This is a genomic window from Bradyrhizobium sp. JR3.5, assembly GCF_054057015.1.
Genome location: NZ_JBSRYV010000002.1, coordinates 3647043 through 4020000 on the forward strand (window position 1 = coordinate 3647043; position 372958 = coordinate 4020000).

The 372958-nt window shown below is 64.0% G+C and carries 303 protein-coding genes, 4 tRNA genes, 2 rRNA genes, 41 pseudogenes and 2 riboswitches (2 of these 352 only partly in view); of the genes and pseudogenes, 208 read left to right on the top strand and 142 right to left on the bottom strand.

Translation table 11 applies throughout. The features are described from left to right. A protein-coding gene (locus tag ACVWW1_RS34300) for a hypothetical protein (RefSeq protein ID WP_456658935.1) crosses the window boundary here: on the top strand, positions 1 to 308 show its 3' portion. 262 nt of this gene lie to the left of the window's left edge; 308 of the gene's 570 nt are visible here — the last part of the coding sequence; its start codon lies beyond the left edge, outside the window; it ends in the stop codon at positions 306 to 308. A gap of 180 nt (positions 309 to 488) precedes the next feature. Beyond that, a complete protein-coding gene (locus ACVWW1_RS34305) occupies positions 489 to 2105 on the top strand; it encodes a phosphoenolpyruvate carboxykinase (protein WP_456658936.1) in 1617 nt (538 codons plus the stop codon). A 207-nt stretch (positions 2106 to 2312) separates the two neighbouring features. Here the strand turns inward: ACVWW1_RS34305 and rocF are convergent, their stop codons facing one another. From rocF to ACVWW1_RS34320, 3 genes are all read right to left on the bottom strand, one after another. Continuing rightward, positions 2313 to 3290, bottom strand: coding sequence for an arginase (gene rocF, locus ACVWW1_RS34310; RefSeq protein WP_456658937.1), 978 nt, complete (start codon positions 3288 to 3290; stop codon positions 2313 to 2315). A gap of 190 nt (positions 3291 to 3480) precedes the next feature. Next, positions 3481 to 4299: an acyl-CoA thioesterase gene (locus ACVWW1_RS34315; RefSeq protein ID WP_176534012.1), complete on the bottom strand. Its 819-nt coding sequence runs from the start codon at positions 4297 to 4299 to the stop codon at positions 3481 to 3483. Between the two features lie 176 nt (positions 4300 to 4475). Then, entirely contained in the window at positions 4476 to 7022 is a 2547-nt protein-coding gene (locus ACVWW1_RS34320) for a glycogen/starch/alpha-glucan phosphorylase (RefSeq protein WP_456658938.1), read from the bottom strand. A 209-nt stretch (positions 7023 to 7231) separates the two neighbouring features. On the opposite strand from ACVWW1_RS34320, the gene ACVWW1_RS34325 reads away from it, so the two are divergent. After that, positions 7232 to 7465 carry a hypothetical protein gene (locus ACVWW1_RS34325; RefSeq protein WP_176534010.1) on the top strand — a complete coding sequence of 78 codons (234 nt, stop codon included), beginning with the start codon at positions 7232 to 7234 and terminating at the stop codon, positions 7463 to 7465. A gap of 300 nt (positions 7466 to 7765) precedes the next feature. On the opposite strand, the gene ACVWW1_RS34330 is transcribed toward ACVWW1_RS34325, so the two are convergent. After that, complete coding sequence (locus ACVWW1_RS34330) at positions 7766 to 7945, bottom strand: RNA polymerase sigma factor region1.1 domain-containing protein (protein WP_456658939.1); 180 nt, start codon at positions 7943 to 7945, stop codon at positions 7766 to 7768. Positions 7946 to 8114: 169 nt separating this feature from the next. On the opposite strand from ACVWW1_RS34330, the gene ACVWW1_RS34335 reads away from it, so the two are divergent. Continuing rightward, positions 8115 to 8546, top strand: a complete 432-nt coding sequence (locus ACVWW1_RS34335; protein WP_176533988.1) for a hypothetical protein — start codon at positions 8115 to 8117, stop codon at positions 8544 to 8546. Between the two features lie 19 nt (positions 8547 to 8565). On the opposite strand, the gene ACVWW1_RS34340 is transcribed toward ACVWW1_RS34335, so the two are convergent. After that, entirely contained in the window at positions 8566 to 9363 is a 798-nt protein-coding gene (locus ACVWW1_RS34340) for a DUF2865 domain-containing protein (protein ID WP_456660743.1), read from the bottom strand. A gap of 372 nt (positions 9364 to 9735) precedes the next feature. Then, positions 9736 to 10299 (bottom strand): orotate phosphoribosyltransferase, encoded by a 564-nt coding sequence (gene pyrE / locus ACVWW1_RS34345; protein WP_456658940.1) that lies wholly within the window; start codon positions 10297 to 10299, stop codon positions 9736 to 9738. Between the two features lie 213 nt (positions 10300 to 10512). On the opposite strand from pyrE, the gene ACVWW1_RS34350 reads away from it, so the two are divergent. After that, positions 10513 to 11139 carry a glutathione S-transferase family protein gene (locus tag ACVWW1_RS34350; protein ID WP_456658941.1) on the top strand — a complete coding sequence of 209 codons (627 nt, stop codon included), beginning with the start codon at positions 10513 to 10515 and terminating at the stop codon, positions 11137 to 11139. Positions 11140 to 11300: 161 nt separating this feature from the next. On the opposite strand, the gene ACVWW1_RS34355 is transcribed toward ACVWW1_RS34350, so the two are convergent. The 6 genes and pseudogenes from ACVWW1_RS34355 to ACVWW1_RS34380 form a co-directional block, all read right to left on the bottom strand. Next, on the bottom strand, positions 11301 to 11936 hold the full coding sequence (locus tag ACVWW1_RS34355; protein WP_456658942.1) for a LysE family translocator: 636 nt from the start codon (positions 11934 to 11936) through the stop codon (positions 11301 to 11303). Positions 11937 to 12174: 238 nt separating this feature from the next. After that, positions 12175 to 15241: pseudogene (polA, locus tag ACVWW1_RS34360) on the bottom strand (DNA polymerase I). A 222-nt stretch (positions 15242 to 15463) separates the two neighbouring features. Beyond that, a complete protein-coding gene (locus tag ACVWW1_RS34365; RefSeq protein WP_420967220.1) occupies positions 15464 to 16201 on the bottom strand; it encodes a response regulator in 738 nt (245 codons plus the stop codon). Continuing rightward, positions 16198 to 17946, bottom strand: a complete 1749-nt coding sequence (locus tag ACVWW1_RS34370) for an ATP-binding response regulator (RefSeq protein ID WP_456658943.1) — start codon at positions 17944 to 17946, stop codon at positions 16198 to 16200. The genes ACVWW1_RS34365 and ACVWW1_RS34370 overlap by 4 nt, the downstream gene beginning before the upstream one ends. Further along, complete coding sequence (locus ACVWW1_RS34375; RefSeq protein ID WP_456658944.1) at positions 17916 to 19982, bottom strand: ATP-binding protein; 2067 nt, start codon at positions 19980 to 19982, stop codon at positions 17916 to 17918. The genes ACVWW1_RS34370 and ACVWW1_RS34375 overlap by 31 nt, the downstream gene beginning before the upstream one ends. 34 nt (positions 19983 to 20016) lie before the next feature. After that, positions 20017 to 21006 (bottom strand): TRAP transporter substrate-binding protein, encoded by a 990-nt coding sequence (locus ACVWW1_RS34380; protein ID WP_456658945.1) that lies wholly within the window; start codon positions 21004 to 21006, stop codon positions 20017 to 20019. A 196-nt stretch (positions 21007 to 21202) separates the two neighbouring features. Here ACVWW1_RS34380 and ugpB point away from each other — a divergent pair, with 196 nt between their 5' ends. The 12 genes and pseudogenes from ugpB (at position 21203) to ACVWW1_RS34440 (ending at position 34051) form a co-directional block, all read left to right on the top strand. Then, on the top strand, positions 21203 to 22522 hold the full coding sequence (gene ugpB / locus ACVWW1_RS34385) for a sn-glycerol-3-phosphate ABC transporter substrate-binding protein UgpB (protein WP_456660744.1): 1320 nt from the start codon (positions 21203 to 21205) through the stop codon (positions 22520 to 22522). A 112-nt stretch (positions 22523 to 22634) separates the two neighbouring features. Then, entirely contained in the window at positions 22635 to 23582 is a 948-nt protein-coding gene (locus ACVWW1_RS34390; RefSeq protein WP_456658946.1) for an aminoglycoside phosphotransferase family protein, read from the top strand. Between the two features lie 119 nt (positions 23583 to 23701). Further along, positions 23702 to 25045 (top strand): IS1380 family transposase, encoded by a 1344-nt coding sequence (locus ACVWW1_RS34395; protein ID WP_456654756.1) that lies wholly within the window; start codon positions 23702 to 23704, stop codon positions 25043 to 25045. A gap of 598 nt (positions 25046 to 25643) precedes the next feature. Continuing rightward, positions 25644 to 27267 (top strand): annotated as a pseudogene (locus tag ACVWW1_RS34400) (ABC transporter substrate-binding protein). Positions 27268 to 27274: 7 nt separating this feature from the next. Then, the gene (locus ACVWW1_RS34405) at positions 27275 to 28288 is read left to right on the top strand and encodes an ABC transporter permease (RefSeq protein WP_092122920.1); all 1014 of its coding nucleotides are present in this window, start codon (positions 27275 to 27277) and stop codon (positions 28286 to 28288) included. Positions 28289 to 28298: 10 nt separating this feature from the next. Further along, entirely contained in the window at positions 28299 to 29198 is a 900-nt protein-coding gene (locus tag ACVWW1_RS34410; protein WP_176533971.1) for an ABC transporter permease, read from the top strand. A gap of 301 nt (positions 29199 to 29499) precedes the next feature. Beyond that, positions 29500 to 31284: a dipeptide ABC transporter ATP-binding protein gene (locus tag ACVWW1_RS34415; protein ID WP_456658947.1), complete on the top strand. Its 1785-nt coding sequence runs from the start codon at positions 29500 to 29502 to the stop codon at positions 31282 to 31284. A 19-nt stretch (positions 31285 to 31303) separates the two neighbouring features. Continuing rightward, a complete protein-coding gene (locus ACVWW1_RS34420; RefSeq protein ID WP_173639233.1) occupies positions 31304 to 31483 on the top strand; it encodes a DUF4089 domain-containing protein in 180 nt (59 codons plus the stop codon). A gap of 28 nt (positions 31484 to 31511) precedes the next feature. Then, positions 31512 to 31802: pseudogene (locus tag ACVWW1_RS34425) on the top strand (amidase family protein); the annotation flags it as partial. Between the two features lie 32 nt (positions 31803 to 31834). Further along, positions 31835 to 32890, top strand: a pseudogene (locus tag ACVWW1_RS34430) (AtzE family amidohydrolase); the annotation flags it as partial. A 1-nt stretch (position 32891) separates the two neighbouring features. Next, positions 32892 to 33284 (top strand): oxalurate catabolism protein HpxZ, encoded by a 393-nt coding sequence (gene hpxZ / locus ACVWW1_RS34435; protein WP_456658948.1) that lies wholly within the window; start codon positions 32892 to 32894, stop codon positions 33282 to 33284. Between the two features lie 29 nt (positions 33285 to 33313). Beyond that, entirely contained in the window at positions 33314 to 34051 is a 738-nt protein-coding gene (locus ACVWW1_RS34440) for a GntR family transcriptional regulator (RefSeq protein ID WP_456658949.1), read from the top strand. A 35-nt stretch (positions 34052 to 34086) separates the two neighbouring features. Here the strand turns inward: ACVWW1_RS34440 and ACVWW1_RS34445 are convergent, their stop codons facing one another. The 3 genes from ACVWW1_RS34445 to ACVWW1_RS34455 all read right to left on the bottom strand — a co-directional run bounded on the left by ACVWW1_RS34445 (position 34087) and on the right by ACVWW1_RS34455 (position 38247). Beyond that, the gene (locus ACVWW1_RS34445) at positions 34087 to 35319 is read right to left on the bottom strand and encodes an IS4 family transposase (RefSeq protein ID WP_456658950.1); all 1233 of its coding nucleotides are present in this window, start codon (positions 35317 to 35319) and stop codon (positions 34087 to 34089) included. Between the two features lie 370 nt (positions 35320 to 35689). Beyond that, positions 35690 to 37510, bottom strand: a complete 1821-nt coding sequence (gene atzF / locus ACVWW1_RS34450; protein ID WP_456658951.1) for an allophanate hydrolase — start codon at positions 37508 to 37510, stop codon at positions 35690 to 35692. Positions 37511 to 37713: 203 nt separating this feature from the next. Then, positions 37714 to 38247: a MarR family winged helix-turn-helix transcriptional regulator gene (locus ACVWW1_RS34455; protein WP_456658952.1), complete on the bottom strand. Its 534-nt coding sequence runs from the start codon at positions 38245 to 38247 to the stop codon at positions 37714 to 37716. Between the two features lie 162 nt (positions 38248 to 38409). On the opposite strand from ACVWW1_RS34455, the gene ACVWW1_RS34460 reads away from it, so the two are divergent. After that, positions 38410 to 40269 carry a feruloyl-CoA synthase gene (locus ACVWW1_RS34460; protein WP_456660745.1) on the top strand — a complete coding sequence of 620 codons (1860 nt, stop codon included), beginning with the start codon at positions 38410 to 38412 and terminating at the stop codon, positions 40267 to 40269. A gap of 421 nt (positions 40270 to 40690) precedes the next feature. Here the strand turns inward: ACVWW1_RS34460 and ACVWW1_RS34465 are convergent, their stop codons facing one another. After that, the gene (locus ACVWW1_RS34465; protein ID WP_456658953.1) at positions 40691 to 41215 is read right to left on the bottom strand and encodes a MarR family winged helix-turn-helix transcriptional regulator; all 525 of its coding nucleotides are present in this window, start codon (positions 41213 to 41215) and stop codon (positions 40691 to 40693) included. 82 nt (positions 41216 to 41297) lie between these two features. Here ACVWW1_RS34465 and ACVWW1_RS34470 point away from each other — a divergent pair, with 82 nt between their 5' ends. Continuing rightward, a complete protein-coding gene (locus ACVWW1_RS34470) occupies positions 41298 to 42500 on the top strand; it encodes a cytochrome P450 (protein WP_456658954.1) in 1203 nt (400 codons plus the stop codon). A gap of 54 nt (positions 42501 to 42554) precedes the next feature. Beyond that, positions 42555 to 43781: an ABC transporter substrate-binding protein gene (locus ACVWW1_RS34475; RefSeq protein WP_456658955.1), complete on the top strand. Its 1227-nt coding sequence runs from the start codon at positions 42555 to 42557 to the stop codon at positions 43779 to 43781. A gap of 166 nt (positions 43782 to 43947) precedes the next feature. Here the strand turns inward: ACVWW1_RS34475 and ACVWW1_RS34480 are convergent, their stop codons facing one another. Then, on the bottom strand, positions 43948 to 44601 hold the full coding sequence (locus ACVWW1_RS34480) for an isochorismatase family protein (protein ID WP_456658956.1): 654 nt from the start codon (positions 44599 to 44601) through the stop codon (positions 43948 to 43950). A gap of 149 nt (positions 44602 to 44750) precedes the next feature. On the opposite strand from ACVWW1_RS34480, the gene ACVWW1_RS34485 reads away from it, so the two are divergent. Further along, positions 44751 to 45701 carry an AraC-like ligand-binding domain-containing protein gene (locus ACVWW1_RS34485; protein ID WP_456658957.1) on the top strand — a complete coding sequence of 317 codons (951 nt, stop codon included), beginning with the start codon at positions 44751 to 44753 and terminating at the stop codon, positions 45699 to 45701. Between the two features lie 19 nt (positions 45702 to 45720). On the opposite strand, the pseudogene ACVWW1_RS34490 reads toward ACVWW1_RS34485, so the two are convergent. From ACVWW1_RS34490 to ACVWW1_RS34500, 3 genes and pseudogenes are all read right to left on the bottom strand, one after another. Further along, positions 45721 to 47335 (bottom strand): annotated as a pseudogene (locus ACVWW1_RS34490) (tannase/feruloyl esterase family alpha/beta hydrolase). Positions 47336 to 47633: 298 nt separating this feature from the next. Next, a complete protein-coding gene (locus ACVWW1_RS34495; protein ID WP_173639224.1) occupies positions 47634 to 48908 on the bottom strand; it encodes an NAD(P)/FAD-dependent oxidoreductase in 1275 nt (424 codons plus the stop codon). Positions 48909 to 49023: 115 nt separating this feature from the next. After that, positions 49024 to 50430: an MFS transporter gene (locus tag ACVWW1_RS34500; RefSeq protein ID WP_456658958.1), complete on the bottom strand. Its 1407-nt coding sequence runs from the start codon at positions 50428 to 50430 to the stop codon at positions 49024 to 49026. A gap of 179 nt (positions 50431 to 50609) precedes the next feature. Between ACVWW1_RS34500 and ACVWW1_RS34505 the strand changes: the two genes are divergently transcribed. After that, a complete protein-coding gene (locus ACVWW1_RS34505) occupies positions 50610 to 50918 on the top strand; it encodes a hypothetical protein (protein WP_456658959.1) in 309 nt (102 codons plus the stop codon). Between the two features lie 50 nt (positions 50919 to 50968). Then, positions 50969 to 51883, top strand: coding sequence for a sigma-70 family RNA polymerase sigma factor (locus ACVWW1_RS34510; protein ID WP_456658960.1), 915 nt, complete (start codon positions 50969 to 50971; stop codon positions 51881 to 51883). Between the two features lie 312 nt (positions 51884 to 52195). On the opposite strand, the pseudogene ACVWW1_RS34515 reads toward ACVWW1_RS34510, so the two are convergent. The 3 genes and pseudogenes from ACVWW1_RS34515 to ACVWW1_RS34525 all read right to left on the bottom strand — a co-directional run. Then, positions 52196 to 52438 (bottom strand): annotated as a pseudogene (locus ACVWW1_RS34515) (IS110 family transposase); the annotation flags it as partial. Then, positions 52431 to 52538 (bottom strand): annotated as a pseudogene (locus ACVWW1_RS34520) (IS110 family transposase); the annotation flags it as partial. The pseudogenes ACVWW1_RS34515 and ACVWW1_RS34520, both read right to left, overlap by 8 nt. Positions 52539 to 52719: 181 nt before the next feature. Continuing rightward, a complete protein-coding gene (locus ACVWW1_RS34525; protein WP_456658961.1) occupies positions 52720 to 53268 on the bottom strand; it encodes a DUF805 domain-containing protein in 549 nt (182 codons plus the stop codon). A 384-nt stretch (positions 53269 to 53652) separates the two neighbouring features. On the opposite strand from ACVWW1_RS34525, the pseudogene ACVWW1_RS34530 reads away from it, so the two are divergent. The 5 genes and pseudogenes from ACVWW1_RS34530 to ACVWW1_RS34550 all read left to right on the top strand — a co-directional run bounded on the left by ACVWW1_RS34530 (position 53653) and on the right by ACVWW1_RS34550 (position 58322). Further along, a pseudogene (locus ACVWW1_RS34530) lies at positions 53653 to 54826 on the top strand (ABC transporter substrate-binding protein). 125 nt (positions 54827 to 54951) lie between these two features. Further along, positions 54952 to 55869, top strand: coding sequence for a branched-chain amino acid ABC transporter permease (locus ACVWW1_RS34535; protein WP_176533954.1), 918 nt, complete (start codon positions 54952 to 54954; stop codon positions 55867 to 55869). Continuing rightward, positions 55866 to 56813, top strand: a complete 948-nt coding sequence (locus ACVWW1_RS34540) for a branched-chain amino acid ABC transporter permease (RefSeq protein ID WP_456658962.1) — start codon at positions 55866 to 55868, stop codon at positions 56811 to 56813. Before ACVWW1_RS34535 ends, ACVWW1_RS34540 begins: the two co-directional genes overlap by 4 nt. Positions 56814 to 56817: 4 nt before the next feature. Then, a pseudogene (locus tag ACVWW1_RS34545) lies at positions 56818 to 57586 on the top strand (ABC transporter ATP-binding protein). Then, entirely contained in the window at positions 57579 to 58322 is a 744-nt protein-coding gene (locus ACVWW1_RS34550) for an ABC transporter ATP-binding protein (protein WP_456658963.1), read from the top strand. The pseudogene ACVWW1_RS34545 and the gene ACVWW1_RS34550 overlap by 8 nt, the downstream one beginning before the upstream one ends. Before the next feature lie 133 nt (positions 58323 to 58455). Here the strand turns inward: ACVWW1_RS34550 and ACVWW1_RS34555 are convergent, their stop codons facing one another. Together ACVWW1_RS34555 and ACVWW1_RS34560 are read right to left on the bottom strand one after the other, a co-directional pair. Next, positions 58456 to 59892, bottom strand: coding sequence for a glutamine synthetase family protein (locus tag ACVWW1_RS34555; RefSeq protein ID WP_456658964.1), 1437 nt, complete (start codon positions 59890 to 59892; stop codon positions 58456 to 58458). A gap of 193 nt (positions 59893 to 60085) precedes the next feature. Next, positions 60086 to 61444, bottom strand: coding sequence for an aromatic ring-hydroxylating dioxygenase subunit alpha (locus tag ACVWW1_RS34560; RefSeq protein WP_456658965.1), 1359 nt, complete (start codon positions 61442 to 61444; stop codon positions 60086 to 60088). Between the two features lie 105 nt (positions 61445 to 61549). Here ACVWW1_RS34560 and ACVWW1_RS34565 point away from each other — a divergent pair, with 105 nt between their 5' ends. After that, complete coding sequence (locus ACVWW1_RS34565; RefSeq protein ID WP_456658966.1) at positions 61550 to 62335, top strand: IclR family transcriptional regulator domain-containing protein; 786 nt, start codon at positions 61550 to 61552, stop codon at positions 62333 to 62335. A 209-nt stretch (positions 62336 to 62544) separates the two neighbouring features. Here ACVWW1_RS34565 and ACVWW1_RS34570 read toward each other — a convergent pair. Continuing rightward, a pseudogene (locus ACVWW1_RS34570) lies at positions 62545 to 63454 on the bottom strand (helix-turn-helix transcriptional regulator). A 168-nt stretch (positions 63455 to 63622) separates the two neighbouring features. On the opposite strand from ACVWW1_RS34570, the gene ACVWW1_RS34575 reads away from it, so the two are divergent. From ACVWW1_RS34575 to ACVWW1_RS34595, 5 genes are all read left to right on the top strand, one after another. Next, positions 63623 to 65170, top strand: a complete 1548-nt coding sequence (locus ACVWW1_RS34575; RefSeq protein WP_456658967.1) for a benzoate-CoA ligase family protein — start codon at positions 63623 to 63625, stop codon at positions 65168 to 65170. A 165-nt stretch (positions 65171 to 65335) separates the two neighbouring features. Next, positions 65336 to 66145, top strand: a complete 810-nt coding sequence (locus tag ACVWW1_RS34580; protein WP_456658968.1) for an alpha/beta fold hydrolase — start codon at positions 65336 to 65338, stop codon at positions 66143 to 66145. Between the two features lie 164 nt (positions 66146 to 66309). Continuing rightward, positions 66310 to 67998: a 2,3-epoxybenzoyl-CoA dihydrolase gene (gene boxC, locus ACVWW1_RS34585; RefSeq protein ID WP_456658969.1), complete on the top strand. Its 1689-nt coding sequence runs from the start codon at positions 66310 to 66312 to the stop codon at positions 67996 to 67998. A 168-nt stretch (positions 67999 to 68166) separates the two neighbouring features. Then, on the top strand, positions 68167 to 69603 hold the full coding sequence (boxB, locus tag ACVWW1_RS34590; RefSeq protein ID WP_456660746.1) for a benzoyl-CoA 2,3-epoxidase subunit BoxB: 1437 nt from the start codon (positions 68167 to 68169) through the stop codon (positions 69601 to 69603). Positions 69604 to 69937: 334 nt separating this feature from the next. Next, positions 69938 to 70777, top strand: coding sequence for an alpha/beta fold hydrolase (locus tag ACVWW1_RS34595; RefSeq protein WP_456658970.1), 840 nt, complete (start codon positions 69938 to 69940; stop codon positions 70775 to 70777). Positions 70778 to 70904: 127 nt separating this feature from the next. Here the strand turns inward: ACVWW1_RS34595 and ACVWW1_RS34600 are convergent, their stop codons facing one another. Further along, positions 70905 to 71264 carry a DoxX family protein gene (locus tag ACVWW1_RS34600; RefSeq protein ID WP_456658971.1) on the bottom strand — a complete coding sequence of 120 codons (360 nt, stop codon included), beginning with the start codon at positions 71262 to 71264 and terminating at the stop codon, positions 70905 to 70907. A 122-nt stretch (positions 71265 to 71386) separates the two neighbouring features. Next, the gene (locus tag ACVWW1_RS34605) at positions 71387 to 72259 is read right to left on the bottom strand and encodes an NmrA family NAD(P)-binding protein (protein ID WP_456658972.1); all 873 of its coding nucleotides are present in this window, start codon (positions 72257 to 72259) and stop codon (positions 71387 to 71389) included. A 116-nt stretch (positions 72260 to 72375) separates the two neighbouring features. On the opposite strand from ACVWW1_RS34605, the gene ACVWW1_RS34610 reads away from it, so the two are divergent. After that, positions 72376 to 72801 carry a winged helix-turn-helix transcriptional regulator gene (locus ACVWW1_RS34610; protein ID WP_456658973.1) on the top strand — a complete coding sequence of 142 codons (426 nt, stop codon included), beginning with the start codon at positions 72376 to 72378 and terminating at the stop codon, positions 72799 to 72801. Between the two features lie 152 nt (positions 72802 to 72953). Here the strand turns inward: ACVWW1_RS34610 and ACVWW1_RS34615 are convergent, their stop codons facing one another. Further along, entirely contained in the window at positions 72954 to 73754 is an 801-nt protein-coding gene (locus ACVWW1_RS34615) for an SDR family NAD(P)-dependent oxidoreductase (RefSeq protein ID WP_456658974.1), read from the bottom strand. Positions 73755 to 73958: 204 nt separating this feature from the next. Continuing rightward, positions 73959 to 75017, bottom strand: coding sequence for a polysaccharide deacetylase family protein (locus ACVWW1_RS34620; RefSeq protein ID WP_456658975.1), 1059 nt, complete (start codon positions 75015 to 75017; stop codon positions 73959 to 73961). A 169-nt stretch (positions 75018 to 75186) separates the two neighbouring features. Between ACVWW1_RS34620 and ACVWW1_RS34625 the strand changes: the two genes are divergently transcribed. The 13 genes and pseudogenes from ACVWW1_RS34625 (at position 75187) to phoB (ending at position 87145) form a co-directional block, all read left to right on the top strand. Continuing rightward, a complete protein-coding gene (locus ACVWW1_RS34625) occupies positions 75187 to 76581 on the top strand; it encodes an OmpA family protein (protein ID WP_207833553.1) in 1395 nt (464 codons plus the stop codon). Positions 76582 to 76583: 2 nt separating this feature from the next. Next, positions 76584 to 76880, top strand: a complete 297-nt coding sequence (locus ACVWW1_RS34630; protein ID WP_456658976.1) for a hypothetical protein — start codon at positions 76584 to 76586, stop codon at positions 76878 to 76880. A gap of 108 nt (positions 76881 to 76988) precedes the next feature. After that, on the top strand, positions 76989 to 77579 hold the full coding sequence (locus ACVWW1_RS34635; protein WP_456658977.1) for a TetR family transcriptional regulator C-terminal domain-containing protein: 591 nt from the start codon (positions 76989 to 76991) through the stop codon (positions 77577 to 77579). Further along, on the top strand, positions 77576 to 78484 hold the full coding sequence (locus ACVWW1_RS34640) for a haloalkane dehalogenase (protein ID WP_456658978.1): 909 nt from the start codon (positions 77576 to 77578) through the stop codon (positions 78482 to 78484). The genes ACVWW1_RS34635 and ACVWW1_RS34640 overlap by 4 nt, the downstream gene beginning before the upstream one ends. An 18-nt stretch (positions 78485 to 78502) precedes the next feature. After that, on the top strand, positions 78503 to 78730 hold the full coding sequence (locus tag ACVWW1_RS34645; protein WP_456658979.1) for a SelT/SelW/SelH family protein: 228 nt from the start codon (positions 78503 to 78505) through the stop codon (positions 78728 to 78730). A gap of 354 nt (positions 78731 to 79084) precedes the next feature. Further along, positions 79085 to 80140, top strand: coding sequence for a UPF0104 family protein (locus ACVWW1_RS34650; RefSeq protein WP_456658980.1), 1056 nt, complete (start codon positions 79085 to 79087; stop codon positions 80138 to 80140). An 84-nt stretch (positions 80141 to 80224) separates the two neighbouring features. Continuing rightward, positions 80225 to 81538 (top strand): ATP-binding protein, encoded by a 1314-nt coding sequence (locus tag ACVWW1_RS34655; RefSeq protein WP_456658981.1) that lies wholly within the window; start codon positions 80225 to 80227, stop codon positions 81536 to 81538. A gap of 136 nt (positions 81539 to 81674) precedes the next feature. Next, positions 81675 to 82687, top strand: a pseudogene (pstS, locus tag ACVWW1_RS34660) (phosphate ABC transporter substrate-binding protein PstS). 231 nt (positions 82688 to 82918) lie between these two features. Then, positions 82919 to 83908 (top strand): phosphate ABC transporter permease subunit PstC, encoded by a 990-nt coding sequence (pstC, locus tag ACVWW1_RS34665; RefSeq protein WP_456660747.1) that lies wholly within the window; start codon positions 82919 to 82921, stop codon positions 83906 to 83908. A gap of 4 nt (positions 83909 to 83912) precedes the next feature. After that, positions 83913 to 84758, top strand: coding sequence for a phosphate ABC transporter permease PstA (gene pstA, locus ACVWW1_RS34670; protein ID WP_456658982.1), 846 nt, complete (start codon positions 83913 to 83915; stop codon positions 84756 to 84758). Further along, positions 84755 to 85576 carry a phosphate ABC transporter ATP-binding protein PstB gene (gene pstB / locus ACVWW1_RS34675; RefSeq protein ID WP_173639192.1) on the top strand — a complete coding sequence of 274 codons (822 nt, stop codon included), beginning with the start codon at positions 84755 to 84757 and terminating at the stop codon, positions 85574 to 85576. The genes pstA and pstB overlap by 4 nt, the downstream gene beginning before the upstream one ends. Positions 85577 to 85587: 11 nt before the next feature. Continuing rightward, entirely contained in the window at positions 85588 to 86304 is a 717-nt protein-coding gene (gene phoU / locus ACVWW1_RS34680) for a phosphate signaling complex protein PhoU (RefSeq protein ID WP_050403109.1), read from the top strand. A 130-nt stretch (positions 86305 to 86434) separates the two neighbouring features. Then, positions 86435 to 87145 carry a phosphate regulon transcriptional regulator PhoB gene (gene phoB / locus ACVWW1_RS34685; RefSeq protein ID WP_016844067.1) on the top strand — a complete coding sequence of 237 codons (711 nt, stop codon included), beginning with the start codon at positions 86435 to 86437 and terminating at the stop codon, positions 87143 to 87145. A 148-nt stretch (positions 87146 to 87293) separates the two neighbouring features. Here phoB and ACVWW1_RS34690 read toward each other — a convergent pair whose 3' ends face one another. After that, the gene (locus ACVWW1_RS34690; RefSeq protein ID WP_456658983.1) at positions 87294 to 87806 is read right to left on the bottom strand and encodes a GcrA family cell cycle regulator; all 513 of its coding nucleotides are present in this window, start codon (positions 87804 to 87806) and stop codon (positions 87294 to 87296) included. A 486-nt stretch (positions 87807 to 88292) separates the two neighbouring features. Between ACVWW1_RS34690 and ACVWW1_RS34695 the strand changes: the two are divergent. The 3 genes and pseudogenes from ACVWW1_RS34695 to ACVWW1_RS34705 all read left to right on the top strand — a co-directional run bounded on the left by ACVWW1_RS34695 (position 88293) and on the right by ACVWW1_RS34705 (position 91641). Next, positions 88293 to 89499: pseudogene (locus ACVWW1_RS34695) on the top strand (acetylornithine transaminase). Continuing rightward, positions 89499 to 90425, top strand: a complete 927-nt coding sequence (argF, locus tag ACVWW1_RS34700) for an ornithine carbamoyltransferase (protein WP_092123050.1) — start codon at positions 89499 to 89501, stop codon at positions 90423 to 90425. Before ACVWW1_RS34695 ends, argF begins: the two are co-directional and overlap by 1 nt. A 214-nt stretch (positions 90426 to 90639) precedes the next feature. Further along, complete coding sequence (locus ACVWW1_RS34705; RefSeq protein ID WP_176533928.1) at positions 90640 to 91641, top strand: Hsp33 family molecular chaperone; 1002 nt, start codon at positions 90640 to 90642, stop codon at positions 91639 to 91641. A gap of 37 nt (positions 91642 to 91678) precedes the next feature. On the opposite strand, the gene ACVWW1_RS34710 is transcribed toward ACVWW1_RS34705, so the two are convergent. The 5 genes from ACVWW1_RS34710 to ACVWW1_RS34730 all read right to left on the bottom strand — a co-directional run bounded on the left by ACVWW1_RS34710 (position 91679) and on the right by ACVWW1_RS34730 (position 94296). Continuing rightward, entirely contained in the window at positions 91679 to 91909 is a 231-nt protein-coding gene (locus ACVWW1_RS34710; protein ID WP_176533927.1) for a hypothetical protein, read from the bottom strand. A gap of 21 nt (positions 91910 to 91930) precedes the next feature. Further along, positions 91931 to 92302 (bottom strand): signal transduction histidine kinase, encoded by a 372-nt coding sequence (locus tag ACVWW1_RS34715; protein ID WP_456658984.1) that lies wholly within the window; start codon positions 92300 to 92302, stop codon positions 91931 to 91933. A 27-nt stretch (positions 92303 to 92329) separates the two neighbouring features. After that, the gene (locus ACVWW1_RS34720) at positions 92330 to 92824 is read right to left on the bottom strand and encodes a hypothetical protein (RefSeq protein ID WP_456658985.1); all 495 of its coding nucleotides are present in this window, start codon (positions 92822 to 92824) and stop codon (positions 92330 to 92332) included. Positions 92825 to 93148: 324 nt separating this feature from the next. Next, the gene (locus ACVWW1_RS34725; RefSeq protein WP_224924907.1) at positions 93149 to 93349 is read right to left on the bottom strand and encodes a hypothetical protein; all 201 of its coding nucleotides are present in this window, start codon (positions 93347 to 93349) and stop codon (positions 93149 to 93151) included. Between the two features lie 167 nt (positions 93350 to 93516). Continuing rightward, entirely contained in the window at positions 93517 to 94296 is a 780-nt protein-coding gene (locus ACVWW1_RS34730; RefSeq protein ID WP_456658986.1) for a sensor histidine kinase, read from the bottom strand. Positions 94297 to 94601: 305 nt separating this feature from the next. Between ACVWW1_RS34730 and ACVWW1_RS34735 the strand changes: the two are divergent. After that, positions 94602 to 94832, top strand: a pseudogene (locus ACVWW1_RS34735) (DUF1488 domain-containing protein); the annotation flags it as partial. Between the two features lie 195 nt (positions 94833 to 95027). Here the strand turns inward: ACVWW1_RS34735 and apaG are convergent. Beyond that, positions 95028 to 95426, bottom strand: a complete 399-nt coding sequence (gene apaG / locus ACVWW1_RS34740) for a Co2+/Mg2+ efflux protein ApaG (RefSeq protein WP_092123063.1) — start codon at positions 95424 to 95426, stop codon at positions 95028 to 95030. Positions 95427 to 95698: 272 nt separating this feature from the next. Here apaG and ACVWW1_RS34745 point away from each other — a divergent pair, with 272 nt between their 5' ends. From ACVWW1_RS34745 to ACVWW1_RS34765, 5 genes and pseudogenes are all read left to right on the top strand, one after another. Further along, a complete protein-coding gene (locus ACVWW1_RS34745) occupies positions 95699 to 96961 on the top strand; it encodes an OpgC domain-containing protein (RefSeq protein WP_456658987.1) in 1263 nt (420 codons plus the stop codon). Between the two features lie 14 nt (positions 96962 to 96975). Then, positions 96976 to 97729 (top strand): annotated as a pseudogene (locus ACVWW1_RS34750) (SGNH/GDSL hydrolase family protein). A gap of 14 nt (positions 97730 to 97743) precedes the next feature. Next, positions 97744 to 98751 carry an SGNH/GDSL hydrolase family protein gene (locus ACVWW1_RS34755; protein ID WP_224924672.1) on the top strand — a complete coding sequence of 336 codons (1008 nt, stop codon included), beginning with the start codon at positions 97744 to 97746 and terminating at the stop codon, positions 98749 to 98751. 261 nt (positions 98752 to 99012) lie between these two features. Then, complete coding sequence (gene glpK, locus ACVWW1_RS34760; RefSeq protein ID WP_456658988.1) at positions 99013 to 100515, top strand: glycerol kinase GlpK; 1503 nt, start codon at positions 99013 to 99015, stop codon at positions 100513 to 100515. Positions 100516 to 100732: 217 nt separating this feature from the next. Next, positions 100733 to 103177: a penicillin acylase family protein gene (locus ACVWW1_RS34765; protein WP_456658989.1), complete on the top strand. Its 2445-nt coding sequence runs from the start codon at positions 100733 to 100735 to the stop codon at positions 103175 to 103177. A 181-nt stretch (positions 103178 to 103358) separates the two neighbouring features. On the opposite strand, the gene ACVWW1_RS34770 is transcribed toward ACVWW1_RS34765, so the two are convergent. Continuing rightward, positions 103359 to 103640 (bottom strand): hypothetical protein, encoded by a 282-nt coding sequence (locus tag ACVWW1_RS34770; RefSeq protein ID WP_456658990.1) that lies wholly within the window; start codon positions 103638 to 103640, stop codon positions 103359 to 103361. 273 nt (positions 103641 to 103913) lie between these two features. Between ACVWW1_RS34770 and ACVWW1_RS34775 the strand changes: the two genes are divergently transcribed. From ACVWW1_RS34775 to ACVWW1_RS34800, 6 genes and pseudogenes are all read left to right on the top strand, one after another. Next, entirely contained in the window at positions 103914 to 104384 is a 471-nt protein-coding gene (locus tag ACVWW1_RS34775) for a GNAT family N-acetyltransferase (RefSeq protein ID WP_456658991.1), read from the top strand. Positions 104385 to 104527: 143 nt separating this feature from the next. Beyond that, complete coding sequence (locus tag ACVWW1_RS34780) at positions 104528 to 105154, top strand: glutathione S-transferase family protein (protein WP_456658992.1); 627 nt, start codon at positions 104528 to 104530, stop codon at positions 105152 to 105154. 914 nt (positions 105155 to 106068) lie between these two features. After that, positions 106069 to 107485 (top strand): annotated as a pseudogene (thrC, locus tag ACVWW1_RS34785) (threonine synthase). Continuing rightward, positions 107485 to 108774 carry a M16 family metallopeptidase gene (locus ACVWW1_RS34790; RefSeq protein ID WP_456658993.1) on the top strand — a complete coding sequence of 430 codons (1290 nt, stop codon included), beginning with the start codon at positions 107485 to 107487 and terminating at the stop codon, positions 108772 to 108774. Before thrC ends, ACVWW1_RS34790 begins: the two are co-directional and overlap by 1 nt. A gap of 212 nt (positions 108775 to 108986) precedes the next feature. Next, entirely contained in the window at positions 108987 to 109574 is a 588-nt protein-coding gene (locus ACVWW1_RS34795; protein WP_092123083.1) for a GNAT family N-acetyltransferase, read from the top strand. 165 nt (positions 109575 to 109739) lie between these two features. Next, on the top strand, positions 109740 to 110387 hold the full coding sequence (locus ACVWW1_RS34800; protein WP_456658994.1) for a hypothetical protein: 648 nt from the start codon (positions 109740 to 109742) through the stop codon (positions 110385 to 110387). Positions 110388 to 110494: 107 nt separating this feature from the next. Here the strand turns inward: ACVWW1_RS34800 and ACVWW1_RS34805 are convergent, their stop codons facing one another. The 5 genes from ACVWW1_RS34805 to ACVWW1_RS34825 form a co-directional block, all read right to left on the bottom strand. Then, complete coding sequence (locus ACVWW1_RS34805; RefSeq protein WP_456658995.1) at positions 110495 to 110980, bottom strand: F0F1 ATP synthase subunit B family protein; 486 nt, start codon at positions 110978 to 110980, stop codon at positions 110495 to 110497. Positions 110981 to 110983: 3 nt separating this feature from the next. Then, positions 110984 to 111550: a F0F1 ATP synthase subunit B gene (locus ACVWW1_RS34810; RefSeq protein ID WP_456658996.1), complete on the bottom strand. Its 567-nt coding sequence runs from the start codon at positions 111548 to 111550 to the stop codon at positions 110984 to 110986. 113 nt (positions 111551 to 111663) lie between these two features. Further along, positions 111664 to 111894, bottom strand: coding sequence for a F0F1 ATP synthase subunit C (locus ACVWW1_RS34815; RefSeq protein ID WP_016847054.1), 231 nt, complete (start codon positions 111892 to 111894; stop codon positions 111664 to 111666). Between the two features lie 55 nt (positions 111895 to 111949). Next, entirely contained in the window at positions 111950 to 112699 is a 750-nt protein-coding gene (locus ACVWW1_RS34820) for a F0F1 ATP synthase subunit A (RefSeq protein WP_456658997.1), read from the bottom strand. Positions 112700 to 112771: 72 nt separating this feature from the next. After that, on the bottom strand, positions 112772 to 113143 hold the full coding sequence (locus ACVWW1_RS34825; protein WP_092123093.1) for an AtpZ/AtpI family protein: 372 nt from the start codon (positions 113141 to 113143) through the stop codon (positions 112772 to 112774). Positions 113144 to 113419: 276 nt separating this feature from the next. Between ACVWW1_RS34825 and ACVWW1_RS34830 the strand changes: the two genes are divergently transcribed. From ACVWW1_RS34830 to ACVWW1_RS34840, 3 genes are all read left to right on the top strand, one after another. Continuing rightward, positions 113420 to 114061 (top strand): 2-hydroxychromene-2-carboxylate isomerase, encoded by a 642-nt coding sequence (locus ACVWW1_RS34830; RefSeq protein WP_176533911.1) that lies wholly within the window; start codon positions 113420 to 113422, stop codon positions 114059 to 114061. A gap of 13 nt (positions 114062 to 114074) precedes the next feature. Then, positions 114075 to 114584, top strand: coding sequence for a hypothetical protein (locus ACVWW1_RS34835; RefSeq protein WP_176533910.1), 510 nt, complete (start codon positions 114075 to 114077; stop codon positions 114582 to 114584). A 172-nt stretch (positions 114585 to 114756) separates the two neighbouring features. Then, positions 114757 to 115233, top strand: a complete 477-nt coding sequence (locus ACVWW1_RS34840; protein ID WP_176533909.1) for a secondary thiamine-phosphate synthase enzyme YjbQ — start codon at positions 114757 to 114759, stop codon at positions 115231 to 115233. A gap of 78 nt (positions 115234 to 115311) precedes the next feature. On the opposite strand, the pseudogene ACVWW1_RS34845 reads toward ACVWW1_RS34840, so the two are convergent. Continuing rightward, positions 115312 to 116941 (bottom strand): annotated as a pseudogene (locus ACVWW1_RS34845) (MFS transporter). A 356-nt stretch (positions 116942 to 117297) separates the two neighbouring features. On the opposite strand from ACVWW1_RS34845, the pseudogene ACVWW1_RS34850 reads away from it, so the two are divergent. Beyond that, a pseudogene (locus ACVWW1_RS34850) lies at positions 117298 to 117973 on the top strand (response regulator). Between the two features lie 183 nt (positions 117974 to 118156). Beyond that, positions 118157 to 119335: a beta-propeller fold lactonase family protein gene (locus ACVWW1_RS34855; protein WP_456658998.1), complete on the top strand. Its 1179-nt coding sequence runs from the start codon at positions 118157 to 118159 to the stop codon at positions 119333 to 119335. 37 nt (positions 119336 to 119372) lie between these two features. Here the strand turns inward: ACVWW1_RS34855 and ACVWW1_RS34860 are convergent. The 6 genes and pseudogenes from ACVWW1_RS34860 to ACVWW1_RS34885 form a co-directional block, all read right to left on the bottom strand. Next, a pseudogene (locus ACVWW1_RS34860) lies at positions 119373 to 122883 on the bottom strand (PAS domain-containing hybrid sensor histidine kinase/response regulator). A gap of 114 nt (positions 122884 to 122997) precedes the next feature. Then, complete coding sequence (hemA, locus tag ACVWW1_RS34865; RefSeq protein ID WP_456658999.1) at positions 122998 to 124227, bottom strand: 5-aminolevulinate synthase; 1230 nt, start codon at positions 124225 to 124227, stop codon at positions 122998 to 123000. 183 nt (positions 124228 to 124410) lie between these two features. Beyond that, positions 124411 to 125475 carry an MBL fold metallo-hydrolase gene (locus ACVWW1_RS34870; RefSeq protein ID WP_456659000.1) on the bottom strand — a complete coding sequence of 355 codons (1065 nt, stop codon included), beginning with the start codon at positions 125473 to 125475 and terminating at the stop codon, positions 124411 to 124413. Between the two features lie 131 nt (positions 125476 to 125606). Continuing rightward, positions 125607 to 127751, bottom strand: coding sequence for a methyl-accepting chemotaxis protein (locus ACVWW1_RS34875; protein ID WP_456659001.1), 2145 nt, complete (start codon positions 127749 to 127751; stop codon positions 125607 to 125609). A gap of 222 nt (positions 127752 to 127973) precedes the next feature. Then, positions 127974 to 128720, bottom strand: a complete 747-nt coding sequence (locus tag ACVWW1_RS34880; protein WP_456659002.1) for an outer membrane protein — start codon at positions 128718 to 128720, stop codon at positions 127974 to 127976. A 247-nt stretch (positions 128721 to 128967) separates the two neighbouring features. Next, a complete protein-coding gene (locus ACVWW1_RS34885) occupies positions 128968 to 129288 on the bottom strand; it encodes a hypothetical protein (protein ID WP_456659003.1) in 321 nt (106 codons plus the stop codon). A gap of 202 nt (positions 129289 to 129490) precedes the next feature. Between ACVWW1_RS34885 and ACVWW1_RS34890 the strand changes: the two genes are divergently transcribed. Beyond that, positions 129491 to 129616 (top strand): hypothetical protein, encoded by a 126-nt coding sequence (locus ACVWW1_RS34890; protein WP_456659004.1) that lies wholly within the window; start codon positions 129491 to 129493, stop codon positions 129614 to 129616. A 175-nt stretch (positions 129617 to 129791) separates the two neighbouring features. Here the strand turns inward: ACVWW1_RS34890 and ACVWW1_RS34895 are convergent, their stop codons facing one another. Both ACVWW1_RS34895 and ACVWW1_RS34900 read right to left on the bottom strand, forming a co-directional pair. Beyond that, positions 129792 to 130985, bottom strand: coding sequence for a hypothetical protein (locus ACVWW1_RS34895; RefSeq protein ID WP_456659005.1), 1194 nt, complete (start codon positions 130983 to 130985; stop codon positions 129792 to 129794). Between the two features lie 324 nt (positions 130986 to 131309). Then, positions 131310 to 131384: transfer RNA gene (locus ACVWW1_RS34900), tRNA-Thr, on the bottom strand. Between the two features lie 273 nt (positions 131385 to 131657). On the opposite strand from ACVWW1_RS34900, the gene ACVWW1_RS34905 reads away from it, so the two are divergent. From ACVWW1_RS34905 to ACVWW1_RS34960, 12 genes are all read left to right on the top strand, one after another. Then, positions 131658 to 131915 (top strand): hypothetical protein, encoded by a 258-nt coding sequence (locus ACVWW1_RS34905; RefSeq protein ID WP_456660748.1) that lies wholly within the window; start codon positions 131658 to 131660, stop codon positions 131913 to 131915. A 42-nt stretch (positions 131916 to 131957) separates the two neighbouring features. Beyond that, positions 131958 to 133655, top strand: coding sequence for an FAD-dependent oxidoreductase (locus ACVWW1_RS34910; RefSeq protein WP_456659006.1), 1698 nt, complete (start codon positions 131958 to 131960; stop codon positions 133653 to 133655). 201 nt (positions 133656 to 133856) lie between these two features. Then, positions 133857 to 134165: a UBP-type zinc finger domain-containing protein gene (locus ACVWW1_RS34915; protein ID WP_050630083.1), complete on the top strand. Its 309-nt coding sequence runs from the start codon at positions 133857 to 133859 to the stop codon at positions 134163 to 134165. 171 nt (positions 134166 to 134336) lie between these two features. After that, positions 134337 to 134837 (top strand): hypothetical protein, encoded by a 501-nt coding sequence (locus ACVWW1_RS34920; RefSeq protein WP_456659007.1) that lies wholly within the window; start codon positions 134337 to 134339, stop codon positions 134835 to 134837. Between the two features lie 147 nt (positions 134838 to 134984). After that, positions 134985 to 135809, top strand: coding sequence for an alpha/beta fold hydrolase (locus ACVWW1_RS34925; protein WP_456659008.1), 825 nt, complete (start codon positions 134985 to 134987; stop codon positions 135807 to 135809). A 417-nt stretch (positions 135810 to 136226) separates the two neighbouring features. After that, positions 136227 to 136655 (top strand): DUF2948 family protein, encoded by a 429-nt coding sequence (locus tag ACVWW1_RS34930; RefSeq protein WP_456659009.1) that lies wholly within the window; start codon positions 136227 to 136229, stop codon positions 136653 to 136655. 138 nt (positions 136656 to 136793) lie between these two features. Then, positions 136794 to 138089, top strand: coding sequence for a histidinol dehydrogenase (hisD, locus tag ACVWW1_RS34935; protein WP_456659010.1), 1296 nt, complete (start codon positions 136794 to 136796; stop codon positions 138087 to 138089). Then, positions 138086 to 138592 (top strand): UPF0262 family protein, encoded by a 507-nt coding sequence (locus ACVWW1_RS34940; RefSeq protein ID WP_092123128.1) that lies wholly within the window; start codon positions 138086 to 138088, stop codon positions 138590 to 138592. Before hisD ends, ACVWW1_RS34940 begins: the two co-directional genes overlap by 4 nt. A gap of 66 nt (positions 138593 to 138658) precedes the next feature. Then, positions 138659 to 139123, top strand: a complete 465-nt coding sequence (locus ACVWW1_RS34945) for an arsenate-mycothiol transferase ArsC (RefSeq protein ID WP_456659011.1) — start codon at positions 138659 to 138661, stop codon at positions 139121 to 139123. 194 nt (positions 139124 to 139317) lie between these two features. Beyond that, a complete protein-coding gene (locus ACVWW1_RS34950) occupies positions 139318 to 139947 on the top strand; it encodes a Maf-like protein (protein WP_092123132.1) in 630 nt (209 codons plus the stop codon). Positions 139948 to 140207: 260 nt separating this feature from the next. Continuing rightward, positions 140208 to 140390: a DNA gyrase inhibitor YacG gene (gene yacG / locus ACVWW1_RS34955; RefSeq protein WP_456659012.1), complete on the top strand. Its 183-nt coding sequence runs from the start codon at positions 140208 to 140210 to the stop codon at positions 140388 to 140390. A 140-nt stretch (positions 140391 to 140530) separates the two neighbouring features. After that, positions 140531 to 140606 (top strand) — tRNA-Phe (locus ACVWW1_RS34960). Between the two features lie 254 nt (positions 140607 to 140860). Here ACVWW1_RS34960 and ACVWW1_RS34965 read toward each other — a convergent pair. The 3 genes from ACVWW1_RS34965 to ACVWW1_RS34975 all read right to left on the bottom strand — a co-directional run bounded on the left by ACVWW1_RS34965 (position 140861) and on the right by ACVWW1_RS34975 (position 144484). Continuing rightward, complete coding sequence (locus ACVWW1_RS34965) at positions 140861 to 142489, bottom strand: MFS transporter (RefSeq protein ID WP_456660749.1); 1629 nt, start codon at positions 142487 to 142489, stop codon at positions 140861 to 140863. Positions 142490 to 142562: 73 nt separating this feature from the next. Next, complete coding sequence (locus ACVWW1_RS34970) at positions 142563 to 143579, bottom strand: MBL fold metallo-hydrolase (protein ID WP_456659013.1); 1017 nt, start codon at positions 143577 to 143579, stop codon at positions 142563 to 142565. Between the two features lie 41 nt (positions 143580 to 143620). Continuing rightward, positions 143621 to 144484, bottom strand: a complete 864-nt coding sequence (locus ACVWW1_RS34975) for an alpha/beta fold hydrolase (RefSeq protein ID WP_456659014.1) — start codon at positions 144482 to 144484, stop codon at positions 143621 to 143623. Between the two features lie 300 nt (positions 144485 to 144784). On the opposite strand from ACVWW1_RS34975, the gene ACVWW1_RS34980 reads away from it, so the two are divergent. Continuing rightward, positions 144785 to 145708, top strand: a complete 924-nt coding sequence (locus ACVWW1_RS34980; protein ID WP_456659015.1) for a ring-cleaving dioxygenase — start codon at positions 144785 to 144787, stop codon at positions 145706 to 145708. On the opposite strand, the pseudogene ACVWW1_RS34985 reads toward ACVWW1_RS34980, so the two are convergent. Next, positions 145642 to 146633, bottom strand: a pseudogene (locus ACVWW1_RS34985) (LysR family transcriptional regulator). The gene ACVWW1_RS34980 and the pseudogene ACVWW1_RS34985 overlap by 67 nt on opposite strands. A gap of 356 nt (positions 146634 to 146989) precedes the next feature. Between ACVWW1_RS34985 and ACVWW1_RS34990 the strand changes: the two are divergent. Beyond that, complete coding sequence (locus ACVWW1_RS34990; protein ID WP_456659016.1) at positions 146990 to 147796, top strand: helix-turn-helix domain-containing protein; 807 nt, start codon at positions 146990 to 146992, stop codon at positions 147794 to 147796. Positions 147797 to 147814: 18 nt separating this feature from the next. Here ACVWW1_RS34990 and ACVWW1_RS34995 read toward each other — a convergent pair whose 3' ends face one another. Then, positions 147815 to 148447 (bottom strand): hydrolase, encoded by a 633-nt coding sequence (locus ACVWW1_RS34995; protein ID WP_456659017.1) that lies wholly within the window; start codon positions 148445 to 148447, stop codon positions 147815 to 147817. A gap of 13 nt (positions 148448 to 148460) precedes the next feature. After that, positions 148461 to 149276 (bottom strand): alpha/beta fold hydrolase, encoded by an 816-nt coding sequence (locus ACVWW1_RS35000; protein ID WP_456660750.1) that lies wholly within the window; start codon positions 149274 to 149276, stop codon positions 148461 to 148463. A gap of 325 nt (positions 149277 to 149601) precedes the next feature. Between ACVWW1_RS35000 and ACVWW1_RS35005 the strand changes: the two are divergent. From ACVWW1_RS35005 to ACVWW1_RS35040, 8 genes and pseudogenes are all read left to right on the top strand, one after another. After that, positions 149602 to 150253: pseudogene (locus ACVWW1_RS35005) on the top strand (hydrolase). Positions 150254 to 150279: 26 nt separating this feature from the next. Further along, positions 150280 to 150573, top strand: coding sequence for a XapX domain-containing protein (locus ACVWW1_RS35010; protein ID WP_456659018.1), 294 nt, complete (start codon positions 150280 to 150282; stop codon positions 150571 to 150573). After that, entirely contained in the window at positions 150570 to 152450 is a 1881-nt protein-coding gene (locus ACVWW1_RS35015) for an amidohydrolase (protein ID WP_456659019.1), read from the top strand. The genes ACVWW1_RS35010 and ACVWW1_RS35015 overlap by 4 nt, the downstream gene beginning before the upstream one ends. 1 nt (position 152451) lies before the next feature. After that, a pseudogene (locus tag ACVWW1_RS35020) lies at positions 152452 to 152908 on the top strand (DoxX family protein). Then, positions 152905 to 153838, top strand: a pseudogene (locus ACVWW1_RS35025) (glyoxalase). The pseudogenes ACVWW1_RS35020 and ACVWW1_RS35025 overlap by 4 nt, the downstream one beginning before the upstream one ends. A 15-nt stretch (positions 153839 to 153853) precedes the next feature. After that, a complete protein-coding gene (locus ACVWW1_RS35030; RefSeq protein WP_456659020.1) occupies positions 153854 to 155275 on the top strand; it encodes an alginate export family protein in 1422 nt (473 codons plus the stop codon). A gap of 1 nt (position 155276) precedes the next feature. Beyond that, positions 155277 to 155958 (top strand): annotated as a pseudogene (locus ACVWW1_RS35035) (YoaK family protein). A gap of 67 nt (positions 155959 to 156025) precedes the next feature. Further along, positions 156026 to 156527: pseudogene (locus tag ACVWW1_RS35040) on the top strand (Dps family protein). Between the two features lie 83 nt (positions 156528 to 156610). Here the strand turns inward: ACVWW1_RS35040 and ACVWW1_RS35045 are convergent. Together ACVWW1_RS35045 and ACVWW1_RS35050 are read right to left on the bottom strand one after the other, a co-directional pair. After that, positions 156611 to 157246, bottom strand: coding sequence for an alpha/beta hydrolase (locus ACVWW1_RS35045; RefSeq protein WP_456659021.1), 636 nt, complete (start codon positions 157244 to 157246; stop codon positions 156611 to 156613). Next, on the bottom strand, positions 157243 to 158181 hold the full coding sequence (locus ACVWW1_RS35050; protein ID WP_456659022.1) for a ring-cleaving dioxygenase: 939 nt from the start codon (positions 158179 to 158181) through the stop codon (positions 157243 to 157245). The genes ACVWW1_RS35045 and ACVWW1_RS35050 overlap by 4 nt, the downstream gene beginning before the upstream one ends. Before the next feature lie 124 nt (positions 158182 to 158305). On the opposite strand from ACVWW1_RS35050, the pseudogene ACVWW1_RS35055 reads away from it, so the two are divergent. From ACVWW1_RS35055 to ACVWW1_RS35065, 3 genes and pseudogenes are all read left to right on the top strand, one after another. Beyond that, positions 158306 to 159212, top strand: a pseudogene (locus tag ACVWW1_RS35055) (LysR family transcriptional regulator). A 159-nt stretch (positions 159213 to 159371) separates the two neighbouring features. Continuing rightward, positions 159372 to 159884, top strand: a complete 513-nt coding sequence (locus ACVWW1_RS35060) for a hypothetical protein (protein WP_456659023.1) — start codon at positions 159372 to 159374, stop codon at positions 159882 to 159884. A gap of 1 nt (position 159885) precedes the next feature. Next, positions 159886 to 160485, top strand: coding sequence for an adenylate/guanylate cyclase domain-containing protein (locus ACVWW1_RS35065; protein ID WP_456659024.1), 600 nt, complete (start codon positions 159886 to 159888; stop codon positions 160483 to 160485). 39 nt (positions 160486 to 160524) lie between these two features. On the opposite strand, the gene ACVWW1_RS35070 is transcribed toward ACVWW1_RS35065, so the two are convergent. The 3 genes and pseudogenes from ACVWW1_RS35070 to ACVWW1_RS35080 all read right to left on the bottom strand — a co-directional run bounded on the left by ACVWW1_RS35070 (position 160525) and on the right by ACVWW1_RS35080 (position 162906). Beyond that, complete coding sequence (locus tag ACVWW1_RS35070; RefSeq protein ID WP_456659025.1) at positions 160525 to 160896, bottom strand: oxidoreductase; 372 nt, start codon at positions 160894 to 160896, stop codon at positions 160525 to 160527. An 88-nt stretch (positions 160897 to 160984) separates the two neighbouring features. Continuing rightward, a pseudogene (locus ACVWW1_RS35075) lies at positions 160985 to 161800 on the bottom strand (oxidoreductase); the annotation flags it as partial. Beyond that, complete coding sequence (locus ACVWW1_RS35080; RefSeq protein ID WP_456659026.1) at positions 161701 to 162906, bottom strand: MFS transporter; 1206 nt, start codon at positions 162904 to 162906, stop codon at positions 161701 to 161703. The gene ACVWW1_RS35080 and the pseudogene ACVWW1_RS35075, both read right to left, overlap by 100 nt. Positions 162907 to 163296: 390 nt before the next feature. On the opposite strand from ACVWW1_RS35080, the gene ACVWW1_RS35085 reads away from it, so the two are divergent. From ACVWW1_RS35085 to ACVWW1_RS35100, 4 genes and pseudogenes are all read left to right on the top strand, one after another. Next, the gene (locus ACVWW1_RS35085) at positions 163297 to 163953 is read left to right on the top strand and encodes a hypothetical protein (protein WP_456659027.1); all 657 of its coding nucleotides are present in this window, start codon (positions 163297 to 163299) and stop codon (positions 163951 to 163953) included. Further along, positions 163950 to 164603 (top strand): c-type cytochrome, encoded by a 654-nt coding sequence (locus ACVWW1_RS35090; RefSeq protein WP_456659028.1) that lies wholly within the window; start codon positions 163950 to 163952, stop codon positions 164601 to 164603. The genes ACVWW1_RS35085 and ACVWW1_RS35090 overlap by 4 nt, the downstream gene beginning before the upstream one ends. Positions 164604 to 164643: 40 nt before the next feature. Next, complete coding sequence (locus tag ACVWW1_RS35095; RefSeq protein ID WP_456659029.1) at positions 164644 to 165132, top strand: (2Fe-2S)-binding protein; 489 nt, start codon at positions 164644 to 164646, stop codon at positions 165130 to 165132. Further along, positions 165129 to 167358: pseudogene (locus ACVWW1_RS35100) on the top strand (molybdopterin cofactor-binding domain-containing protein). The gene ACVWW1_RS35095 and the pseudogene ACVWW1_RS35100 overlap by 4 nt, the downstream one beginning before the upstream one ends. Positions 167359 to 167466: 108 nt before the next feature. On the opposite strand, the gene ACVWW1_RS35105 reads toward ACVWW1_RS35100, so the two are convergent. After that, entirely contained in the window at positions 167467 to 168138 is a 672-nt protein-coding gene (locus ACVWW1_RS35105; RefSeq protein ID WP_456660751.1) for a TetR/AcrR family transcriptional regulator, read from the bottom strand. Between the two features lie 183 nt (positions 168139 to 168321). Here ACVWW1_RS35105 and ACVWW1_RS35110 point away from each other — a divergent pair, with 183 nt between their 5' ends. From ACVWW1_RS35110 to ACVWW1_RS35135, 6 genes are all read left to right on the top strand, one after another. Next, on the top strand, positions 168322 to 169572 hold the full coding sequence (locus tag ACVWW1_RS35110; RefSeq protein ID WP_456659030.1) for an FAD binding domain-containing protein: 1251 nt from the start codon (positions 168322 to 168324) through the stop codon (positions 169570 to 169572). A gap of 28 nt (positions 169573 to 169600) precedes the next feature. Then, positions 169601 to 169900 (top strand): DUF485 domain-containing protein, encoded by a 300-nt coding sequence (locus ACVWW1_RS35115; RefSeq protein ID WP_456659031.1) that lies wholly within the window; start codon positions 169601 to 169603, stop codon positions 169898 to 169900. Further along, positions 169897 to 171555, top strand: coding sequence for a cation/acetate symporter ActP (actP, locus tag ACVWW1_RS35120; RefSeq protein WP_456659032.1), 1659 nt, complete (start codon positions 169897 to 169899; stop codon positions 171553 to 171555). The genes ACVWW1_RS35115 and actP overlap by 4 nt, the downstream gene beginning before the upstream one ends. Before the next feature lie 36 nt (positions 171556 to 171591). Continuing rightward, complete coding sequence (locus ACVWW1_RS35125) at positions 171592 to 172047, top strand: hypothetical protein (RefSeq protein ID WP_456659033.1); 456 nt, start codon at positions 171592 to 171594, stop codon at positions 172045 to 172047. A 786-nt stretch (positions 172048 to 172833) separates the two neighbouring features. Then, the gene (locus ACVWW1_RS35130) at positions 172834 to 173043 is read left to right on the top strand and encodes a DUF2945 domain-containing protein (protein WP_456659034.1); all 210 of its coding nucleotides are present in this window, start codon (positions 172834 to 172836) and stop codon (positions 173041 to 173043) included. Beyond that, a complete protein-coding gene (locus ACVWW1_RS35135) occupies positions 173036 to 173599 on the top strand; it encodes a DUF488 domain-containing protein (RefSeq protein WP_456659035.1) in 564 nt (187 codons plus the stop codon). The genes ACVWW1_RS35130 and ACVWW1_RS35135 overlap by 8 nt, the downstream gene beginning before the upstream one ends. A gap of 41 nt (positions 173600 to 173640) precedes the next feature. On the opposite strand, the gene ACVWW1_RS35140 is transcribed toward ACVWW1_RS35135, so the two are convergent. The 3 genes from ACVWW1_RS35140 to ACVWW1_RS35150 form a co-directional block, all read right to left on the bottom strand. After that, positions 173641 to 173853 carry a hypothetical protein gene (locus ACVWW1_RS35140; RefSeq protein ID WP_456659036.1) on the bottom strand — a complete coding sequence of 71 codons (213 nt, stop codon included), beginning with the start codon at positions 173851 to 173853 and terminating at the stop codon, positions 173641 to 173643. Further along, complete coding sequence (locus ACVWW1_RS35145; RefSeq protein ID WP_456659037.1) at positions 173795 to 174802, bottom strand: caspase family protein; 1008 nt, start codon at positions 174800 to 174802, stop codon at positions 173795 to 173797. Before ACVWW1_RS35145 ends, ACVWW1_RS35140 begins: the two co-directional genes overlap by 59 nt. Before the next feature lie 74 nt (positions 174803 to 174876). After that, positions 174877 to 175026 (bottom strand): hypothetical protein, encoded by a 150-nt coding sequence (locus tag ACVWW1_RS35150; RefSeq protein ID WP_456659038.1) that lies wholly within the window; start codon positions 175024 to 175026, stop codon positions 174877 to 174879. Between the two features lie 15 nt (positions 175027 to 175041). Between ACVWW1_RS35150 and ACVWW1_RS35155 the strand changes: the two genes are divergently transcribed. Together ACVWW1_RS35155 and ACVWW1_RS35160 are read left to right on the top strand one after the other, a co-directional pair. After that, positions 175042 to 175377, top strand: a complete 336-nt coding sequence (locus ACVWW1_RS35155; protein ID WP_456659039.1) for a UDP-galactopyranose mutase — start codon at positions 175042 to 175044, stop codon at positions 175375 to 175377. 59 nt (positions 175378 to 175436) lie between these two features. After that, positions 175437 to 176708 (top strand): serine hydrolase domain-containing protein, encoded by a 1272-nt coding sequence (locus tag ACVWW1_RS35160; RefSeq protein WP_456659040.1) that lies wholly within the window; start codon positions 175437 to 175439, stop codon positions 176706 to 176708. 103 nt (positions 176709 to 176811) lie between these two features. Here ACVWW1_RS35160 and ACVWW1_RS35165 read toward each other — a convergent pair whose 3' ends face one another. Continuing rightward, positions 176812 to 177093 (bottom strand): hypothetical protein, encoded by a 282-nt coding sequence (locus ACVWW1_RS35165; protein ID WP_456659041.1) that lies wholly within the window; start codon positions 177091 to 177093, stop codon positions 176812 to 176814. Positions 177094 to 177537: 444 nt separating this feature from the next. Here ACVWW1_RS35165 and ACVWW1_RS35170 point away from each other — a divergent pair, with 444 nt between their 5' ends. Next, the gene (locus ACVWW1_RS35170; protein WP_456659042.1) at positions 177538 to 178839 is read left to right on the top strand and encodes a PQQ-dependent sugar dehydrogenase; all 1302 of its coding nucleotides are present in this window, start codon (positions 177538 to 177540) and stop codon (positions 178837 to 178839) included. Between the two features lie 11 nt (positions 178840 to 178850). Here ACVWW1_RS35170 and ACVWW1_RS35175 read toward each other — a convergent pair whose 3' ends face one another. From ACVWW1_RS35175 to ACVWW1_RS35200, 6 genes are all read right to left on the bottom strand, one after another. Beyond that, positions 178851 to 180323 (bottom strand): cytochrome-c peroxidase, encoded by a 1473-nt coding sequence (locus ACVWW1_RS35175; RefSeq protein ID WP_456659043.1) that lies wholly within the window; start codon positions 180321 to 180323, stop codon positions 178851 to 178853. 102 nt (positions 180324 to 180425) lie between these two features. Further along, entirely contained in the window at positions 180426 to 180767 is a 342-nt protein-coding gene (locus tag ACVWW1_RS35180) for a hypothetical protein (RefSeq protein ID WP_456659044.1), read from the bottom strand. Positions 180768 to 180982: 215 nt separating this feature from the next. Beyond that, positions 180983 to 181432 (bottom strand): tautomerase family protein, encoded by a 450-nt coding sequence (locus tag ACVWW1_RS35185; protein ID WP_456659045.1) that lies wholly within the window; start codon positions 181430 to 181432, stop codon positions 180983 to 180985. An 80-nt stretch (positions 181433 to 181512) separates the two neighbouring features. Then, positions 181513 to 182367 (bottom strand): alpha/beta fold hydrolase, encoded by an 855-nt coding sequence (locus ACVWW1_RS35190; protein WP_456659046.1) that lies wholly within the window; start codon positions 182365 to 182367, stop codon positions 181513 to 181515. Positions 182368 to 182410: 43 nt separating this feature from the next. Then, entirely contained in the window at positions 182411 to 183010 is a 600-nt protein-coding gene (locus tag ACVWW1_RS35195; protein ID WP_456659047.1) for a TMEM175 family protein, read from the bottom strand. Positions 183011 to 183040: 30 nt separating this feature from the next. After that, positions 183041 to 183736 (bottom strand): alpha/beta fold hydrolase, encoded by a 696-nt coding sequence (locus tag ACVWW1_RS35200; RefSeq protein ID WP_456659048.1) that lies wholly within the window; start codon positions 183734 to 183736, stop codon positions 183041 to 183043. 158 nt (positions 183737 to 183894) lie between these two features. Between ACVWW1_RS35200 and ACVWW1_RS35205 the strand changes: the two genes are divergently transcribed. The 8 genes from ACVWW1_RS35205 (at position 183895) to ACVWW1_RS35240 (ending at position 192253) form a co-directional block, all read left to right on the top strand. Beyond that, entirely contained in the window at positions 183895 to 184497 is a 603-nt protein-coding gene (locus ACVWW1_RS35205; RefSeq protein ID WP_456660752.1) for a CGNR zinc finger domain-containing protein, read from the top strand. 27 nt (positions 184498 to 184524) lie between these two features. Then, positions 184525 to 185208, top strand: coding sequence for a haloacid dehalogenase type II (locus ACVWW1_RS35210; RefSeq protein WP_456659049.1), 684 nt, complete (start codon positions 184525 to 184527; stop codon positions 185206 to 185208). A gap of 185 nt (positions 185209 to 185393) precedes the next feature. Beyond that, positions 185394 to 185741, top strand: coding sequence for a hypothetical protein (locus ACVWW1_RS35215; RefSeq protein ID WP_456659050.1), 348 nt, complete (start codon positions 185394 to 185396; stop codon positions 185739 to 185741). Between the two features lie 568 nt (positions 185742 to 186309). Next, entirely contained in the window at positions 186310 to 187773 is a 1464-nt protein-coding gene (locus ACVWW1_RS35220) for a phenylacetate--CoA ligase family protein (protein WP_456659051.1), read from the top strand. Positions 187774 to 187796: 23 nt separating this feature from the next. Further along, entirely contained in the window at positions 187797 to 188594 is a 798-nt protein-coding gene (locus ACVWW1_RS35225; protein WP_456659052.1) for an ABC transporter permease, read from the top strand. A 12-nt stretch (positions 188595 to 188606) separates the two neighbouring features. After that, the gene (locus tag ACVWW1_RS35230) at positions 188607 to 189434 is read left to right on the top strand and encodes an ABC transporter ATP-binding protein (protein WP_456659053.1); all 828 of its coding nucleotides are present in this window, start codon (positions 188607 to 188609) and stop codon (positions 189432 to 189434) included. Then, the gene (locus ACVWW1_RS35235) at positions 189434 to 190027 is read left to right on the top strand and encodes a GNAT family N-acetyltransferase (RefSeq protein ID WP_456659054.1); all 594 of its coding nucleotides are present in this window, start codon (positions 189434 to 189436) and stop codon (positions 190025 to 190027) included. Before ACVWW1_RS35230 ends, ACVWW1_RS35235 begins: the two co-directional genes overlap by 1 nt. A 165-nt stretch (positions 190028 to 190192) precedes the next feature. Then, entirely contained in the window at positions 190193 to 192253 is a 2061-nt protein-coding gene (locus ACVWW1_RS35240) for a DEAD/DEAH box helicase (protein ID WP_456659055.1), read from the top strand. Positions 192254 to 192531: 278 nt separating this feature from the next. Here the strand turns inward: ACVWW1_RS35240 and ACVWW1_RS35245 are convergent, their stop codons facing one another. Next, positions 192532 to 194025 carry a sensor domain-containing diguanylate cyclase gene (locus ACVWW1_RS35245; protein WP_456659056.1) on the bottom strand — a complete coding sequence of 498 codons (1494 nt, stop codon included), beginning with the start codon at positions 194023 to 194025 and terminating at the stop codon, positions 192532 to 192534. A gap of 123 nt (positions 194026 to 194148) precedes the next feature. Between ACVWW1_RS35245 and ACVWW1_RS35250 the strand changes: the two genes are divergently transcribed. Next, the gene (locus ACVWW1_RS35250; RefSeq protein WP_092123173.1) at positions 194149 to 194406 is read left to right on the top strand and encodes a DUF7662 domain-containing protein; all 258 of its coding nucleotides are present in this window, start codon (positions 194149 to 194151) and stop codon (positions 194404 to 194406) included. A 116-nt stretch (positions 194407 to 194522) separates the two neighbouring features. On the opposite strand, the pseudogene ACVWW1_RS35255 reads toward ACVWW1_RS35250, so the two are convergent. The 3 genes and pseudogenes from ACVWW1_RS35255 to ACVWW1_RS35265 form a co-directional block, all read right to left on the bottom strand. Then, positions 194523 to 197400 (bottom strand): annotated as a pseudogene (locus tag ACVWW1_RS35255) (EAL domain-containing protein). 120 nt (positions 197401 to 197520) lie between these two features. Next, positions 197521 to 198519 (bottom strand): NAD(P)H-quinone oxidoreductase, encoded by a 999-nt coding sequence (locus tag ACVWW1_RS35260; protein ID WP_456659057.1) that lies wholly within the window; start codon positions 198517 to 198519, stop codon positions 197521 to 197523. An 87-nt stretch (positions 198520 to 198606) separates the two neighbouring features. Then, positions 198607 to 199437, bottom strand: a complete 831-nt coding sequence (locus ACVWW1_RS35265) for a methionine--tRNA ligase (protein WP_456659058.1) — start codon at positions 199435 to 199437, stop codon at positions 198607 to 198609. Between the two features lie 278 nt (positions 199438 to 199715). Between ACVWW1_RS35265 and ACVWW1_RS35270 the strand changes: the two genes are divergently transcribed. Together ACVWW1_RS35270 and rcdA are read left to right on the top strand one after the other, a co-directional pair. Then, a complete protein-coding gene (locus tag ACVWW1_RS35270) occupies positions 199716 to 199907 on the top strand; it encodes a DUF1192 domain-containing protein (RefSeq protein ID WP_207833476.1) in 192 nt (63 codons plus the stop codon). A 499-nt stretch (positions 199908 to 200406) separates the two neighbouring features. Then, positions 200407 to 200919 carry a protease adaptor protein RcdA gene (gene rcdA, locus ACVWW1_RS35275; protein WP_092123179.1) on the top strand — a complete coding sequence of 171 codons (513 nt, stop codon included), beginning with the start codon at positions 200407 to 200409 and terminating at the stop codon, positions 200917 to 200919. Between the two features lie 16 nt (positions 200920 to 200935). Here rcdA and pdxR read toward each other — a convergent pair whose 3' ends face one another. Next, positions 200936 to 202450, bottom strand: coding sequence for a MocR-like pyridoxine biosynthesis transcription factor PdxR (gene pdxR, locus ACVWW1_RS35280; RefSeq protein ID WP_456659059.1), 1515 nt, complete (start codon positions 202448 to 202450; stop codon positions 200936 to 200938). A gap of 99 nt (positions 202451 to 202549) precedes the next feature. Here pdxR and ACVWW1_RS35285 point away from each other — a divergent pair, with 99 nt between their 5' ends. Both ACVWW1_RS35285 and ACVWW1_RS35290 read left to right on the top strand, forming a co-directional pair. Next, positions 202550 to 203176, top strand: coding sequence for an FMN-binding negative transcriptional regulator (locus tag ACVWW1_RS35285; RefSeq protein ID WP_456659060.1), 627 nt, complete (start codon positions 202550 to 202552; stop codon positions 203174 to 203176). Positions 203177 to 203188: 12 nt separating this feature from the next. After that, the gene (locus ACVWW1_RS35290) at positions 203189 to 203806 is read left to right on the top strand and encodes a LysE family translocator (protein WP_456659061.1); all 618 of its coding nucleotides are present in this window, start codon (positions 203189 to 203191) and stop codon (positions 203804 to 203806) included. A gap of 400 nt (positions 203807 to 204206) precedes the next feature. Here ACVWW1_RS35290 and rpmE read toward each other — a convergent pair whose 3' ends face one another. Then, a complete protein-coding gene (gene rpmE / locus ACVWW1_RS35295) occupies positions 204207 to 204434 on the bottom strand; it encodes a 50S ribosomal protein L31 (protein WP_016845230.1) in 228 nt (75 codons plus the stop codon). A 195-nt stretch (positions 204435 to 204629) separates the two neighbouring features. Here rpmE and ACVWW1_RS35300 point away from each other — a divergent pair. The 5 genes and pseudogenes from ACVWW1_RS35300 (at position 204630) to ACVWW1_RS35320 (ending at position 212423) form a co-directional block, all read left to right on the top strand. Beyond that, a pseudogene (locus ACVWW1_RS35300) lies at positions 204630 to 206487 on the top strand (ABC transporter ATP-binding protein/permease). 152 nt (positions 206488 to 206639) lie between these two features. Next, positions 206640 to 207032 carry a hypothetical protein gene (locus tag ACVWW1_RS35305; RefSeq protein ID WP_456659062.1) on the top strand — a complete coding sequence of 131 codons (393 nt, stop codon included), beginning with the start codon at positions 206640 to 206642 and terminating at the stop codon, positions 207030 to 207032. Positions 207033 to 207186: 154 nt separating this feature from the next. Beyond that, a complete protein-coding gene (locus ACVWW1_RS35310) occupies positions 207187 to 208677 on the top strand; it encodes an amidohydrolase family protein (protein WP_456659063.1) in 1491 nt (496 codons plus the stop codon). A gap of 1 nt (position 208678) precedes the next feature. Then, positions 208679 to 209609: pseudogene (locus ACVWW1_RS35315) on the top strand (CobW family GTP-binding protein). Between the two features lie 229 nt (positions 209610 to 209838). Beyond that, a riboswitch (cobalamin riboswitch) is annotated at positions 209839 to 210034 on the top strand. Positions 210035 to 210140: 106 nt separating this feature from the next. Then, positions 210141 to 212423 carry a TonB-dependent receptor gene (locus tag ACVWW1_RS35320; RefSeq protein WP_456659064.1) on the top strand — a complete coding sequence of 761 codons (2283 nt, stop codon included), beginning with the start codon at positions 210141 to 210143 and terminating at the stop codon, positions 212421 to 212423. A 1501-nt stretch (positions 212424 to 213924) separates the two neighbouring features. On the opposite strand, the gene ACVWW1_RS35325 is transcribed toward ACVWW1_RS35320, so the two are convergent. Continuing rightward, positions 213925 to 214452 (bottom strand): tetratricopeptide repeat protein, encoded by a 528-nt coding sequence (locus tag ACVWW1_RS35325; protein WP_456659065.1) that lies wholly within the window; start codon positions 214450 to 214452, stop codon positions 213925 to 213927. Positions 214453 to 214474: 22 nt separating this feature from the next. Then, the gene (gene gspD / locus ACVWW1_RS35330) at positions 214475 to 216853 is read right to left on the bottom strand and encodes a type II secretion system secretin GspD (RefSeq protein ID WP_456659066.1); all 2379 of its coding nucleotides are present in this window, start codon (positions 216851 to 216853) and stop codon (positions 214475 to 214477) included. Between the two features lie 324 nt (positions 216854 to 217177). Between gspD and ACVWW1_RS35335 the strand changes: the two are divergent. The 10 genes and pseudogenes from ACVWW1_RS35335 (at position 217178) to ACVWW1_RS35380 (ending at position 225368) form a co-directional block, all read left to right on the top strand. Beyond that, positions 217178 to 218856 (top strand): annotated as a pseudogene (locus ACVWW1_RS35335) (GspE/PulE family protein). Positions 218857 to 218860: 4 nt separating this feature from the next. Continuing rightward, the gene (locus ACVWW1_RS35340; protein ID WP_456659067.1) at positions 218861 to 220072 is read left to right on the top strand and encodes a type II secretion system F family protein; all 1212 of its coding nucleotides are present in this window, start codon (positions 218861 to 218863) and stop codon (positions 220070 to 220072) included. A gap of 53 nt (positions 220073 to 220125) precedes the next feature. Then, on the top strand, positions 220126 to 220605 hold the full coding sequence (gspG, locus tag ACVWW1_RS35345; RefSeq protein WP_207833458.1) for a type II secretion system major pseudopilin GspG: 480 nt from the start codon (positions 220126 to 220128) through the stop codon (positions 220603 to 220605). Positions 220606 to 220619: 14 nt separating this feature from the next. Continuing rightward, the gene (locus tag ACVWW1_RS35350) at positions 220620 to 221084 is read left to right on the top strand and encodes a type II secretion system protein (RefSeq protein WP_106323207.1); all 465 of its coding nucleotides are present in this window, start codon (positions 220620 to 220622) and stop codon (positions 221082 to 221084) included. Continuing rightward, positions 221059 to 221385: a prepilin-type N-terminal cleavage/methylation domain-containing protein gene (locus ACVWW1_RS35355; RefSeq protein WP_456659068.1), complete on the top strand. Its 327-nt coding sequence runs from the start codon at positions 221059 to 221061 to the stop codon at positions 221383 to 221385. Before ACVWW1_RS35350 ends, ACVWW1_RS35355 begins: the two co-directional genes overlap by 26 nt. An 81-nt stretch (positions 221386 to 221466) precedes the next feature. Continuing rightward, a complete protein-coding gene (locus ACVWW1_RS35360; RefSeq protein ID WP_456659069.1) occupies positions 221467 to 222174 on the top strand; it encodes a PulJ/GspJ family protein in 708 nt (235 codons plus the stop codon). Next, complete coding sequence (locus tag ACVWW1_RS35365; protein ID WP_456659070.1) at positions 222174 to 223091, top strand: general secretion pathway protein GspK; 918 nt, start codon at positions 222174 to 222176, stop codon at positions 223089 to 223091. The genes ACVWW1_RS35360 and ACVWW1_RS35365 overlap by 1 nt, the downstream gene beginning before the upstream one ends. Next, on the top strand, positions 223091 to 224164 hold the full coding sequence (locus ACVWW1_RS35370; RefSeq protein ID WP_456659071.1) for a PilN domain-containing protein: 1074 nt from the start codon (positions 223091 to 223093) through the stop codon (positions 224162 to 224164). Before ACVWW1_RS35365 ends, ACVWW1_RS35370 begins: the two co-directional genes overlap by 1 nt. Beyond that, positions 224161 to 224724, top strand: coding sequence for a type II secretion system protein GspM (gene gspM, locus ACVWW1_RS35375; RefSeq protein ID WP_224924663.1), 564 nt, complete (start codon positions 224161 to 224163; stop codon positions 224722 to 224724). Before ACVWW1_RS35370 ends, gspM begins: the two co-directional genes overlap by 4 nt. Next, entirely contained in the window at positions 224724 to 225368 is a 645-nt protein-coding gene (locus tag ACVWW1_RS35380) for a hypothetical protein (RefSeq protein ID WP_456659072.1), read from the top strand. The genes gspM and ACVWW1_RS35380 overlap by 1 nt, the downstream gene beginning before the upstream one ends. Positions 225369 to 225387: 19 nt before the next feature. Here ACVWW1_RS35380 and ACVWW1_RS35385 read toward each other — a convergent pair whose 3' ends face one another. Continuing rightward, entirely contained in the window at positions 225388 to 225879 is a 492-nt protein-coding gene (locus ACVWW1_RS35385) for a prepilin peptidase (protein WP_456659073.1), read from the bottom strand. Between the two features lie 242 nt (positions 225880 to 226121). Between ACVWW1_RS35385 and ACVWW1_RS35390 the strand changes: the two genes are divergently transcribed. The 5 genes from ACVWW1_RS35390 to ACVWW1_RS35410 all read left to right on the top strand — a co-directional run bounded on the left by ACVWW1_RS35390 (position 226122) and on the right by ACVWW1_RS35410 (position 231403). Next, entirely contained in the window at positions 226122 to 226457 is a 336-nt protein-coding gene (locus ACVWW1_RS35390; protein WP_456660753.1) for an imelysin family protein, read from the top strand. After that, entirely contained in the window at positions 226441 to 226899 is a 459-nt protein-coding gene (locus tag ACVWW1_RS35395) for an imelysin family protein (protein ID WP_456660754.1), read from the top strand. The genes ACVWW1_RS35390 and ACVWW1_RS35395 overlap by 17 nt, the downstream gene beginning before the upstream one ends. Next, positions 226896 to 228272, top strand: coding sequence for a cytochrome c peroxidase (locus ACVWW1_RS35400; protein ID WP_456659074.1), 1377 nt, complete (start codon positions 226896 to 226898; stop codon positions 228270 to 228272). Before ACVWW1_RS35395 ends, ACVWW1_RS35400 begins: the two co-directional genes overlap by 4 nt. Positions 228273 to 228510: 238 nt before the next feature. Beyond that, positions 228511 to 230568 carry a phospholipase C gene (locus ACVWW1_RS35405; protein ID WP_456659075.1) on the top strand — a complete coding sequence of 686 codons (2058 nt, stop codon included), beginning with the start codon at positions 228511 to 228513 and terminating at the stop codon, positions 230566 to 230568. Positions 230569 to 230593: 25 nt separating this feature from the next. Then, entirely contained in the window at positions 230594 to 231403 is an 810-nt protein-coding gene (locus tag ACVWW1_RS35410; RefSeq protein ID WP_456659076.1) for a hypothetical protein, read from the top strand. Between the two features lie 9 nt (positions 231404 to 231412). Here the strand turns inward: ACVWW1_RS35410 and ACVWW1_RS35415 are convergent, their stop codons facing one another. Together ACVWW1_RS35415 and ACVWW1_RS35420 are read right to left on the bottom strand one after the other, a co-directional pair. Next, a complete protein-coding gene (locus tag ACVWW1_RS35415; protein ID WP_456659077.1) occupies positions 231413 to 232720 on the bottom strand; it encodes a cytochrome c peroxidase in 1308 nt (435 codons plus the stop codon). 177 nt (positions 232721 to 232897) lie between these two features. Then, positions 232898 to 233101, bottom strand: a complete 204-nt coding sequence (locus ACVWW1_RS35420) for a hypothetical protein (protein WP_456659078.1) — start codon at positions 233099 to 233101, stop codon at positions 232898 to 232900. A 45-nt stretch (positions 233102 to 233146) separates the two neighbouring features. Between ACVWW1_RS35420 and ACVWW1_RS35425 the strand changes: the two genes are divergently transcribed. Beyond that, entirely contained in the window at positions 233147 to 234916 is a 1770-nt protein-coding gene (locus ACVWW1_RS35425) for an alkaline phosphatase family protein (RefSeq protein ID WP_456659079.1), read from the top strand. A gap of 70 nt (positions 234917 to 234986) precedes the next feature. Here the strand turns inward: ACVWW1_RS35425 and ACVWW1_RS35430 are convergent, their stop codons facing one another. Beyond that, complete coding sequence (locus ACVWW1_RS35430) at positions 234987 to 240863, bottom strand: beta strand repeat-containing protein (RefSeq protein ID WP_456659080.1); 5877 nt, start codon at positions 240861 to 240863, stop codon at positions 234987 to 234989. Positions 240864 to 240995: 132 nt separating this feature from the next. Here ACVWW1_RS35430 and ACVWW1_RS35435 point away from each other — a divergent pair, with 132 nt between their 5' ends. From ACVWW1_RS35435 to ACVWW1_RS35445, 3 genes are all read left to right on the top strand, one after another. Beyond that, positions 240996 to 241232: a hypothetical protein gene (locus ACVWW1_RS35435; protein ID WP_456659081.1), complete on the top strand. Its 237-nt coding sequence runs from the start codon at positions 240996 to 240998 to the stop codon at positions 241230 to 241232. A 177-nt stretch (positions 241233 to 241409) separates the two neighbouring features. Next, positions 241410 to 242348: a FecR family protein gene (locus tag ACVWW1_RS35440; RefSeq protein ID WP_456659082.1), complete on the top strand. Its 939-nt coding sequence runs from the start codon at positions 241410 to 241412 to the stop codon at positions 242346 to 242348. Between the two features lie 73 nt (positions 242349 to 242421). After that, on the top strand, positions 242422 to 243288 hold the full coding sequence (locus tag ACVWW1_RS35445; RefSeq protein WP_456659083.1) for a tetratricopeptide repeat protein: 867 nt from the start codon (positions 242422 to 242424) through the stop codon (positions 243286 to 243288). A gap of 157 nt (positions 243289 to 243445) precedes the next feature. Here ACVWW1_RS35445 and ACVWW1_RS35450 read toward each other — a convergent pair whose 3' ends face one another. From ACVWW1_RS35450 to ACVWW1_RS35465, 4 genes and pseudogenes are all read right to left on the bottom strand, one after another. After that, positions 243446 to 244312: an efflux RND transporter periplasmic adaptor subunit gene (locus ACVWW1_RS35450; protein WP_456659084.1), complete on the bottom strand. Its 867-nt coding sequence runs from the start codon at positions 244310 to 244312 to the stop codon at positions 243446 to 243448. Further along, entirely contained in the window at positions 244309 to 244515 is a 207-nt protein-coding gene (locus ACVWW1_RS35455; protein WP_456659085.1) for a DUF1656 domain-containing protein, read from the bottom strand. Before ACVWW1_RS35455 ends, ACVWW1_RS35450 begins: the two co-directional genes overlap by 4 nt. Further along, a pseudogene (locus tag ACVWW1_RS35460) lies at positions 244512 to 246564 on the bottom strand (FUSC family protein). The gene ACVWW1_RS35455 and the pseudogene ACVWW1_RS35460 overlap by 4 nt, the downstream one beginning before the upstream one ends. Positions 246565 to 246674: 110 nt before the next feature. Further along, positions 246675 to 247130: pseudogene (locus tag ACVWW1_RS35465) on the bottom strand (MarR family winged helix-turn-helix transcriptional regulator); the annotation flags it as partial. Positions 247131 to 247381: 251 nt separating this feature from the next. On the opposite strand from ACVWW1_RS35465, the gene ACVWW1_RS35470 reads away from it, so the two are divergent. Then, positions 247382 to 247597: a hypothetical protein gene (locus ACVWW1_RS35470; protein ID WP_456659086.1), complete on the top strand. Its 216-nt coding sequence runs from the start codon at positions 247382 to 247384 to the stop codon at positions 247595 to 247597. Between the two features lie 45 nt (positions 247598 to 247642). On the opposite strand, the gene ACVWW1_RS35475 is transcribed toward ACVWW1_RS35470, so the two are convergent. Then, the gene (locus tag ACVWW1_RS35475) at positions 247643 to 247807 is read right to left on the bottom strand and encodes a hypothetical protein (protein ID WP_456659087.1); all 165 of its coding nucleotides are present in this window, start codon (positions 247805 to 247807) and stop codon (positions 247643 to 247645) included. 344 nt (positions 247808 to 248151) lie between these two features. On the opposite strand from ACVWW1_RS35475, the gene ACVWW1_RS35480 reads away from it, so the two are divergent. The 8 genes from ACVWW1_RS35480 to ACVWW1_RS35515 all read left to right on the top strand — a co-directional run bounded on the left by ACVWW1_RS35480 (position 248152) and on the right by ACVWW1_RS35515 (position 255166). Next, positions 248152 to 249336: a sigma-54-dependent Fis family transcriptional regulator gene (locus tag ACVWW1_RS35480; RefSeq protein ID WP_456659088.1), complete on the top strand. Its 1185-nt coding sequence runs from the start codon at positions 248152 to 248154 to the stop codon at positions 249334 to 249336. Between the two features lie 26 nt (positions 249337 to 249362). Beyond that, a complete protein-coding gene (locus tag ACVWW1_RS35485) occupies positions 249363 to 249806 on the top strand; it encodes an AAA-type ATPase lid domain-containing protein (RefSeq protein WP_456659089.1) in 444 nt (147 codons plus the stop codon). A gap of 110 nt (positions 249807 to 249916) precedes the next feature. Then, positions 249917 to 250261 carry a putative quinol monooxygenase gene (locus ACVWW1_RS35490; protein ID WP_456659090.1) on the top strand — a complete coding sequence of 115 codons (345 nt, stop codon included), beginning with the start codon at positions 249917 to 249919 and terminating at the stop codon, positions 250259 to 250261. A 134-nt stretch (positions 250262 to 250395) separates the two neighbouring features. Beyond that, positions 250396 to 250743 carry a hypothetical protein gene (locus ACVWW1_RS35495; RefSeq protein WP_456659091.1) on the top strand — a complete coding sequence of 116 codons (348 nt, stop codon included), beginning with the start codon at positions 250396 to 250398 and terminating at the stop codon, positions 250741 to 250743. Positions 250744 to 250807: 64 nt separating this feature from the next. After that, complete coding sequence (locus ACVWW1_RS35500; protein ID WP_456659092.1) at positions 250808 to 252127, top strand: TAXI family TRAP transporter solute-binding subunit; 1320 nt, start codon at positions 250808 to 250810, stop codon at positions 252125 to 252127. A 74-nt stretch (positions 252128 to 252201) separates the two neighbouring features. After that, positions 252202 to 252414 (top strand): hypothetical protein, encoded by a 213-nt coding sequence (locus ACVWW1_RS35505; protein ID WP_456659093.1) that lies wholly within the window; start codon positions 252202 to 252204, stop codon positions 252412 to 252414. 150 nt (positions 252415 to 252564) lie between these two features. Next, entirely contained in the window at positions 252565 to 253347 is a 783-nt protein-coding gene (locus ACVWW1_RS35510) for a bestrophin-like domain (protein WP_456659094.1), read from the top strand. Between the two features lie 214 nt (positions 253348 to 253561). Beyond that, positions 253562 to 255166, top strand: a complete 1605-nt coding sequence (locus ACVWW1_RS35515; RefSeq protein ID WP_456660755.1) for an arylsulfatase — start codon at positions 253562 to 253564, stop codon at positions 255164 to 255166. Between the two features lie 228 nt (positions 255167 to 255394). Here the strand turns inward: ACVWW1_RS35515 and ACVWW1_RS35520 are convergent, their stop codons facing one another. From ACVWW1_RS35520 to ACVWW1_RS35530, 3 genes are all read right to left on the bottom strand, one after another. Then, the gene (locus ACVWW1_RS35520) at positions 255395 to 255928 is read right to left on the bottom strand and encodes a hypothetical protein (protein ID WP_456659095.1); all 534 of its coding nucleotides are present in this window, start codon (positions 255926 to 255928) and stop codon (positions 255395 to 255397) included. Between the two features lie 274 nt (positions 255929 to 256202). Continuing rightward, positions 256203 to 257393: an OpgC domain-containing protein gene (locus tag ACVWW1_RS35525; RefSeq protein WP_456659096.1), complete on the bottom strand. Its 1191-nt coding sequence runs from the start codon at positions 257391 to 257393 to the stop codon at positions 256203 to 256205. Further along, entirely contained in the window at positions 257390 to 258646 is a 1257-nt protein-coding gene (locus ACVWW1_RS35530) for a hypothetical protein (protein WP_456659097.1), read from the bottom strand. The genes ACVWW1_RS35525 and ACVWW1_RS35530 overlap by 4 nt, the downstream gene beginning before the upstream one ends. A gap of 81 nt (positions 258647 to 258727) precedes the next feature. On the opposite strand from ACVWW1_RS35530, the gene ACVWW1_RS35535 reads away from it, so the two are divergent. Beyond that, the gene (locus ACVWW1_RS35535) at positions 258728 to 259111 is read left to right on the top strand and encodes a hypothetical protein (RefSeq protein WP_456659098.1); all 384 of its coding nucleotides are present in this window, start codon (positions 258728 to 258730) and stop codon (positions 259109 to 259111) included. Between the two features lie 21 nt (positions 259112 to 259132). On the opposite strand, the gene ACVWW1_RS35540 is transcribed toward ACVWW1_RS35535, so the two are convergent. Next, positions 259133 to 260332 carry an OpgC domain-containing protein gene (locus ACVWW1_RS35540; RefSeq protein WP_176533826.1) on the bottom strand — a complete coding sequence of 400 codons (1200 nt, stop codon included), beginning with the start codon at positions 260330 to 260332 and terminating at the stop codon, positions 259133 to 259135. A gap of 521 nt (positions 260333 to 260853) precedes the next feature. Continuing rightward, entirely contained in the window at positions 260854 to 263499 is a 2646-nt protein-coding gene (locus tag ACVWW1_RS35545) for an arylsulfatase (RefSeq protein ID WP_456660756.1), read from the bottom strand. A gap of 248 nt (positions 263500 to 263747) precedes the next feature. Here ACVWW1_RS35545 and ACVWW1_RS35550 point away from each other — a divergent pair, with 248 nt between their 5' ends. Then, the gene (locus ACVWW1_RS35550) at positions 263748 to 264116 is read left to right on the top strand and encodes a hypothetical protein (RefSeq protein ID WP_456659099.1); all 369 of its coding nucleotides are present in this window, start codon (positions 263748 to 263750) and stop codon (positions 264114 to 264116) included. Positions 264117 to 264187: 71 nt separating this feature from the next. On the opposite strand, the gene ACVWW1_RS35555 is transcribed toward ACVWW1_RS35550, so the two are convergent. The 4 genes from ACVWW1_RS35555 to ACVWW1_RS35570 all read right to left on the bottom strand — a co-directional run bounded on the left by ACVWW1_RS35555 (position 264188) and on the right by ACVWW1_RS35570 (position 270084). Then, on the bottom strand, positions 264188 to 265351 hold the full coding sequence (locus ACVWW1_RS35555) for a tetratricopeptide repeat protein (protein WP_456659100.1): 1164 nt from the start codon (positions 265349 to 265351) through the stop codon (positions 264188 to 264190). Next, positions 265311 to 266531: a cytochrome c3 family protein gene (locus ACVWW1_RS35560; protein ID WP_456659101.1), complete on the bottom strand. Its 1221-nt coding sequence runs from the start codon at positions 266529 to 266531 to the stop codon at positions 265311 to 265313. Before ACVWW1_RS35560 ends, ACVWW1_RS35555 begins: the two co-directional genes overlap by 41 nt. 312 nt (positions 266532 to 266843) lie before the next feature. Next, complete coding sequence (locus ACVWW1_RS35565) at positions 266844 to 268280, bottom strand: arylsulfatase B (RefSeq protein WP_456659102.1); 1437 nt, start codon at positions 268278 to 268280, stop codon at positions 266844 to 266846. Between the two features lie 70 nt (positions 268281 to 268350). Continuing rightward, positions 268351 to 270084, bottom strand: coding sequence for an adenylate/guanylate cyclase domain-containing protein (locus ACVWW1_RS35570; protein WP_456659103.1), 1734 nt, complete (start codon positions 270082 to 270084; stop codon positions 268351 to 268353). A gap of 280 nt (positions 270085 to 270364) precedes the next feature. Between ACVWW1_RS35570 and ACVWW1_RS35575 the strand changes: the two genes are divergently transcribed. From ACVWW1_RS35575 to ACVWW1_RS35605, 7 genes are all read left to right on the top strand, one after another. Continuing rightward, positions 270365 to 270847 carry an antibiotic biosynthesis monooxygenase gene (locus ACVWW1_RS35575; protein ID WP_456659104.1) on the top strand — a complete coding sequence of 161 codons (483 nt, stop codon included), beginning with the start codon at positions 270365 to 270367 and terminating at the stop codon, positions 270845 to 270847. After that, positions 270783 to 271694, top strand: coding sequence for a DUF2092 domain-containing protein (locus tag ACVWW1_RS35580; RefSeq protein ID WP_456659105.1), 912 nt, complete (start codon positions 270783 to 270785; stop codon positions 271692 to 271694). The genes ACVWW1_RS35575 and ACVWW1_RS35580 overlap by 65 nt, the downstream gene beginning before the upstream one ends. 14 nt (positions 271695 to 271708) lie before the next feature. Further along, positions 271709 to 271996: a hypothetical protein gene (locus ACVWW1_RS35585; protein WP_456659106.1), complete on the top strand. Its 288-nt coding sequence runs from the start codon at positions 271709 to 271711 to the stop codon at positions 271994 to 271996. 83 nt (positions 271997 to 272079) lie between these two features. Then, positions 272080 to 272382 carry an HdeA/HdeB family chaperone gene (locus ACVWW1_RS35590; RefSeq protein ID WP_456659107.1) on the top strand — a complete coding sequence of 101 codons (303 nt, stop codon included), beginning with the start codon at positions 272080 to 272082 and terminating at the stop codon, positions 272380 to 272382. Between the two features lie 170 nt (positions 272383 to 272552). Beyond that, entirely contained in the window at positions 272553 to 273035 is a 483-nt protein-coding gene (locus ACVWW1_RS35595; RefSeq protein WP_456659108.1) for a DUF992 domain-containing protein, read from the top strand. 88 nt (positions 273036 to 273123) lie between these two features. Next, a complete protein-coding gene (locus ACVWW1_RS35600) occupies positions 273124 to 273588 on the top strand; it encodes a cysteine rich repeat-containing protein (RefSeq protein WP_456659109.1) in 465 nt (154 codons plus the stop codon). Positions 273589 to 273775: 187 nt separating this feature from the next. Next, positions 273776 to 274852, top strand: coding sequence for an alpha/beta hydrolase (locus ACVWW1_RS35605; protein ID WP_456659110.1), 1077 nt, complete (start codon positions 273776 to 273778; stop codon positions 274850 to 274852). Positions 274853 to 275168: 316 nt separating this feature from the next. On the opposite strand, the gene ACVWW1_RS35610 is transcribed toward ACVWW1_RS35605, so the two are convergent. Continuing rightward, the gene (locus ACVWW1_RS35610) at positions 275169 to 275327 is read right to left on the bottom strand and encodes a hypothetical protein (RefSeq protein WP_456659111.1); all 159 of its coding nucleotides are present in this window, start codon (positions 275325 to 275327) and stop codon (positions 275169 to 275171) included. Between the two features lie 295 nt (positions 275328 to 275622). Between ACVWW1_RS35610 and ACVWW1_RS35615 the strand changes: the two genes are divergently transcribed. From ACVWW1_RS35615 to ACVWW1_RS35635, 5 genes are all read left to right on the top strand, one after another. Next, the gene (locus ACVWW1_RS35615) at positions 275623 to 277233 is read left to right on the top strand and encodes a sigma-54-dependent Fis family transcriptional regulator (protein ID WP_456659112.1); all 1611 of its coding nucleotides are present in this window, start codon (positions 275623 to 275625) and stop codon (positions 277231 to 277233) included. Positions 277234 to 277439: 206 nt separating this feature from the next. Further along, complete coding sequence (locus ACVWW1_RS35620; protein ID WP_456659113.1) at positions 277440 to 277625, top strand: hypothetical protein; 186 nt, start codon at positions 277440 to 277442, stop codon at positions 277623 to 277625. Between the two features lie 377 nt (positions 277626 to 278002). Then, on the top strand, positions 278003 to 278278 hold the full coding sequence (locus tag ACVWW1_RS35625) for a hypothetical protein (RefSeq protein ID WP_456659114.1): 276 nt from the start codon (positions 278003 to 278005) through the stop codon (positions 278276 to 278278). A 127-nt stretch (positions 278279 to 278405) separates the two neighbouring features. After that, on the top strand, positions 278406 to 279851 hold the full coding sequence (locus tag ACVWW1_RS35630) for an outer membrane protein (RefSeq protein ID WP_456659115.1): 1446 nt from the start codon (positions 278406 to 278408) through the stop codon (positions 279849 to 279851). Between the two features lie 99 nt (positions 279852 to 279950). Then, complete coding sequence (locus ACVWW1_RS35635; RefSeq protein ID WP_456659116.1) at positions 279951 to 281264, top strand: TAXI family TRAP transporter solute-binding subunit; 1314 nt, start codon at positions 279951 to 279953, stop codon at positions 281262 to 281264. Positions 281265 to 281304: 40 nt separating this feature from the next. Here ACVWW1_RS35635 and ACVWW1_RS35640 read toward each other — a convergent pair whose 3' ends face one another. Continuing rightward, the gene (locus ACVWW1_RS35640) at positions 281305 to 281541 is read right to left on the bottom strand and encodes a hypothetical protein (RefSeq protein WP_456659117.1); all 237 of its coding nucleotides are present in this window, start codon (positions 281539 to 281541) and stop codon (positions 281305 to 281307) included. Positions 281542 to 282017: 476 nt separating this feature from the next. Between ACVWW1_RS35640 and ACVWW1_RS35645 the strand changes: the two are divergent. From ACVWW1_RS35645 to ACVWW1_RS35670, 6 genes and pseudogenes are all read left to right on the top strand, one after another. Further along, positions 282018 to 283635 (top strand): annotated as a pseudogene (locus ACVWW1_RS35645) (arylsulfatase). Between the two features lie 131 nt (positions 283636 to 283766). Beyond that, positions 283767 to 284783, top strand: a pseudogene (locus ACVWW1_RS35650) (HAD family hydrolase); the annotation flags it as partial. Between the two features lie 1060 nt (positions 284784 to 285843). Then, positions 285844 to 286008 (top strand): annotated as a pseudogene (locus ACVWW1_RS35655) (sigma 54-interacting transcriptional regulator); the annotation flags it as partial. A gap of 82 nt (positions 286009 to 286090) precedes the next feature. Continuing rightward, the gene (locus ACVWW1_RS35660) at positions 286091 to 286438 is read left to right on the top strand and encodes an AAA-type ATPase lid domain-containing protein (protein WP_456659118.1); all 348 of its coding nucleotides are present in this window, start codon (positions 286091 to 286093) and stop codon (positions 286436 to 286438) included. Between the two features lie 452 nt (positions 286439 to 286890). Beyond that, positions 286891 to 287968: pseudogene (locus ACVWW1_RS35665) on the top strand (SphA family protein). A gap of 790 nt (positions 287969 to 288758) precedes the next feature. Then, positions 288759 to 289274 (top strand): hypothetical protein, encoded by a 516-nt coding sequence (locus tag ACVWW1_RS35670; protein WP_456659119.1) that lies wholly within the window; start codon positions 288759 to 288761, stop codon positions 289272 to 289274. On the opposite strand, the gene ACVWW1_RS35675 is transcribed toward ACVWW1_RS35670, so the two are convergent. Beyond that, on the bottom strand, positions 289247 to 289804 hold the full coding sequence (locus ACVWW1_RS35675; protein WP_016845270.1) for an HNH endonuclease: 558 nt from the start codon (positions 289802 to 289804) through the stop codon (positions 289247 to 289249). The genes ACVWW1_RS35670 and ACVWW1_RS35675 overlap by 28 nt on opposite strands. A gap of 192 nt (positions 289805 to 289996) precedes the next feature. Between ACVWW1_RS35675 and ACVWW1_RS35680 the strand changes: the two are divergent. Next, positions 289997 to 291758: pseudogene (locus ACVWW1_RS35680) on the top strand (chloride channel protein). 152 nt (positions 291759 to 291910) lie between these two features. Here ACVWW1_RS35680 and ACVWW1_RS35685 read toward each other — a convergent pair. The 5 genes and pseudogenes from ACVWW1_RS35685 to ACVWW1_RS35705 form a co-directional block, all read right to left on the bottom strand. Next, the gene (locus ACVWW1_RS35685) at positions 291911 to 292885 is read right to left on the bottom strand and encodes a peptidyl-alpha-hydroxyglycine alpha-amidating lyase family protein (protein WP_456659120.1); all 975 of its coding nucleotides are present in this window, start codon (positions 292883 to 292885) and stop codon (positions 291911 to 291913) included. A gap of 108 nt (positions 292886 to 292993) precedes the next feature. Next, a complete protein-coding gene (locus tag ACVWW1_RS35690; RefSeq protein ID WP_456659121.1) occupies positions 292994 to 294781 on the bottom strand; it encodes a flavin-containing monooxygenase in 1788 nt (595 codons plus the stop codon). A gap of 112 nt (positions 294782 to 294893) precedes the next feature. Beyond that, a pseudogene (locus ACVWW1_RS35695) lies at positions 294894 to 295980 on the bottom strand (DUF2855 family protein). A gap of 103 nt (positions 295981 to 296083) precedes the next feature. Next, complete coding sequence (locus ACVWW1_RS35700; RefSeq protein ID WP_456659122.1) at positions 296084 to 297601, bottom strand: acyl-CoA synthetase; 1518 nt, start codon at positions 297599 to 297601, stop codon at positions 296084 to 296086. A gap of 29 nt (positions 297602 to 297630) precedes the next feature. Beyond that, complete coding sequence (locus ACVWW1_RS35705; RefSeq protein WP_456659123.1) at positions 297631 to 298602, bottom strand: NAD(P)H-dependent flavin oxidoreductase; 972 nt, start codon at positions 298600 to 298602, stop codon at positions 297631 to 297633. Between the two features lie 175 nt (positions 298603 to 298777). Between ACVWW1_RS35705 and ACVWW1_RS35710 the strand changes: the two genes are divergently transcribed. Continuing rightward, complete coding sequence (locus ACVWW1_RS35710) at positions 298778 to 299665, top strand: LysR family transcriptional regulator (RefSeq protein WP_456660757.1); 888 nt, start codon at positions 298778 to 298780, stop codon at positions 299663 to 299665. A 9-nt stretch (positions 299666 to 299674) separates the two neighbouring features. Here the strand turns inward: ACVWW1_RS35710 and ACVWW1_RS35715 are convergent, their stop codons facing one another. Then, positions 299675 to 301237 (bottom strand): glycoside hydrolase family 17 protein, encoded by a 1563-nt coding sequence (locus ACVWW1_RS35715; protein ID WP_456660758.1) that lies wholly within the window; start codon positions 301235 to 301237, stop codon positions 299675 to 299677. Positions 301238 to 301404: 167 nt separating this feature from the next. Further along, positions 301405 to 302058 (bottom strand): DNA-3-methyladenine glycosylase family protein, encoded by a 654-nt coding sequence (locus ACVWW1_RS35720; protein WP_176533807.1) that lies wholly within the window; start codon positions 302056 to 302058, stop codon positions 301405 to 301407. 202 nt (positions 302059 to 302260) lie between these two features. Between ACVWW1_RS35720 and gluQRS the strand changes: the two genes are divergently transcribed. Both gluQRS and ACVWW1_RS35730 read left to right on the top strand, forming a co-directional pair. Beyond that, positions 302261 to 303130, top strand: coding sequence for a tRNA glutamyl-Q(34) synthetase GluQRS (gene gluQRS, locus ACVWW1_RS35725; protein ID WP_456659124.1), 870 nt, complete (start codon positions 302261 to 302263; stop codon positions 303128 to 303130). 136 nt (positions 303131 to 303266) lie between these two features. Continuing rightward, positions 303267 to 304592, top strand: coding sequence for an ATP-binding protein (locus tag ACVWW1_RS35730; protein WP_456659125.1), 1326 nt, complete (start codon positions 303267 to 303269; stop codon positions 304590 to 304592). Here ACVWW1_RS35730 and ACVWW1_RS35735 read toward each other — a convergent pair. Beyond that, complete coding sequence (locus ACVWW1_RS35735) at positions 304519 to 305379, bottom strand: YihY/virulence factor BrkB family protein (protein WP_456660759.1); 861 nt, start codon at positions 305377 to 305379, stop codon at positions 304519 to 304521. The genes ACVWW1_RS35730 and ACVWW1_RS35735 overlap by 74 nt on opposite strands. Before the next feature lie 166 nt (positions 305380 to 305545). Here ACVWW1_RS35735 and ACVWW1_RS35740 point away from each other — a divergent pair, with 166 nt between their 5' ends. The 5 genes from ACVWW1_RS35740 (at position 305546) to ACVWW1_RS35760 (ending at position 309292) form a co-directional block, all read left to right on the top strand. Continuing rightward, positions 305546 to 305740 carry a twin transmembrane helix small protein gene (locus ACVWW1_RS35740; protein WP_456659126.1) on the top strand — a complete coding sequence of 65 codons (195 nt, stop codon included), beginning with the start codon at positions 305546 to 305548 and terminating at the stop codon, positions 305738 to 305740. Between the two features lie 32 nt (positions 305741 to 305772). Then, entirely contained in the window at positions 305773 to 306345 is a 573-nt protein-coding gene (locus tag ACVWW1_RS35745; RefSeq protein WP_456659127.1) for a cob(I)yrinic acid a,c-diamide adenosyltransferase, read from the top strand. Between the two features lie 117 nt (positions 306346 to 306462). Next, positions 306463 to 307212: an electron transfer flavoprotein subunit beta/FixA family protein gene (locus ACVWW1_RS35750; protein WP_456659128.1), complete on the top strand. Its 750-nt coding sequence runs from the start codon at positions 306463 to 306465 to the stop codon at positions 307210 to 307212. Beyond that, positions 307212 to 308162 carry an electron transfer flavoprotein subunit alpha/FixB family protein gene (locus tag ACVWW1_RS35755; protein WP_021079450.1) on the top strand — a complete coding sequence of 317 codons (951 nt, stop codon included), beginning with the start codon at positions 307212 to 307214 and terminating at the stop codon, positions 308160 to 308162. The genes ACVWW1_RS35750 and ACVWW1_RS35755 overlap by 1 nt, the downstream gene beginning before the upstream one ends. A 248-nt stretch (positions 308163 to 308410) precedes the next feature. Then, complete coding sequence (locus tag ACVWW1_RS35760; RefSeq protein ID WP_176533800.1) at positions 308411 to 309292, top strand: 3-hydroxybutyryl-CoA dehydrogenase; 882 nt, start codon at positions 308411 to 308413, stop codon at positions 309290 to 309292. Positions 309293 to 309429: 137 nt separating this feature from the next. On the opposite strand, the gene ACVWW1_RS35765 is transcribed toward ACVWW1_RS35760, so the two are convergent. The 3 genes from ACVWW1_RS35765 to ACVWW1_RS35775 are packed head-to-tail and all read right to left on the bottom strand — an operon-like array spanning position 309430 to position 310907. Next, complete coding sequence (locus tag ACVWW1_RS35765; protein WP_456660760.1) at positions 309430 to 310353, bottom strand: aminotransferase class I/II-fold pyridoxal phosphate-dependent enzyme; 924 nt, start codon at positions 310351 to 310353, stop codon at positions 309430 to 309432. Between the two features lie 12 nt (positions 310354 to 310365). Beyond that, the gene (locus tag ACVWW1_RS35770) at positions 310366 to 310641 is read right to left on the bottom strand and encodes a hypothetical protein (RefSeq protein WP_456659129.1); all 276 of its coding nucleotides are present in this window, start codon (positions 310639 to 310641) and stop codon (positions 310366 to 310368) included. Then, a complete protein-coding gene (locus ACVWW1_RS35775; protein ID WP_456659130.1) occupies positions 310638 to 310907 on the bottom strand; it encodes a tautomerase family protein in 270 nt (89 codons plus the stop codon). Before ACVWW1_RS35775 ends, ACVWW1_RS35770 begins: the two co-directional genes overlap by 4 nt. A gap of 108 nt (positions 310908 to 311015) precedes the next feature. Between ACVWW1_RS35775 and ACVWW1_RS35780 the strand changes: the two genes are divergently transcribed. Further along, positions 311016 to 311873 (top strand): LysR substrate-binding domain-containing protein, encoded by an 858-nt coding sequence (locus ACVWW1_RS35780; RefSeq protein ID WP_456659131.1) that lies wholly within the window; start codon positions 311016 to 311018, stop codon positions 311871 to 311873. A gap of 22 nt (positions 311874 to 311895) precedes the next feature. On the opposite strand, the gene ACVWW1_RS35785 is transcribed toward ACVWW1_RS35780, so the two are convergent. Beyond that, positions 311896 to 312264 carry a chlorophyllide reductase gene (locus ACVWW1_RS35785; protein WP_456659132.1) on the bottom strand — a complete coding sequence of 123 codons (369 nt, stop codon included), beginning with the start codon at positions 312262 to 312264 and terminating at the stop codon, positions 311896 to 311898. Between the two features lie 85 nt (positions 312265 to 312349). Between ACVWW1_RS35785 and ACVWW1_RS35790 the strand changes: the two genes are divergently transcribed. From ACVWW1_RS35790 to ACVWW1_RS35800, 3 genes are all read left to right on the top strand, one after another. Next, a complete protein-coding gene (locus ACVWW1_RS35790; RefSeq protein WP_456659133.1) occupies positions 312350 to 312925 on the top strand; it encodes a DUF2975 domain-containing protein in 576 nt (191 codons plus the stop codon). 10 nt (positions 312926 to 312935) lie between these two features. Beyond that, positions 312936 to 313151, top strand: coding sequence for a helix-turn-helix domain-containing protein (locus ACVWW1_RS35795; protein ID WP_456659134.1), 216 nt, complete (start codon positions 312936 to 312938; stop codon positions 313149 to 313151). Between the two features lie 68 nt (positions 313152 to 313219). Beyond that, entirely contained in the window at positions 313220 to 313408 is a 189-nt protein-coding gene (locus tag ACVWW1_RS35800) for a putative motility protein (protein WP_092123268.1), read from the top strand. Here the strand turns inward: ACVWW1_RS35800 and tlpA are convergent, their stop codons facing one another. Continuing rightward, on the bottom strand, positions 313409 to 314089 hold the full coding sequence (tlpA, locus tag ACVWW1_RS35805) for a thiol:disulfide interchange protein TlpA (RefSeq protein ID WP_456659135.1): 681 nt from the start codon (positions 314087 to 314089) through the stop codon (positions 313409 to 313411). A 128-nt stretch (positions 314090 to 314217) separates the two neighbouring features. Here tlpA and argH point away from each other — a divergent pair. The 3 genes and pseudogenes from argH (at position 314218) to lysA (ending at position 317260) form a co-directional block, all read left to right on the top strand. Continuing rightward, positions 314218 to 315616: pseudogene (argH, locus tag ACVWW1_RS35810) on the top strand (argininosuccinate lyase). A gap of 92 nt (positions 315617 to 315708) precedes the next feature. Next, positions 315709 to 315978 carry an LPS translocon maturation chaperone LptM gene (gene lptM, locus ACVWW1_RS35815; protein ID WP_176533793.1) on the top strand — a complete coding sequence of 90 codons (270 nt, stop codon included), beginning with the start codon at positions 315709 to 315711 and terminating at the stop codon, positions 315976 to 315978. A gap of 16 nt (positions 315979 to 315994) precedes the next feature. Further along, positions 315995 to 317260 (top strand): diaminopimelate decarboxylase, encoded by a 1266-nt coding sequence (gene lysA / locus ACVWW1_RS35820; RefSeq protein ID WP_456659136.1) that lies wholly within the window; start codon positions 315995 to 315997, stop codon positions 317258 to 317260. A 181-nt stretch (positions 317261 to 317441) separates the two neighbouring features. Here the strand turns inward: lysA and ACVWW1_RS35825 are convergent, their stop codons facing one another. Both ACVWW1_RS35825 and ACVWW1_RS35830 read right to left on the bottom strand, forming a co-directional pair. Further along, complete coding sequence (locus tag ACVWW1_RS35825; RefSeq protein ID WP_456659137.1) at positions 317442 to 318353, bottom strand: NAD(P)-dependent oxidoreductase; 912 nt, start codon at positions 318351 to 318353, stop codon at positions 317442 to 317444. 195 nt (positions 318354 to 318548) lie between these two features. Continuing rightward, positions 318549 to 318932 carry a carboxymuconolactone decarboxylase family protein gene (locus ACVWW1_RS35830; protein ID WP_456659138.1) on the bottom strand — a complete coding sequence of 128 codons (384 nt, stop codon included), beginning with the start codon at positions 318930 to 318932 and terminating at the stop codon, positions 318549 to 318551. A gap of 171 nt (positions 318933 to 319103) precedes the next feature. Between ACVWW1_RS35830 and ACVWW1_RS35835 the strand changes: the two genes are divergently transcribed. Beyond that, positions 319104 to 321740, top strand: a complete 2637-nt coding sequence (locus ACVWW1_RS35835) for a TIGR02302 family protein (RefSeq protein WP_456659139.1) — start codon at positions 319104 to 319106, stop codon at positions 321738 to 321740. A 232-nt stretch (positions 321741 to 321972) separates the two neighbouring features. On the opposite strand, the gene ACVWW1_RS35840 is transcribed toward ACVWW1_RS35835, so the two are convergent. From ACVWW1_RS35840 to ACVWW1_RS35850, 3 genes are all read right to left on the bottom strand, one after another. Then, positions 321973 to 323283 (bottom strand): HlyD family type I secretion periplasmic adaptor subunit, encoded by a 1311-nt coding sequence (locus tag ACVWW1_RS35840; RefSeq protein ID WP_456659140.1) that lies wholly within the window; start codon positions 323281 to 323283, stop codon positions 321973 to 321975. Then, positions 323280 to 325181: a type I secretion system permease/ATPase gene (locus ACVWW1_RS35845; RefSeq protein ID WP_456660761.1), complete on the bottom strand. Its 1902-nt coding sequence runs from the start codon at positions 325179 to 325181 to the stop codon at positions 323280 to 323282. Before ACVWW1_RS35845 ends, ACVWW1_RS35840 begins: the two co-directional genes overlap by 4 nt. Before the next feature lie 158 nt (positions 325182 to 325339). Further along, positions 325340 to 328672, bottom strand: coding sequence for a DUF5801 repeats-in-toxin domain-containing protein (locus ACVWW1_RS35850; protein ID WP_456659141.1), 3333 nt, complete (start codon positions 328670 to 328672; stop codon positions 325340 to 325342). 586 nt (positions 328673 to 329258) lie between these two features. On the opposite strand from ACVWW1_RS35850, the gene ACVWW1_RS35855 reads away from it, so the two are divergent. Next, the gene (locus tag ACVWW1_RS35855; protein WP_456659142.1) at positions 329259 to 329432 is read left to right on the top strand and encodes a hypothetical protein; all 174 of its coding nucleotides are present in this window, start codon (positions 329259 to 329261) and stop codon (positions 329430 to 329432) included. 97 nt (positions 329433 to 329529) lie between these two features. On the opposite strand, the gene ACVWW1_RS35860 is transcribed toward ACVWW1_RS35855, so the two are convergent. Both ACVWW1_RS35860 and ACVWW1_RS35865 read right to left on the bottom strand, forming a co-directional pair. Continuing rightward, complete coding sequence (locus tag ACVWW1_RS35860; protein ID WP_176533789.1) at positions 329530 to 329907, bottom strand: response regulator; 378 nt, start codon at positions 329905 to 329907, stop codon at positions 329530 to 329532. A 38-nt stretch (positions 329908 to 329945) separates the two neighbouring features. Further along, positions 329946 to 330806, bottom strand: a complete 861-nt coding sequence (locus tag ACVWW1_RS35865) for an MJ0042-type zinc finger domain-containing protein (protein WP_456659143.1) — start codon at positions 330804 to 330806, stop codon at positions 329946 to 329948. A 172-nt stretch (positions 330807 to 330978) separates the two neighbouring features. Here ACVWW1_RS35865 and ftsE point away from each other — a divergent pair, with 172 nt between their 5' ends. From ftsE to ACVWW1_RS35885, 4 genes are all read left to right on the top strand, one after another. Then, positions 330979 to 331638: a cell division ATP-binding protein FtsE gene (gene ftsE, locus ACVWW1_RS35870; protein ID WP_021079468.1), complete on the top strand. Its 660-nt coding sequence runs from the start codon at positions 330979 to 330981 to the stop codon at positions 331636 to 331638. Next, positions 331631 to 332602 (top strand): cell division protein FtsX, encoded by a 972-nt coding sequence (locus tag ACVWW1_RS35875; RefSeq protein ID WP_176533787.1) that lies wholly within the window; start codon positions 331631 to 331633, stop codon positions 332600 to 332602. The genes ftsE and ACVWW1_RS35875 overlap by 8 nt, the downstream gene beginning before the upstream one ends. Positions 332603 to 332761: 159 nt before the next feature. Then, a complete protein-coding gene (locus ACVWW1_RS35880; protein WP_456659144.1) occupies positions 332762 to 333478 on the top strand; it encodes a YdcF family protein in 717 nt (238 codons plus the stop codon). Between the two features lie 88 nt (positions 333479 to 333566). Further along, positions 333567 to 334328 (top strand): lysophospholipid acyltransferase family protein, encoded by a 762-nt coding sequence (locus ACVWW1_RS35885; protein ID WP_456659145.1) that lies wholly within the window; start codon positions 333567 to 333569, stop codon positions 334326 to 334328. Positions 334329 to 334336: 8 nt separating this feature from the next. Here ACVWW1_RS35885 and ACVWW1_RS35890 read toward each other — a convergent pair whose 3' ends face one another. The 5 genes from ACVWW1_RS35890 to ACVWW1_RS35910 all read right to left on the bottom strand — a co-directional run bounded on the left by ACVWW1_RS35890 (position 334337) and on the right by ACVWW1_RS35910 (position 342464). Continuing rightward, positions 334337 to 335818, bottom strand: coding sequence for an aldehyde dehydrogenase (locus ACVWW1_RS35890; protein WP_456659146.1), 1482 nt, complete (start codon positions 335816 to 335818; stop codon positions 334337 to 334339). Positions 335819 to 335927: 109 nt separating this feature from the next. Then, positions 335928 to 336395: a peroxiredoxin family protein gene (locus ACVWW1_RS35895; protein WP_456659147.1), complete on the bottom strand. Its 468-nt coding sequence runs from the start codon at positions 336393 to 336395 to the stop codon at positions 335928 to 335930. Positions 336396 to 336466: 71 nt separating this feature from the next. Continuing rightward, positions 336467 to 339760 (bottom strand): efflux RND transporter permease subunit, encoded by a 3294-nt coding sequence (locus tag ACVWW1_RS35900; protein WP_456659148.1) that lies wholly within the window; start codon positions 339758 to 339760, stop codon positions 336467 to 336469. A gap of 169 nt (positions 339761 to 339929) precedes the next feature. Then, positions 339930 to 341741 carry a caspase family protein gene (locus ACVWW1_RS35905; protein WP_456659149.1) on the bottom strand — a complete coding sequence of 604 codons (1812 nt, stop codon included), beginning with the start codon at positions 341739 to 341741 and terminating at the stop codon, positions 339930 to 339932. A 117-nt stretch (positions 341742 to 341858) separates the two neighbouring features. After that, positions 341859 to 342464 carry a gamma-glutamylcyclotransferase gene (locus ACVWW1_RS35910; RefSeq protein ID WP_456659150.1) on the bottom strand — a complete coding sequence of 202 codons (606 nt, stop codon included), beginning with the start codon at positions 342462 to 342464 and terminating at the stop codon, positions 341859 to 341861. Between the two features lie 176 nt (positions 342465 to 342640). On the opposite strand from ACVWW1_RS35910, the gene ACVWW1_RS35915 reads away from it, so the two are divergent. Further along, positions 342641 to 343828: a DUF2125 domain-containing protein gene (locus ACVWW1_RS35915; protein WP_456659151.1), complete on the top strand. Its 1188-nt coding sequence runs from the start codon at positions 342641 to 342643 to the stop codon at positions 343826 to 343828. A gap of 215 nt (positions 343829 to 344043) precedes the next feature. On the opposite strand, the gene ACVWW1_RS35920 is transcribed toward ACVWW1_RS35915, so the two are convergent. After that, positions 344044 to 344361, bottom strand: coding sequence for an antibiotic biosynthesis monooxygenase family protein (locus ACVWW1_RS35920; RefSeq protein ID WP_456659152.1), 318 nt, complete (start codon positions 344359 to 344361; stop codon positions 344044 to 344046). A 318-nt stretch (positions 344362 to 344679) separates the two neighbouring features. On the opposite strand from ACVWW1_RS35920, the gene ACVWW1_RS35925 reads away from it, so the two are divergent. Continuing rightward, a complete protein-coding gene (locus tag ACVWW1_RS35925; protein ID WP_456659153.1) occupies positions 344680 to 346248 on the top strand; it encodes a hypothetical protein in 1569 nt (522 codons plus the stop codon). Positions 346249 to 346399: 151 nt separating this feature from the next. Here the strand turns inward: ACVWW1_RS35925 and ACVWW1_RS35930 are convergent, their stop codons facing one another. Continuing rightward, positions 346400 to 347632 (bottom strand): IS4 family transposase, encoded by a 1233-nt coding sequence (locus tag ACVWW1_RS35930; RefSeq protein ID WP_456658950.1) that lies wholly within the window; start codon positions 347630 to 347632, stop codon positions 346400 to 346402. A gap of 290 nt (positions 347633 to 347922) precedes the next feature. Here ACVWW1_RS35930 and ACVWW1_RS35935 point away from each other — a divergent pair, with 290 nt between their 5' ends. Continuing rightward, a complete protein-coding gene (locus tag ACVWW1_RS35935; RefSeq protein WP_224924647.1) occupies positions 347923 to 348402 on the top strand; it encodes a hypothetical protein in 480 nt (159 codons plus the stop codon). Between the two features lie 169 nt (positions 348403 to 348571). Here the strand turns inward: ACVWW1_RS35935 and ACVWW1_RS35940 are convergent, their stop codons facing one another. After that, the gene (locus tag ACVWW1_RS35940; protein WP_456660762.1) at positions 348572 to 349261 is read right to left on the bottom strand and encodes an outer membrane protein; all 690 of its coding nucleotides are present in this window, start codon (positions 349259 to 349261) and stop codon (positions 348572 to 348574) included. A gap of 258 nt (positions 349262 to 349519) precedes the next feature. Between ACVWW1_RS35940 and ACVWW1_RS35945 the strand changes: the two genes are divergently transcribed. After that, the gene (locus ACVWW1_RS35945) at positions 349520 to 350491 is read left to right on the top strand and encodes a MerR family transcriptional regulator (RefSeq protein ID WP_456659154.1); all 972 of its coding nucleotides are present in this window, start codon (positions 349520 to 349522) and stop codon (positions 350489 to 350491) included. 386 nt (positions 350492 to 350877) lie between these two features. Here the strand turns inward: ACVWW1_RS35945 and ACVWW1_RS35950 are convergent, their stop codons facing one another. The 3 genes and pseudogenes from ACVWW1_RS35950 to ACVWW1_RS35960 all read right to left on the bottom strand — a co-directional run bounded on the left by ACVWW1_RS35950 (position 350878) and on the right by ACVWW1_RS35960 (position 353819). Beyond that, the gene (locus ACVWW1_RS35950; protein WP_456659155.1) at positions 350878 to 351810 is read right to left on the bottom strand and encodes a prephenate/arogenate dehydrogenase family protein; all 933 of its coding nucleotides are present in this window, start codon (positions 351808 to 351810) and stop codon (positions 350878 to 350880) included. Positions 351811 to 351818: 8 nt separating this feature from the next. After that, positions 351819 to 352917 (bottom strand): annotated as a pseudogene (gene hisC, locus ACVWW1_RS35955) (histidinol-phosphate transaminase). A 38-nt stretch (positions 352918 to 352955) separates the two neighbouring features. Beyond that, positions 352956 to 353819: a chorismate mutase gene (locus ACVWW1_RS35960; RefSeq protein WP_456659156.1), complete on the bottom strand. Its 864-nt coding sequence runs from the start codon at positions 353817 to 353819 to the stop codon at positions 352956 to 352958. A gap of 186 nt (positions 353820 to 354005) precedes the next feature. Continuing rightward, positions 354006 to 354085: riboswitch (SAM riboswitch) on the top strand. Between the two features lie 84 nt (positions 354086 to 354169). Between ACVWW1_RS35960 and metX the strand changes: the two genes are divergently transcribed. Both metX and metW read left to right on the top strand, forming a co-directional pair. Further along, the gene (metX, locus tag ACVWW1_RS35965; protein ID WP_456659157.1) at positions 354170 to 355375 is read left to right on the top strand and encodes a homoserine O-acetyltransferase MetX; all 1206 of its coding nucleotides are present in this window, start codon (positions 354170 to 354172) and stop codon (positions 355373 to 355375) included. Next, positions 355372 to 356037, top strand: coding sequence for a methionine biosynthesis protein MetW (gene metW, locus ACVWW1_RS35970; protein ID WP_176533773.1), 666 nt, complete (start codon positions 355372 to 355374; stop codon positions 356035 to 356037). Before metX ends, metW begins: the two co-directional genes overlap by 4 nt. A 93-nt stretch (positions 356038 to 356130) precedes the next feature. Here the strand turns inward: metW and ACVWW1_RS35975 are convergent, their stop codons facing one another. Further along, a complete protein-coding gene (locus ACVWW1_RS35975; protein WP_456659158.1) occupies positions 356131 to 357003 on the bottom strand; it encodes an alpha/beta fold hydrolase in 873 nt (290 codons plus the stop codon). 230 nt (positions 357004 to 357233) lie between these two features. Here ACVWW1_RS35975 and ACVWW1_RS35980 point away from each other — a divergent pair, with 230 nt between their 5' ends. Further along, complete coding sequence (locus tag ACVWW1_RS35980) at positions 357234 to 357878, top strand: TIGR02594 family protein (RefSeq protein WP_456659159.1); 645 nt, start codon at positions 357234 to 357236, stop codon at positions 357876 to 357878. 81 nt (positions 357879 to 357959) lie between these two features. Here the strand turns inward: ACVWW1_RS35980 and ACVWW1_RS35985 are convergent, their stop codons facing one another. The 4 genes from ACVWW1_RS35985 to ACVWW1_RS36000 form a co-directional block, all read right to left on the bottom strand. Continuing rightward, positions 357960 to 358889, bottom strand: a complete 930-nt coding sequence (locus ACVWW1_RS35985; RefSeq protein ID WP_456659160.1) for a TIR domain-containing protein — start codon at positions 358887 to 358889, stop codon at positions 357960 to 357962. 298 nt (positions 358890 to 359187) lie between these two features. Then, on the bottom strand, positions 359188 to 360531 hold the full coding sequence (locus tag ACVWW1_RS35990; protein WP_176528776.1) for an IS1380 family transposase: 1344 nt from the start codon (positions 360529 to 360531) through the stop codon (positions 359188 to 359190). A gap of 119 nt (positions 360532 to 360650) precedes the next feature. Continuing rightward, complete coding sequence (locus tag ACVWW1_RS35995) at positions 360651 to 361433, bottom strand: MOSC domain-containing protein (protein ID WP_207833364.1); 783 nt, start codon at positions 361431 to 361433, stop codon at positions 360651 to 360653. A 56-nt stretch (positions 361434 to 361489) separates the two neighbouring features. Beyond that, complete coding sequence (locus ACVWW1_RS36000; RefSeq protein ID WP_207833362.1) at positions 361490 to 362005, bottom strand: GNAT family N-acetyltransferase; 516 nt, start codon at positions 362003 to 362005, stop codon at positions 361490 to 361492. Between the two features lie 56 nt (positions 362006 to 362061). Between ACVWW1_RS36000 and ACVWW1_RS36005 the strand changes: the two genes are divergently transcribed. Next, positions 362062 to 362625 (top strand): helix-turn-helix domain-containing protein, encoded by a 564-nt coding sequence (locus ACVWW1_RS36005; RefSeq protein ID WP_176533767.1) that lies wholly within the window; start codon positions 362062 to 362064, stop codon positions 362623 to 362625. Positions 362626 to 362816: 191 nt separating this feature from the next. Next, complete coding sequence (gene clpB / locus ACVWW1_RS36010) at positions 362817 to 365468, top strand: ATP-dependent chaperone ClpB (protein WP_456659161.1); 2652 nt, start codon at positions 362817 to 362819, stop codon at positions 365466 to 365468. 54 nt (positions 365469 to 365522) lie between these two features. Here the strand turns inward: clpB and ACVWW1_RS36015 are convergent, their stop codons facing one another. The 3 genes from ACVWW1_RS36015 to ACVWW1_RS36025 form a co-directional block, all read right to left on the bottom strand. After that, complete coding sequence (locus ACVWW1_RS36015; protein WP_456659162.1) at positions 365523 to 365789, bottom strand: hypothetical protein; 267 nt, start codon at positions 365787 to 365789, stop codon at positions 365523 to 365525. Positions 365790 to 365884: 95 nt separating this feature from the next. Further along, positions 365885 to 366247 (bottom strand): SPW repeat protein, encoded by a 363-nt coding sequence (locus ACVWW1_RS36020; RefSeq protein WP_207840399.1) that lies wholly within the window; start codon positions 366245 to 366247, stop codon positions 365885 to 365887. A 183-nt stretch (positions 366248 to 366430) separates the two neighbouring features. Then, positions 366431 to 368494 carry a M23 family metallopeptidase gene (locus ACVWW1_RS36025; RefSeq protein ID WP_456659163.1) on the bottom strand — a complete coding sequence of 688 codons (2064 nt, stop codon included), beginning with the start codon at positions 368492 to 368494 and terminating at the stop codon, positions 366431 to 366433. Between the two features lie 1005 nt (positions 368495 to 369499). Here ACVWW1_RS36025 and ACVWW1_RS36030 point away from each other — a divergent pair. The 4 genes from ACVWW1_RS36030 to ACVWW1_RS36045 form a co-directional block, all read left to right on the top strand. Continuing rightward, positions 369500 to 370991: ribosomal RNA gene (locus ACVWW1_RS36030) — 16S ribosomal RNA — on the top strand. A 209-nt stretch (positions 370992 to 371200) separates the two neighbouring features. Beyond that, a tRNA-Ile gene (locus ACVWW1_RS36035) sits at positions 371201 to 371277 on the top strand. A 35-nt stretch (positions 371278 to 371312) separates the two neighbouring features. Then, a tRNA-Ala gene (locus ACVWW1_RS36040) sits at positions 371313 to 371388 on the top strand. Positions 371389 to 371808: 420 nt separating this feature from the next. After that, positions 371809 to 372958 (top strand): 23S ribosomal RNA (locus ACVWW1_RS36045); it runs 1696 nt beyond the window's last position. Together the 16S and 23S rRNA genes with 2 tRNA genes alongside form the textbook arrangement of a ribosomal RNA operon.

Here is a 372958-nt window from a genome sequence, read left to right on the forward strand (position 1 = left end):
ATGCCGACCCAGTGGTGCAATCCGCGTGCAACACGATCGTGGACGACATGCCTGGCACTGCAGCGCAGCGTCAACTCGCGGCGGTCCATCGTAACGATACATCCTCAGCGCGAAACGCATACCCGGCATTCTCCTTGCCTGCCGCGTTGCTCGGCGCGGATACACGCCAGTCGCTGGCACTCTTTGTGCATCGCAACGCCTTGCTCGCAGCGGGAAAGGCGACGAAACGTCGCCCGATCGCCGCGAAAACAACGAGAAAGCGAAAGCAAAGCGAAAGCGTTTCGCGCTGCGGTATTTGCGCCCGATGATGTGCCCGCCTTGGAATAAACCAAAAGCCATTCGACTGGCTTGGCAAGCCCGGCGATCCCCACTATTAGGTCGCCGGACCGGGGCCGAGAGGCTATATTATTCTGATGACGGTCACCGCGGCGGAGCGCGACTAGCGATGTTCGCGCGAACAAGGATACGCGGGTTCGAGGAGGTTCTTCGTGCAAGAGACGGGCGTGCATAACGGTGCCTTCGGCGCCGACAAATTCGGCTTAAAAAATCTCAAAGGCGTGCATTGGAACTATGGCGCGCCGCAGCTCTACGAGCACGCGTTGCGATCAGGCGAAGCGGTGCTCTCGGCCGATGGCGCGCTTTGCGCGGATACCGGCGTGTTCACCGGCCGCAGCCCGAAGGACAAGTTCACGGTCCGCGATGATCTCACCGACAAGAGCATGTGGTGGGCTGGCAACCAGTCGATCACCTCGGAGCAGTTCGCGACGCTGCATGCCGACTTCCTCAAGCATGCCGAAGGCATGACGCTGTTCGCGCAGGATCTCTACGGCGGCGCCGATCCGAAGCATCGCATCAAGACACGCGTCTTCACCGAGCTTGCCTGGCACTCGCTGTTCATCCGCACGCTGCTCATTCGTCCCGAGACGTCGGAGCTCGCGAGCTTCGTGCCCGAACTCACGATCATCGATCTGCCGAGCTTCCGCGCCGATCCGAAGCGCCACGGCTGCAAGTCGGAAAACGTCGTCGCCATCGATTTCGCCCGCAAGATCGTCCTGATCGGCGGCTCGCAATATGCCGGCGAGATGAAGAAGAGCGTATTCACCACGCTGAACTATTACCTGCCCGAGAAGGGCGTGATGCCGATGCACTGCTCGGCCAATGTCGGCCCGGACGGCGACACCGCGATCTTCTTCGGCCTGTCCGGCACCGGCAAGACCACGCTGTCGGCCGATCCCAAGCGCACGCTGATCGGCGATGACGAGCATGGCTGGAGCGAGGACGGCGTCTTCAATTTCGAAGGCGGCTGCTACGCCAAGTGCATCAAGCTGTCAGGCGAAGCCGAGCCGGAAATCTATGCCGCCAGCAAGCGCTTCGGTGCGGTGCTGGAGAACGTCGTGCTCGGTGCCAACGATCGCGTGCCCGATTTCGACGACGGCTCGAAGACCGAGAACACCCGCTCGGCCTATCCGCTCGATTTCATTCCGAACGCCTCGCGCACCGGCTGCGCGCCGCATCCGAAGAACGTGGTGATGCTCGCCGCCGACGCCTTCGGCGTGATGCCGCCGATCGCCAGGCTGACGCCGGCGCAGGCGATGTATCACTTCCTGTCCGGCTACACCGCGAAGGTTGCCGGCACCGAGCGCGGCCTCGGCAACGAGCCGCAGCCGGAGTTCTCCACCTGCTTCGGTTCGCCGTTCCTGCCGCGCGATCCGTCGGTCTACGGCAACATGCTGCGCGAGCTGATCGCCAAGCACAATGTCGATTGCTGGCTGGTCAACACCGGCTGGACCGGCGGCAAGTACGGCATCGGCCGCCGCATGCCGATCAAGGTGACCCGCGCGCTGCTCACCGCGGCGCTGAACGGTTCGCTCCGCAATGCCGACTTCCGCACCGACAAGTATTTCGGCTTCGCGGTGCCGACCTCGCTGCCGGGCGTCGAGCCGCACATCCTCGATCCGATCAAGACCTGGGCCGACAAGGCCGAGTTCGACAAGACCGCGCGTGCGCTGGTCGGCATGTTCCAGAAGAACTTCGCCAAGTTCGAAGCGCAGGTCGACGCCGAAGTCCGCGCCGCCGCGCCGGAAGTGAAGCTCGCAGCCGAGTAATTCGCGCAAGCGTATGCGATTTGAAAAGGCGGCCCTCGTGGCCGCCTTTTTGTTGCAGTCTCGCTTCCTCTATCCGCGCGACACTCCCTCAATCCGTCACCCTGAGGAGGCCGCGGAGGGGCCGTCTCGAAGGGTCGACGGCCACCAGCCGGGCCGTGCATCCTTCGAGGCTCGCTCCGCTCGCACCTCAGGATGACGGGATTGGGACTACTCGCCCATCTCGGGCAGCACCGCATTGCTTGGCGTCTGTCTGTCGGTGATCTGCAGGCCGAACAGGCTGCCGATCAGTTCGACCGCGACGCGCGCGGTGCGGCCGCGCTCGTCGAGGAACGGATTGAGCTCGACGATATCGAGCGAGCGCACCAGTCCGGAATCGTGCAGCAGCTCCATGATGAGATGGGCTTCCCGATAGGTCGCGCCGCCCGGCACCGTGGTGCCGACGCCGGGTGCGACTTCCGGATCAAGGAAGTCGACGTCGAACGAGACATGCAGCACGCCGTTCTTGGCCCTGACGCGCTCGATGACACGGCGGGTGAGCACCGCGACGCCGAACTCGTCGATCTGGCGCATGTCCGCGATCAAGACGTTGCGCTGCCGCAGCAGCTTGCGCTCCAGCGGATCGACCGAGCGGGTGCCGATCAGATCGAGCTGATCGGGCGGGATCGACGCCCGCGGCAGCCCGCCGAGCAGGTCGTCGAGCCCCGGCTCGCCGCACAGGAAGGCGGCCGACATACCGTGCATGTTGCCGGTGATGGTGGTAGCCGGCGTGTTGTAGTCGGCATGGGCGTCGACCCACAGCGCGAACAGCGGCCGACCCTTCTCCTGCCAGTAGCGCGCGACGCCGTTGATCGATCCCATCGACAGTGAGTGATCGCCGCCCATGAAGATCGGGATCGCGCCGGAATGCGCCAGCCAGTAGGCGCGCTCGGAGAGGGCGCGGGTCCAGGTCTTCACCTCGTCGTAGAACTTGGTATTCGCCGGCGCTGGGCCGTCGGCGACCACGGCCGGGATCGCAAGGTTGCCGTGGTCGTCGACCCGGAAGTCGAGCTGCTCGAGCAGGCGCGCGATGCCCGCGGTGCGCAGCGCGTCCGGGCCCATCAGCGGGCCGGGCTGCGACGCCCCGATCTCGATGGGAACGCCGAGCAGGGCGATGCGCGAGGGTCTGGAATTGTCGGCTTCGGACATGCGGCAGGGCTCCCAAAGGCGTGGAACAGAAGCGACGCGCCACTGTTCCCTCAACCCTTGAAATAGGCAACCCGGTCCAATCCGGCCATGTGGATAGTTGAGTTGTGCGTCCAGATTTGACGCGTTTTCTTCACCGCGAACCGGTGCCCATCCCGCATCACGTGCGGGACAGGCTTCGCTCGAAAACGCGCTAGGCCTTGAAATAGGCGATCTGCGTCGTGGTGGCGAGCAGGCGGCCGGAGGGCGACCACAATTCGCCGTGCTGGTCGCCATAGCTCTTGTGGAAGATCTTGGCATCGGCGGTGGCGAGCACGCGGGTGGTATCCTCCGCATCCATGTCGGCTGCATCGACATGGAAATAGGTCGTCAACGACACCGTGCCGAACGGCACCAGTTCGTGCCGCGCGTGGAACACGCGACCGAAGAACGCGTCCGACATCGACATCAGCGACAGCGCATCGAGCTTGCGCGGCACGCGGTCGGCGATCCAGAGTTTTGAATAGGGGCTCGACGGCTGCTTCGCGGCGCCGCCGCCGAGTTTCGGTTCGCCTTCGGCGAAGCGGAAATCATACTGGTTGGCCCAGGTCATCGCGAGCTTCGGATAGGGCCGCAGCTCCTCGAACGGCACCGCGCCGGGAAACTCGGCGGGCTGATGCGACCAGGACGGGCGGCGCTCGGCAAACACCGCAGTCGCCAAGGTCGTGACCTCGCCGCCGCCTTGCGTCATCTCGACCGACCAGTGCTGGCTCGAGCGATTGCTCCGCACCAGGCGGACGTCGAGATCGAACATGCCCTCGGCGACGGGTGCGCAGTAATTGACGGTCAGCGCCAGCGGATCGCCCGCGCGCTGCGGGTGCTGCATCAGGGCGCGCAGGATCGTCGCGGCGGTGCAGCCGCCGAACGGGCCGACGAACGCCCAGTAATCCGGGCTGGTTCGTCCCTGCCAGCGGCTGTCGCCGGCGGTGACGGCGGTAGCTTCGTCGAACAAATGCGGGGTCTTGGTGAGCATATTCTTCGGTTCCGTCATTGCGAGCGAAGCGAAGCAATCCAAAGCCGCAAAGCAAGTCTGGATTGCTTCGTCGCTTTGCTCCTCGCAATGACGCCCTTATCCGGACAAGCAATATCCCGGCAAGGAGGCGGAATTCAATGACGTCGGACGTCATCGATTTCCACGTCCCGGGACTGTCAGCCCTTCGCCTCGCGCTGGTTGCCGAGCTGCGGCGAGGCGCTCGGGTGCACCGGCACATGCCAGATGTCCTCGGCATATTCGCGGATGGTGCGGTCGGAGGAGAACCACGCCATGCGCGCCACATTGAGGATCGAAGCGCGGGTCCAGGCCGGCACCACCTGCCAGCGCGCGTCGATGCCGCGCTGCGCGTCGTAGTAGGAATCGAAATCGGCCGAGACCATGTAGTGGTCGAGATAACGCAGCGCGTGCCCGATCGAAGCGAAGCGCGCGGCATCGCCCGGCGAGAACTCGCCGCTCTCGATGGCGCGGATCGCGCGCTCGAGCCGCGGCGATTTGCCGATCACGTCGCTGGCATCGAGCCCCTGCTTGCGGCGGACCATGACGTCGCCGGCCTCGAGGCCGAAGATCGCGATGTTCTCCTCGCCGACATTGTCGCGGATTTCGATGTTGGCGCCGTCGAGCGTGCCGATGGTCAGCGCGCCGTTCAGCGCCAGCTTCATGTTGCCGGTGCCCGAGGCCTCCATGCCGGCGGTCGAGATCTGCTCGGAGAGATCGGCGGCGGGGATGATCACCTCGGCGAGGCTCACATTGTAGTCGGCGAGGAAGACGACCTTCAGTCTGCCGCCGAGCGAAGCGTCGTTGTTGATGACCTCGCCGACGTCGCTGATCAGCTTGATGATCAGCTTGGCGTAGCGGTAGCTCGCCGCCGCCTTGCCCGCGAAGATCTTCACGCGCGGCACCCAGTCGCGTTGCGGCTCGTCCTTCATCGCGTGGTACAGCGCGATCGTCTCCAGGATGTTGAGCAGCTGCCGCTTGTATTCGTGGATGCGCTTGATCTGCACGTCGAACAGCGCCGACGGGTCGACCTTGATGTGGTTGCGCTCGCCGATCAGCCGCGCCAGCGCCAGCTTGTTGTGATGCTTGACGTCGCGGAAGCGCTTCTGGAATTCCAGATCGCTCGAGTGGGGATCGAGCCGTTCGAGCAGCGAGAAGTCGTCGAGCACGGCCTCGCCGCAGGTCTCGCGGAGCAGCGCGGTCAGCCGCGGGTTGGCCAGCATCAGCCAGCGGCGGAAGGTGATGCCGTTGGTCTTGTTGGTGATGCGCTGGGGATAGAGATGATGAAGATCGTGGAACACGGTCTCCTTCATCAGGTCGGAATGCATCGCGGAGACGCCGTTGATGCGGTGCGAGCCGACGAAGGCGAGCTGGCCCATTCGCACACGGCGGCCGCTGCGCTCGTCGATCAGCGACACCGAGGCGCGGTATTCGATGTCGCCGGGGAAGCGCTCCTCGGCGAGCGCGAGATGGGCCACGTTGATGCGGTAGATGATCTCGAGATGCCGTGGCAGCAGCCGCTCGAACAATTCGACCGGCCAGGTCTCGAGCGCTTCCGGCAGCAGCGTGTGATTGGTGTAGGACAGGGTCGCGACCGTGATCTTCCAGGCCTCGTCCCAGCGGAAACTGTGCAGGTCGACGAGGATGCGCATCAGCTCGGTGACCGCAAGGCTCGGATGGGTGTCGTTGAGCTGCACGGCCGCCTTTTGCGCGAGGTTGCGCAGGCCGCCGTCGGAGGCGAGATGCCGCTTCACGAGATCCTGCAACGAGGCCGAGACGAAGAAATATTCCTGGCGCAGGCGGAGCTCGCGGCCCGCCGCGCTCTCGTCGTTCGGATAGAGGAATTTGCAGATCGCTTCCGCGCGTGCCTGCTCGGCGCTGGCCGAGACGTAATCGCCGGTGTTGAAGACGTCGAGCTTGAGCGGATCGGGCGCGTGCGCCGACCACAGCCGAAGCGCGTTGACGTGCTGGCCGCGCCAGCCGACGATCGGCGTGTCGTAGGCCATTGCCTCGACGGTTTCCGCCGGGTGCCAGGTGGCGAGGTCGCGGCCGCGGTCGTCGACATGCTCGACATGGCCGCCGAAATGGACGTTGTAGACCACCTCCGGCCGCTGAAATTCCCAGGGGTTGCCGAAGGCGAGCCATTCGTCGGGGTATTCCTGCTGCCAGCCATGGTTCATGATCTGGCGGAACAGACCGAAATCGTAGCGAATGCCGTAGCCGGTCGCGGGGATCGCCAGCGTCGCCATGCTCTCCATGAAGCAGGCCGCGAGCCGCCCGAGACCGCCATTGCCGAGCGCCGCATCCGGCTCGCATTTGCGTAGGTCCGACAGATCGACGCCCAGGTCGCCGAGCGCGGCCTCGAACAGCGGCAACAGTCCCATATTGTTCAGCGCGTCGGTGAACAGGCGGCCGATCAGGAATTCGAGCGAGAGATAATAGACGCGCTTGGAGCCGGCGTCGTAGGTCTGCTTCTCGGCCGTCAGCCAGTGGTGCACGATGCGGTCGCGCAGCGCCAGCGCCGCCGCCTTGTACCAGTCGCGCCTGGTCGCAACGGTGGCGTCCTTGCCGATCGCCAGCCGGAGCTTGGCGAGGATCGCGCCCTTGATCTCGGTCAGCGCCAGCTCGTCGATCGGCTGGTTCAATGCCGGGTAGTTTGTTTGTTCGTGCAAAGCGCTCAATCCCTGCCGTTCAGACTTCCGGATCATGATGCGATCATATTGTCCGGATCATGCCCCAAGTCGATGATACGCGCGTTGCATGGCAATCGAAACCGCCCGAAGCGTTGCCGTGCCTGGCGCTGCCGACATTTTATGCAAGGACCGGGCCGATTCAGATGCCTTCGGAACCGTCGTAGCCGGTGCTACGATCGGCCGTGAAGGCCGGGATTTTGCGGCAATTTGGCGGAGGATGCGTGATGAGACTCTTGATCGAGATCGCGGCCACGGCGTTGCTCATGGTGTGCATCACGGCGACCAGCGCAGCCTATGCGGCGGGCAAGCCGGGCCGCAGCGCCGATGGCCTGAGCTGCAGCTTCAGCGTGGCGCAGAACGCCTCGCCGGCCGCGCGCTGCGCCGCCATCAAGCGGCAATGCGGCGGCAAGTTTGACGCGAATGCTTGCGGTGACAAGCTGCTGTCCGCAGCAAATTAGGTCGCCGCACAACGCGCCTTCACGCGCAATCGGAAACACCGTGGTGATACGGATTTCCAAGGCTTAACGAGTTCTTTACAACCACAGCTGTCGCTCGTGGGGCGGGCACATTTTTCCAGCTCCGACGCATTTCATTCCGAAGCAATTTTTCAACGGGCCGCTGACTTAGTCAGCGGCCCGAATTGCTTTGTGGGCAGGGATACGCGTGACAGAGCGATGATGCTCGGTCCCGCCACGGCGTCGTCCTGGCGAAGGCCAGGGCTGGCAACGCTCGTAGAGCTTCTTACCGCTCCAAGTGGGTCACGATTGGTCGTTCTCGACGACGTTTATTCCCTCCTCGCTCAGTGCCTGCATGACCGCCTCGATGTCATCGGGCGTTGTCGTCGTTGACGGCAGCAGGTCGTTGAGTTGGTCGAATGTGATGGCTCCCGTCAAGCGGCCAAGCTCTACGGCCATCCGGATCGCATCTTGCAGTCTCATTCCTCGGCTCTCCAAAATCGCTGCCCTTACCAAATGGCGAGAGTCTCGGTGTATTCGGATCGGCGAGGGAACGAATTAAGAACACTTTAGCAAGTCTTTGATATATCATTGTGATTCGGCGCCTGCGCCGACACAATATCTATGGTCTCTCAGTCTCCGCGAGGGCTACATGTCCACCATCGCCTTTGACCAATTCGCTCTGACCCGGATTGCCGATTTCGCGCGGTCGCTGTCGCGGCTGCACCAGGCCTCGCGGCGCCAGCCGATCGACGATGACCAGCTCGACCGCGAGTTCAATGCGGTCTGCATGTCGATCTGGGGCTACACCACGGATGATTTCAGCGACGAGCTGTTCTCGGACGAGGATCACGCCTGGCTCGATACGCTCGATGAGGCGCATGCGCGCATCTTCGCCGGCGAGCAGGGTTACGACCTCGTCGACGATCACGGCATGCTGACGGACTGGTGGGGCTATTGCTGGATGATCCTTGCCGAGAAGCGCGGCCTCCTCAATCCGGAGAACCGCGCGGCCGCGCGGGCCGCGATCGAGGAGAAGTACATGGCCGCGCCGAACGTAATCGGCGTGATCGTGGCGCGCTGAGTGGCGCGGCTCGAAGCCGTCAGTTCGCCTCGGCCCGCTTGCCGGGCTTGGCGGCGTTGCCCTTCGGCACCACGGACGATGGTGCCGAAGGCGCCACATCGCGGCTGGTTTCCGGTAGCGGCGCGTCACCGGCGATCTCGGCGCTGACGGGAGCGACCTTCATTTCGCCGAGCCGCGCGCGCACCGCCGCGGTCAATCCGGGATAGGAGGCGATCGGCGTGAAGTCGAAGGACTGCTCGTTGCCGACGCGGACGCCGGTGTAAGCGACGAGGCCGTCGGTGGTCGCGATCACGTCGCCGGCCTTCAGCGAGGCATCGAGCGCGAGGTCGACCGGCGCGAGCCCGGCCGGGTCGCGGCCGTTGCAGGTGCAGTCAGCGCGCAGCGCCTTGCGATAGGCGAAGGCGTTCTCGCTGTCGGCATAACGCTCGCCGGTGCTCGATGCGGAGCTGTCGATATGGCTGCCGTAATAGACCTTGGTCGCGCTCGCGGGACAGAACGCCTGGCAGAGCTGCGCCGGTGTCGCGTTGCCGCGCATCGTCAGCGGAAAATACTTGCCGTCGCAGCTGCGCACGCAATACGCCGGCCCGGAACCGGCCACGCGCGGCGCCGAGACCGGTGCAGATGTTTGCCGTTCCGGCTGCTGGTTGAGACCGAACGGATCGGCGAAGAAATTGGCTTGCGGCGGGGCCTGCCGGCCCTGCTGCTTCTGGGAACCGCCGAAGAAGAAGTCGAACAGCCCTTCGGCCGAGACGGGAGCGGGCACGACCAGGACGGAACCCGCAAACGCAGCGGCGGCAAGCATCACGCGGCGCCGCATGCGCCGATCACTCAACTCTGTACGCAACGCCAACTCCACCCGACGCGCCTCGCCGCGGCGACAAGGTGCCCCGGCGGCTTCACCTTAAGGCGGGATGGTAAACGAGCGATTGATTGGGGGTGACGGCGTCACAGGAAGGCGAGATGGCGCGAGCCTCTCTTCACCTCGCCCCGCTTGCGGGGAGAGCATAGGCCGCCTCCGGCGGCCGTCCTCAAGAACGCCGAAGCAAGGCTTCGGCTATGTCGCATGAAGTATTAGCGGAATGCGATGCGGGTGAGGGGGTACAGGTCTTACCGCGTTCACGGCTCGTGGAAGCAGCCCCTCACCCCGACCCTCTCCCCGCAAGAGCGGGGCGAGGGGGAAGAAAAGACCTCAGTCCTTCAGGAACTCGCCGGCCTTGTACAGCGCGCGGAACGGCAGCCCGGCTTCGGCGAACGTCTCGGTGGCGCCTTCCTCGCGGTCGACCATGGTGAACACCAGTGCGATCTCGCCACCGGCCTCACGCACGGCTTCCACCGCCTTCAGCGCGGAGCCGCCGGTCGTGGTGACGTCCTCGACGATCACGATGCGCTTGCCCGCCAGTGTCTCGCCCTTGGCGAGCCCTTCGACGGCGAGCCGCGCGCCGTGCTCCTTCGGCTTCTTCCGCACGAAGAAGGCGGCGATCGGATGACCCTTCAGCCATGAGAGCTGTGCAATCGCGCCGGCGAGCGGCACCGCGCCCATCTCGAGCCCGCCGACGAAATCGAGCCGGTCGTCCTTCAGCGCATCATAGGTGAGCTCGGCGAGCAGCGCTGCGCCTTCGGGATCGAGCATCGTCGGCTTCAGGTTGAAATAGAAATCGCTCTTGCGGCCCGACGCCAAGGTGATCTCGCCGCGGCCGAACGAGCGCTTGCGGATGATCTCGGCGAGGCGGGCACGGGAGGCTGATTTGGACAAAGGCTTTTCCCTTGGGGGTTCTTTGGGGCTTCTGAAGCGGCCGGCAATCTATCGGCGGTCTCCCGCACATTCCAGCGGGTAAATCCCGCCGTCAACAGTGCCCGCGCCGCCATTTTCAGCGCAGCCGTGTGCGGAAAGCGCGGTTGTGCGGCCGTAGCAATCCCCGTAAGCAGGCGCCAAACACTCGGCCAAACACTTGCACGGGAAGCGGAAATGACCATCGAGCTGCACACCTGGAACACGCCGAACGGCCGCAAGATCTCGGTGGCGCTGGAGGAAATGGGGCTGCCCTACAAGGTGACCCCGGTGAATATCGGCAAGGGCGAGCAGATGGCGCCCGCGTTCCTCGCGATCAGCCCGAACAACAAGATCCCGGCGATCGTCGATCCGGATGGTCCCGGCGGCAAGCCGGTCAGCATCTTCGAGTCCGGCGCGATCCTGCTCTATCTCGGCGAGAAGACCGGCAAGTTCCTGCCGAAACCGCTGGCCGAGCGGATCCCGGTCTATGAGTGGCTGATGTGGCAGATGGGCGGTTTCGGCCCGATGCCGGGCCAGGTGCACCATTTCATCGCGCTGGAGAACGAGCAGGACCGCGCCTATGGCCTGAAGCGCTACATGGCCGAGACGCGGCGGCTCTACAGCGTGCTGGATCGCCGGCTGGACGGCCGTGAATTCGTCGCCGGCGATCTCTCGGTGGCCGATTTCGCCATCCTCGGCTGGGCCTGGCGCCATCCGCGCCACAAGGTCGACCTGGCCGACTTCCCCAACGTCAAGCGCTGGTACGAGACGCTGATGGCCCGCCCGGCGACGAAGCGGGGGATGGAGGCTAAGCTGGATTGATCTTCTCCCTCGCCCCGCTCTTGCGGGGAGAGGGTCGGGGTGAGGGGCTCTCTCGGCAAAGAAGTTGGAAGTTGTATTCGCGGTGGCTCCCCCCCACCCGGATCGCATCTGACGATGCGATCCGACCTCTCCCCGCAAGCGGGGCGAGGTAAGAGAGCAAGTCACGCCCGCCGCGCCTCGAGCGCCATCTTCATCGCAAGCCCCGCGAGCACCGTGCCCATCAGCCAGCGCTGCACCAGGAGCCAGGTCGGGCGGGTGCCGAGGAACACCGCGATCGAGCCGGCGGCGAGCGCGATCAGCGCATTGACGCTGACGCTGATCATGATCTGGATCGAGCCGAGCGCGAGCGACTGCGTCAGCACGCTGCCGCCGGCGGGATCGATGAACTGCGGTAGCAGCGCCAGATAGAGCATCGCGATCTTCGGGTTGAGCAGGTTGGTGATGAAGCCCATCGCGAACAGTTTGCGCGGGCCGTCGACCTTCAGCGCCTTGACCTGGAACGGCGAGCGGCCGCCCGGCTTCAGTGCCTGCCACGCCAGCCAGAGCAGATAGGCGGCGCCGGCGAAACGCAGCGCGTCATAGGCGTAGGGGATTGCAAACAGCAGCGCGGTGATGCCGAACGCTGCGCACAGCATGTAGAACACGAAGCCGAGCGCGACGCCGCCGAGCGAGACGATGCCGGCCGCCGGCCCCTGCGTGATCGAGCGCGAGATCAGATACATCATGTTCGGCCCGGGCGTCAGCACCATGCCGAGGCAGACGAGCGCAAAGCCGAGCAGGGCGGATGTATGGGGCATGATGGGCCTCGCGAGGGGATACGCACACTTCTAGCGTGTCGTCCGCCGCGCGGCCATGTTGGAATTGCTCTCGGAGCAATGCGGTTCGGCAAGCGAGATGCGAGGGCTCCCTCTCCCGCTTGCGGGGGAGGGCGGGGTGGGGGTGTCTCCGCGCAGAATCTTTGAGCGGAGAGAGCCCCCACCCGCCGCGCTCTTTGAGCGCGTCGGCCTCCCCCGCAAGCGGGAGAGGCGAAGAAAGCTAATGCGCCTCGTCCCAGTTGTTCGCGGCGCGGGCATCGACTTGCAGCGGCAGCGACAGGATCACGGCCGGGAACGGCGCGTCCTGCATCACCCTCTGCACCACGGGCAGCGTCGCCGCGACCTCGTTGTCGGGCACCTCGAAGATCAGCTCGTCATGCACCTGCAGCAGCATCTGCGCCGAGAGCTTCTTCTCGGCGAGTGCGTCCTCGACCCGGATCATCGCGCGGCGGATGATGTCGGCCGCGGTGCCCTGCAAGCGCGCGTTGATCGCGGCGCGTTCGTTGAAGGCGCGCACCGAGGCATTGGACGCCTTGATGTCGGGGTAGTAGCACTTGCGGCCGAACAGCGTCGTCACATAGCCGTTGCGGCGGCAGAAGTCCTTGGTTTCGTCCATATAGGCGCGGATGCCCGGGAAGCGCTCGAAATACTTCTTGATGTAGGCGGAAGCTTCCTCGCGGGCGATGCCGAGCTGGTTGGCGAGGCCGAACGCCGAGATGCCGTAGATGATGCCGAAATTGATGGCCTTGGCGCGGCGGCGCACCTCGCTCGGCATGTCCTTGATCGGCACGCCGAACATTTCGGAAGCGGTCATGGCGTGAATGTCGAGCCCGTCGCGGAACGCCTGGCGCAGCACCGGCACGTCGGCGATCTCCGCGAGCAGCCGCAGTTCGATCTGCGAATAGGTCGGCCGACACCAGCTTGTGGCCCGGTGTCGCGATGAAGGCGCGGCGAATCTTGCGGCCGTCCTCGGTGCGCACCGGGATGTTCTGCAAATTCGGCTCGTTCGACGACAGCCGGCCCGTGGTGGTCGCAGCCAGCGCGTAGGTCGTGTGCACGCGATGGGTCTGCGGGTTGACGTAGGTCGGCAGCGCGTCGGTGTAGGTCGATTTCAGCTTCGAGACCTGGCGCCACTCCAGAATCTTCTTCGGGAATTCGTGGCCCTGCTCGGCGAGATCGTCGAGCACCTGCGCGGTGGTCGACCAGGCGCCGGTCTTGGTCTTGGTGCCGCCGGGCAATCCCATCTTGCCGAAGATGATGTCGCCGATCTGCTTCGGACTGCCGACATTGACCGGCTCGCTGGCGATCTCCTGGATCTCGGCCTCGACCCGCGCCGCGGTCTGGGCGAAATCGCCCGACAGCCGCGACAGCACCTGGCGGTCGATCGAGATGCCGCGCCGCTCCATCCGCGCCAGCACCGACACCAGCGGCCGCTCCAGCGTCTCGTAGACCGTCGTCATCCGCTCGGCGACAAGGCGCGGCTTCAGCACGCGCCATAGCCGCAGGATCAGGTCGGCGCTTTCGGCCGCATATTCGGTGGCCTTGTCGATCGTGACCTGATCGAAGGTCAGCTTGCCCTTGCCGCTGCCGACGAGGCCGCCATAGCTGACGACCGCATGCCCGAACCAGCGCTCGGCGAGCGCCTCCAGCGCATGCGAGCCGCGGCCGGCATCCAGCGCGTATGACATCAGCTGCGCGTCATCGATGTTGCGCAGCGTGACGCCGTGCTGCGCCAAGGTCACCGAGGTGAACTTGACGTCGAAGCCGACCTTCTGGATGCCTGCGGACTCCAGCAGCGGCTTCAGCGCCTTCAGTGCCTCGGCGGTCTTGATCTGGCCGGGCGCGAGGCCCGCATCGAACAGCCCGGCGCCGCCACCGGCCTGCCGGTGGCTGAGCGGGATGTAGCAGGCGTCGTTGGGCGCCACGGCGAGCGCCAGTCCCGACAGTTCGGCCTGCATCGGGTCGATCGATTCCGACATCGCCTCGATCGCGATGTAGCCGGTGTCGTGCGCGCGCGCGACAAAGGCGTTGAGCTGATCGAGACTGCCGATCGCCTGGTAGGCCTTGCGATCGAAGCCGGTCTTGCGGATCGCTTCGCCGCGGGCCTCGGCCAGCGTTGCCGGCGTGCCCTTCAGGCTGGAGTTCTTGTCGTCGCGTGCGCCGGTCGGCTTGGCGCGCTCCCTCGTTGGCGAACCCGCCGGCGCGGCGGCTGACGGTGCGTTGCCCGGCGCCGGCGTCACATCCGATGGCGGCAGCGGCGAGAACACGCTGGCGCCGCTCTTGTTGCCGGGATCGGCATCGACATTGGCGGGGTCGATCTGCGCATAGTCGGCGACGCGGCGGGTGAGGGTGGAGAACTCCATCGCCTTCAGGAAGGCGACCAGCCGGCGCGAGTCGGGCTCGTGCACCGCGAGGTCGTCGAGCGGCACCTCGAGATCGACCTTGTCGTCGAGCAGCACGAGCTGGCGCGAGACGCGCGCCTTCTCGGCGTTCTCGAGCAGCGCCTCGCGCCGCTTCGGCTGCTTGATCTCGCCGGCGCGGAACAGCAGCTGATCGAGATCGCCATACTCGATGATCAATTGCGCCGCGGTCTTGATGCCGATGCCGGGCACGCCCGGCACGTTGTCGGTGGAATCGCCGGCCAGCGCCTGCACCTCGACGACCTTCTCGGGCGGCACGCCGAATTTCTCGATCACCTCGTCGCGGCCGATGCGGCGATCCTTCATCGTGTCGTACATCACGACCTTGTCGTTGACGAGCTGCATCAGATCCTTGTCCGATGACACGATCGTCGTGGTCGCGCCGCGCTCGGTGGCGAGCCGCGCATAGGTCGCGATCAGATCGTCGGCCTCGAAGCCGGCCTGCTCGAGGCAGGGCAGCTCGAAGGCGCGCACCGCCTCGCGGATCAGGGCGAATTGCGGGATCAGATCGTCGGGCGCCGGCGGCCGGTGCGCCTTGTAGTCGGGATAGAGCTTGTTGCGGAACGTGATCTCCGACTTGTCGAATACGATCGCCAAATGGGTCGGCCGGTTGTCCTCCGGCATGTCGCGCAACAGCTTCCACAGCATGTTGCAGAAGCCGAGCACGGCATTGACCTGCAGCCCGTCGGACTTGCGGTTCAGCGGCGGCAGCGCGTGATAGGCGCGGAAGATGTAGCCCGAACCATCGACCAGGAAGACGTGGTCGCCCTTCGCCGTGGGCTTGCTCGCAACCGGCTTGGCGGCGACGGGCTTGGCTGCGGTGTTTGGGGCGGGCTTTGCGGGGTCTTGGGAGGCTGTTTTCGGCATGGCCGAAACTTAGGGATTTTTGCGCGGATTGACAGCCTTAGTGTCGCTGAATCCGCCCGTGCCACACAACGAATTCGATGAATTCGAGACCCGTCATCCTGAGGAGCCTGCGAAGCAGGCGTCTCGAAGGATCGACAGCCACCAGCCGGGCCGTGCATCCTTCGAGACGCGGCTTCGCGGCTCCTCAGGATGACGGGAACAGCGCCAGGACGATGCCGGAAGCTACGCCTTGTCCCCCGTCGGCGAGAACAGATAGCCGCCGCCGCGGATGGTCCGGATCACCGACGGCTTGGTCGGGTCGAATTCGATCTTGCGGCGGATGCGCATGATGCGCAGGTCGACCGCGCGGTCGAAGGCTTCCGCGTCGCGCGCATTGGCGAGTTCCAGCAGCCGCTCGCGCGACAGCACGCGCTTCGGATTGGCCGCGAACACCTTCAGCAGGCCGAATTCGGAGGCCGTCAGCGGGTGCTCATTGCCCTCGTCGTCGCGCAGCGCCTGGGCCTCGAGATCGAGCCATTTGGTGCCGAATCGCACCAGCTGCTCCTTTTCGGCCTTGGCGCTCGCCGATTCCGGCGCGGCTGATTTCGCGGGCCCGCTCCGCCGCAGCACCGAGCGAATGCGCGCCATCAGCTCGCGCAGTTCGCAGGGCTTGGCCACGTAATCGTCGGCGCCGAGCTCCAGCCCGACGACGCGGTCGATCGGGCTGGCAGTAGCTGTCAGCATGATGACGGGGACGTTGATCTTGCTCTTGAGGTCGCGAATGATCGACAGACCATCCTCCTCGGGCATGTTGAGGTCCAGCACCACGAGATCGGGCGTGCTGCTCTCGATCTCCTTGCGCAGGCTCTTGCCGCCATCGCACAGCGTCACGCCGAAGCCGTGCATCTTGAGGTAATCGCCGACCATCTCGCGGGCCGGCGCCTCATCGTCGACGATGAAGATATGCGGGTTCTGGTTCATGATGTCTCTGTCGCCGGCAGTGTAACCGTAAAGGTCGACCCCTGTCCGGGGCCCGGGCTCTGTGCGGTCACATGGCCGCCATGCATGTCGATGATGCGCTTGACGATGGAAAGGCCGAGGCCGGTCGAGCTTTCGCCGGCGGTCGGCTTGGCCGACAGCCGCTGGAACCGGCCGAACAGCCGGCCGAGGTCCTCGGGGCTGAGGCCGGGACCCTGATCGGCGATCCGGATCACCGTGTCGTCACCCTCGTGGCTGACCGCGACCGTGATCTTGCCGCCGATCGGCGAGTACTTGATGGCGTTGCTGACCAAATTGTCGATCGCCTCGCGGATCCGGTCGCCATCGCACATCGTGACGAAGTGCTGCGGCCCCGAGACCGAGATGCTCTGCTGCTTGTTGACGGCCGAGGGCAGGTTGGCCTCGGTGACCTCGTTGACGAGGGCCGCGACGTCGACCGGCTCGCGGCGGATGGTGATGTCGAAGGCGTCGGCCATCGCATCCGAGATCAGGTGGTCGACCATCGAGGTTAGCCGCTTGGTGGCGTCCCTGATGTGCTCGACCTGGGCGGTGACGTTCTCCTTCGGCGAGCTGGCACCGATCAATTCGGTCAGCATCTCGGTGCGGCCGAGGATCACGCCGAGCGGATTCTTCAGATCGTGGGCGACGGTGCCGAGGATTTCGTTCTTGAAGCCGTTGGCGCGCTGCAGCCGCAGCCATTGTGCCGACAGCCGCCGGTTGGCCTGCATCAGCGCGCGGGTGCGCTGCGCGACGCGGTCCTCGAGCTGGGTGTTGGCCTCTTGAAGCTGCTGGTAGAGGATCACGTTGTCGAACGCGATCGACAGCCGGCTCGAGAAGATCTCGACCAGCGCGCGGTCGGTGTCGGAGAGCTGGCGCTCGGCCTGCAGCAGCACCACAACCTCGCGGCCGCTGCCGGTGCGTGAATAGAGCACGCTGCGGTGGTCGGCGAATTCGTTCTTGCGGCGCTGGAACGCTTCCTCCACCATGTGCCGCAGGTCGGGATCGAGCGCCTTCGATGACGTCGTGCCGATGAAGCGGCTGTAGCAGCCCGAGCATGCCAGCACAGAGAAATCGGCGGCAGCGGCGTTGCCGTCGTCGCGCAGCACCAGAATGCCGGCGCAGTCGACATTGAGCAGCGAGGCAAGCTGCGTCAGCACGCCCTCGGCCAGCCGCTGCATCGACTTGAAGTCGTACAGCGTCGAGGCCGCGTCGATGATGATCTCGAGGCCGCGCCTTGTCTGCACCATGCGCTCGAGCTGCTGGTAGCTGCGCAGCGCGGCGGTCAGCGAGGTGAACAGCTTGTCGGCGGTGAGCTCGGTCTTCGCCTTGTAGTCGTTGATGTCGTATTGCACGATGACACGCCGCTCCGGCGCCTGGCCGGGCTGGCCGGTGCGCAGGATGATGCGGACGGTCTCGTTCTTGATCTCGTTGCGGATGTATTCGACGAGCTCGAGGCCGGCGACGTCGGTCTCCATGATGACGTCGAGCAGCACGGCTGCGATGTCGGGGTTGTCCCGCATCAGCGTGCGGCCTTCGGTCGCGGAGTAGGCCGACAGGATCTCCAGCGTCGCGCCGTTCAGGTTGTAATCGCTGAGCGCAAATCGGGTGCCTTCATGGACGGCGTGATCGTCGTCGATCACGGCGATCTTCCATTTCCGTACCGGCGAGTCCTCCGGGGGGCTCTCGGTGTCGTCGATCAGTTGGAGGACATCGTCCTGTTCGGCCATTGACTGGTTCCGTCGGCTGCTGCGTCAGTGATCGTGGGCTCGCCCATGGCAGCCCCCTTGGCGATCCTGGGCATGATAATGCGAAAAGTGGTGCCTTGTCCTACCCTTGACTCCAGCATCATGCGTCCGCCGAGCTGCTGGGTGACGAGGTTATAGACGATATGGAGGCCGAGGCCCGTACCACCTTCGTTGCGTCGGGTCGTGAAGAACGGGTCAAACGCCTGTCGCTGCACGTCCGGCGTCATGCCAGCCCCGTCGTCTGCGAAGATGATCTCGACATCATCGGTGCCGCGACCGCGCGCCGAGATCGTGATGTTGCCGGAGCGGCCGTTGGCGAAGGCATGATTGACGGCGTTGAGGAAAAGATTGGTTAAGATCTGGCCATAGGCGCCGGGATAGCCGTCGATCAGGAGCCCATCGGGCACGTCGACGGACAGCGCGATCGCGGCCTTCTTCAGCACCGGCCGCAGGCTCGCCACGATCTGGTCGGTCGATTCGCTCAAGGCGAACTGGCGGCGTTCGGCGTGCGAGCGATCGACGGCGACCTGCTTGAACGACTGGATCAGTTCGCCGGCGCGCTGCAGGTTCGCAACCAGTTGCTGCGATGCGTCACGCGAGGCGCGCACGAATTCGTCGAGCCTGGAGCGGCGCAGCGGCTCGGTCTTCAGGTCGTTCTCGAACATCTCGCTGCGGCGGGCAAAGCTCGAGGCGACCGTCAGGCTGATGCCGATCGGATTGTTGACCTCGTGGGCGACGCCCGCAACGAGCCCGCCGAGCGCGGCGAGGCGCTCGGCATCGATCAGGTTCTGCTGGGCGGTGTTGAGCTCGAGCAGCGCGCTTTCGGCCTTCTCCTTGGCGCTGCGCAGCTCGTCCTCGGTCTTGCGCTTGGCGATCGCGTTTTCGCGGAATACCTCGACCGCACGCGCCATGGCGCCGACCTCGTCCTTGGCCGAGGTGCCCTGCACCGGCCGGTCGAGGTCGCCCGAGGTGATGGTGCGCATCGCGGCCATGATCTGCGCCAGCGGCAGCCGGATCGACAATGCGATCATGACGCCGGCCGACATGATGACGCCGAGGAAGATCACGGCGATCGACAGCACCCGGCGCGAGATCGACGTCAGCGTCTTGTCGAATGTCTCCTGCGCCTTCTGCTCGCGCTGGCGCATCTTCACCGAGAGCTCGTCGATCGCGCCGATCGCGTCGGCCTGGCTGGCGTCGATCGAGTTGCGCAACAGATCGGTGCGGTTGGTGAGCTGTTCGCTGAGCTTGCCGAGCCCGTCGCGCAGCTCGGCGGTCTTGACCTTGAGCCGCGCCAGCGCCATGCGCTGCAGATCGTTCTCGGCCAGATCGGTCATGACAGGAATCGTCTTCTCGATCGTATCGATGTTGCGGCGGGCTTCCTCGGCCGACGAGGACGCAAGCGAGAGGTAGTAGGCGTTGGCGGCGACCAAGAGCGAGGTGAAGGCTTCGCGCGACTTGCCGAGCGCGGGCCAGATCAGCGCGTCGCGATGGCCGGTGGCGCCCTCGATGATCGAATAGAGCCCGGCCATGTCCTTGGTCGGGGTCAGCACCTCTTCGTCATAGGTCTTGGAGATCGTGGTCTGCACGGTGCGCAATTCACCGAAGCCGTCGAGGAAGCGGCTGGTGACGCGCTCCAGCTGCTCGACCGAGCCCGACAGCATCGGGTCGGTCGAGGCGCGGTTGGTCAGCGTGCCGAGCACGGCCTCGCGCAGCAGCAGGATTTCCGCGAACAGGTCCGGGCTCGGCTGGTTGATGTAGCGATGGATCAGGTTCTGCAGACGGCTGGTCTCGCTCTCGAGCTTGGCCAGGATCTTGTCGGATTCCCGCACCTGGCGGACATCCTCCCAGGCCGAGCCGAGCACCTTCGAGCCGTTCCAGATCAGCACCGCGAGCACGATCACGACGGCGGAGTTGAGCAGCGCGATCGAAAGAATGCGCCAGCGGATCGGCACCGCACGCAGCAACTGGACGATGCGGAAGCGGCCCTGCGGCCCAAAGGCCGCCCGCCGTCGCATCGTCCCGTCCTGTTTGGGCGCGTCCAAGATCCGGTCACTCCATGTTGCGGATGCGTTCGATCAGCGCTGCCATCGCCGGATCGCGCTCCGCCTTGGCATAGATGCCGGCCATCGCCGCCTCGAACGGCTTGCGGTCGAAATCGGTCACGACCTTGACGCCTGCCTGCTCCGCCTGCTTGCGCGAGTGCTCCTCGAGCTCCCGCCACTTCTCGCGCATGTAGAGGCTGGAGCGCTGCGCGGCTTCGCGGAAGATGGTCTGCTCATCCGGCGTGAGGCTGGCCCAGGCCTTGCGCGACATCACCAGCACTTCGGGGCTGACGGTGTGCTGGGTCAAGGTGTAGTAGCCGGCGTATTTGTAGTGGCCGGTGGTGACGAAGGACGGCCAGTTGTTCTCCGCGCCATCGATCAGCCGGTTGGCGAGCCCGGTCAGCACCTGGCCGTAGGCCATCTGGACCGGTTGGGCACCAAGCGCGCGGATCATGTCCGACATCTGTTCGGATTGCTGCACGCGCAGCCGCAGCCCCTTGAGGTCGTCGAGCGAACGCACCGGGCGGACGCTGTTGTAGATCGAGCGGGCGCCGGAATCGTAGAAGGTCAGCCCGACGAAGCCATGGGCTTCGAGACTGTTCAGGATCTCGTTGCCGATCGGCCCATCCAGCACATGCTGCAGGTGCTCAAGGGATCGAAACAGGAACGGCATCGCCAGCACGTTCACCGAAGGCACCATGGTTCCGATCAGCGCGACATTGGTCCGGTTCAGATCGATGGCGCCGGCCCGGGTCTGCTCCAGCGTCTCCTTTTCCTCGCCGAGCTGGCGGGAGTGGAAGACCACGATGCGGTGCCGGCCGCCGGTGCGTTCGGCGATCAGGCGGTCCATGTAATTCAGCGCCTGGACCGTCGGATAGTCTTCATTCTGGGTATCGGCGGTGCGGAATTCGCGCGCAAAAGCACTCGCCGAGACCGCTGTGCATAACAGCGCGACGGCAAGCGTTATTGTCCGCGAAAGGCCGGCGCGGCGGTACACTGGCTACAATTCCCCTTGTGATTTGTGTCCGGGGCGGGAGGAAAAGGTTCAACGCTTTTTTAGCAGATCGGCGATGGTTCGCCCATCGGCCAATCGTTAAAGCCGCGCTGCAACCTGCGGTGTCGATTGAATTTACGGTTGTAGCGCCTTATGACGGCGTGTCCGCATCCGGGAACGGCTCGTTGTGAAGTCCGCCTTGAAGCTCGCCTCGAAGCTGCTGCACCTCGTCGTCGCGGCCCTTCTGCTTGTGGCGCCGGCGCAAGCGGCGACCGAGATCATGTGGTGGCACGCGATGTCGGGCGAGCTCGGCAAGCAGCTCGAGAAGCTCGCCGCCGACTTCAACGCCTCGCAATCCGACTACCGGATCGTGCCCGCCTACAAGGGCAACTACACCGAGACCGTCACCGCGGCGATCTTCGCGTTCCGCTCGCGCAGTCAGCCGGCGATCGTTCAGGTCAACGAGATTGCCACCGCAACCATGATGGCGGCGCGCGGTGCGATCTATCCGGTGTTCGAGCTGATGCGGGATCAATCGGAGGCGTTCGCGCCGTCGGCCTATCTGCCCGCGGTGGCGGGCTACTATGCCGATGTCGACGGCAACATGCTGTCGTTCCCGTTCAACGCCTCGACGCCGATCCTGTACTACAACAAGGATATGTTCCGGTCCGCCGGGCTCGATCCGAGCGAGCCTCCGAAGACCTGGCCGGAGCTCGGCATCGTCGCCAAGCGGCTGCGTGCGGCCGGTGCGATGTGCGGCGTGACCACGTCATGGCCGTCCTGGATCAATGTCGAGAACTTCTCAGCCTTTCACAACCTGCCGATCGCGACCAAGGCCAACGGCTTTTCCGGGCTCGACGCGCAGCTGATCTTCAATAACCCGCTGGTGGTGCGCCACATCGCGCAGCTCGCGCAGTGGCAGGCCGACAAGACCTTCGACTATAGCGGCCGCGGCCAGACCGCCGAGCCGCGCTTTCAGAAGGGCGAGTGCGGCATCTTCATCGGCTCGTCGGGCACCCGCGCCGACATCAAGGCCAATTCGAAATTCGAGGTCGGCTACGGCATGATGCCGTATGATCCCGACGTACAGGGCGCGCCGCAGAACTCGATCATCGGCGGTGCGACGCTGTGGGTGCTGCGCGACCGGCCGCGCGCCGAATATGCCGGGGTGGCAAAATTCTTCGCCTACCTGTCGCGGCCGGAGGTGCAGGCCGCCTGGCACCAGAACACGGGTTATCTGCCGATCACCCGCGCCGCATTCGATCTCAGTCGCACGCAGGGATTCTACGAGCGCAATCCCGGTGCCTCGATCTCGATCGAGGAGGTCACGCTGAAGCCGCCGACCGACAATTCGAAGGGCGTCCGGCTCGGCTCGTTCGTCCTGATTCGCGATGTGATCGAGGAGGAGCTCGAGCAGGTGTTTGCCGGCAAGCGCTCGGCGCAGGCCGCGATGGACAACGCCGTCGAGCGCGGCAACCGCCTGCTGCGCCAGTTCGAGCGCGCCAATCCGGACCGGTGAGCATGCAATTGCGTAGCCCGGATGCAGCGAAGCGAAATCCGGGACCGGCCTCCGAGGCGGCACGGAATCCCGGATTACGCTGCGCTCCATCCGGGCTACAATGATGTCGCGAATGCCGCTTCCGCTCCTGACCGACTACGACACCTACCGCGCCTGGCGCGGCGACGCGGCGCGCTGGTTGCCCATCGCGCGCGATATCGCTGACGGCCACGGGCTGTCCTGTGGCGCGCCGCACGTGTTCTCGACCGGCACCAACCTCGTCGTCGGGCTCGACGGTGAGCTGATCCTGAAGCTGTTCCCGCCGTTCCTGCGGCCGCAATTCGTGTCCGAACGCAGCGCGCTCGCGCAGCTGCGCGGACGGCTCGGCATTCCGATCCCCGACGTCATCGCGGAGGGCGAGCGCGACGGCTGGCCCTATCTCGTCATCACGCACCTCGCCGGCACCGTCGGTTCGGAGGTATGGCCATCGCTGTCGGAGGCTGAACGCGAGCGCGTGCTCGGCGAGATCGGCGCCGTGATTGCCGAGGTGCAGCGCGTGCCGCCCGGCAGCCTGCTTGCGATCGAGCCGTGCTGGGAGGCCTTCATGCGCGGGCAGATCGCGCAGTGCCGGGCGCGGCACGAGCGGCTCGGCCTGCCGGCGAAATTGCTCACCTCGCTCGACGATCTCCTGCATGACGCCGCCGAATTGATCCCGATGCACGCGCCGCCCGTGATCCTGACCGGCGAGTACATTCCGGAGAATTTCCTGCTGGGCCGCCGGGCCGATGGCTGGCACGTCGCCGGCTTGTTCGACTTCGGCGACGTCCGGACCGGATGGGGCGAGTACGACCTGCTCGGTCCCAGCGCCTTCATGGCCGCCGGGCATCCGCGCCGGGTGCGCAGCCTGTTCGATGGCTTCGGCATCCCGCGCAGCGAGGTGACGTTCGTATTGAAGCGGCGGTTGATGGCGCTCTTGATGCTGCACTCGGCCAGCGATCCGCTCCGGCACATCTGCGTCGCGGGCTGGCCGGACCGGGTCGATGATCTCGTGCAGTTGCAGGAGTTGGTCTGGCCGGACTAGCCCGTCTTATTCATCAGCGGCTTGTTGAGAGGCTGGCGAGCGTGGCGTAAGCCGCTGAGATGGCGTAGGATTCGGTTGCTGACACCCACCCTCCGCGCATCCGGGCCGCCACACTCGCCATGACCGACGATACGAGTCTGCCGTTCTCATTTCCAGCCGTTTCCCACAAGAAGATCACAGCCTCGTTCGACGGCGGCAAGCTGACGTCGGATGGCGGCGTCATGCTTCTGGCCATGGCGGACCGGCGCCTCGGCTTGGCCGCGAAGTTGTCCTGCGTATTCCCCGAGCGGCGCGATCCGGGACGCATCGTGCACAGCCTTGCGGATATGATCCGCGCCCGCATCTTCGCCATCGCGTGTGGCTACGAGGATGGCAATGATCTCGATCGTTTACGCGGCGATCCGGCGTTCAAGCTGGCTTGCGGCCGACTGCCGGACACTGGCCGGGATCTGTGTTCGCAGCCGACCCTATCGCGCCTGGAGAATGCACCACACCTGCGCGAGGTGATCCGGCTGAGCTCTGTGCTGGTTGACCTATGGATGGACAGCTACGCGCGAGCGCCGAGCGCAATCACGCTCGACATCGACGACACGGTCGACGTGGTGCATGGCCGTCAGCAACTCTCGCTGTTCAACGCCCATTATGATGAACACTGCTTCCTGCCGATCCACGTCTACGACACCGAGCACAGCCGGCCTGTTGCGGTCATCCTGCGCCCCGGCAAGACGCCGAGCGGCCGCGAGGTGCGGGCACACCTGCGCCGCCTGGTTCGGCGCATTCGCCGGCGCTGGCCCGATACGCGTATCACCTTCCGCGGCGACAGCCATTACGCCGGCCCCGAGGCGATGACTTTTTGCGAGCAAAACGGCGTCGATTACATCTTCGCGCTAGCCGGCACGAAGCCGCTCGCCAGAAAGGTCGACGAGGTCTGTGATGCATTTCGAACCGAACGTGCGATCGAGAACAAGATCGTGGTTCGCGGCTACACCGAGACCCGCCACGCGGCCGGCTCCTGGCATCGTGAGCGCCGCGTCGTCGCCCGCATCGAGGCAACCCAACAAGGGCTCGACGTCCGCTACGTCGTCACCAGCCTGGATATCGGCTCGGCTGAGTGGATCTATGACAGCCTCTATTGCGCTCGCGGACAGGCCGAGAACCTGATCAAGCTGCACAAGACCCAGCTCGCCTCCGATCGCACCAGTTGCCGCTCGGCGCTCGCCAACCAGGTCCGCCTCGTCTTCCACACCGCCGCCTATTGGCTCATCCTCGCCGTGCGCGATGCCATCCCAAAGCCGCGCGATCTGGCAACGGCCGAGTTCAACACGATCAGGCTCAGGCTTCTCAAGATCGCAGCCCGCGTCATCGAGACCGCCACCCGCGTCCGTCTTGCCTTCGCTGCGGCGTGCCCCGACGCCGACCTGTTCCGCGGCTTGGCAAACGCTCTGGTCCCGCAAGCACCCTGACGCGCGGGGCATGAGCCCCCGGTCACCCCGCTGCCGTCCTCCAACGCGTTCACGAAGTCGGGTCGAAAAGCGGCGAAAAAGCCGAAGCGTTCGCGCGCGCCTTCACCCCGACCGGAAATGTTCCAGCTGCCCCGCCCGGCAATCATGAATAAGACGGGCTAGCGCGTGTTGGACGAGGTTGGTCTGGCGCCGCGGCCGAAGTTCACCTCTCCCTTGGGAGAGGTCGGCGCGCAGCGCCGGGTGAGGGATTACGGTCCCTCGTTGGAGCCGCGGCCCCTCACCCGATTTGCTTCGCAAATCGACCTCTCCCCAATTGGGGAGAGGTAAACCCAGTCCGCGAACCCGTTTGAATCCAAACTCATCCCTTTAGTTGTCCGAGTCGGCCAGAAAGCGAGCAGCAATCATTTCGTGATCATTTCTTAAGCAACAAGCTGTGCTTTGTATGCAATGATGGGGCGTAGCCTTGCCAGATCAAGGTGTCTGTACCAATTTTATATTACATTACAAAGAATTAGCGCTTCATAGGGTTTCGTTAAGGGTTGGCACAATCCTTGCGATCTGAGTTCCAAGGCCGTTCTCAAGGGCGTTGGAGCATCACATGAAGCGTCGCGATTTCCTCAAATCGGTGTCTGGGCTCGCAGCGGGGGCGCTGGCGCCGACCGCGCCCGCGATCTGGTCGCCGGCCAAGGCCGACGCGCGCTCCGAGACGCTGCTGATCGTCTCCGAAGGCGGTCCCAACAATCTCGATATCCACGGCGTCGGCACCAACGTGCCCGGCTACGAGGTGTCGTGGAATTGCTACGACCGACTGATCAGCCATGAGATGAAGAGCGGTCCGGGCGGCGTGCCCTATTACGACCGCGACAAGTTCAAGCCCGAACTCGCCGAGGACTTCAACATCGGCGACATGTCGGTCACCTTCAAGCTGCGCAAGAATGCCAAATTCCATGACGGCACGCCGGTGACGGCGAAGGACGTCAAATGGTCGCTCGACCGCGCCGTCAGCGTCGGCGGCTTCCCGACCTTCCAGATGAGCGCGGGCTCGCTGACCAAGCCCGAGCAGTTCGTCGTCGTCGACGACAGCACGGTGCGCGTCGATTTCCTGAAGAAGGACAGACTGACGATCCCCGACCTCGCGGTGATCGTGCCCTGTGTCGTCAACTCCGAGCTCGTGAAGAAGAACGCCAGCGAGAAGGACCCGTGGGGTCTCGAATTCACCAAGCAGCAGACCGCGGGCTCCGGCGCCTACAAGGTGACCAAATGGACCGCCGGCACCGAAGTGGTGATGGAGCGCAACGACGATTGGGTCTCTGGGCCCGATGCCGAAGATCAAGCGCGTGATCTGGCGCATGGTGCCGCAGGCCGGCAACCGCCGGGCGCTGCTCGAACGCGGCGATGCCGATATCTCCTACGAGCTGCCGTTCAAGGATTTCCAGGAGATGAAGACAAACGGCAAGCTCAACGTGGTCTCGCTGCCGTTCTCCAACGGCATCCAGTACATCGGCATGAACGTGACCAAGCCGCCGTTCGACAATCCCAAGGTGCGGCAGGCGATGGCCTACGCGATGCCGTATCAGAAGATCATGGATGCGGTGCTGTTCGGCCTCGCCAACCCGATGTTCGGCGCGTCGAAGGACAAGCCGACCGAGGTCGCCTGGCCGCAGCCGACGAAGTACTTCACCGACATGGAGAAGGCCAAGGCGCTGCTCACTGAAGCCGGCTACGCCAACGGCTTCGAGACCACGATCTCGTTCGACCTGAATTTCGCGGGCGTCAACGAGCCGCTCTGCGTGTTGGTGCAGGAGAGCCTTGCGCAGCTCGGCATCAAGACCACCATCAACAAGGTGCCCGGCGCCAATTGGCGCACCGAGCTCACCAAGAAGGAAATGCCGCTGTTCACCAACGTGTTCTCGGGCTGGCTCGATTACCCCGAGTACTTCTTCTACTGGTGCTATCACGGCAACAATTCGATCTTCAACACGATGAGCTACAAATCGCCCGAGATGGACAAGCTCATTGACGGCGCGCGCATCGCGGCGGCGAATGGCGACACCGCGGCCTACGACGCCGATGTGAAGGGTTTCGTCGATCTCGCCTTCGCCGACATCCCGCGCATCCCGCTGTATCAGCCGTTCGTCAACGTCGCGATGCAGAAGAACATCTCGGGCTACCAATACTGGTTCCACCGCCGGCTCGACTATCGCGCGATGGCGAAGGGGTGAGGCGTTGATGCTGACCCTCATCGGCAAGCGGCTGTTGTTCGCGATCCCGTCGTTGATCGGGGTCGTGATCGTGACGTTCCTGCTGACGCGTGCGCTGCCGGGCGATCCCGCGGCGTATTTTGCAGGGCCTGCGGCGACCAAGGAGGCGGTCGACCAGATCAGGAAGAAGCTCGGCTTCGACAAGCCGCTGATCGAGCAGTTCGTTCGCTACACCAACGATCTCGCCCATGGCGATCTCGGCACGTCGCTCACCACGGGGCAGCCGGTCGCCGCCGAATTGCGCAACCGCCTGCCGGCATCGGCCGAGCTCACTCTGCTCGGCCTCGTCGTCTCGATCGTGATCGCTATACCGCTCGGCGTGCTGGCGGCGACGCGGCCGGGTTCCTGGATCGATCATCTCTGCCGGGTCACCACGACGGCGGGCGTGTCACTGCCGGTGTTCTTCACCGGCCTCGTGCTGGTCTACGTGTTCTATTTCCGGCTCGGCTGGTCGCCGGCACCGCTCGGCCGGCTCGACGTGTTCTATAGCGCGCCGCCGACCGTCACCGGCTTCTATCTCATCGACGCGTTGATCGCGCGGGACTTCGAGGCGTTCCGCTCGGCGTTCAGCCAATTGATCCTGCCGGCGGTGACGCTCGCGATCTTCTCGCTGGCGCCGATCGCCCGCATGACGCGCGCCTCGATGCTGGCGGTGCTGGCGTCCGACTTCGTCCGCACCGCGCGCGCCAGCGGCCTGTCGCCCGGCAAGGTGATCGTGACCTACGCCTTCCGCAACGCGATGCTGCCGGTCATCACCACGCTCAGCATGGTGTTCTCCTTCCTGCTCGGGGCCAATGTGCTGGTGGAGAAGGTGTTCGCCTGGCCCGGCATCGGCTCCTACGCGGTCGAGGCACTGATCGCGTCCGACTTCGCGCCCGTACAGGGCTTCGTGCTGACCATGGCGGTCATGTACGTGCTGCTCAATCTCCTGATCGACATCCTCTATGGCGTGATCGATCCGCGCGTCAGGCTGGAAGGCTAGGGAGGGGCGTATGAGCACCGTTGCACCGACCGTCGAACCCGCAGGTCCCGCCCGCACCTCAGGGCTCGCCGCAGTCTTCGAGCAGACCCGCTATGTGCTGGGCGAGAACAAGGTCACCGGCTTTGCTTTCGCGCTGCTGGTCGTGATCATGTTTGCCGCGTTGTTCGGGCCTTACGTGGTACCTTATGATCCACTTGCTTCCGACACCGCGGCTGCATTGAAGCCGCCGTCAGCCGCGCACTGGTTCGGCACCGATCAGCTCGGCCGCGACATCTTCAGCCGCGTCATCGTGGCAACCAGGCTCGACACCTTCATCGCGGTCGCCTCCGTCGTGCTGGTGTTCCTGATGGGCGGGCTGGCCGGCATCGCCGCCGGCTATTTCGGCGGCTGGACCGATCGCATCGTCGGCCGCATCGCCGACACCATCATGGCGTTTCCCCTGTTCGTGCTGGCGATGGGCATCGTCGCGGCGCTCGGCAACACCGTGCAGAACATCATCATCGCGACCGCGATCGTGAACTTTCCGCTCTATGCCCGAGTCGCGCGCGCCGAAGCAAACGTCCGCCGCAATGCCGGCTTCGTGCAGGCGGCGCGACTCTCCGGCAACGGCGAGTACCGCATCCTGCTCGGGCACATCCTGCCCAACATCATGCCGATCATGATCGTGCAGATGTCGCTCACCATGGGCTATGCGATCCTCAACGCCGCGGGACTCTCGTTCATCGGCCTCGGCGTCCGGCCGCCGACCGCTGAATGGGGCATCATGGTTGCCGAGGGCGCCGGCTTCATGGTGTCGGGCGAATGGTGGATCGCGCTGTTCCCGGGCCTCGCGCTGATGATCGCGGTGTTCTGCTTCAACCTGCTCGGCGACGGGCTGCGCGACATCGTCGACCCGCAGCGGAGGACGTAAATGATGGGTTTCAACTCGTTCCACGCCCATCTTCGCCTCGCCCCGCCTGCGGGGGGAGGCCGGATCGCATGCAATGCGATCCGGGTGAGGGGGAGTCTCCGCGAATTCCTCAGCCGGCTGTGTGCGCTGATAGAGGCCCCTCATCCCAACCTTCTCCCCGTAAGAACGGGGAGAAGGGGCACACCGCCGCGGCGGAGGACCTGATGGCTGTCTCGGTGCGGTGTCAAGCTACCGCTTCTCTACTTTGCATGGGGTTGTTTTGCCGATTTTTGGATGACGCACTGCATGAGGGGCGGCGCACATGACCGCCCAGCCCCTGCTCGACGTCAGCGACCTCACGGTCGAGTTCACGACCCGTCGTGGCATCGTCAAGGCGGTGCAGCACGTCAACATATCGGTGGCTAAGGGCGAGACCGTCGGCATCGTCGGCGAGTCCGGCTCCGGCAAGTCGGTGACGTCATATGCGGTGATGCGGATTCTCGACCGGGCCGGCCGGATCGCCGAAGGCTCGGTGATGTTTTCCGGCATCGACGTCAAGGCGGCAACCGAAAGCCAGATGCGTGATCTGCGCGGCCGCGAAGTCTCGATGATCTTCCAGAATCCGCGCGCCGCCCTCAATCCGATCCGCAAGGTCGGGCACCAGATCGAGGACGTGTTGCGCCAGCACGTCCAGCAGGCGCAGGTCACCGATCGCGGCGAGAAGGCGATCGAGGCGCTGGAGCAGGTCAAGATCGCGCGTCCGCGCGAGCGCTATCACGCCTATCCGTTCGAGCTGTCCGGCGGCATGTGCCAGCGCGTCGTCATCGCGCTCGCACTCGCCTGCAACCCGCAGCTTCTGATCGCGGACGAGCCGACCACCGGCCTCGACGTCACCACCCAGAAGGCGGTGATGGACCTGATCGTCGAGCTGACCCGGCGCCGATCGATGTCGACGATCCTGATCACGCACGATCTCGGCCTCGCCGCCGCCTATTGCGACCGCGTCGTGGTGATGGAGAAGGGCCGCGTGGTCGAAACCGCAAAGTCGGCCGACATCTTCGCCGCGCCCCAGCACGACTATACGAAGAAGCTGATGCGCGCGACGCCGCGGATCGGGGTGTCGCTCAGGGATCTGCTGCCGGAGGAGGAGGCGAAGGCTCCGCAGCCCATCTCCGTCATGGCCGGACTTGACCCGGCCATCCATCAATCTTCGCAAGATGCTTCTTCCTCGATGGACCCGCGGGTCAAGGCCGGGGGTGACGAGAGAGAGCAACCCCTCCTCCTCGTCGAGAAACTCGTGAAAGAATACCCCCGCCAGGGCGCGGGCTCGATGCTCGCAAAGCTGTTCGGCCGCAAGCCGCCGGTCGAGGAGGAGATCTTCCGCGCGGTCGATGGCATCAGCTTCAAGGTCGACCATGGCGAGAGTGTCGGGCTGGTCGGCGAATCCGGCTGCGGCAAGTCGACGACGTCGATGATGGTGATGCGGCTGCTCGACCAGACCTCCGGCCGCATCATGTTCGATGGCGAGGACATCGGCGGCATCATGCCGGAATCCTTCGCGCGGCTGCCGCGACGCAGCCAGATCCAGATGGTGTTCCAGGATCCGACCGACAGCCTCAATCCGCGCTTCACCGCGGCACGTGCGATCGCGGACCCGATCATGCAGCTCGGCGATATCAGGGGGCGCGACGCGGTTCGCGACCGCTGCGAGGAGCTGGCGCGGCTGGTCGGCCTGCCGGTCAATCTGCTGGATCGCTTTCCGCATCAGCTTTCCGGCGGCCAGAAGGCCCGTGTCGGTATCGCGCGTGCGATCGCGCTGCATCCGAAGCTCGTCATCCTCGATGAGCCGACCGCGGCACTCGACGTCTCGGTGCAGGCAGTGGTGCTCAATCTGCTGCAGGACCTCAAGCAGTCGATGGGCATGAGCTATCTGTTCGTGTCGCACGATCTCAACGTGGTGCGCCTGCTGTGTGATCGCGTCATCGTGATGCGCAGCGGCCGCATCGTCGAACAGGGCACATCCGAACACGTCTTGGGCAATCCGCAGGATGCCTATACAAGGGAGCTGCTCACGGCGATCCCGCATCCGCCGTTGCCGGTGTCTTGAATAACTCATTGGGAGCGAAATGGACGATCATCTCGACGATTACATGAACGCCGTCGCCCGGACGATGGCGTTGCCGCTGGAAGACGCCTGGCGTCCGGCAGTGCGCGCAAATCTCGAGGTCGCGCTGCGGCTGGCGCGGCTGGTCGACGACTTCCCGCTGCCTGACGACCTTGCGTCAGCCGCCGTCTATTCGACCTGAGATCGCGATGTCAGAGATTCCCGCTGCCATGTCGGCCGCCGAAATCGCGCAGGCGGTATCGAGCCGCAAGATCACGGCCCTTGCCGCGACCGAAGCGGCGCTCGCGCGCATCGCGGCGCACGACAAGGTCCTCAACGCCTTCACCGACGTCACCGCCGATCGCGCGCGTGCCAGGGCCAAGGCGGTCGACGCCGCGATCGCGGCGGGCCAACCGGCCGGCCCGCTCGCCGGCGTGCCCTTCGCGGTGAAGAACCTGTTCGACGTGCAGGGCCTCTCGACCCGCGCCGGCTCCAAGATCAATCGCGACCTGCCACCGTCGCCGCGCGATGCCACGTTGATCGAGCGGATGGAAGCGGCCGGTGCCGTGCTGGTCGGCGCGCGCTCAACATGGGCGAATACGCCTACGACTTCACCGGCGAGAACGCCCATGACGGTCCATCGCGCAATCCGCATGATCCGACGCGGATGGCGGGCGGCTCCTCGGGCGGCTCCGGCAGCGCCGTCGGCGGCGCACTGGTGCCGATCGCGCTCGGCTCCGATACCAACGGCTCGATCCGGGTGCCGTCGTCATTCTGCGGCACGTTCGGCCTGAAGCCGACCTATGGTCGGCTTACGCGCGCGCGCTCCTTTCCGTTCGTCGCAAGCCTTGATCACCTCGGCCCGTTCGCGCGCAACGTGAGAGATCTCGCGCTCGCCTATGACGTCATGCAGGGGCCTGATGCCGACGATCCCGCCTGCATCGTGCGATCGGTCGAGCCGACCGTGCCGTTGCTTGCCAATGATGTCGGCCGGCTGCGCGTTGCGATTGCCGGCGGTTATTTCCAGCAGAATTTGTTGCCGGAGGCCGTCGAAGCGGTCGCGCGCGTGGCAAAGGCGCTCGGCGCCACCCAGACCGTGGAGCTGCCGGAAGCGGCGCGCGCCCGCGCTGCCGCCTTCATCATGACCACGACCGAGGGCGCCGCGCTGCACCTCGATCGGCTGCGCAAGCGGCCCAACGATTTTGACCCGCCCGTGCGCGACCGCCTGATCGCGGGCGCGATGATCCCGGCGGTCTATGTCGACAAGGCGCAGAAATTCCGCCGCTGGTACCGCGCCAGGGTGCTGGAGCTGTTCCAGTCGGTTGACGTGATCCTGGCGCCCGCAACGCCGTGCACGGCGCCGAAGATCGGCCAGGCCACCTTTACGCTCGACGGGGTCGAGCTTCCGGTCCGCCCCAATATCGGTATCCACACCCAGCCGATCTCCTTCATCGGCCTGCCGGTGGCCGCCGTGCCGGTGCCGCTTGAACCGATGCCGATCGGCGTGCAGATCATTGCCGCGCCCTGGCGCGAGGACATCGCGCTGCGGGTCGCTTATGCGCTGGAACAGATGGGTGTCGCCACGGCTCCCGCGCCAAGAGGAATCTAGAATGGAGATCGATCTTCCCGACGTGCGCGCCGAGGTCACTGCGCAGTTCGAGCGTTACGAGGAGGCGCTGGTCTCGAACGATGTTGCCGTGCTCGACGAACTGTTCCGCAAGGACAGCCGGACGCTGCGCTATGGCATCGGCGAGAACCTTTATGGCTACGCCGAGATCGCGGCGTTTCGCGCGGGGCGGCCGGCAGCCGGGCTGATGCGCAAGATCGAGCGTACCGTGATCACGACCTATGGCCGCGACACCGCGATCGCCTCGACGCTGTTCTATCGGGACAGCGCACCGGGGCGGGTGGGGCGGCAGATGCAGACATGGATTCGCTTCGCCGAGGGCTGGAGAATCGTCGCCGCCCATGTCAGCGTCATTGATGAAACAAAGGGGGCTTGAACCAGGGTGATTGAAAGGGCGTTTCAGCCATGAGCCTGGACGATCTTCCGACCCGCGCGCCGCAGCCGCAGGGCACCGAGCCGGAGCCGCTGGTGCGGCGTGTCGATCGCGCGTCGCCGCTGGTCGACAAGACGACCCGCGCCGAAGAACTCCGGCTGCAGCTCGCCGACGAGATCGTGCGCGGCACGCTGCCGCCGGGCGCCGGGCTCGATGAAACCGATCTGGCGCGGCGCTTCAAGGTCTCGCGTACGCCGGTGCGCGAGGCGCTGCGGCAGCTCGCCGCCAGCGGCCTGATCGACGCGCGCGCGCATCGCGGCGCGGTGGTGGCACGGCCTTCACTTGAGCGGCTCACCGGCATGTTCGAGGCGATGGCCGAGCTCGAGGCGATGTGCGCCGGCCTCGCTGCCGAGCGGATGACAGCGGCGGAGCGTCACGCGCTGGAGGCGGTCCACGAGGAGCTGCGGGTGCTGAGCTACACCGGCAATCCCGAGCGCTTCCACGAGGTCAATGAGCGCTTTCACAACGCGATCTATGCCGGATCGCAGAACGCCTATATCGCCGAGATCACCCTGGCGACGCGGGTGCGGGTGCAGCCGTTCCGCCGCGCCCAGTTCCGCAACCTCGGGCGGCTGGCAAAATCCCACGCCGAGCACGACCGCGTCGTCGTCGCCATCCTGCGCGGCGACAAGATCGGCGCGGCCGCCGCGATGCGCGCCCATATCGAGCAGGTGCGCGGGGAATACGAGACCTACGCGGTGTCGGTGTAGATCCTGCTACCTCGCCCCGCGTGCGGCTATCAGATTCACACATTCTGAAGCCTTAGATTGGCGCCGTATTTGATGGCGTGGAACTTGGCAAGGCCGATGCGGATGACTTTGGGACCCGGCTTGCCGTAGTAGCCGGTCCAGCCGCCGAGGCGTGCGATGACCCAAGCGACAAAGGCCAGGGATCCCTTCGGGTGCGGATTGCGTTGCCGCTCGGTCTTGCCTTCGAGCCGGGCGGAGACGGCTTCGAGGATGGGTTGGTCGTCTGGCTCGAAGGCATCGCTCAGGAGCTGATCCGTGTTGCCGTCGCGGGCCTGGACGAGTTGCTTGATGGTGATGGCCGCAACGGCTGCAGCAGCGACGAAGTTGATCATGGCCTGCGGGTCGCCGATATCGGCTTCCTCTATATCGAAGCCTGCCGTCTTGAGCGTACGGAAGAACTCCTCGATCACCCAACGCGTCCGGTAGAAGCCGACCACTTGACGCGCGTCGTTCAATGTAGCGACAGCGTGGGTAGTCAAAAGCCGCCAATGCACAGGTGCGCTACCGTCTTTCGGCTCCGATACCTCGCGGACATCGACCAGCGTCAGGTGAGCCGTCTCGGGCAACGTCGGATCGGCTCCATGGAGCGGCCGGCATACGGCCACCGGCGCGAAGCGCACTGCGAACTCGGTATCGCGCGCGCGCCGTCCTGGTGCGGCGGGGACCGTCATGGCAACGCGCCCTTGTTCGGCCTGGGCGTCGATGAAGGTGAACAGCAAATCCGGGTCTTCTTCGGCCCCCTCGATCCGCCGATTCTGGCAGGCCCTCACAACCAATTCGACGTTTTGCGGACGCTTCACGAACAGTTCGTAAAAGTCGCTTTCGCGGTCCGATACCATCGTGACGCTGGCCGCCGCAGCCAGTACCTCACCCGCCCGTTCGCTGCTCTCGATCCATCGTTGCGATTCCTTAGCCGCCGTCGCCCGCTTGCGCCGTGGTGCCAACTCCTCTCGGTTACGGTTCCAAACCTGCATCGAGACCAGACCGAGCAACCCTTGCGTCTCGGCCTCTACCGCCAGTGCCACATGCAGCAACAAACCCGCGGCATTGCCTTTGGCGACCGGTCCGTAGCATTGTCGCGACCGCCGGCCGCCCAAGATCAATTCCGACGTGTCCTGTGCGACAACAACATGCCGACCAGCCGCTCGCTGCCCGGTGAGGTCTCCGGCATGCCGTGACATCTCTGCGGCCGTCACCGACGGATTGTGAAGAAGCCGGCGAAACTGCATCTCGCCCGCACGGTCCTCACCGAGGCGGCGGATGCACGAGCCAGGTCGGGCCACCAGCGCCGCATGCAGCCGCGCCCCCCTTTTTCCAGGCGACGATCGCCAAATCGTCCCAGTCCATATGCCACCCCGGCCATCAAAACCTCCACCGGCTTGCCTACCGATAGAGAATCCCGCTTTACCGCTAATCGCAACCCAGATGTGTGAATGCGATAGCCGCTTGCGGGGGGAGGTCGGATCGCATGGAGCGTAGCGTAATGCGATCCGGGTGAGGGGGTACAGGTTTATCGACAAGCAGTGCTCGCCGAGAGAAGCCCCTCACCCCCACCCTCTCCCCGCAAGAGCGGGGCGAGGGGACGCATTTCCGCTGCGGCTAGGCCTTCGCCCTCGCCGCCATGAACGCCCGCCAGCCGCCATAGGCCGAGATATCCTTCGCGCCCTTGATCGCGGCGGGCTCGACGATGAAGCCCTTGGCCTGCCGTCCATCGGCGAGTCGGAGCGTGCCGATCGCCATCGGCGGCGGAATCGCGGCGACGAATTTTCCGAACGCGGCCGGCGACATCGCCCACAGCTCAAGCTTGATCGCATGACCCGCACCCGCCTCGATGCGCAGCATGCCGGGTTTCGGTGGCGTGGTGTCGAGCGCGTAGAGTCTGTAGTCCGTGGCGGTGACCGTCTCTTCCAACAGGCGCGCATCGAGCGTGGTCAGTTCGTGATTCAGCGCCATGCCGGAGAGATGCGCGCCGACCACCGCGATCGTGATCTCGTCGCCGCTGGCCCGCGCCGGGACTGCGGCCAGCGGCGGCTGCGGCACCGTCTTGGCGCCGATCGCCAGTCCGGTGTCGGCGTGGAACACACGGCCGATGCCGGCAAGCGCGGCGTCGCGGCCGGCCGGAGCGAGCAGCGTGATGCCGAACGGCGCGCCGTCAGGCCGCATCGCCGCCGGCAGCGCCAGGCCGCAGAGATCGAGCAGGTTGACGAAATTGGTGTAGGTGCCAAGCCGCGAGTTGAGCTCGATCGGGTTGGCCAGCACGTCAGCCGTGGAATAGACCGTCGGTGCCGTCGGCAGCACGATCGCATCGCACTGCGCGAAGGTGCGCGCGGCGACGCGGCGCAGCGCCTGCAGGCGATAGAGCGCGGAAAAGGTATCGGCCGCGGTGGGCCGCGCGCCGCCGATCGTGATCTCGCGTGTCACCGGATGGATCGCGTCCGGCGACGACGCCAGGAGGTCGCGGATCACGAGATAGCGCTCGGCGACCCATGGGCCCTCGTAAAGCAACCGCGCGGTCTCGTAGAACGGCTCGAGGTCGAATTCGACGAGTTCGGCGCCGAGCGCCTGCCAGCGCTTGCAGGCTTCGCCATAGGCTTTCTCGGCTTCGCGATCGCCGAAGAAGATCAATTGGCCGCTCTTGGGAATGCCGAGCTTCAGCTTGGAAGGAAAGGCCGCGAGCGGTGACAGCGGCCGGTCGCGCGAGAACGGATCGGCTTCATCCGGCCCGGCCATCACGGCAAGCGCGGCCATTGCGTCGTCGACGGTGAGCGAGAACACCGAGATGCAGTCGAGCGTGCGGCAGGCCGGCACCAGCCCCGCGTTGGAGATCAGCCCGAGGCTCGGCTTGAGGCCAACGATGTTGTTGAGCATCGCCGGCACGCGGCCGCTGCCCGCGGTGTCGGTGCCGAGCGACAGCGGCACGAGACCGGCGGAGACAGCGACCGCGGAGCCCGAGCTCGATCCACCCGGCACGAGATCATCGCGCACCGGGTTTTTGGGAATGCCGTAGGGGGAGCGCACGCCGACCAGGCCGGTGGCGAACTGGTCGAGGTTGGTCTTGCCGATGATGATGGCGCCGGCCGCGCGCAGTCTGGCGACTGCCGTGGAGTCCTGCGCAGGCATGTAGGAGAACGCTGGGCAGGCGGCCGTGGTCGGCAGCCCCGCGACGTCGATATTGTCCTTCACCGCGACCGGCACGCCGTAGAGCGGCAGCGTCGGATCTGCGAGCCGCGCGGCCTCGGCGAGCGCCTCCTTCTCGTCGCGCAGGCTGATGAAGATGGCGGGATCGTTGTGCTCGCGGATGCGGTGGTAGCTGCGCGCCACCGTTTGCGCTGGCGTCATGGTTCCGGCGCGGTGTGCGGCAACGATCGCGGCGACAGTTTCAGTCACGTGGTTGGCCTCGTCTCTGGCGCGGCAAGGCATCGGATGCCCGCCGCGAGGGAATTGCAGCCCAATCGAAGCAAGCAATGTGCCATTGTGTACAATTTACCTGCGCCTGCGGCACGACAGATTATTGCACAATATCAGTTGCTTGAAATGGTCGCGGGGAGCTGAAGCGGGCTGCTTGAGAGCGCGTCTGCTCAATTCTAAGGCAAGCGTGACCAAGTCGAATTCCGATCGGTCGATCAGGTGAAGCAGGCCAGGATCTGCAGCAGTTGCTCGCGGTTTTCCTTGCCGATCTTCTCGGCGACATGCCGCTCGTGTTCGGCGGCGAGCCGCTTGAATTGAGCCAGCGCGGTCTTGCCGCGCCCGGTCAGATGCAGCGCGTGGGAGCGGCGGTCGGTGGCGGAAGGGATCCGGCTGACGAAGTCGCGCTCCTCGAGGCTGTCGAGCAGGTGCACGAGGCGCGCGCGCTCGATCCCGAGCCGCTTTGCGACCGCCATCTGGCTGAGGCCCGGATTGGCCCCGATCACGGTCATGACCGAATATTGCGTCGGACGGATATCGACCGTCGCCAGCGTCTTGATGAAGTCCTGGAAGATCCAGAGCTGGAAGCGCCGCACCGCATAGCCGGCGTGGCCGACCAGCGCGTCGAGGCCAATGTCATCGGCGGCGTCGCCGCCTTGCGCCCGGCCATTCGCCACGGGCGCCCGGGGGCGGCGGATTGCCGCTCCTGTTCCTGCTGCCTTGCGTGGTGACGTCTTTCGCGGGCTTGCCATGGCCGCAAGGCTAGCGCGCCCGAGACGGGAGGGAAAGATTGTTGTTGACGACAACAATTGATGTCCGCAACATTATGGCCAAACAGCCCGGCCGGGACCGCGATGTCGCACAACGTTGCGGCGCGATCCCGAAAAGACATGGGCGAGGAGGAAACCATGACGATGGCCGCCGCCGTCAGCAATAATCCGAGCAAGCTGTTCGCGACGCCCGCGATCGTGGCGGATCGCCGCGATGACGGCAGCATCCTGGTCCGCTCCACCGTGCCCTTGAAGGAAAGTGCCCGCTGCGTCGGCGACTGGCTGGAGCATTGGGCGCGGCAGGCGCCGGACCGCATCTTCCTGGGCGAGCGTGCCAGCGCCGAGGCGCCCTGGAGCACCGCCAGCTATCGCGATGCTCTCGGAATCGTGCGCCGCGCCGCATCGTGGATCCTGGCGCAAGGGCTGAGCACCGAGCGGCCGCTCGTCATCCTCGCCGACAACAGCATCGATCATGCGCTGTTCGCGCTCGCCGCCCAGCATGTCGGCGTGCCCTCGGCCGCGATCTCGCCGGCCTACTCACTGATGTCAAAGGACTTCGACAAGCTGAAGAGCATGATCGCGCTGCTCGATCCCGGTGCAATCTATATCACGAGCACGAAGCCATTCGCGGCGGCGCTGACCGCGATCCGGCCGCTGCATCGCGCAACCATCGTCAGCGGCAATCCCGACGATACCGATGCGCTGCTATTCCGATCCGTTGTCGCGACGCCGGAAGCATCAGAGGTCGCCACGGCCTTTGCCGCGGTGACGCCGGACACGATCGCAAAATTCCTGTTCACCTCCGGGTCGACGGGTACGCCCAAGGCCGTGATCAACACCCAGCGCATGCTGACCTCGAGCCAGCAGGCCAAGGCGCAGACCTGGACGTTCCTGGAGCAGGCCGGCGAGGAGCTGATCATATTGGACTGGCTGCCCTGGAGTCACACCTTCGGCGCCAACCACAATTTCAATCTGGTGCTGCGTAACGGCGGCACGCTCTATATCGACGGCGGCAAGCCGGCGCCCGGCCTGTTCGCGACCTCGCTCGCCAATCTGCGCAGCGTGGTACCGACGGTCTATTTCAACGTGCCGCGCGGCTTCGACATGCTGATCGCGGCGCTCCGCACCGACGAGGAATTGCGCCGCAAGTTCTTCGAGGGCACCAAATTCGCCTTCTATGCCGGCGCGGCGCTGCCGCAGAATTTGTGGGACGCGCTGGAGGAATTGTCGCTGCAAACCGTGGGACGACGCCTGCCGATGGTGTCGGCCTGGGGATCGACCGAGACCTCGCCGCTGGCGACCGATTGCCACTTCCTAGCCAAACGCTCCGGCAATATCGGCGTGCCGATCCCCGGCACCGAGCTCAAGCTCGTGCCCTCGGGTGACAAGCTCGAGGTGCGCGTGCGCGGGCCTAATGTCACGCCGGGTTACTGGAAGGCGCCACAACTCACCGCCGAGGCCTTCGATGACGAGGGCTTTTACAAGATCGGCGACGCCGTCACCTTTGCCGATCCCGACCGGCCCGATCTCGGCCTGTTCTTCGACGGCCGCGTGGCCGAGGATTTCAAGCTCAATTCCGGTACTTGGGTCAGCGTCGGCACCCTGCGCGTCGCCGGCATCGCGGCGCTGGCGCCGCTTGCGCAGGACATCGTCGTCGCGGGCCACGGCCGCGACGAGGTGCGCTTCCTGGTGTTCCCGAACCTCGCGGCCTGCCGTTCGCTTGCGGGACTGCCCGAGAGCGCCGGTGCGCAGGAGGCGATCGGCCATCCGGCGGTCCGCTCCGCGATCGGGCAAGGGCTGGCACGGCTGAAGGCGCAGGGCGGCCATTCTTCCGGCCATGCCACCCGTGCGCTGCTGCTCGCCGAGCCCGCCTCGGTTGATGGCGGGGAAATCACCGACAAGGGCTACATCAACCAGCGCGCCGTGTTGACGCGCCGCACCGCAGCGGTGGCGGTACTGGAGGACGACGCGTCGTCCGAGCCGGTCGCCTGCGCGGGGTCGTGACGTGATTTGTACTGGCGCGGTGTTGGGAGCGCGCCACGCACACCGCCGTCGTCCCTGCGAAAGCAGGGACCCATATTCCGCGGCCGGCGTTGTGTACAAAAGTCGTCGTTCCGCTGGTGTGCAATAATCGGCATTGGTGGTTATGGGTCTCGGCTCGGAGGCCGGACGACCGCGGGTTTGTGGCACGTTTGGCGGGCCATTCGCTTGAGCCGTCTGCACCGGTTCCTTGGGGCCTTGTTCCGCGCGAGTTCGTATTTTTAGTTGCCATAGCAACTAAGCTATGCGAGTTTCTGCACCCATAGGGACAGGGCCGGTCAACGGCCACGCTCTTGGGAGGACAATGTTGCGCAGCAGCGCGCGAGCGGCACGCATGGACAACCGGGCGGTGGCGCAGGGCGCCGCCCGCGGTCCCGCCGCGCGGTCAGGTCGTACCTTGCCCGGTCACGGCGCCGAGATTCTCATGCAGCCGGCGCAGCAGGTCGATCAGCACTTCCCGCTCGTCCTTTTTCAGGCACGACAGCAGCCGCCGCTCGCGCTCCAGCGCCGCGACGATGACCTTGTCGTGGATGGCGCGGCCGCGCGCGGTCAGGGTGATCGAATGGGTACGGCCGTCATCCGGCGCGGTGCGGATGGTCAGCAGGCCGCGCTTCTGCAGCGCCGCGAGGTTGCGGCTGACCGGCCCCTTGTCGAAGCCGATCACCTGGCAGATCCGGGAGGCGGGAATGCCCGGCTCGATCGCCAGTTGCGAGATGATTCGCCACTCGGTGACGTTGACGCCAAAATTCTTCTGGTAAAATGCGGTGGCGCTGTTCGACAGCTTGTTGCCGATGAAGGTGATGAACGCCGGCACATAGCGATTGAGGTCCAGCAGCGGGCCATCGGTGGCATCTGCGGGATCGGCCGGTCTTGGCCGACGGGGCTTTCGGGGGAGGGGCTGGCTGCTCATTTCCCAAATCATCGCTGCGAAACTGTTCGGGAGCAAGTGACATGCGGCCCGTGTTGACAAGTTCAAACCTCGGGAGGTCCCGATGACTGCAACAGAAGGTGCGTTCGTCCCGCATCTCGACGTCGATCCGTTCGCGCTCGAATTCTTCGCCGATCCGTTCCCAACCCATGAGCGGCTGCGCGAGGCCGGGCCGGTGGTCTATCTCGACAAGTGGAATGTGTATGGCGTGGCGCGCTACGCCGAGGTCCATGCGGTGCTGAACGATCCCGAGACGTTCTGCTCCAGCCGCGGCGTCGGCCTCAGCGATTTCTCCAAGGAGAAGCCGTGGCGGCCGCCGAGCCTGATCCTGGAGGCCGACCCGCCAGCGCACACCCGCACCCGCACGGTGCTGAGCACGGTGCTGTCCGCGACCGTGATGAAGCAGCTGCGCGGGCGATTTGCCGCCGCCGCGGAGGCCCGGGTCGACGCGCTGCTGGAGAAGCGCAATTTCGACGCGATCGAGGATCTGGCGGAGGCCTATCCGCTGTCGATCTTCCCGGATGCGCTGGGCTTGCGGCCGGAGGGCCGCGAGCATCTGCTGCCTTACGCAAGCCTGGTGTTCAACGCCTTCGGACCGCCGAACGAGCTGCGCAAGCAGGCGATCGAGCGCTCCGCGCCGCACCAGGCCTATATTTCCGAGCAGTGTCAGCGCGACAATCTCACCCCTGATGGCATCGGCGCCTGCATCCACGCCCATGTCGATAGCGGTGCCATTACCGCGACCGAAGCGCCGCTCCTGGTGCGCTCGCTGCTATCGGCCGGTCTCGACACGACCGTCAACGGCATCGGCGCCGCCGTCTACTGCCTTGCCCGCTTCCCCGACCAGTTCCAGAAACTCCGCGGCGATCCGACGCTGGCGCGCAACGCCTTCGAGGAAGCGGTGCGGTTCGAAAGTCCGGTCCAGACGTTCTTCCGTACCACGACCCGCGACGTCGAGCTCAGCGGGGCCAGCATCCCCGAAGGCGAGAAGGTGCTGATGTTCCTGGCTGCGGCCAATCGTGATCCGCGCCGTTGGGAAGCGCCCGATAGCTACGACATTACGCGTCGTACGTCGGGCCATGTCGGCTACGGTTCGGGTATCCATATGTGTGTCGGTCAACTCGTCGCCCGCCTCGAAGGCGAAGTGATGATGGCGGCGCTGGCGCGTCGTGTCGCCAGGATCGAAATGTCCGGCGAGCCAAAGCGCCTCTTCAACAACACGCTGCGCGGGCTCAGCAGCCTGCCGGTCGAGATCACGCCGGCCTAAACAGAAGCTTAGTACCGGCAATAGGTTGGTTGAGGAAACATGGGAGAGGATACGATGAGGGGCTTTGGGGTTGGGCGATCTAGGATTGGACTTGCGCTGGCATTGGCCTGCGCCGCGGGCAGCGCACGCGCGGAGATTTCCGGCGACGTGGTGCGCGTCGGCGTGCTCAACGATATTTCCGGCATCTTCCAGGACACCAACGGCATGGGCTCGGTGGAAGCCGCGCGGATGGCCGCGGAGGATTTCAACGGCGGCGGCAAGGGCATCAAGGTCGAGATCGTCTATGCCGATCACCAGAACAAGGCCGACGTGGGATCCGCGATCGCGCGCAAATGGCTCGATGTGGAGGGCGTCGATGCCATTGTCGATGTGCCGAACTCGGCGGTCGGCCTTGCGATCAACACCGTGCTGCGCGACAGCCGGATGACGTTCCTGGCGTCGTCGACCGCAAGCTCCGATCTCACCGGCAAGGCCTGCTCGCCCAACACCATTCAATGGGTCAACGACGCCTGGGCGACCGGCAACACCACCGCGGCCGCGATGATGCAGCGTGGCGGCAAGGACTGGTATTTTGTGACCGTCGACTACGCACTCGGCAAAGGCATTGAAGCCGAGGCGACGAACTACATCGAGAAGCACGGCGGCAAGGTGCTGGGATCGAGCAAGCATCCGCTCGGCACCTCAGACTTCGCGTCCTTCCTGCTGCAGGCACAGAACTCGAAAGCAAAGGTGATCGGGCTCGCCAATGCCGGCGGCGACACCATCAACGCGGTGAAGCAGGCGGCCGAGTTCGGCATCCAGCAGGGCGGCCAGACCATGGTGGCGTTCCTGTTGTTCGTGAACGACGTCCACGGCATGGGCCTGAAGGTCGCGCAGGGCCTGCAGCTGCTCGAGGCATTCTACTGGGACATGAACGACGACACCCGCGCGTTCGCAAAACGCTTCGCCGCGCGTCCCGGCATGAACGGCAAGATGCCCAGCGGCAACCAGGCCGGCGTCTATGCCTCGACGCTCGCCTATCTCAACGCGGTCGCCGCCACCGGCAGCGACGACGCCAAGGTCGTGGTGCCGCAGATGAAGACCTTCAAGGGCAAGGACAGACTGTTCGGCGAGACCACGATCCGCCAGGACGGCCGCGTCATCCACCCGATGTACCTGTTCGAGGTGAAGAAGCCCGAGGAGTCGAAATACCCCTACGACTATTACAAGCTGATCGCGACCATCCCGGCCGATCAGGCGTTCCGCCCGCTGGCCGATGGCGGGTGCTCGCTGGTGAAATAAAGGACGGCTGCCGCCCGCGTCTCTGTTCGCCTCGCCCCGCTTGCGGTGAGAGGCCGACGCGCTCGAAGAGCGCGGCGGGTGAGGGGGACTCTCCGCGAATTGCGTTCGTGGATGGAGCCCCTCACCCCAACCCTCTCCCCGTAAGAACGGGGAGAGGGAGAAGAAACTACGCCGCCTTCGGGCTCGCCGTCTTCACCCGCCCCAGCATCTCGGCCGCCGTCATCACATGCGCGGTCGAGAACGCGAGGATCGTCAGCGTGGCGCGGTGCACCTCTTCGGCGGACAGGGCGCCCTGGCCGACGTCGGGATAGTCGAACGTGCCCGTCGCGTCCGACAGGAAGACGACCTTGTAATTGTGGAACATGGCGTCCCGCGCGGTGGCGTGGCAGCAATTCTCGGTGGTCGTTCCCGAAATGATCACCGTCGTGATGCCCCATTCGCGCAGGATGAGGTCGAGGTCGGTGGCGAAGAACGCGCTGTAGCGGTGCTTCTTGATGACGTGCTCGCCCGGTGCCGGCGCGAGGTCATTGAAGATCTCGACGCCCGCGGTGCCGTCGACCAGCGACGAGCGGTCGGCGATCGGCGCGTAGAGATCGTCATAGAGCCCCATATCGCTGCCGTCGCGGCGATGTGCATGCGCGGTGTAGATGACGCGGATGCCCTTGTCGCGGCAGGCCTTCAGGGTCTGCGCCAGCCGCGGCACCATGGCGGCGGCCTGCGCCGAACGCAGCTTGGCGCCCTCGGCCACGAAATCGTTCTGCATGTCGACAACGATCATGACGGTTCGCACCGGGTCGATGATTTCGCACTGGTAGCCCATGTGGTGTCTCCTCTCCTGTGGGAGACATTTTCTACCTCCGTCGCGGCGGCGGTTCTTGGCTGCGCCGGCCAGCCGCTGGACTCTGCTTGCCAGAAGCGGGGGCTGGACGCAGAATATCCCCCTGCCGGGTTGGGCGGGAGCAAGGTCCGATGCAGACCCCAGATCATCCAGTCATCGCGCAAACGCTGGTTGCGCCGGGTGACAGTTTCGACCGCTGGCATCACGTCACCTGCCGCGAATTCTCGCTGACCGAATGCCGCCGCGTCGCCGACGCGGCGTTTGCCGCGTCGATATCGATCCGCCATTTCGGCCCGCTCGCCATCAACGACATCTGGTCGTCAACCCCGGCCGCCGACCGCATCCGGGTGATGCGCAGCGCGAGCGACGTCCGCCGGGACCCGCGCGACTATTTCATGCTGTGGCTGACGCTGCGCGGCGAGGTCGGCTTCGCACAAAGCGGGCGCGAGGTGTGCATGCGCCGGGGCGATCTCATGCTGCATGACCAGGCGCAGCCGTTCACGCTCGAATTCGCCCCGAGCGCGCGTTCGATCATGGTGTCGATCCCGCGGCCGCTGCTGCTCGCGCGCCTGCCGGATGCGCAGCGGTTGACGGCGCGGCGGGTCGGCAACGCGTCGAAAGTGGGTGCGCTGGCGGGATCGTTGATCCGCCAACTGACGCGGCTCGATGACGAGGCCGGGCCCGCTGCGATAAGGCTTGGCGCCTCAGTGCTCGATATTTTCGCGACGACGCTCCAGACCGAGCTGACGGACGATGTGCCGCAGCGCGGCGACGAACGGCTGGCGCGGGTCAAGGCTTATATCGTGGCTAATCTCGACGATCCCGAGCTAGATCTTGATATAATCGCCACCGCGCAGAACATGGCGCCGCGCACGCTCAATCGCCTGTTCGCTCGCGAAGGCACGACGCCGATCCGCTGGCTCTGGCAGCAGCGCCTCGCCGGCGCCTATCAGGCGCTGGCCGAACGGCGCTTCAGCCATGTCACCGATGCGGCGCTCAGCTTCGGCTTTAGCGACGTCTCGCATTTCAGCCGCGCCTTCAAGGCCGCATTCGGCCGCTCGCCGCATCAGGTGATGGGGTGACGCGCGGGGCGACCTCTCGTCACGGCGCGCACGCAAAACTCGACGCCGCGGTGACCGGTCCCGCTTTGTAATGCGGCCAGGTCGGCCAGCGGCACAATGGCAGCGCGCGGAGGGTGTCGAAGGCCGGCGCCTCGGTCTTCTGCTCGCGCACTTCGAGATCGCCGGGCGCCTTGCCGTTCTCGACCCAGTCGACCAGCACGGCCAGCATGTCGACATTGGCGGGTGCGCCGGAGCCGACATGGTCGACGCCGGGCGCAGTGTAGAGCCGGGCGAACTCCGCGACCTTGTCCTTGCCGAGCGTCTTCTCGACGTTCTCGAAGTAGCGGATGCCGGCATAGGGGCTTTGCGCGTAGTCGGCCATGTGCTCGAGGATCACGAGCTTGCCACCGCGTGCGTGGAAGCGCGTGAGGTCCGGATCGGTGGAATCCATCAGCGCGGAGACTGCCAGCACGCGCGCCTTGTGATCCTCGGGCTTGTAGGTCGTGACGTCGAGCTTCGGATCGCGGGCGAAGACATATTGAATGCCGCCGGCGCCGTAGATCCAGGCGATGCCGTTGGTCGGAGCCGGTGGCTGCGCCGGCGCCGTGGTGCCGAGCCACCAGGCTTTCCAGCCGCCGGTCGGGCCGAACGCCGGCGTATTCTCGCCCGACACGCCCCCAACCTGGATAGTCGTCGAGGCCGTTGGCGAGCGGGAACGAGAATTTGTACGGCGAATGCAGCGTTTCGATTGCGGCAATCTGTTTGCCGGTCAGGCAGTCGTCGCCGCTTTGCCCCGCGGCGCATGCCAGCGTGCCCGGCTTGAACGCGGCCTTGCAACCGACCGGGTCCTGCACCAGTGCGTCGTCGGAGCCGTCCTGCGTGTCGCAGGCCTTCAGCACGGCGTCGGCCACGAGCTTGACCTGGGCCGGCCTGATCCAGCCGTCGCCCATCGTCACGAGGCCGGAGCGGGTGCCGGCGTGCTGCAACCCGACCCAGTTGATTACCGGAACGCGCGCGAAGATGCCGTCGAAATCGTCGGGATAGCGCTGCGCCATGGTCAGCGCCTCACGGCCGCCCTCGGACGATCCCATGAAATACATCTTCGCCGGCGGCTTGCCGTAGGCGCGGACCGTCAGCGCCCGCGCGGCGTCGCGCACCTTCTTGTAGGCCTTGTGCGAGAAATTCTCGAACGCCTCGTCGTTGAGCGCGAACAGCTGCGGCGGCTCGCCGGGCTTCTGCTCGTGGCCGGAGTCGGTGCCGACGGTGACGAAGCCGAGCGCCAGCGGCGAGGCCTTGTCGAATGGATAGGCCGGCGGCAGGCCGGGGCCCGAGATCAGCACGCCGTTGAAGCCGCCGCCGCCATATTGCAATGAGCTGCCGTTCCACTCGACCGGCAGGTTGACCTCGAATTTGATCGGTGGCGCCGTGGGATCGGCGGGATCGATATGGGCGAGCACCTTGCAGAAGGCGGGATTGGCCGGGATGATGCGCGCCGCCGGCGTCGGCGCCTTGTCGGCGACCGAGAGCGGCGTCGGCGTCTGCAGCGTTGCCGTGTCGATCCCGACCGCACCGTCGGCGGAACCGGCAAGGCCGCTGCAGGTTGCCGCGGGATCGCCGGTCATTCCTGTCGCGGATGCGGCCGATGCGCACGACATCAACGTGACAAGCGAAGCCGCGAACGCCCATGCGCGCGCATCGATCTGCATTGTTTCCTCCCCATGCGATATTGTTGCTATGGCAAGTATTTCACGCGGGATGTCGGCGCGCAATGGCACGCGCCATTCCATCTCCGTCATCCTGAGGAGCGCGTAGCGCGTCTCGAAGGATCGACGGCCTGAACGGCGCCGCGCGACGATCATGAATGGCACTATCTGGGCCGTGCATCCTTCGAGACGCGGCCAACAGGCCGCTCCTCAGGATGACGGGGCTAAGGTTGCGCGCGTGGAAGCGCGCCTACTGCGCGACCTTGCTGCTGCCTTGGGTGATCAGCCGTGCGGCACGCTGGTCGCGGGTGTGGATCCAGAGCCAGTTCATCGCCACCGCAATCCGATGGCGCACGCCGATCAGGAAGTAGATGTGGGCGAGACCCCAGATCCACCATGCCAGCGAGCCGCGCAGCTTGAGCCAGCCGAAATCGATCACCGCCTTCTTCTTGCCGATCTGCGCGAGGCTGCCGGCATGCTTGTAGCGGAACGGCGGCAGCGTCTTGCCGTCGAGCCGGGCCTTGATCAGTGCGGCGACGTAGCGTCCTTCCTGTTTGGCGGCCGGTGCGATGCCGGGCACCGGATTGCCGTCGGGGCCCTTGATCGTGACGGTGTCGCCGACGGCGAAGATGTCGGGATGACCGGGCACGGTCAGATCCGGCTCGACCTGCAGCCGATGGGCGCGATCGGCCGGCGCGTTCAGCCATTCGGCGGCGCGCGAGGCGCGCACGCCGGCGGCCCAGACGATGGTGCGCGCTTCCAGCCTCTTGCCGCCGAACACCACGCCATCGGCCGAGCATTCGGTGACCGGCTCGCCCAACATCACCTCGACGCCGAGTTTTTCCAGCGACGCTTGCGCATAGGCCGAGAGATCGTCCGGGAAGCCGGCCAGTACGCGCGAGCCGGCCTCGATCAGCACCACGCGCGCCTTGCGCGTGTCGATGTGACGGAAGTCTTGCGGCAGTGTGTCCTTGGCTAGGTCGGCGATGGTGCCGGCCATCTCGACGCCGGTCGGCCCGGCGCCGATGATGACGAAGGTGAGCAGTGCTGCGCGCTTGTCGGGATCGGTCTCGCGCTCGGCGCGCTCGAAGGCGACCAGGATACGCCGCCTGAGCGTCGTCGCGTCCTCCAGCGTCTTCAGGCCGGGTGCGAACGGCTCCCATTCGTCATGGCCGAAATAGGCGTGGCGTGCGCCGGTGGCGAGAATCAGCGTGTCATAGGGAATGCTGCCGCCGTCGTCGAGCTGCACTTGCTTCGCCGCGGCGTCGACGCCGCAGACATTGGCGAACAGCGTCGTCACCTCGGGCCGGTCGCGCAAGAGATAGCGGATCGGCCAGGCGATCTCGCTGGTGGCAAGCGACGCGGTCGCGACCTGATAAAGCAGCGGCTGGAACAGATGGTGGTTGCGGCGATCGATCAGCGTGATTTCGACCGGCGCGCCCGCCAGACCGAAGGCGGCTTCGAGCCCGCCGAAGCCGGCGCCGACGATCACCACGCGATGAGGTTTGGCCGGCGCTTGCGTCATCTGATGTCGCCCTCGGTTTCGAACGGCTTCGTCAATTCATTATGTAGTCATTCGCAGCCTCATTCCAACACGAAATGCCTGATCGCCCGATAGCAAAACCCAATCGCGGCAAGCCTCACGCATCCTGCCGCGCGGCCGTGGCGACAACTCGTCGCCGCATCGGCAGGAACAGCCCCGCGACGGCGCCCGCGAATGACAGCGTTGCCGCAAGGCTCATCGCCGCCGCGAATCCGTTTGCGAAATGTCCGGATGAATCGGCCGCGCCATTGGCGGCGAAGCTCGCGACCAGCGCCGCGATGCCGAACATCCCGCCGAGGAAGCGGCCCATGTTGAACACCCCCGACGCCTTGCCCATCTCGCTGACGGCGACCGCGCTCAGCACCGCGTTCTGCGCGGCCGGCATCGCCATCGATACGCCGACGCCGGCGAGCATCAGTGGTGCGACCAGCGCGGAGTAGGGCATCGACGGGGTGACGATCTCGCCGATCCAGCCGAGCCCGATCGCCTGCATCAGGAGGCCGGTGACCACGAGCGTGCGTTCGCCGAACCGGTTGACCACGGCGCCGGCGATCGGTGCCGTGACGAACAGGGTCGCCGTCCACGGCAACAGCCGGAGCCCGGCACCGAAGGCGTCGAAGCCGAGCGCGATCTGCAGGAATTGCGGCAGCAGGAACAGCACGCCATACATCGCGGCATAGAACAGCACGCTTGCGGCGATGCCGGCCGCGAATGGTCTGGCCGCGAACAGCCGCATCGGCACCATCGGGCTCGTCGCACGCAGCTCCCACAGCACGAACGTCGCTGCCAGCGCGGCGCCGGCGATCAGCGCGCCCGTCACTTCCGCGCTCGCCCATCCGGCGCTGTTGCCGCGCAACAGGCCCCAGACCAGCGCCAGCGCTGCGAGCGCGACCAGTGACAGTCCGGTGATGTCGAGCGGCGCAGCCGGACCAAAACTTTCGCGCAGGCGCGCCAGCACGAGGGCAATCGCGACGAGGCCGATCGGCAGGTTGATCCAGAAGATCCAGCGCCAGCCGAGATGTTCGGTGATGAAGCCGCCGATCGCGGGTCCGATGATCAGCGCGCATCCGGTGATGCCGCTGAAGATGCCGAGCGCGCGGGCGCGCTCCCCGCGGCCGAACGCACCGCTCAGGATCGCCATCGCCAGCGGCATCACCAGCGCCGCGCCTGCACCCTGCAAAGCGCGTGCGGCGATCAGTGCCGCGGCGTCGCCGGCCAGCGCGCAGGCCGCCGAGGCGACGACGAACAGGCCGATCCCGGCCGCGAACATCCTGCGCCGACCAAAACGGTCGCCGAGCGCCGCGCCGGTCAAGAGCAGCACCGCGAAGGTCAAATTGAAAGCGTTAACGGTCCATTGCAGCGTCTCCACGGCGCTGCCGAAATCGGCGCGGATGGTGGCGAAGGCCGTGGTCATGATCATGGCGTCCAGCGCCATCATGAAGGATGCCAGCGCGGTGAGGCCGAGCACCCAGCGCTGCTCGTTGCGCTCTCGAGGGGTCTGCATGGTCGTACTCCGTTGGCGTGCCGCAAGGTTGTGGCGCGCTCGTCGACAAGACGATCCGGGATGGGCAAAGGATGCGGCAAAGAATTATTTTTGCCGGACCGCATCCTTTCGCCGCCGGCAAACGTCCTTGGGTATGACGCGGCCGGTTCGGGCCGCAGAACCAGGCCAAGGAGGCTGCGATGAGACGGACCCTGATCACGTACAAGACCAAGCCGGAAATGGCGGATAAGAATGCCGCGCTGGTTGCGGCGGTGTTCGCCGAGCTGAAGGCGGCGAACCCGGATGGCGTGCGCTATTTGACCCTGCGGCTGGAGGACGACACCTTCATCCATATGGTCGAGACCGCGGCCGATGACGGCTCGAGCCCGATCCTGAAGCTGGCGGCTTTCCAGGCCTTCCAGGACGGCATCCGCGATCGTTGCGCCGAGCCGCCGCTGGTTCGCAGTGCTGTGATTGTCGGAAACTATCGTATGCTGGATGCGCCGTGAACCGGCGGGCCTTGAACCGACTTGCCTTGAAGCGATCTGGCGGAGCCATCATGACGTCACCACCCCAGGCGCCGGCCGCGACCGATGTCGACGCGCTGCTGGCGGCGATGCGGCCAAGGCTGCATCGCTATTGCGCCCGCATGGTCGGATCGGTCATCGACGGCGAGGATGTGCTGCAGGACGCGCTGATCAAGGCGATGGAAGCCTTCGCGCCCGCGGCCCCGATCCAGCACCCGGAAGCCTGGCTGTTCCGGATCGCGCACAACACCGCGCTCGATTTCCTCAGGCGGCGCAACCGCCAGGAAGCGCTCCACGCGCCGGAGGAGGTGGACATGATGGCCGGAGAGCTTGACGACGTCAGCCGCCGTGAGATCGCAGCAAGCAGCCTGCGCACCTTCATGCGGCTGCCGGTTGCGCAGCGCTCCAGCGTGATCCTGATGGATGTGCTCGGCTGCTCGTTGCAGGAAGTCTGCGGCATCATGGATTTCAGCTTGCCTGCGGTGAAGGCCGCACTGCATCGCGGACGCACGCAACTGCGCCAATTCGCCCGCGAGTCCGACGATGCGCCACGGCCCGGCCTGTCGCCGGCTGATCGTCTCAGGCTGAACGCCTATGTCGGCCGCTTCAACGCCCGCGACTTCGATGCCATCCGCGCCATGATCGCCGACGACATCAGGCTCGAGCTCGTCAACAAGACGCGGCTGAACGGCAAGGCCGAGGTGTCACGCTACTTCGGCAATTATTCGAAGATCGATGACTGGCACCTGGTGACCGGACAGGTCGAGGGACGCCCCGCGATCCTGGTGTTCGATCCGAACGCCCAGGGCGCCCCGCCGCGATCGTTCATGCTGCTCGACTGGTCGGCCGACAAGGTCGCGACGATCCGGGATTTCCGCCACGCGCCCTATGCGATCGACGGCGCCGAATGGGCGGTGGATCAAGGGGTAGCGGCTCAGCCTCCGTAACGCAGTGACCGCGCCACAAACTCAGTGTCGTCCCGGCCTCCGAGCCGGGACCCATATGTGGACGGCCCCCGTGGCACAAGAGCTTTCTGGGATTGATCGGATCGCTTGCATCCATATGTCCGGCCTGTTGAGTGCGATCGAATGGATCGCTGGCCAAGATGGTTTGCGCGATGCGAGTTCCAAACAACCACGCGACCTGTTGGCGGCCGATGGGTCCCACGGATTGTCTCGCATCGTTGCTCGATCGATCGCTCCATCTGCTCTTGCAGCTCCGGGTCGGCTGACGAGCGAGCCCGCCAGCCGGCCAATCTGTTAAGCGGTACCCGTCGTCGCGGCATTCAGCCGTGCGGCGTCATAACTCTCACCCGTCACCATCAGCTTCCAGACGATGCGCGCCACCTTGTTGGCGAGCGCTACGGCCGCAAGCTTCGGCGGCTTACGCTTGATCAGCGCCAGCAGCCAGCGCGAGTGATGACCGCGCCCCCGCCTGGCCTGCTGGATCACCGCCGTGGCCCCGACGACCAGCAGACGGCGCAGGTCCCACGAGTTTGCGCGAAAGCTTCTTGCGTAAGACCGGCTGCTCGGACGCATCAACCCCATGCAGCACAAAAATATGCTTCGACGTATCCATCCCAATGCGGATAATCTGGTTCACGGACGGCTCCCATGTCTGAGATTTGCAACAACCTCATTCTGGCACACTGATGCCGTAGGGGGCCGTCCACACCATCAACCACGAATGGCAATTGGTTTGCGATGCTGGGGCCCCAGCCCGCTTCAACAATCTAACCCTGTGGTTATGGGTCCCTGCTTTCGCAGGGACGACGATGAGGCCGCTACCGCGTCTTGCCGCCGAATTCGCCGCTCGCGATCCGCGCCACGCGGCTGCCGCCGGCGGTCGGTGCGCTGTTTCGTTCAAACATGCCATCGCCGCCGCCCTCGCGCGGCAAGGACGAGGCTTCATCGACATGGCCGCTGCCCGGCCAGAACGTCAGGACCAGGTTCATCACGCCATTGACGGCCGTGCCGACCACCGTTGCACTGTGCTGATAGGTCAACGCATATTCGGGAAATCGTCCGGCAATGGCCCGGTCGAGCACCATGAGGGCGATCCATGCCGCCATCACGCAGACCGGATCCCATCCGATGTCACGCACGCGCATCGACTGCAGCATGAAGCAGACGACGAGCACGCCATAGAAGGAAAAGATCAAGGCAGGGCTGTTCGCAGCCTGCGCCAGCAGCACGTCCATCCTGCCGCTCGCCGGTGCGTTGCCGGTGATGCCGTAGACCAGCATCAAGAAGCCGATGCCGGTCACGAAGCTGCAGAAGAAGAAGGCCAGCCGGCCCATCCGGGCATTGAAGCCGAAGATGTAATTCAGCATGTGACGCACCCCTTTGGCGGCAGCGTCGCCCAGTGATGCTTTCCGGACCATGAAGCCTGCGAGCGCGTGCCGGCCTGTGGTTTCCGCCTGCTTTACCGGATCGTTAAAGCGTGCTGCGTTGCGACCTCCTCAAGGCCGGGCCCTGCGACAATCGTTGCCCACGCAACCGGCATTATAGTTCTTGCCATCGCCGATTTGGACGAATTATGATGCAAGGTGCTGGGGTATGCGCCGAAGGTTCTAATCGAGTGCCGTCGGTTCATGCTTGCTGCACACTTGCGATATCGCGCACAAAACACGTCACAGAACGGCGCGCGCAAAGCGTGACCCCCGGGCCCTCGCGATCAAGCCTGGCGGGACCTTTGGTTGAGGAGGGGAGTGAATATGAAAAAGGCATTCTGGCTGGCAGGCGCCATGGCTCTGGCGCTCGCGCAGCCCGCGACGGCGGCTGACAGCGTCAAGATCGGCTTTGTCTCGACCTTCAGCGGTCCGACCGCCGTGATCGGCAACGACATGCGCAATTCGTTCGAGCTCGCACTCGACCATCTTGGCCGCAAGATCGACGGCAAGCCGGTCGAGGTGATCTACGAGGGACGACCAGCAGAAGCCCGACGTCGGCAAGCAGAAGACCGAGAAGCTGGTGCAGTCCGACAAGGTCGACTTCATCGTCGGCTACATCTGGTCGAACGTGCTGCTGGCATCGCTGAAGACCGCGGTCGATTCGAAAACCTTCCTGATCTCGGCCAATGCCGGTCCGTCGCAGCTCGCCGGCGAATTGTGTTCGCCTTACGTGTTCTCGACCTCCTGGCAGAACGACCAGACGCCCGCCGCGATGGGCCTCTACATGAACCAGAAGGGCGTCAAGTCGGTGTTCCTGATCGGCCCGAACTACGCCGCCGGCAAGGATATGCTCGCGGGCGTGAAGAGCACCTTCAAGGGCGAGGTGGTCGGCGAGGAATACACGGTGTGGCCGAGCCAGCTCGACTTTTCCGCCGAACTGACCAAGGCGCGCAACTCCAAGGCCGAGTCGATCTTCGTGTTCTATCCGGGGGCCGCCGGCGTCCAGTTCCTGAACCAGTACGCCCAGGCCGGCATCAAGGCGCAGATCCCGCTCTATACCGCCTTCACCGTCGACGAATTGTCGCTGCCGCTGCAGAAGGACAACGCGATCGGCATTCCCGGCGCGCAGGAATGGGTCAACGACCTGCCGAACGCCGAGAACAAGAAGTTCGTCGAGGATTATCGCAAGAAGTATCCCGGCCTGCGTCCGACCTATTACGGCGCACAGGCCTATGACGCCGCCCAGCTGATCAACAGCGCCGTCGTCGCGGTGAAGGGCGACCTCACCAAGAAGGACGCCATGAAGGCGGAGATGGAGAAGGCCAACTTCAAGTCGCTGCGCGGCCCGTTCAAGTATGGCAACAACCACATCCCGATCCAGAACTTCTACCTGCAGGACGTGGTCAAGGACGCCGACGGCCAGCTCTCGCTGAAGACGGTCGCGACCATCGTCAAGGACGACCAGGACAAATTCCACGACAAGTGTTCGATGAAGTGATCTCTGCCGGTGCATGATCTGCCGAAACATTGAGGCTTTCTCATCGGCGATCGCGCATCCAATAACAATAAGCGGCGGCGCATGCGCGCTGCCGCTGTTTTGTTTCAGCCCGATGTGAAGGATCCATGTATCTCGTCGTCGAACAACTGCTGAACGGCCTGCAATTCGGCCTGCTGCTGTTCCTGCTTGCGGCCGGACTGACGCTGGTGTTCGGCATCATGGATTTCGTCAATCTGGCGCACGGCTCGCTCTACATGATGGGCGCCTATTTCGCGGCGACCTTCGTGGCCTGGACCGGCAGTTTTGTGCTCGGCGCGCTGCTGGCGCTGGGGGCGACGCTCTTGCTCGGCATCGTGCTCGAATATGTCGCGCTCCGGCACCTCTACGGCCGCGACCATCTCGACCAGGTGCTGGCGACGTTCGGCCTGATCCTGTTCTTCAACGACGCCGTCCGGCTGATCTGGGGCCCGGCCGGCCTCGCGCTGCCGCTGCCGGCCTGGCTCACCGTGCCGGTGCAGATCATTCCCGGCGTGTATTATCCGGCCTACCGCCTGATGATCATCGTGGTCGCGCTGGCGGTCGCCGCGATGCTCTATCTCGTCGTGATGCGCACCCGCGTCGGCATGCTGATCCGTGCAGGCGCCTCCAACCGCGAGATGATCGGGGCGCTCGGCATCAACATCAAGCTGCTGTTCACGCTGGTGTTCGGCCTCGGTGCCGCGCTCGCCGGTCTCGCCGGGCTGATGCAGGCGCCGATCCTCACCGTGCAGATCGGCATGGGCGAGAACATCCTGATCCTGGCTTTCGTCATCATCGTGATCGGCGGCATCGGCTCGATCCGCGGCGCCTTCATGGCCGCGGTCTTCGTCGGCATCATCGACACGATGGGCCGCGCGTTCCTGCCCGACCTGCTGCGCAAGGTGCTGAGCGGGGCGGCGGCCTCGACGGCGGCGCCGGCGCTGTCCTCGATGCTGATCTATCTCCTGATGGCCATCATCCTTGTGCTGCGGCCCGAAGGGCTGTTCCCGGCGGCCAAACGATGATGCCCAAGCTCAACGCTTCGAATGCGGTTGCGGCGCTGCTGTGCGTCGCGCTGGTCCTGCTGCCGGTCTATTCGGCTGTCACAGGCAACATCTTCATCCTCACGCTGTTCACCCGCATCGCGATCTATGCGCTGGCGGCTGCGAGCCTCAATCTGATCATGGGCTATGGCGGCATGATGAGCTTCGGCCATGCCGCCTATCTCGGCATCGGCGGCTATGCCGTCGGCATCCTCGCCGCCGAGGGCATCGGCTCCGGCTTCATCCAGTGGCCGGTGGCGCTCGCGGTCTCGGCGCTGTTTGCGCTGTTGATCGGCGCGCTCAGCTTGCGCACCCGCGGCGTCTATTTCATCATGATCACGCTGGCCTTCGCGCAGATGGCCTATTACGTCGCCTCCGCCCTGTCGCGCTACGGCGGCGACGACGGATTGACCGTCTACAAGCGCAGCGATTTCGCCGGCCTGATCAATTTGTCGGACCGCAACCAGTTCTATTATCTCTGCCTCGCCTGCCTGTTCGGCGGCCTCTATCTGATCTGGCGCATCGTCAATTCGCGCTTCGGCCTCGTGGTGCAGGGCGTCCGATCCAACGAGCAGCGCATGCAGGCGATCGGCTTCCACGCCAACCGCTATCGCCTGGTCTGTTTCGTCATCGCCGGCACGATCTGCGGCCTGGCCGGCGCACTGCTTGCCAACAACACCGATTTCGTCAGCCCTGCCGTGATGTACTGGACCCGTTCCGGCGACCTGATGGTGATGGTGATCCTCGGCGGCATGGGCTCGCTGTTCGGCCCTGTCGTCGGCGTGATCGTCTATCTGCTGCTCGAGGAGCTGCTGTCGCAGTTCACCGAATATTCGGGGCTGATCCTCGGTCCGGTGCTGCTCCTGATCGTGCTGTTCGCGCGCGGCGGCATCATGGGCCTGCTCGGGAGGATGAGCCGTGCCTAATTCCTTGGCTGATCCCTTGCTCCGCGTCGACAATCTGGTGCGCCGCTTCGGCGGCATCACCGCGACCGACAATCTCTCGATGGAGGTTTTGCCGGGCGAACTGCACGCCATCATCGGCCCCAACGGCGCCGGGAAGACCACGCTGATCAGCCAGCTCACCGGGCAGGTGATGCCGAATTCCGGAACCATCCGGTTTGCCGGCCGCGACGTCACGAGCCTGCCGTCCTACAAGCGCAGCCGGCTCGGGCTGGCGCGCTCGTTCCAGATCACCTCGCTGCTGAAGGATTTTTCCGCGATCGACAACGTCGCGCTCGCGGCGCAAGCGCATGACGGCCACTCGTTCCGCTTTTGGGGCAATGCGCGCAAGGAGCGGCATCTGCGCGCCACCGCCCGCGCGGCACTGGAGCGTGTCGGCCTCGGCCAGCGCGCCGATATCGTGGTGTCGCAACTGAGCCATGGCGAGCAGCGCGAGCTCGAGCTCGCGGTCGCGCTTGCCACCAAGCCGCAGCTCTTGCTGCTGGACGAGCCGATGGCCGGGCTCGGCGTCAACCGAATCCGCGCGGATGGTCGCCCTGCTGAAGGAGCTGCGCAAGGAAGTCACCATCGTGCTGGTCGAGCACGACATGGAGGCGGTGTTCGCGCTCGCCGACCGCATCACGGTCCTGGTCTATGGTCGCGTCATCGCCTGCGACGTGCCGGACGCGATCCGCAAGGACGAAGAGGTCAAGCGCGCCTATCTCGGCGATCAGCATGCGGTGACGCGCCATGGCTGATACCAAAATGGCTGACGCCAAATCTGCTGAAACCCTGCTCGAAGTCGACGCGATCGAGACCTGCTACGGATTGAGCCAGGTGCTGTTCGGCCTGTCGCTCAAGATCAAGGCGGGAGAGATGGTCGCGCTGATGGGCCGCAACGGCATGGGCAAGACCACGACCATCCGCTCGATCATGGGCCTGACGCCCGCGCGATCAGGCGCCATCCGCTTCGCCGGCGAGGCGGTGCGCGGCCTGCCGTCGTATAAGATCGCAAAGCTCGGCATCGGCCTCGTGCCGGAGGGCCGTCAGATCTTTCCGAATCTCACGGTGCGAGAAAATCTCGTCGCCGCATCCGGCAATCGGCTCGGCGCCTCCGATCCCTGGACGATCGACAAGATCCATGCACTGTTCCCGCGGCTCGCCGAACGCACCAGCAATATGGGCGTCACGCTGTCCGGCGGCGAGCAGCAGATGCTCGCGATCGGCCGCGCGCTGATGACCAATCCGAAGCTCCTGATCCTCGACGAGGCGACCGAAGGCCTGGCGCCGTTGATCCGCGACGAGATCTGGAGCTGCCTGTCGATGCTGAAGGGACGCGGGCAGTCGGTGCTGGTGATCGACAAGAATGTCGGAAACCTCACCCGCATCGCCGACCGCCACTACATCATCGAGCGCGGCCGTACGGTGTGGAGTGGGACGAGCGAGCAACTGATCGCCGAGCCGGAGCTGCAGCACAAGTATCTGGGGATTTGAGGCGGGCACGCCACGCTAGAGTCTATCCCCGTCACCCTGAGGAGCGCGAAGCGCGTCTCGAAGGGTCGACGGCCACCAGCCGGGCCGTGCATCCTTCGAGGCTCGCAAGTGCTCGCACCTCAGGATGACGGGATCAAAACATCTCGAAATATTCGCGCTGCTCCCAGTCCGACACCTCGGCCTGGAAACGCTCGATCTCCGCGTTCTTGATGAAGACGTAATAGTCGACGAACTCGGGCCCCAGCGCCTGGCGGAAGAACGGATCGTCTTGAAGCGCGAACACGGCTTCGCGCAGCGATTTCGGCAAGAGCGCGGCCTTGGTCTCGTAGGGCGTGTCGGCGGACGGGCCGGGATCGAGCTTGCGGTCGACGCCGTCGAGGCCGGAGAGGATCTGGCTCGCCATGTAGAGATAGGGATTGGCGGCCGGCTCGCCGATCCGGTTCTCCAGGCGTGTCGCCGGATCATTCATGCCGCCGAGCACGCGGATCATCACGCCGCGGTTGTCGCGGCCCCAGATCGCGCGATCGGGTGCCAGCGAATAAGAGCGGTAGCGCTTGTAGCCGTTGATGGTCGGCGTCGTGAACACCGTGGAGGCGCGTGCATGCTCGATCAGGCCGGCCAGCCAGGCACGGCCGAGCGGGCTCAGCGGCTCGGCGGCTTCCTTCGCCATGAAGGCGTTCTCGCCGCCCGCGCGCGATACCAGCGACTGGTGCAGGTGCCAGCCGCTCGCGAACACGTTCGGCAGTTTCGGCCGGCACATGAAGGTCGCGTGATAGCCGTGGCGGCGCGCGATCTGCTTCACCGCCGAACGAAACAGCACCATGGTGTCGGCGGGCGCGAGACCCACGGTCGGCGCGAAGGTGAACTCGCACTGGCTCGGGCCGAACTCGACCTCGACCGTACGCAAGGGCAGGCCGAGCGCGAGGATGTCGCGGCGGATGATCTCGAGCGCCGGCTCCATCTGATCGTAGCGCTGCTCGGTGAGATACTGATAGCCGTGCGACAGCAGGCTGACCGACGGCGGCCGTCCGGGCTGGCCGGCATCCTCCGGCGCCATGTGGGCGTCGTCGAGCTTGAACAGATGGAATTCGACCTCGAGGCCGGCGACGAAATCATAGCCGCGGTCTGCGAGCTGATCGAGCACCTTGCGATAGAGGTTGCGGGTCGCGAACGGCACCGGCCGGCCGTCGCTGAAGTAGAGATCGCAGAGCACCCAGCCGGTGTTCTCCGCCCAGGGCAGCACGCGGAACGTGGTGGGATCGGCGACCATCAGCACGTCGGCCGCGCCCTCCATCTCCTTCATGCCGAAGCCGCCGCCTGATGTGAACACCGGGAACACCGTCTTGTGCGAGGTGTCCTTGGCGAGCATCGTCGTGGTGATGGAGCAGCCGCTCTCCAGCGAGCGCACCGCTTCGCTGGCGATCAGCGTCTTGCCGCGCAGGATGCCGTGCTGGTCCGGGAATGACAGCCTGACGACTTCGAGGTTCTTCTCCTCGACGATGCGGCGGAGGCGGTTCGCTGCCTCCTTCTGCTCATCCGACCACAGGCCGTGACGCTCGACGAAACTCACCGCGTCACTCCTTCACTTCTCCCTCGCCCCGCTCTACGCGGGGAGAGGGTCGGGGTGAGGGGCTCTCCCCGCTGATTCGATTTATCGATAGACCTGTACCCCCTCACCCGGATTGCATCTGGCGATGCAATCCGACCTCTCCCCGCAAGCGGGGCGAGGTGAAGGATACCGTGCTGCGCCATCGAAACCATCTTCACTCCGCCGCCGTCAGATGATGCACCTTGCCGGCGATCTCGCGCGGCACGGGAGCTGCCCACGGCGCGCCGCGGCGGCGCTTGACGTCGACCTCCATCCAGTAGAGCTCCCAGCCCAGCGTCGGCCCGATGCCGTCCATCGTCGCGGGGCCCTGGATGCTGCGCGCGGAGGCGTCGTCGAGGAACAGCATCGGTTTCTCGCCGCCGGAAACCTTTTCGATCTCCTGCCGCAGCAGGCGGCGGTACTGCACGATCGCCTTGTCGCTCTGGCCGAGATGCTCGTTGGTGCGATCCTGGATCGCCCCCATCGATTCCACCGCCCACTGGTCGTGGACGTTGATGTCGGTGCCCATGCCGGTATAGGTCTCGGTCGCCTGCTCGTGCGGATCGAAGCCGTAATCGTTGCTGCGGTTCTTGCGCGACTTGTAGTCGGGCAGCGTATAGAGCTCGAGCCGCTGGTCGCGCATCTTCTGCTTGTCGACCGGCGCCGCGTAGCTGGTGAAGATCGCATACCAGTAGCAGTTCTCGTCATCGACCGGCACGTGCCACTGCGTGATCGTCATCTCGGTCGACATCGGAATCACGAAGCCGTGCGGGAATAGCTGATTGGTGACGCGCACATGGGTGCGCTGTTCGTCGAGCTCGCGCAGCGCGATCAGGCGCAGGCCGTATTCGGTGTGCTCGACATTGATGATCGGTCGATCATATTCGCGCAGGATTTTCGTCATCGGCATGTCGCTGCCGGCGGAGGCGCCGCGGAATTGCTTGCCGTAGGCCGCCGAGGTGTCCTCGTCCTCGAAGAAGCGATGCAGAAAGGAGGCGTGCGCCGGATCGATGCCGACCTCGAGCGCCTGCAGCCAGTTGCAGTTCATGTGGCCCTTGAATGCAAACGTATGGCTGTCGGGCGCAACGAAGCAGTCGAGCTCCGGAAAAGCCGGCGGGGCGCCTTCGCCGAGCCAGGCCCACAAGATGCCGCTCTTCTCGACCACTGGATACGAGCGCTGCTTGATGCCCTTGCAGAGCTGCGATCCGACAGGTTCGGCCGGCGTCTCGATGCACTGGCCACTGGTGTCGAACAGCCAGCCGTGGAAGGCGCAGCGCAGCCCGCCATGCTCGAGCCGGCCGAAGGCGAGGTCGGCGCCGCGATGCGCGCAGTGGCGATCGATCAGCCCATAGCTTCCGTCCTCGCCGCGAAACAGCACCAGGTTTTCGCCGAGCAGCCGCACCGGCCGAACCGGGCGCGGCCCTTCCAATTCATCGACCAGCGCCGCCGGCTGCCAGTACATCCGCATCAGCTTTCCGCAGGGGTCCTTAGCCCCCGTGCGGGTGATCAGATCGTTCGCTTCCTGGCTCATCATGGCGGCGTCTCCCGAATTTGGATTTGTTCGCCTATTGAACGAATGTGCGAATTATGCCATGTCTGTTTTGGACAGCAAGCGCAATTTTTGAACCGTTCAAAGCCCATGCCCAAGCTGAAGCGGACCGATCAGGACGAGCGCGCCACCGACTTCGTCGAGGCGCTCGATCGCGGCCTGCGTCTGTTGCAGGTGTTCGGCACCGTCTCGGGTCCAGCGACCTTGAGCGATCTCGCGCGTGCGGCCGATCTGCCGCGCGCCACCGCGCGCCGCATCCTGTTCACGCTCGCGCATGGCGGCTTCGTTGCGACCGACGGCAAGCTGTTCACATTGACCCCGCATGTGCTGACGCTGGCGGGCTCCTTCCTGCAATCCAACCAGGTGGTGACGGTGCTGCAGCCGGTGCTCGATCGCATCGCCACCGCAGCACAGGAGATCGCCTCGCTCGCGTTGCTCGACGGCGACGACGTCGTGTTCGTCGCGCGCTCGAGCCCGACGCGGGTGTTCTCCGCCGGTCTCGACATCGGCTACCGGCTGCCGGCGTTCTGCACGTCAGTGGGCCGCGCCATGCTCGGCCGGCTCGGCGATGCCGAGCTTGCGGCACGCCTGAAGGCGATGCGCCGCGATCCGGTGACGCCGCAGACCACGACCGATCCGAAGAAGCTGCTCGCCGCCATCATCGCCGATCGTGCGCAGGGCTACTCACTGGCCGACCGCGAGGCCGAGCCGCATTTCCGCTCGATCTCGGTGCCGGTGCGTCGCTATGACGGCACCATCGTCGCCGCGATCAACATGGGCGCGCATGTCGATCGTGTGCCGGCCAAGGAATTGATCGACCGTTTCCTGCCGCTGCTGCGCGACGGCGCTGAGGACGTGAAGAGCCGGTTGCTCTAGTGCGCCTGGGACATGAGGTGAGCCGAGTGGCCGCGGCGTCGGAACTGCGGTCCCCTCTCCCGCTTGCGGGGGAGGGCTAGGGTGGGGGCTCTTTCCGCGAATCGCATTGCGGTAAGAGCCCCCACCCGCCGCGCTACGCGCGTCGACCTCCCCCGCAAGCGGGAGAGGTGCAGCGAGAGTGCCGTTGGACCGACTTTGCCTGACCGGCTTTAAAGCGCGACGCTGCGCAGTCCGAACGAGCGCGCCTCGTTCTGCAGCACCGGCCGCACCGAATCGATCAGCCGCGCGGCGGCGGCGTCGACTGAAAGTCCGGCAGTATCGACCACTGCCGATGCGCGCGCATAAAGCGGTTCGCGGCTGACCAGAATGTTGCGCAACTCCGCCATCGCCGAGCGGTCGTCGGCCATCGGGCGCAGGTCGCCTTGGCGGCGGACGCGGGCCATGTGCTCTTCCGGCTCGGCCTTCAGCCAGATCGTGTAGAACGACGACAGGATCAGGTCGAAGGTCAGCGCCTCGGAGACGATGCCCGCCGCCGGTCGCCAGCACCATCAATTCCTTGCGCGCCAGCAGCTGCGTCAGCGCGGCCTGCTCCATGCGGCGAAAACCTTCCTGGCCGTACAGCGCGATGATCTCGGCGACCGACAGGCCGTTCTGCGCCTCGATCTCCTTGTTGAGCTCGACGAAGCTCCAGCCGATCTTCTTCGCCAGCATCCGGCCGAGCGTGGTCTTGCCGGCGCCGCGCAGGCCGATCAGCGCGATGCCGGAGAACGAGGCGCCGCGCGGCGCCAGCGGGCTGCTACCGGCGAGCATGTCCTTGGCCTGCGCGATCTGGTTCGGCGACGCCTTGCGCAGGAGATCGCGGATCACGGCCCAGTCCGGAACCGGCTCGCTCGAGGGGATCAGGTCCTCGAGATGCGCGCCCATCGCGCCTGCGACACGGCGCAGCAGCATGATCGAGACATTGCCTTTGCCGCTTTCGAGCTGGGCGATGTAGCGTTCGGAAATGCCGGAGACCTTGGCGAGCACCTTGCGCGACATGCCGCGGAGCGCGCGCATGGTACGCACGCGCTGGCCGAGCTGTTCGAGGAAGTCGGTTTCCGGATCGTTGGCTTCGGTCATGATCCCCGTGCGACGCGCGGTCCTGACTGAATCAGGTCCAATGGTCTAGGAAACATAATGCCGATGAGGATTGACAGCAAGCCGATGTGGTGGCTTTGTATGAATTATAATTCTTAAATCTTGACGGGAGAGGGCAGGCGCGATGCGCCTGTGCCTGAGGAGCGGGCCATGACCACCAACGCAGTGCCTTACAATGCTGTGTCCTGGCTGCTCGACCGCAATGTCGATGAGGGCCGCGGCGACAAGGTCGTGTTCGACGATACGGTGTCGCAAATCACCTATGGCCAGTTGCAGCAGCAGACCCGCCGCGTCGGCAACATGCTGCGCCGGCTCGGCGTCCGCCGCGAGGAGCGGGTCGCCATGATCATGCTGGATACGGTCGATTTCCCGATCGTGTTCCTCGGTGCGATCCGCGCCGGCGTGGTGCCGGTGCCGCTCAACACGCTGCTGACCGCGGAGCAATACGCCTACATCCTCGGCGATTGCCGCGCGCGCGTGCTGTTCGTCTCCGAGGCGCTGCTGCCGGTCGTGAAGGACATCATCGCGCGCATGCCCGACCTCGAGCATGTCGTGGTCTCCGGCAAGGACGCGCACGGCCACAAGAAACTGTCGGACGAGATCGCGCGCGAGAGCGACGTGTTCGCGACCGCGCCGACGCATGCCGACGAGCCGGCGTTCTGGCTCTATTCGTCGGGCTCGACCGGCATGCCGAAGGGCGTGCGGCATCTGCATTCCAATCTCGCGGCGACGGCGGAGACCTATGCGAAACAGGTGCTCGGTATCCGCGAGGACGATGTCGGGCTCTCGGCGGCAAAGCTGTTCTTCGCCTATGGCCTCGGCAATGCGCTGACCTTCCCGATGTCGGTCGGCGCCACCACGGTGCTCAATTCGGAACGTCCGACGCCGGCGGTGATGTTCGCGCTGATGAACAAATATCATCCCAGCATCTTCTTTGGCGTACCGACCCTGTTCGCGGCGATGCTGAACGACGAGGCGACGAAGGCGCAAGCCGCGGGCAATCGCCTGCGGGTCTGCACCTCGGCCGGCGAGGCGTTGCCGGAATCGGTCGGCAATGCGTGGCGCGCGCGGTTCGGCGTCGACATCCTCGACGGCGTCGGCTCGACCGAGCTCTTGCACATCTTTCTGTCGAATGCGCCCGGCGACATCAAATACGGCTCCTCGGGGCGTCCGGTGCCCGGCTACAAGGTGCGGCTGGTCAACGAAACAGGGGCCGACGTCGCGGACGGTGAGGTCGGCGAGCTCCTGGTCGACGCGCCCTCGGCCGGCGAGAGCTACTGGAATCAGCGCGCCAAGAGCCGCGCCACCTTCGAGGGCGCGTGGACCCGCACCGGCGACAAATACACGCGTGATGCCGACGGCCGTTACACTTTCTGCGGCCGCGCCGACGACATGTTCAAGGTTTCCGGCATCTGGGTCTCGCCGTTCGAGGTGGAGAGTGCGCTGATCACCCATCCCGCGGTGCTGGAAGCCGCCGTCGTGCCGGAGGCCGATCCGGAAGGCCTGCTGAAGCCGAAGGCCTATGTGGTGCTGCGGCCCGAGAGTTCGGCCGCGGGCCTGCACGAGGCGCTGAAGGAACACGTCAAGCAGAAGATCGGGCCGTGGAAATATCCGCGCTGGATCGATGTGGTCGACAATCTGCCGAAGACGGCGACCGGGAAGATCCAGCGGTTCAAGTTGCGGGAACACGAGCACTAGCTCCCCACGTCGTCCCGGCCTAGTGCGCAATTGCGCACGGGGGCCGGGACTCATGACCACAGGCTTGAATCGTTACGCAAAGCCGTCGGACACCATTTCTCAAAACAACGGCCGCGGCGTATGGGTCCCGGCCTTCGCCGGGACGACGAGGGAGGAAGGCCCATCATGCAGAATTTGAACCCCAACGGCTTCCTCAGCATCGACGGCGCCGAGCTCGAATACCGGATGATCGGCCCGTCACCCGAGACGGCGCCGACCCTCGTGATGCTGCATGAAGGTCTCGGCTGCGTCGGGCTGTGGGGTGATTTTCCCGAGAAGCTGCAGGCGGCGACCGGCGCCGGCGTGTTCGCGTATTCGCGCGCTGGTTATGGCTCCTCGTCGCCGGCGAAGCTGCCGCGTCCGGTCGACTACATGCATCGCGAGGCGCTCGACGTGCTGCCGAAGCTGCTCGACCGGATCGGCTTCCGCCGGGGCCTGCTGGTCGGTCACTCCGATGGCGCTTCGATCGCGGCGATCTATGCCGGCGCGCATCAGGATCATCGCCTGCACGGGCTTGCGCTCATCGCGCCGCACTTCGTCGTCGAGGACATCTCGGTCAAGTCGATCGCCGAGATCAAGACGGCGTATGAGACCACCAATCTGAAGGAGAAGCTGGCGCGCTGGCACAAGGATGTCGACAACGCCTTCCATGGCTGGAACGACGCCTGGCTCGATCCGGCTTTCCGCGACTGGGATATCTCCGAATATCTCGCCTATATTCGCGTGCCGGTGCTGATCGTGCAGGGCGCGGACGATCAATACGGCACGATGCGCCAGGTCGAGATCGCCCGGGAGGAATGCTACTGCCCGGTCGATGTCGCGGCCATCGCCGGCGCCGGTCACTCGCCGCACCGCGAAGCGCCCGCGGTGACGCTGGACGCGGTCACCGAATTCGCCAAAGCGGCGCTGCGGGACGACCCGGCACTGGCGGCCTGACTTTTGGTGCCGGTGCCAGGCCATTGGCCCAACGGGTGAATTCCCGAACATGAAACAAAATGCATGTTTTTACGTTTTGAACTAGACCAGATCGAAAACATGCATTATTGTGCATGAAGACCACGACGACGAACCTTCAAACGAACAACAGATAAGGGTGGCCCATGGCTGGTGACGATCGCGTCCTTGCAGGCGGGGCGAAGTACATCGACTTCCAGACCAACCCGTCGCGCTACCGGCACTGGAAGCTCGACGTCGCGGGCGACGTCGCGACGCTGACCATGGACGTCGACGAGAATGCCGGCCTGTTCGAGGGCTATCAGCTCAAGCTCAACTCCTACGACCTCGGCGTCGACATCGAGCTGGCCGACGCCGTGCAGCGGCTGCGCTTCGAGCATCCCGAGGTGAAGGTCGTGGTGATGCGCTCGGGCAAGAACCGCGTGTTCTGCGCCGGCGCCAACATCCGCATGCTGGCGGGCTCGACCCACGCCCACAAGGTCAACTTCTGCAAGTTCACCAACGAGACCCGCAACGGTCTTGAAGACTCCAGCGAGAATTCCGGCCAGAGCTTCATCACCGTCGTCAACGGCACCGCGGCCGGCGGCGGCTATGAGCTGGCGCTCGCAACTGACCACATCATGATGGCCGACGACGGCGCCGCCGCCGTCGCGTTGCCGGAAGTGCCGCTGCTCGCGGTGCTGCCGGGCACCGGCGGCCTGACCCGCGTCGTCGACAAGCGCAAGGTGCGCCGCGACCATGCCGACTTCTTCTGTACCATCGAGGAAGGCATCAAGGGCAAGCGCGCGGTGCAGTGGCGCCTGGTCGACGAGATCGCGCCGAACTCCAAGCTCGAGGGCAAGCTTGCCGAGCGCGTCAAGGAATTCGCCGCTAGGTCGAAGCGCAACGGGGAGGGCAAAGGCATCGCACTGGCGCCGCTGACGCGCACCATCGACGACAGCGCGATCCGCTACGGCTTTGTCAGCGTCGACATCGACCGCACGGCGCGCATCGCCACCATCTCGATCAAGGCGCCGGAAACCACCGCGCCCGCCGACGTCGACGGTATGATCGCGCAGGGCGCTTCGTTCTGGCCGCTGCAGGTTGCCCGCGAGCTCGACGATGCGATCCTGCATCTGCGCATCAACGAGCTCGAGACCGCGATGCTGGTGTTCAAGAGCCACGGCGACCGCACCAACGTCGTGTCCTATGACGCGTTCCTGGAGGCCAACAAGGCGCACTGGCTGGTCAATGAGGTGAGGCATTACTGGAAGCGCGTGCTCAAGCGCATCGACGTCACCTCGCGCACGCTGGTGACGCTGGTCGAGCCCGGCTCCTGCTTCGTCGGCACCTTGGCCGAGCTCGTGTTCGCCGCCGACCGCTCCTACATGCTGATCGGCCAGAAGCAGGGCGACAACCGCCCGCCGCCGGCGATCGAACTGACGGCGATGAATTTCGGGCCCTATCCGATGAGCCATGGCCTGACCCGGTTGCAATCGCGCTTCCAGGCCGACCCAATGGATCTGGAGCGCGCGCAAGGCGCGATCGGCAAGGCGCTCGACGCGGAGGAGGCCGAGGAGCTCGGTCTCGTCACCTTCGCGCTCGACGACATCGACTGGGACGACGAGGTCCGCGTGTTCTTCGAGGAACGCACCTCGTTCTCGCCCGACGGTCTCACCGGCATGGAAGCCAATCTGCGCTTCGTTGGTCCCGAGACCATGGAATCGAAGATCTTCTCGCGCCTCACGGCGTGGCAGAACTGGATCTTCCAGCGGCCGAACGCGGTCGGCGAAGACGGCGCGCTGCGCCGCTACGGCACTGGCCAGAAGGCGCAATTCGACATGACGCGAGTGTGAGGCAAATACCGCCGTCATCCTGACGTGTGAGCGCAAGCGAGCCTCGAAGGATGATTAGGACCAAGCCATCATCCTTCGAGACGCGGCGAAGACGCCGCTCCTCAGGATGACGGTTGAGCAAGACACGATAGACGTCGGACCGATACCAAGGAGCACGCCATGAACATCATGAACGTCGATTACTCGACCAAGATTCCAAACAACGTGAATCTCGCCGAAGACCGCCAGGTGCTCAAGGCGCTGGAGGGCTGGCACCCCGGCTACATGGACTGGTGGAGCGACATGGGGCCGGAAGGCTTCCAGGAGTCGCTGGTCTATCTGCGCACCGCCTATTCAGTCGATCCGCGCGGCTGGGCCAAGTTCGACTATGTGCGGATGCCCGAATATCGCTGGGGCATTTTGCTTGCACCGCAGGAAGAGAACCGGGTCATCCCGTTCGGCGAAGACTACGGCAAGCCGGCCTGGCAGGAAGTCCCCGGCGAGCATCGCGCGATGCTGCGCCGCCTGATCGTGATCCAGGGCGACACCGAGCCGGCCTCGGTCGAGCAGCAGCGCCATCTCGGCAAGACCGCGCCCTCGCTCTACGACATGCGCAACCTGTTCCAGGTCAATGTCGAGGAAGGCCGCCATCTCTGGGCGATGGTCTATTTGCTGCAGAAGTATTTCGGCCGCGACGGCCGCGAGGAGGCCGACGATTTGCTGCGCCGCCGCTCGGGCGATGCGGATAGCCCACGCATGCTGGGGGCCTTCAACGAGGCGACGCCGGACTGGCTGTCGTTCTTCATGTTCACCTACTTCACCGACCGCGACGGCAAGATGCAGCTGCACTCGCTGGCGCAGTCGGGCTTCGATCCGCTGTCGCGCACCTGCCGCTTCATGCTGACCGAGGAAGCCCATCACATGTTCGTCGGCGAGACCGGCATCACCCGCGTCGTGCAGCGTACCTGCGATGCGATGACGGAAGCCGGCATCACCGATCCGAACGACATCGCCAGGGTCCGCGCGCTCGGCGTCATCGACCTGCCGACCATCCAGAAGAAGCTGAACCTGCACTATTCGCTGTCGCTCGACCTGTTCGGCTCCGAAGTGTCGACCAATGCGGCCAATGCCTTCAACGCCGGCATCAAAGGCCGCTACAAGGAAACCACGATCGAGGACGATCACCAGCTCAAGAGTTCGACCTATCCGGTCATGAAGATGGTGGACGGCCAGATCAAGATGGTCGACGAGCCGGCGCTGACCGCGCTCAACATGCGGCTGCGCGACGACTACACGCAGGATTGCGTCAAGGGTATGCTGCGCTGGAACAAGGTGATCTCGACTGCTGGCATCGACTACAAGCTCGCGGTGCCGAACACCGCCTTCCACCGCCAGATCGGCGAGTTCAAGGACATCCATGCGACGCCCGATGGCCTCTTGATCGACGACGCCACCTGGGCGAAGCGCAAGAACGACTGGCTGCCTTCGACCGCGGACGGTGACTTCATCGCCTCGCTGATGAAGCCGGTGACCGAGCCGGGCGAGTTCGCCTCCTGGATCTCGCCTCCCAAGGTCGGCATCGACAACAAGCCCGGCGACTTCGAATATGTGAGGATCGAGAGCTGAGTTTCAGCTAAAGCGCGATGAGATCAGGTTGAATCGTCATCGCGCTTTAGCTCTTTGTTTGAGCATGATCTTTTCGGAAAACCGCTTCGCACTTTTCCGGATCATGCTTTAGCAGTTCCTCTCCTCCCGGAGGGGCCGAAAAGGGGTAAGCCGAGAAGGTCCTGGCTTGCCCCTTTTCTTTCTTGAGACGTGCGTTCGCTCGCGCGCGATAAAGCGCTGGCGCTTCCCGGCTTGACAAGCGCGATGCCTTCGCGCGGAGATCACACAGTTTCAACATGAACCGCAATGACGGCTTCAGCCGCTTGCCGCGGTTCGGAATTTCGGCGGGGCCATCATGAGTGAAGAGATTTTTCCGGGGCCGACCCTGCGTCCGCTCAAGCTCCAGTTCGGTGAGCAGACGATCGCGGGCTTCGAGAGCGCGGGTACCGGCCGCGACATCCTGCTGGTTCACGGCAATTCGTCGTCGTCCAGAATCTGGCAGAAGCAACTCCAGGGGCCGCTTGGCGCCAAATACCGGCTGGTCGCCATCGATCTTCCCGGCCATGGCGGCTCGTCGCCTGCGCCCGATCCGGAGCATGGCTATTCGGGTGCAGGCTATGCCGGCTGCATTGCCGCGGCCGCAAAGGAGCTCGGCCTGAAGGACGCGGTGGTGGTGGGCTGGAGCCTTGGCGGACACGCCGTGCTCAACGCAGCCCCGTCTTTGCCGATGGCGGCCGGGCTCATGATTTTCGGTACGCCGCCGATTGCCAAGACGCCGGACGGGTTCTCCGGGTTCAAGGGGCTGTCGGCCACCACGTTCACGCCGGCACCCAGCGATGTCGAGATTGCGGCCTGGCTGAAAATGGTGTTCGCGCCGGACTATGCGCCGTTGCCCGCGTTCGTCGACGCCGATTTCCGCCGCACCGACGGCAATGCGCGCGGCTATCTCGGTGCCAGCGTGCAGGCCGGCCGCTTTGCGGACGAGGTCGAGATCGTGCGCGGCCTCGGGATTCCGCTGGCGATCGTGCACGGCAGCGAGGAGCAGATGGTCGATCTCGGCTATCTGCAACGGCTGCCCGCGCCGACATTATGGCGCGGCCAGGTTCAGGTGATCGACGGTGCCGGCCACGCCACGCAGTGGGAAAGAGCCGAAGGCTTCGACCGACTCGTCGATGCGTTTGCGTCGAGCCTTTGAACGACGAACAGGGGACGGCCACTCGCCGTTCGCCAGTCCGGACGTGCACGGAGCCGCGCAACGATGTTGAGATTTTCACCCGTGAACGCGCGCACGCGGAGATTCCCTCGGCCTCCAGTGGCGACAGTCATGCCGAGCTGGGGATCCGCTTCGGCCAGGCAATCCAGCCGACGACTATCGATAGTGTTGCCACGACAAGCGGCGCCAGGCCGTGCCCGTATTCACCGTGGAGTGTGACGGTCGCGAGCGCTGCCAACATCACGGTGCAGCCGAGCGCCGAGCCCCATAGCCGCGTCCGTGCCCGCGCCAGCAGAACGGCGGTCGTGAGTTCCAGCGATCCGGTTACGAAATGGAACCAGGACGGGTATCCCCACCGCAGATATTCTTCGGAGATTGACCCAGGGGCGAAGATGTTGCTGAGCGATCCCACGACGAAGAAAGCTGCAAGCGCCAAGGCCGAGACTCGGCGCCAGGAAATCTTTGACATTTGTCCATCCTTTTCTGATGAGGGCGTCGCGGAGAGACGGCCGGCCGCGACGCATTCGTTCCGACGGAGATGCGAATTTCCGGAACTGGTCCGAAGTCGCATCTCATCGCTGATCCGCGGACCTACGCCGTGGCCGCCTTCTGGGCCGCCGCGAAGACATCGCGGGGAAGCGTTGTGCCGGCGACGCGCTCCGTGCCCGCTACGCCAAGGTCCATCCAACCCGCGTTGACGGCGTCGAACATCGCTTCAGCCGGTCCGGTTTGGCCCTTCGGGATGCCGAGTTGCTCGAATGCTGCCGGCCACTCGGCACGCGGGACAGCGAAGGCCGTGACTTCGCGCTGCATGACATCGCCCAGTTGCGTGGCGACCTCATCCGCGCTGACCATCGAACCAAGTTCGATGACGCGCTGCCCCGACCACGCCGGCCCGGTCAGCAGCGTTGCCACCTCGGCACCGATGTCGTTCGTCGCGACCATGGTCGATTTCCGGTTGGTCGGGTTGTAGTACACGGGGAGCGTGCCGCCCTGGGCGACGTGCAGGCCGTAAAGGAAGTTTTCGAAAAACCCGCCGGCGCGCACGAAGGCGGTCGGCGATGTCAGTTTGCGAAAGCCTTGCTCCAGCAACGACAGGGCCGTGATCATGCCCAGCCCGCTGGTTCTGTTCGCCCCCATCGACGAGAGCCCGACGACCCGCGGCGGCGCGACCTTGGTCAGCGCCTCGACATAGTTCGCGATGACGCCCTTGGCTTCCTTGAAGTCCGGCGAGGGGGCCCAGACGGCTGGCAACATGACAAACGCGCCGTCGACGCCCTTGAGCGCCCGCTCGATGGCGGCCGTGTCGTTCCAGTCGCCGTCCACCAGTTCCACTCCCTGGTCCGTCCAGCTTGCCGCCTTCTCGCGGTCGCGAACCAGCGCCCGTACTTTCTTGCCTTGCGCCAACAGATGCCTGGCCGTTGCGCCGCCGACTTTTCCTGTAATTCCAGTGACTAGAAACATGCGTATTCTCCGGGTGCCAGATGGCCTATATTCTAGGGTAGGTCTCACATGGAGACCTCCAGCCTGCCCCGTAAGGAGGCAGTTTTTTGTAACCAGGAGAGAAAAAGGGGACCGGCATGAGCGATGCATTGAGCGCGATCGAGCGATTCAGCCGATATCAATCGGACGACGCCCAGTCGGTAGAACCCGTGCATTGCCCGGTGCGCGACGTGCTCGATTGCATCGGCGACAAGTGGAGCATCCTCATGATCATGACCCTCGCGACGGGACCGCGGCGCTTCGGCGAGCTTCGCCGAACCATCCGCGACATCTCGAAGCGCATGCTCACACAGACGCTGCGCGACTTGGAGCGCGACGGACTTATCACCCGCCATGTCTTTCCGACCAAGCCGCCGAGCGTTGAATATCGCCTTTCCCCGCTAGGCCAATCCCTGCTGGACCCGATGGCAAGCCTCATCGATTGGGCCGACCGTCGCTATTCGGATATCCATGCTGCGCGCGTCCGCTTTGACGGAGCCCCCTGTGATGTCCTGCGTGAGTGATGTGAAGCAGAAGTTCACATCGTCGCGTGTGTGAGGTCTGGCGGCGTGCTTCAGATGGAGCTAGCCAGAGGCGTCGGAAAGGGCGCCCCGCTGGGGCGAGGCGCCCTTTGTATTACCAGTGATGCTCTGATGGGCGTAAGAGGCGCGGTCGCTTACCCCGCGATCTCCAGCCCTGCGGTCGCGTAGACCACGCCGCCATCGACTGCGATGGTGTTGCCCACGACATAGTCGCCGGCGCGCGAGGCGAGATAGATCGCGGTCCCCGCCATATCTTCGTCGCTGCCCACGCGCCGCGACGGAACGCGCTGTGCGACCTCGTCGGCGTGGTCGCGCGCGGCGCGGTTCATGTCCGACTTGAAGGCGCCGGGCGCGATCGCGGTGACGTTGATGTTGTCCTTGACCAGGCGCGCCGCCATCCGGCGCGTCAAATGGATCACCGCGGCCTTGCTGGCGGCATAGGAATAGGTCTCCATCGGGTTGACGAAGATGCCGTCGATCGAGGCGATGTTGATCACCTTGCCCGGTTTGTCATGCGTCGCCGCCGCGCGCAGCGGCTTGGCCAGCGCCTTGGTCAGGAAGAAGATCGACTTGACGTTGAGGTTCATCACCTTGTCCCAGCCGCTCTCCGGGAATTCGTCGAAGTCCGCGCCCCATGCTGCGCCGGCATTGTTGACCAGGATGTCGAGCTTCGGCTCGCGCTTGATGATTTCACCGGCGAGCTTCTCGCAGCCCTCGACCGTCGAGATGTCGATCGGCAGCGCGATGCATTCGCCGTCATAGGCGGCGGTCAGCTCCTGGGCGGTAGCCTCGCAGGGACCTGCCTTGCGCGCGGTGATGTAGACCCTGGCGGCGCCCTGCGCGAGGAAACCGGCTGCGATCATCTTGCCGATGCCGCGCGATCCCCCGGTCACCAGTGCGACGCGGCCCTTCAGTGAGAACAGATCCTTGAACATGCGCTCCTCCATTGCGTTGCCAGTGGTTCTGGGCGCGGCCGGGGATCGAGTCAAGAAGAGGGAAGGGATCGGTAGCCCGGATGGAGCGAAGCGAAATCCGGGGAAGTGCTATCCGCGGATGCGACCGTCCGGGATTACGCGGAGCCTGTCATCGTGCGCGCGTTCGCGCGACCCGTTGGCTGCATCCGGGCTACGAACAGCGGATCACGCCGCGTCGATGCGGCGAAAGCCGTTCCACACCGCGGTGGCGGCGCCGGATGTCAGCACCGGCAAGAGCCGCGCGTCCTGGTAGTTGCCGTTGAGCGAGACCCGCTGCAACGCGGTCAGATGGTCGGCGCTTTCGGCAAACAGCATGCCCGGCCGCGTCGTCACCGCGGTCCGAAAGCCGATCGATCTGGCGAGCGCGAACTCGCGCGGCCCGGCGGCGATCCGGTCGCCATAGGGATAGGCGAGGTGCAGCGCCGGCCGCTGCAGCGCATCCTCGATTCGCGCCCGGCTGGTGGCGAGTTCGAACGATGCAACGGTCTCGCTCTGCTTGGCGAGATTGCAATGGGTGATGGTGTGGGCGCCGATCGTGACCAGCGGATCGTCGGCAAAGCCGCGCAGCTCGTCCCAGGACATGCAGAGCTCGCGCGCGATGCCGGTCTCGTCGACGCCGTGGCGGGCGCACAGCGCGGATATCTCGGCCTGCATCTCCTGCTCGCCCGGCAGTGAACGCAGCCAGTCGTGCATGCGGCCGAATGCTGTGCGCTTGGCCTGCGGCGTCGCGGTGTCGATCCGCGTCATCACGCCGGCGATCGGCACCTCGATCGCCGACGCCGCCGCGATGATCCGCTCCAGCGCGATCCACCACAATTTGCCGCAGCCCTCGGCGAAATCGCTCGCGACAAAGACCGTGAACGGCGCGCCGAACTCGCGCATCACGGGCAGCGCGAAATCGCGGTTGTCGCGATAGCCGTCGTCGCAGGTGAAGCAGGCGAAGCGCCGCGCGAAATTCCGTTCGGTGAGGCGGCGATGCGCCTCGTCCATGCTGACGACATCGACGTCGAGCAGGCGCAGATGCGTCAGCATCGCGCGCAGGAAGTCCGGCGTGACCTCGAGATGATGATTGGGCTGGAACGCGTCGGCGCGCCGCGGGCGGACGTGGTGCAGCATGAAGATGGCGCCGACGCCGGCAAAGATCGGCCGCAGCAGGATATGCGCACCCGAAAAATACAACGCCTCCATCCCGGCACGGATCACGGTGTTGCGGAGTTGTTTCATGAGGGGCACGGGCCGGCCGATTTGCATTCCGCCGCGAACTTAGCGAAAGAGCACTGAAGAAACTGTTATCCCGATCCAATATGGCGCCCCCGCCATGGCCTTTGATTTGGGGTTTGACAGTCAGCCAAGGGTTTGTTTTCTCTCTGGTTCCAGACCCGCAGGACGCTGAATGCACGGACTTTTCAAGTGGAGTAGCAAGTGGTGGCCGGGGGTGATTCCACTGGTCGTCCTGTGGGGTATCGCGGCCTGGACCAGCACAGGAACGGTCGAGGCCGATCTTGCTGCGCGCTCTAGTGCCGCACTCAAGGACACCGTGCTCGACAAGCGCCGCATCAGCGTCGACGGCCGCGACGTGACGTTTGCGGCCAATGCCTTCTCCGAGGACGGCCGGCTCAGCGCGGTGGCGTCGGTCGAGGCCGTGCCGGGCGTGCGGCTGGTCAACGACGAGACCCGCCTCGTTGCTGAGGCCAAGCCCTTTGTGTGGTCCGCCGAACGCGACGTGGTGCGGGTGACGCTCGGCGGCAATGCGCCGCTGCCGTCGAGCAAGAGCAAGCTGACCGAGGCCGCGAAGGCCAGTCTCGGCGGTGTCGAGGTGGTGGATCAGATGGCGCTCGCCCGTGGCGCGCCGTCGCGGTTCGACCCGGCGGCGCTGTTGCTGCTCGACCAGATCGGCAAATTGAAGGAAGGCAAGATCACGCTGACCGACAACAAGGTTGCTCTTGCCGGCATGGCGCGCGAGCTCGGCGGACGCGAAGCGGTCGCGGCGGCGCTGAAGAATCTGCCGGAGGGCTATTCGATCGCCGCCAACGACATCAAGGCGCCGCCTTACGTGTTCCAGGCCTACAAGGATCCGGTCGCGGTGACGCTGACGCTGACCGGCTACGTGCCCGACAACAACGTGCATGCCGCGCTGGTCGCGGCCGCCGGCCGCAAGTTCTTCAGCGAAAAGGTGGTCGACAATCTCAAGGCCAGCATCGGCGCGCCCTCGGGGTTTGCGGCGGCGGTGGTGCCTGCGCTCGGCGCGCTGTCGCGGCTGTCGACCGGGACGCTGGTGGTGTCGGACCGCGAGGTGAAGCTGTCGGGCGATGCGCTCTATGATGCCGCGGCCGGCCAGATCCGCGACGGGCTCGGCAAGGATTTTCCGCAGGGCTGGCAATACAAGGCCGAGGTCACGGTCAAGCCGGCGGCGGCGCCGGTCGATCCGACGGTGTGTCAGCAGCTGTTTTCCGAGATCCTCTCCAAGGGCAAGATCCGCTTCGAGTCCGGCAAGGCCGACATCGTTCCTGACTCCGCCGGTCTGCTCGACCGCCTGATCGAGACCGCGATGCGCTGTCCCAATGCGACGATCGAAGTCGCCGGCCATACCGACAGCGACGGTGAGGAGGCGGCCAACCAGGCCTTGTCGGAGCGCCGCGCGCAGGCCGTGGTCGATTACCTCGTGCGCGCCGGACTGCCTGCCAACCGCTTCACGCCGATCGGCTACGGCAGCACGCAGCCGCTCGCCGGCAACGAGAGTGAAGACGGCAAGGCGCAGAACCGCCGCATCGAATTCGTGGTGAAGTAGCGATGACCGTGCTTGCGACATTCTTCTTGGGTTGGCTGCTCGGCGCCGCGCTGCTCGGCTTCGGCATGGGCTGGATCGCGGTGGTGCATCGGGCGCAGGGCGTCTCGAAGATGTGGATGCGCTGGCTCGCGCTACTCGCCGCCGCGCTGGTCGCGGCGTCGTTTGCGCGGGTCGTGCCCGGCCGCTTCGGCTACTGGCTCGATCTCTTCCTGGTCATGTTCGCGCTCTATCTCGTCGGCTGCGCGATCGGCTCCTGGCTGCGCGACTGGGTGGTCTCGCGCAGCAGGCCCGCGAGCTGACCCCAAACCCTTGATCCAGTAGGTCTGAGCGGCGGCGCCGAGCGCAGGGCGAGCTGCATGCATTTTGCCGCTTGACATCAATACGTACGTACGTATTAAATAGCGCCCATGCCAAAACCCTCGCTCCGCGATGCCATCCTCGACGCCGGCCTGAAGGAAATGTTCCGGACCGGTTATCACGGCACCAGCGTGCGCGACGTCACCGCCGCGGCCGGCGCGCCGCAGGGCTCGTTCACCAACCATTTCCGCTCCAAGGAGCTGTTCGCGTCGGAAGTGCTCGACCGCTACTTCCTCTATGTGCGCGGCCTCGTCGCCGAAGCGCTCGGCGACACGACGCTGCCGCCGCGCGACAGGCTCCGGCGCTATCTCGATCTGATTACCGGCAAGCTTGCGCATGACGGCTTCACCCGCGGCTGCCTGATCGGCGATTTCAGCCTCGAGGCGTCGGGCTCGAGTGAGATGCTGCGCGAGCAGCTCGACGGGATCTTCCGGGAATGGCGTGCGCCGTTTGCGGCCTGCATCGCCGAAGCTCAGGCCAGACGCGAGATTGCGTCCGACTTCGATCCCGATGCGCTTGCCGATTTCCTGCTCGCATCCTGGCAGGGCGCGATGTTGCGCATGAAGGTCGAGCGCAGCGCGGCCGCGCTCGAGCGTTTCAAGACGATCGCCTTCCAAACCGTGTTCAAGGAGTTGCCATGACCATGTCTGCCGATATCAGTCTGCATCATCGCTCCGTGTTCGGGACCACGATGGCCTATCGCGAGCTTGGGCGCAGCGACGCGCCGCACGTGCTGTTCCTGCACGGCAATCCGACCTCATCCTATATCTGGCGCAACATCATGCCGCTGGTGGCGCCGGTCGGGCACTGCATCGCGCCCGACCTGATCGGCTACGGCCAGTCCGGCAAGCCCGACATCGCCTACCGCTTCTTCGACCATGCGGACTATCTCGATGCGCTGATCGACGAGCTCGGCATCAGCTCGGCGTATCTGGTCGCCCAGGATTGGGGCACGGCGCTCGCGTTCCATCTCGCGGCGCGCCGTCCGCAACTCGTCCGTGGGCTCGCCTTCATGGAGTTCATCCGCCCGATGCGGGATTGGTCGGACTTCCACCAGCACGAGGCCGCCCGGGACACGTTCCGGAAATTCCGCGCGCCGGGAGTGGGCGAAGCGATGGTCCTCGACAACAATGCGTTCGTCGAACGCGTGCTGCCCGGCTCGATCATGCGCACGCTCAGCGAGGAGGAGATGGCCGCCTACCGTGCGCCGTTTGCGACGCGCGAGAGCCGCAAGCCGACCTTGATGCTGCCGCGCGAGCTGCCGATCGCGGGCGAACCCGCCGACGTCGATCAGGCGCTCACCACAGCGCACGCGGCCCTTGCGGCATCGACCTATCCGAAGCTGCTGTTCACGGGCTCGCCCGGGGCACTGGTGTCGCCGGCCTTCGCCGCGGATTTCGCGGCGAGGCTGCAGCATTGCGCGGTCATTCAGCTAGACGCGGGCGCGCATTATCTGCAGGAGGATCATCCGGAGGCGATCGGTCGCTCGGTTGCAGGGTGGATCGCCGGCATCGAAGCCGTGAACGCGCAACATCTCGCAGCATGAGCGATGGGAGAGCAGGCCATGACCGACCTCTCGATCATTTATTGCCGTCCCTGCGGCTACGAGAAGCGCGCCAGGGAAGCCGCCGCGCTGCTGCGCGATCGCCTTGGCCTCGATGCGGAGCTGGTGCCCGGCAAGGGCGGCATCTTCGAGGTCAGGCTTGACGACAATGTGATCGCCAAGCGCGTGAAGGGGCATTTCCCCGATGCCGCCGAAATCGTCAGCGCTGTGACTACGGCACGGGCATAAAAATCTACGCTGGCTCGCCTCGTCGCCGTCGCATCACCATTGCGGCGGCGATTTTCGCTGCGCGGGCGCCGCGGCGTCGCTCCTGCTTCCCGTAGTTTCCCGGATGGCCTTGCGCGCCGTTCGGCGGGCTAACTGCCGCACGTCGATGTCAAGTCTTGTCGAAGATGGCGAGAAACGCGCATATTTGTGCACCCGCTGTCATGAATCATCCCTAATATCTTGAAGATGCGCGTTTTATTGTCGTTTGACGAATTCCACTCCGGCTTAAAACGCGCTACAGGGGTCGGGGCACAGCGAAGCGCCGGCGGGGTTCGCCCGGGAGCCGCCGTCGCGGGATCGCAATTCGAGGTCTAGATGCTGGAAGCAATACGCAGGGCGATGGCGTTTCTGCGCCAGAAGCAAATCCTGCATCGGCTGGGTGTTGTCATCAGCATCGCCGTCATCGGCATCGCCTGCTACGTCCTGTATCATATGTTGCGCGGCATCGACACCAATGAGGTGCTCGAGGCCATCAAGAGCACCGAGCCGCGACAAATCGCGCTGGCGGGACTGTTCGTCGCAGCCGGCTACTTCACGCTGACCTTCTACGATCTGTTCGCGGTGCGCGCGATCGGCCACGCCCACGTGCCCTATCGCGTCAATGCGCTCGCGGCATTCACCTCCTATTCGATCGGGCACAATGTCGGCGCCAGCGTCTTCACCGGCGGCGCAGTGCGCTACCGGATCTATTCGGCCTGGGGATTGAACGCGATCGACGTCGCCAAGATTTGCTTCCTCGCCGGCCTGACCTTCTGGCTCGGCAATGCCGCGGTGCTCGGGCTCGGCATCGCCTATCATCCGGAAGCCGCAGCCAACATCGACCAGCTGCCGCCCTGGCTCAACCGGACGCTCGCGTTCGGCATCATCATTGCGCTGGTCGCCTATGTGGTCTGGGTCTGGACCCAGCCGCGGGTGGTCGGCCGCGGTCCCTGGACGGTGACCCTGCCGGGCGGCCCGCTGACGCTGCTGCAGATCGCGATCGGCATCGTCGACCTCGGCTTCTGCGCGCTGGCGATGTACGTGCTGGTGCCGGACGAGCCCAACCTCGGCTTCGTCGTGGTCGCTGTCATCTTCGTGTCGGCGACCCTGCTCGGCTTCGCCAGCCACTCCCCCGGCGGGCTTGGGGTGTTCGACGCCGCCATGCTGGTCGGCCTCTGGCAGATGGACCGCGAGGACCTGCTCGGCGGCATGCTGCTGTTCCGGCTGCTCTACTATATTGCGCCGTTCGTCATATCTGTAATCTTGCTGACGTTTCGGGAGGTTATCGTCGGCGCCCGACTCAAGCGGCTGCCGCAGACTGATTCGGGTCCCCACGCTGAGCCGCATCATGAGGCGGTTCTGGTCCGCAAGCGCGGTGATTCCGGGGTCTGATGACGCGGCCCGATGCCTCCCGAGGGACGGTCGATCTGACCGCGCCTGGGCGAGACATGAACCGACGGGAAGAAAGCCGCCGCAATGGCCATTGACGATACGCCGCATTCGATTTTCTCGCCCTGGCCCGATCGGCTGCGCCATTCCGCGCTGATCCTGCTTGCCGCAGCGCTGGCATTGAGCGTGGTGGTCGCGCTCGGCGAGTTGTCGCTGGTGCGCGCCTGCGCGGTGTTCGTCTGCATCGCGGCCGCGGCGCTGGTGCCATGGCGGCTGCATGATGCCGGCACCTCGCGCGAGGATGTCCGCCACGGCAATCCGGTCGAGGCGACCGCCGTCAGCGCCGTCGTCGCCGGCATGCCGGACCCGGCCGTGCTGCTCGACCGTGCCGGCCGCGTCATCCATCTCAACACCGCCGCGGCCCAGCTGGCGCCGGCCCTGCGCAAGAACGAGCTGGCGCAATTTGCCCTGCGTTCGCCGGAGATTATCACTGCGTTGCGCGAGGCGATCGCGACCACCGAGCCGCGCCGCGCCACCTACTCCGACCACGTTCCGGTCGATCGCTGGATGGAATTGGTGATCACGCCGGTGCCGGTGCCGACCCAGTTCGGCGGCACCGAGAAATGCATGCTGATGACCTTCCACGATCTGACGCCGCTGCGCCGGGTCGAGGAGATGCGCGCCGATTTCGTCGCCAATGCCAGCCATGAGCTGCGCACGCCGCTCGCAGCCTTGTCCGGCTTCATCGACACGCTGCAGGGACCGGCGCGCGAGGACGCGCGGGCGCGCGAGCGCTTCCTCGGCATCATGCACACCCAGGCCACCCGCATGGCCCGGCTGATCGACGACCTGCTGTCGCTGTCGCGGGTCGAACTGTCGGCCCATGTGCGGCCCGAGGCGTCGATCGATATCGTGCCGATCATCCGCCAGGTGGCCGACGGGCTCGAGGCGCTGGCCAGCGAGCGCCAGGTCGAGATCGACGTCGACCTGCCACCGACCCCGGTCACGATTGCGGGCGACCGCGAGGAACTGCTCCGCCTGTTCGAAAACCTGATCGAGAACGCCCTCAAATACGGCGCCTCGGGCGGCCGCGTCATAGTGTCGCTCAATCAGGCCGTTTCGGGCGCATCGGGCGAGGGGAGCCCCGAAATCCGTGTCATGGTACGGGATTTCGGCCCCGGCATCGCCCCGGAGCACCTGCCGCGGCTGACCGAGCGGTTCTACCGGGTGGACGTCGGCGACAGCCGTAACCAGGGCGGAACCGGCCTCGGATTATCGCTGGTGAAACATATTCTTAACCGTCATCGCGGGCGTCTTCTGATCGAGAGCGTGCCGAACAATGGCGCGACCTTTACCGCCTGTTTTCCCCGGCCGAAGACCCCGTTGCCGACCCAAAGCTAAGCGTTTTCAGTCGCCTAGTACTGTCATCCAACTGTCATCCAACCTTCGTAAAAGCAGCATCGACCGCTCCTAGATGGACCGGCGTGGGCGCGATCGGGCGCAATTGGCGCTTCGCTCACAAGATGGAGACCACCCCATGAATTTCATCAAAGCTATCGTCGCTGCCGGCTTGGTCGCCGCTTCGACGTCGGCCTTCGCTGCCGATATTACCGGCGCCGGCGCAACGTTCCCGTTCCCGATCTATTCGAAGTGGGCTGACGCCTACAAGAAGGACACCGGCAATGGCCTGAACTATCAGTCGATCGGTTCCGGCGCCGGTCATCAAGCAGATCCAGGCCAAGACCGTGACCTTCGGCGCGACCGACGCGCCGCTCAAGGCCGAGCAGCTCGAGAAGGACGGCCTCGTCCAGTGGCCGATGGTGATGGGCGCGATCGTTCCGGTCGTGAACCTGGAAGGTGTCAAGCCGGGCGATCTCGTGCTCTCCGGCGAAGTGCTCGGCGACATCTATCTCGGCAAGATCACCAAGTGGAATGACGCGGCGATCGCCAAGCTCAATCCGAAGCTGACCCTGCCGGCCGACGCGATCACCGTCGTGCGCCGTTCGGACGGTTCGGGCACCACCTTCAACTTCACCGACTACCTCTCCAAGTCGAACGCCGACTGGAAGTCCAAGGTCGGTTCCGGCACCGCGGTCGAGTGGCCGGTCGGCGTCGGCGCCAAAGGCAACGAGGGCGTTGCCGGCAACATCGGCCAGACCAAGAACGCGATCGGCTATGTCGAATACGCCTATGCCAAGCAGAACAAACTGACCTACACCGCCGCTGGTCAACAAGGCCGGCAAGACCGTGCAGCCGACGATCGCCGCCTTCCAGGCTGCTGCGTCGAACGCTGATTGGTCCAAGGCTCCCGGCTACTACGTGATCCTGACCGACCAGCCGGGCGAAGCCTCCTGGCCGATCACCGCGGCGACCTTCATCCTGATGCACAAGGACTCGACCGACAAGGCGGCCTCGCAGGAAGCGCTCAAGTTCTTCAAGTACGCCTTCGAGAAGGGTGGCAAGGCGGCCGAAGAGCTCGACTACATCCCGATGCCGGACTCGGTCGTCAAGCTGATCGAGAAGACCTGGTCCTCGGACATCAAGAGCTAAGTCCGACGCTTTGAACAACGCCTGTGCCGCCTCCCAAGGGCGGCGCAGGTCAAGCGACCAAGATCCGGGCTCCATCACCGCGGCAAGAAACGCGGGGCGGGGGCCGCGGTTCGCGCCCCGGGTGGCGCAAGCCGGACCGACGCCCGGCCAAAATGCGTCAGTGAAGATCGCTTCGGGGCGTAGCGGTTTGCGTGGCTTTCACATAGTAATGAGGGGATTGGCGTGGCAGACATGGCTGTTCAGAGCGATGTGATGGAAGCCGCGGGACCTTACGATCGCGCCAAGGCCCTCAGCGCCTTCAAGCTCGGCGATCTCACCTTCTATTGGATCACCCGTATCTCGGCGATCTCGGTCCTGTTGATCCTCGGCGGCATCATCCTGTCGCTGATCGCCGGCGCCTGGCCGGCGATGAAGGAATACGGCTTAGCCTTCCTCTGGACGCAGCGCTGGGCGCCCTCGGCCGATCCGCCGGTGCTCGGCGCGCTTGGCCCGATCTACGGCACCTTGATCACCTCGGTCATCGCGATGCTGATCGCCATTCCGGTCGGCATCGGCATCGCCATCTTCCTCACCGAGCTCTGCCCGCAAATGCTGCGCCGCCCGATCGGCATCGCGATCGAGCTGCTCGCCGGCATTCCCTCGATCATCTACGGCATGTGGGGCTTCTTCGTGCTGGGCCCGTTCCTGGCCAACACGTTCCAGCCCTTCATGATCAGGATCTTCGAGGGCGTTCCGGTGCTGGGTGCGGTGTTCGGAGGCCCGCCGTCCTATCTCAGCCTGTTCAACGCCGCGCTGATCCTCGCGATCATGGTGCTGCCCTTCATCACCGCGATCTCGGTCGACGTGTTCAAGACCGTGCCGCCGGTGCTGAAAGAGGCCGCCTACGGCATGGGCTGCACCACCTGGGAAGTCGTCCGCAGCGTCGTGATCCCCTACACCCGGGTCGGCGTGATCGGCGGCATCATGCTGGCGCTCGGCCGCGCGCTCGGCGAGACGATGGCGGTGACCTTCATCATCGGCAACTCGTTCCGCATCTCGTCGTCAATCTTCGCGCCGGGCACCACGATCTCGGCGGCGATCGCCTCGGAATTCGCCGAGAGCGACGGCCTGCACCAGTCCGGCCTGATCCTGCTTGGCCTCTTGCTGTTCGTGCTGACCTTCTTCGTGCTCGCCGGCGCCCGGCTGATGCTGATGCGGCTTGAAACGAAAGCGGGGAAATAGGGCCATGAACCCGATCTACAAATCCCGCCGCCGCAGCGACATCGTCATTCGCGCACTCTGTGTCGGCGCGGCGCTGTTCGGCGTCACCTGGCTGGCGCTGATCCTGTTCACGCTGGTCTATAACGGCCTTGCCGGCCTCAGCATGCAGCTGTTCACCCAGAACACGCCGCCACCGGGCTCGACCGAAGGCGGCCTGCTCAACGCCATCGTCGGCTCGGTCATCATGACGGTGATCGGCGTCGGCATCGGCGCGCCGCTCGGCCTGTTCGCCGGCACCTACCTCGCCGAGTACGGCAAGCACGACAAGCTCACCTCGGTGATCCGCTTCATCAACGACATCCTGCTCAGCGCACCCTCGATCATCATCGGCCTGTTCATCTATGGCGCGGTGGTGGTGCCGATGCGCGGCTTCTCGGCGATCGCAGGCAGTCTCGCGCTCGCCGTGATCGTGATCCCGGTCGTGCTGCGCACCACCGAGGACATGCTGCTGCTGGTGCCCAATCCGCTGCGCGAGGCGGCTTCCGCGCTCGGCCTGCCGCGCTCGCTGGTGATCAAGCGGATCGCTTATCGTGCTGCGCGTAGCGGCTTGATCACCGGCGTGCTGCTGGCGACCGCCCGTGTCGCCGGCGAGACCGCGCCGCTGCTGTTCACCGCGCTGTCGAACCAGTTTTTCAGCTGGGACTTGACCAAGACGATGGCCAACCTGCCGGTGACCATCAACAACTTCGTGCAGAGCCCCTACGCCTACTGGAAAGAGCTGGCGTGGAGCGGCGCACTGCTGATCACATTCACCGTGCTCGCGCTGAATATCGGCGCGCGTATCCTTGGTGCCGAAAGGGCCGCAAAATGACCGAGCTCTCCGTTTCAACCAGTAACCCGAGCCACGTTGCACCGCATACGCCGCTGCCGGAAGCGCCGCCGAAAGTCACGGTGCGCAACCTTAACTTCTATTACGGCGAGCACCACGCGCTGAAGAACATCAACCTGACGCTGGGTACCAACCGCGTCACCGCGTTCATCGGACCGTCCGGCTGCGGCAAGTCGACCCTGCTGCGGATCTTCAACCGGATGTACGACCTCTATCCCGGCCAGCGCGCCACCGGTCAGCTGATGCTGGACCAGACCAACATTCTCGATCCCAAGCTCGACCTCAATCTGCTGCGCGCGCGGGTCGGCATGGTGTTCCAGAAGCCGACGCCGTTCCCGATGACGATCTACGAGAACATCGCCTTCGGCATCCGCCTCTACGAGAAGATCTCGAAGTCCGAGATGGACGACCGGGTCGAGAAGGCGCTGCGCGGCGGCGCGCTGTGGAACGAGGTCAAGGACAAGCTGAACGCTTCCGGCCTGTCGCTTTCCGGCGGCCAGCAGCAGCGCTTGTGCATCGCGCGCACCGTGGCGGTGCGGCCCGAGGTGATCCTGTTCGACGAGCCGTGCTCGGCGCTCGATCCGATCTCGACCGCCAAGGTCGAGGAGCTGATCCAGGAGCTCTCCGAGGACTACACGATCGCGATCGTCACCCACAACATGCAGCAGGCGGCGCGCGTCTCCGACAAGACCGCCTTCATGTATCTCGGCGAGCTGATCGAGTTCGACGACACCAACAAGATCTTCACCTCGCCGAGCGATCGACGGACTCAGGATTACATCACCGGCCGGTTCGGCTGAGGAGATACAAGATGGCTTCTGAACATACCGCCAAGGCATTCGACAGCGACCTGCAGGAGTTGACCCGCCTGGTCGCCGAGATGGGCGGCCTCGTCGAGCGGATGATCACCGAGTCGGTCGACGCGCTGATCCGTCGCGACGTCGCGCTCGGCAAGCGCGTGGTCGCCGCCGACATCGAGATCGACAATCTGCAGCGCGTCATCGAAGAGCGCGCGGTGCTGACGATCGCCCGCCGCCAGCCGATGGCGATCGACCTGCGCGAAATCGTCAGCGCGATGCGCGTGGCCACCGACCTCGAACGGATCGGCGACCTCGCCAAGAACATGGGCAAGCGCGTCGCGGCGCTGGAAAGCGATTTCCAGCCGCTGAAGCTGATCCGCGGCCTGGAGCACATGACCGACCTCGTGCTGTCTCAGGTCAAGTCGGTGCTCGACGCCTATGCCGCGCACGACCTGCCGGCGGCGATGAACGTCTGGAAGGGCGACGAGGAGGTCGATGCGATCTGCACCTCGCTGTTCCGCGAGCTGCTGACCTACATGATGGAGGATCCGCGCAACATCTCGTTCTGCATCCATCTGATGTTCTGCGCCAAGAACATCGAGCGGATCGGCGATCACGCCACCAATATCGCCGAGACCGTGTTCTACATGATCGAGGGACAGCAGATCACCGACAAGCGCCCGAAGGGCGACATGACCAACTTTGCCACCACTGTGCCGGGTACCTAGGACATGATCCGCGAGCGCGGAGCCGGATTGTCTTCACGACAAGTCGTTTCCGCGGGGATTATGCCCAGGAAAGTAAGCGTTTCGGTTTGCGTCTGGGCAACGGATCACCACAGAGAGAGAATTTAAGCCGATGAGCGCACGCATTCTGGTAGTCGAAGACGAGGAAGCGCTGACGACACTGTTGCGCTACAACCTCGATGCGGAAGGCTACGATGTCGAAACGGTCGGGCGCGGCGACGATGCCGACACCCGCCTGAAGGAGCGCGTTCCCGACCTCGTGGTACTGGACTGGATGCTGCCGGGCCTGTCCGGCATCGAGCTGTGCCGCCGCCTGCGGGCGCGTCCCGAGACCAAGCAGCTTCCGATCATCATGCTGACCGCGCGCGGCGAGGAGAGCGAGCGCGTGCGCGGGCTTGCGACCGGCGCCGACGACTACATCGTCAAGCCGTTCTCGGTGCCGGAACTGCTGGCACGGGTGAAGGGCCTGCTGCGCCGCGCGAGCCCGGAGCGGCTTGCGACCGTGCTGACCTATGGCGACATCGAGCTCGATCGCGAGAAGCGCCGCGTGGCGCGCTCGGGACGTCCGATCGATCTCGGTCCGACCGAGTATCGGCTGCTCGAATTCTTCCTCGAACATCCCGGCCGCGTGTTCAGCCGCGAACAGCTGCTCGACAGCGTCTGGGGCCGCGACATCTATATCGATGAGCGTACCGTCGACGTGCATATCGGCCGCCTGCGCAAGCTGCTCAATCCGGGCCGCGAGCAGGATCCGATCCGCACCGTGCGCGGCGCCGGTTATGCGCTCGACGACCGGTTTGCCAAGGCCGAGCCGCAGCCGTAAGGCTTGCACGGCAACCTCAAGCCACAACACGGCGTTGTCCCGGCTTTCGCCGGGACGACGCTGGTGGATACTTCCGCGCGACGATCACACAAAAAAATCCCCGCTTTCGCGGGGATTTGTTTTTGCAGTCCAGGCAGTTTCCCGAGTGCTACTTGATCTGTGGCTTCGCCGACGGCCGGCGGCGATCGTTGGCGGGCTGGTAGGCAACGCGCGAGTGATGCGCGCAATAGGGCAGGCCGGCGAGCGCCTTGCCGCCGCAGAAGAAGAATTCCGGGCTCGAGGGATCGCCGACCGGCCAGTGGCAGGTGGCCTCGTTGAGCTGGAGCAGCGACAGCCGCTGGCTCATCGGCACCACGTTGTCGAAGGAGATCGGATCGGGCTCCATCTCGACCTCGAAGGCGTGCGCAAGCGCGGTGTTGCCGCGCGAGACCGGGCGCGCCACCCGCATCATGTGCTGGGCGGGGCGGGCCTTGCGCTGCCGCGGCGCGGCCGTGGAGGGGGCCTTGGCGCGGCCGGAGAGGCCGAGCCGATGCACTTTGCCGATCACGGCGTTTCGCGTCACATTGCCAAGTTCCGCCGCGATCTGGCTGGCCGAGAGGCCGGATTCCCAGAGCTTCTTCAGCTGCTCGACGCGATCGTCGGACCATGTCAATACAGTCATCACATTCTTCCTTTCGCATGGCGCCGGCCACTCATCGGAGCGGCGCTGCGAGCCAATCTGGACAAATATCCCTTCGGCCAGAATCCCTTAGCCCTCGCCGGGCACGGTGTTGCGCCCGAACGTTTACGCGAGACACGAAGGCTACTTAGAGGGTCCAGTACTGCCGCACGAGATGTCGTACCCGACAGGCCAAACGCTACAATATGGCGTGACTCTGGCGCAAGAGTCCGCGGCCGTGCGTCCACATGTTCCCACAAAGTTAAGCATTGCTATGAGGCTTTTCCACCGCACCGGAATGCTCCGGATTGCGCTGGTTTCGTATTGCAGGAAGGCCGGCTCCTGACGATTGACACTTACCGGCCGCCGCATAGAATGACCCGTACGTGCCGCCCGCAAAGGCGGCCGTTTTGTTTTCCGAAGCTGGCGGTTGCTGTGTTGGCGTCAAGGCGCGCGGCAATTGACGGCTTCAAACCGGCAGTGAACGCCATGACCAACGCCTCGTCGCATCTGCTCCCCGTCTTCGCCCGGGTCGATCTCGGCTTCGAGCGCGCGCGAGGGCGCCTGGCTGATCGCAACCAACGGCGACCGCTATCTCGATTTCACCTCGGGTGTCGCGGTGAACGCGCTCGGGCATGCGCATCCGCATCTGGTCAAGGCGCTGCAGGAGCAGGCGACCAAGCTCTGGCACATGTCGAACCTGTTCAAGAGCCCGGATGGCGAGGTGCTCGCCGCGCGGCTGTGCCAGCAGAGCTTTGCCGACTTCGTGTTCTTCTGCAATTCCGGCGCCGAAGCGATGGAGGGCGTGATCAAGCTGGTCCGCCACCACCACTTCTCCAAGGGCCATCCGGAGCGCTACCGCATCATCACCTTCGAGGGCGCCTTCCATGGCCGCACGCTGGGCACGCTGGCTGCGACCGGCTCGGCGAAATATCTCGAAGGCTTTGGCCCGCCGATGGACGGGTTCGACCAGGTGCCGCACGGCGACATCGAGGCGGTGAAGAAGGCGATCGGCCCGCACACCGCCGGCATCCTGATCGAGCCGGTGCAGGGCGAGGGCGGCGTGCGCTCGGCGCCGCAGGCGTTCTTCAAAGCACTGCGCGCGCTGTGCGACGAGCATGGCCTGCTGCTCGCCTTCGACGAGGTGCAGACCGGCATGGGCCGCACCGGCGAGCTGTTCGCCTACAAGCGCACCGGCGTCACGCCGGACGTGATGTCGCTGGCGAAGGCGCTCGGCGGCGGGTTCCCGATCGGCGCGGTGCTGGCGACCGCGCAGGCTGCGGCCGGCATGGCGCCGGGCTCGCACGGCTCGACTTTCGGCGGCAATCCGCTCGCGGTCGCCGCCGCCAATGCGGTGCTCGACGTCATGCTCAAGCCCGGCTTCTTCGAGCACGTGCAGAAGATGTCGCTGCTGCTCAAGCAGAAGCTCGCTTCCGTGGTCGACCGCTATCCCGGCGTGCTGTCGGAGGTGCGCGGTGAGGGCCTGTTGATCGGAGTCAAGGCGGTGGTGCCGTCGGGCGATCTGATCGCCGCGCTGCGCAACGAGAAGCTGCTCACCGTCGGCGCCGGCGACAATGTGGTGCGGTTCCTGGCGCCCCTGATCGTGACCGAGGCCGAGATCGACCAGTCGATCACAGCGCTCGAGCGCGCCTGCTCTGTGCTATCGGCGCCGCAGCCGAAGAAGGCGGCTGGATAATGAGCAAGCCGGTCCGTCACTTCCTCGACATCAACGAGCTGCCGCTCGCCGAGCTGCGCAACATGCTCGAAGCCGGAGCCGCCATGAAGGCGAAGCTGAAGGCGCATGAGAAGGGCAGGAAGCCGCTCGAAGGCAAGACGCTGGCGATGATCTTCGAGCGCCCGTCGACCCGCACAAGGGTGTCGTTCGACGTCGGCATGCGCCAGCTCGGCGGTGAATCCATCATGCTGACCGGCGCCGAGATGCAGCTCGGCCGCGGCGAGACCATCGCCGACACCGCGCGCGTGCTGTCGCGTTATGTCGATGCGATCATGATCCGCATCCTCAACCATGACGCGCTGCTCGAGCTCGCCGCCCACGCCACCGTGCCCGTCATCAACGGCCTGACCCGGCGTTCGCATCCCTGCCAGGTGATGGCCGACCTCATGACCTATGAGGAAAACCGCGGCTCGATCGAGGGCAAGACGGTGGCCTGGACCGGCGACGACAACAACGTGCTGGCCTCCTGGGCGCACGCTGCGGAGCGGTTCAAGTTCAATCTCAACATTGCCACCCCGCCCGAGCTCTCGCCGAAGAAGCCGATGCGGGACTGGATCAAGGCCACCGGCGCGCCGATCATGCTCGGCACCGATCCGGAAGCCGCCGTGCGCGGCGCCGACTGCGTCGTCACCGACACCTGGGTGTCGATGGGCGACAAGGAGGGCGAGCACCGCCACAACGTGCTGAAGCCCTATCAGGTCAATGCCAAGCTGATGTCGCTCGCCAAGCCGGACGCGCTGTTCATGCACTGCCTGCCCGCGCATCGCGGCGAGGAGGTCACCGACGAGGTGATCGACGGCCCGCAATCCGTGGTGTTCGACGAGGCGGAAAACCGCCTGCATGCGCAGAAGGGCATTCTGGCCTGGTGTTTCGACACGGTCGCGTAGTCGACGACATCAATGCCGTCGTCCCTGCCTTGTGCGCAATTGCGCACTGGAGCAGGGACCCATACGCCGCGGCCTGCGAAAAAGGCACATGGGCAGACGCCTTGTGCCGCGACAAAATCCTGTGGTTATGGGTCCTTGCTTTCGCAGGGACGACGTCGATTCCCGGTATGCTGAACCCCTTTATTTCATGGTCCGAGACCCCAGATAGAGCGCCATGGTTTCACAATCCCCCGACATCAAAATTCAGGCCGAGACGCCCATTCGCGCGCCCTCGGCGGTTCCTGTTGACGATGCTGTGCTGGCCTTCGAGGTCGGTGCGCTGGACTTGCGCGGCCGGCTGACCCGGCTCGGCCCCGCGCTCGACGAGATCCTGCACAAGCACGATTATCCGCCCGCGGTCGGCAAGCTGCTCGGTGAGGCCATCGTGCTCACCACGCTGCTCGGCTCCTCCGTCAAGTTCGAGGGCCGCTTCATCCTGCAGACTCGGACCGACGGTCCGGTCTCGCTCCTGATCGTCGATTTCCAGGCGCCCGACCGGCTGCGTGCCTATGCGCGCTACGATGTGGCGCGCCTCAAGGACGGGCAGAGCTCGGGTGAGCTGCTCGGCAAGGGCCACCTTGCAATGACGATCGATCAGGGCGCGAACACCAGCCGCTACCAGGGCCTGGTCGCGCTCGACGGCGGCGGCCTGGAAGAGGCGGCCCACGAATATTTCCTGCGCTCGGAGCAGATTCCGACGCGGGTGCGGCTCGCGGTCGGCGAGGAGATGCGCGGCGGCGAAGGCGGCAAGCTGCACTGGCGCGCCGGCGGCATCCTGCTGCAATTCCTGCCCAAGGCCCCCGAACGCGCCAAGCAGGCCGATCTGCATCCCGGCGATGCGCCGGAAGGCACGGCCACGCACAGCGTGCCGGATGACGACGCCTGGGTCGAGGGGCAGTCGCTGATCTCCACCGTCGAGGATGTCGAGCTGATCGATCCCGATCTCTCCGGCGAGCGGCTGCTGTACCGCCTGTTCCACGAACGCGGCGTGCGCGTCTTCAACCCGCAAACGCTGCGCGCGCAGTGTTCCTGCTCGCGCGATGCGGTGTCGTCGATGCTGAAGAGCTTTGCGCCGAACGATCGCGCCGAGATGGTCAAGGACGGCAAGGTGGTCGTGACTTGCGAGTTCTGCTCGTCGGTCTACGAATTCACGCCGCAGGAAGCCGGCGTCGAGTAGGCGGAAAACCGACCACGAGACCCGGCAACCAGGCCTGTCAGCTCAGCAAGGTGCGGGTCTTGCCGGCGGCGTCATAGATTTCGATCTGAAGCATCGGATACGACGCCTTCAGTTGTCGGCCAGACGCTTCAGCAGCCTCGGCGGTGTCGAACTCCGACTTGAAGTGTTTGTCGACAATGATCACGAAGCCTTCGGTGGGAGGCCGGTCGGCGCGCAGTGGCTTCTTCGGCTCTGTTTCTTCAATGGAGTGCAGGGTTTTCTTCGTCATGGGAATCCTCCTGGATCGATCTCAACTCAGCCGGTGAAACGCGGGCGGCAGGGTCTCGCGCACGAGCCCGCTCAGATTCAAGGTCTCCCCGCTGTCGGTGATATCCGAGAACAGTACCTCGACATAGGGATGCTGGCGGTTGAACGCAGCACCGCGTTGGTATTTCGCACTGACGATCCGCTCGATCGCCGCCAGGTTCAGCCTGCCGAGTGCGTTGTATTGATCGCGGAACAGGCTTTGATGTCCGCCGCGATGCTCGACAGACTCGGCCCAGACGTCCATCACCTTGCGGCCGATGAATGCCTCGACCCGTTCATTTCCATCACGGGCGAAAAGTCGCAGCCCGTCCATGCTGTGCTGTCCGTCATCGACGTCAAATTGGGTAAGTGACATGGTGAATCTCCTGTTGTCGTGGTTGGCTCACATCGGCGGTCCATCGGGGACTGCACCTCCTTCATTGTCCCATCGCGACAAAGCCGCAGCGCCCGATCTCGCGTCCTGACGCGCCTCCAGAACCTTGTCGCGACCGGCATCATCCTTGTGCTTGTGCAGGAAGCGCGCGATCTGCCCGCGGAGCGCCGACGTCTCCAACAGTTTTCCGACCGATCCGGCGGTGTCGAAGATTTCCCGCTGCAGCGCCTTCGGCAGCACGTTCCATTGCATGATGATGGCCGCGCCGAGGCACCGCAGAACGTACTCCTCTTCGGCGGCAAGGGCGGCGCCGCGAGAGCGGTCCTGCTCCGCGACGTTTATTGCGTTGTCGAAATTGTCCGCCAATCCTTGCTCGTTATCCGCGAGCGAAGCGAGGCGGTCTTGCTGCTCTTGAAACTTGCGGCTTTCGCCCTGACTGCTCGAACGCTTGATCAGTTCGCCGTATGCGGCTGCCTTGGTGCGGTACTGCTGAGATTTGAACATGGCGGTCCCTTTCCTTGGAGGTCTCCGCGCATTCCGACCAATCTCGATGGCTGACGAGGATTGATTTGTATATGGGAGGCGAAGGGTCGAATAACGAGCACCGAGGCCACAAATCACCGGGCACAAGCCAATCGGATGGCGCGCGTGAATATCTGCACCGCGACAACGTTCACCGCGGTCGCCAGTTCCTGAAGCAGAGTTGGAAGCAATGTCGAAGCCGTCGCTTGGTGAGAGGCGACCGGAGGCCGGGCCCCAGCGGCATCGGAAGAATTGCGGTCCCAGCCGGCCCCGTACTGTGGGGCCGCGTTTCCTCAAAGTCGGCAGTCAGCTCGGCGTTCGCAGGCCGGGCGATGTCAGCCAATCATTGATGTGCGAGGCGGTTTCGACCAGCCGGGCCTTGCGAAGCATCGCGTTGCGCTGAAGGCCGGGCAGGAATGGCTTCGCAGCATCTCCTATCCTCACGGCTTCCAACGCCGGCAGATCATGAGGCGGCGGTTCAGGCTGGCTGTGTTGAGCAGTCGGCATAAAGCTCTCCTGGTTACTGGCGGGAGCTTGCAGCACTCTCAGTCACCGGTATCGGCCAGAGGCGGAGCAGTGATCACCGCAGTAGACACCCCTTACGTCCGGTAGTCGACTCAATTCGCAGTCGGAGGGCAGCATATCCAGACTTTGGCGTGCGTTCGGGACGTCGGCTATGCGGTTGACGAAGTAAGAGAAGCCAATGGTGCGTCGAATGTGTACACGAAACCGGTCGGCTCATAGCTTAGCCGCACGTCGCCGCGCAGCTGCCTGCCGAGCGTTTCGATCAACCGTGTCCCGAAACTGCGCCGTTCCGGAGGGTGGACTGCCGGACCGTTCTTCTCGGTCCATGTCAGATGCAAACGCTGTGTTGGTTGATCCAGCGTCCAACTGATGTCGATCCGCCCCTGTGGGGCGGACAGGGCGCCGAACTTCGTGGCGTTCGTGCAGAGCTCGTTGAGTGTCATTGCGATGGCAATGACGGCGCCCGACGTCATGCGAATACCGGGTCCTGAAATCGAGAATTTCGGTTCATCCGGATTGTTGAAGGCTTCGGTGGCGCCGCGGACGACCGTGCCGAGATCCGCGCTGCTCCATCTTGCCTGCAGCAGGAGATCGTGCGCCCGCCCGAGCGCCAGCAACCGGCCCTCGATGGCGTGCTGCGCATGTTCGACCCCTTCCAGGTTGCGCAGGCTCTGGGAGACAATGGCACCGACGGTAGCGATCGTGTTCTTGATGCGGTGGTGCAGCTCCTCGAGGATCACCTTCTGCAGCTTGTCGGCCGCTTCGCGCTCCTTGGCGTCAAGGCCGGCCGCGGTCAGAAGACTCTGGGCATCGACCGCGGCCTGCGCGAGGAGAAGCCGAAGGCTGATATTCTCTTCCGCCACAACGTCCTGCAGCGGTGCCAAGCTGCTTGCAGCACGCGGGTCGGGGCGGAGGTCGGCTGGAGACATCACCGACCGTATCATCATAAGGTGGCCCTTCGGCGAATGTTTTTCTGCGCAATCGGGCGAATCTGGACGTATCCGGCACGAAAAACGCGAGCGATTGCCCCGATACGTGCCGAGTGGGCTTGTCATTCGATAGCGGAGTAGCCACCTGATCAGCAGCGCAACTGTATTGTTACAGCATCCCCTTGCGGAAGCGCGAAGCCTTAGCTGCCAAATCTTGCAATCGATATTGACCAAACGTCACGTCGCTTCAATGCGCGCGTTACGGGTCGCGACAAGCCGTGGCAACAACCTGATAGGCCTTACCCATGATTGAATTTCCAAATCATAGTCGTTCATACGACCAAACGCGGCGCGCCGTGCGGTTTTGGGGATATGACAGTGCTATTGAGGCATCGTTCTTCGTCACCGAAGGCGCATTGAAGCGACTTCAATCGGATGCCTACCTCGACGAGCCGGGCCTTCTGCACGCCTTCGATGCCAACCGCGATCGGATATGTGCCGCTGCGGCCAGGGTCTATGTCCGCGGAAGCAGGGGGTCTTACGATCTGGTGGCCGCGAAATTTCTAACCGGCGGCTTCGATCGGATCACGCGAGACAACGATGACGGGTTGAATTCAATCGTGCCGGGTTCGCCCGTCGGGCCGATAGGAAATCCCGAAATTACTTCCGTCTCTCAGAAGTTTCGTGCCCCGCATTCACGAGGTACGACCGCGGCGGCATCGACGGCACGGCTAATTCAGCACCCGTTTCCCGTCCGGGCTCGGGCTATCCAGCGAGAAGGTCGGCACGTCGATGTCGAAGCGTTCGCCGGCTTCAGTGACCATCTGGTAGCTGCCGGTCATGAAGCCGGAGGCGGTCGGCAGCGGCACGCCGGAGGTGTATTCGAAGCGCTCGCCTGGCGCGAGCACCGGCTGCTCGCCGACCACGCCCTCGCCGCGCACCTCTTGGCGTCGGCCGGTGGCGTCGGTGATGATCCAGTGCCGCGTCCGCAGCTGCACCGTTTCCGGGCCCGAATTGACGATCACGATCTTGTACGACCAGAAGTATTCGCGCCGGTCGATCGACGAGCGCTCCGGCATGAAGTTCGGCTCGACGGTGACTTCGATCTGGCGGGTAACGGCGCGGTACATACGGCTCAATCCGATGATCTCGGCGCAAAATCCGCTTTCGGCCGGATCATGCGCAAACAGGCGCCCATCATAGCCAATTGGTCAGCCGGAACCAATCGCCGGGCAGGCCGTGAAAGGCCGGTCCCGGGACCGGCTGTTCATCGTGGTTTCAACATAGTTCCGCTCTAAAGCGCGGCCGCATGTCGCCGCACTCTGTGCTTTGTCGGCAAGTTGTGGGCCGATATTATCTTTTCAGCACGACCTGCGGGCGCCCGCAGCCGACACGGTGTTTGATGAGCTCGATTGCCGATCCCATAGCCGGTTCGCCGGTGGCCGACGCCAAGGCCGATGCAGAGGTCAAGGCGAAAGCCGTGGCGGCGGCGCCCGCGATCTCGCTGCCGGCGACCGGCGAGCGCGAGCTCAGGCTCGATTTGTTCCGCGGGCTCGCGCTGTGGCTGATCTTCATCGACCATCTGCCGACCAATCTTTTGACCTGGCTGACGATCCGCAACTACGGCTTCTCCGACGCCACCGAGATCTTCATCTTCATCTCCGGCTACACCGCCGCCTTCGTCTATGGCCGCGCGATGCTGGAGGGCGGCTTCGTGATCGCGACCGCGCGCATCCTGCGCCGGGTCTGGCAGATCTATGTCGCGCATGTCTTCCTGTTCACGATCTTTCTCGCCGAGATCTCCTATGTCGCGACCTCGTTCGAGAACCCGCTCTACTCTGAAGAAATGGGGATCATGGACTTCCTCAAGCAGCCCGACGTCACCATCGTGCAGGCGCTGCTGCTGCGCTTCCGCCCCGTGAACATGGACGTGCTGCCGCTTTACATCGTGCTGATGCTGTTCCTGCCGCTGATCCTGGGGCTGATGAAGTGGAAGCCCGATGTCACGCTCGGCCTGTCGGTCCTGCTCTACGCGCTGACCTGGCAGTTCGATCTCTACCTCTCGGCCTATCCGAACGGCTTCTGGGCGTTCAATCCGTTCGCCTGGCAATTGCTGTTCGTGTTCGGCGCCTGGTGCGCGCTCGGCGGTGCGCGGCGGATGTCGCGCATCCTGTCGTCGAACATCACGATGTGGATCTGCATCGTCTATCTGGTCGCGGCGTTCTTCGTGACCCTGACCTGGTACGTGCCGCAGCTCGGCCACATCATGCCGAAGGTGATCGAGCAATGGATGTATCCGATCAACAAGACCGACCTCGACGTGTTGCGGTTCGCGCATTTCCTGGCGCTCGCCGCGCTCACCGTGCGCTTCCTGCCGAGGGACTGGCCGGGCTTAAAATCGCCCTGGCTGCGACCATTGATCCTGTGTGGCCAGCATTCGCTTGAGATATTCTGCCTCGGGGTCTTCCTCGCCTTTGCCGGTCACTTCGTACTTGCCGAAGTGTCTGGCGGTGCCGCACTGCACGCCTTGATCAGCGTTTGCGGCATCCTCATCATGTGCCGCGGCATGGCGTGGATTATTTCGTGGTACAAGCACTCCGCCGACAAAGGCGCCTCGAAAAAAGGCGCCGGCGGCAACGCCGATCTGGCGGGAGGGGGAGCATGAGGTCCGCGTGGACGATGCTGAGCCTGACGCTGCTGGCCGCCTGTTTGGCGGCCGCGCCCGTGCACGCCGGCGATACCGTCGAGCCGGCACCGGCGCCGCCCTGCGACGTGCCGGCCTATCTCCTGGCGAGCGAGAGCTCGCTGCCGAAGGTCACCGACGCGGTGAAGGCCAACAAGCCGCTCAGCGTGCTGGTGGTGGGCAGCCGCTCCTCGACCATCCCCGGCAACGAGGCGAGCGCCTATCCGGCCACGCTGCAGGCGGCGCTGAAGGAGGCATTTCCGGCGGCAACCATCGATCTATCCGTAGAATTACAGGCAAAGAGCACCGCCGAGGAGACCGCGGGAACCCTTGTTAAGCTTGTTGAAGCAAAAAAGCCTACTTTGGTTATCTGGCAGACCCGGAACGGTCGATGCTATGCGAGCAGTCGATCCTGACGATTTCCGCACCGCCATCAACGATGGCGTTGTTGCGTTGCGGGGCGCCGGGACCGACGTGGTGCTGGTCAATCTGCAATACAGCCCGCGTACGGAAACGATGATCTCTGCGCCGCCATATCTCGACAATATGAAGGTGGTTGCGCAGCAGCACGACGTTCCGCTGTTCGACCGGTTCGCGATTATGAAGCAGTGGAGCGACGCCGGATATTTTGACCTGTTCAGCACCTCGCATGGTGTCGATCTGGCCAAGAAGGTTCATGCCTGTCTCGGCCGCGCACTGGCGAAATTCGTGATCGATGCGGCCCATCTGGGCCCGGTGCAGCAGAATTAGAGGAAGCCGAGTTGATGCGTTTTGCCTTCCCTTTTCGTTTCGCCGCAGGGCGGAGCCTGCGCGCCGTTGCGGCGCTCGCGTTGCTCGCGCCGCTCTCGGCCGTGCCGTTGTGTGCGCAGACCGGCCAGGCCGACCAGCATGCGGCGCTGTCGCCGGGAGCAAAGACTGAAGCGGCCAGGCCGGATGCTGCGAAGCCCGCCGCGATCGAAGCCGATGCGGCCAATCCGCAACCGGGCGTCGCCGCCAAGGCGTTCGACAAGGTGAAGCAGGTCGCGAAATCCGCCAGCGACATCTTCCACCGCGTGCCCTGTCATCAGCCGACCGGCGTGCCGAACTCGACCGGCTCGCTGCCGCATGTCGCAGCCAAGCTCGCCGCCGGCAAGCCGGTCGTCATCATCGCGTTCGGCTCGTCCTCGACCCAGGGCTACGGTTCGTCGTCGCCGGAATTCACCTATCCGAGCCGCCTCGCCGCGCAGCTGCGCCGGCAGTATCCGTCGGCCGATATCAGCGTGCTCAATCGCGGCAAGGGCGGCGAGGATGCACCCGAAATGATGAGGCGGCTGCAGACCGAAGTGATCGACGTGCATCCCGACATGGTGATCTGGCAGGTCGGCACCAACGCGGTGCTGCGCAACCTCGATCCGTCGGAGACCGCCAAGCAGGTCGAGGACGGCGTCGCGCGCATTCAGGCCGACGGCGCCGATGTCGTGCTGGTCGATCCGCAATATTCGCCGCGCGTCACCGAGCGTCCCGAAAGCGCGCGCGGCATGGTGAAGCTGCTCGGCCGCATCGCCGCGCTGCGCCATGTCGGCATCTTCCCGCGCTTCGAGGTGATGCGCGACTGGCACGAGAGGCAGGCGATCCCGATCGACGATTTCGTCACCGCCGACGGCCTGCACATGAACGACTGGGGCTATGCCTGCTTCGCCCAGCTGCTCGGCGACGACATCATCCGCTCGGTCGGTGCGATCAAGATCGGCGTCAACGTGCCCGGCGACGTCAGGACCTACCGGCCGATGTGATCGGCGCCGCTGCTTCGCTCCCAGCATCGAGTCTGTCACCGTCACCCTGAGGAGGCCGCGTAGCGGCCGTCTCGAAGGGTCGACGGCCCGACTGTGGCCGTGCATCCTTTCGAGACGCGCTTCGCGCTCCTCAGGATGACGGGATTGATACCGTGGCGGGGCTTTTGCCTCGACCATCCCGCCACACGCACCACCAATCTTGACCTCGCCGCGGTAATCCGCTCCCTTGGCGCCTGTTACGAAGCCTTAAGGGAAACGCTCATGTCTTTCGTGCTGGCCATCGATCAGGGCACCACATCGTCGCGCGCCATGGTGTTTCGCGGCGACATTTCCATCGCCGCGGTCGCGCAGCAGGAGTTTCCGCAGCATTTCCCGGCCTCCGGCTGGGTCGAGCACGAGCCGGAGGATATCTGGACCTCGACCGTGATGGTGTGCCGCGAGGCGCTGGAGAAGGCCGGGCTGAAGGCGAAGGACATCGCCGCGATCGGCATCACCAACCAGCGCGAGACCACCGTGGTGTGGGACCGCGCCACCGGCCAGGCCGTGCACCGCGCCATAGTCTGGCAGGATCGCCGCACCGCCGACATCTGCGCGAAGCTCAAGGCCGAAGGTCATGAGCCGGCGATCTCGGCCAAGACCGGTCTCATTATCGACCCCTATTTCTCCGGCACGAAAGTCGCCTGGATCCTCGATCACGTGCCGGGCGCGCGCGAACGCGCCGAGCGCGGCGAACTTCTGTTCGGCACGGTCGACTGCTATCTGTTGTGGCGGCTCACCGGCGGGCGGGTGCACGTCACCGACGCCACCAACGCCTCGCGCACGCTGCTGTTCAACATCCACACCGGGGCGTGGGACGACGACCTCATCAATCTCTTGCGCGTACCGCGCTCGATGCTCCCTGAGGTGAAGGATTCCTCCGCCCGGTTCGGCGAGAGCACCGCGGATCTGTTCGGTGGCCCGATCGCGATCTCCGGCATCGCCGGCGACCAGCAGGCCGCGACCATCGGCCAGGCCTGCTTCGAGCCCGGCATGATGAAGTCGACCTACGGCACCGGCTGCTTCGCGCTGCTCAACACCGGCACCACGCCGGTGGCCTCGAAGAACAAGCTGCTGACCACGATCGCCTACCAGCTCAATGGCCAGCGCACCTACGCGCTCGAGGGCTCGATCTTCGTCGCCGGCAGCGCGGTGCAATGGCTGCGCGACGGGCTCGGCATCATCAAGCACGCCGCCGAGACCGGGCCCCTTGCCGATAAGTCGGATAGCATGCAGAGCGTCTACCTGGTGCCGGCCTTCGTCGGCATGGGTGCACCGTACTGGAATCCGCGGGTGCGCGGCGCGCTGTTCGGGCTGACCCGCAACACCGGCCCGGCCGAGCTCGCGCATGCGACCCTGGAAAGCGTCTGCTACCAGACCTTCGACCTCTGGGCCGCGATGCGCACCGACTGGCCGGAGGCCAACGCTGCCAACACCGTGCTGCGCGTCGACGGCGGCATGACCGCATCCGACTGGACCATGCAGCGGCTCGCCGATCTGCTCAACGCGCCGGTCGATCGCCCGATGATCCAGGAGACCACGGCGTTAGGGGCCGCCTATCTCGCCGGCCTCGAGGCGGGCGTCTATCCGGAGCCCGCGAAGTTCGCCGACAATTGGCGGCTCGAACACCGCTTCAGGCCGGCGATGAGCGAGGCCACCCGCGATCGCAAGCTCGCCGGCTGGGCCCGCGCGGTGAAGGGCGTGCTGGCGAGCGACGAGGGGGAGTAGTTGATCTGATGTTGCGGCAAGCTCGCTCCACCTCTCTCGCTTGCGGGGGAGGTCGGATCGCATCGAAGATGCGATCCGGGTGGGGGCTTTCTCCGCATCATGACTAGTCCCATCGTGGTGACACCCCCACCCCAGCCCTCCCCCGCAAGCGGGAGAGGGAGCGCAGTGCCGCTGCGGGTGCTGACTTCCAACCAATAACAACCATCGGAGAACAAACATGAACACGGATCTCAACCGCGTCACGAGACTACTCACCGCCGCGCTCTGCACCGCGTGGCTTGCGGCGCCCGCCGTCGCGCGCGAGAAGCCGAGCCCGCTTGTGGCGGCGCGCGAAATCAAGACTGACGTCGCCGGGCTGAAGGCGCCGGGCCAGATCCTGGTCGACGTCTGGGGCATTCCGCACATCTATGCCGGCAGCGAGCACGACCTGTTCTTCCTGCAGGGCTTCAACGCCGCGCGCGACCGGCTCTGGCAGATCGACCTCTGGCGCAAGCGCGGGCTCGGCCTGCTGGCGAAGGATTTCGGGCCCGCCTATGCCGAGCAGGACAAGGCGCTGCGCCTGTTCCTCTATCGCGGTGACATGAACGCGGAATGGGCGGCCTATGGTCCGAAGGCGAAGACCTATGCGGAGGCCTTCGTCGCTGGCGTCAACGCCTATGTCGCCGACGTCAAGGCGGGCAAGCGGCCGCTGCCGATCGAGTTCAGGATCGCGGGCACGATGCCGGACCTGTGGTCGGCGGAGGATGTCGTGCGCATCCGCAGCCACGGCCTGACCCGCAACGTCGCTTCCGAGGTGAAGCGTTCGCTGGTCGCCTGCGCCGCCGGCCTCGATGCCGATCGCTTCCGCGTCAAGCTGGAGCCGGCCTGGACCACGAAGATTCCCGATGGGCTCGACCCCTGCAGCGTGCCGAAGGGCGTGCTCGCGGCCTACGACCTTGCTACGCGCCCGGTGAAGTTCGCAGCTCAGAAGGACCAGAAGGCCGCGCTGGCGCACGATCCAGACACATACCTCGCCGAGGCCGACCAGCAGCGCGACACCATCGGCTCCAACAATTGGGTGATCGCTGCATCGCGCACCGCGACGGGGCGCCCGATCCTCGCCAACGATCCGCATCGCGAGCACTCGGTGCCGTCGCTGCGCTACATCGTCGGCCTCAACGCGCCCGGCATCTCCGTGATCGGCGCCGGCGAGCCGGCGTTGCCGGGCATCTCGATCGGCCACAACGACACCATCGCGTTCGGCCTCACCATCTTCAACGTCGACCAGGAAGACCTCTACGTCTACGAGCTCAACCCGGACAACCCGAACCAGTATCGCTACGGCACGGGCTGGGAGGACATGCGCATCGTGCATGAGAAGGAGGCGGTGAAGGGCGAGGCCGACCGCGACCTCGAGCTGAAGTTCACCCGCCACGGACCTGTGATCCTTGTCGACGCCGACAAGAAGCATGCGTTCGCCGTGCGCTCGATCTGGTTCGAGCCGGGCACCTCGGCCTATTTCGGCTCCTCCGACTACATGACCGCGAAGACGTGGGGCGGCTTCCTCGACGCGATGCGGCGCTGGGGCGCGCCGTCGGAGAACCAGGTCTATGCCGACACGTCTGGCGATATCGGCTGGGTCGCCGCCGGCAAGACGCCGCGCCGCACCAGCTTCGATGGCCTGATGCCGGTGCCGGGCGACGGCCGCTACGAGTGGCAGGGCTTTCTGTCGCTCGACGAGTTGCCGAAGCAGTACCAGCCGAAGCAGGGCTTCATCGCCACTGCCAACCAGATGAACATGCCGGCGGACTATCCGGTCAATGAGCGCAGGGTCGGCTTCGAATGGTCCGACAGCGCGCGCTGGCAGCGCATCGTCGAGGTGCTGCAGGCCAACAGCAAGGTGACGCTGGCGGACGCGATGGCACTGCAGAACGACGACACCGGCATGCTGGCGCGGCGTCTCGTCGCGTTGCTGAAGCCGCTGTCATCCGACGATGCCAATGTGAGGAAGGGCCTCGATCTGTTAAAGGCATGGGACGCGCGCGACGCGGCTGATAGCGCGGCCGCCGCGGTCTACGAGGTCTGGATCGCGAACCATCTCGGCCCGGTGCTGCTCAAGACCACGGCGCCGAAGGCGGCCGAGCTGATCGCGCCGGAAGCCTCCAGCATCTCCGCGGTCGTCGGCTATCTCGAAAAGCCGGACGCGGCGCTCGGCAGCGATCCCGCCGGCGAACGCGACCGCGTGCTCCGCGACAGCCTCGGCGCGGCCATTGCCGACGTCGCCGACAAGCTCGGGGGCGATGCGTCGACCTGGCGCTGGGGCCGTCTGCATGTCGCCAAGTTCGATCACGCGCTGATGCCGCTCGCCGACAAGGCGACCGCGGCGCAGATGTCGGTCGGCCCGCTCGCCTATGGCGGCGCCGCCAACGTGCCGCGCGCCGCCACCTATCGCCGCTCCGACTATCATCTCACTGCCGGCGCCTCGTTCCGCATGGTGCTCGATGTCGGCAATTGGGATGCGAGCCGCACCATCAACACGCCCGGCCAATCCGGCGATCCCTTCAGCGGCCACTACCGCGACCTTGCACCGCTCTGGGCCACCGGTCAATATGTGCCGCTGCTCTACAGCCGCCCGGCGGTGGAAGCCGCAACCGCCGAGGCGATCACGCTGACGCCGCGGTGAGCAAGGCGGTGGCCCAAAACTCCACTGTCGTCCCGGGCAAGCAAAGCGCGACCCGGGACCCATAACCACAAATGCCGATTGCTTTGCGGTGCTGGGGCCACAGCGATCGCAACAACAAGCCGCGGTGGTTATGGGTCCCTGCTTGCGCAGGGACGACAGCGAGTGTGGTGCGCACGTCCGGCTACTTCGCATCCTTCTCCTGCGCCTCCAACATCGCGCGCAGCGTATCGTCGCTGAGCTTGCCGTTTGGTGACGGGACGCGTCGCTCGGCCGCTTCGACCGGGCGCGCGTGTTGCGGAAGCACCGGCGCGCTGCGCACCGCCGCACTATCCGCAACGTCGGCGGCCTCATCTGCAGCACTCGCACCATAGGCGTAACCGATACCGCGCCGGCGCCGCGTGGGCTTCGGCTTCGGTGGCGGCGGCGTAGTGATGATCGGCGGCAGCGTGTGATGGCGCGACACGGTGATTGCTCCGGTGGCCTCTGCACATTGAGCCGCTGATTCGCCAAAACACCCACTGACAAATCGGTAACATTGTTACGCCGCGTTGCATTGCATCTGTCGCGACATGCGAATATGTCCGGCCGACACGCAGAAACAAAGGTCGCTGAATGCTGCTGCCCGACGGCTACTCCGACATTCCACACGGCAAGGTCGCCGCCGTGGTCACGCATCTGGAAATTGACCGAACGCCCGCGACTCGGCGACGATCCGCCGGGCGCGTGGCACCTGCGTATGGTCGAGCCGCCTGCGCTCGACTGGTACCGTGATCTCTACCGCCGCGTCGGCGAGGAGTGGCTGTGGTTCACCCGCACGGGGCTCGATGATGCCGATCTCGCCGGGCGAATTCACGCGCCCGGCGTTGAGCTCTACGGGCTGGTCGTTGACGGCCATGATGAAGGCCTGCTCGAACTCGATTTCAGCGAACCCGGCGAATGCCAGTTGCTCTATTTCGGCGTCACCACAAAATTCATCGGCACCGGCGCCGCGCGCTTCCTGATGAACCGCGCGATCGAGATCGCCTGGTCACGCGACGTTGCCCGCGTCTGGGTGCACACCTGCACCTTCGATCATCCCTCCGCGGTCGCGTTCTACCAGCGCTCCGGCTTCCGTGCGTTCAGGCGGCAGATCGAGGTGGCGGACGATCCCAGGCTCGACGGCAAATTGCCGCGCGATGCGGCGAGGCATGTGCCGGTGATCGGATAGCCAGACCGATCATGATCCGGTTGCAACGCTGCGAGAGCCATTTAGGATGGTACAAAGCGCAACCTTTGACCCGGCGTAGCCCACCCCTCGAAAGCCCTGCTTTCGAGGTACGGCTTGCCGCGGCATGACTGACGAGATGACAGATGTTTTTGATCGGCCAGTACGACTCGCCCTTTGTCCGCCGCACCGCGATCGCGTTGCGGCTCTATGGACTGCCGTTCGAGCACAAGCCGTGGTCGACCTTCGGCGATGCGGAGAAGGTTGCGGCCTACAATCCGGTGCGGCGGGTGCCGACGCTGGTGCTCGACGACGGCGAGGCGCTGATCGAGAGCGGTGCGATCCTGGATTATCTCGACGAGCTGGTCGGGCCGGAGAAGGCGATGATCGCGCGCTCAGGCGCCGAGCGACGCAAGCATCTGCGCATCACGGCGCTGGCGACCGGGCTCGCCGACAAGGCGGTGAGCCTGATCTATGAGCGCGTGCTGCGCAAGGAGCAGTTGAAGCTCTGGGTCGAGCGCTGCGAGGCGCAGATTTCGGGCGTGCTCGCGGTACTGGAGCAGGAGCGTGCGGCGGTGCAGGCGCCATACTGGCTGGGGAATCGCATCGGTCATGCCGACATCGCGGTGGCCTGCGCGCTGCGCTTCACCGGCGAGGCGCATCCGCATCTGTTCGATGCACGCTATCCGGCGCTCAAGGCCCACGCCGCGCGCTGCGAGGCGCTGCCGCCGTTCCAGGAGATCGTGCAGCCGCTGGCGCCGCCGAGCGGTTAGGGGTGGGTTTCACGTAAGGTGAGCGCGCTTCTCAGGCTCCCTCTCCCGCAAGGGGAGAGGGAACCCTGCCGCCGGTGCGTCCCTCACGCGCGCGTGCCACTGAGTTGCCCGACGGCACAAGTCCCCGCAGTAAAAATATTTCGCTTTATCCGAAGCGCAACTCAGTGTATAGATTTGCCCGTCTCACCCGATCGAGGGGCGCTTCGACGGTCGTCACGAACGTGGGTCGAGATGCGGTGGACGCCGAGCGTGGTGCTGACGAGAGCGCGCGAAGCGGACGGTGAAGTCGTGCAGGCCTGACGCCCTAGTGGTAGGTGTCCTCTCGCAAGACGCACAGCGTGTTGCGAGAGCGGTGACAAGAAAGCCCAGTCTCGCCGGGGAGAGCACGTATAAGCTGTAACCATCGCGCAGGGAAAGCCGGGATGCTCCGGTTACACCTGTGGTCCTACCCCCGTGCTTTCTACCTTTTGCACGGGGCCCATGGGTGCGATCGGCACCCGGCTTTCCCTGCGCCCTCTTCAAGGAGAGGGCGGAACGAACAGCAAAGCTCGGACGATTCATGTCGCGAGAATGCGGATGTATGATTCACAAACCGCTACACACATTAACCGTCGTCCCGGCGAAGGCCGGGAACGCAATTGTTGAACGACCCTGGAATGACGAGTCGCTCTCACAACATCCGCTGCGGCGTATGGGTCCCGGCCTTCGCCGGGACGACGGGAGGAAAGAGGCTCGCAAATTCCTCTCGTCCAACAAGTCCTCGCACTAATCCGCGCTCCCCCGAGGCGCGCGCTTCGGGCTACCCATTGCCGGTCCGATCTTCTATGGTGACCACTTCGGGTCGCATGCGGCGAACTCGATAAATCCATGATATCAAAGGCTTAAGGCTCTGATCGAAGCCTTTGGAGGGCGGTTTGACGCGGTATATTTCGACCCGGGGTGAGGCTCCGGCGCTTGGCTTCTGCGATGTGATGCTGACCGGGCTTGCCCGTGACGGCGGGCTCTATGTGCCCGAGACGTGGCCGCAATTGTCGCCCGAGACCATCGCCGCCTTCTTCGGCCGTCCCTATTGGGAGGTCGCGGTCGAGATCATCCGGCCGTTTGCCGCCGGCGAGATTTCCGACGCCGAGCTCGGCCGCATGGCGAACGAGGCCTATGCCACCTTCCGCCATCCCGCCGTGGTGCCGCTCGACCAGATCGGGCCGAACCAGTTCCTGCTCGAGCTGTTCCACGGGCCGACGCTGGCGTTCAAGGACGTCGCGATGCAGCTGATCTCGCGGCTGATGGATCACGTGCTGGCCAAGCGCGCGCAGCGCACCACCATCGTGGTCGCAACCTCGGGCGATACCGGCGGCGCCGCGGTCGAAGCCTTTGCCAATCTCGACAATGTCGACCTCGTGGTGCTGTTCCCGAACGGGCGCATCTCCGAGGTGCAGCGCCGCATGATGACGACGACCGGCGCGGCCAATGTCCATGCGCTGGCGATCGAAGGCACGTTCGACGATTGCCAGGCGCTGGTGAAGGAGATGTTCAACAACCATCGCTTCCGCGACCAGGTGGCGCTGTCCGGCGTCAACTCGATCAACTGGGCGCGCATCGTGGCGCAGGTGGTCTATTATTTCACCTCGGCGGTCGCGCTCGGCGCGCCGCAGCGGACGGTGGATTTCACGGTGCCGACCGGCAATTTCGGCGACATCTTCGCGGGCTATGTCGCGAAGCGGATGGGGCTGCCGATCCGCTGGTTGCGGATTGCCGCCAACGTCAACGACATCCTGCCGCGCACGCTGAAGACCGGCAATTACGAGGTGCGCGAGGTGCACGCGACGGCGTCGCCGTCGATGGACATCCAGGTGTCCTCGAATTTTGAGCGGCTATTGTTCGAGGCCAGTGGCCGCGACGCCGATCAGGTTCGCCGCCTGATGGCCTCGCTGAAGCAGTCCGGCCGCTTCGTGCTGCCGGATGCGACGCTGGCCGCGGTGCGCCGCGATTTCGACGCCGGCCGCGCCGACGAAACCGAGACGGCGGCCGCGATCCGCGCCGCCTGGCGCGAGGCGGGCGATCTCGTCGATCCCCACACCGCGGTGGCGCTTGCGGTCGCCGACCGCGACACCTCGGACTCCAAGATCCCGAACATCGTGCTGTCGACCGCACATGCGGCCAAATTCCCCGATGCGGTCGAGGCGGCCTGCGGGGTGCGTCCGCAGCTGGCCGGCCTGGCTCGGAAGCCTGATGACCAAGTCCGAACAGATGACTGTGATGAAGAACAATTCCGCCGAGGTCGAGCGCTTCGTGCTGTCGGTCAGCCGTGCCGCCAAGCAGGGAGTTGCCTGATGAGCGTTGAAATCACCAAGCTGGCGAGCGGCCTGACCGTCGTCACCGACACCATGCCGCATCTGGAGACCGCGGCGCTCGGGGTCTGGGCCGGCGTCGGCGGACGCGACGAGAAGCCGAACGAGCACGGCATCTCGCATCTCCTGGAACACATGGCGTTCAAGGGCACCGCGCGACGCTCCTCGCGCGAGATCGTCGAGGAGATCGAGGCGGTCGGCGGCGACCTCAATGCCGGGACCTCGACCGAGACCACGGCCTATTACGCGCGGGTGATGAAGGCCGACGTGCCGCTGGCGCTCGACGTGCTCTCCGACATCCTCGCCAATCCGTCCTTCGTGCCGGACGAGCTGGAGCGCGAGAAGAGCGTCATCGTGCAGGAGATCGGCGCGGCGCAGGATACGCCCGACGACGTCGTGTTCGAGCATCTCAACGAGCTCTGCTATCCGGACCAGCCGATGGGCCGCTCGCTGCTCGGCACCGCCAAGACGCTGAAGGCCTTCAACCGCGACACACTGCGCGGCTATCTGTCGACGCATTACCGTGCCCCGGACATGGTGGTCGCCGCAGCCGGCGCTGTCGATCACAAGCGCGTCGTCGAGGACGTCGCCGAGAAATTCGCGAGCTTCGACGCCACGCCGGCGCCGAAGCCGCAGCCTGCGATGTTCGGCAAGGGCGGCTCGCGGGTGGTGCATCGCGATCTCGAGCAGGCGCATCTGACGCTGGCGCTCGAAGGCGTGCCGCAGACCGACCTGTCGCTGTTCTCGCTGCAGGTCTTCACCAACACGCTCGGCGGCGGGATGTCGTCGCGGCTGTTCCAGGAGGTGCGCGAGAAGCGTGGGCTGTGCTACTCGATCTACACTTTCCACGCCCCCTACACCGACACCGGCTTCTTCGGGCTCTACACCGGGACCGATCCCGCCGACGCGCCGGAAATGATGGAAGTCATCGTCGACGTCATCAATGACGCGGTGGAGACCCTGACCGAGGCCGAGGTCGCCCGCGCCAAGGCGCAGATGAAGGCCGGCCTGTTGATGGCGCTGGAAAGCTGTTCATCCCGGGCCGAGCAGCTGGCACGCCATGTGCTAGCCTATGGCCGGCCGCAGACGGTGGAAGAGCTGGTGGCGCGGATCGACGCGGTCTCGGTCGAATCGAGCCGCAACGCCGCCCGCGCGCTGCTGTCGCGCAGCCGGCCCGCCGTCGTTGCACTCGGCAGCGGCAGGGGTCTGGACACGGCGGTGTCTTTTGCGGAAGGATTGACGAAGTCGAAGGCAAAGACGCTGCTGCACTAATTTTGAAGTTCACCTCGCCCCGCTCTTGCGGGGAGAGCGTAGGCCGCCTACCGGCGGCCGTCGACGGACATACGCCGAGGCGGAGCCTCGGCTATGGCCGAAGGCTTCGGGTGAGGGGTAGAGCCGCAAAATCGGATTTGCGGTAAGACCCCTCACCCCGACCCTCTCCCCGCAAGGGCGGGGCGAGGGAGAAGTCGGGGGAGTGTTGGGCCATGGCCCTGTTTCGTTTGCCGTCCGGTGGACCGGCTGCACTGATGCCGCGGGGGCACGGGCTTTTGCTTCGCGCGCCGCAAATGTCGGATTTCCCGCAATGGGCGCAGTTGCGCGAGTCCAGCCGCGCCTATCTCACGCCATGGGAGCCGATCTGGCCGTCCGATGACTTGACCCGCGCCGGCTTCCGCCGCCGGTTGCGCCGCTACAGCGAGGATATCGCCGCCGACCGCTCCTATCCGTTCATCATCTTCCGCGAATCGGACGGGGTGATGATCGGCGGTATCACGCTCGCCAATGTCCGCCGCGGCATCGTGCAGGCCGGCACGATCGGCTATTGGGTCGGCCTGCCGCACGCCCATCGCGGCTACATGACGACGGCGCTGCGGGTGCTGCTGCCCTCGCTGTTCGGCGAACTCAACCTGCATCGCATCGAGGCGGCCTGCATTCCCTCCAATGCGTCGTCGATCCGCGTGCTGGAGAAGTGCGGCTTCACCCGCGAGGGCCTGGCGCGGCGCTATCTCTGCATCAACGGGATCTGGCAGGATCACCTGCTGTTCGGCCTGCTGCACGAGGATTTCCGCGGTTGAATCTTAAGCCTGTTGGCTGATGGCGGGCCCTATCCGAGCCATTTCAGGATGCTTTCAACATGCCTTTGCAACATGCCGTTTCAACATGCCTTGGGTTCGCCGCCATTGGCTTGCTATAACGCCCGCGAAACGGGAACTCTGGTTTGGAGGCTTTGGGGATATCGCATGGGTGACAGGGTGATCAGGTTCGCGCTCGCGGCGGCGGTATCGATCGGTCTCGGTGCCACCCTGCTGCCGGAGGCCAGCTCGGCGCAGTCGCTGAGCGACCGCTTCAAGAGCCTGTTCGGCGGCGGTTCGTCCGATTCGAAGCCGGCGACGCCGGCGGCGCCGCAGCCGCTCAACGACGCCGACGCCGAGCTGACCTGCCCGCCGGTGCAGATCCGCTCCGGGGCCTCGACCTATTCGGTGGGCGTGACCGGCAAGGAAGCGGTCGGCAACGACGTCAAGTTCCTGGCCTCGATCACGCGCACGGCGCGGCAATGCAATCTGAACAGCGGCCAGATCACGGCCAAGATCGGTATCCAGGGGCGGGTCATCGCCGGCCCCTCGGGCGCGCCGCCGACCATCCAGGTGCCGTTGCGCGTCGCCGTGGTGAAGGGCGGTGTCGGCGAGAGGACCATCGCGACCAAGGCCTACACCACCACGGTGCAGATGGACGAAACCGGCAGCGTCCCGTTCAGCCTGGTCGCCGAGGATGTCGTCTATCCGGCGCCGTCGCCCGCGGACAATGACGATTACATCTTCTATATCGGCTTCGATCCGCAGGCGCTGAAGCCGGAGCCCAAGCCGCGCGCGCCGCACAAGAAGAAGTAGCGGCGGCGGCCGTGACGGGGCCGGTGCGATAAGAAGCAGCAGGAACAAAGAAAAAGGCCGGCGCGATGATCTCACGCCGGCCTTTTCCGGAAGGAAGTGTGATCGCGTCAGTTCAGCTTGGAGCGGACTTCGGCGATGCCCTTGCCGACGAGGTCGTCGGCAACCGAGCCCTTGACCGACTGCGACAGGATGGTCGAGGCGGCGGTCACGGCGGCGTTGGCCGCGGCGGCGCGCACATCGGCCACGGCCTGTGCTTCGGCCTGTGCGATCTTGCCTTCGGCGGTCTTGGTCCGCCGGGCGACAAAATCTTCCATCTTGGCCTTGGCTTCAGCCGCGATTCGCTCGGCTTCGGCCTTGGCGTTGGCGATGATGTCGGCGGCCTCGCGCTCCGCGCTGGCGCGGCGCGCCTTGTATTCGCCGAGCAGCTTGTTGGCCTCGTCCTTCAGACGGCGGGCGTCGTAGAGCTCGGCCTTGATGCGCTCGGCACGATGATCGAGCGCCGTCAGCAGGGTGCGATGGACGCCGAGATAGCCGAACACGACCAGCAGAATGACGAAGGCGATCGCAACCCAGGTTTCCGGTTCGTAAAACATCGTCTATCCCTTCAGCGACGCGTCGACGGCGCTGTTGACCGCATTCGCGTCCGGCGTGACGCCGGCGAGTTGCTGGACGATGGCGCCGGCCGCATCCGCCGCGATGCCGCGGACGTTGCTCATGGCGTTGGTCCGGGTCGTTGCGATCTGCTTCTCGGCGTCGGCGAGCTTTGCCGCCAGCTTCCCTTCCAGCGCCTTGCGCTCGACTTCCGAGGCCGCGTTCAGCTTCTCGCGGGTCTCGTTGCCGATCGCCTGCGCGTTGGAGCGCGCATTCGCCAGCTCGGTTTCATAGGCCTTCAGCGCCGCGTCGGACTCGTCCTTCAGCTTCTGCGCCTCGGCCAGATCGCCCTCGATCTTGTTCTGGCGTGCATCGATCGTCCCGCCGACGCGCGGCAGGGCGATACGCGACACGATCAGATAGAGCGCGACAAATGCAATCGCCAGCGACACCAGCTGCGAGGCGTAATTGGAGGAATCGAACGGCGGAAAGGTTCCGCCGTGATGTCCGCCATCGGCCTCGGTGTGGGCGCCGGCATTCTGGCCTTTTGCCTCGCCATGACTCTCAGCCACGGTGTTCTCCTGTTGCTGTCATGCGCGCCGCCCTTGAGATGACCTTTGGGCGGCGCGACGGGTTACCGCCAGAGCGGAACCGGGTTGCCGCTAAAGCGGAACCGGGGTGCCGCTCAGAGCGGAACGAACAGCAGAAGCAGCGCGATCAGCAGCGAGAAGATGCCGAGCGCTTCGGTCACGGCGAAGCCGAAGATCAGGTTGCCGAACTGGCCCTGAGCGGCCGAGGGGTTACGCACCGCAGCGGCGAGGTAGTTGCCGAAGATGATGCCCACGCCGACGCCCGCACCGCCCATGCCGATGCACGCGATGCCCGCGCCGATAAGTTTTGCTGCTGCCGGTTCCATTTGTAGCTCCTTGAGAAAGATAGACAGATTGGTGGGTGGAGATTCCCCGGACCGCTTAGTGTCCCGGATGAATGGCGTCGTTGAGGTAGATGCAGGTCAGGATCGCGAACACGTAGGCCTGCAGGAACGCGACCAGCAGTTCGAGCGCGTACAGCGCGACTGTGAGCGCCAGCGGCAGCACGCCGCCGAACCAGCCGAGAGCGCCCAGCGAGAAGCCGAGCATCGCGACGAAGCCCGCGAAGACCTTCAGCGCGATGTGTCCGGCCAGCATGTTGGCGAACAGACGCACGCTGTGCGAGACCGGCCGCAGGAAGAACGACAGGATCTCGATGAACATGACCAGCGGCAGGATGTAGATCGGAACGCCGTGGGGGACGAAGATGCTGAAGAATTTCAGGCCGTTCTTGTAGACGCCGTAGATCAGGACCGTGAAGAACACCAGCAGGGCCAGCGCCGCGGTGACGATCAGGTGGCTCGCGATCGTGAAGGTGTAGGGGATGATGCCCACGAGGTTCGAGACGCAGATGAACATGAAGAGCGAGAAGATCAGCGGGAAGAACTTCATGCCTTCCGCACCGGCGTTGCCGCGAACCGTGCTGGCGACGAACTCGTAGGAGATCTCGGCGACCGACTGCAGCCGTCCCGGAATCAGTTCCCGGCCGCTCGCCAGCATCAGCAGCGCAATCAGCAGCACCGCGATGAACATGTAGAGCGACGAATTGGTGAAGGCGATCGTGTGATTGCCGATGTGGCCGAGCGTGAAGAGGGGCTCGATATTGAACTGGTGGATCGGGTCGATTTTCATCCGCGCGGCTCTTGGTCCACCGGCCATCGTGCCGGTAATCGAATTTCAAATGTCGTGACTTCCCGCCAGCGCTCAGCGCTTGCCCGAGGCCACGCCCGCGGACCTCACCACGTTGAACACGCCGGCGACGAAGCCGAGCAGCGTTAACACGATGAAGCCGAATGGCGACGTCGACAGCAAACGGTCGAATCCCCAGCCAATCGCCGCTCCGACGGCAACGCCCGCGATCAGCTCCGAGGAAAGACGAAAACCGAGCGCCATCGCCGAAGCTCTGGCGGCACTGTCCCCGCTTTCAGTACCGGATTGATCAGTCTTGCTCCTGCGGCTGTCGCGAATTTCTGACAACCGATGATCGAGACTTCCGAGCCTTGCGGAAAGCGCAGCTTCGTCAGGAGGCGATTGATCGCGACTTCCACCTGCGCCGTCGTTGGTGTTCTCAGCCATGCTGCAAACACTAACCGAAGCCGCGGATGATGGAAATTGCGCCCGTCCCCGTCAAAAGCCGCGCGGACCATACTTACCGCGTCTAATCAAGTCAAGATTGCGTCGTAACCAGTTATTGCTTTGATTCTGCTGGATTTATTTGGAGATATTCAAGGTCAGAGTGACGCAGTGTTCGCAGTGCAACAGCTTGTATGCTTTGAAGCGATGTTGCCTGGCATTTCCGGCTCTGCTGGGATCGCCGAAAGTCCTTATCCTCTCATGCAGTCAAGGTTCCGCATGTCACGCCAGATCGATTACTACTTCTCGCTGCAATCGCCTTGGGCCTATATCGGTCACAAGCCCTTCGTGCGGCTCGTAAGCACTTACGATCTCAAGGTTAATTACCGGCCCGTGCTGCTGGTCGATTTGTTTTCGGAGACCGGCGGGCTGCCGCTCGCCCAGCGCCATCCAGTGCGGCAGCGCTACCGGATGATCGAGTTGCAGCGCTGGCGCGACAAGCGCGGGCTGAATTTTCACCTGCAGCCGGCCAATTGGCCGTTCAATGGGCGGCTTGCCGATGGCGTCGTAATCGCGCTGCTCGAGGCCGGCCTCGACCCCGAGCCGTTCCTGCAACGCGCCTATCCCGCGGTGTGGGAGCTTGAGCTCAATCTTGCCGATGCTGCGACGCTGGTGAAGCTCGCCGACGATGCAGGCTTGCCCGGCCGGCAGCTGGTGGAGCGCTCGGGCTCCGATGCGATCAGCGCGGCCTATGAGCAGAATCGCCAGAATGCATTGGACGCCGGCGTGTTCGGCTCGCCCGGCTATGTGCTCGATGGCGAGGTGTTCTGGGGGCAGGACCGGATCGAATTGCTCGAGGACGCGTTGAAGTCTGGCCGCAAGCCCTATAGCTCTGTGGTTGAGGGGCAGGAATCAGGTTGAGGCGGAGCAAGCCATGCCCATCGCGATGTCGTCCTCGAAATTGTCCATCGCAATCGTTGCCATCCTGATCTCAAGCGGCGCGGCGCTTGCGCAAACCGCGCCCGATACCGAGAACGGCCGCTATGCGTTGTCACCGGCCGGCGATGGCTTCCTGCGGCTCGACACCCGCACCGGCGCGGTGTCGACCTGCACCAATTCCAGCGCCGGCTGGGCCTGTTACATGGTGCCCGACGAGCGGGCGGCGCTGGATGCCGAGATCGGCCGCCTGCAGGCCGACAATGACAAGCTGAAAGGCGAGCTCGCCGCGCGCGCACCATCGGCCAAGACCGACGAGGCGTTGCCGAAATCGGATTCGTTGAAGAAGGCTGAGCCGAAGGTCGCCGAGGGCGAGCGCAAGATCGAGATTCCGCTGCCGAGCGACCGCGACATGGATCGCATGATGTCGTTCGTCGAGCGGGCTTGGCGGCGGCTGATCGAGATGGCCAACCGCGTGCAGCGCGACGTCAATGGCGGCAAGATTTGATGTTGTTTGCACAAAGTCGTCCCGGCGAAGGCCGGGACTCATACGCTGCGGCCTTTCGACTTCGACGGCTCGGAGTCGATGTCTCGCGTAACCAATGAACATCGGTGGTTATGGCTCCGGCCCCCGTGCGCAATTGCGCACTAGGCCGGGACGACGTGTCGAGAAAGTACAGATGAATTCAGCGAGAACAATGTCGCGCTCGGCGCCATCCTCGGTCGCAGCGACCAACATCGCCTCGTCGCGCCTGACGGTCGAAACGTCCGGCGCCGGCTTCACGGACATCACGCGCGAGGTCGCAAATTTCCTGCGCGAGGTGCGCGCCGGCGAGGGTGCGGTGACGCTGTTCATCCGTCACACCTCGGCCTCGCTGACGATCCAGGAGAATGCCGATCCCACGGTGCTGGTCGATCTGATGACGGCGCTCGATCGCGCGGCGCCCGAAGACGGCGGCTGGCGTCACGACGCTGAAGGCCCCGATGACATGCCGGCGCACATCAAGACCATGCTGACGGCGACCTCGCTGCAGGTCCCGGTGCTCGATGGCGAGATGGCGCTCGGCACCTGGCAGGGCATCTATCTGATCGAGCATCGTGCCCACCCGCACCGGCGCGAGATCGTGCTGCAATTCATCGGTGCTGCCAGAGCCTGATCGCGAATTACACACGAAAAACGAAACCGGCCGCGGATCGCTCCGCGGCCGGTTCGTCGAAAGGTCTGGGTCAGCCGGTCAGGTCTTGCTGATGTCGACGTCCTTGGTTTCCGGCAGGAAGATCGCACCGACCGACCACCGCGGTGATCGCTGCGAAAATGATCGGGTACCAGAGGCCGGCGTAAATATCGCCGGTCGAAGCCACGATCGCGAACGCGGTCGCCGGTAACAACCCGCCGAACCAGCCGTTACCGATGTGATAGGGCAGCGACATCGAGGTGTAGCGGATCTTGGTCGGGAACAGCTCGACCAGCATCGCGGCGATCGGACCGTAGACCATGGTGACGAAGATCACCAGGATGAACAGCAAGCCGATCACGGCCGCGATCTGCGGACGGAAGATGTCGAACGGGTGCGCCATCTTGACGATCCCGGGGTCGCCGGCCTTGGGATAGCCGGCTGCCGCGATGGCGGTGGTGATCGCCGCGTTGCCGTCCTTGGCGTTGGGGTAGGAGACGTCCTTGCCGTTGACCACGACCTTCACGCCGGAGCCGGCCGCGCCATTAGTCGTCGAGTATTTGACCGACGATTGGGCGAGGAAGGCGCGGGCAGTGTCGCAGGGCGCGGTGAACACGCGGGTGCCGACCGGGTTGAACAGGTCGCCGCAGCCTGCGGGATCGGCAACCACCTCGACCTTGGTCGTTTCGATCGCCTTTTCCAGCGCGGGGTTGGCGTTGGAGGAGATCATCTTGAAGATCGGAATGAAGGTCAGCGCCGCGATCGCGCAGCCCGCCAGGATAATCGGCTTGCGTCCGATCCGGTCGGAGAGCGCACCGAATACGATGAAGAAGCCGGTGCCGAACAGCAATGACCAGGCGATCAGGAGGTTCGCGGTGTAGCCGTCGACCTTGAGGATCGATTGCAGGAAGAACAGCGCATAGAACTGGCCAGTGTACCACACCACGCCCTGACCCATGGTGCCACCGAGCAGCGCCAGGATCACGATCTTGGCGTTCCCCCAGTTGGCGAAGGCCTCCGTCAGCGGCGCCTTCGAGCTCTTGCCCTCGTCCTTCATGCGCTGGAACACCGGCGATTCGTTCAGCCGCAGCCGGATCCAGACGGAGATGCCGAGCAGCAGCACCGACACCAGAAACGGAATACGCCAGCCCCAGTCCGCGAAGTCTTTTTCGCCGGTGAGGCTACGCGTGAACAGGATCACCAGCAGGGACAGGAATAGTCCGAGCGTTGCGGTGGTCTGGATGAAGGAGGTGTAATAGCCGCGCTTGCCGTTTGGCGCGTGCTCGGCGACGTAGGTCGCCGCCCCGCCATACTCGCCGCCGAGCGCGAGGCCCTGCAGGAGGCGCAATGAGATCAGGATGATCGGCGCCACGATGCCGATGGTCTTGGCGCTGGGCAGCAGGCCGACGATGAAGGTCGACAGGCCCATGATCAGGATGGTGACGAGGAAGGTGTATTTGCGACCGACGATGTCGCCGACCCGGCCGAACACGATCGCGCCGAACGGGCGAACCAGAAAGCCCGCGGCGAAGGCCAGCAGCGCGAAGATGTCGCGGGTCGCCGGCGGATAGTCGGAGAAGAACTGCGCGCCGATGATGCTGGCCAGTGACCCGTAGAGATAGAAGTCGTACCACTCGAACACGGTGCCGAGCGACGACGCCAGGATGACGAAACGCTCATCCTTCGTCATGCCGGCGGGCCGCGCCGAAGTTGCAGTCATAGTGGACATCTGGATTGCTCCCCCCGAATTATTGCTGCCATGCTCGCCCCCGGCTGGCGGGTTGGACCCGAATGGGCCTTAGGCTTAAATCGAGGGTAACATCGCAGTGAAATCCGTCCCAATAAGACTTTTGGCTTTTGCACGCTTGAACTTATCTTTGAAGGCGTAAGTTGGATGGAAACGTCCCCCGCGCGCGTCTGTTGCGGCGCACAAGCTCGGCGGGTTAACTGCGTTGGCATCTGGTATTATCAAGGGCTTGCGTGATACTGCCGCGCGGGCGACAACCGAACGGCGCGGGCTTGCCAAAGCCCGCTTGTGGGACTGAGATGACTGCTGCTGCCAATACTCATCTTGTCATCGCCGACGACCATCCGCTGTTCCGCGATGCGTTACGCCAGGCGGTGTCGAGCGTCGTGAGTTCGGCCACGATCAGCGAGGCCGGATCGTTCGAGGACCTGACCGCGCTGTTGGAACGAGACTCCGAGGTCGACCTCATCCTGCTCGATTTGAGCATGCCTGGGATCAGCGGCTTTTCCGGCCTGATCTATCTGCGGGCGCAGTATCCGGCGATTCCAGTGGTCATCGTCTCCGCCAGTGACGATGCCGGAACCATCCGCCGCTCGCTCGATTTCGGTGCCTCCGGTTTCATCCCCAAGCGCTTCGGCGTCGAGACGCTGCGTGACGCCATCCTGAAGGTGATGGAGGGCGACGTCTGGGTTCCGCCGGACACCGATCTGTCGGCGGCCGGCGATCCCGACATGACGCGGCTGCGCGACCGCCTGGTGACGCTGACCCCGCAGCAGGTGCGGGTGCTGATGATGCTGTCCGAAGGGCTGCTCAACAAGCAGATCGCCTACGAGCTCGGCGTCTCCGAAGCGACCATCAAGGGCCCATGTCTCGGCCATCCTGCAGAAGCTCGGCGTCGAAAGCCGCACCCAGGCCGTGATCGCCGCCGCCAAGATCGCCGGCGGCCAGTGGCGCCAGGGCACGCCGTCGACGTAGTCCCCGCAACTCCATTGCTGGTTCGCGTCGCGGCATTGCGATCCGACGGGTGGAGCGGCTGCGTCCGATAGCAAGCGTCCGCCAATCCATCCAACTCCCCACTCAAGGTGCGCCTCGGTCGAAAACCGAGTATCCTGCCCGGCATCGGCCCGTGAGAGGCCGTGTGCTTTTGGGGAGAACGCCATGATGTCTGCAACTCGTGCCGCCGGATTGTCTCTGGCTGCGGCAATCCTTCTCGGTGCCGGCTTTTTCAACTGGGCTCAGGCCAAGCCCCTGATGATCGTCGGCCTGGACGAGAAGCTGTTGTGGGACGACGACGGCAAGCCGGTGCTGTCAGCGCCCGGCAAGGATCAAGTGCTGATCGTCGATCTCGCCGATCCCGAGAATCCGAAGATTGCGGCTGCACTCCCATTGAAGAACTCGGTGGTCGGCCCTCCGGTCAACGTCGCTATCGATCCGACCGGGACAGTGGCTCTGGTCGCCGATTCGGTCGACGTCGTGAAAGAGGCCGACGTCCTCAAGCAGGTGCCGGACAACAAGATCTATGTCATCGATCTCAAGGCGACCCCGCCGAAGCTGGCAGCGACCCTTACCGGGGGAAAGCAGCCGTCAGGGGTGAGTTTCAGTCCCGACGGCAAAATGGCGTTGGTCGCCAATCGCGGGGACAATTCGATCAGCGTACTTTCGGTCAACGGCACTGACGTCAAGATCACCGACACCGTATCGATGCCCGACAGTGTCGCGCATGTCGCGTTCGCGCCAGACGGCAAGCGCGCGCTGGTCGCGCGTTTTCCCGCGCACAAGATATCGGTGCTTGATATCGCCGGCGACAAGGTCACTTACGCCAAGATAGACTTGCCGACCGGCCAATGGCCTTACAACGTGGCCGTGACTCCGAACGGCCAGATCGCGTTGACCTCGGACAATGGCAATGCAGGCGCGTCGGACGGCAGCGTCGACACGACCAGCATCATCGATCTCGAAGCGAAGCCGCCGCGCATCATTGACCGCGTGGTGGTCGGCGACGGGCCGGAGGGGCTTGCCGTCAGTCCGAAGGGGGATATCGCGGTCTCGGTGATCCTGCGCGGCTCGAACATGAAGAATGCGTTCTTCTACGACAAGAACGGCAGCGTCTCAGTCCTGAAGATCGACGGCAAGAAAGTGACCAAGACGGGAGATATCGAGGTCGGCGGATTGCCTGAGGCTGCGGTCTTCACGCCCGACGGAAAATACGTCCTGGTGGGGAACTACCTCAGCCAGGACTTCTCGATCCTCAAGGTCGACGGAACGAACGTCACCGACACAGGCAAGCGCTTTCAGGTGCCGGGGCATCCGGCGTCGGCCAGAATGGGACCGAATTAAACCGACGTTCGACGCGCGCCCGGTTTGCGCGCTGCGCTCACTCCGCCGCCACCATCTGCTGGGTGCGCCATTGTCCGAGCAGGGCGCGCAGCGAGGCCGGCTTGACCGGCTTGTTCAGCACCGCGATGTTTTCCTCGCGCGCGGCCAAGCGCACCGCGGGGCTGCGGTCGGCGGTGATCAGGATCGCCGGAATGCCGTCGCCGAAGCGGCGGCGGATCTCGCGGATTGCAGCGATGCCGTTGCCGCGGTCGAGATGATAGTCGACCAGCACGCCGGTGACGCGGCCGCCGGCGGCTTCGATCGCGGTGATCGCGCCGTCGGCATCGAGCACCGCGATCACCTCGGCGTCCCACGCCGTCAGCAGCGTCTTCATGCCGTCGAGAATGGCGGGATCGTTCTCGATGCAGACGATCAGTGAGCCGCTCATCGGCGTCTTCGACAGCGGCGTGGCGCTGGTGACCGCCGCGGTATGGTTGACGGCGGTGGCGACGGGCACGGTGACCGAGAATGCCGAGCCGCCGCTCACATTGGCCGATATCGCGATGCGGTGGTCGAGCACGCGCGCCAGCCGCTCGACGATCGACAGGCCGAGACCGAGGCCGCGGGCGATCCGGGCGCCCTGCTCGAGGCGATGGAATTCCTTGAAGATCTCGCCGCGCTTCTGCACGGGAATGCCGACGCCGGTATCGAAGATGCTGATCTGCAGCGTATCGCCGCGGCGGCGGCAGCCGACCAGCACGCGGCCGCGCGGGGTATATTTGATCGCGTTGGAGATGAAGTTCTGCAACAGCCGGCGCAGCAGCGAGCGGTCGGATTCGACCGGCAGCGAGCAGGCCACGAAGCGCAGATCGAGGCCCTTGTCGCGGGCGATCGGCATGAACTCGATCTCCAGCGAGCGCATCAGATCGGCCATCCGGAAGCTCGTGATCGCCGGCGTCATGGCGCCGGCATCGAGCCTCGAGATATCGAGCAGTGCGCCCAGGATGTCCTCGATCGCCTCGAGCGAGTCGTCGATGTTCTCGACCAGGCGCGAATCCTCGCCGCCGTTCTGGCGTTCGACCAGGCTCGTGACATAGAGGCGCGCCGCATTGAGTGGTTGCAGGATGTCGTGGCTGGCCGCCGCCAGGAAACGCGTCTTGGAGGCGTTGGCGTCCTCCGCGATGCCCTTGGCGAGCGCGAGTTCCGAGTTCAGCCGCGTCAGCTCCTCGGTGCGGTCGCGGACGCGCTTTTCCAGCGTCGCATTGGCGCGCTCCAGCGCCTCCGCGGCCTCGAAGCTCGGCGTGACGTCGGAGAAGGTGATGACGAGGCCGCCACCCGGCATGCGGTTGGCGCGCACCTCGATCACCAGATGGCGATCGGTAAAGCGTTCCAGATAGGGCTCGCCCTCGGTGGTGTAGGCGCGCAGCCGCAGTTGCAGCAGGTTGTCGCTGTCACCGGCCGGCGGCGGACTGATCGCGCCCATGAATTCGAGGATCTCGGGCAAGGGTATGCCGAGCTGCACCAGATGCGGCGGCAGCGCGAGCCAATTCGGAGAACTGGCGATTGGAGCAGATCAGCTGCAAATCGGCGTCGAACACCGCGATGCCCTGGCGCACGTGATTGAGCGCGGTCTGCAGGATCTCGCGGTTGAAATGCAGCGCGGCGTGCGAGTCGTCGAGCAGCTTCAGCGCGGCCTTCGCCGACACCGTCCGCCGCTGCAGCAGCAGCGACATCACGAGGCGCGAGGACGCCGCGCCGATCGAGGACGCGATCAGGCGCTCGGCGTGCTGCAGCAGCTCGAAATCGGCCGGTGCCGAGGCCAGCAGCACGACGTTGCGGTCGACGGCGAACGAGGCGAACGCCTCGCGGGTGCGGTCGGGGCCGAGATATTGCGTCACCGTGCTCTCGATGTCCTGCACCGTCACCGTGGTGCGCCAGCGCCGGAAGCTCGGCGCGATCGGGGCCAGCGCGTTGGGCACGAACACGTCGGCCTGCAACAGCTCGATCGCGGACGGCGCGCGCGCCAGCGAGAACACGACGTAAGTGAGGATGTTGAGCGCAAGGCTCCACAGCACGCCGTGCAGCAGCGGCGGCAAATCGGCGCCGAACAGCGCCTGCGGCCGCAGTGCCTCGATCCCGAACGGCCCATGCTGCAGCAGCATCAGGCCGGTGGTCGAGTTTTCCAGGAAGCTCGGGATGAACAGCGTGTAGAGCCACATCGCGAAGCCGACCAGCATGCCCGCCATGGCGCCGCGTGCGGTGGCGCGGCGCCAGAACAGGCCGCCGAAAAACGCCGGCGCGAGCTGGGTGATCGCGGCAAAGGACAGCAGGCCGATCGCGACCAGCTGGGTGTTGCCGAGCGCGCGATAGTAGAAATACGCCATCACCATGATGGCGAAGATCGAGAAGCGGCGCGCCTTCAGCAGGAAGTCGCCAAAGTCCTTCTGGCCGGCGCGGGCGTCGTCGCTGCGCGGCAGCACCAGCGGCAGCACGATGTCGTTGGAGACCATGATCGACAGCGCGACGCATTCGACGATCACCATCGCGGTCCCCGCCGACAGCCCGCCGACGAAGACCGCGAGGCTCAGCAGCTGCGAATTGCCCTCGATCGGCAGCGCCAGCACGAACATGTCGGCATCGACCGCGCCGAACGGGAAGATGACGAGGCCCGCGATCGCGATCGGAATCACGAAGATATTGATGGCGACGAGGTAGAGCGGGAACAGCCAGCGTGCCCGGCTGACTTCGGCGCCAGTCGAATTCTCGACCACGCTGACATGGAACTGGCGCGGCAGCAGCATGATCGCGCAGAACGACAGCAGCGTCATGATCAGGAAGTTGCCGATCGAGGGCACATATTCGATCGCGCGCACCGCTTCCGGCGTCTTCAGGGCGCGCTCGTAGAGCTCGACCGGGGAGAACATCCAGAAGGTGACGAAGGCGCCGGCGGCGATGAAGGCGACCAGCTTGACGATGGATTCGGCGGCGATCGCCAGGATCAGGCCGTGCTGGTGCTCGGTCGCGTCGGTGTGGCGGGTGCCGAACAGCACCGCGAACACCGCCATCGCCAGCGTCACCATCAGCGCGATGTCGCCGATGATCGGGATTTTCGAGAACGCCTGATCCTCGCTCAGGATGGTTTCCAGCGATGAGGCCATCGCCTTGAGCTGCAGCGCGATGTAGGGCACCGAGCCGATGATCGCGATCAGCGCCACGGTGGCTGCTACCGCCTGGCTCTTGCCGTAGCGCGCGGCGATGAAGTCGGCGATCGAGGTGATGTTCTGCGACTTCGCGAGCGCGATGACGCGACGGAGCAGCGGGGTGCACAGCCCGATCATCACGATCGGGCCGACATAGATCGCCAGGAAGTCGACGCTGGTGCGGGTGGCGAAGCCGACCGAGCCGAAGAAGGTCCAGGAGGTGCAGTAGATCGCCAGCGACAGCGGATAGATCCACTGGCTGGCACGGCCGCGCCCACCCGCCGACCTGCGGTCGCCGCGGCTGGCAATGAAGAACAACAATCCGATGTAGGCGAACGCCGTGGCGATGACGCCCCAGTCGTGCAGCATCGCTGCTCACCTCCTGTCCCGGCCGCAGGAATGGCCGGGTGCCAGGATTATAACGCAAAGGACCGGCCGTGCGATGCACGGCCGGCCCAAATTCGAGGGTAGGAAAGGATAGGGTTACTCGGCGGCCAGCGACTTCTGGTGCAGGGGCAGGCCGAGCCGGTCCCAGACCTGGAGCAGGGCCTCGGCCAGCGCGTCGATCAGGCCGTCGTCATGGTAGGGCGAGGGCGTGATGCGCAGCCGCTCGCTGCCCTTGGCGACCGTCGGATAGTTGATCGGCTGGATGTAGATGCCGTGGTCCTCCAGCAGCAGGTCGGAGGCGCGCTTGCATTTCTCGGGATCGCCGACGAACAGCGGCACGATATGGGTGTCGCTCGACATCACAGGCAGCCCGGCGGCGGTCAGGATCGCCTTGGTGCGGGCGGCGCGGTCCTGGTGGCGCTCGCGCTCCCAGTTCGAGGTCTTCAGATGGCGGATCGCAGCGGTGGCGGCCGAGCAGATCGCCGGCGGCAGCGCGGTGGTGAAGATGAAGCCCGGCGCGTAGGAACGCACCGCATCGATGATCTCGGCGCGGCCCGCGATATAGCCGCCGAGGCAGCCGAACGCTTTCGCAAGCGTCCCTTCGAGCACGTCGATCCTGTGCATCACGCCGTCGCGCTCGGCAATGCCGCCGCCGCGAGGGCCGTACATGCCGACCGCATGCACCTCGTCGACATAGGTCATGGCGCCGTACTTCTCGGCGAGATCGCAGATCCTGGCGAGCGGTGCGACGTCGCCGTCCATCGAGTAAAGGCTCTCGCAGACGATCAGCTTCGGCCGGTCGGGGCCGGCGGCGATCAAAAGCTCTTCGAGGTGCGCGACGTCGTTGTGGCGGAAGATCTGGCGCTCGCAGCCGGCCTGGCGCACGCCCTCGATCATCGAATTGTGGTTCAGCGCGTCCGACAGGATCAGGCAGTTCGGAATCAGCCTGGCGAGCGTCGAGATGCCGGTCTGGTTCGAGACATAGCCCGAGGTGAACAGCAGCGAGGCTTCCTTGCCGTGGAGATCGGCGAGCTCCGCTTCGAGCTGCACCAGCGGATGATGGGTGCCCGCGATGTTGCGGGTGCCGCCGGCGCCGGTGCCGACGCGGGTAGCGGTCTCGACCATGGCTCCGACCACCTTGGGGTGCTGGCCCATGCCGAGATAGTCGTTGGAGCACCAGATCACGACGTTGCGGCTGCCCTTCGGCGAATGCCAGGTCGCGTGCGGGAAGCGTCCCGCGATCCGCTCGAGGTCGGCGAACACCCGATAGCGCCGCTCGTCATGCAGGCGGTTGAGGGCGGTTTGGAAGAACTGGCTGTAATTCATCGGCGAACCCAGAAAGCGGAACCTGACCGGAAAAGCTGCCTCTTCTTAGAGCTTTTCCAGCTCTCATGTCCATGCATTGGCCCACATCCGGGCATGCGCGACAGTTGGGCAAATTGCCCTAGCGGCCGTCTATCCGGCTTGATTTCGGTCAAATTGCCCGGGGCATTACGGGCCCGGCCGGTCTCAGGTCGTCTTGAAGCGCAGCATGCCGTCGTCGTGCATTTCGGCTGTCAGGCGGCCCTCGACCAGCATGTAATTGACATGGGCGACCAGCTCGCCGGCGGCGAAGCCCATCTGGTGCTCGTCCAGCACGTGCTTGTGGAACACCACCGGGACCAGTTCCTTGGAGGTCTGCGACACCTCGCGGCAGGCCTCGGCGATCAGCCGGCAGCGCTCCTCATGGTGATCGGCGAGCTGCTTGATCCGGGTCTTCAGCCCGTAGAACGGCACGCCGTGGCCGGGCAGCACCATCACGTCATAGGGCAGGGTGGTGGTCAGGCTGGCCAGCGAGGCCAGATATTCGCCGAGCGAGTTCTGCTCCGGCTCGACCGCCCAGACGCTGACATTGGGCGAGATCTTGCTCAGCACCTGGTCGGCGGACAGGAACAGCTTGTCGGCCGCGCAATACAGCATCACCTGGTCGAGCGCGTGTCCGCCGCCGGTGATCACCTTGAAGCGCCGCGTGCCGATCACGACCTCGTCGCCATGGGTGAGGCGGTGGTAGGACGGCGGCAGCACCGACACGCGCTTCAGGTAGTCCTGGCCGCGGCCGAGCAGCTTCTCGGTCAGGTCCTCATCCATGCCGTGGCGGCGGAAGAACAGCCGCTGCGCGTTGCGCCGTTCCTCGGTGCCGCGGTTCTGGTGATAGACCGATTGCAGGTATTCGACCTGCGACATGAACAGCGGGCAGTCGAAGCGCTCGGTGATCCAGCCGGCGAGACCGACATGGTCGGGATGCGAATGCGTCACGATCAGCCGCCTGACCTTGACGTGCTTCAGCGGGCCCTCGAACAGCGTGGTCCAGGCCGCGATCGATTCCTCATTGCCGAAGCCGGCATCCACCATGGTCCAGCCGTCGCCGTCGGCGAGCAGATAGATGTTCACATGGTTGAGGCGGAACGGCAGCTTCAGCCGCGCCCACAGCACGCCGGGAGCCACCTCGACGACCTGGTCGTGGCCGGGATGGTTCTCCCAGGGGTATCGCAATGCCTCCGCCGAAGAGGGAAGGCTGTCGGTCTTCGTATGCATGCTACCGACTTAGCGGGACCCGGGCCGCCGCGCCAGCCGAAAAATCAGATAGTCGTCCGGAGAATGGGTGGAATTGCACCCGAATTCCGTAGCCCGGATCAAGCCGGGCTACGGATCGCACAGAGGCGTTGCTAAGCGGCGCGGATGTTCGACAGGAAGCCGTCGATCTCGGAGCGCAGCACGTCGGCCTCGCGGCGCAGCGCGTCCGAGGCGCTGAGTACTTCGCCGGCCGCGGCGCCGGCCTCGGCCGAGGCGGTCGAGACGCCGACGATGTTGCTCGACACCTCGCTGGTGCCGCCGGCGGCATGCTGGATGTTGCGGGCGATCTCGCGGGTCGCCGCGCCCTGCTCCTCGACCGCGGCGGCGATCGCGGTTGTGACGTCGTTGATCTCGCCGATCGTGCTCGAGATGTTGCGGATCGCGGTGACCGCCGTCGTCGTCACCTCCTGCATGCTGACGATCTGCTGGCGGATCTCCTCGGTCGCTTTCGCGGTCTGGCTCGCCAGGTTCTTCACCTCGGAGGCGACGACGGCAAAGCCGCGCCCAGCCTCGCCGGCGCGCGCCGCCTCGATGGTGGCGTTGAGCGCGAGCAGATTTGTCTGCGAGGCGATGGTCTGGATCAGGTCGACCACGACGCTGATGCGTGCGGCATTGTCGGCAAGCCCCTGCATGGTGGTGTCGGTGGCGCTGGCTTCCTCGACCGCCTTGCGGGCGATCTCCGCCGAGGTGACGACCTGGCGGCCGATCTCGGAGATCGACGACGACAGCTCCTCGGTGCCGGCCGAGACCGTCTGCACGTTGACCGAGGTCTCCTCGGCGGCCGAGGCCACCGCGTTGACCAGTGCGCTCGACTGGTCGGCGGTCGCCGACATGCTCTGCGCGGTCGACTGCATCGAGTTCGCCGCGGTCTGCAGGCTCCCGAGCGCGTTGCGGACCGTCGATTCGAACGTCGTGATCTGCGTCTCCATGCGCGAGGCGCGCTCCGCCTTGGCGGAGCGGTCCTTGTTCTGGTTCTCGGTGAGCTCGCGGCTCTCGATCATGCTCTCGCGGAACACCTGCAGCGCGTCGGCCATCACGGCGATCTCGTCGCGCTGGCGGCTCTGCGGGATCTCGGTGTCGAGGTCGCCATCGGACAACAACTGCATCGAGCGCTGCAGGCCGCGGATGCGGCGCAGGATGTTGCGCCCGACATAGAGCCAGACGAACAGGAACGAGCCGACCAAGGTCAGCGCCCCGAGGCCGATCATGACGGTGGTCGCGAGCGAGATCTGCTGCCGCGCCTGGAATGTCGAGGCGTCGGTCTCCTTCTGGACCGCATCGACCAGCTGCTGGACGCTGATGCCGAGCCCGACATTGAGCTTGCGGGTCTCCTCCAGGATGGTCTGGCCGTAATCGATCGAGTCGAGCTCCTTCTGGCGGACCTTGAACACGCCGGTCTTGCCTTCGCCGAGCACGAGCAGCTTTTGTGCGGTGTCGCGCACGGCGACGATTGCCGGATTGTTCGGCAGATCGTCGAGGTTCGACTTGATGCGTTCGCGGCCCTTCTTGAACTCCGCCTCGATCGCATCGAGCGTCTCGCTGGAATTGGCCGACAGCGCCGCGGTCATGTCGGCGGCCATCAGATTGCCGATGGACAGCACGTTGCTGATCTGCCCGACGGTGCGGGCCGCTTCGGTGGCGTCGTCGGCGGAAACCTCGGCCGAGGCGAGGATGGCGTTGAGCCGGGTCTGCGCGTCGAGCATTGCGGGACCGGCTGCGGAGGCGAAGGCGCCTTGCGCCTTGCGCAGCGCGTTGTACTGCTTGTCGCGCAGCGCGCCGACCTCGAGCCGCTCGCGCGCCGCCGAGATCAGGCTCTTGGTCGCCTCGTCGGTGTTCTTGACGTTTTCCTGCAGCGCGCTGACGACGGATTTGTCGGCGCCGAGCTCGATGATCTCGCCAAGCTTGGCGTTGGTCTGCTGCGCGACCTCCTGCACTTTCTTGGTGCGCTCGTTCAGCGCATCCTCGCTCTGCACGGCGAGCAGGCCGGGACCCTGGGCTGCGAGCGAGGCGCTCTGCGCGGATAGCTGCAGGCTCGCGGCAAGCCGTGGAATGTCGCGGCCGGAGAGATCGCTCATGGTGCCGCCGAGCCGATGCAGCACGATGCCGGCGCCTGCGCTGATCACCAGCGCCATGCCCGCGATCACGGCGAACGCCGCGAACAGGCTGCCCCTGACGCCCATCTGCGGCAGGCGGATGCGCTTGAGATTGAGTTTGCCGAGCTTGAACCGAAACGCCATTGCCCCCGTATCCCCCGTCACCACTACTCTTGGATGTTTCCCCGGCGCGGGAGTATCGGTGCGGCGGGTTAACAAAATCGGGAAAATTGCGACGATCTGCCGGATTTTTCGGGGCTTCCGCGCACCGGCTTGGTTCGCTGTGCGGAATCGGTGCGCGCGATCGGACGCAAAAAGGCCGGCGTCAGCCGGCCTTTCCACTCTTGGTTGTGGTGATCGGCAGCTTCAGTAGCGGCCGTAGGCGGGGCCGCCGAGGTTGCCGAGGTTGAAGCGGTAGTTGAGGCCCGCCTTCACGGTGTGCTCGTCATTGTGGAAGCTGCCGGCCGGCACCAGCGCGGCCGGCGCGGTGAAGCGGCTGTCGCCGAAGTCGTAGTACTGGTACTCGACCTTGGCCGACCAGTTCGGCGCGAACATGTATTCGGCGCCGCCGCCGATGGTCCAGCCGTTGCTGTGGTTGTCGGTGAGCGCAAAGCCGACCGGCGCGCCGCCGAGCGTCACCGTCTCGTTGTTGTCGGAATAGGCGTAGCCGCCCTTCACGTAGATCATGCCCGGGCCCCAGGTGTAGCCGACACGACCGGTGATCGAGCCGATGCCGCGCTGGTTGTTGTTGTAGGCGTAGCCGCCCGGGAAGATCGCGTTGAGCTGGTGGCCGCCGAGCCAGGAATACTGGCCTTCGACGCCGATCACCCACATCGGCGACAGCTGCCAGTCGTAGCCGGCCTGCACGCCGCCCATGAAGCGGGCATCGGAATTGGTCAGCGCGAGGCCGTTGAAGGCGTTGTTGCTGCCCGAGAACACGCCGCCGAGATGGCCGCCGAGATAGAAGCCGGTCCAGTTGTAGAGCGGCGCGGCGTAAACAGGCGCGGGCGCCTTCTGGTAATAGCCGCGGTTGAAGTCGGCGGCGTGAGCGGTCGCGCCAAAGGCAGCGAGGGCGGCCGCTGCGGCTGCGGTTGCGAGCAGGAACGTCTTCATAAGGCAGTCTCCGGACAAGTCATGAGGCGCAGCGTGAGTGGCGCCATCCATGCCCGAGGGGTTAGACCGCATTTGAATAAAATTTCTCACCGAAAGACGGCTTGGAGCGTTAAGTCGCACCCTTTGCAGCGAAACGATTTTTGTTGTGCCTAACGAACGCTTAAAGCGGAGTGACGGAAGGCTTAACGCGCCGCGCACGGCGCGCGTCTCCCGTTAACCAAGCCGCATCGGCTCATCGGGACGCTGCTCAATCGAGCCGCCTGCGCACGTCGTCGCGGATCTGCTCGCGGAACGCTTCGCGGCGCGCGGCGCGTTCCTTGACCGGAACGTCGTGGCGATCGAACACGTCGAACTTCTCCAGGATTGGATAGTGCTCGCTCGCCATCGCCAGCACGCGCAGCAGCACCGCGACCTTCGGGGTCGGACCGGTGACTTCCCATTTGCGGAGCTTTTCGGCGCCGCCGGCCGCCGGCAACCCGCACAGCTTCGCCATGTCCGCCGCCGTCAGCTTGCGGCCGAGTGCCTCGCCGAGATGGTCGCGCAATTTTCTTAGTTCTGGGCCGGTCACTCTTGGGTCCGCTCCGCGGTGGCAAATGTGAAGTGAGTCACATGACGTGCTCGAGGCGAGGTCTATACGCCGAGCATGCGACTTCTAGAGCCTTTTCCATTCCGATTGAATCGGAACGGGGCTCTGGATTCTTGTTTTGACGCGTTTTCTTCACGCGAACCGGTACCCACTTCGCTCGAAACGCTTCTCGAAGGAAACCACCATGCACGGCATCATCGAAAGCCTGAGCCCCGAACACGCACAGATCGATTGGAAATGGGTCGGCAGTGTGTTCGCGGTCTACGTCGCGCTGACGATCGGCGGCGTCGGCCTGCTGCTCGCGCATTGATTCGCGGAAAGGGCAGGCGAGGGCGAATGGCCACAGCGGTGGCGCGGTCGCATCGTCGCGCAGGCCGGCCACGGCTGCGGGAACCAGATCGTTGCTTTTCTTTGCGTTCCCCGAGAGCCGGAAGCGATATCCTGCCGGCGCCTGGGTCCGGCGCCGACAGGATGGATTCAGGCCGTCAGCGGGAGGCGAGAGCGCCGGCCAGCCGGGCTGACTTGCCGGTCGGCTTCGGCGGCGACCGCGTTGCCACCACAGGTCCGGATGGGGTCGCATTCGTCGGCCAGGCATCGGGGAACGGCGGAGCAAAATGGTGCGCCTTCAGGGCCGCGATGTCCCAGGAGTTCAGGCAGGTTTTCCCGCCATAATCCGTCGAATTGTAGAAGGCGTGAAACCCGATACCGAGAGCCGAGGCGAACCGGTCCCCCTTGGTCGCGCCGTCCACATAGGCCCTCAGCTTCGCGCAGAACTTCGGCAGGTTGCCCGACCAGGGAGAATCGACCGCATTCTGGGCATTGTTGAACTGGTTCTGAAGCTCGCCGTACCGGTCGGAAAAAGCGCCATCGACCCCCGACCAGCCGTTCAGGCCATCAATATCCAACCCGCTCCCATGGACGATCTTGTCGATCGAGATCACGGTGGTTCGGCCGCTCCTGTAGCTGATGTTGCTGGCGGTTGATCTGATCTCGTACTGCTTGGGATCGGGCGATTTGGTTTCGGCAAACGACTCCATGATCGAGTTCACGCCGCTATTGAGCGTGGCGATGGCGTTGCTGTTTTTCTGCAGATAGGAGACGACAGGGACGACCGTCGCTCCAATACCCCCGGTGCCCGTGGCCAGCGACCCCAGTGCGACGGCACTTGCGCCGACTGACGTAATGCCGCTCACAAACTTCGTCGGGTCATTGAATCGAATGGTGTCCGACTGCTTGTACTCGAAGTGCATCCTTATTTTGGTGTTGGCCGGAACGTCGGTGATGATGGTGCCTTCGCAGTTCTGAATTTGGGTGTCGCCGAAGTTGGCCTTCGCGATGATCGGCACTTTGACCTGCTTGGTCTCGTTGCTCTTGGCGTTCGGGAAGGTCACTACGGCCGCCAGGGCCACAGACTTGTCGTGAATATTGAATCCATCCTGGAATATGTTGCCGGTTCGCTTCGCCCCGACCCAACTGGACGCCACATTGTTCAGGCTCTGCGGATCGTCGCAGAGATTGCGGACCTTGAGATCGTACTGGAAGACGTCCTTGGGGCCGTCGAAGGGTCTTATGACCGGCGGCGAGCCGGATGCACGCTCGACATCTCCCAAGTCAAAGCCAAATGCGGACGACGATGCCAACAGCGCAACGGCCGCCGGCAGCAAAATTTTGATGCGCACGTGATATCTCCCAATTCAATGTGGTGCTGTGGAGCTTTGAAAATTCGACAAGTAACAGTAGCTCCATAGAAGTATGGCTCTGGCCGAAAATCAACCAAAAGTAGATTAGGCGATCAGGGGAACGTCAGGACTTGGTCCGGCCTGTGACGAGATCGGCAGATGAAGCAGCCCGCGCGTGAGGGGCCAGGGGCCGGACGGTCAGGGTCACCGGAGCAGTCGCGGGCACTCGACGGTCGTCACCTCTGACGCTTCGCGCGCGCCGGGGATCTTCCAGATTGGCGGGGATGGCTGGTGCTTGGTTCAGTTGCTCTGCGACGAAGATCCTGGTGCTGCCAGACAGGATTGAACTGTCGACCTCTCCATTACCAATGGAGTGCTCTACCACTGAGCTACGGCAGCATGCCCGGGAAAAATTGAATCGGCCCGATGGGCCCGTCCAAGCGGGCGGTTCTTGCCACAGGCCTCCCCTTCGCGCAAGCGAAACAGCGCCCCGGCTGCCGATGAAATCGGCAGAAACTGACATTCTTCGCCGGTGATTCTGCCCAATCCGGCCGATTCCGGTCCGATTGGGTTCCGATCGTGCCGGGAAGCCGGATTTCGCCCAGCCGCCGAATCATGCCGCCTGGCGCAACTGGCCGACCGGGCAGGGTGCGCGGGGGGCGGCCATTGGCTATGGTCGGCCTCGCGCAGGACGTCGGCGGTTTGAGAGTTTCGGGAATGACAGGCGATCAAGGCAAGGGCGGCGGGCAGGCCGGAGCCCGCGTGAAGGATTCACGACAGGATCGTCTCAAGCTGGCGCTGCGCGAAAATCTGAAGCGGCGGAAATCGCAGGCGCGCGGTCGCGAGGATGGGGCCTCTTCCGAACCGGCCCGTGGCTCACTAGATGGCGGCTCGCTAGATGACGCCGATGGAAACGAGTCGGGCCGCTAAGCCGGCTCGTGTGTGTGTTGCAAAGAGAAGCGGGTTGCCGAGATGGCTATGGATGAGACGACGATCGATCGGTTGAACGCGACCGCCACCGCCTTTCCGCGCCATGAGCAGACCTTTCCGACCCTGACGGCGCACGAGATCGAGCGGATGCGCCGCTTCGGCGAGCCGCGCGCGTACAAGGACGGTGAGGCGCTGTTCGAGACGGGCAAGCCGGGGCCCGGCATGTTCGTGGTGCTGTCGGGCAGCGTGTCGATCTCGCAGCGCGATGGCCTCGGCCGTGTCACGCCGATCATCGACCAGGGGCCGGGGCAATTCCTTGCCGAGATCGGCCAGCTCTCAGGCCGCGCCGCGCTGGTCGACGGCCATGCCGAGGGCCCCGTCGAGACGCTCTTGCTGCCGCCCGAGCGGCTGCGCGCGCTGCTGGTCGCCGAGGCTGATCTCGGCGAGCGCATCATGCGCGCGCTGATCCTGCGCCGCGTCAGCCTGATCCAGGGCGGCGCCGGCGGGCCGGTGCTGATCGGCTCCGCATCGGTCGGCAACATGGCGCCGCTGCAAAATTTCCTGGCGCGCAACGGCCAGCCGCACCACGTCCTCGATCCCGAGACCGACAAGGATGCGGCCGACCTCGTCGCGCGCTATTCGCCGACACGCGCCGAACTGCCGCTGGTGGTCTGTCCGAACGGCACGGTGCTGCGCAATCCGTCCGAGACCGCGCTTGCGATGGCGCTCGGCATGATCGGCAACAGCGCACATGAAAAGCTCTACGATGTCGCCGTGGTCGGCAGCGGCCCGGCCGGGCTCTCCACCGCGGTCTACGCGGCCTCCGAGGGCCTGTCGGTCGCGGTGTTCGATTCCCGCGCCTTCGGCGGCCAGGCCGGCGCCAGCATGCGGATCGAGAATTATCTGGGATTCCCGACCGGCATCACCGGCCAGGCGTTGGCCGGGCGCGCCTTCAACCAAGCGCAGAAATTCGGTGCCGAGATGCTGATCCCGGTCTCGATCAAATCGCTCGACTGCTCGAAGGCGTCGGGCGCGTTCACGCTCGCCACCGGCTGCGGGCACACGCTGCGCGCCAAGTCGGTGGTGGTCGCGAGCGGCGCGCGCTATCGCCGGCCGGCGATCGACAATCTCGAGAGCTATGAGGGCCGCGGTGTCTGGTACTGGGCCTCGCCGATCGAGGCGAAGCTCTGCGCGCAGCAGGACGTCGTGCTGGTCGGCGGCGGCAACTCCGCAGGCCAGGCGGCGGTGTTCCTGTCGGCGCATGCGCGCCGGGTCAACATGATGATCCGCGGCGGCGGGCTCGGGGCAAGCATGTCGCGCTATTTGATCGAGCGCATCGAGGCGACGCCGAACATCGAACTGATGTTCAACACCGAGGTGATCGGGCTCGAAGGCGCGGAGACGTTGGAACGCGTGCGCTGGCGCAGCCGGCTCGGGCCCGACGAGTTCACCATGGATATCCGCAATCTCTTTTTGTTCGTCGGCGCCGATCCGGCGACCGGCTGGCTCGAGGGCTGCGGCGTGCAGGTCGATCGCGGCGGCTTCGTGGTGACCGGCGTGCAGAACGGCGACGGCGCGCCCGCCGTGCCGCTGCTCGAGACCACGGTGCCCGGCGTGTTCGCCGTCGGCGACGTCCGCTCCGGTTCGGTCAAGCGCGTCGGCGGCGCGATCGGCGAGGGCGCGCAGGTCGTCGCCGCCCTGCACGGCTATCTCGCCGATGACGGCAGCCCGTCGCTGTAGCCGCCGCAATGGGCGATCGATGCGGCGAGCACGAGCTATCCCGTCATCCTGAGGTGCGAGCTGAGCGAGCCTCGAAGGATGCACGGCCCCGCTGGTGGCCGATTCATCCTTCGAGGCTCGCTGCGCGAGCGCCTCAGGATGACGGATCAGGCAGGCGAACGAGCTGAATTCGAAGCAACCGCATCCGAACGAGAGATCAAAATGCCAAAAGGCTGCACCCATATCGCCGGCATCCAGGACGTCACGCCGAGTGCGCGCGGCTGCGAGGAATGCCTGAAGAGCGGCAGCCGCTGGCTGCACCTGCGGATCTGCCGGACCTGCGGCCATGTCGGCTGCTGCGACGACTCGCCGAACCGGCATGCGACGGCGCATTTCCACGCCACCGGCCATCCCGTGATCGAGGGCTACGATCCGCCGGAAGGCTGGGGCTGGTGCTATGTCGACGAGGTGCTGTTCGACCTGTCGAAGCGCAAGACGCCGCATGACGGGCCGATCCCGCGCTACTATTGATTCAAGGTCTCACGACGCGCAGGTGCTTCGGCGCGCAGCATCGGCGTCAAATCATTTGGCGAGAACCGGCATCATTTTCATGAGATGTCGTCCGTCCTGCCATCGAACCATGTAGCAATTTTCGAAGATGCATCGTAACGTGGCGTGGGTTCTCAACGGAGAGTGCGCCACATGTCGACGATCGTGCTTGTCCATGTCATCATCAGCCTGATTGCGATTGTCGCCGGTGTGGTCGTGATGTTCGGCCTGCTCGGCTCGCGCGCGATGCCCGGACTGACTGCGATCTTCCTCATCCTCACGATCCTGACCAACGCCACCGGCTTTGTGATCCCGCCTTTGGTGACCGAGAAGCTGCTGCCGTCGCACATCATCGGCGGCCTCTCGCTGGTGCTGCTCGCGATCGCCTGCATCGCGCTCTATGCGATGCAGCTCAAGGGCGCCTGGCGTCCGATCTATATCGTGACCGCGATGGTCTCGCTCTATCTCAACGTCTTCGTGCTGGTGATCCAGAGCTTCCTCAAGGTGCCCGCGCTGCAGGCGCTGGCGCCGGCCGTGCCGCCGAACCCGCCGTCCGGGCCGATATTCGGGGCAGTGCAGGGCATCGTGCTGGTGTTCTTCGTCGTGATGATCATCGGCGCATGGCGCCGGTTCAGGCCGGTCAATTTCGCCTGATCCAGGCGAGAATGACATCATTTCAAGACGACGCACCGCATAGAAGAGGATGCGCGGTGGCGTGTCGGAAACACGCGCCGTCGCTCGAGATCCGTTCACGCCTGGCGTGCCGGACCTGGAAAGATCAGCAACAAGAGGAGCAATCAAATGCCCATCATCACCACCAAAGACGGTGTCGAGATCTTCTACAAGGATTGGGGTTCGGGACAGCCGATCGTGTTCAGCCATGGCTGGCCGCTGTCGTCGGACGATTGGGATGCGCAGATGCTGTTCTTCCTCAACCATGGCTTCCGCGTCGTTGCCCATGACCGCCGCGGTCACGGCCGCTCCGCCCAGGTCGCCGACGGCCATGACATGGACCACTATGCCGACGACCTCGCGGCGGTTACCGCGCATCTCGACCTGAAGAACGCCGTCCATGTCGGTCATTCCACCGGTGGCGGTGAGGTGGTGCACTACATCGCCCGTCACGGCGAGAGCCGGGTGGCGAAGGCCGCGATCCTGAGCGCGGTGCCGCCTCTGATGGTGCAGACGGCGAATAATCCGGGCGGCCTGCCGAAATCGGTGTTCGACGGCCTGCAGGCGCAGCTCGCGGCCAACCGCTCGCAGTTCTACCGTGACCTGCCGGCTGGCCCGTTCTATGGCTACAACCGGCCCGGCGCAAAGCCGTCCGAAGCCGTGATCCAGAACTGGTGGCGGCAGGGCATGATGGGCGGCGCCAAGGCGCATTACGACGGCATCGTCGCGTTCTCGCAGACCGACTTCACCGAGGATCTGAAGAAGATCAACGTGCCGGTGCTGGTGATGCATGGCGACGACGACCAGATCGTGCCCTATGCCGATTCCGGCCCGCTCTCGGCCAAGCTTCTGAAGAACGGCACGCTGAAGACCTACAAGGGTTTCCCGCACGGCATGCTGACGACGGAGGCCGAGACGATCAACGCGGACCTGCTGGCGTTCATCAAGGGGTGAGGGCCGGGGCTGTGTGCTTCGCACTTCGCAACGCCATCCAATGCGGACTTGGCAGGCTGTTGCGTAAGGGAAGCACTGGCGGAAGGGTTCCCTCCCCCCTTGCGGGGGAGGGTTAGGGAGAGGGGGCCACACGGCGCGCGCTCTCGAAATGCATTCCAGGTTGCGAAGCCCATCGCTTCATCGATTACCTCGCCCGAGGCTTACCCCTCTCCCCAACCCTCCCCAACGCAGGTCGGGCCTGCCCGACTTGCGCGAATTTACAATGCGCAACCGGGGATCGGGTCATGCCGCGCAGCTTCCAGCTCCTTTGCATGGGGTTGTTTTCGATATTTTGCTCGTGCGCCTGCCGGTTCCCTCGATCGGGATTTCCTTGCGGCCACTGGTACCTCCGGGGCCGCAAGGCGTTATAGTCATCGCATGTCCTCACCCCCACCGCTGAAACTGATCGCCCTCGATGCCGATGACCTCGCGGTGATCTCCGCCCATGTACAGGACGCCCGCGTCCAGCCCGCCGACATCGTCTGGCGCCAGGACGAGAAACGCCTCGTGGTCGGCCTGAACCGGCTGGACTGGGAGCAGACGCTGGCCGGCGCCACGTCTTCGCGCCGGCTGATCGCCGCGCTCAGGTTCGACCGGGTGCTGGCATGCAAGTCGCGCAATATCGACCTGGAGGCGCCGCAAGCCACCCTGGAACTGCTCGGGATCGAATTCCACGCCTCCGACCCGCCGGGCGGCAGTGCGCTGCTGATGTTCGGCCAGGGTGCGGCGCTGCGGCTCGATGTCGAGTGCCTGGAGTGCGAATTGACCGATCTCGGACCCGACGATCTCGGGGTGGGGCCGGGGTAGTCCTTGGTCGTCCCGGCCCCCCGTGCGCAATTGCGCACTAGGCCGGGACGACAGCAATTTCAGCTTCCCCCAAGGGTTGACGGCCATTATCCGCCGCGCCATTGAGCAGGGACCCGAATTCCTCTTCAGAAAGCCGCCATGCCCGTTCGCCTGGACCGACAGAGCGCCGATTTCGAGCAACGCTTCCGCGAATTCCTGGCGGCCAAGCGCGAGGTATCGGCCGACGTCGAGCGCGCCACCCGCGCCATTGTCGATGACGTGGCGGCCCGCGGCGATGCGGCGCTGCTCGAGGCGACCAAAAAGTTCGACCGGCTCGAACTCGAGGCCGCCGGCCTGCGCATCACCGCCGCCGAGATCGACGCCGCGGTTGCGGCCTGCGACGCCAAGACCGTCGAGGCGCTGACATTCGCGCGCGACCGGATCGAGACCTTTCACCGCCGCCAGCTGCCCAAGGACGAGCGCTTCACTGACGCCGCCGGTGTCGAGCTCGGCTGGCGCTGGAGCGCGGTCGATGCGGTCGGGCTTTATGTGCCCGGCGGCACCGCGGCCTATCCGTCCTCGGTGCTGATGAATGCGGTGCCGGCCCGGGTCGCCGGCGTGCCGCGGGTGGTGATGGTGGTGCCGGCGCCGGACGGCAAGCTCAACCCGCTGGTGCTCGCGGCCGCCCATCTCGGCGGCGTCTCGGAGATCTATCGGGTCGGCGGCGCCCAGGCGGTGGCGGCGCTGGCCTACGGCACCGCGACCATCGCGCCGGTCGCCAAGATCGTGGGCCCCGGCAACGCCTATGTCGCCGCGGCCAAGCGACAGGTGTTCGGCAAGGTCGGCATCGACATGATCGCCGGCCCATCCGAGGTGCTCGTGATCGCCGACGACACCGGCAATGCCGACTGGATCGCGGCCGATCTCTTGGCTCAGGCCGAGCATGACGTCAGCGCGCAGTCGATCCTGATCACCGACAGCCCACGGCTCGCGGCCGATGTCGAGCGTGCGGTCGAGGCGCAGCTTGCGACGCTGCCGCGTGCGGCCATTGCACGCGCCTCGTGGGACGATTTTGGCGCCGTGATCATGGTCGCAAAGCTCGACGACGCGGTCGATCTCGCCAATGCGATCGCGGCCGAGCATCTGGAGATCATGACCGCGGACGCCGAGGGCCTGTCCAAAAAGGTCCGCAACGCCGGGGCGATTTTCCTCGGGCCCCATACCCCGGAGGCGATCGGCGACTATGTCGGCGGCTCCAACCATGTGCTGCCGACCGCGCGCTCGGCGCGGTTCTCGTCGGGCCTCGGGGTGCTTGACTTCATGAAGCGAACCTCGATCCTGCGGTGCGGGCCGGATCAGCTTCGTGCGCTCGGGCCCGCCGCGATGACGCTCGGCCAGGCCGAGGGTCTCGATGCCCATTCACGTTCCGTCGGATTGCGCCTCAACCTCTCATGAACAAGCCACCAGACGACGAGGATTCCAACAATCGCATCGTCGCGGTGACGCTCGACGAGGAATCGATCGGCCGTTCCGGGCCCGACATCGAGCATGAGCGGGCGATCGCCATCTACGACCTGGTCGAGCAGAACCTGTTCGCGCCTGAAGGCGCAGCCGGGCCGGGGCCCTACACCCTGCATATCGCGATCACCGGCAACCGGCTGATGTTCGATATCAGGAAAGAGGACGGCGCGCCGGTGGTGGCGCATCTATTGTCGCTGACGCCGTTCCGCCGCGTCGTGAAGGATTACTTCATGATCTGCGACAGCTACTATCAGGCGATCCGTACCGCGACACCGGACAAGATCGAGGCGATCGACATGGGCCGCCGCGGCATCCATGACGAGGGCTCGCGCACGCTGCAGGAGCGGCTCAAGGGCAAGGTGCGTGTCGATTTCGAGACCGCGCGGCGGCTGTTCACGCTGATCACTGTGCTGCACTGGAAGGGTGAGGGCGCATGATCCCGAAAATGATCTCCGCTTCGCCAGACGACGGGGGCGTACCCCGGTCGAAAAAAGCCTGATCGCATGGAAGCGCCGCGCGCGCGCTCCCCGCAGGCCGTGCTGTTCGCATGCGGGCACAACGCCGTGCGCTCGCCCATGGCCGAAAGCCTGCTGCAGCAGATGTTCCCGCAAGGCGTCTATGTCCGCTCCGCCGGCGTGAAGAAGGGCGAACTCGATCCGTTCGCGGTCGCTGTGATGGCCGAGTTCGGCCAGGACATTTCCGACCACAAGCCGCAGACCTTCGAGGAGCTCGAGGATTGGGAGGGGCTGAACTTCGACCTCATCATCACGCTGTCGCCCGAGGCACACCACAAGGCGCTCGACCTGACCCGGACCCTCGCCGCCGCTGTCGAATACTGGCCGACCCCTGATCCGACCGGCACCAGCGGCAATCGCGAGCAGAAGCTCGCCGCCTATCGCGAGGTTTGCGACGGCCTGTTGCTGCGCATCCGCCGCCGCTTCACCAAGGCCGGCGTCGCGAACCTGTGAGGCTCAGCGCAGAGACCCGCGTGTTCCGATTCGCAGGTCGGCCCCTTGTCGCCAGACTGACAAACAGCTGTGCTTATGGGGCCTTGTCGCCCACGGGGAAGCGCGATTCGCGGCCGGTTCCAAGGTTGTGCATCCATGCCCCATCCGATAGGTTCCGCCCGCGTCCGTCCCCCCGATTCAGCCCAAAAGCCCGCATGCTAGGCCGTCCCAAATTCGTTCTTGCTTCCGGTTCGCCGCGGCGGCTGGCCCTGCTCAACCAGGCCGGTATCGAGCCCGACGCGCTGCGCCCGGCCGATGTCGACGAGACCCCGCGGCGGGGCGAGTTGCCGCGCGCCTGCGCCAACCGCCTGGCGCGTGCGAAAGCGGACGCGGCGCTGAAGTCGGTGCAGCTCGACGACGATCTGCGCGGCTCCTTCATCATTTCCGCCGACACCGTGGTCGCGGTCGGCCGCCGCATCCTGCCGAAAGCCAATCTGGTCGACGAGGCCGCGCAGTGCCTGCGCTTGCTGTCGGGCCGCAATCACCGCGTCTACACCGCGATCTGCGTGGTGACGCCGCGCGAGGCGTTCCGCCAGCGCCTGGTCGAGACCCGCGTGCGGTTCAAGCGGCTCAGCGACGACGATATCCAGGCCTATATCGGCTCCGGCGAATGGCGCGGCAAAGCCGGCGGCTATGCCGTGCAGGGCATCGCCGGATCCTTCGTGGTCAAGATGGTCGGCTCCTACACCAACGTCGTCGGCCTGCCGCTCTACGAGACCGTGACCCTGCTCGGCGGTGAGGGCTTTCCGATCCGTCACGGCTGGCTCAACGCCGTCGCCGTGTGAGATCAATCCTGATGTATCGGCATTCGCGGTGCACCTCTCCCCTTGTGGGAGAGGTCAAATGGCATCGCCAGATGCGATTTGGGTGAGGGGTCTGTCGCCGCTGAGAGAACCCCTCATCCGGCGCTGCGCGCCACCTTCTCCCACATCCGCCTCCGCCAAGGCTTCGGCGGACAAGAGGGGAGAAGGGAAGAGGAGCCGGAGCATAGCGGAACAAGCGATCGCCTCCTCAATTGCCAACTGGTGTAAACTCCGTCCCAGCCATGACTGACCAAGCCCAAACACCCCCGGCCACCGCGCGCACCTGCCCGATCTGCGGCAAGCCCGCCCAGCAGGCCTTTCTCCCGTTCTGCTCGTCGCGCTGCCGCGCCGTCGACCTCAACCGCTGGCTCAGCGGCCGCTACGTCGTTCCCGGCCGCGAGGACGACGCGGAGGACCCGGAATAGCAAAGGTTTCCCAACAAGTTGGGGAAACAATGCCGGGCGGGCCCGCCGCGCCGAAGCCTTTGGCGAAGGCGGGTGGACACAGCGCCCCGACCTCTCTATAAACCGCCCGCTCGCTCCGGCCTTTTCGGCCCCGCGGGTTTGCCCAGGTAGCTCAGTTGGTAGAGCATGCGACTGAAAATCGCAGTGTCGGTGGTTCGATCCCGCCCCTGGGCACCAAAAATACGCTTTTCCACGCTGGAGTACGATCTTGTACGATTGCGTTCGCTTGATGCTAAGCGCGAAGAGCGCTCGCGAATTTCTCTCAGTCCCCACAACCACCGATGCTTGCGATAATAAGCGATCCTGGGCGCCCGCCTCCGAAGGGAAGTCGGCGCACTTCTTGCCGGCGGTGGATGGGAGAATCGCGACTAATTAGGAGACCGGCGGAAACGATCGCTCGAGCTCTATGGAGCACAGCCTTGCGAGGATGGCTAAGAGCTTTGCCGAAAATTGGCGGCGACGAAGTGAGTCACCTTGGGCTCGGCCGCAGCGCCAAACGCGTGGATCGCGTCCTCAACGACCCTATCTGCGTTCGTCACGCGCTGGTGCTGTCGCAGGTGCTCGAGCCATGACGCTACCATGAACGTTTCCAGGAAGCGCCCGCTTTCGGCGGCGTCCTCGAAGACGTCCCACGAATAGGCGCCGTCCCGCCGTCGTTGTTGTTCCAAATCTCTGATATGGATGAGGAAAGATTCACGGCGTTCTGGAGCGATGCGGTACTCGACCGTAACCAGGACTGGCCCGCGGTCGGCGGCTGCGTCGATCGCCAACACAGGTGCCGGCCAATGCATCGAGGGCGCAAGATCGATTCCCGCACCTGTCTGAAGCTTCCAACGCCAGGTGAGTGCGATTCCCGCGATGGCGCTCGCAGCGGCGAGGAAATGCGCGGCGGGCAAACCGAGTCCTGAGGCAAGCTGTCCCCAAAGTACGCTGCCGGCGGTCATCGCTCCAAAGAACACGGTAACAAAAATGGCCAATCCGCGGCCGCGCACCCAATCCGGCAACGAGACCTGAACTGAGACGTTGACCGTCGCGAGGACGGCGATCCATGAAATGCCTGCGATCAGGCATGCCGCGAGTGCGATCTCTGAGTAACGCGCGATGCCCAGGAGGATCAAACTGAGCGCAGTGCCGGCGGTGCCGGCAGCGACGAGCCCGTCGGACCCGAAGGTCGCCTTCATCCAGGACAGCATGAACGCACCGACGACGGCGCCCACGCCGATCGCGCCGAGCAAAAAGCCGTAGAGTTCTGGACCGCCTGCGATCTGATTGCGCGCGACGAGTGGGAGCAGCGCCCAATAGGCGCTCGCGAAGAAGAAGAACGCTGCCGCCCTAACGAGTGTGGCACGGAGCCTCGGATTGAATCGCGCATGGCGGAAGCCGATCACCATGGCGCCGGCGAGACGTTCCGGTGGCAGCGCGCTACCTTGCGAGGACGCCGGGCGCCACCAAAGCAGCGCTCCGATCACGGCGAAATTGCTCAGCGCGTTGATCCAGAAGGGTGCAGCGATGCCCAATCCGCCGATGACCGCGCCGCCCAGCGCCGGCCCGATGGCTCTGCTGATGTTAACGCCCACGCCGTTGCTGGCGACCGCCGCTGCCAGATCCTGCTTCGGGACAAGCTGCGGGACAACCGATTGCCATGCCGGCGCGGTAAATGCCGCGCCTGTGCCAAGCAGAAACGTGAACAGCAGCAGGACGGGAGGGGTGACGAGGTTAAGCCCGACGAGCACCGCGCTTGCTGCCGCGACGATCGTAAGGACGATCTCACAACCGATCAAAAAACGGCGCTTGTCGACCGTATCCGCCAGCGCACCGGCCGGGAGCGCGAATAGAAACATTGGAAGGCTGCTCGCAACCTGAACCAGGGAGACGGTAAGTGGATCGGCATCGAGGCTGGTCATCAGCCATCCGGACGCCGCGTTGTACATCCACGTGCCGACGTTGGCGACTACGGTCGCGGTCCACACAACCGTGAAGGTGGTATGGCGAAATGCGATCCATGGAGAAGCGCTGCGCGAGGCTTCCGATGGGGTTGGTTTCTCGTTGGCTGAAGACATCACGTTCACTCGACCCATCAAACTGTGCCCGCGAAGGCTGCCGGAGATCGTCCAATTGTCCGGATTTCCGTCGTCAGTCACGCGTTGGATTCAAAACCGTGGTGTAATTGGCAGGCAACCATTCGAACCGGCCGTCGACCGATCGGACGTGTCCGATACCCGGAAATGCGATGTGAGCTGCCGCGATCCAGGTTGCAGTCCGGGCGCTCTGACCGAAGACCCCCATTCGTTCCGCCTCCGCCGAGATCGGATCGTTATCGTAGGTCACCGTCACGGCGGGGTCAGGAAATTGGATTGGCGCCACGTGGACGAGATCGCCCCAAACGAGAAGCGTTTGCTCTTCGCTGGAGATTTCGTACGACGTGTGGCCAGGCGTGTGTCCGGGAGTGGGGATCGCCCTGATCCCCGGCGAGAGTTCCTGGCCCTCCGAGAAGGGCCTAAGCCGGCCCGCCTCCAGATAGGGCTTTAACGAAGCGCGGTCGCCCTCGAACATCGGCTTGAGAAATTTCGGGGCTTCGTTCTCGTTCTTGGCGTCGAGCCAGTAGTCCAGATCCTTCTGATTGACCCTGATGATGGCATTGGGAAATGCGGGCTTTCCTTGAGGCGCGATGCCACCGACATGATCTGCGTGAAGGTGCGTCAGATAAATCTCGTCGATCTGCTCCGGCTTGTATCCGGATGTCCTAAGATTTTCCAGCAGGTGTCCGCAGCATGCGCCATATAGACTGCCGGCGCCGCTGTCGATCAGAATGAGCTTCTCTCCCGTGTTCACCAGGAAGGCATTGATCGAGCCCTCTACGGGAGCAGAGAGATCGGACGCCGCGAGCAGGGCCTCGGCTTTGCCGGGATGACTCTCCGCAAGCTTCACGGCTTTCCGTTCGCCGCTAGGCATCGTCTCATTTCGTGTCATCACATCGCGGACGGGAAACGGATGCGTGCCGTCGAGCAAAGCTGTTATTTCCACGTGACCAAGCATCATGCGGTAGAAGCCTGGTGCCTGGGCGCGGACCTGCGGAGCACCGGCATCCACCTGCTCATGGGACAACAGCGATATGAGCGCCAAGAGCGCGACCGTGCGGATGGGCTTCATTTCTTGTCCTCATCTTCAGATGCCAGCTCAGTTGCGGGCGTCTAGCCGTTCCAGCCGTTCAGGAAACCGAGAAGCAGCCTGTTGACGGCTTCCGGTTGTTCTTCTTGCGGAAGGTGGCCGCAGCGTTCGATTGGAGCCACGGTGAGGTTTTCTGCCATCTCGCTCCAGGCCGCCTTCATATCGAACAGACGTCCTACGGCGCCGAAATCTTCGCCCCAAAGGGAGAGAACAGGGCACTTGATCTTCTTATCGGCGTCTTCGAGGTCTTGAGCGACGTCTTCCGCGCTCGCTCGATAGTCCGCCATCGCGCCCCGCACGGCGCCCGGCGCTCTATAGGCATTCACGTAGGTTTCGAACGCTTCGCCGATGATCGTCGACGGATCGTGGCACCAGTCGGAGAAAAAGTGCCGAAGCCAGATGTCCTCTCGCCCGGCGATCAACGCCTCCGGCAGATCGGAAATCTGGTGGAACATGAAGAACCAGTATTCGCGTGCGACCTTGGCGTTCATCTCGCGCGCGACGACGCGGGTCGGGACGTTGTCCATGACCACGAGACGGTCGACGATGTCCGGGTGATCCTTGACGAGACGGGTGGCGAGCCGCGCGCCGCGGTCGTGTCCGACCAGTGCGACCCGTCCGACCCCGAGCGCCTTCAACAACTCGACGATGTCGTTGGTCATCGTCCTCTTGTCGTAGCCGCTCGTCGGCTTGTCGGTCTCGCCGTATCCACGAAGATCCGGAGCGATCACTCGATAGTGAGGGGCGAGCGCCGGAATCTGGAAGCGCCAAGCGAAGCTGGTCTCCGGGAAGCCGTGTAGCAGGACGACCGGTGGGCCGGCCCCGGCCTGGAGGTAAAATTGTCTGATGCCGTTGGCCCGGCACGTCGTCCGACGAATGGTGGTCACCGATTTGATGCCTGGGTGCAAGGTTTCAGGCGGCCATCCTTCGTCAAGTCGGTCGGGACTGATTGCAGGCTTTCACGACACTTTGTACGATTGCGTCGCAGCAACAGTGAAAACGCCCGCGGTCGTACCGATTTTTGCCCTGCCGGCGGTTCCATTACCGCGAGAAAGTCCAAGACGTAGTGGTGTTGTTCGGGATTGTGTAGTTGAAACGACAGTTACCCCAGCGAGAGGGAGGACTCGTAACATGAATATCACAGACCGAGCGGGCCGCCTCAGGACCGCGTATCGGACAGCGATTACGTGAACGCACGGGGACTCCATCACGTCACGGCGATCATCGGCGATGCACGCCGCGCCGCCGACTTCTACGCGGGTATTCTAGGACTCAAGCGGGTCAAGAAGACCGTCTGCTATGACGACCCTGGCAGTTACCACGTGTACTACGGCGACGACCTCGGAAATCCGGGCGCCGTGATCAGCACGCTCGCCTGGAACTGCGTGACGCCGGGGATGATCGGTGCCGGCGAGGTCGTGCAGACCGCCTTCCGCGTGGCGCCGAATTCGCTGGACTGGTGGGCAGATCGGCTCGAATCCTTAGGTGTACCCAGTCGAATGGAAGTATCGCCCTTCGGGGAACGCGTGCTCTGTTTCGCGGATCCCGATGGTACGGCGCTCTCGCTGATCGAGACATGGGAAGCGAAGTCGGGGCAAGCCGACCAAAACTCAACGGCCGATCGCGCGCTGCGCGGCCTTCATGGCGTTACGCTGAACGTCCGCGAAGAGGATGCGACCATCGACATCCTCCAGAAGGTATTCGATTTCCAATTGGTCGCTCATCGGGAAGGAACCATGCGCTTCGTGGCCCATGACGGCTCGGGCGGCACGATCACGTTGCGCATGATCGGGAAGTCCTCGCGGGGACGCCTCGGCGGGGGCACCATCCGGCACGTCGCTTTCCGCGCCAGGGATCTGGACGACCGAACGGCAATGGTCGAGAAGCTTCGGTCGACGTACGGCATCGTGGTGAGCGATCCCATCGAGCGAACCTACCTGAACGCGGTAGGCTTTCGCGCGCCCTGCGGCGTGCTTTTCGAAATTGCGACCGATGGTCCTGGATTTGCCGTCGACGAGGCGCCGGAGCGGCTGGGCCAGAAACTTCAGCTTCCTGCATTTCTCGAAGAGCGCCGCGCCGAGTTGCAGGCGATCTTACCGCCGCTCAATTGAACGGGCTGTCGATCATCGAGAGCTCGACCTTCCATGAAATCGGTAAGTCGCGGGCAGACGAAGTCGAGGAATGCTTTCACGCGCGAAGGCAGCCGGGGGCCTCCGTGATAGAGCGCGTGCACTTGCTCTTCGTCGCCTGCGGTACCCTCGAGCACTTCGACCAAGTGGCCTGCCGCTATATCATCGCGAATGTGATAGTCGGCGAGCCGGGCGAGGCCGATGCCCGCGATTGCCATTCGCCGCAAGGTTTGGGCGTTGTTCGCAAGCAGGGAGCCGCTGACCGCCCGGTCGACAATTCGCCCGCTCTCCTTCAGAGGCCAGACCGGCGCAGAGCGCCGGAAATTGAATCCCAGGCAGTTGTGACTGGAAAGATCATCCACCCTTTTTGGTTCACCCAAGCGGTCAATGTAGCCGGGAGATGCCACGATCCTTCTCTTGACGACCGCAATGCGTCGGGCGACCATCGCAGAGTCCTGCAAGGGGCCGACGCGGAAGGCGACATCGGTTCGGTCGAGGTACAGGTCGACGATCTCGTCAGACAGCGAGAGGTCGATTACGATGTCGGGATGAGCTTCCCAAAAAGCCGGGAACAGGGGTTCAAGGCCGAGGATGCCGAAGGAAACGGTGGCGTTGACGCGGATCGTCCCCCTCCGGCCGTCGCTGCGCCCCGAGAAATGCCGCGCTCGATGCCATCGAGTTCGGCCAGCAATGCGAGGCTCTTCTCATAGTACGTCCGGCCTTCGAACGTCAGACAAAGCCTCCGCGTCGAACGTTCGAACAGCCGAACGCCGAGCCGAACCTCGATCCTTCCGATGAGCTTGCTGACGGTGGACGGCGTCATCAAGAGGCGACGAGCCGCCTCGGAATAGCTCCCGGCTTCCACCACGCGGAGGAAGACTTGCATTTCGCCGATCCGATTATCCATCACCTGCCCATCTATGAAACCGTTTCACAGATAAAGTGGAATTGGGGCGGATTATCAAGCCCGGCAAATGTCACCTATCCTGGATCATCGTTTCCTTTCCGGTCGATTTTCCGATTAGCACGTTGCGGTCGGCAGCTGTCCGGATCGGCGACTTGAACAGAGATTATTGTTTCGATAGACGCGACGATGTGGCCCTTCGGTGAATATATCCAACGGCGGATAGCTTTGTGACTCCAATGATGGAAGAGGCTGATATTGCGTCTGGAGGCTTCTACGGTCGCCGCCTCAGCCAGCACCTCGGTATGGAGGGCGATTGCCTGCTACGTATCCGTCGCGAGGGCGAGTTGGCGCTCGCAATGACCCGACTGACCTGCTCTCGCTTCGTTCGGGAACGGACGGCGGCCATTCCTTCCGAACCGGCCTTCAGCATCCTGCAGCAGCTCGGCGATCTCGAGGGGCATTCCTGCTGGCTCGCCGGACGGCCGAGGTATTCGGGAGCATTCGGTGCGGGGACCGTCAGCGTGATCGACCTTCGCGACGATCCGCAATGCGAATTCAAGGGGCCGTTTGACGCTGTTCAATACTACGTTCCCCGGAAGGCTCTGGACGAGTTCGCTCGCGAGCATGGAGCCAAACCCGTCTCGACCCTCAAATGGAGCAGAGATCAGCGTGATCCGTTCCTGTCGACGCTGTCGAGCGTACTGCTCAGCGCGGTGGAGCAGGATCCGGCCACAAACCAGCTCTTCATCGACCAGATCGGGCTCAGTGTGCTCGCCCACGTCGCCCAGACCTACGGTGGCATGCGGCCGAGCGACGGGGTCTCAGGCGGCGGACTGGCACCATGGCAGGAGCGACGGGCCAAGGAGATCATGCGGACGCGCCTTGCCAGCAATCTGACGATCGCTGATGTCGCCGCGGAATGCAAGTTGACGCCGAGCCACTTCGCGAGGTCATTCCGGCGCAGCACGGGTGTCGCGCCGCACGAATTCCTGTCTCAGCTTCGCATCGACGAGGCCAAGCGTCTGATGTTGACTACAAGGCTTCCGCTCGCCGATATCGCGCTCATCTGCGGTTTCGGCGACCAGAGCTACTTCACCAGGGTATTCTCCCGCAGCGTTGGCGCAAGCCCCGGAGCCTGGCGAAGGGCCCGCTCCGAGGGCTGACTGGAACGCGATCCCCTCCTAGGCGGGACGGATCATGTCGCGGGCGTAGGCAAAGCCGATCCCGTATCCACCAGCATGAGATTCGACGATGGCGCGCGCGCCATCGTATGTTTCGTGCCTCGTCCAGTCACGCTGCATCTCTAGCAGGACCTGAATCCAGGATGTAGGGCGGGCACCGGCGGCCTGCATCCGCCCGAGAGCCAGTTCGTGGCTTGCGGTCGTCAACCCTCCACAGGCGTCGCCGACGACGTAGACTTCCAAGCCGGCCGATAGCGCCGAAATCACCGCGAACGTCACGCAGGCCTCGGTGAGCAGGCCCGAAACAATCAAGCGGCTTCGACCGGTGGCGAGGATGGCCTCACGCGCCTTGTCATCCTCCCACACGTTCATGCTGCGCCGGTCGACGGGCTCGACGCCCGGAAGCGCTGACCTGACTGCCGGCATCAGCGGACCGCTGTACACTTTTGTGGCTGAGGTCGAGGCTACGACCGGCAGACCGAACACGGTCGCGGTCTTGGCGAGCGCGACCACGTTGTTCATAAGAACCTGCCGGTCGATCGAACCCACACCGAATGCTAGGCCGGCCTGTTGGTCGATCAGAAGCAGGGCACAGTCCTTGGGCTCGAGCAGATGAAGCGGATTCGGTGCCATCGATATTCTCCGGCTAGGCTTTCAGGAACGCGAGCAGGTCGGCGTTGACCTGGTCGGCATGTGTCGTCGCCGTCGCGTGCGGCGCGCCCGGATACGTCTTCAACTTGGCGCCCTTGATCATCTCGGCAGCCAGCTTGCCTGTATGGGGAAGCGGTACGACCTGATCGTCCTCACCATGGATCACCAGTGTCGGCACGTCGATCTTGGCCATGTCGGGCCGGAAATCGGTTTCCGAAAATGCGGTGACGCAATCGATGGTCGCCTTGATCGACGCCTGAAGTGCGATCTGCAAGGTCTGCTTGAACACGCCCTGGGACACTTTCATGCCGTGGTTCGTGCCGTAGAAGAGGGGGCTGAAGTCGTCGAGGAATTGTGGGCGATCCTTGACCAATCCGGTCTTGATGCCTTCGAATACCGACTTGTCGACGCCGTCGTGATCCGCGGTCTTGACGAAGAGGGGCGTCACGGCACTGAGCAGAACGAACTTGGCGACCCGCGAGGTCCCATGGCGTGCCACGTAGCGCGCGATGTCTCCGCCGCCCATGGAGAATCCGACGAGCGTGACCTCCTTAAGATCGAGATGCTTGACGAGATCAGCGATGTCGTCGGCGAAGGTATCGTAATCGTAGCCCGTCCAGGGCTGGCTCGACCGGCCAAAGCCCCTGCGATCGAATGCCACGGTTCGGTAGCCACGCTCCGCCAAAAAGAGCATCTGCGCGTCCCACATGTCTGCGCTGAGCGGCCAGCCATGGCTGAACAGGATCGGCTTTCCGCTTCCCCAGTCCTTGTAATAAAGCTCGGTACCGTCCTGCAATTTCAGCAACGCCATCGTTCGCTCCTGTGACGAGGTTATCAGGTCCGGGGCGCCATCCTGCGAGGTCGTCCGGCTCCTGCGAGCAACGTCGCGGATGGAGCGGAGGTTGGCTTGGACTATCTGCGCGTGCTTTGGACATGCTGGCGATCCCGAACCGGTGCCCTTGATTGCCCTTGAGAGGACGCTCGGCAATTCGTCGCACTGGGATGAATGATCGGGCCGAAGTCCAAGGCACGACGAAATCGTCCAAGCTCCATCGGCGTTCAGGGTTCACGATGCAGCCGCTTGCACCATCCCCCTTTCGCTCGATCGCCTATGCCGATCGCAAGGAGCCTACCAGATGTCGAAACTCGATATGCTCACCCCGGACAACAGCGCCATCGCGCTGATCGACTATCAGCCGGCCATGTTCCAGGGTGTTCAATCGCATGACCGCTTGGTCACGATCAACAACGTTCAGATCCTCGCAAAGGCGGCCAAGCTTTTCAAAATCCCGACCGTGCTGACAACGGTAGCGCGTGATTCGTTTTCCGGGCCGTTCATTCCGGAAGTGACCTCGCTGTTTCCGAAGCACGACGTTATCGACCGCACGTCCATGGAATTCCTGGCTCGATGCGAACTTCCGAAAGGCAGTGGCTGCCACTGGTCGCAAGAAATTCGTGCTGGCGGGTCTCTGGACCGAGGCGTGTGTGATCTTCCCGACGTTGGACATGCTCAAGGAAGGCTATGAGATCTACATCGCCGCCGACGCTTGCGGCGACCTCTCGCTCGAAGCGCACAATCGTGCAATGGAGCGCGCCATCCAGGCGGGCGCTGTTCCCATCACCTCTTCGCAGTATGCCTACGAGCTTCAGCAGGACTGGGCGCGCAGCGAAACCTACGAAGGAATGATGGACATCCAGCGCGCACATTCACCCTACGGAATTCAGATCCGCTTCTCCAAGTGGGCGCTGGGAGAGCACGCCTCCGAAGGCGGCGCGAAAGCCGGCTAGACCTCCTCAAATCGCGGATCGCCGTGATGAAAATCTATCTGTTGTCACTCGGCGCCGGCCTTTTGGTCGGCGTCATCTATAGCCTCTTGAATGTGCGTTCGCCGGCCCCGCCGTTAGTCGCCCTGGTTGGGCTTCTCGGCATTCTCGCCGGCGAACAGATCGTTCCCGTTGCTCGCCAGTTGCTGGCCGGGCACGGGCTCGCATCCGCGTGGCAGCAGGCTAAGTGTGCTCCGCACATGTTCGGGATGCTGCCCGGACGTCAAAGCGACCAATCACGAAACGCCGCTGCGTTGGAAGAAGGCCTGGAGAAACACTCATGAGCATGGCACCGGACGTCATCCTGCATCGCGGTCTGTTCACGACGCTCGATCGATCGAATCCGACCGCTTCGGCTGTCGCAATCGCCGACGGCAGGTTCGTGGCCGTCGGACACGACCATGAGGTGATGAAGCTCGCCGGGCCGACCACGAAAGTCGTCGATCTGAAAGGGCGCCGTGTGCTGCCCGGCCTGATCGACAACCATCTCCACATCATCCGTGGCGGCTTGAACTTCAACATGGAGCTCCGGTGGGACGGCGTGCGTTCGCTCGCCGACGCGATGAATATGCTGAAGCGTCAGGTCGCCGTCACCCCGCCACCGCAGTGGGTGAGGGTGGTCGGTGGGTTCACCGAGCATCAGTTCGCCGAAAAGCGGCTCCCGACGATCGACGAGCTCAACGCAGTCGCTCCGGAGACGCCGGTCTTTCTGCTCCATCTTTACGATCGGGCCATCCTGAACGGGGCCGCGCTGCGCGCCGTCGGTTACACCAAGGACACCCCGGAACCGCCGGGCGGTGAAATCATGCGGGATGCGAAGGGAAATCCGACGGGATTGCTGCTGGCCAAGCCGAACGCAAACATCCTCTACGCCACGCTCGCCAAAGGTCCCAAGCTGCCTTTCGACTACCAGGTCAACTCGACCCGCCATTTCATGCGAGAGTTGAACCGCCTGGGCGTCACCGGCGCCATCGATGCGGGCGGCGGATTCCAGAATTATCCGGAAGACTATGCCGTCATCCAGAAGCTCAACGATGAAGGCCTTCTGACCATCAGGCTCGCCTATAACCTCTTCACCCAGAAGCCCAAGGGCGAGAAGGATGACTTCCTGAACTGGACGAAGACTTCGAAATACAAGCAGGGTAACGACTATTTCCGGCACAACGGCGCAGGCGAGATGCTGGTGTTCTCCGCCGCCGATTTCGAGGATTTCCGGGTCGCACGACCGGACATGCCGCCTGAGATGGAGGGTGAGCTCGAGGAAGTCGTGCGGGTTCTCGTCCAGAACAAGTGGCCATGGCGGCTGCATGCGACCTACGACGAGACGATCTCGCGCGCGTTGGACGTCTTCGAGCGTGTCGACCAGGACCTGCCGCTGGAAGGGCTTCACTGGTTCTTCGATCATGCAGAAACGATCTCGGATCAGTCGATTGACCGGATTGCGGCGCTCGGAGGCGGCATCGCCGTCCAGCACCGAATGGCCTATCAAGGCGAATACTTCGTGGAACGCTATGGGGCTGGGGCCGCCGAAGCTACGCCGCCGGTCAAGAAGATCCTGGACAAGGGCGTCAAGGTTTCCGCCGGCACAGACGCGACGCGGGTTGCCTCCTATAACCCGTGGGTCTCGCTATCGTGGCTCGTCACCGGGCGCACCGTCGGGGGATTGCGGATTACGCCGCAACGCAACTGCCTGGATCGCGAGACAGCGCTGCGGATGTGGACCGAGAACGTAACGTGGTTCTCCAATGAGGAGGGCAACAAGGGCCGGATCCAGGTTGGTCAGCTCGCCGATCTAGTCGTTCCGGATCGGGACTACTTCTCCTGCAGCGAGGCTGAGATAGCCGACACGACGTCCGTGCTGACGATGGTGGGCGGCAAGATCGTGTTCGGCGCAGGCGACTTTTCGAAACTGGAGGCGGTTACCCCGCCGCCGGCCATGCCCGACTGGTCGCCGGTCAGGCGCTTCGGTGGCTATGCTGCCTGGGCCGACGGCAAGGCGAAGGAAAGCGGCCTCGCCATGAAGGCTGCGCAGATGTGCGGCTGCGCCAACTCCTGTGGCGTGCACGGACATGATCATGCCTCGGCATGGTCGAGCCGTCTCCCCGTTTCCGACCTCAGAAGCTTCTGGGGCGCTCTCGGGTGCGCCTGCTGGGCGGTCTGATATGACGCCGAACTGGGTATCCGCGATTCTGCGTTGGCCTCCGCTGTGGCATGCAGCGAGGCTGGCGCTGGTCTCGGCCTACGTGCTCGGCGGCTTTACCAAGCTGCTCGACTTCGCGGGCGCGGCGGCCGAGCAAGAACACTTCGGCCTGTATCCGGGCTCACTGTGGGCTGCAGCCGCCATTGTGGTCGAACTTGGTGGTTCACTGCTTGTCATCGTCAATCGCTTCGTGTGGTTTGGAGCAGGCGGGCTCGGTGTGCTGACGTTCGTCGCGATGCTCACCGCCAACGCCTTCTGGACAATGGATGGCCATGAAAGATTCATGGCCACTAATGCCTTCTTTGAACATCTCGGGTTGATTGCGGGCCTCATCATCGTGTCGATAGCTGCCGACCAGGCTTCTTCCGGGCTCGATCCGGGCTGCGCGATCTCATGCCTTCCAAGGAGTGTCGAAATGAAATCAACAAGAATCCTCGCTCTTTTGGCGTTTTCCGCGGCTATCACGACGGCTGGGCCAGTTGCTGGAAAGGAAGCGACGAAGTCCAAGGAGACAATGGTCGCCGTCGCCCCTCAATATGATACGACCCACGTGTATGTGGCCCCTGAGGATGTGGACAAGTTCGCGACGAGTTTCGTCGCGACGTTCGGCGGCAAGAGCACCAAGCAGGTGGTGGCGACTGTCACGCCTACGCCAAGCAGCACCACGTCGCAATTGCTGCAAACGCCCGTGGGCACCGTCTCGTTGTTTGGCTTCAAGACGCCGATCCCGTATCCGTTCGGCGCGGAACGGAACGGCTATCTCGTCAGCGACATGGACGAGGCAATCAAGGCGGCGCGCGCAGCGGGCGCCGACGTAATCGTTTCCACTTTCCCCGATCCCATCGGGCGCGATGCCGTGATTCAGTGGCCTTGGCGGCGTCAACCTGCAAATCTACTGGCACACGACGAAGCCCAATTACGCCGCGTTCGAGCGGATTCCGGAGAACCGCGTGTACGTCTCACCGGACCGGGCGGCCGCGTTCACCAAGAGCTTCGTTGCATTTTCCCGTGGCAGGATCGTCTCCGATGACGGAAAAGCGCCGGGCGTCGAGATCGGCAGGTCGGACGCCACCTACAGGCGCATCCGGATCGAGTCCTCCTTCGGGAAGATGGTCGTACTGGTCACGGATGGCCATCTGCCCTATCCCTATGGGCGGGAGACGACAGGTTACGAAGTGGCTGATCTTGCTGCGACGCTCGACAAGGCGAAGAGCGCCGGCGCCACCGTGCTCGTCGAACCCTCCACATCGGACGGCCGCTCTGCGGCGTTCGTCATGTTTCCGGGCGGATACGTCGCCGAAATTCACTCGCTCGCTCCGAAGAACGCCCCGCGGACCAGTGGCAAATAAGGGTGATGACTGTCGATGTCGCATCTGGCCGGTCTGCGGAGCTCCTGGATTTTGCTCGTACTTGCCACGTTTGGCGCCGGAATCGACCACGCGCTCGCGGATGATGGAGACGCGACGCTTCCGAAACGACCCGCTATTCAAGCAAACCGCTGGGCAGAGGACTGGTCCGTTCTCGCTGATCCGAGGCTACGGACCGAGCCGTTCGACGAGCTCAAATACATTCCGCTTTGGGCCACCGACCCGAAGAGCTACATCTCGTTAGGCGCCACGTTGCGCGAGCGTTTCGAGAGCAACGACGCGGCGGGCTTCGGCACCGGCCACACGCCGTCGGACAGCTACCTCCTGCAACGACTGCAGGTCCATGCAGACGTTCATTTCGACGAAAACTGGCGCGCATTCGTTCAGTTGGAGGATGATCGCGCATTCGACAAACTGAGCATCTCGCCAGTCGATCAGGATAGGCTCGACCTTCGTCTTGCCTTTCTGGAATATGTAAACACGTTCTCGGGCGGAACGCTGAAGGCGCGCGTCGGGCGGCAGGACTTTGCCTTCGACCTGCAGCGTTTCGTATCGTCACGGGATGGGCCGAACGTACGGCAGTCGTTCGATGCGCTCTGGGCTGACTGGGAGACCGGCGTCTGGCGGTTCATCGGCTTCGTCAGCCGTCCAGTCCAATATTTCGATGGTCGTCCGTTCGACGACACGTCCAACGACAGCTTCCGCTTCAGCACGTTGAGGGTCGAGCGCAAGGTGCTCGGCGACAAGGAGCTGTCGGCCTACTATTCGCTGTACGAACGGAACAACGCCAAGTACCTCGACGCGTTCGGCGACGAACACCGGCACGTCTTCGATGTGCGCTTCGCGGGCAACGCCCAGCACATCGATTGGGATCTTGAGGCCATGGGCCAGGTCGGCCAGGTGGCTACGGCAGATATTCGCGCCTGGGCCGTAGGTGCACGGACCGGCTACACTTTTGCAAGCGCGCCTTGGCAGCCTCGGCTCGGCATCCAGTTCGATGCTGCCTCCGGAGACCATCATCCTGGAGACGGCACGGTGGGGACGTTCAATCCGCTATTCCCGAACGGCTACTATTTCACGCTCGCCGGCTACACGGGCTATGTGAACCTTGTCCATGTCAAGCCGTCCGTCACCGTCAGTCCGGCGAGCAAGATGAAGGTGATGGGAGCCATCGGCCTGCAGTGGCGCGAAACGACGGCCGACGCCATCTACGTCCAGCCCAATGTGCCTGTTCCCGGCACTGCCGGAAAGGGCAGCAATTGGACCGGAGCCTACGGACAGCTCCGCGTCGACTACGCGTTCAACGATCACCTCACTGGCGCCATCGAAGCCGTACATTTCGACGTCGGCGACACGATCATCCGCGCCGGCGGCCACACCAGCAACTATCTCGGCGTGCAACTCCAATACGGTTGGTGAAATGCCACGGCATATACTCCTGCTTCCGCTTTTGATGAGCCTGAATGCGGGGTTCGTCGATACCGCCGGCTTCCTCGCGCTCCAAGGGGCTGTTCACTGCGCACGTTACCGGCAATTTCGTCACGTTCGGCGCGGCGATGGTGCTCGGCACGTCCGGCGCCCTCGCGAAACTGCTGGCGCTGCCGGTCTTCTGCCTGGTCGTGATCGGCACTCGGGTCTTCAGCTTCTTTCTGCCTGCGATCGGATTGCCGATCTTCCGCTCGATGCTCGCCCTCAAGGTAATGCTGCTGGCAATTGGCGCGGCCTGCGCCGTCCGTTTCGGACCATTCGTGCAAGGTGATAGCTGGCAGGCGATCACCGCCGGCATGATCCTGGTGGCCGCGATGGCCATTCAGAACGCCGCGCATCGCATCCACATGGGGACCGAGCCTCCGAGCACTCTCATGACAGGTACCACCACCCAGATCATGATCGACGTCGCCGACTTCATAAGGGGCGCTCCGGCCTCGGTACTGTCGGTGGCCAAACCGCGTATCGGTAAGATGGCCGCGAGCGTGACGGCATTTGCGCTGGGTTGCGCGGCCGGAGCAATTCTCTATGCGAAGCTCGGGACGTGGTGTTTTGCGATCCCTCCGTTGATCGCGGCGCCAGCCGTGTTCCTGGCGGCCGCCGAGCCAAAGTGATGCGACGGGAGCGACAAAGGGGCACGACGGCGAGTTTTGGACTTTCGATCAGCACTCGGAGACTAAAATGCACGACCGCTCCCCCGAAGCTACCAGACTGATGCCCCTCCGGACTCCGTCGGACCTCGGCGACAAGGGAGGACCGACATCTCCGCGGCCCTCACCGGGCTGCTGGCTGACATGTTTGCGCTCTATCTAAAGACCAAGAACTTCCATTGGCATATGTCGGGGCCGCACTTTCGCGACTACCATCTGCTGCTCGACGAGCAGGGTGACCAGATCTTCGCGACCACCGACGTCATCGCCGAGCGCGTTCGCAAGCTCGGCGGTACGGGCATATCCACCGAATTCAAAGGATTCTCGACAACGACGCGCCCTACGTGACTCCCGAGGACATGCTTGCCGAGCTTCTCGATGACAACAAGCGGATGGCGACGCTGCTGCGCGAGGCCCGCGCGGTCTGCGAGGAGTACAACGACGTGGCGTCGACGAGCCTTATTGAGAATTGGATCGACGAGGCCGAGCGAAGAACCTGGTTTCTCTATGAATGCACGCGAGGGAAGGGTTAGCCGAACTAACTAAACCAAGCCCGGTCAGCGGGCCACCGGACGAGCTGTCCGAACGGCACGTCGACCGGGTCTGAGATCGATCGTCAGGAGACCGTTGCTTGGTGCTTCGCGTCGGCCAGCCACGCACGGGGGATGGTGATGTCGGCCTGCGAAAGCTGATGGCCAACCGGGAGGAGTCGATGGTCAACCTTTGCTCCCGCTGTCGACAGCATGCTGGCCAGCGCATCCGCATTGTCAGCAGGAACGATTGGGTCTTGCCGTCCGGACAGGATCAAGACCGTCTTTCCGCCGATATCCGCGGCAGGAGGGTCCGTCAGCGGGACCATGGCCCGCAGCAGGATCGCTCCGGACAGCACCCGGGGCCTGATAAGGAGAAGCGCGGCGGCGATGTTGGCGCCGTTCGAGTAGCCCACGGCGAGCGGCGATTCGATGCCGTAGCGCTCCCGAGCGTCCTGGATGAACTCCCCAAGTTCAAGCGCGCGGTGGCGGACGTCTTCCTCGTCGAAGACGCCTTCTGCGAGGCGGCGAAAGAAACGTGGCATCCCGTTCTCGAGAACGCGGCCGCGAGGCGACAGGAGCGGGGAGCCTGGCGAGATCATGGCACCGAGCTGCAGCAGATCGTTCTCGTCGCCGCCCGTGCCGTGAAGGAGCAGCAAGGGCGGCGCGCCCGTCCGATCGCCAGGTTCGAAGCGATACGTGAATGGAGGCCTTGTGGTCATGACGCGGCTCCTTGAAGCTCGGGCAGAACACCCTCGATTTCCTTGCGGTGCGGCTCGAGGAAGCTCGGCAGTTTCAGATCGCGGCCGAGCGTTTCGACCGGTTCGTCCACCGCAAACCCTGGAATATCCGTCGCGATCTCGAACAGCACGCCGCCCGGCTCCCGGAAGTAGATCGATCGGAAGTAGTTGCGGTCCTTCTGTTCGGTGGGATGCAGTCCGTGATTACTGACGAGCTTCTCGGCCATGCTTCCCTGTTCGGCGTCGTCCTTGGCGCGGAATGCGATGTGGTGCACCGAGCCACGGCCCTGCCTGCCACGCAGAAAGCCCTTCGCCTCATAGATGTCGACCACGTTTCCCTGCGCGTCGCCCGGCGCCTTGAACCGGATTACGGAGCCCTCCCGCGCGGTCTCGCGGAAGCCGAACACGCCGGTAAGAACCCTGGCGGTCCTGGTCGCGTCGTCGAGCAGGAGAGTGACGCCCTGGAAGCCGCGGATTGCATGCTCCGCCGGTACGTCGCCGTTGCTCCATGCCGGTTCGTCCTCGGCGCCGGGGATACCGACGAGCGCAAGCGCCATGCCGTCCGGGTCAGAGAAGGCGAGCACGGATTCGCCGAAGCGCTTTTCGAGCGCCTCGAACTTGATGCCCTTTTCCAGGAAGCGCTGGGTCCAGTAACCCAGCGAGCCCTGCGGGACGCGAAAAGTTGTTTGATGGGTTTCGCCGACACCGCGACGTCCCTCCGGAGCCCCTTCCCAGGGGAAGAAGGTGAGGATCGTGCCTGGCCGGCCGGCCTCGTCTCCGTAATAGAAATGGTAGGTGGCGGGATCGTCGAAATTGACCGTCTTCTTGACGAAACGCAGGCCGAGGTCCCGCGTGTAGAAGCCGAAATTCTTCTGCGGGTCGCCTGCGATGGCGGTGACGTGATGGATGCCTGACATCTTGCCCTCTGGGTTCAAAAGAGCCGCTTGGCTCTGCCTCGACATATCGGATGGCTTTGAATTGAGAACAATCCATGCTCTTGTGGCGTCTCTGTCTACAAATTGGCGACAATCGGGGTCTGACATGGACAAGTTGGCCTGCCTGAAGGCCTTCGCGAAGGTGGTGGAGACCGGGAGTTTTTCCGAAGCGGGCCGCCAGTTGCGCCTGTCCAGGTCCGCCGTCAGCAAATACGTCGCGGAACTGGAGGAGAGTCTTGGCGTGCAGCTTCTGAACCGTACGACCAGACACGCGAGTCCGAACGAGAACGGTCAGCTCTATTTCGAGCGGGCGCTGGTGGTTCTCTCTGAGCTCGATGCCGCCGATCAGGCGGTTGCGCATTTGCAGTCGACGCCGCGCGGCCTCCTGCGCATCAATGCACCGATGTCCTTCGGCACGATCAGACTGGGGCCGGCAATCGCCGACTTCATGACCAAATATCCGGAGATGCAGCTTCAGCTTGTGCTGAGCGACGACCTCCTCGATCCGGTCCAGGATGGATTCGATGTGACGCTCCGAATTGCCGAGCTCGAATCGTCGAGTTTGATCGCCCGGAAGATCACGCCGATGCCGAGAGTGGTCTGCGCTTCGCCGGACTATCTCAAGCGGCACGGTACGCCTCATCACCCGCAGGACCTGCGGCAATCACGTCTCGCTGACCTACGGTTTCCTGCTCACCGGCAATCAGTGGAAGCTGACCGGCGCGGATGGGGAGCACTGGATCCAGCCCGCCTGGTCCCTATGCGTCAACAACGCGGAGGTGTTGCGCGACGTCGCGGTCAAGGGAAGGGGCGTGGCGTTGATCCCCGAGTTCATCGCCGGAGAGGCACTCCAGCAGGGACGATTGAAGGCGATATTGAACGACTTTTGGGCGCCGCCGCTCACGTTGTACGCGGTCTATCCGCCGACCAGACACCTGTCAGTGAAGGTGCGGCTCTTCATCGATTTCCTCGTCGAACGCTTCGGCCGTGAAGTCGATAAGCGAGGGAACTGAAATGGCTTCCGAGACTTGCGATCCGTCGCCTCGATCCTATCCTCCGTCGGTGTCGTTCGTGCGAAGAGCCGGCCCGATCGCTGTCGCCCCCGGCAGCGCGGACACTTTAGCCGAGATCGAAAACTGGCTGCTGGAAGAGGCCTCTGCCGTGAGAGGCAGATGATCGAGCTCCTCGTCAAGCTGATCCGTCGGATGATGGCCGCCCGCTCTTCGGTCGATCGACTAACCCTGCACATCGGCACGCTCCACCCCCAGCTCGCGGGGTTCGCGTGGGTCTGGAACGCTGAGGATGGTTTCTGCGACGAGGTGCGGGTCGGTGACGCGGCGGTCGACTCCGATGCCTACAAGCTCAATCCGCTGCAGCGCATTGTGGAGACCGGCGAGACGATCCGGCGAATGCCGAACGAGCCGTCGGCGCAGGCGGAATTTCCCATCATGATCGAACTCGCGGCTGCCGGCATGACCGATTACGTGGCGATTCCCTTATCTGGCCTGGATACACGTAACGTGATCACCATCGCGACGAAAGCGGCCGGCGGTTTCGCCGAGGCGGAGATAGATGCCCTGACCCGCCTCTTCAAACTATTCGCCTTGCACGTGCAGCGGCACAGCGAGTTGAAGATCTCCGAAAACGCGCTGGGCGCCTACCTTTGGTTACGGCGCCGCCGCTAAGGTGCTCGAAGGCGCGATCAAACGCGGCGCAGGAGACTCGATCCGCGCCGTGATATGGGTCTCGGATCTCCGAAACTTCACGAAAATGTCGGACGTACTGGCCCCGGCCGACATGCTGGTGCTGCTCAACGCCTACTTCGAAGCGATGGTGAGCGCCGTGGCCACTCACGGCGGCGAAATTCTCAAATTCATCGGCGACGGAATGCTCGCCGTCTTTCCGGTGACGGTCGGAGTCGCCGAAGCGTCGCGCGCGGCCGTCTCGGCGGCGAGGGAGGCGATTGCCAGACTCGAAGCCGCCAATCGGAACATCCGTGTCGCATCCGACGCCGAAGGCCGCGCCTTGCTGCGGGCGGGCATCGTCCTTCACGAAGGTGAGGTCTTTTTCGGCAATATCGGCGCTCCAGACCGCCTTGACTTCACGGTCATCGGCGCGGCCGTCAATGAGGCCTGCCGCGTGGAAGCGCTCACCAAGATTATAGGCCGGGACTTGCTCATGACGGAAGCCGTCGCCCGACATCTCTCTCATGATGCCGAGCATCTCGGTGAGCACCAGTTGCGGGGCGTCTCCGCCCGGATGTCCGTGTACGGAATGGCGTGCTGACGAATCCGCAGGCCTGCCCGTTCGGCGGTTCGGCCAGCACTAAGCTCGCTCCGCGGTCTCTCTGCTGCCAGTGTCGAGTGTCGGATAGTCGAGATATCCGGAATCCGAACCGCCATATACCCCGAATGGCTGCGGCGAGCTGTAGGGGCCACCAACTCGAATTCGCGCCGGAAGGTCCGGATTTGCGAGAAAGAGACGGCCGAAGGCGACCGCGTCCGCTTCTCCAGAATCGACGATCCGCGCGGCATGCTCGGGGGTGATGCCCGCATTGACGATGAGGGGCCCGCGATAGTGTCCACGGAATATCGACAGCATCCTTTCGTAGTCGGGCGCACCGGTCCAAGCGTTCGTGTCGGCAAGGTGCAGATATGAAAAGCCCCGCAGTTCCCAGCCAATTTGCGAGTTGCCCATAGGTATCCTCCGGTTTCGGGTCCCGAACGCTGTTGTAGTCTGCGAACGGCGATAGCCGCAGTCCTATCCGTGAACGCGGCACGACATCGGAAATCGCCGCGACGATTTCCAGAAGCAACCTGGATCGTCTTTCGGCGCTACCGCCATAGTCGTCGGTTCGCAGGTTAATCGTCGAGGACAGAAACTGGTGGATCAGATAACCATTGGCGCCGTGGATCTCGACCCCGTCGAACCCCGCGCGCACGGCGTTGGCGGCCGCTAGTCGGAATTCGCTCACGACACCCTGGATATCCGCAGGGGTCATTGCGCGCGACGACGTGGCGGCGATCCGCACGTATGAGCCGTTGGCGAGGAGCGCCCATACCTGTAGCCGATCCAGATCGTCGTTCACGCCCGACGGAGATAGCGGTTGTCTGTCGGACAGCAGGCCACGCGAGCTCGCGCGCCCGGCGTGCCAGAGCTGCGCGACGACGCGCCCCCCTTCTTCGTGGATCCGATCGACGACCGCTTTCCATCCTTCGGTCTGCTCCTCCGTCCAGAGACCGGGCGTCCGGTCAAAGGCGCGGGACATCGGTCCCACGTTCACGCCCTCGGTCACGATAAGGCCGGCGCTCGCCCGCGCTGCGTAATACTCCGATGCGGTGGGATTGATGACGCCCCGCTCGTCGGCGCGCGAGCGCGTCATCGGGGCCATTACTATTTTGTTCTTAAGACTAAGATCGCCCAACGCGGTCGAATGAAAGAGACCCACCATGTATCTCGCTCCTTCCAGTTTCAAAATGGTCCATTCACAGGAGAGTGACGTCAGTGATGTGTCTTGCCGGCCCGGGACAAAACCGTCGGTAGCTGCAAGAGCAGACCCGCTGTCGCGAGCGCGGCCCCGTATCCACAAACGCCGAGCCATGACAGGTGCGTATATGCCCAACTCGCACCGAGCGATCCGAGAGAACCGCCGACGAACATCGCCGTCATGAATATGGTGTTCAGCCTGCTTCGCGCCTCGGGACGCAGAGCGAAGATAAGGTGCTGATTTGAGACGAGCGCTGCGTTCACGCCCGCGTCGAGCAACACGACGCCGACGACCAATCCCGCGATGGCGTTCCAGCCTACAAAAATAGCCCAGGAGGAGAGCGAGACCGCGGCAGCGATCGCAATCACGAGATGAGGCCCCCGCTTGTCGGCTACGCGACCTGCGAGCGGCGCGGCGAGCATTCCCGACGCGCCGATGACGCCAAACAGGCCAGCAATCTCGGGACCGAGTCCAAACGCCGGTTCCTGCAGATGGAGAGACAAGATTGTCCAGAAAGCGATGAAGGAGGCGAACAGCATCGCTTGCGTCGCTGCGGCCAGTCGAAGCGCCGGCTCCTCGACGAGCAGGTGGACGAGCGAGCGCAGCGCGGCAGGGTATCCGATGGCCTGCGTCGCATGGTGCCGGGGCAGGATCGAGCGCACCAGCGCGGCCGCACCGAGTGCCAAGGGGACGCCAAGCCAGAACATCTCGCGCCATCCGAAGTGCGACCCGACCAAGCCGGCTATCGTGCGGCTGAGGAGAATGCCGCCCAGAATTCCGCTGACCACCGTTCCGACTGCCGCGCCTCTGGTCCGGTCGTCGGCAAGCGTTGCGGCAAACGGGACGATCTGTTGGGCCACGGTGGCCACCACACCCAGCATGAGCGACGCCGCAATCAACGCGAACGTGGACGGAGCGATCGCGGCGAATGCGAGAGCCGCTGCCAGAACGACGAACTGCGCGGCGATGAGGCGTCGCCTTTCGACCAGATCCCCTAGGGGCACCAGGAACAGGAGGCCGACGGCGTAGCCGAATTGCGTGGCCGTGGGAATGAGGCCGATTGCCGAGGAATTCGGGTAGCTCGCCTCGATCAGGCCCAGCAGGGGCTGGTTATAATAGATGTTCGCGACCGCGATCCCCGCACAGACCGCCATAGCGAACGTGCGTACGCGCGTGAGTTCGGGGACCTGTTGGTCCGTCGCAATCGTTGACGTCGACATGGCGGCAAATCCTCGTTTCGTCGGAACGCGGTCTCGGTTCGATGCGCCCGGCTCTTGACCTCAAGCAGGACCGACAGTTAATTATCGATCGATAAATAGCAAGATGCCCTCGAAAATGGATGGCTCCCATGAGCGTGTGCTTCATCGGCGCGGGACCGCGACGACGTTGGCGATTGCCGCGATAGCACCTTGCCTGCACGTTCGTTTTTCAGACGTGAGAGTCTTGATCGATCCTTACGTTGCGGATGAACGAACGTATTGGATTCCGTACGCACGCTTTGGATTGGCTCGTCGAACTGTGATCGGGGGATTGTGCAAGTCGCGCATGAAACTGAAAAGAAGACGCCATGACCCGCCTGATATGGCATTCGCATCCAAGAGGGGAGGGCGATGAAACTGAGGTTCGTTCTGCTCGCACTGCTAGCCATCGGGACGTTCGGTGGGATGGCCGCACTTCTTTATGCTTGGGAATCACCGATTCCTCCGATCGATCCGAGGTCGCTCGGCGCACCGGATCGTGCCGTGGTGCGCCTTGGAGCAAGCCTTGCCCTCCTTGGCGACTGCGCCACGTGCCATACCGCGCCCGACGGGCTCCCGTATGCTGGAGGGCTTGCAATGCCGACGCCCTTCGGAACGATCTACTCCACCAACATCACGCCAGATCCGGAGACCGGCATCGGCCGCTGGTCGGAGCAGGCTTTCATTCGTGCTCTGCGGTCCGGCGTCGATCGCGAAGGACGCCACCTCTATCCGGCTTTTCCGTACGACCATTTCACGCGCGTATCGGTTGAGGACGTGAGGGCCTTGTACGCCTTCTTCATGTCGCTCGATCCGGTCAAGTCGTCGGCACCACCGAACGAGCTTCCTTTTCCTCTCAATGTCCGTCTGACGCTGGCCGGCTGGAAACTTCTCTTCCTCCGCCGAGCGCGTTTCGTCGCCGATCCGTCGAAGGACACGAGAAATGGAACAGGGGCAAGTACCTGGTCGACGGACTGGGTCACTGCGGCGCCTGCCATTCCCCTCGAAACCTTCTCGGCGCGGAAATGAAATCGGCCAGTTTCGCAGGCGGTGAGGCCGAAGGCTGGCGTGCCTATGCGCTCGGTCGAAGCTCGCTATCGCCAGTCGCATGGGACGAAGCCGCCCTCGCGGACTATCTCGCACGTGGCTCGCATCCCCTGCATGGGAGCGCTCAGGGGCCTATGGCGAACGTGGTCGACAATTTGTCCCAGGTCGATCCCGCCGACGTCGGCGCAATGGCCCACTATCTCGCCTCTCTCGGCAAAGGAGAGGGGTGGAATGGTGCGGAGCAGCCAGCTTCAGGTCCGGGGCGCCTGCCGCAAGCCGCCGGTGTTCAGGCGGCGACGCCCTCGATCCCGTCCGAGGCGGGCGGTGCGATCTACACCACCGTCTGTGCGTCGTGCCACGATGGCGACAGACCTTTGCCGCTCGGCGGCTTAAGGCTCGGTCTCTCCACCGCGGTCGCAGACGAGACGCCCGTTAACCTGATCAATCTGGTGGTGCGGGGGATACCGGCAGCTGCCGGCGCGTCCGCGCATCCCATCATGCCCGGTTTCGGCGATGTCCTTGACGACCGGCAGATATCCGATCTCGTCAACTACTTGCGCACGCGGTTTGCGGGAAAGCAGCAATGGGATGGGTTGACCAAGGCGATTGCGGAAGCAAGAGGCAGCCGGTGAGTTGGACCGAACAAGGACACAGGAGGCTCGGCGAAGAAGCATGACAACCCTGATCGTCAACGGCGAGAGTCGATCCATCGAGGCGAGCCCTGATACGCCGCTGCTCTACGTTCTCAGGGACGAACTCGGCCTGAACGCGGCGAAATTCGGGTGCGGGCTCGGCCAATGCGGAGCTTGCACTGTCATTGTGGATGGCAAGGCTGTGTTCTCCTGCGTGACGCCGGTGATGGTATTGGAGGGACGGACGGTCACCACGCTGGAGGGAATCGGGAGCCGGGACGCTCCTGGCCCGATGCAGCGCGCCTTCATCGCTGAGCAGGCTGCACAATGCGGATACTGCATTCCCGGCATGATGATGCGCGCCCAGGCATTGCTCAATCGCGATCCGCACGCCACCGACGAGTCGATCGAAGCGGAATTGCAACCTCATCTTTGCCGATGCGGAACGCACATGCGCATCTTGCGTGCGATCCGGCGCGCCGCAGAAGAGATGCGGCCAAAGACAGTTGAGGCGAGGACAGGTCGATGACGCAGGCTGTCTCTCGGCGCAGCGTTCTGGCTGGCGCCGGCGCGCTTATCGTCGCCTTCCGGCTGTCCGGGACGCACGCACAGACCGAAACCGGCACGGGTGGAGGATCCTCGAAGCACGGTTTGCCGGGAAGCCTCGACGACACTCCGAAAATCGACGCGTGGATCCGCATCGATGCGTCGGGTGCCGCGACGATCCTCACCGGAAAGGCCGAGCTTGGGCAAGGCCTTAAAACGGCGCTCCTTCAGGTCGCGGCGGAGGAGCTCAAGTTGCCGCTAGGGCGGTTATCGCTGGTCACGGCCGACACTGCGCGGACGCCCAATGAAGGCTACACGGCCGCCAGCCATTCGATGCAGGACTCCGGCACCGCGATTCGGCATGCGGCGGCGCAAGCGCGCGAATTACTCCGCGACGAGGCGGCCCGCAGACTCGGCGTGTCCGCCGCTTCGCTGAAGGTGCGCGATGGCGAGGTGTTCGGGGCCGATGGCAAGCGGCTCGGCTACAGTGAATTGGTTCGCGATCAGTTGCTGTCGGTCGACGCCGGTCAGACTTCGCGCCTGACCTCGCCGGCAGACTTCACCGTGATGAGCCGGCCCGTTCCAAGGGTCGATATTCCGGCCAAGGTGACTGGTGGAGTGGCGTACGTCCACGATCTGCGCCCCGAAGGGATGCTGCACGGTCGTGTCGTTCGCCCGCCGAGTTATGGCGCCACGTTGCGGGACTGCGACGTCGCGCGGGTCGAGCGGATGGCCGGGATCGTCAAGGTCGTGCGGGATGGCAATTTCCTCGGCGTAATCGCGGAACGCGAGTGGGCTGCAGTGCAGGGAATGCGAACTCTTGCGGCCACGACGAATTGGATCGAGCGCGAGGCACTGCCGGACGAGGCGGATCTGCCGGCCGCACTGATGAATCTGCCATCGCGCGACACGACGATTCACGGCACCGGAAATCCGGGCGCGCCGGGAATCCCGGTCGAAGGCACCTTCAGCAGGCCTTATCTCACGCACGGATCAATCGGACCGGCGTGCGCGCTTGCGCAACTCAAGGAAGGAAAGCTCACGATTTGGACCCATACCCAAGGTGTGTTCTTCCTTCGGGATGCGATCGCCGGCATGCTGCGGATGCCCGCCGAGAACGTGCGCTGCGTCCATGCGGAAGGCGCCGGATGCTACGGCCACAACGGTGCCGATGACGTTGCGGCCGACGCGGCGATGCTCGCCGTCGCGGTGGCCCGGGCGGCCGGTCAGGGTCCAACTGATGCGCGAACAGGAGCACGCATGGGATCCGTTCGGGCCGGGCATGGTGGTCAAGCTGAAGGCGACAGTCGGCGCCGACGGCGCGATCGCGGATTGGCACCACGAAGTTTGGAGCCAGTCCCACATGATGCGGCCCGGACCGCCGGGGACGCTGATTGCCGCCCGACTGAAGTCGGACCCCTTCCCGCCCGCGCCGCCCGTCGCGCTTGCGCAGCCGGAAGGCGGCGGCGACCGGAACGCGATTCCGCTCTACGCGATCGCGAACTGCAAGGTAATCAGCCACTTCCTGCCCGACATGCCCTTGCGCGGTTCGTCCATGCGCTCCCTGGGCGGTTATCTCAATGTCCTCTCGATCGAGAGCGTCCTCGACGAATTGGCAGCGCGCTCGGCGCAAGACCCCGTGACGTTTCGACTTCGGCACACCGAAGATCCTCGAGCTCGTGAAGTCATCGAAACGGTCGCATCGCGTTTCGGTTGGACTACGCGGGTCAAGCGTTCCGAGAGCACCGGATTCGGGTTTGGCTTTGCGCGTTACAAGAACCTCGAGGCTTGGTGTGCGGTGGCCGTCGAGATAGACCTTCCGCGCCAAAGCGGCATCGTTCGCGTCCGTCGCGTCGTGGCGGCGGTGGACACCGGGCAGGTCGTGAATCCGGATGGCGTCCGCAACCAAATCGAAGGCGGCATTTTGCAGTCGATAAGCTGGACGCTTTTCGAACAGGTGACGTTCGATCGCACCCGCGTCACTTCGGTAGATTGGTCAGCCTATCCGATCATGCGGTTCGGCAGCGTCCCGAAGTCGGTCGAAGTCGACCTGATAGATCGGCCCGGCGATGCCTTCTATGGTGTCGCCGAGGCGGCGCAAGGGCCGGCCGGAGCCGCGATTGCCAACGCGATCAGGGATGCAACTGGCGTTCGAATGCATGAACTTCCATTCACTGCCGCCCGGATCAAGCGAGCCATTGCGGTCTGATCGGAAGTAGTGATTTGGAGGTTTGAAGGCGTGGTAGAAGTACGGCGCACCGATACATCCACGGCTTCCAATTTGCTTTTAACAAGGCTGCAGACGTGCCTCCCGGACCTAGACCGGTGCTTTGGCCGGTAGAACGGGACGAACGCCATTCAGGAACGTCGCTATTTTTGCGTCGATGATCGAATTGACGTCCGTTTCGAGGGGCATCGAGTAGATGAATTGACGCACTCCGAGGTAGAAGATCGCCGCGTGCAGTCCCCACACCATCTCGATTTCGAGAACGGTGACCGGAAGTTCGTCGGTCGAGGGGCGTCCATACTCGACCCTGATTTCCTCGATCACCTTTTCGAACGCGCGCTCGCGCAGCATTTTGAGATAGCGGGCATTCAATCCGAGATCCTTCAGGCCCGCGAACATGAACAGGCGGATCCACTCGTAGGTGAGGATGGCCTCGGCGTATTCGCGATAGAAATGGACCAGCCGCGCCTTCAGAGGGACCGAGCGATCAGTGATGACTTTCTCCCAAGATGGCTTCCAGCGTTCGACGAAAACGTCCTGATAGACCCGCTCGATGAGAGCTTCCTTGCTCGGAAAGTAGCGGTAGAGCAGGGGCTGGGTAATGCGCAGCCGCTTTGCGAGTTCGCGGGTCTGCCCCTCGAACCCGTACTCGGCGAAAAACGAGACGGCTCCCCGCGCGATGATGGCTTCCCGCTCGGACGGGTCCAGCCTCTGCTGCTCTCGGATCGGCGTTCGGAGACGCGCTCTGCTGGGCTGTTTCACACCTGATTCGCCAGTTTGAGTGCTTTTGGCACTTCTACACCGATTTGACACCGCAGCCGATCGGCCGCGGCACCATCACGTTTTGTTTATCAGATGATAAATAATCGTTGACTTGGGTCAAAGACGACCCAATAATTGATCAATTGATAAATAAGCCTGCTTGTAGCAGAAGGGAGGCAGCTCATGAGTGACGATCGCTGGAAGCGCCAGGTGCGGCCGAAAGCACTCGTGATCGGTGGGTCCATGGCCGGACTGTTCGCTGCATTGCTGCTGCGGCGGGAAGGCTGGAACGTCGATGTATACGAGCGTATCGGCTCCGAACTGGCAGGTCGTGGCGCGGGCATCGTCACCCATCACGAGTTGTTCGAGGTACTGGGCAGGGCCGGCATCGATACTGAAGCCGCCGCCGTTGGAATCGTCGTTCCGGGACGGCGTGTGCTGGATCGGAGCGGCCGTATCGTGGGCGAACTCGGGCTGCGGCAAGTCCTTACTTCATGGGGACACCTCTACGGACTATTAAGAGCCGCACTCCCCACAGAAGACTATCATCACGGCAAGAACCTGGTGGAAGTCACGGAGCTTGGCGATCGCGTGGTGGCGCGCTTCTCCGATGGCTCCGAGGCTTCGGCAGACCTGCTGATCGGCGCCGATGGCATATTCTCATGCGTCAGGGCACAGCTTGCCGCCGATATCCGTTTTGCGTACGCCGGCTATGTCGCCTGGCGGGGCCTCGTCAATGAGCGCGACCTGTCGCCTCGCGCCCGCGCAGAATTGTGCGACTGGTTCGCCTTCAGCCTTCCTCCCGGGGAGCAGATGCTCGGCTACCCCGTCGCCGGGACCAAAGAAGAGATGGATGTCGGCGAGCGCCGCTTCAATTTTGTCTGGTACCGCCCAGCCAATGCCGATCATGGATTGGCAGATCTGCTGACCGACATCGATGGCGTCCGGCACGAATTGTCGATTCCGCCGACGAAGATTCGATCCGACGTGATCGCCTCAATGCGGCGGGACGCGGAGAGATTGCTTGCACCGCAATTTGCTGAGGTCGTTCGCCTCACGCCGCAGCCGTTCATACAGGCCATTCTGGATCTCGAGACACCGCGTATGGCGCTCGGATCCCGAACGGTGATCCTGGGCGACGCTGCGTTCGTCGCCAGACCTCATGTCGGAATGGGAGTGACGAAGGCCGCGGCCGACGCGGCTGCTCTGGTCGACGCATTGCGAGCGCATCCGGCCGATCTGTCCGCAGCGCTCGCAAAATTTGAGTCGATCCGGCTGCCCTTCGGGGCTGCGGTCGTCCGTCGTGCCCGCCATCTCGGCGCATACATGCAAGCGCAAATCGCCACTGCCGAAGAGCGGGCGATGGCGGAGCGGCATCGCAGCCCCGAGGCGGTCATGGCCGAGACCGCGGTGGCGACGGGCATCGCCGCCTAACCGAATTCAAAAGGGAGGAGAAAGACCAATGGACCTGAAAACCATCCAGGACCATCCCGCGTTCAGACAGCTTGCGCGTGAACGCGCGCGCCTTGGCGTGGGTATGTCGATCGTCATGGCTGCGACCTACTTCGCTTACATCCTGACCATCGCGTTCCGGCCCCAGTTGCTCGGGCATCCCCTGTGGGACGGCACCGTGATCAGCTGGGGCGTGTTGATCGGCGTTGGTCTGATTGCGCTCGGCTTCGTTCTGACGGCTGCCTACGTCCGGCGAGCCAATTCCCGATTCGATCAACTCGGTCAGCTCCTTCTGGAGGACCTCCAATGATCTCGCGCTCGGCTTGCGGGGCCCTGTTCGGAACCGCCTTCGCCCTTCTTTCCAGTCCTGCGGCGGCCGACGCGCTGACTTCCGCGACCGGCATGCGGCAATCCCTGAACGCGACGGCGATCGCCATGTTCCTTGGCTTTGTCGCAGTTAGTCTTGCGATCACATGGTGGGCGGCAAGACGGGGCACGAGCACGGCAAAGGACTTCTATGCCGCCGGTGCCGGCCTCACAGGCGTCCAGAACGGGCTCGCTATCGCCGGCGATTACACCTCGGCAGCGACCTTCCTGGGCGTCACGGCGCTCGTCTATACGTCGGGCTACGACGGCATGATCTACGCCATCGGCTTTCTCGTCGGCTTTCCGATGATCCTGTTCCTGATTGCCGAGCCGTTGCGCAATCTCGGCCGTTACACATTCGCCGACGTCGCGGCATATCGTCTGTCAGAGGCGCCGGTGAGGGCCGTCGCGAGTGTGAACACCCTCGTGATTGTGGTCTTCTATCTCATCGCCCAACTGGTGGGCGCCGGCAAGCTGATCCAGCTGTTGTTCGGGCTGCCTTATATCTACGCGGTCGGCATCGTCGGTGGGCTCATGATGGTCTATGTAACGTTCGGAGGCATGCTGGCAACGACCTGGGTGCAGATAATCAAGGCCGTGCTGTTGATGTCTGGCTCGGTGCTGATGTCGATCCTGATTCTCCGGCACTTCGGCTTCAGTCTGGAGGCGCTGTTCCGGGAGGCGATCACGTTGCACCCGAAGGCCGACGCCATCATGGCACCCGGCGGCTTGGTCAAGGATCCGGTATCGGCGATCTCACTCGGACTGGCCTTGATATTCGGCACGGCCGGGCTGCCGCACATCCTCATGCGCTTCTTCACCGTGAGCGATGCCCGTCAGGCTCGCACGTCGGTGCTGGTCGCGACGGGGTTCATCTCCATCTTCTACAGCCTGCTGTTCGTACTCGGCTTTGGCGCCATCGCGATGGTTTCGGCGAACCCGCAGTTTCGGGATGCCTCGGGTGGCCTGATTGGGGGCGTCAACATGGTGGCCCTGCATCTGGCGGACGCCGTTGGCGGGTCGCTATTGCTCGGGTTCATCTCCGCGGTAGCGTTCGCGACCATCCTCGCCGTCGTGTCGGGGCTGACGCTCGCGGGCGCCTCGGCGGCGAGCCACGACCTCTATGCCCGCGTGGTCCGCAAGGGACGCGCGAGCGAGCAAGAGGAAGTGCTGGTGTCAAAGGTCTCGGCGATCGCAATCAGCCTTCTTTCGATGGGCTTGGGTGTCGTGTTCGAGAACCAGAATATCGCATTCATGGTCGGGCTAGTCTTCGCGATCGCCGCGAGCGCGAACTTCCCGGTCATACTTCTGTCGATCGTCTGGCCTGATCTCACGACGCGAGGTGCAGTGAGCGGATCGCTTGCTGGCTTGCTGGCTTCGGTGGGATTGGTCGCGCTCAGCCCGGGAGTATGGACTGCCGCGCTCAAGATCGGGCCTGCACCATTCCCTTACGACAACCCAGCCTTGGTCTCGGTCCCGCTGGCCTTCGTGGTGTCGTGGACGATTTCAGTGCTGGACCGCAGTGCGGCGGCTGCGTCGGTCCGCGCCTCTTTCGGCGCGCAGCACGTTCGCGCCCAGACTGGGCTGGGTGTCGAATAATGCAACCTGGATAGCTCATCTCAAGGAGGCACTACAATGAGCGCTGGTCTGACGGAAAAGGGTAGGGCTGCATGGCCCGAATTTATTCGCAAAGAGTTCGATGCCAATCAATTCAATGGTCGGGTCGGCACGCGGCTCTTATCCGAAACGGAACGTGTGCGAGTCTGGGAAATCCGGCTTGCACCGCGCGAACGCATTGGATTCCATCGTCACGTGTTGGACTACTTTTGGACCGCAGTCACGCCAGGCCGGGCGCAATCACACGCGGAGGATGGGACGATCATCGAAGCCGTCTATTCGGCTGGCGAGACCCGTCACTTCGTCTATAGGGAGGGCGAATACAAGATCCACGATCTAGAAAACGTTGGCGATGCGGACCTGTGGTTCACTACCGTTGAATTTCTAGACAGCGCGAATGCGCCTTTGGAGCTTGGCTATGTACGCCATGGCGAAGCCTCTTCCGGCAGGGAACGACTCCCGTCCGAGGCCTGAACTGAAGGCCTGCGGAAGATCTCAGGGGCGATCGAAGCGTTAGCATCGTTGCCCGCCGGGCCTCGGGCAGAACGCCCATCTTGCCTCCGGGCGCCCCTCGGGTGCGTATGAGCAGGCGAGAAGATAATTGGCTCCCGCACTGGTGAATGTGATCGGAAACGGCTGGGCGACGATCGCGCTTGTGGCGCGCCTGACACGATTCGAGCGTGTGACTTTGCATTCGGAGGGCAAGACTTGACGTCTAAACTATCGCTCGAACCAGCAATCTGAGATGGTTGCAGGCGGCCGAGGCGCCAAGGACCTTCGACTCTGGGGAGCAATCTCGGTTGTTAATCGTCGCTAGGACCGACGTTGGTTGGTACGAGGATACGAGGTTCACCACAGAACCCAGCTCTACATCCTCGACCATGATCAGCCTGCCTCTTCCGAACGTGATTTCGAGCCGGTGGAAATTCCCATTTCGGGCCGTAGCTCAAATGGTGGGTTTTGGTCCTGGAAGGTCGAAAATGCTTTTTCTTTCAATGGGGAATGACTGACGGTCCGCCATGATGCTGGCGCTCACGCTACCATGCTAAGGACAAACAGCGGCTCGTCGTGTCGGTGGTTGCGTATGATTCCCTCCCTGGGCACCATTCCCCTCGCAGCAATTCTGACCAGCCCAACAGCGAATTCGGACGATCCGGAACGCTAGGCAGGAACCTGGCCGGCTGCCAACCCGTTTGCAGCAGCGGACATTTTGATTCCGGAGTTGCAATTTGGCGCCCTGCGCCTGAAGGAGGTTGCGAGATGGCCAGACGATTCAAGGTCGGCGATCACCTCAGGTGGAATTCCGAGGCCGGCCGTGTCTCGGGCACCATCATCGCGGTTCATACCAGCGATTTCGACTACAAGGGGCACATGCACCGCGCCTCGAAGGCTGATCCGCTGTACGAGATCAAGAGCAACAAGACCGATCACGTCGCGGCGCACAAGGGCAGCGCGCTCCATCATGCCTAGCAAGGGCGTGGCGCTGCCGTTCTTCACGATCGGCCATTCCAACCGCAGTCTCGAGGACTTCATCGTCCTCCTCACTACGGCCAGGATCGACCGGGTCGTCGACATCAGAACGGTGCCGCGGTCGCGGACTAATCCGCAGTTCAACAAGGACACGCTCCCCCATTCGCTGGCGGCCGCCGGCATCTCCTATGAGCATCTGGCCGATCTCGGCGGGCTGCGCGGCAAGGCGCGAAGCGTGCCGCCTTCGGTTAACGGATTCTGGAGCAACGAGAGCTTCCACAACTACGCCGACTACGCGCTGTCGCCGCAATTCCAGAAGAGCCTGCAGCATTTGCGCGACGAGGGCCACCGGCTGCGCTGCGCGATCATGTGCTCGGAAGCCGCGTGGTGGCGCTGCCACCGCCGCATCGTCGCCGACTATCTCATTGCGTCCGGTGAGACCGTCGTCCACCTCATGGGGGAGGGCCGCCAGGAGCCCGCCCGCCTCACTGAAGGCGCCGTCGTGCAGGGCGATGGTACGGTGGTCTATCCGGCGACGGGTCAACTGGACTTATAAGGCCTGCGAAGCCTGCGGCTGCACCCTTGCATCGCGCCGCCTTACTCCACGCTGCGTTTCCAATAGCCGGTGCCGAGATTGCCGGTGATCACCGCGATGCTGTCGTGGATCTCGTAGGAGCCGGCATCACTATAATTCCTCAGTCCCCTCAGCGCATGCAGCGTCCAGCGGCCGTTGGCGAAGGTGACGGTGCCTTCATGCGATTGCGCCGAGCGGAAGGGCTCGGCGTGGAATTTGTAGGTGCCGTCGGCCATGATCTGCCAAGATCCAGCGCGACTGGCCGCGGCTGCCCGCCACCATGATTTCCCAGGTGCCGACCAGCGCGGGATCGATCGCGCCGGCTGACGTCGCCGGTGGTGCCGACAGGGCGGGAGCCGCGGCCGCCGGCGTCGCGTTTCCCTGTTTCGGCGCCGTTGTGTCGGCCGGCGGCGCTGCCAGGTAGATCGCCTTGCGCGACAGCGAGCCGTAGACGAAGGGCTGCTGCTCGTTGCGCGTCGCCTCCATCACGTCGTCGCGGACGTTGCGGAACATGAAGGTGACCTCGACGCCCGGCGCCTCGATGTTGCGCAACAGCGCCGCGGCGAACGGGCTGTTGCGTCCGTCGCCGTCGAGCGCGGTGGTGCCGTCGCGCGCGGCGTAGGCGACCAGCACGTTGCCGACCGGCTCGATGCGGCCGAGCCCATTGCTTGCGGTGGCGCGGATGGCGAACGAGCGGCTCATCTTCGCCGCGAACGGATTGTTGCGGCACGCATCGAGAATGACAAGGCCGAGGCTTCCGGTGCTGGAGACCTGCAGCATCACGCTCTGCAGGCTGATCGCTTCATTGGCAGCGTCCGTATCGCGCTTCAGCTCGGCATCGACCGGGATCAGCCAGTTGTCGCCGTTGATCTCCATGCCGTGGCCGGCAAAATACACCGCGGCCATGTCGGCCCCGGCGGCATTGCGCCCGAATGCGATCAGGCCGCGCCGCATCTCGTCGAAGCTTCCATTGGTGATCAGGGTGACGGCGAAGCCGAGGCGCTTCAGGGCCGCGGCGATATCGCCGGCATCATTTGTCGGATTGGACAGCGCCGGCACGCTTCTGTAGGCGCCGTTGCCGATCACCAGCGCCACACGCCTGCCGTCGGCGGCGGCCGGCGGCGCGGCAAGGCCCGCGAGCGCTGCGGCGATGGCCAGTCCCGAGACAAACGCGCGGCGGTTCATGCTGGACCCGGTCGGAGGTGACGGGCCCACGGTAGCGCAGCCGGCGCGAGACGGCCACGGAAATGGCGGCGCGATCAGGCCGCCTGTCTCGGCGTCCGGACGCCTGCCGGCAACGGCTTGGCGGGCAACAGATTGGCGCCGGCCGCGCCCGCGATCGACATCGTGATCTCGTGGATGCCCTGCACCGATAGCTGCATCGAGAAGCGCGGATAGAGTTCGCTCATCGGGGCGAGGGCCACATGCAGCTTGAGTGCTTCGACGCTGTCGTGGTGGGCGCGGGCTTCTTCGGCGCCGTCATCGCCGAGCAGCATTATCCGATCAACACGGCAGCCGACCGCGCGATGCTCGCGTCCTATCATGCCATGAAGGCATCGCATCCGAACGTCGTCTTCGGCGGTCGGCTCGGCTCCTACAAATATCTCGACATGCACCAGGCGATCGGCGCCGCGCTGAAGACGTTCGAGCGCGAGGTCGAGCCGTTCTTTGCTGCAGGAGACTTCGCTGGTGGAGACATGCGCCCCGGCGACACCGCCGCGCGCCGCCACGCCTTGTCGCCTTTGCCCGGCGTGATCTAAGCCTGCCGGAGCGGGCAGCGAATTCATAACAATCGCCCGCGGTCCCTGGTGAGGAAACAATGAGAACGATCGCCATTGCCGCGGCTGCCGCCGCCACATGTCTTGTCTTCAACATCGCCCATGCCGCGCCGCCGCTGGCGGAAGCTTCGGCGCATCAGGCCGGTTTCTCGGATCAGGGACTGGCGCGGCTCGACGACTTCTTCGCGCGCGAGATCGCGGCCAAGCGCGTGCCCGGCGCCGTGGTGGCGATCGCACGCGACGGCAAGCTCGTGCACTACAAGGCCTACGGCCAGCTCGATCCGGTCAAGGGCACGCCGATGCCGATCGATGCGGTGTTCGCGCTGGCCTCGATGACCAAGCCGATGGCGGCGGTCGCGGGGTTGACGCTGATGGAGCAGGGCCGGCTGCCGCTGCAGGCGAAGGTCACCGAGTTCTATCCGGCGTTTGCCGACATGAAGGTGGGCGTGCAGCAGGCCGACGGTTCGCTGACGATGGAGCCGCAAGCCCGGCCGATCTTCATCCATGATCTCTATCGCCACACCTCGGGCCTGATGTATGGCGGCCGGCCCGACAGCTCGAGCGCGCTGGCGCGGCTCTATCCCGACGGCACGGCGCCGGCGGTCGAAGGCGACACGGCGGCCTTCATCGACCGCATCACCAAGCTGCCCTTGGTGCATCAGCCCGGCACCGAGTTCGAGTACGGCTTCTCGATCGACGTGCTCGGCGCCGTCGTCGAGAAGGTTTCCGGCCAGCGGCTCGGTGACTATCTTTCGGCCAATGTCTGGAAGCCGCTCGGCATGAAGGAAGCGACGTTCCACCCGACCGACGCCCAGCGCGCGCGTCTGGCGCATCCGTTCCCCAACGATCCGCTCACCGGCAAGCCGCAAGCCATCAAGCTGCTCGACGCGCCGACCAAATTCGACTGCGGCGGCGCCTGCTCGTTCGCGACCGTCGGCGACTATGTCCGCTTCGGACAGATGCTGCTCAACGGCGGCGAGCTCGACGGCAAGCGCGTCCTCAGCCCAAATACGGTGCGCCTCATGACGTCGAACCATCTCGGGCCCGAGATCAAGAACAACGTCGCCGCGGTCGAGCCGCATCGCGGCGGCTTCGGCTTCGGGCTGGCGGTCGCGGTGCGGACCAGCGAGGGGCTGTCGTCGGTGCCGGGCAATCCCGGCGAGTTCACCTGGAACGGCGCCTACGGCACGCAGTTCTTCTGCGATCCGAAGGAGCGCCTCGTCGTGGTGGTCGGAACCGCAGCGCCCGGCGAGCTGCGCAAATATTATCGCGAGAACGTGCAGGACATCGTCTACGGCGCGATGGTGAAGTGATCGTCCTCCAAATTTCTGGAGAGTCGTTCACAGATGTCGGTTCGCCGAAATAGCAAAAGGCCCGTCGCTCAATCCGAGCGACGGGCCTTCAAATTTGCGTGGGCTACCACTGCCGGTAGACGCCGGTCAGCGTGCCATTGTTGTTCCCTTCCGGACCAACGTCGCCCTGTGTCGAGCTGGGCGCCGGATGGTTGCTGCCGTTCATCGCGCCATACCAACCGGGTTCATTGTACATAACCTGCGGCTGATAGGTCTCGTAGCGCGGGCCGCCGTAGTATCGTGGGGCGGGGTTCCCGTAAGGATAGTAGCCCTGCGCGAACGCACCTGCCGTCGTTGCGATCAGCGACGCCGCGGCCAGAGCCAGGATATTGGTGTTCCGTTGCATTCATACACTCCTTGCTGGTGTCGCGACCAACGACCGTGATGGAGCGGCGTTCCTGATCTGCCATGCAACGCACGAAGGTGAAGTTGCGCGAACATCGGATCAGGTTTTGGTGAGCGGGCTTGCGCCCTGACAGACGGGCGCGTCGCTCTGCCCGGTACAATGCATCCGCCGCTGCCCCGCTATACTTTTCTAGCTATAACGGACACGGTTGAGCCGCGCGAGCAGTGCTTCGAAGGAACCGGCGCTTCGTAAAAGGAAGCCCGCCGACCGGGCGGGCAAGGTCTCAGGGAGGAAAACGCTCTGACAAGGGAGCGTACAGCCAGTCTCGTCGATTCGATGGCGGATGCGAAGATCGTATAACTACTGTCATCAGGGCCGGCATTATGCGAATGCTGCTGCGGCCCGAGGCTGGCGGGCAAGGCGCGAATCTAACAGGGGAAGTTCATGAGCACGTCTGGAGTTTTTGCCCGCGTCGTCGCGGCGATCGGAGCCGGCGCCGTGGCGTGGCGGCGGATGCAGGGCGCCGAGCCCGCACCGGCCTGGGGCAGCGCGCCGCAAATCCCGGCGGCGAAGTCGCAGGGCGCGCTCCCGACGCTGAAGATGCCGACCGCACGGGGCTGGGACCAGGGCCAGCTTCCGACCGCTGCGCCAGGGCTCAAGGTTAACGCCTTTGCAACCGGGCTCGATCATCCGCGTTGGATCAACGTGCTGCCGAACGGCGATGTCCTGATCGCGGAGGCGACGCAAATCGCTGGCACGCCGCGCAGCGTCTTCCACTATGCGATGCAGGCGACGATGCGCCGCGCCGCAGCCCTCGGCGTCAGCGCCAACCGCATCACCCTGCTGCGCGACCGTGATGGCGACGGCGTCGCCGAAAGCCGTGGTGCCTTCATGGAAGGATTGCGCCAGCCGTTCGGCATGGCGCTGATCGGCGACACGTTCTATGTCGGCAACACCGACGGCGTGGTCGCGTTTCCCTACACCACGGGCGCAGACCGCATCACGGCGGAAGGGCGCAAGCTCGTCACCTTCAAGCCCGACGGGCACTGGACGCGCAGCCTGCTGCCGAGCGCCGACGGCAAGAAGCTCTATGCCGGCGTCGGCTCGCTCAGCAACATCGCCGAGAACGGCATGAGGGTCGAGGAAGGCCGTGCCGCGATCTATGAGCTCGATCTCGTCGCCGGCACCAGCCGCATCTTCGCCGGCGGCCTGCGCAACCCGGTCGGGCTCGCATGGGAGCCGACCACCAATGTGCTGTGGACCGTCGTCAATGAGCGCGACGGCATCGGTGACGAGACGCCGCCGGACTATCTGACCTCGGTGCGCGACGGCGGCTTCTATGGCTGGCCCTATTGCTATTGGGGCAAGACGGTGGACGATCGCGTGCCGCAGGATCCGGCGATGGTCGCCAAGGCGATCCAGCCGGACTACGCGCTCGGCGGCCACACCGCCTCGCTCGGCCTGTGCTGGATGCCTGCGGGCACGCTGCCGGGTTTCCCCGATGGCATGGCGATCGGACAGCACGGCTCGTGGAATCGCTCGACGCTGTCGGGCTACAAGGTGGTGTTCGTGCCGTTTACGAACGGCCGCCCTTCGGGGCCGGCACGCGACATCCTGTCGGGCTTCCTCGCGCCCGACGAGAAGGTGTCGTACGGCCGGCCGGTCGGCGTTGCGCTTGGTCCCGACCGCTCGCTGCTGGTGGCCGACGATGTCGGCAACGTGATCTGGCGCGTCACGGGAGCGTAGTGGCAAGCGAGCTAGTTCTTCGGCTGAGTGTACCCGTCCGTCAGCGCTTGCATGAACGCGACCAGCGCATTTTCCTCCTGGTCGGTGAGGCCGAGATGGCCGGTCTTGCTGGTGTTCATGTTGTCGATGGTCTCCGGCACAGGCCAGCAGCCGGCGCCTTCGCGCGGATCGTGCACGGCGCAACGCGGCAGCACGTCGCGTGTGTTGTAGAAATGGACGATCTCTTTCAGGCTCTTGAAGTAGCCGTTATGGCCGTAGGCCTTGACGAAATCGGGCGACGGCCGCTTGTCGACATTGCGCAGCGTGGGGACCTGGAATCGGCCGCGGGTCTGCGGCGCCAGCGGCTTCCAGCGCGCGTCGACTGCCGAGGGTTGACTGAGCGGATGACCGTTCGCCAGGAAGGCGCCGACCCCGCCATCGACGAACGCGGCGCCATCCTTGTTCGCGACATAGCCGCGATCATCAGGCGCGTTTTCCGCGTAAAAGGGCAGCTCCGGGTTCGCCGGCGTCCCGATATTGCTGGCGGTGAAGTCGGTAAACAGTGGATCTTCTCCGGGGCCGCCGTCGCGATGACATTCGTTGCACCGGCCCTTGCCGCGGAAGACCTCGTATCCCTGCTGCTCCAGCGGAGTGAAGGTGGCTTTTCCAGCCTGCACCGCATCATATTTCGAGGAAAACGCCGTGACCTCGTGCGAGGCCTCATAGCCCGCGATCGACTGCGCCATCTGATCGAAGGTGGTCGCAGCGCGGCCGCGATCCACATTGCTGAGATGCACCGGGAGCGGATCGACGGCGGATGGAGGTCCCGGCGTGTTGCAGACAGTCTCAACGTCGGCAGGCCAGTCGATCGCGAACGCCTGTGCGCCCCAAACGGCCTCGAACAAGCTGCGATAGGGGCGCTGCGAGACGCGATACACCGCGCAGGCGATATCGGGCAGGCCCATCTCGACCGGATTGGTCGGCGGTCCTTCGGCCTGCTCGGCGGCGGGATTGCCGAGGCGCCGTCCGGTCGCGCGCATGTCCCAGAAATTGCCGCCGACCAGATCACCCTGGCCTTCGTTGTAGTGCAGGACCGGCGCCAGCGGCGCGTAGGTGTGGGTCTGTGGCTTGCGTTCGCTGAAGCGGGTGCGGACCGAGCCGGGATAAGAGCCCGTGGTCCGGTTGATCTCCGAGATCGGTCCGGTGAAGCCGGCCTCCGGCATGTGACAGAAGGCGCAGGCTTCGTTGCGGTTCACGGACAGCTGTTTGTCGAAGAGCAACAATTTGCCGAGCAGCTCGATCTGCTGCACCTGATTGTCGGGAACGGCTGTCAGACGAGTCAACGTATCGCCTTCGATCCGGTCGATCTCGGCTTCCACGCGGGCGATGTCGGCCAGCGTTGCCGGTGACAGCGGGCCCGTGCCGTCACGTGCGAGCAGGATCGGAATCGCCGAGCATGTAGCCGCGACGGCAACGGCGACACCGGCTAGACTCCGAAAGCTCATCTCGTCCCCCGGACGCTGTCTTCGTGATGCAAGCTGCCCGAGTTGTCGGCGCAGGCCGGCAGCGTACAAGTCGCGTCTGCTGCACTCAATGGGCCTGATCGGTTACTCGTAGCGCGACCGGGTGAGGACGTATCTGCCGTGCACCTTTGCGAAGGTCTGGTGAAGACATCCGGACGCGGTACAGAGCCTCGGCTGGTTGCCGCATTGCAGGGCTGAATAATCGAGGTGGATGACGGTGGCACTATTGGCGAAGGTCGCGAAATAGTGACCGCCCTCGGGTCCCGCGGCGCATCTCGCCCGGACAGCATGTTGAACTTCGGCAGGCAACCGTTCGACCCGCTCGGTGCTCCAGAGCGGGTCGACAGGAGCGACCGCCGTTGCGTTCGCGGCGAGGGCATGTCCAATAAGAACTGCGCCCATCGCCAATGCTGGCAATGCTCTCATCGGACTCCTCCCGAGGCCTGAAACGGCGTCGCGCCACGCGAACGCACCCTCGATCGAGGAGCTAGTTTGACGAACTGCGGAAGATAAGTTGGCCAAGACTGGATGGACTTTCCAGTCAGGCTGTAAAGTGCGATCCGGCGCCACCAGGCGCACGCCCGATTGCTCCCATCTTGCGCACCGTCTCGCCCACCGGGCCGGCGATGGCCGCAGGCGCTTCAACGCCGCCCGGTGATCGACTGCATGAAATCGCGATCCGCTTCCGGCAGCGCCGCGGTCCAGGCCGGCTCGTCGCCGGGCTCGGGCAGCACATGGCCGAACTCGATCATCTGCCGCGGCTGCAACTCGTTGAGATAGACCCAGACCGCGCGCTTGCTGTCGACATTGGCGGCGGCTCCAACCGCGCCCGCCATCAGTTTGATCATCCGCGTCTTGTCGACGGCGGCGCGGCCGGAACGGATATGGCCGTAGACGAAGATGTGGTCATGCGCGAGGGGGACACCGCCCATGAACCAGTTGCCGGACGTGACCTCGCTGAAGATCACCTGTGCGAAGTAACTTGGCGCGCCCGTCACCTCGGCGTGGATCCGGGTGATCTCGCCCGCGATCCGGCCCTTCTGTTCCGCGCTGAGGCGGCCTTGCGCACTGCTGCATGTATAGGTTGGCATTGGCGTGACCTTGCTTGGATGTCGATCGGTCCAGCTTCCGCGCCGAATCCGTGCCGTCAAGCGCAAGGATCACGCAGGCGTCAGTGGCCCAGGAACTCGCGGATGGCTTGCGCGATCTCGGCGGCATGGGTTTCCAGTGCGAAGTGGCCGGTGTCGAGGAATTTGACCACCGCCTTTGGATTGTCCCGCTTGAACGCCTCGGCGCCCGGCGGCAGGAAGAACGGATCGTTCTTGCCCCACGCCGCGAGGAACGGCGGCTGATGGGTGCGGAAGTAGGACTGGAAGGCCGGGTAGAGCGCGATGTTGCTCTTGTAGTCGCCGAACAGGTCGAGCTGCACGTCATGCGCGCCGGGCCGTGCCATGTAGTAATTGTCGAGGTTCTGGCCGTCGGGTGACACGGCCTGCGGATCCGATGTGCCATGGGTGTACTGCCAGCGCGTGGTGTCCGGCGTCAGGAAGGCGCGCAGCGCGTCGCGGTTCGCTGGCGAGGGATCCTGCCAATAGGCCTTGATCGGCGTCCAGCCGTCGCTGAGGCCTTCCTCATAGGCATTGCCGTTCTGCGAGATAACAGCCGTGATCCGCTCGGGATGCTTGACCGCGAGGCGGAAGCCCGTCGGCGCGCCATAATCGAACACATAGACCGCGTAGCGATTAAAGCCGATCACCTCGGTGAAGCGGTCGATCACCCCGGCGATGTTGTCGAAGGTGTAGCTGAACGTCTCGCGCGGCGGCATGTCGGACTGGCCGAAACCGGGCAGGTCGGGCGCCACAATGTGGAATGTGTCCGCGAGCAGCGGGATCAGATCGCGGAACATGTGTCCCGCGCTCGGGAAGCCGTGCAGCAGCAGCAGTTTTGGCGCGCCCGGCGAACCGGCCTCGCGATAGAACACCTTGAAGCCATCGACATCGGCCGTGCGGTATTTGACCTGAGACATCAGTCTCTCCTTTTGGTCGTGATGTAGTGGTGAGTTTTCGAGGTTAGGATTTGGTCTGCCCGGCAAGCCCGCTGAGCGCCTCGGGCCTGAGATAGAGCAGCAGCGCACAGCACACGGTGGCGAAGCCGAGCAGCGGCACGAAGGGTGCGATGGCGGCGCCGGCTGCGAACACCAGCAGTGCGAGCAGCGTGCGGCGCTGGGTCCATGTCCGCACCTGCTGGGACATCATGCTCTGGTCCGCCTGTGCCAGCACCGCGCGCTCGAAGGCGAGATAGGCGAGGTCAATGAGGAGGAAGATCACCGCATAGACGACCACCGGTGCCGCGGCCATGTGCGAGCGTGCGACCCAGGCGGTCGCGAACGGCAGCAGCGAGACCGCGAACAAATGGACGAAGTTCAGCCAGATCAGCCGCGGCGTCGGTTGCCGCACCAGATGCAGCAGGTGGTGATGATTGACCCAGATCACCGCGATGAACAGGTAGCTCGCCGCGTAGCTGATCGCGGTTGGCCACAGCGGCAGCAAATCGGCGAAACGCGAGCCGTCCGGCGCCTTCAGCTCCAGCACCATCACCGTGATGATGACTGCGATCACCGCATCGGAAAATGCGCCGAACCGGTCGGCCGATAAACGTCTCTCCTGCATGGCAGCACTCCTGTCCTTTGATCAAAGAGGTCAGCGCTCTGTAACGCCGTGGATCGCTTCCCGGATGATGTCGGCGACGAGCTTTGGCGCCGTCACGATCGGGGTGTGATCGACGGCATATGAGCGCACGGCAGCCTTCATCCGCGCCGCCATGCTGCGCTGGGTCTCGGGCGCGATCATCCGGTCGTCCTCGGCGACCAGGAACCAGCTCGGGACGTCCTTCCACCTGGGGCGGCCGACCGGCACGGTGATGCAGGCTGGCGAGATCGGCCGCTGCACCGCGGCGAGCACCGCGAGGTCCTCGGCGCGCGCGCCTTGCGCGAAGGCCGATGCGAAGGCGGGCTCGGGCAGCCAGATCAGGCCGTTCGCGTCAGGTGCGAGCTTGGGCGCGAACGGATGCGGCGGTGCGCGATAGAACACATCGGCCACCGTCTCGCCCTCATCCGGCGCCAGCGCCGCGACATAGACCAGCGCCTTGACGCGCGGCGAGCGGGTCTCGCCGATCACTGCGCCGGCATAGGCGTGGCCCGCCAGCACGACGGGCCCCTCGACGCGATCTAGCATGCGGTTCAACGCGGCGACATCGTCGGCGAGTGAGGTGAGGGCCAGAGGCGCTGCCACGGCGGCGATGCCCTCGGCGTCGAGCGCCGTGATCACTCGCGCCCAGCTCGAACCGTCGGCCCACGCGCCGTGGGCAAGCACCACGCTGACATCCTTGTTCGACATCTTCAGCTCCCTTGTAGGTCGTAACCTGTATAATAACATTTGACAGGTTACGAACCTTGTGGCCCAATGCTCGTAACTTGTCAACAGGCTTTAATCAGGTTATTTGCGGTCGAAGAAGCCGCCAGGAGGGCATTACCGTGCAATCCCACCCGCCCGCGATGTTCGTCGCCGACGCATTGGGCCTCGATTTCATCAATTCGATCGCGACCCCGGTCGATACGCCGGTCGACTGGATCGCTGATGGGGGCGGTCTGCTGCGCTGGCTCGCACAGGCGAAGCTGGTGCCGTCAGATGTGCTCGACGAGCTAAAGGCGCGCGCGACGCCGGGCGAACTCGACGGCGCCGCCGGTCAGGCGCGCGATCTGCGCGAATGGTTCCGCGGCTTCGTCCGCAAGCATATGGGCCGGCCGTTGGAGCCGCGGGCGCTCAGGGAATTGGAGCCGCTGAACCGGCTGCTCGAAACCGACACTGGCTTCAGCAAGATCGTGCCGCATCGTCACGATGATCACGATGGTTTCGCGCTGGAGCGAACGCGACGCTGGCGTTCGGCCGAAACCCTGCTGCTGCCGATCGGCGAGGCGATGGCCAGGGTGGTCTGCGAGGAAAGCTTTCCCGACATCAAGGCGTGCGAGGGCCCGGCCTGCACGCTGGTATTTGCCGATCACACGCGGGCGCGTGCGCGCCGATGGTGCAGCATGGCCGTCTGCGGCAACCGCGCCAAGCAGGCCGCGCATCGCAGCCGGGTCAAGGACAGGGGCTGAAACCAAACCCACCCAACGGAGACCGAAATGGCGCTTCCTCTGATCGTGTTCGACGTCAACGAGACCCTGCTCGACCTCGAAACCATGGAGCCGGTGTTCGCGCGCATCTTTGGCGACAAGAGCGCGCTGCGGCTGTGGTTCGCGAATTTCATCATGTACTCGGCCTCGCTCACGGTGGCGGGCTGCTACGTGCCCTTCACCGACATCGGCGCGGCCGTCATGAAGATGCTGGCCGACACACGCGGCATCAGGATCGACGATTCAGACAAGAGCGAGCTGACCGAGAAATTCTCCACCATGCCGCCTCATGCGGAAGTGCCGGCGGCGCTGCGCAAGCTGCGCGCGGCGGGCTTTCGGCTGTTCACGCTGACCGACAATCTGCTGGAAGTGCAGACGCGGCAGCTGACGAACGGCGGCATTGTCGATCTGTTCGAGCGGCGTTTTTCCGCCGACGGCGTCAAGCATCACAAGCCGTCGCGGCAGGCCTATGGCTATGTCGAGCGGGAGCTCGGCGCCGAACCATCGGAGTTCTGCCTGATCGCCTGCCACACCTGGGACACGCTCGGCGCGGTAGCCGCCGGCTGGGAGGCCGCGCTGATCAAGCGGCCCGGCAACGACGTGCTCGGCGTCGGTCCGCAGCCGCAGGTCGTGGGTCGCAATCTCGACGATGTCGCCGACCAGCTGATCCGGCGCTATGGCGCCAAAGGGTAACGGTCGCTGACGGATTTCGGAGGGGAGGATCAAAACCCCTCCAGGCCCGATCGCTCGGAAGCGCCTAAAACCGGAATGAAATCCATAGCGGTTTTCAACCATGCCCCTTGAGCCTTCCTCAACTTCCGCGGCCGATGCTTTGCCCGTCGCACAGGACCGACCAGGGATCGACAAGGAGCTTGAGCATGCCGGCCAAGGCACGAACGACCGCGAGCAACACCACCGCGCAGTCGCGCGAGGATATCCTGAATGCGCGGGCCATCAGCACGCTGGGCGCCGGCGTCGTCAACGCGATGAGTGCGGTCGGCGCCGCCGTCATCAAGAAGCACAAGCCGGCGCTCGGCAAGAGCCCGGATTGGTTCTGGCACGTGTTCGCGAAATGCGAGGCCAAGGCGGCACGGGTCGCCGAGCAGGCCGCGCGCGATCCGGAGGCCTGTGGCGATGCCACCTTCATCGAGGTCTATGCCGCGCAACTGCCGAAGCTGATGGCATCCGCACTCGATAGCCACGACAAGGCGCTCAAGGCGAAGTGAGGTCGCGTCAAGTGGAAGCTGGCAACGGCGATCGTGCCGTTGTCGTTTCCCCGATCTCTCTCCCGCGTCGCTGCGCAGAGCAGCCATGCGCCTGAAACCATAACCCGCCGCCGTTCGTAACCAACGGGTGGCAGAAGTCCGCGCCCGCGGGCTTCCGGTTTCTTCAATCCAAGGCGGTAGATGGTGAAGCACCTTGTTTCCGATGAAGAGAATTGTGACGCGTGCAACGGGACCGGCTTTCCAGCGGTGAAGCAGCCGGGCGAGCCGGGACGGAAGATTTATCCCGAGCCCTGCAAGAAATGCGGCGGCAAAGGGCGGATCAGGAAGGCGACGTGGGGCAAGTAGCCCCCTGAAGCAATCAGTCCTGTAGGGCGGGTTAGCGTTAGCGTAACCCGCCGCAACGCGATGCGCTGGAGCGATGGCGGGTTACGGCTTCGCCTAACCCGCCCTACGTTGCTGCGGCGATCGGGGTGCGACCGCGTGTGACGCGCGTCACGGCGGCCACGCGCGCAGCGAGCCATTGATAGCGCCATGAACGGGCGGTCTCCCGTCAATCATGGAGCTGAAGATGACGTCCTCCCTTGCGATCAGTGTTTCCGATGACGGCCTTGCTCTGGTGCCGGAGCATGATCAAGCCGCCGCGTCCCTCGTTCCCGCCGATGTGACCAGCGCGCCGCAGCGCCAGTTCTGGGAGACCGAGCACACCCGCCCGGATTTTCAGCCCTCCAACGAGGCAGCGCCCGAGCTGGTTGCGGCCACCGCGAACTATCTCGGCGAATGCATGCGGCACCCCTATCTGCCGGCGTCGGAAATCCGCGCGCGGCAGTTCGCCCGGATCAAGGAGCTGGTCGAGCTCGCCTACCGCGACATTCCGGTCTACCGCGCCAAGTATGATGCGGCCGGCTTCAAGCCGGAGCATCTGCGCGACTACGACGACATCCAGAAGATCCCGGTCATCACCAAGCCCGAGCTGGTCGCGGCCTTCCCGGACCAGTGCGTCAACAAGAAGTACAAGCCGGAAAATTTGTTTCCGACGCGCTCGTCGGGCTCGTCCGGCCAGACCTTGCTGATCCGCGTCGACTATGACGCGGTCATCACCGACACCATCCAGGGCGTCCGCCAGTTCGCGATGCAGAGCGGCGGCAATTACCGCGCCGAGGATTTGCTGGCTCACGTCTACACCGTGCCGTGGTGGTTCGATTCGATCGGCGGCGACTATCCGACCGCTTTCATCTCCAACCTGATCCCGCCGGCGCGCGTCGCCCAGCATCTGCGCTATCTCGGGCCGAAGATCCTGTCGCTCTACCCGTCGAGCCTCGATGCGCTGATGCCGCATGTCGACGAGTTCCGCTCTTCGCTCAATCTCGCGGTGACGCATTCGGAATATTCCTCGCGCGCCGCCCGTCAGGAATGGTCGCGCCAGCTCGGCGTGCCCGTGCTCGACGAATATTCTTCCGAGGAGGCGACGCGGATCGCACTCGAGATGCCCGACGGCCAGTATCACGTCTGTGAGGACACCGTGCATCTCGACGTGCTCGACCCCGTCACGATGGCGCCGCAGGCTGCCGGCCAGTCCGGTATCGCCGTGATCACCAATTTGCTCAACGAGGCGATGCCGTTCATCCGCTACGTGCAGGGCGACTACATCACCCAGCCCGCCAATCCCGCGCCGTCTGATATCAACTGGTCGCAGATCGCCAGCATCGACGGCCGGCTCAACGACGCCTTCGTCAACCGCGACGGCCGCAAGGTCCCGGCCGGCAGCATCCTGGATGCGACCTATCGCTGGATGTTCGATTGCAATCTGCATCTGGCACAGTTCGAGATCGTGCAACGCGGCGTCGACCTCGTCGAGGCGCGCGTCGTGCTCGGCCAGGATACGCCGATGTCACGGCTGCACGGCTCGGTCGCGCATCTCGAGGATCTGCTCGCGGCCTGCCTCGAGCATCCGGTCCGGGTGCAGGCCAACGCGCTGCTGGCGTTTCCGCCCAAGGTCGGCAAGCGCCGTCCGATCCGCCGCGAGATCGACTAATGCCAGCCGCACGGGTGGATGCCATGACACAGTCACTGAACCGCATCGCGGCCATGACGGCGCGCTATTACTACATCCTGCGCTCGTCATGGCTCCGGCTGCTCGAGATCGTCTACTGGCCGGCGATGCAGATGCTGGTGTGGGGTTTCCTCTACACCTACCTCTATCAGAGCAAGTCGGCGATGGCCTCGACCGCCGGCCTGCTGCTCGGCGCCGTCCTGCTCTGGGACGTGCTGTTTCGCGGCCAGCTCGGCTTCACCTTCACCTTCCTGGAGGAGGTCTGGTCGCGAAATCTCGCCAATTTGATGATGAGCCCGTTGCAGCCTTTCGAGCTTGCGGCCTCGCTGATGCTGATGAGCCTGATCCGGCTCGTGATCGGCACGTTGCCGGTGACATTGCTGACGCTGCTGCTGTTCGGCTTCAACGTCTATGCGATGGGGCCGGGGGTGATCTTGTTCTTCCTCAACCTCGTGCTGACCAGCTGGGCGATCGGGCTCGTCGTCGCCGGCCTCGTGATCCGCCAGGGCCTCGGCGCCGAAAGTCTCGCCTACTCGATCATGATCGTGCTGCTGCCGCTGTGCTGCGTCTACTATCCGGTGGAAGCGCTGCCGGCCTGGCTGCATCCGGTCGCCTGGTCGCTGACGCCGACCTATGTGTTCGAGGGCATGCGCGCCGTGCTGCTCGACGACACCTTCCGCACCGACCTGATGATCGAAGGCCTCGCGCTCAATGCCGTCTATCTCGGCTTGGGCTTCGCCACATTCGTTGCCCTGTTGCAGAGCGCCCGCCACAAGGGCGGCCTGCTCACCATGGGCGAGTAAGGGGAGACATCCATGAGCCGCATCGAACGCTTTTTGCCCCGCAGACATCTGACACCGGTGTCGCCAAACACCACGCCCGCGCAGGACAATGCGCCTGTGAGCCTCGGTATCGATGAGGCGCCAGCCATCGCGGTCGAGGACCTCTGCAAAAAGTACCGCACCCATTGGGCCGTCGACGACGTGAACTTCAACGTGCCGAAGGGCTGGACCGTCGGCCTGCTCGGCGGCAACGGCGCCGGCAAGACCACCACCATCGCGATGATCATGGGCCTTGTGGTGCCGAGCTTCGGCCGCGCCATGGTGCTCGGCCACGACATGGCGACCGAGCGTCACAAGGTGCTCAGCCGGATGAATTTCGAGAGCCCCTATGTCGCGTTGCCGGGACGGCTCACCGTGCGGCAGAACCTGACGGTGTTCGGCCGGCTCTATGGCGTCGCCAATCTCAAGGCGCGGATCGAGGAACTGATCGAGGATTTCGAGCTCGGCGACGTGCTCGACCGCGTCACCGGACGGCTCTCGGCCGGCCAGAAGACCCGCGTCGCCGTCGCGAAGGCGCTGATCAACGACCCGGACGTGCTGTTGCTCGACGAGCCGACGGCATCGCTCGATCCTGACCGTGCCGAGTGGGTGCGCAGCCGGCTGCGCGCCTATCAAAAGCGCCGCGGCGCCACCATCCTGCTGTCCTCGCACAACATGACCGAGGTCGAGCAGCTCTGCGACTTCGTCGTCATCATGAGCCGCGGCCGCGTCGTCGCGATGGGGCGTCCGGGCGAGCTCGCCGAACGCTTCAAGTGCCGGGACCTCGACGAGGTCTTCATCTATCTGGCGAGGGTCGCGTGATGCCGCTGCTTGGTTCCCCGAACCGCGAACGGATCGCGATCCGCCGGGAGCGCCGTTCCGACCTGGCGGCGCGCGAAGCCCTGCTCGATGCCGCGTTCGGCCCTGGCCGCTTCGCCAAGACCTCGGAGCGGCTGCGCGAAGGGCGCAAGCCGGCGCGCGGCCTTGCCCTGGTCGTCCGGCGCGGCGGCCGGCTGGTCGGCACGTTAAGGCTGTGGCCGGTCGTGACCGGCACCGGTCACGCCTGCCTGCTGCTCGGCCCGCTCGCTGTGGCGGAGGAGGTGCGATGTCTCGGCATCGGCGCCGCGCTGATGCGGCAGGCCTTGCTGCGGGCGCAGCGGCTCGGTCACCGCGCCGTCATCCTGGTCGGCGATGCAGCCTATTATGACCGCTTCGGCTTCTCGGCGGCGAAAACCGACGCGCTCCGCATGCTTGGCCCGTATCAGCGCGACCGCCTTTTGGCCTGCGAACTCGTGCCGGCCGCGTTGCGCGGGGCGGGCGGCCTGATTGCCGCAGCGAGCCCGCCGCCATCGCGGTTGTCTGGATTGATGGACCGGATCGCCGGCAGCCAGGCCCCGGTCGGACAACCGGCCTGATCCGGCACCTTTTCCAGCTTGGGGGGCCTTGGGGGCATGGCGGTTTGGTTGTTCTTGGCGTAAAGCAGCCCAAATCGTCATGCGGCTCTGCCGCCTGCCGGGTACGCAGCCTCAGGTCGTCCTGCTCGACGTTCTGCACCCGGACCAATCAAGGTTTCCCATCTCGTGCCCTTTCCGACCACAAGTTCGCCGCTCGCCCGCGCCTTGGCTGAGCGCAACTACGATCAGCCGACCCCTGTCCAGCTCGCTGTGCTCGCGGACGACGCCGTTGACCGTGATCTCCTCGTTTCGGCCCAAACCGGCTCCGGCAAGACCGTTGCCTACGGATTGGCCATGGCAAAGGATCTGCTCGACGGCGCCGAGCGGTTCGAGCCGGCAGCTGCACCGTTGGCGCTGATCGTCGCGCCGACCCGCGAGCTCGCCTTGCAGGTTCAGCGCGAGCTCGCCTGGCTCTATGAGCATGCGGACGGTCGCGTCGTTTCCTGCGTCGGTGGCATGGACCCGCGCCGCGAGCAGCGCGAGCTTGCCGCCGGCGCCCACATCGTGGTCGGTACGCCCGGCCGGTTGTGCGACCATTTGCGGCGCGGCCGTCTCGATATTTCGGGGTTGCGGGTCGTCGTTCTCGACGAGGCCGATGAGATGCTCAATCTCGGCTTCCGCGAGGACATGGAGTTCATTCTCGAGACCACGCCTGACACGCGCCGCACTTTGCTGTTCTCGGCGACGTTTCCGCGCGGCATCGTCGCGCTGGCCAAGCAGTATCAGCAGCAGGCGTTCCGGATCGAGGTCGCGGGCGACGAGGGCGGCCATGCCGATATCGAGTACCGCGCCATCCGGGTGGCGGCCGACGATGTCGAGCACGCGGTCGTCAACGTGCTGCGCTTCCATGAGGCGCCGAGCGCGCTGGTGTTTTGCAACACGCGAGAAGCCGTCAGGCATTTGCAGGCGGCGCTGCTGGAGCGCGGGTTCTCCGTGGCCTCGCTGTCAGGCGAAATGACCCAGAACGAGCGCACCCAGGCGCTGCAGGCATTGCGCGACGGACGGTCCAGGGTCTGTGTCGCGACCGACGTGGCGGCGCGCGGCATCGACCTGCCGAGCCTCGACCTCGTCATTCATGCGGATCTGCCGAAAGATCCGGAGGTCATGCAGCATCGCTCGGGCCGCACCGGCCGCGCCGGCCGCAAGGGGGTCAGCATCCTGCTGGTGCCGCCGGCACGGCGGCGGCGCGCCGAACTGCTGCTGGATCTCGCCGGCATCGATGTGGTCTGGGGCTCTGCGCCACAGGCGGACGAGATCCGCAAGCTCGACCATGACCGCCTGCTGCAGGACGCGGTGTTCTCCGAGGAGGTGACCTCCGACGATCAGGTGCTCGCGCAAGCCTTGCTGGCCGAACGGTCGCCCGAGGCGATCGCCGCGGCGCTGGCCCGGTTTTATCGCGCGCGGCTGCCTGCGCCCGAAGACATTCTCGATCCCGGCGAGGGCCGGGGCCGCGATCGCGACGATCGCCGCGGCGAGCGCACCTCGCGCCGCGATGATCGTCCCGCCGGGCCGCGATCGAAGACCGGCAAAGCTTCCCCGCGTCACGGCATGGAGGAGGCCAGCGTCTGGTTCCGCGCCTCGATCGGACGCAGAAAGAATGCCGAAGCCCGCTGGCTGTTGCCGATGATCTGTCGTCGCGGCGGCATCGACAAGCACGACATCGGCGCCATCAAGATCCTGGATACGACCACCGAGTTCGAGATCGCTGCGCGGGTCGCGGATTCCTTCGCCGTCAAGATCAAGCGTCCGGACAAGGAAGACACCATCCGCATCGAGCCGCTGGCGGACGCTCCGCAGCGGCAGGCACCCTCGGACAAGCCGGCGCGCAAGCCCAGGCACGATCCTTGGCGCGACAAGGATGACGGCGGCCACAGCACGTCGCGCCGCGACGAGCCGCGTGGCGACGCGGCAGCGAAACGACGCGGCAAGCCGGACCGCGAGGCGAGAGCGTTTTCGAACGAAGGCGCGAGCCGTTCGCGCGAAGACTACGCGCCAAGACAAGAATCCGGAGCTCCCTTCCGATTCAATCGGGACGGAAAGGGCGCGAAGCCGAAATCTGGCGATGAGCCAAGGTTCGCAAAGAAAAAGCAGCATCGGAACAAACCCGGCCAGCCTGGACACTGGCCAGACGTGTCGGCGGCGAAGCCGAAGTTCGGCAAGAAGCCAAAGAAGAAGCATCGCGGTTGAGTTGGCGGTGCCACGGCGGGGCCGCGCGTTCAGAACGCCGATGTATGGGCCTTGAGCGCTGCAACAAGTTCAGTGTCGTCCCGGGCAAGCGCAGCGCGACCCGGGACCCATAACCACCGATGCTCGTTGCTGCATAGTGCTCGTGCCGCAGCTCGCTTCAACAACGAAGGCCCGTGGTTATGGATCCCGGCCCTCGCCGGGACGACGATGCGGAGAGATTGCGCGACTAACTTGATTTGCATGTGCAGCCCGCAATTTTGCCGCTGCCAACCCGGGCCTCACGCCACCAGCGCGATCTTCGGCACGGTGGCGAGCACCGACTGGTTGCGGCCGTTGGCCTTGGCGGCGTAGAGCGCCTTGTCGGCGGCTTCGATCAGGTCGGACCATGGCTGGCCGGCGAGCGGCCGCATGCTGGCGACGCCGATGCTCACCGTCGTGATCAGCTCGCCCTCGCACCATTGCTGGACCTTGCCGCGGATGGTCTCTGCCAGGTTGAAGGCCTCGAGCGCGGTCATGTTGGGCAGCAGCACGGCGAATTCCTCGCCGCCGAAGCGCGCCGGGCAATCGCCGGCGCGGCGCACCGCATCCGAAATGCAGATCGCGATTCCCACCAGCACCTGGTCGCCGGCCTGATGCCCATAGGTGTCGTTATAGGCCTTGAAGTGATCGGCATCGATCATCAACAGCGCGACCGGCTGGCCGTAGCGGCCGGCCCGGCGCCATTCGCGGTCGATCTCGGCATCGAACTTGCGCCGGTTCTTCAGGCCGGTGAGCGCGTCGGTGGTCGCCAGCTCCTCGAGCTTGTCCTCGGCTTCGGCGCGGCGGACGATCTCGCGGGCCAGCACCAGCGTCGCGCTGAGCACGAACAGCACCAGAAAGGCCATGATCGTGCCGATCCGGATCGCCTCGGTGCGCCACAGATTGAAGACAGCTTCGAGCGGCTTGCCGACTACCACGTAAAGCGGCCCGCTGCTGCTGCGCCTGACATAGAGCCGCGGCGTGTCGTCGACCGGGCCCTTGCCGGAGAACGCGCCGCCCACCTTCAGGTTCTCGGATCTCCAGTCCAGCTGCTCAGCGAGGTTCTTGCCGATCACGTCGAGATCGAACGGCGTCCGCATGATGATGGTGCGGTCGTTGCGCAACACCGTGATGGTGTCGCCCGGCGTGAGGTTCAGCCGCCCGAACAGATCGTGGAAATAGGTGAAGCGGATCGAGCCGACCACGACGCCGAGAAAGCGGCCGTCCTCGCCGGTGATGCGCCGGCTCAGCACGATGGCGTAGGCGCCGCGATGCAGCATCGGCCGGCTGACATACAGCCCGGTGTCGGGATGGTCGCGCTGGATGGCGAAATACTCCTCGTCGCTGCGGTTCTCCGGCTGCGGATCGAGGCTCGCCGCGTCGATGGTCAGATTGCCCTTGGTGTCGAACACCTGGATCGCGCCGAAATGCTTTGCGGTCGCGGCGTGATCGAACAGGATCAGCTGGCGCAGTTCCTTGCTGACGCCGCGGATCTCCGGCATTTCCAGATTGCTGGCGACCGCGCGCAGCGACAGGTCGTAGAGTTCGACGTTACGGCTGATGTCGGCCTCGATGCCTGACGCCAGATTCTCCAGGGTCCGGCGGGCCAGCTGTTCCTCGCCGCGGCGCATGTCGAACATCACGCCCGCGCAGATCGCGGAAAAGCCGAGGACGGTCGCAACGGATGCAGCGATCAGCAGCTTTGCCGATAGCCGCCAGCGCCGCCTTGCGTCGTTTCCCCGTCGAAATGGCATGTCCCGCTCCAAAGCGCCGGTCATGCAACGGGAAATCTTGTTGTCGCCTTAAATGGCGACAGCGGCCGGCGAATGGGTTAACGGGTGGTTGCCGGACCCTGGTTTATTGTCATCGAGGATGTTGTGAACGACTACGACGCGCTGCGGGATTATCTGAAGAAGCAGCATTTGCCCGAATTCGTGCTGACCTTCGACGAGATCGAGGCGATCATCGATGCGGCGCTGCCGCGCGCTGCGCACCGGGCGTCGTGGTGGGAAACCCTGCGCAGCCCGCAGGAGAAGATGCCGCAGCGCGAAGCCTGCCTCGACGCCGGCTACATCGCCACCCGTCAGGCCGACGGCAGGAGCGTCAGGTTCAAGCGAATGCCGAAGCCGCGCTAAGGCGCGATCCTGAGAGGTCGGACAGTAACCGCGACGAAGGTGCGCTCCCTCTCTCGCTTGCGGGGGAGGTGCAGTGAGTCCGCGGCAGGACCAATGCTAACTTACTTGATAGCGCTTTAGCTTGCGGCTTCCAGCCGTTCCTCGGTGAGCAGGCGCGTGGCGGCGTCGGCGTCCATCGGCTCGCCGAAGGCAAAGCCCTGTGCGTATTCGCAGCCGAGCTGGTAGAGCTCGACGGCGTCCGAATCCGTCTCGGCGCCTTCCGCGACCACTTCCATGCCGAGATCGTGCGCCAGCGCGATGATCGATTTCAGGATCACCGGGCGGGTGCCGCGGCTGGTGGTGCGGACGAAGGACTGGTCGATCTTGATGGTGTCGAACGGGAAGCGCTGCAGGTAGGACAGCGAGGAGTGTCCGGTGCCGAAATCGTCGAGCGACAGCCCGGTGCCGAGCTCGCGGATCCGCGCCAGCATCTGGGCCGCGTGCTCCGGGTTCTCCATGACCAGCGATTCCGTCAGCTCCAGCTTCAGCGTGCCGCGCGCCACCGAGGAGCGCGACAGCACGGTTCTGATATCGTGGATCAAATCGTGGCGCAGCAATTGCCGCGACGACACGTTGACCGACGCGAAGATCGGCTCGCGGGCCCGCATCGCGCGCTGCCACACCGCGAGCTGGCGCGCGGTCTGGTCCATCACGAACATGCCGAGATCGACGATCAGGCCGGTCTCCTCGGCGACGTTGATGAACTCCGACGGCGACATCCGGCCGAGCTTGGGATGGTCCCACCGCGCCAGCGCCTCGAAGCCGGCGATCGCGCGATCTTCCAACCGCACGATCGGCTGGTACAGGATCGTGATCTCCTGCCGCTCGATGGCGCGGCGCAGGTCGCTCTCCAGGGTCAGGCGGTCGGTCTTCCGCGCCCGCATCGCCGGCTTGTAGACGTCGATGCGGTCGCCGCCGATCCGCTTGGAATGATACATCGCAAGCTCGGCGTCCTTGATGATCTCGTCGGTCAGCGGCGCCGCCGGGTCGGACAGCGCAAGGCCGATCGACGCGGTCAGGAAGATCTCGCGGTCGTTGAACGCGATCGGGGCGCGGATAGTCTTGCGGATGGTCTCGGCGAAGTTGGTGATCCGCGCCGGGTCCTGCTCCGACAGCAGGATCAGGCCGAACTGATCGCCGGCCATCCGCGCCAGCGTGTCCTGCGGCTTTAGGATGCGGGTCAGCCGGCGCGCCAGCGTCAGCAGGATGGAATCGCCGACCGCGATGCCGACGGAATCGTTGACCTGCTTGAAGCGGTCGAGGTCGATCACCATCAAGGTCGGCCGCAGGTTCGGCATGGTCTTGGCGAGGTTCGCCACCGCGCCGAGGCGGTCCATGAACAGCCGGCGGTTCGGCAGCCCGGTCAGATTGTCATGCACGGAGTCATGCAGCATCCGCTCTTCGGAGTTCTTGAACTCGGTAACGTCGGTCAGGGTGCCGACCACGCGCGAGACCTCGCCGTCGGAGCCGACCACGGGCCGCGCCTTCAGCGCGAACCACATGAAGTGGCCGTCGGGCGTGCGCAGCCGGAAATCCTGCACCAGGCGGCCGCGGCGCTGGTCGAGTACGCTGTCGAGCGCGGCGCGGAAGCGGTCCTGGTCGAGCGGGTGCAGTACCTCGAGCCATTTCGCCGCCGGGCCTTCCAGCGTGCCGCGCTTCAGGCCGAGCAGGGCCTCGGTCTCCGGGCTGGTGAACACCTTGTCGGCGGACACGTCCCAGTCCCAGATCAGATCGCCGGAGCCGGTCAGCGCCAGGGCGCGACGCTCGACATCGGAGACCACGCCGGTGGTGGCGCCGCCGCCGGCGAAGGCGTGCTGCATCACCGTAAAGCCGATCAGCATCACGATCAGCACCAGGCCGCCAAGCAGCGCCGGGCCGACGATGTCGTTGGTGACGGAACCCGCGACCGTCATGCCCGGCCGCGACCACCCAGACCACCAGCAGGAACCAGGTCGGGATCAGCAGCACCGCGCGGTCGAAGCCGTGGGTCGACAGATAGACGATCAGCGCGAAGCCGGCGAAGGCGATCATCACCAGCGACATCCGCGCGATGCCGGAGGCGACCGCGGGATCGAACAGCGCCAGCGCCACCAGCGAGCCGAGGAAGACGAGCCAGCCGATCGTGATATGCGAGTAGCGGACGTGCCATCGACTGAGATTGAGGTAGGCGAACAGGAAAACGAGCAGTGTCGCCGCGAGGATTGCCTCGCCCGCCGCGCGCCAGACGCGCTCGGCGTTGTTCGACATGTCGAGCACCTTGCCCCAGAAGCCGAAGTCGACGCCGATATAGACCAGCACCGCCCAGGCCAGCGCCGCGGCGGCCGGGAACATGATGCTGCCCTTGACCACAAACAAGATCGTGAGCACAAGCGCGAGCAGGCCCGAGATGCCGATCACGATGCCCTGGTACAGCGTGAACGAGTTGACCTTGTCCTTGTAGGCGTCGGGTTCCCACAGATAGAGCTGCGGCAGCTTGTCGGTGCGCAGTTCCGCGACATAGGTGACGACGGCGCCGGGATCGAGCGTGATGCGGAACACGTCGGCGGTCGGGCTCTCCTGCCGCTCGGGACGATCGCCGACCGACGGCGTGATGGTCGCGATGCGCGACAGGCCGAGGTCGGGCCACAACAGGCCGGATGACACGATGCGATAGTGCGGCGCGACGATCAGGCGGTCGAGCTGGTCGTCGGTGTTGTTGGCGAGCGCGAACACCACCCAGTTCTGGCCGCCTTCGCGAGCGCGAACCTCGATGCGGCGCACGATGCCGTCGGTTCCGGGTGCAGTGGAGACCTGAATGCGGTCGGTTTCGCTGCGCTGATGGTCGAGAACCGCGGTGAGGTCGATCGCCGGCGCATCGCTGCGCACGCTGACCGCGTCGATCGCATACGCGTCAGGCGCAGCGGCAAACATCATGAGGCCCAGCGCCAGCAGCGCAAGGCACCTGATCAGACGCAATGTCAGTACTCCGCGATCGACAAACTGCCCGGGCCCGGCGACCGGCCCGGAGGTGGCGCGATAAATGACACGAAAGCGAAGGGAATCAAAGGGTTTCCGCCCCTGCTTCCGCTGCGAGAGTTAAACCACCAACACAATTTTGCCAATATGTTCGCTGGTCTCCATGCGCCGGTGCGCGTCCGCGGCCTTTTCCAGCGGGAATGTGCTGTCCATCAGCGGTTTGACGCGTCCTTCGCGCAACAACGGCAACACCTTTGCCTCGATCGCCGCCACCATTGCCGCCTTGTCCGCATTACTACGGGGGCGAAGGGTCGAGCCGGTGTGGTGCAGCCGCTTGACCATCAGCTTGGCGAAATTGGCCGTGGCCTTCGGTGTTCCCGACAGGAACGCGATCTGGACGATACGGCCTTCGACCGCGGCGGCGTCATAGTTCCGGTCGATATAGTCGCCGCCCACCATGTCGAGAATGACGTTGGCGCCGTTGCCGCCGGTCGCCTTCTTCACCGCCTCGACAAAATCCTCGGTCTTGTAGTTGACCGCGTAATCGGCGCCGAGCTTGAGGCAGGCGTCGGCCTTGTCCTGCGAGCCGACGGTCACGATCACCTTGGCGCCGAACGCCTTGGCAAGCTGGATCGCCATCGTGCCGATGCCCGACGAGCCGCCGTGAATCAGCAGCGTCTCGCCGGCTTGCAGCGCGCCGCGCTCGAACACGTTGTGCCACACCGTCATCAGCGTTTCCGGAATCGCGCCGGCTTCCTGCATCGACAGCGAGGGCGGCACGGTCATCGCCTGCGCGTCCTGCGCGATGCAATATTGCGCGTAGCCGCCGCCTGCGACGAGCGACATCACCTTGTCGCCGATCTTGTGCTTTGCGCCTTCGCCGAGCGCGACCACTTCGCCTGCGATCTCGAGGCCGGGCAGGTCGCTCGCGCCGGGCGGCGGCGGATAGGAGCCGGAGCGCTGCGCGACATCAGGGCGGTTGACGCCGGCGGCCGCGACCTTGACCAGGATTTCGCCGGGACCCGGCACCGGCAGCGCGCGGGTCTCCGGCACCAGCACCTCCGGGCCACCGGGCTTGCTGATGGCAACGACGGTCATTTGCGCGGGCAGATTTGGCATGGTTCGTCCCTGGTCAGTGAAGAGGATTGGCTTGTGGCATACCGCCTTTTCCAACGAAGCGAAACGCCATTCCCACCACCATTGCCGCTAGTCGCGGCCGCGCGCGGCGTCGGCCCATTCCTGGGTGGCCGCGATGTAGCCGATCGGCGCATCGAACCAGACGTAGAACACCTTGCCGTCAAAACCCTGGCGCGGGACTGCGATGGCCCAGGCGAGGTCGCGCGTGATGCAGCGATCGCGCAGCTCGGCATTGAGCCAGCTCTTCGCAGTCGACACCACGAAGGGCGGCCATCCGGTGCGGCTGTCGATCCATGCACCGATGCTGCCGACCAGCTGCGACTGGCGCAGGAACAGATGACGGCTGTCGCGGCTCTCGAGCGCGCGGTCGCCTGACAGCGCCGAGCGCGGATCGATGAGGTCTGGCGGGTCAAGCAGCGTGCCGCAATGGTCGCACTGATCGCCACGCGCCGATCCATCGCCGCAATGCGGGCAGGTGCCGAGCACGTAGCGGTCGGGCAGGAAGCGCCGGTCGGCCGGCGACCACACCTGCCGCGACGAGCGCGCCTCGATCAGCCCGGCTGCATCGAGGCGGCGATAGAAGTGCTGCGTCAGCGCATGATTGTGCGGCGCGCTGGTGCGGCCGAAATGATCGAAGGAGAGACCGAAGCGCCGGTAGATGTCGGCCTGAACGGCATGCTGGGCATCGCAGAACTCCCTGATATCTTGCCCGGTCTCGATGGCGCCGAGCTCGGCCGGCGTGCCGTGCTCGTCGGTCGCGCAGATGAAGAGCACGTCGTCACCGGTCTGCCGCCGGAAGCGGGCGTGGACGTCGGCGGGCAGCAGCGAGCCGATCAGATTGCCGAGATGCTTGACGCCGTTCACGCAGGGAAGGGCGCTGGTGATGAGAATTTTGGTCAAGGGTCAGGGTCTTTCGCGTTCGGTGATGCCGACCCCCAAGGAAAATTTCGACGAAATCAAACCGAAAATCAAAAAGCCCTCCCGCATGATCGGAAGGGCTTGGGTCGGCTCATGCCTGGCGCGCAGGCGCACTATCCCGTCCGGTCAGACTCCTTGCAGTCGGGCCGGGGCATTCGCGTCAGATGTTGCGCGCGCACGAAAGTCACTGCAAAATTCTCCTTCACGAGGACATTGCCATCTCTGGACGCACGGCGCCAGATTCATCGCGGGGAGGACACATGCCGATTGAGGATGAGGACCGGCCGCGGAAGAAGATCACCCACGAGATCGGACAGGATCTCTCGCTGCTGTCGGTCGAGGAATTGACCGAGCGCATCGTGCTACTCACGACCGAAGTCGATCGCCTGAAAGAGGCGATGACGAAGAAGCGCGCGTCGAAGGACGCCGCGAACGCGTTCTTCAAGTCGTAGCGCTGCGACATCACAGGCGTCGTCCCGGACAAGCGAGCAAAGCGAGCGCGATCCGGGACCGATAACCACAGCTGTTTCTTGTCGCGTTCGGCTGCGCCGCAGCTGCGCGCAACGCGGGCTTTGGGGGTTATGGGTCCCGGCGTTCGCCGGGACGACTCATAGTGATCGACTTGGACCTGTCCCAAACTAGGTCAATGGCCGACATGGCAAACAAAGCCTGAAGAAATCCGTTCATTTACGATCGGTTAAGCTTTCTCGATTATGACTGCATTGTCCTCGTTTGGACACCGAGTGGCTCCTGTCCACTCTGTTTGACGCCTCCCTGTTATCAACTTCAAAAGCCGCCGGAAACGGCGGCTCTTTTTTGTGCGTCCTATCCGTTGGAAACCATAAATCCGGTTGCGGCTGGACTCTTCGGCGCGCCCGCGCAATGATTTGTTCATCATAAGCTGGCGCGTCAGATGCCAGCGGGCGTTACGATGGTGTGAGGGCGTTAACCATGGCGGATCGTTCCCAGAACGAAGCCGGGCTTGTGCTGTTCAGTGAACGGCTGACCAATTCTGCGGCATTTGGCGTGCTGTTCCGGGAAGGCATGGATCTGGTCGAGCAGACCGCCGCCTATCTCGACGGCGACGGCCGTGCCGAGGCCAAGGCGTTGGAACGCTCCGTCAGCCTGACCTATGCCACCGAGAGCATGCGCCTGACCACGCGGCTGATGCAGCTCGCGTCGTGGCTGCTGCTGCATCGCGCGGTCAAGGAAGGCGAGATGACGCTGACCCAGGCCAATCGCGAGAAGACCAAAGTGAAGCTGTCGGCCGCCGATCCCGGCCCGGTCGACATGGTGACCAAGCTGCCGGAGCAATTGCAGCAGCTGATCGCCCGCTCGATGGACCTGCAGGCGCGCGTCCGCCGCCTCGATACCACGATCCATGCGCCGGCGCCGGATCGTTCGTCGATCGGCAACCCGCTGGTGCCGCAGCTCAACCGGCTCAAGGCTGCGTTCGAGCAGTAAGATTCGAACCGTCAACTCAGTGTGAAGCCCCAGTGCGGCGTGGCTTGGCCCGCCGCTGCGACGTGTGCTGATCGATCATCCGCCGCAGGCGTATCGCCGCGGCCTCCAGCTCCTCCGGTTCGAAGCCGCCGAAGCCGAGCATGAGGCCGGGCCGCGCTGCTGCCTCGTACATCGGTGAAATCGGCCGCACGACGATGCCGTCGGCAAGTGCGGTCTTGGCCAGTTGCACATCATCGAAGCCTTGCGGCAGCCACAGCAACAGGTGCATGCCCTGGTCGCTCGGCTGCAGCGTGACGTGATCAGGCATGTGACGCGTCAGCGATGCGATTAATGTCGCGCGGCGCGCGGCGTAGACGCCGCGGATGCGCCTGATATGCGCCTCGAACAGTCCCTCGCGCATGTAGGCCGCCAGCACATGCTGGTCGGCGGTCGGCGAATGCCGGTCGAGCAGCGCCCGCGCGCCGGCGAAGGCGTCGATCAGCGGCAGCGGCGCCACGACGTAGCCGAGCCGCAGCGAGGGAAACAGCACCTTGCTCAGCGTACCCAGATAGATCACGCGCGATGGCGCGAGGCCTTGCATCGACGGGAAGGGATGACCGGCATAGCGCAGCTCGCTGTCATAATCGTCCTCGACGATCCACGCATTGCTTCCCTGCGCCCACGCCACCAGGGCGTTGCGGCGGGCCATGCTCATCGGCATCCCCAGCGGATATTGGTGCGAGGGCGTGACGAAAGCCGCGCGCGCATTCGGGCACGCGGCAATTGCTGCATCGACGTCGATGCCCTGCGCATCGACGGCAACGCGCGTGGTGACGAGATCGAGATCGTCGAGCACGGCGGTCATGCCGGGATAGGCCGGATCCTCGGTCCACACCCGATCGCCCGCTGACAGCAGCACGCGGCCGCCGAGATAAAGGCCCTGCTGCGTGCCGGCCGTGATCACGACCTGCTCGGGCTCGCAATGCACCGCGCGGGATTTGCGCACATAGTCGGCGATCGCCTGCCGCAGCGCCATCAGGCCGCGTGGATCGCCATAGCTTGCCGGCGCTGCAGCGCGCGATGCGCGCACGCGGTTGCCGAGGCGACGCCAATTGTCGTCGGGCGCGACGGCGCCGCCGGGGACTGCGATCGCGAACGGGACTTCGGGCATCGGCGTGAAGGCCGTCACCACCTTGGCAAGTCGCGCAGCGCGCGCAGGCAGCTGGATCGGCGCCGGCTTGTTCAGGCTGCGATTGACCACGACCGGCCGTGCTTGCTCGGCGAGCGTCGCCGCGACACGGGTGCCGGCGCCGACCTGCGATTCCAGATAGCCCTCGGCCTGCAATTGCTCGAAGGCTTCCGTCACCGTGCCGCGCGCCACGCCAAGCGAGGCCGACAGCGCGCGTGTCGACGGCAGATATTCGCCGGCCTTCAGTTCGCCATTGGCGATGGCGGCGCGCAGGGCCCGCGCGATCTGGCGTCCGACCTGTCCGGCGGCGCGGTCGACCGCCCGCAGCGAGGGGATGCTGATGGTGGCGCGCAGACGGGGCATAGTGGACCAGTCATGATGATCGAAAGTGGCTCTTATCATAGGCCACTTCGGCGCTATGGTGCGAGCAACAATTCGATGAGATTTGCCAAGAGGTCTGCCATGTACCTGCCGCCGCATTTCAAGATGGATGAGCTCGGCCCGATCCACGCCGCGATGCGGGCCTCAAAGCTCGCGACGCTGGTCACCGCGACCGCGGACGGGCTGATCGGAACGCCGCTGCCGCTGATCCTCAGCGAAAACGAGGGCGATTACGGCACCCTGTACGGTCATGTCGCGCGGCCCAATCCGCAGTGGAAGCTGCCCGCGGTCGGCGAAGCGATGGCGATCTTCACCGGACCCGACGCCTATGTGACGCCGTCCTGGTATGTGACCAAGGCCGAGCACGGCAAGGTGGTGCCGACCTGGAATTACGTCGCCGTCCACGCCTACGGTGCGGCCGAGTTCTTCGAGGATGCGGATCGCCTGCTCGACATCGTGACCCGGCTGACCGCGTTGCACGAGAGTTCGCGGCAGGAAGTTTGGCAAGTCAGCGATGCGCCTGATGATTTCATCAAGGCGCAGCTGCGCGGCATCGTCGGCTTCCGGATGCCGATCACACGGATCGACGCCAAGAAGAAGATGAGTCAGAACCGCAAGCTCGAGGATCGCGCCGGCGTCATCGCCGGCCTTGGCGCCAGCGACAATCCCGCTGACCGCGAGGTCGCGGCGATGATTCCGGCGAATTGACGAAAGCCGCCGATGGAATTGTACCTTGCCTTTGCGGTCACGACCGCGACCTTCGCGCTGATCCCGGGTCCGGCCATGCTCTATGCCGCGGCCCGCACCCTGGCGGGCGGCCGGCGCGCCGGGCTGATGGCCTCGCTCGGCCTGCATCTCGGCGGCTACGTCCATGTCATCGCCGCGGCCGCCGGCCTCGCGCTGCTGTTTCATGCGGTGCCGCCGCTATTCATGGCGATGAAGCTTGCCGGTGCGGCCTATCTGGTCTGGCTCGGGCTCTCGCTGTTGCGCGATCGCGACAGTGCAAAGCGTCCCGAGTTGACGCCGCTCTCCGCGGAGCGCGCCTTCGCGCAAAGCATCGTCGTCGAGGTGCTCAATCCGAAGACCGCGATCTTCTTCCTGGCGTTCCTGCCGCAATTCGTCGATGCGTCGGCCAGCGTGCCGGTCTGGGCCCAGCTGCTCCTGCTCGGCACCATCGTCAACCTGACGTTCTCGGCAGTCGATATCGTCTGCGTGTTTTTCGCCAGCGCCGTGATGGCAAGGCTGCAGCGCTGCCGCAGGTCACAGCGGATCATGCAACGGATCGGCGGCAGCATCCTGGTCGCGCTCGGCGCGCGGCTCGCCTTCCAGGATCGCTAGGGGCGCGGCGCTCCGTCTGCCGGTGCCCACCTCGTGCGCGTGCCACTGAGTTGCCCGACGGCGCAAGCCCCTCGCGCGAAAATATTTCGCTTTATCCGAAACGCAACTCAGTGTATGAATTGTCCGTCTCACCCGATCGAGGGGCGCTGCGCATCGTCACGGGTGTTGCGGTGGACGCCAGGACCCATTACCCCAATCCTCAGTTGTTGCGCGCGCTCGGGCCACGATCCCGTTCATCACCGAATGCGGTGGTTATGGATCCTGGCCTTCGCCAGGATGACGCATGGAGCGAGCCGCGCGCTCGTCCGGCCAACCGATCAGGGCACAACCGCCAAAACAAAAACGCCCCCGAGATGGAGGCGTTTTGCGTGTGATCGCGAGGGCGATCCTGAAGCGGACTTTAGTCCTTCTTGAGGAAGCCCGAAAACTTCTTCTGGAAACGCGAGACACGGCCGCCGCGGTCCATCAGCTGCTGGGTACCGCCGGTCCAGGCCGGGTGCGACTTGGGGTCGATGTCGAGGTTCAGCGTGTCGCCTTCCTTGCCCCAGGTCGAGCGGGTCAGGTACTCGGTGCCGTCGGTCATGACGACCTTAATCGTATGATAATTCGGATGAATATCGGCTTTCATGACAGTTCCTTCGGCGCGCCAGCGCCCGTCTCAAGACATCTAGGTACGGGATTTGGGCGGCTCTATAACCCATGGAGCCCCCCAAAACAAGCCAAGAAAGGGGAGCTTAAGCCCATCACCGGATTGGGACTTTACCGGATTTGCCAGCCGGGGGTCGGCGGGCCTATGTGGGGGTAATAGAACCGGTCTAGATAAATGAGTGTAGCCGAACAGCTTGAGCCCCCTCGCGGCCCCCCCGAGCCGCCGCGTGATGCGTTGCTCGATGAGGAGGCCTTCATCGAGAGCCAGATCACCGAGCCGGCGAAGAGCCGTGCCCGCTTGCGGCCCCTGCTTGCGCTCGCGCCCTATGTGGCGCGCTACAAGGGACGGGCGATCCTCGCGCTGATCTCGCTGACGATCGCGGCGATCACCACGCTGATCGTGCGCGGTCGCGGTGCGGCGGATGATCGACCTCGGCTTCACGTCCGAAGGCATCGCGATGATCAACAGCTATTTCAGCGTGATGATCGCCGTCGTCGCGGTGCTCGCCTGTGCCAGCGCCTCGCGCTACTACCTCGTCATGACGATCGGCGAGCGCATCGTCGCCGATCTCAGGGGCGACGTGTTCGCGCATCTGATCTCGCTGTCGCCCTCGTTCTTCGATTCCGCACGGTCGGGCGAATTGGTGTCGCGGCTCACCGCCGACACCACGCAGATCAAATCCGCGGTCGGCGCCTCGGTGTCGATCGCGCTGCGCAATGTGATGTTGTTCTTCGGCGCCGCTGCGATGATGGTGATCACGAGCCCGCGGCTCTCGGGCTTCGTGCTGCTCGCGATTCCGATGATCGTGATTCCGCTTGTCGCGTTCGGCCGCTGGGTGCGGCGGCTGTCGCGCACCGCCCAGGACACGCTGGCCGATGCCAGTGCCTATGCGAGCGAGCTGGTCAATGCGATCCGCACCGTGCAGGCCTATACCGGCGAGCGGCTTGCCAGGGCGCGCTTTGCCCGCGAGGTCGAGCAGGCCTATGAGGCCGCGCGCAGCTCGACCAAGGCGCGCGCGGTGCTGACGCTGATCGTCATCTTCATCGTGTTCGCCAGCGTCGTCGTGATCCTCTGGGTCGGCTCGCACGACGTGCTGATCGGCGCCATCAGCCCCGGCCGGCTCGGCCAGTTCATTCTCTACACGGCCTTCGCCGCGAGCGGCCTCGGCCAGCTCAGCGAGGTCTGGGGCGAGGTCTCGGCCGCATCGGGCGCCGCCGAACGGCTGTTCGAGATCTTGCGCGTCAGGCCGCAGATCGCAGCTCCCGCGTCGCCGCGCGCACTGCCGCAGCCGGCGCGCGGCGATGTCGGCTTCGACAATGTCAGCTTCGCCTATCCGACCCGGCCCAACGCGCTGGCCGTCGACGGCGTGTCGCTGGAGGTGCGCTCCGGCGAGAAGGTCGCGATCGTCGGTCCCTCCGGCGCCGGCAAGAGCACGCTGTTCCATCTGCTGCTGCGCTTCTACGATCCGAAATCGGGCACCATCTCGCTCGACGGCGTGCCGATCCGGCAGGCCGATCCGGCCGACGTGCGTGCGCGCATCGCGCTGGTGCCGCAGGATTCCGTGGTATTCGCCGCGAGCGCCCGCGACAACATCCGGTTCGGCCGGCCCGACGCCACCGACGCCGAGGTGGAGCGCGCAGCCGACCTCGCCCATGCCACCGAATTCCTGCGCCGGCTGCCCGACGGCTTCGACGCCCAGCTCGGCGAGCGCGGCGTGACGCTGTCCGGCGGCCAGCGCCAGCGCATCGCGATCGCGCGCGCGATCCTGCGTGATGCGCCGCTGCTGCTGCTCGACGAGGCGACCTCGGCGCTCGACGCCGAGAGCGAGACACTGGTGCAGACCGCGCTGGAGGAATTGATGCGCCATCGCACCACGCTTGTGATCGCGCATCGCCTGGCGACCGTGCTGTCCTGCGACCGCATCCTGGTGATGGACCAGGGCAGGATCGTCGAGCAGGGCACCCACGCCGAGCTGGTCGCCGCGGGCGGCCTCTATGCGCGGCTCGCGCGACTGCAGTTCGAGGGGATTTGAACGAATTGGGACCCTGTGCGCTCCGCCTATGCGATTCCTATGCGATCGAGCGCGTGCTCCCCTCGAAAACCTATTCCCGCGCAAGGATAGTCGCGCCGCGCCTGACCTCCCTCGAAGGCCGAAGGGGCATCGGCGCGCGGGGTGTTCGACTGATGCGCGAGGACGCGACCAAACCCGAGAGCAGGCTGCTCCGTGCCTGGCAGCTTGCCGTGCTGCGCTTCGCAGTGACGCTCGACGACGACGATCGGATACAGGCGCTTAATGCGGCCGGCGAGGTCGATCGGCTGGGCGGCGCGGCCGATGACGCCTTCCACTTCTTCCGCCGGACGACCGCGGAGCTGTGCGCGGCGATTTCCGGTCAGGGCGCGGATCAGGATGCCGTCATCCGGCGCTTCCTGGCACAAATCGACAATGTCAGGCTCAAGCGCGCGGTCGAAGCGGCGATCGCCAGGGAGCGCACGCCGCCGAAACTCGTGGCGAGCCGCATCAAACCCGGCAACGATCTCTGGCGGGGGCTGCCGTCGCGGCGTGCAACCGGAACGTAACGAGGGGCTCTCTGCAATCGCCGTCACGGCGCGGCGGATATTCCGCCACAGCATGTCGCCACAACCCTGGCCCGGCTTGCTGCGATGAGTGCGATGCGCTTCTCTGTGCTCGAAAAGAGATCGGCCGGTGTCGGACAATGCGGGGAGTGGCGAGATGGGTGGTTTGGTGATCAGCGGCGGCCGGGTGGTGGATCCGGCCAGCGGGATGGATGCGGTCGGCGACGTCGCCGTCGTCGACGGCAAGATCGCCGCGGTCGGCACCGGCCTCGGCGGCGCTGAGCGGCAGATCGACGCCACCGGACTTGTGGTGGCGCCCGGCTTCATCGACCTGCACGCGCATGGCCAGACCATTCCGGCTGATCGCATGCAGGCGTTCGACGGGGTGACGACATCGCTCGACCTCGAGGCCGGTGTGTTGCCGGTGGCATCCTGGTACAAGCGCCAGGCCGAGAAGGGGCGGGTGCTGAACTACGGCGCCGCGGCCAACTGGGCGTTCGCGCGGATCGGCGCGATGACCGGCTCGAATGCGGAAAGCTCGCTGGAATCATTCGGCGCCGCGATGCGCGATCGCCGCTGGATCGAGAACGTGGCGACCGAGGGCGAGGTCGGCGGCATCCTCGCGCGCCTTGCCAACGGATTGAACGAGGGCGGCATCGGCATCGGTATTCTCAACGCCTATGCGCCGGGCGCGGGCGTGCAGGAACTGACCGCGGTGTGCCAGCTCGCCGCCGATCATGCGGTGCCGACCTTCACCCACGTCGCCTACATGTCCCGCATCGATCCCGAGAGCGCGGCCGAGGCCTATATCCGCCTGATCGGCTATGCCGGTGCCACCGGCGCGCACATGCACATCTGCCATTTCAACTCGTCGAGCAAGACGGACATCGAACGCTGTGTTGCGCTGATCGCCAAGGCGCAGGCGCAGGGCCTGCCGATCACGGTGGAGGCCTATCCCTACGGCACCGGCTCGACCGTGCTGGCGGCGACCTTCTTCAGCGATCCCAAATTCGAGGAGCGCAACGGCCTCGGCTATGATTCGGTGCAGCGCGTGACCGACGGTCACCGCTTCGGCAGCCGCGAGGAGTTGCTGGCGGCGCAGGCCGCGGAACCCTCGACGCTGGTGCTGTGGCATGTGCTCGATATCGAGAACAACGCGCATCATCGCGATCTGCTCGACATGGCGGTGCTGTATCCGGGCGGTGCGATCGCGTCCGACGCGATGCCGTGGACGCTATCGGACGGCCGCCCCTACACCGGCGACGCCTGGCCGCTGCCTGACGATGCCACCTCGCATCCGCGTTCAGCCGGCTGCTTCACCCGCTTCATCCGCGAATGGGTCCGCGAGCGCCGGAAGGTGTCGCTGCTCGAGGGCATCCGCAAATGCGCGCTGATCCCGGCGGAGATTCTGTCCGCGAGCACGCCGGCGATGCGCGCCAAGGGCAGGTTGCAGGTCGGCGCCGACGCTGACGTCGTGGTGTTCGACTTCGAGACGCTCAGCGACCGCGCGACCTTCTCCGCGATGAACCGCCCGGCGGAAGGTGTGCGGCACCTCGTGGTCAGCGGCCAGCCGCTGATCAATGATGGCGTGCTCGATGTCGCGGCACGGCCCGGCCGGCCGGTGCGCCGGCCCGTCACCGGGGGCTGAGGTGCCGGTCCCGATCCTGCTGGTCGCGGGTTTTCTCGGGGCGGGAAAGACCACGGTCGTCAACCATCTGCTGGCGCATGCACAAGGCCGGCGCATCGCCGCCGTGGTCAATGATTTCGGCGCGATCAATATCGACGCGGAGCTGATCGCTGGCGCCAGCGATGGCGTGGTCAGCCTGAGCAATGGCTGCATCTGTTGCACGCTTGAGGGCGATCTGCTGCGCACGCTCGCAACCTTGCTGCGGCGCGATCCGCGTCCCGAATTCATCGTGATCGAGACCAGCGGAATCGCCGATCCCGCCGACATCGTGCGCAACCTGATGGACCCGGTGATCTGGAAGGAGGCGCCGCTCGAGACCGTGCTGTGCGTGGTCGACGCGACGCAGCCGGTGGCCGCGCTGGACGATGCGCTGCTGCGCTCGCAGTTGCGGGCGGCCGATGTGGTGGCGCTGAGCAAGGTCGATCTGGCCGATGCAGCCGCGTGCGCCGTGATCCGCGATGCGGTGCGGGCAGTGCGTCCGGCGGCCGTGGTCGTCGATGCGCTGCATGGCGAGGTGCCGGCCGCGCTGCTGTTTCCCGCGGACCTCGATCATGTGCCGGCGCCGCGCGAGACCGCGCCGCGACGGCCGGTATCCGACCGGTTCGAGACGCTGAGCTGGACCTCGGAGCGGCCGGTGCGGTTGCCCGCGCTTGCAGCAGGCGATCGGCAGACTCGCGCCGAAGCTGGCGCGGGCGAAAGGATTGTTCGAGACGGTGGAGCAGCCCGGACGGCTGACGGTGTTTCAACTCGCCGGCGGCCGCGCGACATTGGCCGCGGGCGGCGTGCCGGCACCCGGCGTGCCACGCACGCGAATCGTGTTCATCGCCGAGATGGGCGCGCTGTCGCGGGCCGAGATCGATGAGGTGATGCAGGGATGTGTCGAAGCAGGGTGATGCGAAGCCAGTTTCCCGTCACCCTGAGGAGCGCGAAGCGCGTCTCGAAGGGTCGACGGCCACCAGCGGGGCCGTGCATCCTTCGAGACGCGCGTTCCGCGCTCCTCAGGATGACGGGTTACCTCTCCGCGTCAGCAGTCGATGTCGCTGGGCTGTGTCATCGCAGCAGCATCATCCCGCAAAGCATGTGTGCGACAATCGCATCGAATTGACAGCCTATCCCGCACCACCTATCGTTTCTGCCGACGGTTCCCTTCGGGGATCAAAAGGGAATGCGGTGCGAGGGTAACCCCAATGCCGCAGCTGTCCCCGCAACTGTGAACGGCGAGCCTTTCGTCAATTTGCCACTGGGCTATCAAGCCCGGGAAGGCGTCGACAGGCGATGACCCGTGAGCCAGGAGACCTGCCGTCAGTCGTGGTCACACGCGAGCACATCGGGCGGGGGCGTCCTGGTGGGATCGGAGCACTGCCTTTGGGGCAATGCGCCAGTCCGCGTTCGCGGTGACGTGCCACGTTACCGCGAGTCCTTTCATGTCTCCGTCCTCTCCCGCCGCGCGCCGTTGGCGCCTCGGTCTCGTTTGCTCCCTGTCATCGCTGTTGCTGCCGGTTGAAGGTTCGGCACAAACATCTCCACCCACGACGCTCGATCCGATCGAGGTCGCACCCTCGACATCCGCAAAGCCCAAGCCCGCGGCGCGAAGCCGCAACTCGGCGACGTCGTCGCGGCCGCGCGTCAGACCTGCAACGGCTGCGGCAACCGCTGGCGCGCCGCGCGCCGCGGCGTCGGGCGCATCAGGATCGGCATCGCCGACGCTCAACGCCACCACACAGGGAGGCACCGGCAGTCGTCTCAACCTGACGCCGCTGCAGACGCCGGCCAGCGTCGAGATCATCACGGCGCAGACTATCGCCGAACGCGGCCAGCACAATGTGCTTGATGCCGTCACGCAGAATGCGGCTGGGTTCATCGCAACGCCGGCGCCCGGCAATGGCGGCCTGTCGTTCAGCACCCGCGGCTTTGCCGGCAGCAACTCGGTGATGACGCTGTATGACGGCACGCGCTTCTATATCGGCTCCGGCACCCTGACGTTCCCCTACGACACCTGGTCGACCCAACGCGTTGAAGTGCTGCGCGGTCCGGCCTCGGTGCTGTACGGCGAGGGCGCGATTGGGGGGGTCATCAACGTCGTTCCGAAGAAGCCGCAGGGCACGCCCTATAACGAGGCCGAGGTCTCGCTCGACAGCAACATGACGCGGCGGCTGTCGGTGGACAGCACCGGTCCGATCAATCCCAATGTGTCCTACCGTATCAACGCCACCGGCAACATGTCGGAGGGCTGGGTCGATCGCGACAAGACCTCGAATGCGGTGGTCTCCGCCGCCGTGCGCGTGCAGGCATCGGACAATCTCGCCTTCACACTGTCCGAGGATTACGGCGACCGCAGCCCGTCGCGCTATTTCGGCACGCCGCTGATCAACGGCTCGATCCAGGACGCGCTGCGCTTCAAGAACTACAACGCATTGGACAGCGCGATCCGCTATCAGGACAGCTGGACCCAGTTCAAGACCGAGTGGGACGTCGCCGACGGCATCAAGATCAACAACACGCTGTATTATCTGACCAGTGAGCGGCACTGGCGCGATATCGAAAACTACACCTGGAACCCGAAGACCCAGCTGATCGACCGCTCCAGCTACATCGAGATATTCCACGACCAGAAGCAGCTCGGCAACCGGATGGATGCGACCTTCAGCGGTCACGTCCTCGGGCTCGCGAACCAGTTCGTCGCCGGGTTCGACGTCAACCGGATCGACTTCACCCACACCAACAATTCGCCCTATGGCGGCGCGTCGTCGGTCAATCCTTATGTGTTCGATCCCGGATCGTTCTTCGCGACGACCACGGCGACGACGCCGGGCTTCAACGCGATCGTCAATCAATACGCGCTGTTCGCCGAAGATCGCCTGTCGCTGACCGATCAATTGTCGCTCGTCACCGGCGTCCGGTACGATCGTCCCGAGGTCGATCGCGCCGACTACAAGACGCCGGCGAACAGTTTTGAAACCACGCTGTCGGGCACCAGCTGGCGAACCGGGTTGGTGTACGAGCCGGTCAAGAACCTCGCGTTCTACGGCCAGTATGCGGTCGGCGTCGATCCAGTCAGCAACCTGATCTCGCTGTCGACCTCACAGAAAACCTTCCAGCTCGCGACCGGCAAGCAGACCGAAATCGGCGTCAAGCAGTCGTTCTGGGGTGGCCGCGGCGAGTGGACGCTGGCTGCTTACGAGATCGTCAAGACCGGCCTGACCATTCCCGATCCCAGCAATCCAACCGCCGGCCTTGCACTGCAAATCGGCCAGCAATCATCCCGCGGGGTCGAAGGAACGATCGGGCTCGCGCTGAACGACGGCTGGCGCGTCGACGCCAATCTTGCGCTGCTGCGCGCCCGATACGACAACAACAGCCAGGTGGTCGGCGGCAAAGTCGTCAGCTACAACGGCAATGTTCCGGTCAACGTTCCGCAGCAGGTCTCGAACGTCTGGCTGACCTGGGACTTCGCGCCGAACTGGTCGGTCTATGGCGGCGTCCAGATCGTCGGCGCGATGTACTCCGATCTCGCCAACACCCAGCTGCGGCCGGGCTACAATGTGGTCAATGGCGGCATCAGGTGGAAGCCGGATGACCGCACCACGGTCGCGTTCCGGGTCTACAATCTGTTCGACAAGGTTTACGCGGTGACCTCGAACGGGACGGGGCAGTGGCTGCTCGGTATGCCGCGCACCGCCGAATTATCCGTCAACGTGAAGTTCTGACCATGCGCAACGCTCTGATCCGGCGCTGGCGGCGATGGCTCTATGTCGTCCATCGCTGGATCGGCATTGCGACGTGCCTCTTCTTCGCGATGTGGTTCATCTCCGGCCTCGTCATGACGTACGTGGCGTTTCCGCGCCTCACTGACGACGAGCGCCTCTCTGCGCTCCCTGGCATCGTTTGGAGCAAGGTACAGATCGCACCTGATCGCGCGATGGCGATCGCGGGTACGGAGCATTACCCGCGCGATCTGCGGCTCTCGATGCTGGACGATGTTCCGGTCTATCGCGTGACCGGCTGGAAGGGAGGCGCCGTCACCATTTCGGCGATCGACGGCAGCGTCATCGACCGGGTCACGCCGGACCAGGCGCTTGCTGTTGCCCGGCATCACCCGCGTGCCGTGCAGCCGCAACTGCTCGATACCGTGACGCGCGACCAATGGTCGGTCACCGCGCGCTTCGATCCGCTGCGGCCGCTCTACCTGATCGGCCTCGGCGACGCCGATGACACCGAACTTTATGTCTCGTCGCGCAGCGGCGAGATCGCGCTCGACACCACACGGCAGGAACGCGTCTGGAACTGGCTCGGCTCGATCCCACACTGGATCTATCCGACCGTGCTGCGCAAGGATGGTCCGCTGTGGCGGGACGTGGTGCTGTGGATATCGGGCACCTGCCTCGTCGTCGCCGTTACCGGCTTCTGGATCGGCATTCTGCGCCTGCGGCTGACGCGCCGGTACGCTGATGGCGCCGTCTCGCCCTATCCCGGCTGGATGGCCTGGCATCATATTGCCGGCCTCGTCGGCGGCATCTTCGTCTTCACCTGGATGTTCAGTGGCTGGCTGTCGCTCAATCCCGGCGGTGCGTTCTCCGGCCGTGGCCTCACGCGCGAGATCGCGGTCGGCTACAGCAGCCATGATGCACCCGATATCGTCGCCGGCTTGCAGTCGCCGCCGCAGGTATCGGCGGTGGAGGCGCGCTTCGTCTGGATCGGCGGACACCGGCTGACGGTGCTCGACGACAGTAGCGGCTGCCGCAGCCTCGCTAATCCCGTGACCGGCGCGCCCGTGACGCTCTCGCAGGATGAGATCATCGCGGCTGCCCGGCGCGCGATGCCGGGAGCTGCGATGATATCGGCGCGACAGCTCGATGAACCGGACGCCTACTGGTACACGCTGCACCAAGCGCGCGAGCTTCCGGTGCTGCGGATCGGCTTCGACGATCCCGCTCATACCTGGCTGCACATCTCTCCCGTCACCGCCGAGATCCTCGACCGCAGCGACGACAGCCGCCGGTCCTATCGCTGGCTGTTCAACGCGCTGCACAGCCTCGACTTCCCGCTGCTGCTACGCATCTGGCCGGCGCGCGATGTCGTGGTCTGGCTGCTGTCGGCGGTCGGCACGATTGTCTCGATCAGCGGTATCGTGATCGGCTTGCGCCGGGCTGCGGCGGCGCAAGGTGCGAAGGGGATACGTGTCTCCCAGCTTCGCGCCGACGCGGGAAGCTATTTGACCGTCAGGTGCACGTCCGGCGCCGGCCGGCCGGGGACCCATCCCAATGCAAACCGCTGGCCGGCGACGATCTCATTCCTCGAGAGCTTTGAAGCAACGGCATCGCGGAATCGGAGGTAGGCGTCGCGCTGCCGCCCGCCGGTGCGGGCCGCCGCCAGATTGAGCCATTTGTAGGCCAGCACATAGTCGTTCGGAACGCCGTGGCCCTTGTCGTACATCAGGCCGAGCATGGCTTGCGCGAACGGGTCGCCCTGCACCGCGCCGCGATAGTAGAGATCGACGGCGGCATCATAGGCCTGCGGGACGCCGAAGCCGTGCTCGTACATGAAGCCGAGCAGGCCGAGGGCCCTTGGGTTGTCGCGGTCGGCGGCCGGCGCGAGCTCCCGGGACGCCCTGACATAGTCGCCGCGATGGAAGGCGGCGGTTCCGCGCGCAATGCTGTCGGCGCTCGCGACGGACGCGGTCATGCCCCAAAGCGTGACCGCAAGCGAGGCGCAGAGGGCTGTCCGTTGCGTGTGCATGCGGTGCACCGTATTGCCCGGCTCAGTGATAGGCGGTGGTGATCGGCGCATTGGTCGATGTCGTTGCGATGTTGCCGCGCAATTTCGATCGGAGCTCCTCGGCCACCATCTGGGCGTCGGAACCGTTGCGGATGATCTGCGGGCGAATGAAGATGATCAGCTCGGTGCGCTGGGTGCCGTTGCTCTGATGCCCGAAGGCATCACCGAGGCCGGGAATCTGGTCAAGCACGGGAAGCGCATTGCGGTTGCCGCTCTGCTGTTCGCTGATCAGGCCCGCCAGCAGCACGGTCTGGCCGTTGGCGACTGCGATCTGGCTCTTGACTCTCCGCTCCGACACCGTCGGGGTCAGGCTGTTCGCGCTGGTCTGCGGAACGTTGCTGATCTCCTGCTCGACATCGAGCCGCACGGTGCCGTTCACGCTGACCCGCGGTGAGACCCGCAGGATGATGCCGGTGTTGCGATAGTCGATGGTGTTGACCACCGTGTTGCTTCCGGTCAGCACCGTCGCGCTGCCGGTCGACACCGGGACGACGTCACCGACCTGCAGCGTCGCGACCTGGTTGTTGATCACGACCAGCGACGGATTGGAGAGCACCTTGACGCTGGTGACGGCATGCAGCGCATCCAGGATCAGGCTCGGCTGCGTCTCGGATCCGATCAGGAAGTTGAAGCCGGGGAAGGCGCGGTTGATGAAGGCATTGGTGACCGAGCCTGCGACGGAGACGGCCCCGGTGGTCGCGTCCGTGGTGGTCGCGGGCGCCGTGGTGGCTTGGGTGCCGAGGATCGAGCCGGTGTTCGGCTTCAGGCCGAGGTTCCGGCTGGTAAGATAGGTCTGCACGCCATAGGACAAAGTGTTGTTGAGCGTGACCTCGGCGATCGTCGCATCGATCGCGACCTGGAGCTGCGGCTCGTCGATCTGCTGCAGCGTCGCCTCGATGATGCGGTAGTTGGCCTGATCGGCGTAGATCAGCAGATTGTTGTTCACGACGTCGGGCGTGATCCGTACGTCTTGCATGACGGGCTGGCCGTTGCCTGAGCCCGCGCCAGCGCCGCGCCCGCTATCCAACGCGGCATTGTTGCCCTGGCCCTGATTGGGATTGTTCGCTTGCCCGCCGGCGCCAAATCCCTGGCCCAGGCCCTGGCCCGTTGCGCCTGTCCCTGACGTGCCGCGCGAGGCAAAGCTGCCCGAGTTCGAGCCCGAGTTGCCGTTCGCCGACAGACGGTCGGCGACGCTTGACGTCGACGAGGTGCCGGAGCCGGGCGCGAGCTGGCTGTCGGCGTTGTCGAGCAGATTGCCGGACGATCCGCCGAGGAACATGTCGGTGAGAACCCGCGCGATCTGGCGCGCATCGCCGTATTTGACGCGGTAGACATGGACCGAGGTGCGCGCGGTGTCGTTGCGGTCGAGGCGCTTGATCCAGGTCGCCGCCGTGTGCAGCATGTCCGGCTTCTTGGTCACCACCAGCACCGCGTTGAGGCGTGCGATCGGCATGAACTTGATGACGTTCTGGCTGAGGCCGTTCTCGCCGGAATCGACGATCTTCTCCAGCTCGGCGATGACGGGCGTGGGCGAGCCGCTCGAGATCGGGAAGATGCCGACCGATTGGCCACGCATCCAGTCGACGTCAAAGCTGAGCACAGTGTCGACGGCGGTGCGACGCTCGGCGCCGGTGCCCTGGATCAGAAGCAGATTGCGCGTCGTGTCGGCGCGGATCGACCCCGCCCTGGTGGCGAAGCTGTCGGTCAGCTTCAGCAGGGTCTGGGCCGACACATATTGCAGGGGAACCACCGAGATGCCGAATCCGGGTTCGGGATTGGCCGCCGCGGCATCGACGCGGCCGCCGCCGACGGCGTCGCCGAGCGGCGTCAGGCGATAGCCCGCGGTATCTTTCAGCAACACCACACCGCTCAGGCGAAGCGCGTTTTCAAGCACGAAGACCATGTCGGATTTCGGCACCGGGCGGACCGACACCAGGCTCACCGTGCCCTGTACCCGCGGGTCGATGGTGTATCCGACATGCAGGATGTCGCCGAGCACGACCTTGGCGACGGTCGCAACCGGCGTACTCTCGAAATTCAGATCGAAGCCATTGCCGTTCGAGGCCGGCTGCGGCCGCGCGTCGGCGACGGCAGTCACTTCGCTTCCCTCATACATCGCCGCGCGGACGCTGCCGCCCTGGCCGCCGCCCGTCGCCGCCAGCCCGCTCACCGGTTGCGGCTGGCGCGGCAAGAGATCGAGCGATCGCACCTTGTCGGTGACGTCGACCTGGGACGCGTCCACGCTCTCGCCGACCGTCGCGGAATTGCAGGACGCCAGCAACCCCAGTGACGTCAGGGCAAAAATGGCTGCCAGGCCGCCACGGATCGTCGGGCAGCGGCCCACTGTGCCTACGCATTGCATGAAGGCCCTTCGCTCTGACTAACTGAAATTTCGACGGCGTGCGACGATCGGTCCTACCCCGGTGGGACTCTTAGCGATCGAACATGACAGAAATAAATTGGTTACATGATTGTCGTTCGCGACCTGATCATCGCATCGCACCAAATCGGTGCAGCCAGCGTGCCGCCGTGTCCGCGATGCCACGTCAAGGTTTCTTCAGCGAGGCGAACGATGCGACTTCGCACAGCTGTCACACTTCGGATCGATAACCGCAGAATTGCGGGGAGCCGAACGCGACGGCGGATGGCACGGACTGATCCGGGATAGTGTGGCGGGATATCGAGAATGGCCAACGACCTGTCCGTTCGGTTCGTGGATTATCTTCGTCAGAACAATCACCTGGCGCCGATCGACGGATCGCCTGAGCGGAGCGGGCAGGGCGCTGACATCAGGCAATTGAAACTGTGGGAGATCACCAGTCTCTCGCCGACCGAATTCGCCGACGAAGCCGCGCGCTTCTTCGCGCTCGGGGCCGCCTGACGCTGCAGGAGATGACCTCGGCCGAACCGCTGGTCGGGGCGTTCTCGCCGCGCTTCCTGCGCGAGACCATGGTCTATCCGTGCCGAACGGCCGATGGGACCACTGTCCTGGCGGTCGTCGACCCGACCGACCAGGCCACGCTGCGGGCGGCGCAGATCGTGCTTGGCGCCGGCATCAATGTGAAGGTGGCTTCGTCGGAAGACGTCGCCATCGCGCTGAACAACTCTTCCAGCGCCGAGGAGGCCGAGACCACCGATACGACGGCGGCGCTGCCCCGCGAAGACGACATCGAGAGCCTGCGCGATCTCGCCAGCGGTGCGCCGGTGGTGCGCGCGGTCAACGATCTGATCGAGAAGGCCGTCGAGCTCCGCGCCAGCGACATCCATATCGAGCCGTTTTCCGCCGGCCTCATGGTGCGCTTGCGCATCGATGGCTTGCTGCGGCCGGTCGCGGCGCTGTCGGGGGTGCTGCCACAGGCGGTGGTCTCCCGCATCAAGATCATCGCCAATCTCAACATCGCCGAGCGCCGCCTGCCGCAGGACGGCGCGGCGCGGCTGCGGGCCGGGCGCACCGACATCGATATCCGCGTCGCGATCATGCCGATGCAACACGGCGAATCCGCCGTCATCCGCATCCTGCCCAAGGATCGCGGCCTGCTGGTTGTCGAAAAGCTGGGATTCTCGGAGAATGACGAAGCCAAGCTGCGGCGGCTGCTGAAGCTGCCGTACGGCATGGTCGTGATCACGGGGCCGACCGGCAGCGGCAAGACCACGACGCTGGCGACGATCCTCTCGATCCTCAATGAGCCCAGCCGCAAGATTCTGACGATCGAGGACCCGGTCGAATACGAGATCCCCGGCGTCAACCAGTCCCAGGTCAAGCCGGCGATCGGCCTGACCTTCGCCACCGCGCTGCGGTCCTTCGTTCGCCAGGACCCTGATGTCATCATGGTCGGTGAAATCCGAGATTCCGAGACCGCGCACGTCGCGGTGCATGCGGCGCTGACCGGACATCTGGTGCTGACGACGCTGCACACCGAGACGGCGGCTGCCGCGGTGCCGCGCCTGCTCGACCTCGGGGTCGAAGGCTATCTGCTGCGTTCGGTGTTGCGCGGCGTGATCGCGCAGCGTCTGGTCCGGCAATTGTGCGAGCGCTGCAAGACGGCGCGGCCGCTGGCAACGGCCGATTTCACCGAGGATCCCCGGCTCACCGCACTCGGGTTCCGGGAAGGCGAGATCATTCACGAGCCATGCGGTTGCGAGCGTTGCGGCGGGACCGGTTATCGCGGCCGTCTCGGCGTGTTCGAGCTGCTCGAATTATCCAACGAGCTGCGCGAACTGATCGGAGAGCGAAGCGACGGAATGAAGATCGATACGATGGCGATCCGGGCGGGCATGACCACGATGCTCGATGACGGGGTTGCCAAATGCCGCGCCGGATTGACCTCGCCCGCCGAGATCCTCCGCGTTGCAACGGTGCGGTGACGCCGTGCCGAATTATCGCTATCGCGCTTTGACCCAGGCCGGCGAGATCGTGAACGGCACGATCTCGGCTCCGACGGCGGCTGAGGTGGCGCGGCGGATCGAATATCTCAAGCTGCTCCCGATCGAAACCACCGAGGACAAGCGCGCATCCGGCGCAGCCGGTGGCCGCAGCCTGTTCGGCGGGCCGAGTGCCGCCGAGGTCACCACCTTCACGCGCGATCTTGCCCTGCTGCTCAAGGCCGGGGCGCGTCTCGACGATGCCTTGGAGCTTCTGTCCGGCGATGCCGATGTCGGCCGGATGCGTCCGGTGGTGGCAAAGATCCGCGCGGCCCTGCTCACCGGCGAGAGCTTTGCCGATTCGGTGGCGGATCATCCGACCCTGTTCCAGCCGATGTACATCGCCCTGGTCCGGGTCGGGGAAATCTCCGGCACGCTCGATTCGGTGCTCGAGATGCTGGGGACCGAGCGCGCGCGTTCCGAGCAGATGCGCCGCAAGCTGACCGACGCGATGCAGTATCCGGCCTTCGTGCTGGTCGCGGCATCCGGCGTGATGCTGTTCTTCCTGCTGTTCGTGCTGCCGCAATTCTCGACCGTGCTGGGCGATTTCGGCGGCAAGTCGGATACGGCACTCGCCAGCTTCATCGCGGTGTCGGATTTCCTGCGGGCCAATGCCACGGCGGCGAGCCTGATCAGTGCGGCCACGATTGCGCTCGCATGGTGGCTGCTGCGGCAGGCGCGCGTGCGCGCCGCGCTGGTCAGCGGGATCTCGCGGGTGCCCGGCATCAGCAGCGCCTTCCAGTTCTATCGCGCGAGCCTGTTCTGCCGCAATCTGGGCGTCCTGCTCGGCAGCGGCGTCAACCTCACGGCAGCGTTGCGCATCCTCGTCGACATCATGGCGGTGACCGGGAGCGAGGCGAACTGGACCGCCGCCGCCGACCGCGTCCGCCATGGCGGAAAATTGTCGGACGCGCTCGCCGTGGCGGACAGCCTGCCGCCGATGGCGGTCCGCATGCTGCGGCTCGGTGAAGAGACCGGGCAGCTGCCGGTGCTGGCCGGGCGGGTCGCGGAATTCTACGAAGCAAAATTGCAGCGCAGCCTGGACCGTGTCGTCGGCATCGTCGGTCCACTGGCGATCATCACGATCAGCACCGTCGTCGGCGGATTGATCGTATCGGTCATGACGGCGCTGCTCTCGGTCACGCAGCTAGTCGGTTAGAGCAGGGGTCATCGGTCATGATATCGCGCAGCACGATCATCGAAACATTCTCCATGCGAGCGGGACGCGATCCGGCGCGCTCACAACCGCCAAGGCGTTCGGGCCAGGAAGGCTTCACGCTGGTCGAGATGCTGGTAGTGATCGCGATCATCGGCCTCATCATGGGGCTGATCGGGCCGCGCGTGCTCAACTATCTCAGCGAATCCAAGGTCAAGACCGCGCGCATCCAGTTGCAGAGCTTCTCCAGCGCGCTCGACCTGTTCTACCTCGACGCCGGACGCTTCCCGTCCACGGCGGAGGGACTTGCCGCGCTGGTCCGGCGCACGCCGGGCGTCGCCGCCTGGAACGGCCCCTATCTGAAGGGCGGCAACGTTCCGAACGATCCCTGGAACCATCCCTATCTCTATCGTTCGCCCGGCGAACACGGGCCGTATGACATCGTCTCCTATGGCTCCGACGGTCAGGAGGGCGGCAGCGGCACCTCAGCCGACATCTCGCTCGAAAAGACGACAGCCGCCAACAACGACCAATAGGATGCATGGCGAGCATGAATGAGGCGACGCAGCGCGGTTTCACCTTGCTCGAGATGGTGTGCGTGCTTGCCATCATCGCACTGCTGGCGGCCGTGCTGCTCCCGTTCATTCCGCATCAGACCTCGCGATCGCGCTTGCAGGCCTATGCATTGCAGACCGCAACGCTGCTGAAGGCCGATCGCAACGCCGCCATCGAGCGCAGCACCAGCGTTGCGACGCTGGTCGATGCGGCGAGCCGGGTGATCCACTCCGGCGCGTCACGCATGACGGTGCGAATCCCCGATGACGTGCGGTTCGATGCGGTGCTGCCGCAGAGCTGTCAGCGCCGCGCCGCACTGTCGACCATCCGCTTCTTCGCCAATGGCGGTTCCTGCGGCGGCTCCATCGCGCTGACGCGGCTCGATGCGGGATATGAGGTCCGCGTCAACTGGCTCACCGGAAGGGTAGAAATCGTTGCTCGCGACGTCGCCGCCAACTAACCGCGCTGATGCGGGGTTCACCATCATCGAGGTGCTGGTGGCGCTGGCGCTGGTGGCTGTCTCGATCGTTGCGATCGGCGCGGTCATGGGCGTCAAGACGCGCGGCGTCCGGGCCATGGAGCAGCACGTCGCGCTGATGCAGGCGGCGCGCACTTTGATGACGGTCGGCATTCCGCCGCGCGCCGAATTGCAGTCGGGCACGTCGACGGGGCAGGCGGAGGGTTACCGCTGGACCATCGAGGTCAGTCCGCTTGGTGGCGACTGGACCGTGCCCGAGGGGCAACGTGCCCTGGGCGCCTGAGCTGGTACGAATTCGCGTCAAGTCGCCGGGCGGTGCATTGTCCGACATTCGCACCGTGCGCCTGATGCCGAGGTCATCGGAATGACCCCGGCAAGCACAGCACCGCGAACGGGCGAGCGTGGCTTTACGCTGATCGAGACCATCGTCGCGCTGGCGCTGATGGGGCTGTTGCTGTCGGCGCTCGCCAGCATCACGGCGCAATGGCTGCCGAGCTGGAACCGGGGGCTCGACCGGATCCAGCGCAGCGAATTGATCGGGATCGCGCTGGAGCGGATCGGCGCCGATCTCGCCGCGGCGGAGTTCGTTGCCGCCAACCGCGATACCCACAAGCCGCTGTTCGACGGATCGGAATTGTCGGTCACGTTCGTGCGCACGTCGGTGGGGCCGAATGCGGGGCCGGGGCTCGACGTGGTGCACCTTGGTGAAACCCGGGATCGCAGCGAGTTCGTCACGGTTCGTTCGCAAGCGCGCTTCACGCCGCTGGCCGACGGGGTGTCGCTGTCGGAGCAGGTGCATCTCGGCAGCCCCGTCGTGCTGCTGCGCGCACCTTATCGCCTGTCGTTCGCCTATGCCGGTCCTGACCGCGCCTGGAAGAGCGTGTGGAAGGATGCCAACAAGCTGCCGGCGATGATCCGGTTGACCGTGCGTGATGCGGCGAGCCAGCGCGTCCTGTCGGTGTCGACCATCGCGCCGGTCCATGTGCAGATTCCGAGCGACTGCACCAAGCCGGACGGCAATTGCGGCGACAAGCAAAGTTCCGACGGTGCCACCGATCAGGGGAAGACGTGATGGCGGCATCCGGCAGTTTCGGCCGATCGCCGGCCAATCGCGGCTTCGTCATCGTTGCGGTGCTCTGGATTCTGCTTGCGCTTTCGTCGCTGGCGATCATCTTCTCGGCCTATCTTGCCGCGTCGGCGCGCGCGTTGGCGGCCAGCGACCTGTCGTTGCAGACCGAGGCGCTGGTGTCGGCCGGGCTCGAACTCACCGCCTATCAGCTGACGCTGACGGATGAGAAGACGAGGCCGCAGCACGGGGCGTTTCATTTCGGGCTGGACGACGCCAGTGTCGCTGTCTCCTTCACGTCGGAGGCCGGCCGCGTTGACCTGAACTACGCGTCCAAGGAAATGCTGATCGGCCTCTTTGTCGTGCTCGGCGCCCGGAAGGACGCGGCCAGCGAATACGCCGACCGGATCGTCGGCTGGCGAACCCGGCCCGCGCCGGGCAGCGAGAATGTGGAGGCCGCGCGCTACAACGCGCTTGGCTATTCGCCGCGGCAGGGGCTGTTCACCCATGTCAACGAGCTGGCATTGGTCGCCGGCATCCCCGAAGCCTTCGTCGATCGTGTGTTGCCGTTCGTGACGGTGTTCAACGGCAGTCCGGATGTTGATCCGGCGATCGCCGCGCCGGAAGTCGCTCTTGCCGCGGATAAGGCATCGGGGAAGCAGCAGGACGGCTTCGGCGCGCCTGCTCCCTCGCCGAACGGCGGCCCCATCGCTGGATCGCGGGCGCCGAACCCGCAAACTGCGGCATCGACGGCGCAGAGCCCATGCTACCGGATCGCAATCTCGATCCGGTTCCGCAACGGTCACCGCACCACGTCTGAAGCGGTGATTGCGCTCGGCGACAAGGTCGAGCCATATCGTGTGTTGTCCTGGCAGAACGATGTCGAGCCGCGAAGCACGGTTCCGCCGCGGAGGAGAGGTTGATGGCAATACTCGCCGCAGCACGGCAATGGTTCGAGCAATGGATCGGCGCGGTCGCGACTGCCGTCGACGGCGTCGCGGGCAGGTTCATGCGCCGGCGCAGCATCGAGCTCGACGAAAATGCCGACGGCACGTTCACAGCCCGCGCCACCGCGGCGAGAGATGGCTCGCCGTCAGCTCCCGTTTCGTTCCGGCTCGATCACGATGCGCCGCAGCCTCCGCTGTCAACAGAGTGGAAGACCGCGTTCGACGGCGGCCGCATCGAGGTGCGACTGCGATCGGATCACGTCGTCAGCCGCGTGCTCGATTTCCCGAGCCAGGCGGGCGACTTCCTCGATGGCATGATCCGCGCGCAGGTCGACCGGCTGACGCCATGGACCGCCGCCGATGCGGCCTTTGGCTGGGGGGCGCCGCAGCCGACCTCCAATGACCGTATCGAGGTCGCGTTCAGTGCGACCGCGGCGAGCAAGGTCGATCCGCTGATCCGGATGGCCAGGATGCTCGACGCCGCCACCGTTGCAGTCTCGGCGCCGGCGGTTGGCGGCGACGGCGCCCCGCTGCAGGTGACGCTGCTCGACAGATCGCTGCGCGGCCTTGCCGGACCTGTGGTTCCACGCCTCTTGCGCATCGGCCTGGTCGCGACGGCGGCTGCGGCCGCGGTGTCCCTGCTGCTCAACATCTATCTCGGCGGTTGGCTCCAATCCGAGCAGGAGGACTTGCAACACCGCATCTCGCAGCGCCGCGCCGCGCTGCGTCTCGATGCCAATGGCGACTCGTCCGGTCTCGGCCTGCTCGCCAAGCGCAAGCAGACGACGCCATCGAGCGTCATGGTTCTGGAAGCGATCTCGCGCGTCCTGCCCGACACGACCTATGTGACGGAGCTCCGCATCGAGGGCAACAAGGTGCAGGTGGTGGGACTGACCCAGGATGCGCCATCCCTGATCCGCCTGCTGGAGCAGTCGCCGCAATTCACCCGCGCGACATTCTTCGCGCCGACGACCCGCGCCGCGAATGAATCGGCGGAGCGGTTCCACGTCGAGGCCAATATATCCGCTTCCTTTGGGTCCGGCTCATGAGTGCAGTATCCCGATCGCTGACCGCCGTCAGCACTTCGCCACTGGTCGCGACCGCGAGCTATCTCGGCCTCTTCGTGCTACTGCTCTTCGTGGTCATCTCGTCGCTCTCGGACATCATCGGCCTGCGCAGCGATGTTGCGGCGTCGGCCGGCATGCTGGAACAGCTGGAGGGACGGTCCAAGGCGAATACCGCGCCCGGTCAGTCCCCCATGCCGACCGGTTCCGCCTATCTCGAGGGGGCAACCGTCACGGTTGCCGGCGCCACGCTGCTGCAGCGCGTGTCGGGCGCGGTGATCAAGGCCGGCGGCAATGTGTTGTCGACGCAACTCGACGTTCCCAACGCGCCCGCGAAGGCCGGCTTCATCAGCATGGTCGCAAGCAGCGAGATCGAACAGGCGCAATTGCAGCAGGTGCTCTACGATCTCGAAGCCGGCATGCCGTTCCTGTTCATCGACCAATTGGTCGTGCAACCCGTCGCCGACGAGGCGGCGAAGGGCGCCGATCCCGGCAAGCTGCGCGTGCTGCTCGGCGTATCCGGACAATGGCGAGGAGCCAAGTGATGCGACGCTTCGCTGCAACCATCGTGCTGTTGGCGGTGTCGGCCTATTCGGTGCCGGCTGCGGTGCCTGACCCATCCGGCGATGCACTGGATGCCGGGATGCTCGACGATACACGTCTGGGTGGGCCGGTGCTGAGTTCACCGCCGCCGTCCGAACCGGTCACGTCGGTCCGGGTGGCGCCTTCGCCGGCGCCGACGCCCCGGCCGCTCAGCGCAAATCCGCTGTGGGGCATTCCGCTCAAGACGCTGTCCAACACCCGCGACCGCCCGGTGTTCTCGCCGTCGCGGCGACCGCCGCCTGCCGTCGTTGCGGAGCCGGAAGTCAGCAAGCCGTTGCCGCCGCCGCCACGCAAGGTCGCGCTCGAGCCACCGCCGCTGTCGCTCGTCGGCACGATCGCGGGAGACGATGAAAGCTTCGGGATATTTCTCGACCAAGCGAACAAGACCGCATTGCGGCTGAAGCTCGGCGACGATTTCCAGGGATGGAAGCTGCGAGCCATCAGCGGACGCGAAGTCACGATGCAGAAAGACGAGCATGATGCAGTGCTCACGTTGCCCCAGCCGGGCACCGAGGAGAGCGGCGATGTCCGCCTCGTTCCGGTCAGTACCGACAGGAGGCCGTTGGCTGCGCGGATCCAGCGATGACTGCGGCTTCGCTCCCGCGCTAGTTCAATTCCAGCCAGTTCTGCAGGGCCGGCGTCAGGAGAAGTCCAAGCGCAAGAAAAGGACCGAACGGAATCGACGTCTGGCGCTTCATCTCGTGTCCTGCGAGTTGCAGGCTGCCGGCGACAGCAAGTGCCGCGAGCGCCGCGATCAGCAGCAGGGTCGGAATTCCCGCCGCGCCGACCCAGATCGACGCGGCGGCGAGAAACTTGACGTCGCCCAGTCCCAACCCGTCCACGTGCCGCAAGGCGAAGTAGAGGCGCTGCAACAGAAAGAACAGGGCGCCGACGAGAGCGGCGGTCGCCATGGCACTGAATGCGGCTGTCATGCTTTCAGTGATGACGACATGCGCAAGCCCGAGTGCCGCGATCGCAAGATTCAGCCAATCGGGAATGATGCCGTGGCGCAGATCGATCAGCGCGACGGTGCAGCACAGCACGCAAAGCGCGCCGTAAGATGCAATGAAATAAAGAGCTTCGCGATCGACTGGCATGGTGGCGGGACAAGTGTGACGCGTGAACACACTGTGTTGCAACAACTCGCGCGCGTTGAACAGTGCATTTTCATTCGAGCAATGCGTTTGCGGGATTGTGATCGTCAACAACGATCGCGAAGCAGAAAAGATGCGGCAAAAAGTCTGCGCTGTCACAAATCCGCATAGGATACCGACAATAGTTCGCCCGATTACGTGCCGCGAGCCCTTTGCGGCAGACGAGTGGGTTGGCTATGCACAAGATGCGAGTGACGGCGTGCCTTGCCTTGCTGGCAGCGTCGGCAGGCGTGCGCGCCGCGAATGCGGGCGCTCTTGAGGACGGCGCCGAGCGCTATCGGCCGTATCTTATCGAGGGCGTTGCCAGCGCGCTGGCGGGTGCGCGTGCGTTGCGCGAGCGCGCCGCCGCGGCGGATTTGCCTGGTGCACGGAAGGCCTGGCTGTCGGCGCGCGCCGGCTGGGAGCGCTCGGAAGTGTTTACCGCAGGGCTTCGTCCCAGAGCTCGATGCGCAGATCGACGCCTGGCCGAACGCGGACAGCGGGTTTCACGCCATCGAGGCGAAACTGTTCGGGGCGGGTAGTACCGACGTCGCTACCGATGCAACTGGTCTTGTCGAGCACCTGAACGATCTTCACGGCAAGCTCAAGGATATCAAGCTGACGCCGCAAGGCCTCCTGGATGGCACCGTGCGGCTCGCTTACGAAGTCGGCGAAAGCAAAGCCGATGGCGGCGAGTCGCGCATCAGCGGCACCTCGCTGGACGATATGCGCAACAACATCGCCGGCATCGACTTCGCCTATCACACGATTTTCTCCGCTGCACTCAATACGGTCGACGGTAAGCTCGACGAGATGGTGACGAACCGGATCGAGCAGCTCGAGGCGATTGTCGCCACGCCCGACCTGCCGCATGTCAATATCGCCGATCTGCGCCAGACCAGCGAGGAACTGGTCGTCGCGTTGCAGAGCGCCTCGGCAAAGCTCGGGCTGCAGCGCCCGACGCTGGAGGCGCAGGCGCGATGAGATCGCTTCACCTGCGTCCGGCTCGGCTGCTCACCGCGATCATCGCCCTTGCGCTGCTCGGGCGCGCGGCGGCGTTTCCGGTCGATGGCGACAAGACCGTGCTGCCGGTTGCGACCGAGCTGAACGAGGATGCGCTCGACAAGCCGCGCGAGGTGTTCCAGTCCGAGCGCACCGGAGCCAAGTCGTATCTGGTGAATCTCGGCGATCTCGCCTTCAATTCGCCGGGGCTGCTCGGCGAGGTAGCGCGGCAGGCAGGCGTGAGCTGCGGCACCTGCCACGTCAATGGTGCGAACAACGCCAAATTCTTCATGCCGAAGATGTCGAGCTGGCCCGGCACGTTCGATACCTCGGGGGCGCTGTTCAATCCGAAGGCCAACAACCTGGCGTTCGATCCGGTGCGGATTCCGAGCCTGCGCGGCGCCCGCTATCTTGCACCCTACGGCGCCGATGGCCGGTTCGCCTCGCTGCGTGACTTCGTCCATAACGTCATCACCAGCGAGTTCGCAGGTCCCGAGCCGTCGCCGGCCACGCTCGATGCAATCGTAGCCTATCTTCACGACATTGATTTCCTGCCCAATCCGAGCCTTGGTCCCGCCGGGCGGCTGGCCGGCAAGATCACCGACGCGGAGCGCCGCGGCGAAGCGCTGTTCGCGAAGCCGTTCCCGCACGATCCCGCGCTGAGCTGCGCGGGGTGCCACGTGCCATCGTCCGGCTTTGTCGATCACCAGCAGCATGATGTCGGCTCGGGCGGCCTGTTCAAGACGCCGACCCTGCGCAACGCCGACTTCAACGCGCCATATTTCCACGATGGGCGCTTCGACAATTTCAACCAGGTCGTTGATTATTTCGACCGGACCTTTCAGCTCGACCTCTCGGCGCAGGACAAGGGCGATCTCGTTGCCTATCTCACGGCCGTCGGCGACGGCGTGCAGCCCTATGAACGCGACGGCGCCGGTGCAACGCTGAAGGAGATCAATGATTTATCGACGGTGCTCGCGACCGCGATTCCCGCCGGCGACAAGGACATCGTCGCTCTTGCAGTCGATACGATCGGCCGCGAGTTGCGCGAGTTGACCGAGCAATATCCCGATCGCAATAACACCAGCGTGTCCGGCGGCGAGCAGCAGCGCGTGCTCGCGCGCAGCGGACTAAAGGAGCTCGTGCTCACGCTGCGGCGAATCGAGATGGCCGTTGCCGCGGGGCGCAACGCGGATGCTGCAGCCGAGTTCAGGAACTATCGCAATCTGATGGCTGCTGCGGTGCCAGCGTTACTGGCGGGCGCCGAGCCGTGGTCGTTGTTCAATCAAGATGTGCATGATCAGCATTACGCCGCGCTTCGCGAGGTGATGCGCTCCAGGCACATCTCGCATTGATTGAGCTGAATTGTAGAGCATTTGCGATCCGCGTCGCTGCGTGGAGCGCTTTGTCTGCTTTCGATCTTCAGTTGAAGATTCGAATCGTCGAGATGCGGCGTGCAGCAGCCGGTGTCTCCACAGAAAATGTTTGAACGTTTCGAAATTTCTCGCACGCTTTCATGCAAGCGAAAACCATGCGTCATACTGTCGCACTAAGCAGTGTGTGTTGCTAACCGCAAACACCCTGAGGTCGACAATGAGTTTGAACTACAAAAAGCACTGGCGAACCAGCACTGCGCTCTGCATCGCGTCAACGGTGCTCGTCGCAACAGCCGCATACGCCGCTCACTATCCGGGCGGACACAGTGATTGGGACAAGCGTCCGCATCACAATCACCAGGCGCATCAGGAAGCTGATCGCGTCAAGCATGACCACGATCAGGACGACAAGGATCACGGCGGCAAGGGCAAGACGGCTTCGCCGATCAAGCACGTCATCATCCTGATCGGTGAGAACCGTGGCCTCGATCACACCTTCGGCATCTACAAGCCGAAGGGCAAGGGGCAGACCATCTCCAACCTGTTGTCGAAGGGCATCGTCAACGAGGATGGAACGCCGGGACCGAACTTCGCGCAGGCGCAGCAGTACTCGGTCGCGGGCCAGCCGTCCTTCTACATCGGCGCGCCGGCGATCGCGAAGTCGCCCTACAACGCGACCAACGTGATGCCGCAGCCGAACACCAACGGCACGCCGACTGCGCAGAGCGACACTTCGCCCCCGTTCAAGACGATCGCCGAAGCCAGCGTCGAGAAGGACATGGACCCGGCTGATCTCGACATCCTGACCACCGGCTTCAGCGGCCTGCCGACCGGTGTGCTTGATACCCGCGTTCCCGGCGCCGGCGGTCTGAACGGACCGTTCCCGCTGCAGGGCGAGCAGATCAGCGACGACGACTACACCGGCGACTCGACCCATCGCTTCTATCAGGACTGGCAGCAGGAAGATTGCAGCGCCGCCAGCGCCACCAAGAAGAACAATTCGGGCTGCCTGAACGACCTGTTCCCGTTCGTGATGGCGACCTATTCGGCGTCGAACAAGAGCATGGCCAACTCGATGGGCTTCTACAATGCCCAGCAAGGTCAGGCCCCGATCCTGAAGATGCTCGCCGACCGCTTCACGCTGAGCGACAACTTCCACCAGTCGTTCCACGGCGGCACCGGTGCGAACCACTTCATGCTCGGCACCGGCGACGCGGCCTTCTGGAGCGACGGCAAGGGCAATCCGGTGACGCCGCCGGCGAACCTGATCGCCAACCCGAACCCGGTCGCGGGCTCGGTCAACCGCTACACCGTCGACGGCAATTGGAGCAACTGCTCGGACGTGTTCCAGCCCGGCGTGAAGCCGATCGTCACCTACCTCAACAATCTGCCGTACGCGGCTGAGCCGAACTGCAAGCCGAACCACTACTACATGCTCAACAACGTCAATCCGGGCTATCTGCCGAACGGCGCGCTGTCCGGCGGCAACAATGTCCCGCCGTCGTCGGTTCGTACGATCGGTGACGCTCTGATCGAGAAGAACATCACCTGGGCATTCTATGGTGGTGCGTTCAACGACGCCGTGGCGCTTTCCAACGCCGCGGTTGCCGCCAACCCCTCGAACCCCAACCTCGGCGCCGCCGCGGTCGCCGATCCGGCGCACGCGCTCGGTGTCGCCTACTGCCAGATCTGCAACCCGTTCCAGTATGCGACCTCGATCATGGCCAACCCGGCCGTGCGTCAGGCTCACATGAAGGACACCGCGGATCTGATCACGGCGATCCAGCACAACACGCTGCCCGCAGTGTCGTTCGGCAAGCCGGATGGTCTGCTCGACGGTCATCCGCAGAGCTCGAAGGTTGATCTGTTCGAGGCCTACGTCCTGAACGTGCTCAACGCGCTGGACAACAATCCGGAACTGAAGGCCGACACCGCGGTCTTCATCACCTGGGACGAGGCCGGCGGCTACTGGGACTCCGGCTACACGCAGTCGATCGATTTCTTCGGCGACGGACCGCGCGTTCCGACCCTGATCCTTTCGCCCTATTCGACGGGCGGCAAGGTCAACCACAACTACGCCGACCACGTTTCGCTGCTGAAGTTCATTGAGCGCAACTGGGCTCTCGAGCCGCTCACACAACGCAGCCGCGACAACCTGCCGAACCCGACCTACTCGAAGAACAACGAGTACGTCCCGACCAACAGCCCGGCACTGTCCGACTTGTTCGACGCATTCGACTTCAGCAAGCCGGTCACGTTGTCCTACACCGAGTGATCGAGCTCTCGTCCAGGACGAGGTCTTGAGTCCATCCGAGGCCGGCGCCGATCGAACCATTGGTTCGGTCGGCGCTCTCATGTTCTGCCTGCCTGCCCGCCAGCCGATCGACCGGGGAAATGCGATGAAGCGTGACGAGACGATGTGCACGAAGATCTGCAAGAATATCTGGAAGGGCAGCAGGAATGCCATGGCTTGCCTGTTCGCGATGGCCATCCTGGCCAACGTGCCGATGCCGGCCGCGGCGCAGCAGTTTTCCGTCGATCTCCTCGCGCGGAAGGACGATACGGCAACCGCCATGGGAACGCTGCGGGTCTCGGGCGGAAAAGCGCGGATCGATCCAACCGCGCTGCCCGATGGCTTCTTTCTGCTCGATACGGCAAAGCCCGCCGCCTATTTCGTCCGTCCGGCTGCGCACGTCTATATGAAGGCCATGCAATCGAGCCCGCTCACCCAGCTGTTCGTCCCGGTCGATCCGGACGATCCCTGCCGGCAATGGCTGGCGATGGCGCAGCTTTCCGCGCCGGTCGATCCCGCGACATGGCACTGCCAGCGCGATGGAGAGGAAGCGGTCGCGGGGCGCAACACCGACGTCTATCGAATCACGGCACCGTCGGGTTTGAGCTTTGTTGGCTGGATCGACCGCGCGCGCGGGTTTCCGGTGCAGATCAAGACTGCGGATGGGACGGTGATCGTCGCCGATCACATCCGCGACGAGCCGCAGCCGGCGCAAGCCTTCGAAATTCCCGCAGGTCTGCGCAAGTTCGACCCGCAAGCGCTGATCCGCCGGATCCAGCAGAGCGATGTATGGGTCGCGCCGCCGGCCTCGCAGTGAGCGCGTGCGCTACTGCGGCTGCTGGCTTGTCACCGGCAGTATCAGGCCGAGCGCCGTGTAGTGCGACTGATGCACGTTGCTGTTGAAGAGGGACCAGGGCTCGGCCTTCTTCAGCGCGACCGGAACGTCGAAATTCACCAGCTGGGCAAATTTGCGGTATTCCGCCATCGCTTCGTCGATCCGGCCGGCGCCGACCTCGAGGTCGATACGGCGCAAGGTCAGAACGAGATCCTTCAGGATCGCACGCGCGGCGAGCCGCTCGTCCTTGCCGCCGACCGAGGTGTTCCTGATGTCGGGGATGTGCTCGGTCAATTCGCGCAGTTCGGCGCCGACCCCGGTCACGGCCAGCGACACCACCGCGGTGTCTGCGGCCGGGATCGCGACCTCGAGCACGCTCGAGAGCTCCAGCACTTCCTTCATCCGGAGCACGACGCCGTCCTTGTCGAAGGGGCGTTCGCCGTCGCCGACCGCATTCAGATAGGCCACGAGATCCTGCGTGTCCTGAGTCGACAATTCGAGGTCGAACACGCGATCGAAATGATCGACGACCTGTTCGTAGCTGTCGTAGCGGCCGTCGTGGAAGTAGGGCGCATTGAAATTGGTGTTGAGCAAGGTGGGGGTCTTGACCAGTCCGCCGGACCCGACGTCGTGACGCAGCTGGTCATTGAAGGTTCCGGCCGGAATATGACAGCCGGCGCAGCTCAGCTCGGCCTGCTTGGGGAACGGTTTGAAGAACAGCGCCTCGCCACGACGCTCGGGCAAGCTCGCCTGCGCGGCAAGCCTTCCGCCGGGCGCAATCTTCGGATTGGGGAGGAAATCGATATCGTCGATATAGGCGACGAGGCCGTCGAGAACCTCGTCGCGCGGCCGCGGTCCGGAAAACTCATTGACGATGACATTATAGACGAAGTTGCGCAGCGAGGTGATGCGCCCGTCATGTCCGTAGGGGGCGAGGAAGCGGGCGCCCCGCAGGCTCGGAATCCTGACCGGATCGAGGATGCTGTTGAACGTCTTCGCGTTGAAGACAAGGCTGGTCGTGTCGAAGGTGCCGGGGCGCGAGGATGCGCCCGGAACGAACAATTTCGGGTTCGATGCGCCGTTGACGTGGCAGGTGCCGCAACTCATCTCGGCCTGGCGGGCCTTGCCGCCGAGAATGGAAGGTGAATTGAACGCGAGATCGCCGAGATTGACCAGATAGGACTTGCGCCCGCCCATCGCTTCGGAATGAAAGATTTCGCGCGGCCGCGCCAGCGCGTCCTCGGAAAGTTCAGTGCCGGCCGGCAGCACGGTCTGATCGCCGCCGAGCGGGAATGCCATCGCGCGCAATGGGAGAAGCGCAACGACGACTGCCAGCAACGCGACCCGTGCGCTTCGAACGCCACGGTCGGCCGATGCCGCACGACATTTCCCGGAACCGGACGCCAGAATTTCCCAAACCATTGCGAGAAAACGCCCCTTTCACAATGCATTTGCGCTGCCGTATCTCGGAAGATGTCACGGAGGTGACAGTTTCCTGTCGGCAGGATCAATGACCATCTGTTTGGATAGACGACCGTTGATTGCGGTTTGATGACGATCGATCAATGAAGCGCCCGCCGATCTGCGTTTGACAAAACGAAGATTCATCGGCGCGTGCATCTTTTCACGCGTTTGTGCGCGCGTCGAAAAACGGTCATCCCGGCGAAATGTGTTTTGCATAGCGTGTAGCTCCATTTCTATTTCTTTCTGAATCAGGAGAGCACTATGCGGCTTTGGGGAGCCATTCCGGCGCTCGCAGTTGTTACTGGCGCCGTTGCCATCTCGCCGGTGGCAAACGCCGAGAATTTGGTCGAAAAGATCATTGATGAGTTCAAGCACGAGGTCAGGGACGAGCTCCGTGACCTGCGCGACCGCGGCCATGAAGGTGTGCATCAGTACAAGCACATCGTCGTCATCTACCAGGAGAACCACAGCTTCGATAATCTCTATGGACACTGGGGCGATGTCGGCCGTGACCGGATCAATGGGACGTCCGACGCCGACCAAGCCCATACGCTGCAGGTCCGGCAGGACAACCAGACGGTCTATGCCTGTCTGTTGCAGACTGACGTCAACCTGACCTCACCGTCGCCGCAGCCGACGACCTGCACCGACAATACGGGCTCGGTCGCGATCCTGAGCGCCTTCAAGAACAAGCCGTTCGAGATCAACGACTTCATCCCGACCTCGGCGACCACCTGTCCGAAGCCGCTCGGGTCTTTTGCGGCGCACGGCTTCCTCAACGGCACCGGCGCGCCCGGCGGCTGCACCGAGGACATCGTGCATCGCTTCTACAGCGAGCAGTACCAGCTCAACGGCGGCCGGCAGAACCGCTATGCGACCGGCAGCGACGCCGCAGGTCTGGTGATGGGCTACTACGACACCAAGAAGCTGCCCATCTACACCTATCTCCACGGCCACGGTGCGCCGAACTATGTGATCGCCGACAGCTTCTTCCAGGGCGCCTTCGGTGGCTCGTTCCTCAACCATCAGTTCCTGGTCGCGGCGGCGGCGCCGCAGTTCGTCGGTGCCTTGAACGACGGCAGCGCCAATGACTTCCACTCGATCGTCGACGCCAACGGCATGCCGACCAGCACGCCGCTCTACACGCCGGTCTCCACCGTGAAGGACGCGCAGCTGACGGCGAAATGCAACCAGACCGGCCTGCCGGCCGGCCTCGCCTGCGGCGACTACGCGGTCAACACCACGCAGCCGACCTATCAGCCCTATTCGCCGGGCACTCCGGACATCAAGCGCCTGCCGCCGCTGCACACGCCGAACATCGGCGATCGGCTGTCGGCCAAGCATGTCGACTGGGCCTGGTATTCGGGCGGCTGGTCGAACGCCAACGGCGATGTCGGTGCGTCCGGCTGGACCAACGGCAACGGCACCACCTGCACCGATCCGAACCATCTCTCCACGGCGGTGTTCCCGAACTGCCCGGATGTGGACTTCCAGTTCCACCATCAGGCGCTCAACTACTTCGCCAGCTACGCGCCGGGAACGCAGGCCCGCAGGGATCACCTGAAGGACGAGGCGGAGTTCATCCAGGCGGCCAAGAACGGTCGGCTGAAGCAGGTCAGCTTCATCAAGCCGATCGGCGAGGAGAACGAGCATCCGGGCTACACCAGCGAATCCGAAGGCAGCCAGCATCTCGTCGATCTCGTCAAGGCGATCGTCGAAGGGCCGGATGGCAAGGACACGCTGATCGTCATCACCTATGACGAGTTCGGCGGACAGTGGGACCACGTTCCGCCCCCGCCGCACAACCGCCGCGGTGCGGAGGCCCGTGCTGCGGACCAGTGGGGCCCGGGCACCCGCGTTCCGGCGCTGCTGATCGCCAAGCGCTTCAACAAGTCCGGCGTCGCGCATGAGGACTTCGACACCACGTCGATCCTCCGGCTGCTCGAGAAGCGCTTCGATCTCGATCCGCTGGTGACGCGCCCGGTGCGTAGCCTCTCGGCGGCGCTGAAGGCCGGCGCGGGCTGGCACTGACACGAAAAATGGTCCTGGCCCGCGTCAAGATCTGACGCGGGCCAGGACCTTCACTACGGCTTCAGGGCCGCTACACGATCAGATCATGCTGCACGCCGAGCATCGCAGTAGCCGCCCCGGTCGTGAGGCCATGAATATCGACCTGAAGGCTGGTCGCAGCCGTATCGCCGTCCCTGTCGGTTGCAGACACATCGAACAGCAGATCGGTGCTCGGGATGGTCGTCTTCTCGTTATAGGTGATGTTATTGACCGTGAAGGTGGCGTTTCCGCTTGCCGCGTGATCGTAGTCGACCTGCACTTTATTGAAGGCCGTTCCGACATATAGCGTATAGGTCGTCGTCGTGCTGTCAAACTTGAAAGTATCCAGCAGCGAAGCGTCCGTCGTTTCCTGCACGACGACGTTCGTGGTGCCGCCCGATGGCTTCGGTACATCGATGTTGAAGTCATGGACGTCGGTGTTGCCGTCCAGAACCTTGAAGATCACACTTGCAGTGCCGTTACCCTGCCACTGAGTGAAGATGAAGCTGATCTGCGGCTGTTCCTGCGAAAATGCGAGGTTCAACTGCTCGGCAGGATCCATGCTCAGCCCGGTATCGCCGACTGCGATGCCGTTGTTCGATGCCTTGACGTCGAGCGCCTGACCGCTGCTGCTCGACCCGGTGATCACGAGTTCTCCATCCGGAGCCGTCAGCGACGGCGTGCCGCCGCCCGAGGCGCCGAACGTGGAGCCGGTCACGGTGACCTGCTTCAGCACGTCGACGCTCTCGAGATCAAAGGAATAGGTTCCATCGGGATTGATCATCAGCTTAAAATATGGATCGGCCAGCAGGCCGCCTGAATCCGCAAGGTAGGCGTCCAACTCGACACCTCCGCTCAACGCGTGAGTGGAATAGTAGAACGTGTAGTCGTCGCCGTTTCCTGTGACGTGAACCGAGGTGATACCGCCGCCAAGGCTCGATGTGGCCAGATCGTATCCCGTGCTGCCGACTGCGCCGTTGTGGATGCCGACGAACATCGCGGCGTCACCATCCGCGCCGAAGTTGATATTGTAGGTACCGTTGACGATCTGATTGTCCTGACCGGTGATGGCGGTCTCCGGGAAGCCGCCGATTGTTGGGCCATCGTCCGTGATCGTCAATTGCTTGCCGAGATCAAGGCTCGCGCTCTGGAAGTCGCCATCCTTGTCGGTGATGGTCGCAACCAGGTTGATAGTCCCGGCGGCAAGCGCCACGCCTTCACCGGTATCGGGGCTGCTGCCGAGGGGCTGCGTTACCGCGCGGAATTCGGTGAAAGTCACGAGCCCGGTCGCCGGGTCGACTTCGATGGTGAATGCCAGCGTCCCATTGGTTGCGCCGACATGGCCTTCGATGGTGTCGCCGTTCAGGACCAGCACGTCGGCGAGACCGGTGTGCGAGTCGATCAAACCTGACAGGGTTCCGTCACCGCCGGAAATCGTTAGCGCATAGCCGATCGACGCACCATCCGCGCCTTGAACCGAAGTGAAGGCCATTGAGAAGTCGGCGAACGTCGTCGTCAGCGACACGTCCGGTGCCGAACCGGCGGTGTTGTCGTCCAGCGTCGTTGCGGTCAGATGCGTCTCGCTCAGCGTGAGCGATGGCACCGTGCCCTTCGCCGTGATGTTCGGTCCGTCGTCGGTGATGGTCAGCTGCCTGCCGAGGTCGAGGCTGGCGCTCTGGAAGTCGCCGTCCTTGTCCGTGATCGTTGCAATCAGATTGACGAGGCCGACCCCCAGCGTCACGCCTTCGCCGCTGTCCGGGTTGCTGCCGAGCGGCTGCTTCACCGCGCGATACTCGGTGAAGGTCACGAGCCCGGTCGCCGGATCGATGGTGATGGTGAATGCCAGAGTGCCATTGATCGCGCCGACATGGCCCTCGATCGTGTTGCCGTTGAGAACCAGCAGGCCGGCGAGGCCAGTGTGCGAATCCACCAGGCCCGACGCGGTGCCGCTGCCGCCGGTGATTGTGAGGGCGTAGTTGATGGTCGCGCCGTCGGCGCCTTGAACCGAGGTGAACGCGGTCGAGAAGTTGGTCGATGTCGTCGTCAGCGCCGCGTTCGGCACCGAGCCCGCGATATTGTCGTCGAACACTGTTGCCGTCAGATGAGTCTCGCTCAACGACAGCGATGGCGTCGCGCCATTTGCCCTGATGCTCGGGCCGTCATCTGTGATGGTCAGTTGCGTGCCGAGGTCGAGGCTCGCGCTCTGGAAGTCGCCGTCCTTGTCCGTGATCGTTGCAGTCAGGCCCACGATGCCGGCCGCAAGCGCCACGGCTTCGCCGCCGTCCGGGCTGGTGCCGAACGGCTGCTTCACCGCCCGATACTCGGTGAAGGTCACAAGCCCCGTGGCCGGATCAATCGTGATGGTGAACGCCAGCGTGCCATTGGTTGCGCCGACGTGGCCCTCGATCGTGTTGCCGTTGAGAACCAGCAGGTCGGCGAGGCCGGTGTGCGAGTCGATGAGGCCCGACGCCGTGCCGTCGCCGCCGGTGATCGTCAGCGCGTAGGCGATCGTCGCACCATCCGCGCCTTGAACCGAGGTGAACGCCGTCGAGAAGTCTGCCGACGTCGTCGTCTGCGCCGCATTCGGCACCGAGCCCGCGATGTTGTCGTCGAATACCGTCGCGGTCAGATGTGTTTCGCTCAGTGACAGCGATGGCGTGGTGCCGTTGGCCCTGATGCTCGGGCCGTCGTCGGTCATCGACAGTTGCGTGCCGAGATCCAGGCTCGCGCTCTGGAAGTTGCCGTCATTGTCGGTGATGGTCGCGACCAGGTTCACGAGCCCGGTGCCCAGCGCGATGCCTTCGCCGTTGTCCGGGCTGGTGCCAAGCGGCTGTTTCACCGCCCGATACTCGGTGAAGGTCACGAGTCCGGTTGCCGGATTGACCGTGATGGTGAACGCTAGTGCGCCGCTGGTTCCTCCGACATGCCCTTCGACGGTATTTCCATTCAGTACCAGCATATCGGCGAGGCCGGTATGCGAGTCGGTCAGCCCCGAAGCCGTTCCGTTGCCGCCGGTGATCGTCAGCGCGTAGCCGATGGTCGCGCCGTTTGCACCCTGAACTGAGCTGAAGGCCGTCGAGAAGTCGGCCGACGTCGTCGTCAGCCCCGCGTTCGGCGCCGACCCCGCGATGTTATCGTCGAACGCCGTTGCGGTCAGGTGCGTTTCGCTCAACGTCAGCGAGGGCGTGGTGCCATTGGTGTTGATGCTCGGGCTATCGCCCGTGATCGTGAGCTGCGTGCCAAGATCGAGGCTCGCGTTCTGGAAGTCGCCGTCCTTGTCCGTGATGGTGGTAACCAGGTTTACGACTCCGGCGCACAGCGTGACGCCTTCTCCGCTGGCGTCCGCTGATTGCTTCACCGCGCGGTACTCGGTGAAGGTCACCTGACCCGTCACCGGATTGAGCACGATGCTGAACGCCAGGGTGCCTGTCGTCGTACCGACATGGCCTTCGATGGTGTTGCCATGCAGAACCAGCACGTCGACGAGGCCGGTATGCGAGTCGATCAGGCCTGACGCTGTGCCGGTCCCGCCCGTGATCGTCAGCGCGTAGCGGATTGTCGCTCCGTCCGCGCCCTGGATCGAGGTGAATGCCGTCGAAAAATCAGCCGACGTCGTCGTCAGCGTCAGGTCCGGTGCCGAGCCCGCGATATTATCGTCCAGCGGCGTTGCGGTCAGGTGCGATTCACTCAGCGTCAGCGATGGCGCGGTCCCGTTGGTCTTGATCGTCGGGCCGTCGTCGCTGATGCTCAGCCTGCTGCCGAGGTCGAGGCGCGCGCTCTGAGAGTCGCCGTCATTGTCGGTGATGGTTGCTATCAGGCTGACGATTCCGGCAGTCAGCGACACGGCCTCGCCGCCGTCGGGATCGGTACCGAATGGCTGGGACACCGCGCGGTAGTCGGTGAAGGTCACGTGCCCGGTGGCGGGATCAAGCGTGATGGTGAACGCCAGGGTGCCGCCGGTCGTGCCGACATGGCCTTCGATGGTGTTGCCGTTCAGAACCAGCACGTCGGCGAGGCCGGTGTGCGAGTCGGTCAGCCCCGAGGCCGTGCCGTTGCCGCCGGCGATCGCCAGCGCATAGCGGATCGTCGCACCATCCGCGCCTTGAACCGGGCTGAACGCCGCCGAGAAATCGGCCGAGGTCGTCATCAGCGCCGCGTCCGGTGCGGAGCCGGCGATGTTGCCATCGAGCGCCGTTGCCGTCAGATGCGTCTCACTCAAAGTCAGCGACGGAATCGTTTGGTTCGTCCGGATGCTCGGGCCGTCGTCGGTGATGGTCAACCGGCTGCCGAGATCGAGGGTCACGAACTGGAGTTCGCCGGCGTCATTGGTGACGATCGCGTACAGGGTCACGGCTCCGGTCGCGAGTACCGCGCCTTCTCCGGTGTCCGGGCCGGTGCCGAGCGGCTGCTTTACCGCGCGGTATTCGGTGAAGGTCACGCGCCCCGTCACCGGATCGAGCGCGATGGTGAAGGCCAACGTACCGTCGATCGCGCCGACGCGGCCTTCGATGGTGGTGCCGTTCAATACCAGCAGGTCGGCCAGGCCGGTATGCGAGTCGATCAGGCCAGAAGCGGCGCCGTTACCGCCGGCGATCGTCATTTCATAGCTGACCGTCGTGCCGCTCAAGCCATTTGCGGTGTTGAAAGCAGCCGAGAAGTCGGCCGAAATCGTCGTCAACGCCGCGTTCGGCGCCGAGCCGGCGATGTTGTCGTCCAGCGCCGTTGCCGTCAGATGTGTCTCGCTCAGCGTCAGCGACGGCGCCGTTCCGGCCCCGATCAGCGGGCCGTGGATGGTGATCGTGATGATCTCGGGGGTACCGCCGATCGTGGTCACCGTGAAACTGTCGGTCAGGACATCGCCGACCTTGAGGCCCTGGATGGTGCTGTTGGCGATGTCGAGCGTGTAGGTCCACGCGCCGGCCGTCGTGATCGTGAACGAGCCATAGCCGCCCGCGCTCGCCGTCGGCGTGGCGACCGCCGTGAAGGTGTTAGCAGGATCGTCGACATCGGTGTCGGTGAGCATGCCGGTCGCGATGAACAGGCCCGGCGAGGTTCCGCTGACGCCCGCCACGCCGACGACCGAGCCGCTTGTGACGCCGGAAATGATGGAAGCGTCGTCGACACCGATAATGGTGATGTTGAAGCTTTCACTGGTCGAGAGCGAACCGTCGGTTACCGTGATGATGAAGCTCTGGATCGCGTTGACCTTCAGGGCGTTGATCGCATCATTGCTCGGAACGAAGGTATAGGCACCGGACGAGCTGTTGAGATAGAGCGTGCCGAATGCTCCGACGCTCGAGATGTTGTAGGTCCTCTGACCTAGCACCGTGTTGCCGGCAACGCCGCCGCTGACGCCGAAGGTCAGCGCGCCGTCGAAACTGATGGCGGAGAAGGTGCCGCTTGCCACATTGAATTTGTCAAACGCAGGGGTATCGTCTTCAGCCGGCGCTGCTCCGAGGTTCAGTATCGGCGCCCTCGGCGGTGGGGTGAGGAACACGATGAACGGGAGGACGGCCTGCGGTAGCGGCCCGAGCTGATTTGGCACCAGCGGCGGGTCTGGCTCGGAAAAATTGATCGGCTGCAGCAGCGACGACCCATCCTGGGTGGGCATGCCGGACCCTTTGGCCCAGATTCCTTTCGCGTAGTTGCCAAGCGTCTGCTGCTGGGCGTCCCGCAACTCCTCCATGTGAGCAGGGCTGTTCGTGACCTGGTTCACCCCGACCGACGACCCTCTGGGGCTCAAGATGATCGTCACGCCGGGATCGTCGACGACGATGTGTCTGGGGATCGCCTCCTTGGTCACCAGCTCGAACACACCGTGGTGGAGGTCCTTGTAGTTGATGGTGTCGTCATCCAGGAACGTGACGTTCGGCTCCGCAGCCCGCGCGTTCTCCAGGAGCGAGAACGTCAGCGCCGCGAATGTGAGCATGCCGAGGCCGCTGGCCCGAACGGGGCCAACAGGCGTGTCCGCGGTGAGGACGGCTGACCCTGTCAGCCGGCTACCGATGATGCGGAAGATGCTTCTGGCTTTTGCGAACAGACCCGGCGCGCTGGCTGAGTCATGGGCCAAATTCCGGGCCAGGTCGCCCAGCTCGAGCCGGGTGCCGGTCGGCAGGTTGAGCACTGTGCCATCGATCAGGCGGATTTCGACCCGCCCGCCGGCTGCGATCTCGATGACGTCACCCTGGCAAACGGGATCGCCGGCCACGGCTTGAAGGGCGATGCCGCGCGCACGCGCAATGGTGCCGCAGCCGAACGCCGTATGAACAACGCCTACCACTCGAGGCAGCTGGCCTGAAACGGCCGAGCTCGCGCCCCCGAATGCTACGCCGGACGCAACTAACATTGGCTTTTCGCCTGCTGAACGGCTCAAGCGGAGCGTGGTGCCGCAGTTCTCTTGATCTGGCTTGCGCTCGCCGCGAAGGGAAAAGTCCCCGCACCGGCAGCCATAGGCTTGCCCGCCGAAACGTTCTGATTGAAACTAAATTCGGTAGTGAAAATAGGCTTCCAGTACGGCGGGGGAGCCATCGCGGAAAAGACAGAACTGCTGTCTATTATCGCGAGTGCAGCCCCACTAGATTTAGTGTATATTTACCGAGTAGATTGTCCACATATTAATTTTTATTCGAGCTGCGTCAGGCCCTTAGGCCTGCTTGCAGCAACTGGTTTGGCACTCAAGGTCCTGCGGTCTCGGCCCGGCGGTCCACGTCTCCATCGCGCCGCGACACGACAAGATCTTCTCGAAAGGGAGGGGATCGTGCGTATCCGTTTCATTGTTCAATTTCTCGCTGGCATCGTTTTCACGCTCGTCACATTGACGTCTGGCCCGGTGCAAGCGCAGACCGAGCCGGCCCAACCCGCGGTCCAGAACTCCACAGCGAACTTCATCGGGAAGGTCGTGGCAGCCACCGGTGCGGTCACGATCGAACATCCGAGCGCGGTTGTCGTTCAGGCCGCACTGTCTGATCAATTGCCCCAGGCGAAGGTCGGCGACTCCGTCTATATGGGCGACGTGGTGCAGACCGGAGCCGATGGACGGGTCGCGATCAACTTCACTGACGGCACCTCGTTCAATCTGTCGAGCAACGCCAAGATGACGATGACTGAGTTTGTGTACGACCCCAACGGCAAGTCGAATTCGACCTTGTTCAAATTGGCCAATGGCACGTTCACCTTCGTTGCCGGCAATATCGCGAAGACCGGCGACATGAAGATCGACACTCCCGCCGCGACGATGGGAATTCGAGGCACCACGCCGCGCATCGAGATCTCCGACGATGGTACGGTCAGGTTCGCGACGCTCGTCGAAGAGGGCAAGAGCAAGCTCCTGAGGAAGCCCGCGACACGTGTGACGCCGCAACGCGAGCAAAATATCTATCACAAGTTCAACCCGCACATCTGTCGAGGATGCTAGGCGAGCACGCGTCGGTCTTGAGTGGTCACTCGCGGAGATCTGCGACTGCGCGTCGTCAAAACCGGAGCCCGACATGAAGCCTCGTGCAGGTACCGGTGCGAGTGGTGGCTTGGCGGCGGTCTTCATCCTGCTGTTGCTGGCATCGCCGGCGGTCGCGCAAAGCCCAAAGCCGAAGGGCGGTTATCTCGGGGATATCGGATTGTGCAGCGGCCTCAACCATACGCCCGTCGACGCGCGCATCGATGCGTGCACGACCCTGATCGACGCGGGGCAGGACATGACGCCTGCTGGCCTTGCGATCGCCTACAACAACCGCGGCAACGCCTATGCTGCCAAGGGAGACTACGATCGTGCCATCGGGGATTTTGATCGATCGATCGAGCTCAATCCTACCTACACCAAGCCGTTCAACAATCGCGGCGTGGCTTACTTCAAGAAGCGCGACTACGATCGCGCGACCGAGGCTTTCGATCAGGCCATCAAGCTCAACCCGAACTACGGCGAGGCCTTTGCCAACCGCGCGCGCGTCTTTCTGAGGAAAAATGACTATGCCCGCGCGGCGCAGGATTACGATCAGGCGATCCGCCTCGAGCCGAACCTAGATGGCGTGTGGAATGGACGCTGCTGGAGCCGGGCCATCCTCGGCGCGCTGCAAGCGGCGCTGGAGGATTGCAACAAGGCCCTTCAATCGGGGCCGAGCAACGCCGCGACCTACGATTCGCGTGGCCTGATCTACCTGAAGACGGGCGAGCTTGGCGCGGCGATCGACGACTATAGCTCCGCACTTCGCATCGATCCGAAACTGGCCAGCGCGCTCTACGGCCGCGGGCTGGCCAAGCTGAAACGGGGCGACAAGGCTGGCGGCAACACCGACATGGCGGCCGCCAAAGCGCTTCAGGGCAGCATCGGCGACGACTTCACACGTTACGGCGTGCAATAGAGCACGATCCGGAAAAGTGTGGAGCGGTTTTCCGAAAAGATCATGCTCAAAACAAAGAGCTAGTGCGGGATGATGACTCGAAGAAAAGTCATCCCGCTCTAGACACGCATGGCCGACGCGGGCCACCGCAAGGACGGTGGCCGGCTTGATGCCGTCGCTAGTCGATGATCTCGACCGTCGCCGAACGGCCGGCGACCAGTGCGATGCGATCCGGCAGATGATCCAGTGCGATGCGTACCGGGACGCGTTGGGCGAGCCGGACCCAGCTGAAGGTCGGATTGACGTTTGCGAGCAGGTTCGCGCCGTCCGTGCGATCGCGGTCCGCGATGCCGGCCGCGATGCTCTCGACATGTCCGGTGAGCCGAACCGGCTCGCCCATCAGCCGGACCTCTGCCTTGTCGCCGACGCGTATGCGAGCGAGCTTGGTCTCCTCGAAATAGCCCTCGACATGCAGCGTATCGGTGTCGACCAGCGCCATCACGCCCTTGCCCGCGGTGACGTAGGCTCCGGGCCGCAGGTCCATATTGGTAATGGTGCCGTTCACCGACGCGTGGACCTCGCTGCGATCGAGGTTGAGCTGCGCCACAGCGCGATCGGCGACCGACTGGTCATAGGCGGCCTTGGCCTGAAGCTGGGTGGCCAGGACCTGCTCCTGCTTCTGCTGCGACACCGCATCGGTGGTCAGCGCGCTGTAGCGCTTGAGGTCGGCGTCGGCCTGATCCATCGTCGCGCGATGGCCGGCGACCGCAGCGTCGGCCTGCTGCAATGCCAGGGCAAAGCGTGCGCGATCGATCCGGAACAGGATATCGCCGCGATGCACTTGCTGATTGTCCTTGACCAGCACGTCGGTGACGAAGCCGGAGACGTCGGGAGCAACCTGAACCACATCGGCGCGGACCCTGCCGTCACGAGTCCATGGCGACTCCATGTAGTAGACCCAGAGCGCGCGGCCGACGGCGAGCGCGGCGACAAGCGCGATCGCGGTCAGTGCAACCCGGCCGAGCCAGGCGAAATTCCCTTTCATGGCAGAAACTCCGAAAGATAGACGACGATGCCCAGCAGGCATACGTACAGGGCGAAATTGAACAGCGCGCGGTGCCAGACCAGCCGGTAGAGCCCGAAGCGGTGCATGATCCGGCTGATCCCGGCGCTCAGCGCATAGGCAACGATCAGCCACAGCAGCAGCGCCGGAACCAGGACACCGTAGATGTCGAGCTCATATCTCATGCAGCAAAACTCTCCTCGGGCTGCGATCGATACGCAGGTGCATCGGGAAACAGGCCGCGGCGGATGCCGACGAGGCCGAGCAATGCATCGTCACGCGCGCGCTCATTGGGATCCTTGACGACCGCGGTCAGCGCCGCATCGATGCATGACAGCAATGCGGCCGGCATTGCCTCGTCCGCATGGGCGCGAAACACCGCCGCGAGGTCGTCCAGCATGTCGTCGATGGCACGCACGGTCGATGCGGCGAGGCCGTAACGGGCCCGCCTGAGGTCGATGATGTTGAGCCCGATGCGCAGCTGGACCAGGCTGTCGGCATCGCGGCGGTCGCTCTCGGAGATGAAAGGCGATGCGCTGCACCAACAGGCCGAGCCGATGCAGCATCAGGCCGGCAAATTGCGCGCGATCGCCGTGGCCGCGCCGCTCCGCCGCGACCGCGAGCGTCTGCCAGCCCGACGTCATCAGCCGTTTGGCGATCCATTCGGCGCCGACGCCGCGCGCGACCCGCGTCACGATCTCGGCGATGACGACGCCGAGGAAGAAGGCGACGGACGTGTTGGCAAAACTGGCAAAATCCGCGCTGTAGGTCGATTGCAGCGCCAGCAGCGTCGCGGTGTTGGCGGCGAGCGCCATGCCGATCGGCGCGGTTTTGGGCCGCGCGATCAGGAAGCCGTACAGCAGGAAGGTCGGCGCCAGCGCGGCGATCAGAACCTCGACATGGGAGATGCCCGGCACCAGCGCGAACTGATAGATCGCGACGACGACGATCGCGACCAGCGAAAACAGGCCGAAGGCCCGGATGCTGCGCGCCGGCTCGTCCTGCGCGGCGAAGAAGGAGCAGGCGACCGCCGCCATCATCGGCGCCGAGGCGCCATCGGCCCAGCCGGTCGCAATCCACAGCCCGCAGCAGATCAGGATGGCGACTGCCGCCCCCGCGGCCGACCAGAGCGCCATGCCGTGGTCGCGATGACGGACCGGCGCGGCGCCCGATTCCGGGTGGAACGCCAGCGTGACGGTGGAGATATCCCGGCCTGCGGCAATCGCATCGCCGATTGCGCGGCAGTCGGCCGAGATGTCGACGAGCTCGCGGAGCCGGAGCAGCAGGCTGATCGTGATGATGCGCTCGCGCGGCGCGAGGCCGTCGAGGCTAGATTGCCGCTCGGCGATCGCAGCGCGGATCTCGTTGCCGGATTGCCGCTGGCGATCCTCGTCCACGATCCATGCGGCGAGATCGCCGATCAGGCGCCGCAGCTCCGGCTGCCTTTGCAGCGCCGCTTCGCCGAGCGCGGCGAGCCGGTCTTCGATCGACGTGATGATCGGCAACAGCATCAGCATGCGCAGCCGGACCTCGCCGAGGCCGCGCGCGGTGCCGGCATCGGCCAGCCGGTCATAGGCGACATGGGTCGCCAGCGTATCGATCTCGACGATGTCGGTCGCAAGGCGGAGGCGTTGGGCCCGGCGGGTCTCGCTGGTCCCGTGATCAAGCAGCACGTCGCGCGACAGACGGCGGGCATCCGACAGCCAGCTCCTGATGCGGCCGCCGACCGCCGGCGCAACGCTGCGCGGGAACACCACGGTCGACACCAGGCTCGCACAGATGATGCCGAGCGAGATCTCCTCGACCCGCGCCAGCGCGACATCGAAGATGCCGCCCGGGTCGGCGACCGACGGAAAGCCGATCAGTGCAACGGTATATCCGCCCAGCATGAAGACATAGCTGCGCGGCGTGCCGTCGAGCAGCGACAGATAAAGGCACAGTCCGACCCAGAGCGCGATCGCGAGGCACAGCAGCTCCGGCGCATTGATCAGGTTCGGCACCAGGGCGACCGTCATGCTCGCGCCGACCAGGGTGCCGATCACGCGGAAGAACGCCTTCGAGCTGGTCGCGCCCGCCAGCGGCTGCGACGTGATATAGACCGTCGCCATCGCCCAATAAGGCCGTGGCAGATCGATCGCCAATGCGACGACAAGCGCCAGCATCGACGCGGCGAATGTCTTCAACGCGAAGATGAGGTCCGCGTGGCGGACCAGGAACGGCTCTTCCGCGCGCATGACTATTTCGCCTCTGCAGCGGTCTTGGCTGTAGCGGTCTTGGCTGTAGCGGTCTTGGCTGTAGCGGTCTTGGCTAGAGCGGTCTTGGCTAGAGCGGTCTTGGCTGCAGCGCTCTTGGCGTCTTGCAGGCGGCTCGCCCGCGCCTCGATGCGCTGCAGCGTCTCGAAGGTTACCGCAAGTTCCTCGCTGCCGATATCCTTCAGCACGCTGGCCCGCACGCGGCGCAGCACCCGGTTGGTCTCCTCGACCTTGGCTTCGCCGGCCGCGGTCAGATGCAGTGTCTTGGCGCGCCGATCGGTCGGGTCCTCGCGACGCTCGACCAGGCCTTCGGACTGCAGCAGATCGATCAGCCGCACCAGCGAAGGCCCCTCGATCCCCAGCTCGTCGGCGAGCACGCCCTGGCGGACGTTCTCGCCCTGCCGCGACAGCACCAGCAGCGGAATCGCCGTCGCGTAGGACAGGCCGTGATCGGACAGCGCTTGATCCGACTCGCGCCGCCAGATCCGCCCAAGCCTGGTGATCAGGCGGCCGATCTCGGCGTGGATATGGGACTGCGAAGGAGGCATGCAAATTAGATAGGATACAAACTATTAGGTGCAATAATATTGCTTCGAACATTGCTGATGATCACGCAAATGCGATCGCGCATGGGGCGTCATTATCTCCGTACGGTTGACCGGAAGGCGATCCGGATGCGACTGAGCCAGCACCGATCGCGCGGGAACGCGGAGAGTTAGGAACCTCGCTCCGAAGCCAATGTTGAGGCTTCTCTCGAAGGCGCGTCGACGCACAGTACTGCTTGCGCAAGGAGGAGACGATGGGACTGGCTCAATACGCGGTGATCGCAACTGGCGAGGAATGGGGCGTCCTGCATGACGGCAATCTCAATGCCGGATACGCGACCAAGGAAGCTGCCTTCGAGTCGGCGGCGGCCGCCGCGTCGCTGGCGATCAGGCTGGGGCATGAAGTTCACGTCAGCGTTCCTGGGCGTGAGGAGGAGGAGGAGGCGGCCCTTACCAAGCGGCCGACATAGCCCAACCGCGGTTGTGCCTGCACTGACGCAGCGCGCTGCCCGCTCTCAACCGAAGTCGTGCATCAACCGGCTCCACTCCTCGCCGGCGAGGCCGCCGACATAGATATCACCACGCACAACGGCGTCGTTCACTTCAGGAACGCGTGTCAACGCCATCGCGAAGACGTGGTGCCGGAATACGAGCCAGCGCTGCAGCCCCAGCCCTGCCATCAGGGCGGGTTGCGCACGGCCGCGGGCGGGAGCGATTTTGGCTGCGATTTCAACTCTCGGGATCTGGGATGACAGTTCTGGAGCCTTGGGTGCGAACAGGGAGTTGCTTCGCGGGCAGGGTCACGCTCGACACCCCCGACCCAATCGCGCCGATTTCGAATGTTTCGCAACTGCGTTGGAGTAGGCTCTGCGAAATTAATTGACGCTACCAGTATTGCGCATAACCGTTATTCGCCTTCAGCACCGATAAGTTCAAGTTCGTATTGCAGCCTTGCCAAGTGCAGGGAGTGCCTATGGCTACAGTGCAGAGTAACACGGACACAGGCCGGTCTGGATCGGCGACAATGCCGAGTGCCGCGTCCGGCAGTCCATCGGTCGAAGAGCTGTTGGCATTCGAGCGAATGCTCGTCGACCTTTCGGCGCGAATGGCCAACGTGCCCGTCGATCGGGTCGAAGCGGAAGTCCAGATAGCGCAGGCCGCTCTCCAACAATTTCTCGGATTCGACCGCAGCACCTTTGCCGAATTTAAGGACGACGGCTCGCTCGCGGTCCTCTCTTCGACCGCCCTAGAGGGGATCGATGCTACGCCGCCGGGTCCGCTTCCCGCCAGGCTTGGGTGGTTTATCGCCAAGTTTCGCGCCGGAGAGACACTTATCATTCGGGATCCGGCCGAAGATCTTCCACCGGAAGCGGTGGGCGAGGCCGAATATGTCCAGCGCACGGGTCTCCGCTCACATCTAAGCATCCCGCTGCGTGTTGGCGGCCGAGTTGTCGGAGCCATTGCGTTCTCGGCCTTCAGAGAAACGCGCAACTGGCCGGACGATTTGATTGCACGGGTCAAGCTCGTCGGTGAGGTATTCGCGCATGCCATCGCGCGGAAGCGGGAGCACGAAAAGCTGTTGGCCGCTATGGTGGAGATCGGGCTCCTGAAAGACCGCCTTGAGCGGGAGAATTCCTATCTCAAGCAAGCCGTGCAGGTCAGGCTCCCGCAAGGCCTGACGAGCCGCTCGCCGCGCTTTCTGTCGGTGGTCGAGGAAATCAAACAGGTTGCGCAAACCAGTTCGACGGTACTGCTTCTCGGCGAGACCGGAAGCGGAAAGGAAGTCCTGGCGCAGGCGATCCACGATGCAAGCGCCCAAAGGGGGCGCACGATGGTCAAGGTCAATTGCGCGGCGCTGCCGGCGAGCCTGATCGAATCGGAACTGTTCGGCCGGGAAAAGGGCGCATTCACCGGCGCTTTGGCACGGCAGGCAGGTCGTTTCGAAATTGCCGACGGGTCGACGATTTTTCTGGATGAAGTCGGCGAGCTACCGCTGGAGCTGCAGCCAAAACTGCTCCGCGTGCTGCAGGAGGGCGAGTTCGAACGACTCGGTGGTAGCAAAACCATTAAGGTCGACGCGCGTGTAATCGCAGCGACCAACCGCTCTCTCGAACAGGCCGTGAAGGAAGAAAAAATTCCGGGAGGATCTGTTCTACCGGCTCAACGTATTTCCCATCGAGGTGCCTCCGTTGCGCGAGCGGCGGGATGACATTCCGTTTCTAACGTGGGACGTTCGTGAAGGAGTTCGGCAACTCGATGGGCAAACCGATCGAGGAAATCGTGGAAGAGTCGATGAGCGCGCTCCGGGACTATCACTGGCCGGGCAATATCCGCGAACTGCGAAACGTCATCGAGCGTGCGATGATTCTTTCTCACGGTCCCAAGCTGTACATCAAGCTCAGCAACGCGACGCTGAGACCGGTTGCCGTAAAGATAACGGCCGGCTCGCTCGACGAGGCCGAGCTTACGATCATCCGGCAGGCGGTCGAGCAGTGCAACTGGCGGATTCGCGGCGCAAATGGCGCCGCCGCGCTTCTCAAGATGAAGCCAACGACGCTCGAATCCCGCATCAAAGACTCGGGCTCGCACCGAGGCGTTGACCTCCGAAGTTTCGGAGATTCTCCGAAATCTCGGAGAGCTGGAGCACGTCGGTTGCATCGGATCCGCAGCGCAGTTTAGGTACCCCACTGCACCTACTCATCTTTCCATTTGACGCGCAGCATACCACCGTTGGCCCGCTTCTTGCGATGCAGGAGGACAACCGTCCTTGCAGACCGGCCCAGAAAGACATGAGCGTGATCGTGTTCTCGCTGCAAATCGTGGCTCCGGACGAAAGGCAAACGGATCTGCTGCGGGCGCTCGGCGCCATGCTTGGATCGACGAGGGTCGCGCCTGGCTGTCTGGATGCCCGCCTTTATTCGGATCTCGCTAGAGGCGGGATCTTGTTGTTGATCGAAGAATGGGAGTCGCGCGCGCAGTTCGAGCACAATCTCGACGACGCCAAGCTGAATGCGATCGTTTCGGCAATCGAACTCTGCCACGAGGCACCCGTTGTGCGCCTCGACACGGTCGAGCGGACGGAGGGTATAGACGTTTTAGCGCTGTGCCGCAGCTTCACCTCAGGCACGCAGTGATTGAAAGGACCAGCGAATGACCGGTACGAAAACAACGGTTGGGTGCCGCTTTGGCCGTCGTCGGCGGTATTGCGAGTCTTTGCCTTAGGTAAGCCGCCGCGCACCGTGCTGAGAGTTTAGCGAGGAGAAACCTGATGCTTGTGCAGTTTTCGATGATCGCTCTTACGTCGCAACTGGTCATCGCCGTGGCTGACCAGCCTCCCAAATTCGATATTGCTCGAGGCTGCAAGGTCGACAGCGCTTCGGCGTTCGATCCCAAGGCCGGCATGGACGCAACGATAAAGCGATGCATGGACGACGAACAACATGCAAAGGACAAGCTGGAGACGCAATGGTTGGGATTTGCGAACGCTGACCGCGTCACGTGCACTAGCGAAGCAATTGGCAATAAGGCTGACGCTGACGTGACCCCGCCAAGCTACGTTGATTTGCTGACATGCATTGAGGACCAGCAGTTGCAGCGAAAGCTTCCCAAGAACTGATCGGCGACCACCTCTTATCGGGCCTAGATCGTCTGGTCACGGGCCGTCCAATTGGAGCAAGACGATGAAATCGGCAAAACTGCCAATCTGGATCCGTTTTGTCCTGCTCGTTGGCGTTGTCGGTCTTGCGGCCGGCGCGAGCCTCGAAGCTTACCGCTACTATACCCGTCCGGTGACGCTGAGCGTGGCGGTGGGCTCGATCGACGGCGAGGCCGCGAAGGCGATGTCGGCCATCGCCAGCCGCCTCGCTTCGACCAGCGCGCCGGTGCGGCTGAACGTCGTGGACAGTGGCACGGCTGTCGGAGCCGCCAAGGCCTTTTCGGAGAGCAAGGTGGATCTGGCGGTGGTACGCGGCGACGTCGGCGACCTGTCAAAGGCGCAGGCCGTGGTCGTCATGAGCCACGTGGCCGCACTCGTCGTCGCCCCGCCGGGTTCGGCCATCGACAGGATGGAAAAACTGAAAGGCCACCGCGTTGGCGTGCTCGGAGGGGAAGCGAACGCCAAGATCGTGGACGTGCTGAGCAAGGAATACGGGCTCGACCGGGCGAAGGTGTTCAAGGACATCGCGCTACCTGATGCCCGCCGTGCCATTCAATCCAAGGAGGTAAGCGCGCTGCTGATCGTGATCCCTCTGACCGGAAAATATCTGTCGCTAGTGCGGGACATCTTTCAGCAGGGTCCCAAGGCATTGCCGACACTGATCCCGATCGAGTCCGCGGGTGCCATCGCGGAGTCCGACCGCGCGTATGAAAGCTTCGACATTCCCAAGGGCACGCTGCGTGGAGCTCCGCCGGTCCCCGACGACGACGTGACCACGTTGAGGACCAATCTGTACCTGGTCGCCGGCAAGGCGCTTGGTTCGGATCTGATCGCAACGCTGACGCAGACGATCATGAGCGTCCGCAGGGACCTCATGCACGAAGAACCCATTTTCGCGCAGATCACCGCGCCCGGCACCGATCAGGACGCCTACCTTCCGCTGCACCGCGGGGCTGCGGCCGTCTACAACAGCACCCAGCAAAGCTTCATGGATGAGTACGGCAACTGGATCTACCTGACGCCGATGGTGCTGGGCGGTGCCGCCACGTTGCTTGCAGCGGCCTGGAAATTTCTTGGGCTCGGCAGCCAGAAGAGCGAAATCCCCCTGGATTCTCTCTACGCGCTGGGGCGCAGGATCAGGAAGGTTCTTACAGAAGCGGAACTATCGGGAATCGAGGAAGAAATCGACGACATTCTCGGGAAGGAACGCGCCAGATCCGCTGCAGGGGACGAGAACGCGGTCGATGCCGCTACGTTGAATGTGGTGGCCCATCGGCTGGAGGGCCTGATCCACGATCGACGGACTGTGCTGGCGAAGAGACCGATAATTGCTTCGGTGGCCTAAGCGACCCACGTGAAGCCGCTGAATATGCGGAAGCGTTCGACCAGCCGTCCGCTCACAACCGAAGGAGAGCAGTCATGAAACGCCTGATTATTCCTACGCTGCTGGCGGGAAGCTTTGTCGTCTTGAGCACCATGGACGCGAGCGCCGTGGTATGTGCTCGCGGCGTGGTTCGCGCCGGCTGCGTCGCCGCCGGTGGGGCAGCCGTCGTCGCAGCACCCGCAGTTCGGCCTGCTCGCGCTGTTGTTGTGGCCCCGGGCGGAGCCGCCGTCCGCCGCAGGGCGTATTGACAATCCAGCGCAAAAGGATGCCACCCGATAAGCGCAGCATCCTGGGCCCATGCGACGCGAACGGACGATCCGTAGTCGTCTGGGCAATCCGCGGAGTCAACCGATGCCCGACAGCCTGAAGGTTTCTTGTAATCCGACCGTGGTGAAATCATGAGTGCAATCGCGCTATCCTGCATCGCGCTTGTATGCATCGCAGGCGGTGTCCTTCTTGGCATAATCCTCCGCAACATCTTGCCCGAGCGTCATCTGAGCTCGGATGCCAAGGATGTGGTGAGACTGGGCACCGGTCTCATCGGAACGATAGCTGCACTTGTCCTTGGCCTGCTGATCGGCTCGGCGAAGAGTTCTTACGATCTGCAGAGCACTGAAATCAAACAGATGACAGCCAATATCGTTCTGCTCGACCATTTTCTGGCGCAGTATGGGCCGGAAACAGGTGTGGTGCGCAATCTGATGCGGCGGGGCGTCGTGGTCCTGGCCGACCGAATGTGGCGTGAGAACGGTTCTGAAGTCGCCAAGACAGCCCCGTTCGAAGCGAGCGCTGCAAATGACGCAGTCTACACGAAGCTTCAGGAGCTTTCGCCGCAGAACGATTCACAGCGCTCCCTGCAAGCACGGGCAATACAGACCAGCACAGATATCGCGCAAACGCGCTTGCTGCTGTTCACGCAGACGGACAATTCGATTCCGATGCCATTCCTGGTGGTGTTGATTTTCTGGCTCACCATCATCTTTGCGAGCTTCAGCCTGTTCGCGCGACCCAACGCCATTGTGGTCGGGTCCTTATTCATATTTGGGCTTTCGGCCGCAGGAGCAATCTACCTGATCCTTGAGTTAGGCCAGCCGTTTGCCGGAATAATGCAGATCTCAAGTGCACCGCTACGAAACGCCCTCGCGCCTATAGCGAGCGTTAGTCCTGTTGTCTCGCAGTAGGGAAAGGAACAACGAGCAATGGGTCTATCGACACCGCCTAACTGCGAACGACTGTCTCGTGTTGTTTCGGTGCGTCAAGCGGGAAGCGTGAAGAGTTCGATCAAGGGAGAGTAAGTCCATGGCCTGTAGCATACCCAGCGAAATGCCGCATACGAACCGAAACGGTCTGCGACAAACGTGCGCCAGCTGGCACACGAGTTTGAGCGCTGCGCTCATGGGGGCGACGGCGCTGATGTCGGTCGCTTTGTGCGGGCCGGCAACCGCGCAAGCACAGCCCCCGCAACAGCGGCCGAACATCGTCGTCATCATGGGCGACGACGTCGGTATCTGGAATGTCAGCGCCTATCATCGCGGGATGATGGGCGGAAGCACGCCCAACATCGATCGCATCGCCAAGGAGGGCGCGCTTTTCACTGACTACTACGCTCAGCAGTCCTGCACGGCCGGACGGGCCGCATTCATCCTCGGCCAGACGCCGTTCCGCACCGGCCTGTTGAAAGTGGGGATGCCGGCTGCCAAGCAGGGCGTGCAGGACAAGGACCCAACGATCGCCGAACTGCTCAAGCCGTACGGATATGCAACGGCGCAGATCGGCAAGAACCACCTTGGTGACCGGAACGAATACCTACCCACGGTCCATGGCTTCGATGAATTCTATGGCATCCTCTACTACCTCAACGCGATGGAAGAACCGTACGACCCCGATTATCCGAAGACTGCAAAATTCCACGCTAGTTTTGGCCCCCGCAACATCATAGACGCCAAGGCGACCACGGTGGATGATCCGACCGTCGATCCACGCTGGGGGAGAGTCGGCAAGCAGGTGATTGTGGACGCCGGCCCGCTTCCGCCGCACCCGAACATGGACCCCAAGGCCAAGTTCAACATGGAGGACGTCGATGACGAACTGGTTCGCCGGTCGGTCGATTTCATCGACCGTTCGGCGAAGGCGAACAAACCGTTCTTCCTCTGGCACAACTCTACGCGCACCCACGTATGGACCCATCTCGCACCGAAATGGCAGAATAAGAGCGGCTACGGCATGTATGCTGACGCCATGATGGAGTTGGACGCGGAAGTAGGCTCCATCCTCAAGAAGCTGGACGATCTCGGTATCGCGGATAACACCATCGTCGTCTTTACCAGCGACAATGGCGCCGAGACCTTCTCCTGGCCGGACGGCGGCAACTCTCCGTTCCGGGGCGAGAAGGGAACGACCTTTGAAGGCGGCTTTCGCGTCCCAATGCTCGCAAAGTGGCCCGGCACGATCAAGGCAGGTCGTATCGTCAACGACATCATTGCGGGCGAGGACTTCCTGCCGACCTTCCTGGCCGCGGTCGGTGAACCCGACGTGAAAGAAAAGCTTTTGACGAGCATGAAGGTGGGCGACAAGACCTTCAAGACCCATCTCGACGGTTACAATTTCCTGCCGTTCTTGAAAGGCGACGTCGCCGAGGGGCCGCGCAAGGAATTCTTCTACTTCACGGATAATGGCGACCTCACGGCGCTGCGGTATGCCGATTGGAAGCTCAGCTTCAAGACCATCAAGGGCAATCTTTTCACCGGCACGGAGGAATCGACCAACGTTCCTCTCGTAACCAACCTGCGGCAGGATCCGTGGGAACGTTATCAAGACCAGTCGATGATGTATGCCCGCTGGTGGGGCGACAAGCTCTGGACGATGGTCCCCGCCGTTACTCTGGTTGGTGGATTCCTCCAGACGTTCAGAGAATATCCGCCGAGCCAGGTGAGCGGATCGTTGAGCATCGAAAAGGCGCTTCAAATGGTGGAGCGAGGCGCCAGCGGCGGCGGGAAATAGCAAAGCCGCCCAAACAAGGCAAAGGATTCATCGCCATAGGAGAAGTTGTCGGGTCTGTCGTCAGCGGAAACAGGCGGGGAAGCGGATGAGTCGAAAGGGACACTTCCTAGGAGGCGGCACGACCTTGCAACCGCTCTGCGGGGAGTTCGTTCTGCGTTCCCGCTATCGCTGGGTGCTACAGTCGATCGCACGGGCCGTGCTCGTTCTTCAAACAGGAAAAGATGCTCTTCAACCTGCCGGCTTACCGGCGAAAGCGGAATCCGTGGCCGGCAAAGCGGTAGGTGCGGGCGCAGGCAATGGCTCTGGTTGCACCGAAGAAGGAATGGCCTGCGGCGCTGATGTTTGATTGAGCTTATCGACCTTAAACTCTGCCTCACAGGCGGCGATGCCAACCTTTGCTCTCTTGTGAGCCCGCGATGGTATCCGTGGGCTCTTGGTGTTGAGGGCCGCTTTGCGCTCGATGAGGTCACGAAGGCTTGCGGTGAGGACGACTTCGGACTTCTCCAGCCAACAATCCACAGACCAAAACACACGGGTCTCGTTGTTGAGGTGGTCGAAGGCATGGGCTGCTGCGAGGTAGGCGGCTTCCCGCTTATTGGGGGTTGAGGAAGGTGATGATGCCGGATAGCACCGCGATGGCGATGGAAATGCGAGCGACGTAAGGACGAGATGCCGGTCACGTCCGTTTTGAATTGGTAAAACGCACTGCTGGTTCTCGATACCGGCATAAATAGTTCTTTTTGGTTCGGACCGTTGTTGCATCTACTTTGAGATCATAAGCGACCTGCCGCTTGTTCAACATTTCAGGACCGCATTGCGCGAGGTATTGCGCGGACGAGTGACCCGCGAAGGGGCACCTGAGCGAAATCCGTCGTCTTCCGGACGGCGCCTCGCAGCCGAAGGGCAAGGCTCTGGCCGCCCGGCGGTACGATCGCGCGGCCGCCGGCGCAACTTCCTCAGACTGTCGACAAGCCCTCCCCTGGATAGCGGCCAAGCCCAGTCCAGCAATGCTTTCGTTCGTCCCGCAAGGCTTCGACTACGGTCGCGTACATCTCCCTTTCATGCTTCGCTTGTCGACGAAGGCTTTGTACCACGACAGCACCCAAGCTGCGGCGGACATTATCGAGATTCCGCACAGGCCGGCCAGGACGTGAAGAACGAGGCCGGCGGAAATCTCCGTCAGAATGAAGTAGCCGGTGAACGATAGCGCCACGCCGAGGCAGAAAATCTCCAGTGAATTCTGCCCGCACAGAATCATCGGCCACAGCCAACGCGATTGCAGGCCGGGCCATCCCGCCGGGACAAAGCGGATAGCGATGATCGCCAGGGCCAGGAAGTGACCGAGCCTGAGGACGTCCAGATCAGTCTTATCGATGGGATAGATCCACAGCTCAAGTTGGTGCGGAATCAGGTACTTCAGCTGGGGGAAGTACCACGTCAGCGTGACAAAAAATGCCGCGAGGAGGTAGAGGAACGAAACCGACAGCGTGATTGGCGAGGACAGAAATCGTGCCAGTCGTCTGGCGCCGCCCAGCGCACACCAGGCTCCGAGGACGAACAACAATTGCCAGGCAAAGGGGTTAAACGACCAGAAGCCATTCGGATAGGTCGTCAGATGCAGGTCGTATCGCAGAGTAACGGCGTAAAGAGCGACTGATATCGCCAACGTGACATTGGCGGCCAACCTTATCATTGGCAGGACCAACGGCAGTCCGGCCATGAGCACGATATAGAGTGGCAACACGTCCATATTCAGTGGCCGGTATCTCAGCAGCAGCGCCTGGACCATGGCGATACCGGGCTGATTCAGAAAATCCGTGATCGTCATTTCCTCGGCGTAGAACGGCCTATTGAGGCTGATGGCAATGTAGGAGACCTCTGCCACCAGGAAAGCGAACAGAAGCACGTGCGCGGCATAGATCTGCCAGACCCTTCGCAGAATGCGCGCAGTCGCAATCACAAACCCTGCTTCCAGCATCGCTCGGCCGTGAACCAGGGCCGCCGTATAGCCGGAGATAAAAATGAAAATCTCGGCAGCATCGCTGAATCCGTAACTTCGGATCGTGAACCAGGCCAGGAGATCGGGCGATACGTGATCGATGAAGATCAGCCAGAGCGCCAAGCCGCGAAACAGATCGAGGCGCAGTTCGCGCGCGCCGCTCGAGGTCAGCGAAACGGCTGGCTTAGGGACGGCCGTCTCGTGAGGCTGGTACGCCACGGCGCTCACCGGGTAGCCGTTTCGGACGGTCGGATCAGCGCCCGACGATCCTTGATATAGGCGATGGTCACGCCAAGACGCTCGACGGTGCCGATGACCTTGCCGTCGAGATCCGCGTCGCAATTCATGTGGGTCGGGGCGAGGAAGAAGTCCGATTGCTCCCACGTGGACCTGAAATCCCAGTGGAGTTGTGGAAGCGTCACGGTCTTTTCGAACGAATGACGTTCGCCGCAAACCGCAACTGAATAGATCCGCCATGGCCGGCTCGCACCTTCGGGTGTGGCACGGAGAAAGTTTTCGAGCTGGCCGAGCGCCTCGGGCATGCTGCCAAACCAATAGTCCAGATCATAGCGCCGAGAAGCTCCCTCGAGACCTCCGACTATGGAATTGTAGAACAGGTATTCATACGGATGTAGCCGGACCAGTGTCACGGCGTTCCAGATGAGACATGCGCTCACGACCGCGAACCCGCTGTTGGAAACTAGGCGACCCCGTTTCGCCAACGCGATCAGCGCTGAATCGAGTCCGATTCCCGCAAGGATTGCCAGCGGCGGAATGACGAACAGGAAATGACGCAATCCGGTAAACGCCGGCCCGTGCAAGGCCGCCTGACACGCCAGCGGAAAGGTCACCATCAGGAATAGCAAAGCGATATCCTTGCGGTGCCGTCGCCTCGCGCCGGGAGCAGTCACAGGCAGTATGGCGAACAGGATCGCAAACGCGGCGCCGAAGAGCGTGAGCAGGGGCGTGCGGACCAGCATGTAGATCGGTACGTAAAGTCGCGGCACGTTCGCCATATCATAGACTTGGCCGGCGAGAACGGTGCGGATGGGGTACTGAAACTCGGAGAACTCAACGAGGCCGCGTATCGGATTGAAGGGAGCCAGCCCTGCCCAAGGCCAGGCCAGGATCATCACGACATAGGCAAGCAGCAGCGCCGGCAGCAATCGGAACGATGACCAGGTGACGAACCTCCATCCAGTCCGGCTGCGGCCGGGCTGCGCGCCGGGCAGGTAAAGCATAATGGCCATGCCGGCGTAGATGATCAGCAGCAGGCCGAGAACGCGTACGCCGAGCGCGGCTCCCGTCAGCAGGCCCAGCGCCGCTATGTCGAGGGCGCGCGGCGATGGAAGTGACCGGGCGATGCGGATCACGAAGAATGACGCTCCCATCATTGCGGCGGCGAAGGGAATGTCCTTGGTGTGATTGAACATCGGGCCGTACCACGCACCGCAGGTGCTCAGCGTGATCGCGGTGATCAAGGCCGCCCGCGGTCCGGCGATCAGGCGCGCCGTTGCCGCAGCCGCTCCGATCCCGCCGACGCCGATCAGCACACACAGAACATGGCGCAGATCGTAGGGATCGATCGGAACCAGGTGGCTCAGGACAACAGCGACGACGTCGAAAAGGCCGCCGTAGAGATACAGGTTGTCGAAGCTGAAGAGGCCCTGGTCTTTGAAGCCGCTGGCATAATAGGCAACGATCAATTCGCCGTAGTGATGTTGAATGGCCTCGTCGTTGGAGATCGCATAATCCCGGAAGGTGCCAAGCGCGAGGGCGACGAGCCCGGCAATGAGGACAATGGTCGCGACATCGTGGATGTCGGAACGGCTGATCCACCGCGTTGCCGTTTTCCAGGACAATGTCTTGTCCTTGCGATCGAGAAGAGGGGCAGCGGTGACTTTCGTTTCGATTATCTCGTCCATCGCCTTGTGACAGTGGCATAGTCGCTGGATATCAGCACGAAATCACGCTTTCCCGGCTTCGACCGCCGGTCTGCCTTCCTCGATCTCGGTGACGTCGACGAACAGGTCGGGGACCTTCTGCGCCCGATCCAGAAGCCATGCGAGCCCGATCATGATCAGGATGCCACCGACGCTGACAAGCAGTTGCATCCACAGCGCACGCAAGCCACCTTGGGCGTGCTGAACCAGAATCCAATGCGCGGCAAAGGACAGGAATACGCCGAAGCAGAAAGTCGGGAGCGAATGCTGACCGCACAGGATTATCGGACGCAGCCATTTGGAGGCAAGTATCTCCGATTTGCGCGGAAAATATCGGACGACCAACAGGGCCAAAGCGAGAAAATGCGTGAAGCGCAACATATCGAGATCGGTCTTGTCGATCGGATAGATCGCCTTGATCATCCATCTGGGAATCAGCGATTCCAGGAACGGGCTGTGCCAGGTCATGACGATCAGAAGCGCAAAGGCCATCCAGGCAATCGCAACTGCCTGCGCTGCGCGGGAGTAAATCAATCCCTCCAGTTTGGCGACGCCTCCTACGCCGCACCATGCTGCGAAAAAGAACATCAGTTGCCAGGCGAATGGATTGAAGTACCAGTGTGTCCCGGGTGGGTAGGAAGAGAGATTCCAGTCGAATACCCGCGCCCCAATGTACACGAGGATCGAGCCAAGCAGGGTCCAGTTTGGGCGACGCACCATGCACCACAGGACCAGCGGAGAAATCGCGACCAGCGATATATAGAGCGGCAGCACGTCAAGATCGACCGGCTTGTAGCGCAGCGTGAGTGCCTGTCCGATCAGGATGTCGGGATGCTCGAGAAAAGTGTGAACATTGAATTCATCCGTGTACATCGGGTTGTCGAATTTTCGGACCGTGCGGGAAATCTGCGCCGTGAAGAGCAGGAACAGCATGATGTGCGCAACGTACATTTGCCAAACGCGCGTCAGCAGCCGCTTGGTGGCGGCGATAAATTGGCCGCCGCGTATGATCGGGCCGTAGATGAAGCCGGCCAGATAGCCGGAAATAAACACGAAGAATTCGGCGGCATCGCTGAAGCCATAATTCTTCAGGGTCAACCAGGCGACGACGTCATCCGGAATGTGATCGAGGAAGATCATCCACAGCCCAATTCCGCGGAACAGATCGAGCCGCAGATCGCGCTCCACGCGGTGCGAGAGAGAAGCTGTGTCCTGGTTGAGCATTAGGGCGCTCCAATCGTCGTGTTGGGTATTGTTCGCAAGAAGCAGGCCAATGCTGAGGCGGCTCCGCGGTATCGATAAGATGTTCGCAATATCATCATGTTAAGTACAGATGCGGATCGCCGGCGCCAGCAAGCGACTACGAAATGCCGTAGCTTCTCCGAAATGCCGGAGTCCGACAGGAGGTTCGCATGCGTCAATGTCGGTGTCCAATAGAAGAGTGTGTGCATCGCGAAATCGGCTCACCATCTGCCGGGAGATCGCGGCGACGCAGCGGCCGGCGGGGGAGCCGGCGGCGCTGGCGAAACCGCCCCATAGTCCGGGGCCCGACGTTCGGACGCTCTGCTCAGTCCGATAGTCCCTGTCCCTTCTTCAACATAGCGCCGCCTTCCGTCCTTGCACGGCCTTCTCCGTGTCGTCCTGCGGTTCAATCGCTATTGTCGAAATCTTGCCGGTGCAGAAATATGTAGCGTGGGCCATTTGGCAGGGACCCCTTGAGAGGGGCCCCTCCGCTTACCGCATGGTCATTGCTTCATACAGTTGCGCACGAATCCGATGCGTTCGATGGGACCAAGCCCCTTCACGTCTGCCTGCTTGCGGCAACCTTCTCTCTGGTCGATCCGCATCTCGATCTTTTGGACCAAATCGAGATCCTCTCCAACCGGTCCGTCGCTCGCTGCCTGCATCGCTGCTTGCAGTTTCTTGATATCGTCGGGCGACAACTGCGGACGATCAACTTTGACCGTCAGCTTGTTAAGTTTGGCGGTCAGCGGGAATGGCGGTTTGTAGTCGGAGTCATTGACGCCGGTCAGCGTATCCGAACCGATGTCGAAGCTCTCGTCCCACTGCAGAATCATCGGCAGTGTCTTCGGCATCCGCTTCGTATCAACCTGCTTGCCGTCGACCAACAATGTGCCCGTGCCGGGCTGGGCAAGGCCGCTGAAGCTGTTGTAAGCAAGCGTGCCGACTCCGGTGCCTTCGTACTTGAAGTCGAACGCGATCGTATGCCGGCCAGGCGAAAGCGCTTCGGTCCCTTCCCACTTGATCCGCTGGAGGTCGAGCAGGTTCCACAGGAACACGGGCTTGTTTTTCAGCAGATAGAATCCGTAGCCGGCAAAGCGTCCTCCCGATGTCAGGATCATGCCCTCCGCGCCTTCGGCCGGTACCTCGATGTCGGCGGTGATTGTGTACGAGGTATCCAGCAGCAGCGGAGAGTCGCCCTGCGGGAGGCCGGTCATTGGTCGCGTATAGACGAACTCTGAGCGGCCGGCGGTGATGTTCGGGCGCGGCGCGATCACCCGTGCAGCAACCGACGCGTCCATCGGGAAGACGTGGTACTTCCTGGCCTCGGCGACGAACATCTCCTTCAGCTCTTTGACCTTCTGCGGATTCTTCGCCGCAAGATCCTCGGTTTGGCTGAAATCCTGGGTCAGGTTATAGAGCTGAAGCACTTGGTTGTTCAGCGGATCGGGGTTCGCCGGTCCGAAAGCCTCCCAAGGCGCGCGATTGACCTTGGTGCTGAGGAACCAGCCCTCGTTATACAACGCCCACTGGCCCATCATCTCGAAGTATTGCGTCTTGTGCCGCGTCGACACTTTGGCGTTTGCCTTGTCGAAGGTGTAGGCGAAACTTGTGCCCTCGATCGGCGCCTGCTTGATACCGTCCACCGTCTCCGGTGCGCGGATGCCAGCGGCTTCGAGGATCGTGGGCACCACGTCGATTACGTGAATGAACTGCTCGCGCAAGCCGCCCTTGTCCTTGATGCGTGCCGGCCATGACACGACCATGTTCTGGTTGGTGCCGCCAAGCTGCGATGCATTCTGCTTGAACCAGGAGAACGGTGCATCGAAAGCCCACGACCAGCCGGCCGACATGTGATTGTAGGTCTGCTCGGTTCCCCACACGTCGTAATACTTGGCCAATTGGACATCGACGGGCACCGACACGCCGTTGAAGAAAGCCACCTCGTTCGGCGTGCCAAGCGGGCCGCCTTCGGCACTCGTGCCGTTGTCGCCGTTGATGTAGATGATCAGCGTGTTGTCAAGCTTGCCCAAGTCCTCGAAGGCCTGGATTACGCGCCCGATCTCATGATCGCTATAGGCGGCGAAGGCGGCAAAGACCTCGGCCTGGCGGATATAGAGCTTCTTTTCGTCTGCTGTCAGTTGATCCCACTCCTTCAGGATATCTTTTGGCCAGGGCGACAGCTTGGTGTCCATCGGGATCACGCCGAGCCGCTTCTGGTTCTCGAAGATCCGATCGCGCACCTTGTTCCAGCCTTCGTCGAACAAGTGCAGCTTGCTGATCTTGTCCACCCACTCCTTCGTAGGGTGATGCGGTGCATGCGTGGCGCCTGGCGCGTATTTGATGAGGACTGGCTTGCTCGGGTCGGTCTGGTGCACCCGCGTCATCCAGTCAATCGCGTCGTCGGCCATCGCCGTGACGAGATTCCAGGTCCCCGGCTCCTTGCCCAGGAACGGGTAGATCTGCGTTGTGTTGCGGAACAGGTTCGGCTCCCACTGATTGGCGTCACCGCCGACGAACCCGTAGAAATATTCGAAGCCCATGCCGGTCGGCCACTGATCAAACGGTCCGACCTGGCTGGCCGCGAAGGCCGGCGTGTTGTGGTCCTTGCCGAACCACGAGGTCGAGTAGCCATTGTCGAGCAGGATACGCCCGATCGTGGCCTTATCCTTGGCTATGATGCTGTTGTACCCGGGAAAGCCGGTCGCCTGTTCCGAGATGACGCCAAAGCCGGCCGAATGGTGGTTGCGCCCGGTGATCAGCGCTGCGCGTGTCGGCGAGCATAGCGCCGTGGAGAAAACGCGGTTGTAGCGCAGGCCGCTGTTGGCGATGCGATCCATGGTTGGCGTGGGAATTACGCCGCCAAAGGTGGACGGTACGCCAAAGCCCGCATCGTCGGTGATGATCAGCAACACGTTCGGCGCGCCTCGGGGTGGCGCCACGCGTGGCGGCCACCAAGGCTTGGATTGCAGCGCGCCGTCCTTGATTACGCCTCCGAATTTCGGATCGGGTGGCGGGAGCTGCTGGCCCGTGATGGTCGTCGTCGCACCGGGCGAGCCCAGGGTGCCGTTGACCTGCTGAGCCGGCGCCGAAGCCGAAGCCAGCAAGGTCGCGCTTGAGACAACCAAAGCTGACAAGTACGCTCTCATGGCGACACTCCCTGGTCCCAAAGTCCCAAACTGAAGCTGCTTGATGGCGGGCAACACGAGGCGCTAACTCATTCCGCGCCATAAACTGCAATGATTACCTGTCGCGGCGGCTCGCGATTGATCCATATCAATCGTTTGTCGGTGATCGCGGCTTTTAAATCATGTCGGTGGGACGTTGATCATCTCGCCACAGGCCACTTCTCGTCGAAGTGCAAATTCGCAACGGGTCGTTCACAAGGAGCTTCCCAATGAAGATCGCGCTGCTATCGATGGCAATGATTGGAAGTCAATTGGTGACCCCTGTCAGTGATCGCGTGCCGCAACTCAACGTCGAAGCGACGTGCAAGGCCACGGTAGCAACCGACAAGGCGATGGGGCTGGACTTGGCCCAGAGCTTTGACGATTGCATGCGCGACGAGAATGCCGCGCAGCAGCAACTCACCACCGTCTGGCTTGCGAATTCCACTGAGCTGAGAAACAGATGCGAAGGCGAGGCTACGGCGGGCGGAAACGACAGTTACGTCGACTTGCTGATCTGCATGCAGATGGCAGATTGGGTGAAATCCCCTTCTTCCGGGCCCAAGCTCAAAGGTGCCAGCAAGAACCGCAACAACTAGATCCAGTCCCGGCCGCGATGTCCCGGCCCAGCCCCTCATGATGATCCGGGATTGCAATCAACCCGCGATGGTCATCGGGCCGGGGGCTTGGCCGCTTCCCGAAGCTCGTCAATAAGCTTCGTCAAATTGGGATCGCCCGGTGTGATGGCGGCAAGGCGCTGCGCATAGGTCAGCGCGGCTGCGGCATTGCCGTCCGTACGGTTGAATGCAACGAGCGCGGAAAGGATACTGCGATCGTTGGGATGGCTTTTCAAGGCCTCGGTCAGAACTGCCACGGCTTCCCCGGCTCGACCGCTCGAATGGAGTGCGACGGCATGGACATAGGCATATTGCGAGCTGGCCGGCTCCAACTCGGTAGCCCTCTGAAATGCGGCGAGGGCTTCGTCGGTGCGCTTCAGCCGTGTCAGGGTCAGCCCAAGCGCGTAGTGAACTGCGGCGTCGCGCGGAGCCACTACGATCGCTGAGCGCAGCACGGCTTCACCGTCCTTGTCCCTGCCAAGTTGCCGATAGAGGTCGACAAGGTTGATAGCGGCGGTCGTGTACAGCGGGCTAAGCCGTAAGGCTGCCTTGTATTCGGCCTCAGCCTCGGCCGACTGTCCGCGCTGCGCCAGGAAGTTCGCCAGCGTGGTCCGCGCCTCCGGCCTCTCGGCGTTGGCGAGTTGCGCGGCGACGAAGTCGGCTGCCGCCTGATCGAAGTGCGTACGATCGCCTTGCGGCTGCCTCGCGACAGGGACGTTGGCAAGCAGCGCGACTGCCCTGATCCGGACGCCGCGCACGGGATCAGCCAGAAGGGGAGACACCAATGGCCAGATCTGGGGCGCTGGCACGTTTGTCAGCATGTCGAGGGCTCCGATCCGCACCATGGGGTCGGGATCGGAGAGCCCGCTCCGGGCGAAATTGACATTTGCGGGCGAGACCCATGGGCCCAGTTCGCTCAGCGCGCTGGCGCGCGCGACCACCGGTGCATTTTTGTCCGCGGCAATGATGCCGAGAAGGGCTGCTGCATCGGCCTGATCGGTGCGTGCCGCTTGGAATGCCGCTCCAAAGGTCTGATATCCTCTTCGGTTGGGGCCGAACCACTGCTCGACGGCCGAGGCGGCCCACTGGGCCGGCTTGTCGCGATGACAATCATTGCATGCGTTGGGCGTACCAAGCGTCAGGGAAAGATCGGGGCGAGGGACGCGGAAGGTGTGGTCATGGCGGGGATCGACGACCATGTAGGTGCGGGTCTGCATATTGGCACGAGATGCAGGTCGGCTCCGTCCCGGAGTTGCCATGATGGCGATGCTTCACATCGGCGTACTTGTCCGGGGCGTGACATTGCAGGCAGACGCCTTCGCCCGGGGCTCGCAGCTTTGCGCTGTGCGGCTCGTGGCAATCGCTGCAGGTGACGCCTGCGGCAAACATCTTGCCCTGTTTGAACGGCGTATAATTATACGGTTCTTCGACGTCGCGGATCTGGCCATCCGAATGGTAAGTATTGCGCGCGAGTGGCTCGACCACATGGGTCTGCGAAAGCCACTGGCCAGGCATCCAGTCCTCGTGAAAGGAGGCGCGCCGTGCATGACACAGTCCGCAGGTCTCGACCTCCTTGCGTAGGGTGGCCGGCGCGACGCTCCGCCTGCCGATCCCGGTTTGCGGATCGATCGGCCAGGTAACGCCGTGACGCTCGTCCAGCAGTGCGAGTAACCCCTTGCCCGGATCCACGCGCTTGCCGAACGGCCACCAGCTTTGTTGTTCACGTGCCCAGGCGGCGTGACGCGATCCCTGGCCGTGGCAGGCCTCGCAGCCGACGCTGATCTCCGCCCAGCTTGTGGCGAAGTGATCTGCCTTGGCGTCGTAATTCTTGCGCACGCCCGTGGAGTGGCACTCCGCGCACATGAAGTTCCAGTTCTGGTTCAGCTTAGTCCAGTGCAGGACATCGTCATGCTTGATTTCCTCATTGGGATAGATGTGAAACCAGCGCTGGCCGCCTCGGTCTTGCGGACGGCTGTCCCAGGCGATCGAAAGCGCCTGGATGCGGCCATCGGGGAATTCCACCAGATATTGCTGCAATGGATCGACGCCGAAGGTGTATTTCACCTCATAGACGGTGAGTTGACCGTCCGGTCCGTCGGTCTCGACCAGGAATTTTCCGTCCTTGCGGAAGAAGCGGGAGTGCACGTCATAGTGGTCGAAGCTGGCGTCGTTGAAGTTGCCGAGCACAGTCTTCTCGGTGGCATGCTGCATCGCAATCTTGTGCTGCGAGACGTTCCAGAGCTTGGCTTCGGTCTGATGGCACCCCGCGCAGGTTTCGCTGCCGACGAAGGTTGCGGCGGAATAGTCCTGCGCGATCGAGGCTTGTCCGCCGGCATTCAGGAAATGAAGCGCGAGACCGAAAACGAGGAGGATCGTCGCCGCGAACGCGGTCGCCATCCAGATTGTGCGCTTCGAGGAACGGGCCGCTTTCGATCGTGCGTCAGCAGGGTCCGGCGACGCGGTGGCCCGAGATCCCCCTCCGGTCGGAGCGTTTCGCGATCCCTTGTTGGTGTCGGGCTTGCGTCGCTTGCGTGCCAATCACACCCTCAGCGTTGAGATCGCGATGCCACGATCAGGATTGGGCAATCGATCATCGGCCGATGCGTTGGGAAGTGCAAGTCGGACTCCCTGGGAATAGGTAGTCCGACGAGCCGGGATTTGCCAGTTGGCGAGCCTGGGTGATCACCCGACTGGGAAGAGCAGCAGCGATCAATCAGCCTGTTCGAAATAGGCATCTTCATCGGGCAGCACCGGAGGTTTGCCGGTCAGCCCCTTGGTTACGCCTTTGAATACCTCGTTAAGCAAAAGCGATTTCGACATTTCGCCCGCCAGGCCATCAATTCGCTTCTGGAGTTCGAGAACCCTTTCCGGATTTGTGCTGGCGAGATTGACCTTCTCATACGGGTCTTGGGCCAAATTAAACAGCTCGATCTTGGAGGGCAATGTCGTTCGCCACACAAGCTTCCAATCTCCCTTGCGAACTGCACCACGGTACATCTCGATATTGTAGATGACCTCGTTTCGGGGCGACGCTTTGCCCTCGCTGATGGTCGGCCACATGTCGTGTCCATCAAGCGGCTTTGTCTTGCTGAGGCTTGCGCCCGCCAGCTTTGCCAACGTCGGATAGTAATCCACGACGTGGATCATTTGGTCTACGACAGTCCCGGGTTTGATCCGACCTGGCCAGTTCATGAGAGAGGTAACGCGGGTGCCTCCCTCGTACAGGTCTCCCTTGCCTCCACGATAGGGCCCGTTGTTGGCCGGCAGCGGTCCCTTCACCTCGGTTTCACCGGCCAAATGGGCTGACTGATTGCCACCATTGTCACTGTGAAAGATGATCAGCGTATTCTGTCGCAGCCCACGTTTCTCCAGTGTTTGCACGACTCTGCCGATCTGTTCGTCCATCGCCGTGATCATTGCGGCATACGTGCGGCGGTTCGGATCGGTGATCTGCTTGTACTTGTCGGTGTATTCCTGTGGTACCTGGTACGGCGTGTGCGGCGCGGTGAAGGCCAGGTACATGAAGAATGGCTTTTTGGAACTCTGTGCACTGATGTAACGAACAGCGTCGTCACCCAGTAAGATCGTTACGTAGCCTTTTTCACTGATAGGCTTGTTGTCTCGATACCAATCCAGTTTCCCGCCTACGGAGTGGGTGAAATAGTCAATTTCACCGAGTTGCGCGCCGTATTGGTAGTCGAATCCGCGTTGTTTGGGCCAGTATTCGCGTTTCGCGTGCCCGAGGTGCCATTTGCCGAGGATCGCGGTCGCATAGCCCGCCTCCTTGAGCGCCTGAGGGAGCAGCCACTCGTCCGTCGGTAAACCGTAGGACATTGAAGCGGGGATGACCAAGGTTTGCAGCCCATAGCGCAATGGATAGCGGCCCGTCATCAGCGCCGCGCGCGTTGGGGTACACATTGGCTGTACGTAGAATTGCTCAAGCCTTGCTCCGGTCTGAGCCAGCTTGTCGATATTTGGCGTCTTGATGTCGGACCCGTGAAAGCCGACATCGGCCCAGCCCAGGTCATCAGCCAGGATGTAGATGATGTTGGGCTGCGGATCGCTCGGCTGTGCAACGGCCGAAAACGCGGTGACAAGCCAGCCGAACAGAATCAGGAGGACCCAAATGCATCCGGACCTTGTCATCGATCTCATATCTAATCGTCCTTGTGCAATAGACATATCCGCCGATCGCGACAATGGGTTGAAAAGCGCGCTATTTCTCAATGTGCCATGAGCCATCCCAGCCCGGAGCTGGCGGGCTTGCCTTCAGGTCTTTGGTACGTTTGAGCATAGTGATCGATGGTCCGTCGCCCGGCATAGCCTCGAGCGCTGCACCAAATTTTGCGAGCGCGTCATCCCATCGCTGCTCGCGGTAGGCCGCAAGCCCCTCAAGATAGCTGTCCCGCAACGCAAGTTGTTGCGGGAGGAGCTTGCCCTTCGATCCAAGGATTTCAAAAACGACTTCGAAGCGGGTGTGGCCTGCAACCACGACACGATCGATCTCCCGGACCTCAAGCGCGGCGGCCGCCGCGGCAATCGTTCTCTCAGAAGCCAGATTGCGGGTGCCGTACACCTTATTCGCGCCCTCGAGCCGCGATGCGAAATTTACGACATCTCCCATGACCGTATAGCTCATCATGACGTCGGACCCGATGCTGCCGACCAGCGCTTCGCCAGTCGCGATACCGATCCTTAGATCGCACGTCTCCATTGGGGTGCCGAGAACGCCCAACAATTCGGGAATTTCCCGACGCAGTGTTGCGATGCGATCGATCATTTCAACGGCGGCAAGACACGCGAAGAGCGCGTGGTCCGCATCATCAACAAAAGGAGGGCCCCAGTAGGCCATGATGCCATCGCCGATATATTTATCGATAATCCCACGGTTGGTCCGGATCGGTTCGGACATGATCGAAAGGTAACGGTTCATGACCTTGACCAGGCCTTGCGGGGTCATGCCCTCACCTAGGCTGGTAAAGCCCCTCAGATCGCAAAACAGGACCGTCATCACCCTGCGCTGGCCTTCTGCCGCCGTCAGGTTCGGCCGCTCTATCAGCCCCTCCACGACGCGGGGGTCAACGTATTTGCCAAAGGTTTCCCTGACACGCTGGTTGGTGCGCAGTTGCTCGACCATCCGGTTGAACGCCGCCGCCAGCTGCCCGATTTCGTCGGTCGTCCGCACATCGATGGATTGTTCGAGGTGACCTGCCTCGACCGCCCGCGTACCGTCCAGCAGTTTTCTGACGGACCGAATGATGCCACCACTGACAAGGTTGGCAAAAATCAATCCGACGATTGCGGCGAGCGCGGTCACGATCGCCGAGGTCTGCACGGCTCGAGTCTGCTCTGACCGGATTGTCGCAACGGCGCCATAGCTCACCTTCAGCATCTCGGCGCGAATGGCCTCGACTTTTTCGGTGTATTCATCGCGCAATGTGTCGGTCCGGCCAAGGCTGCGCCGAGCTGCTGCGAAGTCCCTTGCATCGAGCGCAGCGAGCAGCTCTCCCGACTCCTGCCTCAAATGATGACGGAATTCGCCCACGAGGCTGTCGATCCGGCTATCGATGCGCGCCAGCGCGGTATTGTCAGAGGGCGTACTGGTGTCGTCGATCACGGCACTGATGAGCTTGTGTGCGGCGTCAGCTTCTGTATCGACCTCCGCGTCCTTCGCCTCATACAGCTGTTTTCGCGTCTTGTATCCGAGCTCATCGGGAGGATCCTGCATCTTCGCGATTACCATGCGACGAAGCGCAAGGGACCGCTCGAGCGACAGGATGTTGATCCGCGTCAGGTGCGTGTTGGCGGGGATGTACCGGTCGGTCAGTTCGTCCAGCAGATGGCCGACGCGCCCAACCATTACTATCGATAGAATGGACGTCGTGATCATGAGGACAATTAATCCGACAGCAATCGCAACGATGCGTCGCCTGATCGATCGTTTGATCATCGACCCGGAGAAGGTCTTGATCTGCTGAAGTGTGAGTGTGCTGGAAATGGCACTTCCTCCGAAGACGTCTGTGCACGCGCGGAGGGTAAAGAGTCACCGCGTCGCCGAAGGGCATGTTCGATCGGCATCAGCTGCGCGCCATTGATCCGCGTCAAGTCGGGTTATCTACGGGCGGATTTCGTTCCGCTGGTTCAAACGTGGGCCAAACTACGACATTTCGGATGATCTCCGACATTTCGGAGCCAGTGCGCCAATGCGATCAAATCAACGACAGTACCGCATGAGATACCGATCTGATTTCGCAGATTATTTCCACACCGCCGACACCTTCCAGCGGTTGGCCCATTTCTTGCGAGCGCAGGAAGCTGACGATCGCAGCACTTCGGATGGGAAAGAAGAGCCCTTGATTGTGTTTTCTTTGGAGATCATGGCGCCGGACCGAGTGCGAGCCGCGTTGCTGCGCACGCTGGGATCAGTCCTGGAGCCGACACGGGTAGCGCCAGGGTGCCGCTCTGCGCGTCTCTTCACCGATCTCGATAAGCGCAGGGCGCTTATTCTCATCGAGGAATGGGAATCGCGTGAGGAGTTCGAACGAAATCTCGATGCGACAAAGCTCAATACGATTGTTGGAGCGATCGAACTGTCGGGTGAACGGCCTGAAATCTGGATCGACACCACCGAGCGGGAGGAGGGTGTCGATGCCTTGGCGCTGCATCATTCTGTTCTTGGGGAGCAAGAGCCGCGAGGGCAGCGTGAAACGTGAAACTGCAGGCAGAAAAGCGTTGAAGAACAGCAAGGACAAAGCCATGGGCATTTTAGAAGTTCGGCGCAGATCCAGAACTTGTCTGACTGGCGTAGCCATTGCAGTTGGGCTGGCAACGATAGCGCAATCGCTCGCGCACGCCGGGAGCGGCGATGACGCGATGGCAATCCTCAAGGGCATGTCCAGCTATATCGACGCTCAGCAGTCGGTCGCATTGCTGTATGATTCAGACATCGAGGTGATCACGCCGCAACTGCAGAAATTGCAGTTCGCCAGTTCAGGACAGGTTCTGCTGGATCGCCCGGACAAGTTGCATGTGACGCGGCATGGTGGATATGCGGACGTCGATGTGTATTTCGACGGAAAGCGGGCCACGGTCTATGGGAACAATATCAATGCGTTCGCGAGCAAGGACCTCCAGGGTACGATCGATCAATTCATTGACAAGCTCCGTAGCGAACTCGGCGTTGACGCGCCCGGCGCGGATCTCCTGTTCAGCCACTCCTTCGAGGGATTGACTGCCGATGTCATCGACGCGCAGCACATTGGGCGGGGTGTTATCGATGGTATCGAATGCGAGCATCTGGCGTTCCGCAGCTCGGAGACGGACTGGCAGATCTGGGTTGAAGTCGGCCCGAAGCCGATCCCGCACAAATATGTCATCACCAGCAAGACGATGGCGGGGGCCCCGCAATACACGTTGCGGATCTCGGGTTGGAAATCGAATACACAGCCTCCAGCCGATATGTTTTCGTTCAAACCGCCGGCAGGCGCCAAGCAAGTCGATCTGAGCGGTTTGTCGGAGACTGATGAAGTGCCGCCCGGAAGACTAGCGGGAGCAAAGTGATGAGAGGAAAGTTGATGATGCGTCTGCTGTTTGCACTGATTGCCGGCTTCGTCGGTTTGCTGATCGGCGAGCCCGGCTCGATTACTGGCTCAGCTTCATTTGTGAGGCAAGCTAACGCGGTCATCGGACGCCCCCTGACGCCGGTGAGCTACGCCGGTGTTGCGCGCCGAACGACGCGGAGGGCTGTCGCCGCCGGAGCCGTGGTTGGCGGCGCAGTCGTTGTCGCGCCGGAGCCGGTCGTTGTTGCCCCGGCTTGCGTGCAGGCCGTCGACGTCTATGGCCGCATCTACACCAGATGTTAGTGCGCTCTTTCGAGATCAAGAGGCAGCAGGCAGTTTGTTTGAGTGCGAGCCATACTGCACGCTACAAGCAAGGAGGGAAGTTCATGCGTCGTCTTTTCATTCTCGCAATGGTCCTCACCGGCGTCACTTCGATTGCTCATGCTCAGGTCGAGCTGAAGGACTATGCGAACGCGAACGGGTACATTGATGTCCAGGAGCTGACATGCGCGCAGTTGGCGGGCACGTATCAGGAAGATGCCGACTTTCTGGGGGTTTGGTACAGCGGCTGGTACAACGGCTTGGCAAAAAAGCACGCGATCAACGTCCCGCGTACCAAGGCCGGAATTCACAATGTGATCGTCTACTGCAAGGCGAAATCCGGGCAAGAAGGTCATCCAAGCGATTGACGTTATGCTGAAGGAAGAAAAGAACCAATGAGGTCGCGTCGATCGCAACAATTGTGCCGGCGAAATTTCGCTGTCCCATAGTGGGGGCGGGCAAGCGAGTGAATGCAAGCACTTGCCGTCGACATCAGTTGGCGGCGCTCACCGCAATGAAGTACTCGAGGCAGGTAGAAATGTTCAAGTATCGGATCGCGCTGCTATTCGGCGTGCTCGCCATCGCCTGGATCGGACCAGCGGCAGCCCAGGCGCCGCAGGGCACGGCGGCCGGCATGTTGAATTGCAAGCTGGCGCCTTCAATCGGCCTGATCATCGGATCAACGCAGAGAATGTCCTGCCGTTTCATCCCGAACGGACCTTATCCTCCTGAACTCTATGTCGGTGTCATAAACTCGATTGGTCTCGACTTGGGTATCACCGCTGGTGGGGCCATGGCGTGGGGCGTCGTCGCACCCAACGCGGGCACGATGCGCGGAAAACTGGTGGGCAAGTATGTGGGCGCGAGCGGCTCCGTCGGTCTTGGCGTCGGCGTTGGCGCCAACGCGCTGTTCGGTGGATCCAACCGTTCGATTGCGCTGCAGCCGCTCTCGGTCGAGGGATCGGTCGGGGTCAACCTGTCACTTGGAGTTTCGGGACTCACGCTTGCACTGGCGCAATGAGCCCGCGCCGCGAGCCGCATCAATCAACTTCGTCACGATTTGGCGAAGTCGCCAACTCAAGTACAGGGCCAATCATCAAAGGACGACCATGAATATCGTCGCGCGTTCACTCGTCGGGTTCGGAGCCATTGCAATGCTGATCGTTCTATCGGCGGGCTCCCCTTCAGCAGAGACCAATATCGGCAAGGCGATTGTCGACAAGCTGACCGTCAGGGTGGCGAAGCTCGAGAACGCTTGCGCCAGCGATATCAGGAAATATTGCCGCGACGTTACGCCGGGCGAGGGTCGCATGATGTACTGCATGCAAGCTCACGAGGACAAGATCAGCGCGAAATGCGCGTACGAACTGGATCAAGCCGCCGAAAGAACGCAGGCAGCCGCGGACGTTCTAAGAGACGGCGTCCTTGCCTGCAAGGCTGAAATCACCGGCGTCTGCGGGAAGATCTTGCCGGGCCAGGGTCGAGTAGCGGCATGCCTGATCAAAAATAGAGCGACGGCCTCGAAGGATTGTGCAGAGGCGATTCAAAAGGTCGAGGCGATGGCGGCTCAATAGGCGATGGAAGGCCGGAGTATTGGTTTCTGGTTTGGGGTCTAGGAAGTCGGTCATACCGGCGGTGTTGTTCGCTAATCCTATCGCCGATTGTCTGGTGACGGCGGCTTCCCGTGAGCGGGGGCCATCCTGCGCAAGAAGTTTGTGGACCGGGAATAGGCGACGAATGGCTCAATCTCAGCTAGTTGGAGTGTATGCAGCGGTGGTGCTGTCGCTTGCGCTTGGTGGCTGCAGCGGTCGGCCTTCGCAAGGCGTGCTTGTGCCGGTGGCCGATACTGCCGTTGGGGCGTCCCGCGTACCAGTGCTAGTGGCGACGACCCGTCAACGTTCCGCGGTCGACAACGGCGAGATGTTCAGCGGTGATCGCGGTGACGCCGTCTCCTACGCAGCGATTACGGTATCGATACCGCCGGACACCGTCCGCGAGGTTGGTCAGATACAGTGGCCATCGTCGATTCCAGGCGATCCACACCGCAACTTTGTGACGGTGTCGGCGGATTATATCGACAAGCCGACATTTATGAGCGCGATCACGGCGCACGCGAAGCTGGTTCGGCCCGGCAAGGTGCTCATCTTCGTCCACGGCTTCAACAACAAGTTCGACGATGCGGTTTATCGATTTGCTCAGATCGTCCACGACTCCAGGGCACCGGGCATTCCTGTGCTGTTCACGTGGCCATCGCGTGGCGAGCTCAAGCTGCGCGCATATACCTACGACCGTGAGAGCGCCAATTATTCGCGCGATGCTCTTGAGGAGCTTATCGAGACTCTGGACCGCAATCCGAACGTGAGCGAGATCAATCTTCTTGCACACTCGATGGGGAACTGGGTCGCGCTGGAAGCGCTTAGGTCGCGTTACATCCGCCCCGGCCGCTTCGTGGACAAGCTCAAAAACGTGATGCTGGTGGCGCCCGACGTCGACGTCGACGTATTCCGTACCCAGATCCGCAGGATGGGGACAAAACGGCCGCGATTTGCGCTGTTTGTGTCTCAGGATGACAGCGCACTTGCCCTATCGAAAACCATTTGGGGCGGATCGGCGCGCCTCGGCGAGGTCGATCCGGAGAAAGACCCCTATCGTACCGAGTTTGCGCAGGATCAGATCGAGGTCTTTGATCTGACGAGCCTTAAGAAAGCCGGGGATGACGCGCATGATCGGGCGTTTTCGGATGTGACGTCTGTAGTCGGCATGCTCAAGCAACGCCTTCGGGATGGTCAGCCGATGACAGATTCCAAGTCGATCAGTATGGATCGGGGAGCGGACTGATCGGCACTCGAAAAGAATGACCGTCCAAATGGAGCCGCACAAATTGACGCATGGTCATATTGCGGTTGTGGAGGACAATAAGGTCCCGCCAGAAAGCTTGTGGCCACCCGGTGCTGGCAGCTGGGGAAAGCCCGGGTAGCTGGCCCGTAAGAACACGGTACGACGCCGATTGGTCTCTCGGTCATATCCTGTTGTAAAATAAGGGAATTGTACGATTAAGATCCTGGCACTTTCAGTGCCGTTGCCCATTTTTGCTTGCGCATCGAAGCAAGCCCTGCCTTAGTTTCATGATCGGAACTACAAGTACTAGGAAATTTCATTCTCGCGATAGTTGCGCAAAACCGGCAGGCTCCACGCTATGGTAGTCCAACGATGTGATATCCGCGACGCGTGCGGTCATTTCGCCGAAAGATATTTGCAGTTGCTGGCCGGCCCGGTGCTCAATGAGGCTGGCGATCTTTCCTTGATCGTTCATCAGATCATCGATGTGACGGCGCAATCCATCGGTGGGACTTCCGGGGTTGCCTAGCAGACTAAACACTTTCTCACACGCCGCTTTTCGCTGTGAGAAGGTGAAGCTGACGCGAAAGCCAGTTGATGTGGATCAATTGGCCAGACCTCGAACGGCTATTATGGCCCTATTCATTTGACAGCTAGGAATGCAATTGGGTCTGGCACATAGCTGATGTCGGCGGGAGTTCGTGGCGCGAGCGTCTCGTCTGGAATTGCAGATTGTCGATAGTCCGTTTCCTGATTTTGGAGAGTAACGAGTGCCAATCGCGGACGCGATGCCTGTTATCAAACCTTCGAAGACGAGGGCAGCGGCAGACGCGTCGGCCGATGAACGTCTTGCATTCGAACGCTTGCTCGTCGACCTCTCCTCGCAGTTTGCCAACCTTGCGGGCGAGCAGATAGAGCGCGAAATTGAATCTGCGCTCTCCCGAATTCGAGAATTCCTCGGGTTCGATCGAAGCACGTTCGCCGAATTCCTGGACGATGATTCAATCAACGTTCTGTCGTCGAGTGCGATCGCTGGCGTCGATCCCATGCCGCTCGGAAAGATCTCGCTCGAGTTGGTGTGGTACCACCGCAAGCTGCTCGCAGGCGAAATGGTTGTCATTCAGTCCTTGCCCGAAGACCTTCCGCCCGACGCAGTCGCTGAATCCGAGTATATTCGGCGCATTAACCTGCAATCGCACGCAAGCATTCCGCTTCGAGTCAACGGACGTTTGTTCGGAATGATTGCCTTTGCGGCCTTCCGTGAGACGCGCCGCTGGCCCGTCGATCTGATAGCGCGGATCAGGCTGATCGGTGAAATCATTGCCCAGGCGTATGAGAGAAAGCACGCAGACAAAAGGCTCAGGGCTGCTTTGGCCGAAGTCAAGCGCCTGAAGGACCGTCTCGAGCAGGAAAATGCCTACCTCCGGCATGTCGTGCAGGAAAAGCTGTCGCATGGACTGACCAGCCACTCGCCGCGCTTTCAGGCAGTCATCGAGGAAGCGGGACAGGTTGCACGAGCGAATACGACCGTGCTTTTGCTCGGCGAGACGGGTAGCGGCAAGGAAGTCCTGGCGCAAGCCATTCACGAAGCAAGCGGCCGGAAGGACCGGCCGATGGTCAAGGTCAACTGCGCGGCACTTCCTGCGGCCTTGATTGAATCGGAGCTGTTCGGCCGGGAGAAGGGAGCCTTTACGGGGGCACTCGCGCGGCAGGCCGGTCGCTTCGAGATTGCCGACGGCTCGACCATCTTCCTCGACGAGATTGGTGAGCTTCCGCTCGAACTGCAACCGAAGCTTCTACGCGTGCTGCAGGAGGGTGAGTTTGAGCGTTTGGGCGGCACACGGACAATCAAGGTCGACGTGCGTGTTATTGCCGCGACTAACCGGGATCTTGCGCAGGCGGTTCGCGAGGGCAGGTTTCGGGAGGATCTATTCTACCGGATCGACGTATTCCCGATCGAAGTGCCGCCGCTGCGCGAACGCCCCGAGGATATTCCGCTGTTGTCGTGGATCTTCGTCAAGGAATTCAGCAACTCGATGGGCAAGCAGATCGCGAAGATTTCGGCGGACTCGATGAGCACACTGCTGGCCTATTCCTGGCCCGGCAACATCCGTGAGCTTCGCAACCTAATCGAGCGCGCGATGATTCTTGCGCAGGGACCGGTGCTGCAGGTTAAACTTGGCCATAAGCCGCTCCAACTGAACCCTGGCAAGGCGATAGACGGCACACTCGACCAGGCCGAACGTGCCCATATCGTTCGTGCACTGGAGCGGTGCGGCTGGCGCATCCGTGGTGCCAACGGAGCGGCCGGACAGCTTGGCATCAAGCCGACGACCCTCGAGTCCCGCATGAAGAAGCTTGGCATCGTGCAGGCACGGTAACCTCCGATATTTCGGAGAGACTCCGATATGTCGGGCTTGGTCGCTAGCGATTGCGGCCACTGTCGCGCAGGGACCGTCGGATAACTCATTGATCGCTCAACGATCGCCTTTCCATCAGGGCCAGCGCGCCGTGCTGGCCCGCTTCTTGCGATGTTCTGCATCGAGGCGCGGGTCGTACGATGAGGCCATTTGAGAGGACCGGAGTTATGAAGTCACTCAGGACCGTCCTACTCGGTTCGCTTGCGGCAGCCGTCGCGACAATGATCTCGCCAGCCGTCGCCCAGCAGTCGCAGCCCGTGGGGCCGTACAAGGACTTCAACGGCACCATCAAGCTCGATGTCCGCGATTCAAAGGCCGATTGGGGGGCCTTTCACGCCGAAGAAGGCACCTGACGGAGCGCCGAACATCCTGTTCGTGTTGTACGATGATACTGGGCTTGCAGCCTGGTCCCGCCTACGGCGGCCGAATCAACATGCCAACTCTCGACAAGCTGGCACAGAACGGGCTGACCTACACGCAGTGGCACACGGTGGCGCTGTGTTCGCCGACGCGGTTCGGAATCGACCGACCTGGCGGAGCAGTATCCGGAGAAGCTGGAGGCGCTGAAAAAAGCGTGGGACGAGGAAGCCCGAACCAATCTGGCCTTACCGATGGATGACCGCACCGCGTCCGAAATACTATCGATTGAGCGTCCATCAGCTGAGCCAGCTCGCGATCGCTACGTCTATTATCCCGCCATGGCGCCTGTGCCTGAAGGTGTCGCCCCAATGTGGATATCACGGATGTGGATGCCGGCGGCGTCATCTTCGCCCACGGCTCGCGCTTCGGCGGGCACTCCCTGTTCATCAAGGATCACAAGCTCAGCTACGTCTACAACTTCCTCGGCCGCAAGCCAGAGCAGAAGTTCGTCTCCAAGGTGGAGCTGAAGCCTGGCAAGTACACGCTCGGCATGGAGTTCACGCGGGCCGGCGCCGGCCCCAACAAGGAGGCGCTGGGCACGATGAAGCTGTACGTCAACGATAAGGTCGTCGCGGAAGGTCCATGAAGGCGCAGCCGTCCAAGTTCACGCTATCCGGGGACGGGCTTTGCGTCGGCTGCGACAGCGGCGATGCCGTCAGCGGCCGACTACAAGGCGCCCGGCACCTTCCAAGTCACAATTCCGGGGGGGTACAGTGAAAGCATTTCTGCTCGCGAGCGTCGCCGCATTTTCTTGGTTAGGTGCGCCAGCTATTGCAGCCGACCTACCTACCAAGGCTCCGGCTGCCTACAAAGCGCCGAATGCAGCGTCTTTCTATAACTGGAACGGTTTCTATGCCGGGGTCAACTTTGGCGCGGGATGGAGCAACGGCAGCCTGGATATCCCTGGCAACGTTCCCACTGGCGGACTCAACGAGTTCATCGGCGGCATCCAAGCAGGTTATAACTTTCAGACGGGTCAGCTTCTATTTGGCGTCGAGGGCGAGTTCGACGGGGCGGCTTTCAACCAACGGCTCGCCCCGGGTCCGACGTTGGGGGCTGTGAGCCAGCACTGGATCAGCACGATGGCAGGCCGCATTGGCGTCCTGGGTGACCGTTGGCTCATCTTCGCCAAGCTCGGCGGCGGATGGGTGCAAAGCGACGCCGCGGTGAACATCCCTGGAGCGCCGAACTGGCGCGGATCCGGAACCAGCAGTGGCTGGCTGCTTGCCGCGGGTCTCGAATACGGCTTCAAGCCGCATTGGACCGTCAAGCTCGAATACGACTATCTCGGGCTATCAAGCTGGACGTCGACCACGCCCCTTGGAGTATCGCTGAACCGCGATCTCCAAATGGTCAAGGCTGGCATCAATTACAAGTTTGAGAGCGGCGTACCCGCCGCCGATGCGCCATCAACTGCCGACGGTTCTGAGGCCGGCCTGGCGCATTTGCAGCAACAGTCACAGAATCCAATCGCAAGCCTGGTCAGCGTGCCGTTCCAGAGCAACACCAATTTCAACGCGGGGCCGTTAGGTCGCACACAGGAGGTATTCAACATTCAGCCTGTCGTGCCGATGCGCTTGAACGAGGACTGGAACGTTATTTCACGCACCATTATTCCGTTGATCAGCCAGCCTGATCCTCTGTTCGACAACAACGCCAACGGCGTCGGCGATGTCACGCAATCGTTGTTCTTCGCGCCCTCTAACCCGGGCAAGCTGATCTGGGGCGCCGGCCCGGTCTTTACTGTTCCGTCCGCGAACGATCCTATTCTCGGCACTGGGAAATTCCTGATCGGACCCACGGCCGTCTTCTTGGTGACGCCAGGACAATGGGTAATCGGTACGTTGCTCAACAATCAGTGGTCAGTAGGCGGCAATTCATTGCGGCCGCCTGTCAACTCCTTCCTTGCCCAGGTTTTCGTCAACTACAACATGGCGCACGGTTGGTACCTGACTACATCACCTATCATCACAGCCAATTGGCTTGCTTCATCCAGCGAGAGATGGACGGTACCGATCGGCGGAGGCTTCGGTCGCGTGTTTAAGGTGGGAGATCAGCCGGTGAACGCGCAGCTTGCCGCATATTACAACGCGGTGCGTCCGACTGGCGCAGCAGATTGGCAATTGCGAACGTCGGTCACGCTTCTTTTCCCCAAGTGATCTGGCAACGTCTCTTAGCTGGCGCGGAATAATGTTCGCTCGGAAGAGGGATTTTCGACTTGGCAATGCGTATTGCGGCCAGAGGAGCGAAACTCGACGATGACCGGAAACCGCGTCATGACAGCCGGGCGCAATCTTGCGGTTGCGACTATGATCGCAGTCCTGCTCGGCGCGGGCATCTTTGTGGCGCGGTCGTTGCCGCCGCGAACGCTCGTAATGGCTACCGGCGTCGAAGGTGGCGCAAACCACGAGTTAGGTATCCGCTACCGTGATGTCCTCGCGAGAGAGGGTATCAAGCTGGTGTTGCAACCGACGAGCGGCACGCTCGACAATCTGCACAGGTTGCGCGATCCCCGGTCCGGGGCAAGTGTCGGTTTCATCCAGGGCGGCACCACCACTCGGCAAGAATCGCCGGAATTGGAGTCGCTTGGCACTATGTACTATGAGCCGCTGTGGCTCTTTCGCCGCGGTGGAAAGCAAGGGTTGCAAGGTAAGCGAATTTCGATCGGCCCCGAAGGAAGCGGCGGTCGAGCGTTGGCGCTGCGAATTTTGTCAGGGACGGGCCTCAACCGTGTTGTCGGCGAGCTGTCCGGATTTACGCCAGAAGTTGCGGCCGAGAAGCTGATTGCCGGCGAGGTCGATGTCGCGTTCATTGTGACCGGCTGGGAGTCCCCAGTAGTCCAATCTCTGCTCAAGGCCAGGGACATCGAAGCTGGTAGTTACCAGTATGCGGACGCGCTCGTAGCCACCTATCCTTTCCTGCATAAACTTGTCTTGCCGGCCGGGGTTCTCGATCTGTCGACTGTTCGGCCACCTTCGGATGTCGTGCTGCTGGCGCCGAAAGCGAGTCTTGCCGTGCGCGCAGATCTCCACCCCGCCTTGCAGTATCTGCTGCTCGACGCGGCCGTTCAGATTCATTCACAGCCGGGCATTTTTCAGAAAGCGGGACAATTCCCCGCTGCGGAACCGATCGATCTTCCGCTGAGCGCAGAAGCGCAGCGCTTCTACAAATCTGGGCGGCCGTTTCTGCAAGGCTACCTTCCGTTCTGGATGGCGACCTTGATTGAGCAACTGATTGTCGTGCTCATTCCATTGGCCGTGCTCCTATATCCGGCGTTCAAGTTATTGCCGCGGGGCTATGACTGGATGATGCAATTAAAGATCACGCGACTATATGATGATATCAGGTCGATAGAGCGCGATATGGAAGCTCTGGCAGCAGGGTTTGACGCCAGCGCACTGAACGCGAAGCTGGATCTAATCGATCAGCGTGCGAACCATCTGCGACTGCCCACGGTCTACGCAAGCAATCTGTACACGCTACGGAGCCACATCGATCTCGTGCGCGCTCGTCTCGTCACGAATCCCAACCGAGTGAACTCCTCGTCGCTAAACGAGACACCGCCGGAATAGAACACCGCGCTAACTTAACGACTAGGAGTGAGTCGCAAATCTACGGCCGGATGCCGGCCTTCTTGCAGCATGACACATAGGCGTCGTAACCGTACGCTTGCCGTTCGGAAGGCTGAGTGTTGAACGCCCCGCCTGCAGCCGCTGCTGCAGCGTTCGCCTGTTTGAAGCATGCAGCACGGGCGGCAGTCGAATCCACTTTCGCGGCTTCGGCCGGCAGAACTGGCGCGAGGAGCGGGACCAACAAGGCCGCACCAAACACGAACTTAATATTACGCATATCGTCATTCTGTTCAAAATGAGTGAAAACTTAGACAAGCCGTACACGGATCGCTCCGGTGCGCGTCGTGAGGCTCACACAAATCTTAAGCGCTGCAATGTTTGACCAACTTGACGCAGGTCAAGCAATTCGTTGGTCGTCGAGCGAGCATTTAATCTCAAGCCGGCGACAGCAGAATGCCGCGTGAGGAAGCCTGCGATCGTGCGGAGGTCACGATCTCCGATATATCGGAGGGCCTCCGAGATATCGGGTGCCATCCTAACAGCGGTGACCACGAAGGCGGCGTGGATGTTCGGATAACTCGCTGATCGCGCGATAGCTTTGTTTTGAGGTCATAGGGCGCGGATGCTGGCCCGCTTCTTGCGAGGTGATGTCGCTGATGGCGTAGTCAATTCGGCTTGGCGCACGCAGCAGGCGTCGAGACACGAGACGCGTCGTCGTTCGCTCGTGTGATCAGATCACGAAAGGCAGGAAGCATGACGAAGCTCAAATGGATATCGCTTGCGGCACTCGGCCTTGTGGCCGGTTCGCTGCAGGCGGCACCGGCTCGGGCGCAGGCGCCGAAGAAGCCCAACATCGTCATCATCTGGGGTGACGACATTGGTCAGTCCAATGTGAGCGCCTATTCGCGCGGGATGATGGGTTATCAGACCCCTAATATCGACCGGGTCGCCAGCGAGGGCGTGATGTTCACGGATTTTTATGCGGAGCAGAGCTGCACCGCTGGCCGGGCCTCATTCATTACCGGCCAGTCAGGCCTGCGCACCGGCATGACCAAGGTCGGTCTGCCCGGCGCGACGCTCGGCTTGCAGAAGGAGGATCCCACGATCGCGGAACTGCTCAAGCCACTCGGCTACGCGACCGGGCAGTTCGGCAAGAACCATCTCGGCGACCGCAACGAATTCTTGCCTACCGTGCATGGCTTCGACGAGTTCTACGGCAATCTCTATCACCTGAACGCCGAGGAAGAGCCCGAACTGCCCGACTATCCGAAAGAGAAGGACTTCCCGAACTTCCGTAGCAATTTCGGCCCTCGCGGCGTGATGGATTGCAAGGCATCCGACAAAGATGACCCCACGGTCGATCCGCGCTTCGGCAAGGTCGGCAAGCAGGTCTGCAAGGACACCGGTCCTCTGACCAAGAAGCGGATGGAAACCATCGATGATGACACCGCAGCCCGTGCCGTTGACTTCATCAAGCGGCAGAACGCGGCGGGCAAGCCGGCCTTCGTCTGGGTGAATTTCACGCATATGCATCTCCGTACCCATACCAAGCCGGAAAGCGTCGGCCAGGCTGGTCGCTGGCAGAGCCCAGTACCACGACACCATGATCGACCACGACAGGAATGTCGGCGAAGTGCTCAAGGTGCTGGACGACCTCAAGATTGCGGACAATACATTCGTCATGTACGGGACCGACAACGGTCCGCACATGAACTCGTGGCCGGATGGAGCGATGACGCCATTCCGCAATGAAAAGAACTCGAACTGGGAAGGCGCCTACCGCGTGCCTGCCATGTTCCGCTGGCCGGGCAAGATCAAGCCGGGGACGGTGTCCAACGATATCGTAGCTCACCTCGATATGCTGCCGACGCTGCTGGCGATCGCTGGCGACACGGAAGTGAAGGACAAGCTCGCCAAGGGCTACAAGGTCGGCGATATGACCTACAAGGTTCATCTCGACGGTGACAACCTTGTGCCATACCTGACAGGGCGATCTCCAAAAAGCCCGAGGGAATCCTTCTTCTACATCAATGACGATCAGCAACTGACCGGTCTGCGCTACGACAACTGGAAGTTCGTATTCATGGAGCAGCGAGCGCCAGGAACAATGCGCGTCTGGTCGGAGCCGTTCGTTAATCTACGGGTTCCAAAGATCTTCAATCTGCGGACCGATCCGTACGAGCGCGCGGACATCACCTCGAATACTTACTACGACTGGATTTTCGATCACGTCTTCGCGCTGGTTCCGGCGCAGGCCTATGTCGGCGAGTTCCTGACCTCGTTCAAGGACTATCCGCAGCGGCAGAAGGCAGCCAGCTTCAACATGGACGAGGTCATGCAAAAGCTGAAAGAATCGGGATCGAAGGACTAAGCAGTCGTCGACATCACAATACTGGGGGGGCCGAGCGTATCGAGCGGCCGGCTCCCGCTTTGTCGGCTTCCAGAGCGAGCAACCGGGACGATTGGGCGAAGGCCGCTTGGTGAAGAAGAGAGGTTGATCACATGTCCCATCTGCGGAGAGCCACCTTGAGGCCAATTCTGGTGGCCATCGCCCTCATGGGCGCGCTGGTACTATGCGCAGGCGCTTCTCACGCAGCCGACCCCTTGCCATCGTGGAATGACGGGCCGGCAAAGCGATCCATCATCGCCTTCGTTGAGAAGGTCACAGAGCCGGGCTCGCCGGACTTCGTGCCCATCCCCGAACGCATCGCGACCTTCGACAACGATGGTACCCTTTGGTGCGAGCAGCCGGTGCCCGTCCAATTGTACTTCGCGCTTGATCGGGTGAAGTCGCTCGCGCCGCAGCACCCAGAGTGGAACACCATGGAGCCGTTCGCATCACTACTCAAAGGCGATATGCGGACTGCGATGGCTGGCGGCGACCGTGCCCTGGTCGAAGTCATGATGGCCACCCACGCTGGCAACACCGTCGCGGAATTTGAGCAGATCGTGAAAGACTGGATCGCCACGGCGAAGCATCCGAAGACCGGTCAGCTCTTTACCGATATGGTCTATCAGCCGATGCTCGAAGTACTCTCTTACTTGCGCTCAAACGGCTTCAAGACTTTCATCGTCTCTGGCGGCGGCATCGAGTTCATGCGTCCATGGGCGATGTGGGTTTACGGCATACCGCCCGAACAAATTGTCGGCAGCAGCATCAAGACAAGGTTTGAAATGCGGGATGGCAAGCCCGTTCTCGTGCGCCTGCCCGAGGTGAATTTCAACGATGACAAGAGCGACAAGCCCGTTGGAATCAACCAACACATCGGCCGTCGGCCGATCGCTGCGTTCGGCAATTCACGCGGGGACCAGGAGATGCTGGAGTACACCCAGGGCAGCAGCGGCGCACGGTTCGAGCTCTTGGTGCTTCACGATGATACGACGCGTGAATATGCCTACGGTCCGGCGCTGGGCTTACCGGAGCCCAAACTCGGGGCCTTTCCGCAGGCTCTTTACGACCAGGCGAAAAAGGACGGCTGGACCATCGTGAGTATGAAGAACGATTGGAGCCAGGTCTTTCCATTCGAGCCGTCGCCCGTTACCGCCATCGATATCCTGCTCGAGCCGGACGCCACCATGCTCCGGCATGTCGAAGCTGCCAACGCAAACCTCCTGAGAATCTTCCCGAAAGGCTTTGCCCTGGATGCGGCGCACCGACCTCACGTGACGATGATCCAGCGTTTCGTCCGTACGGCAGACCTCGACAAGGTCTATGTTGCGGCCGGAAAAGTGTTGGCCGACGCCAACGTCACGAAAATGAAGCTCGACGCCTTCAAATACTACTATGCGCCAAGCAACGACTTGGGTGTTCCAGGCATCGTTGCAAGGCCGACACCTGACCTTCTCAAACTGCAGGAGGACCTGATCGCCGCTGTGGCCCCGTTCACGGTCCAGACGGGAGCATCAGCCGCATTCGTCACCACGCCCGATGATCGGGTCATTGACCCGGCCCTGATGGAATATGTGTCGAGGTTTGTTCCAGATAATTCAGGCGATCGCTTCAGTCCGCATGTCAGCATTGGTGTCGGACCGCGAAGCTACCTCGACAAGCTGCTTGCCGAACCGTTTGAGCCGTTCACTTTCTCTCCTGCGGGCGCAGCCGTTTTCCAGCTAGGCCAGTTCGGCACCGCAGCGAAGAAGCTCAAGGAGTTCGATTTAAAAACTTGAGGCCCGTCGGGAGATCAAGGAATGGCAAGCTTTGGTACTGGGTCGTCGTGTTCTTGAAATTGTAAGTGAAACCCGCCGACGCCGGAGAATTCTACGCTTGATGCGGGATTCACCATGGCCAATGCCGATATTTGTCAACCGGGTTGCATCTTCGGGCAGTCATCGAGGAAGTGGGACAGGTTGCACGAGCGAATATGCAGTGGCTGGTCGGTCCATGCGGCAGCTTTTCCTGCACGAAAAGATAGGCATTTTCATGCTCGATACGGTCTTCAAGGCGCTTGAGCTCGGCCAAAGCGGCCGAGAGCTTTTCGCCTGACCGCCTGCGCAATGATCTCGCCTACCGACGCCCCGGCCCCGATGATAATCGCCGGCATCGCGGCGATCATGGACCACGTGATCCTGCTTGGCGACCGTGTTTTTGGTCGGCGAGACTGGTAACGGCAAGGGAGTGCTGGCGCAGGCTATTCACGATGCGAGCGCTCGGAAGGACCGGCCCATGGTCAAGGTCAACGGCGCGGCTCTTCCGTCGGCGCTGATCGAACCGGAGCTGTTCGGCCGCGAGAAGAGAGCCTTGACCGGCGCGCGCTCGCTCGGCAGGCCGGCCGCTTCGAGATCGCCGACGGCTCGACCATATTCCTTGACTAGATCAGATCGGAAAGTTGCCGCTCGAACTGCAACCGAAGCAACTCGATGGGCAAGCAGATCCAGAAGATCTAGCGTACTCAATGAACACGCTTATGGGTTATTCCTGGCCCGGCAATATCCGCGAGCTTCGCAACGCCATAGAGCGCGCCATGATCCTCACGCGGGGACCCGTGCTGCATGTCAAACTTGGCCACAAGTCAATTCAACTGGACGCAGGCAAGGCGATGGACGGCACGTTGGGCCAGGCCGAACGGACCCATATCGTTCGTGCGCTGGAGCGCGGAGCGGCTGGCGCATCCGTGGCGTCAACGGCGCGGCCGGACAGCTTGGCGTCAAGCCGACGACCCTTGAGTCCCGCATGAAGAAGCTCGGCATCGTGCAGGCACGGTAATCTACGATATTTCGGAGAGCCTCCGATATTTCGGATACAGTTGCGTCCGGTGACTACCACTGCCGCATTTGCACTCTTGATAACCGACTGATCCTGCAAAACCATTCTTCTGCTGATCCCAGGTGGCGCAGGGGGGCCGCTTCGAGGTGAGTCTGCGTTGCCGAGGCGTGCTTGGGTGCTCCAGGCAAGTGACGCGCATGCAGTCTTGCTGAGTTCGGGTCAACGATGAGCGTATGGCTCGCTTTTCTCGTATTGCTTAATCATTCCGATACCGCAATGATTGCGGGCGAGGCTTCGATCAAGAAGTACCCAAACCCGTCTGCGATCAACTTCACAGATTTTGGTGGTCGAGATTGAGGGCGCGGAACGGAGTGGAGTTGACGCCGCGTAAATGAAACAAAACGGACGGAAGGGGGCCAACAGATGGGGCACGAGATTTCACGATCAAGAATAGGTTTTGCGCCTGGGCGACCGAGCATTGGCATAATTGTCGCCTCATTTGTCCTGTGTTCGCAAAGTGCGCTCGCCGACGAGAGCGGGATCTCGTTCTGGCTTCCTGGACAGTTCGGCAGTCTCGCGGCGGTCCCCCAGGCAGCACCCGGCTGGGCTCTCGGCGCGGTCTACTACCATACGACCGTAAGCGCCTCAGGTAATGTTGCAGCAGCAAGAGAGATTCAGGTCGGCAGAATCCCTCCGACGGTCAATGTCAGCTTGAACGCCAATCTGAATGCCCAAGCCGATCTGATTATTCTGGCTCCGACATATACCTTCGCCACGCCGGTTCTGGGTGGGCAATTGGCAATGGGCGTAACCGGAATATTCGGTCGAGCCAGCACAACCATCGATGGCACATTGCCCGCCTCAGTTGGCGGGTTCGCCGCAACACGCATGGGGAGCATCTCGGATTCGCTCACATCGGTCGGCGACCTCTACCCCGTGGTGACTCTCAAGTGGAATAATGGTGTCCACAATTGGATGACGTATGCGACGGGAGATATTCCGGTCGGGGCTTACGATCCAAGTCGCCTCTCCAACATCGGCATCGGTCATGGCGCCATCGATGGCGGCGGCGGCTACACTTACCTTAACCCAGCCACTGGACATGAGTTTTCCGGCGTCGCCGGCTTCACCTACAACTTCAAGAATCCCGATACCCAGGTTCAGAGCGGCGTCGATTTTCATTTCGATTGGGGTGCATCGCAATTTCTGTCGAAGCAGCTCTTCGTGGGTCTCGTCGGATATGCCTATCAGCAGATATCAGACGATACTGGTCCGAACCCGATCCAGAATGGCTTCAGGTCGAGGGTCCTCGGCGTTGGTCCCCAGATCGGATATCTCTTCCCGATCGGAAATATGCAGGGATATCTCAACCTGAAGGGTTACGGAGAATTTCGACGCGGCCAATCGGCCGTCGGGATGGAATACCTGGCTGACGTTCTCGATTTCACCGACAGCACCCGACAGCACCGTAACACCAACCAGGCATCTGGTGACCAAGTAAGGAATAGAACTCGAACTGCGGTGCGAAGCCGCATTTTTTCAGATGGGCAAGCTGACAGTTCGTCGTGAGGAGGGCGCGCGTCCACTCGCGCGAGCTAAGAGACGTCGAGGATGAACGATCTGCTTCAAGGAGCGGGGCTATTGTTCACGGGTGCGTTGGGCTCATTTTTTTTCGCTGATCGATCTTGCGCGTGAGACAAGAATAGCCCTGAGCGACAATGATCATCGTAGATTGGGCGTTATCTCGCGGGATTCGAGGTCGATCAATTCCTCCCTTACCACAACGGCACGAGGAATTGGTGTTCGGGTAAGACCAGGTGCTCACCGTGGCCAAGCCCGATGACTAACGATTTCCGAACCAGGAGCTTCGGTGTGGCCCCAGAGCGCTGCGTGTCATGCAAGGTCGAGCGATATTTGGTCGGAGTGGAGCCGCTGGTTGGCCGCGTCCGACTTAGACTGTGGAGATGTCCCCGGTGTGAAACCGTCTTGCGCCTTGCCTGCTTTAGCGACCAAACTGATGATGACGGCGCCAGCCCTGTGACATCTCATAGTCGTCCGAATTGATCGGTAGGCCAGAGAGATCGGCAAACCAAAGGAGGAGGGATCATGGTATCGATGAGGTAGCTGCTCTGGGTTCGCTTTTTTCTGCTGTTTGGCGTCGCAGCGGTCGCGATCGGCGCGGGCTCCTTGGGTATCGGTACTATACTCGCCCGGTAACCCTTACCGTGGCGGTCGGCTCCATCGACGGTGAGGCGAACAAGGCTATGTCGGCTCTAGCAAGCCGACTTGTCATGACAAACGCACCGGTGCGGCTCAAGGTCATCGACAGCGGGTCCGCGCTGGGGGCCGCCGAGGCATTTTCGAAGGGCCAGGTGGATCTCGCGGTGGTGCGGAGCGACGTCGGCGACCTATCGCATGCGCGAGCCGTCATCGTCGTTACCCATGCCACCGTCATGATCGTCGTGCCGCCGGGATCCTCGATCGACAGCGTGGAGAAGCTGAAAGGGCATACGGTCGGCGTGGTCGGCGGAGAGGCCAACTCCAAAGTCGTCGATGTGCCGACCAAGGAATACGACCTGACCCGCAAGGTCGTGTTCAAGAACATCGCTCCGGCGGATGCCCGCCGGCAGTTCAATCCAAGTCAGTCAGCCCTGATTGTCGTAATACCTCTGACTCAGAAGTATCTGTCGCAGGTGCGCGCATGGTTTACTCCGGGGCCAAAAGCGGCGCCGGTACTGATCCCAATCGAAGCCGCCGGTATCACGCACCGCCGCGCGTCTTACGGATCGAGCTCAGTATCCCAGTAGAGATAATCGAGCCAGCTCTCGTGCAGATAGTTCGGCGGGAACAGCCGGCCGTTGCGGTGGAGCTGATGCACGGTCGGTGCATAGGGCGTTTGCTTCGGAAACATCTTGGCCTGCTGCGGCGTCAGATTGCCCTTGCGCAGATTGCACGGCGAGCAGGCGGCGACGACGTTCTCCCAGGTGGTCTGGCCACCCTTGCTGCGCGGAATGATGTGATCGAAGGTGAGGTCGTCGCCCGACAGGCAATATTGGCAGCTGAATCGGTCGCGAAGGAAAACGTTGAACCGGGTGAAGGCGGGGTGGGTGGTCGGCTTGACGAAGGATTTGAGGGAGACGACGCTCGGCAACTGGATTTCGAAGGAAGGACTTCGTACCGCCCGGTCGTAATATTCGACGATGTTGACACGATCGAGGAACACCGCCTTGATCGCGTCCTGCCAGGACCAGAGCGACAGCGGGTAATAACTCAGCGGCCGGAAGTCCGCATTCAAGACCAGCACCGGCCAACCGCCTTGCGAGACATGTGCGTTCAAATAACGCTCCTGATCTCCCATTAGCTGCGAAGCAGCATGCACTCACATACTACAGGCAGCGTGACGGGATTGTGAAGAGCAATGAGCGGCTTATCCGCCATGCCCTGCCATGTTCCTGCCCCGATTGCCTCCCGCCCGCGAGGCCCGTAAAGGGAGCCGCAAGGCCCTGTCGGCCAGTGACGGACCCTGCCGATGACCACGACCACAAGCTATCTCGAGGCGCCGCGCCGGTTACGCGCATTCGTGCGTGCGCACGAGACGAGCCTCGTGGTGCTGGCGCTGCTGATCGGCGCCATTGGCGGCCTCGTGGTCGCGGTCATGAGCGGCCTCGTCACGGTGCTGCATTCGGTGCTGTTCAATCTGCCGCTGGGCGATCGGCTGTCGAGCCAGCCCAGCATCGATCCCGTGCGCGCCCTCGTGGTTCCCACGGTTGGCGGACTGGTGCTTGGAGTAGCGTTCCTGCTGCTGCTCAGGGTTCGGCCGGCCCGGGAAATCGACCCGATCGAGGCCAACGCGCTTTATGGCGGCCGGATGTCGTTCCGCGGCAGCGTGATCGTGGCGCTGCAGACGATCTGGTCGAGCGGCGTCGGCGGCTCGGTCGGGCTCGAGGCCGGCTACACCCAGCTTTCGAGCGGCCTGGCCGCCTCGCTGGGCCGCGGCTTTCATCTCCGCCGCAACGACCAGCGAATCATGGTCGGCTGCGGCGCGGCGGCGGCGATCGCGGGGGCCTTTAGCGCGCCGCTGGCGGGCGCGTTCTACGCTTTCGAACTTGTGATCGGCGGCTATACGCCAGCGAGCCTGACGCCGGTCGGTGTGGCGGCGGTGGCCGGCTATTTCGTCGCCCATGCCTTCGAGCCGCTGCCGCTCGGCGTCGGCGTCGGAACCGTCGGCGACGTGCTCGGACGGGATCTTGCGATCGCCGCGCTGCTCGGCGTGGTTGCGGCCCTGACCGGGATTGCGATCATGCGCGGGGTGGCGCTGTGCGAGACGCTGCTCGCCAAGACCCGGCTCTGGCCGCCGTTGCGGCCGGCGCTGGGCGGGCTTGCGGTCGGCGCAATGGCGCTGCTGACGCCGCAGGTGATGTCGTCGGGCCACGGCGCGCTGCGCTTCGCCGGCATCGTGGCGATGCCGCTCACCTTCATTGCCGGCGTGTTCGCGCTGAAGGCGGTCGCTTCGATCGTGTCGCTCGGTTCGGGCTTCCGCGGCGGATTGTTCTTCGCCACGCTGTTCATGGGCGCGCTCGGCGGCCGGCTGTTCGCGGCCGGCGTCGACATCGTGTGGCCGGGGCTCAACCTCGATCCCAACGCCTATGCGGTGATCGGCATGAGCGCGCTGTCGGCCTCGGTGATCGGCGGTCCATTGACGATGTCGTTCATCGCGCTGGAATCCACCGGCAACCTCTGGCTCACCACCGCGGTGCTGGTCGCGGTCATCATCTCGACCACGATCACGCGCGAGCTGTTCGGCTATTCGTTCGCGACCTGGCGGCTGCATCTACGCGGCGAGACCATCCGCAGTGCCGCCGATATCGGCTGGATCCGCGATCTCACGGTTCGGCAAGATGATGCGGCAGGACATGACGACGGTGAACGCCGCGATGCCGATCGAGGCGTTTCGCGAGGAATTCCCGCCCGGCTCGAAGACCCAGGTCGTCGCGGTCGACGGCGAGGGACGCTATGCCGGGCTCGCGCTGGTCGCGGAAGCGCACGCGCCCGATCTCGAGGCCGACAAGGGGCTTGCCGCCATCCTGCGCTACGCCGACGTGGTGCTGCATCCCGCCATGAATGTGCAGGAGGCGATCGCGGTGTTCGACGCCGCCGAAGCGGAATCGCTCGCGGTGGTCGAAGACGACGGCGACCGGCGGCCGATCGGCCTGCTCACCGAAGCGCACGCGATGCGGCGCTATGCGGAAGAATCCGAGCAGCGCCGCCGCGAGGTGATCGGCGAGATTTGATTCCGGGGCGCGCTTTTTGACCCGTCATCCTGAGGCGCTCGCGGAGCGAGCCTCGAAGGATGCACGGCCGCGCTGCGGCAGCGGGGCGGTCGATGCTTCGAGACGCGCGTTCCGCGCTCCTCAGCATGACGGGGACAAATAGGGGGCCAACGCTACACCGTCACCCGCTCCAGTTTCTGCAAGCAGCGCGTCACGCGCACCGCGGCCGGCATCTCGGTGTCCAGAAAGCTGGTCTTCCAGTCGGTGACGCCGACTTCGCCGACATAGATGTCGCCGCGCGAGTCCAGCGCGATGCCGTGCGGCGCCAGGAACTTGCCGGTTTCGACGCCAGGGCCGTGCTCGCCGCCGAGCCGCGCGATGCGCCTGCCGGTGTGATCCACGATCGACAGCCGCGGGCCGAGATTTGGGACCTTGCGGTTGACGGCCATGCCGGGACCGAGCTCGCCGATCACGAAGTTCGGCTGCTTGCCGCCGCCGCAGCATAGCGCGCAGGGCCGGTGCAAATTGTTCCACTGGGTCTCGTATCTGCCGTTGCCGTCGAACACCTGGACGCGGTGGTTCTCGCGGTCGGCGACATAGACCCAGCCGTCGGCGTCGGTCGCGATGTTGTGCACGATGTTGAACTGGCCGGGATCGGTGCCCGGCTCGCCCCAGGTTTTGATCAGCCTGCCGTCCGGCGTGTATTTGTGAACGCAGGCATTGCCGTAACCGTCCGAGACATAGATCTCGCCCTTCGGCGACAGCGCGGTATGGGTGCAGCGATGGAACGGCTCGCCGCTCATGAACGGCGCCGGCTTGTTCGGGATGCCGATCGTCAGCAGCACCTTGCCGTCAACAGAACATTTGCGCACGGTGTGGTCGCCGTCGTCGGTGCAATAGAGATTGTCGTCGGCATCGATATGCAGGCCATGGGCGCGTGCGAACACGCCTTCGCCCCAGCTCCGGATGAAGTTTCCCTCGCGGTCGAGCATCACCATCGGATGTTCGCCGCGGTTGAACACATAGACGCAGTCCTTGCTGTCGACCGCAACGGAGGCGACATCCGTCAGGCTCCAGCCCTCGGGGAGTTTTGCGAAGTTCTCCACCACGCGGTAGCGATGCTCGCCGGTGCCGAGGATGGTTGGCATGAGGTCTCTCCCCAAGTTCGTCATTCCGGGGCGATGCGCAGCATCGAGCCCGGAATCTCGAGGTTCCGGGTCTGCGCTTCGCGCATCCCGGAACGACAGCGGTAATTTCTACGAAAGCCTCGCCACCGGCCCGACGTCGCGCGGCAACAGGCCTTCCTCGATCGCCTTGATTTGCAGCGCGAGATAGCTCGAGTTGATGCGGCATTGCGCGAGGCTGCCGGCGATGAACCACAGGCCGGGCTGCGGCGTGCGCGTATACATGTTGCGCAGCTCCTGGCCGTCGCCAAAACCCCAGATCGGGCCGACGCGCGCGGCCATCGCCTCGCCGAACAGTTTCTTCACCAGCTCTTCCTGCGGCCGGTAGCCGGTCGCGAGCACGATCAGGTCGGCGGCGACCGTCTCGCCGCTCTTCAGCCGCGCGCCTTGGCTCACGAAGGTCTCGATGTCGGCAAATTGTTTCAGGGCAATCGCGCCGCTCGCGACGAGATCGGAGCAGCCGACGTTGAAGTAATAGCCGCCGCCGCGGGTCAGGTATTTGAACTGCCAGCCGGTGCCGCCGTCGCCGTAATCGAGCTTGAAGCCCTTGCGCGCGAGACCGTCGAGCAGCGGTCTGTCGAGCTGCTTCGACTGCTCGGTCATCAGCACATGGCTGCGCTTGGCGAGCGCGAGCGGCATCGAGGTCGCGATCAGGTCGTTGTCCTCAAGCGAGCCTTCATTGTAGGCGGCATAGGCGAGCTGCGCGGACGGCTCGATATTGGTGACGAGCGTCGAGGAGCGCTGCACCAGCGTCACCTCGGCGCCGGAGGAATGCAGGTCCTGCGCGATGTCGTGGCCGCTGTTGCCGGTGCCGATCACCAGGGCGCGCTTGCCGGCCCAATGCTCGCCGTCTTCATAGCCGCTCGAATGCAGCACCTTGCCGGAGAAAGTCTTCAAGCCGGGGATATCAGGCACGCTCGGAATGCCGCTGACGCCGGTCGCCATCACGACGTGGCGCGGCTGCAGTTTCCGCGTCGTGCCGTCGGCGCGGCACAGTTCGATGGTCCAGCGTCCCTGTGCGTCGTCGTAGCTGCCGCCGACGAATTCCGTTCCGGTCCAGAAGTTAAGCTCCATGGCATCGACATAGGATTCGAACCAGTTGGCGAGCTTGTCCTTCGGAATGTAAGTCGGCCAGTTCGGCGGGAACGGCATGTAGGGCAAATGATTGACCTGCACCTGGTTGTGCAGGGTCAGTGCATGGTAGCGCTTGCGCCAATTGTTGCCGACGCGCGCCTCGCGGTCGACGATCAGCGCATCGATCTTGAGCTGTTGCAGACGGGCGGCGATCGCAAGCCCGGCCTGTCCGCCGCCGACCACCAGCACATCGGGATCGCGGCCGGCATATTCGGCGGATGCCTTGCGCAGGTCGAGCCAGTTGGGACCGCGGAAATCGCGGGAATAGGCTTGTCCACGCGGCCTTGTGTTTCCTTGCTGCTCTTCAAAACCCTTTAGTTCCTCGAGCGCGGTCAGCAGCGTCCAGGCCTTCAGCCGGTCGTCGTCGGCGGCGTCAGGAATCAGCCGCACAATGCCGTGGCCGCGGCCGACAGCGGTTTCGAACTTGAAGATCGCCTCGATCGCTTGGGTGCCGGCGCGCATCACCCGGCGGGGCGGCGCGCGCTCGGCATCGATGCGGAAATCATGCGGCGCGCTGTGGCGCGCATGCGCGGGCAGTTCCTCGACGATTGCAAAGGCGCGGTTGACGGTCTGGATGTTCCAGCTCAAGGCCAGCACGTCGCGCCAATAGCTTTCGGGATGGAACAGCGGCTTCAGCAGCACATCGTCGGGGCCCGCCAGCGCATCCTCGAACTGCACAAGCCAATTGTCGGCGGCGACCGAAATATCGTCCGTCTTGTCGAGCATTGAGCGTTTCTCGTCATCGGCCGCCCTTGGTGACGTCTTCTTGGCGGCGTTCCCTTGCTGGCAAGCCTATACCCATTGGCGTGGCCGCAGAAAGGGCGTGACGGGATATCGCCTATTCGGCCAGCGACAGGATCAGGCCTTGATCCGGCGGAACGCGGCCCTGCAGGGTATCGAGATAGGCCTCGCGCACCGCGGCCGGTCCGCGCCGCTCGACGACATCGAGCCAGTTGGGCAGGTGCGGCACGAGCTCCGTCCATGCGGCGCCAAAACGCTGGTCGATGCCACCGGGACCCCATTCCTTGGCGCGCTTGCGGATCTGGTCCGGCGCGAAGAACCACACCGGCTTGGCGCCGGGCAGCGTCGGCTCGTCCGGCTCGCTCGCGCGATGCGTGAGCCCGACCCGGCCGGAATAGACCATCTGCGCGCCGAAGTGCCGGTGCAGGGTCTCGCGCAGCGCGCTGTTGCCGGCCATGTCGACATAGGCGACAGGCTCGGCTGCCGGGATCGCGGTGACCTGGTCATAGGTGACGACGTCGTCATAGCAGCCGAGCGAGGTGACGAAATCGACATTGCCCTTTCGAGGTCAGCCCGATCACCCGGATACCGCGTTTGTACAGGAGATGGGCGAGCCCGAACGCGGTCTTGCTCGAGGCCGACGACAGGATGACGCGGCGTGCACCGTAGAACTCATTCTCGGCCAGGAAGTCGTCGACCAGGAACGACAGCATGAACAGCGGCAGCAGCAGCGCGCGGAAATCGCTCTGCTGGCCGGCATAGGTCGGATCGCCGGAGACGCGGGCATAGGCGTTGTAGACCGGCGAGACCTCCTGTCGGTGCGCGGCGCCGTCGCGCAAGCCGCGCTTGCTGACATCGGCGGCCTCGATCACCAGATGGGTCGCCATCGGGAAATAGCCGAACAGCGTTTCGCCGGCTGCGACGGCGGGATGCTTCGAGGCCAGCACCTCGCCAAAGCCCCACACCGGGATGATGCCGTAGCCGTCGGGCGCCGGGAACAGGTGCCAGTATTTCAGCTGCTCGCCGATCACGGCGTAGGTGATGTTGTTGGCGGTGAAGGCGAAGCGAGTCACTTTGACCAGCAGCGCGTCGGCCGGCAGCGCCGCGGCATCGGGCAATCGCGTCTCGATCACCTTGCACTGCTGCAGATCGTTGCGGATGACGATGAAGTCAGTGGAGTTCATGGCGATGATCCCGGCGTCAGATGCGCCGGCATCGTTGCGTCGATCGCCGGCCTTTTGCAACAGCAACTAAGTTTCAAACGCCGTTCGCTCCACCATCACCTGGTCAACGAAGCTGTCCTTCGCGGTAGAGGTCGCGCAGCTTGCGCTTGAAGATCTTGCCGGTGGCCTCGCGCGGCAGCGCGTCCATGAAGCGGATGTCCCGCGGCACTTTGAAATTGGCGAGCTTGCCGCGCAGGAAATCCTGGATCGCCGCGACCGACAGCGTGCTGTCCGCTTCCGGCTCGACGCAGGCGAACAGCCGCTCGCCATATTCGTCGTCGGGCACGCCGAATACCGCGCAGTCACGGACGCCTGGCATGCCGATCAGGGTATTCTCGATCTCGGCGGGATAGATGTTGACGCCGCCCGAGATCACCATGTCGCGCTTGCGGTCGCACAGGAACAGATAGCCGTCCGCGTCGAGATAGCCGACATCGCCGACGCTGATCAGGCCGTCGTGATCGGCCTCGGCGCGTGCCTTGGCATTACCGTGATAGTCGAAGTCCGAGACCAACATCTGACGCATGAAGATCTCGCCGGGCTCACCGACGTCGCATTGCGTGCCGTCGGGCCGGAAGATCTTGACGATGCCGCCCTCGATGGCGCGGCCGACGGTGCCGGGCTTGGCCAGCGCCTCCGCCGACGAATGCAACACCGGGATGCCGGTCTCGGTGGAGCCGAGATATTCGTTGATCACCGGCCCCCACCACTCGATCATCGCGCGCTTGACGTCGACCGGGCAGGGCGCCGCGCCATGCACGATGAAGCGCAGCGACGACAGGTCGTAGCGGCGTCGCGTCTCTTCCGGCAGGCGCAGCAGCCGCACGAACATGGTCGGCACCATGTGCATGTGGGTGACATGGTGGCGCTCGATCAGCTGCAGCAGATCTTCCGGATCGAAGCGCGGTTCGAGCACGATCGCGCAGCCATTGCGGAATGCGAGCATGCCGTAGGAGTGCGGCGCCGAATGATACATCGGGCCGTTCATCAGGATCACCTGGCCCTCGTTCGGCTTGACGCCATAGGTGATGGCGCCGACGCGCGCGGCCGCCGCCTGCTGCTCTGATGGCATCGGCTTGCGCTTGACGCCTTTCGGCAGGCCCGTGGTGCCGGACGTGTAGAACATCGGCGCTGCGCCGATCGGCGCGTCGGTCAGCGGTTGATGCGCTTCACGCCAGATATCCCAATCGGTCATGCCGTCGGGCACACGCGTGGACGCCGGCGCCACGCCATAGGCCGCGGCGATCTCCGGCGGTGTGGTCACCACCAGCAGCTTGATCCCCGGCGGCAGCCCGTCGCGGACCTGCGGCAGCAAATCCGCGTGGCAGACCAGCGCGTCGGCCCCGCTGTCGGACAGGATGTAGGCGACCTCGTCGGCCTTCAGGTGCCAGTTGATCGGCACCACCGGACTGCCGAGCGCGGCTGCGGCTGCGACCACCTCGAACAGCGCGAAATCGTTGCGCAACATCATGCCGACCGGCTTGCCGCCCTGAACGCCGAGTGCGCGAAAGCCGGTCGCCGCCCGCGCGATGCGGGCGTGAATGTCGCTATAGCTGATCCGTCTGTCGCCGCTGATGATCATACCGGGTCTCTCCAGGCGATCGTCCAGCGTCAGGCGCTGGCTCGAAGGAAATCGCTGCGTGCCTCGGTGTACTCCGCCTTCATCCGCGCCACCAGCTCGGCGACCGGCGGGGCGTCCGTGATCTGGCCGATGCCCTGGCCCGAACCCCAGATGTCGCGCCACGCCTTGGCCTTCGTATTGCCGCCGGAGCCGAAATTCATCTTGGATTTGTCGGCGACCGGCAGATTGCCCGGATCGAGGCCTGCCGCTGCGATCGACGGTCCGAGGTAGTTGCCGTGCACGCCGGTGAACAGGTTCGAATAGACGATGTCGTGCGCGGCGTATTCGGTCAGCGCCTGCTTGTACCTAATGTCGGCATTGGCTTCCTCGGTCGCGATGAAGCGGGTGCCCACATAGGCGAGGTCGGCGCCGAGCGCGAGCGCCGATGCGATGCTCCAGCCGTCGGAGATCGCGCCCGACAGCAGGATCGTGCCCTTGAACCACTGCTTGACCTCGCGCACCAGCGCGAACGGCGACAGCGTGCCGGCATGGCCGCCCGCGCCGGCGCAGACCAGGATCAATCCGTCGACGCCCTGCTCGGCGGCCTTGCGGGCGTGCTTCACGTTGATGACGTCGTGGAACACCACGCCGCCGTAGGAATGCGCGGCCTCGACGATTTCGGACGGCGGGCGCAGCGAGGTGATGATGATCGGCACCTTGTGCTTCACGCAGGTCTCCATGTCGTGCATCAGCCGGTCGTTGGAGGCGTGGCAGATCTGGTTGACCGCGTAAGGGGCGACCTTTTTCTCCGGATGCTTCGCCTGGTACTCGCCGAGCTCGTTCTCGATCTGCGTCAGCCATTCGTCGAGCTTCTCGACCGGGCGGGCGTTGAGTGCCGGGAATGAGCCGACGATGCCGGCCTTGCACTGCGCGATCACGAGCTCGGGCCCCGAGACGATGAACAGCGGGGAACCGACGACCGGCAGTTCAAGCCGGTTGGCGAGCGAGGCGGGCAGCGACATTGTTCGGATCCTCCATGCGCGCCGCCCGGCCGGTGGCCGGGGCGGATCGCGATTTGTTGTGATGGCTGGAGCGACGGCTCCCTTGGCGCGGCAATATAGGGCTGGACGGCTGCGTCATGGCGTTCAATATTGAACAGCTGATCAACCAGAAATGAACAGAGGCGCGGGCGGCGGCATGGACTGGGAGCTTTGCAAGACGTTCGTCGCGGTGGCTGAGACGCGCAGCTTCGCCGGCGCGGCGCGGCGGCTGCGCATCAGCCACCCCACCGTCGGCCGCAACGTCGCGGCGCTCGAGAAGCAGCTCGGGACCCGCCTGTTCGCCCGTTCGAATGACGGCCTGTCGTTGACATCGCATGGCCGCAAGTTCCGCGAGCACGCCGAGGTGATGGCGGTTGCGGCGCTGCGCGCGGAGGCGGCCGCGTCCGCCACCGGTGCGCAGGCCCGCGGCGTCGTGAAGCTGTCGATCGGCGCGACGCTGGCGGCGCATTGGCTGATGCCGCGCCTGGGGCCGTTCCTGCGCGATCACGTCAACATCCAGCTCGAGATTATCACCCACCCGTTTCCGGCGAGTGTGAGGCGCCGCGAGGCCGACGTGGTGCTGCGGCCGGTCGACGCCGGGGACGAGAACCTGATCGGGCGCAAGATCGGACGGCTCGGCGCCGGCTTCTACGCGTCACGCAGTTATGCGGCCGGGCGCAAGCTGCCCGAGCGGCCCGACGAGTGGCGGGGGCATAGCGTGATCGGGTTTGCCGACCAGGCCTCGAATGTGCGGCTGGCGCGGTGGAGCGATGTCATCACGCGGCAGGGCACGCTGGTGATGCGCTGCTCCTCGCAGGGCGACATGCTGGCGGCGGCGCGCGCCGGGCTCGGGATTTGCGCGCTGTCCTGCCTGGTCGGGGCCGACTATCCCGATCTGGTTCGGGTCGCTCCGCAAAAGCTATCGAGCCTGTCCGATCTCTGGCTGCTCGCCCATCCCGATCTGGTCGAGCTTCCCTCGGTGCGCGCCGTCATCGGCTTCGTCACCGATTGCGCGCGCGAGGATCGCGTCAGACTGCGCGGCTAGAGCCGGTTCTCAGGCTCGCGCCCGCCACAGCGTCACCGCAAGCAGGATAAAGACGGCGCACGTCCACAGCGCCTGCCAGTTCTCCGGTCCTTCGTTGAAGCCCACGTAGATGGCGGCTGCGACAAAAATGCCGGCAAAGATCGCTTCCGCCAGAGGGCGGACTCCTTTCGTGGCAGGATTGAGCAGTGTCATGGCCGCAAACGGCACCGCCGCCATGGTCAGAGGCGCGAAAGGAAAATCGATGAAGCGCGGGTCAAATATGAGGCCCAGTGCGGCCGCCGTGCCGATCACCGTGGTGACGATCAAAGCCAACCCGTGCACGGTCACCAGCACCGTTTCAGTGTGGTAGCCCTTCGGACCCAACAATTCCTGGAAACTGGGCGGTGCGCGACCCGACATCAGGGCATTGGCGCCGAACACCGGCGAGGCCGTTGCCGCCACCAGAAGCGAGCCCCAGACAAGCCAGCCTCCCGTCCCATAGCTTTCATAGACGAGTCTTTGCGTGGCCACCCCAAACAGGATTCCGGCCGTGGTCGCCGATAGTCCGACGGCAAGCCACGACACGAATTCGGGCTCCTTCGGCTTGCGGCGCGAGGTCAGCCAGGCTGCGCCGAACACCAGGATCGCCAGCGCCATTCCGCTGCACATCTGCAGTTTCCAGAACGGAAAATTGCTGATCGGCAGGCCAGGCGGATATTTCAGCGTGCGCGCTTCCGAATCGAACAGGCCCCAGGATCCGCCGACCGTGCCCTCGATCTCCCGCTTCCACCCCTCGTCATAGGCCTCAAACAGGTTGACGCGGAAATGCTCGCGCCGGGCAAGGTCGAGCACCTCTGAGACCACCCGCGCCTGATTGACGCGCGAGGGCAGCGCGGATTCGCGCATGCGCCCCTCGCTCGGCCAACCTACTTCTCCGATAAAGATTTCCTTGCCTGGGAAGACTGCCGCGATCTGCCGGCGCATCTCGTCCGCGTGCGCGGCGGCACGTTCCGCGGGAATCGGGATATTCTCCCAGTATGGCAGGATGTGAATCGTGATGAAGTCGACGACGTCGGAAAGTTCGCGATTGCTCAGCCAGAACTCCCAGACGTCGGCGTAGGTGACGGGAACGCTGACCTGTGCCTTGATCGCACGGATCATGGCGGCGAGGTCGGATGCCGACATTTCCTTGCGCAGCAGAACCTCGTTGCCGACCACGAGTGCAATGACCGTGTCTGGATATTCTTTGGCGAGGCGTATCGCCGTTGCGACCTGCGTCGCATTCTTCTTTCGGTCCCTGTCGAGGAAAATGCCCTGAATGACTTTCAGCCCTGCCTTGGCTGCGAGCCCGGGAATCTGGTCGAGACCGAGATCGGTCGCGTAGGTGCGGATGCAGTGCGATATCTTAGCGAGTTGCGCGAGATCTTCCGCGATCTGTTCCGGCGTGACCTGCGTCGCGGGAGCAAGTGATGTCTGATTGTTGCGGAACGGGGCGTAGGAGATGCACTGCACCTTATCGTTCGGATCGATCGGTGCGCGCGGCAGGCTGACCGGGATGCCCAGCCACCACCACGCCGCGGCGATAGCCCCCAAGGATATCAGGAGAAGCGTCAGCGGGGTGCGAAGCAAAACCAGGTCCGTCCTCCTTGCAGGAAGGATGTGCTGGGCGTCATCAATGCGCCAGGCCGGTAAATTGAATAAGTATTCGTCTGCTCTTGCTATATCACGCGATCGCGTAGTTGGAATGTTTTCTCGACGATCTACTTCGCGCCGGCGATCACGCCTTCGCGATTCCTGAGTACGCGATAATATGCCCACCACAGATGCGCGGCGGCGCCGCGCAGCGGACGCCACGGCTCGGCAAGCGGTGCCATCTGCTTCGGCGTCGGCCGTTCCTTCAGCCCGAGCCCGACCTTGACCGCTTCCTGGACAGCGAGGTCGCCCGCCGGCCACGCATCGCCATGGCCGAGGCAGAACAAGAGATAGACGTCGGCGGTCCACGGGCCGATCCCGGGCAGCGCGGTCAGCGTGTTGTGCGCGGCATCGGCCTCTTCGTTGGCGAGCACGTCGAGGTTCAGCCGCTCCTCGGCGAGCTCGCGCGCGATGTGCTTCAGCGTCTTGATCTTGGCCGCGGAGAGCCCGAGCCGGCCGAGCCGGTCCGCCCGCGCCTTGCGGATCGTATCATGATGGAACGGGTCGAACGCCTTGCTGACGCGGCCCCAGATCGCAGCAGCACTCGCGGTCGACAGCTGCTGGCCGCAGATGATCGCGGCAAGCCCCGCAAACCCCGGCTCGCGCTGCCGGATGGCCGGCATGCCGGTCAGTTCGAGGATCGGGCGCAGCCGTCGATCCTGGTCGACCAGCTTCTGGATGGCCTCGTCAAGGTCGGCCTGGGTTTCGAGATGGATCAGCATTGCGGGATCTGCATCGGCTTGTCATGCGCGAGCTTGACCCGCGCATCCATCTCCTATCGTAACAGAGTCTTGTCCAGCCGCATGGTCCGGAAAAGTGGAAACCGGTTTTCGCTTGCGACAAACGCAAGGCGTTTGCGCGAAGATCATGCCCAGACAAGGATCGCCGGGGGTCGAGCCCGGCAATGACCCGCGATCGAACGCCATGCCACCCGTTTTCCGTTTTGCCCCTAGTCCGAATGGCTACCTGCATCTCGGCCATGCCTATTCGGCGCTGCTCAACCATGACCTCGCGAAGCGGTCGGGCGGACGCTTCCTGCTGCGGATCGAGGACATCGACGCGACGCGCTGCCGGGTCGAATTCGAGCAGGCGATCTACGAGGATCTGGCCTGGCTCGGCATCGCCTGGGAGACCCCGGTGCGGCGGCAGTCGGAGCATTTTGCCGCCTATCGCGCGGCGATCGACCGCCTGTCGGCCAAGCGGCTGGTCTATCCGAGCTTCGAGAGCCGCGCCGATATCGCGCGGCTGGTCGCGGTACGCGACGCCGCTGGCGCGTGGCCGCGCGATCCGGACGGCGCGCCGCTCTATCCGGGAGCGGCGAAATCGCTGTCGGCCGAGCAGCGCGACCGGCTGATCGGGCAGGGCGCGCCGTTCGCGTTGCGGCTCGACATGGCCGCAGCATGCGCGCGCAGCGGCGGCCTGCGCTGGCAGGAGGCTGGCGAGGGTCCGGCCGGCGAGACCGGGGACGTGGCGGCTCGGCCGGAGGCCTGGGGCGACGTGATCCTGGCGCGCAAGGAGACCCCAACCAGTTACCATCTCTCGGTCGTGATCGACGACGCCCTGCAGGGCGTCACCGACGTGGTCAGGGGCGTTGACCTGTTCTGGTCGACCAGCGTGCATCGGCTGCTGCAGGAGCTGGTTGGCCTGCCCATGCCGACCTACCGGCACCATGCGCTGATCCGGGACGCCGCAGGCCAAAAGCTGTCGAAATCGACCCAGGCGGCCGGGCTGCGCGAGCTGCGGGCGGAGGGCGCCAGCCCGGCCGATATCCGCCGCCTGGTCGGCTTGCCATAGATCCCGGCCGCATTTCGATCGCGAAGCACGGTGGTTACCATCACGGGGCACCGCTGCGGGCAAGCCGCAAACGCCGCCGTGACACCGGCACGCCGGGCATGCCATGTTGTTATCAGGGGCGGGGATCACGGAGACCATGGCGTCAAAATCGCGCGTACGGCGCAGCAAGCGGCAATCCCAACGGATGCCGCCGAAGCGGCGCGCTGCCAAGACGCGTGCTACCAAGACGCGTGCTACCAAGACGCCCGCCGTCAAGGCGGCGGCCAAGCCGGGCCGCAGGCGGGCTGCGCCGAAGGCCCCGAAGGCCGGTCCCGGCCTGATCGAGACCGCGCTTGCCGCCTTCGCCCATGAGGTCCGGACCCCGTTGACCGGAATCCTGGCGATCAGCAACCTGCTCGCGACATCGGATCTCGACGAGCGCGAGCGGCGCTGGGTCGATACCATCAAGGCCGGTGCCGAGCATCTGGCGAGCCTTGCGACCCTGTTCGTCGACGCTGCCCGGAGCGAGGGGCCGGGGCTCGAGATCCGGCAGGATTTCTTCGACCTGCGCACGCTGGCGCGCCACGCCGGGGATTCACTGGCCGGCCGCGCCGCAGCCAAGGGATTGCGGGCCTCGGTCGAGATCTCCGCCAAGCTGCCGGCGTTTGCGGTCGGCGATCCCGTCCGGCTGCGCGCGGCGCTGGAGAACCTGATCGACAACGCCGTCAAGTTCACCGAGCAGGGCAGCATCGAGCTGCATGTCGCGCCGGTGCGCGCGGCCAAGGGGGCGGCCAGGAGAAAGGCCGACGGCAGGATCGGGGTTGCCTTTGCGATCTCCGATAGCGGCATCGGCCTGACGCTATCGGAGGTCAAGCGCTTGTTCCGGACGTTCTCGCAGGCCAATGTCTCGATCGCCGCGCGGTTCGGCGGCGCCGGGCTCGGCCTGTCCTCGGTCAAGCAGCTCGCGCGCGCCATGGGCGGCGACATCGTCGTGGCCCAGCGCAAGGGCGGCGGCACCGTCTTTACCCTCAACGTGGTGCTGGTTTCAGCCGAAGGACCGGCCGGCGCTGCGTCGAGCGAAGGCGCGGCGCTGCCATTATCGCAGGGACTGCGGCTGCTCAGCGTCGAGGACAATCCGTTCGGCCGCGTCGTGCTCAACACGATCCTGACCGAACTCGGTCACCATGCCGAATTCATCGGTCAGGGCGAGGGGGCGTCCGATCGGCTCGGACAGGGTGCCTTCGACGCCGTGCTGATGGACATGGTGCTGCCCGGCATCGGCGGTGTCGAGGCCATCAAGCGCATCCGCGCGCTGCCGCCGCCGCACGGCCGCATCGTGATCGTCGGGATCTCCGGGCGTGCCGAGGACGAGGCCGCGGCGCGCGCCGCCGGCGCCGACGCCTTCCTCGTCAAACCTGTTTCTCCGCGGGCACTGGCGAATGCGCTGCTTGAAGCGGCACGCCGCGCGGCAGCCGCGACTTGATGATCGCCGCGTTCAGCTCGCCGCCGAACACGAAGATCGCGGCGATGAAATACAGGAACACCAGCGCGATCACCACCGAGGCGAGCCCCGCATACATCGTGACGTAGTTGTTGGCGAAGCGCGCCAGATACATGCCGAAGCCGATGCCCGAGATCAGCGACGCCACTATGGTGAAGATGATGCCGGGCAGGATCTGCGTGAAGCCGCGGCGGCCCGCCGGCAGCCAGGCATGCAGGATGAAGAGCGCGACGACCAGCGCCAGCACCGTGACGCCGTAACGGGCGGTGTTGAGCAGGCTCTCGTTCGATTCGACGAAGAACGGGATATAGCGCCGCGCCGCCTCGATGATCAGCGGGCCGAGCACGATCAGGAATGCCATCGCGAGCGAGGTGAACGCCGCGACCAGCGTGTAGCCGATCGATTCCAGCCGCAGCCAGTACCAGCGCCGCGGCTCGATCACGGCATAGGCGCGGTTCAGCGCCACTCGCAGCGCCTCGACGCCGTTGGAGGCGAAGTACACCGCGAACACCGCGCCGATGGTCAGGATGCCGCCGCGGGTGTTGGTTAGCACGTCGTGGATCTGGCCGGACAGCGCCTCGGCGACCTGCTCCGGCCAGACCTGCAGCAACAGTCCGACGGCCTGGTCGGCAAGCTCCTTGGAGCCGAAGAAGCCGGCCACCGACGTCAGCACGATCAGGAACGGAAACAGCGCCATCAGGGTCGACAGCGCGATGTGGCTCGCGATCGCCCAGCCGTCGTCGGCGAGGAACGTGTAAAAGGCATCCATCACGACGTGGTAGACGTAACGAAGCTGCTTCACATTCCACCCGGTATTGTCGAAAACCGCTCGGTCCGAGCACGGACCCAGCATCTGATATTACGCATTGAAAAGCCAGTTGGTTGCATGCGCCGCCTGTGTGGAAGTCCGCGTCCTGCGGTGTTATGTACCGCAGATGACATCTGTCCTAAGCACGATCATTCTTCCCTTCGCCGTCGGCGCCGTCGCGCTGGTGCTCCTGCTCGGCCTCGTCAACATGATGAAGGGCGGCTCGCCGAACACATCGCAGAAGCTGATGCGGCTGCGCGTGCTGCTGCAGTTCGTCGCCATCGTCATCGCGATGCTCGCGGTCTGGGCGATGGGGCGGTAGACGCGATGCGCAAACCTTAGAGGATCACGGCCATGGTCGTACTCAATCGGATCTACACGCGCACCGGCGATGACGGCACCACCGCGCTCGGCTCCGGCGAGCGGCGGCCGAAATACGATCTGCGGGTTGCCGCCTATGGCACCGTCGACGAGACCAACGCCGCGATCGGCGTGGTGCGGCTGCATCTGGCTGACAGTCCCGAGGTCGATGCGATGCTCGGCCGGATCCAGAACGATCTGTTCGATCTCGGCGCCGACCTTGCGGTGCCCGAGCGCGAGGGCAAGGCGGAACGTCTGCGGATGCTGGCGAGCCAGGTCGAGCGGCTGGAGCGCGACATCGACAGCCTCAACGACCAGCTCGCGCCGCTGACCTCGTTCGTGCTGCCCGGCGGGACGCCGGCTTCTGCATATCTGCATCTCGCCCGCACGATATGTCGCCGCGCGGAACGGATCATGGTGGAACTCGCAGCCCGACCGGACGAGACGGTCAACGCTGCTGGCATCCAGTATATGAACCGACTGTCGGATTTCCTGTTCGTTGCCGGCCGCTTCCTGAACAATAAAGGGGCGGGGGACGTGTTGTGGGTGCCGGGCCAGAACCGCTAAACTGGTTCAAAACCGGGGGACGGTTTTTTGGCTTTGCCGCGTTGACCGGGGGGTACGGGACCTTTAGGTTCCGCGCCAGCCAACCGAAACCCATAAAATCAAAGCGAAAGAGGATCGATGAAGGTTCTTGTGCCGGTAAAGCGGGTCGTCGACTACAACGTCAAGGTCCGCGTCAAGAGCGATGGATCGGGCGTGGAGCTCGCCAACGTCAAGATGTCGATGAACCCGTTCGACGAAATCGCCGTCGAGGAAGCACTGCGGCTCAAGGAAGCCGGCAAGGCGACCGAAGTGGTGGTGGTGTCGATCGGACCGGCACAGGCTTCCGAGACCATTCGTACCGGGCTTGCGATGGGCGCCGACCGCGGCATCCTGGTCAAGGCCGAAAGCAATGTCGAACCGCTCGCGGTTGCCAAGATCCTCAAGGCGGTGGTCGAGGCGGAGCAGCCGGGCCTCGTCATCCTCGGCAAGCAGGCGATCGACGACGATAGCAATCAGACCGGCCAGATGCTGGCCGCGCTGCTCGGCTGGTCGCAGGCGACCTTCGCCTCCAAGCTCGAAGTCGAAGGCTCCGACTTCAAGGTCACGCGCGAAGTCGACGGCGGCCTGCAGACCATCAAGCTGAAGGGCCCGGCGATCGTCACCACCGACTTGCGCCTCAACGAGCCGCGCTATGCCTCGCTGCCCAACATCATGAAGGCGAAGAAGAAGCCGATCGACGACAAGAGCGCGTCGGACTACGGCGTCGATCTCACGCCGCGTCTGGAAGTGCTGAAGACCGCGGAACCGGCGGGCCGCAAGGCGGGCGTCAAGGTCAAGGACGTCGCCGAACTCGTGAACAAGCTCAAGACCGAAGCCGGGGTTCTCTGATGACGACGCTGTTGATTGCTGAACACGACCACGAGACCCTGAAGGACTCGACCAACAAGGCGCTGACCGCGGCGAGCCAGCTCGGCGGCGATGTCCATGTGCTGGTTGCCGGTGGCGGCCAGGGCACCAAGGCGGCGGCCGAAGCAGCCGCCAAGCTTGCCGGAGTCAGCAAGGTGCTGGTGGCCGAAGGCCCCGCCTATGAGCACGACCTTGCCGAGCCGCTCGCTGCGCTGATCGTCGCGCTGGCGCCGAACTATGACGCCTTCGTCGCGCCCGCGACCTCGCGCTTCAAGAACGTGATGCCGCGCGTCGCAGCGCTGCTCGACGTCATGCAGGTCTCCGAGATCATCAAGGTCGTCGCGCCCGACACCTATGAGCGGCCAATCTATGCCGGCAACGCGATCCAGACCGTGAAGTCGAAGGACGCCAAGAAGGTGATCACGGTCCGCACCTCGACCTTCGCCGCGGCCGGCGAAGGCGGCAGCGCCGCGATCGAGAACGCCGCATCCGCCGCCGATCCGGGCCTGTCCACGTTCGTCGGCGAGGAAGTCGCCAAGAGCGACCGTCCGGAACTGACCTCGGCCAAGATCATCGTCTCGGGCGGCCGGGCCATGCAGAGCCGCGAGAACTTCGCGAAATACATCGAGCCGCTCGCCGACAAGCTCGGCGCCGGCGTCGGCGCCTCGCGCGCCGCGGTCGATGCCGGCTATGCGCCGAACGACTGGCAGGTCGGCCAGACCGGCAAGGTGGTGGCCCCGGAACTCTATGTCGCGGTAGGCATCTCCGGCGCGATCCAGCATCTGGCCGGCATGAAGGACTCCAAGGTGATCGTCGCCATCAACAAGGATGAGGACGCACCGATCTTCCAGGTCGCCGATTACGGCCTGGTCGCCGACCTCTACCAGGCGGTTCCGGAGCTGACCGAAGCGCTCGGCAAGCTCGGAAAGTAAGCGACAAGACACCGGCCGGGTGGGTAAGCTCCGGCCGGTGTTACTATTCTTGGGGCGCAACGATCCGGAAACGGTTTTCCGAAAGGATCGTGTCCGGCAGGGAAGATGGATCGGGTGCGATTACGTCGTAATCACATCATGGTCCCGGGAAACGTTTTCCGGCGGATTGGGCAACCCGGAAGGCTTCACTTCGGGTATCGTTGGAATTGGGCAGGCGCGACATGCGCGCCGTTCCGGTGGATGACAAGATGACGGTGGCAATCAAAAAGGTCGGTGTGATCGGTTCGGGCCAGATGGGCAATGGTATTGCCCATGTGGCGGCGCTGGCCGGTTTCGACGTGGTGCTCAATGATATCTCCGCGGACCGGCTGAAGTCGGCGCTGGCGACCATCAACGGCAATCTGACCCGCCAGGTCGCCAAGAAGGCGATCAGCGAGGGCGAGCGCAAGCAGGCGCTCGACCGCATCACTTCCGCCGAGACGATCGATGCGCTGGCCGATTGCGATCTCGTGATCGAGACCGCGGTCGAGAAGGAAGAGACCAAGCGCAAGATCTTCCACGACGTCTGTGCGGTCCTGAAGCCGGAAGCGATCGTCGCGACCAACTCGTCGTCGATCTCGATCACACGGCTCGCCGCCTCGACCGACCGCCCGGAGAAATTCATCGGCATTCATTTCATGAATCCGGTGCCTGCGATGGAGCTGGTCGAGCTGATCCGCGGCATCGCCACCGACGACACGACCTTCGACACCGCCAAGGCGTTCGTCGCCAAGCTCGGCAAGCAGGTCGCGGTGTCGGAAGATTTCCCCGCCTTCATCGTCAACCGCATTCTGCTGCCGATGATCAACGAGGCGATCTACACGCTGTATGAAGGCGTCGGTAACGTCGAGGCGATCGATGCCGCGATGAAGCTCGGCGCGCACCATCCGATGGGCCCGCTCGAGCTCGCCGATTTCATCGGCCTCGACACCTGCCTGTCGATCATGCAGGTGCTGCACGAGGGGCTGGCCGACTCCAAGTACCGGCCGTGCCCGCTGCTGGTGAAATACGTCGAGGCCGGCTGGCTCGGACGCAAGAGCCAGCGCGGCTTCTATGACTACCGCGGCGACAAGCCGGTCCCGACGCGGTAATCCACGCGCTCTCGTCAGGTCAGTGTCCGCAGCAGTGCAAGCGTCGCGGGCACCAGGCCGAACAATGACAGTCACACCCATTCCAAGTCCGAGCAGATGCGCGGTTAGCGCGAGACGCTGGCTCTGCGGGCGAGGCATCATTGCAACGCCTCGCAAGCGCGCTTCAACCGTCTGCCGGCTTCCTCGATGGTCGATGACGGGTTGGCGAAGCTGAGGCGGATATAGGGCGACAGCCCGAGATCCTCGCCGGGAAACACCACCAGATCGGCTTGTTCGAGCAGATAAGCCGCAAAATCGCGGTCGGTCGAAATCACCTTGCCCTCGGGAGCGCGCGTGCCGATCACGCTGGCGCAACTGACCAGAAGATAGAACGTGCCTTCGGGCGGCGTGCAGGAGAGCCCCCTGCATCCGTTCACGAGCTCGGCAAAGCGGTCACGCCTCGCGCGAAGGATGGCGGTGCGCTCCGCCAGCACATCCTGCGCGCCATCGAGCGCGGCGACCGCGGCGGCCTGGCTGATCGACGATGCTCCAGACGTGGTCTGCGACTGGATCGTGATCATCTCGCGGATCAGCGCCGATGGGCCGGCGGCATAGCCGATCCGCCATCCCATCATGGCGTAGCTCTTGGCGAGGCCGCTGACGGTCAGCGTCCGCGGCTTCAGCCGCGGCTCGATCTGCGCAAGCGTCGGCGCCGGTCGGCCATTGAACACGATGTGCTCGTAGAGCCCGTCGGCAAGCACCCAGATGTCAGGGTGCTGCAAGAGGACCGCGGCGATGTCAGCCAAATCCTCCGCGGAATAGATCGCACCGGAAGGATTGACCGGATTGTTGATCACGATCCAGCGTGTTCGCGCCGATATCGCCGCCTGCAAATCCTCCGCGCGCAGCTTGAAGCCGTTGTTCTGCGCGCACGGCACGATCACCGGCGTCGCGCCCGCCAGCCGCACCTGATCGAGATACGGCGCCCAATAAGGCGCGGGGACGATCACCTCGTCTTCAGGCGCCAGCGTCGCGAGCAGCGCGTTGAACAGCGCCTGCGTCGAGCCGTTGGTGATGACGATCTCATCCGGCCGTTAGTCGAGATGATGGTCGCGCAGCAGCGCGGCCTGCACCGCCCGCTTCAGCTCCGGCGTGCCGTCGACATCGGTGTAGTGGGTTTCGCCGCGCAAGGCCGCTTGATGCGCCACTGCGATTACATGATCCGGCGTCGAGAAGTCCAGATTGCCCGACGACAACTCGATGATGTCGCGTCCGGCGGCGCGCAGTTCACGGGCGCGACGGCGCAGCACGGACGCCGGCGATGCCTTGATGCCGCTCATGCGCGGCGAGAGGATCGGTGTCGCGGTCATCGGACGTACTGCGCCTCACCGTTGCCGAACGACCAGTTTTCCGGAAGCACCTCGACGAGGCTGATGAAGATATCCTCGGCGCGCAGGGCGGGACTCTCCGTCAGCAGGTCGGCGATGCGTCGGTAGAGCCTCTCGGAGATCGTCATGAAGCGATCGCCTTCCGGCACATCGAAGGTCTCGCGCATGGCGCGATAGAGGCTCTCGAGAATGGACTTGCGGTAGGCGGCGGGCTTGCCCCGCCGCAGCGAGACGCGGGTCAGCGGCATGATGATGGCTCTCCTGGAGGCGATCGTTGCGTTCGGCCAATCCTAGGGGCTTCTTGATCATTGAAAAACGGTATGATATCGCATTTCAATGATCGCTAATTTAAATGTATGGCCATGAAGGCGCTCGACGTCGAGGCGGTGCAGGCCTTTGTCCTGGTCGCGGACCTCAGCAGCTTCACGCGGGCGGCGCAGGCCATGGAGACCACGCAGTCCGCGGTCAGCTTGAAGATCAGGCGGTTGGAAGATGGGCTCGGCCGCCGACTGCTCGAGCGAACGCCGCGGCTGGTCCGGCTCTCCGCGGAGGGCACCGCCTTCCTCGGCGCTGCGCGCAATCTGGTGGCCGCGCATCAATCGGCGATCGGGGCGTTTGCGGTCGAGCATCGTCGGCTTGTCGTCGGCATCAGCCACCACATCGTCGGATCGGAATTGGCCTCGCTGTTGAAGCGGATGAATGCCACCGATCCAGGACTGGTGATCCAGTTGCATGTCGATACGTCACGTTCGGTGCTCAGCGCATTTGACGACGGCAGGCTCGATGCTGCGATCGTGCTGCGCCACGACGCCAAGCGCCGCGATGGCGATGTGCTGTTCGAAGAACCCTTCGGCTGGATGGCGGCGCCCGATTTTCACCATCGGCCGGGCGAGCCGCTGCGCCTGGCGACGCAAGCCGAGCCCTGCAGCGTGCGCGCCATGGCGGTCGAGACTCTCGACGCCGCCGGCATCGCCTGGACCGAAGCGTTCGTCGGTGGCGGGCTTTCGACCATTGGCGCAGCGATCTCCGCAGGGCTCGCCGTCGCCGCGCTGGCGCGCCGGGTGGCGCCGGCGGATACCATAGACCTCGGGCCGCGGCTTGGCCTGCCGCCACTGCCATCGCGCGACGTCATGCTTCACTCAAAGCTGTCGGACGCGCGGACACGGCAGGCGCTGCGCACCCTCGGTGCGGCCTTTGCCGCGAACGCTGCCTGACCTCGCAAGCATTGTCCGCTCCTCATTCTGTCAGGCGGCATCCCGCGCGCTTGAGCATGTCGCGGATGATCAGCGGCGTCGCCGGTGTCTCGGTCGCAGCCGTGGCAGCCGCGTTTGCGATCGCGTCACGTGCCTGCTGTGCGTCGAGTGTCAGCCGCCGCGCGCAGGGCGGCAGGCCGCGTGCGGCATCGAGCAGCCAGCCGGCGGTTTCGCCGGTACCGGCCAGATAGGCCGTCAGCGTTTGCCGCGCGGTCGGATTGGTCGCGGCCTGGTCCAGCATGGCCCTGACCTGCGCGACCGAGATCTGCCCGCGCGACGTCGAGGGCTGTGCGTGAGCCGCTGTCGTCAATAGAAGGACGGCGCAGATGGCGTGAGCCGGACGAACGAGCATGACTTCATCTCCTGAGGCAGGTTGACTTGCAGATATTAATTATCGTAAAACAATAATATCAGATCAACAATCCCGAGGTTGAGTCATGTCCGCGTCCCTCTCGTCAGAGCTTTCCCCATCCGCGCGGCCAGCCCGCCTCGAACGCATCCGCGCCGTCAGCCGCGTGCTCGCCTATGCCTGCACCGCCATCTCGCTCGTGCTCGCGGTCGGATTGCTGGCCTATTGGCTGGCGAGCCCGGATGAGGCGATTCTGCGCGATGCAGGGCTGACCGGCATCGCGTTCCATCCGATCGGCTGGCTTGTCCGCCTGATGGGTCTCGTGGTCTCGGCGTTGCCGCTCGGCTGTCTGATCTGGGGCTTGTCGCGCGTCCGCCGCGCTTTCACCTCGTTCGCGGCAGGCCGCTTCTTCACGGCCGCAAACGTCGCGGGGTTGCGTGACCTCGCGGTCGCGATGCTGCTCTCGACCTTGCTGAAGCCGGTAATCGGCGCGTTGCTCTCGATCCTGCTGAGCTGGCAAACCTACGCACAGGGCAAGTCCGTCGTCATTGCGCTCGGTTCCGACACGCTGCTGGCGCTGCTGTTCGCGGGTCTGGTTGCGGTGACGGCCTGGGTGATGGCCGAAGCCAATGCGATCGCCGACGAGCACGCACAATTCGTTTGAGGCCGCTGCGATGCCGATCCGGGTCCGGCTCAACGTAATGCTCGCCGAGCGCAACGTGAAATCGAAGGAGCTCGCCGAATATGTCGGGATCACCGAGGCCAACCTGTCCCTGCTCAAGCAGGGCAAGGTGAAGGGCGTCAGGTTCGATACGCTTGAGCGGATATGCACCTATCTGAAGTGCCAGCCCGGCGACTTGCTGCGCCATGACGACGATGCGTCAGCCTGACGCGGCCATCCGTTACCCAAGCATTAACTTTCGCGCGCTACGCAAGAGCAAGTTTGGGAGTGCCGCGTATGGACATGATGAGCATGGTGTCGAGCATCCTGTCGATGCAGCAGGGCAATTTGCAGGGTCAGATCGCGACCCGCGTGACCAAGCAGAACCTCGATGCGGAAAAGTTCGCGGTTCAGACCCTGCTCGGCACGCCGTCGACCGCCAATCTCGGTCCCGGCGTCGGCGGCAACCTCAACGCCGTCGCCTGATCAGAACCCCGCCGCGGCTGGGGCTAACGCCGCCTTCACCAGCTTGATCGCGTCGTCGCTCGCCCATTCGGCGGGACCGGCGATATTGGCAATTTCGCAGCCCTTGCCGTCGACCAGCACCGAAGTCGGCATGCCGAGCGCCTTGCCTATGTTCTTAAGATCCTGAAAGACCTTGGCTTTCTGGTCGCTGAAATAGCCGAGATTGGTCAGATTGGCTTCTTTCAGGAAGTTCTTCGGCTTGTCCGGATCGCGGGTGTCGATGTTGATCGCGACCACCTCGAAATCCTTGCCGCCGAGCTTGGTCTGCAGGCTGTCGAGCGCGGGCATTTCCTTGCGGCAGGGCACGCACCAGGTCGCCCACAAATTGACCAGCACCGTCTTGCCGCGCCAGTCCGAGAGTTTCTTCGGCTGGCCGTTGGCGTCCTCGAAGGTCAGGTCGGGAAGCCTCAAGGGGGTGGTCGCCATGGTCAGCGCCGCGACCTCGCCATGGGCGAGCGGGGCGATCTTCTTTGCCAGATCTACCGCGCTGTTGCAGGCGACGTCGCCGCCGGCGGGATGCCTGAGGCCGGAGACCCCGACATAGCCGATCACGGCCCCGGCCAGCACGGCGCCGATCATCAGCGGGATGCGCCATTTGGCCGTCGGCTTGGCGGTCGGTTCGGATGGGGTCGTCTCGGGCATATCGTTTGTCATCCTGGGTCAGATATGGCTATGCAGTGCCGGGAATACGTCCGGAACCGCCATGCTGTTTCGCCGCTACGGCCAAAGAAACAGCACGGCCTGAAATACAAATTCGTGAGCGAGATGTCATGAGCAACAAGATGTGGGGCGGCCGGTTCTCGGAGCGTCCCGACGCCATCATGGAGGAAATCAACGTCTCCATCGACGTCGACCGTCACCTTTATGCCCAGGACATTGCCGCGTCCAAGGCCCACGCCGCGATGCTCGCCGCGCAGGGCATCATCACATCAGCTGATGCGAAAAATATCGGCAAAGGTCTAGACACGATTTTGTCAGAAATCGGCAAGGGCGATTTCGACTTCAAGCGCGCGCTCGAGGACATCCATATGAATGTCGAGTCGCGGCTGTCCGAATTGATCGGGCCCGCCGCGGGTCGGCTGCACACCGCGCGCTCGCGCAACGACCAGGTCGCGACCGATTTCCGGCTCTATGTCCGCGACACCATCGACGAGACCGAGGCCGCGCTGGCCGCGTTCCAGCAGGCGCTGGTCGATCGCGCGCTGGAGCATGCCGGAACCGTGATGCCGGGCTTCACCCATCTGCAGACCGCGCAGCCGGTGACCTTCGGTCATCATCTCTTGGCCTATGTCGAGATGGCCGGCCGCGACCGTGGCCGCTTCGCCGACGCGCGCAAGCGGCTGAACGAGTCGCCGCTCGGCGCCGCCGCGCTCGCCGGCACCTCGTTTCCGATCGACCGCGCCGCGACCGCCAAGGCGCTTGGCTTCGACCGGCCGATGGCCAATTCGCTCGACGCGGTTTCCGATCGCGATTTCGTGCTGGAAACGCTGTCGGCGGCCTCGATCTGCGCGGTGCACATGTCACGCTTTGCCGAAGAGATCGTGATCTGGACCTCGCCCTTGGTCGGTCTCGTCAAGCTCAGCGACAAGTTCACCACGGGCTCGTCGATCATGCCGCAGAAGCGCAACCCGGACGCGGCCGAGCTGGTGCGCGCCAAGACCGGCCGCGTGATCGGTGCGCTGACCGCGCTCCTGATCGTGATGAAGGGCCTGCCGCTCGCCTATCAAAAGGATATGCAGGAGGACAAGCAGGGCGCCATGGAGGCCTTCGAGGCGCTGTCGCTCGCGATCCGCGCCATGACCGGCATGGTCGAGGACCTGGTGCCGGACGAGGCGAAGATGAAGGCCGCAGCCGGCGAGGGCTATGCCACCGCGACCGACCTGGCCGACTGGCTGGTGCGCACCCTTGAAAATGCCGTTCCGCGACGCCCACCACGTGACAGGGCGCATCGTCGGACTGGCCTCGACACAGGGCGTGGCGCTGCACGAGCTGCCGCTCAAGGCCATGCAGGAGGTCGAGCCGAAGATTACGGCAGAGGCGCTGAAGGTGCTCAGCGTCGAATCCTCGGTCAAGAGCCGGACCTCGTTTGGCGGTACGGCGCCGAAGAATGTGATGGCGCAGGCCAAAGCCTGGGCCAAGCGGCTGGAAAAAGAGCGAAAATTGGGCTGATCCGGAAAATTTGGCCGTGATTTCATGGCGCTCCGCCTCTCGCCAGAGCACGCCAATGTTTGTATGGTGCCGCCCGAATTGGGGAATTCGTCGTGATTAGCAAGAACCGCCTGACCCCCTCGGGATGGGCCATCATTGTGCTGAGCGCTGCAACGCTCGCGCTCGGCGGCTGCGGCCGCAAGGGACCGCTCGACCTGCCGCCGACCGCGAACGCCGCGCCGACTGCAGCACCGGGCGACACCGAGAGCGAGCGGGCGGCACAGCCCAGCGTGTTCAATCCGACCTATGGCTCGGATGCCGCGCCGGCCGCGTCGAAAGGCAATAAACGGTCTTTCGTCCTCGATCCGCTGCTCGGCAACTAATATCTAAAAGCGTGTCATGAACCATTTCGACTATCGCAACGGCGTGCTGCATGCCGAGGCGGTCAATCTCATTGAGCTGGCGGAGGCCGTCGGCACGCCGTTCTATTGCTATTCGACCGCGACGCTGGAGCGCCACTACCGCGTCTTCACCGAGGCCTTTGCCGGCGAGAAGGCGGTCGTCTGCTACGCGATGAAGGCCAACTCCAACCAGTCGGTGCTGCGCACGCTGGCCAAGCTCGGCGCCGGCGCCGACGTAGTGTCCGGCGGTGAGTTGAAGCGGGCGCTCGCGGCCGGCATCCCGCCGTCGAAGATCCTGTTCTCCGGCGTCGGCAAGACCGAGGGCGAGCTGCGCGCCGCGCTCGCCGCTGACATCCTCTGCATCAACATCGAGTCCGAGCCCGAGCTCGAGATGTTGTCGCGCGTTGCGGTCGAGATGAAGACCACCGCGCGCATCTCGGTGCGGGTCAATCCCGACGTCGATGCCGGCACCCACGCCAAGATCTCGACCGGCAAGTCGGAGAACAAGTTCGGCATTCCGATCGCGCGCGCCCGCGAGGTCTATGCCCGCGCGGCGAAGTTGCCGGGCATCCAGGTCACCGGCACCGACGTGCATATCGGCAGCCAGATCACCGATCTCGGCCCGCTTGAGGCCGCCTTCCGGCTGCTCGCCGAATTCGTGCAGACGCTGCGCGCCGACGGCCATAACATCTCGCATATCGATTTCGGCGGCGGCCTCGGCATTCCCTATTACATGGATCGCGCCGCGCCGCCGGCGCCGGCCGCCTATGCCGCGATGGTCAAGCGCGTCACGCATAATCTCGGCTGCACGCTGATGTTCGAGCCGGGCCGCCTGATCGTCGGCAATGCCGGCATCCTCGTCACCCGCGTGATCCATGTGAAGCCGGGCGATGCCAAGAACTTCGTCATCATCGACGCCGCGATGAACGACCTGATCCGGCCGACGCTGTATGAAGCGCATCACGATATCCTGCCGGTGCGCCAGCCCGCACTGGGCACGCCGACCATGGTCGCCGACGTGGTCGGTCCGGTCTGCGAGACCGGCGACTATCTCGCGCTCGACCGTTCGCTGCCGCAGCCGAAGGCCGGCGATCTGCTGGCGATCATGACCGCCGGCGCCTATGGCGCGGTGCAGGCCGGCACCTACAACACGCGGCCACTGGTGCCGGAAGTGCTGGTCAAGGACGACCAGTACGCCGTGGTCCGCCCGCGCATCGACGTCGACGCGCTGATCGCGATGGACAGTCCCGCGCCGTGGTTGTGAGGCGCTAGCGGCGCTCCATAATCGGTGTCGTCCCTGCGAAAGCAGGGGACCCATAACCACCGCTCTTGATTGTCGTGCTGAGCCGGGGCTCCAGCTCAGCCAAGCCACGAAACCCTGTGGATATGGGTCCCGGGTCGCGCTTTGCTTGCCCGGGACGACAGCGTTTATTTCGGCGAGAACGTTACTTCGCTGCGTGGCTGCCTTTTCCGCCACCACCCACGATCACGCCCGCGGCCTTCTCGATCGGCTTGACCGCCGCGGTGAAATCCGAGTCCGGTCCCTCGTCGCGGATGATGACTTCCCAGAGGCGGCCAACCGCTTCGGCAACTTCCATCGACAGCCCGAGCGAGCGCATTTCCTCGACGGCGAGCCGCACGTCCTTCACCATCAAACCGGTGGCGAAGCCGAAGTCGAAGCTGCGCGGCAGCACCGAACGCGGAAACTTGTCGCGGCTCGCGGTGTTCAGCCCGGAGCCTGCGTTGATGACGTCGATCATCACGGCCGGATCGAGCCCGGACTTCACGCCCATCACGACAGCCTCCGAGGTCGCGACCATCGCGGTCGCCGAGAGGAAGTTGTTGGCGAGCTTCATAGTCTGGCCGGAGCCCGGCTTGGTGCCGATGAAGAACACCTTGCCGATGACGTCGAGCGCGTTTTTCACCAGGTTGAAATCGGCGCGCGGGCCCGACACCATCACCGCAAGCGTGCCCTTCTCGGCGCCGGAGACGCCGCCGGAGACCGGGCTGTCGATCTGCACGATGTTCTTCTTGGCCAGCAGGTCGTGGATCTTCACCGCCATCTGCGAGCCGACGGTGGAGAGGTCAATGAAGCGCCTGACGCGCTTGCCCTCGATCACGCCGCCTGTGCCGGTCGCGACCTCGAGCGAGGCCTGCAGCGAGGGCAGGCTCGCCATCACGGTCTCGACGCGGTCGGCGATATCTTTGGGCGACGTCACAGCCGCGGCGCCGAGCGCAACCAGCTGGTCGACGGCGTCCTTCCGCATGTCGAACACGGTGAGCGTGTGGCCGGCCTCGATCAGGCGGCGCGCCATCGGGAAGCCCATCTTCCCGAGGCCGATGAATCCGATTTCCATAGGTCGTTTCCTCTACGTCGTTATGTGCCGAGTCGCGCGCCCCACATTCGATGTCGTCTCTGCGAAAGCAGGGACCCATAACCACCGCGCTTGATTGCTGTGCTCAGCTGGAGCCCCAGCGCGTTCTCACCATGAAGGCCTGTGATTATGGGTCCCGGCTTTCGCCGGAACGACGATGCGGAGCCGGCGTGCGCCTCACGACTTGTTGTCGAGTTCGGCGAACACCTCGCGCGCGATGCGGAAGCTGTCGACGCCAGCCGGGATGCCGGCATAGATCGAGACCTGCATCAAGATCTCGCGGATCTCGTCGCGTGATACGCCGTTGGTCAGCGCGCCCTTGATGTGCGCCTTCAGCTCGTGCGGGCGGTTCAGGATCGAGATCATGGCGAGGTTGAGCATGCTGCGCGTCTTGCGCGGCAATTCCTCGCGGCCCCAGACCGCGCCCCAGCAATATTCGGTGACGAGTTCCTGGAACGGCTTGTTGAAGCTGTCCGAATTCTTCAGCGCATTGTTGACATAGGCCTCGCCGAGCACCGCCTTCCGGATTTCGAGCCCCTTGTCGTGTGTTTTCTGGTCCATGTCGTTTCCTCATGCGTTAAGGCGTTGGTTCGGCCGGGACGTTACGGGGTCGAACCGCCGCAGTCACGCCTTCGTGTTATGCGTATTTCCCGGTGTGGGTTACGTCCCGGAACGGGTGCCTCAAAGCCGCCGCTGTGCTAGGGTGACCTGCCGGCTACCCCGGAGATCTTATTGAGCGGAGCCAACATCGACCCGTCTGAGAACCCGTCACGCGCCGTCAACGACAGCGATGCGGACGCGCGGCTGAAGCTGACGCAATTGAAGCTGACCGAGGCTCTGCAGCGGGCGAAGTTCGCGATTGCGTGGGAGCGGGCGTGGCCACATCTGGCGCGGTTCCTGACGGTCGCCGGTCTGTTCCTGGTTGCGTCCTGGGCCGGGCTGTGGCTGGTGCTGCCGTTTGCCGCACGCGTGGCCGGCGCCGCCCTGTTCGGGATTGCCGCGCTCGTGGCGCTCTTGCCGCTGCTGCGCTTCCGCTGGCCGAGCCGCGAGGAGGGCCTGAGCCGGCTCGACCGCGGCGCCGGCGTCCGTCATCGCCCGGCGACCACGCTCTCCGACACGCTCACCAACAAGGATCCGTTCGCGCTGGCGCTGTGGCAGGCGCAGCGCGAGCGCACACTGGCCTCGATCAAGCGCATCCGCGCCGGCCTGCCGCGGCCGCGCGTCTCGCTGCACGACCCCTGGGCGCTGCGTGCGCTGGTCATCGTGATGCTGGTCGCGACCTATGTCGCCGCCGGCGACGAGCGCGGCCTGCGGGTCGCCTCGGCGTTCGACTGGAACGGCATCATGGCGCCGGCCAATGTCCGGGTCGACGCCTGGGTGACGCCGCCGAACTACACCGGCAAGCCGCCGATCATCCTGTCCAACGCCAACAAGGACGCCAACGCGGCCGACTCCACCCCGCTCGCGGTTCCGGCCGGCAGCACGCTGCTGGTGCGCTCCAGCGGCGGCACCATCGACGTCGTGGTCGGTGGCGGCGTCGCCGAGGTCGCGCCGGAGGGGCAGGCGCCCAAGGGCACCAATGAGCGGCATTTCAAGATCACCGGCGACGGCACCGCGCATGTCCGCGCGCCGGCCGGCCAGCCGCAGTGGAAATTCACCGCGACGCCGGACCGCCCGCCGTCGATTGCGCTCGCCAAGGATCCGGAGCGGCAGGCGCGCGGCGCCTTGCAGATGTCCTACAGGCTCGAGGACGATTACGGCGTTACCGAAGCGCGCGCGCAGTTTGCCGCGCGGCCGGCCGATGCGCCCAAGGATGCTGACGGGAAGAAGGATGTCGACGGCAAGGCGGCGCAGCCGCGTCCGCTGTTCGAGCCGCCGCAATTTCCGCTGGTGCTGCCGAATGCGCGCACCCGCAACGGCGTCGGCCAGACCGTCAAGGACCTCAGCGAGGACCCTTACGCCGGCGCCGACGTGACGCTGACGCTGACCGCCAAGGACGAGGCCGGCAATGAGGGCAAGAGCGAGCCGTTCAACATGCGCCTCCCCGAGCGCCTGTTCACCAAACCCCTGGCGCGTGCGCTGATCGAGCAGCGCCGCATCCTGGCGCTCGATGCCAACCAGAACGGCCAGGTCTACGCCGCGCTCGACGCGCTGATGATCGCGCCGGAAATGTTCATGCCGGAAACCGGCTATTACCTCGGCCTCCACACCGTGAGCCGCCAGCTCGAGGCCGCCCGCACCGACGACCAGCTGCGCGAGGTCGTCGCCAGCCTGTGGGCGCTCGCCGTCACCATCGAGGACGGCAACATCAGTGACGTCGACAAGGCGCTGCGCGCGGCGCAGGACGCGCTCAAACAGGCGCTGGAGCGCGGCGCGAGCGACGAGGAGATCAAGAAGCTCACCGACAATCTGCGCGCGGCGCTGGACAATTTCCTGCGCCAGATGGTCGAGCAGTTCCGCAACAATCCGCAGCAGCTCGCGCGCCCGCTCGATCCCAATGCCAAGGTCCTGAGCCAGCAGGATCTCAAGAACATGCTCGATCGCATGGAGCGGCTGTCGCGCTCCGGCGACAAGGATGCGGCGCGGCAGTTGCTGGAACAGATGCAGCAGATGCTGGAAAACCTGCAGATGGCGCAGCCCAATCAGGGCGACGACGACATGCAGCAGTCGCTCAACGAGCTCGGCGACATGATCCGCAAGCAGCAGCAGTTGCGCGACAAGACCTTCAAGCAGGGCCAGGATTCCCGCCGCGACCGCATGCGCGGCAAGCAGGGCGACCAGTCGATGGGCGACCTGCAGCAGGATCAGCAGGCGCTGCGCGATCGCCTGAAGAAGCTGCAGGAAGAGCTCGCCAAGCGCGGCATGGGTCCGGAGCAGCGCGGCCAGAAGGGGCAGAAGGGGCAAGGCCAGAAGGGCGATCAGGCCCAGCAGGGCGACCAGGGCGGCGATCAGGGTGATGACGACGGCGACGGGCTCGACCAGGCCGACTCCGCGATGGGCGATGCCTCCGGGCGACTTGGCGAGGGCAATGCCGACGGTGCGGTGGATTCGCAAGGCCGCGCGCTGGATGCGCTGCGCAAGGGCGCCCAGAGCCTCGCCGACGCGATGCAGCAGGGCGATGGCGACCAGCCCGGCGACGGCCCCGGCAACCGTGCCGGCCGCCAGCAGAGCGGCGGCAACCAGACCGATCCGCTCGGCCGCCCGCTGCACGGTCGCGAATTCGGCGATGACTACACCGTGAAGATCCCCGGCGAGATCGACGTCCAGCGCGTCCGCCGCATCCTCGAAGAGCTGCGCCGCCGCCTCGCCGATCCGTCACGGCCGCAGATCGAGCTCGACTACATCGAGCGGCTGCTGAAGGATTATTGAGGTCCGCGCAGCGGTCACAATTGTCGTCATCCGCGAGGCGGATGACCCGGTATCCCAGAGACATCACGCCTGAATCGAGGAACCGCTGGGTGCCTGCCTTCGCGCGGCATGACAATGATATGTGTGACGGCGACCAGTGCAGTCGTAAGACGGCAACTTCTGTCGGACAAGCAGAGACCTCTTCGTCAAACCTGCAGGTGTGGACCCGAAGCTGCCGTGTGCCGAGCTCGCGCTAGCGCTCCCGCCAGGCGTGCATCAGCTGATCGGAGAGCGGCTTAAGGAGGTAGGACATGACGGTGCGCTGGCCGGTCTGGATAAAGGCTTCGACCGGCATACCGGCGATCAGCTTCACGTCGCCGAGGCGCGCGAGTTCCGCCTCCGGCACGGCAATGCGGGTGACATAGAAGCTCGCTCCACTCTTCTGGTCGGTCGTGACATCAGCGGACACATGGCTCACTTCGCCGTTGAGCTGCGGAGTTGTCCGCTGGTTGAAGGCGGTGAAACGCAGCAGCACCAGCTGGCCGACCGCCACGCGATCGATCTCGTGCGGGGCGATACGCACCTCGACGACGAGCAAGTCGTTGGCAGGAACGATCAGCATGATCGGCTCGCCGGCGGTGACGACGCCGCCGATCGTGTGCAGCGCGAGCTGCTGCACCGTGCCGTCCTGGGGCGCGCGGATATCGATACGTTTAAGTTGATCCTCGGCGGCCACCCGCTTTTCCACCAGTTCCGAGGTCTTCGCGCGAATCTCGGCGAGCTCCTTTCCCACCTCGGTGCGCAAGTCCTGATCGACCTGCATGATCTGCAGCGTGGTCTCGGTGATTTTTCCCCTGGCTTCGGCGATCGCGGCGACCAGCGCGCCGCGCTCGCCATGCAGTCGGGCCGCATCGCGCTCGAGCGTGGTAACGCGCGTGATCTGAACCAGGTTCTTGCGCCACAGCTCGCGCACACCAACGAGCTCCTGATCGATGAAATTGGTCTCGCGATCTTTCGCCCCGATCTGCTCTTCCAGGCCGCGGATCTGGTCACGAAGCTGGCCGATGCGCTCGTCAAGCTGCGCCTTCTTGCCGGCGCGAGCGATGCGGCGCAGCTCGAACAGCTTGTACTCGCCGGCGAGCATCCGCATCACATCCCGATCGGAGACACGCGCGGCAAGCTCGGCAGGATAATCGAGCTGCTCGCGACCGTCGCGCTCCGCCTCCAGTCGTGTTTGGCGTGCCGCCAGTTCGTCGAGACTCTTCACGACAATCTGGAGGTTGGCACGCGTCACCGTCTCGTCGAGACGCAGCAGCACGTCCCCGGCCTTCACCCTGGCGCCCTCGCGCACGTTGAGCTCGCCCACCACGCCGCCGGTCAGGTGCTGCACCTTCTTGGTATAGGTGTCGACCACCAGCGTGCCTGCGCCAATGACGGCACCCGCCAGTTCCGTGGTGGCGGCCCAGCCGCCAACGCCGCCGACGAGAATAATGACGCCCGCGAGGCCGGCGCGCAGGTGACGGCGGATCGAGGGCGGAATTGCGCTCACCGGCTCGCGGCTCATGAGCTCGCTCCCTCGGTCACGACCTTGAGCGGCACCGATGCCGGCCGCGGCTGCATCATCTTGGCCAGCAGCGCGTCCTTCGGCCCGAGCGTCTGCACCCGCCCCGCCGACATCACCATCAACTGGTCGACGCCGGCGAGCGCACTGGTGCGATGCGCGACGACGATGACAATGCCACCACGCGCGCGAACGCCCATGATGGCTTGCGTCAGGGCATGGTCGCCCTCCATGTCCAGGTTGGAGTTGGGCTCGTCCAGAACCACCAGGAAGGGATCGCGGTACAGGGCGCGGGCGAGCGCGATGCGCTGGCGCTGCCCGGCCGACAGCGCTGCGCCGTTCTCGCCGATCTGCGTGTCGTAGCCGTCCGGCAATTGCAGGACTATCTCATGCACGCCGGCCGCCGCCGCGGCGGCGAGCGTCGCCGGCGCGTCGGGTTCGGGATCGAAGCGGGCGATGTTCTGGGCCACCGTGCCGGCGAACAGCTCGACGTCCTGCGGCAGATAGCCAATGTGCTGGCCCAGTGCCTCCGAGTTCCATTGTTCGAGGGCGGCCCCGTCAAGCCGCACCTTGCCGCCTATCGACGCCCAGACGCCGACGATGGCACGCACCAGCGACGACTTGCCGGATGCGCTCGGGCCGACGATTCCGAGTCCTTGTCCGGGCTTCAACGCGAACGAAGCCTCCTGCACCACCAGGCGCTGCTCGCCCGGGGGCGCCACAGACACGGTCTCGACGGCGAGACCTTTGCACGGCGGCGGCAGCGGCGTCTTCTCCGCTTCGGCCGGGAGCTGCGCCCAGTACTGCTGCAGACGTTTCCAGCTTTGCCGCGCAGAAACCAGGCTTTTCCAGTGCGCGATGGCGAGCTCGACCGGCGCGAGCGCGCGCGACGTGAGGATGGCGCCGGCGATGATGATCCCGCCGCTCGCCTCCTGCCGAATGACCAGATAGCCACCGACGCCGAGCACTGCCGATTGCAGCACCAGGCGCAGCACCTTGGAGGCGGACCCGAAGCCGCCAGTGATGTCGGCGGCGCGCCGCTGAGTGGCCATGTAGCTGTCGTTGGCCTCCGCCCACCGCGCGGCAAGGCGGTTGCGCATGCCCATCGCATGCAACACCTCTGCGTTGCGGCGGCTGGCCTCGGCGATGGCATTGCGTTGCGCCACTTTCCCGGTGGTTTCCTTGGCTTGTGCGCGTGTCAGCCGATCGGTGACAACAGTCAGCGAAACAAGCACCAGCGCGCCGATCAGGGTCGTGAGCCCGAGCAGCGGATGGAACAGGTAACAGATCGAGAGATAGAACGGGATCCACGGCAGGTCGAACAGGGCGGTCGGACCGAGCCCGGAGAGATAGCCGCGCACTTGGTCGAGATCGCGCACCGGCTGCAGGCCGTCGCCGCTGACGCGTGCCCTCAGCGGCCAGCGCGTGACGAGGTCGTAGGCGCGCGCCGAGAACGCGCGGTCGAGCCACTCGCCGATGCGAATAAGAATGCGCCCGCGCAGGATGTCGAGGAACGCCTGGAACAGGTAGAGGCCGCCTGCCAGCACGGCGAGACCGATCAGCGTCGGCACGCTGCGACTTGGCACCACGCGGTCGTAGACTTCGAGCATGAAGAAAGAGCCGGTGAGGTACAACACGTTCAGCATGGCCGTGATCAGTGCGAGCCCGACCAGCACGCCGCGGCAGGCGTGGAGCAGCGAGGGCAGATCCTGTGCTGGCGACGACCCGTCGTGATCCCGAGCAAGCGCAAGGCGCGCGCTCGCCCGCCTGCGCCGCGCCAGGCCCCAGAGAAGGAGGATGATCGCAGCCAAGATGAAGGGCGCCGCGCGGAAGAGAACTGGGCTGAACCAGGCTTGCGCGTCGGCAACGATCTGAGACCAGTACTCCAGGAGAATGTCCAACACGCGCATTGCTTCCGAGACGCCTTCAACTCCGGGGGACCTTGACCTTGGCTCGGCGGCGCTCTCTACCGCTTAGGGATGCTCCGCCGGCCGGTTCGCCGCTTGGCGGGTCCGGCGGCCGGTGCTCTGTGCCGGCCGCCGGGCGCGCCGTCGCGGGCTTACGCGTTGAGCACCCCGACCAACAGGTGCTGCACCGACGTTGTATCGCCGTCGCCGTCGGCAATCTGGAGCGCGAAGTCGAGATGGGCGTCCTGGGTCACGTTGGTGGTCGTGATGAAGCCGATATCGGTGATCTTCAGCACGTCATTGGTGTTCCCGGAGGTGAACGACTGGAAGTTTGCGGTGGTATTGCTCCCACCACTTGATCCGGTCGCCGCATTCAGGTTGATCCCGCTTCCCGTCAGGCCGTTCGCCGACTGCATGATCTGAACGCCTTGGATCTTGTAGTGCTCTCCGGGCGCGTTGTAGTCGTTGCTTTCGACGATCACGAGGCCATCATTGTTGTCGAGCGTGAACTCGGTATTGTAAGGCGCCGGCACCCCGCCGGGCGTCGACTTCTTGATGATGTCCGAATTGTCGACGATGATGGCCCTGGTGATTGTGACATCGTCGGTCGTACTCGCGGTCCCCTTGTCGTCGATCAAGTTGAGGATCATGATGAGATCCTCACTGCTCCCGATGCCATCGAACTTTATAGCGATACCATCTGCCGAGGCCGTGGGAGTGGTTTTCTCCGTTCCGGGGGGATTAGCGTCGCTGAGGATGTTCTCCTGGAAGAACCTCAGGTTCAGCAGTTCATCCTTTTGGATCGTGTCTCCGGCGACGCCATTGGTGCCTTGCGTAGCCGAGACCCAGGTTTCGGTTCCGCCGGCGAGATCATGAGCCGAACCGGTAAACGTTGTATCGTTCGTCGTCCCTTCTCCCGTTGACGAGAAGCTCAACGGGCTCACATCCGCGGTGAACTGCACAAAGAAATTGTTCGCAAGCTCCTCCACGACGATCAGCGGATGGCCGGTATTACCCGTCGGATTCTTCGCGAGGAGTTCGCTGGTATGGAGCACGTCGAAGCTGAAGCCCTGGATGGGATTGTCCAGCGAGACGGTGTAGGTATCGGCGGATTTATCGAAGCTCAGCGTCCCGGTCGCGGTCGCGGTCTGGACGCCGGCCAGCTGTGGATTGGTGTCGTAGTCGAAACTGAAGTGGAACGACGCACTGGTGGCCGTCTCGGACGTCAGGGTGACGCTGGTGTTTGAAATCGTATTGTTTGGACCGGTGCCGACCGTGCCGCTCAGGGCGAGCTGGACGCCTGTCAGGCCAGAGTTGGAGTCGACGAAATCTGACGTGGCGGCATAGTTGTGGCCGTCGGTGCCGACGTCGTACCCGAAGCTGGCGCTACCCGAGATGGGGCCCGTGTTGCTCAGATTGAGCGCCACCGGCCCGGCCGTGATCGTCGGCCCGTCGTCGAGGATCGTGACGGTGACTGCCCCGGACGAGGTTGCGCTGCTGCTATCCCCATCGTGATCGACCAGCGTTTGTTTTACAAAGATCAAGTTGCTGATCGAACTTCCTTCGCTGGTGTCGGGGCTGGACGAGGTCGTGTGCTTGATCGCCTCGTACTGCGCGACATCAAGTTTCAGCGTGTCCGGGTCGAGGTAGATCGCGAATGCAACCGCGCCAGCGGCGTTGGGCGTAGCGCCGCCGGAACCCGAGCCCTCGCGGGCGACCACCAGATTGCCCTCCGTGTACAGGAAGAGGTGGGCGCCGGTTACGGTTGCGAACAGGGTCGAATCCTGTCCAGTGAACGTCGAGCCGTCGCTGCGGGTCAGCGCATAGGTGATCGGATTGCTCGCGGCAGCCCCATCGGCGCCGTAATTCGGCGTTGATGACGCCACCACGGCGGCGGCACTCTGCGCCCAGCCGATCAACCCTGTTGGCGAGAAGGCGGCGGGCAGCGAACCGCTCTGGTCGTTGGCGCCATTGTCAGTCTGCACACCCGGTGTTTCGTCGTGCGTCACCGTTGGCGTTGCCGCAAGCGTCACGGCCGCATGCGGCCCGTCGTCTTCGAACAACAGGTTGCCGCCGATGCCGGTATGGTCCGTGCCACTTGTCGTGTTCGAGATGTTGAACGTGAAATTGCCGGCGTCGAAGGTGACATTGGAGCCGCTGCCGCTGGTCGGCTGGGCGTTGCCGACCACGAAGCGGTCCATGTGGCTGGATTCGGCGACCTGGAAGTCGACAGTGTAATTTGTTTTCAGGCCGTCGATGAAGTAGGACCCGTCGCCCGCGGCCGTGATGGTGATACCTGACGTGACCAGGTGCGTCTTGGCCAAGTCGGAATACACCTTGATCGTGTTGCCGAGGATCGGAGCCAGGGTCTCGTCGTTGCCGGTTAGGCCGCCGCTGCCCACACTGGCGGTCGAGACAAGACTGGCGCCCTGAAGGTCACTTGTTTCGTTGAAGGCCCAAATGTGCACCTTAACGGTGGTGTTCGTATTTCCGGGGTTCACCTGAGTCAGCGAAAAGCTCGCCTCCGTCACCGCGCCGACATGCGTGCTGTAGCTGAGCTTGGACAGATCGTGGACGTCCGGATTCGTCAGCGGAAAGTCGGGGTAGTTCACGTGGTTGACGACATCGACGCGCACCGCCTCCCCGGGATTGAGTGCCTGCGAATTGTTGCCGAGGCCCTGTGTGCTGACGGTCACCTTCGAGCCCGGCACCAGGCCGGTGATGACCATGTCGGGATCGCTGCTGTCCGTCCCTGCGGTCGAGGTCTGCTCGATGGCTGACCAGTCGTCCGATCCGGACGGCACGTGACTGAAATCGCCGAAATTGGCGGTCGTCGTCGTGGTGAAGGAGGCCTTCACGTCGACAAGGCCGGAAAGGTCAAGCGTGTCTGCATCGTCGACGCCGCTGCTGTTGGTGTGCTTCAGCGCCTCGTACTGGATGGTCCAGACGTTCCCGCCTGTCACGTTGGTCCCGTCGGTGGTCTCGTCCAGCACGATCGCGAAGGCGACGGTGCCCGTGGAACTGGCGGTCCACGTTTGGCCACCGTCTGACGTGGTGCCCTCGCGCCCGAGCAGGATATGGCTGTTGGAATCGGTGTAAAGGAAGATCTGGGCGCCATCGCCGGTAGCAAAAATCTGGGTCGCCGTGCCGTCGGTGATCGTCCCCCCCGTGGAGTTCGAGAACTGCAGGTCGGTGACGGTGCTCGTGCCGAGCTGGATGAAATCCGTTGAGCCCATACCGATCGAGCGCTCCGCAACCTGCGGAAATTGCGCGGTCGTGTCGCCCGACTCTTCGCCGGTGGCAGGCTTGATGCCGAGCGTGTTTAGCTCGCTCAGGAGCGGCGAGCTCATGGTCGCAAGCAGGACCGACCAGGCAACTTCGTTGTCCACTCCCGCCGGGAGACCCGTGTCATTGTCAGTAATGCTGGTTTGCAGGCTTGCCGCTTCGTCGACAATCAGATTGCCGTGGATGGTCAGTACTGCCATGATTTCCTCCTTGGGAAAGCCGCCGCTCGCTTGCATCCTCTCAGAAGGAAGCGGCAGCCGCCCGGGCGCGATCGCCTGTTGGTTTCACTGCAAAACAAAACGCAATCCATGCGCCTGCTGTTCGGCGATCAGCCGCACTCGCAGCGAGGCGTCGTCAGTTTCTGCAAGTCCACGAAATGATACTGGGGTGTGACGGGAGCTTGTTGCTGCTCCTCATTCGCCCGATTCACGGTTCTAGGAGAACCAGTCAAAAACAGAACGAAAATGAATGACGGAACACCGCTGCATGCTCTCCTCCCATCTGCCGCGAATAACCGCTGCGAACGCAAGTGGAGAAGCAAACAGGAATACTGTCATGGGCATCGCGCAAATCGCGACGTCTATACAGCGTCCTGCCCGCACAATAACTAGCAGTCGTTGACGCGTAACACTCACATAATAAATTCGAGGCCATGCCTCCGAATTGAAGTTCCCGGATAAAGGGAGAAACAATTGGAGGAAAGGAGGTCCTTAGTAAATAGGCGAAGAAGTAGTAACTAACTTTGGGGTGAGACGCATCGCCGCACTATCCTTTTTTGACAGGACAATGGCGATATCGCCGTCGTTCGAAGATCAGGCGATAAACGTAGACGGTGCGATGATCGCTCTAACTCCGGGCATGACCGTGACTGTGGAAATCAAGACCGACAGCCGCCGTGTGATCAACTACCTGCTCTCGCCACTTGCCAAGGTTGCATCCGAGGCGTTGAAGGAGAGATAGCAGTCGCGTGCCGCGTTTGCTCGACCGACGCTCCGGACGTTCGGCGTTCGAGGATCGGGCCTTCCCGCAGCCCATCGGGACTTCATGACCACCCGCCCTAGCTCGCCTTCCTTGCCGCCAGCGCGTCCGCCACTGCGGTGCGGATATCGGCGACCGAGAACGGCTTGGTCACCACGTCGTGCACGATCGCCTCGAGGCCGGAGGCGCGTTCGCGCTGGTGGGCGAAGCCGGTCATCAGCAGGATCTTCAGCTCGGGGAAATCGCGGGCCGCGGTCAGCGCCAGCGCGATGCCATCCATGATGGGCATCTGGATGTCGGTCAGCAGGAGATCGAACGCGCCCTCATCGCGCGTCAGCATCTCCAGCGCCTCGGCGCCGTCCTGCGCGGTCACGGTCTCGTGGCCGTCCATGGCGATGGCGCGCGCGACCAGGGAGCGCATCGAGTCTTCGTCGTCGGCGATCAGAACACGCGTCATGGTGATGGGTCGGTTTCCGAAAGTGGTGGCCGCCAGCCTCAGGCGCGGCCGCCGGTGAGATCATGCTTGTTGAAGAAGCGTACGTCGATATTGCGGCCTTCGGGCGGCGGCGAGGCGAGGCGCGACTTGAAGAAGGCGCGCTGGCCGGGATTGAGCACCGGCTGCTCCAGCACCGCATTCCAGGCATAGATTTCGGCGCCCTGGGCGTCGCGCACCGAGAAGCGCAGCCGCGGCAATTCGACCGGCTTCCGGGTCTGGCCGACGATCATGCCCTCGATCACCAGCACCGGCTTGCCGTCCACGGTCTCGTTGGTGATCTTGAGGTCCTTGAAGGCGAGGCCGCGCAAATTCACGTCGAGCCCGACGATCTTGTAGAACAGCGCGGTCTGCGGCAGCAGCCGCACCACGTCGTTGCGCCAGACGAACAGCGCAATGATCAGTGCGCCCATCGCGGCGCAGGTGGTCGGCAGGGCGCCGATCACGGGCATGAAGGGAATGCGGGGCAGGGAGGGCAGGCGGAACAGGCGGGGAAGCCGCGGCAGGCGGAAGCGGCGCTTTCCGGCGTCCAGGGTGCCGGCGTGGGCGGCGGCATCCGCCTCGGCCACCGCCGGCCACTCCGTGGCGGCGTCCTCGTCGGCGGGTAAATCGGCCGAAATCGAGGGGCTCTCGACCATCGGGGTCGCGTCAGCCTCCTCGCGCCCCATCGCGTCCCATTCGGCGGCGAGATTGGAGCCTGCGGCCTCGTAGGCCAAACTGGGTGCGGTCGCCCCGATCGCGTCCTCCGGCCGGGCCAGCCAGACCTCGCGGCAGCGGGAACAACGGACCGTGCGTCCGGCCTCGCCCAGGGTGGCCGGATTGATGGCGTAGGATGTTGTACAATGTGGGCAAACGATATGCATGGAGCCGAATCTCCACCGTGTGGTATGCCCGGATGCTACCGAGCGACCGTTAACGAATCGGAAACCATAACCGACGCACAAGCTTTCTGTGCGGTTCGCGGCCGCTCGGCGGGGGTTCGGGCCGTCTTTGTTGGGTATTGGGCCACAGGCCCTCTCGAACGGAGCTAGCGCATTGGTTCGGTTCGAAAATGTCGGTCTGCGCTACGGGCTCGGCCCGGAGATTTTGCGCGACCTCTCCTTCATGATCCCGGCCCATTCGTTCCAGTTCCTCACCGGGCCATCGGGCGCGGGCAAGACCTCGCTGCTGCGGCTGTTGTTCCTGTCGTTGCGGCCGACCCGTGGGCTGGTCAATTTGTTCGGCAAGGACGTCTCCCTGCTGAGCAAGGACCAGGTCGCCGACCTGCGCAAGCGTATCGGTATCGTGCTGCAGGATTTCCGCCTGCTCGACCACATGACAACCTATGAGAACGTCGCGCTGCCGTTCCGCGTGATGGGCCGCGAGGAATCGACCTACCGCCGTGAGGTGATCGACCTCTTGAAATGGGTCGGCCTCGGCGAGCGCATGGACGCGCTGCCGCCGATCCTGTCGGGCGGCGAGAAGCAGCGCGCGGCGATCGCGCGCGCGGTGATCTCGCGGCCGCAATTGCTGCTGGCGGACGAGCCGACCGGCAGCGTCGATCCGACGCTCGGGCGCCGCCTGTTGCGGCTGTTCATCGAGCTCAATAAATCGGGCACCGCTGTCATCATCGCGACCCACGACATCACATTGATGGATCAATACGAGGCGCGGCGGTTGGTGCTGCATCAGGGACGGCTGCACATCTATGAGTAGGAGCGGCGACGAGAAAGTGTCGTTGGTCGATCTCGGGCGCGAGCGTCCGCAGGTCCCGGCCACCGCGCGCAACATGTCGCCGATCGTGCCGCGCGCCTCGATCTCGGGCCGCGCGCTGGTCGCGGTGGTCGCGATCATGACCTTCCTCGCCTCGCTGACGACGGGCACCGTACTGCTGGTCAGCGCGTCGGCGGCCGAATGGCAATCGGAAGTATCGAGCGAGATCACCATCCAGGTGCGCCCCGCGCCGGGCCGCGACCTCGACCGCGACGCGCAGGCCGCCGTGGAGGCGATGCGGGCGCAGTCCGGCATTCTCGAGGTGCGTCCGTTCAGCAAGGAGGAATCCGCCAAGCTGCTGGAGCCCTGGCTCGGCAGCGGGCTTTCGATCGACGAGCTGCCGGTGCCGCGCGTGATCGTGGCGCGGGTGCAGCCCGGCACCACGCTCGATCTCGCCGGCTTACGCGCGCGGGTGACGCAGGTGGCGCCGACCGCAAGCGTCGATGACCACCGCGCCTGGATCGAGCGCATGCGCTCGATGACCGGCGCCACGGTGTTTGCCGGCGTCGGCATCCTGATTCTCGTGATCATCGCCACCATCATCTCGGTGTCGTTCGCGACCCGCGGCGCGATGGCGTCCAACCGCCCGATCGTCGAGGTGCTGCATTTCGTCGGCGCCGGCGACAGCTTCATCGCCAACCGCTTCCTGCGGCATTTCCTCCGGCTCGGTCTCGAGGGCGGGCTGATCGGCGGCGGCGCGGCGATGCTGGCGTTCGGCTTCTCCGAGTCGATCGCCAACTGGTTCTCCGGCACGCCGGTGGGCGACCAGTTCGCGGCGCTGCTCGGCACGTTCTCGCTGCGTCCGTCGGGCTACCTCGTCCTGGCGTTGCAGGCGGTGCTGATCGCGGCGATCACCGCTTGGGCGTCGCGGCGCACCCTGTTTGCCACGCTCGACGACATCGACTGACGGCCCGCGGCGTCGAAATCATGGGGCCGGTTTCGTGATCGCGGGTCGTCGCCAGAGTGTGATTTCGCGCGCATCCGCACGGCCCTGGCCGGGCAAAACCGGTTTCCACTTTTCCGGATCATGCTCTAAAATCCCCAGGGGGAAGGATATCAGCATCACATGAGTTTGCAGCCCGACGATACGTCGCCGAAAGGCCATACCGCGCAGCCGCGCGGCTGGCTGCGCGCCGTCATCGTCGTGCCGCTGGCGCTTGCCTTCGTCGCCGCCGCCGTCGGCTTCATCGGCTTCCTGTCGCAATTGCGCGGCGTCGAGACCGACCCGCCGCACAATGCCGACGGCATCGTGGTGCTGACCGGCGGCTCGTCGCGGGTGTCCGACGCGATGGAGCTTTTGGCGGCGGGCTACGGCAAGCGCCTGCTGATCTCCGGCGTGCATCCGACCAACGACGCCAACGACATTTCGCGCTCGGTTCCGGACAGCCAGGGGCTGATGCGATGCTGCGTCGATCTCGACCGTTCGGCGGTGAACACCCGCAGCAATGCGGCGGAGACGCGGCGCTGGGCGCATGAGCGCGGCTTCAAGTCGCTGATCGTGGTGACCTCGAACTACCACATGCCGCGCGCGATCGTGGAACTGTCACACGCGATGCCCGATATCACGCTGATCCCGTTCGCGGTCGTCGGCGACAAATGGCGCGACGAGCCGTGGTGGACGAGTGGCGGAACGTTCCGCCTCTTGCTATCGGAATACGCCAAATATGTCGCCGCGGAGATGCGGGTGCGGCTGGCCGATATCGGCCTCGACCTGACCTCCGATCTCGCCGAGCCGGCAGCCGTGCCGCATCGTCCGGCGACGGCGCAGGCGAACAAGGACTAGGCATGATCCGGAAAGGTGCGGAGCGGTTTTCCTTCGCGACAGACGCGGAATGGGTTTGCGTGGAGATCATGCTCAAACAAGGACTGAAATGATTTTCCTGCGCTCGCTGATCTTCAACGTGCTGTTCTACCTGGTGCTGGTGCTGCTCTGCATCGTCGCGCTGCCGGCGCTGCTGCTGCCGCGCGGCGCGATGATGGCGATCGAGGCCGCGTGGGCCAACACCAGCCTGTTCCTGATGCGCGTGATCTGCAACATCAGGATCGAGTTCCGCGGCGCCGAGAAGATTCCGAGCGGGCCGCTCGTCGTCGCCTCCAAGCACCAGTCGTTCTGGGAGACGTTCGCGCTGGTGCGCTTCTTCGAGTATCCGCTGTTCATCCTCAAGCGCGAGTTGATGATGATCCCGGTGTTCGGCTGGTACCTGAAGAAGGTCGGCATGATCTCGGTCGAGCGCGGCGGCGGCCCGCGCTCGTTGGTCAAGACGCTGAAGCGTGCGGCGGCCGAAGTGAAGCTCGGCCGGCAGCTCGTGATCTTTCCGGAAGGCACCCGCACCGCGCCCGGTGCCGCACCGAATTACAAGGCCGGCGTCGCGCAGATCTATGCCGAGAGCGGCGTGCCGTGCCTGCCGGTCGCGCTCAATTCCGGGCTGTTCTGGCCGCGCCGCACCTTCATGCGCTATCCCGGAACGCTGGTGGTCGAATTCCTCGATCCATTGCCGCCTGGCCTGCCGCGCGACGAGTTCATGACCCGCCTGCGCGACCAGATCGAAACCGCCACCACCCGCATCGTCGACGCCGGCCGCGCCGAGCAGGCGCAATTGTTCGGCGGGGTGCCGGGTTCGGCGAAGGGGTAGGCGGAGAGTTACCGCATCACGAACGGATTGGCCGGCACGTCCGTCGCGGTCGAGATCCAGACGCTCTTGGTCTCCTGATATTCGCGCACCGCGTCGATGCCGCTCTCGCGGCCGACGCCGGAGAACTTCATGCCGCCGAACGGCATCATGTAGCTGATGGCACGATAGGTGTTCACCCACACCGTGCCGGCGCGGAGCTGCTTCGGCACGCGGATGGCGCGCGCGAGGTCCTTGGTCCAGATGCCGGCGGCAAGGCCGTAGATCGTGTCGTTGGCGATGCGGATGGCGTCTTCCTCGGTGTCGAAGGAGATGATCGACAGCACCGGGCCGAACACCTCCTCGCGCGCGATCCGCATGGTGTTGTCGACATCGGTGAAGATGGTCGGCTCGACGAACTGGCCGCCCTTGATGCCCTCGCCGGAGGCCGGCTTGCCGCCGAGCAGGCAGCGTGCGCCTTCGGCCTTCGCGATATCGATGTAGTCGAGCACCTTCTTGTACTGCGCGGGCGTCGTGATAGGGCCGACATTGGTGTCGGCTTGCATGGGATCGCCGATCTTGGCGGATTTCGCCAACTCCAGCACGCGGGCGACGAACTTCTCCTTGATCGAGCTCTGCACCAGCAGGCGCGAACCGGCGATGCAGGTCTGGCCGGTGGCGGCGAAGATGCCGGAGATCGCGCCGGCCGCAGCCGCCGTGAGGTCGGCATCCTCGAAGACGATGTTCGGCGACTTGCCGCCGAGCTCGAGCGAGACCCGCTTCAGGCTCTTGGCCGCGGTCTCGTAGACCTTTGCGCCGGTCGTATCCGATCCGGTGAAGGTGATTTTTGCGACGCCGGGATGGGCGATCAGCGCGGAGCCTGCCTCGGGCCCGAAGCCGGTCACCACGTTGAAGATACCGTCGGGAATCCCGGCTTCCTTCGTCAGCGCCGCGAATTCCAGTGTGCTGGCCGAGGTGAATTCCGAGGGTTTCACGACCACGGCGCAGCCGGCGGCGAGTGCGGCGGCGCATTTCCAGGCGACGAACAGCAGCGGCGAATTCCAGGCGGTCAGCGCCGCGACGACGCCGACCGGCTCATGCGTCGTGTAGGCAAAGGTGTCAGCCTTGTCGATCGGCACCAGGCCGCCCTCGAGCTTGTCGACGAGGCCGCCGAAATACCACCACCACTCCGGATGGTAGCGCAGCTGGCCCAGCATCTCGGCCATCAGCTTGCCGTTGTCGCGCACCTCGATCTCGGCGAGACGCTCCGCGTTGGCCGCGACGAGGTCGCCGAGCTTGCGCATCACCTTGCCGCGCGCGGACGCCGTCATCTTCGCCCACGGGCCGCGCCACATTGCCTCATTGGCTGATTTCACCGCCTTATCGGCATCGGCGGCCGTGCCGCGCGGAATTTTGGCCCAGGCCTCGCCGCGATAGGGATCGATGCTGTCGAACCACTCGCCATTGGCGGGGTCGACATACTGGCCGTTGATGTAGAGCTGATAGGTCTTCATGAGATCCTCCCGCAAGGCGATGGGTCTGGTTGGCGAAACGCTATCACGCATTCCGCGACGCCGTCATAACGCAGCCGCGGGAATGGGTTGCAGGCAGTGTGGGCCGATATCAGCCGTGCGGAGCGGCAAGCTCGGCCGCGATGATGGCGCCGAGCGCCATGTCACTCTGCTGCCCGAAACCGTGATGCACGATGTTGCCGTCGCGGCCGATCAGGATGCTGGTCGGGGTTCCCTGCATGCCGTAGCGCTGCATGGTGATGGGGATCGGCGTGCCGTCGCCGGCTTCGTCGACGCCGATTGGGAAGGTCAGGCGGTATTCGTGGATGAAGGCTTCCAGCGCGACTTCCGTCATCGCCGCATGGTGTTCAAAGACGGTGTGCAGCCCGATCACCTGGAGGTCGGAATGCTTGAACAGCTCGAACGCGCGCTGGGTCTGCGGCGTGCCGTGGGTGACGCAGCCGGGACACAGCATCTGGAAGGCGTGCAGCAGAACCGGGCGGCCGCGCAGCGCGGCCAGGGTCAGGGGGGCGCCGGTGTTGAACCAGCGGGACGCGGCGATTTCCGGTGCTGGAGTCACGGCCTGGTTCCTTGCGCCTGCTATCTGGTGCAGGTTGGCAAGACCGGCGCGGGCCTGTCAACGGCGGGCGATCAAGACGCGCGTGCCGTGGCCCGGCGTGCGCGGCGCGCGGCACGGCGGCGCTGGATCCAGAGTCTCGCGCGGTCGAGATAGAGATAGACCACCGGCGTGGTGTAGAGCGTCAGGATCTGGCTCAGGATCAGTCCGCCGAAGATCGCGATGCCGAGCGGCTGGCGCAGCTCGCTGCCTTCGCCGAGGCCGATCATCAGCGGCACCGCGCCGAACAGCGCGGCGAGCGTCGTCATCATGATCGGGCGGAACCGCATCAGGCAGGCCTCGTAGATCGCATCGCGCGACGACAGCCCGCGCTGGCGTTCGGCATCGAGCGCGAAATCGATCATCATGATCGCGTTCTTCTTCACGATGCCGACCAGCAGGATCACCCCGATCATGCCGATAATGTCGAAATCGGTGTGCGACAGCATCAGTGCCGCCACGGCGCCGACTCCGGCCGAGGGCAAAGTGGAGAGGATTGTCAGCGGGTGGACGTAGCTCTCGTAGAGCATGCCGAGCGAGATGTAGATCGTCGCGAGTGCTGCGAGAATCAGGAACAGCTCGTTCGCCAGCGCCTGTTGGAAGATCTTCGCGGAGCCCGCGAACCCGCCGGAAATGCCCGCCGGCATGCCGAGCGCATGCATCGCGTTCTCGATCGTGGTGGTCGCGGTACTAAGCGAGACGCCCGGCGGCAAATTGAACGAGATGGTGCTGGCGACCAGCAAATCCTGGTGGTTGACCGCAAGCGGCGTCTCGCCATGCTCGAAGCGGGCGACGCTCGACAGCGGGATCATCGTCTCCGCGCTGGTCGAGACCGCGGTTCCGGTCGAGGCGACGCCCTTGCCGGTGGCGCCGATCGAGTTGGTCGCCTGATTGCGCACCACATTGGCGGCGACCGAGCTGATCGAGCTCTTCTGCGACGACGAGGCCACCGTGCCGGCCACCGCATTGGTGCTCTGCGTGCCGGTCGCCGATCCGCCCGAAGTCGAGATGTAGACCTCCTTCAGCGTCTGCGGGTCCTGTGAGAAGCGCGGCGCGACCTCCATGATGACGTGATACTGGTTGCGCGCGACGAAGATGGTCGAGACCTGGCGCTGCCCGAACGCGTCATAGAGCGTGTTGTCGAGCTGGCTGACCGTGATCCCGAGCCGCGAGGCGGCGTCGCGATCGATCACCAGATTGGCTTGCAGCGCCTTGTTCTGCTGGTCGGTGTTGACGTCGGCGAGCGTCGGCTCCTTCTGCAAGGCGGCGACGAGCTTGGGCGTCCACTCGTTCAGCTCCTCGAAGGTCGAGCCCTTCAGCGTGTATTGATACGCAGCGTTGCCCGAGCGCCCGCCGGCGCCGAGATCGCCGATCGATTGCAGGAACAGGGTGGCGCCCGCCACCTTTGCAAGTGGGTCGCGCAGCCGCTCGATCACCTTGTCGGCGCGCAGCTTGCGTTCGTCCATCGGCTTCAGCGAGGCGAACACGGTGCCGGTGTTGGTGCCGCCCGGACCCACACCGCCGCCGCCGGTGAAGCCGACGGCGGTATCGACCGCCGGATCTGACTTCACGATGTCGATGAACTGGGTCAGCTTCTGCTGCATCAGCTGGAACGAGGTGCTCTGGTCGGCCTGGATCGAGCCGATCAGCAGCCCGGTATCCTGTTGCGGAACGAAGCCCTTGGGCACCACCGTGTAGAGATGGACGTTCAGATAGAGCGTGCAGCCCAGGATCAGCATCACGAGCAGCGGATGCCGCAGCGCGAGGCCGAGCGTCGCGCGGTAGCCGCTCAGCATCAGCTCGAAGGCGCGCTCGTTGATCCGGTAGATCCAGCCATGCGGCTGGCCTTCCTCCTTGCGCAGCAGCACCGCGCACATCATCGGCGTCGTCGTCAGCGAGACCACCAGCGAGATCACGATCGCGATGGTGATGGTCATGGCGAATTCGCGGAACAGGCGACCGACCAGGCCGCCCATCAGCAGGATCGGCACGAACACTGCGATCAGCGACACGCTCATCGACAGCACGGTGAAGCCGACCTCGCGGGTGCCGACCAGCGTCGCCTCCAGCCGCGACATCCCGGCATCCAAGTGACGGGCGATGTTCTCCAGCACCACGATGGCGTCATCGACCACGAAACCGGTCGCCACCGTCAGGGCCATCAGCGAGAAGATGTCGAGGGTGTAGCCGAGCAAATACATCACCGCAAAGGTCGCAATCAGCGACACGCCGACCGCCACCACAGGCACCAGTGTCGCCCGCGCGTTGCGCAGGAACGCGAACACGACCAGGATCACCAGGGCGACGGCGATCAGCAGCGTGATCTCGACGTCGTGCAGCGAGGCCCGGATCGTCTTCGAGCGGTCCATCGCCAGCGTGATGTCGATCGCGGGCGAGACCGAGGCCTTGAGCTGCGGCATCAGCCCTTTCACGCTGTCGACCATCTTGATGATGTTGGCGCCCGATTGCCGGTACACGATCATCACGACGGCCGGCTTTCCGTTGGAAAGGCCGAGCGTGCGCACATTCTCCACGGAATCGATGACGTCGCCGACATCGGTCAGGCGCACCGCCGCGCCGTTGCGGTAGGCGACGACGAGCGGCCTGTAGTCGGCGGCCTTCCGCGCCTGGTCGTTGGCGTAGATCTGGTAGCGCTGATCGCCGACGTCGATGCCGCCCTTCGGGCTGTGCGCGTTGGCGCTCGACAGTGCGGCGCGGACGTCCTCGAGCCCGATGCCGTATTTGTAGAGCGCCGGCGGGATTAGCTCGACGCGCACCGCGGGCAGCGAGCCGCCGCCGACCGAGACTTCGCCGACGCCCTCGACCTGCGACAGCTTCTGGGCCAGCACGGTGGAGGCCGCGTCATAGAGCTCGGCCGGCGTCAGCGTGTCCGAGGTCAGGGTGTAGATCAGGATCGGCGCCGAGGCCGGGTTGAACTTGCGATAGGTGGGGTTGGCGCGGAGGTTGGTCGGCAGGTCGGCGCGCGCGGCGTTGATCGCCGCCTGCACGTCGCGCGCGGCGCCGTTGATGTCGCGGTCGATGTCGAATTGCAGCGTGACGCGGGCAGAGCCGAGCGAAGACGTCGAGGTCATTTCGGTGACGCTGGCGATCTGGCCGAGGTAGCGCTCGAGCGGGCTCGCCACGGTGGAAGCGACGTCGGCCGGGCTGGCGCCGGGCAGGGTCGCCTGCACCATGATGGTCGGGATGTCGACGTCGGGCAGCGGCGATACCGGCAGCTTGAAGAACGCAATGATGCCCGCCACCACCAGTCCAAGAGACAGCAGCGTGGTGCCGACCGGCCGGCGGATGAAGGGGGCGGAGAGGTTCATTGCATCAGTGTCGATGTTCGCGGATGAGCTTCTATCCGTCCGCGCCGCGATGCAAAAGCCTAAATGTCACAGGCCGCCGCCATACGCCCGCCGCGATTTATCGGATCGCAACAGACGCCTGACGATGGCCGTATTCCCGATTGCTCGTTCTCGACCGCGCGGAGGCGGACTACTTGGCTGCATTCTGGCTCGCGCTGACAAAGTAGAAATCCTCGCTTCCCGGCACCGAACCGTAGCTGAAGGGCTGCTGGCGCCGATCCGTCGCCGCCATGACGTCGTCGCGCACGAGGTCGAACAGCTTGCGGATCTCGATCCGAGGAGTCTGCATACGCTTGATCAGCGCGGTTACGAACGGGCTGTGGCCGCCCTCGCCGTCGAGCGCGACCTGGCCGTGCTTGGCGGCGTAGACCACCAGCGTGCCGCTGTCGGGTTCGACCTGGGTCAGTCCCCTGCCGATGGAACGTGACGCGACGGTGCGCTTGATCTGGTTGGCGAACGGATTGTCGCGACAGGCATCGAGAATGACGAGATGCAGCTTGCGCGCCCCTTCGGTGGCGCCCATCACCTGGGTCAGCGCGACGGCCTCGAACGGCACGTCGCGGTCGGTCGCGAGTTTCGCGTCGACCGGCACCAGATAGTTCTCGCCCGCCATCTCCATGCCGTGCCCGGCATAGTAGATCACGGCCCAGTCGGCGCCGTCAGCCGCGTTGGCGAATGATTTGAGGGCTTCGACCAGGCTGTCCCGCGAGGCGTCGCTGACGAGGCGGACATCCTGAAAGCCCACCGCGCGCAGCGTGTCGGCGATCGCCGCGGCGTCCTGGCCCGGGTTCGGCAGCATCGGGACGGATCGGTATTTCGAGTTGCCCACGACGAGGGCGATGCGCCGTTCGGTCGTTGTTGCCTTCTGGCCCGCGCCGATCGGCGGGATCGGAACGGCCGCGGCGAGTGCGGGGGCAGGATTGGCCGGGCCAGGTTTGGCCGCGCTGTGATCCGCAACGACGCTCTTCTCCGTGATCGCGACCTGATCCAGCCGTTGCAGGCCTTCCCTGGCGACGCGCTGGCCCTGCGTGCGGTCGAGCTGATCGAGGCCGATGACGTCGAGCGCATGCCGGAAGTCGGCGCGCGCACCCTCGACATCGCCCTTCTTCTCGTCGGCGAGGCCCCGCCGCGCGTAATTCAGCGCGCCCTGTGGGTTGAGTTGCGTGGCGTGGTCGTAGTCGCGCATGGCTTGGTCGAGCTCGCCTCTGCTGGCGAGCGTCAGGCCGCGCAGCGAGTAGAACTCGGCTTGCCCGTCCTGGATCGCGATCGCGCGGTCGATATCGCGTCCCGCATTGTCGAGATCGCCGGCGCTGATCTCGACCACGGCCCGGCAATAATAGGGGCCGGCAGCGCGCGGCGCGAGCTTGATCGCATCCTGGCAATGCAGCGCCGCGAGCCGGTCTTTGCCGCTGAAATCATAGACCAGCGCGCGATTGACATAGGCGTACCATGAGCTGGGATCGAGCTCGATGGACTTGCCGTAATCGGCCAGCGCGCGATCATAGTCCCCGGTGGCAACGAACAACTCGGCGCGATTGTTGAACCAGCCGGCGCTGAACGGACCGGCAGGCTTGAGCCGGATCGCCTGATCGAAGTCGCTCAGCGCGCGGTCATAGTCCTGGTTTTGCAGATAGACCTTGGCCCGCTGGCCGTAGGAGGGCGCAAACGACGGATTGATCGCGATCGATTGATCGTAATCCGATTTGGCTTTCTCCAGATCGCCCTTGTTATGCCAGGCCAGCGCCCGGTTGTAATAGGTTATCGCGAGGTCGCGTCCTCTGGGATTGGCCGCGATCAGGTGGGTGCAGGCGGGGATCGTGAGCTCCGGGTGCAGCTCTTTGGCGTCGCACGCCGCGCCATCCTCTCTCAGACCGGCATGAGATGGTGAGTTCAGCAGCAACAGCAGGCCGAGCGCGGCGAGCTTCAGCAATGAGGGGCGCATTCCAGTCATTCCATTCCAGCGACCGGAAATTGAAACCACAATATTGTTCGCGCCGTGGCAAAATTCCGCGAACCGGTTCCTCAATGCGCGAGATCGACGCCAATGGCGCGGCCGCACTCAGACCGAATCGAGCCCGTCCGCCGCACGTGCATCGCGATGCAGCGGGCCGGAATCATGCAGCATCGTCGCGAGCTGGTGCAGTTGCGCGCCGCGAAAGCCCTGCTTCTCGATCGCCGCGACGGTCGAGAGCACGTAGTCGCGGTTGTTGCCGGAGCGGCCGTGGCCCTGCTGCACCAGGCGCAGTTGCTCGGAGAGCGACAGCCGTCCGGCATATTGCACATGGCCGCGATCGACCACATAGGCCAGCGCACTGACGCGATCGCGCGCCGCATTCTCCAGCCACACCGAGCGCATCACCTCGCGGTAGACGTTGGTGGTCTGCTCGCGCGCCCGCAAATAGGCGATGGTGTCGTGGCGCAGGCCGGCGGCGACGCGGAACGCGATGCCGCGGCAGGCGCCGCCGCGGTCGAGGCCGAGCACCAGGCCCGGCTTCTCCGGCGTGCCGCGATGGTCGAACGAATAGACGCAGAGCGCGCGATGCTCGCCGATCAGCCGCGCCGGCACCTGCTCCAGGAACTCGAAGCCCGGTTTCCACATCAGCGAGCCGTAGCCGAACACCCAGAGGTCGCCGTCGGTTTCGGAATGGGGAGGATTTGCTGACATCGCGCAGATGGGCTAGCAGAACACGCCGTCGAAGCGAAGCAGATTCCGTGATGTCTCCAAGGGTTACGTAAGGGTTACGCAAAGGTTGCGCGAGGATTGCGCAAGAGGTGCGTAAGGGTTGCCCGCGGCTTGCTGCCGCTTCGATTTTGACAAATTCGCCCGCCAAAGGACGCCGCATGTCCGATTTGAACTCAGCCCCCCGCCGTCGCTCGCGCTTCGGCCTCTATGCCGTCCCTGTCGCAGTCCTGGTCGCCGCCGTGCTATGGAGCGGCTTCTGGTTCTTTGCCGCCTCGCAGGTCGGCGTGCAGGCCGATGCCTGGCGCGCGCAGGAGGCGAAGGCCGGCCGGGTCTATGATTGCGACAAGCGCTCGGTGGCAGGTTACCCATTCCGGCTCGAAATCCGCTGCGAGCAGCCCAGCGTGATGCTGGTGTCGCAGACCGCCTCGCCGCAAATGTCGTTCGTGGCACGGCTGGTCGAGATCCTGGTCGTGGCGCAGATCTATGATCCCAAGCTCGTGATCGCGGAGTTCAAGGGCCCGGCCACGATCGCCGAGCGCAATGCGCAGCCGACATTGTCGGTGAACTGGAGCCTTGGACGCTCGAGCGTGGTCGGCCTGCCGGCGGTGCCGCAGCGCGCCTCGCTGGTGTTCGACAATCTCGCCATCGACCGCACCGGCGGTCCCGCGCCGACACCGCTGATGCGCGTCAATCACATCGAGCTGCACGGCAGGCAGGTCGACGGCTCGGCGCCGGACAGCCCCGCGATCGAGACCGTGCTCCAGATCGCCGGCGGCACCCTGCAGGACGTGCATCCGCTGCTCACCCAGCCGTTCAACGCCGACATCCATGCGCGGCTGAACGGCCTGAAGGATTTCTCGCCCAAGCCGTGGCCGGATCGCTTCCGCGAGATCCAGGCCGCCGGCGGCAGCGTCGAGATCCAGCAGTCGCGGATCGAGCAGGGCGACGTCCTTTCGGTCGCGGCCGGCACGCTCCGCCTCAACGCCCAAGGCCGCATCGAGGGCGAGTTGCAGATGACGGTCGCCGGCTTAGAGCGCGTCATCCCCGCGCTCGGTATCGACAAGATGCTGGAGGAGGGCGTACCGCAGTCCACGCTCGATCGCGTCGCGCCGGGCGTGAAGAGCCAGGACCTCAGCAATCTGTTCGGCGCGCTGGATCGCGCGATCCCCGGCCTCGGCAAGGTGATCAAGCAGAACGCCAATGCCGGCATCTCCGCCGGCATCAATTCACTCGGCACCGAGGCGACGCTCGAAGGCAAGAAGGCGCGCAGCTTCCCGCTGCGCTTCGCCGATGGCGCGGTGTTTCTGGGTCCGCTGAAAGTCGCGCAGATTCCGCCGCTGTTCTAAGGGTGACGCTGCGAAGACATCCGTCATTGCGAGGAGCGATAGCGACGAAGCAATCCATGCTTCCGCATATGCGTCGCGATGGATTGCTTCGCTTCGCTCGCAATGACGGAGTGAACTCGCGGGGCGGGTTAGGCGAGGCCGTAACCCGCCATTGTTCACCGCCAGCTGTGCGGCGGATTAAGCTGCGCTGATCCGGCCTACGCACCTGCGCATCGTCAGGAATGCTCAAACGGGCCGACTTCGCGGATCACCTTGCAGATCTGCAGGAAGCCGCTGGCGTAGAATTCGGCATGTCCGCGCTGCATGGTTTCAACATGGTCCGGATGATGGCGCCAGGCTTCGAGCGCTTCTTCCGAGGCAAAGCGAAACAGGGTGAGCTCCTCGCCATCCGCCGCCTTGAACGATTTCACCGACAGGAATCCCGGAAGGCGGCTGACGATCTCGTACATGCGTTCGCCCAGCCGGTTGTATGCCTCGAGCGAGGCGCCATCTCGTAACTTCAGGTCACCGACCACAATGACTTCACCGATCATCTTGCTGTCCTTCGTCCATCGCATGTCCATGGCAGCCTGAAACGGCTGCCGAACGACAATTCGATCTCGTGACCGGTGTTGTTACGCGTGCGCCATCGCTCACCGCCGGCTGAGAGGTGAATTGTGCTGCGCAAAATCCACCCTCCGTACTGCGCGGACTCCTTAATCCCTCGCGCGCGATATCGTCCGTCGCGGCAAAACATTCCCGCGGCCGCGATGAGAAAAACGTGACCGGAATATTGCGGGCCGCCGCGAATATCAGTCCCCGAATACCGCTCTCTCTGGCCTGAGGAAACAACCTCGCGTGGGAGAGAAGCGATGCGAATTCTCGGGGGAATTCTGCTCGGCAGCATGCTGCTGTCGACTGGTTCTGCGTTTGCGGAAGACGATGCGTCCGAACTAAAGGCGTTGAAGGCACGCCTTAAGCAGCTCGAACAGAAAATGGAAGTACAGGCGCGCAAGGAGGAGGCGCTGGCGGCAAGACAGAGCGCAATGCAGAACACGCACATGACGGCCAAGGCGCCGGTGCCGTTCGATCCCTGCGCGTCGGGCAAGCTCTGCTACAAGGGCGTCACCTTCACCTTCGGCGGCTGGGTCGATCTCACCGGCATCTATCGCACCCGCAATCTCGCCTCCGACACCGGCTCGGTCTACGCCTTCATTCCGTTCCCGCAGAGCAAGAACTTCAACACCGGCGAGTCGCGCTTCTCGGCGCGGCAGACCCGCTTCTCGGTGCTCGCGGAGGCCGAAGTCTTCGCCAACACCCGCGTCGCCGGCTACGGCGAAATGGATTTCGAAGGCGCGGCGCAGACCGCGAACTCGGTCGCCACCAACTCGTTCAACCCGCGGCTGCGTCAGGCCAGCGTCGAGGTCAGTCGCACCGATCTCGGCCTGCACGTGCTTGCCGGTCAGAGCTGGTCGTTGAATGCGCCGAGCAAGGCCGGCATCGATCCGCGCTCGGTCGATGCGCCCGGCGTGATCGATTTCGAATCGGTGCCCGGCTTCCTCGCCGCGCGGCAGCCCGGCATTCGTGTCTGGCAGGACATCGGGCCCGAATTCAAGCTCGCGGTGTCGGCGGAAAATCCGCAGACGTCGTTCTTCGGCGGCAACACGCCGCTGGTCGGCACGCCGGCGGTTGGGCCACAGGGCGTGCTCAATCCGAACCTCCTGGTCAACCTCACCGGGCCGGGCGGCAGCTTCTTCAACAACGCCAACAATGTCAGCCTCAATCACGTGCCCGACTTCACCGTGAAGGGCGCGTGGGATCCGCGGCTTGGGCCCTACAAGCTGCATGTCGAAGGCTGGGCGATGTATCGCGACTTCTACGATCGCTTCAACTTCGCCAATCACGACGTCAACACGGTGAGCTTCGGCGGGCACTTCTCGGCGGAGATCGTGCCGAAGCTCTTGGAGCTGCAAGGCTCGGCGTCGCACGGTGCGCTCGGCCGCTTCACCGCCGCGCCGTTCCCGGATGCGACGGTGCGCCAGGACGGCTCGATCCAGCCGCTGCCGATCACGGCGTTCCTGCTCGGCACGGTCTGGCACACCACGCCGTCGCTCGATCTCTATGCCTATGCCGGCCTCGAGAAGACCAAGGCGACGTTCTCCAATGTCGGCACGGTCCCGTTCGGCTACGGCAACCCGCTCTACAACAATCTCGGCTGCAACATCGAGAACTCGCCGGCGGCGACTTGCAACGGCAACACCTCGGAGGTCAGGCAATACACGGTCGGTTTCTACGACACGATCTTCAAGGGCGACTACGGGGCGATCAAGGCCGGCGTGCAGTATTCCTATAACCAGCGCTTCGCCTTCCAAGGTGTCGGCGGCGCGCCGAAAACCGACGATCACATCGTCATGACCCAGGTCCGCTACTACCCGTTCTAGGACTCCGGTTACCTCGCCCCGCGTGCGGGGAGAGGTCAGATCGCATCGAAGATGCGATCTGGGTGAGGGGGAGTTTCCGCGAGTTCGCTAGCCAGCATTGTTGCGGAGACGGCCCTCACCCCAACCCTCTCCCCGTAAGAACCTATCAGATTCACACATTCTGAAGCCTTAGATTGGCGCCGTATTTGATGGCGTGGAACTTGGCAAGGCCGATGCGGATGACTTTGGGACCCGGCTTGCCGTAGTAGCCGGTCCAGCCGCCGAGGCGTGCGATGACCCAAGCGACAAAGGCCAGGGATCCCTTCGGGTGCGGATTGCGTTGCCGCTCGGTCTTGCCTTCGAGCCGGGCGGAGACGGCTTCGAGGATGGGTTGGTCGTCTGGCTCGAAGGCATCGCTCAGGAGCTGATCCGTGTTGCCGTCGCGGGCCTGGACGAGTTGCTTGATGGTGATGGCCGCAACGGCTGCAGCAGCGACGAAGTTGATCATGGCCTGCGGGTCGCCGATATCGGCTTCCTCTATATCGAAGCCTGCCGTCTTGAGCGTACGGAAGAACTCCTCGATCACCCAACGCGTCCGGTAGAAGCCGACCACTTGACGCGCGTCGTTCAATGTAGCGACAGCGTGGGTAGTCAAAAGCCGCCAATGCACAGGTGCGCTACCGTCTTTCGGCTCCGATACCTCGCGGACATCGACCAGCGTCAGGTGAGCCGTCTCGGGCAACGTCGGATCGGCTCCATGGAGCGGCCGGCATACGGCCACCGGCGCGAAGCGCACTGCGAACTCGGTATCGCGCGCGCGCCGTCCTGGTGCGGCGGGGACCGTCATGGCAACGCGCCCTTGTTCGGCCTGGGCGTCGATGAAGGTGAACAGCAAATCCGGGTCTTCTTCGGCCCCCTCGATCCGCCGATTCTGGCAGGCCCTCACAACCAATTCGACGTTTTGCGGACGCTTCACGAACAGTTCGTAAAAGTCGCTTTCGCGGTCCGATACCATCGTGACGCTGGCCGCCGCAGCCAGTACCTCACCCGCCCGTTCGCTGCTCTCGATCCATCGTTGCGATTCCTTAGCCGCCGTCGCCCGCTTGCGCCGTGGTGCCAACTCCTCTCGGTTACGGTTCCAAACCTGCATCGAGACCAGACCGAGCAACCCTTGCGTCTCGGCCTCTACCGCCAGTGCCACATGCAGCAACAAACCCGCGGCATTGCCTTTGGCGACCGGTCCGTAGCATTGTCGCGACCGCCGGCCGCCCAAGATCAATTCCGACGTGTCCTGTGCGACAACAACATGCCGACCAGCCGCTCGCTGCCCGGTGAGGTCTCCGGCATGCCGTGACATCTCTGCGGCCGTCACCGACGGATTGTGAAGAAGCCGGCGAAACTGCATCTCGCCCGCACGGTCCTCACCGAGGCGGCGGATGCACGAGCCAGGTCGGGCCACCAGCGCCGCATGCAGCCGCGCCCCCCTTTTTCCAGGCGACGATCGCCAAATCGTCCCAGTCCATATGCCACCCCGGCCATCAAAACCTCCACCGGCTTGCCTACCGATAGAGAATCCCGCTTTACCGCTAATCGCAACCCAGATGTGTGAATGCGATAGCCGTAAGAACGGGGAGTGGGAGCGTAGAGCTGGAAAGGAACATGCAGATGAGGATCGTGAGCAGAAAGGAGAGGGCCGTGATCGCCCGCGAACTGATGATGGTCAGCCGCGCCGCGCATGTGTTGCAGCGGACCGGCCTGGCGATGGCCGGTGCCATGGCCGGCACCTTCGTCGCCGCTCAGCTCGCGAAGGGACACATCGCTTTCTTCGGCACGCTTGCCTTCATCGTAACGACGATCGTGATCGGCGCCGTCGGCTTCTATCTCGGCATCGATATTCCAAGGCCCGCCTTGCGCGCCACGGGGCGCATTGATGCCGTCGAGCTCATGAGCGCGGGCGGCATCTTCCTCGCCGCGCTGGCTGCGCTGGTGTCGGTCTATGGCATCGTGTTCGACGAGATCCCGCCGCGCGCCTGGGAGTTCGTGATCGGCTCGTGGTGGTTCGGCGGCGATGTCATGCTGGCAACCGCCGGCCTCGTCGGCCGCCAGCGGCTGACCCAGAAGGTTGCGCCGATATCGGCGGCGGGGCCGATCCGGGATCAGCGACTGCGGCGATGAGGATCGGCGCGGTGGTTGTTTAATCGTCATGCCCGGGCTTGTCCCGGGCATCCACGTCTTGGGTTTCCAACGTGAAGAAAGACGTGGATGGCCGGGCAGAGGCGAGCGGAAGCGACGCCGTTCTTCGAACGGCTAAGCCCGGCGATGACGGCCAGGAATCGAAAGCGCTCTAGCCACCCCAGCCGAAGCGGTAGTTGAAGCCCACCTTGACGGTATGCTCGTCGCCCCTGAACCGGACGCCGACGATCGTGGCGGGGCCGCCGGCGAAGGTGGTGTTGCCGAAGTTGTAGTACTGATATTCGGCCTTCGCGGACCAGTTCCGCGCGAACATGTATTCGAGACCGCCGCCGAGGGTAAAGCCGCTCCGGTGACTGCCATTGGTTGCAACGACCACCGGAATTCCGCTGGAGCCGGCGCCGATATTGAGGTTGTCGCGGACGGCGTAACCGCCCTTGGCGTAGAGGAGCGCCGGGCCCCAGGCGTAGCCGAGCCGGCCGGTGATCGAGCCAAGCTGATTGCTTGTTACCAGGGTGCCTGCCGGAAGGGTCGAGCCTTTGCCACCGTTGCCGGTGAGCCCACTAAACTGAACCTCGGCACCGATCACCCAGTTCGATGCGAACTGGTAGTCGAAGCCACCCTGCAAGCCGCCCAGGAATCGGACCTTGTCCCCGCCCAGGCTGTTGTTGCCCGGGAAGGCACCACCGACGTGGCCGCCGATATAGAAGCCGGTCCAGTTATAGACCGCCTCCGGCGCCGTATAGGCCGGCGCCTTCGGATAGGTTCGCGCCGGAAGATCGGCCGCGAACGCGGGAGCCGCGCAGGCGATACCAGCGACCGCACCGAGCAGAAGCTTTTTCATGAGATTGGTTTCCCGTTGTTTTGGTTGTGTGGCGAAGTCCGGAGGACCGTCGTTCATGCGCGCGTGTCTTGTGGCGACTTGCGCATTGAAGGGTCTTCCTGCCCCGCTTCTGACCTATGACCTTGGGGCCGGCTCAAGCGGTTTATCGCCCGCCGCGCCGAAAAAGGCCTTGAGCCGGACCTAAGGTCACACCGTAAGGTACGGGCGAAAGGGCCTCCGTCGATGAACGAGCCGAGAGACAAAGCCGACAAGGACGTTTTGCTGACCGCGGCAGAGTGCGCCGCTCGCATCGGTCTCACGGTACGCGGACTTCGGCTCTATGAGAGCCGCGGCCTGATTTCGCCGCGCCGCACGGCGAAGAGTTGGCGGCTCTATGGGGCTGCGGAGATCAGCCGGCTGCACGAGATCCTCGCGCTAAAGCGAATGGGGCTCAGCCTGGCGCAAATCGCCAAGCTTCTCGAAGGCCGCGCGATCGACCTCGACCGAATCCTGGCCATGCAACAATCGTCGATCCTTCAACTGCGCAACCGCGCCGATGAAGGCCTTGCGCTGGTGAATGTGGCGCGTTTGAAGCTTTCCGCCGGCGGATCGCTCTCGATCGCCGACCTCATTGCGCTGGCCAAAGAGACCAACATGTCCGAAGCATCCTTCGATGCCGTCGCGCAACGGCGCTACGAACAGGCCCGGCCCCGCGCTGCGATTCAGATCGATCCCGGCGTGATAGAGCGCTACGTCGGTCATTTTCGATTTCAGACCGGCGGGCAGGTGGTGACGATCACACGCGATGGCGGTCATCTGTTCGCGAAGCCGCTCGGACAGTTCGCCTCGGAAATATATCCCGAAAGCGAGCACACGTTTTTCCTCAAGACCACGACGGCGCAGATTACCTTCGCCGTCGAGCCGGATGGAATCGCGAACGCCCTGACGCTTCATCAAGGCGGGTCGACGCACAACGCGACCCGGATCGGCGACCGGCAGGCCCAAGATGCGGCGGCCGCGTTGGCAAAGAAGATAGATAACAAGACGCCGTCGCCGGGAACCGAGGAGGCGATCCGCCGCCTGATCATCCAGCACCAGCAAGGTGGCCGTCGACTACGCCGGCATGAGCGACGTCATGGCGGCAGTGGCCCGCGAGCAGGCTCCGGCGATCATCGCCGCGCTGGATCTGGCCGGGGGCATGCAAACGATTCGCTTCAAGGGCGTCGGGCGAGACGGTTGGGATGTCTATGACGTCAACTTCGCCAATGTCGACATGGAATGGCGGATCATTTTGGCATCCGACGGAAAGATCGATGGCGTGTTGCTTCGGTCGCTACCTTGACCAGACGCGATGAAGCGGCGCTGCCGATCGGCGCCCGGCTTTCCCTGCGCCCTCTGATCTCAGAGCGGCGAAACGAAGAGCAAAGCTCGGGCAAATCGTGTCGCGAGAATACGAAGTTATGACCGCAAACAGCGCGACACACTCAGTGTCGTCCCTGCGAAAGCAGGGACCCATAACCACGAATGCCAGTTGTCATAGCGATACTGGGTTGACGAGCCCCTTCCGCAATATCCGGCGCGGAGTATCGGTCGCTGCTTTCGCAGGGACGACGGAGAGTGTGTGGACCGAGCCCCGGCTACTTCTTCAAATTCGCATGCGGCCGGCCGAAGTCGGGCGCGGCCGAATCCTGGCCGATCTCGACGATGCCGCGGCGGATGGCGCGGGTGCGGGTGAAGTGGTCGAACAGCGCTTCGCCGTCGCCGCGCCGGATCGCGCGGGTCAGCTTCGACAGATCCTCGGTGAAGGTGCCGAGCATCTCGAGCACGGCGTCCTTGTTGGCGAGGAACACGTCGCGCCACATCGTCGGGTCGGACGCTGCGATCCGGGTGAAGTCGCGGAAGCCGCCGGCGGAGAACTTGATGACCTCGGATTCGGTCACCTGCGCCAGCTCGTCAGCGGTGCCGACGATGGTGTAGGCGATCAGATGCGGCAGATGGCTGGTGATCGCGAGCACGAGGTCATGATGATCCGGCGTCATGATCTCGACCTTGGCGCCGAGCGCGGCCCAGAACGCGCGCAGCCGGTCGGTCGCGGCGGGGTCGGTGCCTTCGGGCGGCGTCAGGATGCACCAGCGGTTGATGAAGAGCTCGGCGAAGCCGGAATCCGGTCCCGAATGCTCGGTGCCGGCCACCGGATGCGCCGGGACGAAGTGCACGCCGTCAGGCAGATGCGGCGCCATGTCCTTGACGACGGCGCCCTTCACCGAGCCGACGTCGGAGATGATTGCGCCGGGCTTGAGATGGCCGGCAATCTCGGCCGCGACCGGACCGCAGGCGCCGACCGGAATGCAGAGGATGACGAGATCGGCACCCTTCACTGCCTCGATATTGGTCTCGACGACGCGATCGACGATGCCGAGCTCGGCGACGCGGGCGCGCGTCTTCTCCGAACGTGCCGTGGTCACGATCTCGCCGACCAGGCCTTGCGCGCGCGCGCCGCGCGCGATCGAGCCGCCGATCAGGCCGAAGCCGATCAGCGCGATGCGGTTGAAGAGCGGAGCCGTGGTCACGTCGGTGTTCACTTTCCAGCCAGGAAGTCGCGCAGGGCCCTCGACCACGAGGCGGTTGGCTTCCTCGTTGCCAATGGTCATGCGCAGCGCATGCGGCAGCTTGTAATTGTTGAGCGCGCGCAGCACGAGGCCGCGCCGGGTGAGATAGGCGTCGGCTTCCGCGGCGGTCTTGCCCTTGTCGGCCGGGAAGTGGATCAGCACGAAGTTGGCGACGCTCGGCGTCACCTTGAGTCCGAGCTTGCCGATCTCCTCGGTCAGCCAGTTGCGCCACTGCTCGGTGTGCGTCCGCGACATCTGCACATGCGCCGTGTCCTCGATCGCCGCCACCGCGGCCAGCATCGCCGGCGTCGTGACGTTGAACGGACCGCGGATGCGGTTGCAGGCATCGACGATATGCGCCGGGCCGAACATCCAGCCGACCCGCAGCGCGGCCAGGCCATGGATCTTCGAGAACGTGTGCGTGACCACCGTGTTGTCCGTGGTCGCGACCAGCTCGATGCCAAGCTCGTAGTCGTTGCGCGAGACGTAGTCGGCATAGGCGGCGTCGAGCACCAGCAGCACATGCGACGGGAGTTCGGCGCGCAGCCGCTTGACCTCGTCGAACGGGATGTAGGTGCCGGTCGGATTGTTCGGGTTGGCGAGCCAGACCAGTTTCGTGCGCGGCGTCACCACCTTGAGGATGGCATCGACGTCGGCCGTGAAATTGGTCTCGGCCGCAATCACGTTCTTGGCGCCGTTCGCCATCGTGGCGATCGGGTAGACCAGGAAGCCGTGGGTGGTCGAGATCGCCTCATCGCCGGGCGCGAGATAGGTGTGCGCGAGCAAATTGAGGATCTCGTCGGAGCCGGCGCCGCAGATGATGCGGTCGGGATCGAGCCCATAGGCGCGGCCGATCGCCTCGCGCAGCACGCGCGAGGTGCCCTCCGGATAGTCCTCGAGATGGTCAGCCGCGCCCTTGTAGGCCGCGATCGCCTTCGGCGACGGACCGAAGGGCGTCTCGTTGGCGGACAGCTTGAACACCTTGCGGCCCGGTTCCGGCACCGGGCTCTTGCCGGGCGTGTAGGGCGCAATATCGAGGATGCCGGGATTCGGCACGGGGCGGGACATCATCAACTCCGGATATACTAGGGCGGCCGGCTCTTACTTCAGGTCCTGGCCGATCCGTTAGAGGGCACCGTATAGCGCGTTGCGTGGCTGCCGACGAGGGCCGAAGAGCGCACCGAGGCGCCGGCCTCGATCAAGGCGAGCTTGATCTTCTCGAAACCCTTGTTAGTCAGGTCTTGCCCGGTGACCGACACCAGCAGGGCTGCGCCGTCGAACGCGGTGTCAGGGACCGCGACGATCTCGGCGAGCGGCGCCAGGGCGCGGGCGACATCGGCGTTCCAGCCGGAGACGCGCACGCTCCAGGTCTGCACCTCGGTCACCATGGCGTCGTCGGCGACCCGCGAGATCACGAACACCGGCAACGCGGCGGGATGGTCGGCGCGTTCGAGGAACGGCAGCCGTGCGATGATCTTCGGCGCGCCATCGGCTTCGAGCGCATTCCACCACGGCGTGCGGCTCGCGATCGCGGAGACCAGCGCGAGGTCGCCCTTCGACTTCGCCGCCGCCTCGACCGCGGCCTGGGCGCTGAAATGCGACACGTAAGGCACCACGAAGCCGAAGTGAAACCGCGCCGAGTCGCGCATCGCGGACTCGCCCACGGAAACATCGGCATGCACGGCGAACGGCGCCTGCACATAGGTGAAGGTCGAGATGATGACGCGCCAGATGCTCTCGATGGTGTCGAGCGGCAGGATGCCGCGATGGCGCCGCACCAGTTCGCGCATCATGCTGGCCTCGCGCGCCGGGCGGAACGCCGAGCCGACCTCCTGGGTCTTCTTGACCTGGATCAGGCGGTCGATGATGTCGCCGCGCGCCATCAGCAGGCGGTGAACCTGCTCGTCGATCGCATCGATCTCCTTGCGCAGCTCCTGCAGCGAGGGCGGCGACGGGAGTGGGTTGGACATGCTCTCAAACCTTGTCGTCCGGGCGGCCCGATGCCGTGCCAGACAGGGTCCCTGATTAGGAAAGACGGCCAGCGAAAGCAAAGAGAAACGTCGCAGGCGTGCCTTGCGCATTCGGTTAACCATCGGCGCCCGGCAAGGGGAGGTTCGCTGGCCGCCTTGACGACGGGGGGCCTGAGGACTAGGTTCGCTCCACTCCGTGGTCATTTGAGCCGGCCGGCTTGCAGCCACGTTAAACAACTCGCTAAACAGGCCGGGGACAGATCAGCTCCCGGCCGAACCTTGTTCAGGCCGGGTTTTTTATGGCCTGATTTTCTGTTCGAGCCCTCCCACGCGAGGGCAGGGTCGCCTAGATGAGCAACGTGCGTCCGATACCGAGCCCGCAAACCCCGAGCGATGATCGCGCCCATGAGGCCGATCACCCGTCGTCATTGGTGGCGAAGTTCGGCATGGATCAGCCGCTGAAGCTCGATTGCGGCGTCGATCTCGCGCCGTTCCAGATCGCCTATCAGACCTATGGCCAGCTCAATGCTGACAGGTCCAACACGATCCTGATCTGCCACGCGCTGACCGGCGATCAGCACGTCAACAACACCCATCCCGTCACCGGCAAGCCGGGCTGGTGGGACACCATGGTCGGCGCCGGCAAGCCGATCGATCCCGAACAATACTTCATCATCTGCTCCAACGTGATCGGCGGCTGCATGGGCTCGACCGGGCCCGCGTCGCTGAACCCTGCGACCGGCAAGGTGTGGGGGCTCGATTTCCCGATCATCACGATCCCCGACATGGTGCGCGCGCAGGCGATGCTGATCGATCGCCTCGGCATTGCGACGCTGTTCTGCGTGGTCGGCGGCTCGATGGGCGGCATGCAGGTGCTGCAATGGACCGCGGCCTATCCCGAGCGCGTGTTCTCGACGCTCGCGATCGCCTGCTCGACGCGGCACTCGGCGCAGAACATCGCGTTCCACGAGCTCGGCCGTCAGGCCGTGATGGCCGATCCGGACTGGCGCGGCGGCCGCTATGTCGACGAGGACACGCATCCGCATCGCGGACTGGCGGTGGCGCGGATGGCGGCGCACATCACCTATCTCTCGGACGCCGCGCTGCACCGCAAGTTCGGGCGGCGGATGCAGGACCGCGAGCTGCCGACCTTCTCGTTCGATGCGGATTTCCAGGTCGAGAGCTATCTGCGCTACCAGGGCTCGTCCTTTGTCGAGCGGTTCGACGCCAACTCCTATCTCTATCTGACCCGTGCGATGGACTATTTCGACATCGCCGCCGACCACAATGGCGTGCTTGCGAAAGCGTTCACCGGCATCAAGACGCGGTTCTGCGTGGTGTCGTTCACCAGCGACTGGCTGTTTCCGACCTCGGAATCGCGCGCGCTGGTGCATGCGCTGAACGCGTCGAGCGCACGGGTGTCGTTCGCCGAGATCGAGACCGATCGCGGCCATGACGCGTTCCTGCTCGATGTGCCGGAATTCCTCGAAATCTCCCGCGCCTTCCTGCAGGCCGCCGGCAAGGCGCGCGGACTGAAGGACGACGGCCACTCATGAGCATGCAGCAGACACTGCCCTTGCCGGGCGTCGCGCCGGAGCGGACCGGCGGCTATCGCACCGATCATCTGCTGGTCGCCGACATGGTGCGGCCGGGCTCGCGCGTGCTCGACGTCGGCTGCGGCGATGGCGAGCTGTTGCAGCTCTTGGAGAGCCGCGGCATCGACGGCCGCGGCATCGAGCTGTCGCGCGAGGGCGTCAATGGCTGCGTCGCCAAGGGCCTCGCGGTGGTGCAGGGTGACGCCGACACCGACCTCGTCAACTATCCCGATGACGCCTTCGACTACGTGATCCTCTCGCAGACCTTGCAGGCGACGCGGCAGCCGAAGGTGGTGCTGGAGAACTTGTTGCGGATCGGCCATCGCGCCATCGTCTCGTTCCCGAATTTCGGGTTCTGGAAAATGAGGCTGCAGCTCCTGATCGGCGGCCACATGCCGCGGACCGAGAATCTGCCGGCGAGCTGGTACGACACCGCCAACATCCATTTCTGCACCATCAAGGATTTCGTGCAGCTCTGCGAGGAGATCAACGTCAAGATGGAGCGCGCGGTGGCGCTCGATCTCTACGGCCGCCCGGTGCCGCTCAACCTGCCCTGGTGGGTGTGGAACATGTTCGGCGAACAGGGCGTATTCCTGCTCAGCCGGGGTGGGAAGGCGAAATAGCTGCCGTCATTGCGAGGAGCGATAGCGACGAAGCAATCCATGCTTTCGCGCATGCGGGAAGATGGATTGCTTCGCTTCGCTCGCAATGACGATTTACACCGGCGCGGCCACCAGCGACCTCGGATCGCGCACCGGCCAGCGGCCGGCCTCGACCAGTGCGATGAAGCGCTCGACCATCTCGTTGAACAGCGCCGGCTCCTCGAGGTTGAGCACATGGCCCGACTTCGGAAAGAAGGAGAGGCCAGCGGCCGGCAGATGCTGCTTCAGGAACAGGCTCGGCGCGATGCAATTGTCGTCCTCGTCGCCGCACAGGATCAGCGCCGGCGTCGGCACGCGTCTGATGGCCTCGGTCATGGTGTAGATCGAGGGTCGGCCGCCCTGGAAGCTGCGCATCGTGTTGGCCGACCCCTTGGCGTCGTGGCGGGCGAGCGCGGCGTAGAAATCGGCATGGCCGCGCGGGTCCTTGACCAGGAACGGAATCCGGCTCGGCGCCTCGCGCGTCACCTTGGCGACCTCGACCGAGCCGATGGTCTCGTACTGCTCGGCATTGGCGCGGCACTGCGCGCGGAAGGCATCGAGATTCTCGAGGCTGGAGCCGGAGCCGACCGCGGCCAGCGTCATCGAGAGCGCGCGCTCCGGTGCGTTGAGCGCGACCTGCAGCGACGAATAGGAGCCCATCGAGAGGCCGATAAAATGCGCCTTGGCGATGCCGAGATGGTCGAGCACTGCGAGCGCGTCGGTGTAGAAGTGCGTGTAGGTGTAGACGTCGGCATTCGGAGGCGCGTCCGACGGCGTGTAGCCGCGCGCGGAATAGGCGATGCAGCGGTGTCCGCGCGAGAAGTATCGCATCTGCGGTTCCCAATTGGTGTGATCCGCTGCGAACTCGTGCGGGAAGATCATCGGGGTGCCACTGCCTGCCTCTTCGAAATGGAGGCGGACGTTATCTTTCGTGACGGCATGGGGCATTGAAATCTCCTCTCGTTGGCCGCCCTCAGATTTGCAATTAATTTCCGCGGCTGCAATGCGGCAGTTCTGGCTATTTTCGTCATGGAATTTGCGCGGAATGACCCAGAAATCGTTCTCCCTGCGCCGCATGAAGTCTTCCTCGCGCCACATCCCGATTTTCAAAACCACCGCCGCATTCCCTTGGGAACGCGACGGGGAGTTGGGGGGCGTTTCAGAGGATCTCGTGAAGTATGGTTCAGTTGCTTGCGTATCGCCGGTCGCTTCGAGTTTTGGCGCTGGCTCTGTGTTCGCTCACGCTCGCCGTGATCTCCGCCGCTCCGGCGTCCGCCCGTCCGCATCATTCGCGTCACGCGCATTCGGCCCATGCCGGCCATCACGCGCGGCACTATTCCCACCACCGTCACACAGCGCGGCTGTCGCGCGCCGAGCGTCGCGCCCAGATGCAGGCGAGCGGCTTCGGCGAGGCCAATGCGGCCGTGATGCCCGGCGCTGAGGCCGCGTCCATGAATGCGACAGGTGGCTTCGGCTCCTCCGGAATCGTCGACACGGCGCGCCGCTATCTCGACGGCAATCCGACCGGCCGCTCCAGCCTGTGGTGTGCGCGCTTCATGAACATGGTGCTGCAGCAGACCGGCCATCGCGGCACCGGCTCCGACATGGCGAGCTCGTTCGCCAAATACGGCACGCGCGTTTCGGGGCCGCAGGTCGGCGCCATCGCCGTGATGGGCCGCCGCGGCGGCGGTCATGTCGGCATCATCACCGGCGTCGATGCCAAGGGCAACCCGATCATGATCTCGGGCAACAGCAGCCACCGCGTCCGCGAGGTGCCGGTCTCGCGCGGCCGGATCTACGCCTATGTGATGCCGACGAATTGATCAGGGACTGGCCACCTCTCCCCTGAGAATGGGGAAGGTGGCCATACGCGGTGCGAGATCAACCGATACTGCCGGCTGGCCTCACTTCTCGTGCTCCTTCGCCTCGATCGTGTCGACGTTGGTCGTCTCGAGGTTGCTCAGGGGGACTTCGACCGCAGCGGGTTGATACCAGGCGAATTGCGAGAAGTAGTTCGCGAGCACCTGATCCTTGAAGAACCGGCCATGCGCGAAAATCTCGTTTCGTGCGATGCACAGCTCGATCGCCGACATGTCCTTGAGATCGGCCTCACTCAGAAATCGTCGATCGGAATCAGGAAAGAGAAAGCCGTCATGCGCCTTGGCGCGCTGCGTGACGGAGGCCGGAACGGCGGGCGGCGTCGCGCGTCCGACGGTGGTCTGATCGTCCTGTCCGCCTGACTTCGCCACGGTATGTTCGAACGCGGGCCCGACGGTCCAGACGGCCAGCGCCAATGCCGCGGCGGCGAGGCCTGCGCCGTACTTCCAGTAGCGCTTGATCGGCGAAACTTCACGCAGCGGCGATCGCCCGGCCTCACTCAGGACCTCGTTGATCGTATCGATCAGGCGGGTCATGTGCACGCGAAAATCCTGACCCGAGTCGACCCGGGCGGCGTTGCAGAAGTGCAGGAAGCGAAGCGATTCCGGCAGCTCGGCGGCCTCCGGCATGGTTGCGCCGTTCACCAGCAGCGGCAGCAGCGTCTTGTTGTGCTTCAGCGCCGTTTCGATCTCGAAGCGCACGGAATCTGCGGGATCCTCCAGACGCGCAGGTTTCCCATCGTCAGTCTTGCCGATCCAATGCGGACCGATCACCGCGATGACGACGTCGCAGGCGACGATGGCCTTGGCGATCCGGTCGACGAAGTTGGCGCCGGTGCGAATGCTGTTGACGTCGAAGAAGACGGATTTCTCACCGTACTTCTCGATCAGATGGTCGGCGATGCGGCCCGCTGTGTCCTGATCGACCCGCCGGTACGAAACCATGATCATGCTCATGGCAACCCCGTGCAATCAATTTCGACAAATTTGCTGAAATTCAAAATGTCGAGTGAAGTCTATTGCACGCAACCGAACATTGCAATGCGATGCACGTTTATGCCGTCTTCAAGGAATACGGAACCTGGGGCGTGACCTAGCCCGTCTTATTCATGATTGCCGGGCGGGGCAGCTGGAACATTTCCGGTCGGGGTGAAGGCGCGCGCGAACGCTTCGGCTTTTTCGCCGCTTTTCGACCCGACTTCGTGAACGCGTTGGAGGACGGCAGCGGGGTGACCGGGGGCTCATGCCCCGCGCGTCAGGGTGCTTGCGGGACCAGAGCGTTTGCCAAGCCGCGGAACAGGTCGGCGTCGGGGCACGCCGCAGCGAAGGCGAGACGGACGCGGGTGGCGGTCTCGATGACGCGGGCTGCGATCTTGAGAAGCCTGAGCCTGATCGTGTTGAACTCGGCCGTTGCCAGATCGCGCGGCTTTGGGATGGCATCGCGCACGGCGAGGATGAGCCAATAGGCGGCGGTGTGGAAGACGAGGCGGACCTGGTTGGCGAGCGCCGAGCGGCAACTGGTGCGATCGGAGGCGAGCTGGGTCTTGTGCAGCTTGATCAGGTTCTCGGCCTGTCCGCGAGCGCAATAGAGGCTGTCATAGATCCACTCAGCCGAGCCGATATCCAGGCTGGTGACGACGTAGCGGACGTCGAGCCCTTGTTGGGTTGCCTCGATGCGGGCGACGACGCGGCGCTCACGATGCCAGGAGCCGGCCGCGTGGCGGGTCTCGGTGTAGCCGCGAACCACGATCTTGTTCTCGATCGCACGTTCGGTTCGAAATGCATCACAGACCTCGTCGACCTTTCTGGCGAGCGGCTTCGTGCCGGCTAGCGCGAAGATGTAATCGACGCCGTTTTGCTCGCAAAAAGTCATCGCCTCGGGGCCGGCGTAATGGCTGTCGCCGCGGAAGGTGATACGCGTATCGGGCCAGCGCCGGCGAATGCGCCGAACCAGGCGGCGCAGGTGTGCCCGCACCTCGCGGCCGCTCGGCGTCTTGCCGGGGCGCAGGATGACCGCAACAGGCCGGCTGTGCTCGGTGTCGTAGACGTGGATCGGCAGGAAGCAGTGTTCATCATAATGGGCGTTGAACAGCGAGAGTTGCTGACGGCCATGCACCACGTCGACCGTGTCGTCGATGTCGAGCGTGATTGCGCTCGGCGCTCGCGCGTAGCTGTCCATCCATAGGTCAACCAGCACAGAGCTCAGCCGGATCACCTCGCGCAGGTGTGGTGCATTCTCCAGGCGCGATAGGGTCGGCTGCGAACACAGATCCCGGCCAGTGTCCGGCAGTCGGCCGCAAGCCAGCTTGAACGCCGGATCGCCGCGTAAACGATCGAGATCATTGCCATCCTCGTAGCCACACGCGATGGCGAAGATGCGGGCGCGGATCATATCCGCAAGGCTGTGCACGATGCGTCCCGGATCGCGCCGCTCGGGGAATACGCAGGACAACTTCGCGGCCAAGCCGAGGCGCCGGTCCGCCATGGCCAGAAGCATGACGCCGCCATCCGACGTCAGCTTGCCGCCGTCGAACGAGGCTGTGATCTTCTTGCGGGAAACGGCTGGAAATGAGAACGGCAGACTCGTATCGTCGGTCATGGCGAGTGTGGCGGCCCGGATGCGCGGAGGGTGGGTGTCAGCAACCGAATCCTACGCCATCTCAGCGGCTTACGCCACGCTCGCCAGCCTCTCAACAAGCCGCTGATGAATAAGACGGGCTAGTGCGGTTCCGCGGCAATCGTGTCGCCGACGGCCGCGCCGCCGTCGCTGATGATCTCGGCGTAGATGCCGCATTCATTGTTGCCGAAGCGCTGCATCAGCGTGTTCGGGACCGAGAGGTCGCGCGCGCCGGTATCGGGATCGACATTGACCGCGGCGCAGCGAGTGATGCGCTTCACCACCTTGGCCCGCGCGCTGCCGATCGCAATGGTCTGGTCGAGCAGGCTGGCCTCATGCCAGGCCGGCCAGCCGTCGACATAGAGATTGGCGCGGAAGCGCAGCGGATGGACCGGCGCCTGCACCATGTCCTCGATCGCCCGCAGGCTCGCCAGGTTGATGATCGAGACCACCTTGCGCGGCACGTCGGAAAAACTGTGCCCGGCGCTCACCAGCACCTTCGGCGGTCCCTTGATCTGGCCGGCATGACGGTCGGCGAAATAGCGCTCGATCGCCGCGCGCCCCGCCTCCGTCTCGAGATCGCCCTGCGCCACCATCGCGCCGTCCCGGCGCAAGGTCAGCACGTGGCTGTCGTCGTCGAAATGGGCGCGCAGCGGCGCCAGCCACTCGTCCCGCTGCAGCATCAGGAAATGCGGCTTCGCCAGCCACTTCGGCGCCGACGGATCGAAACCGCTCGGGCCGTTCTCGATCGCGTAGCGGCGATCCGAGCGGAGCGTCTCGCCGACCTTGAGCTCGACGCGGGGCAGCGGCTCGGGCGTCAGACCCTTGACGGGATAGCGGTAGATGCCGGTGATCCGGGCGGAGGAGGTGTGCGTGGTGTCCATCCGCTCGCTCTAGCCTGTTTGGCGCGCGAGGAGAACCGCCGCCGAAGCGAAGGCAGCTAGTCGGGCCGCGCCGCGCCTGCGGCATCCAGCAGGCGCTGCATGAAGACGAGATCAAGCCAGCGGCCGAACTTGCGTCCGACCTCCGGCATCCGCGCGACCTCGACAAAGCCGGCCTGCGCGTGCAGCCGCAGCGAGGCGGGATTGCCGCCGTCGATGCCGGCGATCATGACGTGCTTGCCGAGCGCGGTGGCAGCCGCCACGAGCTCGTCGACGATGACGCGGCCAAGGCCGCGGCCGCGATGGTCGGCATGGATATAGACGCTGTGCTCGACGCTGTAGCGGTAACCCGGGAAGGCGCGGAAATCGCCGAACGTGCCGTACCCAAGCACCACAGGCCCTTCGGCCGCGATCAGCACCGGGTAGCCCAGTGCCAGCCGGGCCTTCATCCAGGCCAGCCGTTCGGCCTCGGAATCCTGCTTCTCGGTCCAGATCGCGTTCGAGTTGGCGACCGCCTCGTTGAAGATCGCGGTGATCGCAGGAATGTCCTGCTCGGTGGCGGGGCGGATCATCATGGTCGTTCCTCGACGGGCCTCTTGAACAACTCCCATCGTCCACTATATAAGACATTATGTCAATTATAGAAGACAATGCCGATGAAGCTCTCGGGCGGCGAGTTCGCGCTGAACGGGAGGGCCGCGGCTGGTCGCTGGCGGAACTCGCCGGGCGGGCTGGCGTGTCCAAGGCCATGCTGAGCAAGATCGAGCGGGCGGAGGCCAGCCCGACGGCGGCGACGCTGTCGCGGATTGCCACGGCCTATGGCCTGACCATGGCCGCGCTGTTCGAGGTTGCCTCACACACTTCCCGCCTGCAGCGGGCCAAGGATCAGCCGGTGTGGCGCGATCCGAAGGCGGCCTATCTGCGGCGGCAGGTGTTCCTGCATCCGGCCAATCCGCTGGAGCTGGTGGAAGTCGAGCTGCCTGCCAGGCAGGAAGCCGGCTTCCCGGCCAGCGCCTATCACCTGATCCGTCAGGTGGTCTGGGTCATCAGCGGCCGCCTCACCTTGATGGAAGGGGCGGAGCGCCATGAGCTCGCTGCGGGAGACCGCGTCGAGCTCGGGCCGCCGTCGGATATCGTCTTCCGTAACGAAACTGCTCAGCCCTGCCGCTACCTTGTCGCCATTGTGCGGCGCTGAGCTCCATCGGGTGAAATCGCAGACCGTGGCTCTTCCGTTTCGGAACCAAGTGCCCACATCTGCGGCAAGCCTGAAAAATGATGGCGACGACCAGAGGCTGGTTGAGGAAGGTCAACGCGGCCCGCGGAAACCCAATGAAGATGCCGTTGTCATGCCTGAATGGGTGACGATGGCAGGCCGAGGGAAAACGAATGAACATTGAGAAGTACACCGAGCGCTCGCGCGGATTCATCCAGTCTGCCCAGTCGCTCGCAATGCGCGACGGTCACCAGCAGTTCTCGCCCTTGCATCTGTTGAAGGTGCTGCTGGACGACAATGAGGGGCTCGCCGGCGGTCTGATCGACCGTGCAGGTGGCAATTCCAGAGCGATCCTGAAAGCGACCGAAGAGGCGCTGAACAAGCTGCCGAAGGTTTCGGGCAATGGTGCGGGACAGGTCTACCTGTCGCCGGAGCTGGCGCGCGCCTTCGATGCGGCCGAAAAGGCCGCCGACAAGACCGGCGACAGCTATGTCACGGTGGAGCGGCTGCTGCTCGGGCTCACGCTCGAGAAGGGTAGCGAGGCGGCCTCCATCCTGAGCAAGGGCGGCGTCACGGCGCAGAACCTGAATGCGGCGATCGAAGCGCTGCGCAAGGGCCGCACCGCTGATAGCGCGACCGCCGAGAACGCTTACGACGCGCTGAAGAAATATGCCCGCGACCTGACCCAGGCTGCGCGCGACGGCAAGCTCGACCCGGTGATCGGCCGTGACGAGGAGATCCGCCGCACCATCCAGGTGCTGTCGCGGCGGACCAAGAACAATCCCGTCCTGATCGGTGAGCCCGGCGTCGGCAAGACCGCGATCGTCGAGGGCCTGGCGCTGCGCATCCTCAACGGCGACGTGCCGGAGAGCCTGAAGGACAAGAAGCTGCTGTCGCTCGACATGGGCGCCTTGATCGCCGGCGCAAAGTATCGCGGCGAGTTCGAGGAACGACTCAAGTCGGTGCTGCAGGAGGTGACATCCGCCGAGGGCGGCATCATCCTGTTCATCGACGAGATGCATACCCTGATCGGCGCCGGCAAGACCGACGGCGCGATGGACGCGTCCAACCTCCTGAAGCCTGCGCTCGCGCGCGGTGAGCTGCACTGTATCGGTGCGACCACGCTCGACGAGTACCGCAAGCATGTCGAAAAGGATGCGGCGCTGGCCCGCCGGTTCCAGCCGATCTATGTGAGCGAGCCGACGGTCGAGGACACCATCTCGATCCTGCGCGGCCTGAAGGACAAGTACGAGCAGCATCACGGCGTACGCATCACCGACTCCGCGTTGGTGGCCGCGACCACGCTTTCGAATCGCTACATCACCGACCGCTTCCTCCCCGACAAGGCCATCGATCTGATGGACGAGGCGGCGGCGCGGCTGAAGATGCAGGTCGATTCCAAGCCTGAAGAGCTCGATTCGCTGGATCGCGACATCATCCGGCTGAAGATCGAGCAGGAGGCGCTGAAGAAGGAGAACGATGCCGGCTCGAAGAGCCGCTTGCAGACCCTGGAGAAGGAGCTCGCCGGGCTCGAGGAGAGGTCGGCGGCGCTGACGGCGCGCTGGAGCGCGGAGAAGAACAAGCTCTCCAATGCCCAGAAGCTGAAGAGCGAACTCGATGCGCTCCGCGTCGAGCTTGCCAATGCGCAGCGTTGCGGCGAATTCCAGAAGGCGGGCGAACTGGCTTACGGCCGGATCCCCGAGCTGGAAAGGAAGCTTGCCGACATCGAGGCAGCTGAGAGCGGCAAGCAGAACGGCGGCGAGATGATGGAGGAGGCGGTCACCGCCAACCACATCGCGCAGGTCGTCTCGCGCTGGACCGGCGTGCCGGTCGACAAGATGCTCGAGGGCGAAAAGGACAAGCTCCTGAAAATGGAGGACGCACTCGCCAAGCGCGTCGTCGGCCAGGCCGAAGCGGTGCGCGCGGTGGCAACTGCGGTGCGCCGTGCCCGCGCAGGCCTGCAGGATCCGAACCGGCCGACCGGCTCGTTCATGTTCCTGGGGCCCACCGGCGTCGGCAAGACCGAGCTGACCAAGGCGCTCGCCGCTGACCTGTTCAACGACGAGACCGCGATGGTCCGCCTCGACATGTCCGAGTTCATGGAGAAGCACTCGGTCTCGCGGCTGATCGGCGCGCCTCCCGGCTATGTCGGCTACGACGAGGGTGGTGCACTGACCGAAGCCGTGCGGCGCCGGCCCTACCAGGTCGTGCTGTTCGACGAGATCGAGAAGGCGCATCCCGACGTCTTCAACGTGCTGTTGCAGGTGCTCGATGACGGCCGCCTGACCGATGGTCAGGGCCGCACCGTCGACTTCCGCAACACGCTGATCATCATGACTTCGAACCTCGGTTCGGAATTCCTGGTGAATCAGCCGGAAGGCGAGGACACTGCGGCGGTTCGCGATCAGGTGATGGGCGTGGTGCGGGCGCATTTCAGGCCGGAATTCCTGAACCGCATCGACGAGATCATCCTGTTCCACCGCCTGCAGAAGAGCGAGATGGGCCGCATCGTCGAGATCCAGTTCGCGCGGCTGCGCAAGCTGCTCGAGGATCGCAAGATCGAGCTCACGCTCGAGGCGAAGGCGCGGGATTGGCTCGCGGAAAAGGGCTGGGATCCGGCATACGGTGCCCGCCCGCTGAAGCGGGTGATCCAGCGCAGCGTGCAGGATCCACTGGCCGAGATGATCCTCGCCGGCGAGGTCAAGGACGGCGATCGCGTGGTGATTTCGGAGAAGGGCAATGTGCTGACCTTCAACGGTCAGGTGCCCAAAACCGCCGAGATCGTGCAGTTCGATGCCCCGGTCTCGAAGCGCAAGCTGAACTGACACGCACATGCAAAAGCCCTCCCCGCGGTCGCGGGGAGGGCTTCGTAATCAAGGCTAGTCCTGCGGAACGATCGGTGGACTGAGCTGACCGGGCTCGTCGTCATCGGCGGGTTCGAGTTCGGACAGAATATCGACCAGCTCGCGGGTGCGGCCTGTGGCCAGCGGCCTGCCGGCGTTCATCAGCGGCTCGTCATTGGCAAGCCAGGCTTGGGCTTCGGCAAGTTCGGTGATCGTGGCGCCGGATGCGATGATCCTGGCGATGGTGACATCGTCGGCGTGGCCGACGGCCTTCAGCACATCGTCGCGGGTGAGCCCGGTCATGGCGGAAATCCTTGTACATATCTTCGTTGAGCACGGCCAAACCCCCGCCCGCCGGCGATCCGCGCCAGCGGGTAGGGACGCATCGTTTCAGAGCCTCAGCTGTGTGTTGTGAGCCGAGGCGGATGCTGAGACATCGCCCAGAGCTCGATCGCCGCAAGGACTGCGACGGCGATGCCGATCACTACGTGCACGGTCGTCGCGGTGGTCATTGCCTGGAACCCGAGGACCCAGGGCGAAACCAGTGCCCAAAGCCCGACGATGAGGTTCAGCCATTCCTCCCAGACCGCGAATGCCGCGAGCGCGGCGATCGCAAGGACCGCCATCACGAGGCCGACGATGTGGGCGTTGGTGGAAACCGTGCCGGCGTCGAACTTGAACAGCCACGGCGACAGGAAGAGAATCGCGCCGAGGATCAGGTTTGCGACGTCGCACAGCTTTGCGTTCGTCCAGTTCTCCATGACACCCTCCATTGGAGGTTTTACTGCCGAATCAACTGGATGCTCGCCGTTCGGGTTCCCATCCTGGGGCGCGAAATTTATTGAAATTGGCGGCGTGACCGGCCTGGAAACGGCATCGCCTCTGATCTGCGCCTGCAGCGTTTCCCGGAATCTGCGCGGCCGGACAGGCCGGCTCTTGCATCATCAGCGGTTGGTAATGGAGCGCGTCTGCGACGTGGAGCTCGTGGCGTCCGAGACGACGCGCGAACTGCCGCGGCTGGACATCTGGGCTTCGATCCGGTCGCGCTCCTTCTCGAAGCCCGCCAGCATCGGGCCTTCGAGTGAGCGGCCGCGTGGCAGCTTCACGCGCATAGGGTCGACGAATCGGCCGTTGACCAGGATTTCGTAGTGGACGTGCGGGCCGGTCGACTGGCCGGTCGAGCCGACAAAGCCGATCACCTGGCCCTGCCGTACCTTCTTGCCGATCTCCATGCCCTTGGCGAAGGCCGACATATGGCCGTAGGCCGTCTCGTAGCCATTGGAGTGCTTGATGCGGATATATTTGCCGTAACCGCCCTCGTACCCGACCTTCTCGAGCATGCCGTTGCCGGAGGCGAAGATCGGCGTGCCGTAGGCGGTGGCCCAGTCGACGCCGGTGTGCATCTTCACATAGCCGAGGATCGGATGGCGGCGGCCGCCAAAGCCTGAACGCATGATCGCGTTGTTGACCGGCTTGCGGACCAGGAACTTCTTCGCGCTCTTGCCGGTCTCGTCGTAGTAGTCGACGACGCCGTCGTCGGAACTCTGGAAGCGGTAGTATTTCTTGGTTTCGCCGCCGACGGTCAGCGCGGCGTAGAGCACTTCGGTCTTTTCGGTGCTGGTGACGCCCTCGTCCTCGCCGGCATAGAACACGTCGAACGAGTCGCCGGGCTGGACCTTGCGCTGGAAATCGACGTCATAGGAGTAAATCTTGACCATATCGTCGATGACGGTCGGCGGCACCTTGTTGCGCAGCGCGGTCTCGTAAATGCTCTGATAGAGCCGCACGCCGCTGCCATCATCCTCGTCATCGTCGCTGGAATTGTCGGCGGTATCGGTCGTGGTGTTCATGCTCTGCACGTCGACAGCAACGTATTTGCCGATATCGGACAGTGCGGCGACGGCTTCGACGACGGAGTCGTTGGCGACGACCACCCGATAGGGTTGCAGCCGGGCGCCCGGTGCTGACGGCGCCATCAGGATCCGCACCTTCTGGCCTTCCTTCAGCCCGCCGTCGCGACCGCGCGGGCCGAGCGTTGCGGCAATCGCCTTCGCCTCGTCGGGCGTTGCGCCCTGATCGCGCAGGATCGAGGTGATGCTGTCGCCCTTCTTGACGAGGTGAACCCGTTCACCGACCGGATTGCCGCCGGTGACCTGCTCCTTGGTCTTCGGCAGCAGGGTGACGTTCTCCGGCACCACGCGGGTCTCGAAGCCTGCATAGGGGTCGGAGGTGTTGCCCTCGGTGGCGTAAGCCATCCTGATATCGGGGCCGGCGCCGGTGGCATCGGCCGCGGCATTGGCGAGTGACGCGTAGCGCACCGAACCGCCGGAGCCGCGCCAATTGGCGGCGTCGCGGACCCGCATCAGCACGTCGTCGAGTGCGACAACGGCGGCGAGCTTGGCTTTCGGCAGCACGGATCCGAGATCCTTGGTGACGAAAGAGACCTCGGCGTCGGGCTCGGCGGCGTCGGCCGCATTCGGATCCTCGGCCGCCGCCGGCGTGTCGGAGCCGACATCGGTCAACAGACGCTGCGCGTTGAACGCCGGAATCTTGGACGACAGATCGCTTGTGGTCATCGAGAGATTGCCGGAAATCCGGATGAAGGGCCGCACCCGCATCACGTCGCGATTGCCGACGCGGGTCACGGTCGACACGCGCACCAGGCTGCGGGAGGCGGAGGATTCGCTCGGCGGCGGCAGGCGGTCGCCCTTGTGCAGGCTGACGACGCGATCATTGCCGGTGAAGGCGCCGCGCAGCGCGCCTTCGACGCGCTCCGGCACCTTGGCGAAGGTCATCTCGCCATCGAGCGACGCAAAAACGGCGCCGCCGATCAGGGCCGCGCCACATAATCCAGTCAGAATGGTGCCGCTGAACCATTGTACGGAGACACGGCGGCGATCGATCACCGCAGCCTCGGTGCCGTCGACTGAAAGCGGCGGTTCGTGACCGAGATCGATCATCCCGGTCTCGCGCCCAATGCCGCTTCCGCGTGACGCCCGTTGGCTCAACCCGATATCCCCCCAAATTCCAGCAACTGCGATCGACCTCTGCTCGTCCTTGTCCCCACCTCGATCCCCTGAAGGGGAATCTCGGCAGTGTGGCGAGCCACACGCATCGAAATCGAGAAGACGATGGCCATTAGCTAGCCGCACTCTCGAACGTCAAAGGTGTGCAGATCTCTCGATGTTGCTCGGCCGCGTAGGGAAGAGACGACGGGTTCTTGGAGAAAATCGCCTGGTCCCTCAGAAAAACCACCCGTGCCCCCACAGGTTACGAGCGGTTCAATGCATGTCTTATAGCCAGAACGTCGCAGGATTGTGGCTCAAGTGCGGCATTTGAGATGGAAAATCTTCCTGAGGCCGGTCGACGCCGCCGCCCGGTCTGGGAGCGCCGGGGAACCCGTTCCGGAGGGCCTCACGAGCCCTTCGGCGACAAACTTTTTTTGAAGTTTCTTGCCACGCGCGTTGGGTTTCGAATTTTTACCTCTGGCTTAAGCTATGGAAAATGCGAGAATTTTTTCGCACTGCACACGCGATTTGAGCGTGCGACGATTTGTTGACAATGGTCGTTGACAATCCCGAGGGGTGGGGACTATAAACCAACCACTGAGCGCGGCGCCGCCGGGTCACTGACCAAGGCGAGCGAACGCGCCACTGATGCTCCTCACTTCGATGAGTGACACAGCAGCCGACATAAATCGGTTGAGGTTCACTGTTCGTCGCTGAAGGGTAGAACCACCCTCTAAGGGTGTGGGGTCATCGGATCCCGGGCTGTTTGACAAGTGAAGATGAAGAAAGAGAAACGTGGACGGCGGAGTCCTTGCGTCTCTCGGAATACTTGAAAGCTTCGGCTTTTGACTTTCTGAGGGTGGACGGAAGACTTCGGCGGTACACGTTTAAAGGTTACACCATCGTTGCCAGCGATGTGAATCGTAGGCAGCTCGCAGACTTCGGTCGGCGAAGAATGGTGGGACCTCGTCAAACGTTGTGATCAGCCGGTTCAAAGTTCAAGTCCAACTTGAGAGTTTGATCCTGGCTCAGAGCGAACGCTGGCGGCAGGCTTAACACATGCAAGTCGAGCGGGCATAGCAATATGTCAGCGGCAGACGGGTGAGTAACGCGTGGGAACGTACCTTTTGGTTCGGAACAACACAGGGAAACTTGTGCTAATACCGGATAAGCCCTTACGGGGAAAGATTTATCGCCGAAAGATCGGCCCGCGTCTGATTAGCTAGTTGGTGAGGTAATGGCTCACCAAGGCGACGATCAGTAGCTGGTCTGAGAGGATGATCAGCCACATTGGGACTGAGACACGGCCCAAACTCCTACGGGAGGCAGCAGTGGGGAATATTGGACAATGGGCGCAAGCCTGATCCAGCCATGCCGCGTGAGTGATGAAGGCCCTAGGGTTGTAAAGCTCTTTTGTGCGGGAAGATAATGACGGTACCGCAAGAATAAGCCCCGGCTAACTTCGTGCCAGCAGCCGCGGTAATACGAAGGGGGCTAGCGTTGCTCGGAATCACTGGGCGTAAAGGGTGCGTAGGCGGGTCTTTAAGTCAGGGGTGAAATCCTGGAGCTCAACTCCAGAACTGCCTTTGATACTGAAGATCTTGAGTTCGGGAGAGGTGAGTGGAACTGCGAGTGTAGAGGTGAAATTCGTAGATATTCGCAAGAACACCAGTGGCGAAGGCGGCTCACTGGCCCGATACTGACGCTGAGGCACGAAAGCGTGGGGAGCAAACAGGATTAGATACCCTGGTAGTCCACGCCGTAAACGATGAATGCCAGCCGTTAGTGGGTTTACTCACTAGTGGCGCAGCTAACGCTTTAAGCATTCCGCCTGGGGAGTACGGTCGCAAAGATTAAAACTCAAAGGAATTGACGGGGGCCCGCACAAGCGGTGGAGCATGTGGTTTAATTCGACGCAACGCGCAGAACCTTACCAGCCCTTGACATCCCGGTCGCGGACTCCAGAGACGGAGTTCTTCAGTTCGGCTGGACCGGAGACAGGTGCTGCATGGCTGTCGTCAGCTCGTGTCGTGAGATGTTGGGTTAAGTCCCGCAACGAGCGCAACCCCCGTCCTTAGTTGCTACCATTTAGTTGAGCACTCTAAGGAGACTGCCGGTGATAAGCCGCGAGGAAGGTGGGGATGACGTCAAGTCCTCATGGCCCTTACGGGCTGGGCTACACACGTGCTACAATGGCGGTGACAATGGGATGCTAAGGGGCGACCCTTCGCAAATCTCAAAAAGCCGTCTCAGTTCGGATTGGGCTCTGCAACTCGAGCCCATGAAGTTGGAATCGCTAGTAATCGTGGATCAGCACGCCACGGTGAATACGTTCCCGGGCCTTGTACACACCGCCCGTCACACCATGGGAGTTGGTTTTACCTGAAGACGGTGCGCTAACCCGCAAGGGAGGCAGCCGGCCACGGTAGGGTCAGCGACTGGGGTGAAGTCGTAACAAGGTAGCCGTAGGGGAACCTGCGGCTGGATCACCTCCTTTCTAAGGATGGTTCTTCAGCGAGCTCACGCTCACTATCGAACCGTTTTAGAAACATTCAGGGGCCAACAGTTTCAGGATTGTTGAGCTCCATTGGCGGGATTTCGCCGTCTTCGTTTCTCTTTCTTCGCGGACGAACACGCGCCAGGGCTGAGCGCTGTGCGATGCATCGACGACAAGTCGTGTGCGCGCCGGCATGTCCCTCGTGTTAGGGGCTTGTAGCTCAGTTGGTTAGAGCGCGCGCTTGATAAGCGTGAGGTCGGAAGTTCAAGTCTTCCCAGGCCCACCATTTTGATCGAGTGCGGAGCATTCGTCTTCTGGTACGGGGCCATAGCTCAGCTGGGAGAGCGCGTGCTTTGCAAGCATGAGGTCGTCGGTTCGATCCCGTCTGGCTCCACCAGATGGAATTGAAGCTCGACAGTGCACCTTGTGCAAGAAGCTCTGTTCAAATCGTCCGCGAAACATCACTTCGCACTCATTGGTCCGGATGGACGGTGACGTGCGTGTTTTCTGACATCGTAAAGAGGAGATCGATCCGAGTTTGGATCTGCGAAGCAATTCGCGGGTACCATTCATAATCTCCAGATCGTTTTCGGCGCTCGCGCATCGCAGCTCATCGCAAGATGAGTGAGATGAGCGAGTTGTAAAACGATCTTTTTAGCGAAGCTTGACCGCCTCGCTATCGGGCCGATCTTACGAAGCAAGCTGGTCTTTCTAGTCAATGTCCGGCTGCGCAATCGCATTCATCGAGGATGCGCGCCTTAAGTGGCAGTTGTGCAGACAACATTCTGCCGAGTGTGTGGACATTGATAATGAGAGCAATCAAGTGCCTTAAGGGTGTTCGGTGGATGCCTTGGCGCTGAGAGGCGATGAAGGACGTGCTACGCTGCGATAAGCCGTGGGGAGCTGCGAAGAAGCTTTGATCCACGGATTTCCGAATGGGGAAACCCACCTTCGATAGCCGGAACTCCAAGACCTTGTGTTTTGGGGTTCGACCAGAAATGGAAGAAATCAGACCGCGAGGTTTTGGATTTCCGGTTATCAAGAGAAGGTATGAGACTTCCGAATAAAATAGGAGGTTTTAAGCAAACCCAGGGAACTGAAACATCTAAGTACCTGGAGGAAAGGACATCAATCGAGACTCCGTTAGTAGTGGCGAGCGAACGCGGACCAGGCCAGTGATACATCAAAGACAATCGGAACCTGTCAGGAAAGCAGGGCCTCAGAGGGTGATAGCCCCGTACGAGTAATGCGATGATGTATCCACGAGTAAGGCGGGACACGTGTAATCCTGTCTGAACACGGGGGGACCACCCTCCAAGCCTAAGTACTCCTCAGCGACCGATAGTGAACCAGTACCGTGAGGGAAAGGTGAAAAGCACCCCGACGAGGGGAGTGAAATAGACCTGAAACCGGACACCTACAAACAGACGGAGCCCAAGATACGTTCTGGGTGACGTCGTACCTTTTGTATTATGGGCCAGCGACTTAATTTAACGAGCAAGCTTAAGCCGATAGGCGAAGGCGCAGCGAAAGCGAGTCTGAATAGGGCGTCAAGTTCGTTGTATTAGACCCGAAACCTAGTGATCTAGCCATGAGCAGGTTGAAGGTGAGGTAACACTCACTGGAGGACCGAACGGGTGTCTGTTGAAAAAGACTCCGATGACTTGTGGTTAGGGGTGAAAGGCCAATCAAACTGGGAAATAGCTGGTTCTCCGCGAAAGATATTTAGGTATCGCCTCGGATGAATACCTCAGGGGGTAGAGCACTGGATGGGCTAGGGGGACTTACCGTCTTACCAAACCCAACCAAACTCCGAATACCTGAGAGTACTATCCGGGAGTCACACGGCGGGTGCTAACGTCCGTCGTGGAGAGGGAAACAACCCGGACCTACAGCTAAGGCCCCTAATTCGTGGCTAAGTGGGAAAGGATGTGGAAATCCCAAAACAACCAGGAGGTTGGCTTAGA

What these genes read in the sequence shown, in the direction of transcription:
- rocF (WP_456658937.1), bottom strand. Translation starts at nt 3,290, where the DNA reads ATGTCCGAAGCCGACAATTCCAGACCCTCGCGCATCGCCCTGCTCGGC.
- ACVWW1_RS34315 (WP_176534012.1), bottom strand. Translation starts at nt 4,299, where the DNA reads ATGCTCACCAAGACCCCGCATTTGTTCGACGAAGCTACCGCCGTCACC.
- ACVWW1_RS34320 (WP_456658938.1), bottom strand. Translation starts at nt 7,022, where the DNA reads ATGATCCGGAAGTCTGAACGGCAGGGATTGAGCGCTTTGCACGAACAA.
- ACVWW1_RS34325 (WP_176534010.1), top strand. Translation starts at nt 7,232, where the DNA reads ATGAGACTCTTGATCGAGATCGCGGCCACGGCGTTGCTCATGGTGTGC.
- ACVWW1_RS34330 (WP_456658939.1), bottom strand. Translation starts at nt 7,945, where the DNA reads ATGAGACTGCAAGATGCGATCCGGATGGCCGTAGAGCTTGGCCGCTTG.
- ACVWW1_RS34335 (WP_176533988.1), top strand. Translation starts at nt 8,115, where the DNA reads ATGTCCACCATCGCCTTTGACCAATTCGCTCTGACCCGGATTGCCGAT.
- ACVWW1_RS34340 (WP_456660743.1), bottom strand. Translation starts at nt 9,363, where the DNA reads ATGCGGCGCCGCGTGATGCTTGCCGCCGCTGCGTTTGCGGGTTCCGTC.
- ACVWW1_RS34350 (WP_456658941.1), top strand. Translation starts at nt 10,513, where the DNA reads ATGACCATCGAGCTGCACACCTGGAACACGCCGAACGGCCGCAAGATC.
- ACVWW1_RS34355 (WP_456658942.1), bottom strand. Translation starts at nt 11,936, where the DNA reads ATGCCCCATACATCCGCCCTGCTCGGCTTTGCGCTCGTCTGCCTCGGC.
- ACVWW1_RS34365 (WP_420967220.1), bottom strand. Translation starts at nt 16,201, where the DNA reads ATGAACCAGAACCCGCATATCTTCATCGTCGACGATGAGGCGCCGGCC.
- ACVWW1_RS34370 (WP_456658943.1), bottom strand. Translation starts at nt 17,946, where the DNA reads ATGGCCGAACAGGACGATGTCCTCCAACTGATCGACGACACCGAGAGC.
- ACVWW1_RS34375 (WP_456658944.1), bottom strand. Translation starts at nt 19,982, where the DNA reads ATGCGACGGCGGGCGGCCTTTGGGCCGCAGGGCCGCTTCCGCATCGTC.
- ACVWW1_RS34390 (WP_456658946.1), top strand. Translation starts at nt 22,635, where the DNA reads ATGCCGCTTCCGCTCCTGACCGACTACGACACCTACCGCGCCTGGCGC.
- ACVWW1_RS34395 (WP_456654756.1), top strand. Translation starts at nt 23,702, where the DNA reads ATGACCGACGATACGAGTCTGCCGTTCTCATTTCCAGCCGTTTCCCAC.
- ACVWW1_RS34405 (WP_092122920.1), top strand. Translation starts at nt 27,275, where the DNA reads ATGCTGACCCTCATCGGCAAGCGGCTGTTGTTCGCGATCCCGTCGTTG.
- ACVWW1_RS34410 (WP_176533971.1), top strand. Translation starts at nt 28,299, where the DNA reads ATGAGCACCGTTGCACCGACCGTCGAACCCGCAGGTCCCGCCCGCACC.
- ACVWW1_RS34415 (WP_456658947.1), top strand. Translation starts at nt 29,500, where the DNA reads ATGACCGCCCAGCCCCTGCTCGACGTCAGCGACCTCACGGTCGAGTTC.
- ACVWW1_RS34420 (WP_173639233.1), top strand. Translation starts at nt 31,304, where the DNA reads ATGGACGATCATCTCGACGATTACATGAACGCCGTCGCCCGGACGATG.
- hpxZ (WP_456658948.1), top strand. Translation starts at nt 32,892, where the DNA reads ATGGAGATCGATCTTCCCGACGTGCGCGCCGAGGTCACTGCGCAGTTC.
- ACVWW1_RS34440 (WP_456658949.1), top strand. Translation starts at nt 33,314, where the DNA reads ATGAGCCTGGACGATCTTCCGACCCGCGCGCCGCAGCCGCAGGGCACC.
- ACVWW1_RS34445 (WP_456658950.1), bottom strand. Translation starts at nt 35,319, where the DNA reads ATGCAGTTTCGCCGGCTTCTTCACAATCCGTCGGTGACGGCCGCAGAG.
- atzF (WP_456658951.1), bottom strand. Translation starts at nt 37,510, where the DNA reads ATGCCTTGCCGCGCCAGAGACGAGGCCAACCACGTGACTGAAACTGTC.
- ACVWW1_RS34455 (WP_456658952.1), bottom strand. Translation starts at nt 38,247, where the DNA reads ATGGCAAGCCCGCGAAAGACGTCACCACGCAAGGCAGCAGGAACAGGA.
- ACVWW1_RS34460 (WP_456660745.1), top strand. Translation starts at nt 38,410, where the DNA reads ATGGCCGCCGCCGTCAGCAATAATCCGAGCAAGCTGTTCGCGACGCCC.
- ACVWW1_RS34465 (WP_456658953.1), bottom strand. Translation starts at nt 41,215, where the DNA reads ATGAGCAGCCAGCCCCTCCCCCGAAAGCCCCGTCGGCCAAGACCGGCC.
- ACVWW1_RS34470 (WP_456658954.1), top strand. Translation starts at nt 41,298, where the DNA reads ATGACTGCAACAGAAGGTGCGTTCGTCCCGCATCTCGACGTCGATCCG.
- ACVWW1_RS34475 (WP_456658955.1), top strand. Translation starts at nt 42,555, where the DNA reads ATGAGGGGCTTTGGGGTTGGGCGATCTAGGATTGGACTTGCGCTGGCA.
- ACVWW1_RS34480 (WP_456658956.1), bottom strand. Translation starts at nt 44,601, where the DNA reads ATGGGCTACCAGTGCGAAATCATCGACCCGGTGCGAACCGTCATGATC.
- ACVWW1_RS34485 (WP_456658957.1), top strand. Translation starts at nt 44,751, where the DNA reads ATGCAGACCCCAGATCATCCAGTCATCGCGCAAACGCTGGTTGCGCCG.
- ACVWW1_RS34495 (WP_173639224.1), bottom strand. Translation starts at nt 48,908, where the DNA reads ATGACGCAAGCGCCGGCCAAACCTCATCGCGTGGTGATCGTCGGCGCC.
- ACVWW1_RS34500 (WP_456658958.1), bottom strand. Translation starts at nt 50,430, where the DNA reads ATGCAGACCCCTCGAGAGCGCAACGAGCAGCGCTGGGTGCTCGGCCTC.
- ACVWW1_RS34505 (WP_456658959.1), top strand. Translation starts at nt 50,610, where the DNA reads ATGAGACGGACCCTGATCACGTACAAGACCAAGCCGGAAATGGCGGAT.
- ACVWW1_RS34510 (WP_456658960.1), top strand. Translation starts at nt 50,969, where the DNA reads ATGACGTCACCACCCCAGGCGCCGGCCGCGACCGATGTCGACGCGCTG.
- ACVWW1_RS34525 (WP_456658961.1), bottom strand. Translation starts at nt 53,268, where the DNA reads ATGCTGAATTACATCTTCGGCTTCAATGCCCGGATGGGCCGGCTGGCC.
- ACVWW1_RS34535 (WP_176533954.1), top strand. Translation starts at nt 54,952, where the DNA reads ATGTATCTCGTCGTCGAACAACTGCTGAACGGCCTGCAATTCGGCCTG.
- ACVWW1_RS34540 (WP_456658962.1), top strand. Translation starts at nt 55,866, where the DNA reads ATGATGCCCAAGCTCAACGCTTCGAATGCGGTTGCGGCGCTGCTGTGC.
- ACVWW1_RS34550 (WP_456658963.1), top strand. Translation starts at nt 57,579, where the DNA reads ATGGCTGATACCAAAATGGCTGACGCCAAATCTGCTGAAACCCTGCTC.
- ACVWW1_RS34560 (WP_456658965.1), bottom strand. Translation starts at nt 61,444, where the DNA reads ATGATGAGCCAGGAAGCGAACGATCTGATCACCCGCACGGGGGCTAAG.
- ACVWW1_RS34565 (WP_456658966.1), top strand. Translation starts at nt 61,550, where the DNA reads ATGCCCAAGCTGAAGCGGACCGATCAGGACGAGCGCGCCACCGACTTC.
- ACVWW1_RS34575 (WP_456658967.1), top strand. Translation starts at nt 63,623, where the DNA reads ATGACCACCAACGCAGTGCCTTACAATGCTGTGTCCTGGCTGCTCGAC.
- ACVWW1_RS34580 (WP_456658968.1), top strand. Translation starts at nt 65,336, where the DNA reads ATGCAGAATTTGAACCCCAACGGCTTCCTCAGCATCGACGGCGCCGAG.
- boxC (WP_456658969.1), top strand. Translation starts at nt 66,310, where the DNA reads ATGGCTGGTGACGATCGCGTCCTTGCAGGCGGGGCGAAGTACATCGAC.
- boxB (WP_456660746.1), top strand. Translation starts at nt 68,167, where the DNA reads ATGAACGTCGATTACTCGACCAAGATTCCAAACAACGTGAATCTCGCC.
- ACVWW1_RS34595 (WP_456658970.1), top strand. Translation starts at nt 69,938, where the DNA reads ATGAGTGAAGAGATTTTTCCGGGGCCGACCCTGCGTCCGCTCAAGCTC.
- ACVWW1_RS34600 (WP_456658971.1), bottom strand. Translation starts at nt 71,264, where the DNA reads ATGTCAAAGATTTCCTGGCGCCGAGTCTCGGCCTTGGCGCTTGCAGCT.
- ACVWW1_RS34605 (WP_456658972.1), bottom strand. Translation starts at nt 72,259, where the DNA reads ATGTTTCTAGTCACTGGAATTACAGGAAAAGTCGGCGGCGCAACGGCC.
- ACVWW1_RS34610 (WP_456658973.1), top strand. Translation starts at nt 72,376, where the DNA reads ATGAGCGATGCATTGAGCGCGATCGAGCGATTCAGCCGATATCAATCG.
- ACVWW1_RS34615 (WP_456658974.1), bottom strand. Translation starts at nt 73,754, where the DNA reads ATGTTCAAGGATCTGTTCTCACTGAAGGGCCGCGTCGCACTGGTGACC.
- ACVWW1_RS34620 (WP_456658975.1), bottom strand. Translation starts at nt 75,017, where the DNA reads ATGAAACAACTCCGCAACACCGTGATCCGTGCCGGGATGGAGGCGTTG.
- ACVWW1_RS34625 (WP_207833553.1), top strand. Translation starts at nt 75,187, where the DNA reads ATGCACGGACTTTTCAAGTGGAGTAGCAAGTGGTGGCCGGGGGTGATT.
- ACVWW1_RS34630 (WP_456658976.1), top strand. Translation starts at nt 76,584, where the DNA reads ATGACCGTGCTTGCGACATTCTTCTTGGGTTGGCTGCTCGGCGCCGCG.
- ACVWW1_RS34635 (WP_456658977.1), top strand. Translation starts at nt 76,989, where the DNA reads ATGCCAAAACCCTCGCTCCGCGATGCCATCCTCGACGCCGGCCTGAAG.
- ACVWW1_RS34640 (WP_456658978.1), top strand. Translation starts at nt 77,576, where the DNA reads ATGACCATGTCTGCCGATATCAGTCTGCATCATCGCTCCGTGTTCGGG.
- ACVWW1_RS34645 (WP_456658979.1), top strand. Translation starts at nt 78,503, where the DNA reads ATGACCGACCTCTCGATCATTTATTGCCGTCCCTGCGGCTACGAGAAG.
- ACVWW1_RS34650 (WP_456658980.1), top strand. Translation starts at nt 79,085, where the DNA reads ATGCTGGAAGCAATACGCAGGGCGATGGCGTTTCTGCGCCAGAAGCAA.
- ACVWW1_RS34655 (WP_456658981.1), top strand. Translation starts at nt 80,225, where the DNA reads ATGGCCATTGACGATACGCCGCATTCGATTTTCTCGCCCTGGCCCGAT.
- pstC (WP_456660747.1), top strand. Translation starts at nt 82,919, where the DNA reads ATGGCTGTTCAGAGCGATGTGATGGAAGCCGCGGGACCTTACGATCGC.
- pstA (WP_456658982.1), top strand. Translation starts at nt 83,913, where the DNA reads ATGAACCCGATCTACAAATCCCGCCGCCGCAGCGACATCGTCATTCGC.
- pstB (WP_173639192.1), top strand. Translation starts at nt 84,755, where the DNA reads ATGACCGAGCTCTCCGTTTCAACCAGTAACCCGAGCCACGTTGCACCG.
- phoU (WP_050403109.1), top strand. Translation starts at nt 85,588, where the DNA reads ATGGCTTCTGAACATACCGCCAAGGCATTCGACAGCGACCTGCAGGAG.
- phoB (WP_016844067.1), top strand. Translation starts at nt 86,435, where the DNA reads ATGAGCGCACGCATTCTGGTAGTCGAAGACGAGGAAGCGCTGACGACA.
- ACVWW1_RS34690 (WP_456658983.1), bottom strand. Translation starts at nt 87,806, where the DNA reads ATGACTGTATTGACATGGTCCGACGATCGCGTCGAGCAGCTGAAGAAG.
- argF (WP_092123050.1), top strand. Translation starts at nt 89,499, where the DNA reads ATGAGCAAGCCGGTCCGTCACTTCCTCGACATCAACGAGCTGCCGCTC.
- ACVWW1_RS34705 (WP_176533928.1), top strand. Translation starts at nt 90,640, where the DNA reads ATGGTTTCACAATCCCCCGACATCAAAATTCAGGCCGAGACGCCCATT.
- ACVWW1_RS34710 (WP_176533927.1), bottom strand. Translation starts at nt 91,909, where the DNA reads ATGACGAAGAAAACCCTGCACTCCATTGAAGAAACAGAGCCGAAGAAG.
- ACVWW1_RS34715 (WP_456658984.1), bottom strand. Translation starts at nt 92,302, where the DNA reads ATGTCACTTACCCAATTTGACGTCGATGACGGACAGCACAGCATGGAC.
- ACVWW1_RS34720 (WP_456658985.1), bottom strand. Translation starts at nt 92,824, where the DNA reads ATGTTCAAATCTCAGCAGTACCGCACCAAGGCAGCCGCATACGGCGAA.
- ACVWW1_RS34725 (WP_224924907.1), bottom strand. Translation starts at nt 93,349, where the DNA reads ATGCCGACTGCTCAACACAGCCAGCCTGAACCGCCGCCTCATGATCTG.
- ACVWW1_RS34730 (WP_456658986.1), bottom strand. Translation starts at nt 94,296, where the DNA reads ATGTCTCCAGCCGACCTCCGCCCCGACCCGCGTGCTGCAAGCAGCTTG.
- apaG (WP_092123063.1), bottom strand. Translation starts at nt 95,426, where the DNA reads ATGTACCGCGCCGTTACCCGCCAGATCGAAGTCACCGTCGAGCCGAAC.
- ACVWW1_RS34745 (WP_456658987.1), top strand. Translation starts at nt 95,699, where the DNA reads ATGAGCTCGATTGCCGATCCCATAGCCGGTTCGCCGGTGGCCGACGCC.
- ACVWW1_RS34755 (WP_224924672.1), top strand. Translation starts at nt 97,744, where the DNA reads ATGCGTTTTGCCTTCCCTTTTCGTTTCGCCGCAGGGCGGAGCCTGCGC.
- glpK (WP_456658988.1), top strand. Translation starts at nt 99,013, where the DNA reads ATGTCTTTCGTGCTGGCCATCGATCAGGGCACCACATCGTCGCGCGCC.
- ACVWW1_RS34765 (WP_456658989.1), top strand. Translation starts at nt 100,733, where the DNA reads ATGAACACGGATCTCAACCGCGTCACGAGACTACTCACCGCCGCGCTC.
- ACVWW1_RS34775 (WP_456658991.1), top strand. Translation starts at nt 103,914, where the DNA reads ATGGTCGAGCCGCCTGCGCTCGACTGGTACCGTGATCTCTACCGCCGC.
- ACVWW1_RS34780 (WP_456658992.1), top strand. Translation starts at nt 104,528, where the DNA reads ATGTTTTTGATCGGCCAGTACGACTCGCCCTTTGTCCGCCGCACCGCG.
- ACVWW1_RS34790 (WP_456658993.1), top strand. Translation starts at nt 107,485, where the DNA reads ATGAGCGTTGAAATCACCAAGCTGGCGAGCGGCCTGACCGTCGTCACC.
- ACVWW1_RS34795 (WP_092123083.1), top strand. Translation starts at nt 108,987, where the DNA reads ATGGCCCTGTTTCGTTTGCCGTCCGGTGGACCGGCTGCACTGATGCCG.
- ACVWW1_RS34800 (WP_456658994.1), top strand. Translation starts at nt 109,740, where the DNA reads ATGGGTGACAGGGTGATCAGGTTCGCGCTCGCGGCGGCGGTATCGATC.
- ACVWW1_RS34805 (WP_456658995.1), bottom strand. Translation starts at nt 110,980, where the DNA reads ATGTTTTACGAACCGGAAACCTGGGTTGCGATCGCCTTCGTCATTCTG.
- ACVWW1_RS34815 (WP_016847054.1), bottom strand. Translation starts at nt 111,894, where the DNA reads ATGGAACCGGCAGCAGCAAAACTTATCGGCGCGGGCATCGCGTGCATC.
- ACVWW1_RS34820 (WP_456658997.1), bottom strand. Translation starts at nt 112,699, where the DNA reads ATGAAAATCGACCCGATCCACCAGTTCAATATCGAGCCCCTCTTCACG.
- ACVWW1_RS34825 (WP_092123093.1), bottom strand. Translation starts at nt 113,143, where the DNA reads ATGGCTGAGAACACCAACGACGGCGCAGGTGGAAGTCGCGATCAATCG.
- ACVWW1_RS34830 (WP_176533911.1), top strand. Translation starts at nt 113,420, where the DNA reads ATGTCACGCCAGATCGATTACTACTTCTCGCTGCAATCGCCTTGGGCC.
- ACVWW1_RS34835 (WP_176533910.1), top strand. Translation starts at nt 114,075, where the DNA reads ATGCCCATCGCGATGTCGTCCTCGAAATTGTCCATCGCAATCGTTGCC.
- ACVWW1_RS34840 (WP_176533909.1), top strand. Translation starts at nt 114,757, where the DNA reads ATGAATTCAGCGAGAACAATGTCGCGCTCGGCGCCATCCTCGGTCGCA.
- ACVWW1_RS34855 (WP_456658998.1), top strand. Translation starts at nt 118,157, where the DNA reads ATGATGTCTGCAACTCGTGCCGCCGGATTGTCTCTGGCTGCGGCAATC.
- hemA (WP_456658999.1), bottom strand. Translation starts at nt 124,227, where the DNA reads ATGAATTACAGCCAGTTCTTCCAAACCGCCCTCAACCGCCTGCATGAC.
- ACVWW1_RS34870 (WP_456659000.1), bottom strand. Translation starts at nt 125,475, where the DNA reads ATGCATACGAAGACCGACAGCCTTCCCTCTTCGGCGGAGGCATTGCGA.
- ACVWW1_RS34875 (WP_456659001.1), bottom strand. Translation starts at nt 127,751, where the DNA reads ATGGCGTTTCGGTTCAAGCTCGGCAAACTCAATCTCAAGCGCATCCGC.
- ACVWW1_RS34880 (WP_456659002.1), bottom strand. Translation starts at nt 128,720, where the DNA reads ATGAAGACGTTCCTGCTCGCAACCGCAGCCGCAGCGGCCGCCCTCGCT.
- ACVWW1_RS34890 (WP_456659004.1), top strand. Translation starts at nt 129,491, where the DNA reads ATGCACGGCATCATCGAAAGCCTGAGCCCCGAACACGCACAGATCGAT.
- ACVWW1_RS34905 (WP_456660748.1), top strand. Translation starts at nt 131,658, where the DNA reads ATGGTCGGCCTCGCGCAGGACGTCGGCGGTTTGAGAGTTTCGGGAATG.
- ACVWW1_RS34910 (WP_456659006.1), top strand. Translation starts at nt 131,958, where the DNA reads ATGGCTATGGATGAGACGACGATCGATCGGTTGAACGCGACCGCCACC.
- ACVWW1_RS34915 (WP_050630083.1), top strand. Translation starts at nt 133,857, where the DNA reads ATGCCAAAAGGCTGCACCCATATCGCCGGCATCCAGGACGTCACGCCG.
- ACVWW1_RS34920 (WP_456659007.1), top strand. Translation starts at nt 134,337, where the DNA reads ATGTCGACGATCGTGCTTGTCCATGTCATCATCAGCCTGATTGCGATT.
- ACVWW1_RS34925 (WP_456659008.1), top strand. Translation starts at nt 134,985, where the DNA reads ATGCCCATCATCACCACCAAAGACGGTGTCGAGATCTTCTACAAGGAT.
- ACVWW1_RS34930 (WP_456659009.1), top strand. Translation starts at nt 136,227, where the DNA reads ATGTCCTCACCCCCACCGCTGAAACTGATCGCCCTCGATGCCGATGAC.
- hisD (WP_456659010.1), top strand. Translation starts at nt 136,794, where the DNA reads ATGCCCGTTCGCCTGGACCGACAGAGCGCCGATTTCGAGCAACGCTTC.
- ACVWW1_RS34940 (WP_092123128.1), top strand. Translation starts at nt 138,086, where the DNA reads ATGAACAAGCCACCAGACGACGAGGATTCCAACAATCGCATCGTCGCG.
- ACVWW1_RS34945 (WP_456659011.1), top strand. Translation starts at nt 138,659, where the DNA reads ATGGAAGCGCCGCGCGCGCGCTCCCCGCAGGCCGTGCTGTTCGCATGC.
- ACVWW1_RS34950 (WP_092123132.1), top strand. Translation starts at nt 139,318, where the DNA reads ATGCTAGGCCGTCCCAAATTCGTTCTTGCTTCCGGTTCGCCGCGGCGG.
- yacG (WP_456659012.1), top strand. Translation starts at nt 140,208, where the DNA reads ATGACTGACCAAGCCCAAACACCCCCGGCCACCGCGCGCACCTGCCCG.
- ACVWW1_RS34965 (WP_456660749.1), bottom strand. Translation starts at nt 142,489, where the DNA reads ATGTCTTCAGCCAACGAGAAACCAACCCCATCGGAAGCCTCGCGCAGC.
- ACVWW1_RS34970 (WP_456659013.1), bottom strand. Translation starts at nt 143,579, where the DNA reads ATGAAGCCCATCCGCACGGTCGCGCTCTTGGCGCTCATATCGCTGTTG.
- ACVWW1_RS34990 (WP_456659016.1), top strand. Translation starts at nt 146,990, where the DNA reads ATGACCCGACTGACCTGCTCTCGCTTCGTTCGGGAACGGACGGCGGCC.
- ACVWW1_RS34995 (WP_456659017.1), bottom strand. Translation starts at nt 148,447, where the DNA reads ATGGCACCGAATCCGCTTCATCTGCTCGAGCCCAAGGACTGTGCCCTG.
- ACVWW1_RS35000 (WP_456660750.1), bottom strand. Translation starts at nt 149,276, where the DNA reads ATGGCGTTGCTGAAATTGCAGGACGGTACCGAGCTTTATTACAAGGAC.
- ACVWW1_RS35010 (WP_456659018.1), top strand. Translation starts at nt 150,280, where the DNA reads ATGAAAATCTATCTGTTGTCACTCGGCGCCGGCCTTTTGGTCGGCGTC.
- ACVWW1_RS35015 (WP_456659019.1), top strand. Translation starts at nt 150,570, where the DNA reads ATGAGCATGGCACCGGACGTCATCCTGCATCGCGGTCTGTTCACGACG.
- ACVWW1_RS35030 (WP_456659020.1), top strand. Translation starts at nt 153,854, where the DNA reads ATGTCGCATCTGGCCGGTCTGCGGAGCTCCTGGATTTTGCTCGTACTT.
- ACVWW1_RS35045 (WP_456659021.1), bottom strand. Translation starts at nt 157,246, where the DNA reads ATGACCACAAGGCCTCCATTCACGTATCGCTTCGAACCTGGCGATCGG.
- ACVWW1_RS35050 (WP_456659022.1), bottom strand. Translation starts at nt 158,181, where the DNA reads ATGTCAGGCATCCATCACGTCACCGCCATCGCAGGCGACCCGCAGAAG.
- ACVWW1_RS35060 (WP_456659023.1), top strand. Translation starts at nt 159,372, where the DNA reads ATGATCGAGCTCCTCGTCAAGCTGATCCGTCGGATGATGGCCGCCCGC.
- ACVWW1_RS35070 (WP_456659025.1), bottom strand. Translation starts at nt 160,896, where the DNA reads ATGGGCAACTCGCAAATTGGCTGGGAACTGCGGGGCTTTTCATATCTG.
- ACVWW1_RS35080 (WP_456659026.1), bottom strand. Translation starts at nt 162,906, where the DNA reads ATGTCGACGTCAACGATTGCGACGGACCAACAGGTCCCCGAACTCACG.
- ACVWW1_RS35085 (WP_456659027.1), top strand. Translation starts at nt 163,297, where the DNA reads ATGAAACTGAGGTTCGTTCTGCTCGCACTGCTAGCCATCGGGACGTTC.
- ACVWW1_RS35090 (WP_456659028.1), top strand. Translation starts at nt 163,950, where the DNA reads ATGAAATCGGCCAGTTTCGCAGGCGGTGAGGCCGAAGGCTGGCGTGCC.
- ACVWW1_RS35095 (WP_456659029.1), top strand. Translation starts at nt 164,644, where the DNA reads ATGACAACCCTGATCGTCAACGGCGAGAGTCGATCCATCGAGGCGAGC.
- ACVWW1_RS35110 (WP_456659030.1), top strand. Translation starts at nt 168,322, where the DNA reads ATGAGTGACGATCGCTGGAAGCGCCAGGTGCGGCCGAAAGCACTCGTG.
- ACVWW1_RS35115 (WP_456659031.1), top strand. Translation starts at nt 169,601, where the DNA reads ATGGACCTGAAAACCATCCAGGACCATCCCGCGTTCAGACAGCTTGCG.
- actP (WP_456659032.1), top strand. Translation starts at nt 169,897, where the DNA reads ATGATCTCGCGCTCGGCTTGCGGGGCCCTGTTCGGAACCGCCTTCGCC.
- ACVWW1_RS35125 (WP_456659033.1), top strand. Translation starts at nt 171,592, where the DNA reads ATGAGCGCTGGTCTGACGGAAAAGGGTAGGGCTGCATGGCCCGAATTT.
- ACVWW1_RS35130 (WP_456659034.1), top strand. Translation starts at nt 172,834, where the DNA reads ATGGCCAGACGATTCAAGGTCGGCGATCACCTCAGGTGGAATTCCGAG.
- ACVWW1_RS35135 (WP_456659035.1), top strand. Translation starts at nt 173,036, where the DNA reads ATGCCTAGCAAGGGCGTGGCGCTGCCGTTCTTCACGATCGGCCATTCC.
- ACVWW1_RS35140 (WP_456659036.1), bottom strand. Translation starts at nt 173,853, where the DNA reads ATGGCCGACGGCACCTACAAATTCCACGCCGAGCCCTTCCGCTCGGCG.
- ACVWW1_RS35145 (WP_456659037.1), bottom strand. Translation starts at nt 174,802, where the DNA reads ATGAACCGCCGCGCGTTTGTCTCGGGACTGGCCATCGCCGCAGCGCTC.
- ACVWW1_RS35150 (WP_456659038.1), bottom strand. Translation starts at nt 175,026, where the DNA reads ATGAGCGAACTCTATCCGCGCTTCTCGATGCAGCTATCGGTGCAGGGC.
- ACVWW1_RS35155 (WP_456659039.1), top strand. Translation starts at nt 175,042, where the DNA reads ATGCAGCTTGAGTGCTTCGACGCTGTCGTGGTGGGCGCGGGCTTCTTC.
- ACVWW1_RS35160 (WP_456659040.1), top strand. Translation starts at nt 175,437, where the DNA reads ATGAGAACGATCGCCATTGCCGCGGCTGCCGCCGCCACATGTCTTGTC.
- ACVWW1_RS35165 (WP_456659041.1), bottom strand. Translation starts at nt 177,093, where the DNA reads ATGCAACGGAACACCAATATCCTGGCTCTGGCCGCGGCGTCGCTGATC.
- ACVWW1_RS35170 (WP_456659042.1), top strand. Translation starts at nt 177,538, where the DNA reads ATGAGCACGTCTGGAGTTTTTGCCCGCGTCGTCGCGGCGATCGGAGCC.
- ACVWW1_RS35175 (WP_456659043.1), bottom strand. Translation starts at nt 180,323, where the DNA reads ATGAGCTTTCGGAGTCTAGCCGGTGTCGCCGTTGCCGTCGCGGCTACA.
- ACVWW1_RS35180 (WP_456659044.1), bottom strand. Translation starts at nt 180,767, where the DNA reads ATGAGAGCATTGCCAGCATTGGCGATGGGCGCAGTTCTTATTGGACAT.
- ACVWW1_RS35185 (WP_456659045.1), bottom strand. Translation starts at nt 181,432, where the DNA reads ATGCCAACCTATACATGCAGCAGTGCGCAAGGCCGCCTCAGCGCGGAA.
- ACVWW1_RS35190 (WP_456659046.1), bottom strand. Translation starts at nt 182,367, where the DNA reads ATGTCTCAGGTCAAATACCGCACGGCCGATGTCGATGGCTTCAAGGTG.
- ACVWW1_RS35195 (WP_456659047.1), bottom strand. Translation starts at nt 183,010, where the DNA reads ATGCAGGAGAGACGTTTATCGGCCGACCGGTTCGGCGCATTTTCCGAT.
- ACVWW1_RS35200 (WP_456659048.1), bottom strand. Translation starts at nt 183,736, where the DNA reads ATGTCGAACAAGGATGTCAGCGTGGTGCTTGCCCACGGCGCGTGGGCC.
- ACVWW1_RS35205 (WP_456660752.1), top strand. Translation starts at nt 183,895, where the DNA reads ATGTTCGTCGCCGACGCATTGGGCCTCGATTTCATCAATTCGATCGCG.
- ACVWW1_RS35210 (WP_456659049.1), top strand. Translation starts at nt 184,525, where the DNA reads ATGGCGCTTCCTCTGATCGTGTTCGACGTCAACGAGACCCTGCTCGAC.
- ACVWW1_RS35215 (WP_456659050.1), top strand. Translation starts at nt 185,394, where the DNA reads ATGCCGGCCAAGGCACGAACGACCGCGAGCAACACCACCGCGCAGTCG.
- ACVWW1_RS35220 (WP_456659051.1), top strand. Translation starts at nt 186,310, where the DNA reads ATGACGTCCTCCCTTGCGATCAGTGTTTCCGATGACGGCCTTGCTCTG.
- ACVWW1_RS35225 (WP_456659052.1), top strand. Translation starts at nt 187,797, where the DNA reads ATGACACAGTCACTGAACCGCATCGCGGCCATGACGGCGCGCTATTAC.
- ACVWW1_RS35230 (WP_456659053.1), top strand. Translation starts at nt 188,607, where the DNA reads ATGAGCCGCATCGAACGCTTTTTGCCCCGCAGACATCTGACACCGGTG.
- ACVWW1_RS35235 (WP_456659054.1), top strand. Translation starts at nt 189,434, where the DNA reads ATGCCGCTGCTTGGTTCCCCGAACCGCGAACGGATCGCGATCCGCCGG.
- ACVWW1_RS35245 (WP_456659056.1), bottom strand. Translation starts at nt 194,025, where the DNA reads ATGCCATTTCGACGGGGAAACGACGCAAGGCGGCGCTGGCGGCTATCG.
- ACVWW1_RS35260 (WP_456659057.1), bottom strand. Translation starts at nt 198,519, where the DNA reads ATGCCAAATCTGCCCGCGCAAATGACCGTCGTTGCCATCAGCAAGCCC.
- ACVWW1_RS35270 (WP_207833476.1), top strand. Translation starts at nt 199,716, where the DNA reads ATGCCGATTGAGGATGAGGACCGGCCGCGGAAGAAGATCACCCACGAG.
- rcdA (WP_092123179.1), top strand. Translation starts at nt 200,407, where the DNA reads ATGGCGGATCGTTCCCAGAACGAAGCCGGGCTTGTGCTGTTCAGTGAA.
- pdxR (WP_456659059.1), bottom strand. Translation starts at nt 202,450, where the DNA reads ATGCCCCGTCTGCGCGCCACCATCAGCATCCCCTCGCTGCGGGCGGTC.
- ACVWW1_RS35285 (WP_456659060.1), top strand. Translation starts at nt 202,550, where the DNA reads ATGTACCTGCCGCCGCATTTCAAGATGGATGAGCTCGGCCCGATCCAC.
- ACVWW1_RS35290 (WP_456659061.1), top strand. Translation starts at nt 203,189, where the DNA reads ATGGAATTGTACCTTGCCTTTGCGGTCACGACCGCGACCTTCGCGCTG.
- rpmE (WP_016845230.1), bottom strand. Translation starts at nt 204,434, where the DNA reads ATGAAAGCCGATATTCATCCGAATTATCATACGATTAAGGTCGTCATG.
- ACVWW1_RS35305 (WP_456659062.1), top strand. Translation starts at nt 206,640, where the DNA reads ATGCGCGAGGACGCGACCAAACCCGAGAGCAGGCTGCTCCGTGCCTGG.
- ACVWW1_RS35310 (WP_456659063.1), top strand. Translation starts at nt 207,187, where the DNA reads ATGGGTGGTTTGGTGATCAGCGGCGGCCGGGTGGTGGATCCGGCCAGC.
- ACVWW1_RS35320 (WP_456659064.1), top strand. Translation starts at nt 210,141, where the DNA reads ATGTCTCCGTCCTCTCCCGCCGCGCGCCGTTGGCGCCTCGGTCTCGTT.
- ACVWW1_RS35325 (WP_456659065.1), bottom strand. Translation starts at nt 214,452, where the DNA reads ATGCACACGCAACGGACAGCCCTCTGCGCCTCGCTTGCGGTCACGCTT.
- gspD (WP_456659066.1), bottom strand. Translation starts at nt 216,853, where the DNA reads ATGCAATGCGTAGGCACAGTGGGCCGCTGCCCGACGATCCGTGGCGGC.
- gspG (WP_207833458.1), top strand. Translation starts at nt 220,126, where the DNA reads ATGCGAGCGGGACGCGATCCGGCGCGCTCACAACCGCCAAGGCGTTCG.
- ACVWW1_RS35350 (WP_106323207.1), top strand. Translation starts at nt 220,620, where the DNA reads ATGAATGAGGCGACGCAGCGCGGTTTCACCTTGCTCGAGATGGTGTGC.
- ACVWW1_RS35360 (WP_456659069.1), top strand. Translation starts at nt 221,467, where the DNA reads ATGACCCCGGCAAGCACAGCACCGCGAACGGGCGAGCGTGGCTTTACG.
- ACVWW1_RS35365 (WP_456659070.1), top strand. Translation starts at nt 222,174, where the DNA reads ATGGCGGCATCCGGCAGTTTCGGCCGATCGCCGGCCAATCGCGGCTTC.
- ACVWW1_RS35370 (WP_456659071.1), top strand. Translation starts at nt 223,091, where the DNA reads ATGGCAATACTCGCCGCAGCACGGCAATGGTTCGAGCAATGGATCGGC.
- gspM (WP_224924663.1), top strand. Translation starts at nt 224,161, where the DNA reads ATGAGTGCAGTATCCCGATCGCTGACCGCCGTCAGCACTTCGCCACTG.
- ACVWW1_RS35380 (WP_456659072.1), top strand. Translation starts at nt 224,724, where the DNA reads ATGCGACGCTTCGCTGCAACCATCGTGCTGTTGGCGGTGTCGGCCTAT.
- ACVWW1_RS35385 (WP_456659073.1), bottom strand. Translation starts at nt 225,879, where the DNA reads ATGCCAGTCGATCGCGAAGCTCTTTATTTCATTGCATCTTACGGCGCG.
- ACVWW1_RS35390 (WP_456660753.1), top strand. Translation starts at nt 226,122, where the DNA reads ATGCGAGTGACGGCGTGCCTTGCCTTGCTGGCAGCGTCGGCAGGCGTG.
- ACVWW1_RS35400 (WP_456659074.1), top strand. Translation starts at nt 226,896, where the DNA reads ATGAGATCGCTTCACCTGCGTCCGGCTCGGCTGCTCACCGCGATCATC.
- ACVWW1_RS35405 (WP_456659075.1), top strand. Translation starts at nt 228,511, where the DNA reads ATGAGTTTGAACTACAAAAAGCACTGGCGAACCAGCACTGCGCTCTGC.
- ACVWW1_RS35415 (WP_456659077.1), bottom strand. Translation starts at nt 232,720, where the DNA reads ATGGCATTCCCGCTCGGCGGCGATCAGACCGTGCTGCCGGCCGGCACT.
- ACVWW1_RS35420 (WP_456659078.1), bottom strand. Translation starts at nt 233,101, where the DNA reads ATGCAAAACACATTTCGCCGGGATGACCGTTTTTCGACGCGCGCACAA.
- ACVWW1_RS35425 (WP_456659079.1), top strand. Translation starts at nt 233,147, where the DNA reads ATGCGGCTTTGGGGAGCCATTCCGGCGCTCGCAGTTGTTACTGGCGCC.
- ACVWW1_RS35430 (WP_456659080.1), bottom strand. Translation starts at nt 240,863, where the DNA reads ATGCTCACATTCGCGGCGCTGACGTTCTCGCTCCTGGAGAACGCGCGG.
- ACVWW1_RS35435 (WP_456659081.1), top strand. Translation starts at nt 240,996, where the DNA reads ATGGGCCAAATTCCGGGCCAGGTCGCCCAGCTCGAGCCGGGTGCCGGT.
- ACVWW1_RS35445 (WP_456659083.1), top strand. Translation starts at nt 242,422, where the DNA reads ATGAAGCCTCGTGCAGGTACCGGTGCGAGTGGTGGCTTGGCGGCGGTC.
- ACVWW1_RS35450 (WP_456659084.1), bottom strand. Translation starts at nt 244,312, where the DNA reads ATGAAAGGGAATTTCGCCTGGCTCGGCCGGGTTGCACTGACCGCGATC.
- ACVWW1_RS35455 (WP_456659085.1), bottom strand. Translation starts at nt 244,515, where the DNA reads ATGAGATATGAGCTCGACATCTACGGTGTCCTGGTTCCGGCGCTGCTG.
- ACVWW1_RS35470 (WP_456659086.1), top strand. Translation starts at nt 247,382, where the DNA reads ATGGGACTGGCTCAATACGCGGTGATCGCAACTGGCGAGGAATGGGGC.
- ACVWW1_RS35475 (WP_456659087.1), bottom strand. Translation starts at nt 247,807, where the DNA reads ATGGCAGGGCTGGGGCTGCAGCGCTGGCTCGTATTCCGGCACCACGTC.
- ACVWW1_RS35480 (WP_456659088.1), top strand. Translation starts at nt 248,152, where the DNA reads ATGCCGAGTGCCGCGTCCGGCAGTCCATCGGTCGAAGAGCTGTTGGCA.
- ACVWW1_RS35490 (WP_456659090.1), top strand. Translation starts at nt 249,917, where the DNA reads ATGAGCGTGATCGTGTTCTCGCTGCAAATCGTGGCTCCGGACGAAAGG.
- ACVWW1_RS35495 (WP_456659091.1), top strand. Translation starts at nt 250,396, where the DNA reads ATGCTTGTGCAGTTTTCGATGATCGCTCTTACGTCGCAACTGGTCATC.
- ACVWW1_RS35500 (WP_456659092.1), top strand. Translation starts at nt 250,808, where the DNA reads ATGAAATCGGCAAAACTGCCAATCTGGATCCGTTTTGTCCTGCTCGTT.
- ACVWW1_RS35505 (WP_456659093.1), top strand. Translation starts at nt 252,202, where the DNA reads ATGAAACGCCTGATTATTCCTACGCTGCTGGCGGGAAGCTTTGTCGTC.
- ACVWW1_RS35510 (WP_456659094.1), top strand. Translation starts at nt 252,565, where the DNA reads ATGAGTGCAATCGCGCTATCCTGCATCGCGCTTGTATGCATCGCAGGC.
- ACVWW1_RS35515 (WP_456660755.1), top strand. Translation starts at nt 253,562, where the DNA reads ATGGGGGCGACGGCGCTGATGTCGGTCGCTTTGTGCGGGCCGGCAACC.
- ACVWW1_RS35520 (WP_456659095.1), bottom strand. Translation starts at nt 255,928, where the DNA reads ATGCAACAACGGTCCGAACCAAAAAGAACTATTTATGCCGGTATCGAG.
- ACVWW1_RS35535 (WP_456659098.1), top strand. Translation starts at nt 258,728, where the DNA reads ATGGCGCAGATCGTAGGGATCGATCGGAACCAGGTGGCTCAGGACAAC.
- ACVWW1_RS35540 (WP_176533826.1), bottom strand. Translation starts at nt 260,332, where the DNA reads ATGCTCAACCAGGACACAGCTTCTCTCTCGCACCGCGTGGAGCGCGAT.
- ACVWW1_RS35545 (WP_456660756.1), bottom strand. Translation starts at nt 263,499, where the DNA reads ATGAGAGCGTACTTGTCAGCTTTGGTTGTCTCAAGCGCGACCTTGCTG.
- ACVWW1_RS35550 (WP_456659099.1), top strand. Translation starts at nt 263,748, where the DNA reads ATGAAGATCGCGCTGCTATCGATGGCAATGATTGGAAGTCAATTGGTG.
- ACVWW1_RS35555 (WP_456659100.1), bottom strand. Translation starts at nt 265,351, where the DNA reads ATGCAGACCCGCACCTACATGGTCGTCGATCCCCGCCATGACCACACC.
- ACVWW1_RS35560 (WP_456659101.1), bottom strand. Translation starts at nt 266,531, where the DNA reads ATGGCGACCGCGTTCGCGGCGACGATCCTCCTCGTTTTCGGTCTCGCG.
- ACVWW1_RS35565 (WP_456659102.1), bottom strand. Translation starts at nt 268,280, where the DNA reads ATGACAAGGTCCGGATGCATTTGGGTCCTCCTGATTCTGTTCGGCTGG.
- ACVWW1_RS35570 (WP_456659103.1), bottom strand. Translation starts at nt 270,084, where the DNA reads ATGATCAAACGATCGATCAGGCGACGCATCGTTGCGATTGCTGTCGGA.
- ACVWW1_RS35575 (WP_456659104.1), top strand. Translation starts at nt 270,365, where the DNA reads ATGAGATACCGATCTGATTTCGCAGATTATTTCCACACCGCCGACACC.
- ACVWW1_RS35580 (WP_456659105.1), top strand. Translation starts at nt 270,783, where the DNA reads ATGCCTTGGCGCTGCATCATTCTGTTCTTGGGGAGCAAGAGCCGCGAG.
- ACVWW1_RS35585 (WP_456659106.1), top strand. Translation starts at nt 271,709, where the DNA reads ATGATGCGTCTGCTGTTTGCACTGATTGCCGGCTTCGTCGGTTTGCTG.
- ACVWW1_RS35590 (WP_456659107.1), top strand. Translation starts at nt 272,080, where the DNA reads ATGCGTCGTCTTTTCATTCTCGCAATGGTCCTCACCGGCGTCACTTCG.
- ACVWW1_RS35595 (WP_456659108.1), top strand. Translation starts at nt 272,553, where the DNA reads ATGTTCAAGTATCGGATCGCGCTGCTATTCGGCGTGCTCGCCATCGCC.
- ACVWW1_RS35600 (WP_456659109.1), top strand. Translation starts at nt 273,124, where the DNA reads ATGAATATCGTCGCGCGTTCACTCGTCGGGTTCGGAGCCATTGCAATG.
- ACVWW1_RS35610 (WP_456659111.1), bottom strand. Translation starts at nt 275,327, where the DNA reads ATGAACGATCAAGGAAAGATCGCCAGCCTCATTGAGCACCGGGCCGGC.
- ACVWW1_RS35620 (WP_456659113.1), top strand. Translation starts at nt 277,440, where the DNA reads ATGAAGTCACTCAGGACCGTCCTACTCGGTTCGCTTGCGGCAGCCGTC.
- ACVWW1_RS35635 (WP_456659116.1), top strand. Translation starts at nt 279,951, where the DNA reads ATGACCGGAAACCGCGTCATGACAGCCGGGCGCAATCTTGCGGTTGCG.
- ACVWW1_RS35640 (WP_456659117.1), bottom strand. Translation starts at nt 281,541, where the DNA reads ATGCGTAATATTAAGTTCGTGTTTGGTGCGGCCTTGTTGGTCCCGCTC.
- ACVWW1_RS35670 (WP_456659119.1), top strand. Translation starts at nt 288,759, where the DNA reads ATGACAAACGCACCGGTGCGGCTCAAGGTCATCGACAGCGGGTCCGCG.
- ACVWW1_RS35685 (WP_456659120.1), bottom strand. Translation starts at nt 292,885, where the DNA reads ATGCCAACCATCCTCGGCACCGGCGAGCATCGCTACCGCGTGGTGGAG.
- ACVWW1_RS35690 (WP_456659121.1), bottom strand. Translation starts at nt 294,781, where the DNA reads ATGCTCGACAAGACGGACGATATTTCGGTCGCCGCCGACAATTGGCTT.
- ACVWW1_RS35700 (WP_456659122.1), bottom strand. Translation starts at nt 297,601, where the DNA reads ATGATCATCAGCGGCGACAGACGGATCAGCTATAGCGACATTCACGCC.
- ACVWW1_RS35705 (WP_456659123.1), bottom strand. Translation starts at nt 298,602, where the DNA reads ATGTCGCTGCCCGCCTCGCTCGCCAACCGGCTTGAACTGCCGGTCGTC.
- ACVWW1_RS35710 (WP_456660757.1), top strand. Translation starts at nt 298,778, where the DNA reads ATGGACTGGGAGCTTTGCAAGACGTTCGTCGCGGTGGCTGAGACGCGC.
- ACVWW1_RS35720 (WP_176533807.1), bottom strand. Translation starts at nt 302,058, where the DNA reads ATGCTGATCCATCTCGAAACCCAGGCCGACCTTGACGAGGCCATCCAG.
- gluQRS (WP_456659124.1), top strand. Translation starts at nt 302,261, where the DNA reads ATGCCACCCGTTTTCCGTTTTGCCCCTAGTCCGAATGGCTACCTGCAT.
- ACVWW1_RS35730 (WP_456659125.1), top strand. Translation starts at nt 303,267, where the DNA reads ATGGCGTCAAAATCGCGCGTACGGCGCAGCAAGCGGCAATCCCAACGG.
- ACVWW1_RS35735 (WP_456660759.1), bottom strand. Translation starts at nt 305,379, where the DNA reads ATGGATGCCTTTTACACGTTCCTCGCCGACGACGGCTGGGCGATCGCG.
- ACVWW1_RS35740 (WP_456659126.1), top strand. Translation starts at nt 305,546, where the DNA reads ATGACATCTGTCCTAAGCACGATCATTCTTCCCTTCGCCGTCGGCGCC.
- ACVWW1_RS35745 (WP_456659127.1), top strand. Translation starts at nt 305,773, where the DNA reads ATGGTCGTACTCAATCGGATCTACACGCGCACCGGCGATGACGGCACC.
- ACVWW1_RS35750 (WP_456659128.1), top strand. Translation starts at nt 306,463, where the DNA reads ATGAAGGTTCTTGTGCCGGTAAAGCGGGTCGTCGACTACAACGTCAAG.
- ACVWW1_RS35755 (WP_021079450.1), top strand. Translation starts at nt 307,212, where the DNA reads ATGACGACGCTGTTGATTGCTGAACACGACCACGAGACCCTGAAGGAC.
- ACVWW1_RS35760 (WP_176533800.1), top strand. Translation starts at nt 308,411, where the DNA reads ATGACGGTGGCAATCAAAAAGGTCGGTGTGATCGGTTCGGGCCAGATG.
- ACVWW1_RS35770 (WP_456659129.1), bottom strand. Translation starts at nt 310,641, where the DNA reads ATGACCGCGACACCGATCCTCTCGCCGCGCATGAGCGGCATCAAGGCA.
- ACVWW1_RS35775 (WP_456659130.1), bottom strand. Translation starts at nt 310,907, where the DNA reads ATGCCGCTGACCCGCGTCTCGCTGCGGCGGGGCAAGCCCGCCGCCTAC.
- ACVWW1_RS35780 (WP_456659131.1), top strand. Translation starts at nt 311,016, where the DNA reads ATGGCCATGAAGGCGCTCGACGTCGAGGCGGTGCAGGCCTTTGTCCTG.
- ACVWW1_RS35785 (WP_456659132.1), bottom strand. Translation starts at nt 312,264, where the DNA reads ATGCTCGTTCGTCCGGCTCACGCCATCTGCGCCGTCCTTCTATTGACG.
- ACVWW1_RS35790 (WP_456659133.1), top strand. Translation starts at nt 312,350, where the DNA reads ATGTCCGCGTCCCTCTCGTCAGAGCTTTCCCCATCCGCGCGGCCAGCC.
- ACVWW1_RS35795 (WP_456659134.1), top strand. Translation starts at nt 312,936, where the DNA reads ATGCCGATCCGGGTCCGGCTCAACGTAATGCTCGCCGAGCGCAACGTG.
- ACVWW1_RS35800 (WP_092123268.1), top strand. Translation starts at nt 313,220, where the DNA reads ATGGACATGATGAGCATGGTGTCGAGCATCCTGTCGATGCAGCAGGGC.
- tlpA (WP_456659135.1), bottom strand. Translation starts at nt 314,089, where the DNA reads ATGCCCGAGACGACCCCATCCGAACCGACCGCCAAGCCGACGGCCAAA.
- lysA (WP_456659136.1), top strand. Translation starts at nt 315,995, where the DNA reads ATGAACCATTTCGACTATCGCAACGGCGTGCTGCATGCCGAGGCGGTC.
- ACVWW1_RS35825 (WP_456659137.1), bottom strand. Translation starts at nt 318,353, where the DNA reads ATGGAAATCGGATTCATCGGCCTCGGGAAGATGGGCTTCCCGATGGCG.
- ACVWW1_RS35830 (WP_456659138.1), bottom strand. Translation starts at nt 318,932, where the DNA reads ATGGACCAGAAAACACACGACAAGGGGCTCGAAATCCGGAAGGCGGTG.
- ACVWW1_RS35840 (WP_456659140.1), bottom strand. Translation starts at nt 323,283, where the DNA reads ATGAGCCGCGAGCCGGTGAGCGCAATTCCGCCCTCGATCCGCCGTCAC.
- ACVWW1_RS35850 (WP_456659141.1), bottom strand. Translation starts at nt 328,672, where the DNA reads ATGGCAGTACTGACCATCCACGGCAATCTGATTGTCGACGAAGCGGCA.
- ACVWW1_RS35855 (WP_456659142.1), top strand. Translation starts at nt 329,259, where the DNA reads ATGGCGATATCGCCGTCGTTCGAAGATCAGGCGATAAACGTAGACGGT.
- ACVWW1_RS35860 (WP_176533789.1), bottom strand. Translation starts at nt 329,907, where the DNA reads ATGACGCGTGTTCTGATCGCCGACGACGAAGACTCGATGCGCTCCCTG.
- ACVWW1_RS35865 (WP_456659143.1), bottom strand. Translation starts at nt 330,806, where the DNA reads ATGCATATCGTTTGCCCACATTGTACAACATCCTACGCCATCAATCCG.
- ACVWW1_RS35875 (WP_176533787.1), top strand. Translation starts at nt 331,631, where the DNA reads ATGAGTAGGAGCGGCGACGAGAAAGTGTCGTTGGTCGATCTCGGGCGC.
- ACVWW1_RS35880 (WP_456659144.1), top strand. Translation starts at nt 332,762, where the DNA reads ATGAGTTTGCAGCCCGACGATACGTCGCCGAAAGGCCATACCGCGCAG.
- ACVWW1_RS35885 (WP_456659145.1), top strand. Translation starts at nt 333,567, where the DNA reads ATGATTTTCCTGCGCTCGCTGATCTTCAACGTGCTGTTCTACCTGGTG.
- ACVWW1_RS35890 (WP_456659146.1), bottom strand. Translation starts at nt 335,818, where the DNA reads ATGAAGACCTATCAGCTCTACATCAACGGCCAGTATGTCGACCCCGCC.
- ACVWW1_RS35900 (WP_456659148.1), bottom strand. Translation starts at nt 339,760, where the DNA reads ATGAACCTCTCCGCCCCCTTCATCCGCCGGCCGGTCGGCACCACGCTG.
- ACVWW1_RS35905 (WP_456659149.1), bottom strand. Translation starts at nt 341,741, where the DNA reads ATGCGCCCCTCATTGCTGAAGCTCGCCGCGCTCGGCCTGCTGTTGCTG.
- ACVWW1_RS35910 (WP_456659150.1), bottom strand. Translation starts at nt 342,464, where the DNA reads ATGTCAGCAAATCCTCCCCATTCCGAAACCGACGGCGACCTCTGGGTG.
- ACVWW1_RS35915 (WP_456659151.1), top strand. Translation starts at nt 342,641, where the DNA reads ATGTCCGATTTGAACTCAGCCCCCCGCCGTCGCTCGCGCTTCGGCCTC.
- ACVWW1_RS35920 (WP_456659152.1), bottom strand. Translation starts at nt 344,361, where the DNA reads ATGATCGGTGAAGTCATTGTGGTCGGTGACCTGAAGTTACGAGATGGC.
- ACVWW1_RS35925 (WP_456659153.1), top strand. Translation starts at nt 344,680, where the DNA reads ATGCGAATTCTCGGGGGAATTCTGCTCGGCAGCATGCTGCTGTCGACT.
- ACVWW1_RS35930 (WP_456658950.1), bottom strand. Translation starts at nt 347,632, where the DNA reads ATGCAGTTTCGCCGGCTTCTTCACAATCCGTCGGTGACGGCCGCAGAG.
- ACVWW1_RS35940 (WP_456660762.1), bottom strand. Translation starts at nt 349,261, where the DNA reads ATGAAAAAGCTTCTGCTCGGTGCGGTCGCTGGTATCGCCTGCGCGGCT.
- ACVWW1_RS35960 (WP_456659156.1), bottom strand. Translation starts at nt 353,819, where the DNA reads ATGTCCAACCCACTCCCGTCGCCGCCCTCGCTGCAGGAGCTGCGCAAG.
- metX (WP_456659157.1), top strand. Translation starts at nt 354,170, where the DNA reads ATGAGCAACGTGCGTCCGATACCGAGCCCGCAAACCCCGAGCGATGAT.
- metW (WP_176533773.1), top strand. Translation starts at nt 355,372, where the DNA reads ATGAGCATGCAGCAGACACTGCCCTTGCCGGGCGTCGCGCCGGAGCGG.
- ACVWW1_RS35975 (WP_456659158.1), bottom strand. Translation starts at nt 357,003, where the DNA reads ATGCCCCATGCCGTCACGAAAGATAACGTCCGCCTCCATTTCGAAGAG.
- ACVWW1_RS35980 (WP_456659159.1), top strand. Translation starts at nt 357,234, where the DNA reads ATGGTTCAGTTGCTTGCGTATCGCCGGTCGCTTCGAGTTTTGGCGCTG.
- ACVWW1_RS35985 (WP_456659160.1), bottom strand. Translation starts at nt 358,889, where the DNA reads ATGAGCATGATCATGGTTTCGTACCGGCGGGTCGATCAGGACACAGCG.
- ACVWW1_RS35990 (WP_176528776.1), bottom strand. Translation starts at nt 360,531, where the DNA reads ATGACCGACGATACGAGTCTGCCGTTCTCATTTCCAGCCGTTTCCCGC.
- ACVWW1_RS35995 (WP_207833364.1), bottom strand. Translation starts at nt 361,433, where the DNA reads ATGGACACCACGCACACCTCCTCCGCCCGGATCACCGGCATCTACCGC.
- ACVWW1_RS36000 (WP_207833362.1), bottom strand. Translation starts at nt 362,005, where the DNA reads ATGATGATCCGCCCCGCCACCGAGCAGGACATTCCTGCGATCACCGCG.
- ACVWW1_RS36005 (WP_176533767.1), top strand. Translation starts at nt 362,062, where the DNA reads ATGTCAATTATAGAAGACAATGCCGATGAAGCTCTCGGGCGGCGAGTT.
- clpB (WP_456659161.1), top strand. Translation starts at nt 362,817, where the DNA reads ATGAACATTGAGAAGTACACCGAGCGCTCGCGCGGATTCATCCAGTCT.
- ACVWW1_RS36015 (WP_456659162.1), bottom strand. Translation starts at nt 365,789, where the DNA reads ATGACCGGGCTCACCCGCGACGATGTGCTGAAGGCCGTCGGCCACGCC.
- ACVWW1_RS36020 (WP_207840399.1), bottom strand. Translation starts at nt 366,247, where the DNA reads ATGGAGAACTGGACGAACGCAAAGCTGTGCGACGTCGCAAACCTGATC.